Source organism: Flavobacterium sp. 25HG05S-40, from assembly GCF_052654735.1.
On sequence record NZ_CP199750.1, the window covers coordinates 807,402 to 1,268,774 of the forward strand.

Consider the following 461,373-nt stretch of genomic DNA (forward strand, 5'->3'; position numbering starts at 1 on the left):
ACGAAATTGAAGGGTTTCTGTTCCGAGTTGAAACGCATAGCAAAAGTGCACTGCACCAAAATGCTGTTTGCGTAATTGTTCCAGATGTTTTTTGATTTCTTCTTCACTGTTGACCGGAAAGGCATAACCAAAAAACTTACTGTTTTTTTCTTTGTAGAGGATTTCGGTTGATGGAGAAGCTAAGGTTTTATAAGTGTCTTTTACTTCCAAAATTATAAAGGCAAATCTTTCTTTTCAAACAAATCGACAACATCTTCTTGACCTACTTGTAAATTCCATACATAGAGTCCAAGCGATGCAGCAACATCCGTATTTTCTTTTTTATCATCCACAAATAAAGTTCTTTTTGGAGATAAATCGTGTTTTCGTAAGATAGTGTTGAAAATTTCCGGATCGGGTTTACGCATTCCCATTTCATAGGAATAATAGACTTTCTCAAAACAGCGATAGAAATCAGAATAAAAGGACATGCCTACTTTATGTTCAAAACGCTCGATATGAATCGAATCCGTATTGGTTAACAGAAACAAGCGGTACTTGCCGGCAAGCATTTGTAGAAACTCCAAGCGGTACAGCGGAAAATCGCCTATGACCGAATTCCAAGCCTTCGTGATTTCCTCTACACTGGCATTCGGGATGTATTTTGTAAAGCAATTGATAAACTCCAATTCGTTTATTTTTCCTTTCTCGAATAAGTCATTATGAGCTAACAAATCTTCGTTTGGGCCATTCAATCCAAGTTTTTGGAACTCTACAAGAGATTGTTCTTTTCTAAGATTGATAAAAACATCCCCAAAATCGAAAATAATAGCGTTAATCATGGTTGAAATAAAGTTTAAGTTGGTCGTTTTTAATGTCTTTTGTTTGGTATACTCCATTTAAAACAGGTTTTTCAATACCCTTTTCCAAATGTACGTTTCCTATAAAAACTCTAGCTTCATCCCAAAGGTTGTCCTCTATAAAACTTTGAAGAGTTTGTTTTCCACCTTCTATGAGTACAGACTGAATCCCATATTTGTATAAAATAGCGACAATTGTTTTGGTTAGCTCCATATCAAAGATAGCATTTTCATATATACAATTTTCAGTAGCTATTAAATTTTCCAGCTCGGTAATGATGATGGTTTTTGTTTTTTCATCTCTGACAAAGAACTCTTTAGCTATTTTTCCAGATCGGTCCAACACGATTCGAATGGGGTTTGCGCCACACCAATCTCTCACATCCAATTTAGGATTGTCCTCTAAAACGGTATTGGTTCCCACCAAAATAGCTTGCTCCTCGCTTCGCCATTGATGGGCTAGCTGTCTCGAAAAGACATTGGAAATCCATACAGGCGCTTTCTTTTCTTTGGTTAACGGCGCTATGAATCCGTCTAAACTTTCCGCCCATTTTAACACAATATAGGGTCGCTTTTTATTGTGAAACGTGAAGAAGCGTTTGTTCAGTTCTTGACATTCTTTTTCTAAAATGCCTACCGTAACATGCACTCCATTTTCTTCTAGTCTTTTAATGCCACTACCAGCTACTTTACTGTGTGGATCTATGGTTCCAATTACGACATTCGGGATTTTATGTTTCAGAATTAAATCACAACACGGCGGCGTTTTCCCATAATGACTGCAAGGTTCCAACGATACATATATAGTTGCTTTGGACAACAGCGAAGAATCTTTTGCCGAATTAATAGCATTTACTTCGGCATGTGCTTCACCTGCTTTTCGATGCCAGCCTTCTCCGATGATTTCATTATTATAAACAATTATACTGCCAACCATAGGATTCGGATACGTTGTTCCTAGACCATTTTTGGCTAATGCAATACAGCGGTTTATGTATTTTTCATGTATATTCACGGCACAAAAATAAGACAACTTTTAGAATGAAAGGTATCATCATAAGAGAAATTCAACCTCAAGACAATCCGCAGATTGCAGCCGTAATTCGGGAAGTTTTTATCACTGACGATTATCCCAAAACCGGAACAGCCTTTGCTGACCAGCAATTGGATTGTATGTTTGAAGCTTATGACAAACCAAGAGCCATCTATTTTGTTGTAGAAGAAAACGATAAAATTGTAGGCGGTGCGGGAGTTGCGCAGTTAGACCATTCGAAAGAAAATATAAGTGAATTGCAAAAGATGTATTTCTTGCAACAAGCACGAGGCAAAGGAATTGGCAGCCAAATGATTCAAAAATGTCTGGAAAAAGCAACGGAAATGGGATATGAAAGATGTTATCTCGAAACCTTACCCGAAATGGAAACGGCCCAACATTTATATAAAAAAGCCGGATTTGAGTATCTTTGTGAACCTTTAGGAAATACGGGACATACTACCTGTCCGGTTTGGATGATAAAACAACTTTAAATGGTATTAAACGAGTACAAACATATTTTTAGAGAAGCATTACAATCTATTTATGATGAACAGGAAGTGGACAGCTTCTTTACTCTTGTATTAGGTCATTTGCATGGTATGACTCGTGTCGATTTAGCACTCAATCCAAATACAACTATCGATTTCACTCATTTAAGAAAATGGAAAGACATCGTTTCTGATTTGAAAAAACAAAAACCAATACAATATATATTAGGTGAAACCGAATTTTATGGCTTACGTTTTTTGGTAAACAAAAGCACCTTGATTCCTAGACCCGAAACGGAAGAATTAGTGGAGTTGATACTAGTCGAAAGTCAAAAGTCAAAAGTCGAAAGACCAAGGATTTTAGATATTGGTACAGGAAGTGGTTGTATCGCAGTTTCGTTGGCGAAGCATATTCCGTATGCTGAAGTTACAGCAATTGATGTTTCCCAGAATGCCTTGGCAACTGCACAAGAGAATGCTCGACTCCATAACGCCAATGTCTCTTTTTTAATGAAAAATATTTTGGAAACAGAAGATTTAGAGCAGCAATTCGATATCATTGTCTCGAATCCACCGTATGTTCGGAATTTAGAAAAAGCCGAAATTAAACCGAATGTTTTAGAACATGAACCGCATTTGGCTCTGTTTGTAGAAGACACCGATGCATTACTTTTTTACAGAAAAATTACCGAATTGGCTAAGAAAAATCTAAATCAGAATGGAAAATTGTATTTCGAAATCAACCAATATCTCGGTAAAGAAACGGTAGCATTGGTAAAAAGTTATGGCTTTAAAGAGGTGCAATTGCAGCAAGATATTTATGGTAATGACCGAATGATTCTTGCGTCGCTTTAAAAATAAATACTGACTATTCGTAGCGTAAAGCTTCAATAGGATCAAGTTGGGCTGCTTTTATCGCAGGATACGAACCGGAAACAACAGCTACTATAAAAGTGGTAATTACAGCCGCTATAATCGCTAGCCACGGAATGACAAAACTAAAATCGATGGCTACTGCAATCAAATAGCCTGTGAGTATTCCGAAAATAATCCCTACCAATCCTCCAAGTTGACCAATGATCAAGGTTTCTACAAAAAACTGAAAAGCAATCGTACTTTTCTTAGCGCCCAATGCTTTTCGAACTCCGATTTCACGGGTTCTTTCGGTTACCGAAACCAGCATGATGTTCATAAGCGCTATGGAAGAACCAAAAATAGTAATGATACCAATAATCCAAGCCGATAGACTTAATACATCGGTCATTTCAGCGATTCTATTAATCAAATCATCACTGCGGGAAATACCAAAATTATTGTCTTCTACCGGATTCAGTTTGCGTACTTTTCGCATTGTAATAATCGCATCATCAACGGCCTCATTCAACAATTCGTTTTTTTCAATCATCGTGCTGACCGTATAATTGATATTGGGCATCGAAAACATAGATCGTGCTACTTGAATCGGAATCAGCATTCGCAAATCTTGACGATTTCCAAACGTAGAGCCTTTCTCTTTCAATACGCCAATAACTTTAAATTTGGCCCCGCGAAGGGATAAGGTTTTACCAATTGGATTGACATCTTTCAACAACCCTTTGGTCACAAAATCAGAACCAATAATACAGGAATAGGTATTGTTTTGAATGTCGAAAGTGTTGAAAATTCTACCTTGGGTAACTTCCAAACCAGAATTAGCCGTAAAATACTCATCAACACCCATCACCATAACTTCCGGATCGGTTTTTTGATTGTCGTATTTCACTTCGGCCGCAGCAGTTGCCGTAAAGGATAACGAAGTGTGCGTCAGCGGATAATTGAAACTTTCCTTAAAGGCTTTCGCTTGAGGATAAGAGATAATAGGATTGATTTTTTCGACTTCATTACCGCCGTGTTGACGGTTGGTATTTTCATATTGATTGATGTTGAACGTATTCGAACCCATCGAGGCAAAATTACTCGATAAGGTATTTTGTAAAGCCGAAACTACCGTTAAAATACCCACCAAAGCCCAAATTCCTAGAGCAATAATCAATATCGTTAAAACGGTGCGCAACAATTGCGTCCGAATCGAACTGGTTGCTATTTTTATATTTTCTCCGAATAATCCAATCATAACGGTAATTTGACACTAAAGTACAGCTTTTGTTACAAGAATATCGACATTGGTATCGAAAATAGTGCTAAAAAATATGATATTTGCAGTAAAATATCAGATATTAAACATCAGATATTAGATATTTAAAATCTAAAATTTAATATTTCAAATAAAAAATGGCATCAAAACCAAGTATTCCGAAAGGCACACGCGATTTTTCACCGGCAGAAGTTTCCAAACGCAACTATATCATTTCCATCATGCGACATCATTTTGAAATGTATGGATATCAGCCTATAGAAACGCCGTCGTTCGAAAACTCGGATACCTTGATGGGAAAATATGGTGAAGAAGGCGACCGTTTGATTTTTAAAATATTGAATTCGGGAGATTATTTAGATAAAGTTGCTACCGATGAATTGCAAACCATCAATTATAAAAAATTAACTAGCAAAATATCTGAAAAAGCCTTGCGTTACGACTTAACCGTGCCGTTTGCAAGATATGTGGTGCAACACCAAAGCGAGATTGAATTTCCGTTTAAGCGGTATCAGATTCAGCCGGTTTGGCGTGCCGATCGTCCACAAAAAGGGCGTTTTCGCGAATTTTATCAATGCGATGCTGATGTTGTAGGCTCTAAATCGTTGTGGCAGGAAGTGGAGTTGGTACAGTTGTACGATTCGGTTTTTGCCGATTTAGGGTTGGAAGATGTAACGATAAAAATCAACAACAGGAAAGTATTGTCGGGAATTGCTGAAGTAATTGGCGCGTCTGATAAACTCATCGATTTTACAGTGGCTTTGGATAAGCTGGACAAGATAGGAGAGGAAGGCGTGAAAAAAGAAATGCTTGAGAAGGGTATTTCGGAAGCCGCTTTGCAAAAAGTACAGCCGTTATTTCATTTCACGGGAACCATTTCGGAAAAACTAGAGAAGTTATCCGGGATGCTTTCTACTTCAGAAGAAGGCAAAAAAGGCATTGAAGAACTACGTTTCATTTGTGACAACGTTACTAAACTTGGTTTACAACAAGCGATTTTAGATTTGGATGTAACCTTAGCGCGCGGCCTGAATTATTATACTGGAGCTATATTTGAGGTAGCTGCTCCAAAAACTGTAGCTATGGGTTCCATCGGCGGCGGTGGACGATATGACGACTTGACCGGAATTTTCGGATTGAAAGATATGAGTGGTGTGGGAATTTCGTTTGGACTAGACCGCATTTATTTGGTTTTGGAAGAACTGCATTTATTCCCGCAAACGGTTACTACGGGTACGAAAGTATTGTTTTTAAATTTTGGTGAAAGCCAGACTTTTGAAGCCATGAAAGCGATAACAACTTTGCGAAGTCATAATATTAAGAGTGAAATGTATCCTGATGCGGCCAAGATTGACAAACAGTTTAAGCACGCAGAACGCAGGGGAATTCCGTTTGTGGTTAAGGAAATGGTAGGTGCTGACTTTATCTTAAAAGACATTCAGAGTGGCGAGCAGTTTCAGATGGATTTTGCTACGCTGATGGCAAAGCTGGGTTAAAAAAGACTCCCTGATAACGACTAACGTTCTCGCTAGCCCCGATGGGAGCGGCACCGAAGTACAGCGGACAGCGGGAAGAGATTTCCTAAACAAGAAAGGGTTGTGCTTCTTATTTTTAAAATACAATGTTTATAATAAACAAAAAATCCCCGACTAGCGGGGATTTTTTATACAATGCATTTAGTGTCAAATAAAAGCAAAATAGATTATTTTTTTACCAAGATTTTTTTAGTGATTTCACCGCCGTCAGTGGTAACTTTTACAATGTAAGTTCCTGTGCTGATGTCTGAAACCTTAAGTTGGATATCGGCTTGGTCTTGGTTTTGGATGTTCCAATCTGTTATTTTTTGTCCCAATAAGTTGAACAAAGCAACTGATTTTACCGTTACTTCTTGTAATGGATTTTTGATGTTAATCATGTTGTTAGACTGTGAGTGTGTCACTGCAATACCATGATTTGCTTCGTTTTCACCAGTTCCAAGAGCTGTACCATCAGTGAATCTTAAAGTAAATCGAGTTTCATGAGTTCCCGCAGGAAGATTTACTTCATAGCTTTGTGATTTGATACTGTTATAGGTATTGGTCACATTGTCATGGATATAGATTTCTTGATTTTCATCAAAATTCTCTAAACTGTCTAGTTCAAAAGTAACGTTACCTGATGTTGCATTTTTAACTCCAATAGGATAAATATTGTTCACATTAAAGAATCCATCACCGTTGATATTTAATTTGTCAGTACCGTTGATAAAGTACATGTCATTGGTCAATACCTCGATGCTTAATCCATCATAACCATTATCGTATCCAGAAGTAGCATATTGATTCATGAATCCTAACAACGTTTGTCTGTGATAGTTGTCTGTTGAATTGTATCCAAGACGTAACTTCATGAACTCTTCCTGAACAAATTCGTCCTGAGCATTGTTCATAGTTGGATCAGGTTCAGATGTTACCGTATTATTATTCGATTTGAATAACGTATACGAGCTAACAGCATCATCTTCTTTAACGAATAATCTTTGACCGTTGTTGAAGGTAACTGAACCACCAGTAGCAGAACCAGTAACAAAGAAACCTTGTCCTACTGGGATAAATCGTTTAGCCACTTTGCTACTAGAACCTAATCCATTGGAATCAGGATGTGCTACAGGAGCAGTTCCACCCGTTTTAGTGTAGGCACCGTAACCTCCTTGATACTGAATAGTATTATGAGAAGAGTTGGTGTTAAAGTGTTCCCAGAAATACAATGTACCTACAATACTCAAAGCATTGTCGTCAATAAACTTATCAGCATCAATAGCAGATGGATAAGGATTACCACATAAGTTTAAGTTAGTAGGGCCAACAGTTGAGGTAATAGTACCACTGTTTGGTTTTCCAACGAAAGTATAGTTTTGGTTTGCAGTCGCTGCAGCAGAACCTTTCATGGTGAATCCTTGAGCAGGTAATAATGTTCCGTTTTGTCCAACAGAACCCCAGTTAGCATATGCGTTTGATGAGTTTTGGAATTTAAATATCCAGTAACTACTCAAAGTAATTGGCGATGTAGCTGCACCATTGATACCTGTTGTCCATTGTATGTTTTGAGGTGAACTAGCATTAGTTCCGTCTTTCATTACGCCAGCTACAGTAAACCCGTGATTGTTTGTTGTAGCACTTATTGAGCTTACTGGAGATGACCAATAGTTATAGTTAAATCGGTTCGACTGACCTTGTTGGTCTCTTTCTAGAGAACCTGCACTTGTAACATCTAATTCGGAGTTCGCGGTTTGGATTAACTGTGATTTTCCAACCAAGTCGATTTTACCATCCAATTTCAAATACCAGTCGTTTTGAAGTTTAGTATCATTAGTCATATTAATCGTTACTCCTGGGTCAACAAATAAAGCTAAATCTGTACTGTTAGCAGTTTCAGTAATATTGTGTCTTACCTGAATGATAGAATAATCAAAATCTAATACATCTAAACCTCTAATGTCTCTTGAAGCGTCATTTACAGCGTCAGCAAAAGTACCCGTTCTAGCTGTTGTAAATGGCATTGGTGCTTGTTGGTAATCTATCAGTTTATGGTTGTATAATTTCATTCCGGTTCCTGAATCTATCGCAGGGGTTGTTAGATTGTCTACAATATCATCTTTGTAAGTATCCATTCTGTAGTATCTCAATACGTTAGTGAAAGGCAATGAACCAATATCTCTTGGTACAATCGCACCTCTTACTTGCGAACCAGTGTTTTGTATTTCTTGATACACCATTCTTTCTAACTGTGTTGGTGTTAAGGCTACGCTGAATACTCTAACTTCGTCAATTTTACCTTTAAAGAAATTCGTGCTAGATGTAGCATTTTTACCTAAAGTAAGTTTGCTAGTATCGGCACCAATACTTCCTGAAAGCGCTACATTCGCAACTGATTTTCCGTTTAAGAATAGCGTTAAATTACCACTTGCATAAGTTGCAGCCACATGATACCATCTTGCTGTTGTCAAAGGCGTTCCAAAAGTTAAAGAAGTACCGTTTACAACTACCTGAAGCAATTTAGCACTTGTCACCTGTATTTTGAATCTATCCTGTCCAACAACGAAACCTGTTGAACTGAATGTAGGGTTTAAGTCAATCCATGCCATTAAAGTTGCATTAGATAATCCGCCAAGAATCGCTGAATCTTCTGCGTAATCATTTCTTCCGTCAAAATCTAAGAACAGTTTTCTGTCTAAGTCTCTAGGCGAACCTCTCAAGGCGTCGTTAGTATCAAAAACATTTAAGATACCATCTCTATCCGTGTCACCAGTTCCGTCAATTTTACCATCACCATTGATGTCAAAACTTCCGTAAAGACCAGTTTGTATATCATTAATACCGTCATCATTGGAATCTAATTGTAAGTAATCTGCAATACCGTTAGAATCACTATCCTGAGCATACGCTCTGAAAGTTGTTCCGAATACCGCTGAGTTATCATGAAGATTTAATAAACCATCACCTTCTGTATCTAAACCATCACCTCTACCATCACCATTGATGTCTCCGTCACCGTTTAATACGTTAGCTTCGTCAATATCAAATAAAGTATCGTTGTCACTATCTAAATCCAAGTGGTTGAAGATAGCATCTCCATCAGCATCTGGAATTACATAAGTACTACCTGAAATCATAGTTTCGATATAATCATTTAGACCATTAGTGTTAGCATCAACCCAAGTAGCAGCGCTACTTCTGTCCATAGTGGATTTGTTTCCACTCAAAGCTTTGAATCCGGCTTCTTCAATATCTGAAATACCATCGTTGTCATCATCCACATCTAATAAATCCGCTATTCCATCACCATCACTGTCAATACAGTTTTGGTTGATAATAATCTGAATATCATCAATAAAGTTTCCTACAGAAGGACTTCCTGATGAAGTAGAACCTGCTTGGAATGTTAAAACAATATTAGTTTGACCGGCAGGAATTGTGTAGGTGCCAGAATAAGACCCCCATGCTGTATTTCCATCTACCATTGTTACGATTGGAGTGGAAGCAATGGCAGTAGCCAAGTCTGGTCCAAACTTTACAAAAGCGGTATCTGTTCCACTTGGTGAAGAAGCAGAATATCTTCCTCTATGTTTAATTGACCAATTGATTGTTCCACCTGCTCCATTCAAACAGAAAGTTTGATATAGTATCCCAGCTACGTTTGCGTTTAACTCAGCAAATTGATTTCCAGCTGCTGCAGGAACTCCAGGACCAGAGAATCCATTAAAACCAGCGCTCCAAATTTCTATAAAAGGTTCTGCACTAGTTTGCCATCCAGTAACGTTAGCAGTAGGCTGAATACTAAAAGTAGAGGCTCCAATTACAGGCGCTTCAAAGCTACCGTTTACAAATGGGTCACTTATACAAGTACCACATTCAATAGTGTCTATAATACCATCGTTGTCATCATCAAGGTCTGTATTATTTTCAATTCCGTCGCCATCATTATCTAGTAAGCCTGTTCCTTGAATAGCAAAGTTGTATGGGTTTTCATCAGCATCATTATTAGTGATGTTGATTTGTGCTACTCTAGTAAATACTGCACTTGGATTAAAAGTTACCTGAAAAGTGGTACTCGATCCAGCTCCAATTGATAATGTACCAGGATTAGCTGTTATACTAAATTCAGAAGCATTAAGTCCAGTAATTGTAGGGTTAGCAATAGTCAATGCTAGCGAACCTGTATTTCTAATGGTGAAAGTTCGTGTTACTGTAGCAAGATTAATATCTGCTGGTCCAAAATCTGTACCGTCAGATACTGAAGTTACAGTATCGCCATCTGCAATAGATAAGCTTAATCCTTCTACATCAATTTCTCTTGGTACCCCAGTTCCTTGAATACTAAAGTTGTATGGGTTTTCAGAGCTGTCGTTGTTTACAATTGAAAACGTAGCAGAACGAGTTCCTATTGCTGTTGGTAAAAACGTAATAGTAACTGTTGTACTGCTAAATGCAGGTACTGAAGCAGCGGGTGGCGTAGTAACTGTAAATTCAGAGGCATTTGGGCCACCTATAGTTATAGCTCCTAATGTTAAAGCTATATTACCATTGTTAAATATGGTAAAAGTTCTTGTACCTGCTGTGGAACTAAAATCAGTCCAATCGGCAGTTGTTGGTGTAGCATCACCGTCTGTGATAGACGCAGCATTTCCTTGAATATCTATTTCTGGAATTACACCAAAACCTTGTATTGAAAAATCATAAGGGTTTTCGCTGCTATCGTCATTTACGATGCTAATTGTAGCAGTTCTTGTATTGATGGCATTTGGGGCAAATGTTACGACAAATGTAGTACTGCTGTTTGCGGCTACTGTAGCAGCAGGAAGAGTGGTAACTGTAAAGTCAGATGCGTGTGCACCTCCAATTGTTATTGTTCCAACTGTCAAAGCTATATTTCCAAGGTTGCGAATGGTATAAGTTCTAGTTCCAGCAACACTACTAAAATCAGTCCAGTCAGAAGTTGAAGGTGTACTGTCTCCATCAACAATGGTTACCGCATTTCCTTGAATTTCTATTTCTTGCTGCACTCCAGTTCCTTGAATGTCAAAAGCATATGGGTTTTCGTTTCCGTCATTATTTACTATTGAAATATTAGCTGTTCTAACACCAACTGCTGTAGGGGCAAAAGTTACTACAAAAGTAGTGCTTGCACCAATGGCTACTGTAGCACTTGGAGGAGTGGTAACGGCGAAATCGCTTGCATTAGTTCCTGAGATTGTTATGGCACCGACAGTCAATAGTGAACTTCCAGCATTACGGATAGTGTATGTTCTAGTTGGGTTAGTCGTTCCAAAATCAGTCCAGTCAGAAGCAGATGGCGAATTATCACCATTAGCTATTGATGTAGCATTTCCTAAAATATCTATTTCTGCAAAATTTACGGTAGCAATTACTGCTGTTCTTGGTGAGGATTCACAAATTCCGTTAACAGCTGCAACATAAAATGTAGTTGTTGATGAGATTACTGGAGTTGTAAAACTCGTTCCAGTTCCTAACGCAGCACCACCAGTTGGGTTAGCATACCAGTTTAATGCACCGCCAGATGCAGTTGCACCTAATAATACAGTTCCGGCTCCTGTTCTTGATCCTGGTGTTGTACCAGTAACGGTTACAGATGGAGTTATTGTCAATGCTTTCGTTGATGTTGTATTACCACAAGGAGAGTTTCCAAAAGCGGTAAGCGTTAATGTTACACTTCCTGCTGTTATATCTGCCGCACTTGGAGTGTAAGTACAAGTTGTTAATGAGTTAGCATTTGTAAAAGTACCCGTACCACTTGATGTCCAAGTCACCGAAGTTTGATTTGTTGCACTAGACCCTGTAGTAATATTTACTGCACCAGTAGCTGAACAAGTAGTTACAGCAGTTCCGGCTACTGCGGTTGGAGTATTGTATATAGTCAACGTTTTTGTTGATACTGCTGGAGGACATCCAGCATTTGTAGCTGTCAATGTTATAGTAACACCTCCTGCAGTTTTATCAGCAGCACTTGGAGTGTAAGAGCAAGCTCCTAATGAATTTGGATTGGTAAATGTACCAGTTCCACTGGATGACCAAGTTACTAAAGTATGATTTGTTGCACTTGCCCCTGTTGAAACATTTACAGTTGCTGTAGTAGCACAAACAGTAATGGTGCCTCCTGCAACGGCAGTCATGGCTCTACTAATATTCAAAGTTTTTGTTGAAGTAACATTTCCACATGGGGTATTCCCAAAAGCTGTTAATGTTAGTGTTACGCTTCCTGCAGTAATATCAGCTACACTTGGTGTGTAGGTGCAAGTCGTTAATGAGTTTGCGTTAGCAAAAGTACCTGTACCGCTAGATGTCCATGTTACGCTGGCCTGATTAGTAGCACTAGCACCTGAAGTTATATTAAAAGCTCCAGTAGACGAACATGTAATTGCCGTAGGTCCAGCAATTGCCGTAGCGGCAGGATTAATAGTTAATGTTTTAGTTGATACAACATCTGGACAACCTCCGTTTGTAGCGGTTAAAGTTATAATAACACTACCGGCTATTTTATCTGCAGCACTTGGAGTATAGGTGCAAGTTGTTAATGAGTTTACATCAGCAAAAGTACCTGTTCCGCTTGAAGTCCAAGTTATTGAAGTATGATTTGTTGCGCTTGCACCTGAAGTGATGTTCACAGAAGCTACAGTAGAACATGTGGTTACATTACCCCCTGCTGTAGCAATTATTGGACTTCTTACGAAGAATGTTTTTGTTGAAGTTACATTTCCGCAAGGAGCAATTCCGTTAGCTCTCAGTGTTAATGTTACACTGCCAGCTAAAATATCTAGTAAACTTGGGGTGTAGGTACAGGCTGTTAATGAGTTCGCATTAGTGAAAGTTCCAGAGCCACTTGATAACCAAGTTATTGATGAGTAGTTTGTAGCAGTCGCTCCAGCAGTTATGTTTACTGCTCCTGAAAGTGTACATGTGTTAATATCTGTCCCTGCAACCGAAGTTGTAGTTGTAATTGTCAAAGTTTTAGTTGAAGTAACTGTTGGACAACCTGCATTTGTTACAGTCAATGTTAAAGTTACGCCTCCAGCTGTTACATCAGCAGCACTTGGTGTGTAAGTACAAGTTGTTAATGAGTTTGCATCAGCAAAAGTACCTGTTCCACTTGATGTCCATGTTGCTAAAGTATGATTAGTTGCACTAGCACTAGTTGTGATGTTTACAGGTGTAGTACCACAAGTAGCAACGGCAGCACCCGCATTAGCGGTCATTGATTGACTAAGAGTCAAAGTTTTATTTGATGTTGCGGTTCCACATCCAAGATTTGAAGCAGTTAAGGTCAGAGTTACACTTCCAACTGCAATATCAGCAGCGCTAGGAGTATAGAGGCAACTTGTTGTAGAATTTGGGTTGCTGAAAGTACCGCTACCACTAGATGTCCACAAAATGGATGTTGCATTAGTTGCACTTGCACCTGGCGTAACGTTAATAGTACCACTACCACAAGCTGCAACAGCTGCTCCAGCATTTGCTGTTGGAATCCCTGGACTAACAACTATTGCTACAGAATTGAAAGAAGAGATAGCACTTGAACAATTAACTGATGTTAAGTTAGTAACAGTAACTGTTGTTGTTCCTACGTTCAAAAGAGATGTTGTAAAAATTCCATTTCCAGCATCACCTGAACCGATAGTCATGGTTGCTGTATTCCCAATAGCAGTTGTAGCTCCACTTAGGTTGTATGTAACGTTATAAACACCTTCTGGTAGAGAAGAAGATCCTGATTTAAGATTTACTGTTGCCGCTGTTGTTCCGCAATAAGGGCCAGTTGAAGTTGTGGCTACTAAGTTGTAAGTTGTACAAGTATAAGTGATAACCATGTAACCACCAGCACCATTTCCGCCGCCTGAAGTTCTAGTTCCTCCACCTCCACCAGCACCGTAATTAGTACCATTTGAACCTGAAGCATTGTTTGAAGTCGTACCATTACCACCGTTACCGGCCATACCACCACCACCAGCACCACCGCTAGCAACGGTTCCTGATGATCCTGCGCTGATTGTACCTCCGGCACCACCACCACCACCAGAACCTGAGTTTGTCCCAGTACCACCAGTACCACCAGCTTTTGTTCCGGCACCACCAGCACCACCAGCACCACCAGAAGCGTGTCTAGTACCACCAGCACCACCGGTCGCATTGATTGTAGTTGCGCCGAAGGTTGCAGTTGTTGTAGTCCCATTGGAACCATTTCCACTAGAACTTCCATTACCGCCATTACCAATAGTTATGGTGTAACTTGTTCCTGGTATAACAGTAACCGAGCTATTTAAAGTATAGCCACCGCCGCCGCCGCCGCCGCCGCCATGCCTGTTAGAGCTTCCTCCACGAGCACCGCCACCGCCACCTCCATAGGCTTCAACCTGAATGGATGTTACACCTGCAGGGGCAATAAATGTCCCGTTACTCGAGTAAGTTTGTGTACTTTGACCTCTTGACAATGAGGTGACTATTAATAAGAACATTAATAGTACTGATTTTTCTGATTTAAGTAATAATTTCTTCATAACTAGGGGTATTATGATTTTATTAATTAAATGGAAGTTGAACTCCATTTTGTTTTATTTGACATTTCAAAACTATACAGGATTTTTAAATATATCGATAAAAAGCACAAAAAAATCGATGAAATACATCTTTTGCTTATTTTAAAATGTAAAAAACTTACAAATAAATGAATATGTATTTCTTTAGGTATAGTTTTTTGAATCGTGAAATGGAGATTAAGAAATGCTTATGATGAAGTATGGGAATAAAAAAAAAGGTTTGGAAAGTTCCAAACCTTTTTTTGTAGCGAGAGGGAGATTTGAACTCCCGACCTCAGGGTTATGAATCTGAGTGTCCAATACTTTTGTCGATGTAATTACAGTGTTTACGGCAGTTGATTAATCTATTCTTGTTGTGTTTTTGATTTTATATTGTCTTTTTATATTGTCGGCAACAAAATTCTGTCAACCTTTATTTCATTTGGCTTTGGCCACTAAAATCATATTGTTTTCCACACCAAAAAACCAGTTAGGATTACCATTGTAAACTTTCCTGATCATGTGGATGTGTTCAATTCTGAAGTGAGATTCCTTTCTTTTTACTTTGCCCAGGTTCTGTTTGAGCATACCGATGGCAGCACAGAAGTCACTATCAAATTCTATGGCGCGAACTGACTTGAGCATTTCCATAAACTCTAGTACTCTTTGGTCAACCTCATCCATTTTACCAATCTTCTTTTTTTCCGGTCCCGTTGATATAGTTCTTCAGGCTTTCATTAAGGCCATTGAATAAACCAACGACATTGTCAAGTGCTTCCTTCGAACCTTTGCGCAGCTCTCCCTTTTTATTGTAGTAAATCTGCAGATCAGTATTAAGGGGAAAATCAAAGCTTCCAGCGCTATTGCTTAACTTCAAATCGATAGGGTCAAACTTGTATTTCCCATCCTTGAAAGATATCTCAATAGTATAGGTACCATCTGCGCAAGCTCCACCAAAACAGTTGAAGTCTTTCTTGAATCCTTGTAACCGGATTTTCTCATTTTCGATTGTCATCTTAATGACTTCATTCGGGTTAACGTAGTTTTCCTTTATCCAGTTTACGGCCTTTGGATATATCTGAGGTGCTGTACCGTTAACATCAGCAGTTACATAGTCCGTAATCTTATTTGACCATTCGAACTTGTCTTGAGCGTAAATTGATGAGCTGAGCATCAATAGGAATAATAGTTTTTTCATCTTCGTTTTCTTTTTTGTTGAACTTCTACAATATTAAATATCTGCTGCACATCTTTTAGGTGTACATCGTAATCCTGATAATATGAGTTAAGTGAGTGCAGAGTCAATATTCCTCTCTCTACATCATGCTTAACTATTCGCTTGGCCACAATTCCCTTTTCCCGGTGCACAATGACAAAGTCCCAACTGTTGATGTGCAGTTTGTTTCTCCAGTGCTCTTGCTTAACGTTTCTACACAATAGTATTGAGCCATCAGGAATGCTTTCTTCAGAATCACACTCCATACTATCTCCTTTGGCTTGAAAGCAGAGATACTCTCCTTTGTATTCCTTATCTAATATAAAAGGAATTCTCGGAAGTGTTTCCATATACTCACGATCTCCATAGCCATTCATATAACCTGCATAGGCATATTGGTTCACAAGTGGCACCTCCATAATACTAGAGCGTAAACCATCCAAATGCGATACTTCTATGTCATAAGTGGACTGAGTTTCGTTAACTACACTTTGTGCGCTTCTGTGCGCATCTAGTTTTTGCTGTAAAAGTAGTGCAGTTGCTTCTTGCATGTTCCTATCTCCCTTTTCCCAAGACTGGACAGTACGAAGCTTGGCGTGGAGTAGTTCTCCAAACGCTTCTTGAGTCAAGTCTAGTTCTTTCCTCGCTGCTTTAATATCCTGCGGGGTCAATGTTTCTGCCATGTTGAAAAGTTTTTATGCACAAAGTGTAAAAAAGTGCGCAAAATATTTTTTTATATGCACAAAGTGTGTACTTTTGTCTATATGTACGACCAAATATACACAAAGATGATTAAAGTATCTCAATTGATTTTAGAAAAACTGCTGAATGACAAAAATTTCAGATTAAATACAGCTTTGGCTTTGAACATTTCTGAGCGTTCAGTAGAGAGATTAGCAGAAAGACAGTCAGACAATCTGACTAAGATGGCAGCGGTTAATTTTTACCGAAGCACTGGATTGACAGATGAGCAGATTTTCGAATCCGAAACACAAAGTGCGTAATGAACACCACACAACAAATAGAATTCTTCAAGAAGCAGGAAGCTTCAGCAAAGCAAATGAAAGATGTTGCGTTGCAGAATTATCAATTAGCTGCACAAATCGAAAGTGAAGCAAAAAGCGCCTTGGCTTTGTTGGGAGCTAAGTCAGGGCGCACCCGAAAGGGGATTCAGTTATCTCCTGAAGCACAACTTAGAATTCAATCAGATTTAATAAAATAAAAAAACCACCTCGAGCAAGAAGTGGTTTTACAATCAAATTTTAATTAACGCCGAGCAAGGCATAATCAAATAGAACATGACAAATATAAATCAAAATTTCGACATAACAGTATGGTACCGTTTTGTTGTTGCTGGAGAGCAAGAAAAAGACTTCGATACTCATAGCATTTCTGCACCAAATGTTCAGGAAGCTGTAAACAAAGCCTCTGATTTATACAATTCTCATAAAGCTATTCCATTCAGCTATGAGTATCAAGGCCAAAAATACAGTCCGACCAATTTCACTAAAGAAGATTTGTTTAACCTAACACAACCTGACCAATGTCTACAACTATCGAATTAAAACAAACTCCAGTTGCTCACCACAACAAAATGACCAAGACAGTAACCATAACCGCAATGAAATATTGCGTAGTGGAGAGTAAAATTCTTAACGGAGTAATCATCAAAACTAATCTCTTTTTGTCATGATGAATCTATTCAAACCTCAGCAAAGAACTATTGAAGAAAAAGCAAAATTCTTCGAGAAGATGGCACTTATTTTATTTGGTACTGTAGTAGTTCTATTAATAGTGTGCGGAGTTCTTCTCGTAGCCTTAGACATCAAGTAATGGAACTATATAAGGACATAATGATAATCGTTTGGTGGTGCTCTTTAATTGGCCTCATCATAGCAGTTCCAACGCTGATATTCGTTTGGTGGTGGATAGAGCAACTCAGAAATATAAATAATAAATAACAATCAAATTTTTTAACATGAGCTTAATTAGAAAGTCGAATGAACTTAACATTCAAAGCAGAATCAAAGGGTTGATATATGGTCAACCGGGTATGGGAAAAACAACCTTAGCGTTGTCAGCTCCCAAGCCATTATTGTTTGATTTCGATAATGGAGTACACAGAGTGAACTTTGCACATCTTGATGGTGTTGACACAGTTCAAGTTTCAAGCTATCAAGATTTCCTTGATGTTCTTGACAAAGAAGATTTATCCGGATACGAAACTCTTGTTATCGATACCGGTGGTAAATGTTTGGATTTTATGAGTGATTATATCATCAAGCAAAATCCGAAAATGGGTAAAGGAAACGGAAGCTTAACACTTCAAGGATACGGAGAAAGAAAAGGACTTTTCTCAGCATTAGTTAAGCGTATCTCTATCATGGGAAAACATATCATTTTTGTTGCCCACAGAGATACAAAAACAGAGGGTGACGAAACTCGTTATGTTCCTCAATTTGGTGGAAGCTCTTACGATAGTCTTGTGACTGAGCTTGACCTTGTAGGTTACATGGAAGCCAACGGCCGTGAAAGAACTATAACCTTTGACCCGACAAGCCGTAACGATGGAAAAAACACTTGTAATCTTCCATCAATAATGAAAATTCCAATCATCGTTGATGATAATGGAAACCCTACAGCTCCAAACAACTACTTCACTGAACACGTAATTAAAGCCTATGCCAAAAGACTTGATGCTTCAAAAGCTGCAGCAGAAAAGTATACAACATTGATTGCAGAACTAGAGCATGAGGTGGCCTTAATACATGATGCGGATTCAGCAAATGAATTCGTTGGTAGAATTGATGAGTTTGGACACCTTGGTAACTCTAAAGTTGTAGCTGGCCAATTGTTAATCAAACAGGCTAAAGCATTAAACCTTACTTTCAATAAGGAAAGCAAATTGTACGAAGCTGCAGCTCCAAAAGCTGAAGAGAAAAAAGAAGTTAAACCATCAAACTCTTTAGTATAATGGAAAGCATTAGTAACACACTAGTAATTCAAGAGAAAGACCTTGAATTAGTAATCAGCAGTCAGAAATTAGGAAGCTTAACTACCAACGCCAAAGACATCAAGGCGTTGGTTGAAAAGGCTCTTCCAAATTACGATGTGGCCAACTACAACGAAAGCAACATCGAACAGGCTAAGAAGGATAAGGCAATGCTTAACAACGCTGCAAAAGCCTTGAATTCAAAAAGAATTGAGCTTGAGAAAGAATTCAACAAACCTTTTGACGAATTCAAATCGCTAATCACTGACACTGTTAAACTGATCGGGGATTGTTCTGCCAAGATTGATAGTGTTGTAAAAGAAAGCGATGAAAAGGAAAAAGGATTCAAGCGAGATGCAATCATCGAATACTGGAACAGCAAAAATTTCAAGCTAGTTCCGATAGAAAAGGTATTCGATGATAAGTGGTTGAACAAAACCACTAAGATGAAAGACATTCATTCTGACATCGATTCTAAAATTGATAAAATCAATGATGATATCGTTACCATCGAAGCTATCGGAACCGATGTTGATCTTCTAAAATCTTTGTACCTGGACACGCTGAACTTGAATTCCACAATTCAATATGCCAACACTTTAAAGAACAACCGAGAGACTGCTCAGAGAGAAGCTAAAGAAAGAACAGCCAGTGTCGAATGTTCTCCTGAAGCAGTAGAGGAAGAAAATCCATTTAAGGAAAGTACAGAAGCTAGTACAGAAGTTCCTGCTACTACAGAAGCTCCTGATAAAAAAGCCTTGCACATCATCACAATGAAAGTGACAGGTACTTACGATCAGATGGTTGCTTTAAGCAATTTTATGAATGAAAATAGTATAACGTTCGAGAAGATAAGTAATGATTAGGTTCCAATTTTATGCTACACTTTTGGATGGTTTCGAGGGCTACATCAACAGCTCTCGAACCTACCAAGAGTACTGGGGATTTTCAGAAAATCCAAGCAAAACAGAAGAAGAGTTCGAGCAAGAACAGTTTCAGGGATTGATTGACAGAATCAATCGGGTACCATTCTCAAGCGAAGCAGCTGACAAAGGAACTGCTTTCAATGAAGTGATAGATTGTATCATTGACAATCGTACTTCTGACAAGATGATAATTAAATCATACAAGGAAAGCGGTTTTATTGCCGTGCAGTACAATGGCCATCTTTTCAACTTCCCTTTCGATTTGTGTATAGAGTTTGCTAAGTATTTCAAAGGCGCACTGACTCAACAATTCACTGAAGGTATTGTGCAAACTAAATACGGAGCAGTTCGTGTGTATGGTTACTTAGATGAATTACTTCCTTTCAAAGTAGCCGATATCAAAACCACTGGTAAGTATAGCGCTTTCAAATATAAGAATGGTTGGCAGCACATTGTTTATCCTTTCTGCCTTCAGCAAAACGGAATTGACATTAGTGAGTTTGAATACACTGTAACCGACTTTAAGAACACTTGGACTGAATTGTATGTATACAATGAAGAAAGAGACCTTCCAAAGCTTGTGCAACATTGTGAGCGTTTCATTGAGTTTTTGGAATTGAACCGTGATAAAATTACTGACTTGAAAATTTTCGGAATCGATAAAAGTGAAGTTGCGTAATGAATAAAGCGATTAAGAAAACCAAGAAAATTAAGGAGCATGTAACCTATAACAAGAAAGGCTTCTTAGCACCGGAAAGCATCACTTCAATGTCTGCTTATTTCACCAAGATTTACAAGAACGGAATGGCCATTATCAGGATATCAGACTGCAATAACACAATAAAGATTTGGAATGACATGAACGATAAAAAGCAGGTTGAAGAGATGCTTACCAAAATCGACACGCTTCAGGATGCTCTAGATAGATTCAAAAAAGAAATCATTTTAAAGAAAGGATTCTAATGAAAAACGAAATCGCTACAGCTGAGCAGATCAGCAGAGAACTTAAAATCATTCAATCGGTTATCGAGGTTGAAATGAATGAGGATATTCAGGAAGCAGTTGACAGAGGAAACTATTGCGCTGCACAAATTGCAAGAACCGGAAAGCTTTTGGCAGATGCTAAAATCCACCGCGACCGTAAGCTGAGTTCTGAGGTCATTGACAACCTTAAAAAGGTAACATCACTACCAGCGCTGACCGCTAACAAGTTTGTCGATGCAATCTGCTTCGATGAAAACTATTTGGTTAACTGGTGTGAACGAGTAAACAGAAGCTGCACTCATCAAATGGATTGGTGCAGAACATTAATCAGTAAAGCCAAAGCGGAAATGACCGCTTTCCCATCAGGAACATAACCAACAATTTAAAAATTTACAAGATGAAAATTACAGGAGATTTAATTATTACGAAAGAAAACCAAAGCGATTACAAAGACGTTACAGAAGTAACAGGTAACATCTACATCAGTGAGAATGCTACTGCGGAGTTCCCACAGCTGACTACTTCAGGTTACATCTACATCAGGGCGAATGCTACTGCGGAGTTCCCACAGCTGACTACTTCAGGTTACATCTACATCAGGGCGAATGCTACTGCGGAGTTCCCACAGCTGACTACTTCAGGTTACATCTACATCAGGGCGAATGCTACTGCGGAGTTCCCACAGCTGACTACTTCAGGTTACATCGACATCAGGGCGAATGCTACTGCGGAGTTCCCACAGCTGACTACTTCAGGTAACATCGACATCAGTGAGAATGCTACTGCGGAGTTCCCACAGCTGACTACTTCAGGTAACATCGACATCAGTGAGAATGCTACTGCGGAGTTCCCACAGCTGACTACTTCAGGTTACATCGACATCAGTGAGAATGCTACTGCGGAGTTCCCACAGCTGACTACTTCAGGTTACATCTACATCAGGGCGAATGCTACTGCGGAGTTCCCACAGCTGACTACTTCAGGTTACATCGACATCAGGGCGAATGCTACTGCGGAGTTCCCACAGCTGACTACTTCAGGTTACATCTACATCAGTGAGAATGCTACTGCGGAGTTCCCACAGCTGACTACTTCAGGTAACATCGACATCAGTGAGAATGCTACTGCGGAGTTCCCACAGCTGACTACTTCAGGTTACATCGACATCAGGGCGAATGCTACTGCGGAGTTCCCACAGCTGACTACTTCAGGTAACATCGACATCAGGGCGAATGCTACTGCGGAGTTCCCACAGCTGACTACTTCAGGTAACATCGACATCAGTGAGAATGCTACTGCGGAGTTCCCACAGCTGACTACTTCAGGTTACATCGACATCAGTGAGAATGCTACTGCGGAGTTCCCACAGCTGACTACTTCAGGTTACATCTACATCAGGGCGAATGCTACTGCGGAGTTCCCACAGCTGACTACTCAATTTGAAAAAATTGGATACACCTTTCCTGAAGGAAAGTTTACACCGGGAGTCTATTTGCTTTTGACAGAAAAAGAAATTGATTACTTGAAAAGACTAAAGCCAATTATTGCAAATGATAGACTTGTAATGTCAACGTGGCATCAAAATGATAACTGGAAGAACAAAACTACTGACCAGGTTATTAATGAATGTAACACTACACATTGTGTTGCAGGATGGATTCAAATTTTTGAAAAGGACAAATACAACAACATGACTGCTGAGCAATGTGGTAACACCTGTGCGCCAAACTTAGCACCTTTCTTTTTCAAAAGTGAGCAAGAAGTGGAAATCTTAATCAACACTTTATTCAGAAACTAATAAATTTTATATATGAACATTGTAATTAAAAAAGCGGGTATTCGTTCTTCCCTGTTCCTCAGCTATGAGTTCGAGCAAAAAGACATTGATGTGAACAACACAATCAAAACGACCTCAGATGCGCCAATTCATGACGACCTGAGAAATGCCTTCAGAGCATTAATCCCACACTTCGCATTCGTTACCGAAGAAGTTACTGACCTTAACTTAGTAGAGTCAGCTGTAGAAGCTCCTGAAAGTTACGTTGAGGACAGAGAGCATTCAGCATCTGAAGTTTTCTTTAAGTTCTATGTTTCCGACTTCTCAATCGACAACAAGAAAGGATTGAACATTGTTACACTTTCCGGAAACAAAATGCTTGAAAGTGGGGATGTAGTATCATTCACTGCTCCAGCGATTGATTTGGATGGTGGTAAGTACCAATTCAAAGCTCAGCTATCAGATTTGATGGAAAGACTAAAGGTTGAGGTCTTGGCATACATGCAAGGCAAACAAGCTCCAAAGCAACAAATGGAAATGTTCGAGAATCAAGAAGATGAAAGTAATGATGATCAAGAGAAAACAGTTGCACATAAAAACAAAAAGTCAACTAAGGCAACAGCTGAAGCTTTAGGAGACTAACCAAACCAAACAATCAAATTTTAATAGAGCAAAATGCAAATCATAGAGCATCCAACAGAATTTCACGTAAAGATAGAATTCAACCGGTTCAAAGACCGGAATGTAAATCTTATCCGAATGATAGATGGTTCTCGTTTCGATTGGACTCGTAAGTTGTGGATAGTTCCGTTTTCTAAAAAATCAGATCTCGAACTTGTTAAGGAGAAAACACGTGCTGAATGGTTATTCGCTCAGACACATACTCCTGAAGAAGTTGGAGAAATACCACCAATGCCTGAGCTAGAATATCAGCTAGACATAGTGAATAAAGAAAACGGACATATCCCACGACCTTACCAACTTCAAGGCGTAGCAAGAGGTTTGGAACTGAAGCGTTTCATTAACGGTGATGAGCAAGGACTTGGAAAAACACTTCAATCAATTGCCACACTTTATACAGCAGATAAGTTCAATAATGAAACTGTTTTCCCTTGCTTGGTTATATGTCCCGCCTCGACAAAAATCAATTGGAAACGTGAGTGGGAAATGTGGACCGGAAAAAAAGCCATGCTTCTTGAAGATAAAATCAAGGACACGTGGCATCGTTACCATGAGGTTGCTGGCATCGATGTGTTCATTGTAAACTACGAAAGCCTGAAGAAGTACTTTGTACTTAAGATGCCTGACAAAGCTCGTTACAAGTCCTCAGAAATCGAAATGAATCCAAAGGTCAAACTATTTAATTCAGTAATCATTGATGAGATACACAGATGTAAGGACCGTAACACTCAGCAAACAAAAATTGCTTTGCAGATTGCCATCGGAAAGAACTACCGAATTGGTTTAACCGGGACAATGATTGTCAACAAACCTATCGATGCGCTTCCTCAGTTGGCCATCATCGGCAAACTAAAAGATGAAAAGGTTTTTCGTGAGCGTTATTGTGAAGGTGGTACCGGAGCATCCAACCTTAAAGAATTGAACTTCATGCTTAACAAGCATTGTTTCTTCAGACGTGAAAAGAAAGACGTTGCCAAGGACTTGCCCGACAAACAGCGCCAAACAATTCTTTGTGATATCACAACGAGAGCTGAGTACAACAAGGCCAAGAATGACTTTGTGAAGTGGATGGAAGATAATGGTTGTGATAATGAAGAGATCGCTCGAAAGCTTCGTGGAGAAATCATGGTAAGGATGGGAGTACTGAAGCAGATATCTGCCAAAGGTAAAATCAATGAGGTTAAAGAATTCATCAATGAAGTAATTGAATCCGGAGAGAAGCTTATCCTGTTCCATAATCTTCATGAGATTGGGGATGAGATAAGAAGATTGTTCCCTGGTGCAGTTAGTGTCAATGGTAGGTTATCATCTGAGGAAAAACAGAAATCAATTGACAGCTTTCAGAAAGACCCGAATGTTCAGCTGATTGTTTGTAACATAAAAGCTGCGGGTGTTGGTATTACATTGACGGCTTCCAGTAGAGTAGCTTTCATCGAATACCCTTGGACGTATGCCGACTGCGCTCAGTGTGAAGATAGAGCTCACAGGATTGGACAAAAGAACAATGTCATGTGTACTTACTTTCTTGGTCAGGATACTATTGATCAGGAGATGTATGAAATGATTCAGGAGAAGCGCCACATTGGTAATGCCATCACTGGTGGAACTGATGAAATGGAAATGAGTTTTATCGATAACGTAATTAAACTCTTCAAGTAATGCTTTTCACTATTAAGGAACTAGCAGAGCACTTCGGTCAAAATGAGCAGTGGATTTATAACAGGGTATATGAATTGGGTATTCAGCCAATAAGCAAGATACCTTCACAAAATGGAATCGGAGACATGAATTTATATAATGCCGATCAGAAAGAAGCGATAGCCATTTACCTGAAGAGAAGAGTCAAGAATGTAATTGTGATTGAGAATAATTACCATATCTACCAAAGCAAAATAAATACCACAGAATTAGAACAATTATAAGCCAATGAATTACATAGAACAGATTAAGGGTTTTTGGCGTTCGCATGATGTAGAAGTATTTCCAACAACTACCATTGCCGTTTACTTCTATCTATTAGAGGTAAATAATAAGGTAAACTGGATGCCTTCGTTCAAGCGCAACAATTCTAAAATCACAGCCGATTTAGGAATCAGTTACCCAACTCTGAATAACAGCCGAAACAGATTAAAGCAAGCTGGATTAATTGATTTCAAAAGCCAAAACGGTTCTGCAAATGTTACATACACCTTGAAAGAATTTTTAAAGGTTACTAATGAGGTTAGTGTTGAGGTTGGTAACGAGGTTACTAACGAGGTTGGCTCGGGGTCGTTTATGACTAAAGATAAACTAAAACATAAAACTAAAACTAAAACAAATTCTTCTTCCGATGCTAAAGCACCGGTGGAAAAAGAACCAACAAAATACTGGAGTTCATTTGTTGATATATGGTTTAGACGTTATGAAGAAGTAACAACATCCAAGCCGACTTTCAATAAAGCCAATGCAGCCAATTTGAAATCAATTATTCTCAGACTTGAGAAAATGTACAAAACTAAAAACGAAAAAGACTGGGATGAATTAGCAGCTTTGAAAACATTCAATAAGTTCATCGATAATGCTCTCAAAGATGAATGGTTAAAAGCCAATCTTCTTATTACAAATCTCTCAGCAAAATTTGATACAATCGTAAACCAACCCAAAGATGGAAAATTTAATAACTCAGGAACCGCAAACTCTAATTCAGGGTACCAACATGCCAGCATCAATACCAACGACCTTATTCAACAACTTACCGATGACGCTGAGAATGGAAATATCCCAGGTCAGTATTCATGAAGCAACTGTTGAAACAAAAACAAAGCTGACAAACGATGTTATCCGATTGCTTCAGGTCCGTGATAAAAACGAAGGCATGGCAAAAGACTGGCTTGTGTTCTTGGCCACAACTCCAAAGTTCAGCAGCCTAAGACCCGGAGAAGTTTATCAGGCATTTAAGATGGCAATGGCTCGAGAGCTGTTGGATACTGAAGGAAAGGAAATCAATATGCTTCCCGAGCTGAGCATCAACACTACCAGCAAAGTATTGATATCATACATGGAATGGAAGAAAACAAATCCCGCCTACCAAACTGCAAAGAGTGATTTAATGAAACTCAATGCGCCAACCGGTGCAAGTGAAGAAAAGAAGTTGCAGATCAGAAATGAATTCCTGAAATCTGTTTTCGATGATATCGTTGAGAACGATTACTCAACGGATGCTTGGTTGCTGTACGAAGAGCTTGAAAGTAAATTGGCCTTATCAAAAGCGGAAAAGATTGCAAAGTACAATGAGCAGTTTAAGATTCACATGGCAGGCCTGAAGCAAGAAATTGAAAAGAGTGGTAGAAGAAAGCATTTGGTAGAAATCTACAACAATGCTCAAGAGCGAGCCAACTCAGGTAAATGGATAGCGATTGTGGCCAACAAGTGTAAGAGCATATTCGTGAGCGATTACCTGAAGCAATTCAAGAATGACTTTGAAGAATTCAAAAAGCAAATCAATGGGTAAGCGCTGGAATGATGATGACCTAGTAAACTTGAAGAATAAAGGTTTTAAAGTAGATGAGCAGATTAAAATCAACACCGATATAGTCATGTCTCATTTAAAACCTCCACCGATAAAAGTTGAGAAGATATCCATTGAAAAAAATGCAATTGGTTTTATTCTAAAGTCTTTTCATCAACACGATATCATCCCTTACTATGTCACCGAACATCAGTTTGATGAGAAAAGAAAATACAGATTTGATTGGGCAATTCCTTCTTTAAAGTTGGCCATTGAGTATGAGGGTATCTTCTCTGATAAGTCAGGACATACCACGGTTGGTGGATATACTAAAGACGTGAAGAAGTACAATTTAGCAACGGTTCAGGGTTGGAAAATATTACGATATACTGCCTTGAATTATTCCGATTTGGCTCAGGATATAGAGCTTTTTTTAAGTAACTTGTAATAAATATTATTACCAAAATGAAAAATACAGTAGACAAAATGAAAAATACAGTAGAAAAAATGAATCGCCAAGAGCTTATCGAAGAGTATAAACTTATTCTTCAGAAGAAAAGCCAACTCTCAAGAGCACAACGTGACTTGGTTGAATCAAGAATCGCAAAGCTTCACAAAGCAGGAAGTGTAACAACAGAACAATTAACAATTAATAACAATCAAATTTAATTACATGAGCACACAAATTGCCGATTTAAAAATGATACGTATCGAAGAGATTGTAGTATCAACCACCAACCCAAGAAAGACCTTTGAAGAAAAGGCATTGCAAGAACTTACGGAAAGTATCAAAGAGCATGGAATACTCCAGCCGATTCTCGTAAGACCAGTACCACCATTAAACTCAAACAATAAAGCAAAGTATGAGCTTGTTTGTGGAGAAAGAAGATACCGCGCTTCTGTAAAGGCGGGACTTGAAACTATTCCATGTAACGTACGTGACCTTACACATGATGAAGCTTTCGAGATGCAGATCGTTGAGAACCTGGAGCGAAAAGATGTTCATCCACTGGATGAAGCTGATGCCTTTAAAAGAATGCTTGATAGCGGAAAGTATTCCATGTTCGACATAGCTGCTAAGATGGCCAAGACTGAGAGCTTCATTGCTCAGCGTTTAAAACTAGTTGACCTTATCGAAGAGATACGGACAGACTTCTTGGCTGGATACTTAGGTATTGGCCATGCTGTTCTCATTGCAAGATGTACAGCAGAAAAGCAAATGGAGATATACGATGATGCCAAACCTTGGAATGGCAGTACTGATGACCCGAACTACGGAACGCTTTCGGATATCAAGGAAAAAACTGAGGATGATACTACAGAGCTCTCAACTGCAAAGTTTGATATCAACGACGATAAGCTATTGAAAGACTGTGGAGCTTGTACAAATTGCCCGAAGCGAAGCGGAGCTAATCCGGTTCTGTTTGCTGACATGCAAGATGATGTTTGCTTCGATAGTACTTGCTTTGAAAAGAAAACACAAGCGGTGTTTCACAAAGAAGTTGCTAGAATTATCAATGATGGAGAACAGGTTGTTTTTATAGCGGGTTACTCCAAGCCTGATGACTTTATCATTCAGCTTTGCAAACAGTTTGGAGTTAAGATACTCAAGCAGTATGACGAATGGAATACTCCACCTAGACTTAGCGAAACACCTGCAAAAGCATTTTGTGTCAGTGGCCAATATGAGGGTGAGTACATGGATGTTTCATTGAAGATTAAAGCTACGGTTGAAATGGAAGTAGCTGCTTCATCAGGCAATGGAAAGGAGCCAATGAATGAAGAGCAAATCCAAATCTCTGAAGAAATTACAAAGATAAAAGAGCGACAAGCTAGAGCTTTGGAACTGGATGGAGAAAAGGTTTGGCAGAAAATTAGAGAGCTACCTACTAAAGCCATCAAAGAAAGCAAAGGAGATTTATCTCAAAACGAAATAAACGCCTTATGTTATGCAATGATTGAGAAGCTTGGGTACTATGGTAACAGTGAAATCAAAAAGAATATCATTGACCTGAACTATGATACAGCTAAAACGCATGACTTCACTAAGGAGCAATACAATCAGATTTCCCGAATCTTCTTTGTAAATACACTACCAACAGCAATAGGAAGCCATGACAATGTTGTTCAGAACGTTTTTTATGTAAGGATGCTAAATGAGTATTCAAAAAAAGAAATTGATTCATTTGAAGCTGAGCAGTTGGAAATTGCTAACAAACGTATTGCTAGAGCTGAAGAAAGAATCAAAGAGCTTCAGGGTAAGTTGGAGAAGTTGAAACCTGAACCAGTCGCTGATAAAAAGAAATCTAAGAAAGCATAGCTAAGAACTAACCGACAGGACTAGTAACCGCAAAATCCTGTCGGTTTTATTTCAAAACCATGAAATCAAATGGCAACTTGTTTCCAGCATCAGGGAAAGACCGGGATAAGTTTCAGATTCCTATTTGGAAGATGAAGCGACAAAAGAAACTCTTTGAGAAAAGGGTTAGGGATATACTAGACGAACCAATTAAAAAGAATTAATAATCATTACGGAAAACCGTAAAAAATAAAAATAAAGTTATGAGAGTAAATGTCAACGGAGTATGGTATGACTCAGAAGAAGTACCAATTCAAATCGAATGACTACGACAAAAGTAACATTGCCAATATGCTTTCTGAAGCAAAGAACTATGTGGTTTATCCTGATTCAATGGATTGGGATGAAGTAAAAGAAAAGCTTAAAATCAAACTACCATGAAAACAAAACCAATACTATTCAGTACGCCAATGGTTCAGGCTATCTTAAACGGAACCAAGACACAGACACGTAGAGTTTTGAAACCACAGCCTAAAGAAACACCAAACGGACTTTACTTCGATGCACCCGGTTGTAAATTGTCAAATGGTAATTTGCGATATTCTGGAATTCATACTCCATGGAACGACAAACCGTATGGACAAGTTGGGGATGTTCTTTGGGTTCGGGAAAAGTTTAGAATCTTACGTCACTGTGACACAAAAGAAATAGCGGGATACGAATTTATTGCCGGACACGAAGAGTTTTATAAAGTCAGAGAAAATCAAATGCCTAAAGTTAAATGGAAGCCATCCATCCACATGCCAAAAGAAGCATGTCGATTGTTTCTTCAGATAAAATCAATCAGAGTAGAACGCCTGAATGACATCACTGAAACAGATGCTATCGCTGAAGGCATTGAAAGAATCAATCCTGAAGGTATGATGGCCTTTCGTTCCTATGCAGTAAAACATGATACAGAGGTATTCCCAATAGTATCCTTTCACACATTGTGGCAAAAGATAAACGGACCAACTTCATGGGTAAAGAATTCTTTCGTTTGGGTAATTGAATTTGAACAGATAGAAAAACCAAAGGACTTTCTTCTCAAATAGTCAATTGAAATTAACCACTTCGCTATGTAATAATATTTATTACTACATTTGACCAACGTTAAAATATTTTTAAACTAAAACTCATGTAACATGAAAAAATTCTTAATCTTAATCTGCCTATTCACCTTAACGGTCACACAGGCACAAACATTCCGAATTACCAATGGACTAGGTAACTTCAAATCAACCATCAACCATGCAGTTACCGACACCATCACAGATGCTGTAACTAAGTATCAGTATGGAACTATCGATGGATTTCAAGACGTAATCGTTGTACAGCCAACCTTTACTAAGATTTCAGGAACAGCTGCTGCAACAGTAAAGCTTCAAGGCTCTATCGATGGAACAAACTATGTCGATGTAGGTTCTCCCTCATCTTACACAGTAACCAACGTAGCAACACAGAGCGTAGCGTTTACCGTCACACCATCAGCCATGAAGTTCTACAGGTTGTCAATCGTACCCTCAGGAACACAGTCTGTCAAGGTAGTCACACCAGTACTGTATAGACTCAGACCCGTCAGGTAAATTAATCGAATCATCATCCAAAAAGCTACTCATCATCCGAGTAGCTTTTTTTTATTTATAACTGTAATAAATATTATTACTTTTGTGTCAACCAATGTCGTAATCAATAATTCAAATCTAACGGCCAATGAAACTACAACAAATCAAAATTGAAGAAGTCTTTCCTCATGCAAGCAATCCCCGAATAATCTCGGAAGCCAAGTTTAATCAGCTAGTCAAGTCATTACAAGACTTTCCCGAAATGGCCAATGCAAGGCCAATAATCATTAACAAGTATAACATCGTCATTGGTGGTAACATGCGACTCAAAGCAATGCAAAAAGCTGGATGGATTACTGTTCCGGTTATAAAAGTTGATTGGTCTGAAGAAAAACAAAGAGAATTCTTGATTAAGGACAACAACAATTTCGGAGAGTGGGATTGGGAAATACTTAAATCAGAATTCGGTTCTGAACAGCTTATCGAGTTCGGACTTGATCTTCCAGCTGAAAACTTCAATCCTAACTTAATGCCATCATTCAATTCCGATAGTGTTACTGCTGAGGACATGGAAAAAGCCAAAGGCAATATGAGTGTTGGAAATGGTATTGCTGAGACGCTTGATGTTATCTGTCCTGAATGTGGCCATGAATTTCATATTAAAAACTCATAACGATGGATGTGCAGCACTTCATCAATAGCAACAAATGGACTGATGTTTTTCATCAGCGACCAGGAATGTCGGTTCTCATCGACAAGAACGCAAACGACTACCAAGCTTTCAACAGGTTTGTTGATATCATAGGAGATAAGAAGTATTACGCTGATGGTTATTGCTATGCAGTCACCCGAACCATTGGACGATTGAAGCACGCTGTAATAACACGCAGGATACTATGAAGATTTACCAAAAGATAAACGTTTACGAGGCTGCCAAGAAGCGCATTGAATATCTGTTCAATGAGTTCCCGAATGTAGTTGTTGGTATGTCCGGTGGAAAAGACAGCTGTGTTGTGTTCAACCTTGCCCTTGAGGAAGCCAAGAAAAGAAACCGACTACCGTTATCCGTAATGTGGTTGGACCAAGAAGCAGAGTTTCAAGCTACCGCAGATCATGTGCGAGATATCATGTATATGCCTGAGGTCAATCCAATATGGTTGCAGATGCACTTCAAGATATTCAACGCCACAAGTCATTCAGAGGAATGGTTGGAATGTTGGGAACCGGGAAAAGAATGGATGCGTGAGAAAGACCCGATTTCAATCAAGGAGAATGTATTTGGTACCGACCGATTTCACGATATGTTTACCAAGGTTCTTGATTACTATTTCCCGAATGACAAAGCGTGTTACATCGCGGGTGTACGATGTGAGGAATCACCAACCCGATATGTGGCCTTGACAACTGCAGCAACTTACAAGCACATCACTTACGGCAAAATCCTGAACCGGAAGAAAGAACACTTTACTTTCTATCCGATCTACGACTGGATTTATGTGGACGTGTGGAAAGCGATTCACGATAACGGTTGGCCGTATAATGATATCTACAACGCTCAATATCGTCATGGCATCAAGATTCAGAGTATGCGTGTGTCGAACCTTCATCACGAAACAGCGCTCAAGTCATTGCTCTATCTTCAGGAAGTAGAACCGCAAACATGGGAAAAGCTTTCGCGTAGGTTATCGGGTATCAACACAATCAAGCATTTGAAGAATGATGCAATAGCAGCTATCACCGATTTACCTGAAGAGTTCGAGTCTTGGCGCGAATATGCTTTTTACTTACTTGAGAACCTGATTACAGATGTGGCCAAGCAGAAAGTATATGCCAAGAAGTTCGAAGCTTTGGAAAAGAAGTATGAGAACCTGGTCCACAACAAAGATGGTCTTTACAAGATGATGGTCACGACTGTCGTTGTAAATGACTTTGAATTTACAAAGCTGAGCAACTGGGAACGTAATCCGGAACTGAATGCTTGGCGCCATTATAACAAGAACGGAACATTACCACAAAAGAAAAACAAATTCATCCATGGATAAGATACTTCAATTATTTCACGAACTGATTGCTTCAGTAGAAGATACTACCGAAAAGCTAATTACTATCGAAGCTTTAAAGCTAATGCTTCACGAACTGTCTCCATTAAAAGACCAACCAGTAAACAACGTAATGTGGATACCAATCGATAAGGTACAGGCCAATGACTACAACCCGAACAGCGTAGCAGGTAAAGAAATGAGCTTACTCTATACTTCCATCAAACATGATGGCTACACACAGCCAGTGGTTACCATCTATGATGAGAAGATTGATAAGTTCATCATTGTCGATGGCTTCCACCGTTACTTCACTTGCAAGAGTAAACCTGATATCCTTGAGCGTAATCTTGGAATGCTACCAATCGTTGTGCTGAATTCCGACATCAACAATCGAATGGCCTCGACGGTCCGTCATAATCGTGCAAGAGGTGAACACTCCATCAACGGAATGAGTAACATGGTTTACGAAATGCTGAAGAACGGATGGCAAGACCACGACATCTGCAATGAGTTAGGAATGGAACCGGAAGAACTTCTGAAGCTGAAGCACATTACTGGATTCAGTAAGTTGTTTCAGGATAAGCAATTTACCAATGCTTGGAAGTCAAAGGAGATGATTCAAATTGAGAAACGAGAAGGAGTAATATAAATTTCCATTAACTTTGATGCTTCATACATCAGGGTAATGGACGAAAAAAAGCAAATAGAAATCATGGCAGCAACAATCAAACCGGTAAAGGATTTACTGAACAAAAGGATGTTGAACAAAGTGGAGCTTTTGAATACGTTAAGTGCCAACACACTCGATACACTACCCGAGTCAATCAAACTAAAACGTGAGGAAGAAGCCGCAAGAGTTCGAGCAGTCATTCAGGAACAGAAAGACCTTATCGAAATCATTAACGCTTTATTTCCTGACGAATGAGTACCGATAAAAAAGCAATAGCACGTTCAACCAAAATTGAAAAGGAGAAGCGCATATTCATTATTCAGGGTTGGATTATCGAAGGAGTTCAAGACCGCCTTATTGTAAAGAATGCAGCAGAGCGATGGGATATTGATATCCGACAAGCTCAGCGTTATGTTCGTGAAGCATACGAAAGCTGGAAGAAGATTGAAGGAATCAATATTGATATGAAGCGTGATATGAAAATCGCACAGATGAAGCAATTGGTTCGAACTCTCAAGGACGAATACAAAGGTACTCCAGCAGGTATTCAGGCAATAATGGCAGTTGAAAAGGAAATCATAAAGCTCGAAGGGCTCGAGCTACCAAAGGATATTAATTTGAGCATGGACAAGGTTACTGCCGTAAAATTCAAAGTTATACATGCAGCCACAGGAAAAGGAGATTGACGTATTAGTACACCAAGCTGAGTTCTTGGAATCGGATGAGCGACATACTGCTTTGATTGCCGGTTACGGTTCTGGAAAGACTCAGGCAGGTATCCTGAAGGTAGTCAAGAAGAAACTTGAATATCCTGGCATTGCCGTTGCTTACTATATGCCTACTTATGGATTGATTGAAGACGTGGCCTATGAACGTTTTGAGGAAATAATGAAAGAGATGGGGTGTGGCTTCCGACTGGATAAATCAAAGCATACCTACTACACGCCATACGGAAAGATAATCATGCGCTCACTTATGAATCCCGATCGGATTGTAGGTTATGAGGTTGGATATAGTTTGATTGATGAGACCGATTTACTTTCTACTGACAATATGGATATAGCTTTCAAGAAGATTATTGCTCGTAACCGTAAGAAACTGCCCAACGGAGATACCAATAAGACAGATGTTGTGGGAACGCCTGAAGGTTTTAAATGGGCTTATAAATTCTTTGTCAGCGATAACAAGCCCAACAGACGTATCATAAAGGGAAAAACGAAGGACAACCCGTTTTTACCCGATGATTACATAGAAACACTCCAAGACAGTTACACGCCTCAGCAATTAGAAGCTTATCTTAATGGAGAATTCGTAAATTTAACGACCGGAAATGTTTATCATAGGTTTGATAGAAAAGCAAATCACACCAATAGAACAGTTCAGGCAAATGACGTTCTTCATATCGGAATGGATTTCAACGTTACTAAGATGAATGCAGTTGTGCATGTCGTAGATGAGAAAGAGGTTGACTGGTTTTCTGCTGAAAAAACTATCATCAAAAAGAAAGTCCGGATTAAATCGGCAGTTGATGAGTTTGTCAACGCATATGACACAGCCGAATTGATTGGCCTAATCAAATCTAAGTATTCAGGTTACAAGATTATCATATATCCTGATGCTTCAGGTGACAATCGAGTATCTAGTGGACGTTCTGATATAGACTTATTGAAAGCTGCTAATTTCGTAGTACGTAAGTTATCCAAGAATCCTTTTGTAAAAGACCGAGTAAATTCAATGAATCTCGCTTTTTTGGATGCCAACGGTAATAAATATTATTACTGCAATACTGACCAATGTCCAGTGTACACGGAAGCACTGGAGAAACAAACGTATAAGAATGGCGAACCTGACAAGAAGAGTGGCTTTGACCACATCACTGAAGCAGGTGGCTACTTTGTTTATTATGATTCTAAACCAACAGGAACATGGGGAAAATCGTCTACGAATTAGATAAGCTGCTATTGGCACGTCCAAGGATGTTGGATTATGAACAGTTCAACATTGAGCAGCTCAACTTCATCAAAGATGTGGTCAGTAACTATCTCAAGCCAAATCCTGTTCTGAGAAAGTACAGACCATTCAGGAAGTACAAGGAGCTCCAGCCAAAGAGTAACAACTTTTGGAATTTGCCTTGGCAGGATATTCTAATGATCAGAAAAGCTTTGTCTGAAGATAATCTTTTCGAAGCGATGAACCTGGTCTATAATGTTAGTGAAAAGGAATTCATGTTGCTGGAGATACTAAACGTGTTTTCGTGCCTAAATTTTATCACAGATGAGTTGGCCAAGTTAAATGCTGCGGAAGAAGAAAGGCTTCATTCGGAACTGACTCAGGAAGAAATAGACGCGGGAGCTGAAGAGTTGCAAGAGTATGGTTATTACAATTCGCTAAAAGCCATGTGTCCCGATTTATTGGAGCAAGACAAATATCTGAAGTTGCCATACACTATAATTTTCAGGGAAATGGCTCATTCAAAATTATTAAGCGATATCAACAAAAAATACCAAGAGAATGCTGCAAGAAAAAATAAAAAACCTAGTTAGTGGCATGAATGCCGCTCCACCGGCAGACCAACTGTATCACTATGCCTATGGCAAAGATGAATGGCAAAACTTGGCTGACCATCCCAAAGATGAAAACAAGCAATTTGAACAGCGTAACAAGTATTTCAAAGTATTGTGGATTGATGACGACCCGACATTTAATCAGTACTCAGGTGTCGAGCGAATGAAGTTCGACGGAGAGATGTTGATTTTGGCTTCTTCTAAATTGAGCGATGGCAGTTATGAATACAAGTACGAAACCCACATCAAGAACCTGAAAGCATTGGCCATGTCGTTTTGTGATAAGCTTGCCGATTGTGATAACTACCAAGTGACCAGGTGGAAGATGATTGAGGTTGAGAATATTTATGACAACAACCTTGATGGTGTCAAAATTCAATTCAGTGTAAATGTCCCAGCATGACAAATGAGCAAATATATCAGAAGTATCTCGAGAGGCTTCGATTGAAGTTGATCGCCAAGTATGAAGAACTCGGTTTGCGTGCTTCAGGTAAATATGCTCAGGAGCTTCAGGCCGATGTTCAAGGAGACAAGCTTATAATGTTCGGAGCTTATCATTCTCAATTCATGGAACATGGAAGAGAACCGGGCAAGTTCCCACCGCGAAAAGTAATTGAAGAGTGGATTGATACAAAGCAAGGTTTACCTGCAATCTTCAGGGAGAAGAAAAGCCAGTTTGCTTTTTTGATTGCGCGTAAGATTGCTAAAGAAGGTATTAAGGTACCGAATCAGTTTAACAAAGGCGCTGTCGTGTCGAGTGTAGTTGATGACTTCCTTGGCAATGACATTCAGGAAATGCTTCAGGAGTTAGGACCGAATATCCTAAGCAGAATACAATCAGATGTAGTAGAAATTTTAAGAGCAGCATAATGAAAAACCGAAGAAACAAAATCAGCAGAGTACTTATCACCTACGGAATTGTATGGTGTTTATTCTCTTTCATCAAATTTTTAATTGAACTCGTACATGGCTATAGAATTTAATCAAGACATTTCGACAACTAAGTTGTTGATGGCTTACAATAACAACATTGTGCTTCTCAAGTCTACATCAGCGCTCATCGCTTTGACGTGTGAAATCACTTTGTTTGGAAAGGTAGCAATCATCTATCCAAGTCCGAGCGGTGACTTCTTCTTCAACATCAAGGATTATGTTACTGCTGCAATAAACACCAAGAACTTTGCTGATGACCTTGTCACAGATATAGACTCAGGTGATGCCAGTACTTTCACTTACGATGTTTCAGATGGATGCTACATTGCTAATGTGATCAACTTCAAAATTATCTTTAAGGATAACAGCTATGAGACAATAACTAAGTCTTTGAAGTTCTTGGCTGGTGCCGAACAATTGGAAACCTACAAGAAAAACGAGATGCTGATTGCTGATTCTGATTACTTGGTTTTATCTCCTGTTCAAAATAGATCTAACAATACTGTTGATTTGAAATTTTGGTCGGGATATCCTTTTGAGTTTTCATTCTACACCAATTTTCCGGATGATGATTTCAAGCTGAAGAATACAACCAATGCGCTTGATTATACATTCACGGCCAAAGGCGATGTAACGGCTCTGTATTTTGGTGATGGAAGAACTGATGTTTCAATTGAAGATATTCTTCCACTTGATTTAGGTCTGAATGTTTTGAGGATTGAGCATGATGCAACTTTAATGGACCCGATTATCAATTTGACCAAGATGGATTCTGATTGTGGCGTGTACATTAAGTGGCTGAACAAATACGGCCGTTGGAATTACTGGCTTTTCTCTGAGCAACATTTCAGAAATAGAGGCAGTCGATACATGGCCGAGCTTGATAATGACAATGACAACCTTGAAGATACTATTTCGCCAACGCTTCAGATTGGAAAGACAACTCAGGATACACTAAAGTGCTTCTACAAGAAACTTGACCAAGCTGACAAAACGGTTGTCGATGGCCTGAGTGAAGCCATCAAGATAATGCTGTTTGTCGGAGAACGTTATTCCCGGTCATCAGTTAATGATTGGATTGAGGTTACGATCAAATCAAATTCTTTCGTGATGAGAAAGCCAAATACTAAATTTTACGAAATGGAAGTAGATTTTGAGCTTCCAATAAGATACGGCCAACAACTATGAGTTATAAAGTTTACATAAACGGTAATGAGGTAGAGCAGAAAGACAAACTCAGCTTTCCATTCAATAAGCAAGCCAATGACATTGCTGATTTGACTACGCGTAACTCTAGCTTTTCCCCAACTATCAAGCTTCCGAAATCAGCTCGGAACAAACGCATTTTTGATTATGTAGGCAATGTAGGTAGTCAGTCATTGCTTCCTTATCGAAAAGTAGCTTGTGATGTTATTGATGCGGACAATGGTGTGCATTTGGTTTACAAAGGTTGGGCGGTTCTAAATGAAACTACAGCGGATTATTCAGTAACCATTTACGACGGTATTATTGATTTCTACAAAGCCATAGAGAATCTAACCATAACCGATATCGGAGTTACTGATCTAAATCATGTCAAAAGCATTTCTTCAGTTGTGGAGACGTGGAATGATACTAGCTTACCATACAGATACAATTTGGCAGATTACAACGGTAACAACCTAACTGTTGATTCAAATGCTAATATCGATTTTCAGGTACCGAGCGCATCAGTAAAATACATTTGGGATAGAATATTTGCTTTCTTGGGTTGGACTTACTCAGGCTCAGTATTTAGCCATGAGAAGTTCAATAACCTTTGGTTGTCATATCCAAAGCCAGTATCATTAGAAACTCCGATAGTGAATGAAGTTACAGAACAGTTTGGAACCTATGTTACAGATGTGGTTGAGTGGCCAGTTGGCACAGCTGGAGTTTTTATCGGAAGTGTTACTTACTGTCTATTTCTTCCTAACACATCAAGCGCAGCCATTGACCCAGCATATTATGTTTTTACAACTGGAGCAGTTCAAGCGGGTCTTTATCGTTATTCTTTTACAGCCGGAGTTTTCGAACTTGCAAGTGATGCAGGTGTCATCACATCATCTAGGGTTAGACTTGTGGTTGTAGATTCACTTGGCGCGACAGTATCATCAAACTATGTGGATATCTCTACAGCCAACTACAAAGACATTTACTTGAATGTTGGAGAAAGAGTATTGGTTCAATTAGTGAGAATGGATTCAGACTCTCAACTAATCGCTCAGGTTACACCGACCTTTATGAGTTTTCTTTCAGGTGGACCGGTAACTACTACCGTTGTAAAGATAGACGGATACTCTTTAGGTTTTGACCAGGCTTTCATCGATTACAAGGTGACGGACTTTGTTCGACAGATACTCGTTGACTTTGGCCTCACGCCATTCAAGGATAAATACAGCAACAATGTTAACTTCCTTACCAGTTACGAATTACTTCAGACATCAAAGATTGTGGACTGGAGTAACAAGAACCCTGTTTGGCTTGGAGAAAAATACAGTTTTGGGAAGTACGCCAAACGAAACCTTTTCAAGAAAAAGTACAATGATGATAACATGAAGCACAATGATGGATTCATCACTATTGATAACGAGAACCTTGATGAAGAAGTGACAATTTTCTCAAGTGCAATTTTTTCTCCGGAAAGATTAAAATCTAAATTCTTGAACGGAAGCAACATTTACAAGATTTGGGAAAAGCAGATCAAAGAAGATAATTCCATTGAGTACAAAGATTTGGATGGTCGTTTTTATTTTATGCGGTCCGAGAAAGTAAATTCAAGTATAACCGTTGGAAGTACTATCCTTGGTGGAGATGAAACAAATGCTTTCTACTATCGGGAATCATACTACAGACTTGACTACAACAGTATTCTCAATGATTGGTATGCTCCAATGTTAGCCATATTCAACAAAGCCAAACTATTAAACTACAGTGTTCATCTGAGCATGTTGGAGTTCTTTAATTTCGACATGGCCTCTTTGGTTTACATCAAACAGCGTGGTTCTTACTACTTGGTTAATAAGTTCAAGAACTTTGTCAAAGGTAGACCAACAAACGTGGAACTGATAGAAGTGGATTACTATACTGCTGGACAGATTGGCAACCCTGTTGACCCAATCGATTACACCATTTCAATTGGAGAGCCAACAATCGAAAGCTGTAGCATCATCATTCCGGTTACAACTGATTATCCTGAACCTGGAGAATTAGAACTTGTGGTTTATGCTGGAAGCTTTGATGTCTTTTCGGGTACCATTTATACCGAAACAGTTTTCTTACCAGTTCAGACAGCTGCTATTGTTGGTGGAAACGTAACCTTCAGCTTGGCGCAATTTCCCGCAAATCCTTTCGGGTACAAGTTCGGATTGAGAATAAACAACACAACAGCGTTTGAGTTTATTTATTCAAACCTTACGGATTCAATTGAGCTTGATGGTAGTTGCTATGAAGAGCCAGTGATTACCGAGTTAGAGATAACAGCAGTCGAAATGGTTACTGATAACGGAATGAGCAAAACGTATAACATTGAATTTGCAAGTGATGTTCCTCTTCCTGTTATGCTGATGATGCGTTACTATCAAACACCTACGGGAACATTCCCGTTAATGTTTGGTGGTTGGTCTGACTATGTTTCATACTTGGCCACTGACAACAATTTTGATGCTGAAGTTGGTACCATCTTTGGCGACCCGATTAAGTTTCAAATAAAAATAGGAGCCGTAGAAAGTGCGGAGTTTGTGGTATGATAGCAAATCAGAGAAATAAAAAACCAGTGATCTCTTTCGGATTAGGCAAAACCGAAATGACAATCTCTTTAGGGGATAGTGTAACAATTTGGCAGGATGAGATTTTCAGCAGCAATTATGATTTGTATTACAATGATATCAAGAAAGCGAATGTTTACTCTTTCCTGATTGAACCTTCAGAGGTTGGAAGCTACGAAATACAAGTTGAGATTCGTCAGAAGATAAGTTTACAAAGCATCAAAAGCAATACTTTAAAATTAATAGTAGAATAGCCATGGCAGATAAATATAAATTACTTGAGCTTGATTTGGGTACAGATGCAGTAATTGCAAAGTCTGTTGAACTTAACGAGAATTTAAAAAAGAATCGAGAGGAACTGGATAGGTTGAAAAAATCAGAAGGCGACAACACCGCTGAGATTATTAAGCTTGAAGCCAGTATCAAAAAACTAAACTCTGAGTACAATAACAATCAGAAAGTAGTTTCAGCCTTGGTAACTGCCAACGGCAAGGCTATTCCAATTTCTCAGAAAGTCAACCTTTTGCTCAATGAGGAAAACACTACTAGGCTAAAAGCCAAGCAAGCCATCACTGAGATGAATAAGCTTAAGGATGAGCTTAATGTGAACATCAAGGAAGAAGCTGAGCTATTGGATAAACTCAACAGAAAGATTGATGAGCATACTGACTTCTTGAAAAAGACCGGTTCTGAAGAAGATAAACGAATCTTCAATATCGGAAGGTACAAGGAAGGGGTAATCGATGCTATTAATGAAACAGGACTTTACAGCTCGGAACTATCAGGACTGACTAAAGTGTATGATATCGGAACTAAAGTTATTTCTCCTTTTACCGATGGTATCTCTGCTAACTGGAAAGCCATGAAAACTTCAAAAGCAGAAACCGAAGGGATGGCAGGAGCTCAAAAAGGTTTGACCATAGCCACCAACGTTGGAACCGGAGCAATGAGGATATTTGCTTTAGCAGTTGCAGCAACAGGAATCGGTCTTATCGTTATCGCTATTGCTTTACTAATTGGATACTTCAAAACCTTTGACCCACTAGTTGACAAAATCGAACAGGGATTTGCAGCGTTTGGAGCAGTTATCCGTGTTATCCAACAAACAATCGTTGGCTTTATTACCAACTTGAAATCTGTGGGAGATTTGTTTAGCAAAATCGGTGATATCATATCTGACCCGATTGGTGCACTTGAAGAAGTCACTTCCAAAATGGAAGAGGCTGCCGTAGCTGCTGCCAATTTAAAAGCTGCTCAACAAGACTTAGCAGATCAACAAGCCATCCAGTCAGTGGCCAACAAAAGACAACAGGCAGAAATTGACCGTTTGATACTCCAGTCTAAAGACAGAAGCAAATCGGAAGAAGAAAGAATCGCGCTTTTACAAAAAGCAGAGAAGCTCAACCGGGATAACTTCAAAACCAATTCAGACTTGGCCACACAAGAATACAACAACGCTATTGAGAATGCAAGAATCAAAGGTGCACTGGTTGAGGAAGAAGTAGCCAACCTTAGACGTCTTGGTGTCGAGTACGCCTACAAGCTTTTGAACGAGGGAAAGATTACTCAGGAAGAAGTTGATATGCTTACTAAAGCTGAGGAAGCTAAGATTGATATCTATGCTCGTTCTACAGCTGAGCAAGAGAAAATCATCAATAGACAGAACGCGCTTATTGAGAAAGCTGAAGCTGCTGCTGAAGAAAGAAGAAAGAAAGCACAGGAAGCTAGAAAAAAAGCTTTAGACGATGCAGCGAAGTTGGCCAAAGCCGAACTTGATTTGTTCATTTCTCAGCAAGGTATACGCGCCAAGTCACTTCAGGAAGAATTGAAAACAGCAGAGCAGATTCGCGATAGAAAGCTGAGAATCGCTCAGGCAGAGTTTAACGCTTCAGAGAAAAGCAAGGCAGATGAATTGAAGTTACTGACAGATCAGAACAATGCAAAAGATGAGTTCCTGAAGAAACAACTCGATTCTGTAATCACCAACGCCTCGAGAGAGCTGGATGCGTTCATTGATTCCAACAAATCGAAAATTGATGCACAGAAATTCTTTTCCGAACTTTCCCTTGAGGAAGAACAACGTCGTCTTGATTTAATTGCTGAGAAGCAAAGCAACTTCGAAGCTCTCAGATTTGAGCAAGGTCAGATATCCGAGTATGAATATCAGCAGGCCATCAAACAAATTCAGGATGATGTTCAAGCAGCTAAAGATGAAGCTCAAGCTACAAGGAATGAAGCCGAAACTGAAAGAAAAACGATTGACCTTGAAAACCAACGAGCCTATGAAGATTTAATCTTTCAGGAAAACTTAGAGATACAGCTTCAACGATTAGAACAACAACGTTTAGCTGAGGTTGCCAATGCTGAAAAGACTGGAGCAAGCATCGACTTGATTAATAAAAAGTTCAAAGCTGCCACTGAAAAGTTAGATCGCGACACCAATGCTGCTAAGATTGATAACACTCGAGCTGCTATCGGTGATATTGGAGCATTAACAACTGGATTCTTTGGAGAGAATAAACAGCTTAGTGCAGCACTTGCTTCTGTTGACATGTTCCTTGCTATTCAGAAAGCTTACTTATCACAACTTATTCCGGGTGATCCGACTTCTGTTGTTAGAGCACAGTTGGCAGCGTTAAAAGCTGGAGCCTTCGGAGCCTTGAACGTTGCGAAAGTTTCCGGTGTTAAGTTTGAGAAAGGTGATATACTTGAAGGTCCAAGCCATGACGAAGGTGGGATACCATTTACCATAAATGGCCAACACGGATTTGAAGCTGAAGGCGGTGAGGCAATAATCAATAAGAGATCAACATCAATGTTCAGACCTTTGTTGTCCTGGTTAAATCAATTAGGTGGTGGAAAGAAATTCGCTTCCGGTGGTATGGCCACTACAAACGGAATAGTTACTTCATTGGCTACTAATTTCCAAAATAATCAGGGATTAGATTTAGATTTATTGGCTTCTAAGATAGCTGAGGCAAACAGGTCGCTTCCTTCTCCAAGCTTATCATTGGAGCAGTTCCATATAGCGAACGATGATTATACAACTGTAGTAAACGGAGCAAGCCATTAGACTATGAGCAACGCAAAAGATATAATAAACGGATGGAGTAATTACTTCTTTGGAGGTGATGAAGCTACAATGGAACTGGCCAAGAAACGTGCTGACATTTGCGCTGAGTGTCCGATTGCTTCTTATGGATTGCACACGGCTATTCTTCCTGATATGGCAATTAAAAAAATACAAGGTCATTATTGTGATGAATCGAAAGGCGGTTGTGGATGTCCTTTGTCAACTGCTGTAAGGTCAAAAGATTATCATTGTATTGTAGGTAAATGGTAATAAATATTATTACTATATTTGAAGTATGCTATACACAAGTCTAAAACTTCTTGAGAAAGAAATCAAGCAACTCGAAAAGCTTGGTGTTGTAGACCCGTCTTGGTCAAGGAACATTCGGATAATGGAAAGGTATTCTGATTTTAAAGAGCAAGGTGTTTGTAACTTATGCGCTTACCATTTCATTGCTGAAGAAGAGAAGATCAGCTGGAGTTCAGTAAAGAAAATTGTAAAGAGATTATCGTAGTAGTTCAGTAATCTTTTGCTCAGCTATGTGTTCCTCACGAGCTTTAACCATTGGCATCGGTACGCCATTCCCTTTTTTATCCATCCATTTCAGGTACTTTTTATAATCCTTTTCGTTTTTGATTTTCAGCTTTTCAGCGTTGATGTAAGGATTAGAATTCATTCTCCGGTGGATGTATCCAAACACAGCAAATACAAACTTTACCCAAAGGTAGGAGAGTGCAAATCCGACAATTACTAGTGCTGTGTAAACGATTATCATATTACAAATATACAAAATTGGTCAAAACAGATTGACCTTTTCGGTTCCAAATACCACATACATTTGCTGTAATAATTATTATTACTCAAAATGAATCAGAAATATTTTAAATCCCTACCCAATTTCAATTCAACAAATATCAATGTTGACAGAGAAAATGGCGTACTTAAAAATACTTGTGTAGCCAATTTTGGAGACAATAAAAACGGAAGCTATTTCGACGAATTGTTTCTAAACGACTTGGTTAAAATGGGTAATGAAACCGAAGGCGGTATAAAATCAAGATTCGGACATCCCAATATGTGTGCTACATCTTTCGGAACATACATTGGCCGTTACAGAAAATTCAACATCCAAGACGGAAACGTTTTTGCCGATCTATATCTTGACTCAGTAACCAAAAGCCTAGAGGTTGAAGGCAAAGGAATGAAGATGTTTGATTACATCTTGACTATGGCAGAGAATAATCCTGACATGTTCGGAAATTCAATCCACATCTATTCTGATGAATACCAAAAGCCTATCGATGGAGAGATTAAGTACCTACACAGCCTAAAGAAATTCAAAGCAGTTGACTTGGTTGATGACCCTGCAGCAACTGATTCCCTTTTTTCCTCAAATCCTGATGACTTAGGAGTTCTAATCACAAATTTCCTTGATGATAACCCTCAAGTTTTCGAAATGATTTCCACAAAGCCTGAAATCGTGATGAACTTTTTCCAGCGTTACGACAATTATTCAACCCGTAAATCCTTAAACAAATTTGATATGAAATTTTTTGAAAAAATCTTCGGAAAATCAGATGATAACGATAGCAAATTCGACATAGACGTTACTCTTGCGAATGGCAATATTGTTACTGTTCAAACCGAAGCAGAACAGCCACAAGTTGGCGATCCTGTAGTAGATGATACTGGTGCCGCAGTATCTGATGACACACACTTACTTCCTGATGGTGGTTCAATTGTTACCGTTGGTGGCAAAATTACCGAAATCAACGAAGCACCGGCAAGTGAAGAGCCAACTTCAACAGAAGTAATGCAGGCTGTAATCACGTTGGGTAAGAAGTTTGACACTTTCATCAAGAATCAAAAAGAAATCCAAAAAGACAATGAAACAGCTTTCGGACTTGTTGCAAAACAAATCAAGGAAACTAAGGCACTTGTAACCGGCAAAAAAGCCGATGATTTCGAAACCGAAGATGAACCAGGTAAAGGTGTTAAAAAAGCCTATGACGCTGAAGCTGCAAAGAAACTCAGAGAAGATCGTAAAAAATAATTTAATCTAAAGAATGTTATGGAATTAGTAGAAAATTTCAAGGACTTGGCGGATGACAAAAGATACATTCAGGACCTACGTGAAGTAGTAATGAATGAGACTTTCTATCAGCCAACAGAGAATATGTTCACAATTGTACCAGGTATAAAAGGTGGACAGCAAGTTGCAGCTATGAAGGGATTCGAGTATGTGACTAAAAAATCAGCAGGTTGTGGTGGCGATGGTATCTCTCCAGAGTTTCCAGCTTTCTCACAATTTTGGAACCCTACTCTTCAGGAGGTAAAAATCGAATATTGCTATTCAGATTTTGAAGCATCTTTCATCCAGTGGGGAATGAACAATGGATATCAAAGAAAAGACCTTGACGGTACTGCTCTTGGAGTATTCATTCAGGACTTGGTATCTAAAGCAATGGCTTTGGATTTACAGCGTATTGTTTTGATGGCTGATAAAGATATCGCTGCTCAAAACATTCTTGCTGATGAGGCTACTAAAGTACCTTTTTACAATACCATCGACAAAGGTTTGATTCCAACATTGGCATACTTGAAAACTCTTCCGGAGTTTGAAGAAAACTTTGTTGAGCTTACCAAAAATACTGGTCCAATGTTCGAGCAAACTGACTTGTCATCAGAGTATGCTGTTGACCTTTACGAATCAATCACAGATGATGTGTATGATTTTGATGCTGATATCTTCTTGACTTCAAATAGACTTTTCAAGAACTACACTAAATGGATTAAGAGAAACAACGGATATGGTTTACAATCAAACGTTGACTTAACTCAGAAAGGTGTTAAGGATGCTAATGTTGATGGAGAAAAGTTATTGCCAGTTGTACACTACGACCGTTGGAAAAAAGCGGATTTCGTTACTGGAGCTGGTGATGATGCAACAATCCACTTACCTCACTTTGCTTTGTTGACTCGTAAAGAGTATTTACAAGTTGGTGTTGATGACGCTGCTTCACTTCAGAACATCGTTATGGAATATATCGGTGGAAAAGAAGAGACGTTTTGGATTAAAGCTAACTACTTGTTAGACTTTAAAATGGTGAACCCTTATGCGATGAAAGCCGCATTGTAATAATCAAAGGGGCGAAAGCCCCTTTTAATACTTTTTATCATGGCAGACGAATGTAATGCAAAACTCGCTGGGGAATTCGCAAAGGAATGTGGATATAAACCAAAACAAGGTGTAGCTGAAAAGTGGTATGGAAATCATGAAGATATTGATATTGTAGCCACTCAATTAGCGAATAGAAAAACTACTGTAACTCTTTTGGTGCTGAAGGAAGGTGCCAAAGTTTACAAAGCTCAAGGTAACGATAAATCTCATAAAGCTAAACACGCTTTGGCCGTTGGAGATTTTGGAAACGGATACATACATACGGATGAATATGTTCCTCTTTACATAGGTCCAAATGAAGCTGAGAGAGTTCAGGAACTTGTAGAAGGCGCTCGTGTTTTTACCATTAACAAAATGGTTGACGGTGGAATTGCTGGAGAAATCAAATACAAAATCGCTGGACTAGAAAGCGGAATGCTTATCGCTAACGATGATTTTGATAGCTCTGCTAACTCAGGAACATCTACTATCATCTGTGCAACCAAAGAAGGAGAAGAAGAAGCTACAAGGCTTAAAATTTGGAAACCTGAAAACGGTATCGCAGACATTGAGGCATGGTTAGAAGACAATGTTTATGTACCAGCACCTTAACGAAACAGAAAAGGAACAACTTAAAAAACTAAGGGATACTGACTATCAAACCATCGTGAGCGGGAAAGATAACGGTGTCCCTTTTTTGACTTATGTGTTCAAACTACACTTCAAATTATTTGGAGAAACCTGCTCAAGCTGTCCAAATAAGATATCCGGTTACATTAAAAAACTAAAATCATTTAATACAGAAAAACCCATGGAAACTAAATCAATTTTCAAGTTAAAAGAGGGTGCCACACTTCCGGTACCAGGTACATCAAAAGTGTACAGCAATGCAAATCTGACTGATGAGGTCGCTATTGAAATGCTTGCAAAAAATCAAAACAGAAAAGCTTTGTTTGCTTCTCTTCCTAAAGACGTAGACGCTCGTATTGCAAAATACAGAGAAGAAAATCAAACTGAAACCGATGGTGGTAAAGTTGTGAATTTCAAAGTAGACAACTTGGTTGATATCGGTGATAAAAAGCTGACTATCGAACAGGCCACAGCATTATTGGCCAAAGTTGGCGTTGAAACCAAAGCAACAACAGTTAAAGGAATTCAGACTGCGATCGGAAAACTAGATGCTGTGAAAATGGAAGAGCTTCAGACTTTGGCTTTAGAGGTAAAAGACGAAACTATTGTTGATTCCAATCAAGACGGTGGAGACGGTTTAAGAACCAAAGAAGATGTAGAGTTTGATTTGGCAAAAGCACAGCAGGATTTGGAAGATTTAGAAGCTTCAGAACCTAAAGACGAAGCTGCTATAAACACTAAAGCTGAAGAAATAGCAACACTTGTAGGAGAATTGAAAACGTTCGAGTAATCTCTAGCATTCTATGAATTCAAAATCGAAAGTAGTTGAAAGCTACAAAGAAGAAAGTAAAGATATTTATAATAAAAGGTTCGGGGTTATCTTCAATGGAGAGGATAACCTCAAACCTACTATTGTAGAGAATCTTATTGAGAGCTCACCGACTGCTTTCCAGTGTGCGTGGCTTTACGAACGCTTCTTGGGTGGTGCCGGTTTTGAAGTTGATTTGTCAAAAGTCAACCTTTCTAATGGTGTGCTGCCATATTCTCCAAACAAACTACTTTTTGATTCCTGTCAACCTTTGTCAAGACACCAAGGCTTCTTTATGCACGTTCAGTATAATGCGAATTATGAGAAGGACAGCTACAAGTTGATTCCTTTTACCATGTGTCGAGTTGGGAAAAAAGACAGTAAAGATTATTTCGGAAAAATAGTAGTATCTCCAAAAGGCTGGGGACGTGATTTAAAGAAAGAAGATGTCAAAGTCTACAATGTTTACAATCCAAGACCTGAAGTAATTCAAGCGCAAGTTGATGAGGCTGGTGGATGGCATAACTACGCGGGTCAAATCTTCTTCTTTAAGTTTTCCAGCGTTTCTACTTATCCAAAATCATTGATTGAACCAGCTTTTGATTTTGCTCATACTGAGAATAAGTTGGGTAAATACTATAGCAGTACAACTGAAGGCGGATTTGTTGATACACTTATTGCAAGACACCGAAAGTTTGATGATAAAAAAGACCAGGACCAGTTTGATCAGAACTTAAAAGATGTTCGTGGTTTCGATAATTCATCTTCTACTTTGATTGTTGAGGATGATTGGGATGATGAAAGAGATCAAACAGGCAACTTCAAGTTTGATTTACTTAAAAGCGATGTAAGAGCTGAGAAGTTCGCACACTTTGAGAGTTCCTCTGCCAACTTTATCCGTAAGGCTTTCAAGAACATTCCACCTCAGTTGGTGGATTATGTTGCTGGGAAACTAGGTAACACTTCAGGAGAGGATTTGATAAAGGCTCAGTCGGTTTATAATGCGATTATCTCGCGTGATCAAGAAGATTTGGAATTGGCGTTTGCCGAATTGTTCAGAAACTACAAGGACAATATCAATCCAAATGGAACCTGGACAATCAGACAGTATTCTTTACTGGATGACGGAACGGTTAACTATGGCCAAGGTGTCGATGCAAGTAAGAACTCAGGAGCTCCACAACCATTAAGTGACGATCAACTAGCAGCTAAAGAAATCAGAACAGCTCAGGCAACATTGAGAGGTTCCGTTGGTGGTGTTACCACAATTTTAGCAATACAAAAATCGGTTGCTGAGAAAACGACAACTTTTGATTCAGCGGTTGCCATGCTTGAAAACATATTCGGGTATTCCAATGATGTCGCTAAGCGAATGATTGGAGAGCCTGAGATTATTGAACCAACTAATACAGACAACAATGGCGCTTAACTTACTAATCAATAAAGCAAAAGTATCAGAACTGCTTCAGATTGCCATAGGTGTTCCTGAAGCAGAGTTTGAAAAGTACATCGAAGAAGCTCAAAAGCTTGACTTGAAAAAGCTAATGTGTGATGAGTTCTATTATGATCTGCTGAAGAATAAAGGTCAGGCGAATTTCGTTGCGCTTATCAATGGTGGGGATTATGAATATGAAAACAAAAGCTATTCTCATGATGGCCTTTCTCGGGTGTTAGCTTATTTCACTTATGCCCGGTTTCAATTGAATTCTCCAGTTGTTTCTACAAGTCATGGAATGGTTATAAAGTCAACACCACACTCGGAAGCGGTTTCATTGGAAGAAAGAAGAAGCACCTACTACAAAAAGCGAGAAGATGCTAGCGAGTTTATGACAGAGGTAGTGAAGTTCATCGAGAGAAACATAGAAGATTATCCGACCTGGAACTGTGAAACAAGTTGCTCAGGAAAGAGATCAGGTTCATTTTCAACAAGAGTATTACGATGATTATTATAAACAACATAAACACTGAGAAGTTCAGTCTGAATGGAATTCCATACTACAAGAATTTCATGGGAGTAGTTCGTGGTAATAAGCTAAAGATTGTGAACGTTTATGATTCGGAGCTTTGTTTATCTGAGCTTAAGAATTACGACCAGTATACGGTTAATGGAGTGGTTCATGTATCTGTAGCAGCGTTACAGAATGCTTTGCTTCCGGTGCTTTACACTAGAGCTACTTTAGGTGGTGGCGGTGGTGGTGGAAGTGTTGTTATAAATCCATACACAACTTTTGATTTTGTCAAAAAAGGATTTGGTAACGCAGGAATAGAACCTGGTGCAGCTGGAGATGTTTATCAAGGTTGGGTATCAGATGGAGTTTACAGTATTCACTCAGTATACGACGGCATAGGAGATATAGAAAACCCTGCCAGTTTTGAACATAAACAATTAATTGAATATTAACATGGAACAAACAATTTTAGACACAGACAATGACAATGTAAAATTAGTTTTAAGAGCTACAAACGGAAATCTTGAGACTATTAGACAAATCACCGCTAGTACTGGCGAAATATCTCAGGAAAATGGAGATACGATTGAGACAATTACAATCACAAGAACATTATTAACATCAACCGCAAACTCATAATTATGAAAAAGTTTTTTTTAGCATTATCGATATTATTTAGCGTACTCAGTTGCGCACAAACAGGAACGACATCTGCTGGTCAATTTAAAATGAATGCTCCAGTACTTGGAACGGTTCAAGATAGTTGCACAGTTTGGAACGGAACTGATAAGAAAATTAAATTTCTGCCTTTTTCAAGTATTCTTACTTTGCAAAATTTATTGAACAACAGTAGCTATGCTGAAGATTCAATTGGCGCAAACAATTTCGGTTTAAATCTAATAGACGGTACCATTGGATTAACATTTAGTAATGGTTCAGGTGGTGGAGTATTTAGTGAAAACAAAAGTACATCAGGATATTCATGGCAATATCAAAGTCCGTTAAGTAGAATTGCATTAATGACAGTTAACGGAACAGGACATCTTACTTTTGCTCAGACTGATGAAGGTAATACTGTTACTACTGAAGTTGGTTTTGAAGAACCTACGGCAACGACAAGCTGGAAAGTACCAGCCAAAAGTGCTGGTGATTATCTTTTTGCAAGTGAGCAGTATGTTGACGATGCTATATCAGGAGTTAGTGGAAGTTCAAACGATTTAAACGCAACCACTTTACTTGGAAATTTCACTGAACAGGATATTGAGTTTACTGCCGGTGCAGCTTTAAAATTCAACTCAGGAGTTTGGACTGGAGAAATGAATGGAATCGGACTTTCAGCAAATAGAAGCTGGTCGATGTTTGATGCCAGTGGATATGTTGCTCATTCCGTTTTGGGTGCTGCAGCAGGAAGTAATGGAGATATAACACCGCCTAATGCAGTAGCAGATAACACGACCAAAGGAGTTTCCTCTTTTACCTCTGCTGATTTTGATAGCTCATTGGGTAACATTTCTATTGACTACACCAACGGTCAAAGCGCCAGTGCGTCTACAAAAGGTTTTCTGACTTCAACAGATTGGTCTACTTTCAATGGTAAACAGGCTACGCTTGTAAGTGGTACCAGCATCAAAAGCATCGAAAGCAATTCTCTTTTAGGCAGTGGTAATATCGATTTGACAAAATCAGACGTAGGACTGTCAAACGTCGATAATACAAGCGATACAAATAAGCCTATTAGCACCGCTACTCAAACCGCTTTAGATAAAAAATTAGAACCAATATCTAGGACCGGTGTTGCTACTTCGCCAACTTCCTCAACTACTGAAGTTGAAATGTTAAGAGTTACACTTCCGATTGGCACTGTAACTGGAGACGATTGGTTAACGATATCTAGGCTGTACATAGTCAAAACAAATGCCAACTCTACATTGACTGTACGAATTAAACTTTCTACTACGGGAACTTTACCCAGTGGAACGACAGGACAGATTGGTGTTTTTACAACTTCATCAACAGCACAAACTACTGGAATTATGCGTAAATATTGGCAAGATGGAACAAACCTTTATGGCGCTCCTTTTACAACGTCATTTATAAATGATGCGGGTCAGGCTAATGCAGGAGCTCCGTCTTCAATAGCTTTCAACAATTCTACAACTCAATACTATTTACACGTGAGCTTTACATTAAACAGTTCTTCAGACAGTGCTTATATAGCAGCTCACGAAATAACCAACTAATACATAAAAACATGAAAATTTTCACAACATTTTTTAAAGAAAGAGGCTGGCTCCACAACACAGGAATGCTACCTATCATTTATTTGATTTTAGTTTGGGGTCACTCAAATTATGCACAGAAAACGGAATTAGTTCCATCAGCGATGATGGCTGATTTAGTCAACACCGGATTTATCGGTTCTCTGATCGTTCTTACTTTTTTCGCCGGAGTAACCGGTTGGATTCTTGAAGTCATAGAGGAAACAATGGGCGCAAAATTCAGTTATTGGGATATTTTTTGGACGGCTTTAGGCGCTCCATTTGCATTTGTTCTTTATCACTTTTTCCCACACAGTACTCCAGTGCTTGTGTTGTCAATACTGTACTTGGCTTTTACCATTTGGCAGCTTTACAAAACCTTGAAAGGAAAAAAGTAAGACACCATGAGCAAATGTAAATTCATACTAGTTCAAAACTTCTTTACACGCCAATGGCGATGGAAATTAGTGGCTGGAAATGGTAGAACACTGGATGCTTCTTCAGAAGGATTCTTTAATAAAAAAAACTGTATTGAAAATGCCAAGAAAACTGGAGAGGCATTAGTAGAACTAACACGTAATCTTTAACCCTTAATATTTTTTATCATGAAAAAAAGTTGGAAAACAACTAGCACCGGAGTTTTACTTATCATAGGTGGTGTAGTAAGATTCTATTTTGCTGTAAAAGCAGGAAACTTCACAGAGGAAGCAATTACAACTTGTGCTACTTCTATTCTTGGAGGAATTGGTCTATTGTTCGCAAAAGACCAAGATGTAACTGGAGCGCAGTAAAAATCAATTCTATTTGGCGGTAGCAATACCGCCTTAATCTAACACAATTAAAATGAATCAGTTTCTAAGCCATCTAGTTTATCCATCACCTTACCTAATTGTCGGACTGATGATAATGATATTCCTTGATTTACTTTCAGGAATACAAAAAGCAAATAAAAATCACGAAGCTACCTCATCAAGAGGACTTCGTTACTCTTTTGACAAAGCAACAACCTACTTCTCATTGATTGTAGCTGTTTTGGTAATAGTAAATATTACAGTTATAGCAGATAAGGACAATCACTTCAAAGGATGGTTGGATTACAGCATTAATGGTTTATTCATTCTATGCTGCTATGTAGAATTCAAATCAATACTTGAGAACCTTATTGAGATTAACACACGAAACGGACAAAAGAACGCCTTCTGTAAGCTAGTTCTTGTTAGGTTCCACAACACACTAATACTAAAATTTAAGTAATGACACCCGAACAATTTGTAAAAACATTTCTTCCTTTCGCTATTGCTGTTGAGAAGAAAAAAGGATTTCACAGACTGATTATAATGGCACAAGCTGCTCAAGAAAGTGGCTGGGGTTCTAAAGCTGTAGGTAATAATTTCTTTGGTATAAAAGATACCGATGGTATCAATGGAAATGAACAGCTAATTGTGACAACAGAATATTCTAAATCACCACATACTGTTTTTCCAGTAATTATAAGAAAGCTTCAGGTTAAAACAAATCGTTGGAGGTACACAATAAAAGATTGGTTTAGAAAATATAGCAGTGCTGAACTTTCATTCAATGATCACTGTGATTTTTTTGAAAGAAACCCGCGCTACAAAGAAGCATTGAAGTATAAAATGAATCCTGAAAGATTCTTTGAGGAAATTCAAAAAGCTGGTTATGCTACAGACCCGGAGTATGCAACGAACTTGAAAGCTGTTATGAAATCAGTAATCAAAAGACTGCCCAAATGAAACTGATACTACTACTATTCCCAATCATAGTCTTTGGCCAATCCCTGAAGAAAGTCCAAAACAAAATCATTATCACAATTGAGTTGGAAATAGTAGGCACAAAACCATTCTTAAAAGATACAATGTACATCTGCAAGAACAATAAGCAGATCAGGATAACAAAGGATTCCATCTATATCTACGGAAAAAATCAATATTTAAAACTAAAACGATGAAAAAACTAAATAGTATAAACTGGCCATTCGTAATAATATTACTCGGAGTTGCGGTGGCTGTATTTTTATGGCTCAAAGGCTGTAGTTCTGACCCTGAAGTAATCAAGGTAACACATCCAGCCGTTTCCGGTACCACTAAGATTTCAAAGCCTGAGAGCAAACCCTTAGTACAGGAGTTAAGTACAGAACCTAACAAAGTTAGTACAGAACCTTTTGGACAAAATATGTCCAAAGCAGAGTTAGATAGATGGAAGGCGATAGCTGATAGTCTTCTAAACGCTAACATTCAAATGCAAATTGCTTTTGCGAAGTCAAAGAATAAAGATAGCCTTTACAAAGAAGTTACTACACCAAAGCAATTTTCCAAAACTTGGGATGATGAAAACTTAACGGCCACAGTAAACGGAATGTATTATGGTGCTATACCCGCTATTCAACTTGATTACGATATCAAACCAAGAACGCAGGAAGTTAAGCTACCACAAACCGTATTCCGATTGCTTGGCGGTGTAGAAGCTGGTATGACAAAAGATTTATCCAAGTTCAGTGCCAAAGCAAACATCGGATTGCAAAACAAAAAAGGCAATATTATCACTCTTGCTGCAGATACAGAACAGCGATTCTATGTAGGATACAATTTCTCAATATTTAGCATAAAAAAATAGTTTTTGATTGTTGGTTAGTTAGTTGTGGTGGAAGAGCATCGGAGTAATCCGGTGCTTTTCTTTTATGCAAACTTGTTATCTATGTTTTTCAATCTCTCAAACTGGCGAACGTTCTCATTAACTGCATAAACTTTCTCAACCATTTTAGTATTAGTGTGGCCAGCCTGACGTGCTGCATCCTGTTTCGATAACATCTCTGTAGTTTCGTCAAGGTTCAAGTGCTTCAGGACCGAGAAGTCAGAAGTGATACCAAGTTTTTGCTTAACATGAACACGCCAACGCTTTCCGATTTGGTCCCGTCTGATTTGTTTTTCTCCTGGTCTAAGTCCGACAGAGAAAACATAGTCATCTGATTTGCCAGCAAACAGCGCTTTTCTCCATAATGCCAAGGCAATATTCTTTATTGGGCGTTTTACCCATTTCTCCTGCTTTCCTTTTTTTATCAGAGTGCTGTAATATTGATTATCTAGGTCCACATCTTTAACCTGCAATCTCAACAGTTCGATTATTCGGCCACCGGAATGAAAATACAGAATCATAAATCTCCAAAACTCGTGATAGTTCTTCTTCAGATGCTTATTGACTGCAAAGCGTTCATGCGGTGTCAAAACTTCGCGAATCTTTTTTTCCTGAACTCGCTTCTTCATGTCATTGATGATATTGCTTTCAACAGCTTCGAACTCCACAAGCTCTGAAAATATCATCTGAAGGTTGCCTCGATACTTGTTGAACTTGTGGCCTGAGAATTCTCCTTCTGTTTTCTCCAGGTTCTCAATTATAAATCGGATGTGCTTTCTTTTGATCTCCGATATCTTCATTTTGTCATACCTAAGCTGTAACGCTGATTGTTTTACATACTTGATTACACCTTTCAAATCTTCAGCTGTAGATTCTGCAACTTTCATTTGTGACTGTGCAAAGTCAATAGCATCCAAGAATAAAGAATCAGGTGTGATATCCACTGGAACCAGTTCAATTGGCACTTCAGGAATCTCGAACATGAATTTTTTTGTAATCGGATTGTAGCCTTTATCCACAAACAGCTTTGGAATTTCATTTAGCATAAATCGAATAGCTGCTTTACGTTCTTCAAGTGTGTGATACTTGTTGACTTTTCTGCGGAAAGGAAAGCCGTTCGGGTACTTTTTGGAAAAGGTAGGGTCGTAAAAATAACATTGAACGTACCAATTCTTTTTCAATGATGATTTTGCGGTTGTTGTTTCCCAGTTCTCAGGGGAAACCCATAGCTCTGTAAAAGAGCAATCGTTGTGGATTGTTTTCATCTGTAATTACATTGACGTTAGTATTGCCGTTTTTGTAACTACACGAATCGAAAGTGTTTTTTAGAATTCCTCAACCCCTGTTGGGATAAGGGCTGAGGTTCTTTTTTTAAAGTAGCGAGAGGGAGATTTGAACTCCCGACCTCAGGGTTATGAATCCTGCGCTCTAACCGACTGAGCTACCTCGCCAATATGTAGCATTCCCTGAATGCGGCTGCAAATATAAAACTAATATTAATGCTTCCAAACTTAAAACACTTATTTTTTTTATTTTTTAAAAACGTTTTTTTATTGGCTTTATATTCTATATATTTCCAAAAAATTTATTTGCATTATGGATAGTAAAATACGTTATGAGCTTGAGTTTCCTCTAAATTCCTCACCTCAATTATTGTATCAATATATTTCTACACCATCGGGTTTACAGGAATGGTTTGCTGATAATGTTAATTCAAGAGGGGAGTTTTTCACGTTTAAGTGGGATGATGCTGAGGAAAATGCTCGTCTGGCGTCTAAAAAGACAGGTGAAAAAGTTAAGTTTAAATGGGTAGATGAAAATAAGAAAGATACGGAATACTATTTCGAACTAAGAATACTAGAAGATGAAATTACTAAGGACGTATCATTAATGGTAGTTGATTTTTCAAACGAAGATGAATTAGACGAGTCTAAGTTATTATGGGAAAATCAAGTTTCTGACCTGAAACATGTAATAGGTTCTATTTAATATCAATTTTTTAAAAGTTATATTTGCTCCGTCTTATTCTAAAAATAAGGCGGTTTTTTTATGATTAACTTTAATGGTACACTTCAAGATTCTGATTTGCAATTGACGGTTGCTAATCGTTCCTTTAGGTATGGTGACGGGGTTTTTGAAACCTTGAAGGTAGTAAATGGTAAAATTTTATTTTTCGAAGACCATTATTTTCGCCTTATGGCATCAATGAGAATCATTAGAATGCAAATTCCAATGTCATTTACTTTAGAATTTCTTGAAAAGGAAATTTTGAAACTAGTAACTTCCCTTAGCATTCAAAACTCAGCCAGAGTAAGGTTTTCTGTTTTTCGGAATGAAGGTGGCTTTTACTTGCCAACAGACAATACGGTTTCCTATGTTATAGAGGCGAGTTCAATACAATCGGAGTTGTATCAGTTTGCTAAAAGTACGTTTGAAGTTGATTTATACAAAGATTTTATCATCCCAAAACAATTGTTGTCTACACTAAAAACGGCTAATAAGCTTACTAATATCACGGCTAGTATTTTTGCTAAAGAAAATTATTTAGATGGTGCCTTACTTATAAATGAGGATAAAAATGTAATTGAAGCTGCCAATGGTAATCTTTTCATGATTATTGGAAATAAACTAATTACTCCGCCAATAAGTGAAGGTTGTTTAAACGGGATAATGAGAAAACAGATTATTACATTAGCTAAGCAAATGACTACTTTAGAAGTTTTGGAAACACCAATATCTCCCTTTGATTTGCAAAAAGCCGATGAATTGTTTGTGACCAATGTCGTAGTTGGAATACAACCTATCACTAAGTACAGGAAAAAAGAATTTGGTTTTGTTTTTGCAGAAAAATTATTAGGTAGGCTAAATGCTTTACTTAAAGCTTAATTCAAAATAGGATTCTCTGGCGCATTTGACCAAATAAGGTAATCTCCACCAAGTTCTACAATTTTTTCTTTCCAAAAATGAGTTGAGGCTTTGCCTAGAATTTTGTTTTCATAAACATTCTTCGTCAATATCCATGAGTTGGATTGCATTTCACTTTCAAGTTGCTCGGCATCCCAACCCGTGTAACCCAAAAAGAAACGAATATTTTTCTTCTTAATGATTCCGGTATTAATTAAATCTTTAGTGGATTCAAAATCGCCTCCCCAAAAGATGCCGTTTGATATCTCTATGCTGTTCGGGATTAATTCAGGGATATTATGAATAAAATATAAATTATCTTGTTCTACAGGACCGCCATTGTATACTTTAAAATCGGATGTTATTTCTGGTAGTAAGTCATTGATGGTGTAGGTGAGTGGTTTATTCAGAATAAAACCTACGGAACCTTCCATTGTATGATCTGCTAATAAAATTACAGATCTGTTAAAAGACAAGTCTCCAATTATGGATGGTTCTGCCAACAAAAGGACTCCTTTCTGTAATTTTTCTGTAATCATGGCTGACTAATTTTTATAAAGTTGGGAATAAAAAATTAAAAATCCAAATGATTTGTTAAAAACAAAAAAACCATTTCGAATATTCGAAATGGTTTTTATATATCGGATGAATTAAATTCTTAGTTTACTGATCCGTCTAAATCTGCACCAGCTTTGAATTTAACTACATTCTTAGCAGCGATTTTGATAGTTTTTCCTGTTTGAGGATTTCTTCCATCTCTTGCAGCTCTTTTAGATACTGACCAAGATCCGAATCCTACTAAAGATACTCTTCCACCTTTTTTCAAAGTAGATCCTACATTTCCTAAAAATGATTCTAAAGCTAATTTTGCTGCTGCTTTAGTGATTCCTGCGTCAGCTGCAATTGCATCGATTAATTCTGATTTGTTCATAATGTTAGTTATTAATTGTTGGTTAAACATTTTGTTAATGATAACAAATTTAATAGGAATTCCATACCACACAAGCATTTTCGCCGTTTTTTCAGTTATTTGTTAATAACTTAAAGTATTTGTTGATAAACACGTGTCTTTCGTCGATTTTTAACAGCTTAAATGGCTCTGAGTCCTTACTCTGCCTGCGCTCTTTCTGAAAAATTGATGCCATTCAAGAGCTCATTAGATGACATTTTTTTCTTTCCGGGAAATTGAATGGTCACAACTTGAATGAAACCATCTTTAACAGCAATCTTAATATCTTTTTTTGTTGTAATAATACGACCTATATTATAAGTATGATTTTCTACAATTATTTTTGCATCATAAATTTTGACATTCCATTCTTCATCGTTGTCCTTGAAAACACTCCAAGCGGTAGGATAAGGTGATAAGCCACGTATTAAATTATGAATTTCTGAGGCTGACTTTGTCCAATCTATTTTGCAATTCTCTTTATTTAATTTGTAGGCAGTTTTGATTTGCAAATTCTCTTGCTGGATTGTTGTAGATACCTGTTCTGTTTCAATCAAGGCTAAAGTTTTCACAACCGCTTCACTTCCTAATTGGATAAGCTTATCGTGGAGCGCTCCTGCATTTTCATCATTACTAATATTAATTTCTTTATTAAGAATCATGGCTCCAGTATCAATCTTATCATCGATAAAGAATGTAGTTACTCCGGTTTTGGTTTCTCCATTAATGATTGCCCAGTTTATTGGAGCCGCACCGCGATAGTTAGGTAATAAGGAGGCATGAAGATTAAATGTTCCTAATTTAGGCATGTTCCAAACCACTTCGGGTAACATTCTGAAGGCAACCACGACTTGCAGATTCGCATTGAGGCTTTTTAGTTCCGCTAAAAATGTTTCGTCTTTGAGGTTAGTGGGTTGTAGTAGATTTAAATGGTGTTCCAAAGCATATTCTTTCACAGCCGAATATTTAATTTTTTGACCACGACCGGCTGGTTTATCAGCAGCAGTTATGACACCTACTACTTCATAGTTGTTTTTTAGAATAGCCTCTAAAATACCAACAGCAAATTCGGGCGTACCCATAAAAACAATGCGTAATTTTTCCATGCTTATTGTAATGAATATAAATTATTTGATTTGATACTTATGGTATTATTTTCCAACAAATTTTGAAGGGCAAAGATAACATCGTCTTCCGGAAGTTTCGTCAGTTTTTGAATGTCTCTCGAATTGAAATCCTGAATTTTTAGTAAGGCAATAATTTTGTCTGAAACATTTTCCGGATTTTGTTTCTTGCTACTTTTCGTTATACAGTAGGAACAAATACCACAATCTTCTTTGATTGCTTCACCAAAATACCGCATCAGTAATTTGTGCTTACAAGTCTTGTTTTCTTTGCTGTAGTATAATACGGCTTGTAATTGTTCTGTTTTTAGTTTGTTTTGAGATTCCAAATGTTTGGAAACGCGGTTAATCGTGCGTTCGTCTTCTCTAACTTCATTGAATGTAATAGTGGCATCATTGTTTTTTGCCATCAAGTCAATCACCTGTTTTTCCTTTAACTTTTGTAAAAGGGACAGCACTTCTTTTTCATTAGTATTCGATTTCTTGGCAATTAATGTTGGATTGAATGCCGTTTGCATATCATAAATTCCAGGATACGTTCGTAAAATGGTTAGCATGATTTCTTCGTCATTAGAATGCAAACTCATATAGCGAATAACCTCTTTAGACGGAATAATAAATTGTATACTGACTTTTTCTGAAAATTCCTGTGATAAAGTAATGATGCCCTGTCTGTCCAAAAACTGTAAGGCATTATACGTTTTTAAAGTTGGAAAATTATATTTGGAACAAAACTGATTCAGGTTAAACGCAAACCGCTCATCTATCCCTTCTCCGTAAGCAATCTGAAAATAGGAGCAAAGTTTGATAAACACCAAATTTAAAAAAGCTTTATCGGGCAAAATCCCTAAAAATTGCGATTCAGCATGAAAAACGTCTGAAGGATTATTAAGCAGTACTGCAAAAGCCTTTTCGCCATTTCTTCCTGCACGACCTGTTTCCTGATAATAATTTTCAAGATTTTGAGGCAAATGCAAATGAATTATTGTTTTGACATTGCCTTTGTCAATTCCCATTCCAAAAGCGTTCGTAGCCACCATGACCTGTACTTTTTCTTCCATCCAAAGTTTCATGTGACTTTCTTTTTCTTTAAAAGGCAATCCACCATGATAAAATGTGGCTGTAAAACCAAAGCTTTCCAAATGATGTACTGTTTCAGAACACGATTTTCTGTTGGTTACGTAAATAATGGAAGGTTCCGGATTTTTAGTCAGTATTTGTTGCAATAGATGCAATTTATCTTCAGTTTCAAAAACCATGTAGGCGATGTTATCCCGATAAAAGGATTTGGTATAGATGTTTGGGTTGTCGAGTTGTAACTGAAGTATAATGTCTTCCTTAACCCGGAGTGTAGCCGAAGCAGTCAAGGCCAGAAATGGAACTTTCGGAAAAAACTCTTTGAGTTGTACAATTTTCAAATACGCCGGACGAAAATCATGTCCCCATTGCGACACGCAATGTGCTTCATCAATAGCGATGAGGTTTATCGGTAGGTTTTTGATGCGTTCTAAAATCCAATCGTTTTGTAAGCGCTCTGGTGAAAGATAGAGGAATTTGTAATTTCCAAATTGACAATTGTCTAGTAAATCAATGATTTCATTTTGAGGAATGCCACCAGTCAGAGCAATCGCTTTTATTCCTTTATGCTGTAAATTTTGGACCTGATCCTTCATCAAAGCAATCAATGGCGAAATCACTAAGCATATCCCTTCTTGCGTCATAGCCGGAATCTGAAAACAAATCGATTTTCCACCACCGGTTGGCATGAGCGCAAAGGTGTCTTTTCCGTCTAAAACCGAGGCAATGATTTCTTCCTGCGGATGACGGAATTCGGAGTGTTTCCAATATTTTTCAAGGATTTCTAATGCCTTATTCAAATTGTGAATTGAATGATGAATAAATTCAGTTTGTTGGTATAAAGATATAAAATATGATTTGCGTATTGCTACAACAAAAGTGTATTAAGAAAGTTGGCTAAATATAAATTGAATACGTTCTTCAACCGTTCCGCATGGAACCTGAATTAGTTGATAGCCATAAGTTTCATACGTTTCAATAAGATGGTTGAAAATAAGTTTGGCCTGCTCAAAATTTTCATAACGAGCCTCATCACTTTCATAAATATCTTCCCAAGGCGGCAATACAAATATTTTTGAGTAGGTATGTTCTCGGCTAGCCTGATCAAAAAAGGCGGGATAACTATCGCCAATATAATGCATGTAAGCTAGAATGTCCGGAATGCCTCTATCCATAAAAACAATTTCGGCTACATCTTGAAGTGCCTGCTGGTGTTGTTTTTTTCTGCCTTCTAATAGTAATTCGCTAAAAAGTAACGGCTTTTCAAGAAATAATTGCTCAATGCCTTGCTTTTTGGCTTCAAGGGTTATTTGTCTGGATATCTCGGGGAAACACGCATAGCCTTGTTCGATGAGTGCATCGATTATTGTGGTTTTTCCTGTACCCGGACCACCTGTTATGACTATGAGTTCCTTTTTCAAGATTTTTTGAAATAAGGGGCAAATTTATCGAAACAAATTAGAATAGCGAAAGTGTTTTCAATAAATTATTTTAAATTATAAATGTTGCATTTTAAATTATTGAAAGCTTAGTGCCAATCATAAAAAAAGCTGCCAAATTTGATGCTGACAGCTCTATGATTTTATGGGTTTTTGCTATTTACATTGACGGATTTTCATCAAAATTAATCATCCAGTGGATGCCAAACTTATCTACAAACATGCCGAAATAAGCGCCCCAAAAAGTATCTTGCAACGCCATAATGATGTTGCCGCCTGCAGAAAGTCCGTTGAAAAGGGTAGCTGCTTCTGCTCTGCTTTCTGTATTGATTGACATAGAAACATTGGCTCCCATAGCTACATCGCCACTTTGTGAAGTACTGTCACTTCCCAATAAAATGCTGTCTTTACCTATGGGTAAACTAACGTGCATGATTCTATTGGCTTCATCCGTTGGAGGAGGTGGACAGTTTTCGTCAACAGAGGGCGGCATGTCACTAAACCTTCCCATGTATTGAAATTCTCCGCCAAAAACAGATTGATAAAACAGAAATGCTTCTTCGCAATTGCCGTTAAAAATTAAATAAGGATTAATGGATGCCATTTTGTATTGTTTTAGTTAATGAAATAGTGAATTTACTGTAACATTCGCTCTCGAATATATTTAACGGGAGAACTGCCAAAGCTAAGAAATGTTTCGTGGAAATTCCTCAGACTGTATTTACTTCCCATTTTCTTTTGGTAATCATCTCGAAGTTGTTGTATTGCGGTTGCGCCACTAAAATAGGAACAAAGCTGCACTTGAGAAACGGTGGCACGATGATACTTTTCCTCAACCTGTTGTTCCGTTTGAAAACATTCTTGGGTTAACATTTTTACAATATGTTCTTTGGGCTTGTTCAAACACTGAATATCGTAATCAATGATAACATTCGCCAATTCACGCAGTTTCCAAACTCCGAGTGCCAATTCGATTTCGGGCTCGTGATTGCCCCAGCCGTTTTCAACCATCATTCCTTCACAATACACTGCCCAACCTTCAATCATAGCACCATTTTGAAAAACGGAACGCAGCACATCGGGTGACTTTTTATTGTTATAGATTCCTTGCAAACAATGTCCGGGAACGGCTTCATGAATGGAAAGTATTTGAGAGGAATACGTATTGGTTTCGCGCAAAGCACTTTCGGCTTTGTCCGGAGGATATTGTGTCAAGTCGTCAATATTGTAGTAAGTGGTTCCTTTTTTTTGATAAGGTGGCACAAATTCGGCACTTGCCATGGCAAACCCTCTGGCATAAACTGGCATATAACGAACTTTGATGGGAGGCGAAACGGTATCAAAATCGAATAAATCTTTTTCGATGATGAACTTTTTAAGCTGAGTGACTTGGTCGTTGAGTGTTTTATAGAAATTGGCTGGTGTGGCGTGGTTGTCCTGCATTTTGCTTAATACCATTCGTATAACCGCTAAACTGTCTGTTGGTTTGGCTTGTTTCGGATAATATTTTGCCCACACTTTATCCGCAGTACCATACATTTTTTGATGCCACATTTTTTTATCGGCGACAGCCTTGTCATAAATTTGTTCAGGCGTAAAATCGGTGGCTAAATCGTATTTAAATTTTTCAGTAAAGCGTTTTTTACCGATTCTGTAATCTTTGAATTTAAAATTCTTAGTACGTTCTATTTTTTCCAACTCGTTTACATATCCATTCATTGCAGTTGTTGCTTTTACAATATTTTTTTGCAAACGTTCTTTCTCATCCGAATTCAAGTCGGAAGCCGCAATCGAATCAAAAAGTGATTTACCAAATACTTCCAAACCACCTTTATTTTGACCGATAGCCATTTCGAGATGTTCTTTGGTGGGTTGTTTCAGATTTTTTAATGCTGCTTTGTAGTAGGCATCGGCGTTTTCCAGATAACTGGTTAGGATTTTCAAGCGCTCTTTCAAAGGCGCATAAGGCTGATTGATGATATAATCGCAAGAACCGCTTATGTTGTATACGGAAGCATCCCATTCTTGTTGTTTAAAAACGGTTGTATACCAAATGTCGCTTTCCAATTGATTTTTGATGATGTTGCTACTGATTTTGTTGTTATCGCTTAACTGCTCATAATCCAAGGCTTCTAAATCGGCCAGCCATTTTTTGGAAAAAGTAACGTTGCTAGCAAAGGTTGTACTATTTGGTACAATTAATTTGTCATAATATTTACCGTAGCCAACATTAATGGAAAGCGAAGGATATTGTTTCCAATATGCATCTAAAAATGATGTTTCAAATGCAGAGAATTCGGCGTCGGTAGTACTATTATTTTCTTTTTTGTCGGGCTTGCAGCTCGCCAAGGTAAGGGTAAGCACAACAAGAAGTTTTACAAGAACATTTTTCATGAGGTGGACTAATTTGATTCAAATGGATTACGAATTTACAAAAAAAAACGCAGCCTTCAAGGTTAAAAAATCAAAGCAATCGTATTTTCTTTAGGATAGTATCAATGACATTATTTACCTCTTCTGAAATTTGTAGTCGGTAATTTAAATAGCCGTAGAGTAGACTTACTAAGATTGATTTACATCCAATATTAAGAATAGCATGAAATGGAAAATCCCAAAAGTAGAACAGCAAAAAGCATAAGGCTAAGATGCCCAATGATTGTAACGTTTTGTTGGTGAACGGGTATAAATTCATTTTTCTCACTACGAACAAAAGTTTGATGGTGTTGTAAATCATCACGGTAATGAGTGTTGCAAATGCTGAACCTTCGATGCCATAAAGCGGAATGAAAATCATATTGAGCACTATCATCAAAACTACAGTAAACACACCAAATAGTAAAACAGTGCGATAGTATTTTGTATTCACTATAATCGAATTGTTGTTGCCCAATAATACATCATAGAATTTTGATAATCCGATGAGGAAAACCACTAAAATTCCACCACTGTAATCTTTGGGAATCAACTGATACATTTCACGAATATTGACAAAAATCAGTATCATTATAAAACCACCAATTACCTGAAGGTTTATAGCGCTTTTTTTATACAAATCGTTGAGTTCATCCTGTTTGTTTTCGGTCATTAGTCTAGCGGTAATTGGTGCTATAATTTGAGTCATGGCTCGACTTGGAACAGCAATTACTGTTGCAATAAAAATCGCTACGGCATATAACGCATTCTGACTAATATCTTTGTACTGCGGAATCATCACCTTGTCAAAATCGACCAACATTACGGCAACGCCACCGGAAACAATAATGAACGAAGAATACTGTACAATTTCTTTTATGTTTTTCGGAATCACCAATCGTAGCACCGGCATTTTTACTGAGATAGCATACAATTTCATTCCTATCATTTGAGCAAAATAGGCGAGCGCTACGCAGTACACAAAAGTGTCTTTGGCCAGCCAGTTAAAATGAACGCCAATCAATAACAGCATTACAAGTATTCGCACCAAAACTTCACTGATGAAATTACCCATAACCGATTGCATGTGTACTTTGGCCCAAGCATAAAAAACCTCAAAATAGGCCATAAATAAACCAATTATCGGAATCAGCCAAAAGAAGGGTTTTAATGTTGGGTTTTCCTGAATCCAACTGCGTGAAATGTCCTCATAGAAAATGTAGAATCCCAAACCTAGCGGAATGATTAAGGCCAATGGCAAAAACAACATAAAGGTCAGAAACTCGTCGCGTTCCTTTTGGTTTTTATAGGAAGAGAAAAAACGGATTAGGGTATTTTGTGCCCCAAAAGCCATCAATGGCATCATGATATTGGCTCCTGATAAGACTGTTGCAACAATTCCGTAATGTAGTTTTCCTAAAAAAAGAGTGTACAAAAATAGCGCATTAATAGCACCAATTCCGAACCCAAGGAACGTAATGATGGTGTTTTTAATCGATTGGTTTTGAACGACTCCCATAATTTATTTTCCGCAGTTACGATTATAAAATTTGACCAAATCAATTATTTCTTCTTCTTCAAAAAACTCTTCCTCATTGATATTTGCCATCAAATCTTCGCAGTCAGAAAAGAAAGCCTGTCCAATTTTTTTGAAGTCCATGGTAACTTTAGTGCCTTTTTTGTCAATAGGTTTTTTGATGTAATATTCTATGATTTTTTCGGAAGTCGGTGTTGAAGGTCCTGTGCCTATTGGCATAAGACCTATACTAAATCCGCTTATGAAATAAGTGTATTTATAAAGTTCTACCTTACCTTCTAGGAGAATTTCCATTACATTGGTATCATTTTTTTTGCCATGTATAACAAATATATATTTTTCAGGTAGTCGATAACCTGTGAATTCAATTCCTTTAGAATCATCATTCGACCATTGTTCTTGCTTTTCATCTTCATCTAGCCTAAAGTAGATTTTGTCTTTTTTCACTTCTCCTAAACCTTCCACTTTTTTGCCAGATTTTAATAAAAGATTTGCTTGACGTTCCTGACCTTTGGCAAAAAAAAGTCCAAAAAAGATTAAAAAAAGAAAAAGATATTTTTTCATATTAAATTGGCTAACTGCTGTGTTAAGCTTTTTCTGGAATATTGCTGTAGGCCTACTGCATGTGCTTTAAGGGTATGATTTTTATAGTCCTCATAGTATTTCAAAAGTAGTTCTTTTAGTCTATCCTTTTCGTCATAAGTAAAGAAAACGCCGGTATTAGTAGAGGTAATGATTTCTTCAAAATCCGAATCTTTAGGTCCTATGGCGATGATAGGTCTTTCTGAAACCAGATATTCAAAAAGTTTTCCTGGTAAGATGCTTTTGGTAGCTTCCGAATTGATTTCGATAAGTAATAAAATCTGAGACTTTCGTTGGTGTTCAACAGCTTCCTGATGCGAAACATAACCCAAATTTTGAACGTAATCTTCTAACTTAAATGCAGCAATTGTATCTAAAACGTCCTGACTTGTAGCACCAATAAGTTTCAAACGGAAATCCTTTTTGAAAGCAGTATTTTCTGCTATTAATTCTTGTAATGACTGCCACAACATCTTAGGATTTCTTTCGGATAAAAACGAACCGATATGCGCCAAAGTGAATTTTTCGTCTAATGGTTGTTTGGCCACTTTTTCCACATCATAGCCATTGGTAATCACTTCAATGGGTTTTGATGTAATCGCTTCAAACTCGGTTTTGGTAGTTTTGCTGGTGACGATTATGGTATCGGCTGCATTCAAGACTTCTTTTTCTAAAGCTTTGTGTTTTTTTTCGGCATACGAAGATAGTTTCAACGCTTTATGATAGCCAATCGTAGTCCAAGGATCTCTAAAATCAGCAAACCATTTGATGTCTAATTCTTTTTTGAGTTGCAAACCGATTAAGTGTAAACTATGTGGCGGTCCCGACGTTACAATCGTATCAATATTGTTTTCCTGAATGTATTTTTTCAGATAGTTCACAGAAGGTTTTACCCAAAGAAAACGAGCGTCAGGAATAAAGAGATTGCCCCGAACCCAAAGCAACATCTTTTCTAAAAAGGATTGTTTTTTCTGATTGGGAATGATTCCGGAACTGATTTTTTTAGTTTTATTTTTAGAAAAAACAGCGGCGAAACCATAAGGTTCGGTGATTTTGTTTTTAAGAATAATCGCTTTATCCGAAACTTCGCTTTCCAAACCGGTATCCATAATAGGGTAGGTAGGATTTTCCGGAATGTAAACTATGGGCTGAATATTATAATCAGGCAAATATTTGACAAACTTTAACCAACGTTGTACGCCTGGTCCTCCGGCTGGTGGCCAATAATAGGTGATGATTAAGAGTTTTTTTTGTTCCAAGTTTACATTTATTTTCTTGCCTCTTGCTTCTTGCTTCTTTCTTCAAAATAAATTCCACCAGCTATAACCAAAACCATCACAATAAAACTAAATAACGCAATAGTGCTTCCAGTTTTTACCACCTGAGGCTCAAATTTGAATTCAATTGTGTGTTTGCCTTTTGGAATTTCCATTCCTCGTAATGTATAATCTACTTTGTAAATAGTGGCTTTTTTTCCGTCAATAGTAGCGTTCCATCCATCTTTATAATAAATTTCAGAGAAGACTGCGAAACCATCGTTATCATTATTGGAGGTGTATTTCAGATGATTTGGTTTGTATAAGTTGAGTTTAATTTTCGCTAAACTATCTGTGGTAAATTTCGTTTTATAAAATTGTGCGCTTGGTTTGGTCATAAATTGGCTTTCATATATTGCTGATGCCGAACCGTTAATAATCGCTACATCTTTGGTTTCAATTTTGCCTAATTCCTTGATTTCCTCATCGGCAGAATTTACCTTTTTTACTTCTTTGACAAACCACGCATTACCATTATGAAACGGATTGACAATTGGAATGTCTCCTTTTTCGGTACCAACAATTAGATACTTGATGTTAAACGCATTGATAACCGGAATGCTTTTAGAAAGCGAAAGCGTTTGTGGATCGATAATGCTTCCCAAATCGCCCATGCTTCTTTCAAACTGATATTCGTAAACTTCCTTAAAACGTCTAGGCATCACAGCACTGTAACCACCAATAGATTTGTGGAAATACGAGGAACGCGGACTGTAAATACCACCAGCTAATTCATAAACTCTGAAGTTCGTTGTGTCTTGTAATATAAGTGAATCCGCTTGGGTTGGTTGATATGGAATGTCGACTTCCTGAGCACTTCTAAATTGTTCGCCATCGTTGCTTACATAATTTTTATCGACAAAGAATAAATCGCCAACCATAACTATTCCAATCAAGATCACTGCGGTATTGGCTGCCAATTTGTTTTTGATGTACAAGTAAAGCGTACCAAAGGTTACGGCCATTAAAAATCCGGAACGCAACAAATCTGCTGAGTACAAATCTTTTCGGTCTTCTCTGAGTGCGTCAATAAATTGTGGTCCGAAAGCTTTATCAGGATGTTGTTTTAAAGCGTCAATCAATTGACTATCAATTTCGCCTACAAAGTTAAACATGCTTTTTGCTAAAAATAACAATACAATAATTCCCAAGGTAGTTGCTCCTGTTTTCCATAAGCTTTTCCATCGATTTTCTTCATCAGTAAAAAACGACTGTAATCCCATAATTGCTAGAACAGGAACACACAATTCCAATACAACCTGAATAGAGGAAACCGCTCTGAACTTATCGTACATGGGTACATAATCGATAAAAAAATCGGTTAGCAAAGAGAAGTTTTTTCCCCACGAAAGCATCAATGAAACAATCGCACCGGCAAGGAAAGCATATTTTATTTTTCGTTTATCATGATATAGTGCCAAGACAAAAAGGAAGAAAACCACGGCTCCAATATAAGCCGGTGCCGCTACCTGAGGCTGTGCTCCCCAATAAGTAACAGCGTAATTTTCGGTTAGTTGTTTGGCCTCATCTGGATTAGCGCCATAATTCAGCATAAAGTTATAAACATGCGAATCTTCGGTTAGTTTTTGTCCTGTACCGCCACCGAATAGTCTTGGTGAAAATAAATTCAGACTTTCTACAATTCCGTAACTATATTCCGTTATATAGTTTCTGTCCATAGCAATAGAAGCATCTTTTTTCGAACCATCGGTGTTGAAGGTCAGTTCACTTTTGCCACGCGTACTAAAATCGGCATATTCCTTCGTCGCCATTAAGCTCGTGGCATTGACTCCGACAGCTAAAACTACTGCCACTGCAAATGTTCCGATGATTTTAGGTAATGATTTTAAGTCCTTTTCCTGATACAATCGATATACGAAAAAGAAACCCATCACAATCAAAAGCAGCAATAGGTAATAGGTCATCTGGAAGTGATTGGCTGTAATTTCGAGTGCAACGGCAAGCATTGTTAGGATTCCGCCGTGTAAGTATCTCTTTTTGAAAACCAAAATAAATCCGGCAACCACAAACGGCATATAGCCAATGGCGTGGGCTTTGGCATTGTGTCCTACACCAATGATGACAATCAGATAGGTAGATAATCCGAAGGCAAGTGCGCCAAAAAACGCTTTGAGCGGATCAACTCTAAAGACCAGCATTAAAGCATAAAATCCTAAAAAGTAGAGGAATAAATAATCAGCAGGACGCGGTAAGAATCGAATCGCATCATCAATCATTCCGATATAATCATTGGGATAATTAGCTCCAGACTGATAGGTTGGCATACCTCCAAAGGAGGAGTTGGTCCAATACGGTTCTGTGTTGGTTTCAGCTCTGAAATCAATTTGCTCTTTGGCCATTCCGGTATATTTTGCTATATCGGATTGGTATATTTTTTTGCCTTGAATTACGGGATAAAAGTAAACTAATGAAATGATGATAAAACCAAAAATGGCTAATAGATGCGGATATAACTTTTGAAGTTGCTTCATTTAATTTGGTTAAGGGTTTGATATTAGCAGTAAAAAACGAAGCGTTTCTTACGGAATAAGAATACTAAGTTATTCTATTTCTTCAAAATCAACATAATCGCCAACGATTTTTTTCTCTTTAGGTTTTTCGGTGGCTGGATTTTGTGATTGGTATTGGTTTTGTTGGGTTCGGTTTTGATATTGCTGATGTTGTTGCTCAAATTGCTGGGAAGCTTTTTCGACAACTTTTTTGGCTAAAACAGGTAATAACAAACGCGCCAAAAATTTCATAACAAAATAGAATATGATTATGAATACAATGACGTCAAACAAACCTTTAAAAGATGCGGTTTCCATTTCAATAAAAAATTTTGTCAAAAATACTAAATTCCACTATTTAAAATTCGCTTTGACATCTTAAATAAATGATAAAATACACTACTTTTGAAACACTGAGTTTAAATGCTTAAATTTCTTGTTTTATGATGACTACAAAAACATTTTTGGTGGCTTGTTTTCTGCTGATTTCGACCACGCAATACGCGCAGTATACCGATATCATCAATTCGAATAGACCAGGCGAATCTATGTCGGCTTTTTCTGTGGGAAAGACTGTAATTCAGGCAGAAGCAGGAGTATATGGCGTCAGAGAGAAGCACGATTTAGCGCGCTATGAAGCTAATGGATTTGGAACAGAAATAGATGTCCGTTATGGTGCTTTTTTTGATCAATTTGAATTCGCTTTAAATACGCAATATCAATATGATTGGTATCAGGCACCTTTGATCAATGATACTCGTGGCGGATTTAAGCAGATTACCATTGGTGCAAAATATTTGGTTTACGATCCTTTTGTTAAAATAGACAAGCCCAATTTATACAGTTGGAAAGCCAATCATAAATTCAGTTGGAAGCAGTTTATTCCGGCAGTTGCTGTTTATGCTGGATTCAATTTAAAGCTGGGAACCAATCCGTTTACATTTCCAACAGACAGAACTATTAGTCCTAAAGTTATGGTAATTACTCAGCATCATTTTGGTACCAAATGGGTTTGGGTAAACAACATTATTGCTGATAAATACATGACGGATTATCCTAGTTTAGGAATTATTTCCACACTAACTAGAGGTTTTAATATGCGTTGGACAGGTTTTATGGAGGTACAAGGATATAAAAGTGATTTTTATGCCGATACCATTTTACGTTTAGGAGCGGCTTATTTAGTTCGTGAAAATATTCAATTAGACGGTTCTTTTAATAAGAATGTTAAAGATACACCTTCGCTTATTGGAGCTAATGTTGGCATGTCATGGCGTTTTGATAATAATTGGGAAACCAATTATAAGCGTATTAAAAACGATAAGAAAGATAAAAAGAAAGACAAAAAGTCGAAAAAAGACAAAGGCAAAAAGCGTAAAGACGAAGTAGAATTAGAAAAGACAAAATAAATGATTACCATAGTAGAAGCTGTTACCAAATCTCAGTTAAAAGAGTTTGTAGTTTTTCCGTTTGCCTTATACAAAAATCATCCTTATTGGGTTCCACCATTAATTAACGATGAGATGGACACCTTTGACAAAACCAAAAATCCTGTATTTTCTTCAGCAGAGGCTCATTTTTATTTGGCTTATAAAGACAATAGCATTGTAGGAAGAATAGCGGCTATTATCAATTGGGATGAGGTTAAAAATCAACAAAAATTAAAAGTGCGCTTTGGTTGGTGGGATGTTATTGATGATATTGAAGTCACTAAAGCATTGCTTGAAAAAGTGTATGAACTCGGAAAAAAAAATCATTTAGAATATGTCGAAGGACCAATGGGTTTTTCCAATTTGGACAAAGTAGGCGTGCTAACCGAAGGTTTTGATGAAATCGGTTCTATGATTACTTGGTATAATTTTCCCTATTACAAAGACCATCTAGAAAAGTTGGGTTATGTTAAGGAGAAAGAATATCTGGAAAACAGATTTCCTTTTAGCAATGTGAAGACAGAATTTTTTGTCAAACCTAACGAGCTTATCAAAAGACGTTATCAGTTAAGACCACTTAACTTCACAAAAACCAAGGATATTTTGCCTTATGTGGATAAGATGTTTGATCTATTTAATGCGTCATATGCCGGTTTGTCTTCATTCGTGGCTATCACTGAAGTTCAAAAAGAATATTTCAAAAAAAAATATATCAGTTTTATCAATCCCGAATACATTAAATTCGTTCTCGATAAAGACGATACTATGGTAGCATTTAGTATTGTAATGCCAAGTTTCTCTGAAGCATTGCAAAAAGCAAAGGGGAAATTATTTCCGTTTGGATTTTACCATTTGTTAAAAGCCAAAAAAGAGAGTAAAGAGGTGCTTTTTTATTTGATCGGAATTGATCCTGAACATCAAAGCAAAGGCGTTACAGCTATTATTTTTAACGAATACTACATTACTTTTAAAGAAAAGGGAATCAAAAATTGCATTCGCACTCCTGAACTTGAAGACAACCATGCCATACATAATATGTGGAAACATTTTGACCCTGTAACTTTCAAAAGAAGGAGAACTTACAAAAAAGACTTATAGCTCTTAAATCGTAACTTATAACTTCAAAGTATTGAAGCACTTCACTGACCTCTTTTTAGCTAAAGAGGTTTTTTTTATTTTCCATCTTTCTTCACCTATAAATCTAAATAACATAAGAATAGTTCCCTTATTAAAAGTTAAATAATGTATTTTGTCGATTATATTTGTATTTTAGTCGGTAATATTTATAATATTGTTTGGTACTAGGAACCTAACTGTTTATAGTAATAATAATTAAATGTAATGCGTTGATTTTGCGAGAATTATTTAGTGTAAGAAGCGTGATTATTTTTTAACGTTAAAAATCTTACTAAATAAAAAAAGATGTAGTTCGTCGAGTTTATTTACTTTTCATGGATTAAAAAGTGATTTAGATGAATTTTCTTCTGATTTATAATTCTACATATTAACAAAAAAAATAAATAAAATATAATAATTTTAATAAAATTAAATATTAATTATTAATATAAATGTTAAAATAATTCTTATGTAATAAAAACAATACATTGTTGATAACTCTTGATAACTAATTTTTAATAAAAAACCTACAAATATTAAATGTTAAAATTATCCAATCTTTTGATTTGAAAGCATTTAAAAATTAAAAATTATATATCATTGCAATACGAAAATGGAATATGAAAAGATTTAGAACCCCCAATTTTAAGATTGTTGAAATAATAAATGTAATTCTTAAAGACTACATTTTTTTGTTGATTAAGAGACCCATTACTATGAAAAAAATGCTGTCATTATTTTTCATGATAACGTCCAATTCGTTTCTCTTTGCTCAGGCTCCAAATATATCCTATTCTGGTGTTCAAAGTAATTATGCAGTCAATGTTGCAATGCCAACGTTAACGCCAACAACTAGTGCTGGTCTGCCTTCTGTTAGAACAAATGTCACTACAATAGCAGGGAACGGAACTTCTGGATTTAGTGATGGAAGCACAGCTTCTCCTAAATTCTATAGCCCCACAGGAGTAGCAGTGGCAACTTCGGGATCTATATATATTGCCGACAGTCAAAACCATTGTATTCGGAAAATTTCTGCTTCAGGTTTTGTTACCACTTTTGCAGGTACAGGTGTTCCTGGTTTTCTGAATGGGAATCCAAACGTCGCTCAATTTGACACTCCTTATTCGATTGCGGTTGATGCCGCTGAAAATGTATATGTAACTGAAACAAACTCTAATGCTATCAGAAAAATTACTTCGGCTGGAGTGGTATCAACCTTGGCTGGAAGTGTAACTCTTTCGGGTTATCTTGATGGTCAAGGAGTAAATGCCCTTTTTGCATCTCCAAAAGGTTTAGGTGTTGATGGTTCTGGAAATGTATATGTTGGAGACTCAGCAAACAATCGTATCAGAAAAATAACAAGCGCTGGCTTGGTATCTACAGTTGCTGGTGACGGAACAGCTGGTTATCTTGACGGGCAAGGAATTACTGCTAAATTCAATAATCCAGTTGGTGTAGCGGTTACAAGCTCCGGGACCTTGTACATAAGCGATACTTCTAACAATAGAATCAGAAAAATAACAAGTACTGGAACCGTTTCAACTCTTGCTGGGAATAGTAGTTCCGGAATGGTTAATGGTCAAGGGACAACAGCTCAATTCAATGCGCCACGTGCTATTACGGTTGATTCATCTGAGAATATATATGTTTTAGATTATAGCAATAATCGCATTAGAAAAGTTACGACAACGGGTTTAGTTTCTACTTTATCAGGAACTGGTGCTTTTGGTGCCGTTAATGGTTCAGGGTCAGTAGCTACATTTAAATATCCCGAAGGACTTGCAGTAGATTCGTCAGGAAATATTTTTGTAGCTGATGTAACCAATAATTGTATTAGAAAAGTCACTAGCACCGGAGATACATCTACCTACGCAGGATCAACAACACGTGGTCTTGAGAATGGACAAACAGGAACTATGGCAATGTTCAATAGTCCCGTTGCAGTTGCTGTTACTTCTACAGGTATAACGTATGTCATTGATGATTTTAATTCATGTATTCGAAAAGTTACTTCCAATGGAATAGTATCTACATTAGCTGGAAATACCGCTACAGGATATGCAGATGGACAAGGAGCAACAGCCTATTTTAATAATCCCAAAGGAATTGCTCTTGATGCCGCGGGGAATATTTATATTGCTGATACTTTTAATAATCGTATCAGAAAAATTACAAGTTCAGGAATAGTGACAACCATTGCGGGAGATGGAACTGCTGGTTATCTTGACGGACAGGGAACTGCCGCCAGATTTAATAATCCTTATGGGTTGACAGTCGATGCTTCAGGTAATATTTATGTTGCAGACACCAAAAATCACCGAATAAGAAAAATTAGTCCTAGTGGTACTGTTACTACTGTGGCAGGTTATCTATTGTCGGGTTTTGCTGATGGAGCTTCAACAGTTGCCCGATTCAAAAATCCGCAAGGAATAGCCATTGATAATACAACAGGTATTCTATATGTGGCGGATACTACTAATAACAGAATTCGTAAGATTACTACTGATGGAACTGTGAGCACTTTCGCAGGTAGTTTTGCGGGTTACAGCGATGATCAAGGTACTGCAGCTTACTTTAATAATCCCATTGGGATAGCTATCGATGCAGCAGGGAATTTTTATATAGGCGATTATTATAATTCGGTTATCAGGAAAATAACCAATGCTGGATTAGTGAGTACGCATGCCGGAAGTGGGTCAAGTGAATATGCTGACGGCATCGGAAATGTTGCGTCATTTTATTTCCCTGTTGGTGTAGCCGCTTCAGTATCGGGAGATGTTTATGTAGCGGATTCCTACACACAGCGTATTCGTAAAATTACTTCGGTAGAACCCTATACAATCATTCCGTCTTTACCAGCTGGTATAAATTTTAATACTTCGACTGGTATTTTGTCTGGAATGCCAACTGAAGAGAGAGTTTCAACGACCTACACAATTAGTGCATCTAATTATAGTGGAACGGGCACTACAAATATTACTTTTTCTATTGGGATTGCTCCTTCTCAACCATCAGCACCAACAGCTTCGGCGCAATCATTTTGTACTTCTGCTACAGTGGCAAATTTAGTAGCTACAGGAACCTCTTTAAAATGGTATACTGTTGCAACAGGCGGAACGGCATTAGTATCAACAACTACTTTGACAACGGGAACTTATTATGTTTCCCAAACGGTTAATGCAATTGAAAGTACAAGAACAGCAGTTGCGGTTTCTATAAACACAACAGCAGCACCATCAGCAGTAGCACAATCATTTTGTACTTCGGCTACAGTGGCGAATTTAGTTGGTACAGGAACTTCTCTTAAATGGTACAACGTTCCCACAGGTGGAACAGCATTGATATCAACAGCAGCTTTGACATCGGGAACTTATTATGTGTCACAGACTTTAAATTCTTGTGAAAGTACAAGAACAGCAGTTGCGGTTACTATAAACACAACTTCAGCACCATCAGCATCGGCGCAATCATTTTGTACTTCAGCTACAGTGGCTAATTTGGTTGCAATAGGAACCTCTTTGACATGGTACAACGTTGCCACAGGTGGTACAGCATTGGTATCAACAACCGCTTTGACATCGGGAACTTATTATGTTTCACAGACTTTAAATTCATGTGAAAGTACAAGAACAGCAGTTTCGGTTACCATAAACACAACTTCAGCACCAATAGCTTCTGCACAATCATTTTGTACTTCCGCTACAGTGGCTAATTTAGTAGCTTCAGGAACATCTTTGAAATGGTATAACGTTTCCACAGGTGGAACAGCATTGGTATCAACAACAGCTTTGATTTCAGCAACTTATTATGTTTCACAGACTTTAAATTCATGTGAAAGTACAAGAACAGCAGTTTCGGTTACCATAAACACAACTTCAGTACCAACAGCATCGGCGCAAATATTTAATAATAGTGCTAGTGTTGCGGATTTGATAGCTACTGGGACTTCTCTTCAATGGTATACTGTTGTTTCGGGAGGAGTAGCATTGGCATCCACTACAGTTTTGAGTTCAGGAACTTATTATGTTTCCCAAACTTTAAACTCTTGCGAGAGTTCAAGAACTGCAGTTACTGTTACAATTAATCCAGCTCCGGGCGCACCAACAGCATCGGCACAAACATTCTGTAATGCTGCTACAGTGGCTAATTTGGTAGCCACAGGAACTTCTTTAAAATGGTATAACGGTGCTACAGGCGGAACGGCATTGGCAACAACCACAGCTTTGACATCTGGAACTTATTATGTATCACAGACAGTTAACACTATTGAAAGTACAAGAACAGCAGTTTCGGTTACCATAAACACAACTTCAGCACCAATAGCTTCTGCACAATCATTTTGTACTTCCGCTACAGTGGCTAATTTAGTAGCTTCAGGAACATCTTTGAAATGGTATAACGTTTCCACAGGTGGAACAGCATTGGTATCAACAACAGCTTTGATTTCAGCAACTTATTATGTTTCACAGACTTTAAATTCATGTGAAAGTACAAGAACAGCAGTTTCGGTTACAGTAAATACAACGACTGCACCAACCGCATCTGCGCAGACATTTAATAATAGCGTCACTGTTGCTGATTTGATAGCTACTGGGACTTCTCTACAATGGTATGCTGTTGCAACAGGTGGAACAGCATTGGCATCCACTACAGTTTTGAGTTCAGGAACTTATTATGTTTCCCAAACTTTAAACTCTTGCGAGAGTTCAAGAACTGCAGTTACTGTTACAATTAATCCAGCTCCGGGCGCACCAACAGCATCGGCACAAACATTCTGTAATGCTGCTACAGTGGCTAATTTGGTTGCTATAGGAACCTCTTTAAAATGGTATAACGGTGCTACAGGCGGAACGGCATTGGCTTCAATAACTGCTTTGACAACGGGAACTTATTATGTTTCCCAAACGGTTAATGCTATTGAAAGTGCAAGAACAGCAGTTGCTGTAACTATAAACACAACTTCAGCACCAATAGCTTCTGCACAATCATTTTGTACTTCCGCTACAGTGTCTAATTTGGTTGCAACAGGAACTTCTCTTAAATGGTACAACGTTGCAACAGGCGGAATAGTATTGGTATCAACAACAGCTTTGACGTCCGGAACTTATTATGTTTCACAGACTTTAAATTCTTGTGAAAGCACAAGAACAGCGGTTTCGGTTACCATAAACACAACTTCAGCACCAACAGCATCAGCGCAAACATTTAATAATAGTGCCACTGTTGCTGATTTGATAGCTACTGGTACTTCTCTACAATGGTATGCTGTTGCGACAGGTGGAACAGCATTGGCATCCACTACAGTTTTGAGTTCAGGAACTTATTATGTTTCCCAAACTTTAAACTCTTGCGAGAGTTCAAGAACTGCAGTTACTGTTACAATTAATCCAGCTCCGGGCGCACCAACAGCATCGGCACAAACATTCTGTAATGCTGCTACAGTGGCTAATTTGGTTGCTATAGGAACCTCTTTGAAATGGTATACTGTTGCAACAGGCGGAACGGCATTAGTATCAACAACTACTTTGACCACCCGAACCTATTATGTATCACAGACAGTTAATACTATTGAAAGTACAAGAACAGCAGTTTCGGTAACTATAAACACAACTTCAGCACCATCGACATCATCTCAAACATTTAATAATAGTGCCACTGTTGCTGATTTGATAGCTACTGGTACTTCTCTACAATGGTATGCTGTTGCGACAGGTGGAACAGCATTGGCATCCACTACAGTTTTGAGTTCAGGAACTTATTATGTTTCCCAAACTTTAAACTCTTGCGAGAGTTCAAGAACTGCAGTTACTGTTACAATTAATCCAGCTCCGGGCGCACCAACAGCATCGGCACAAACATTCTGTAATGCTGCTACAGTGGCTAATTTGGTAGCCACAGGAACTTCTTTAAAATGGTATACTGTTGCAACAGGCGGAACGGCATTAGTATCAACAACTACTTTGACCACCCGAACCTATTATGTATCACAGACAGTTAATACTATTGAAAGTACAAGAACAGCAGTTTCGGTAACTATAAACACAACTTCAGCACCATCGACATCATCTCAAACATTTTGTAACGATGCTACTGTTGCTAATTTAACAGCGACCGGTACCGCTATACAATGGTATACAGTTGGAACAGGTGGTACAGCTTTAGCATCAACAACTAGTTTAAGTACCGGTGTATATTACGTTTCTCAAACATTAAACTCTTGTGAAAGTCCAAGAATAATTATTGGTGTAACTATAGTAACAACAGTTCCTCCAACTTCAACTTCACAAACTTTTGACAATACTGCTACTGTTGCAGATTTGGTTGCAACTGGAAGTAATTTGCGTTGGTATACTACTGCTTTTGGAGGGACACCTCTAGTGTCAACCACACCGTTAAGTTCAGGAACTTACTATGTTTCCCAAACTTTAAATTCTTGTGAGAGTTTAAGAACGGCAGTTGCTGTAACAATTAATCCGGCTCTGGGAGCACCAACAGCATCGGCTCAAACGTTTTGTAATGCGGCTACAGTTTCTAATTTAGAAGCAATTGGATCTTCTTTACAATGGTATTCTGTTGCTATAGGTGGAACGGCTTTGAGTTCAACTACTGCTTTGACATCGGGCACTTATTATGTTTCACAAACGATTAACACTGTTGAAAGTACAAGGACTGCAGTTTCAGTTACAATAAATACAACGATAGCCCCAATAGCTTCACCACAATCATTTTGTACTTCTGCTACGGTTGCTAATTTAGTAGCCAACGGAACTTCTTTGAATTGGTACAATGTTGGTGCAGGAGGAACGGTATTATCTTCAACAACAACTTTGACGACAGGAACTTATTATGTCACACAAACAGTTAATTCCTGTGAAAGTCCAAGAATTGGAGTGTCAGCAACAATAAATGTAACACCAGCGCCAATAGCTTCATCGCAATCATTTTGTAATGCGGCCACAATTTCTAATTTAGTTGCCACGGGAACAAGTTTAAAATGGTATAATCTTATTTCTGGTGGTACAGCTATAGTACCCTCTGCTGGCTTGGTTACGGGGAACTTTTACGTGTCTCAAACTTTAAACGCATGCGAGAGTTCAAGAACACAAGTCGCAGTAACAATAAACACTACTCCAGCGCCGACGGCTTCTTCACAAACTTTCACTAACTCAGCAACAGTTGCTAATCTACTAGCTTCAGGTTTAGATTTGAAATGGTATTCCGTTGCAACTGGAGGATTAGTATTATCATCGACTACAGCATTGACTTCGGGGAACTATTATGTTTCGCAAACTATAAACTCATGTGAGAGTTCAAGAACATTAGTTGTTGTTACAGTTAATTCAATACCAGTTGCGCCGATTGCTTCACCACAGACCTTTTGTAATACAGGAACAGTTGCTAATTTGACAGCTTCAGGGACATCATTGAAGTGGTATAATTTTGCAACAGGTGGTATTCCTTTAGCGTCAACAACTATTTTAGCATCGGGTAATTATTATGTTTCACAAACAGTGAATTCAGTAGAGAGTCCTAGAACGATAGTTGCTGTAACAGTTAACAGCACTGTTGCTCCTTCAGCATCAGCGCAGACTTTTACTACTTCTGCTACGGTGGCTAATTTAGTTGCTGTTGGAAGTGCTTTAAAATGGTATACATCGGCAACAGGTGGAACAGCTTTAGCATCTACAACAATTTTGACGACCAGAAGTTATTATGTTTCTCAAACATTAAATTCATGTGAGAGTTCCAGAACTTTAGTCTCTGTGACAGTAAACCTAGCCATTGCAAACCCAGCTCCAACCGCATTTGCACAAACATTTTGTAGTTCAGCAAGAGTAAGAAATTTAGTGGCTACGGGTACATCATTGAAATGGTATAGAGTAGCAACTGGTGGAACTTCATTGTCTTTAAACACAGCTTTGACAACAGGAAATTATTATGTGTCACAAACAATAAATTCGATTGAAAGTGGCAGAACTAGGGTAGAAGTGACTATATATGGCGCTCCAATTACAAGAGGAATAACTTCGCCGACATCTGCTGGGACTCCATCATCACCATTATGTACTTCAACGGTTAAGGTTTTAAACATCGGATCTGGATATTCAGCTACCACTATTCAATGGGAACGAGCTGTTGTTGGTTTGAATACTAGTACTGCTCCGGCGTCTTCCGCTTATGTGCCAATTGATGGCGCAAACGAGTCGAGTTTTCCAGTGACAAATGCAGTTTCAGGGAAAAACTATTTCAGAGTTAAATTTACAAATGGGAATTGTGAGAGCACAGCGTTATATAGTGATCCTACATTTGTTTACTATAAAGATTGTTCCGTAGTTTCAAAACTTACCGCTGTAAGTTATCCGAATCCATTTGTAGAAAATTTCAAACTGAGTTTAAGTGCTCCAACAGAAGATAAAATAGATGTAGCTGTGTATGATATGATGGGAAAATTAATTGATCATAATCAGATGGAGTTAACAAACATCTCCGAATTAGAGCTAGGAGATGCTTATCCTTCAGGAATCTATAATGTAGTTGTAGCGCAAGGAGATCAAATAAAAACGGTAAGAGTGGTAAAAAGGTAATCAACCATAATCATTTATTTTCAAAGTCCTTCATTTTTTAATGAAGGACTTTTTTATTATATAGTATTGTTAATAAGTAAAGTATTTGTATTAGTTCGGAACAGATTTATAATCGACTATTACATTTTTATTAGCAATTCTTTTCTTTCATTTTATTTAAAAATAAAAAATGTGCACTTTATCGATTAAATAAATTCATTCGTAGAAAAGTTAGGCTTTTTTTAACATTCCTATTTATTTCTATATACTTTTATCATCCCAAACATTATCTACCAAATTATTATTCTTAATTAATATTAGAAGTCTACATTTAAAACTTCTGATGTTTTTTACTTAAATACGCAAACAAAACCTATTTATGATGTGGTATAATTTAATACCTAATCATTATGAAAAACAGTACTTTAATGAATTTTCTAGGATGTTTTCACATCCGAGACTACAATTTACTTGTAGAAGAAAACGGTTTTAAAATGGATTTCAGTCGGGCTAATCGCTCGGAAGACTTTAAGAACTCCATTGGAAAGTCACCCGAAAAGAAAAGTAAACTTTTAAGCTATCTTATGCTAGTGTTACTTTTTTTATTTACTAACTTTTTATTTGCTCAACAGCCAGCATGTAATTTAAATGGTGTTTTGGAAGCCAAACGTCTTAGAGACGGAGGTCAAAATTTTACCATAAATTCTGAGGTGCTTAGGTCAGTTCCAGGAACGGTCTACAGATGGGAATTTAAATCGAATACTTCTGCTGCCAGATTTGTTACCCAAAACGGAAGCCCAAGTATTACAATTAATCCGGGGAATAAAAATGGGAACTTCAATCTGAAGTTAACTGTTATCAATCCGCCTACTTCAAGAGGAGCAAGTAAAACGTGTTCTTGCACCAAATCGGTTTCTATAGGTAACCTTTAATTTAATTTAAAACCAATACATGAAAAATTCAACTTTATTCAGTATAGAAACAAGATTCAAAGATCGTTTCTATTGTTGTATTGAAAGCTTGAAAGGAAATTTTAAATTCCTTTTAGTTTTGATACTATTCATGGGGTCCTTTTTACAAGGCGTTTCCGCTCAAGGTACCTTAGTGCCTTCTTGTAACCTTGTAGGTCCACTTGAAGCTTGTGCAGTTGCAGATCCTAACGATACTTCTGGTGATTTTATCATCAATATAGAGGTAGCTAGAAGTGGGGTGCCAAACCTTGCTGATCCGCAACACAATTTAAACTTTGTTTATTCATTTCCAACCAATAGTTCTGGTGCTTTCATTAGAAGTTACGGAAATGTAATTTACAATCCTGTTACGAACAGAACTACCCAAGCTTTGGTAGTTTTTCCAGGTTCAGGTACTCCTGAGTTTAATTTGCAATTAAATGCTACTAATACGAGTAGCTTTCCTGCTACAGTATGTGAGTGTAGTAAATCTGTTTCTATTTCAAAAGTTGCTGTAACGGCATCCTATACTCCAATTTTATGTTATGGTCAAACGTCGACACTAACAGCAGTTGGCTCTTTTTCTGATATAGAACAATATACTTATACTCTTTTGCCTAATGGCATTCAAAATACAACAGGTATTTTTCCTAATTTGCCAGGTAGCGAAGCAGGAATTACTTACACAATAATATGTGAGTCTGCAGAAGGTTGTATCGCTACTACTTCTCAAACAATCATTCAACCAGCTTTTACACCAGTAGTTTTAAATTGTCCAGAGACAAGAACAACTACAGTATGTCAAACACAAGATGAAGTTAATATTGCGTTCAATGCTTGGTTAAATTCATTTAGTTATACCGGAGGTACAAGTCCTTCATTGACTAGAACTCCATCTGAACCAGTAGCGCCTTCAGCATGTGGAGGTTCTACAACTGTTACTTGGACTGTTACTGATCGTTGTGGACAGCCTCAAACTTGTACAAGAACCTTTACTGTACCTACACCTCCAGCTGTTGTAGTAACATCAGCGGTAAACAATACAACTAATGCGTGTGCTTATGAAGATCAGGATGCAGCTAATGCAGCTTTCACTGCATGGTTATCAGGATTCTCAGTAAGTGGAGGATGTGCGCCAGTTGGATCATACGGACAACCACAAGCACCAGCTTATTGTGGAGGAACAGTTACAGTTACTTACACAGTATCTGATAAATGTTATGAAACTTCAATACGTACTGCTACATTTACAATTACACCAGCACCAGCTGTTGTAGTAACATCAGCAGTAAATAATACAACAAATGCATGTGCTTATGCAGATCAGGATGCGGCTAATGCAGCATTCACTGCATGGTTAGCAGGATTCTCAGTAAGTGGAGGATGTTCACCAGTAGGAAGCTTCGGAGAAGGTCAACCTTCTGCACCGGCTTATTGTGGAGGATCAACAACAGTTACTTACGCAGTATCTGATAAATGTTATGAGACTTCAATACGTACTGCTACATTTACAATTACACCAGCACCAGCTGTTGTAGTAACATCAGCAGTAAATAATACAACTAATGCATGTGCTTATGCAGATCAGGATGCAGCTAATGCAGCATTCACTGCATGGTTATCAGAATTTTCAGTAAGTGGAGGATGTGCGCCAGTTGGATCATACGGACAACCACAATCACCAGCTTATTGTGGAGGATCAACAACAGTTACTTACACAGTATCTGATAAATGTTACGAAACTTCAAGACGTACTGCTACATTCACAATTACACCAGCACCAGCTGTAGTAATTACATCAGCAGTAAATAATACAACTAATGCATGTGCTTATGCAGATCAGGATGCAGCTAATGCAGCATTCACGGCATGGTTAGCAGGATTCTCAGTAAGTGGAGGATGTGCACCAGTTGGATCATACGGACAACCACAAGCACCAGCTTATTGTGGAGGATCAACAACAGTTACTTATACAGTATCTGATAAATGTTACGAAACTTCAATACGTACTGCTACATTCACAATTACACCAGCACCAGCTGTAGTAATTACATCAGCAGAAAACAATACAACAAATGCATGTGCTTATGCAGATCAGGATGCAGCTAATGCAGCATTCACTGCATGGTTAGCAGGATTCTCAGTAAGTGGAGGATGTGCGCCAGTTGGATCATACGGACAACCACAAGCGCCAGCTTATTGTGGAGGATCAACAACAGTTACTTATACAGTATCTGATAAATGTTATGAGACTTCTAGACGTACTGCTACATTCACAATTACACCAGCACCAGCTGTTGTAGTAACATCAGCAGTAAATAATACAACTAATGCATGTGCTTATGCAGATCAGGATGCAGCTAATGCAGCATTCACTGCATGGTTAGCAGGATTCTCAGTAAGTGGAGGATGTGCGCCAGTTGGATCATACGGACAACCGCAAGCACCAGCCTATTGTGGTGGGTCAACAACAGTTACTTATACAGTATCTGATAAATGTTACGAGACTTCAATACGTACTGCTACATTCACAATTACACCAGCACCAGCTGTTGTAGTAACATCAGCAGTAAATAATACAACAAATGCATGTGCTTATGCAGATCAGGATGCAGCTAATGCAGCATTTACTGCATGGTTAGCAGGATTCTCAGTAAGTGGAGGATGTTCACCAGTAGGAAGCTTCGGAGAAGGTCAGCCTTCTGCGCCAGCTTATTGTGGAGGATCAACAACGGTTACTTATACAGTATCTGATAAATGTTATGAGACTTCTAGACGTACTGCTACATTCACAATTACACCAGCACCAGCTGTTGTAGTAACATCAGCAGAAAATAATACAACTAATGCATGTGCTTATGTAGATCAGGATGCAGCTAATGCAGCATTCACTACATGGTTAGCAGGATTCTCAGTAAGTGGAGGATGTGCGCCAGTTGGATCATACGGACAACCACAAGCACCAGCTTATTGTGGAGGATCAACAACAGTTACTTACACAGTATCTGATAAATGTTACGAAACTTCAAGACGTACTGCTACATTCACAATTACACCAGCACCAGCTGTAGTAATTACATCAGCAGAAAACAATACAACAAATGCATGTGCTTACGCAGATCAAGATGCAGCTAATGCAGCATTCACTGCATGGTTAGCAGGATTCTCTGTAAGTGGAGGATGTGCACCAGTTGGATCATACGGACAACCACAAGCACCAGCTTATTGTGGAGGAACAGTTACAGTTACTTACACAGTATCTGATAAATGTTACGAAACTTCAAGACGTACGGCTACATTTACAATTACACCAGCACCAGCTGTAGTAATTACATCAGCAGAAAACAATACAACAAATGCATGTGCTTACGCAGATCAAGATGCAGCTAATGCAGCATTCACTGCATGGTTAGCAGGATTCTCAGTAAGTGGAGGATGTGCACCAGTTGGATCATACGGACAACCACAAGCACCAGCTTATTGTGGAGGATCAACAACAGTTACTTACACAGTATCTGATAAATGTTACGAGACTTCAATACGTACTGCTACATTTACAATTACACCAGCACCAGCTGTTGTAGTTAATACACCAACAGACAATATTACTTCAGCAAGTTCTTATGCAGATCAGGCAGCGGCTAATGCAGCATTCACTGCATGGTTAGCAGGATTCTCAGTAAGTGGAGGATGTTCGCCAGTTGGGTCTTATGGTCAGCCACAGGCACCATTGTATTGTGGCGGAACAGTTACAGTTACTTACACAGTATCTGATAAATGTTACGAGACTTCAATACGTACTGCTACCTTTACAATTACACCAGCTACTCCGGCAATAATAAATACTCCGGATAACAGTACTTCAAACGCATGTTCTTATGCAGATCAAGCAGCAGCTAATGCAGCCTTTGCAGCATGGTTGGCACAGTTTTCAGTAAGTGGTGGAATTAATCCGGTTGGAAGCTTTGGAGAAGGTCAGCCTTCTGCTCCAGCTTATTGTGGAGGAACAGTTACAGTTACCTATACAGTAACGGATAGATGTTATGAGCCTATTGTAATTGATAGAACGTTTACTATTTCACCAGCACCAGCTGTTGAAGTAACATCAGCAGTAAATAATACAACTAATGCTTGTGCTTATGCAGATCAGGATGCAGCTAATGCGGCGTTCACTGCATGGTTATCAGGATTCTCAGTAAGTGGAGGATGTGCTCCAGTGGGAACTTTAGGAGTAGCTGGTTCAGCGCCTGGCGCACCACAAGCACCAGCTTATTGTGGAGGAACAGTTACAGTTACTTACACAGTATCTGATAAATGTTATGAGACTTCAATACGTACTGCTACATTTACAATTACACCAGCACCAGCTGTTGTAGTAACATCAGCAGTAAATAATACAACAAATGCATGTGCTTATGCAGATCAGGATGCGGCTAATGCAGCATTCACTGCATGGTTAGCAGGATTCTCAGTAAGTGGAGGATGTTCACCAGTAGGAAGCTTCGGAGAAGGTCAACCTTCTGCACCGGCTTATTGTGGAGGATCAACAACAGTTACTTACGCAGTATCTGATAAATGTTATGAGACTTCAATACGTACTGCTACATTTACAATTACACCAGCACCAGCTGTTGTAGTAACATCAGCAGTAAATAATACAACTAATGCATGTGCTTATGCAGATCAGGATGCAGCTAATGCAGCATTCACTGCATGGTTAGCAGGATTCTCAGTAAGTGGAGGATGTGCACCAGTTGGAAGCTTCGGAGAAGGTCAGCCTTCTGCACCAGCTTATTGTGGAGGATCAACAACAGTTACTTACACAGTATCTGATAAATGTTATGAGACTTCAATACGCACTGCTACATTTACAATTACACCAGCACCAGCAGTTGTAGTAACATCAGCAGTAAATAATACAACTAATGCATGTGCTTATGCAGATCAGGATGCAGCTAATGCAGCATTCACTGCATGGTTAGCAGGATTCTCAGTAAGTGGAGGATGTTCACCAGTAGGAAGCTTCGGAGAAGGTCAGCCTTCTGCACCAGCTTATTGTGGAGGATCAACAACAGTTACTTACACAGTATCTGATAAATGTTACGAGACTTCAATACGTACTGCTACATTTACAATTACACCAGCACCAGCTGTTGTAGTAACATCAGCAGTAAATAATACAACTAATGCATGTGCTTATGCAGATCAGGATGCAGCTAATGCAGCATTCACGGCATGGTTAGCAGGATTCTCAGTAAGTGGAGGATGTTCACCAGTAGGAAGCTTCGGAGAAGGTCAGCCTTCTGCACCAGCTTATTGTGGCGGAACAGTTACAGTTACTTACACAGTATCTGATAAATGTTATGAGACTTCAATACGTACTGCTACATTTACAATTACACCAGCACCAGCTGTTGTAGTAACATCAGCAGTAAATAATACAACTAATGCATGTGCTTATGCAGATCAGGATGCAGCTAATGCAGCATTCACGGCATGGTTAGCAGGATTCTCAGTAAGTGGAGGATGTGCACCAGTTGGAAGCTTCGGAGAAGGTCAGCCTTCTGCACCAGCTTATTGTGGAGGATCAACAACAGTTACTTACACCGTATCTGATAAATGTTATGAGACTTCAATACGTACTGCTACATTTACAATTACACCAGCACCAGCTGTTGTAGTAACATCAGCAGTAAATAATACAACTAATGCATGTGCTTATGCAGATCAGGATGCAGCTAATGCAGCATTCACGGCATGGTTAGCAGGATTCTCAGTAAGTGGAGGATGTTCACCAGTAGGAAGCTTCGGAGAAGGTCAGCCTTCTGCACCAGCTTATTGTGGCGGAACAGTTACAGTTACTTACACAGTATCTGATAAATGTTATGAGACTTCAATACGTACTGCTACATTTACAATTACACCAGCACCAGCTGTTGTAGTAACATCAGCAGTAAATAATACAACTAATGCATGTGCTTATGCAGATCAGGATGCAGCTAATGCAGCATTCACGGCATGGTTAGCAGGATTCTCAGTAAGTGGAGGATGTTCACCAGTAGGAAGCTTCGGAGAAGGTCAGCCTTCTGCACCAGCTTATTGTGGAGGATCAACAACAGTTACTTACACAGTATCTGATAAATGTTACGAGACTTCAAGACGTACTGCTACATTCACAATTACACCAGCACCAGCTGTTGTAGTAACAGCAGCATCAAACAATACAACTAATGCGTGTTCTTATGCAGATCAAGCAGCAGCTAATGCAGCATTCACTGCATGGTTAGCAGGATTCTCAGTAAGTGGAGGATGTGCACCAGTTGGAAGCTTCGGAGAAGGTCAACCTTCTGCACCGGCTTATTGTGGAGGATCAACAACAGTTACTTACACAGTATCTGATAAATGTTATGAGACTTCAATACGTACTGCTACATTTACCATTACAGCAGTATCTAACGTTGTATTCAACTGTGGAACTGATGTAACTGTACCAGCATGTAGCACACAAGCACAAGTAAATGCAGCTTATGCAGCATTCTTAGCTTCAACTACAGCTTCCGGAGGATGTGTTAATGGAACATTGACAAACAATGGTCCATCTCAAGCTCCAAATGCATGTGGAGGTTCAGTAAATGTTACTTGGACATACACTGTAACAGGATGTGGTACAACACAAACATGTACTAAAACGTTTACTGTTGCAGCTCCTGCTCCAGTAGTAATTAATTGTGGAAACGATGTTAATTTACCAGCATGTAGTACTCAAGCTGAATTAAATGCAGCATGGAATGCATTCTTAAACTCTACAACTGCTTCAGGTGGATGTAACGGAGTATTAACAAGAACTGTATGCAGTGCTCCATCATTATGTGGAGGTTATGTAGATGTTACTTGGAAATATACTGTTAGTTCTTGTGGTCAACAATCAGGATGTGGAAACACTAACTTTGTAACTTGTACCAAAAGATTCACTGTTGCTGCACCAGCACCAGTTGCTATAAGCTGTGGAAGCAATGTGACTTTACCAGCATGTAGTACTCAAGCTGAATTGAATACAGCATGGAATGCATTCTTAAACTCTACAACTGCTTCAGGTGGATGTAATGGAGTGTTAACAAGAACTTCATGTAGTGCGCCATCATTATGTGGTGGATATGTAGATGTAACTTGGACTTATACTGTTAGCGGTTGTGGTCAACAATCAGGTTGTGGAAACGGGAACACAGTATCATGTACTAGAAGATTCAGAGTTGCTGCTCCATCTCAAGTTACATTTAATTGTGGAACTAACGTAACAGTAGAAGCATGTAAAACTCAAGCTCAGGTAAATGCAGCTTACGCTTCATTCTTAGCTTCAACTACTGCTAGCGGTGGATGTGGAGGAGTATTGACAAACAATGCGCCATCTCAAGCTCCATCAGCATGTGGAGGATACGTAGATGTTACTTGGACTTATACAGTAGCTTCATGTGGACAACAGTCAGGTTGTGGTAATACAAACACATTGACATGTACTAAACGATTCACAGTGGCACCTACTGCACCAGTTGTATTTAACTGTGGAATTGATGTAACATTACCAGCTTGTAGCACTCAAACGCAATTGAACACAGCTTGGAATTCATTCTTGAATTCAACAACTGCTTCAGGCGGATGTGGAGGTACATTAACAAGAACACAATGTGTCGCTCCATCATTATGTGGAGGTTCAGTTGATGTTACTTGGACATATACAACAACAGCATGTGGTGGCGAAAGTCAAACAAGAACATGTACAAGAAGATTTACAGTTGCAACTCCACCACAAGTGGTATTCAATTGTGGAAATGATGTAACAGTTCCTGCTTGTAGTACTCCAGCTCAAATAACTTCAGCATGGAATTCATTCTTAGCTTCTACTACAGCAAGTGGTGGATGTAACGGAGTGTTAACAAGAACTTCTGCTACTGCACCGTCAGCTTGTGGAGGTTATGTAGATGTTACTTGGACATATACTGTTAGTACTTGTGGTCAACAATCAGGTTGTGGAAGCACAAACTCTGTGAGATGTACTAAACGATTCACAGTGGCAGCTCCACCAGCTGTTACACTTAATTGTGGAAATAACGTAATAGTGCCAGCTTGTAGTACGCAGGCTCAGGTAACAGCAGCATGGCATGCTTTCTTAGCGTCAACTACAGTAAGTGGTGGATGTAGCGCAGGAACATTGACAAACAATGCACCAACTGTTGCACCAGGAACTTGTGGAGGATATGTAGATGTTACATGGACTTATAGAACAAACACAAATTGCGGTCAAACTGTATCTTGTGGAGGACAATATTCATCTAATGGTACAATTACTTGTACTAAACGTTTCACAGTTGCATCAGCACCAGCAGCAACTCTTAATTGTGGTAACAATGTAATAGTTCCGGCTTGTAGTACACAGGCTCAGGTAACTGCAGCATGGAATGCTTTCTTAGCATCAACTACAGTAAGCGGAGGATGCAGCATAGGAACATTGACAAATAATGCTCCAACAGTTGCACCAGGAACATGTGGAGGATATGTAGATGTTACTTGGACTTACAGAACAAACAATAACTGTGGTCAAACAGTTTCTTGTGGAGGATCTTATTCATCTAATGGTACAATTACTTGTACTAAGAGATTCACAGTTGCATCTGCACCAGCAGCAACTCTTAATTGTGGTAACAATGTAATAGTTCCGGCTTGTAGTACACAGGCTCAGGTAACTTCAGCATGGCATGCTTTCTTAGCATCAACTACAGTAAGTGGAGGATGCAGCACAGGAACATTGACAAACAATGCGCCAACAGTTGCACCATCAACTTGTGGAGGTTATGTAGATGTTACTTGGACTTACAGAACAAACAATAACTGTGGTCAAACAGTATCATGTGGAGGATCTTATTCGTCAAATGGTACAATAACTTGTACTAAGCGATTTACTGTAGCTGCTCCATCAGCAGTGACAATAAATGTTGGAAACAATGTAACACTTCCTTCTTGTAAAACACAAGCACAAGTAAATGCAGCTTATGCGTCATTCTTAGCGTGTGTATCAGTAAGTGGTGGATGTAGCACAGGAACATTGACAAACAATGCGCCATCGGTTGCACCGTCAGCATGTGGAGGTTATGTAGATGTTACATGGACTTACAGATCTAACAACTCTTGTGGACAAACGATCACTTGTGGTGGACAAACATCTAATACTAACACTTATACTGTTACTAGAAGATTTACAGTTCAATCAGGTGGTGGTGTAGATGTTGCAGGACCAAGTAGTGTAACTTATCCTAATACTAGTTTCAATAGCCAATATGCAGTTAATAATGCATTTGCAGCTTGGTTATGTCAATTCAGAACTATTAGTTCAGGATGTGGTTCATGTGCAGTATTCAGTGGAAGTCCTAGAGTAGCTCCAAGTTGGACTAACGGAGGATCAGTAACTGTAACGTACAGCATCTCTGGAAATTGTAACTCAGACAGCGTTTGCGCAACCTTTACAATCACTAGAAATGGTGCTACATGTAAAGATGGCTCAGTTGCTGAAGTTAAAAATGCTCCTATGGCTGCTAAAGCATATCCAAATCCATTTAGTGAAAGCTTCAACTTAGATGTTACCACTTCAAGTGTTGACAAAGTAGGAGTAGCTATCTATGATATGACTGGAAAATTAATCGAACAACGTGAGGTTAATGCAGACGAAGTATCAGGATTACAAGTGGGTGATCGTTTCCCTTCTGGAGTATACAATGTAATTGTGTCTCAAGGAAATGAAGTGAAAACTCTAAGAGTTATCAAAAGATAAGTCACTTAATTAGATTATAAAAGAGAAACCCTTTCAGAAATGAAAGGGTTTCTTGTTTTTAACAAAACGGTAAACTAGTAGTAAATTAAATTTTGCCAACTAACTGAGGTGATTCGATTTGAATTAAAATTCTAAATTTAAACAAGAGTATTAGGGTCGTAATTTTTTTATGGGCATGACACTTATTTTAAATCGTGAGTTAGTAGAAACAGATTCTTGTTTTGTTAGTTGTAGGTAATCTAATTATTATTTAAAATAAGCCATCTCTCAAAAATGCTTTAACTAATAACTTTAAAACTATTTGAATAGCCAAATTAAAATGAAACATTGTATAATTAATTTAGTTAAAAATTAATGGTAAAGTATCTTGTTTGATGATTGAAATTAAAATTAAAATAAATCCCAAGTAGAAATCATTTTTATTAGTTTAAGGGTTCGATAAAAATAAGGGCTATGTAAAATGAAGTGTAGAAACTTATTTCATTTTTTAACACTAAAAAAGATTCAATTTAAACTACTATTGTTAATGTTTAGTAGTAATAATTTATTAAAATTTCAACAACTATTCGCTTTTACGGTCTCTACTTAACGAGATTAATATTCCTACTGTCAAAGCCAATGCAATAAAACCTAACGACACCCATTCCGGAAATTTATAATAATGTACAATAAGCATTTTAATACCAACAAAGGATAAAATAGCAATTAAACTGTACTCTAAGTAGCTAAACTTCTCAAGCATATTAGCCAAGAAAAAATACATAGAACGCAACCCGAGAATAGCAAAAATATTAGAACTGAAAACCAAAAATGGGTCAGAGGTAATCGCTAAAATTGCAGGTACACTATCCAAAGCAAAAAGCATATCCATAAATTCTATTACCAGCAAGGCCACGAAAAGAGGAGTGGCGTGATTAACATTATTTATTTTGGTAAAGAAATGCTCTTTCTCAGTGTGACTTGTTATCGGTATTATTTTGCCAATCATTCGATATACTAGTGAATGTTTCGGATTAAAGTCTTCTTCCTCTTTTTTGAATAACATTTTTACAGCGGTAAAAATCAAGAATGCTCCAAACAAGTAGGTCATCCAACTGAATTTATTAATCAGTATAACCCCAAAGTAAATCATCAAGCCACGGAACACAATGGCGCCCAAAATTCCCCAAAACAAAACCCTGTGCTGGTATTTTTGTGGAATTTTAAATGCAGCAAAGATTACCGCAATTATAAAGATATTGTCAATGCTTAATGATAATTCTATAAGATAACCCGTAATATACTTTATTGTCGCCACAGCTGGTTTAATTCCAGTTGGATTGGCAATGTATTCATTGCTATAAAGCCAATTGATAACGCCCGAAAAAGCAAACGATAACGTAACCCAAACGCCAGTCCAGATTCCTGCTTCTTTGGAACTGATAATGTGAGGTGTTTTATTGAATACGCCTAAATCTAGCGCCAAAAAAATAAGGATAGTTGCCAAAAATATAATCCAAACCGTCATAACAAAGTATTTTGATTATACAAATATAGCAGATTGAATAGTTAGAGGTATTTTTTTAACGAATTAATATATTTTTATCAAATAATCATTAATATTTTATTTATGCCCTATAAAAAATAGGGTGTTGATGTTTTAAAAAATAAAATAGTTATATATTTGCATTAAAATAATAGGGTATAATATTAAATTTAAATTTATGTCAACTTTACGTTTCCAAGCATTAAAAGATGCATCAGGTAGAAAACCTGTAAAATTTGAAGAAGCCGGAAGAAAATCAGACCTTTTTGGCTCCAATGTGTTTAATGACAAAGCCATGAAGCAGTTCTTGACTTCGGATGCTTATAAAGGTGTAAAAGATGCTGTGCAGCACGGAACAAAAATTGACAGAAAGCTTGCCGATTATATAGCAATGGGCATGAAAGAATGGGCGTTGTCAAAAGGCGTTACGCATTATACGCATTGGTTTCAACCTTTAACAGGTACTACCGCTGAAAAACACGATGCCTTTTTTGAAACTTCTTATGATGGTTCTGATCCAGTTGAAAAATTTGGAGGCGGACAGTTAGTGCAACAAGAGCCAGATGCTTCTTCTTTTCCTAATGGTGGTATCAGAAATACCTTCGAAGCTCGTGGGTATACGGCATGGGATCCCACTTCTCCTGCTTTCATTTTCGGAACAACGTTATGTATTCCAACGGTTTTCATTTCTTATACAGGAGAAGCTTTAGATTACAAAACACCACTTTTACGTGCCTTAAATGCTGTGGACGAAGCCGCAACGGAGGTTTGTAAATATTTTGATAAAAATGTTAAAAAAGTAACCGCTACTTTAGGTTGGGAACAAGAATACTTTTTAGTAGACGCTTCCTTAGCCAACTCGCGTCCCGATTTGATTATGACGGGTAGAACTTTACTTGGACATACATCAGCTAAAGGACAACAATTAGATGATCATTATTTTGGTTCGATTCCGTCTCGTGCACTAAATTATATGAGAGAATTAGAAGAGGAATGTATGTTACTCGGAATTCCGGTTAAAACACGTCACAATGAAGTGGCACCAAATCAATTCGAATTAGCTCCTATTTTCGAAGAAACCAATTTGGCCGTTGACCATAATTCTCTTTTGATGGATGTCATGTCTAAAGTTGGAGAACGTCACGATTTCAAAGTGCTCTTCCATGAAAAACCTTTTCAAGGTGTAAACGGTTCCGGGAAACATAATAACTGGTCATTGGCTACAGATACTGGCGTAAACTTATTATCTCCTGGTAAAACACCAATGAGCAACCTGCAATTCTTATCGTTCTTTATCAATACGATCAAAGCCGTAAATGAATATGAAGAATTGCTTCGTGCTGCTATTGCCACAGCAAGTAATGATCACAGATTGGGAGCCAATGAAGCGCCTCCAGCTATTATTTCGGTTTTCATTGGGCAACAATTGACCAAGGTTTTAGCCGAATTAGAAGGGGTAACCAAAGGTAAATTATCTCCAGAAGAAAAAACCGATTTGAAATTAAATGTAGTAGGTAAAATCCCTGAAGTAATTTTGGACAACACCGACAGAAACAGAACTTCTCCATTTGCCTTTACCGGAAATAAATTTGAGTTTCGTGCCGTGGGTTCTTCTGCAAACTGTGCCAATGCGATGACGACCTTAAATTCAATCGTAGCCAAACAATTAAAGGATTTCAAAAAAGAAGTAGATGCTTTAATTGACAAAAAGGACTTGAAAAAAGACGAAGCTATTTTTAATGTATTGAGAGAATACATCAAGCAAACTAAAAATATTCTTTTTGAAGGTGATGGTTATAGCGATGCTTGGGAAAAAGAAGCCAAAAAACGTGGCTTAAGCAATCACAAAACAACGCCTACAGCGTTAAAAGCGAAAGTTTCACAAAAAGCGTTGGATTTATTCAGAGACCTAAACGTAATGAACCACGTTGAAGTGGAAGCGCGATACGAAATTGAGCTAGAAGAGTACACCAAGAAAATCCAAATCGAAGGAAGAGTACTCGGAGATATTGCCCGAAACCACGTAATTCCAACCGCAATTCGTTACCAAAATACCTTAATCGAAAATGTGCGTGGCTTAAAAGAAATCTTCGGAAAAGATTTTGAAAAAATTGCCAAAGAACAAATCTCTTTAATCAAAGAAATCTCTTCGCACATCGAAGGAATCAACTCCAATGTAGAAGCCATGACCGAAGCGCGTAAAAAAGCCAATGCTTTGACTGACGCCCAAAAAATGGCAGAATCCTACTGCGATAAAGTAAAACCATACTTTGACGTAATCCGCGAGCACTGTGATAAATTAGAACTTCTGGTTGATGATGAAGTTTGGACATTAACCAAATACAGAGAATTATTGTTTACTCGATAATGCAATTGGGGCGTTACCCCGCCTTCGGCGCGGTCAGGCTGTCCACGCTACACGGTAGCTCGCTCCCATCCTTAACGCAAAAAAAAACCCGTCTCATTCAAAACGAGACGGGTTTTTTTTATAATTCAATCCAATTAAAGCTGTGTTACGGTATAGGTTGCTGAACCATTAAAATTGATGGTTAATTCTACTCTATAATTTTTTGGCGTTGCCGTAGTATTGCTAATAGTTATGGGTGTACCACCACTTTCAATACTTCCATCAGCTAGGTTGTCCCCGTGTAATTCTCCTTTTGGATCAAAATAATAAAAATCATACTGTAGAGAATTATTAGCTGAAATGCTAAAATTAAAGGTGAATTTATTAGTAGCTACAGAATAGGTGCTATTATAAAATGCCGAAGTATTAGAATTTCTAAGTCTTGGAGCAAGTGAAGTTAAACCTAAGCTGAATTCATTAAGCGGGTAATTTGGAAATGCATTCACTAAATCAATCAAATAAAATCCGGCAGTATCTACTAAATAACTAGCGCCATTAACTTGAAGATTATTAGATAAATCAACGCCGTAAACAGGAGAACTTGCGTTATTAGTAGCTAAAAATTTTAATTCTGTACCAGCTGTTATATATTTAAAACCAAATCTATTTAAGTTTCCACTGTTATAATTAGACATTAACAATGCTGTAGTCGGATTAAATGTGTTGAAGGTGCCATACATATAAAAATTATTCGGACTGCTAGCTGACGGGGAATTAGTAGTTGGCAAAGACAACGCTCCAGTATCACTAACAGTTAATTGATACGGTGTTCCATTCGGTGAAACCAAAGTAATTCCTTCTCCAGCGGAGGTCACTAAACTGTCCGCAGCCAATGCATAAGGTACAGATAATAATTGCGTGGTGCCTACCAAAGCATAGCTTGTTCCGCCGTTAGCATCCATTTCTACTTTAAGGAATTTAGAGTTGGTTCCCCAGTTGATTGTATTGAAAACGCCCGAAACTACTGTTCCTTGTCCAATAGTCAAATTAAATAAACCATTTGGATTGGTAGTTTTCACATGCGTTTCTGAATATAGGACAGTTCCCGATGCCGATGCATCAAGAATAGAAAGTTTAAGGCCAACATTTGAACTCACAACAGGTGCTCCTGAACCATTCAAAGCAATAGCCTGATACGAAATTCCTTGGGGAACTTGAGCAAAAGTCAGGAATGAAATGAAAAGCGCTGCTACTAGTAATAATTTTTTACTCATGGTTTTATATTTTTTTGTTTGGAATTCGTTAATCTTCGATTTCATATTAACGTTTGATGATTTTAAATGATTTGACATTTTTATTGGTAAATTGAATTAAATAAATCCCGTTCGAAAGCTCCGATAAATCCAAAGCATTGTCGCTGGTAATTTGTTTTTGGGCAACTAATTGTCCCGATACATTGAAAATAGAAATTTTTTCATCTCCCAAATTGACCTCAGTCTGGAAGTAAATTACGGATGTGCTCGGATTGGGATACACGGTTATTTTGTCACTCAATTCCAATTCAGGTACTTCAAGCTGTGTTTGTGTAAGAATACCAATAATTCCAGAGCTGGATTGTGTTTGGTTTTCAGGAACAACTACAATTTCACCTACTGAAACCGAACTGCTTGGACTGATAACGCTTCCCGAATTCACCGATTGTATCACCGACTGCGAACTTGCAGACAATCCGGTAATTAAAACAGAGAATAGTAATAATCGCTTCATTGTTACATTTTTAGAGTACAAATGTAATTTTTTTCCCTTTATATTGGCGTTATTTTTGATTGTGCACTACAATTTTGCGTAACTTTCGATATATTTTATTTTATGAAATCCTACTTATTCCTTATCGCTTTTTTCTTTACACTCTGTAATAGTTTTGCACAACAACAGTTTGCAGTCTATTTTGACAGTAATAAATTTGAATTGAATGCCAAAGAAAGTGCCCGACTTAACGCTTGGATTTCTGAAAATAAAAACAATAAAATAGTTGCCATTCATGGATATACAGACGAAGATGGTACCAATGTTTTCAATGATACCTTAGCGCAAAAAAGAGTGAATAGTGTTTTTAATTCGGTTAAAGGTCAAATTAAAATCAGAGAGGATTTTAAAACGCTAAGTTTTGGAGAAAACTTTCAACAGCTGAGTGATAAGGCTAAAAATAGAAAGGCAACAATATTCTATATTTTGGAAAAAGATATAGCTCGTGAAGATGAAATACTCGGCATCAAAAAGGAAGTGGTTATAGAAGAACCAAAGCCAGAAATTGAATATCCTGAAAAAGTGGTTTTTGAAAATCCTAACGGAACCATATCTGAGTTTAAATTGGACAGGGTTTTTATGAAACAAATAGAAAAAGCTAAAGCTGGAGAAAAACTTAAGATTGAAAACCTAAACTTCATAATTAATACGTTTGCCGTAGTAGCCGAATCCAGAGTGAAATTATTCGAATTGCTTTTGGTACTCGAGAGTAATCCGAAATTGAAAATAGAAATACAAGGTCACGTATGTTGTATGCCTTATGACAGAACAGATCTATCTACACAGCGTGCCAAAGCGGTCTTCAATTTTTTAATTGCAAGAGACGTGAATCGAGGCCGATTGTCCTACAAGGGTTTTGGAACTACAGCGCCTATTTATCCAATTCCGGAAAAAGACGAGAAAGAACGTGCTGCGAATCGTAGAGTGGAAATATTAATTGTTGAAAATTAAGAATGCAAAAGTTATATCTGGCTTGTATTTTATTGTTTTCGATTGCTAGTTTGGGTCAAAAAAAGCTGGAGGTATTTTTTGATTTCAATACTGATGTTCCCAATGCATCTTCCCAAAGTAAAGTCGATCAATGGATGGCCGAAAATAAGAATGTAGCAGTAACTAAAATCTATGGCTATTGTGATAGTGTTGACGACAGCAAATACAACAAGGAGTTAGCGCTACGCAGAGTGAACACTATGTTGGCCTATTTTAAAAAAGAAAATTTTAAGGTAGATGATAATGTCGAGCTAAAATCGTTTGGAAAAGATTTCAAATACTCCAAAAATCAGAGCGAGAATAGGAAAGTTGAGATCTATTACAACGAAATCAATGTCCCAAATCAAACTAATGCAAAGGAAACCGAAACAAATAACATCAATTCGGATAAAGATTTTGAACTTTCATCGTTAGCATCTCTTGTTGAAGAGGAAAAATCAACGTTAAAAGCCAAATTTGTAAAAGCCAAAGTGGGCGATTTGATTAGAATTCATAACATCAGTTTTTATTTCAATTCTGAAAAAGTTATGGAACAATCCGAACCACTTTTAGATGAATTGTTACAGATTATGTTGGATAATCCCACGCTGACAATTCAAATACACGGACATATTTGCTGCAATCCCAATCCAATGGATACGAAGTTGTCTTACCGAAGAGCATTAGTAATTCTGAAGTATTTAACCAACAGAGGCATTCAGGTAAATAGATTGGGTTTTAAAGGATTTGGCAGTAATAATCCAATATATAAAGTGCCCGAACGAAATGAAAAAGAACGTGCTGCCAATCGAAGAGTAGAAATTTTAATTGTTGGAAAACGATGAAACTACAAATTTCCATACTGTTAATTCTAATGTCCTTCAAATCGTTGGGACAAAAGCAGCTGGACGTTTTTTTCGATTTCAATAAAGATTTTCCAAATCAAGCTTCTATTTTGGAAATTAATGAATGGATTGCCAACAATAAAAATGCTGAAATCACTAAATTATTAGGCTATTGCGACAGCATCGATACCAAAAACTACAACAAAAAATTAGCCGAAAGACGTATCGATAACGTTCAGGTTTTATTGCAAACAAGCGGATTGAAATTCAGTGAGAGCTTAGAAAAAGTCGCTTACGGAAAAGATTTCAAACAGTCCAAAATTCAGGCAGAAAACCGCAAAGTCACTATTTTCTACTTGGAACCTCAAGCAATACCCATTGTAAGTACCTTGACTCAAAAAATCAAAGAGTCTAAAGTAGGCGAAACTATTGCTTTGCCCAATATCTATTTTATCAATAATTCGGCGCGTACGGTTCCAAAATCAGAAGCTACGCTTTATGATTTACGCTGTGCCATGGAGGAAAATCCAAAGCTCAAAATTCAAATTCAAGGGCATATTTGCTGTCAGACCAAAGGGGATTTGCTCAATCTATCTACGTCAAGAGCAAGAACGGTTTACAATTATTTACTACGGAATAAAATCGATAGAAAACGAATGTCTTTTAAAGGATTCGGAACCACTAGACCGTTGCATCCTATTCCCGAAAAAGATGAACAGGAAGAAAACGAAAACCGTCGTGTGGAAATCCTGATTGTAGAGAAGTAGTTGTTTTGAAAATTAAATCATCTTCAAATCTTCCAATTGCCACATTTTCAAATTATCTTTGTCGCACACAACTAACTACTACACATGAGCTCTGATAACAGTCAACGTTACAATCTTCGTGGAGTTTCGGCTTCCAAAGAGGATGTGCACAACGCCATCAAAAACATCGATAAGGGTTTATTTCCAAAAGCCTTTTGCAAAATTGTCCCCGATTATTTAACGAATGACGACGCATATTGCCTCATCATGCACGCAGACGGCGCCGGAACAAAATCGTCTTTAGCCTATATGTATTGGAAAGAAACCGGTGATATTTCGGTTTGGAAAGGGATAGCACAAGACGCATTAATCATGAATATTGATGACTTACTTTGTGTTGGCGCTACGGATAATATCATGCTTTCCTCAACCATTGGAAGAAACAAAAATCTGATTCCAGGCGAAGTGCTTTCTGCTATTATCAACGGAACCGAAGAACTGATAACCGAATTGAAATCCTTTGGTGTAACCATTCATTCCACAGGTGGCGAAACAGCTGATGTGGGCGATTTGGTGCGGACCATTATAGTAGATTCGACGGTCACTGCCCGAATGAAGCGCAGTAATGTTGTTGACAATGCGAATATCAAACCCGGTGATGTAATAGTTGGTTTGGCTTCATTTGGTCAGGCCAAATATGAAAAAAGCTATAACGGCGGTATGGGGAGCAACGGATTAACATCGGCGCGTCATGATGTTTTTGCGCACTATTTAGCCGAAAAATATCCGGAAAGTTTTGACAGTGCTGTTCCTAATGACTTGGTGTATTCAGGAACTATAAAGCTGACTGACGCCGTTGAAAATTCTCCGATTGATGCTGGTCAATTAGTGCTTTCTCCAACCCGAACGTATGCGCCCATTATCAAGAAGATTTTAGAACAATATACTCCAAAGGAAATTCACGGAATGGTTCATTGCTCAGGTGGAGCCCAAACCAAAGTGCTTCATTTTGTGGATAATGTTCATGTCATAAAAGACAATTTATTTCCGATTCCACCTCTTTTCAAATTAATTCAGGAACAGTCCAAAACCGATTGGAAAGAAATGTATCAAGTGTTCAATTGTGGTCACCGAATGGAAGTTTATGTCCCTATAGAAATAGCGCAAGATATCATCGCAATCTCAAAATCATTTGGCGTTGAAGCTCAAATTGTGGGTAGAGTAGAGGCTTCTGAAAACAAAAAACTCACTATTGAAAGCGAGTTTGGTACTTTTATCTATTAAGCATTACTTTTAGATTTCAGAGCATACAATCCACCAGCAAAAAGCAGGATTGCAGCGCCTACATACAAATAGCCTTGTTGTTTTCCGGATTCATTGGAAGCGTTGATTTTTAATCCGAGAAAGTTAACTTCTTTAGTGTTGTCAGCAATTTTGTTCATTCCGATATATCCCACTGAAATGCTAGCTATTATCAATAGTGCTCCGATAAGTTTAGCTGTATTCATAAGTAATTGTTTTGATTAGTTCGAACAAAAGTAGGCGACATAAAGCATCAACTAGTTACATGATTTTGCTTAAATTTTATAGAAAAAGCAATCGTCAGCCAATCTTTACGGATGTCATGCTCAAACTTCCGGCCAGTAATTTATCATTGAATAACGATAATTCATCTTCTTTTTGTTTCAAGCCTAACGTATAAATCAGCGGTAAAAAATGGTCTGGTGACGGCACGGCTAATTGGATGGCAGTCGATTTAGTCTCGTAGTCAATTAGCGACTGAAAATCACCTTTCAAAAGATAATTATTGAGAACATTGCGGGCTTCAATGGCCCAATCATAGCCATAATCGTCTTTGTCAAAATTTTGAAAATCTACTAATCGCAAATTGTGAACGATGTTACCACTACCAATAATCAAGATTCCTTTTTTACGTAATCGGCTTAATTTTTGCGCCAAATCAAAATGATATTGTGCAGGTTTTGTATAATCTATACTCAATTGAATTACCGGAATATCCGCATTGGGATACAAATGTCTTAAAACCGACCAAGCACCATGATCCAAGCCCCATTTTTCATCGAGTTCCACCAAAGTTGGTTCTAACAATAACTTGGTAGTTGCTGCCAATTCCGGTTGCCCTTTTGCTGGATAGTTTACTTCATACAAAGCTTTTGGAAAACCACCAAAATCATGTATCGTTTGCGGCAGTTCCATGGCGGTGACTTTAGTGCCTTTAGTAAACCAATGGGCGGAAATGCATATAATAGCCTTAGGTTTAGGTAGTGTTTTGGCAACATCTCTAAATCCGGTCACAAACTGATTTTCTTCAATTGCATTCATCGGACTGCCATGACCAAGAAAGAGCAAAGGCATTCTTTCGGTGTTGGGTAAATCCTCTGAAAATTGCTGTAAGTTGTTAAGATTTTGCATATCGTAAAATTAGCAAATCGGTATTCAAGTTTGTCAAAAATCTTTGCGACATTTGCAACAACTCCTAATACATAATTCTTATGGTCATCAATTTGAAAAACGGCATCGACAAACTACTTTTCGGTATGAAGCAACAGGATGTAGAAGCATTGTATGGCAAACCAGATAAGCAGTATAAGGACGAAGACGGAAATGTAATCTGCTTGTATAATCAGCAAAAATGGAGCTTAACTTTTTATGAAGATGAAGATTTTCGTTTGGGCTATATCATCTGTTCCCATCCCGAAGTCACCATTATGAATCAGAAAGTTATCGGTAAAAACATTGAAGAAGTCAAATCGGATTTGCCTTTTAAATCTTGGACGAAAGAAGATTTTGATACTACTGAAAATCATTTCAACGAAAGCAATTGGTTAATTCTGCAATCGGAATTCAACGATATAATTCGAGTAGAAATTGGAGCTATCATCAATGATAATGATGAATTTGATTGGAAGTTTTAATTTATGATTGTTAATTGAAGATTTTAGATTGTATAAATTAAAAATCTTCAATTAACAATCTGAAATCTGAAATCAAACAATTTCCGCACTCAAACCTGCTTCCAATAACTGCGTGCATTGTGGTTTTAATTCATCAAAAGAACCGGTTTTTACCGTACATTTTCCTTTGTAATGAACTAAAATGGCACATTGTTCCGCTTGTTCTGAGGTATGTTGACAAACACGGATTAAGGTATCAATAACATGATCAAAGGTATTCACATCATCATTATACAATACGATTTCATTGTTGATTCCGATTTGTTCTTCGACTAAAACGTCTTCCTGTATTTTTTCTATAGTACTCATTTTCATTTCGTTTTACCTCTGTAAATTTACGTAGGCTAATTTACATATTTAAGCGAAGTCCAATTATTTCTCTCCAATTTTTTAACAAAGGTCAAGCCCTTTTCAGTGCAAGAAGCATCTATAAACGGAATATCTTCTGTGTAAAATCCACTCAATAAAAGGATGCCGTTTTTGTTCAAACAAGCTACATATTGCTGCATGTCGTTTAACAAAATATTGCGGTTGATGTTGGCAATAATCAAATCGTATTTTTTGCCTTTAAGTAAAGCCGCATCGCCTTCATAAACCGAAATTTCGGTGCAGTTGTTACGTTCTGCATTTTCAATAGAATTCAAATAACACCAGTTGTCTATATCTATGGCATCAATCGGTTTAGCACCTTTCATTTCGGCAAGAATTGCTAATATAGCAGTGCCGCAACCCATGTCAAGAGTTTTCAAATCAGTAACATCCATTTCCAAAAGATGCTGAATCATCATGTGAGTCGTTTCATGATGACCCGTTCCAAAACTCATTTTGGGTTCGATGATGATATCAAATTCGGCGTTGGTCTTTGGGTGGAAAGGAGCACGGACATGACAAGTACCATCTACATCGATGGCTTCGAAGTTTTTCTCCCACTCCTGATTCCAATTGACTTGGTCAATCTCTTCGATTGTGTGGGAAATAGTGAAGTCAGGATTAAGTAGCAAATAAATATCATCTAATATGTCTTTAGTCCAAAGGTCTTTTTGAATAAAAGCGCTAAAGCCTGTTTCGGTTTCAATGAAACTTTCAAAGGGTTTTTCGCCAAGTTCTGCGATTAAGATTTCGGAACCTAGTTCTTTTGGTTCAACCGAAAAATGGTATGCTAAATATTGGTTTGACATTGATTCTATTTTTACGTATGACAGTGTAATCATCTGATTTCGGCTGCAAAGGTAACAATCAACGCTTGTACTATCGATTATTTTCTATAAAATTATTCGTCAGTTTTAACATAAGCTTTCAAACTCGCATTCGGAACTTCATCCGGAGCTACTGAGAAAATCATCAGTTTGCTGTAACGTTTGTTTTCGGCATCATATAAATAAGTAATTGTATTTTCTTTTGGATTGTAAACCAACTTTGCTTTCATGAACTTGGAACGGATAAGCCAAGTTCCTTCGGTTTCACTGGTTTGGGTAAACTCATAAATAGAGCCATGATGCAATCGTACTTGACCGTTATCAATCATACTAATAGCGATGTAACCATTAGTTTTTGAACCAATTTCACGTATGTCAATTACAGAGTTTTCGTATTCTGTTTCTTTCAATTCATATTTGTCGAATTCGTTATTCCAAACATAATATTTTCTCGAATCCGATTGAAATCGTTTTTGGGTTTCAATTTGTGCATTTATACTCCATGACGCGAGCAGCACAAGAATTAGGGCGAATCTTGTTTTCATTTTGATTTTGACTTTTATTGTGATGCTAAAATAAGAGAACTATTCGATTAAATGCAAAAAAAATCGTTAAAATGCATTATTTAGATTTATTATATAAAAAAAACCTTTCAAATTAATGAAAGGTTTCTTTCGTAATGTTATTTTTCTTATATCGCACTAACGATCGAAGCAAAGTCAGCCGCTTTGAGTGCAGCACCACCTATTAAACCACCATCAACATCGGGTTTTGAGAAGATTTCTTTAGCATTATCCGGCTTAACACTACCGCCGTAAAGAATGGAAACATTCTCAGCAATTGTACTTCCGAATCTTTCCTGAACCGTTTCCCTTATAAATTTATGCATTTCCTGTGCTTGATCTGGCGAAGCAGTTTCTCCCGTTCCAATAGCCCAAACCGGTTCGTAAGCTAATACTATTTGTTCCCAATTGTTGTTTTCAATATGAAACAAACCATCGCGCAGTTGGTTTTCCACAACATTAAAATGCTGATTGTTTTGGCGGTCTTTTAATTCTTCACCAAAGCAAAAAATAACAGTCATATCGTGTTTTAGGGCAGTGGTTACTTTTTCAGCCAGAATAAAATCAGTTTCATTAAAATAGGCGCGACGTTCAGAGTGTCCAATCAATACCGTAATTACGCCAATACTTTTAAGCATATCTGCCGAAATTTCTCCCGTATAAGCACCGCTTTCAAATTGGCTCATGTTTTGTGCTGCCACACCGATATTGGTAAATTCTAAATGATCTACTGCAGAAGCTAAGTTGGTGAATGTTGGTGCTACAATAATTTGAGCTTCAATATCATTTGGTAGTTTGTCGATTAACTCGTTTAATAAATCTTCTGTTTCTTCCGCGTTTTTGTGCATTTTCCAATTGCCGGCTACAATCTTTTGTCTCATTATTGTAATTTTTTTAGTTGGTCGTTAATCTTTTCAAAATCGGTTTCAATGGCTCTGTAAATTACAATATTCCCTTTTTTGTCCAGAACAATGTATCTCGGAATCCAATCTAGATCTATGGATTTACCAAATTCCCCTTTCATCCCATCAGTTGCCCAATAGTGGAATCCTTTTAGTTCATGTTTTTCGATACCTGCTTGCCATTTGTCAAACGTTTTATCCATTGAAATAAAGACATAATCAACATTAGGATTGTTAGCTTGCATCTCTTTTACTTTAGGCATTGCCTTGACGCAATCACTACACCAAGAAGCCCAAATTTCGATTACAGTAACTTTTCCGTTATGCTTTTTCAAAATGCCATCGAAAGATGCTTCAACGTTGTCTATAGTGATTAACTTCTGTGACATGCTTTCTTGAGAAAACTCTTTTTTTTGGGCGTTAGTACAACCAAAAGTTATGGTGGCAAGTATTAGGCTTAAAAATATTCTTTTCATTCAATTATTGGGGATAAAATTATTAATCAGGAACTTCAGGTTTTTTATTTCTTCTGGTTTCTTTTAGGTAGAATAGCTTGTGTTTTTTTCTTTTACGTTCTCTGCGTTCTTTTTTCTTTTTGTAATCGTAGAGATATTTTAATATCAAGATAATTCCCAAAACGGAAATAATGCTAAAAGTACTTCCCAACAAAATATAAATAGTATTTCCAAGTGGTGGATCTTCTAATGTTGATACATAATTCAATACAAAAAAGTAGCCAAATGAAAATAGCACTAGGCAAAATACAATTCCGATTAGTCCTCTTTCAGCAACTGATTTAGACATCAAATATTTAATCATAATCTAAATTTAAAACTTTAAATATAGTAAAAAGATACACAAAGCGCTGAGTTTATTTTTTTAGCTCAGCATAGGATTTGTTAATCAGTTTCTGATAATCCGTAGGGTCAAATTTATTGTCATTTATTCCCCAATAGTATTTGTATTCATTTCCGTTCCAAAGATATTTTACTCCGGGTGTATCTTTTCCAGAACCTAGTACTTTCCAGAATGGTATGACTTCAATTATCTTATAAGGATATTCTGCTCCTGCTTCTTTGAAGAAATCCGGAATCAAATCGGCTTCTTCATTCATAAATATTATCGATATCTCAGGGAAATTTTTATTGGTTTTTCTTAGTTCGGTCAATTCTTTAGCGGCAACTCTGCAGTGATCACAACCCGGAACAAAGAAGCAAAGTGTTTTACGACCGGTGTCTATTTTCGAGAAATATTGGGTGTATCCTGATTTGTGTTTCTCAGGTTCGTTAACTTCAACTTTAATTTCTTCTTTTTTAACTTCTATTTTTGATATTGTATCTTTTGCAATAATGGGAGCTACATCAACTTTAACAGTATCAACAGCTACAGAATCTATGCTGGTTGTTTCAGGTTCTGATATACTGAAATTGCTTTCTATCGGTTGCATAGGAGCGATCATGAACAGGGCTAAAATCGCCGCAAAAGTCATAGTAGTTAAAACCCAGAAGTTTCCTTTACTTTCGTTCGATTTTGGTAAAATAATAAAAAGCCAAACCAATAATCCCATGGCGACTACATTTTTAATGATAGCTTCGATCGGCGTCATCGGTAACAAACTGCCAAAACAGCCACAATTGCCCGAGTTACCACCATTAGCAATTGTCTCAACAGTAAGGTGTGTCGTAAAAACCGCTAATAATAGAAAAGTTGCCGGAATGACAACAGTTCTCAAAAAGTTTTTTTGCAGGATTAATAGCCCTAAAGCAAATTCAATTCCGATAAGTATTCGGGAAAAATAAGGTGCAAATCCCTCTGAAAATCCCATAGGATATAATTGCTTCACTTCGAAAGTAGAGATTGCAAAGTACGGCGATGGATATAATTTCGCCACAGCAGAGAGTAGGAATAAGAAGGAAATGATGTATCTAATTCCCCATGAAATAGTATTTTTTGAAATAGCCATAGTGTGTTTTTTACTGTCCAAATTTCATTAAGATTAATGCAAAGACCGAGTAGTTGATCATGTCCTGATAATTAGCATCAATACCTTCAGACACTAGTGTTTTTCCTTTATTGTCTTCAATTTGTTTTACGCGGAGTAGCTTTTGCAAAATCAGATCGGTTAAGGAACTAACACGCATTTCACGCCAAGCCTCACCGTAATCATGATTTTTATCTTCCATTAATTTTTTAGTGAGCGCCACTTTTTCATCGTACAATTTGACTGCTTTTTCGGCATCCAAATCGGGTTGCTCTACCACTCCTAAGTCCAATTGAATCAGCGCCATGATAGCATAATTGATAATGCCGATAAATTCTCCGGTTTCGTCTTCATCCACTTTACGGATTTCGTTTTGTTGTAAGCTTCTGATGCGTTGTGCTTTAATGAATATTTGATCGGTTAATGAAGGCAATCTCAAGATTCTCCAAGCGCTTCCATAGTCGGTCATTTTATTTGCATAAAGTTGGCGGCAAACTGCGATAACCTTATCGTATTCTTGAGAAGTTTTACTCATTTCAGTGTATCTTTGTATCAAATTTGTCCAAAAGTAAAGAATAAAGATTGAAGTACAAAGGACTAAATCTTATAACTATCTTAAAAAACCAATGACTATAAACTGCCTCGGAAAACTCATAGATGTATCTTCTCCCAAAGTTATGGGGATATTGAATGTTACTCCAAATTCGTTCTACGATGGCGGGAAATATTCGGATGAAATAGGAATTCTCAATCAAGTGGAGAATATGCTTGTAGAAGGGGCCACATTTATTGATATTGGAGCGTATTCTAGTAAACCTAGTGCCGAATTTATTTCGGAGCAAGAAGAAATGGAGCGACTACTTCCGATCGTAAAATTAGTGGTAAAGCATTTTCCGACAACCTTGATTTCAGTTGATACTTTTCGTGCTCAAGTAGCCCAAAACGCTGTCGAAAATGGTGCTTGTATGATCAATGATATTTCGGCTGGAAGTTTAGATGAAAAAATGATGGCAACCGTTGCAGCACTTCAGGTTCCGTATATAATGATGCACATGAAAGGAACACCGCAAACGATGCAAAGTCTGGCACACTATGAGAATGTCATCAAAGAGATGCTTTTCTATTTTTCTCAAAAAGTTGTTGAAGCTAGAAGTTTAGGAATAAATGACCTGATTATTGACCCCGGATTTGGATTTGCCAAAACATTGGAACAAAATTTTGAAGTTTTAAATAATCTTGAATTGTTTCAGACTTTGAGATTACCTGTACTTGTAGGTGTTTCCAGAAAATCGATGATTTATAAGTCGCTTGATATTCAGGCTGAGTTTGCCTTAAACGGAACGACAGTTTTGAATACGATTGCGTTGCAAAAAGGAGCCACTATTTTAAGGGTTCATGATGTAAAAGAAGCTGTTGAGTCGATAAGACTAGTTGCTAAACTTTCTGCTACTGAATAAAACATCCAGCTTTTATTGATGATGATAAGGCTCGTTTCGCAAAATCGTAAATCCGCGGTATAGTTGTTCAATAAAAAACAAGCGTACCATTTGATGGGAGAAAGTCATCAGCGAAAGCGAAATCTTTCCGTTCGCTTTTAGATAAACAGCTTCACTAAATCCATAAGGCCCGCCAATTACAAATACCAAAGTCTTGGTGCCGGAATTCATTTTCTTTTGAAGATAATCAGCGAATTTCACACTAGAAAAAGTGCTTCCATTTTCGTCCAACAAAATCAATTGGTCTGTTGCTGTGATTTTGGACAATAGTAAGTCGCCTTCCTTTTCTTTTTGTTGGCTTTCAGAAAGGTTTTTGACGTTTTTGATGTCGGGAATAATTTCTATATCAAATTTGATATAAAACGATAAGCGCTTGGTATAATCGTCAATGAGTTGTTGTAGTTCTTTGTTATCGGTTTTGCCAATGGCCAAAAGTCGGATGTTCATAGCAACATTATTTGTTCCAGATTTTCCAAGCTTTTTCGGCTTGAAGCACTAACATTTCATGTCCGTTTTTGGTTACGGCACCTTTCTTTTTTGCTTTTTTTAGAAACTGGGTTTCCTCAGGATTATAAATCAAATCAAAGGCAATATGTTTTTCTGTAAAGAAATTATAGGGAATTGGCGGAAATTCTTTGATGTTTGGAACTGTGCCAATAGGGGTACAATTGATAATAATCTGATGATTGTCGAACGTAGTAGCATTAATGAGGTCATAATCAATCATACCTTCTTTTTCTTCACGGGTCACAAAAGTGTAAAGGATTCCGAGTTGATCCAAAGCGAAAGAAACAGCTTTTGCTGCGCCACCTGTGCCTAGAATCAAAGCTTTTTTATGATGGGGTTGGAGTAGTGGCTCCAATGATTTCATAAAGCCAAAATAATCAGAATTGTATCCTTTTAGTTTTCTTTTTTTAGTAAACCTAATGACATTTACAGCACCAATATGAGCAGCTTTCTTAGAAAGTTTATTTAAAAAGGGAAGTATCGCTTCCTTATACGGAATGGTAATATTCAGTCCTTTTAAATCGGGATTGTTGGCAATAATGCTACGGAATTCTTCAATAGTTTCAATATCAAAATTCTCAAAAGAACAGTCGTCTAAATTTCCTAAAGCAAATTTATCGGTAAAGTATTTTTTGGAAAAAGAATAACTAATGTTTTTCCCGATTAGGCCAAATTGTCTTCTCGACATTTATTCCGGTTTTGTATGTTTTGAAATATAATCTTGTACCGATGGTCTGTCCCAAACGGTTGGAAACATTTCCTGAAGAATGGTCTGATGTTTTGCATTGATTCGCAAGCCATTGCTTAAATGGAAATTTCCTTTTTCTTCTTCGTTTAAAAGCATGTGAAAACCCGTCAAACGGTATTCAATTTCGCAATCATCCGGGAAATATTCTGATGCCTGAATCAACGTCAAAATAGCATTATTGTATTCGCCCATAATGAGCATAATATCAACCCAAAATAACCAAGTGTCTAGCTGATAATCACCAAATTCTATCGCTTTTCGGTAACCGAATTCCGCTTCTTCAAAATGATCCATCGCTTTGTTGATGGTCGCATAACGCTTCCAATACAAACGGTTTTGGTCGTCAATGGCCAACGCTTTGTTTACATAATACAATGCTTTTTGGTAGTTTTTTTGACGAACATAAAAATCGGTTATCGCAATCCAACCTTTATCCAATAACGGATCTTCGTGCACTGTTTTGTTGAAATATTTAAGGGCTTCTACTTTATTGCCTAATTTTTCATAACATTTCCCAATGCGAAGTAAAGCGTAAGATGTTGGATCGTCCAACTCGATAGTCATGTTATAACTTTCGATGGCTTCAGCATAATTTTTCAAGCGCTCTAAGGCCTTTCCTCTTTCCATATACGCTCCCACAAACTCTTCATCGATGTAGGTTGCTAATTGAAAACTGGTTGCAGCACTTTCATAATCTTTTAGGCCATAATACAATCTGCCCGATTGATGCCAAGCAATTTCACTATATGGATTTCGGTCAATATACGTTTTTAGATAGTCAATAGCTTCTTGATTTTGGTCTAAAAATTCAAAGCAATACACTACGTTATATAATGCAGATTGATCTTCAAAATCTTCTTCCAGACATTTGATAAAACTTTGTTTGGCCAGTTCCAGATTATCCATAAAAAGATATTCCATACCAATTAAGTTATAGACATCGGCAAAATCTTCGGTATATTTTAGAGCTTCTTTCAAGTACTCAACCGCTTTTTCGTGATTGTCTCTTTTAGAATAAATATTGGCTTTTTGGATAAAAATTTCTTCATTGGTTGGCTCAATGGCATAAAGTTCGTTAAGCAATTTTTCGGCTTGTTCCAATTTGTCGTCATACACTAGCATTTCTACTTGAACTAGCTTCAAACCAGTAGATTTTGGGTGTTGCTCCAGTCCTAACTTTAAAGCTTTTTTTGCTAAAGTAGCTTTTCCCATATCGAGATAATGCAGAATGATTTCCTCGAATTCCTCTGAATCAAAAAACAAAACTTTGTTCGTTTTCAACATCGATTCGAATTTTGATAAGGATAAGTTGTAGTCTTCTTCGTCGTGATCTAGGTGCATAACTGTAGGTGTTAAAATTATCCTTAATAAAATTAGGGAAACGCCGTGCTTTTTCGGGTCATTGCAATTATTGTTGTAAACAATTTAATTAACAATCGGATGAATGATGTTAGAGTGACAAACTAAGATCAAAAAAGTATTTTAAATTCTTAAATCAAAAATCGTTAGTCCTCATTTTCCTTCATAATCTCATCCATGGCTTCGATGATGATGGCACAGCCTTCTCTGATTTCCTCTTCAGATAGGGTTAAGGGAGGTGTAATTCTGATAGCGCAGCCTTCAAAAAGCAACCAAAATAAAATCAACCCTTTTTCTTGGCATTTGAAAATTACTTTGTTGGTAATTTCCGGGTCTTTTGTCATCGCCGCAAGCATCAGTCCACGTCCTCTTATTTCCTCTATCAAAGGATGTACCAAAAGTTCCCGAAATAAGGTTTCTTTTGCTAAAGATTGTTGAGCGTAGTCTTTTTCTAGGATTTCTTCCAAAGTAGCCAAGCATGCTGCCGCAATGACAGGATGACCGCCAAATGTGGTGATGTGTCCTAATTTGGGGTCATGGCTTAGCAAATCCATGTGCTTTTCATTGGCGATAAATCCACCAACAGGCATACCACCAGCCATTCCTTTTCCTATGATAACTACGTCAGGAATGACATTGTAGTTTTCAAAACCAAACAGTTTTCCGGTTCTTCCAAATCCGGGTTGGATTTCGTCCAAAATCAGTAACGCGCCAACTTCTTCACAGCGTTTTTTTACTTTAGCTAAAAAGTCGTTTTTAGGCTCAATAAAACCAGCACCGCCTTGAATACTTTCCAATATAATCCCCGCAGTTTTAGTGGTTATTTTCTGAATATCGTCTTCGTTGTTGAACGTAATAAAATCGACATCAGGAATCAAAGGGCGGAAAATTTGTTTGCGCTCTTCAAAACCCATCACGCTCATGGAACCCATCGTGTTGCCGTGATAGGCATTATGGCACGAAATCAATTGGCTTCTTCCGGTAACTCTGCGAACCAGTTTTAAAGCGCCTTCACAGGCTTCTGTACCCGAATTGACTAAGTATATTTTGTTAAGACTAGGAGGCAGATTGTCTACTAATAATTTACAATAAGCGACCGCCGGATGTTGCGCATATTCGCCATAAACCATTACATGAGAATATTTGTCCAATTGGTCTTTAATCGCCTGATTAACCTTTGGATGTTGGTGTCCCAAACTAGCCGCAGAAACACCTGCTACAAAATCGAGGTATTTTTTATTGTTGGTGTCGTAAATATAAGAGCCCACAGCATGTGAAACTTCCATTCCGAGTGGATAGGGAGAGGTTTGTGCTTGGTATTTTAGGAAATCGTTTTTCATTTTTTTGGCCACGAATGCGCGAATAGTTATTTTTTTAAATCTGCTAACTGCGACTAAAAACTATTTTTTCTTTGTTTTGGAAGTTACTGCAGGTTTCGGCTTGTCATAATTCAAGGTTTCCTGACTTGGTTCCATAGGAACATTTTCTTTTTCTGAATTTGTTTTGCTTGCTGCTTGAATTTTAGCATCGAGTTCGTTTTCTTCGGGCGGAAAAATGTCGTCTTTCGATTGTATTCGTTCCTCACCACGCCAAATAAAACCGCGGAGTTTCCGAGCATTTTCGGGTAGATCCTTTTCGGGATAAATATCACCGTCCGGATTGTTATATACAGTTATGGTTTCGATGGTGTTTTTATCTAAAATCAAATTGATTTTGCTTCCGACACTTTTGTTGATGCCAATCAGTTCCTGCTGATCGTTTCGCATATAATAAATGACTTCCGTATTCTTAACAATGTCTACTTCGCTAAGTTTATTGTCTTTGAATTTTCCATATAAGTTGATGCCCTTGACCTGATTAAATCCTGTACCAATCGTATCTTTTGAAATAATAAAAGCATTGTTAAGCACTTTGAGTGAATCCAGTTTTTCAGTTTTATTGTTTCCGATGAGGTGCATGATATCACCGGTCATTTGGTTGTCAAAATTCCAAAGTATCGGTTTGCCTATGAGTTTTGTCAGACCCACTTTCTGATCCGAATGGATGGAATCACATTTGCCACTCATATCCGTTTTATAAAAACGAACATTGTTAAAAGCACGCACAATGCGTTCTCCGGTTTTTCCAGTAATCAGCATTTTTTTTCCATGAACGTACATCGAATCGTTTTCAACCAAGGTAATGGCTACAGCTCTTTTGGTAATCATCATCGAATCTTTTTCGGTTTTCAAATTCCGGAAAATTTCGGCATAATGCCCTTTGATAATACCTTTGTTGATTGAGTCCGTGATTTTTACATTATTGGTTGCCGAGGCATATTCCCGGTTTCGGTCATAAAACAAACTATCGCCTTCAATGCGCCGATCTTTGTATTTGATATAGGATTTTCGAAGCAGCGTGGCCAGATTTTTTTTGGTATCGTAAAATCCTTTTTCCGTATAAATAAAATTCTCTTTGCTGGTGATAGTTGACGGTCCAAACAAATAGGAGTGACCAGAGTTGGTGTAGTAATCCAAATGATTGGATTTTATGGTGTATTTTGGATTGGTAATCGTTACTGCAGTTAAGAATTTAAACTTCTTTTCATTCGCATAATACTTTCCGGATTTACTTTTTAAAGTGTTGTCTTTATTGGTAATAGTTCCGAAGGAGTTGTAATACGCCTCTTGAGTATTTCGGTCAAAGTTGATCGTGTCTGTCACCAAGGTTGATTCGGGTGAACGCATGACTACATTTCCAGTAGCGTAGGCTTTTTTAACTTCACCATTGTATTCGGCGTATTTACTGTTTAAGAAGAGCGTGTCACCCTGAACCATTTGGACTTCTCCAAAAGCTTTGATGTAATTTTCTTTTTCAAAGAAATACGCTTTTTTGCAGGTAAAAACTACGCCTTCATGGCGAATTCTGACATTACCACGCAAGAGCAATGCATCAGGAATTTCGTCCTGATTTCTGTCTGCAAAATCGGAGTATTCAACGTTAATTTTACTGGATTTTTGTGCATTTGCATCAACCAATGTAAAGAGCAATAATCCGATATAAAAAAGTACCTTTTTCAATGAATTTTAATTTGTGCCAAAAATAGGGAATTAGGCGCAATCCTAATCTTTATTAAGAATTATTTATCATGGAATATTTGGTTTTAGATAAAAAAATAAAGCGCAAATCCGTTACGATTTGCGCTTCTTTCTGCATTAACTCTAACTTTATTCTTTAACTACTTTTTCAACTTTGCTTCCTTTTTCGGATTTAATTTTTAGGAAATAAATGCCTTTTGATTTACTCGAAATATCTAGTTTGGTTATCTTTTCTGTGACTAATACTGTTTCTAAAATTCGGCCTTGAACATCATACAATTCCATAGACTCGATGGTAAAATCACTATCAATATTGAGGATTGAAGCTGTTGGATTTGGATAAATGGTGATACTGTCATCGATTTCGAATATTGGATTGTTTAATACAGCAAAAGTAGTTTCTACATCATTAGTAATTACTGGGAAATTGTAATCAAAATAGATTCCGGCTCTCTGCAAAACAGTGGAGTTTGACACTAATTGATTATTAGTTCGTATTCTAAACAAAACATCACCGTGACCGCCAACTGGTGGATTGCCTGAAGCTGACTCTAAATTAATATTGTCAAAGATAAATTCAACTATGTTACCAATAATTCGAGTATAAACAGGGTTAGAACTGCCTAAAACTTGAAGGGAGTTAATGTCATAACTTGCAATATCAATTTCAATTTTTATGACTACATTTTGGGCAAGATAATTTCCAGTATTTTCAAACCGAACACTATAATGAAGGTAATTACCAATGAGTGTTGAAGAAACCAGTTCGCCTTGTAAACATGTAATTGCATTAGGCACATAAGAGTTTACGACTAGTTGATTGTAATTAAATTGATTATCATTTTGATTTTCATCAGTTCCTGTTGGAGTAATGGTAGGATTAAAATTCAATGTACTTCCTACGTTTACAGGTGGATTTGAAGATATTGAGTTTACTAAAAATGTAACTTCAAAACTTCTGCTTTCAAAAGGTTGCAAATTAGCATACGTCCAATTTAAAATTCCTGAATTTTGACTAAACGGAACAACAGTTGCAGTCGTAAAATTTAACAATAAATCGTTATAAGTTAGATTCAAACTACCAGATGATACTGTATTCCCTTTGTTTTTGTAAACTATTTTATAAGTTGCAGTACTGCCAGGTCTTGCAAAATCAATAGGTACAATAACTATTTCAACATCTTGAAAACTTCCGTTTTGATTGATGCAAAAGTTCTGAGTAGAAACGTTACTATTAGTATTGCTAAAAGCTACAGATGCTGTTGGTGGTGAAAAACTAAAACTTGAAGGATTATCAACTTCGGGAGCAATAGTAAAAAATCCAGTTGTTGTATAAAATGTGTAATTTCCATTTGCATCAGTAACTGTTGCTCCTTGAGTAAGTCCATCGTTGATATTAACTCTAATTAGCGGTTGTGAATTATCATTGGCGTCACAGCCGTTGTTGTTTGCGTCTAATTTAATTTGTCCTGTTATCGTGTTGAAGTTTCCGCCAGGAACAAAGGAACAATATGAATTAAAAACGACATTTCCATTATTAGAATTTTGGCTTTGACTTAAAATTTGGTTTACGGCTGCTAATTCGCCATCATCACAACACACAAAGTTCAAAAGTGGATTTTGGCTCCAATTGGTATTGCTATTAAAACTATTAGTACCATTTTTGATGTTGATGTTGCTAAGGTTATTATAAGAGCAACTTACATAAGATAAATTTGGAGTTAGAGAAAAATCTAAACTAGTCAATAAGTTATTATCACAAACAACGTTTGCAAGAGCATTTAATCCCTCAAAGTTTATAATATTTAATTGATTGTTTTGACAGAATAAAGTTTCTAAATTTGTAAGTCCCGCAAGATTTAAACTTGTTAATTGATTATAATTAACATACAATGTACTCAAATTTGGTAAATTACTTAAATTAATAGTAGTTAAAGAATTGCTGTCAGCATATAGCGTCATAAGATTATTGAGATTGGATATGTTCAAATTGGTTAATCCATTGCTTCTACAATCAATATATTCTAATAAAGGAAATTGAGTTAGGCTCGATGAAATTAAAGAAAAGTTATAAGCATAATCTAAATATTTCAAATTGGGTAAGTTTGAAATAGTAAAGGAGGTACTATAATTAACCGCGCATTCCAAACGCTCTAAAATGGGAAGATTATTAACGTTTAGTAAAAGAATTCTGTTATAAGAGCAGTTTAATTTTTTTAAATTTAATAACGCATCTACATTGATGGTCGTAACTTGATTATTGTAAAAATTTAATTCTTCTAATAATGTTAAAGGGCTAACATCTAAAGAAGTCAATAAATTTGATATGCAAATAAGATTTTTCAAATTAATTAAATTGCTTATGTTCAGGGTAGCGATTTGATTATAAGAACAATCTAATGTTTCAAGATTGGTCAAATTGTTAATGTTTAAGTCTGTCAAACTGTTTTGAGCACATCTTAAAATAGTAATATTTATAAACGCTTCAATTCCGGTTAAATCTGCTATAAGAGAGGTATTAACATTCAATTCAGTATTAAATGCAGCGGCTTCTGTAAACTGTATTTCGCCATCAAAATTAGTATCAACGCCAAACGAAATTAATCTTGCTTTAAAATTAGCATCCGGAATGTAAACATTATTTGGATTATTAATCACCAAATTAAAACTGGTTGTTGCTGCACAGCTTCCAGAGGTCAAATCAACAATTCTTACGTATATTGTTTGCGGATTGGAAACATTGGTATAAGCTGTTGGATTTGGAATTGCATTGGTATTATTTTGAGCATCTAATAAACTCAGAAAATATTCAAATTGTACACCTGAACCATTATTAATAATACCATTTTGACTCGTTAAATCGAAAACAGCATTATTATTAGTTGTATTCTGAACCAAATTAGGCGGTTGGTTAGCATTTGGCGCATCATTAACTGTAATAAATGTCGAATACAAAGTAGCACATTGCCCCAAAGACGGAGTGAATAAATAAGTGTCCGTCGCTAAAAATGGTGGAGACCAAGTTCCTGAAATACCATTATCAGATGTTGTTGGCAATATAAAACCAGCACAAGCTGAAGGTGGGATTGTAAACGTTGGTGTAACACTAGTTTGAGTACTTACTGTTGTTGAAACCTGATTTGAAACACAGCCATTTGTAGCATCAGTTACAATAACAGAGTAAGTACCTGGTAGTGAAGTTGTAAAATTAGATACATTTCCAGGATTTGTAGCGCCAACAGGAACCGTCCATGAGTAAGAAGGCGTGTTAACAGATGTTATGTTAGCAAATACGGATGCTGGATTGCCATCACAAATAGAAGTAGCATCTACTGTTGCTCCTGGAAGCGGTGTAAAAAACACATAAATTCCTACTTGATTAGATACACAACCCGTTGCAACATCAGTAACTGTAACAAAGTATGAACCTTCAACTGTTGTAGAAAATGAAGGAACATTACCAGGGTCTGAAACTCCTAGCGGCAAGGTGTACAAATAATTATATGTACCCGACCCATTAACTGTCGTTGTTACTGTTATACTATTTCCCACACAATTTGAAGTAGAACTCATTGAAACTGATGGTTTCTGACTTACAACTACATTTAAAGTCGTAAAAGAAGGAATACTAGGATTTGCAATGTCTATTGCGCGAATATAGAGTGTTTGATTAAAAGGACTAGTATTAGTGAATGGCACTAATAAATTAATAGGATTTACAGCATTTTGAGAATCTGTTAAAGTTTCATAATATGAAATTTCTGTTCCTTGAACCGTTATTAAAGTAGGCGTAATAAGGTTAAGGTCGAAAGCGGCAAAACCGTCACCATTATCATCGCAAACTTGGTAAGGTTCTGGATTATTTATAACTGGTTGGGCAATAGCGCAACCGGTTACAAAGAGTAAAAGCACAAGTAGTTTTTTCATGGTTTTGGTATTTAATGTTTCTAAATCAGTTTTTTGGTTTGTTTTATTTGTTTTCATGACAGTAAGTTATTTGAGTTTGGAGAACGTTAAACTCTTAAAAGTTCTTTATTAATTCCTGCAATTTTTCTTTTTTGCTTTGCGCGATGGGAATATTGGTATTGTCGGCCATAATCACATAGCCACCATCCGATTTGATATACGATTTGAGATAGGAAAGGTTAATCAAATGGGATTGATGTATACGTTCAAATCCATGTTCGCTCAACATTTCTTCATATTCTTTAAGTGTTCTCGAAATCAATAAAGGCTTATGATTTTTGATGAAAAACTCGGTGTAATTGACTTTGGCTTCACATCGAATAATATCAGAAACATCAAAAAGATGAATGCCATCACTGGTAGACAGCGCGATTCTCTTAAAATTATCTACCTTTTTACGGATGTTCTCTAACAGTAAATCAATGTGTTCAAACGAACTGTTTTTACCCACCACTTCTTTAATTTTCGCAATGGTATTCTGCAATTCTTCGGGATCTACAGGTTTGAGGATAAAATCCAGTGCACTGAATTTAAACGCCTTTACTGCATATTGTTCATGAGCCGTAATGAAAACAATATGGGCATTCGTTTTTCCTTTTACTCTAGCCAACTGTTCCAAAATATCAAATCCGGTTCCGTCAGACAAATGAATATCCAAAAACAAGACTTGAGGTTGTAATTTTTCGAGAAGTGCAACGCCCGTTTTAACACTTTCGGCTTCGCCAATGATATGAATCTCATCGGTATATCGCTCCAAAAGTGCTTTTAAACCTGTTCGTAAATGCTTGTCGTCGTCTATTAGTACTGCTGTAATCATAGTTTAGTCTTAATGTCAAATGTCTAAAGTCAAAAGATTTGTTTTTAAAGTAAAAAGACTTTCGACTTTCGACTTTCAAACTTTATGACTATTGTATATATTGTATCGGCAATCGTAGCGTAACCTTTGTTCCTACGATTTCGTTATTTTCTTCCAGTTCTTTGATGTCAATTTGTGCCGATTTGGATATGGTGGCTTCCATAATCTCAAGACGTTTTTTCGTAATTTCCAAGGCCATCGATTTATGGGCTTTCATCGAATGCTCACGGAGCGCTGCCGATTTTGTAATTCCGATGCCATTATCAGCAATGGTACAAATCAATTGATTGTTTTCTACATCAAAAGCAACGTGAATACTACCGTTTCCCTCTTTCGGAACTAAGCCGTGTAAAATGGCATTTTCTACAAACGGCTGAATTAGTAGCGGAGGCAAGCCCATATTGAATTCTACGTTATCGCTCGAGGTAATTCTGAAGTCAAACTTGTCGTGAAAACGCAATTGCTCTAGTTCTAAATAGTTTTGTAAGCTTTCAATCTCTTTGTCAATCGGAATCAGACTGTCTTTAGAATATTCCAAGGTCAAGCGCATCAGTTTTGAGAATTTTGATAAATATTTCAAGGCTGAATCGGTTCCGTTTTGCACGATAAAACTCGATATAGAGCCCAAACAATTAAATACAAAATGAGGATTCATCTGAAGGTGCAACGCTTTTTGTTCGTATTCAGCTACTTCTTTCTGTAGTGTCAAACGACGTTTCACTTGTTGTCTGTTGATGAACAGAAAAATCAAGCCAATAAAAAGTAAAGAACCCACAATGGCAAAAATCAACAGTAAACGTTCGCGTTTGTTCTTTTCCTGAAACAAAGCTTCCTTTTTTTGATATTCGTAATCCATTTCAACGCGGTCAAACTTCTTTGTACTTTCCATAGTGTTCAGACTATCGGGGGCAATGATGTAGTTTTTGTAATGTTGCAAAGAGAGTGCTGGCTGGTTTTGGGCTTCATAAAGCGCACTTAGCAATTGTTCCGAATGATAGATTTGATCCAATATCCCAATTGCTCTAGCATACTGTAACGATTTTGTCGCCAAAGGCATCGCTTCGGAATACTTTTTTTGCCCCAAATACAGATTTCCAAGATTATACAATGCTAACGATTCGCCAAATTTATTTTGGATGCTTTCATACAATTCCAATGCTTTATTGTAATGCACTTCTGCTTGATCTTGCTTTTGTAACCGAATGTAATAATCGCCCCAATAGTTTTCTAAAAGTGCCAAACCTCTTGTGTTTGAAATGCTTTTAAATAGTTTTTCTGCTTTGGTATAATACGAAAAGGCTTGCGGTAATTGATTGTTTTCAAAATAGATGACGCCAATATTAGTGAGTGTTACCGCTAAAGTTTTCTCGCCAATTTCTTCCTGGATTTTTAAGGCTTTTTTGAAATATTCTAACGCTTTTGCATTGTTGCCTCTCGATTTATAGACGATGCCGATATTGTTATACGACTTCGAAATACTGCCTTTATGGTTTATTTTCTGGTAGAGTTTCAGACCATTGAGATAATTATCTAACGACTCAAAATAGTTGCCTTCCTGCGAAAAAATAACCCCCAAACTCGAGTAGCATCGGGCCAAACCATAAAGGAAGGTCTTATTCTCTTCGTCTTTTTGTAATAAAGATATAAAAGTGGTTTTGGCTGCTTCAAAATGATTTTTGGCTTGCTTATAATTACCCAAAATGATGCTGGCATTACCCAAATTCATTGTGGCATTTGCTTTTCCGAAAGGATATTGTAATTGTACTGATACTTGCAAGGCTTTTGTAGCATAAAAAGAAGTGGAATCCGGATTCATCTCTTTAAATTCCGACGCTATTCTATTCAAAAGCCCCACCTTAACCGTATCGACTTTGGTTACTTTATAGACTCTTTTTAAACTATCAATGGCGGACTGTTGTGACCAAACACACTGACCTGTAAAAAGGAAAAAGCTGTAAAGAACTATTTTGGTTACTGTTTTCAAAACAAGTGATTTAAATTTCTGAAACAAAGATAGAGGCATTATCGAATGTAAATTAAGCAAATTTTTATTCAATGGTTTCTACTTATTATTACCAGCTTTTTGGTTATTAATTGATTTTCGTCCTTCTTGCAATTGCAGAAGAAGTGATATTCTTTATATTTGTAGCTATGACATATTTCAATCCAATTATAATTCTAACTGTAATATGAAAACTAGTTTACCTTTTACCTTACTACTAAGCTGTGTTATAGTTACTACAACCGTAGCCCAAAAAAAGACCACTATGAATGCCCAAAAGAAAGCCACTACGCCTAAAAAAGAAGTTGTCTATCAGGTTTTTACCCGTTTGTTCGGTAACAAAAATACAACCAACAAACCCTGGGGAACAATCGAAGAAAATGGCGTAGGGAAGTTCAACGACTTTACCGATAAGGCGTTACAGGAAATCAAAAAACTAGGAGTGACCCATATTTGGTACACTGGAGTACCCCATCATGATGTCATTCGAGATTATACGAAGTACGGAATTTCAAATGATGATCCCGATGTAGTAAAAGGTCGCGCCGGTTCGCCGTATGCCGTGAAAGATTACTATAATGTCAATCCCGATTTAGCGGTTAATCCGGCCAAACGATTAGAGGAATTTGAAGCCTTGATTGCCCGAACGCATAAAAACGGATTAAAGGTTATTATCGATATCGTACCCAATCATATTGCACGAAATTACCACAGTATCAGCAATCCGAAAGGTGTAACCGATTTTGGTGCAGAAGATGATACTACTGTGGAATATGCTCGTGAGAACAACTTTTATTATATTCCGGGAAAACCGTTTGAGGTGCCAACATCAGGAACTTATAAACCTTTGAATGGCGAGGTAACTCCGTTAAGTGATGGTAAGTTTACTGAAAATCCAGCAAAATGGACGGGCAACGGTTCTCGCGAGGCCAAACCGGATATCAACGATTGGTATGAAACGGTAAAAGTAAATTATGGCATCAAGCCAGATGGTTCCAAAGACTTTCCCGAACTACCTGAAGGTTATGCTGAAAAAGATTATAAAGCGCATCATGCCTTTTGGAACGATAAAAAGGTGCCGAGTTCCTGGAAGAAATTCCGCGACATCGCATTGTATTGGATTGCCAAAGGCGTAGATGGTTTCCGATATGATATGGCTGAAATGGTGCCGTATGAGTTTTGGAGTTATATGAATTCGGCCATCAAGATGAAAAACCCGAATGCATTTTTATTGGCTGAGGTATATAACCCTAAAGAATACCGCAATTACATCAAACTGGGCAAAATGGATTATTTGTATGATAAAGTAGAAACCTACGACCATTTGAAAGCGGTAATTCAGGGTAAAGCATTACCAGACGGACTTTCAGAAATACAAAACGGTATGGCTGATATTGAGCATCATATGTTACATTTCTTGGACAACCATGATGAGCAACGTTTGGCAAGCGATGAATTTGCAGGAACACCAGAGAAAGGGAAACCGATGATGGTGGTTTCGGCTACGATTAGCACATCTCCAACGATGATTTATTTCGGGCAAGAAGTAGGTGAGGCTGGTAACATTGATGGTGGATTCGGAAAACCTACGCGTACCTCTATTTTTGATTATGTTGGTGTTCCCAATCATCAGCGCTGGATGAATGGCGGTAAATTTGACGGTGGACAATTATCGGATAGCGAAAAAGCACTCCGCGATTTTTACAAACGTTTATTAAACTTTACCATTACAAGTGACGCCTTAATGGGCAAGTATCAGGAAATACAAAGTGCTAATCGAAACAAGGCCAAAGGCTATGACGTCGGATTATATTCCTATGTACGTTGGTCCGACAAAGAAAAATTAATTGTCGTGGCTAATTTCTCTTGGGTTACCAAAAGTGACTTCGAATTGCGAATTCCAGAAGAGGTTATTAAAGCTTGGAACATTCAAGACGGATTATACGATGTAACCGATCAATTATACGGAAGCAAAGCCCAGCTCAAAGTAACCGACGGAAAAGGAACTATTCAGTTGACTATTCAACCTAGTGAAAGTTTTATTTTTAAACTGTAATTAGTGACACCTATTCGTTTATATAACAAAAAACCCTTTCTATATGAAAGGGTTTTTGTTTTTTGGATTACTTGGTAGTTAAAATGTAGATAATAATAAACATCAGTAGCAGAAATAAAAAGGAGAATAGCACTAAGGTAAGAAAGGCATTTAGGGCGTTACCCCATTTTTTTGTGGTATAGTGTAGTTTGAAGGTTTGGTAGTAGATATACACTATTAACAATCCCGAAAGTGAACTAAAAATGGCATTATGATGTATTTGTAAACCTGTTAAGTCTACTACTTCTGATAGTAAATTAAGTACTAAAAAATAAATCAGCGTCACGCTCGCAATGATAGTGTGCTCCGCGATGTTGTAGTGTACTTTTCTGTAGACTATTCTTGAGGACAATGCGAAAAACGGGATAAAGGACAATAAAATATATTTAATATTTTTCGAAGCAAAGTTTCGGGTTTCAATATAAGTGATACTCTTCCCTGTTACATTAATTTTCTCCTGATGTAAGGATTGCAGGAGTAAGGTAAAACCAATGATGAGTAACGAAAGATAAAAGAAATTATAGTATCGCACTCTTTTCCCACTGATATAGTCATTAGTTACTTTGCCTGGCCTGAGCATGATTTCCTTTACGGTATACAATAATCCTTTGTCAAAATGTAACGCGCCATGAATGATGTCGTGCTGAATAAAGTGTTTGAAGTCTAATCTTTTAGTGTCTGATTTTTGACTACAGTTGGAGCAGTATTTTCCAATGAGTTTGGTACCGCAGTTATAACAGTTTTGATGCTTTTGATTTCTCATTTAGGCTTGTATTTTTCTGTTTTTCAATCTTACTGAGCCGGTTTTTAATGGCGTTCAATGTCTTATTGATATTCGTAAAAGTTTCTTTCGCTAAGATAAAAATAAAACCTTTTCTTGTGAAAACTATTCCCTGATAATGCTGCCATCTGGTTTGATGACATAACTTGTTTTTGTAATTACTGGTGGATCACTCCAATGGTCACTATCCATAACAATAATTAGGTCTTGTGTTAGTTGACTTTGGGTACTGCTGGCACTTTCTGCAATTTCATCATAAGCAATATTTAGAAAGCCCAAAATCTTATAATTACTATCATAGTTGATGAGAAAAGTAAACATTTCATGTTCGCCAAAATAATAGCTTATAACAAGTGTTTTGAATTTTGACGAAAGGGATAGCGAATAATCAAGGCTTACCGCTTTAATTTCATTCTTGTCATTGCTCAAATAGATCTTCTGCAAACCCAGGGTTTTCTGTTCTGCAGCCGATAGGATTCTGAATTTTTGATGATGATTAAAGTTTGTGGAATCCACCAGCGGAAGGGTTTTCTCCGGACAGTTTTGTAACAGATTTGCTGTAGAGGAAGAACTTACTGTAGCTTTGGTTTCCGGTTTAGAAGATGGTGTAGCTGTAGCTGTTTCCCTTTTGCAGGAAGCGAAAACCAGCGCCCATACCAGTACTAGATATTTTATTTTCATAACAGCATTAGTTTTGTATTGGTTCCACACCATACTCATTTAGTGTTTTTTAAATAGCATCATTTTATATAGAAGTAGTCCGGTAAATAGGAAGCAAACAAAGGCGATAATGCCATACACTTCTGCAGCTTGCTCTTTATACGTAATTAAACTGGCTTCATCAAAATAGGTTCCTTCGCTAGTGTAGGGCAAGTTCCATCTTTTTACAAATAAGGAAAAGAAGCCTAGGGTCAGGCATCCAAAAACGACAAATAATAGCACTACAATATTTTTTTTCATGGGTAATTAATTAAGTATTCTCTAGCTATTGCGCACCTATATCAAGCGACAATACTACTTTTTAACAATCCCTTTATGAGTATCAGGGACTTGGTTAAATGGAGTTTTGTAAACCATATTATTGTAAACACAAAGCTCTGTCCAATCATCCAATTTGTAATAATCCTTGATATTTTCGCCCTTTCTATTCAATATCTCCATGGTAAGTCGGCGTTCAACAAATTCATGTGAATGCGCTGTGTTATCTTCCAAATGTTTGACTTCTTCATAACTCGCTACAATTCTGCGAAACGGAGTGCCTCTTTCGAAGTAATTCCAGTCTGTTGCTTCATCTTCGAAGTAATGAATTTTACCGTAGACCAAACCAGAGAATCCTCTAAAGGCAGGAACTCTTTTCTCGTAGGGTTTTAAATCAACTTTATCAACAATCTTGTAGAAGCCACTTTTTATTTCATATAGAATATGGTCTACAAATAAAGGTCCCGTCAACGGTTCGGATTTTATAAACTCTTCGTGTTTATAGTCATTTTCGTTTTGAACTATATAATGGTAAGGGTAGAGTATTAGATGAAAAGTATCTGAGAGATCATCTTTGGCAAAGTCGGTTAAGTTGACAACCTTGGCAAAGGAATACCCTAAATCATGATTAAGTTTGATACTTAAAACTACTCCGCTTTCTAAAAGTTTTTTTTTCATGGTATGCTATATTTTCTGGCAAAGAAGCCTTACTTGCCGCGTCTTCAAACAGTGGCGACTATTTCTCGCATTGTTGTAAAGATATAGAATTTTCCTTTTGAGTAATCTAGCTTCGCTGTGTTCGCTTTTAGTTCGAGTTCGGCTAAAAACAAAACCAACTATTTTTTAAAACCACTGTTAGCTGTACGTCGCTTTTTTCCATAATTAGTTTTCATGCCTTTTATAATGTTTTTTTAAATGTAGGATTGTGGCCATTAGGAATCCAATACCGGCAATCATCGTTACAAAGGGCAATAGTGACTTACCTTCCTGAAAGTAAACGTAGGAGGTTAAAAACAAAGCTATGCTTTCAAATAAATGTATAAGTAGTTCTAATGTTGCATGTGGCTTTTTGGATAGCTTTATAAAGATAAAGTAGGATAGCACTATAACGCCTAAAAGTAAAATTGTCCATCCGATGAAACTGTGATGATGTTGGATTTTGTCAAACCCTTTTGATATTAAAATCAAGGCAACTAAAAAGTGATGAATGGATACTAACTTTTTTTTCATAGATTATCTTAAATAGTTACCGCTAATGTTTTGCCGCTGAGCGGAGTTGTTACAAGTTAGCGAAAAATGCAATACGAAATGCTAAAGTTCAGCGTATTTTTCAAGATGTACCAAGCAGCTAGTAAGCCAAAGGGTTGTTGGCGTTAGTGCGACTATTATTTTCTTGCAATTTTATCTAACTTAATTTTAATTACTAAGGTAGAATCCGGACTAACATTACTTGGGTAACCCTTTCGCTTAACTAAATAATGGGGGGCAATTAATTCACGAATCTCGCCAACTTGCATTCCACGTAATCCTTCGTCAACTGCTTCTGTTGCTTGATTTCCACCAATTAAAACTTTTACAGGAGACGTTGAATTATAATTGGAATAGAGAACAGTTCCATTTCTGTAACTAGTTGTTTCATATATAAAGACTTCATCACCGGCTTTGGCTTTTATTCCACTACCATTTTCTATAATACGATATTGTAAACCTGATTTTGTTGAAATAATTTTATTGGAGCAACTACTAAATAGTAAGACCAAAAATAGCGTGTTAATAGATTTCATAAGTTTTGATTTAAGAGGTTTTCAATGAATTGCGGGTAACTACTTGAGATGTTTTGTAAATCATACTACTACCCGCTAAAGTATAAAAAAATCAGTACTAAAAAACCCTCTCATCGCTGAAAGGGTTTTGCATTTAATTGTTATTGAAACTTTATGCAATCTTGAACAGAGTCATCCCTCATTTCTTTCCCGATTTGATTTGTTTGAGAAGCAACCAGAGTTTTAAAATGCTGGAAAGTTGGGTTTTAGAAGGGTTTCCGGAAGGCACGGAGTATAACTCCGCGCGCTATCGGGAAACGGTTTTTTTTAAATTTTTCGAATCATTGTTTTTTGTACAAAATTTTTTGTACAAAATATTTTGTACATTTTTTTTTGTACAAATTTTCTAGTTGAAGGCTTCAAGACCTTGAAAATGCTGGAAAGTTGGTTTTTGGAGGGGTTGGAGGAAAGCAAGGATTGCAAGTCCGCGCTAGCGGTGATACAACTCCGCGCCTTCGGGTTTTGTTAAAAAAATAGCACGGAAATATTTCCGTGCTATTTAAGTGAAATGATAAAATTTTATTGTTTTATTAAAATAATGTTAGCGGGGATTTGGTATTCAGATTCATCGAATGTGCCGTTTTCACAAAATGTTGGAGAGTTTTGTAGATTTTTATCCGTTCTTTCCCATTTAAGTTTTTGAACATTCTCAGCCAAATAAGTTAATTTTAATTGCCCCATTCGGCTACGGATACAGTTAGTAGTTGAAGGTTCATCGTAGAATAAATTAATTTGATTCGGATTATTTATGATTTTACCAGATATAGCACTAAAAACAGTCGCACCACCTACGGTTTGATATGGAGGGAGTACATGATAAATTTCGACTCCATTATATTTATATTGGTAATCTACAGTTATCATATCATAATAATGTATCCGATTTTTATACTGAATTCCTGTTGTTGAGATGCCATCTCTAACCCTTAATGCTTTTGTGACGATTATTTTTAAATAATGCGGACCTTCGGAATAAACCCAAGTGCCAACAAATTTATCAAAGATGTGGTTTACATCTTTGAAATAGATATTATTTTCAGAATTGTGATTAAAAAAATCTTCAGAGGGAATTATTGTTTGCGCCTGATTGTGAGCAAAAATAAAGAATAATAAAAGGGATAATATATTTTTCATTTTATTTTTTTTTAGTTAATACGAGTCCAAGTGTAAGTTCCATCTCCATTAGGGGTTCCAATATAATAGCCTTGTCCTGTATTCCAAGATTTCAGCCAAGTTAAAAAATTTTCTAACAATAAATTGTCATATTCTTCGGTGGTACAGCTCCCGTTACATTGACTTCTTGATTTATTAATTACTTCATCAGTGTAGCCTTCTAAATATATTTTCATATTCGTTGTAATCTTACCATCAATTTCAGTTTTGCCATTTTTTATAACGTCATAAAATTTATAAACTTGATCAGGGTCGTCTACGGTTGTTGCATAGGCCCCCGTTCTGCTAATTAATATTGAAATTACTTCTTCTGCATTTTCGCTACCCGAATCATCTTTAACAACATAAAATTCTGCCATACCTCTTATGTCCTCTGCTGAAAAGATTGGGTCTAAACCGTTATGGTGACTATGTATTCGAACTGTAGTGTTTGGTTGAGGCAAATTAAATTGAACACCAGTTTGACTATATGGCATTTCAATACCTGTAACGTTTTGATTACTGTCCTCTCCAAATTGAAATCCTCTTTCATGGTCTAATGTTAAACTTTGCTGAAGGATAGTAATTTTTTCTTTGTAGGGTTTAGTTGTATCATTTGTTATTTCTGTTAGTTTTGTCAAGTCACTAATAATGTCATCATAACTTGGAATAAATGGGTGTGTTACAACAAAATTTATATCTAGAACTAAGGTGGCAGGATTATTATTGGTTGGATTTGATCCATTTGTACCACCCGAATTTGGCCATGTTGGATTTGACCCTGTATCAGAACCGCCCCCAATGTTTCCGAGACCAGGGCCATCATTACCTGACCAGGCTGAAAACCATCCACTGCCAAAAAAACCAATCCCAAAAAAACCAGCCCCTGAATCGTTATTGCCGCTATCTGAATCTCCGTTGGAATCGCCTCCACTTTGACCAGGATTGTTTGTGTCAGCAATTGCAACTGAAACTATTTTGTCTTCGCCAGTACAGCTATTATGCCAATATTGTATGTTTGCGTATACCAGCCCATCTTCTCCTATTTGGCCTTCAATATGTGTTATATGCCAACAACCGCCGCCTGATACATATTTTAAGTCTAATTTTCCACTTAAGTCTACTGGCTGATTGTTTTGTATTTGCTGTTTCTCTGTATCTGACAATGTGTATTTAGCAATATAGGCTTCAATTGACTCCGTTTTTTCAACTATTACTAAATTTTCAATTTTCTCTATTTCTGTTGGCCTGTAGATTTTGAATGTGAACGATTTGTAATCACCGTATTGCCACATAATAATTTCATCTGTATCAATCAGAAAATTGTATTCTGGTAGATATAGTAATTTCGAATTTATAGAAGTTTTACTTTTTTTCTCAATTTCATTAAATTTCTGCTTGGCACTTCCTTGTTTGCTGAACTCGGAGAATGATATGTATTTCATTACTGGCTTCGCTCTTGTTCTTGTGTAGATTTCTTCTGTTTCGCAACCTTTAAAAACGAATGAAGCGCCTAAAATTAAGAATAGTAATAATATTTGTTTTAAGTGATTCATAACTTTAACTTTTTAAATTAAACATTAGTAAAAGATTTTTTTAATGAAATTAATATTTAAGATTCGAGATATTTTTTTAAACGTAAAATAATAATTTATAAAACTAAACTTTATTCTTTTTATAAATGTACACTTTAAGTGTACATTTATTTTTTTGCGCAAACTGTGAAAAGCCTGCTGGTAACTTCTTGATATGTATTATAAACTAGACTATTACCCGCTAATGTAAGAAAAAATTACATAAAAAAACCCTCTCATCAGTGAGGGTTGCTTTTAAATTTGTCATTTCGACCAACGGGAGAAATCACATACCATTAAGTTAATGAGATTTCTCCTTTCAGTCGAAATGACAAAGAAAGCGTTGAAACAAAAACCTAATTCTGACTTCTGAAATCGGAAATCTTAAATAAAAAACCCTCTCATCACTGAAAGGGTTTCTATTTTTACTTCATTATCGTCTGTTTCCTATCCGGTCCCACCGAAACAATTTTTATCGGCACTTCGACTGCTTTTTCTATGAATTCGATGTAGTCTTTGAGTTCTTTGGGTAAGCTTTCAAAAGTGGTTAATCCGGTTAAATCCTGTTTCCAGCCTTTGAATTCGGTGTAAATTGGAGCAACGTTTTCTTCTTCAATGTTATACGGTAAATGATGAATCACTTCACCTTTATAGTTATAGGCTGTAGCTACTTTCAACGTCTCAAAGCCCGAAAGCACATCGCCTTTCATCATCATCAATTGGGTAACACCATTAATTTGAATGGCGTATTTCAAAGCTACTAAATCGAGCCAACCACAACGGCGTTTTCTTCCGGTAACCGAGCCAAATTCGTTGCCAATACTAGCCATCACATCGCCAGCTTCACCAAAATCCTCCGTAGGAAATGGTCCTGAACCTACACGAGTGGTATAGGCTTTGAAAATTCCGTACACTTCTTTGATTTTGTTCGGAGCAATGCCTAAACCGGTACACGCTCCGGCCGCAGTAGTATTAGAAGAAGTCACAAACGGATACGTTCCGAAGTCGACATCTAATAACGAACCTTGAGCACCTTCGCAAAGAATCGATTTTCCTGCTTTTTGCGCTTGTGCCAAATATTCCTCGCTGTCAATAAAATCTAATTTCCTTAAGTCTTCAATCGCTTCAAAGAACTCTTTTTCCAGTTCGGGTAAATTGTATTGAATAGCTACATCATAAAATGCAATCATCGCTTCGTGTTTGTCGGCTAAAGCTCTGTATCGCTCTTTAAAATCGGCTAGTTCGATATCGCCTACACGGAGACCGTTTCTACCGGTTTTGTCCATATACGTGGGTCCGATGCCTTTTAAGGTAGAACCAATTTTGGCTTTCCCTTTCGAAGCTTCCGAAGCCGCATCCAACAAACGGTGTGTGGGCAGAATTAAATGCGCTTTTCTCGAGATAATCAATTTGGATTTAATATCCAGATTAAATTTAGCCAAACCATCGACTTCACTTTTAAAAACCACGGGATCAATCACCACACCATTTCCGATGATGTTGATGTTGTTTTCGTGAAAAATTCCGGAAGGAATCGTTCTCAAAACGTGTTTGATACCGTCAAACTCTAAAGTGTGTCCTGCATTAGGTCCGCCCTGAAAACGGGCAATAATATCGTATTTAGAGGTGAGCACGTCAACGATTTTTCCTTTTCCTTCGTCTCCCCATTGTAATCCGAGTAGTAAATCTACAGTCATTGTGTGTTGTTGTGTGTTATGTAGTTAGTTTTGTAATTTGTTGATTGGGTTATTTGAAATATCGAATACACGAATAACCGAATCTACTCTTTCTTAGTGGCATAAAAATACAACGAGTGGTTGTGGATTTCAATTCCAAAAATATCTTCGATGGTTTGTTTTATGGTTTGAATTCTAGGGTCGCAGAACTCAATGACTTCGCCAGAATCGGTCATGATGATATGATCGTGCTGTTTGTCAAAATACGATTTTTCATAGTGTGCCTGATTTTGTCCAAACTGATGTTTACGCACCAAGCCACAATCCAATAAAAGTTCAATAGTGTTGTATAAGGTAGCCCGCGACACGCGATAGTTTTTATTTTTCATTTTGATGTATAGATTTTCAATATCAAAATGCTCTTCGCTTTCGTAAATTTCCTGAAGAATCGCATAGCGTTCGGGTGTTTTACGATGTCCTTTGTTTTCAAGATATAAGGTAAATACATTCTTTACCGTTTCTTGATTTTTTATGTTGTCGGTGCTAATTAGTGTCATAGGACAAAGGTAATTTTTTTGTTTAAAGTTCAAATGATTAGAAGCCAAAAGTTGTTAAACAAATGTGTCAATAACCATGGTTTTTAATATAAAAATTGAATTTCCGCTGTTTTCTTTTTAGTCTTGATTGTAAGGTTTTTAGAGATAATAATCGTTTTACTCGGAACTTCATCAGTCAATTCTAGGACAATTTTGTTCACTCTAAAATGTTCCTTTGTCGCTACATGATAATGAATGGTTGTTCCGTTGAGACGCAGTGTTTCGCGATTCACTGTTCCGCCTAAATTTTCTACCGACTTGATAAGATATTCCAATTCTTTTGGCGCTAAAGTGACTTCAATAGCGGAAATCGAATTGAATTTTCGTGGATATTTATTTCCTCCTGAAAGTATTGCATTGTATTGGTCATAGGTCATTTCAGTAGTCATTTCAATCTCTGAAAATCCCATATAACTGAGATATTCTTTTTGATATTCCAATAAAGAGACTTCAAAATGTGGTGAAGGCAACGTAACGGTTACGCTTTTATACCAGGGAATTTTCAGGCTGTCTGTTTGAAAGAAAGTGGTTTCTGTTTTGGTTTTGTCGTTTTCAAAAAGAGCGAGTTGATTTATTTTTCGGGTTTTAAATTCGATACCCACATCTCCAAAAGTATCACCAGTCATTGTGGTATTCATCGGAGAAAAAAACTCAATTGTTGCCGCCTTTCCAATCAGATATTTCCCAGTATAATCTTCTTTGTCTGTTGAGGTTGAAGAGCTTCTACATAAAAATAGCGTATCTTTCACAAACGAATTATCGAATAATTTCGAATAGGAGTCAGCATCAATAGTGACAAAAACAGTGTTTAAATCTAGGGGCAATTTGGTATTCTTGTTTTGCCCAAAAAATACTATTGGGACATACAGCAACAGAAGGGTATAGAAGATTCTCATTAGTTAGTATAAACTCGGGTTACTTTATCCACGCCATCAATCTTCTTGATATTTTCAATCAATTTTTTCAGAATGGCATTATTTTGTACGATTACCGCAACTTGACCGTTAAAAATTCCGGCTTCTCCGCTTAGCGAAATACTCTGGATGTTCACGTGCATATTGTTCGAAATTACTTTGGTCAGTTCATTAGTCAAGCCCAAACTATCCATGCCTGTGATTTTCAAAATCGCTTTGAATTCCTGTTGTGAGGAATCGATCCATTTAGCCTGCATGATTCGGTAAGCGTAATTAGACTGTAAGGTGATGGCGTTAGGACAGTCTTTTTTATGAACTTTTATGCCTTCATTTATGGTAATAAAACCAAAAACTTCGTCACCCGGAATGGGGTTGCAGCAGGAAGAAAGTTTGTAATCGAGTTTGTCCTGTTCAGAACCAAAAACCAGCATATCATAATTGCTGTTGAGCACAGGTTTATGAATATCTTCCGAATTCGATGGAGAACGCCTCATTTTACTTTTGAAGAAATTCATCAACGTATTACTCTTTTGTGCCGCAAAATCTTTTAGCTGTTGGTTTTCAATCGAGCCAATGCCGACGCGGTAAAACAAATCTAAGCTGGTTTTTAATCCAAAGAAATTAACCAATTCATTAATCACACTTTCGCTAAGTGTAATTTTTAAATGTTTCATTTTTCGGGTTAAAAGTTCCCTTCCGTCTTCAGCAATTTTCTTGGTATTTTCGTTAAGGACGTTTCTGATTTTATTCTTGGCTCGCGATGTCGTTACATAATCCAGCCAGTTGATGGTTGGTTTCTGATGGATGGAGGTAATGATTTCTATTTGATCACCACTTTTTAGTTCGTGATTGAGTGGTACTAATTTTCCGTTAACTCTAGTTCCACGGGTTTTGATACCAATTTCAGAATGGATGCTGAAGGCAAAATCTAGTGATGTAGCGCCTTTGGGTAATGATTTTATTTCTCCTTTGGGCGTAAAGACGAAGATTTCTTTAGCATAGAGGTTCATCTTGAAATCTTCCACAAAGTCGACCGCATTGGTTTCAGAACTTTCTAAAGCTTCTTTGAGTAGGTTCAGCCAAGTGTCCAAACCGGTTTCTTCTGTGGCGCCGTTTTTGTATTTGTAATGGGCAGCGTATCCTTTTTCGGCAATTTCATCCATGCGTTCGCTGCGTACCTGAATTTCTACCCAACGTCCTTTTGGTCCCATGACAGTGATATGCAGCGCTTCGTATCCGGTCGATTTTGGAGAGGAAATCCAGTCGCGTAATCGGCTTGGACTTGGGCGATAATGATCGGTTACTATCGAATAGATTTTCCAGGCTAGGAATTTCTCATCATGAAGATTGGATTTATAAATGATACGCAAGGCAAACTTGTCATACACTTCATCAAAGGTGACATTCTGCGCCGCCATTTTTCTTCGGATCGAATAAATCGATTTTGGTCGGCCTTTCATGACATATTCCACACCTTCATCGTCTAAGGATTTTTTCAAGACGTCGGATATTGTCTTGATGTATTCGTCCTGTTCCTCCTTAGTTTCTTTTATTTTGCTGACGATATCCGTAAAAACTTCCGGTTCGGTATATTTTAAGCCTAAATCCTCAAGCTTGGTTTTGATATTGTACAGTCCCAATCGATGGGCCAGTGGTGCATAAATGTATAAGGTTTCTGAGGCAATTTTTACTTGTTTGTAATCGGGCATCGAATCCATCGTCTGCATGTTGTGCAAACGATCCGCTATTTTGATTAAGATTACGCGAACATCATCATTCAATGTCAAGAGCATTTTGCGGAAATTTTCCGCCTGCATCGAGATGTTCATGTCTTTTTTAACCTGTGCAATTTTGGTCAAACCTTCTACCAGATGCGCAATTTTGGGATTGAACATTTTTTCGATGTCTTCAAAAGTGACCTCGGTATCTTCTACCACATCGTGCATCAAGGCGGCAGCAATACTTGTGGCACCCAAACCAATTTCGGAAGCTACAATTTTGGCAACACCAATAGGATGAAATATATAAGCCTCACCTGATTTTCGTCGTTGGTCTTTGTGGGCATCAACGGCAACATCAAATGCTTTACGGATGAGTTTTTTATCAGCATCAGTAAGTGTTTGATAACTTATTCGAAGTAATTCTTTGTACTCTCGGGCAATAGCTTTTTTTTCTTCTTCTAAATCTATTTCAATCATAGCATGTTTCAATCAATTAGCTAAAAATAAGCATAACAATTGAACTGTGCAAATGGATTATACTATCGATTTGCAATTTTATAGTCAAGGCTATAATTTCCGGGACCGGTAAGTAAAATGCCGATATAAATGATGAAATACACAAAAGCAGTATTCATTTCAATACCGTTATCCCCAGAATATATTACATCAAATTTGGCCACACAAGCAACGATATACCCCATACAGATAATTAGCGGAATCAATGCCACTCGGGTAAATAATCCCAATATCAACAATAAACTGCAGAAGAACTCTGCGAAAACGGTCAATGCCAAAGGTGTTTTTCCAGTCATACCGAGGAAACTGACTTCTTTTGCCCAAAAATCGGAAGCCGCCATCGTTTCAAAGTTGATTAGTTTTTGATAGCCGTAAAAGGCCATGAGAACGCCAATAACGACTCTAATCAATAAAATTCCAGCGGATACATTTATAGGTTGGAACGAGGTCAATAGACTTTTTTTCATCTTAGTTGGTTTTAGTGGTTGGTTATAAAGATAGTATTTATTTGAATTTCCGTTGTCTTTTGGCTTCAAAGATAAGAATGGCTGCTGCAACAGAAACGTTCATGCTGTCGATTTCGCCTTGCATAGGGATGATGATATTTTGGGTGGCTTTCTCACGCCAAAGTTCTGTTAAACCTGTAGCTTCTGTTCCGACCACCAAAGCGGTTGGAGTAGTATAATCTTGCGTATGATAGGAAGTCGAATTCTGTAACGTTGCGCTGTAGAAATTGATGTTGTTTTGGATTAAATACGCTATAACTTCTTCTGTGGTTCCGATAGCAATCTGATTAGTGAACAAACAGCCAACGCTCGAACGGACAATATTCGGATTGTATAAATCGGTTTTTGGATTGGCAATGATTACGGCGTCAACATGAGCGGCGTCACAAGTACGCAAAACGGCACCAATATTTCCTGGCTTTTCAAGCGCTTCCATCACTACAATGAGCGGGTTTTCAGGAAGCTGTAATGCTGATAAAGAGAGAGATTTGGTTTTAGCAACGGCTAGAATGCCTTCGGTGGTATCTCTATAGGCCAGTTTTTGATAGACTTCTTTGGAGATTTCTATTAAATCAATTTGAAGATTTGAGAATTGGGCGATTTGAATATTATTGTTGATTTCAGGAACAAATAAAACAGTAACGATTTCATAATTTCCTTTGATGGCTAATTCGATTTCGCGCAGGCCTTCTATTAAAAAAGTGCCGGATTGTTTTCGGGCTTTGGCTTTTTCTTGTACTTGAATCAGTGATTTTATAAACGGATTTTGCGAAGAGGTAATTTGTTTCATTGATGTGAAATAAATTTTTTAGAGGTACAATTGAGCGTTCAAAGTTACAGCGTTTTCTAATGATTTAGGTATAAATATCCTTTGAGCGGTTCCGGATAGTCAACATCGTTTAAAAAAAGCAGGTAAAAATAAGTCCCGTCTGTTGCGTTTTTTGAGCCAAATCCCTCTTTTACATAACCGTCCCAATTTTCTTTACTCTGGTCTCCGGTCCAAATTAATCGTCCCCAACGGTTGTAGATTTCCAGTTTAAAATTTAGAAAAATATCGCGTAAGCCATCAATGGTAAAGGTGTTGTTATAGAAATCTCCGTTAGCAGAAACATAGTTATAGACCGTCGGCGGGCAGTTTCGGGTTGTCAATAAAAAGGAAGTAATGGCAAAGCAATTGTCGTTAGAAACTCGGATGAATATTTCTTTGGGAGTCGTATTTGCAACAAAATTGGTTGTGTTCAAAATCGGATTCACATCGTTTACGGCATCGTCATTGGTTTCAAAAAAGCGAACAGTGTCATCCGGATTCGTTTTGACGCTATCGGCATAGGATGAAAAGTCAAAGGTGCCTTGCGTGAATCTTTCGTTACAAGATACAAGATTTTCAAGTGGATTAAATGTTGGTGAAAGCCAAAGTGAAATGAGTGTTTGTGCCGTGTTGTTGTTTTCGTTTAACTCCGCTACAATGCCAGTGCCATTTCCGGTATCATCAACCACAATGGTAATCGTAAAATCAAGCGGAATCGTATCCGGAATCACCATCGACAAATAAAAATTCACACTGTCACCAACGGCAATGGGAAGCGTAGTTTCATCATAAGCAATTAAAACCCCATCGATATAAAAGGATATTGGAGTTCCAGGAGGCAATGGATTGGTAGCATTCAAGTTGGATACCGTATAATTTAGTGCCACGACTCTCGAATCACAGGTCTGCTCAATCGAGTTTACTGTAACTGTGGCATCAGGTAACTGACTGTTAAGTTTGGTAACTATGGTGTTGATTAAGACAAAATCCTGCGCCGTAGTCATCTCTACAGTAGCTGACGTATTGCCAACTGCAATATAGTTTTGAATGTTGTAAATATCCAAATCCATATTGTAGAGTTGATTGGTGCCTAAAATATTATCGGTTCCGTTAAAGGCATTGTTTACCGGATTCCAAATATCACTAAGCGGATTACCATTAATCAATAATGTTTCTGCTTCTTGAATGTTAGCATCGCCTTCCCAAGCCACAAATCCCAGCTTGGCACCTGAATTATCCAAAACGTTTAAATTGCCTAAATTGATGATGAGCTGATCAACTTCGAATGGCGGATTCGGACTCGATAAGGTCTCCAGTCCATCGTAAACGTTAATTTGGTTTAAAGGGAAAGCCGGATTGCTGTAAACCACCACAATGGCCCAACCTGCAAAATTAGTTCCGTTGTTGCAGTACATTGTCGGGCCAAAAAAAGGCGTTACATCCAAATCAGAAAGGGTAATTGTGCCGTTACCCACATTTTGAACTATGGTCGTAACATCGGCAAAAGCACTAAAAAAAGGATTGTTATTTATATTTTGAATAGCCGAAAAGCTGCGTTGCGCCGTAATGTCTATTCCGTTCAACTTGACATTTAAATCACCCGTTCCGGAACCAGCCCAATACAAATAGGCGCTTTCAATCGTGTTTCCCGAAAGCAAATTTAGCGAGGCAGTAGAACTGGTCAGTAACAAACAGGGATCGTTTCCAAAATTAGGTTGAACATTCAAGGTGTTGCCAATAAATGTAAAATCATATCGCCCATTGAATTGATTGTACAAGGATACGTTTTGTCCATTGGTTTTAAAAATGAAACAAAAAAGGACAATAAAAAAGGAAATGTATCGTTTCACACTCAAGACAAACTGATTAAAGAGCTAAAATTAAACAAATATTTCTGAAAATCGGATTTTTTAATAAGTCAGGCATTTTTAAAAATAAATGTTTAATTTTCCCCAGTTTAAAAGCTATTTGTGAAAAACTATACTGTCAAACCCTATACCGCTGAAGATTACGTGCTTTGGAATGCTTTTGTCAGCACCGCCAATAATGCCACTTTTCTTTTTCACCGCGATTTTATGGAATACCACAAAGACCGGTTTTTAGACTATTCTTTATTAATTTTTGAAGAGGATACATTAAAGTGTATTATTCCTGCCAATCGAGTAGAGGATACTCTTTTTTCGCACCAAGGACTGACGTATGGCGGATTTGTTTTTGATGCCAAAATTAAGTTGGGAGAAGTTATCGCAATAGCCAAAGCCGTTTTAGCATTTTTGAATCAGAAAGGCATCAAAAGGTTGCAATTGAAGTTGATTCCGTCAATCTACAATTCGTTTTTTGCCGAAGCTATTGAGTATGTCCTGTTTTTGACACAAGCCCAATTGATTCGAAGAGACTGTCTTTCGGTAATCGATTTGACCAAACCGTATACCATCACAAGAACCCGAAAAGAAAGTATTCGTCGTGGAGAAAAACAGCAGCTAGTCATCAAAGAAGAATTGGAGTTTGACTTATTTTGGAACGACATTTTAATTCCGAATCTTGACCATAAACATCAGGCAAAACCGGTTCACACTGCTGAAGAGATTACAAAGCTACAGCAAAAATTCCCTAAGAATATTCGTCATTTCAATGTCTATCATCAAGAAAAGATTGTGGCTGGATCAACCATTTTTATAACCGATACTGTAGCACATCCGCAATACATTTCAGGTAATCCGCAAAAGAATGCCTTGGGAAGTTTAGATTATTTGTATCACTATTTAATTGCAGATGTTTTTAAAGACCAGAACTTCTTCGATTTTGGTCCGTCTCATGAAGATAACGGCAAAAAAATCAATGAAGGCATTTTGTTTTGGAAGGAAAGTTTCGGTGCAAAAACTACGGTTCAGGATAGTTACCAACTAAGTACTGCCAATTACTCTTTATTAGAAAACGTTTTGATATAATTACAGATTGATGACAGATGCTAAATCATCTTATCGGCAGATTATAAAATCAACTTCCATTTTTGGGAGTGTTCAGGTTTTTACAATTATCATCTCGTTGATAAAATCAAAAGTAATAGCAATAGTTATTGGTCCGGCCGGAATAGGATTAATTGGACTATTCAATACCACCATCAACTTAGTAGGAAGTTTTACCAATGCAGGTCTTGAAACCAGTGGTGTAAAAGCCATTTCGACGGTGAGTCATGACAGCACATTATTGGCTAGAGAAGTTTCAATAGTGAACAGATTAGTCTGGATTTCGGGCTTTTTGGGTTTGATTACACTTATGATTTTTTCTCCTTTATTGAGCCAGTTTACTTTCGGAAATACCGACCATACCTTATCTTTTGTATTGCTGTCGGCTACCTTGTTGTTTAAGCAATTAACCAGTGGAAGTATAGTGGTTTTGCAAGGACTGAGTAAGTTAAAGTATCTGGCAAAAGCCAACATATACGGAAACTTGTTTGGTTTGTTGATTGCTGTTCCATTGTACTACTTTTTTGGGATAGACGGCATTATTCCTTCTATAGTGCTGTCGTCTTTACTAGCTATGACTATAGCCTTTTTATATAAACAGAAAGTTAAGATTGCAACTGTTAAGCTGACCAACAAAGAAGTTTTTACAGAAGGGAAACAGCTGATTTTACTTGGATTCTCGTTAAGTATTATTGGTTTATTGACTACTTTATCTTCGTATTTGTTGCAAGTATTTATAAGCAATTACAGTACTGTTACTGAAGTTGGTTTTTATACCGCGGGATTTACTATTTTAAATGCTTATGTTGGAGTTATTTTTACGGCAATGGCAACTGATTATTATCCTAGATTGGCTAAAGTTTGTACTGATACTATTTTAGTGAGAAAGTTGGTTAAGGAACAATCAGAAATAGGAGTGCTGTTGTTGACACCTATTATTGTACTTTTTTTAGCGTTTGCACCTAATGTTATTCGTATACTTTATTCAGAGGAGTTTTTGCCAATTGTTCCTTTGGTTTGTTGGGGAATATTAGGAATGATAATCAAAGCAGTTTCATGGTCTATGGGGTATATTTTGATTGCTAAAGGAGACTCCAAAATTTTTGTAAAAACATCAATAGGCTTCAACTCGGTATTTTTAATTATTAATGTTTTAGGATACTGTTATTTTGGATTAGAAGGTTTGGGTATCACATTTTTAATGAACTACATAATCCACTTTTTAGTCTTGAAAATAATTGTCTCCAAAAGATATGATTTTGCTTTTGACAACGAATTTTATAAGTTGTTTGGCTACTGTAGCGGTATTTGTATAATTACTTTTTTATGTTTATCCATCGATTTTGTTCTGCTTAAATATATACTGTTATCAATTTTAATCTTAATTTCGCTATGTTTCTCATGGATACAATTGAATAGAAGATTGCATTTTAAAGATTTTATTTCGAGGAATAATAAATAAGTATGGGACAGTTCAGGAGCGTATATCAAAAATTGAAATTTTATTTTTCCATCAATTGGATAAAAACGCTCTATTTCAATTTTAAGAAATTTCCGTTTGCAACAGCAAAAAAACTTCCTGTTTACTTTTATGGTAGTGTAAAATTTAAAAATATTTCAGGAGATATTTACATAAAAGCACCATTGAAATCAGGCATGATTGGATTTGGTCAATCCTATGAACTTATAAGCCGTTCCAAAGGAACTGCCGAGTTTTCTCTTGAAGGGACAATGGTTTTTAACGGACACGTTCAGTTTGGTAAGGATTATTTTGTTCATGTCGCCCCACAAGCCACTTTGACAATGGGTAATATGGCCTCTTTAGGGCACAGTGGTAAAATCATTTGCTATGATACCATTACTTTTGGTGATTTTGCGCGAATCGGATTCGAATCACAAGTAGTTGATACCACTGCGCATCAAATGTTCGATAGCAATACTCAGGAAAAGTTTCCCATGACAGCACCCATCACTATTGGAAACTATAATTATATCAGCAATCGAGTAACGATTTTATCAAATACCATAACTCCCGATTTTTGCACCATAGCTTCCAACAGCTTATGTACCAAAGATTATGCAGCGCTAGGTAAAAACATTCTTTTAGGTGGAGTTCCGGCACAGCTTTTAAAATCCAATATATCAAGAGATTGGGAAGGAGAAATGAGTCAAATGAATAAATGGCTTAAGGTATAGTTAGCTTCCCCAAATGCTAAGGTATCTTTTAGCAATCAACAAATAATCATGCTCCCTTGTTACAAATGCGCTAGCTCGTTTTCCGATGGCTTTGATTTCCGAAGGATTTTCTATCAAAAAGGAGAGTTCTTTTACCAGATACTCCACATCAGGTAAGGCATGAACAGCGACTCGCTCTGTCAAGTTATACTGTTTTTCAAAAGCAGTACTGGCATTGGTAAAAACAACTTTCCCTTTAGCCATCGCTTCCAAAGCATTGTAACCTTGATCATGGCCATGCATCTGATCTAGCAAAATATGCGATTGATTGTAAAGGTTGATGTACTCTTGATACGGAATGTTTTGAGTGGTAATTATTTCAACGCTATCTCCAAATTGCTCTTTGATAGCTGTTAACGCTTTTTCAAAATAAACAATCCCTTTTTGATGATAACTCCATTGATTGATTCCTAAAAAAATCACTATTTTGGAATCAATGTTCAACTCTTTATAGACTAATTTACTGGGGTTGATCGGATTTGGAATAAGTCCCAGAAATTTAGGGTGATGTTGTAGCGGAATCTGATAATCTACATCAGTAGCAATAACACCGGTGCAGTTTTCATAGATATAATCGTGAATTTTTTGGTGTTGTGCACTGCGATATTCCAAAATATAACGATACTCTTTTGCTAAAGCAGGATTCTCAAAATACGGTTGTAAAATCGAACGCTCGTGTCTGTTTTCAAACCAAAACTTTACATTCCAATAGTCGACACCTGTTGACAATACGAAAAGTTTCCGATTATTTTTGACAAGCTTCTTTAAAAATGATAGTTCTATAACTTTGAAGGTTTGAATCGGACTTTCATTAATCAACTGCACCACATCAAATCCTTTTAATTTACTCGAGTGAAAATAAAATCGAATCGCAATTTCTATCTTGGCAACATCCAATTTAAATACGCTGAAAATAAGTTGTCTTGGAATATTTAAGAGTTTGCCCTGACACCATTTGGCTTCAATGGAATAATCAACCGGATAGTTCTTGAAACCATCACCACTGCCCAAAAGAACCACTTCGTGACCTAAGGCAATCAAAGCTTCTTGTAAAGTGTTGTGCAGCCGACTGTATTCACCAACTAGGAGTATTCGCATGAATGATTTTATTTGATCACAATTCAGTTTCGCACAAAAAAATGGTATTTACCGTTAAATTTTATTTTTTTGAATGGTAAAAATAAAAAAATTAACGAGGTTTGTTATGAAAAGGAACAAGCAATAATGACAAACCAAGACAAAAAATTCAAAATAGCGCTCATAGGTGATTGTCTGGCCAATGGTGGTGCCGAAAAAGTACACGCTTTGTTGTCAGTTTATTTTCAAAAAGCAGGTCTCGAAGTACACAATTGTATCTTGGTCGATTGGATTACTTATGAATATTCCGGTTCGATTTTAAATCTCGGAACCATTGCTGGCGATGCCAATCCGTTAAAAAGAAGAGTAGCACGGTTTTTTGCTCTTAAAAAGTTTAGTAAAGAGGCTAATTTTGATGCTGTAATTGATTTTAGAATCAGAACCAATGTTGTACAAGAACTATTGATTTCAAAATGCTGTGATCAAAAAAACACCTATTACACCGTACATAGCGGCATCTTAGATTTATATTTTCCAAAATCAGTTGAACTGTCTAAGCTTATTTATAAAAACAAAAACGTTGTTGCGGTTTCCAAAGCCATCCAAGCGGCGATAGTTTCCAAAGGTTTGGCGCCTAAGGCTTTTCAAATCTACAATCCTATCGATGCCAAATCTATAGCGGATTTAAAGGATGCTTTTTCAGTTTCGGAAGACAACTACATCCTTGCAGTGGGCCGAATGAACGAAGATGTGAAACAGTTCGATAAGCTTATTGTGGCCTATTCCAAATCGATTTTGCCTACTAAAAAAATCAAACTACTTTTGTTAGGCGATGGTCAGAAACAAACAGAATACAGTGCTTTGGCGGAGAAGTTAGGCCTAAAAGAATCTGTCGTTTTTAAAGGGTTTCAGGACAATCCGTTTCCCTATTACCAAAAAGCCCTATTCACTGTTTTATGCAGTAAAAATGAAGGGTTTCCCAACGTGATTTTAGAATCGTTTGCGGTAGGAACACCTGTGATTTCCTTTGATTGTTTTAGTGGTCCGAATGAAATTATTGTGGACAGGCAAAACGGACTTCTAGTAGCCAATCAGGATTTTGACCAACTTACCGAAGCGATGAATATATTTGCAGATGAGGAGGAATTACGAAACCTATGTTCTCTTAATACAACACCAAGCATCACACCATTTGCGATAGAAACAATCGGAAAACAATGGTTGGAATTGCTAAAAATAAAGTAAGTTAGCACCATGAATATTGAACTAGTAGCCATACCCAAAATTCACGATACTCGAGGCAACATTGCTGTTATTGAAAAAGACTTGCTTTCTTTTCCTATACAACGAGTATACTATCTTTTTGATGTGCCCAGCACAGCGCGACGAGGCGGACATGCACACAAAGAGCAGTTAGAACTACTAATTCCGCTTTCTGGAAGTTTTGATGTGGTCTTGCATGATGGTGAAACTACCCAAAAAGTGACGTTAAACAAACCCGACAAAGGATTGCTTATTAAGTCAAACACTTGGCGCGAATTAGAAAATTTTTCTTCAGGTTCTATTTGTTTGGTGATTTCTTCTGGAGAATTTATAGAAGAAGACTATATCAGAGACTTTGAGGAATTCAAAGCCTACGTACAATCTAGTCGTAAGTAGAAAACCGAATCCCTTTTTTTAGAAAAAACGATTTCACTTTCTTAATCAAATTCAGTATTGGCAATGGCGCTGCCAGTAATAGTTGCTGTTTGAAATTTAAGTTCCTTACAGCAATGCCATTTTTCATTTTTTCAAATGCAGCCATATTTTTTTCGGCTTTGTAATGTTTGGCCATGATATACCTGTGAAAATCTAAAAATCTTTTCACTGATTTTGAAGTTTCCGAATGGTCAAAGGCATCAAAATCGGTAATAATCTTGTTACCAATGGCACTCTGGGTAATCTGATTCTCCGAAACCATAGTGTAACGGACCAAAGGCTTTTTGCTGTACACCAATGGAAAAACAGTATTGGCTCGTATATTAAAATCGACATCTTCTCCAAATCGGATGCTTTCGTTATAAAAACCAACGGTATCAAAAACAGATTTTGCAACACAAAAACTCGACGGACAATAAAGCGGTTGCGCCAAACTGATGTCAAAAAAAGTAGTAATTAGTGATTTTTCCGCTAAGTTTTTGGCATTGTTTTGAGGCAATAAAGTAATGTCATTGGGATAAAGTTCTTCGTAATTGGTAGCAAACAGTTTGCCTTCAGGATAGCTTTTTGTCAGTAAAAACAGTTCTTCTAGATAGCTTGGTTTCCAAAAATCATCCGCGTCTAAAAAAGCAATATAATCGCCCTTGGCATTTTTAATTCCGGTATTTCGGGAAGCCGAAAGCCCTTTGTTGGATGGGTGCTGTATGACGCTGACTTTTTCAGATTTTATAGTGGAAATCACCTCCAAACTGGTATCGGTTGAAGCATCTTCAACAACAATAACTTCGTAATCTTGAAAGGTTTGATCGAGTACACTCTTCAACGAGTCCAAAACATATTGCTCCTTGTTGTACAATGGAATTACTATGGAAAAAAAAGGCCTCATTTGGAGTTGATTTTACAGAAGTAACTCAATTTATAAATATCAAGCAAAAATAAATTAGGATGATTGGATACCAAATTGGCTTCTATCTTTTTACTGAATTTTTGATAAATAAAACTAAAAATACCAGCGCCACCTAGGTTAGAAACAGATTTATAGGTTCGCAATATTCGATTGTCAGCGGTGGTTATCAGGCCTAGTTTCGAAATCAACTGGAGGTTTTCCAGCGATTCGTGAATCTTATTTAAAAAGATTGCCGACGTTTCCATATTAAGATGATACGTGGGATTATCAATATGAGTAATAGGAATTGATTTTTCTTTCAAATGTTTTACCCAAACGACATCTTCATACCCATAATTGGTTATGTTTTCATCAAACCTATTGGATAAAAAAAGTGCTTTTCGGAATAAAATATTGGAAGTTAGCGTTGAAAAATAGGGATTAGCCGTCCTTTGTTCTAAAGATAAGGCTTCCCGATCCTGGCCATACACCCAACGCAATAAATTTTCCTGTTTTGGCTTGTCCTTTTGATAAACAATGCCACCAAAAACTACCAAAGTTTCCTTCTTTATCTCGTTGATATAATTAGTTATAAATGTATCGCTTGTGGGTAACGTGTCGCAATCCAAAAGGAGCAGGTAATCATAAACAGCTTTTGAAGCCATGGCATTAATGTTTCTGCCGCGACCAAGATTTTCCGAATTTGTATAAAAAACAGAATGAGGTAATGTATTTATTTTGTTGTTTTCAATGTTTAATGCTGAGTTGGAAGCATCATCCTGAACGATAATTTGAAATAGAATTCCGGCTTGTGTACACTGCTCGTGAATGGCCTCAACCAAAGGCAAAGCGTTGTAGTGGAAAGTTGGAATTAAAACAGATAACATTATACCGTTTTTTGGACCACTTCAAAAATAGTATTGTCTTCGCATTTCAACGTTTTGGCAGGGAATTTCATAATTACAGCATAATCGTGCGTAGCCATGATTACTGTTTTTCCGTTGTCGTTGATTTTTTTCAGTACGCCTAAAATTTCAGCGCTGGTTTGCGGGTCAAGATTTCCTGTAGGTTCGTCAGCCAAAATTAATTCAGGGTCGTTTAATAACGCACGCGCAATAGCAACCCTTTGTTGCTCACCACCCGAAAGCTGATGCGGCATTTTATTAGTCAAACCAATCATACCCACACGTTGCAATACATCATCAATCTTAACCTGCATCTCGGTTTTATCTGTCCAGCCTGTTGCTTTCAATACAAACAACATATTTTCATTCACATTACGATCCGGTAATAATTGAAAATCCTGAAAAACAATTCCGATTTTTCGTCTCAAAAACGGAATATCATTTTCTTTCAAACTAGCTAAGTCATAACCCACAATGGTTCCGGAACCAACGGTGAGCTGCAAATCGCCATAAAGAGTTTTCATAAAACTACTTTTTCCGGTTCCGGTTTTACCAATGATGTAAAGGAATTCGCCTTCCTTAACCTCAAGATTAATCTGGGATAAAATCACTCGGTTTTCCTGATAAATGGTGACGTCTTTTAAAGATAAAACGGTTTGTGACATGGTAATTTGTTTATTGGGTAAAAGTAATAAGTTACCGCTTGTATTCAAAATTATTTTCGAAAAAGAAAATGGACTAATAGATAATAGATAATAGACTATTGTTTCAAGCAAAAAGTGCCTATTATCTTTTCTGTCAAGTCCTTTCTTTTTTTCTTGACTTGTATTTCCTCTAATAAACTTCTTGAAGTCAACCGTCTATTTTCTATAGGTCTATTATCTATTTTCTTAAATCAAATTGTTTACAAGAATGTTTATAATAAAACCAGTGCTTTTTACGTTATAGGTCTATAGAGTAATATTTTTGGATAAATTAAAATAAAAATCATGCGCAACGCTTTAATGTTATTTTTTATGTTTTTGATGGCTGGAATTCCACAAGTTTCAGGGCAGCAATCCGCCATTTATACTAATAATTTGTCCGAGTTTGACAATGCGGTAAAGTTGTTCAAAGACAAACAATACCAATCGGCTCAAATTCTTTTTGAAAAAGTGAAGCAAGATAATAGATCCATAGATGTGCAAGCTGATTGCGCTTACTACATTGGTATCTGTGCGATTCACTTAAATCAGAACAATGCAGATGAATTAATTGAAGATTTCATTAAAGAGTATCCCACGAGTTCCAAACAAAATCAAGCGTACATCGAAGTAGCGCAATATTATTTTGAGCAAGGAAAGTTTCCACAGGCATTGGAATATTTCGAAAAAGTAGATGAAAATTCGTTGTCTTACGACGAAACGGATAAGTTTACCTTCCAAAAAGGCTATGCACATTTCACAGCAGGCAATAAAAAAGAAGCACAGTCGTATCTCACGAAAGCTGAAAATTCGAAAGTGTATGGCACACAAGCCAAATACTATCTTGGTTTTATGCAGTACGAAGGGAACAATTATCAGGAAGCCAACAAGTATTTTCAACAAGTGGAAACTGAAGATAAGTATGCTGAAAAACTTTCCTATTTCAAGGCCGATATGGCTTTTAAATCTGGTGATTTCCAAAAAGCAATAGATGCCGGATTACTGGCCATGCCCAAATCGAATGCTATGGAAAAATCGGAGTTGAATAAAATCATTGGGGAAAGTTATTTCAACATGCAGCAATACGACAAAGCTTTACCGTATCTGAAAGAATACAAAGGGAAAAAAGGAAAATGGAGCAACACCGATTTCTACCAGTTGGGATATACGTATTACAAACAAAAAGACTACGAAAATGCCATTCTTCAATTCAACAAAATCATCGAGGGTAAAGATGCTGTAGCGCAAAACGGTTACTATCATTTAGGAGAATGTTATTTCAAAACTGATAAAAAACAACAGGCTTTAAATGCGTTCAAAAGTGCTTCGGAAATGGATTTCGACAAAAAAATTCAGGAAGATGCCAATCTGAATTATGCCAAATTGAGCTACGAAATTGGAAACTCCTACCAAAGTGTTCCTGATGTTTTGTCGGCTTTCTTAGAAAAATATCCAAATACACCAGCTAAAAGTGAAATCGAAAACCTATTAATCAATTCGTATATAACGTCTAAAAACTACAAAGCGGCTCTGACACTATTGGAGAAAAACAATTCCCCAGAAAATAAAGTGGCGTACCAAAAAGTACTGTTCTACAGAGGCATCGAATTATTTACCGATGGCGTTTATCAGGAAGCATTGAGTATGTTCAGAAAATCGGTGGCCAATCCAAGAAACGAGAAAATTACAGCGCGAGCCACATTTTGGAAAGGGGAAACCGAATATGTTTTGGATAGTTTCAGCGAAGCAACGACAAGCTTTAAGCAATTTGAAAGTTCGGCTGAAGCCAAAAACACGCCCGAATTCAAAAACATCAATTACAATATTGCCTATGCCTATTTCAAACAAAAAGAATACGATCAGGCCGGAAATTATTTCCAAAAATATGTAGACGGAGCCAAAGACGACAAAACCCGTCTCAACGATGCTTATTTAAGATTAGGGGATAGCCGATTTGTAACCGCCAAATACTGGCCAGCGATGGATGCTTACAACAAAGCCATCGACATGAAAGGTATTGACGCTGATTATGCTGCTTTTCAAAAAGCCTTGAGCTATGGTTTCGTGGGCAAAAATGATAAGAAAATAGACGATTTTAATGCATTTCTACAAAAATTTAGAACCTCTCAGTATCGTGATGACGCTTTATTCGAGCTAGGAAATACTTATGTAACCGAAAATAAAGGAGATTCAGCCATCAGAACCTATGACCAGTTATTGAGCGAATTCAAAAATGGTTCTTTTGCGTCAAAAGCTATTTTACGTCAGGGATTGGTATACTATAATAGTCAGAGAAACGAACAGGCTATCACTAAGTTTAAAGAAGTAGCTGCCAAATATCCTAGAACTCCTGAAGCTTCAGAAGCGGTGTCTACTGCCAGATTGGTGTATATGGATATGGGGAAAGTGAACGAATACGCTTCTTGGGTTCGAACTTTGGATTTTGTAGAAGTGACTGACGCTGATTTGGATAATGATACTTACGAAGCGGCCGAAAAACAATACCTGCAAAACAATACCAAACAGGCCATTTCGAGTCTTAGTGGCTATGTAGCTCAGTTTCCAAACGGAATTCATTCGCTGAAGGCTAATTTCTACTTAGCACAGTCATTATATGCAGATGGTAAAGAAGCTACGGCTGTGCCTAATTATGAATTTGTTGTAAGCAAATCAAGAAACGAATTTACCGAACAAGCCTTAGCACGTTTGGCTGAAATTCATTTAAAGAAAGACGATTATACCAAAGCGTTGCCAGTATTGCAACGTTTAGAAACGGAAGCCGATTTTCCTCAAAATGTAACCTTTGCTCAGGCTAATTTAATGCGTGCCTATTACGATCAAAAAGACTATCAAAACGCAGTGGTCTATGCCGATAAAGTTTTGGCAAATCCAAAAACAGACAACAAAATTAAAAGTGATGCTCAAATCATCGTAGCGCGTGCCGCCATTAAAGTCAATGACGAAGCCAAAGCCAGAACCGCTTATGCAAAACTATTGACTATTGCCAAAGGAGAATTAGCAGCCGAAGCGTTGTATTATGATGCGTATTTTAAAAATAAAGACGGTAAGTATGAAGACTCCAATAAAACGGTTCAAAAATTAGCCAAAGACTATTCTGGTTATAAATATTTTGGTGCCAAAGGATTAATCGTAATGGCTAAAAACTATTACCAATTGAAAGATAATTTTAGTGCTACATCGATTTTGGACAGTGTCATTAAAAATTTCAAAGAATTTGAGGATGTCCTTGCAGAAGCTCAGGCAGAACTTAAAGTCATCAAAGGAGAAGCAGCCAAAACCAATTCATCATTAACCGAATAAAAAAAGAACATGGAACAAAGAGAAAAGAATAAAGAAACTTCTATTTTCTATTCTCTATATTCTTTAATCCAGATCAATATGAAAAACACAAAATATATTTTATTACTAACTATTCTATGTGCGACTCAAATAGGATGGGCACAAAAAAAGGACGATAACATCGGAACTGAAGTGGTCAATGTGGTAAAACCCTATACTCCCTCTATTTCTGATGCTTTTAAAGTAAAAGAAACGCCTACACTAGATGATGAAGATACTTCCAAAAAGGAAAACATCCAGTACAATATTTTCTCTTTTCCGGTAGCATCTACTTTTGCTCCTGCCAAAGGGAAAGCAGCCAATGTTGACAAGAGCGCCGAAGAAAAAATATTCAGTAACTATCTGACGCTGGGTGCCGGAAATTATGGAACCATCAATGCAGAATTGTTTATTACCGAAAATGTCAGCAATACCGATTATTTTGGCGGAATGTTACGACACAATTCCACGCAAGGTGGTATCAAAGAAATTGTTTTGGATGACAAAATGTTCAATACCTCTCTCGACTTAACTTATGGAAGCAGAACCAAAGGAATGACTTGGAATGCGGATGCAGGTTACCAGCACCAAGTATATAATTGGTACGGAAATTATCCTATTTTCAGCGATGCTACCATTAGTACCATCGACGAACAACAAACGTATCACACGTTATATCTGGGCGGAAGATTAGGTTTGGATAACATTCTAAAGGAAAGTTCTGTGAAGTTCAGCCGTTTTTGGGATAAATTCGGTTCTGCAGAAAATCGTTTTGTAGCGAAACCATCCTTAGAATTCGATATTGTGGAACAAAAAATCAAAGCCGATTTTGTCTTGGATTACATCAGCGGTTCTTTTGACCAAACTTATAATGGAGGCTCTTCTTATAAATACGGTTTTACCAATTTCGGTTTTCAGCCTAGCATTAAAATCAATAAAGCCGATTTATCGATTAACGCCGGAGTTGGGTTCTTTTACAGCGCTGCTCAGGAAGGTGGAGAAAGCAAATTCTTTATTTATCCACAAATAACGGGTTCGTATAAAGTGGTGGGCGATTTGATGATTTTTTACGCAGGTATCGAAGGAACGTTGCAACAGAATTCGTATCACGATTTTGTACAACAAAATTTCTTTGTGTCACCAACATTAGGTATCGCACCAACCGACCAAAAGTATGATGTCTATGCCGGACTAAAAGGAAAGTTAGCCAGTAGCGTAAGTTATAATATTCGCGGTGCCTATAAAAACGAGGAAGGTAAAGCCTTATTTAAAAGCAATGGCTACGATGGTTTTAATACCAACACAGAAGGCTATACTTTCGGAAATTCCTTCAACGTAGCCTACGATAAAGTGCGAACACTGAGTTTCTTTGGCGAATTAAAAGCCGATTTTTCTAAAAATGTATCTTTTGGTATCAACGGAACGTTTAGTAGTTTTTCAACTGATGTGGAAAGCGAAGCTTGGAATTTACCGGCAATACAATTAGCCACAACTTTGGATGTAAACATCACTGATAAATGGTACGCAGGAACAAGTTTGTTCTTTGTTGGAGAAAGAAAAGACCAGTTCTTTACCGATACTATTCCGGTTGCAACCGTAACCTTAAAAAGCTATTTCGATTTGAATGCACACGTTGGATATAAATTCAGTGACCGTTTGACATTCTTCCTAAAAGGAAACAACTTGGCCAATCAGGATTACCAACGATGGATCAACTATCAGGTGCAGGGATTACAAGTGCTTGGTGGTGCAAGCTATAAATTTGATTTCTAATTTAGACACTCAGACTAACTTAGACATTTTAGACTTCTTAGATTCACATTTTGTCTAACAATCTAAGAAGTCTAATCATCTCAAAATCTATCATGAAGCAACAGATACTCCAGCGTTACAAAGAGATGCTTCAGGACCGCATAGATGTTTTTCAGGACATGATTGCGGGTCTTACTGTCGATGCGCAGAATGATGCGAAAGGTTCCGCTGGAGATAAGCACGAAACCGCACTCTCCATGATGCATTTGGAGCAGGAAAAACTGAATCATAAATTAAGGGAAATTTTAGATCAAAAAGCAGTCTTAGACAAAATCGACGCTACACAAACGCATAAGAGAGTAGCTCTAGGCAGCTTAGTGCAAGCCAATGGAATGTTGCTTTTTATTAGCTCGGCATTGCCTAAAATCTCTCTGGAAACTAAAAGCATCTTTGCGCTTTCCCCACAGTCACCTCTTGGAAGTAAATTAATGGGAAACGAATCCGGATTTTCATTTGATATGAACGGAAAGCCATATACTATTGAGAACATTTGGTAACAGTTTCTAACCCGAATCCTCTATTTTTTAAATTCTTTCTTAGATAATATAATCAAAAATTTATTTTTTGTTTCAAATTATAACTAAATAGTTAAATACGTTTTTCATTTATAACTATTATGCCATCTTTGCCCTATCAATATAAATTAAAAGAATATGTGTGGAATAGTATGTGCCTTCGATTTAAAACAAAAGTCAGAAGTATTACGACCAAAAGTATTAGAAATGTCTAAAATAATTCGCCATCGCGGTCCGGATTGGAGTGGCATTTTTAGCAATGATAAAGCTATTTTGTCTCATGAAAGATTAGCTATTGTGGATCCGGCTTCGGGAAAACAACCGTTATTCAGCGAAGATAAAAGTCTGGTTTTAGCTGCCAATGGCGAAATATACAATCATCGCGAATTGCGCCAACAGTTTGATGGAAAATACAAGTTTCAAACCGAAAGTGACTGCGAAGTTATTTTAGCACTTTATAAAGAAAAAGGGGTTCACTTTCTAGATGAAATGAACGGAATCTTCGGTTTTGCCATTTATGATGTCGAAAAGGACGCCTATTTCATTGCTCGTGATCATATGGGAATTATTCCATTATACATTGGATGGGACGAGAATGGAACGTTTTATGTAGCCTCCGAATTAAAAGCTCTGGAAGGCTATTGCACCAAAATTCAGCTATTTCCTCCCGGACATTATATGTCAAGTAAAGACGGCGAATTTGTACAATGGTATCAAAGAGAATGGGCCGATTATGATGCTGTAAAAGACAACGAAACCAGTATTGCTGAAATTAAAAAAGCATTAGAAGCAGCGGTTCACCGTCAATTGATGAGTGACGTTCCTTATGGTGTTTTATTGTCCGGTGGTTTAGATTCTTCCATTACTTCTGCCATAGCCAAAAAGTATGCTCAAAAGCGAATTGAATCCGGTGATACGGTCGATGCTTGGTATCCACAATTGCACTCCTTTGCTGTTGGTTTAGAAGGTTCTCCCGATTTGGCTGCAGCGCAAAAAGTAGCCAATCATTTGGGAACGATTCATCACGAAATTAAATTCACCATACAGGAAGGATTAGACGCTGTCCGCGATGTCATTTATAACATAGAAACCTACGATGTGACTACGATTAGGGCTTCAACGCCTATGTATCTCATGGCAAGAGTCATCAAATCAATGGGAATCAAAATGGTGTTGTCAGGGGAAGGTTCGGACGAGTTATTTGGAGGGTATTTATACTTTCATAAAGCACCAAACGCGCGTGAATTCCATGAAGAGACAGTTCGTAAATTAAGCAAGTTACACATGTATGATTGTCTTCGGGCCAATAAAAGTTTAGCCGCATGGGGAATAGAAGGAAGGGTTCCGTTTTTAGATAAAGAATTCATGGACGTTGCGATGCGCATCAATCCACAAGACAAAATGATTAATGGTGAGCGCATGGAAAAATGGGTGCTTCGTAAAGCCTTCGAAGATATGTTGCCCGAAAGCGTTGCTTGGAGACAAAAAGAACAGTTTAGTGATGGTGTTGGTTATAGTTGGATAGATACGTTAAAAGAAATGGTCGCTGAGGCCGTTTCTGACGAACAATTAGCCAATGCCAAATACAAATTCCCAATCCAGACTCCAACGTCAAAAGAAGAGTACTATTATCGCTCTATTTTTCATGAGCATTTCCCAAGCGACGCAGCAGCTTTAAGTGTTCCGCAAGAAGCTAGTGTGGCCTGTAGTACAAAAATTGCGTTGGAATGGGATGAAGCTTTCAAAAACCTGAATGACCCTTCAGGCAGAGCCGTAGCAAACGTGCACGATGATGCTTATGTAAAAGCAGAAATCAAAGTATAAAAAAGTCAAGGTTCGCCTTAAAAATTAAACTAGGGAGTAGTGTCCCGAGTTTGGATTGAAGTTTAGTTTGTTTGTTTAAAACGCCTGTCATTTTTGATAGGCGTTTTTTGTTGAAATCATGCTAAAAATGTTAATAACTTAAGCCTATTCGAAACGATTTTCAATAGGAAATCCTATGCGTTTTTATATATTTGCTCGTTACATAAAAAATAGATTTTTTACGATAAAATAATATGAGCGACGAGATTAAAAAGAACAGTTATTCAGCCGATAGTATTCAGGCATTAGAAGGAATGGAGCACGTTAGAATGCGTCCTTCCATGTATATTGGAGATACTGGAGTTAGAGGATTACACCATTTGGTTTATGAGGTAGTCGATAACTCTATTGATGAGGCGCTAGCTGGACATTGCGATACTATTGGTGTTATTATAAACGAAGACAACTCCATTACTGTTGAAGATAACGGGCGTGGAATTCCGGTTGACATGCACAAAAAAGAAGGGGTGTCAGCTCTAGAGGTTGTAATGACTAAAATTGGTGCAGGAGGAAAGTTCGATAAAGATTCGTATAAAGTTTCGGGTGGACTTCACGGAGTGGGAGTTTCCTGTGTAAATGCTTTATCAGATCATTTAAGAGCGACGGTTTACAGAGAGGGAAAAGTATACGAGCAAGAATACGAAAAAGGAAAAGCAATGTATCCGGTAAAGCAAATTGGCGAAACGGATAAACGCGGAACCATGGTTACCTTTCATCCTGATAAAACCATTTTCACTCAAACCATTGAATATTCTTATGATACTTTGGCTGGACGTATGCGTGAGTTGTCGTTCCTTAATAAAGGAATTACCATTACACTTACTGACAGAAGAGATGTCAATGATAAAGGCGAATTCGCTTCTGAAGTGTTTCATTCCAAAGAAGGATTAAAAGAATTCGTTCGCTTTTTAGACAAAGGAAGAGAAGCTATTATTTCTCATGTCATCAGCATGGAGCACGAAAAAGGCGAAGTTCCTGTTGAGGTTGCCTTGGTGTATAATACCAGTTACTCTGAAAATATTTTCTCTTACGTAAATAATATTAATACGCATGAAGGAGGAACGCACCTGCAAGGTTTCCGTATGGGATTAACCCGTACGTTAAAAAAATACGCAGACGCTTCCGGATTATTAGATAAATTGAAATTTGAGATTTCTGGTGATGACTTCCGTGAAGGATTGACAGCAATTATTTCGGTTAAAGTTTCGGAGCCACAATTTGAAGGGCAAACCAAAACAAAATTGGGTAACAGAGAAGTAGTTTCTCCGGTTTCACAGGCAGTGGCTGAAATGTTGGAAAATTATCTGGAAGAAAATCCAAATGATGCCAAAATCATAGTTCAGAAAGTGATTCTTGCGGCTCAGGCACGTCACGCTGCTAAAAAAGCCCGTGAAATGGTACAGCGCAAAACCGTTCTTGGCGGTGGAGGTTTGCCTGGGAAACTATCAGATTGTTCCGAACAAGATCCTGCAAAATGTGAAGTATACCTTGTCGAGGGAGATTCGGCTGGTGGAACAGCGAAACAAGGTCGTGACCGTAACTTTCAGGCGATTTTGCCCTTACGTGGTAAGATTTTGAACGTAGAAAAAGCAATGCATCACAAGGTATTTGAAAACGAAGAGATTCGAAATATATTTACTGCGTTGGGTGTGACGATAGGTACAGAAGAAGATTCTAAAGCACTTAACTTAGAAAAACTGCGTTATCACAAAGTAATCATCATGTGTGATGCCGATGTCGATGGTAGTCACATTTCTACCTTAATATTAACCTTCTTCTTCCGATTCATGAAAGAACTTATCGAAGGCGGTCACGTTTATATTGCAGCGCCACCTTTATATTTAGTGAAAAAAGGAAACAAAAAAGAATACGCTTGGAACGATGATCAACGTGATATTGCCAACGAAAAGATGGGAGGAAGCGCCGCAATCCAGCGTTATAAAGGTCTTGGAGAAATGAACGCCGAACAATTATGGGAAACTACCATGGATCCAAACTTCAGAACATTGCGACAAGTAACAATTGATAGTTTGGCTGAAGCTGACCGTGTGTTCTCTATGTTAATGGGCGATGAGGTTCCACCACGTAGAGAGTTCATCGAGAAGAATGCGGTGTATGCTAAGATTGATGCGTAACTAGCCCTGATTATTTGAGATTAAGGATTTGATATTATGAGGAGAATGTCCAGTGGACATGCGGTAAATGGGTTCAGGTCTAATTTCAGATAAAGTGGTTTAGAAAAAGAATAGCCCTAGCCCCGATTGAAGCGAGCTACCATGTAGCGCGTAAAGCGGGATTAGCTTCAAAAAATTAAAACAAACAACAAATATTATACAAATGAAAGTTACAATTGTAGGAGCAGGAAACGTTGGTGCAACATGCGCAGATGCTATTGCTTACAGAAGAATTGCCAGCGAAATTGTACTGGTAGATATTAGAGAAGGTTTTGCAGAAGGAAAAGCATTAGATATCATGCAAACGCAGACTACTTTAGGCTTTAATACAAAAGTAGTAGGAAGCACTAACGATTACAGTAAAACGGCTAATAGCGATGTCGTAGTGATTACCTCTGGAATCCCAAGAAAACCGGGAATGACCCGTGAAGAATTAATCGGTATTAATGCCGGAATTGTGAAATCGGTAGCGGAAAGTTTATTGCAACATTCTCCAAATGCTGTTTTTGTAATTGTATCAAATCCAATGGATACGATGACTTATTTGACATTCAAATCTTTAGGGTTACCAAAAAACAGAATCATTGGAATGGGTGGAACGCTTGACAGTTCTCGTTTTAAAACCTATTTATCACTAGCTTTAGACAAACCAGCAAACGATATTCAAGGAATGGTTATTGGAGGACATGGAGATACAACCATGATTCCATTAACAAGATTGGCTTCGTATAACGGAGTTCCAGTTTCTGAGTTTTTATCAGCAACGGAATTGGAAAAAGTAGCAGCAGATACTATGGTTGGTGGTGCTACATTAACCGCTTTATTAGGAACTTCAGCATGGTATGCACCAGGAGCTTCTGTAGCGTTTTTAGTAGACAGCATATTGAATGACCAAAAGAAAATGATTCCATGTTCGGTATATTTAGAAGGAGAGTATGGTCAAAGCGACATCTGTATTGGTGTACCTTGTATCATCGGAAAAAATGGCGTTGAGAAAATTGTTGACATTACGTTAAATGACGACGAAAAAGCAAAGTTTGCTAAAAGTGCCGATGCTGTAAGAGCCATGAATGGTGATTTGAAATCCATTTTAGGATAGTATTTATAGGTCTATAGAAAAGGACTGCGTTATTCGCAGTCTTTTTTTTGATATTAATCGATAAAATATTGGTTTGTCAAACATAGAATTATATATTTGCACGTTTAAAAAAAAGCCGAAACGCTTGTAAATACAAAGGATTGTAATCTAAGCCCTTGTATTTCAGGTATTTTTTGCTTTTAAGCACCAATAATATTAAACCAAAGAATTAATTAATTTTTAGTAATAATGCAGAATAAAGGACTAGTTAAATTTTTCGCAATACTATTTGCATTGGTAAGTATCTACCAACTTTCATTCACATTTGTGGCCAATAAAGTAAAAGACGATGCCAAAACTTTTGCAGGAGGAAATCCTGAAAAAGAAATTAAATATCTGGATTCCATTGGAAAAGAGAAAGTCTTTCTTGATTTTTTCACCTACAATGAAGTGAAAGACAAACAAATCAATAAGGGTCTTGACCTTGAAGGTGGAATTAACGTAATTCTGCAAATCTCTGTTAAAGACGTATTGAAGCAATTGTCAAACAATTCCAAAAATCCTGCTTTTAACAAAGCCTTAGAGGATGCAACTTTGAACCAAGAAGGAAATCAATCGTATCTTGATGCCTTTTTCGTAGCTTTTGAAGCTAATAAAGGAACTAATAAATTAGCTTCTCCTGATATTTTCGCGAACAGAAACCTTCAAGGTGAAATCGACTTTAATATGTCGGATGCCCAAGTGAAGAAAGTCTTGATTAAAAAAGTAGACGAATCAGTTGAATCTGCTTTCGGAGTATTGAGAAGCCGTATCGATAAATTTGGTGTAACACAACCAAACATTGCTAAACTAGGCCAAACAGGAAGGATCCTTATTGAATTGCCTGGAGCAAAAGATGTAGACCGTATCAAAAAATTAGTGTCTAGTAAAGCGGAATTAGAATTCTGGGAAACCTATAAGTCGGAAGAATTAATGGGATTCATGGCTTCTGCAAACGAAGCGTTGAAAGCAACAGTAAAAGCTGACGAGAAAGTAGAAGTTGCAAAACCTACAGATTCGATTTCTAAATTATTGACTGATAAAGACAAAGATTCTACAGCAACTAAAAAAGGAAACAACCCATTATTTGATAAGTTCGTTTCTCAAGGTGGTGGACCAGTTTTAGTGGTTGCTTCTCCAAAAGATACTGCTGCCATTAATGGTTATTTAAAAAGACCAGAAATCCGCAATTTATTACCAGCAGATAAGCGTTATGCTAAATTTGTTTGGGGTAAAGTGGATGTGAAAGTAGATGAGAAAACTAAAAAAGAAACAGAAACTGTTGATTTATATGCTTTAAAAGGAAACAGAGATAACATCGCTCCGATGAGTGGTGGTGTGATTGTAGATGCAAGAGATACTTTTGACCAAATGGGTAAACCAGCCGTTTCTATGCAAATGAACGGACAAGGAGCAAGAGTTTGGGAAGAATTAACAGGAAGAGCTTTCAGTCAAAAAAGTTTTATCGCTATTGCTTTAGATGATGTAGTGTATTCTGCTCCTGGAGTAACTTCGGGACCAATTTCGGGCGGAAGATCTGAAATTACAGGTAGCTTTGAAGTGGCAGAAACTAAAGATTTAGCTAACGTATTAAGAGCTGGTAAATTACCGGCGCAAGCCGAAATTATTCAGTCTGAAGTTGTTGGACCATCTCTTGGAGAAATTGCCATTCATGCAGGTTTAATCTCTTCAATCGTTGGATTCCTTTTAGTATGTTTATGGATGGTTTTCTATTACGGAAGAGCGGGTTGGTATGCAAACGCTGCTTTATTATTGAACTTATTATTCTTATTTGGCGTAATGGCAAGTTTTGGTTTTGTATTAACCTTACCAGGTATTGCCGGTATCGTTTTAACTCTTGGAACTGCGGTAGATGCGAATATCATCATCTATGAAAGAGCTAAAGAGGAATTGCGTGAAGGAAAATCATTGGCAGAAGCCGTTCAAGCTTCTTACGGATGGAAAGGTGCGATGCGTTCTATCATTGATGCGAACGTAACTCACGTATTAACCGGAACCATATTATTCGTATTCGGAACTGGATTAATCCAAGGTTTCGCATTAACCTTATTGATTGGTATTTTTACTTCATTGTTTACTTCTATCTTTATTGCTAGAATCTTTATTGACAAAGATATTGCTAACAACAGAAGTTTAACTTTCTGCACACCAATAACTAAAAACTGGTTTACTGGTTTCCATTTCGATTTTATCGGAATCAAAAAATGGTCGTACCTATTCTCTTCTGTAGTGGTTATTGTAAGTTGTGTATCTTTCTATTTCAACGGATTAGACGAAGGTGTTGATTTTGTTGGAGGAAGAACGTTCCAAGTTAAATTTGAAAAGCCTGTAGAATCTTCAGTTGTTTCTGAAGAGTTATCAGTGGCTTTCGGTACTACTGTCGAAGCAAAAGTTTTTGGTAGTGATGATCAATTGAAATTGACTACCAAATACAAAATCAAAGAAGATGGTGTTGAAGTAGATAAAGAAGTAAACGAGAAGCTATATAGTGCTTTGAAAAAGTACTACGGTGCTGATGTGACTTATGAAAAATTCATCAATTCTTATGACGGTAAAAAAGTCGGCGTATTACAGTCTTCTAAAGTAGGGGCTGCTATTTCTGCCGATATTAAAACAAACTCTTTCTGGGCTGTTATTGGAGCTATGTTAGTAGTTGGTTTATATCTTGTAATTTCGTTCCGTAAATGGCAATACTCTCTTGGAGCTATCGCTGCGGTTTTACACGACGTTATTTTTGTATTAGGAATTTACTCTTTACTATACAAATACATGCCGTTCCATATGGAAATGGATCAGCACTTTATTGCCGCCATCCTAACGGTAATTGGTTACTCTATGAATGATACCGTAATTGTATTTGACAGAATCAGAGAGTTTTTAGCGGGAGACCGAAAAGGACACTTTAAAGATGTCGTAAATGCCTCTATTAATACTACATTATCAAGAACATTGAACACGTCATTAACGATGATTTTAGTATTGTTAATCATGTTCATTTTTGGTGGTGAATCTATTCGTGGATTTATCTTTGCTATGTTGATTGGTATTATCATCGGTACATATTCTTCATTGTTTATTGCAACTCCGGTATTAGTTGATACTATGAGCAAAGAAGCGATTGATGATATCGAAAAAAGACACGGTAACTAATCATTTAGTTTTTCATATAAAAAAAGGGTTGTCAAATGACAACCCTTTTTTTATTTAGAAAATTCCCTGAAGCGCTTTGTTTTGTATGCCTATTTTACTGTAATCAAAGTCCATTTTGTGTTGCAGTAGTGAAGCATAAACACTCCTAAAATCAATGTCATATTTCAAATCACCGTTGTCCAAATCAGTCAGATTGGGATTGTTGCCTATGATTTTGCCTTTGGTGTTGCCGCCAATAATAAACATGGGCGCCGCAGTACCATGATCGGTTCCGTTTCCATTGTCTTTGACACGTCTTCCAAATTCTGAGAAAACCACTATTGTGACATTCTGTAATAGTTGTGCTTTTTTCAGTTCATTATAAAAACTATAAATCGCATCGTTGAGTTCGGTCAAATTGCGTTGGTGAATGTTGATTTGATTGTCATGGGTGTCATAACCGTTTTGAGAAGTGTAATACACTTTAGAGTTCAAATTTCCTTTAATCAATCGGGCAATCCATTCAAGATTTTTGCCTAAAGCTGTTTTGGGATACGTGATTTCTGAAGTCGATTTGGCTAAGGCTTTCTGAATATCATCTGAACCTTCGGAAACTGAATTGGCAATCTTCCGCACAAAATCCAATTGGGGATTATCCGAAAGTTTTACTGTTTCTTCCGAATTCATTCTCATTTTAAAACGACTGGGATCTTTTACGGTAATCGAATTTGGTTCATTTCCTTTTAAAGATAACGTATCGATGCTGTCGAAATTAACTCCGGCTGTTGGTTCGTGTTCTTTGCATTGCAAATCTAAAAAACGTCCAAGCCAACCATTGTTCAGATATTTATTCGAATCTGAGGCCGTTTGCCAAATTTCCTGACTTCTAAAATGCGACCGATTGGGTTCGGGATAGCCTACATTTTGAATCACAGTTAAATCACCGTTTTGTTGCATCGTTGCAAAATCTTTCAAAGCCGGATGAAATCCCATGCCTTTATTTTTACTGATGACGCTATTCTTATTTATCGCAATATTGCTACGCAAATCATAATACAACGCATCTTCAAAAGGGATAAACGTATTCAATCCGTCATTCCCGCCATTCAACTGAATGAATACCAAACATTGTTCGCCAAGAAGCAAGTTGGATTGGGAACCAAAAGCATGAAGGAAATCGGGCAACAACAAAGTGCCGCCTGTAAAGGTTCCGGTAAGGGTTAGAAAATTTCTTCTGTTCATAGCTAAATAATTTGAAATTCGGGTGTTTTGATCATGTTGTTAAACAAGCGCAAAACGGCATTGTCTGCACCTTCAGCTTTCGGATTAAAATCATATTTTAAAAGGGCTTCCCAATCCTTTTGCAGATCATCATTGCTTTGAAATAATAACCTGTCTTGTAATTCCGCTATAATTGATTTATTAGTGCCCGATTTTGTCCAATTTAAAGACACATTTAGCAGTTGATTACTAGTTGTTTCCATCATGTCATTATCGGTCATTTGTGCTCTTCGGCTGATGTTTCTTCCGTTACACAATAAATCGGCTGCATTATTCCGTTGAAGATACATCTGTGAGCTTAACCATTCTTTACCGCCATTCCATCCTTTAACATTAGGCTGATTGAATAAATCCATGCCTTGTTGCTTCAGATAAAACGCTACTAAACGAGGGTTTAATTGCTCAACATTTAATTCATGCATCACTTGTAAAATATACACTAAAGGATCTTTAATCTTACTGCCAGCGGTTTCTTTTGAAAATTCTTCGGTAAAAATTTTGGTGAGCAAAGGCTTGAGTTCAAAATCAACTTTTCTGAAATAATCCCCATAATACGTTACCAAGGCTTCCGATGGCGTATCATAAATAAACCACTGCAATAGTTTTCGAGTAATTAGATAAGGCACAGCTTTTTGCTCAAATATGATGTCAATCATGGCATCGGCTTTGAAATTTCCGGTCTTTCCAAAGTAGGTAATCGAATCATTGTTTTCGAGCAAGCGTCGATATTCGGCTTGGTTTTCACCGATAGTGAGTCCGGCCAAACCTTTGGCTCCGTTTTTTATATCGTCTTCAGTATAATGGCCAATGCCCAAAGTGAAAAGTTCTAGTAACTCCCGACTCAAATTTTCATTGATTTTATCCCTTCGGTTGTCCACATTGTCCAAATAACGCACCATCGCATTGGATTGCACTATCTTTTTGGTAAGTGTTTTGAAATTGCCAAAAGCATGTTCGCGTAAAATCTGATTGTGTTGATATATCCAATGATTTACTTTCACTTTCTGATATGTGCATACAAAATGATTGTGCCAAAAGCAGGTCATTTTTTCGCGTAAAGGAAAATCATCAGCCATCATTTTTTGAATCCACCACGCTTTCATTTCCTGAGAAACCTGAAATTCTACTTTCAGCATTTCTTTCACTGCATCAGGATCAGATTTTTTGATTTCCTGACGCCTTGTTCGTAATTCTTTAATAGAAGTCGGACTCTTATCAAGCAATGATGGAGCCTTTTTATCATACGAAGCATTAAAAGATTTTTCTAGAAAATTAGACAATCCCATTTGTGCAATGGTTTTGGCTTGTTTTCCCGAAAATCCCAATCGAAGTGACCAAAGTGTGTTGTTGTTCATATTACTATCTTTATCTTCTTCTTGCTTTACCTCTGGTTTGTTTTACTTTAACCGATTTTACAGTGCCTCTTTTATTTTTATGGATTACGGTTGTCCCTCTCCGGTTGTGTACTACTAATGTTGAGGAATGTCTTCTAGGAGCATACACGGTTCGAACCGCCACAACTCTGCGTGCCGGAACAACCCGATAATGAGGACGATAACGTACACCATAATTATAAAAAACAGGATGCGCCACAGGACGCCAAGGTTTCCACCATCTTGGATAGTTTCTCCAACGATAAGGAGAAACCCAAACTACATATCTTGGAGCATACAAATACCGCACACTCGGCCAAAGCCAAACATTGACTACGCTACTGTTTTCTACAACGGCTACATTTGATGCTGTTTTGAGATTTTGAACCGCTCCTTTTTCTTCACCATTGGGTTCTACTATAGTATTTTGAGCAAATAAATCTTCATCGCCTTCAATATGAAGTACTGCTTTGTCAGTGCCTGTTTTTTCTAGAGCAATAATGGCGATGTCTTGTTTTTCAGTGGCATCAAGATACGTACTCATCACAATAATGTGTGTATCATTTTCATGGATATCTTCTACATTGATGTAATCTATTTCGCCATCACCATTCAAATCAAGATTATTAACCTGATTGTTTTCCTGATTAAGGCTTTTCTCAAATTCTTCTAATGAATTAGCATTTTTGAAGAGTTCTAAAGCGCCTTCCAAACTAAAATCATCACCAGTATTTTCAGGACGATTGTCCTGCTGACCAAATGCCGTAGTTATTCCCAGAACAACCAAAAGCAAGAATGCGATATTTTTTCTCATAATTAAAATTTTAAAGTTTGACCTTCGGTAAAAGGTATGGTTTAATGGCTCTTGATAATTTATGGATTTCACAAAGAAGCCCGATTATTTTCGCCTAAAATTAAAAATAATGTATCTTTGATTTCAAATTGTTACATAATGATTACGACAACAACCGAAACGCAATTAGAACATTATTTCCAGCAATTTCGCAAAAATATTATTGGAATCGACCAAGAGTTTGAAACACCTTTTGGAAAAAAGAAAATAATTTACACCGATTGGACCGCCAGCGGAAGATTGTACCGTCCGATTGAGGAAAAAATAATGAACGATTTTGGCCCGTTTGTTGCCAATACCCATACCGAAACAACCATCTCCGGAACCGCTATGACGATGGCATATCACGAAGCCAAGCACATCATAAAGCGTCATGTCAATGCCAATGATGATGATGTCTTGATCAACACAGGAACCGGAATGACGGGTGTAGTTAATAAATTTCAACGCATATTGGGACTAAAAATACCTGAAAATCTAAAAGATTTTATTAGCATTCCCAAAGAACTAAAACCGATAGTATTCATTTCGCACATGGAACATCATTCTAATCAAACTTCTTGGTTAGAAACCATTGCCGATGTAGTGGTTATTCCGGCTAATGAGGAAGGTTTATTCTGTTTAGAAGAATTCAAGGAAATGCTTCTTAAATACAAAGACAGGAGTTTTAAAATTGCATCTATTACTTCGTGTTCCAATGTTACCGGAATCAGAACGCCGTATCATGAAGTAGCGAAAATAATGCATCAGCATAACGGAGTTTGTTTTGTGGATTTTGCCTGTTCCGGACCTTATGTCGACATAAATATGCATCCGGATGAAGAATCTTATTTGGATGCGATTTTCTTTTCACCGCATAAATTTTTAGGCGGACCGGGAACTTCAGGTGTTTTGGTTTTTAATAAAAACCTATACAATAATAATGTGCCTGATTGTCCTGGTGGCGGAACGGTTTCATGGACAAATCCTTGGGGTGAACACAAATACATTGACAATATCGAAGATAGAGAAGACGGTGGTACTCCGGGTTTTCTTCAGGTAATCAAAACAGCATTGGCCATTCAGTTAAAGGAACAAATGGGCGTTACAAATATCTTAGAAAGAGAGCATGAAATTGTTGACTATGTTTTTTCGGAACTGAATGCCATCGATAATCTTAAAATTTTAGCCAATCAGCATCAAGAACGCTTAGGTGTGATTTCTTTTTATATAGAAGGGTTGCATTTCAATTTAGGAGTAAAATTGTTGAACGATAAATTCGGAATCCAAACTCGTGGAGGTTGCAGTTGCGCCGGAACTTATGGACACTACCTATTACACGTTGATCAGGAAACTTCCCATGATTTGGTCTGCCAGATTACTTCAGGAGATTTAATCAAAAAACCGGGTTGGATCCGGATGTCTATACATCCAACAACTACTTCAGAAGAAATAAAAATGGTGTGTGATAGTATCAAAGCATTAGCACAAAATCATCAGGAATGGTCTAAAGATTACCAATACGATTCGGCTACCAATGAATTCGCGCATAAAAATTCTTTGCATCAGGAAAAAGCAATGGTAAAGAGCTGGTTTACATTCTAATTCTGAGCCGTCTTCTTATGTTTCCAGCGTTTGTGTGTCCACAAATAAAATTCGGGTGCTTCATGAATTTGTTGTTCTACTCTTCTTAAAAAATCATCAGAGATTTCGTAATTGGGAACCTCTTTCGGATTGTCCGCCATTAGTTCAAAAGTAGCTTCATAATATCCACGTTTCACTTTTTTGTTTTTCAGAAAAATAACATTCATGTCAAAACGTTTGGCTAGCATTTCAGCTCCCGTGTGAACCGGTGTTTCAATGCCCATAAACGGTGCCCAGTGATATGCTTTGCTCGCCTGTGGCGATTGATCGCTAGCCAATCCATATACCGCTAAATGGTTATCTCTAGTATTTCGATCAATGGTTGGAATTGTTTCTCTTGTCGTAATTAATGGTGCTTTAAAGCGACCTCTAATCTTTTTAATCAGTCGGTCAAAATATTTATTGTTGATTTTTTTATACACACCATATCCTGTAAAGGTAATGTGATAGTTCATAGAAACGGCCCATTCATAAGAAGCATAATGGGCGCAAAGCAATGCAATACTTTTCCCTTTTTTTTCCAAATCAAGATATAAGTCCAAATTCATAAACTTAAATCGCTTTTCCATTTCTTTTTGTGAGATCGACATCGTTTTAATCATCTCTAAAAACATATCACACAAATGGTGGTAGAATTTCTTTTCAATTTGCAAACGCTCTTTTTCAGATAAATGAGGCAATGCCATGGCAATATTTTGGCGAACTACTTTTTTGCGATAACCGAAAATATTATACACCAAAAAACAGACAAAGTCTGAAAAAATATAAAGCAATCGGAACGGAAGTATGGAAATGAACCAAATGATGGGATATACTAAAAGGAAAAGTAGTAATTGCATTCGTTGTTATTTTATGCAAATATAAAGTTTAAAGTTATTTTAACGCATGCAATTTAACAAATGCTAAATAAGTATTATTATTTTTACGCTCAAGACCATCAGGTCTAATTTTACGAAGAAAAAAATCAAATTATGGATAACATTTTTGTGTTGGCAATAATCGCAGCCAATGTTTTGGTCAGTATTAAAGGTTTTAATGACGAGTTCTTTTTTAGGAAATATCAATTCCATGTCGGAGCCATAAGAGCGGGAGAACAAATCCGAATGATTACATCAGCTTTTTTACATGCCGATTTTATTCACTTAGCCTTTAATATGATTGCATTATTTTCTTTTGCTCCGGTGATTACAGGAACATTGGGTAATATGACTTTTCTGTTGATTTATTTTGGTAGCCTAATTTTCGGAAGTTTGTTAACGATGCTCTTCCATGGTAATGATTACAGTTACAGAGCCGTTGGTGCTTCGGGAGCTGTCACTGGAATAATCTATTCCGCAATTTTGATATATCCGGACATGACTATTGGGATTTTCGGAATTATTCCGCTACCGGCTTATATTTTTGGAATAGGGTATTTGTTGTATTCGATATACGGAATGAAAGCTAAAAACGACAATATTGGTCATACAGCGCATTTTGGTGGCGCTATTGGCGGTTATGCTATTACTTTAATTAAAGAGCCAATACTATTACAAGAAAACACCTTGATGGTAATTCTTCTGGCGGTTCCTATCGTCATTCTTTTTGTTTTGGCTAAGCAAGGCAAATTATAATTGGCATAACTTTTGAAAAACAGCTATTACAAACTTTAAATAAAAAACTATGAAAACGACAGTATTAATTTTAACGACATTATTTGCAATGAGCATGCAAGCACAAGACCAAAAACCACAAGTACCACAAATATCCGTTACCGGTGAAGGAAAAGTAAAAGTAACACCAGATCAGGCCATAATCAATGTTGGGTTCCAGAACTCAGGCAAAGATGCTAAAGAAGTAAAAGCCTTGAATGATGAAGTGGTAGACAAAGTAATCAAGTTTTTAAAGAAAACCGGAATTTCAGCTTCAGATTATAAAACCAATAATGTGAGTCTCTACAAAAATTATGATTATGAAAAAAAGAAATATAATTTTCAGGCAAATCAATCCTTAACGATTACGTTGAAAGATTTATCCAAATATGATGAGTTAATGATGGGATTGAATGATACTGGAGTAAATTCAATTAGCGGAGTGGAATTCAAATCTTCAAAAATGGAGGATTATGAAAGAGAAGCCAGAAAAAAAGCGATTCTTAATGCGAAGCAAAAAGCTGGTGACTATGTTTCTGTTTTGGGACAAAAAGTAGGCAAGGCATTATTGATTACGGACAATTCACAACCTGCTTATTATCCTCAACCAATGTACAAAGGAAATATGGTAGCGATGGCTGCAGATGGCGCCGCTGAGAGAGAAACATTAGCTGTTGGCGAGTTAGAGATTACTACCAACGTCAGCGTAACTTTCGCTTTAGAATAATAAATTTGATAGTATAAAAAAGCCTCGTATTCACGAGGCTTTTTTTATTTAGATTCTGTTGCTTTAGGTAAAGCTGATCCTACGGGTGTTCCACAAACGTGTCCTGGTTGTCCGTGTGGTGGATTCATTCCAGCCGGCGTCGCAGCCGGAGTATTAGTAGTTAAAATTGCCGGTGTCGATTGGTTTGGAGTTGCTACCGATGTCGTTACGGGAATGCTATTGGTAATCGTAGCGCCACCACCGGCAGGTTTTGGCTTTGCTTTAACCGGAGAATTCAAAGGCGCTCCCACTGCAATATCACAACGGTGTCCTGGCTGTCCGTGAGCTGGATTCATTCCGGGTCTCGTTGCAACTTGAGTTGGGACACTTTGCGGTGTGATAACCGTTTGATTTTGAGGAACCGTTACGGCCTGTTGTTGATTATAGGCTTGTTCTGGAATTGGCTGAACATTAGGTACTATAATTTGTTTTGGTGCCTCGCTTGTAGCTACTTCTGCTTCCGCTTCTTCTTCCTTTTTACAAGAGGAAAATATAAATAGAACCGAAAGGAGGAGTGTACTGAATGATAGATTTAATTTCATAAAAATATAAGTTTGAAATCCAAAGATACTTTTTTTTTGAATAGGGTCTTTACGGATAGGATGTTAAAGTTTATTAATGTATTTATTCGTAGGGAGAGCAGGATTGCTTCGCCATCCTGAGCAAGGGTTTCTTGCTAAAATCAAAAAGCCCAAAACATTTATAAAAGTAAACTTTTAACATGTTCTGAGCTTTATACTTTGTGGGGAGAGCAGGATTGCTTCGCCATCCTGAGCAAGGGTTTCTTGCTAAAATCAAAAAGCCCAAAACATTTATAAAAGTAAACTTTTAACATGTTCTGAGCTTTATACTTTGTGGGGAGAGCAGGATTCGAACCTGCGAAGTTCTCACAGCAGATTTACAGTCTGCCCTCGTTGGCCGCTTGAGTATCTCCCCGTTGCACTAACGCGGTTGCAAATATAAAAACACTTTTTAGCTTAGCAAATAAAAAGTAGACTAATTCGCAAACCTTTTTTTAATTGTTTGGTTATAAGTAAAATAAAAAAATCTCCCGAGGGAGATTTTTTGTTATATAATCCAAAAGCGCTTTATTTTATGTTTAAAAGCTCTTTAATCTTATCTTTTAAATCATCGCCATACAAGTCGATGGCAACAACTTTACCAGTTGCATCCAACACAAAGGTTGTTGGAATTTGATTAACTCCATACTGCAAAGCAATAGGGTCTTTCATCTCTTTTAGGTTAGAAACTTGTGTCCAAGTGAGTTGATCTTTGGCTATGGCTTCCTTCCATTTTGAAGCATCTTTGTCTAAAGAAATACTAATGATGTTTAATCCTTTGGAGTGCAGTTCATTGTAAAGTGCAACAACAGTTGGATTTTCTTCTCGACATGGTTCGCACCAAGAGGCCCAAAAATCAATCAATGTCACTTTTCCTAAACTTTCTTTCAAAGAAACAACCTTTCCTTCCGGTGTTGCTGCTTTGAAATCAGGAGCTAATTGACCAACAGCTATTACTTTACGGCTGGCTTTTTTTTTGATGCATCAAGGTATTCCTTGATAGATTTTCCTGGTTTAGTTTTTTTCAATGACTCTTCAAATGAATTGTAAAGTCCTTCAATATCCTTTGCGTATTTTGGATTGTTCAACATCATTTGTGTAATCAATACACTAATAAATGATTTCGGATGTGTTTTTGGATACGTAAAAGTATAGTCTGTCATTGGCTTTTGTAGGGCATCATATTCTTTACGGATTCTGTTCATAGTAACCGTATCGTTTTTTTGTTGTGCCTCATTCATAAGTGCCATATTTTTCATTTGAAAATCCATTACTGGTTTTTGAATTTTCTTCTGAATTTTGCTAGACTCTTCATTGAATTTGTTGAACTCTTCATTATTGTAGGTTCCGGATAATTTTGATTTTTGTAGGCTATCTTTATCAACAGCAATTTCAATTTCTCCACCTTCAAGAATAAAAGGTACTTTTCCATTTACTTTGTCCACTTGAATAAAATGAATTTCAGGTTCCGTAGTTTTTCCTTTGATTTCAAATTTTCCATCAACAATTTTTACAGTGTCAATTGCCTGAGCACCTGTCATTGGGTTTTGTTTTTCAAGATAAACCAAACCGGTCTTCATTCCCTTTACTGTTCCTGTAATTTCGTATTCACCTTCAGCAAGTTTATTACAAGAATAAAGGACTACTGCTCCGGCTACTAAAAGAATTATTTTTTTCATGTTCTTGTTTTAATTTTTAACGACTGCAAATGTATTTAATTTGCTTATTGCTTGGGTGCTAATTTTGTTTTTTTTACAATTTATTTTTTGCTCGAAGGACATACAAACTGAGTACAGTTGACACTGGTTTGTTTAATCCCATTAAACCCTTTTTCTACATTGATGATATTGTGTATACCTCTCGATTTCAATATCGAAGCCATAATAACCGAACGATAACCTCCGGCACAATGTAAAAAGAAATCGTTGCCTTTAGGTACGCTTTGAAAATTTTCATTGATGGTATCTAGTGGAATATTTACAGCATCGGTAACATGTTCCGCTTCAAATTCTCCAGGTTTTCGGGCATCAATCACAATACTGTCAGCAGTAAGCTGCTTGGCAAACATTTCCGGAGTTATGGATGCAATAGTATCCGTTTCAAATCCCTCACTTTTCCATGCTTCTATTCCACCATTCAAATAACCCAAAACATGGTCAAAGCCAACGCGGGACAATCTTGTGATGGTTTCTTCTTCTCTTCCTTCTGGAATAACCAAAAGTAATTTTTGTTTTACATCTCTTAATAAAGAGCCAACCCAAGGAGCAAAACCTCCTTGAATGCCAATAAAAATAGAATTTGGGATGTGCGATTTTACAAAATCATTTTCATGACGGACATCCAAGACTATCACATCTCCTTGATTGGCAATGGCTTCAAACTCTCTTGCTGAAAGTCCAACCTTACTTTTTTCAATAATGTTGTCCAGACTATCATAACCTTGTATATTCATCATGACGTTTTGCGGAAAATAGGCGGGAGGAGCTCCCAAACCGTCTAGTAATTCTTTGGTGAATTCTTCCTTTGTCATATCGGGTCTTAAAGCATAATTGGTTCGTTTTTGATTCCCCAAAGTATCCGTCGTTTCCTTGCTCATGTTTTTTCCACACGCGCTTCCCGCACCATGACTTGGATATACTATTAAATCATCGGCAAGTGGCATAATTTTATTGCGCAACGAGTCAAAAAGGTACGAGGCCAGTTTTTCCTGAGTCAAATCGTCTACCAAGGCCTGAGCCAAATCGGGACGACCGACATCGCCAATGAATAGCGTGTCTCCTGTTATGATGCCGTGCTGTTTTCCGTTTTCATCCATAAGAAGATAACAAGTACTTTCCAAAGTATGACCTGGAGTGTGCAATGCTTTTATAGTATAGTTTCCAACGGTAAACTCCTGATTGTCTTCTGCAATAATAGCCTCAAATTCAGGTTTGGCTGTTGGACCGTACACAATTTTGCCACCGCTTTTTTGTGCTAAATCTAAATGTCCGGAAACAAAATCAGCATGGAAATGCGTCTCGAAAATATATTTTATTTGTGCGCCGTCTTTTTGCGCTTTGTCTAAATAAGGTTGTACTTCTCGTAAGGGATCAAAAATGGCAGCTTCACCATTACTTTCAAGATAATAAGCAGCTTGAGCGATGCATCCGGTATATAGTTGTTCGATTTTCATTCTAATAGATTTTACGCAAAATTAAAGAATAGAGATAACAATTAACGGGGAATTTAGAATACTTTATGAAAATAGCTCTCGGTACAAAATTACACAAGACATGATTAAAACAAAAACACCAAAGACTTGCTTTAAATACTTTTCATTGATAAACTTCTGAATATAAAGACCAATAAAAATTCCGACTACCGAAACAGCTGTAAAGCTCAGCAGAAAAGGCCAATCAATTACCATATTCTGTAAATCACCGGTAAACCCAATAAGCGAATTGATGGTGATAATTAACAGTGAAGTTCCAATGGCTTTCTTCATCGGCAATTGCGCCAGTTTTAGTAAGGCTGGAATGATTAAAAAACCACCACCGGCACCAATCAGTCCAATTAAAATCCCAACAAAAAACAATTGAACCATAACCAAGAACTGCGATTTCTTTTTGACATCAACTACCACAATTTCTTTTTGTTTTTTCAGCATAGAGAAAGCCGCCATAAACATCACTACGGCAAAAAGCAGCATCAGAAACGTTTCTTTGGATAATTGCAAGGAACCAAAATAAAAAACGGTATCCGGAATTCGAGGCACTATGAATTTTCGGGTGATATATACACCAATCACAGACGGAATAGCAAACAATAAGGCGGTTTTGGGAACGACCAGCTTGTTTTTAAAATTTTGAATTGTTCCAAATCCCGAAGTGGTACCCACTATAAAAAGGGAATAGGCAGTAGCTGTTATCGGATTGTAATGAAGCACATAAACCAATACGGGTACGGTAAGTATCGAACCGCCACCACCTGTGATTCCTAAGATTATTCCAATAAACAAGGCTCCAATGTATCCTAAAAACTCTGTCATCTTTAAAAGATTTGCTGCTGTAAAAATAGTTTAAATGCTTGAAAAATGAGCATATTAATTGGAGAGTAATCTACAGATTTTAAGTTTTTTCCGTAGTAAACCTTAGCAGATATGATATTATAGTTAATTCCGAGTGCGAATTGTCGATTTACAAGTACTTATAAATATCTTTGTAGTCCACAATTTTATGAAAATGCTAAAAAAAATACTATTCCTGATAGGACTGATTTCGTTTTCAGTCAATGCCCAAGTTGTTATTAATGAATTAGATTCGGATACGCCAAGCACCGATGATAGAGAGTTTATCGAATTAAAGTCGACGGCTCCTAATTTTGCACTTGATGGTTATGTTCTAGTATTTTTTAACGGTACAGGAAGTCAGGCTAATTTGAGCTATTACACTATCGATTTAGATGGATTAACTACTGATGTTAACGGAATTGTGCTTATCGGAGATTTATTGGTTTCTCCGGTTCCGACAAAAATATTACCAGATAATATCTTTCAAAACGGCCCTGACGGTGTGGGCTTGTATTTGGGTAGCGCTTCTGATTTTCCAAATGCTACTTTGGCAACAACGACCAATTTAATTGATGCTTTAGTCTATGACACTGGTGATGCTGATGCCACCTCTTTAATGGCTACTTTAGGCGTTACGACTCAAATTGATGAAAACGCTAATAGTGCGCAAGCGACGCAATCTATTCAGAGAAAGAATGATGGTACCTACGAAACCAAGACACCTACTCCAGGCGCGAATAACGATGGAAGTGGTATTGTTTTCAACGGCATAACGATTTCTGTTCCCGTCAATGAGGTTACGGAAGGAAGTGTAGTTACCATCACGTTTACTACACAAACTCCAGTGACTTCCAATTTGAATTTTACGTTTACACTCAATAGCGGTTCGATAAATAATCCTGATTTTACCGGAACTACTACTGCTTTTATTCCGACTGGTGGTACCACTTTTTCTACTAATATTACGTTTGTTGATGATACCTTAGATGAAGGCGATGAAGTAGCTATCGTAAAATTTGGTACGCTTCCGGCTACGTACAATCGACTTAACGACCAGCTTCAGTTTCGGGTAATTGACAATGATTTTACCGTGGCAGGATGGGGAACACCTTTAAATCCTACTTATGGAATAGTTGCTCCAACAACTCCAGCGGGATACTATGATTCTTTGGAAGGAAAATCAGGTGCTGTGCTAAAACAAGCCATTCAAGATATTATTGCGAATCCCAGCGTAGTTCGTGCTCACAATTATGGCGATATCGAAACCATTTTAAAAACGTGCGATCAAAATCCGCTAAACAGCAATCAGGTTTGGCTTATGTATGTCGAGCAGCCTCGTTCTAAATTGGATTTGCAAGAAACCGGAGTAAACACCGGAAAATGGAATAGAGAGCACATCTATCCTCAATCCAGAGGTGGTTTTACCGATGGGACATCGTCACAGGCAGACGGAATCAATACTTGGTTGCCCACAAATGCCGATGATTTAATGACCGGTCACGGTGATGCGCATCATATCAGAGCAGAGGACGGACCCGAAAACAGTATCCGAAATAACAGAGATTACGGTGAATATATGGGACCAACAGGTACTCAAGGCAGTTGGCGTGGTGATGTAGCTCGAGCTTTATTTTATATGGCTTGCCGTTACAACGGATTAAGTGTTGTTAATGGAAATCCGGCCAATTCTACCCTGGGCCAACTAGGGGATTTAGCCTTGTTGTTGCAATGGAATCAAACCGACCCAAGAGATGATTTTGAAATGAATCGCAACAATTATATTTATACTTGGCAAGTCAACCGAAATCCATTTATTGACTATCCGCTTTTGGCGGAATATGTATTTGGAGCAAATGTGGGTCAGACTTGGTTTGCGTCATTATCTACTACTGATTTTGATACTACAAAAGTGGTGCTTTATCCAAACCCTGCAAAAAACTATTTTACCGTTGCGGGCATAACAAATGAAGGTAAAATCGAAATTTTTTCGGCACTCGGACAAAAAGTATACGAACAAACTTTTAACGGAGAAGCAACGATAAGTACTGGTTTAGCTACCGGAATTTACTTGGCTAAAATAACTTCGGAGACTAAAGTGATTACTAAGAAATTGGTGATTGAATAAGTAGTTTTGTTATCTGATTTCAGGATTTATTTAAAAGTAATCGCAAAGGTAGTTCCAACACCTAGCGTACTTTCAACCTGGATGTTTCCTCCCATAGCGTCTACCTGATTCTTCACCAGAAACAGTCCAATACCTTTTGAATCGGGGTTGTTGTTGAACGTCTTATACATACCAAATAGCTTCTCTCCATTTTTATGTAAGTCAATGCCAATACCGTTATCCTTTACTTTTAGGGTTTTGGTTTCCTCATCAAACGATAGGGTGATTTCGGGTCTACGATCTTTATGACGGTATCGAATTGCATTGGATATAAGATTGAACAGAATACTTTCAAGATAAGCAGCATTGTACTGCACAGCGATTGTCGGGCCAACCAAGTTGGTAATGACCGAATTGCTATCAGTAATTTGTTGGTTTAAAATAACGGTGGCTTTTCCAATAAACTCGCTAAGGTTAAGGGATTCGGTGTTTAGATTGATGTTGGTTCGGATGCTGACTACCTCGTTAAGATTGGCCATCGTTTCATTGAGCGAATTCGACACTTTTTGTAATAAATCAATCATCTCATCGCGCTCTTCATCGGTCGTGGCACTCGATAAAAAATCGGTAATCGTTGCTATGTTACTCGTATGTGACCTTAGGTTGTGCGACACGATATATGAAAAATTCAACAATCGCTTATTTTGATCGGAAACTAATTCAAAGGATTGCTGCAACTCTTCTTCCGCTCTTTTTTTATCGGTAATGTCGACTACAATAGCAATGTGATTTAGCGGAAATTCATCGGTTTTTCCGATGCCGGCTACAGTAAGGTTTACCCATACGGTTTTGCCCGACTTATGAAGGTATCTTTTCTCTAATTCAAACGAACTGATGAGACCTTTGTTAAGAAGCTCCATATTACTGATGTCTTCTCCCAAATCGTCAGGATGCGTTATTTCCTGAAAGCTGAGCTGGGTCATCTCACTTTCGGTATACCCTACAATCTGACAATATTCGGAATTAACCGAGATGAAAATTCCTGTAGCCGAATCAATTCGGGCAATGCCTATAGGTGCTTGGTCAAATATGGCTTTAAATTCTTTTTCGTTATCTTCTATTTTTTGTGCCTGGTCGTGAACAACTAACTGCAATTGTGCCGGTTTTTTCATCATAGAGGCTACCCAAAGTCCACAAAATAAGGCAAATAAAAAGCCCAAACTGCTCGAAGTGAACATCTGATAGAGTATGGCGTTTTTCTCTTGAGTAATCAGATAAAGCTTCCAATCGCCATCCGGTATCGTTGCGGTTTCATAATATTTTTTGGAAAAATCCTCTTTGTTGGCCAAAAAGAACTCCTCTTTTTGGGAAACGGGATGCGCTTTCGAAAACTGAAAATAGTATTTAGAATCATCAATCGACTCCATTCCTGAAATTCTAATTAAGGTTTCCAAACGGATGATTACGGCAGAAAATCCCCAAAACTTTCCTTGTTTAAAGATGGGCAGTCGACCAACAACACCCACGCCACCTTGTTTTAACTTCATGGGTCCGGCAAAATAGATGAGCTTGGTCTGAATGGATTTGAGCGCTTCTTGTCGAACATCAGGACTATTTAAGATGTCATAATTAAGCACTACTTCATTGCCATCAATGGGATACACGTATTTGATAATGCCATTCGGAACCAATTGTACCGCGTCTATGTCTGGATTAGAATCTACTAGTTTTTTCGATACTTTTTCAAAATTCTCAGGAACGCCATCGTCATTAACAGTCATCGCGAGCGTTAGCGTTGTCGTGTAGCTGTTTTTAAGGATTTGGTCAAAATTTTGTCGTACCACATTGATAATATTCGACATTTCTCGGCGTTGACTTTCCTGCAGTGCATTATACCGAAGTTTTACTAAAAAGCTCACTATAACCAAGAAAAACAAAAACACCAACAACCCAGAAGTATTGGGACGGGTTAAAAACCATTTTGATAGCGGACTCCAATATCGTTTTAAACTCATGGAAACGGATTTTAGAGGTGGGGTAGTAGCGCAAAGATAAGCAAAGTACTTACATTATAGCCTAGAAATGCCTGACAAAAGTGAAAAACATTTTTGGAGTGAAAACGGAGCGTTTCTGGAGTAGGCGTATACTTTTACTATAGTATCTCCACTATTCGCAAGTATTCAAATTAATTCTCAAACGCCTCTTTTTTCATCAGCGTTAATTTGTCCTTCAAAGCTACTCCCAAACCTTGATCGAGCATGTTACCTATTTCTTTTTCAGAAGCTTCTATTTTTTGTTGTGCCGCTTCTTGGTCATTTTTCAACAGTTGGATAGCGGCTTCGGTGGCAAAAATTTGGGCTTTCGGAATCAAAGCTGCGGGTTCAAATTGGTTCCAATAATACTCCGATTGTTCCAAGTCTTTTTTAGCATAAGCATAAAAGTAAGCCGCGTCCAGCCAAACGATGTTCCGAATGCCTTTCGGAATGGCTTCTATTTCTTGAATATAATCTAGTAGATGTTGTTCTGCTTTTTCTACATTCCCTTTATCCCATTCGGCCTGATGTGAAAAGCCATGCAGATAAACGCCAAACGGAGCCTTTAATTGTGATGCTAAAACTCTGGCTTCGGTAAGTTCATCGCTGTCAATGTCTCTCGGTCGAATGCCAGCAGAAGCGCCGGTAATTAATTTTAAAAGCAGTAATTCAAATCGAGAGGTAGCACCGCCTTGCAGTAATCGAAGCACTCGGCCACCATCCGAAGAAAATCCATTAGCTCGCAAAGGCAAAGCCGTAACAATAAAAATGATTAGCGAAAGAAAGGCTGTGATATACAAAGCATTTCGAAAGATTTCTAAAGCTGTAGATGAAGGTTCAATAAAACTATACCCTCCAAACGCAAGCAGTGTCAGTAGTAGACTCGCAATCGGACCACCAGCGGCGTAGACCGAAAAACGTTTGCCGAGATTATCGGTTCCTTGGGGCATACAAATAACCATGCCGCCAGCCGTATTGATATTTTTATTCCATTTAAATCGCCATTGGTTTTGTTCTTTTTGCCAAAGGAAAGGCCCTATGACATAGGTCTTGAAATCAAAATTCATCCGTACTCCAGCCCAAGCATGTCCCGCTTCATGAATGGCGATGACTATAAAAAAGAGGGGAATAAAAAGCGAAACCAACACCAACAAAGACAACTTAGACATCCCTGAGGAAGCTCCAACGCCCATTTTACCGGCATAAAATCCGATAAGACCACAGACCAAAAATAAGGCTGCTGAACGAATGACTTTTACTACTCCTGTCTTTTTAATTTTCATACTATTATAAAAATATAATTATTGATCTCCAATGCCAACTCCTAATCCAAATAACAAGCCGACTAGTGTCAAATGTACAAAAAGCCATATTTTTTGCCAAAGCGGTCGTTCTTCCCAGGTATTTAGAATTTAAAAACGTTCACTCCAATAGCATAGCCGTATTGTTTTCCAGCTTCATCTTTATAGATTCGGATTTTATTGCAGGCTTTGCCTAAATCTATTTTCTGCCAGGTTTGTCCGCCGTCTTTGGTTTCAAAACCGCTGCTCATCGTGCCTACAAAGCCATGATTTTCATCGATAAATCCGATTCCGAATTCTCTTGCCGTGGCGTCTTCGGTTAGGTTGATTTCGGTCCATGTCGTTCCGCCATCCGTAGTTTTGGCTACGCGTTGTTGTTTCACATTGTGATCCGGATTGTACGATTGGATAGTGACATAACCGACTTTGGGTGATGGAAAGGAAACTTTCCAGGTGGTTTCATAAGGACGTGCCGATTGGTACACTTTCTGCCAAGTGGTGCCGCCGTCCTTCGTTTTTAAAATAAGCGCGTTGGATTGGGTGATGTCTTCGCTGGTTGCCGCACAGGCAATGCCTTCGTTCTTGTTGAACATTTTGATATCAAACAACATTTTACAGTCGTTGTTCATGCTTTTGGAGGTCCAGGTTGCACCGCCATCATGGGATGTCATCATATTGGCCGGACTACCGACGCGTCCTACGGCAAATAAATGGACTTTATAATCTATCTTACCATGATTGATAAACTGTTCTTTGACGATATCTATGGCGCAAAGCCCTTTTACATAAGGCCCTTTATAGGTGACAGGTTTCCAGGTTTTGCCTGCGTCTTTAGTGCCGTAGAGCGGAATCGTATCAGTAACATTCGGGAAATAATCGGTGCCGACGGTACCTGCAAATCCAATATTTTTATCTACAAAGGCAAGGGTTCTGAAGAAGCTTCCTTTTTGCTCCAACTGTTTTTCCCAAGTAGTGCCTCCATCATTGGTGCGGAATATTTTTCCATAACCATTGACATACCAGCCCGTATTTTCGTCTACAAAGGTGATGTCGTCCTGCTTGCCGGGATAGGCTTCGGTAGTCAGTTTTTTCCAAGTCACTTCCTGACCAAAGGCAGCATGGATGGTTGCGAGTACTAAAATGGCGGTTTTAAGGATGATTTTTACCATGATCTATTGTTTTACGTTTTGCTACTCAAAAATACAACCTACTGCCGTTTTAAAATTGTCAAAAATTGCTAATTTATAGCGGCGAATTGTTTCGGAGTCAAACCATAAGCCGATTTGAACGCTTTGCAAAACGAGGCACTGTCCGCAAACGAAGTCAGAAAAGCGGTATCTTGAATCGAGGTTTTTTCCAATAACAAAACTTTAGCATAGGCCAATCTTTTTTGAATAAGATATTGATAAGGCGTCGTGTTAAAAAGGGTTTTGAAGAGTCGGATAAAATGGTATTCTGATAGTTTGGCTTCACTAGCTATTTGGTCGAGGCTGATTTTGGACAGAAAATGACTATCCATATAATTTTTCGCATCGCAGCCGTAGTTAAATAAGCGTCCTGTGGTTTCTTGCTTGACGGTTTTCAATCGATTGTATTGCGTAAAGACATCGCTTTGATCTTTTACGATACATTCCGCTACGGCATAAAATAATTCGGAATGGATGGTGGAGCAACCACTATTTAAATTTTCAAATTCGGCTGCCAATTGCTGTAACGCATAGCCCAACGAGGTGTTTTCAACATTATATTTCTGACTAACCCATTCCTGTTCGAACAAAAAGGCCGAAAACGCAGTCGTATCCTTAAAATGGTACGCGATAATTTCGGTAAGGTATTCTTGAGCAATATCGATACATATTCCTTTTGCTGGGGACAACGAATCAATGAAGACATTGGAAATCGTGTTCTTATTGCCAATAATATATTCGCCTTGTTGCACCGCAATTTTGCGTTGGTTTACCGTATAATTTTCGTTTCCGAAGGCCACATATTTCGCTGAGAAGTTTTGGAATGAAACTTCCTGATCCGCTTGAAATACGCTGGAGAGTCGCAATTCATTTCCTTTAGGGTCTTTGAAAATCGTTTTATTCATAGCTCTAGGAATTAAGGAGTTCCGATAAGTAGGCTGGTAGATAAATTTGTTACAGGGCTATTGGCATTATTTTTTCAAATGCTGTGGCCAAACTACCTGTGGCCAATTTTTTTGGCCACACTATACTTGGCCACAAAAAATTTGGTGTGAAAGTTTTTACACGGTGCTATCGGGTACTTTCCGGCTAAGAAAAACAAAACCATCTATTGCGTGAAACGGCTGTTATAGGCAGTTTATGATGAAATAAATTGAATAAACTCCACACCAAAATCCAGAATTTTTACTTGTGGCGCACCAGTGTCTGTTGCGTAACCTCCACCACTTATAAAATCTCTAAAATCTTTATTAACTCTCAACAAAGAATAGCTTTCTAAATCCACAACACACTTTCTGAAATGGTATTTGTCTATACCAATGTTTTCATTCTGAAATAATTGGTAAAGATCTTCATAACAATTTATCTTAATTTCTTCATCTTGTTCACCAGATTTGTCTCTTTCTTTTCCCAATAAATCATCATTCTTTGCAATGAACAGCAAAATCTTTAAATGTGTTGGAGTTATTTGTTCAACAACTTTTAGAAATGAAAACTTTTTATCAAAATCAAGAGAGTTTTTCGTGAAATAATTTCCAATACTATTACGCAACGCCTCTAACTTTTCTAATTGATGGGATTTTATTGCAATGTCGGAAGCTTCCATAAGAAAAGAAATAAATTCTTCGTTTTCTGCCAATTCATCTATATTCAAAATTGCTTTGGTTTCTTCTAGCTCTTTGAGTTTGCTTACAACTAATTCCGACCATTTTTGTCTTCTTTTTACAATTGGTGAAGTTACAATCATACCAAAAACTTCTGATGCAATACTTCCAGCATATGGAATCATTCCAATTGTTCCTTTCAAAAGGTTATATAATTTGTCTGTCGGTGTTTCTTCGGGTAGCTGTAGTTCTTCCATAAATTGCCTATAACTTTCCGCCGCTTCTAGTCAGTTGCGAACTTCGGAACTTTTTATTTTCTTTTAAAGATAAAAATTCTTGCGGAATGTAAACTTGAACTTATCACAAAATTCGGAATTGCTAGAAACGGCTTTTATGCACTTGCCATTGTACTAATTTAATTTTGCCGCAATTATATTATATAGATCTAAAAATTCATCTGTATTTCCATCAAACCAAGTTAATTTTAATTCAGCAAATGTTAGATTACCATAATGCTTTTCTGCAACCTTACCGCCACCGAGATGAGCTCGAATAACACTATCAGGAAAATCTTTGCAAAGATTTTTTGCGTGGTCAAAATCTGTATATGTAATGGTTGAGCCGGGAACTAATCTGTGCAATGCAGAAGGATGAATATAATTTTCTAAAAGCCTCTTTTTTGTAATCAAAAAATCAGTTCCTAAAGTAAGCCCATAGTTAACCAAACTGGTTTCGTTTGGAGATACCTGAGCTGCGTTGTCTTTGTCACTATCAAGAAAAATAAAGAAAGGCTTTTCTAGTTTTGTAAAGAGGTCAAGATTTACCCAGTGTTTTACGCCTCCGCACCCACCAATAGGAATAATGTTTACACTTAATTCTTCGAAGGTCTGATTAATTTCGCCTGCTTGCTTATATAATTTTGCCTTATGATGCATAGCATTAACATCATCAATTCCTTCAACTAGAAATAGAAGCCTTGAAGTTGAAAACAAAGGCGTAAATGTATTGTCAGGTTTTATTCCTAAATCAATCGCTAATTGTTTGTAATCAAGTCCAGCCTGATTTACCGTGTAAACGTTATTTGGTTTAGATATATGGACAATATTTTGAATATTTGTTTTGCCTACAATTGTAGGTGAATGAGTTGATGTTATAACTTGATAGCCATTCTGTGTTAACATATTTAGTTTGTCGTACAAATTGTCTTGAGCCGAAGGATGTAAAAAAGTTTCGGGTTCTTCAAAGCCAAAGATTATCTGTTGTTCAGAATTTGCTCTATTAGTTTCGGCTAGATATTCAAAATATGACATCATTGTAATTCTCCGAAAACCATCACCTCTTGAACTTAAAGGAATATTGTTACCAGAGGAAGTACTAACAAATGAAGTGGAAATTAATTTACTCCAATCAAACTCTATTCTTGGTTCCACTTTCTCTGAGGACTTTACTACATCATTTATTTTGTCAGTAACCTTTTGTAAAACTGTTCCGAGTTGATTTCTAATTTGAGTTTCTAAATCGTCAGTGTTGATTCCAGCTTGGATGAGATTAAAAGCCATATCCTTAAAGTACTTTTGTATAGTAGTATCAGTATCAGAAAGAGAGGAATCGGCTTTGAAATATTGAAATGATGGTAGTAATTTTTTGATGGAATCGGCTATAGATTTTAGTTTTGTTGTTCCTGATGAAGGTACATCTTCAAATTCATAAGTAAAGGCTATGTTGTTTTGTTGATTGTATTCTCTTAATTTTTCTCTTTTTTCAACATTGTTGAAATTATCACCATTGCCTTTTGCCGTTACAATTCCGTTTGCTCCACATAATGCCATAAGTTGAGCTTCTGTTTTTAAAATAAAATCATTGTTCCCAGCATAAACTTTTCTAATAAACGAAGTTTTTGCGGTTGAAATAGATGTATCGGTAACTGTCCAAGTTTTCTTCCATACTAAGAGATTTTGATCGTTAACCAATTCTTCAGCTTCAATCGAAGTTTCAATTTCTTCTCCCAAAGTGTATTGAGAATTTAGACAGTCAAAATGCATTTCAACAGAAATTACATTATCCTGCGCTTCAACATTATAATCTGTCCTTGATAAAGCTGTACCATTTAAACCAGCATCCAACGCTTTTAATATTGTTGATTTTCCTGCATCATTTTGTCCTACAATGCAACTAAATAAATCAAAGTCTACTGTAATTGTTCCGTTTATTCCTCGAAAGTTCTTAATAATGGTTTTTTTCAATATCATAGTAGTCGTTTTTAGTTCGAGTCTTCAATATGGTGATACATAACTCATAAACACGCCCACTTACAAGCATATTTATTTATCCAATAAAATTTTGTGGTATTTGATATCAGTAAAACGAATGTAAGAATAAATTTAACATCTGTTCCCTTTATGTATAATTTTTTTTCCAAAAACGTGGCCAAACTACCCGTGGCCAATTTTTTTGGCCACACTATACTTGGCCACAAAAAAATTTGGTATAAAACTTGCGATGGCAATTTTATGAGTGCGGAAAAATATATAAGCAACCTATTAGGCATCTCTCAGAGGATCCTGGCTTTACTGCTCAACGTGAAGCGGAGCCGATTATCCATGTACGAATTGGGTGAACGCCGTTTACCCGCCGTGGCTATGGAAAAAATGGCAGAATTCGTAGCAGTAGTCCGAAGCAACGAGTATACCACCATAGCACAGTCACTTACTCCCGAAGAAATGACGGAGTACCAAGTCAAACTGCAAAAATTGCTAAAGGAAAACGACTTCCAACAACAGGTGCTATCGCGTAAAATAGCTGCTTTAGAAAAAAAGTGTCTCAACCGCGCCAAGATGCTACAATTACTCCCTTATTTAGAAGCCAAAGGAAATATAGCAACAGAACAGGAAATCCTTGGGATGAAGTTATTGCGAGGGGCTTCTAACTCCAGTAAAAAATATGTTTTCGAGATGTTGGAGCATCAAAACCAACTGAAATTCCTCCAAGCGCAAGCGCAAGTGTTGCGTAAGGAATTAGGGGAGAAGTATTAGGGATTAATGGTTACTTCCCAATACAGAAATTCGCAAAAATATTACCCAGAAGCTCGTCATTAGTTACTTCTCCGGTAATTTCACCAAAGTAGTACAAAGCTTGTTTGATATCAATTGCCATCAGGTCTGAAGGCAAACCCGACTGTAATCCGAACGACACTTTCTGAATTTCTTCCAGCGCTTTGAGTAGGGAATCGTAATGACGCGTGTTGGTAACAATGGTTTCATTATTGCGCAGCGCTCCGGTGTTGACAAACGATAAGAGTTGGTTTTTTAAATCCTCAATGCCGTTTTTTTCTTTAGCAGAAAGCAATAAAATATTGGGGATTTGAGATTTCAGATTTGAGATTTGAGCTTCCGATATAGTATCTGCTTTGTTTCCGATAACCACAAGTGCTTTTAACGGAAATTGGTTTTTAATTTTTTCGAGCTCGACTTGTACTTCCTGCAGATTTTTGTTGTCTAATGTTAATTGCGAACTGTCAATCAGGTATATAATAACCTGAGCCTGCTCAATTTTTTCAAAAGTCTTTTTGATGCCAATGCTTTCCACCACATCTTTGGTTTCCCGAATTCCGGCCGTATCGATAAATCGGAAGCCAATACCTTCTATGACCAATTCGTCTTCAATCGTATCTCGGGTAGTGCCGGCAATATCCGAAACAATCGCGCGTTCTTCATTCAGTAAAGCATTCAATAACGTTGATTTTCCCACATTAGGTTCCCCTACAATCGCAACCGGAATACCGTTTTTGATGACATTCCCCACCGCAAAAGAATCGATTAAGCGTTTTAAGACAAAGGTGATTCGGGTAAGTAATTCATTAAATTGAGTTCGGTCAGCAAATTCAACATCTTCTTCAGCAAAATCCAATTCTAGTTCTATAAGCGAAGCAAAATTCAAAAGTTCTTCCCGTAGCTTGGCAATCTCATTCGAAAATCCACCACGCATTTGCTGCATCGCAATCTGATGACTGGCTTCGTTGTCCGACGAAATCAAATCGGCCACGGCTTCGGCCTGCGACAAGTCGAGCTTGCCATTCAAAAAAGCACGAAGCGTAAATTCGCCCGCTTGCGCCATTCGGCAACCTCTTCGCAACAGTAACTGAATGATTTGTTGTTGAATATACGTAGAACCATGACAGGAAATCTCCACCACATCTTCACCAGTATAGGAATTCGGATTTTTGAATATCGAAAGCAGTACTTGGTCTAATACCTTGGTATCATCTACAATATGACCAAGATGTATCGTATGCGTTTTTTGCTTGGAGAGGATTTTTCCTGAAACCGATTGGAATACTTGCCCGGAAATGGTCAGTGCTTCTTTCCCCGAAAGGCGAATAACAGCGATGGCTCCAGCACCAGAAGGAGAAGCTAAGGCAACAATAGTTTCTTGGGAAATCATTTCTATCTTTTTAACAACGTTGTATTCAAAATTGGGTTTCGGAAGGCAAAGGTACTAAAACAAAACATGCGATGTTTATATCATTTTTATCAACTTTTACAAATACAAACGAATTCGTTAATAGCCTCCTAATTAACATTTTATTTTAAACGTTGGAGCGTAATTTTAGCATTAAAATTAATAAATATTACTATTATGAAAAGGATTCTGCTGCCATTGGATTTTACCGAAACTTCTGAAAATGCGTTGGTATATGCGCTTGAAATGGCTAAAGTGTACCACGCCAAAATAGTGTTGTTGCATACGTATGAGTTGCCGATAGTGGATAGTCAGTTACTACCGATTAATTTTATAGAGGTTTATGAAAGTTTGGAAGCGACGAATTCCGATAATTTTGCGCAAGCCTTAGAAAAAATGAAGGACATTGCCAAAGCGAATAATGCCGAAGTGATTCCGCTAGACCATATCATGATGACCGGAGAATTACTAGATTGTATTAAAGAGGTCGTCCATCTCCAGGATATTGATTTTGTAGTTATGGGAACGACAGGCTCTTCAGATTGGTTGGATTCCTTTATCGGAACCAATGCTGACGATGTTCTTGCGGAGGTTAGCGTTCCCGTTTTAATGATTGCGCACGACACCAAATTTCACAAAATAGAAACCATCGGCTTTTGTACGCGTTACCGACAAGATGAGATTCAGGCATTGAAGGATGTTCTGCGAATTGCCCGCAAGCTCGAGGCTAAAGTAAAATGTTTGTATGTTAATACGCCCGATTATGCCTTTATTGCGGAGGAGATTGCATATTGGGAATCTTCTTTTGAGGGCGAAGAAGCGTTGGAATTTTTTATTAAGTCCAGCGAAGATGTTGCCGCAGCGATAGAACAGTTTACCGAAAGTCATGCTATCGATTTACTGGCAATGGTAACGCACAAACAAAACTTTTTTACACGTTTGTTTACGACATCGACCACTCAAAAAATGGCGCAGCATTCTAAAACGCCTATTTTGGCATTACGCGAATAAAAAAAGTCCCTCGTTTTAGCGAGGGACTTTTCGTATTCCTACTACTTTAATCCTTATTTTTTTACAATATCAGCTGGGTTTACCGCTACCTGAACTCCAGGAAGTTTGATTGGAGCTCCCAATTGCGCTAAGAAACTACCTTGAACTTCTCCTGTTTTATAGGTAGTGAATCCGATTCTGTACAATCCCATTACTAAAGATTTTGTTGGGTTTGAGGTATCGCTCGTGATTCTCATCAAAGAGTTGTATTTGCTTCCAGAAGGTTGAGCCGGCATTTCGCCTGAGTCATCATTGCTTTCAATTTTAGTCCATGAAGCAGATTTTGCTTTAGCCGCTACATCTTCAATTTTGAAAATTCCGTCCGCTCTTTCAAAAGTGATCCACGTATCAAAGAAGCTTTTCGTATCTGCTGCATTAGCAGTATAATCAGCCGATTGGTAATCTTTCTCGTTTGGTTTAACGCTATCAGGAACCGGAGAAATCATTCTGATTCCAATTTCCGGAGCCGCTACCGGAATCCATACGTATAAGTAATACATTTTCTTTCCGCCTTTTACTTCATCTGGCTTAGCACCTGGCTTGATAAAACCGAAGTAGCTGGTTAAATCCGTATAAGGAGCTCTGATTTCTTTTCCCATTACTGATTTCTTAGCTAAATCAGCACCAAATTTGTCTAATTTCTGCGCTGTAGCAGACATTCCGAGTGCAAGGCATACAATACCTGCAAGTAGATTTTTTTTCATGTTTTAATTCGTTTTTTATTGTTAGGTTTTCAAATATATTAAAAATTAAAGTCTGCCATTTAACATTAAAGTTATTTTTTTAACATTCTTTAGGATTAAGTCCATTAGGCTTTAATTAAAAAAATAAATAAACAGGCGATCATTACGAAAGAACTAATGCTCACATAAAAATAGCTTTTCCTTTTTTGTTGAATCAACAAGAACGCCGAAAAGGTAAATAGCATAAAGCAAATCAGCGTTATCAAGTTGGGTTTCCCTTTATACAATGGTTTAAAAAAAAACGGCAGTGCGTCGATAGTCTCTTGTTGGAATCCATACTTGTACAAATGAAGGAATTCATCAAAGGAGCAGATGAAGGCCCAATGGGTTACAATTAAAACTGCAAGTGTAAAACTAGCCATGCCAAAGGTAAGAGGATACTGTTGCTTCATGCTGATTTCTTAAACAGCAACAAAGGAATACAATATTTATAAAAATGAGGGATGAAATGAATAAGCGTCAGGATTTGAAGGATATTCGTTGGCGTCTGATTATTAAGTGTTTTTTTAAAAAGTAAAAAACCGCAATTTCTTTCGAAATTACGGTTTCTCGGTATAAAGGTTAGTTTATATTTAGTTGTTAAGCATGACCGGCATTACCAGCATCGTAACGGTTTCGCCTTCATCTAGTCCGTCAATTGGAGTAAGGATTCCGGCACGGTTGGGCATCGACATTTCCAACATGATTTCATCCGAAGTCAAATTGGTCAGCATTTCTGATAAGAAACGCGAGTTGAAGCCAATCTGCATATCATCGCCTTGATAATCACAAGTTAGACGCTCTTCGGCTTTGTTCGAGTAATCAATATCTTCAGCAGAAATATTCAATTCGGCTCCCGCTATTTTCAAACGAATCTGATGCGTAGTTTTATTAGAGAAAATCGCAACACGACGCACCGAGTTCAATAGTAACACACGGTTAATCATCAATTTGTTCGGATTTTCTTTTGGGATAACCGCTTCATAGTTCGGATATTTTCCGTCTATCAATCGGCAAGTTAAAATGTAACTGTCAAAAGAGAAGGTCGCATTCGAATCATTATATTCAATAGTCACCTCTGAATCAGAAGTTCCTAAAATACTTTTTAAAATGTTTAAAGGTTTTTTGGGCATAATAAAATCAGCCACTTGCGAAGCTTTTACATCTGCACGAGCATATTTTACCAACTTATGAGCATCAGTAGCTACAAAGATTAAACCTTCTGGAGAAAATTGGAAAAACACACCACTCATAACAGGACGTAAATCGTCGTTACCGGCAGCAAAAATAGTTTTGCTAATAGCAGTTGCCAATACTTCTGAAGGCACTACCGTTGAGGATGGATTGTCTAAGTTAACCGACTTTGGAAATTCTTCTCCCGGAGCGTAGGCAATAGCATATTTTCCGGAGTTCGAGCTGATTTCAATAGTACTGTTTTCTTCTACAGTGAAGGTTAACGGTTGTTCCGGAAAGGTTTTCAAGATGTCCAACAACAACTTTGCCGGAACAGCAACACTTCCTTTACTAGTGGAATCAATTTCTAAAGTAGCCGACATAGTCGTTTCTAAATCGGAAGCCGAAACCGTTAAATTTTTGTGGTCTAACTCAAAAAGGAAGTTGTCTAAAATAGGTAACGTATTACTGCTATTGATAACACTACCCAATACTTGTAGTTGTTTTAATAAGTAAGAACTCGATACTATAAATTTCATTCGAATTTTTTATTTGTTTTTAATGGGAAAATGAAATATCCTCGACATTTCATTATTATTTATTTTTACAAATATATCGTAAACAAAGGGATTTCAAAAAGTTTTTTATTAACACTTATTTACTGTATTTGCGCTTGCGTAAGAACGTGAATACAATACCAAATACCAATAGGATAGCTATAGGAACTGCGACCGTTATAACTTGGGATTGGGTATAATTGGCATAGACTTTTTCCTTATCCAAAATAGGCAAATCTACTTCTTTGCTTCTAATGTTAATAAGTCCGTTATCGTCTAATAAATAATTGACGCAATTCATCATAAACTCTTTGTTGGCGTACAAATTATTCGTCCATTTGTCATAACCTAGTTCCAACGGCTGGAAGTTTTTGTCCAATTGATTTTTGATGACATCACCATCGGATATCACAATCATTTTACTTGCTTTTCCGGTGTTTTTAAAAGTACCATCCTGAAACGGTAAAACTCGGTTTTCGTACACCGAATGGAATTGTCCCTCTAATAAAACAGCCACAGGATAATTGCCTCTTCCGGCAAAATCTTTTTGCTCGGGACGTTCCGAAACTATTTTTAAGCTGACTTCAGCGGGTGTTCCTACTAGTCTTGAATATTGTGAAGATTGTAATAAAACGGTTTTTTGGATATCATTTTTCAAAGGTTCAATCGGACTGGCGAATTGAAACTTAATACCATCCAAATTGCTTACAATTGGGTTTTTAGAAGTTGGATAAATCATCGGCGCATAAAACCACGGATATTGCGTGTATTGCGTCGAGCTTCCTTGGTCACCTGTTGCTAAAGCGATGGGCGTATTTTGTAAATCGAAAATCAAATCGGGCTTGATGCGGATGCCGTATTTGAAGAACATATCGTTCAGGTTCAAATCTCTAGGAAAAGCTAAATTGGTTCCCCCTTCATTGTACAAACTATCCATCTCCATATTCACCTGATCGACAAGCCAGATGGCTTTCCCGCCATGGATTAAGAATTGGTCTAAGACTTGTTTTTCTTCATCTGAAAACGCTTCCGTAGGTTTGGCAATTATGGCTAAATCGTATTTTTTTAAGTATTTTAAACTCTCTGCCGGACTTTTAGCCACAGAATCTAAAGTAAACGGCCCAATGTAATAATTGTCTTTAACTGATTTTACAAAATCAGCAATCAAAATATCATGAAGTTCTCCGTTGCCTTGTATTACAGCTACTTTTTTCTGTTTGGTTTTGGCTACCACATTGATGGCATTGACAAAAGCATATTCCAGATGTTGTACCGAACTTACGACTTTTTCCGCCGTAGAAGCACCCATCATATTTTTTAACAACGGTACTTTTACCGAGCGATTGCCGCACGTAGTTACAGCCCAAGGGAAGACAACTTCCTGAGTTTGCTGCCCTTTGTCGTTTACCGTAACATTTACCGGTGTCAGACCACGCTCTAAAAACGATTGTATGGTTTTTTCTTTGTCGTCTTCATTTTCTAAGGGATTGACAAATTGGAAGATGATATTCGAGTTCTCTGCCTTGAATTCTTCTAATAATTGCTGTGTTTCGGTTTGTAGTTTTTTAAATTCGCCTGGGAAATTACCTTCCAGAAAGACATCAATATATAAAGGTTCTTTGACTTCGGCTACAATCTTTAACGAAGTTTCCGAAAGGGTATATCTGTTATCAGCCGTAAGGTCAAAACGTTTGAACACAAAGTGACCTGCTACGTTCACAATCACAAGGATTCCGATAGTAATCAGGATTTTTTTGAAGTTGTTTTTCATAGCGCTCATTACGATTTTAAGGATTTAAGTTTAAAAACGGTGAACGACAAGAACAAAAAGGCAACACTTATAAAGTAAAGTATATCTCTGGTATCCAAAACACCACGGGACATGCTTTTAAAGTGATAGTCCATTCCGATTCGGGAAACGGCATCCTGAAAACCGGTGGCATAACTGGAAACACCTTCAAATCCAAAATAAAAAACAAAACATAAAAACACCGAAAGTAAAAAAGCGACAATCTGATTTTCAGATAGGGTAGAAGTAAATATGCCGATAGCGGTATACGCAGCAACCAAAAAAAGCAACCCAAAATAAGAGCCCATTGTTCTGCCCATATCGATATTGCCTTCCTGCAATCCTAAGCTGGAAATGACATAGACATAAACCAAAGTGGGAAGTAGTGCAATCACAATCAGTAAAAACGAACCTAAAAACTTCCCGTTGACAATTTGCCAAATCGACAAGGGTTTAGTTAATAACAATTCAATGGTACCTTGTTTTTTCTCATCCGAAAAACTACGCATGGTTACGGCCGGAATCAGGAAAATAAAAATCCACGGTGCCAATGTGAAAAACGGACTCAAATCAGCAAACCCGCTTTGTAATATATTGTATTCGCCATCAAAAACCCAAAGGAACAAGCCGTTGAGCAATAAGAACAACCCAATCACAAGGTATCCGATCGGAGAACCAAAGAAGGATTTTATTTCGCGAAACGCAATTGATTTCATTAATTCTTTTTTATAATTAGTATGTCTTGATGTTCATTCAGGTCGCTTGGAGCTATTCCGGACCAGCTTCCTCTAAAAAAATGAGTCACTTCAAAACCATTTTCAGCCAGCAAATTTAAAACATAACTCTTTTGATAGGCAACATTTGCCTCTTTAACTGATTTATCCATCAAAGAATAGTCTCCCATCGGATAAGGAAAGCTTTTGTCTCCGCGCTCTTTCATCATGCCTTCGCTTTCATCATCTAAAAGAAAAAACGTCGCTAAACACTTTTTTCCGGGTTGTAAAACCCTCTGAATTTCTCTAACGTAATTTTCCAAATCGGCAGGCATCATGTGCGTGAACACCGAGGTCAAAAACACAAAATCAAAACGTTCATTCTCATAAGGGAATCTCAATTCTGAAGCAACGTTATCGGTACTTAAATTGTATAAATCATTCTTTAGCGGAATCAGTTTGAAGGTGAAATTCGGAAAGCGTTTGGAAATGTTGTTTTGGCACCAATCTACGCCTTTTTTTACAATGTCAAAGCCTTCATAACGCCCTTTTTCCGAAAGAAAGGTAGTAAAGGGTACCGCCATTCTCCCAATTCCGGAGCCAATGTCCAGCACAGCACTTTCCGGTGTTAGGGCACCATATTTCTTGAAATAAGTAAAAAATTGCGCTCCAATTTCAATATAATTTCCCGAACCGGTAAAAATCATCCCTTTGGGAGGCATCATCGCATTCCTTTTTCGAAATACATCTTCGGGTAAATAAAGTATCCGTCTGATGGTGTAGCGAACAGAGACAGGCAGCACATAAAAAGTCTTTCGAAGGATGGGATGCATTGTTTATGGTAAAGAGATTAATTTATCTACACTCCAAGCTTCTGGTTTACCGTTGAATAGTTTTTTGGTAAAGTTCCAAACGTCATCAAACAATGCTGATTTTCGGTAATTTTCCAAATCGGCTTCGGTTTCCCAAAAGCTATAAGTAAAAAAGATTTCTGGATTGTTTTTATCCTGATATAATTCTAGATAACGGTTTCCGGGCGCATTTCGTATTTTTTCTTTAATTAAATCGAAATTTTCCAGAAAGGCCGGAATATTTTCCTCGTGAAAACTCATTTTAACTATTCTAACAAACATAATCTTTTCTCTAAATTTCTTTTTCTTGCCTCTTGCTTCTTGCTTCTTGTCTCTTGCTTCTTGTCTCTAATTCTTAAACTCTATAGTCACCAAATCCCGGTAATTTAATCCCAGTAGACTGGTAGCAGAGCCTACACTATCAGGATTACTTCGGAAAAGCGCAATTTCTAAAAAACCGGCCTCGTTGAATATCGCCAGCTTTTCACCTTCATAATATTTTAGAGGATATTTATCAGAAACCGCCACATCAGAGTATTTCGATAAAATGGTTTTGATGGTTTGATTCTTAAACTGAATGGTGTAGGAACGCGCTTTACCGGTTTCTAAAAACATCTTTTTAGAAATATTGGTCACGGCATTTCCAAAATGATCACTATAAATAACATAGCCTTTAATCTGATTGTCCTGAACCGTTGCTTGTAATTCGGTTATCTCTTTTATGGCTTTTAGTTCTTTCCCGATAACGTTCGGCAAACCACCTTTCGCCAGATGACAGGCTACTTTTACGAACACATCCAAATCGGTAGCATCATTAGGCAAACGGTCGTGTATATTGATGGTAACTAATTTCTGCGGAACAATCTTTTGTATCAAGATACTCAGAATGCCGTTATCGGCACACACAAAATACTGGTCGTTCCATTGCATAGCGATATGTTGGTTCTCGGCGCTTAGTTCGATGTCAACACCTATAAGATGCACGGTTCCTTTGGGAAAACTGCTGTAAGCCGCTCCGATAATATAGGCAGCTTCGGCTACATTAAAAGCATCAATGTTATGAGAAATATCGATGATAAGCGCTTCCGGGAACTCGGATAATAATTTACCTTTCAAAGCACCCACAAAGTGGTCTTTTACTCCATAATCAGTCGTTAAGGTAATTATTGACATAAATTGTTTATAACTTGGTAGAAATAGGTTTCAAAAATAGTAAAAGCTATTCTTTTAATTGATTAAATTTGGATACAAAGCTAACAATATATAGCGAATTATTTTAATTTAATACTACTGCTTTTGAACGAACGTATCATTGAATTACACGACATCGCACCCAAAGAATTTTGGGGCGCTCAAGACACTCACCTTGAAACTATTAAAAGGTATTATCCTAAACTCAAAATTGTCGCTCGAGGTACAACTCTCAAGGCATTTGGCGAAAAAGAAGAGCTCGATGAGTTCGAAAATCGCTTCAACCGACTGATGTTGCATTTTACTCGCTATAACAATATTGATGATAACGTAATTGACCGAGTCATACACAGCAATTCCCACGAAGAGCAACGCATGCCCGACAGTGATAAAATATTGGTTCACGGAATAGGAGGAAAGCTGATTAAAGCCATGACGCCCAACCAACAAAAGCTGGTGGAATATGTTGCCAAAAACGATATGGTTTTTGCTGTTGGTCCGGCTGGAACTGGTAAAACATACACAGGTGTCGCCTTGGCCGTTAAAGCATTGAAAGAAAAACAAGTAAAGCGAATTATCTTGACGCGTCCCGCTGTAGAAGCCGGAGAAAATCTTGGTTTCTTGCCTGGAGATATGAAGGAAAAACTAGATCCGTACATGCAACCATTATACGATGCGTTACGCGATATGTTACCGCCACAAACTTTGGAAGATTATTTGCTGAAAGGGATTATACAAATTGCACCTTTAGCCTTTATGCGGGGACGAACGCTGGATAATGCTTTTGTAATTTTAGATGAGGCTCAGAATACAACGCATTCGCAAATGAAAATGTTCCTGACGCGTATGGGAAAAAATGCCAAGTTCATTATTACCGGTGATCCGGGGCAGGTTGACTTGCCACGCCGAACCATATCGGGTCTGAAAGAGGCGATTCTCGTCTTGAAAGATGTTGAAGGTATCGGAATCATTTATCTAGACGACAAAGACATCGTGCGTCACCGATTAGTGAAAAAAGTGATTGATGCCTATAAAAGCATTGAGAACAACGATTACTAAAAATATATTAGTTAAACATGTTAAACCTGTCAGGTCTCAAGACCTGACAGGTTTTTCAATTATATTTGCAAACCAACTAAAAAAACAACATCAAGTGAGACTTAAATTCCTTTCCCTAATTCTTATTTTTTCTACAGTATCACTAAACGCACAATCTTTACAATTGGAAGAAATCATGAAAGGCGATGCCTTTATTGGTCCACAACCCGAAAATCCACGTTGGTCTTTAGACGGTCAGAAAATGTATTTCGATTGGAATCCTAAAAGCGAACCGGGTTCCAGTACTTATTATTGGAAAAAAGGAATGAAAAATCCTGAGAAGGTAGAGGCTATGGAAGCAAGACTTTCCAATAAGATTTATATTTCAAATGCTGATAAATCGGTCTATTATTATATAGATTCAGGTGCTTTGTATGCTTATGATGCCCTAACAGCCAAAAGAACCAAACTTTTCCAACAAAGTTCCCCAATAAGTAATCTGCAGGTAGGTTTAGAAAAAGGAACCGTATTTTTTGAACAAAATAATAACCTCTTTAAATTGAATACTAATGAAGGAAGTGTCGTGCAGCTTACCCATTTTAAAAAAGGAAAAGCCCCTGAAAATACCGAAGAAGCTGACACGTTTTTAGACCGACAGCAAAAAGAATTGTTTCAGTTCATCAGAGATAAGGAGGCCAAAAAGAAATGGTTTGAAACCCAATCCAAGTCCATCAAAACGGATTTTCCAAAAGCAGTCTATTCAGACAAAGCCAATTTTATCAATCTTTCCGCACATCCAAAAGGTAATTATGTGGCCTTTTCATTATACGAAGCACCTGAAGTAAAAGCGGATGTTATGGCAACTTTTATAACGGCTGACGGTTATAATAAATCGGGTGAAATTCGACCAAAGGTTTCAGTAAAGAATGTATTCAAATTCAAACTCGGAATCTACAACACGCAGAAAGATACCGCTTATTATGTCGATTTTACAAAACTAAGCCACATCAAAGACCAACCCAAATATTTCGAATTATATCCAGAGCAGAGCAAAAAAGAACCCACAGAAAGAAGTGTTTTTGTGTATCCGATTATCTACACTCAAGACGGAAAATATGCAGTGGCCGATATCAGAAGTCAGGATAATAAAGACCGCTGGATTATTCAACTGAACCTCGAAAACGGATCGTTCTCCGAAATAGAACACCAACACGACGATGCTTGGATTGGCGGACCAGGAATCCCGACATACGCTTTCGAAGCCAAAGTACTCGGATTTTTAGCAGACAATCAAACGGTGTATTTTCAGTCAGAAGCTACGGGGTACTCGCATTTGTATACGTATAATTTGGAAACCAAAGTGCGCAAGCAACTTACCTCAGGAAATTGGGAAGTGCGAGATCTCACTATTTCAAAAGATAAAAAAGCGTTTTATCTCACCACAAACACCAATCATCCGGGTAATTTTGAATACTATAAAATAGCAGCATCCGGCGGAAAAATGGAACCCATTTTAGTCAAAGAGGGTGCGCATGAAGTGAAAATTGCCCCAGATGAAAAAACACTTTTAGTGCGCTACTCCTATAAAAATAAACCATGGGAATTGTATTGGGCTGACAACAAAAGCAACGCAGCACTAAATCAAATAACCTATTCGCAATCAGAAGCCTTTAAAAAATACCTTTGGCGTGCGCCTGAAGTAATTACTTTCAAAGCCCGCGATAATGCCAATGTCAATGCTCGTATTTATACTCCAGAAAACAATAAGAAAAATGGAGCGGCAGTCATCTTTGTTCATGGTGCAGGCTATTTGCAAAATGCCCATAACTATTGGAGTGATTATTTGAGAGAATATATGTTTCACAATCTTTTAACGGATTTGGGCTACACGGTTTTAGATATTGACTACCGCGCCAGTAAAGGTTACGGAAGCGCACATCGCACCGGAATATACCGATTCATGGGAGGCAAAGATTTATCGGATCAGCTTGATGGAAAAAAAGTTTTGGTAGATAAATATGGAGTCGATCCCAATAGGGTAGGTATCTATGGAGGTTCTTACGGCGGATTTATTACGCTGATGGCATTAATGACTACACCTAATGAATTTAAGGTGGGTTGCGCCATACGTTCGGTTACGGATTGGGCGAGCTACAACCATGATTATACAGCCAATATTCTAAACTATCCTGAAACGGATCCGGCAGCGTTCCAAAAATCATCTCCAATTTATTATGCCGATCAATTACAAGGACATTTGTTGATGTTGCACGGAATGGTAGACGATAATGTTGAGTACAAAGATGTCATTCGTCTGTCCCAACGTTTTATTGAATTGGGAAAGAAAAACTGGAGCTTGGCATCCTATCCCGTAGAGGCACACGGATTCAAAGAAACTTATTCATGGGTTGATGAATACGGCAGAATTTTAGACTATTTCAATACCTATTTGTTAGACAAATAATATTTTAATAAGTACATTTGCACCCACAATCTACCTGTCTGCAGACAGGCAACACAACACACAATGAATACTATAACTACAACTAATTTCGAGTTTCCCGGACAAAAATCGGTTTATCGTGGTAAAGTCCGCGAAGTTTACAACATCAACGACGAAATATTGGTAATGATTGCTACTGATAGGCTGTCGGCCTTTGATGTAGTGTTGCCTAAAGGAATTCCGTATAAAGGTCAAATTCTAAATCAGATTGCAACCAAATTTATGCATTTGACTAAAGATATTGTCCCGAATTGGCTTCTGGCAACTCCCGATCCCAACGTAGCTATAGGACATCTTTGCGAACCTTTTAAAGTAGAGATGGTAATTCGAGGTTATCTCTCCGGTCATGCGGCACGCGAATATGCTCTTGGCAAAAGAACAATATGCGGTGTAACTATGGCAGAAGGTTTAAAAGAGAATGACAAATTTCCAATGCCAATTATTACTCCAACCACTAAAGCCGATAATGGTTCACACGACGAAGACATATCACGCGAGGCTATATTGGCCAACAAAATTGTTTCTGAAGAGGATTACTTGGTTTTAGAAGAATATACTAGAGCATTATACCAACGCGGTACCGAAATTGCTGCCGAAAGAGGTCTGATTTTAGTGGATACCAAATACGAGTTCGGAAAAACTAAAGACGGAACGATTGTTTTAATTGATGAAATTCACACGCCGGACTCTTCCCGTTATTTTTATGCTGATGGATATCAGCATAAACAAAATGCAGGAGAAGAGCAAAAGCAGTTATCCAAAGAATTTGTACGTCGTTGGCTTATAGAAAATAATTTTCAAGGAAAAGAAGGACAGCAAATTCCAAACATGACTGATGAATACATCGAAACGGTTTCGGAACGCTACATCGAATTGTATGAGAACATTCTTGGAGAAAAATTCATTAAGGCTGATATAGCTAACATTAACGAGCGCATAAAAAAAAATGTAGAGCATTATCTTAACCAATAAGATAACAATCATATAAAGATTCCTAAACCATGCTTTCGCATGGTTTTTTTGTTCTTTGTGGTGTTGTAAAGTCTTCTAATAAGGGTGCTTGTTAAAAATATGTTATAATAAAAATTCATTGTAACGAATCAGTCTCTAAGTAGTCTTACCAATAATCATTAACAATTTTAAATCATCATCATTAAATCATTCATCATGAAAAAAACAATCATTATTCTAGGTTTGGCTCTTGTAGCTTTTTCAAATGTAGCGGTAGCTACTAACACTTCAACTTTTACAACTTCAACAGCAATTGTAAAGTATGGTAACTCTCCCTTATGTAATGCTATTCTCAAAGGAGACTTGGCAACAGTAAAAAAATTCGTTGAGTATGGCGCAGACGTCAATGAAATGTCTAATGGTTTAACACCCCTTATGTTTGCAGCACGCTATAACAAAATAGAGATACTTAAATATCTTATGGAAAAAGGAGCTGATAAACAAATCAAAGATGAAAGAGGAAACACTGCAATCAAGTATGCAGAAAACTCGAAATCAGTGGAAGCTATAGAAATTTTGAAACAAGCTTAAAACTAAGAAGAAAAGCACCGTTTATAATCATAAACGGTGCTTTTTTATTTCCAGACACCAGCAAATTCAATCAAAAAGTTAAAAATATGTTAAATTTAAGTACTATGTAAAACAAGATACCTGTTTTTAGCCATATATTTGCATAGGATATTAATCGCAAACATAAAATCATCAACATTAAAAAATCAATCATCATGAAATCAACAATTCAAGAACACCAAAAAAACAATCTAGTAAAGAGTAGTAAAAATGCAATCCTCTTTTTAGGAGTACTAGCTTTAAGTTTTACCAATGGTAAAGCAGCTAATGAATGTAAATCTCAGGATTTAGAACAACCGGAATTCGCTACAATACGAGTAGCGGTTAATCAAGAAAATCAATTGATTTTTGTAAATCAAAGCAATACACTAGAAAACACAGAAAATGACACTGCTGTTTTTGACCCAGCTTCAGTTGTCAAAACAACTTATGTAAAGTCTATTGAAGACGTAATTGCTGAAAATAAATTAATTACGGAAAGCCAAACTGAGGAAGAGCAACCGATTCTTATTGATTTTACATTGGAAGACAAAATACAAGAGGATAATCAGATTATTGAAAGTGAAGTCACAAACGAAGTTTTTCCTTTAGATTTCGAAAAAATAAACCATTCAGTGAAAAGAACTGCAGAAAAAAGCAGTGCAATACTATCTCAAGATTTAAAATTATAAGTTTAGGTTGATTGCTTTCGCAGCCATGCGAAAGTTAAAAAAGCCTCCAGATTCATCGGGAGGCTTTTTGTTATTTGTATTCAATTGAAAACATAAAGTTTCTTTTGGTAATGTGTTGCAGTCTATTTGAAATAAGAAAAACTATCGTTGTTCTCTATTTTAAGCAGACTTTCATAAATCAACTTAATAACATTTTCTACATCTTCCCGATGAACCATTTCCACTGTAGTGTGCATATAACGTAAAGGTAACGAAATTAATGCTGAGGCCACACCTCCGTTACTGTAAGCAAAAGCATCCGTATCGGTTCCTGTTGCTCTGGAAGTGGCGTGTCTTTGAAACGGAATTTTATGAGCTTCGGCAGTATCCACAATCAAATCTCTTAAAGTATTATGAACCGCAGGCGCATAAGCAATGACCGGACCTTTTCCCATTTGCAAGTCGCCCTCAATTTTCTTCTCGATCATCGGAGTAGTTGTATCATGACAAACATCCGTTATAATCGCTACATTAGGTTTAATGGTGTTGGTAATCATTTCAGCACCTCGAAGGCCAATTTCTTCCTGAACCGAATTGGTAACATACAATCCAAATGGCAATTTCTTTTTGTTTTCTTTTAAAAGCCGGGCCACTTCTGCAATCATAAAACCTCCCATTCTATTATCAATAGCACGACATACAAACTTGTTGCCATTCAGAATCATAAATTCATCAGGATAGGTAATAACACAACCCACATGAACGCCCAATTGCTCTACTTCATCTTTAGTTGAACAACCACAATCTATAAAGATGTTGTGAAGTGTAGCCGATTCTTCCTTACCACGGTTTCGGGTATGAATGGCCGGCCAGCCAAAAACTCCTTTAACAATTCCTTTTTTAGTATGAATATTTACTCTCTTTGAGGGTGCAATCTGATGATCTGAACCACCATTGCGTATGACATAAATAAGTCCGTTATCGGTAATATAATTGACATACCACGAAATCTCATCAGAGTGTCCTTCTATAACTACTTTATAAGGAGCATCCGGGTTAATAACTCCTACAGCACTACCATAAGTATCCGTAATAAAAGTGTCAACATAAGGTTTCAGATAATCCATCCATATTTTTTGGCCGTTAGATTCATAACCGGTCGGAGAGGCATTGTTTAAATAGGTTTCTAAAAAGGAAAGCGATGATTTGGTAAGTATCGATTTTGTTGCCATAAATATTTTTTTTGCTAAAATAGAAATTTGGCATTAGAGTTGTTATGGATATTCTATATTTTTACACTAACAATACCTAACCATGAAACTGAAGAGCCAATCAAGCCTAAACGGCACTGTTACACTCCTGCGTCAAAAGCTGTTTTACTTTTCCTTAGCAATGCTGTTCTCTTTGACTTCCTATGCTCAAATTACGAATGACTCCATTGTAAGAAAGGAAATAATTACGGAAGAAGGAGATACTATTGTTCCTCTTGAAGAGGTGGTCGTTTACAGACAAAAGTTTAGCGCAGCCGAAAGAAAAGAATACCAATTACTGCAAAACAGGGTTTATAAAGTCTATCCCCTGGCAAGAGTCGCGGCAGAAAGACTAACGGTTCTCAATAAGAATATGGATAAAATGAAAACCAATCGCGAAAAAAAGAAATATTTCAAGATTGTTGAGGATTATATGGAGAATGAATTCACAGGTCAGTTAAAAAAACTCTCCAGAAAACAAGGACAAATACTCATCAAACTCATCCACCGACAAACGGGTTTCACTACATTCGAACTGATCAAAGATTACAAAAGCGGTTGGAAGGCATTCTGGTCCAACAATACAGCCAAACTCTTTGACATTAATCTCAAAACAAAATATGCTCCCTACGACGTCAACGAAGATTTCCTGATCGAAACCATACTCGATAGGGCTTTTGTCAGAGGCAGATTAGTAAATCAAAAGCCGGCGAACCCAGTCGATATAGACGAATTGTACGATTTCTGGGAAAAAAAAGCCAAAACACTTAAAAAATAAATTCCCCTCCAAAGTATTTATAAGGAGCAGCACTTTTGTTGTTTTAACACGCCTGATCCCGCTGTCCACTATATCTTTTTCTTTAAAAAAAGAAAAAGGATGCCGTTTCCATCGGGGCTATCCACCACTTTTTGTTTTATTAAGCTGATTTCATTAGTTGTTTGTCTTTCCCGCGGATGCGGGAATCCATATACAATCAAAAGTAAAAACGCCCTAACTGCTACGACTTTCTATAGAATAAGCATGTAAAACGTTCGAAGTGTGTAGTTGCTTTGTGATGTTGGTTTTGTAAAGGACAAGTTATCAAGGTCTTAAAAAAAAGACAAAAAAAGGTAAAATTTTATTTGGATTGGGAGGGATTTAGTTTTTATATTTGCACCCCGCAAGAGGGAATAAGTTCATTGATTAAGCTGAGAAAAGGGGATTTAAAAATAAATCAAAAATATTTTATAAATTTCTTGTAGGTTTAAAAAAGATGCTTACTTTTGCACCCGCTTTGAGAGACAAGCGGTATTAAAAAAAGAAGAACACGTTCATAGACATATTGAATTGACAGCCGTTTCGAAAGAGATTTCGAAACAACAAAAAGAGAGTAAGAGAATCGGAAGATTTGAAAAAGACTAGCCTTTGTCTACAATACGATGCAGATAGCGATATCAGCATAACAATATACGATGAAGAGTTTGATCCTGGCTCAGGATGAACGCTAGCGGCAGGCTTAACACATGCAAGTCGAGGGGTATAGTAGCAATACTAGAGACCGGCGCACGGGTGCGTAACGCGTATGCAACCTACCTTTTACAGGGGAATAGCCCAGAGAAATTTGGATTAATGCCCCATGGTATAATTGAATCGCATGGTTTAATTATTAAAGTTCCAACGGTAAAAGATGGGCATGCGTCCTATTAGCTAGATGGTAAGGTAACGGCTTACCATGGCTACGATAGGTAGGGGTCCTGAGAGGGAGATCCCCCACACTGGTACTGAGACACGGACCAGACTCCTACGGGAGGCAGCAGTGAGGAATATTGGACAATGGGCGCAAGCCTGATCCAGCCATGCCGCGTGCAGGAAGACGCATCTATGGTGTGTAAACTGCTTTTGTACGGGAAGAAACACTCCCTCGTGAGGGAGCTTGACGGTACCGTAAGAATAAGGATCGGCTAACTCCGTGCCAGCAGCCGCGGTAATACGGAGGATCCAAGCGTTATCCGGAATCATTGGGTTTAAAGGGTCCGTAGGCGGTTTGATAAGTCAGTGGTGAAAGCCCATCGCTCAACGATGGAACGGCCATTGATACTGTCAGACTTGAATTACTAGGAAGTAACTAGAATATGTAGTGTAGCGGTGAAATGCTTAGATATTACATGGAATACCAATTGCGAAGGCAGGTTACTACTAGTGGATTGACGCTGATGGACGAAAGCGTGGGGAGCGAACAGGATTAGATACCCTGGTAGTCCACGCCGTAAACGATGGATACTAGCTGTTCGGAGCAATCTGAGTGGCTAAGCGAAAGTGATAAGTATCCCACCTGGGGAGTACGTTCGCAAGAATGAAACTCAAAGGAATTGACGGGGGCCCGCACAAGCGGTGGAGCATGTGGTTTAATTCGATGATACGCGAGGAACCTTACCAAGGCTTAAATGTAGATTGACCGATTTGGAAACAGATCTTTCGCAAGACAATTTACAAGGTGCTGCATGGTTGTCGTCAGCTCGTGCCGTGAGGTGTCAGGTTAAGTCCTATAACGAGCGCAACCCCTGTTGTTAGTTGCCAGCGAGTCAAGTCGGGAACTCTAACAAGACTGCCAGTGTAAACTGTGAGGAAGGTGGGGATGACGTCAAATCATCACGGCCCTTACGCCTTGGGCTACACACGTGCTACAATGGACGGTACAGAGAGCAGCCACTGGGTGACCAGGAGCGAATCTACAAAACCGTTCTCAGTTCGGATCGGAGTCTGCAACTCGACTCCGTGAAGCTGGAATCGCTAGTAATCGGATATCAGCCATGATCCGGTGAATACGTTCCCGGGCCTTGTACACACCGCCCGTCAAGCCATGGAAGCTGGGGGTACCTGAAGTCGGTGACCGTAAGGAGCTGCCTAGGGTAAAACTGGTAACTGGGGCTAAGTCGTAACAAGGTAGCCGTACCGGAAGGTGCGGCTGGAACACCTCCTTTCTAGAGACGATAAAGAGGACTAGACCTTAAATTAGAAAATTCAATTACTCTCGCTGTTAGTTCAAATATTATAATAAGCAAAAAAACAGAGTCTCGTAGCTCAGCTGGTTAGAGTACTACACTGATAATGTAGGGGTCCCCAGTTCGAGTCTGGGCGGGACTACTTTGTTTGTTTATTTAAGGAAATTTTAGAAGATGAGTACGAATTACGCATAATTCAAAATTCAACATTCATAATTTAAAATTAAGAAATGGGGGATTAGCTCAGCTGGCTAGAGCGCCTGCCTTGCACGCAGGAGGTCATCGGTTCGACTCCGATATTCTCCACGATTTTAGTCATAAAGTCTAAAGTCTTAAAGTCTAAAGTAAGTTGCTTTACGACATTTGACTTTTGACATTCGACTAAATAAAGTTCATTGACATATTGAGATAAGAAAATAATAACAAAGTAGAAAGAACACGTTTAGTTGTAAACAACTAGACAAAAGTACAATAAGCAAAATAAGGGCGTATGGGGGATGCCTAGGCTCTCAGAGGCGATGAAAGGCGTGATAAGCTGCGAAAAGCTACGGGGATTGGCACACACGAATTGATCCGTAGATACCTGAATGGGGCAACCCGGCATGTTGAAGACATGTCACTCCGATAGGAGAGCAAACCCGCTGAACTGAAACATCTAAGTAGGCGGAGGAGAAGAAAACAAAAGTGATTCCGTAAGTAGTGGCGAGCGAACGCGGATTAGCCCAAACCAATGTTGTTACGGCAATATTGGGGTTGTAGGACCACGACATTTCTTGCGGATTGAATTAGAATTACCTGGAAAGGTAAGCCATAGAGGGTGATAGCCCCGTATAAGTAAGAGAAGATAAGGATAGTGGTATCCTGAGTAGGGCGGGGCACGTGAAACCCTGTCTGAATTTGGCGGGACCATCCGCTAAGGCTAAATACTCCTGAGAGACCGATAGTGAACCAGTACCGTGAGGGAAAGGTGAAAAGAACCGTGAATAACGGAGTGAAATAGATCCTGAAACCATACGCTTACAAGCGGTCGGAGCCCTTAAGTGGGGTGACGGCGTGCCTTTTGCATAATGAGCCTACGAGTTAACGTTGCTGGCAAGGTTAAGGTATTAAGTACCGGATCCGTAGCGAAAGCGAGTCTGAATAGGGCGCTTTAGTCAGTAGTGTTAGACGCGAAACCGTGTGATCTACCCATGGGCAGGATGAAGCTGTGGTAACACATAGTGGAGGTCCGAACCGGTTGACGTTGAAAAGTCTTCGGATGACCTGTGGGTAGGGGTGAAAGGCCAATCAAACTCGGAAATAGCTCGTACTCCCCGAAATGCATTTAGGTGCAGCGCTGGTTATAAGTTATATAGAGGTAGAGCTACTGATTGGATGCGGGGGCTTCACCGCCTACCAATTCCTGACAAACTCCGAATGCTATATAATGTTTACCAGCAGTGAGGGCATGGGTGCTAAGGTCCATGTCCGAGAGGGAAAGAACCCAGACCATCAGCTAAGGTCCCAAAATCTATACTAAGTTGAAAAAACGAGGTTTGTCTGCCCAGACAGCTAGGATGTTGGCTTGGAAGCAGCCATTCATTTAAAGAGTGCGTAACAGCTCACTAGTCGAGCGGACGAGCATGGATAATAATCGGGCATAAGTATAGTACCGAAGCTATGGATTTATACGTAAGTATAAGTGGTAGGGGAGCATTCTAACAGGGTTGAAGGTGTATCGTAAGGTATGCTGGACTGGTTAGAAAAGAAAATGTAGGCATAAGTAACGATAATGCGGGCGAGAAACCCGCACACCGAAAGACTAAGGTTTCCTCAGCTATGCTAATCAGCTGAGGGTTAGTCGGGTCCTAAGGCGAATCCGAAAGGAACAGTCGATGGCCAACGGGTTAATATTCCCGTACTACTGTTAATTGTGATGGGGTGACGGAGTGATGAAAGCGCCGCGAACTGACGGAATAGTTCGTTAAAGTACCTACCTATAAGAACCGCAGGCAAATCCACGGTTTTTGGGGAAATACGATAGTACACGGAGTCTTCGGACAAAGTGATAGTGCGCCTAAGGGCTTCCAAGAAAAACCTCTAAACTTAGATTAACAGTACCCGTACCGTAAACCGACACAGGTAGTCGAGGAGAGAATCCTAAGGTGCTCGAGAGATTCATGGCTAAGGAATTAGGCAAAATAGACCTGTAACTTCGGGAGAAAGGTCGCCAGCAGCAATGCTGGCCGCAGTGAAAAGGTCCAGGCGACTGTTTATCAAAAACACAGGGCTCTGCAAAATCGTAAGATGAAGTATAGGGCCTGACACCTGCCCGGTGCTGGAAGGTTAAGAGGAGATGTTATCTTCGGAGAAGCATTGAATTGAAGCCCCAGTAAACGGCGGCCGTAACTATAACGGTCCTAAGGTAGCGAAATTCCTTGTCGGGTAAGTTCCGACCTGCACGAATGGTGTAACGATCTGGACACTGTCTCAGCCATGAGCTCGGTGAAATTGTAGTATCGGTGAAGATGCCGATTACCCGCAGTGGGACGAAAAGACCCTGTGCACCTTTACTATAGCTTAGTATTGGTCTTGGATAAGTGATGTGTAGGATAGGTGGGAGACTATGAAGTGGCGTCGCTAGGCGTTGTGGAGTCATTGTTGAAATACCACCCTTTGCTTATCTGAGGTCTAACCCCGCGAATGTGGGGGACATTGCTTGGTGGGTAGTTTGACTGGGGTGGTCGCCTCCAAAAGAGTAACGGAGGCTTCTAAAGGTTCCCTCAGCACGCTTGGTAACCGTGCGTAGAGTGCAATGGCATAAGGGAGCTTGACTGAGAGACATACAGGTCGATCAGGTACGAAAGTAGAGCATAGTGATCCGGTGGTTCCGCATGGAAGGGCCATCGCTCAAAGGATAAAAGGTACGCCGGGGATAACAGGCTGATCTCCCCCAAGAGCTCATATCGACGGGGGGGTTTGGCACCTCGATGTCGGCTCGTCACATCCTGGGGCTGGAGAAGGTCCCAAGGGTTGGGCTGTTCGCCCATTAAAGTGGCACGCGAGCTGGGTTCAGAACGTCGTGAGACAGTTCGGTCTCTATCTACTGTGGGCGCAAGAAATTTGAGTGGATCTGATTCTAGTACGAGAGGACCGAATTGGACTAACCTCTGGTGTATCTGTTGTTCCGCCAGGAGCACCGCAGAGTAGCTACGTTGGGAAGGGATAAGCGCTGAAAGCATATAAGCGCGAAACCCACCACAAGATGAGATTTCTTTTAAGGGTCGTGGAAGATGACCACGTTGATAGGCTATAGATGTAAAGGCAGTAATGTCATAGTCGAGTAGTACTAATAACCCGTAAGCTTATGTACACCCGCTTCCGTCCCGCAAGGGACGGAGCACTCTTTGTTACTACTTGTAAATTATTATTTCTTTATCTCAGTATGTTAAGATATTTGCAGCGAAGCTGCAGTCTTAAAGGCGAAAGTCCAAAGTCCGAAAGGTAACTTTAGACTTTATGACATTCGACTTTAGACTTACAACTTAAGGTGGTTATTGCGTCGGGGCTCACCTCTTCCCATTCCGAACAGAGAAGTTAAGCCCGACTGCGCAGATGGTACTGCAGTTATGTGGGAGAGTATGTCGCCGCCTTTTTTTTGAAACCCTATTCATTTATTTGGATAGGGTTTTTTGTTATGTATTATTGGCGAACTAAAGTTCGCGTACCTGAAGCCCACTGGGCTTCCTCCTCTTAATATCAAATTCTTAATATCAAATTGCAGTTATGTGGGAGTCCCGATAGCTATCGGGAGTCGCCGCCTTTTTTTTTGGAAAGCCTGTTTCGAAAGAAACAGGCTTTCTTGTTTTTAAGCGGTGCGGCGCAGTCACTGCGTTCGTGTCGCCGCCTTTTTTTGAAAACCCTATCCTAACGGATAGGGTTTTTTGTTTATGGTTATTAGCGAACTAAAGTTCGCGTACCTGACTGCCACCGGCAGTCCTCCTCTTAATATCAAATTCTTAATATCAAATTGCAGTTATGTGGGAGTCCCGATAGCTATCGGGAGTCGCCGCCTTTTTTTTTGGAAAGCCTGTTTCGAAAGAAACAGGCTTTCTTGTTTTTAAGCGGTGCGGCGCAGTCACTGCGTTCGTGTCGCCGCCTTTTTTTAGAAAGTCCTTCACGAAAGTGAAGGACTTTTTTGTTTTATATTGTTATTGGCGAACTAAAGTTCGCGTACCTGACTGCCACCGGCAGTCCTCCTCTTAATATCAAATTCTTAATATCAAATTGCAGTTATGTGGGAGTCCCGATAGCTATCGGGAGTCGCCGCCTTTTTTTATGGAAAGCCTGTTTCGAAAGAAACAGGCTTTCTTGTTTTTAAGCGGTGCGGCGCAGTCACTGTGTTCGTGTCGCCGCCTTTTTTTAGAAAGTCTTTCACGAAAGTGAAGGACTTTTTTGTTTTATATTGTTATTGGCGAACTAAAGTTCGCGTACCTCACTGCCACTGGCAGTGCTCCTTTTAATTTCAAAGGTGCGACGTGTCGCTACGCTCGATCCGCCGCCCTACCTGTCGGCAGGTAGGCTTTTTTTTGACCCGAACGAAGTGAACTGGCGAAGCAAAACCCTATTCATTTATTTGGATGGGTTTTTTGTTTTATATTGTTAGGTTAAAATTCAATAGTGTCAATAAGAGATTAACTAATCACAAATAGTAGCCGATTTCAGAGTGATGGGAATGGATTTCAGAATGATGGTATTTGATTTCAGAGCGATGGTATATGATTTCAGACTGATGGTATATGATTTCAGACTGATCGTATATGATTTCAGACTGATGGTAATCGATTTCAGAACGATGGTAATGGATTTCAGACCGATGGTAATTGATTTCAGACTGATGGTAGTTAATTTCAGACTGATGGTAGTTAATTTTAGAGTGATGGTACTTGATTTCAGACTGATGGTAATTGATTTCAGATTGAAAGGAAATGATTTCAGACTAATTGCTATTTTGAATTTGCGGAAATATAAAAGGGTTCCGATTGGAACCCTTGTTTTTTGTTGTATACTGATGTTATTTCTTGGGACGGGTGAATTTAATTCCGCTTACTTGTGCGTATTGTGGACTTCTGGCGCCGAATGCTGCTTTTATGTATTTTTTAGTGGTATATGCTAGCTCTACTAAACCAGTTTCTGGAGTATATAGTGTTTGATAGAGCGTTATCTGTGCATTACTGTATGGCGTATAGGCATCTTTTACTACTTGATTTATGGCATATAGCTGTTGTTGGTATGTATTTAAGCTCGCTGTAGTAAGCTCTGTTTCGGTGGGATTGTATTGCGTTTCTTCTTCTAATAGTTTGATAAATTCCTGAAGAAAATCTGCTTGACGATCGTAACTTTGTTGCGATACTGAGATGGTATCTGGATTGTCTTTACCATCAATTATTGTTTTAGGTGCACCCGGTGCTCTGCTTCCTTGGAGTTTGCGGTGAATTGTTTTTGCATTTGCAATTGTCTCTTGTTTTGCTCCTGACGCTTCTAAGGCGCTTAACATTCTTGTAGAAAGTGGTCTTAGTGGTTCGAAGAGGGCTTTTCGGATTCCTCTTTGTTTGTTTAGTGGTATTTCTGTGTCCTTGAGTATCTCAAGGTCGGCCTCGGCGGTTGTTTTTTTGGTGTTTAATGCCGTTAACAGGATTGCTGTGTTTGATGGTGCGTAGGTGGCACCGTACCCTGTTGCGAATGAAATTAACGTTCCAAAGTTTGTTACGTTTTTTAAGTTTCCTACTTCTGAAAATGTACTCATAACGTTTAGTATTAGATTGTTGTGAAAAATTTCACAAAAAACCGAGAGCCAATTATTATGCCAGTATTCGTAGGAAGAATATTAAATATTTCTTAAAATTTTATAGAAGAAGCCGGGAAGTTAAGAGGAATGGGGGATCACAGGAAGATAGAAAGCCTACCAATGGAGTTGTTTTTGACCACACGAAAGGATTGACTTCGTCGAATCTTCAGTTTCATGCGGCAGCGGGGCAATACGGCTGTTAGCTGCTGATTCTTATTCTTTCTTGCCAAAAATGTAACCTAAAGCTAAAGTTATTAATGGTGTTATAATTCCCCAAAACTCAAGAATTCCAATTGCTTTTGGGTTTTGAGATTCTGCGAAAAGAATACATCCAGTATACGTTATTCCAGTCATTAATAAAATAAAAATGAATAGTCCAGCTATATTCATTTTAACAGAGTTACCTGAGCCAAAAAAATAGCCCAAACGTCCTAATTCTCTGTTCATTTTACTTTCTTCAAAAGTGTTATCAATAATCTTATGAGATGTCTCTGGATTTTCAGGTAAATCCTTAAAGTTTAATCCTTTCATAACTGCTCTTTTTTACCTTTAAACCAAGTGTAGTGTATAACCGGACTGTCTTCTTTACTGTTAATATCAACACGAAGATTAAAAAATAGTTCATGTCCGTCAAATGAACCAATTTTCACGGGTTCAACATATCCAAAATTTGCTAGTAGCCCATCGTGTTTTATTGTTATTTTTAGAGTGTCAGAATTATATTCCGTAAAAGTAAAAACTCTTTCTGATTGGCGTATTACTTTTGAATAGACAAATTCTAGTCTAATATTAATTTTAACTCCATCGCTTTCTGTTATTGAAAGTGTAACTGGCTTTTCCAAGCTATAATGAAGAAAGGTCCCATTGTCTATGAGTTCTAGTTCTCCTTCATAAAGAATTTTTGTTGTCATATTCATTGTTTTGTCATAATTAAAAATTGTTGTGGCATTTGCAGTTAAAGTTCCGCGGCTTCGCGTAGTGTCGACAATTTACCGCTTTGTTATAAAGATATGTAAATTTCTAGTTGAGTAATTTCCGTATAAAAAAGAAAAACAAGCCATTGTTTTAAACGGCTGTTGTCAGCAGTTATTGTTATAGAGTGTTAAGTTCCGTTTCGACTGCTGTTAATATTGGATAAAGTGAATTCAAATAAGTTCTCATTGATGATGGTGCTTGATAAGTAATTGTGACTCCAACCATAGAAGTGTGAGCAGCTCTTCTTCTTAATGCCCATAATGAACTAAGCTGGTCTCTTAATATTTGAAATTGTCCGGCAGATTTCAGTTTATTTTCGAGAAATTCAGTTTGCTTATAGCCAATTAATTTAATAATCATTGGTCTAAAATGGTCCATATAGTCACATCCATATGTTTTACCAATTACAAAATCCCGAATTTCATCTTTATTCCTTGTTTCAGTTAGTTTAAAGTCAGAATAGGATTTAATAATCTCATCTTGAGTGTGCTCTAACCAACCACAAAGTTCAAGTAATGCTAATTTTGAATAATAGTCTTTGTGAATTGGGTCAGCTGGATTGTCATATAACTTTTGAAGTTCTTTTAATAAGTCTTCGATTGGTTGTTTAGGTTGCATAATTTTCTATTGAGCAAAACATTTTTTTGACGCATCTAATCTATCAACTACCTTGTCCTTAGCAGACAGTCCTTCTTTTAAGCTCTGAACACTGAATTCTGGTAGCCCCTTGAATTTTTCATAAAGTTGTTTAACTTTTTCAGGAGTTTCTGCTTGGAGTTTTCCTAAATTTTGTGAAATACCATATAATAATCCTTCTAAGAAAGTTTTTCCTAAAGATGTAGCCGATGCTTTATCAAATATTTTTTCATAAATTAAAGTAGCTGTCTGACTATAGAGTTCATTCTTTATTTTCTGAGTAGTATCATCCATATCACGATTTTCAAACATATAATCATTTAAAAATTTAGATAATTTCCCGTTGTAACTTGTTAATCTATCATTAAAAGCAAAAAAACGTAAGATAATTTCTTCGTTTGCAAATCTAGTTTTCAATCCAAACAATTTTTTAGTTTCAGTTGCCTTGGCAAGACTTTTTAATAATGTATTAAATGAACCATTATAAATGCAGTTTCTGATTTCTTGGTTATTTAATTTTACACCGCCTGAATTTAGTCTGTGAAAAATGGTAAATAAATATTCACTATGTAAAGGCTTAGAAAAATCACAACGAATTACGGTAACAGGTATCATTACATTTTGAACTCGCTCGTAAATATCCTTCGATTTGGTTTTAATTGTGTGGACAGTTTTGCCGGATAACTTTTCATCTATATCTTCGAGTTCTGAAAGTTTCCATTCGTCGTCTGATAGAAAAGTAATTATACTGTTCATTCTTTGAAGGCCATCTATTACAATTCGTTTGTCAGTTTTATAGTCGAGGCTTATGCACATACTTGGAATAGGTAATTGTTTAGTTAAACTATCTATAAATCTTGTTTGGTCGGGTTTAGACCATACAATATCTCTTTGAAAATCTGGTTGAATTTCAATTTGTCCCGATTGATAAAGTCTAAGTAAGTCAGCACAAGAGCGTTGTTCGTTAAATGCAACAATATCACTTGGTGGTAATTCGTTGGAATTATCTTCGAACAACTGCTTTTCTTCTAAGTTTTTTAAATTTTTATCTGTCATTTTATTATGTGTTGTTTATTATTACCGCCAACTTACTGTTAAGTGTGATAAAAGTATATTAATTATGCTAATATAGGAATAACATCTATCCGATAATGGATTATTAGTAAGGTATTTCTCCCTCGTTTGAATGATAAAGAGTGGAATGCCTGTAAGAAGAGATTTCTCCTTTGTTCGCAATGACTGAATGAGGGATAGGAGCAACTACCCTGCCTACCGGTAGATAGTTGCTTTTTTTAGGTTTAGTTGATCATTAGTTTTTTGGTTACACTTTTATTCTCATTTACAAAATTCACAAAATAAAAACCTTTTGTTAAATTAGTTATCTGAATTTCATTATTTACAAAATTTGGATTTTTTATGGTTTGCCTTACTTGTCCATTCAGATTATAAATTTTTATTTCTTTCCATTCAACAGTTGAAGAAATAGTTACATTTTCATTTGTTGTTGGATTAGGATAGATTGAAATAGCATTTTCGTAGTCCAATGTTTCTGTTCCTAAATACACTGCCGGCCATCTATTTTGTGCGACTTGTCCGCCCCAAATTCTTGTTGCTAAATAGGGGTTGTCTATAAAAGGATTTCTATTTCCTTGTCCGTACGTATTTGATGCGTTACCAAGATACGTATTTCGTAAATCTTCATATTGTGAAACGGGGTCTTCTGCATTCCATTGTAAAAAAAGCTGTATCATATTTGTGTCTGTTGCCACAACGCTTCCTGTTCCGACATTACTTGGTTTACATTGTGTTGGATACCGTAAATACATATACATCATCATTCTTGCCACATCGCCTTTCCATTCATCACCAGGATACCAATTTGCACCGATAACACTTGAGTTCCCTGAACCTGTTGCAAATTTTCTATTTCCTCTTAACGCATTTCTGTCAACATCAGAAGTGCGAATATGATGGGCGTCTGTACCTGCGCCAGGTGTTGTAGTTACTAATGCTGGTGTTCCTAAACTTAATGCGTAAATATGTTCTCTATTCCAAACACATTCGGTTATGAGCGGATTTGGTGCGACTGCTGCTGGTTGGTCAGCCGATCTGTGTCTTTTTCTATGTTCGTTCCAATTTGCAAAAGTTCCATAATTGGTTTCATTTGTATAGGTACAGATGTTAGTACTGAATCCATAAATTAAAAATACATTTATTGGATCACTTGGGTCACGATCAGCAATTTGTAAAGCATTTTCTGCTTCAAAATATTCTAACAGATTTGTATGTGTCGAAGTTATTTTTGTGGCTAAAGCATCTTTTAGTGTATTTCCTGTTTGTGTCCAATCAAAACCATTATAGTATGGATTTGCTGGTGCGCCATTTTGAGCCAATGTTACAAGTTTAACACTCAATACTAAAATTGTAAAGATTTTTTTCATTTAAATTAGTTTTCTGTTTTAAGTTTTTTTCTGCTGTTCGCGGCAATTACTGCTGACTTACTGATAAGTGTGATAAGCATATATTAATTGTGCTAATATAGGAATAACATTTATTTGATAAGGGATTATGAGTTAGGGATTCCTCCTTTGTCGGAATGACAAAAAGTAAAATGCTTGTAAGATGAGATTCCTTCTTTGTTTGCAAGGACTGCGTGAGGGATGGGAGAGGTTACCCTGTAACCCGGACAGCCCGACCTCGTCTCGGCATTTTTGACGAGACGAGGGCACGCCCCAAAAAAGAAAAACCGAACTGTGTAGTCCGGTTTTTGGTATTGTTTTTAAAGCGTATTACTTTTTGATGATATTTTTTAGCACTGCTTTTTCGGGATAATTGATGACTTCTAAAGTGATGTCTTTCCCTTGTTTGGTTTTACCGTAGATAATGTATCTTTTTCCGCCTTCTTCTTTGATGTTACTTTTATCAAAATCGACATCGCCATTGGTTAATGTGTTTTTGATATCGATGGTGTCCACCCAGTCTTCTGAGAGGCGACGTGAGGCTTCGAGGTCGTATTGGAAAGGTTTGTTTCTCAAATCGTTTAAAACTCTTGCATTTGGGAAATAATTGCAACGTGTGTCTTTTCCGCTAAGTACCATGGCCACAACAAATGACCCCATAACTAAACCGACTAAATAGTAGGCTAAACGTTGGTAAAACTTCATAGTAGATTAATTTTTGCAAAAGTAATCAATGTTCGATATTCTATGAGTTATAATGAAGATTTATTTTAAAAAACAATTAGGTTAATGTCGTTGTCTGGGAGATTGAACCAGTCGCCAATCGCTTTGTTGGTTAAAATGCCGTGATAGAGGTAGACACCGTTTTTTAATCCTTTGTTGCAACGAATGGCACTTTCTAAACCACCATCTTCCGCAATTTGAAGTAGGTAGGGCGTGATGATATTGCTGATGGAAAGCGAAGCTGTTTTGGAATATCTTGAAGGTATGTTGGGTACGCAATAATGGATAATATTGTTTTTGATGAAAGTCGGATTTTCATGTGTAGTTACTTCCGAAGTTTCGAAGCAACCGCCGGTGTCGATGCTGACATCTACAATCACGGCTCCTTTTTTCATGTGTTCTACCATCGTTTCGGTTACTACAACGGGACAGCGGTCTTTGCCACGCATGGCTCCAATAGCAACATCACAACGACGAAGTGCTTTCAGTAATGATTTTGGCTGAATGGTTGATGTGAAAATACGTTGGTTTAAATTATTCTGAAGTCGGCGCAGTTTGGTAATCGAGTTGTCAAAAACTTTGACACTTGCCCCAAGACCTAATGCGGTTTTAGCAGCAAATTCGCCCACCGTTCCGGCACCCAAGATAACCACATCCGTAGGAGGGACACCCGTAATGTTTCCGAGTAATAACCCTTTTCCGAATTGATTGTTAATCATTAGTTCGGCTGCAATTAAGACCGAGGCCGTTCCGGCAATTTCGCTTAAAGACTTTACGGCAGGATAGGAGCCATCTTCATCTTTGATATATTCAAAGGCAAGAGCGGTTATTTTTTTCTTTGATAACGCTTCGAAATATTCTTTTTTTCTTGTTTTAAGTTGAATGGCCGAAATTACGATGGCGTTTTGATTTACCAATTCGATTTCTTCCATAGTTAGAGGCTCGACCTTTAAAATCATCGGGCAACTCAATACCTTTTTCACGTCTTTGGTAATTGTTGCACCAGCATCACTAAATTCTTTATCGGTGTAGCTTGAACTCAATCCGGCTCCCGATTCAATCATCACTTTGTGTCCGTGTGAGCTAAGTGAATTTACAGCGTCTGGCGTTAGGCAAATACGTCTTTCTTGATACGAGGTTTCTTTTGGAATTCCGATAAAGAGTTCACTTTTATGACGGTATACTTCTAATTTTTCTTCCTGAGGTAAAAGTTGCTGCTTTGTGAAAGGTGTGATAGCCATAAGGACAATAGAATTTTGCTCCAAATTACAAAAAAATATTCAATTAGGTCAATCGGAGACTTCTTTTACCATCAATGGATTGGGACAAATGAATAGTAGAATAGTCCTCCGGAAGTAAGTTCGGAATTTTTTCTGCCCATTCGATAAAGCACCAGTTTCCGGAATATAAATAATCATCAATGCCCATATCCAAGGCTTCGATTTCTGATTTCAAACGATACATATCAAAATGGTATACCAGCAGATTGTCCTCTGCTTCATATTCATTTACAAGTGAAAAAGTGGGGCTACTGGTGGCTTCTTTTACGCCCAATTCTTTGGCTAAGGCTTTAATTAAAGTAGTTTTTCCAACTCCCATAACACCATGAAAAAGGATGATTTTATGGGGTTTTTCCATGAGTACTTTTTTGGCAACCTGTGCAAGTTCTTCTAGTGAAAAAATAATTTCCATCTTCAACTAATTTTACTTCGGATTAAAGACTAAAAATGGGACAATCATTTCTTCCAATGAAATGCCACCATGCTGATACGTGTTTCTGTAATAACTCACGTAATGATTATAGTTATTGACATAGGCCAAAAATAAATCATTTTTGGCAAAGATATAGGAACTGCTCATGTTGATGCTTGGTAGTCCAATTTTTTTAGGATCTTTCACGGCATAAACGTCTCGGTCTTCATAAGTCAGACTTCGTCCGGTTTTATAACGCAGATTCAAACTTGTGTTTTTATCCCCAATAACTTTAGATGGATTTTTAACATTAATAGTTCCGTGATCGGTGGTGATTATTAATTTAAAACCTAATTTTTGCGCTTGTTGGATTATTTCTAAAAGCGGTGAGTTTTTAAACCAACTCAAGGTTAAAGAGCGATAGGCTTTATCATCAGAAGCTAATTCTTTTACCACATCCATTTCTGTTTTGGCGTGCGAAAGCATGTCTACAAAGTTGTATACCACTGTAACCAAATCATTGTCTTTAAGTCCTTTGAAATTCTCCGCTAGTTTTTTTCCATTAGCTAAGTTGGTAATCTTGAAATACTCTTGTTTGATATTTAATCCTAATCTTTTTAAATGCGCTGTCAAGAACTCGGCTTCGTATAGGTTTTTTCCGCCGTCTTCGACATCATTTTTCCAATATTGCGGAAACTGTTTTTCCATGTCAGCGGGCAATAAACCCGAAAATATAGCATTTCGCGCATATTGTGTTGCTGTTGGTAAAATAGCGTAATACGGAATTTCTTTTTCCAATTTGTAATGGTTAGTGACCACACTTTCCATTGCTTTCCATTGATCATAGCGAAGGTTGTCGATGACTACGAATAAAACGGGTTTATCTTTTTTTACCAGTTCCGGAACGACTAATTCTCTGAACAAGGTGTGGGATTGGATGGGTTTGTCGGCTTTTGGTTCACTCGAGCCTTGGCGAACTGGCGCAGCAAACCAGTCTTCGTAGTTGCGTTCAATAAATTTACTGAACTGAGCATTGGCTTCTACTTTTTGGCTTTCGAGTATTTCAACCATGCTTTGATCGTTGATGTTTTCTAGTTCCAATTCCCAAAAAATCAATTTTTTATAGAGTTCCACCCAGTCTGGGTAACTATTCACCATAGCCATTTCCATAGCAATCTTTCTGAACTCTTTCTGATAATCTAAAGTTGTTTTTTCGGATACTAATCGGGAATGATCCAGATTCTTTTTCAAGCTTAACAGAATCTGATTTGGGTTTACCGGCTTGATAAGATAATCAGCAATCTTCGATCCTATGGCTTCTTCCATGATATATTCTTCTTCACTTTTGGTGATCATGATCATAGGTGTCGCCGATTTTTTTTCCTTCATTTCTGAAAGTGTTTCCAATCCGCTCATCCCCGGCATATTCTCATCCAGAAAGACAATGTCAAAATTTCCATCTTCAAAGGCATCTACAGCATCACGTCCATTGTTAAAAGTGGTGACTTTATAATTCTTCTTTTCTAAAAATAAGATATGTGGTTTTAATAAATCAATTTCATCATCAACCCAAAGTATTTTAATAGGATCCATAGCTACGTTTTATTGTTTATCGCAAATTACTACATATTAAAACGCATTACTATTAAAATTATTATAAAATAAGAAAGATTTTTAACGGTTTTCTGTTACCTGATATTTATCATTTTTCTAAGACTTTGAGTTTGTTAGTTTTGATAAAATTATACTCATGAAAATTGAACAGATTTATACCGGATGCCTAGCACACGCTGCCTATTATTTAGAAGGTGATGGTGAGGCTGCTATTTTTGATCCGTTGCGTGAAGTGCAACCCTACATTGATAAAGCCAAAAGAGATAATGCTACCATAAAGTATGTTTTTGAAACTCATTTTCACGCAGATTTTGTTTCAGGACATTTAGATTTAGCTCAAAAAGAAAATGCTACTATAGTATATGGTCCAACTGCCAAACCAAGTTTTGAGGCAGTAATTGCTTTGGATAATCAAGTGTTTCAAGTTGGAAAATGCAAAGTAAAAGCTGTTCACACGCCAGGCCATACGCTTGAAAGCACTTGTTATTTACTGATTGATGAGCGTGGAAAGGAACACGGAATCATAACAGGCGATACGCTGTTTATCGGAGATGTAGGAAGACCCGATTTAGCGCAACATGTTGTCGCCGATTTAACTCAAGATAAATTAGCCAGAATGTTGTTTCATTCTCTTAGAGAAAAGATTATGACACTACCCGATGAATTGATAGTGTATCCTAATCATGGTGCCGGAAGTGCCTGCGGTAAGATGATGAGCAAGGAAACAACTGATACTTTGGGGAATCAAAAGAAAACAAATTATGCTCTGAATCCGGAATTTACCGAAGACCAATTTGTTTTGGCAATACTTACTGGTTTGACAGCACCGCCAGCCTATTTTCCGAAAAATGTTCTGATGAATATCAAAGGGTATGAAAGTTTGGATACCGTAATGTATCGGGGTCAAAAGCCTTTTGACGCGAAAACTTTCGAAATGGTTGCTAATGAAACGCAAGCGTTGATTTTAGATACACGAAAGGCCTCCGAATTTGCACTTGGTTTTATTCCTAACAGTATCAATATAGGATTAGAAAGTAATTTTGCTATGTGGGTTGGTGAGTTGATTCCCGATTTGAAGCAACAGATTCTATTAGTTGCAGAAGATCACGAAAAAGTAGAAGAAGCTATAATCAGATTGTCAAGAGTGGGTTACGATTATTGTATTGGTTATTTAGAAGGCGGCTTCGACACATGGAAAAACGCTCACAAGGAAATCAATACAATTGATCGAATAACCGCTGATGAATTAGTAGTTCTAGAAGAAGTTCACAACGCACCCATTTTTGATGTTAGAAAGAAAAGCGAGTTTGAGTCAGAGCATATCATTGGGGCTATCAACATACCGCTGAATGAAATCAATACTCATTTAGCGTTATTTCCAAAAGATGCCTTCTTTGTGATTCATTGTTTGGGTGGTTACAGAAGTATGATTGCAGCTTCTATCTTAAAGCAAAGAGGATATGAAAATTTTGCAGATGTAATTGGAGGATTTAACGAAATTAAATTGACAAACATTCCGATTTCTAATTATGTTTGTCCGACCACTTTGTTATAAAAAGTCCAAAAGAATGTTAAAGTGTATACGGTATTTATAAAAATAGTTACATTTGATACACTTATTCGAAATAAAAAATTAATTAAAATATATACAATATGAAAAAAGTAATTTCAATGATGGCCATTGCGGCATTCTTGTTTTCAGTGAATGTAAATGCAAGTGAAACGCCAAAGCAAAAAAAGAAAGATAAAGCTAAAACAGAAAAAGCTTGTTCTACTGAGGAAAAGAAATCGTGTGCCTCTGGCGAGAAAAAATCATGCTGCGCTTCTAAGAAAACAGAAGAAAAAAAATAATAATCTTAATAAGCTTATTACCAAAAGTGCTCGATATATCAAGCACTTTTTTTTGTTTTAGTATAGTAGAATAGAACAAATGCCTACATTTGATAACTTTTTTAACTTATTTCGACCTATAGAATTTAAACTAAACTAAACTTATGCAAATAAAAACCAAACTTACTATCAGTTTGCTCTCTGCTTTTTTGGCTATCAGTTGTAGCAAAAAAGAAATGCAATACGAAGACCCGTTAATTACGAATCGAGATACTACTATCGTACCCGGTGATGACTTTTTCCGTTACGCCAATGGCGGATGGTTTAAAAAACACCCCATTCCGAGTAGCGAAAGTAGTAATGGAATTTTCAGAACTATCGGCGATACCATTAATGCGCAAATAAAAGATATCTGTGAAAAATCGGCTGCCAATGAAGATGCTGTCAAAGGAAGTAACGAACAAAAAATAGGTGATTTTTATGCTTCGGGAATGGATACGCTTACTATCGAAAAAGTAGGCCTAAAACCTTTAGCAGCAACAATGTCTAAAATCGATGCCATTAAAGATGTTCCGACCTTGATGAATACTATTGGCTATCTTCATACTCTTGGAGCCAATCCTGCATTTACTTTTGGTGTGGGTCAGGATGATAAAAATAGTTCCAAAAATGCCTTATTCTTTGTTCAGGGTGGATTAGGATTAGGACAGCAGGAATATTATTTCAATACAGATGCCGAAACCGTAAAAATTAGAACAGAGTATGTAAAACACATTCAGGCTATAATGGAATTGACCGGTGAAGAGCCAACGAAAGCTAAAAATGCTGCGGCAACTATCATGAAACTAGAAACGGATTTGGCTAAAAACTGCAGAAAATTAGAGGCTTTACGCGATCCGATTAAGAATTATAATAAAATGACTTTGGCTCAATTTAAAGCTACTTCACCTTCTATTGCTTGGGAAAGTGTTTTACCACAGTTGGGTATTGCAAAAGCAGATACCGTAATTGTTGGTCAGCCCGAATTCTATAAAGGATTAGAGAAAGTGGTTACTAGCTATGCTATTGAAGATTGGAAAACCTATTTGAAATGGGATTTGGTTAACTCTTATGCTTCCTATTTGAATAAAGCTATTGAAAAGCAAAATTTTTATTTCTATTCTACAGTGATGAACGGTGTAAAAGAGCAAAAGCCAAGATGGAAACGAATTGTAGAACAAACAGATGGTTCTTTGGGCGAATTAATTGGTCAGGTTTATGTAGCAGATTATTTGCCAAAAGGTTCCAAAGAAAAGCTTTTAGAGATTGGAAATAACATTAGAGATGTCTATGCTGAACGCATCAAGAAATTGGATTGGATGAGTGATGAGACCAAGAAAAAAGCGCTTTTTAAATTAAGCAAGATTGTTATGAAAGTAGGTTATCCGGATAAATGGAAAGACTTGAGTAGCGTGACTGTTAATAGAAATACTTATTGTGCCAATGTTATGGCAGTAAATAAATGGTCCTACGAAGATATGGTTAAAAGATATGGGAAACCAGTTGACAGAACCGAATGGGGAATGTTTCCACAAACCTACAACGCCTATTACAATCCAAGTAATAACGAAATTTGTGTACCGGCCTGTAATATTTTAGTGCCAGGTTTTGAAGGAAGAATGCCTGATGACGCCATCTTATATGGAATCATTGGTGGTTCTACTTTTGGGCACGAAATCACGCATGGTTTTGATGATCAAGGAAGTCAATATGATGATAAAGGAAACCTAAACGATTGGTGGACCGCTGAAGACAAGGCAAAGTTTAATCAAAAAACTAAAGCTATAGTAGCACAATTCAACAAATTTGAACCGCTTAAAGGTAAATTTGTGAATGGAGAAGCTACTCAAGGTGAGAATATAGCCGATTTAGGTGGCGTAGTAATGGGATTTGAAGCCTTCAAGAAAACGAATCAGTACAAGAATAAAGAGAAAATAAGTGGTTTAAGTCCGGAACAAAGATACTTTTTGGCTTATGGATATGCTTGGATGGTACAGGCAAAAGACGAATATTTAGCAAGACAAATTATGTCAGATTTGCATTCGCCAGCAAAATTCAGAATCATTGGGCCGTTGATGAATATTCCCGAATTTTATAAAGCATTTAATGTAAAACCTGGAAACAAGATGTACTTGCCAGAGAAAGACAGAATAGTTATTTGGTAATACTCAGATAAAAAAATCCCTATCATTTGATAGGGATTTTTTTTATTTCTTAGCAGTCGCTTCTTCATATCGTTCGGAAACCTTTTTCCAATTGATGATTTTAAAGAAGTTTTCGATATATCTTTTTCGCTTGTATTGGTAATCCAAATAATAAGCATGCTCCCAAACATCCAGATTTAAAAGAGGTGTTCCGGAAACGGTTTGTTTTGGCATTAGTGGATTGTCCTGATTTGGTGTACTGGTAACTTGAAGTTTCCCAGTTTTGTCTAGTACTAACCAAGCCCAACCTGAACCAAATTGTTTTTCCGCAGCATCTGTAAACTGCGTCTTGAAATTTTCAAAACTGCCAAAATCTTTAGTAATCACTGCGGCTAACGTATCTTTAGGCTGACCTTCGGATTTTGATTTCATACCTTCCCAAAAGAAACCATGATTGTAATAACCACCGGCGTTGTTTTTTAAGTCGGCATTGCTGCCGTCTGCCTTCTTTAAAATGTCTTCAATGGTTAAATCGGTTAGCGTAGCATCAGCTTCCACTAATTTATTCAAATTGTTGGTGTAGGTCAAATAATGTTTGGAGTAATGGACTTCCATCGTAAGAATATCAATGCTTGGAGAAAGTTCGTTGTATTGATAGGGTAGTTTTGCTAAGGAGAATTGACCTTCCTCAGCAGTAACATCATCTGGTTGGCCAATCGTTATCTTTTCTTCTGCTGAAGGTAACGGAACTTCAACTACTTCGGTTAATTTTTTTCTTTTACAAGCTGGTAAAAGGAACATAAACGAAAAGCATAAAACAACAGCAAGAATCTTTGTACTCCCAATAGTAGCATTTGTTTTTGGTCGGTAATCGTTAATCTGAGATTTCATAGCCTACTTTTTAGCATTTGCAATTTCGTGGATAGCTTCAATATATAACTCTTTGGCTTGGTCTACAGAAAGGTGACTGATTTGCATCCATGCATTGGTTTTAAAGGCACTTCTTAAATCAAATTCAGGTGAAAAATTATAAGCAATGGTGCCAATGGTAGCTTGTTTATAATAAGCATATAGACGCAACTGCACATCTTGAGGAAGAGAGGATTGTGACATTTGAGAAGCAATTTCTACAGCTTCCTGAAATCGAATGGCTAACTCTTTTTCTTCCATTTACATTTAAGCTTTTGATGTAATAATGGTTTGGTTTCCGATAGCATTTTGCTGCAATTTTACGTCGATTTTAGTTCCGAGAGGGAAATACATATCTACCCTTGAACCAAATTTAATAAATCCAGCATCGTCTCCCTGACGAACTTCTGTGCCTTCAACGGCATAGTTTACGATTCGTTTGGCAAGCGCACCTGCTATTTGACGGTAAAGGATTTCTCCAAATTCTTTACTTTCAATCACTACTGAAGTTCTTTCGTTTTCTGTACTAGCTTTTGGATGCCATGCCACCAGATATTTACCAGGATGGTATTTACTATATTTTATTTTGCCACTTACGGCATATCTTGTAACATGAACATTTATGGGCGACATAAATATCGAAACCTGTAATCGGTTGTCTTTAAAATATTCTCCTTCAAATACTTCTTCAATAACGACCACTTTTCCATCGACAGGCGCTAATACCACTTTGTCATTTGGCGTAATTTTTCTGTTTGGGTTTCTGAAAAATTGCAAAACCAACAATAGTAAAATTAGGGTAATAACCTGAATTGCTTTTTCTATCCAAGGCATTGATGGAGATGCCAATTTATGCGATACCAAAAAGACTATCACAGTTGCTGATGTTGCTATTAAAATAATTTTTCCGCCTTCTTTATGAAACATAATATAAGATTTGATAAAACAAATAAACAAATGGTGCTACAAATATAATACTATCTAGTCGATCTAGAATACCGCCATGACCTGGCATTATAGTACCGCTGTCTTTTACGCCTGCAATTCTTTTAAACTTAGATTCGATTAAATCTCCTAAAGTACTAAATATACTGATGATTACGGCACTTATGGTCCAGATTAGTATCGATAGATCCTGATGGTTTGGTTTGGCCTGAATGTAAAATTTGGAAATAAGAATTCCTGCAATTATAGAAAAAACAACACCTCCGATGAATCCTTCGATAGTTTTTTTAGGAGATATTTTCTCAATTAACTTATGCTTTCCAATGGATTTGCCCACTATGTATGCAAAAGTGTCATTGGTCCAAATCAGAATAAATATACTGATGATAATTTTAGGGTTAAAACCTTTTATTCCAAATGGAATTTTTGTTAAGAGGATAAAGGGAAAAATCACATATCCAATTACATAGACATATTTGGAAAGATTGTCAACACGCTCTTTAGTTCCAAAGAGAAGGAAGACACATTTTACAGAAACAAAAAGCGTTGCTAGTAAAAGTAATATGTCGTTAGTATGGGTCGTTTTAAATTGTGTTGCTAAATAGAATGTAAAGGCGCCAAAAAGGAGTGGGAATATCTTATTGAGATGGACTAATTGGCAGAATTCATAAACAGCAATCAACATGAATATTCCAAAGAGAATATAAAAGCTGGTAACCGAGTATGAAGTAGCAATTATAAGCAGCGCAACATAAACGACACCTGATAATAATCTCTTTAGCGATTCGTTCATTTTATAAATCTTCTAGAAGCAGCAGATATAAGTTCTTTGCAGTACTTCCGTATTGAAGAAAGTCTTCGTCTTTGGCCTTCTCAAAATACTTAATGGTCGTAATGTTGGTAGGATAATCTTTGTCGTATTTCTTTTTGATTACGCGAAGACCATCACTTTTTGCTTCTAAAATTTGACTGGTGGTAGCCAGAATAATGATGTTGTTAGGCAAATCATTGGGTTTGTTTTGCTTTATTTGATTTGATGAAAACAATACAGAACCTTCATCGGCAATCAGATTTTCACAACTGGCAAATAGAAACATCGGATTTGTTGGTTTGTCGTAAGTCAGTTTGTTTTCATCTAACATACTGAAAAGCTTTGGCTCATAGCATAAGGCTTCGCATTCAAACCAATCATTTTCTTCTAAAATATTCAGGAATTGATCTTTTACTTCGTTTAAGTTTTCACAGTACAAAAACTTTCCGCCGTTTTTCTTAAAATTATAAGTGAACTTTTCATCTACAGGAAGTAGTGAAAAGCTGGAAGGAATATTGTTAAATTCGCTTTGACTTTCTTCGTCATTGGCATCATTACCGCTGCCAAATATTTTTCTGAAAAGACTCATGCTTTTTGTGGTATAATCTAGTTTCTTTATTGAAATCCTTCAAAGATAAAAAAATCTTAATTCAAAAGGTACTTTTGAATTAAGATTTTAAAAAATTGTTAAAAAACCGTTTACTTATGCTATTTCGGTTTCTTCAGTCGTTTTGTCGAATGGTCTTTTTCCGAAAATATGCTCTAAATCATCTTTGAAAATGACTTCTTTTTCAATTAAAATATTGGCTAATTGTTCTAATTTATCTTTGTGGTCTTGCAGTATTTTGATAGCTCTTTGGTATTCATTTTCAATCAAGCTTGAAATTTCTTGATCAATAACCAAAGCGGTTTCTTCTGAATAAGGTTTAGAAAAATTATACTCGCTTTGTCCGGTAGAATCATAATAAGTGATGTTACCCAATTTCTCGTTCAAGCCATAAATGGTAACCATAGCACGAGCTTGTTTAGTAACTTTTTCAAGATCGCTTAAAGCTCCTGTTGAAATTTTATTAAAAATAACTTTTTCGGCAGCTCTACCTCCCATGGTGGCACACATTTCGTCAAGCATTTGTTCCGGACGGACGATAAGTCTTTCTTCTGGTAAATACCATGCGGCACCTAGACTTTGTCCTCTAGGAACGATGGTTACTTTTACCAACGGAGCTGCATGCTCTAACATCCAACTAACTGTAGCGTGACCAGCTTCGTGAACAGCAATAGCGCGTTTCTCATCTGGAGTAACAATTTTATTTTTCTTTTCTAAACCACCAACAATTCGGTCAACAGCGTCTAAAAAGTCTTGTTTGTCAACAGCAGTTTTGTTATTTCGAGCTGCAATTAATGCTGCCTCGTTACATACGTTGGCAATATCAGCTCCAGAGAATCCCGGAGTTTGTTTGGCTAAGAAATCGGTGTCGAGTCCTTCTACTTTTTTTAGTGGAGCTAAATGCACTTCAAAGATTTCTTTTCGCTCTCTGATATCCGGTAGATCTACATATATCTGTCGGTCAAAACGTCCGGCACGTAGTAAAGCTTTATCCAAAACATCAGCTCTGTTTGTTGCTGCAATTACTATTACGTGTGTGTTCGTTCCAAAACCGTCCATTTCGGTTAGTAATTGGTTCAAGGTATTTTCACGCTCGTCATTTCCGCCAGAAATGTTATTTTTCCCTCTAGCTCTACCTACAGCATCAATTTCATCGATAAAGATAATTGAAGGTGCTTTGTCTTTGGCTTGTTTAAATAAATCACGAACTCGTGAAGCTCCAACACCTACAAACATTTCTACAAAGTCAGAACCCGACAAAGAAAAGAAAGGTACTTTGGCTTCACCAGCTACAGCTTTCGCCAATAAGGTTTTTCCTGTTCCCGGAGGACCTACTAAAAGTGCTCCTTTCGGAATTTTTCCACCTAAAACGGTATATTTTTCAGGAGTTTTAAGAAACTCAACAATTTCCTGTATTTCTTCTTTGGCACCTTCTAATCCGGCAACATCTTTAAAAGTGGTTTTTACTTCAGTTTTTTCATCAAAAAGTTTGGCTCTTGATTTTCCGATGTTGAAGATTTGACCTCCGCTACCGCCAGCACCACCAGACATTCTTCTCATGATTAAAACCCAAAGCCCTAAAATGATAACAAATGGCAATAAGGTGATTAGGATGTCAGACCAATTGCTTTTCGCTTTAAAATCGAAATCTTTTAGTTTGCCTTCTAGTTTTGCTTTTTCGATACTGTTCTGAAAAACTTCATCATTACCAATATCAAAGGAATAGTGCGGACCTTTATTAGCGTTGCCTAACATGTCTTTTGCTACCTTAATATTCGCTTTCTCTTTTAGCGCTTCTTTGGTTAAATAGGCTTCACCTTCAGTTTTGTTGTAGGCAATCACTTTTTCAAATTGTCCCTTATTTAGACTTTCAGTAAATTTTGAGTACGAGATTTTGGTGGTATCCTGAAAACTGGAACCTCCAAAATAATTAATTGCAATAAATCCGACAATTACGATTACATAAATTAACCACGGACTTATTTTGAAATTATTAGAATTTTTTTCGTTTGCCATTTTTTATTCTGTGAACAATTTTTAATATTTATTTTGGATGGTAGTTATTTTGGCATCGCCCCAAAGTCCTTCGATGTTGTAGAACTCACGGATTTGTTTTTGGAAAACATGTACTACAATATTCACATAGTCCATTAATACCCATTCAGCATTGTCCGTGCCTTCAACATGCCAAGGTTTGTCTTTTAATTCTTTAGAAACTAATTTTTGGATAGAGTTAACAATCGCGTTAACTTGAGTGTTAGAATTCCCGTTACAAATGATAAAATAGTCGCAAACTGCGGTGTCTATATCTCTCAAATCCAGGATGTCAATGTCATTCCCTTTTACTTCTTCAATTCCTTTAATGATGTTCGCCAAAAGAACATCTGTATTAACCGCTTTCTTCGTCATTTATTATTTATGTATGTTTTGCAAAGGTATTACTTTTTGTCTTTATTTTTGCTTAACAAAACTTTAAAATTCATTACTATTTTCAATTCTATCATGCCTATAATCAAACTCGATGCCATAGATTCTACGAACGATTACCTGAAGCACTTATCAAGGGAATCTGAGGTAAAAAATTATACCATTGTCATGGCTAACGAGCAAACCAAAGGCAAGGGGCAAATGGGAGCAAAATGGGTCTCCGAAAAAGGTAAAAACTTAACTATGAGTATTTTGGTTAAAGATTTGTGCTTTAAAAATGAGAAGGTATTCGATTTAAATATAACGGTTGCCCAATCGGTTATACATGTTTTAAAAAAGATTGACATTCCAAAGCTCGCTGTAAAATGGCCCAACGACATAATGTCAGATTCCAAAAAAGTGGCAGGAATTTTAATTGAGAACTCTTTAAAACCTGATGGAACTTTGGTTTCGGTTATTGGGATCGGATTAAATGTAAACCAAACCAATTTTGAACATCTTCCGCAGGCGACCTCTTTGCAGTGCATAACGGGAGAAGCTTACAGTTGCGAGGAAATTGCCATACTAATGAGAAAATCTTTAATAGAAAAACTATCACTTTTAAGTCAAAATTCAGAATTACTATGGAAGGAATACCATGACAATCTCTATAAAATCAATTTCCCTTCAGCTTTTGAAAATCCTAATGGGAATCGTTTTATGGGTATTATTCAGAAGGTGACTAAAGAGGGAAAACTTCAAGTTTTGCTCGATGATGATAGTTTAATTCATTGCAATCTTAAAGAAATTAAGATGTTGTATTAATTATAAAATCTGGATATCTCTTTGTCTTCTTACCTTCTTAAAAAATGCAAATCAATAAAAGTACTAAATTGGTATACATTTCTTTTTGGTTTGATTCTAATTAATTACTTTTGTGACGCATTTGCTGAAAGATGTTCAGCATCTCATCTAAACTAACTCTTTATTATGAACATACACGAATATCAAGGAAAAGAAATTTTAGCAAGTTATGGCGTTCGCGTTCAACGTGGTATTGTGGCTAGTAGTCCGGTTGAAGCTGTGGCTGCTGCAAAACAATTAACTGCAGAAACAGGAACGGGCTGGCATGTAATCAAAGCTCAAATTCACGCAGGTGGAAGAGGAAAAGGAGGAGGAGTGAAGTTGGCCAAGAATTTACAACAAGTGGAAGAAATATCAGAACAAATTATTGGGATGATGTTGATAACACCACAAACACCGCCGGAAGGGAAAAGAGTAAATAAAGTTTTAATTGCTGAGGATGTTTATTATCCTGGTGAAAGTGAAACTTCTGAGTTTTATATGTCAGTACTTTTAAATAGAGCCAGAGGAAGAAATATGATTATGTATTCGACTGAAGGAGGAATGGATATTGAAGAAGTGGCTGAACATACACCACATCTAATTTTTACAGAAGAAATTGATCCGGCAGTTGGATTACAAGGTTTTCAAGCTCGTAGAATTGCTTTTAATCTTGGGCTTTCAGGGAATGCATTCAAAGAAATGGTGAAGTTTGTAGATTCGTTATACAACGCTTATATCGGTTCTGATGCTTCGATGTTTGAAATCAATCCGGTTTTAAAAACTTCTGACAACAAAATTATGGCTGTTGATGCTAAAGTGAATATTGATGACAATGCTTTATTCCGTCAGCCAAAATATGCTGATATGCGTGACATACGTGAAGAAAATCCAATAGAAGTTGAAGCAAAAGAAGTAGGTTTAAATTATGTAGATCTTGACGGAACTGTTGGTTGTATGGTAAATGGTGCCGGATTAGCTATGGCAACGATGGATTTGATTAAATATGCAGGTTTTGAGCCAGCAAATTTCCTAGATGTTGGTGGAACTGCCGATGCAAAACGTGTGGAAACAGCGTTTAGAATTATCCTTAAAGATCCCAACGTAAAAGCTATTTTGATCAATATTTTTGGTGGAATTGTACGTTGTGATCGAGTAGCACAAGGTGTAGTTGATGCCTATAAAAATATGGGTGATGCTATTAAAGTGCCGATCATTGTGCGTCTTCAAGGAACCAATGCTGAAATTGCAAAAGAGCTAATTGATAATTCTGGTATGCCAATTTTATCAGCAACACAATTTCAAGAAGCTGCGGACCAAGTAAAAGCTGCTTTGTCATAAATATGTATTAAATTCTCATTAGAAATACAATCCCGAGTGAAAGCTCGGGATTTTTTATTATTTTTCGACTTTATTTTTCCATTAGCGCCACTACATGAATACTACCCATTTTTCCGCCAAAAGAATCAATTTGCTTATTGTAATAATTTCATCATTGCTGATGTTAGTGGTTCTTAATTTGCCTATAAAAGCAAAACCATTTGGAGACGAGTTCTCTTTCCATGCGCAGTCTAAAAATCTGGCTGCCTACCTAAAAGGGGATTTAGAGTACAGTAAGGTATACATAACCAAGGCACCCGGACCTGTTATTTTTTATACTCCAGCGTATTTACTCGCGCCAACCAACCCAACAGACCAGCAGCTTTGGACCTATGCTGTAATAACAACTTTTTTGATTTCAACTCTTAGTTTGTTGCTTCTTTTTAGGATTGGTGCTACTTTGTTTTCAAAAGAAGTTGGTTTTTTTGCAGTGGGACTTTCCTTTGTTTTTCCTATACATGCCTATTATTCGTTAGGGGTACTGGCTGAAATTCCGGCTTTTTTCTCTTTAGCCTTAGCACTTTACGGTTGGTCTATTATTACTGTTAGTCCTGATAAAAAAAGAGGATGGGTATTATTAACAATAGGAATGTGGTTTCTGATTTTAAACAGACCTAATACCATGTTGCTTCTCGGATTAGGGTTCATGGTTCTAGGATATGCTTTCCTAAAAAGAAAAGATTTTTTCAACGCCTACGGAAAAAAATTAGCGTTAACTTTTTGCGTTGTAGGGTTATCGAGTTTCGCGGTTCTTCAATTAGCCAAAAAGATAACAGGAACAAATTCGGTGGAAAATCAGGAAAATTTATTCTACTTTGTGGCACATCAGGGAAGATTTCAATTTAGAGACGAACCCACCGATTTTCGGTTTTGGGATAATGACGTGAGAGCTGACAGCAAAGATTATCAGAATTGGGGAAAAAGCGGCGGTGAATTAGGTACCATAATGGAACAGTCGAATCGCTCTTATACCGATGTTTACAGAGAATTTTTGATTCAAGATGCTTTAGAACATCCTTTTTTATTCGCTCGTCAGTTTTTTGTGAAATGTTTTTACGGACATGTGTATTTTATCAATAGTGTGCGCCCAAAAGACTTTCATCTTGGTCCAATTCAAGGCGTAGTTGCTTATTGGTTTGTAATTTTAATGATTAATGCAGTAAACTTATTACTGATTTTTGGCGCATTATTGTTTATATTCAGGCAAAAGAATTTGATTCATTATTGGCTGTTTTGGGGAGTGATAGTATCGTTACTTATTTTTCACGGACTAACCTATATGGAGCCTCGTTATATGTTCCCGTCAAGAGTTGCCTTTTATCTTATGAGCGCAGCTGGTTTATATCAATTGCAATGGATTAAGAATAAAGTCAACTTTATTGCTAAATTTGTTTTTCCAACCAAACATCCTATCCACTGATGGAAACCAACCAAAAACCAATAATCGGTATTGTTTCTCCTTGTTATAATGAAGCTCTAGTGCTACCTGAAACCGCAATAAAACTTAATGAAATCATCGCGAATTTGGTAGGTAATGACCGAATTTCTGAGAAAAGTTTTGTAGTGTTCGTTGATGATGGTAGCAAGGATCTTACTTGGCAGATTATTGAAGAACGTGCTAGTCATTTGCCTTACATTAAAGGATTAAAATTAGCTGCCAATGTTGGACATCAAAAAGCATTATTAGCCGGATTACTAACCTTTAATGAAGAAGCCGATGCTTTGATTTCTATTGATGCCGATTTGCAGGATGATATTAGTGTTATCGAACAAATGATTTCGAAATTCCAATCGGGGACTGATGTTATTTATGGTGTTCGAAAAGAACGAACAACAGATACTTCTTTCAAAAGAAATACCGCTTTGCTTTTTTACAGATTAATGAAAATGATGAAAGTCAACATCATTCACAACCATGCCGATTACAGACTATGTAGTAAAAGAGTCATAAAAGCACTTTCTGATTTTGGTGAAGTGAATTTGTTTTTACGTGGAATTATTCCAAGTATAGGTTTCAGTAAAGACATTGTCTATTATGATCGATTAGAGCGCTTTGCCGGAGAATCAAAATACCCCTTCCGTAAAATGGCTGCTTTCGCTTGGAATGGTATCACGTCATTTAGTAATTATCCCTTAAAATTGGTCAGCATTATCGGATTTGTTATCTTCTTTTTGTGTTTAATAATGACGGGCTATGCCTTGTTTGCTATCTATTCCGGAGATGTAGTTCCGGGTTGGCTTTCAACCGTGTTACCAATGTATTTCTTAGGAGGTGTACAATTGTTCTGCTTTGGTATTATTGGTGAGTATATTGGAAAGATTTATTCTGAAGTAAAGCAACGACCACGCTATTTTATTGATAAACGAGTAGATTAAAATTATGGAGAAAGATTTCGAAAAGAAATATCATGATGTGGAATCAGATCATTGGTGGTTTAAATCACGCAGAAAGTATTTGCTCGATTTATTGAAAAGTGCTCCCAAAGACAGCAAAATATTGGATATAGGCTGTTCGTCAGGAATATTTTTAAATGATCTTGAAAAGTTGGGTTTTAAAAAGGATAATCTTTTCGGAATCGACATCAGCGCAAAAGCTATTGAAAATTGCAAAGCCAACGGAATTCCGCACAGTTATGTCATGGATGCTCAAAATATCACCCTTACCGAAAGTTTTGACATCATTATTGCTTCGGACTGTTTGGAACACCTTAAAGAGGATCAAAGAGCCCTAAAAAACTGGAAGAACTTGCTCAAAGTTGGTGGAAAAATGTATGTTTTTGTACCGGCATTCATGTCGTTATGGAGTTACCACGATGTGGTGAATATGCATCACAGGCGCTATACTAATGCCGAACTAAAGGCCAAAATCGTTACAGAGCATCTAGAAATTCAAAAGGCAGGCTATTGGAATTTCTTTTTGTTTCTGCCGGTGTATTCTTTCCGAAAACTCAGTGCTATTATTCAAAAAAACAAAAAAGGAGAAAGTGATATTACTATCGGAAATCCGTTGGTCAATAAAGCATTGTTGCAATTAATTATTTTTGAAAACAAACTCCTAAAAGTCATGAATTTTCCTTTTGGAGTCAGTACGTTTTGCATTGCTAAAAGAACCGAATAGCTTCAAATTCTAAGTCAAAACGATGGAATACTCATTTGGTTATTAAGAACCTCAATGATAATGCTATTTTTGTTTTAGCATGAGTCAAAATGTTTCTTATGAAAATAGTTAAAATTCTCTTACTCTTTATAGCACTGATATCATCGGTGACTTCTTGGTGTCAAAATCAAACGGCTGATAGCTTGGTTTCTGTTTTGCAAAAAACCAAGAACGATATTGATAAAGCCAAGCTACTGAATCGTATTGCCGACGAATATAAATCGACGGATCCTAAGTTAATGCTTCATTACGCCAATCAAGCGTTACAGCTTTCCATTAGAATCAAATTTAAAGCCGCCGAGGGAAATGCCTATCAAAATTTAGGAAATGCCAATATTATAAGTGGTAATTATCCCAAAGCTTTACAACATTTTACTAACGCGCAAACTATCTTTGAAAAAGAGCTCGACAATGCTTCTGAAAACGCAACGGAGCTTAAGAACAGTCTGGCTCGTGCTTACGGAAGTATTGGAATCGTTTTTTCGGAACAAAGCAGCTATGCCAAAGCCTTGCAATACGAACTGAAAGCATTGAAGATTTACGAAGAAACCAAAAATCTGGAAAAATGTGCTCGTTTGTATAACAATATCGGTATTGTTTATAAAGCCCAGGGAGATGACTTTAAAGCACTGAATTACTTCATTAAATGCCTGAAATTACAGGAGAAAATCGGAGATGAAACGGTAGGCATCACAACGACTAATATTGGAAATAGTTATCTGCATCAGAAAAACTTTCCCAAAGCAATTTCCTATTACAACAAAGCGCAACAATTGTTTGCTAAATATCCGAATCCACGAGGTTTGGGCGAATTGTACAACAATTTAGGGTTGTATTATACCCAAACGAATAATCCATCTGAAGCGCTGAAAACCTTTGATAAAGCCATTACAGCGTTTACTGCTATTGAAGATAAATTTGGGATTTCGGATACCTATTTTTACATCGGAACTATTTATTACAATCAAAATAAACTTGGCGAAGCTTTATCGGCAACCAACCAATCCTTAGCCTTAGCCAAAGAATTACAGATCATCGAGCAGATTCAAATATGTGAAAAACGACTGAGCGAAATCTATGAAAAACAAAACAATACCACCGAAGCTTTAAACCATTTCAAATTGTACAGCACCGCCAAAGATAGTGTGGCCAATGCCGAAAATATCCGTAGCAGTGTGCGTGCCGAAATGAATTTTGAGTTTGAAAAGAAAGAAGCGCTCCAGAAGAAGGAACAAGAAAAACGCGAATTTGTGTACAGCGAAGCTTCCAAACGACACCAACAGCAAATCTTTTTTATCATCTTATTTATTTTATTGGCCTTCGGAATCATATTTTTGATTTACAACCGACTGCAATTAAAGAAAACCCTAACCTTACAAAAGGAACTGGCAGAATACGAACAGAAAGCGTTGCACTTGCAGATGAATCCCCACTTTGTATTTAATTGTCTGGGTTCAATATCGAGTTTTATCGTGCAAAACGGAACGGATTCGGCCATAAAATACCTGTCGAAATTCTCTAAATTAATGCGACTGACCTTAGAATACTCAAAAGAATCATTGATTCCGATTGATAAAGAAATGGAAAGTCTGCAAAACTATTTGGAGTTGGAACAATTGCGCTTTAACCAGAAGTTTGATTTTACCATTACCAAAAGCAAAGACATAGAAGACGACATGGCATTACCTCCGTTATTATTACAACCTTTTGTAGAAAATGCCATCATACACGGATTGATTCCGAAAAACGAAAAGGGAAATATTGCTATTGATTTTACTATTGAAAAAGAAAATTTAATTTGTTCCATTCAGGATAACGGCATCGGCTTTGATACCTCGAAATCGATAAAAGAAAATCTGGTTTCGGTTCACAAATCGATGGCATTGGATATTACCAAAAAACGTCTGGAAATGATGGAAGCCTCTACATCGCGCAAAGCTAATGTTGCCATTGAGGAACTGAAAAACAATAAAGGTGAAATTCTGGGAACTATGGTGATTTTGAATTTGCCTATACAGTATATTAAATAGGTTTATCCGGATTATGAGGGTTATAAAGGTTATAATGATTGTAACTCTTAAACCTCATAAACTTCTTTAAACCTCATAAACTTTAAACATGATAACAACCATACTCATCGACGACGACGACAACTTAAGAGCCGGAATGAAAACGCTTTTGACACGTTACGCTCCGGAAATAACTATCATTGGCGAAGCCGATAGTGTAAAAACTGGTACGGAACTATTACTGTCGCATCAGCCGCAAGTGGTTTTTTTGGACATTCATTTGGGTGACGGTTCGGGGTTTGATTTGTTGGAAGAAGTCAATAAAAGAGGAAAGCTAAATTCACAGATTGTATTCATTACAGCCCACGAGCAATACGCTATTAAAGCGTTTCGATTCAGTGCGTTGGATTTTTTACTGAAGCCTGTAGATCCTGAGGAATTGGAGAAAGTAATCGCAAAAATCAAAACGGTTTTAGTGAAGAACGACAGTGTGGCACATATCGATTTGTTGTTGGAAAACATTCGGAAAAAGGTCGATAATTTTAAAAGAATAGCCTTGTCTACCTCAGATGGCATTCATCTTTTTGAGATTAGCGATATCATCCGTTGTGAAAGTGAAGACAATTACACCAAGTTTTACATCAAAAACAACAAGCCGATTCTGATTTCAAAAACCTTGAAAGAATATGAAGAACTGCTTACGGAACATGGTTTTGAACGCATCCATCAGTCGCATTTGATAAATCTTTCCTATTTGAAATCGTATATCAAAAAAGATGGTGGTTATGTGGTGATGTCGGACAATAGTAATCTTCCGATATCTCAACGAAAACGAGACCGATTGCAGGAAATTTTAAAGACCTTATAACGAATTCTAAGTCAAACCAATCGAATACTCAAATGCTGTTAACAGACACCAATATCGAACCTATCTTTACTGAAGAACAAAATCAGTCAAAACCAATACTAATGATTATGAAAAAACTATATCTACTACTGTTGCTTTTTTCCGGATTAACCGGATTTGCAGTTGCGCCACCAATCATTAATGATCCAACACCATTAGTGGTTTGCGATTCTCTTAATGACGGATTTGAAGTGTTTGATTTAACGGTTAAAATTCCAGAAGTATTAGGTTCACTAAATCCAAATTTGTATGCCCTTACTTTCCATGAAACCATGACAGATGCGGAAATTAATGCCTTTACAATTTCAAATCCAACAGCTTACCAAAATATAAATCCTTTATCTCAATTTATTTACATTCGAGTTCAAGAAATAGCGACAGGCGATTACAGTCTGACAAGTTTAGAGTTGGTTTTAAACGCAACACCAATAACCAATCAGCCACCTAATTTAACAATAGAACAAATTCCGTTTGTAGGTACAGCTGTTTTTGATATAACGGTGAACGAGTCTTTATTTCTTAATGGGCAGACAGGGGTGTCTGTTACGTATCATACCTCTCTTGCTGATGCGGCTTCTAATGTTAATCCGATACCTACACCCACTTTTTATACCGGAGTGAATGGCGAAACTATTTGGGTAGTTGCTCGCAATATTTCCGGATGCTTTACCATTCGCAGTTTCCGATTGTTTATCACCAATCCCGATATTGTGTATATTCCAGATCCCATCTTCAAGAACTATTTAGTCAATCACAATCCAACTATAGACTCTAATGGAAATAATGAAATAGAGTATTCAGAAGCAGCACTTTACGGGAGTATATTTTTACTAAGTGAAAGAAATATTAGTGATTTAACAGGTGTGGAGGCATTTATCAATTTGAGAGAGTTGCATTGCAACAATAATTTCCTGACCTCTTTAAATGTTTCCGGATTAAGTAATCTTACAACATTGTATTGCGCATACAACCAATTGAGTACTTTAAATGTTACCGGAACGACTAGTTTATTTACATTAGAGTGCAATAATAACCAACTAACAACGCTGGATGTCTCCAATTTGAGCAATCTCTATCTGTTTTTTTGTGATAATAATTTGTTGACAACGTTAAATATTTCCGGTACAACAAACTTACATGACTTCGCCTGTGGTTTCAATCAACTGACCTCTATAGATGTTTCAAGTTCATCGAATTTGCTTTCTTTCGGATTCGAGAACAATCCCATAAGTGCTGTGGATGTATCTAACCTTCAAAATTTGACGAATCTCTATTGTGTCAATACTTTGATAACAACATTGGATGTATCTAATTGTACGTCATTAAATGTTTTAGTTTTCTACGACAATGCCAATTTGACTAGTGTGTATATGAAGAACGGAAGAAATGAGGGCATCAATTTAACCAACTGTCCCAATCTTAGCTTTATTTGTGCCGATGAAACACAAATAAATGATGTACTGCAATTGTTAGCTCAGTTCCTGATTACGGATGTAGTAGTAAACTCTTACTGTTCCTTCTCACCCGGAGGTAATTACAACACTATAGTGGGTTCAATCAAATATGATGGTGATGGTAACGGTTGTGATGTTAATGATGGTGGTTTACCGAATGTTCGCGTGAATATTTCAGACGGAACCCAACAGGGCGCCACATTTAGTAATGTCAATGGAGGATATATATTTAATACTTTAACAGGGACTTATAATTTAGAAATAGGTACTGAAAATCCAAGTTGGTTTACGATTTCGCCTGCCACAGCGACAGTTAATTTCCCTGATACCAATAACAACCAATCAGTTCAGAATTTCTGTATTACGCCTAATGGTGTCCATCCTGATTTAGAAATTATAATAGCACCATTATTAAGTGCAAGACCTGGTTTTCTGGCCAGTTATAGTCTAGTAATCAAAAACAAAGGCAATCAAACCATCACACAAGCCAATGATGGTATTAGCTTCACTTACGATCCTAACCGAATGAGTCTTGTTGAAACAAGTGAACCGGTTTCTTTACTAACTGCTCCACCGGGAACACTGAATTGGGATGTTCTTAACTTAATGCCTTTTCAAAGTAAAAGCATCACTGTAGTGATGAATGTTAATCCGCCAACGCATCCTACTTTCCCAGTTAATATTGGAGATGTTTTCAACTTTACAGCTACAGCAAATCCCATTGCTGGTGACGAATCACCATCAGACAATGCCTTCCAGTTAAACCAAACCGTTGTTGGTGCTTATGATCCTAATAATATTATTTGCATTGAAGGCAATATGGTTTCACCTTCTGAAATCGGAAACTACTTGCATTATGTAATTAATTTTGAAAATACTGGTAATGCGGCAGCCGAAAACATTGTGGTTAGAGAAATTATTGATGTCAATCAGTTTGATGTTACTACGTTACAACTTCTTGACAGCTCTGCTGGTGTAACAGCAAGACTTACTGGTAATGTGGCCGAATTCATTTTTTCGGGAATCAATTTAGAAGCAGGTGGACACGGTAATATTCTTTTGAAAATGAAAACGAATAATACTTTAGTTGAGGGTGATAGTGTAAGCAAAAAAGTCAATATCTATTTTGATTATAACTTTCCAGTAGAAACGTTACCAGAAAACACCTTATTTCAGGCGTTAAGCAATCCAGATATTGCTATTGATGATTCTATTTCAGTATATCCCAATCCATCAAAAGGTATGGTGAATATCAATTGTGCCAGCACTATCAAATCGGTACAGATGTATGATATCCAAGGGCGATTATTGCAGACGAGTCTTGTCAACAAAAATCAAACGGATTTTGATCTTTCAAATCAATCCAACGGGGTTTATTTCCTAAAAGTAATTTCAGAAAACGGAATAGGAGTGAAGAAAATAGTTAAAGAATAAGGTAAATAGTAGTAATTAAAGAGTTCCTTTCCCACTCTGTTTAGAGTGGGATTTGGAGAGAAAAAATGTTCAAATCAAAGTAGTGTGTCATGAGAAAATTATTGTATCTTTTTGTATTAGTTGCCGGTGTAGCGAATGCACAAATTGTAAATATTCCGGATGCGAATTTCAAGGCAAAACTGATTGCCCTTGGAGTTGATACGAATGCCGATGGAAATATTCAAGAAAGTGAAGCTTTGGTTCCGACAACTTTGAATCTGAATCAATCAAACATTAACGATATTACGGGAATTGAATCGTTTACAAATCTTCAAAGTTTAGATTGTAATTTCAACCAATTTACCTCATTAAATGTTAGTAACTCCCCCAATCTTGTATATGTCAATTGTTTTAATAATCAACTTAGCAGTTTAAATGTGAGTGGATTGACCAGTCTTGAGTCTATTAATTGCGGCAATAATAATCTTACATCATTAAATGTAAGTGGATTGATAAATCTTGAGGCGCTAAATTGCTATAATAATCAGCTTACTTCTCTCAATGTTAACGGTTTGATAGCTTTACAAGTTATAGATTGCAGCACCAACCAAATTACATCTTTAAATGTAAACGGATTAACAAACCTCATAGGGTTATATTGTTATAACAACCTGATTCCCTCTCTAACTGTTACCGGACTGCCCAATCTAATTAACTTTGACTGTAGTAATAATGTATTGACTTCATTAAATGTGAGCAACCTAAATCAGTTGCAGGTTTTATATTGTTTTGGCAATCAGCTTCCTATTATTAATTTCAGTGGCATACCAGCGCTAAAATGGCTAGATTGTCACAATAACCAAATTCCTTCCCTTGATGTAAGTAGCTATTCAGATTTAATCGAATTAAAATGCCACAATAACAATATCAATACTTTAAATGTAAGCGGATTGACCAGTCTTCAGCTTTTATATTGTTACAATAATCAACTGAATACCTTGGATGTAGTTAGCTTGACTAGCCTTGAAGAGTTGAATTGTGGCAGTAACCAGATTACTACAATTGATTTGAGTTTGTTGACAAACCTTGTTTATTTTCAGTGCGATTACAATCAGTTTACAACACTAGATCTTTCAAATAACCCAATTACAGAATTCTATTGTAATGATAACACATTGCTTGAAACGGTGTTTATGAAAAATGGAGCAGCATGGAATCCAGGTGTATCTATTGAATGTTTTATCGGTTGCTCAAGCCTTGAATTTGTATGTGTTGATGAAAATGAAGTCGTAGTAGCTATGGATGCTGTAGATAATGCCAATTTAATAAATACGGTGGTAAGTAGTTATTGCTCGTTTGTTCCTGGCGGAGATTATAATAGCATTACTGGAACCGTTTCTTTTGATGCTAATAACAATGGTTGTGATGCTAATGATTTATTTCAACCCAATATCAGAGTAGATATTAATGACGGAACTGACTTTGGAGCGAGTTTTACTTCTGTTAATGGTAATTATGAATTCTACACGCAAACCGGAAGCTTCGCAATTACTCCATCTATTGAAAATCCAACGTGGTTTAACTTTACGCCATCATCTGTTTCCATTCCATTCACCAATAACAGTAATAACAGCGTTACTCAAAATTTTTGTCTTAGTGCAAACGGTATTCATCCCGATGTGGAAGTCGTAATCGCCCCCAATAACACCGCTCGACCAGGTTTTGATGCTGTTTATCAATTAGTTTACAAGAATAAAGGAAATCAAACACTAACAGGAAATATAGAGTTTACTTATGACGAGACATTACTTGATTTTGTTTCTTCCAATATAGCACCAACATCTCAAACAATAGGAATTCTGGCTTATGATTATACCAATCTGTTGCCTTTCGAAAGTAGAAGTTTTGAAATTATTTTACATGTAAATGCTCCAACGGATACACCGCCGGTAAATATTGGCGACCAACTCAGTTTTACAGCAACAGTAAATCCAATTTTGGGTGATGAAATTCCATCGGATAACACCTTCCGGTTTAATCAAACCGTTTTTGGAGCTTATGATCCCAATGAAATCGTTTGCATTGAAGGCAATATGGTTTCACCCTCTGAAATCGGAAACTACTTGCATTATGTAATCAATTTCGAAAACACAGGAAATGCCCAAGCCGAGAACATTGTCGTTAGGGAAGTTATTGATGTCTCTCAGTTTGATGTCAATTCATTGCAATTAATGAACAGTTCAGCTCCAGTAACTGCGAGACTTACGGGTAATGTGGCCGAATTTATTTTTTCGAGTATCCATTTAGAGGCAGGTGGTCATGGTAATATTCTTTTAAAAATGAAAACTAAGAACACTTTAGTGGAAGGTGATAGTGTAAGCAAAAAAGTCAATATCTATTTTGATTATAACTTTCCAGTAGAGACGTTACCGGAAAACACGTTGTTCCAAGCGTTAAGCAATCCCGATGTTGCTATTGACGCTTCCATTTCAGTATTTCCCAATCCCTCAAAAGATAGGGTAAATGTCAATTGTGCTAGTACTATCAAATCGATTCAATTGTATGATATCCAAGGGCGATTGTTGCAGACGAGTCTTGTCAACAAAAATCAAACGGATTTTGATATGTCAAATCAATCCAATGGAGTTTATTTCCTAAAAGTAATTTCAGAAAACGGAATAGGAGTGAAGAAAATAGTTAGAGAATAAAAGTTAGTTAAAATTTGATTCCGAAAACTCACGATGTTTGTCGTGAGTTTTTTTATTAGAAGAAAGTGGTGTATAATAAACTTGCAAGTTTTATCAAAATATTAACGAAAACGTTGTCTTAATTCTTTTTTATTTCGTCACCAATTCGCTAATTTTGTCGAATTAATGATTTTATTAAGATTTATTCCCATTTTATATCATGTCTAAAACAGCCATATTAGAATTCGATGGAAAAAAGTATGAACTTCCGGTAATAGTAGGAAGTGAAAACGAAGCCGCCATCGATATTGAAAAATTACGTGCCTTAACAGGTGCTATTACCCTTGATCCCGGGTACAAAAACTCAGGTTCTTGTAAAAGTGATATTACTTTCCTTGACGGAGAAGAAGGAATTCTTCGTTACCGTGGCTATTCTATCGAAGATTTAGCGGATAAAGCCGACTTTCTTGAGGTAGCCTATTTGGTTATTTTTGGAGAATTGCCTACCAAAGCCGAGCTTGCGCAATTTGAAACCGATATCAGAAAATATACTTTGGTAAACGAAGAAATGAAAAACATCATTGACGGTTTCCCAAAAACGGCTCATCCAATGGGTGTTTTGTCGGCGCTTACTAGTGCATTAACCGCTTTTAACCCTAAAGTAGTCAATGTAGAAAATGATAAGGAAATGTATGAGGCCGTTTGCAAAACTATGGGTAAATTTTTGGTTATTGCTACTTGGACGTATAGAAAAATGATGGGTTATCCTTTAAACTATTATGATAATACCAAAGGTTATGTTGAGAATTTCATGCATTTAATGTTTGAATTACCAACAGGACCATACAAAGCTAGTCCAGTAGTTGTTGATGCTTTAGATAAGTTATTCATTCTTCATGCGGATCATGAGCAAAACTGTTCTACTTCTACAGTACGAATTGTAGGTTCTTCTCATGCGGGATTATTTGCTTCTATTTCTGCCGGTGTTTCTGCACTTTGGGGACCTTTACATGGCGGAGCCAATCAGGCCGTTTTAGAAATGCTTGAAGCAATTCAAAAAGACGGTGGTGATGCAGCAAAATATATGGCAAAAGCAAAAGATAAAGACGATCCTTTCCGTTTAATGGGTTTTGGTCACCGTGTATACAAAAACTTTGACCCAAGAGCCAGAATCATCAAAAAAGCAGCTGATGAGGTTTTAGCTACTTTAGGAGTTGATGATCCTATTTTAAATATTGCCAAACAATTAGAAGAAGCGGCGTTGGTTGACGAGTACTTCGTATCAAGAAAATTATATCCAAATGTGGATTTCTATTCCGGTATTATTTATCGTGCTCTCGGAATTCCAACAGATATGTTTACGGTAATGTTTGCTATCGGACGTTTACCAGGTTGGATTGCGCAGTGGAAAGAAATGCGTATCAACAAAGAACCTATCGGAAGACCAAGACAAATTTATACAGGCCATCCTTTACGCGACTTCGTTGCAATGGATAAAAGATAAGGTTTATACCAATTCTCTAAAAAACTCTCTGCATTTACAGAGAGTTTTTTTTTGCCAAAACCTCAAATAGTGCTGTAAGGTATTTTTAAGTATGTAAGATAAATTCTTATTGTAAATCATAAAATGTGTAATTCAACGATTTTATAGGTATTTTGTAGATATTTTTAAAAAAAGAATATACATTTGATATTGTCAAAACAGCAGAACATATCATCAAAAAATTATCGGAGATTCTAATTAATTCTTTAATTTTTAAATGTTCTGTTATGAAAATGAAAACTACCTATTGTATTACAATCGTAACTCTTATCGGATTTGTTTTTGCATCCCATGCACAAACGGATAACATCTTCTTCGGAAATAATGTTGGAGCTACTAACTCTGGAAATTTTAATTTGGGGTTTGGTAAAGATGTACTTACTCAGAACTCAGGAAACAGTAATCTTGCTTTTGGAATTGGCGTACTGCAAAATGCTTCTGGTGGATTTAACTGTGCTTTTGGAAATGGAGCCTTGGCAAGTAATACCACTGGAACCCTAAATTCGGCATTTGGTACAAGAGCTTTGCTAAGCAATGTTTCAGGAATTCGAAATATTGCTATCGGGCACAGAAGTTTGGAAGCCAACATCGAAGGAAACAATAATACTGGGATTGGTTATGGCTCTATGTTATTAACCATTGGAGATAGTAACGTTTCCGTAGGTTCTTACAGTCCGAGAAGTCTACTGTCTGGAGATAATAATATTTTCCTAGGGACGGAAACCGGTATCAACTTACAAAACGGTAACAATAATGTTATTATTGGAACAAGAGTTGCTGTCGAAAAAGTGCCAACAACGCCTTTTTTAGCAGGAAATGATTTAAATAAATCCATCATTCTTGCCGATGGTAATGGATTACAAAGAATTTTTATAGCCAGAAATGGTAATACTGGAATTGGCTTAGGGAATAATGTTATCCCAAACAACAGATTAGATGTAAAAGGTGGAGTCGTAATAGGTAGAAATTTTACTCCGGATGGCACTAGTTTTGGAGAAGTAGCACCAGCAAGCGGTTTATTAGTAGAAGGCAAAGTCGGAATCGGAACAGGTTCTCCAAATAATAAAGTAGAAATTACTCATGGTACAGACGGACACTCCGGACTTAGATTTACCAATCTTACTAGTAGCTTTAATAACGTAACTGTGCAACCAGGTAATAAATTTTTAAGTGTTAATGCTTCTGGCGATGTTGTTTTACAAAAGGTATCTAACGCTGTGGAAAGTAATGTACTTACTTCGAATGCCAATATCATGACTAGTAATGTCAATTCCATAACCTCTTCTGCAACTATCGTAAATTCAATTTCCAATACGATAAATACCAGCAATCAATTAATAACTACGGTTAATGGTTTACAAAGTGCACCAGTAAATCTTCCAGCACCAATCGCTGAAGTGGACGGTAGTATTACAAACGAATTGCAAACTCTTTCTCAAAACGGAAATACCATTACACTTTCCAACAATGGTGGATCATTCACCTTACCAACTTTTAACGATACAGATGCTCAAGCATTAGCATTGGCCGGAAATGTTTTATCTATCTCTAACGGAAATAGCGTGACGCTTCCTTCATATCCGCCACAAACGATTTCACAAATAGGTAACACCGTAACCTTATCTAATAATGGTGGGTCATTCACTTTACCAACTTTTACAGATACTGATACAGATGCTCAAGCATTAGCATTGGCTGGAAATGTTTTATCTATCTCTAACGGAAATAGCGTGACACTTCCTTCGTATCCACCACAAACGATTACACAAACAGGTAATACCGTGACCTTATCTAATAATGGTGGATCATTCACCTTGCCAACATTTACCGATACAGACGCTCAAGCATTAGCATTAGCTGGAAATGTTTTATCAATTTCTAACGGAAATAGTGTGACGCTTCCGTCGTATCCACCACAAACGATTACACAAACAGGTAATACCGTAACCTTATCCAACAATGGTGGATCTTTTACACTGCCAACGTTTACGGATACTGATACAGATGCTCAAGCGCTTGCCTTAAACGGAAATGTTTTATCCATTTCAAACGGGAACAGCGTGACGCTTCCTGCTTATCCACCGCAAACGATTACGCAATCTGGTAATGTCGTAACCTTATCCAACAATGGAGGTTCTTTTACATTGCCTTCAACTACTGTTGTAGCTGGGACAAATGTAACAGTAACCGGAAATGGTTCAACAGCAACTCCTTACCGAGTAAGTTCTACCGATAGAAGTATTTTTGCTGATAACGGAACTTTAAATCAGGCTACTACGATAAACAACAATAGAATTGTTTATATGAACAACCGAAACATTTGGTTCAATGGCTCTAGTAGCGAATCTAACGGTAAAATTTATATTGGCTCTACAGCTACCTATCCTACTACCACCGGAAATTACAAACTGTATGTTGAAGGTGGAATCTTGACTGAAAAAGTGAAAGTAGCGTTGAGAAGCACCGCTAATTGGGCCGATTATGTTTTTGAAAAAGACTATAATTTGATGCCTTTAGAAAATGTAGAAGCTTACATTGCTGAGCACAAACATTTACCAGGTATTGATTCTGCGGAAGCATTAGCAAAAGATGGACTTGACTTAGCGGAGATGCAAGCAAAACACATGGCAAAAATCGAAGAGTTAACACTGTACATCATCGAACAAAATAAAGCCATAGAGAAAAATACTAAGGATATAAAAGAATTACAACAGCAAATACAACTACTAACCGCAAATCAGGATTAATATGAAAACCTTAGTAAAAACACTTCTGGTTTGTGCTATTTGTTTTCATTCAAATATCCTCTCGGCACAAATCAATGAGTATTTGAATTCTGAAAACAACAGGATTTCCAATGCTGCCGAAGTTGAGCTCGATATTCAAAAGTTTATTGATGTTAATTTTAGTCAATACGAATTGTCTCAGGCTGTAACTGATGAAGTAATCGAACACCTCAGAAGCGAAGAAGAATTTACCGATGCTCAGTTGCAGCAAGCTATTCTGAAAGCTAAAATAGTGGAGTTGCGAAAACTGTTTTTTATTCGGAATCCGGATAAAAAAGAAAACTATTTTGCCCGACCAATTCCGGTAACCATTCAACAAGATTGCGTCAATGGTGATTTTGAAAACGGTACCGCGGGGTATACCTTTTGGTCTGATCCGCATCCGCAACCGGCTTCGGGAGTAGATTTTTTCCAGTCCTGTGCTACGCCAACATCAATTTCGGCGACAAACATGGTTACACCAGTAGTAAATGACATGAATGCTACCGTCACCTTAATTGACAATACTAGCCCGGGATATCAGCAGTTTGATCCCGTTTTAGCGGGCTTAGGTTATAATATTCCGACATTGTATAGTGCTGGTGGTAATAAGTGCATCAAGCTGAACAATCAGCAAGGTTTAGGATCATCTGACCAAACCACTATTTCCCGATATTTTCCAAACATCAACGAGCCTACAATCGACTTTAATTTTTCGTTGGTCATGGATAATAAGCCTGAGCACGGTCAGCCTATTCAGCCCTTTTTTAGAGTGAGAGTTTTGGATCAGTTTAATAATGTGGTAGATGAAATTTGCATTATTGCCAATCCGGATAACTGCTTGTTTAATGTGATTTATGTTAGCCAAAGAAGAAGAGTATTGTATACCGATTGGATTTGTGCTCGATTGAATGTAGGCGAAATTCTAAACCAACCGGGAACTATCGAATTCACAGTAAGTGACTGTCAACCTTCTGCGCATTTCGGAACGGTTTATATTGATAATATCTGCGGAAGCGTTTGCGCCAGTCCACAGTTAGGTGCCTTAAACACAGAACCAACCAACATCAATTGTCCTGATGTAGCAAGCACTACGCCAATTCAAGTTTGCGGAACGTATCAACCGCCAGCCAATGCTACGTTAAATTCCATTGTATTAAATATTACGCAAGATGGAAACGTGATTGGAACTATTAATGCGCCAACGCAACTCACAGCGACAACATTTTGTTTCGACGTTTTGCCGAGTTTATTCGGAGCCGATCCGACTGGTAATTTTGAGTTCCTGATTGATGCGAATTTTAATGTGAATTGTCCAGCCGGAACCTTTATCTATACGATTTCAGATAATTCGGCTAATGTGGGTCCCGATGTAACTTTTGTAGATTGCTGCCAAACGATACTGACCTTAGTGTCTCCAGCAGATGATGTCAATAACACGGCAATTGATGCTGTTAAGAAAAAAGAACGATCCGATTGGATAAAAGCTGCCAACATTGTTTCGGTTGGTGATAATGTGCTGTCAAATGGAGTCGTCTATCATGCCGAAAATTACGTCGAACTCAATCCGGGGTTTGAAGCCGAATTTGGAGCGCAATTTGCCGCCTATCCCGAAGGGTGTTCTGCGAGCTATATTTATAAAGGGCCAGCACCATCAGTAGCGGTTCAGCAGCCTGTTGTTGATGAAAGAGTTAATTTGGTAAAAGTGGCAAGAGATTTTGTTATTGTTCCCAATCCCTCTAGCAGTGTTATCGATATTATCATGAACAATGCAAAAATGAATAAGGTAAGTATCACAACCATTGACGGAAAAGTAGTTGACGAGCGCACAATAGATTTAGCCGACCAAACCCAATTTGATGTAAGCCGATATGCCAATGGTATTTATATCATCAACGTTACTTCAGAAGATGGGAAAATGCTAACGAAAAAGTTGATCAAAAATTAGAAGGAGTTTTGAAATAGTTTATAGTTTTAAGAAAGAAAGCTTCTCCCAACCGAGAAGCTTTTTTATATTTGTGCCATGAGTGTAAAGAAAAAAATCAAAAAAGCTATAAGCTTCATAGTTCCAAAAGGGATGGCCAAGGAACGAATGAAATTGTTCTTTTATAGCTTGTTTAATCGAAAAGGAATTTCATTTGCTATTGAAAACATCGGAGACAAGATCATTTATAAAACTGCCTTTAAAGATACTGTTTTGTTAACTAATGAAGCACTTTATCCTATAGCAGATGATTTTGAGTATTACCAGCATTTTTACAAAACTAAGAAAGATGATGTTGTTGTAGATGCCGGAGCGAACATGGGACATATTTCTATTTTCTTTTCTAAACAAGTCGGTAATAATGGTAAAGTATTTTGTTTTGAACCCGATAAATTCAATGTAGAACGTCTCAATGCCAACAGAGCACTTAATCACGATTTACCGGATAATATTATTATCGAAGATTTATTGTTATGGAATGAAAATGTCTTGGTTGATTTTGAAGAAGCCGGAACAGTAGGTTCCTCTGCAGTTTGGTTTTCAGAAAATGCTAAATTGTCAAAAAGCAAGCCGTAACACTCGATAGTTGGGCTGAAAAATTACAATTACCCAGATTAGATTTTATTAAAATGGATATTGAAGGTGCTGAAATTGAGGCTTTAGACGGTTGTGTTACCGTTATTCAAAAATACAAACCCAATTTTGCAATCGCCTCCTATCATATTGTAAATGGACAACCTACCTATATTAAAGTAGAGGAGTTTTTCAAAAAGATAAACTATCCATTCAAAACGGTTACATTCCGAGGAAAGGAGATTATTACTTTCGCAGGTTCCAACATCAAATAAAAACTTAAATTCATATAAAAAGGCTTCTCTTAATCGGGAAGCTTTTTTATTTGACACGCTATTTTCTTGAAGAATTCATAAAATAAAGAGAAAATAAAATAACAAAAAAAGTATTACAGTTTACATAATGCGGAATAATTATTTTCACAATTTAAGTTGATAATTATTTAAGGTTATAAATAAAATTCCTATTAAAATTAACAGTAGTTTTATTGGTATAAACCTTAAAATCAAAATATTATGAAGACAAAAAAAATCTTATTTATGGTAAGTTTATTAATTCTGGGAGGGATTAGTAAAGGGAATGCACAGAATAATATTGTTACAACGGCTGCTACTATTCCGGCAACTCTGGGGAATCAAAATGTAATATATGGGGTACAAAGTGGAACAAACACACAACCTAATCCAATACCCGTTTTTCCGGGGACTGGCACTAATAATTCTTTTTTTGGATTTCAGTCAGGATTTGCAAATACTTTCGGTCAGTCCAATACTTTCTCAGGTAGCCAATCGGGTTTGGGTAATTTAGAAGGTGTCGAAAATGTTTCTATAGGAGCTCGTTCTGGATTAACGCTACAAAATGGAGTAAGAAATACTTTTATTGGAACAGATTCTGGGTCTGCTTTTAATAACCAACAGTCTTGGCAGAGCAATACCTTTATAGGGGCTCGTAGCGGGCTAGGTTTTATAGGTGGCGACTTTAACACCTTTATAGGCGCAGAAACAGCAAGAGGGCAACTTAATCCCACTTCCGGAGACAACAATACTTTTATTGGGTTTCAGGCAGGTACAAATTCTGCTGGAAGCGGGAATACTTATATAGGTGGGCAGTCAGGAAATTTGTTAAGGACAGCCAATGATAATGTTTGTATAGGTGCCAACTCTGGAAGGGGTGATTTTGGGGCTACTTTATCAAATGCAAGACAAAATGTTTTTATTGGTACTGCTTCAGCAATTCATATAAACGGAGGAAGAAATAATGTTTTCATGGGCTTTCAATCAGGTGTTAACACCCAAGGAAATAATATTGGTGCTGGTTTGGGAAGTGGAAACGTATTTTTGGGTGCTCAATCAGGATTTCTAAATATTGATGGAAGGCAAAATGTCTATGTAGGTAATTTATCAGGAGAAAACACAACAGGAAGTGGCAACGTTTTCTTAGGAAGCCAGTCGGGAGCCGGCTATACTGCTGTTGACAATCATTTAGCAATAGATAACTCAGCAACTACAACACCATTGATTGAAGGGGATTTTGGGGTAGCAAATGGAAGGGAAACAATAACTTTTAATGTTGATGATACGGCCAATTCAACTGTAATTATCAATGCTAACGGTACGCACCCTGCAAACACATTAGGTCTTTCAGCATTACAATTTGCGGATCTTAACAATGCTAATACCGCTATAACTAATACCACTGACAAAGTGCTTTCTGTCGACACTAGTGGAAATGTTATTCTAGTTAATGATAAGCAAGGAGTTTTGAGCGTTGGTATTACTAATGATTGTTCAGTTAATAATTTTGTTCCAAAATCAACAAGTAGCGGTGATTTAGTATGCTCACAAATTTATGATAATTGGAATGGAGGTCCTGAAATAATTCGAACTGGAGTAGCTATTGGATGGGCTTCTCCCACTCCTAACCAAAATTTTTTATACAATACAACTACGGGACCTTATCCCGCTTCACAAATTGAACTACCTCTACCAGCAGGAAGATTAAAATTACTTGTAAATGGCAATGAAAAAGTTAATGGTATATATTTTACCTCTGATGCAAACTACAAAACAGAGATAGGAGCACTAGATAAACCCTTGGAAAAAATTTTAAAATTAAAAGGCGTTCATTACTATTGGGATGTTAATAATAATCCGGATATGAATTTTGATAGTCAAGTGCATACAGGTTTTATTGCACAAGAAGTTGAAAATGTGCTCCCTCATTTAGTAATTACCCAAGAATATGAAACTGAACAAGGAAAACAAGATAGAAAATCGGTTAATTACATAGAACTAATACCATATTTAGTTGAAGCTATTAAAACTCAAAACGATAAAATAAATGCATTGCAAACTCAGGTTAATTGTTTAAATGAAAGAATTGGTTGTTATGTTTCAGAAAAAAATAGTACTCTTATCAAATTCGGAAATACTAAGATTATAAGTGTTGCTCCCAACCCATCAAGTGACATCGTTACCGTTTCTTTAAATATTGAAAAAGAAGTTGAAAGTGCTAGTCTTGAGATTTACGATATCAATGGAAAGTTGTTAAGTAGTCTAAATATAAAAGAAAGGGAAAACAATATCTCCAAAACCTTTCAAAAAGATAATTTCGGAACAGGTGTTTATATAATTAGTTTAGTTATTAATAATGATAGTATCGATTCTAAAAAAATCATTTTTGAATAATTAAAACCTTCAATACCTATAAACAAAGCTTCTCCTAACCGAGAGGCTTTTTTTGTGGTAAATCCTTTCTCTAATACTACTAAGATAAGCAACCTAAAACTCTTATCAGTTTAAATATATGTCGTAGATATGTCGTATATATGTCGTGTATATATCGTATATAAATCCTATATTATGTTAATAATACCCATTGCTGGAGCAATCAATACATAAGGTATAGTTGAATAAATAGGTATATTTAGTTTAGTGATTACTCATAATAACGAATCAGCTAAGTATAAGTATTTTTATTTAATACTTATAAACAAAGCTTCTCCTAACCGAGAAGCTTTTTTATATTTGCTTCAAACCAAAACTCATTGTATGCTACCGTTACATGTAAAAAACGAAACGTCACGATTAAGAGCTGTTGTATTGGGTTCCGCCCTAAATAACGGACCAACCCCAACTGCTGAAGAAGCCTACGACCCAAAATCATTAGAGCATATTCTTGCAGGGACGTATCCTATTGAAGAAGATATGGTTACCGAAATGGAAGCGTTTAATCAGGTGTTTCAAAAATATGATGTGAAGGTATTCCGTCCGGAAATGATTGAAAACTACAATCAGATTTTTACACGCGACATTGGTTTTGTAATTGATGATATTTTTATAAAAGCCAATATTCTTCCGGATAGAGAACGCGAACTAGATGCCATTCAGTATGTGATTGACCAAATTAATCCGGCAAAAGTAGTACGTCCACCCGAAGAAGTGCATATAGAAGGTGGCGATGTGATGCTTTGGAACGACTACATCTTTATCGGAACGTACAAAGGTTCAGACTACAAAGACTATATCACCGCCCGAACCAACATGCAGGGCGTGCAATACATCAAGGAATTATTTCCTCATAAAATTGTGAAGGAATTCGACTTAGTAAAATCAAAACTCGAAGCGCGTGATAATGCTTTGCATCTTGATTGTTGTTTTCAACCTGTTGGAAAAAATAAAGGAATCATCTACAAAAGCGGCTTCCGTGAAGAAGCCGATTATGTATTTCTAGTCCAACTTTTTGGGAGAGAAAACTTATTCCACATTACCCGAGATGAAATGTACCACATGAATTCCAATGTCTTTTCTATCGATGACAATGTTGTGGTATCAGAGAAAAACTTTACCCGTCTTAATCAGTGGCTTCGCGATAACGGATTTACTGTAGAAGAAATTCCGTACGCCGAAATAGCTAAACAAGAAGGATTGCTTCGATGTTCTACATTGCCACTTATCAGAGACTAATTCGGATATTCAACATACATTTCATTCCCCAACGGCTGTATCGATTTGGAATCAATGAAATCTCTTTTGATGCGATCCGGAGTATGTGGCATGCTTCTTCCGCCTCCAATAATTTGGTTAATGGCATCATTTAAATAAGGTTCATTTACATCACCTAAAATACCCAAATTCTCAATATCTTCGGGGAAAGGCGTTGTAGGCGCAATACCCGTTGTATAATCGCCATTTCCATTCTTGTCTACAATCTTTAAAACAATAGGTTGCATGGCATATTTGTGATTCGGATTTACATTTGATTTTGAATAAGTAGGCGAATCATAAAGTGTTATCGATCCCACATTTTTCCCCGTGGTTTTGTCGCCAATCTGGATTACTTCTATATAAGGCTTCAAACAATTAATTACTAACTCACTTGCAGAAGCTGTTGCGTTTGTAGTCAACACATATACTTTAGTAAGTTGTAATCCATTTAAGCCACTCACAAATCGGTTTTCTAAAGATGATGGGTTATTCGATAAAAAATACGCTTGCGCTTTGGCATTCCATTGTTGTTTGGCAAATAATTGTCCCGAGAATTGTCCCGTAATCATGCTCGCCAATTTGACTGCAGTTGCAATAGAACCACCCGAATTATAGCGTAAATCCAATACCAAATCGGTTACATTTTGAGAGGCAAAATTACCAAAAACAGTATTCAGTTGGCTATCATAACTGCTGTAAAATCCGTTATACATCAGATAACCAATAGTGTGTGTTCCTTGTGTAATCACTGTATTCAGTAATATGGGGTTTTCTGCCAGGTTGGTTTTTGTCAATGTTACCGTCCGTCCGTTGGGCGTAATGGTAACTACTCCGGCGGTTTCGCTATAATCGGCAAGGCTTAAAGTATAAGTTGTTCGTGCAAAAAGGGTACGAAAATTTTCACCCGTTATTTGCTCCCCATCAACAGCATAAAAAACATCGCCACGCTGAATGTCTTTTGTCGCCGCATCGGAATTCGGAATGATATAGCGTACCCAACCAAAAGCGGAAGTTTCACTAGTATCGGTATATTTTAAGGCATAATCCATACCGTTGTTCATAGTATTTCCCGAAAGTACGCCTTCTAAAACCGAATAATCACTGTAAATAACGCTGAATCGGTCCGTTGGTGCAGGAACACGAAGGGCATTAAACAAGCTTGTCGGATTATCAAAAGTTTCCAAATACGTATTCAATTCCGACTGTGTTGCAAAACGGTCATCGGCCAAGTTGGGTACATCGGCCTGCCATAGATAGTATAAGTTCATTCCTTTCCAAACAAAATCATTAATTTCTAAAGTGCTTGGTACAGCATTGTCATCCATATCTTCGCAGCCAAATGGAATAACAAACACTACAAGTAGTAACATGGAGGCAATCAGTTTCTTCATAGCAGTTTTTCTTTTTATAAACGTAAATTTACTAAGTTTAGATTGAAAATTGTATTTTGTTTGTAACAAATAAAAATGTGAGTCGTCATGACTACATAACCAACCAACAATAGTAGTTCCCATGAACCAAAATGAGTTTATGCAATTGGTAAACCCCTTTAAGGATAAACTCTTCAGAGTTGCAAAGCGTTTGCTTGTGAGTACTGAAGAAGCCGAAGATGCGACTCAGGAAGTTTTGGTAAAACTTTGGAGCAGAAACGAGAGTTTGGATAGTTATAATAGTGTGGAGGCGGTCGCGATGACCATGACCAAGAATTATTGTTTGGATCAATTGAAGTCAAAACGCGCCAGTAATATGAAAATTGTTCACAACAACTTCACAGATAGAGAAGCTAGTCTTCAGCAAAAAGTGGAAGATAGTGATACATGGAGTTGGGTAGAACGCATTATGAATGACTTACCCGAACAGCAGAAACTGATTGTACAAATGAGAGACATTGAGGAAATGGAATTTGAGGAAATGAGTACGATTTTAGAAATGAACGAGCAGGCAATACGCACTGCATTGTCAAGAGCACGAAAAACGATACGAGAAAAAATGATAAAAACACATCATTATGGCATTGGATAATATAGAAAAATTACTAGAAAAATACTTCGAGGCAGAAACCAGTATTGCAGAAGAAAAAGAATTGAAAGATTATTTTGCTTCCTCAGATGTTGCGCAGCATTTGGAACAATACAAACCATTATTTGGCTATGCTTTACAAGCAAAACAAGAGCAGTTTACCGCAACGATTCCGTTAACAACTAAGAAACGCAAAGGCATAGTTTGGTTATCTGTTGCCGCTTCTGTAGCAGTTTTATTTGGCGTGGGTTTATTGACATACGATTCTATGAGTACACCTGAATCTCAAAATTTAGGGACTATTGATGATCCTGAAGTAGCTTTTAAAGAAACGCAGAAAGCGTTGGCTATGATTTCGGAAAGCGTAAATAAAGGTATCGGAAGTATGAGCTATTTAAATGAATACGAACAATCAAAAAACAAAATTTTTAAAAAATAACAATCAGAAATCATGAAAAAAATATTTTTAACATTAGTATTAGTTTTAAGTACCAACACCTTTTTTGGACAAAGTGTTTTTGACAAATTTGACGGTGATGAAAACATTGCGACCGTTATTGTAAATAAAAAAATGTTCGCCATGTTAGGCAAAATGGATGCGAAAGACAAAGAGACGCAACAGTATGTGAATTTGATCAAAAAATTGGACAACCTTCGAGTATTTGTAACACAAAGCGATAAGAAAGCGGACGAAATGAGAGCCGTATCAGATAAATATATCAAATCTGCTGCTCTTGAAGAGTTAATGCGAATGACCGAAAAAGGTAAAAGTGTAAAAATCTATGTAAAATCAGGAGCTACAGATTCTCAAATTAAGGAATTGCTGATGTTTGTAGATGGAGCCGGACCTAAGTCGGAGTCAGTTTTGATGTCGTTGACTGGTGATTTTGATTTGAACGAACTTTCGGTGTTGACCGATAAAATGAATTTGCCTGGTGGTGATGATTTGAAAAAAGCATCTAAAAGTACTAAAGGTTCCAAAGGAGCAAAATAAGAAGCCATGAAAATCGCATTGTACTTCGCCATAATCATTTCTTTAGTGCTGTCAAGTTGCACAGGAGAACCAACGCTTCAAAAATATTTTGTAGAGAACTCCGAAAAGAAAGATTTTATTGCTCTTGACGTTTCTTCAAATATCATCAATATTGATAAAAGTAAACTGACTGCCGATCAGAAAATAGCTTTAGGTTCTTTTGACAAGATGAATATTCTGGCTTTTAAGTTAGACGAAAAAAACAAGGCTTCTTATGATAGGGAAAGCCAAAAGGTAACGGAAATTCTCAAAGGGAAAGACTATCAGGAGTTGATGAAAGTAGGTTCCGGTAAAGATGCTGCCTCTATAAGTTATATAGGCGATGATGATCATATCAATGAGTTTATCTTATTTGCCAAAAAGAAGGATAACGGATTTGCCGTAGTACGCATTTTAGGAAACGATATGAATCCGAATAACATCATGAACATGCTTTCGCTATTAAAGACTGCGAATGTTGACATGGATCAATTAAAGCCTTTACAAGCTTTGATGAAATAAAATAGGTTAGTTATTAAATTTAAAAAGTCCTCTTGTTTAATTACAAGAGGACTTTTTTTTGAAGAGAAGCAGTGTTGATATTGCTGTTATTTTTTAAAGTATTTGAACGGAACAACCAGCATTCCGAAACATTCACCATGTTCTTTACCAATGTGTTTGTGGTGCATTTTGTGAGCTCTTCTTACCGCTCTTGCATAACGATTGTCTGCATTACGAAACATTTTAAAACGTTGATGAATAAAGATATCATGCACCGTAAAATACGCCAATCCATAAGCAAAGATACCAAGTCCGATGGCTAAACCAATGGGGAGAATGTTATTCTGCCATAGCAAGAAGAAACCAACACTTACTACAGCATAAAACAAAAAGAAAGCATCGTTGCGTTCAAACCAAGAATCGTGATCTTTTTTATGATGGTCGGCGTGCAGATTCCATAAAAATCCATGCATGATGTATTTGTGGCTGAACCACGCCATGAATTCCATGATGCAAAAAGTAGCAATAAAAACAAAAATATTAAGTAGCATAATTTTATAATAAATTCAAACGATAATTAACATAGCACTTGGCCAGAAGACCAAATTTTTCATAATTGGGAACACGGATTCGAGCATTCTTTATTTCTACCGATGGCGTGTTTTTGAGCTTGGTTAAAAGCTTTTTATAATACACATAAGCAGTATAAACTCCAAACTTAGCTTCCATTGGAAGTTTGAGTATACCATGAAAACCTGCTTCAAAATCGGCTTCGATTTCTTTGATGATTAGATGTTTTGAATGTTCATCTAGACGCGATAAGTCGGTATTTGGAAAGTAAGTGCGACTCAAGTCTTCGTAGTCTGCTTTTAAGTCTCTTAAAAAATTAACTTTCTGAAATGCAGAACCCAAACGCATAGCGCTCGCTTGCAGTTCATTAAACTTATGTTCATCTCCCTTGACAAAAACCTTCAAGCACATAAGACCAACTACATCAGCCGAACCATAAATATATTCGTTGTACTCATCAAATGATTTGTATTCTTTTTTGTGTAAGTCCAATTTCATACTGTTCATAAACGAATCAATCATCTTTAGCGGAATATTGTATTTATGAACGGTATGCTGAAACGAATTCAACACTGGGTTTAAACTTATTCTGTTTTCTAAGGCCTTTTCCAAATCATGTTCAAACATTCCGAAAAGTTTTTCCTTGTCGTAATCATGGAAGGTATCTACAATTTCATCGGCAAAACGAACAAATCCATAGATATTGTAAATGTCCTGTCGAATGCAGGGTGCCAACATTTTTACGGCAACGGAAAATGAGGTGCTATAGGACTTTGTAACGTTTTTGCTGCAGTCGAATGATATTTTGTCAAAAAGTGATTTCATATCTTGTAAAGTTAAAGATTATTTTGGATAAGTTCTGCAACTAATTTTCCTGATATTAATGCTGGTGGTACACCAGGGCCTGGTACTGTTAATTGTCCGGTAAAAAATAAATTTTCAACCTTCTTACTTTTTAGTTTAGGTCGTAAAAATGCTGTTTGAAATAGGGTATTGGCCAAGCCGTATGCATTTCCTTTATACGAATTGTATTCTTTGATAAAATCATTTACACAAAAAGATTCGCTAAAAAGAACTTTATCTTTCACCGATTGTCCTGTCAGTTTTTCAAATCGAGTAATTATCTTTTCAAAATAGATTTCGCGCAGTTCCGGAGTGTCTTCTAATCCGGGTGCTAGCGGAATTAAAAATATACCGGCTTCTTTACCATTTGGAGCGGCATTATCATCCGTTTTGGATGGGAAGCTAGCATAAAACAAAGGTTCCTCTGGCCATTTTGGGTTGTCATAAATCGCTTCGGCATGTTTATCAAAATCGACATCAAAAAACAACGTGTGATGTTCTACATTTTCTATTTTAGTATCAAATCCAACGTAGAAAAGAAGTGATGATGGAGCAAAAGTTTTTCTCTCCCAATATTTTTCAGAATAACCACGATACTCTTTATCTAATAAACTTTCACTGTGATGATAGTCTGCTCCGCTGACAATGATATCTCCTTTTATTGTTTCGCCATTTACTACTATACCATTAGCAATGCCATTGTCCACAATGATTTTTTCAATCACTGCGTTAGTGTGAATTGTTACACCCAACTCTTTGGCCAACTTTTCCATAGCTAAAATCACGCTGTACATTCCGTTTTTAGGATGCCAAGTTCCCAAACCAAAATCTGCAAAATTCATAAAACTGTAGAATGATGGTGTGTCCGAGGGTTTGGCCCCAAGGAAAAGTACGGGAAATTCGAGAATTTGGATTAACTTATGATTCTTAAATTTTCTACGGATGTCACTTGAAATATTTCCGAAGAACTGCGTTACCTTTTTGGCCGTTTCCAAAGTTACCAATTCCATAGGTGAAACACCGGGACGATACACCAAGTCTTTGATAGCAATATCATAATTACTTTGTGCTTCTTTGATAAAACTCTCGAGTTTTTTACCGCTTCCGGGTTCTACAGCTTCAAAGGTGTTGACAATTTCCGGAAGATTGTCGGCTATCGTTATAAAGTCATTTTTTCTAAAATACACTTGATACGCAGGCGATAATTTAATCAGGTCGTAGTAGTCTGATGGTTGTTTGCCAAAATCAGCAAAGAAGCGTTCAAATACATCGGGCATCCAATACCAAGTAGGCCCAATGTCAAAGGTAAATCCATCTCGTTTTAATTGGCGCGCTCTTCCGCCAATGGTAGCATTTTTTTCGTAAATAGTTACTTCATAGCCTTGTTTTGCCAAATAGCAAGAAGCTGCTAGTGAAGAAAACCCCGATCCTATTATTTTGATTTGTTTTTTCATATTGTTTAACAAAGATATAAAAAAGTTAAACAATAAATTTTCTTTTTACGAAAATTATAATCTTTGAACTAAATTATCTATCGAAGTAAAAATTTTCATTTTGTCATCCACTAATGACTTATCAATACTTTCAATCATTCTGCCAATAAACCACATTTCCGAATCATCAGTAAGAACTTCTCTCTTGATTTGTCTTACATAATCATTAATGGCAGTTTTATTCGGTTCCACAGTGGTGTAGCAAACATAAACAATATTATCGAAATATTTTTTTACATCTTTAAGACTATTTATAGGTACTGTTTCTCCCAAATATATAGTCTTATAACCATTTAACTGAATTTCATAATTCAAATACATCAATCCAAGCTCATGGATTTCGTTGTCCGGAAGATATAAAACAAAAACTTTATCCGTATTTGTTGGTTCCTGAAGCTGAAGTTTTTCAGTATTAATTAATAGTTTTTGTTTGATTAAATAACTGATGAAATGCTCGTGTGCGATAGAGATAGTGTTGGTTTGCCATAAATAGCCTATCTCTTCTATTAACGGAATAAAGATAGTGTAAAACACTTCTTTAAATGATTTTTCACTCAGAAGTTTATCATAAGTGTTCACGAATAATGTTTGATCAAAGTTCATCATAGCCATTTTAAAAGAACTAATGGCATGATTTTTAACACTTTTATCAGATATAATTTCATTAACCAACTCTGGGATTCTCTCTTCGGATAGCTTTGAAATTTTCGAAATTTTATAACCGTGATTGTGTAACAGCGTGATGTTTAAAATTTTCTGAAGATTCGCTAAATCATACAAACGAATATTAGTTTCGGTTCGCATAGGCTCCAAAACATTGTATCTTTTTTCCCAAATGCGAATAGTGTGAGCTTTGATACCCGTTAGGTTTTCCAGATCTTTTATACTAAAAACGCTTTTAACATTGTTCATGTTTTCCTTATATTTGTTAAACAAAATTAACAAAATAACTTTACAAAGCGCATTTTATTCCAAAACTTTACAAAAAAATACGCCAATCTTTTGTGCAAGCGGTTCGCCACTTCATATGTAATGAATCCGAAAGAAATCCGCAGCCAATCTTTTTTTCGATGAACTACGCTTTTATTTAACACTACAGCGACCTCGCTTTAACACTAGGGTATCAAAATAGCGATTATCTTTACAATCCCAAACCTTCATTACTATGCCTATGTCCATTGCCGCTATTTTCGAATATTGCGAAAGCATCGATAATCCATTACTAGTAGAGTATTTTTATAAAGGAGAAAAGATAGAAGACCCGGCGCTGTTTTTTGATCTGACTCCAGGTCTTTTGGAACGGAACTTTCCTTCTGTGGAAGATACCCGGGATATGATTAACAAATACGTACTCTACGGTGCCACCCACAAACTGGTAATTTCGGAATACGGGTTCGATCTAGTCTTCCGATAAAAGATTGTTTTGCCAACGTTCGGGGTTTCTTTTGATTGGATTGGATTTCTTGTCTTTCAAAATCATGAAACTATTGTTGCTAAAAATCCATTCGTACGGATTTTATATTTTTTCAACGGAATTTTATATTCATCAATGGATTGAAATCCGTTGCTACAACAAAACCATCCCTACGGGATTTTTCATTTTCATTACATATTTACAATCGGTTTTACAATTTCTCATTCAAAAATACCGGCAACTATTCGATGTTGTAGATTTTCATGATGTTGGCTAAGATTTCTTTGAAGCGCAGGCGTATTTCTGTCATTCCCGCGCAGGCGGGAACTATTATCTAAATCTACTGACTTTGCGGAGTGGGTGTAAATAAAAAAAGATGCATAAAGCATCTAATTTTTGATTATTTCGTTATTAACGCAAGTTATGCACTTTTGAATATTTGAAATTTTTTTTATAATCTAGTTCTTCTTCCTTTTATATCCTATAGGTTCTCTGTCTCCGAAGTTAAAAATAAACCCACCGTGTGATTTTCTGACTACTCCATGTTCAGCTTGGTACTCTCTAGCATTTTCAAGTTCTTTTTGAAAATTTTTAAACCCGTTGTCGACAACTGCGCTATCTTTAGCTTTATTGTCCTTGCCATTACTTTGTTCTGATTTCATATGTAATATGTTTAATAATGTGATAAATATACGTACCTTTTTTTATGTTTGGTTACATCATTATGATATTTTATTGATATTTTTCTACTAATTTTTCGATATATTTTTTTTGGTATTTTGCTAAATGAGGTGCAATCTGACACAGAAAGGGATAAATCAAAGCGGTAAAAGTAGAATGGTATTTGTCGTCTCCTAACACGTCTCCTTTTGCAGAATTGATATTTAGAACACCAATGATTCTAATCTTGTCATTTGCATTTTCCGGGCAGGAATAAGATATCGGAAAAGAGACAAAACTGATGACTTTTGGCTTTAATTTCTTCCAATACGCATTTGCATTGTTCACTTCTATTTGTCCCAGATGCCTATAACTATTAGGGTCATTTACGTTAGACATTACATATTTAATATCTCCTTTACTTTCTAATGCTGCTACAGCCGGAGCTCCCGGTAGATTTTTATTTTCAATATCATTTCTGTTTTTACCCGTCATTACTGGTAAGCTAATTGAAATAACACCTTCTGCACTATCTCCAAACTCTGTTATTAGGTGCAGCACACCCGAAATCGAATTCAAATCAGTATCTTTAAAATGAATCCATTCTTCATCTTGCTCTCGCATTTTTTTTATTAAATATTCATTACCAGTATAGGGAATATAAATCATAATACTGGCACTATAATCAGAATTGATGGAACCCTCTGGCTCTTTACCATTGATATAGTCTTTGGTTAATTGAGCGATGATTTTGAGGATGGTATTGAATTTTTTAGTGCAAGCTAATGGATTATTAGCGGTATCAATTTCGCTTATCTGCGTCATAATATTTTTATAATACACATAATAAAGTGAAAAAATATTGGGGTTGGGTGATTTAAATATAGCGGATTCCAAAGAACTCGTATTCTTTTTGCTTACAGCACTTTCGTTGGTAACAAATGTAAAATAGAGGATGACCCAGCAAATCAGAAGGCTCCAATAAATGAGCGTTGGATAGTGAATACAATAATCCGCAATAAGCACTGCTCTTTTATGTTGATAAAACGTCTGGGTGTGATTTATTATCGAATCCTTGTTAAAAGCAATCCAGATAGCAGCAATAGCAGGATACAAAGAGACAATGAGTTTTACATATTGATTGTACCTCATTAAAAAGGAGTTGAATTTTAAGAGCGGGGCGACCAGAAATTTAAGCATGTACTATTCTATGAGTTTGACAATAATGTAATAAAACCAAAAGTTTCATCTACTTTAAACTCGGTCATGGTGGTATTTACCGATAACTAAACTTACAAAATGAGCTTTATAATGCATTACTATTTCGATGAAATGCCGATATAATCGTTAAATTCATTATTTGAGCACTACCACAATTAAATGAGATGAACGTCTTACTGGCTCAGATCCTCTCAGTTGCTAAACTCGTTGTATGCTTTGAATACCTCGGCTACGTATAAATTCTACTGGCTGTTGGCTATTTTAGAATTGGTAGAAGAGTGGCAAACCAACCTTTCCCGCGCAGGCGTATTTCTGTCATTCCCGCGCAGGCGGGAACTATTACCTAAATCTGAACCTAAGCTATCTGGATTGCGGAGTGAGGTCCGCAAAAAAAAGTGTCACAAAAAAAATCGTTTTGAAAAAATTGTGACAGTTTTTGTCACAAAATTTTTTTGAGCGTAAAAAATGTGACAACATTTCAATTGGTATTCTAGCAACAAAACCAATGTTTTTTACGGTACTATTTTATTTGGTTTACGAATCAAGCGAAAGGATTGCTACGTGAGTCGCTTCGCTCTAGTCGCGCGGGAGCGGGGGCTCTAGTCGAGAGGGAGCTGGGGTCATCTGTAGTTATTTTTCAGCTATGATGATGCTATGTATTTCTTCTGATTGATCATTTTTTACATACCTTTTTTGCATCAAAATCTGATTTTTAAAATTAGAAAGACTTAATTGATGGGTTACTTCTGCTATAGTATGATAGTAAAAGTAAGTGCTATCGCCACTACTTCCTTTCTGATAGCCTGATTCGTATTTTTCACCTGCTACAAAACTTACATAGATGATCCCATTTTCTTTTAATAAATTTTCACAATCACGTATCAATTTTTCGACATCCCATTGGGATAAATACGGGATACAAAATCCACAAACAATGGCGTCAAATTTACTTTGTATCTGTTCAATGGCTCTACTGTCAAGTACTTCAAAAGTGGCGTTTGGACAATTTTTTTGAGCCAATGCAATCATGTTTGGCGCAATATCAGTTCCCAGAATTTCAAAATCGGGTCTTTTAGCCAATAGATATTTTGTTATGTTTCCGGGGCCACAACCAATTTCCAAAATGGATGGATTTTTCGGCAACACTAGTTCGCAAAATGTATCATAAGTGTCATTATACAAAGCTAAATCCATAAATGTATCTTCGTATAATTGAGCTACTTTATTCCAAGTTTCAAATGTTTCTCTATAGTTATCCATTGCAGTAATTCAAATGATGAGTCTCTAGACGACGGTATACCTAGTCATTACTAACTTACAATTTACAATTTAAAATAATCTTTTGCTCACGCTTATCGTTAACCGGCTATTCCAAGATAATTTTTTGAGTAGTCGTTTGATGATCAATTTCCACCTGCATTAGGTATACGCCTTTGGTACAACCAGACAAATCGATAGTCTTGCCGTTATGTCGGGCTATGGTTCTGCCGCTGAGGTCGCTGACGATTACCTGTACGTTTTCAGCCTCCGTTTTAATCATAAACAGTCCTTGCGATGGGTTAGGGTATACCGTAACTTTAGCGGTAGTATTAAATGGAGTCATGCCTAATGGGGAGGCATTACTCAAATACACTTTCCAGTAAGGCGTGGAAGGTAGGCCAAATACAGGGTTGATGCTAAAATTCGAAACAGTGACCGCTTGTGAGAGCACCGCTAAATCCAGTTTGTCGTCACCGTTGATGTCGATGATACTCCAGGTTTGATCCCCTACAAGGTTACTGACCGAACCTTGGGCTACCGCGTTGTACCCATAGGAACCGGTACTACTTAGCTCACCGCCCTGAGGCAGGGTCCAGTTAATGGGGGTTGTGTTATGACCACTGCCATTGTTGAGGTATACTTTCCAATAAGGGGTAGTTGGCAGTCCAAATACCATATCTCGGGCAAAATTCCCTTGGATGACTACATTGGCCGTAATCACGATATCGGGTTTACCGTCACCGTTCATATCGGTGGTACTCCAAATTTGATCCCCGGCCAGGTTGGAAGTCGAAGCTCTGGCAAGGGCGTTGTACCCATAGGAACCGGTACTGCTTAGCTCACCGCCCTGCGGCAATGTCCAGTTTACCGCTGTGGTACTAAAACCGCTACCATTGTTAAGGTATACTTTCCAATAAGGGGTAGAGGGCAGTCCAAAGACCATATCTCGGGCAAAATTCCCTTGGATGACTACATTGGCCGTAACCACGATATCGGGTCTACTATCTCCGTTCATATCGGTGGTACTCCAAATTTGATCCCCGGCCAGGTTGGAGGTAGAAGCTCTGGCAATAGCATTGTAACCATAGGAACCCGTATCGCTCAACTCGCCGCCCTGAGGTAGGGTCCAGTTTACCGCTGTGGTACTAAAACCGCTGCCATTGTTCAAGTATACTTTCCAATAAGGGGTAGTGGGCAGGCCAAATACCATATCTCGGGCATAATTCCCTTGTTGTACAACGTTAGCCGTAACCACGATATCGGGTCTACTGTCACCGTTCATATCGGTGGTAGTCCAAGTCTGATCCCCTGTTAGGTTGGAAGTCGAACCTCTGGCAATAGCGTTGTAACCATAGGAACCCGTATCGCTCAGCTCGCCGCCCTGCGGCAGGGTCCAGTTTACCGCTGTGGTACTAAAACCGCTGCCATTGTTAAGGTATACTTTCCAATACGGATTAGAGGGAAGGCCAAATACCATATCTCGGGCAAAATTCCCTTGTTGTACCACATTAGCCGTAACCACGATATCGGGTCTACTATCACCGTTCATATCGGTGGTAGTCCAAGTCTGATCCCCTGTTAGGTTGGAAGTCGAACCTCTGGCAATAGCGTTGTACCCATAGGAACCCGTATCGCTCAGCTCGCCGCCCTGAGGCAGGGTCCAGTTGATAGGGTTTGCGTTGTAACCGTTGCCATTGTTAAGGTATACTTTCCAATAAGGGGTACTTGGGAGGCCAAAGACCATATCCAGAGCATAATTCCCTTGTTGTACCACGTTAGCCGTAACCACGATATCGGGTCTACTGTCACCGTTCATATCCATGGTAGTCCATATTTGATCCCCGGTTAGGTTGGAGGTGGAACCATCACCCAATGCGTTGAAACCATAAGTGGTAGTAGAGCTTATCTGACCGCCCTGTGGCAGCGACCAATTAACGGCTGTGGTGTGAAAACCTGTTTGTGCCTGTAAGCAACCCAAGGTTAGTATAGCTATATATACAAAAGTAGATTTCAAGTTCATAGTAAGATATTTTAAAGTAATGGTACTGTAATTTTGAATCAAATATAGCAATTCCGCCTAGAAAACGTTCCCCGGTAGTAATGTAAAAATCAGTAAATGTATATTCGTTTACTTATGCTGTAAATTCGTTGGTAGGGAGTTGAAAGGCGTTTGGGGATTCCCTCAGATTCTAAAGACTTGCCATTTTTAGACCATGAAAAGAAGCTAAAAAAAGTGTCACAAAAAAAATCGTTTTGAAAAAATTGTGACAGTTTTTGTCACAAAATTTTTTTGTGCGTAAAAAATGTGACAACATTTCAATTGGTATTGTAGCAACAAAACCAATGTTTTTTATGGCACTATTTTATTTAGGTGAAGGTAAAGGAATTGCGTGGGAACGCGGTAGCTTATTTAGTGCGTGTGCGTAAAGTTAATTCTTGATTTTGAAGTTTGTACTATTTCCTTTGATGACCTTACCGGGAAACTTTTCAGCATACGTTGTAATTAACTGCATAATATAAGCCGTACTTCGATAGGGCGTTATATGATCCTTTATTTCTGATGGTGTATTGATACCAACATCTGACGAAATATATCCCATACCGTAGAAATGCCCGTTTTCAACCCAAACGCAACTGCGCTCGTCCTCGTTACGTCCTTTATCTAAAATGGCAAAAGTGGGTCGGTCGTTTACTAAATAGGACAAGGCTGCTTCAATTTGTTGGTTGTGATACGATTGCTCGGGAAGGCTTGTCAGTTCTGTTTGGGGTGCTAGTTGTCCTTCGGTTGTTTGACCATAATTACAAAAGCGGTTATCAATAGCAAACTGCTCCGATAGGTTACGCAAACAGCTAATGCCATCATATAGCGAGTGAAAGGTTTCAACGCTCGATTGTCCTTTCGTGAGTTTCCCAATGGCCAGATAGCGGTATCCGTTTCGGGCTTCGTACTGATAGAGTCCGAACTTAGGTTCTAATTTCTTGAGCGCTCTGTTGTATAAGGGCCATAATTTTTGGATTTCAGTACATTCCAGAAGTAAGGCCATAAATTCGGTAGCGCATATTTCAAAGGAAATACCGTGGATGTCCTTCAGAAAATTTTGTCGCTGAGGTGTAATACTATGTCCGCTAAAATGCGAGGCCACTCTTTTTTTTAGGTTTATCGCTTTACCCACATAGACTACTTTCTTTTCTTGATTATGGAAATAATACACGCCCGGTTTTTCAGGGAGTTGCTCAAAATCTTGTGGCGGTAGGTTGGGAGGTAATCGTTGATCCTGCGCGGTCTTTTTAATCATTTTTGAAAGGATACCTTCTTCATCCCATTCGTTTAATTTAGAAAACAGCAGGGCAGTAGCCGTAGCATCACCACCCGCTCGGTGGGCATTTTCTAGCGGAATATCCAAAGAACGACAAAGCTTCCCCAAACTGTATGAGGCTAATCCGGGTTTAATTTTGCGGGCGGCTCTAACTGTGCAAAGTTTTCGGGCTGTCCATTTAAATCCGCTTTTTTCAAGCTCGTGCCGTACAAACGAATAATCGAAATTGACATTATGCGCGACAAAAATTCTATCAGTAAGCATTGCCAATACTTTTTCCGAAATGAAATCAAAAGTAGGTGCATGGCGTACCATAGCATTATCAATACCCGTCAAAGCAAAAATAGCTGGCGGTATGTCTTTTTCCGGATTCACCAGACTTTCCCAACGGTCAAGGATGTTGGTGCCGTCATGAATAATAATGGCTATTTCTGTAATGCGGCTATACGTGGCGTTACCTCCAGTGGTTTCAATATCGACTATGGCGTATTCTTGTTTTTTCATACTTGTGGGGTCATGCGTTGTCTTGGTAATCCTATTTCATGTTCTTGTGGATAAGGTGCGCGATGCGTCATGCTGACATCTTCGCGTATTTGGTGCTGTGTTTGAAAACGCTTTTCATCTGTTGCCGAATAACGAGGATCGGGGATAAAAGGCATTTTCTCCATTTTGGATATGGTGATGGTCGGAAAATGATAATCCACTTCCACCTGTCCTAACAACAGATAACATCCCCCACCTTTAAACGGATACTTTTGCAGACAATCCGCAAAATGCGCGGTATCGAAAAACTCGCCTTCCGCATCTATCCAAGTGCCAAAATACATATCGCCTCTTTTGGTAGGGACGTGTTTTCTCGAAATCAAATACGCCAACATTCGGACATTTTTTTTATGGTGTTTCGTCAAATCCTTTGCCATAACATCACCCCGATAGGCTGTCTGGAGCAAATTGAAAGGCGTAACCGAAACCGGAAAATCTAACAATTCAATTTCATCAAAAGCATCTTCAAAAGGGGAGCGTTCCAATACCGGTAATTTATAGTCTTTTACTGGTTCCTGCAACAGTAATAATCCGCGATGCTCCGGTTTAAAATTAATTAGAATCAGTCGGGCAATAATGAGTAGTTCGTTTTTTCTTTTACCCGTAAAACGAAAAGCTCCAATAAAAATCAAAATTTGTATGCTTTCAATGCCAATCGGAATACGATTGATAAAATCTTCCAAAGACATAAAGATACCCTTTTGTTCGCGCTCGGCAACAATAAGGGTCGCTATTTTGGATTCCAGACTTTTTAGATGCTGAAAACCTAAGTAAATATTTTTACCATACACTTTGGTTTGATAATCGCTTTTGTTTACACAGGGATTGTGGATTTTGGCGCCCGACATTTTGGCTTCGTGAACATAGACTTCCGTTCGATAAAAACCTCCAAAATTATTGATGACGGCTGTCATGAATTCAATAGGGTAGTAGGTTTTCAAATACAAACTTTGATAACTTTCTACGGCATACGAAGCCGAATGCGCTTTGCAAAACGAATAGCCTGCAAACGATTCAATTTGACGGTAAATCTCCTGACTCAACTGCTCGGGATGTCCTTGCTTTTTACAGCAGTCAAAGAAGTTGTCTTTTACTTTTTGTAGCGCTGCTTTAGAACGACCTTTACCACTCATAGCCCGACGCAAAATATCACCATCGGCTGCCGGAAGTCCGCCATAATGCAACGCTATCTTAATAACATCTTCCTGATAGACCATAATACCGTAGGTTTCTCCCAATTGTTCTTGAAACACCTCATGAAAATACTCAAATCGGTCGGGATAATTGTGTCGAAAAATATACTCTTTCATCATGCCCGATTGTGCTACTCCAGGTCGAATAATAGAAGATGCCGCTACTAATACTTTATAGTTATCACATTTCAATCTTCTCAACAAGCCTCGCATGGCCGGACTCTCAATATAAAAGCAGCCGATGGTTTTTCCTTGACTTAACAATTCGTTGCAGACCTTCTCATTCTTGGAAAGAGTAGTATCTCTGATTTCGACTTCGATACCTTGATTTTCCTTAATCAGTTTTACGGTATCGTCAATATGGCCAATGCCACGCTGACTTAAAATATCAAACTTATCAAACCCAATATCTTCCGCTACGTGCATATCAAACTGTACTATCGGAAATCCTTTCGGAGGCATTTCTAAAGCGGTGAAATTGGTAATGGGTTCTTCTGAAATGATAATACCACAAGAATGCATGCTTCTTTGATTGGGATATTTTTCGAGCATCATACCGTAATCCTGCACCATTTTGACCACTTCATTTTTGTGGTGCTTTACCATTGGATTTTTAGCCAATTCATCAAGTTCTTCTTTGGGCAAACCAAATACTTTACCGACTTCCCGAAAAATAGAGCGGTACTTAAACTCGACATTCGTTCCACAAAAAGCTACATGATCGCTGCCGTATTTATTGAAAATGTATTCTAGGATGGTATCCCGTTCGCGCCAAGACCAGTCTATATCAAAATCGGGTGGCGATTTTCGGTTGACGTTTAGAAAACGCTCGAAATACAAGTCGAGTTCCAAAGGGCAAATGTTGGTAATATCAAGGCAATACGCAATAATACTGTTGGCACCGCTTCCACGACCAATATGCAAAAAGCCCTTGCTAATACTGTACTGCACAATATCCCAAGTAATCAGAAAGTAGCCGCTGAACTCCAAATCGTTAATGACTTTCAATTCTTTTTCTACTCGGGCTTTGGCTTCGGCATTGTTTTCCCCGTAACGTTGAATCATGCCTTCATAGGCCAGTTTTGTTAGTAATATACTATCGTCGTGTTTGTTTCCGGTAAAGTGTTTTTTGTTTTTAGGCGTATAGAAATCATATTCAAAATGGCATCCGGCTATAATGGTTTTGGTGTTTTGAATAATTTGTGGATAGTCACTAAACTTTTCCAGTAGCTTTTCTATCGGAATCATGATTTCGGTTGTTTTGCAATAATCCGTTTCCCCCAATTTGGAACCAATAATGTTGAGGTCGATGGCCCTTAGTATTTTATGTAAGTTGTACTCTTTTTTAGTACGATAGGTAACCGATTGCAATACCACCATTTTAGCCATTCTTCTTTTCCAAACGTAATTGTACAACTTGGGCAACTGCTCGGCGCTGATGCCTATAAATTCATATTCTTGTAGCTCCTCAGGAACATTATCCAAGGGGTAAATCACATAAACATTTTCAAAATGGGGTGCGTGTTCAGGAAGAGGCGTGTTATCAAAATTATGTTGGGTCACTAACCGATTCATTTCTGCCAATCCGTTTCTGTTTTGGGCTAAGCCAATGAAAAGCTGTTTGCCGTTATTGCGGAAATCGATGCCCACCAATGGTTTTATGTTTACTTCTCGACAGGCTTTTATAAAATCGTAAATTCCGGTAATGGTGTTAATGTCCGTTAATGCCATAGCCGTAACACCATAACCAACAGCCTGCGATACCAAATCCTGTAAAGGAATGGTGCCGTAGCGCAACGAATGATAGGAATGGCAATTGAGATACATTTTAATTATGAGTTATGAATTGTGAATTGTGAATTGTGAATTGTGAATTGTGAATTGTGAATTGTGAATTGTGATTTATGATTTGTGATTTGTGATTTATAAATTATGATCTTCGATATCGTTTTTAGAATTTATATATTGGGCTTTGGGGTTAGAGATGATATTTCCAGCTTTTGAGGTGATGTTTCTCCCACCACAACGAGTAACGGCATCATATCCAAAACGGTTTTTGATTTTGTCCATAGCCTGATATAAGGCTATCATTTCTTCGGTATCTTCAAACATACTAATCTGATAATTGCCACGCACCAAACCGGTAAACGAAACCCCCACTAATCGTATCCGCATGCGCCGATTATAAAGTTTATTGAATAACTCTAGTGCTATTTTGGACAACACATGATCGCAAGAAGTATAGGCTATTTTCCTTTGCAGATTTTCCGTATCAAAATTCGCATAGCGTATTTTTAGCACCAATGTTGAAACGAGCCATTGCTCTTTTCGAGCTTGATAGGCCAATTTTTCTACCATACCCAATATCAGGGATTCTATTTTTTTAATATCGATAGTGTCCTGTAAATACGTGTGTTCTGTTGAAAGTGATTTTCTTTCGGTGTAGGGTTCTACTGGAGTATTGTCTATGCCGTTGGCTTTCTTCCAAAGCTCTAAACCGTTTTTGCCAATCATACTTTGCAGTACTTCGGCCGGAGTTTCAGATAACTTTTCGATGTTACGGATTCCGAGTCTGGAGAGCAGATTAAACGTGACTTCACCCACCATCGGGATTTTACGGATTGATAATGGATTTAGAAACGGCTGCACCTTGTTTTGTGGAATCTCCAGATTGCCTTTAGGCTTGCCTTCACCTGTCGCAATCTTGGAAACGGTCTTGTTAACCGACAAAGCAAAACTAATAGGCAGTCCGGTTTCTTTAGTGATGGTTTGTATCAATTCATTGGTCCATTTGTAACAACCATAAAACTTATCCATGCCGGTAATGTCGAGGTAGAATTCGTCAATACTGGCTTTTTCCACCAGCGGCGCATTCTCTTCAATAATCTGAGTGACTTCATGGGATTTTTTAGAGAACAATTCCATATCGCCTTTGACAATTTTAGCCTGCGGACAGAGTTGCATCGCCATTCGGATGGGCATCGCCGAACGCACCCCAAAATACCGCGCCTCATAGGAACACGATGCTACAACACCTCGTTCTCCACCGCCTACAATCAGTGGAATTCCGTTTAATAACGGGTTTTCCAGCCTGACGCAGGAGACAAAAAAGGTATCTAAATCCATATGGACGATAGCGCGTGACATAGTGTTTTGAATTGTGGGATGATAATTTATTTCACAAAAGTAGAACCATATTACCAAAAATAATTATATTTGTTGTGAATTAAATTCACATTAACACATGTCTATATTTTCTGATAACCTGAGATACTTACGCGTCAAAAGTGGTATGACGCAGCAAAAGATAGCGGACGAATTGCGAATTCCGCGGGAGCGTTACGCCAAATACGAAGGAACCACCGATCCACCTCTGGATTGCTTGCAAAAGATTTCACGATACTTTCACGTTAGTATCGATTTGTTGTTGTCTTTTGATATCCGACGGGTGCCTTATGAGAATCTAATACAATTGGAGGAAAACCGAATCTTACTTCCTATCACTGTGGATAGCGATGGCGAAAACCGCATTGAGATTGTTGGTGCTAAAGCACAGGCCGGTTACTTGAGAGGTTATGGCGATCCCGAATTTATTGAAAGTCTGCAACGCATTTCACTACCGTTTCTAACTCACGGAAAATACCGCGCCTTTCCAGTGACGGGAGATTCTATGCCACCGCATAAAGAAGGCTCGTTTGTAGTTGGGGAATATGTGGAACGAATTACCGATATTGTTGATGGCAGAACCTATATTTTGATTACCAAGAACAACGGCATGTCGTATAAGCGCTTGTATAAAAAAGATAAAAGCAGCCTGATGGCGCATTCAGATAATACCCTTTATGACCCTTATGAAGTACAGTATTCTGATGTTTTAGAAATATGGAGATACGCCTGTAGTATCGCCACACAAGAATTTGAAAAAGACGATTTAGGAGTGCTTAGTATCGCTGATGTTTTACAAGGTATCCGTCAGGATTTTTCCGCCCTTAGAACCGAGTTCCAGCAAAGGAAGCTTAATTAATAAGGTACCCTCTACATATTCGGAGGCAAGTACTTTCTACAAGCTAAACCCGCCCTATTTTTAGTCTCGTGATGGAATAGCTTATTTTAGCGCGGCTGGCGAAGGAGAGTGAACCCGGGTAGTCTCTCTTTGTCATTCCCGCGCAGGCAGGAATCCATCCAACAATAGTTTTTCATTCGTTTACTTCAGGCTTGATCCCTGTCTGCCGGTAGGCAGGTTTTGGTTCGTTTTGTATCAAGACAAAATGAACAGAATGTCCCGTTTAATAAGAGTGCCTTCGAGTGCTTCATTCTTGAAAAGAAACCACCTCGTCTCAGCAAGCTGAGCCACCCCTCATTAAAAAGGAATCTGTTTGTAGTTTTTAGTACTGAATATGTAATGGAAGCTATTACGAACTAAAGTTCGTGTACCTCAAGCCCACTGGGTTTCCTCCTCTTACTATCAAATCCTCCTCATTGAGGAGAGGTGGCGCCGATGCCATCGGTGACGTGGTGGTCTCTGCCCTCTACAGGCTCCCATCTTCGTAATTAAATCGGGATAAACTTCGCTGTGTTCTACCAAGGAATCCTGATTGGATTTTTCCCTTTAGCGAAGGGTAAATTCACTTTTTTGTCAATAAAAAAGTACAAAATTGGTAGTTAGTCGGTTATTTAGGTTATTCAGCGAGGATAATAATTGCTTGGTAAACAATATGTTAACTTAGAGTACTGGCAATACCACCAAGGCCGATATTTTCCTCAAAAGGGATTTTATCGGCCTTTTTTGTTTTGTCTGAAATCATAATTAGTAACGCTAAGCATAAAAAATCATGACAAAAACAGCAGTCAACAAGAATTTTAAAAAGGCTAAGAGTACCGCTCTTTTTTATAGTTCCAATTTTTTCGTCTGTATATAATTGCAAAGTCGTTGCGCCAGATGACCCATTACTTATTCCCCTTAAGAAAGTCATTAGCAACTGTTCCTACTTAAGTTTTTAAATGTAGTATCTCAATTAATAAAAAGCGATAATTCAATATCGCATTTCGTAATAATTATAATCCTGACAAAGGGAAATTCTTGCATTTCTAAAATGTTTTGATATGCTTATAAACTTTGATATTATCATCTTGGGAGATGGTCCTGCCGGTTGCGCTGCTGCTTTGACCTTTGAAAGCAATGGCTATGCTGTTGCGATTGTAGGCAGTTCAAAAACGGATGACTTTCCTACAATCGAATCTATTGATGCAAGTGTTGCAGAGGACTTGCTTGGTTTACATTTTAATCACGAGTACTTGAACGAGCATCACACGCCTTTGTATGAGACAATCTCACTTTGGGATAGTGACGAACCTATCTTTAAGGATTCCATATACAATGCCCATGGGAACGGTTGGACTATAGATAAACTAAAATTCAATAAGCAGCTGCGTTCAAAATGTGCTGATAGAGGCATACCAATTTTTAAATGTGATGAACTAGAAATCAAAAGGCATCCGCAAAAAGGATGGCTTTTAACTTGTGATTTAATGTCCCTCCACGGCTTATTTCTTGTGGATTGTAGTGGGCGCAGAAGGATATTGTTAAAAAAACTTTCCATACCAGTACAGAAATATGACTCCCTTATTGCCATTAATAAAATTTTCGACGCAGCTATAAGCGACCCTAGTTTAGCGCTACTCATTGAAGCCGATAATCAGGGATGGTGGTATTCCTCATCGTTTTTGAACAAAAAAAGGATTGTCTCGTTTTTTACAAATGCGAAATCGGACGCTTTAAAAGACAACCTGATTGCTCCTCATTTCAACCATAAGCTTCTAAGTACCCAACTAATCAGTCAACATCTCAAATGCTATAGCGATAGCGATGAGAAACCGCATGTTCGTTATGCAAATAGCGAAATTTCCAGTGAATTATTTGGTAACGACTGGATATGTGCTGGCGATGCAGCGGCGGCATTTGACCCGCTTTCTTCTCAAGGTGTAGGCACAGCAATACGAATGGGAATAGTAGCCGCTAAGGCAGCGAGTAAGTTCCTTGAAAATGCAGACAGTACCGCAATGGTGCAGTTCAGAGACAACTATCGAGAGTTGTTTCATAATTACCTAGTACAGCGTAACAAATTTTACAGCAAGGTGCATCACTGGCCTGACAGCGTATTTTGGAATACGAATGCGCAAGAAATTAATGAGATAATCAACAAAAACAAAACTATATGAAACCAAAAAAACAACGTAGTTCCTCAAATGAACAATCAGCAATTGTTAGTGTTAAAATTTTTCCGGGAATTGGAATTGCCCGCTTAGGAAACAGTCCAGATGAATTTTTTATCGGACCTGAAGCTCCTTGGGAAGAGCCGAATCTTTCCGGTAAATTTAAGGACGCCATGGGAAGAGTTAAGCGTCAAGCTGCTCGATTTAGAATATACGGTTATGATAGCTCGGGTAGCGTAGTTAGTGAACTAACGGAAACGAACTGTCAGATCAAATGGTCTGTTCAACTTGCCAATAAAAAGGCATCATACTATAAATTTAATGGTCGTTTTCACCAAAAATTCACTTCAGATAATTTAAGAAATTACAATGGAAATGACGAACGACTGCCGGATGAGCGAAAAGAGTGGATTATAGATCCCGGCGAAAGAAGTATCTCGGGATCGAAGCAGTCTAATGTTGTATTTGATGGAGGTATGATCAAAGAGGTTCCGGTTACACTTGGCGAACTCCGAACCGATGATAAGGGGCGCTTGCTGGTTTTGGGTGGTTTTGGAAGTTCTTCTTCATTAATTCCCAATAACCCTTTAACGGTTTATGCCAACAACGACAACTGGTATGACGATACCTCAGATGGCCCGGTATCGGCATCCGTTAGTATGCCCGATGGTACCCTCTTAGAAGCAGAAAGCGCCTGGGTCATTGTAGCTCCGCCGAAGTTTGCACCGAATACGTATAATCTTGTTACATTGTATGACAGAATAAAGGAACGTTCGTGTAAACCTGAAAACTCCAACACCCAATTCTATCGCGATATTTATCCTATTTTGTATCGAGCATCGGGTTACGCATGGGTAAATGAAATGTCTTATCGTGCCCACGGCGCCGGAAAAGGTGGGAACTTTTTATCTGAAAAAATGCTGTCCCTTTTATCGGACAGTTCCCCTAAGGCCAAAGCGATGCGTTTAAATGTATTTAAGAGAATTCGAAAACCAATCGATTGGGAGCTTGTAGGAGACAATGTAGTAATCAAGGACGAAGATTTTGCTAATTCGCAAGCCAATTATATGTATATGCCGCAACTAAGTGGTGATGATGGCGACGCTATTACCTTTCCAATTCCCGTAGACGAGACCCCAGATAATAATGATGGGCTTACGGCTTTAACATGGCTTACCGTAATTCCTACTCAGTATATGCACCTCAAGAATTGGGCTAACGGCGATTTTGAGATTGGAGAGCCCGAAGTCTATGTCCCTCTTGATGAGTTTCCAATTGAGCAACAGCCTCAAATGTTAGATCGAGGTGTTTTGGAATATTGTGTTGGTGGTCCTTTTTTTCCGGGTATCGAAATGACATTCATCTCAGATGAAACTTCAACCTTCCAAGCACCGTTTCGACTGAACTCGCAATTTAAAGCTGGAGATGTTACGAAATATATGGCCTTGCCGTGGCAGGCTGATTTCTTTGAATGCAATACCCACTGGTGGCCGGCCCAAAGACCTGATGATGTGGTGACGGCGGAAAGTTATACTGAAACTCAAAAAGTTTTAAAGAACTACGCAACGACAGACCCAACAGTGGACCCTGAAACCGTTTATGCTTTAGCAATGGCTGATCGAGAGATGTGGGCCAGAGGAATTTCTGATGACCCCAACGATTTTAAAACAGGTGATAACAATATGGTTAAATATTGGCATGAGATGGGGTTTGTAACGAAACAAACGACTCCCGGAATACTATATAATGGTGCTTTGGTAAAGGAAGAGGTTTACGTTGAACAAGAGCGAAATCAATATGCAGGTATGCTGACCGACCGAGAACTTTTCTACATGATTCAAAACATCGATAATTATCAGGGGATTATGCCCAAAGTGAAAGAATATGTGGAAAGGGTTTTAGAAGAAGCTTATTTATACGGAATGGCCGATGATTGCCCAGAGCAGATGAAATTTTTTAGATATACTGCAGACAACTTTGAAGCAAGAATGATGGACGCCTATAACTCGTTTGTTGCCGATGCGCGAAGTTATGACGCTGCAACGGATGCTATTTTTAAAACGCGTAAAGACTGCATTACTCGAATTATACAGTTCGCACCCTTTAATTTAATTGATGGTGCCTGGTTACGACATATCGACAAAGCCGGACCAACAGATGAAGTTCAAAGTTTACTTTCTTCAATTTTTCAAGATGAAAGAGGGAATGGTGATCCGTCTATGAACCATTGCAATATCTATTTAGATCTGTGCCATTCTGTAGGGTATTATCCACATCCTGTGGATAGCGAAGCATTCGCACAAGACCCTACTTATCTTGATTCAGCTTTTACTGTTGCGGTTTTTGAATTGGCCATTTCCCAGTATACTGAATCTTATATGCCCGAAATCTTGGGAATGTCTCTTTATCTTGAATGGAGTGTCTTAGAACTAAAGCCAACGGTACAATTGCTTGATTATTTCGGTATTGATTCTCATTTTTATGTGATGCACATAGGTATTGATAATGCGGTCAATGGTCACGGCAGGAGAGCCATTGATGCCATAAACCTTTATCTCAGCAATATTATGCAGCAAGGTGGGGAAGAAGCAGTACAAGCTCAATTTGAAAGAATATGGAAAGGGTACATTGCCTTTAGCCTGACAGGTACTTTTGGATCCGACTTACAGGATTTAATTACAAGTGCACCCTCATTCAACGATCAATTAATTACAATGATTGAGCAGAAGGCACTATTTGGCAGCTTGAATCACGATGAGCACATGGTAGGAAACAATAAAATCAACGATTGGTTTAGCGACCCTCAAGGCTTTCTCGATGCACTTGTAGCTGCGGGTTACATTGTTCCGGGCAATATTGAAGGCAGTAAACTTTTCTCCTTATTTGAATTTCAGACCGGGCCGATGTTCCGAGTATTTACGGATGATGAAATACAATTATGGAAAGATTGGACTATGTCATTGGTGAAGAAACCGAGTATAAAACCATTAGATTCTTTTGACTCCATGAAATTGCTCATCACAACGCTTAAAAATCAACAAAATGGTACAGGGCAACACCAAGCGATTGAAATTAGAGAGGCTGGCAGTACTAAAGCACATCCTATATCTTGGTTCTTTACCCAAGACCCATTGGTATTTATGGCCGCGCTAAGTGATCCCAATAATAACCTTATAGTTCCCTTTGATCCAGACAGTAGTATTTTTGTAACGCAGTTGATTGCGCCAGCCAACAGAATGGGCCAAGCTTTTAGCTATGCTATCGCTGGTACAGGGGATCAAACAGGCAGAGATATTGTTATACAATGGATTAATGATGGCTGTCCGCTAGCTCCTCCGACGCAACCCAAAGTTGCTCCTAATGTAACGTTTACTACAGAAAAACTTTGGCTTACTTCACCCGCTGAGAAATTTATGACGCATCCCACAAGGAAAATAAGAGGCATGGGCAGTATTCATTGATGACATAGTAACCCCTTTATTACTAGGTAATGCTAGCGGAGGTACACCCGATACATCCGAAGAAGGAATCTGTAAAGTAAAGAACAATAAAAGGCGTACCCATGTTGTCCCAAGAGAAAAGCCCCGCAGGTAAAACCTTGCGGGGCTTTGTATTTTTCATCTTTGCGAACCGAGTTTCAGCAAAGGAAGCTTAATTAAATAGATACCGTCACTTCGTGTATACACGCCGTCACTTCGAGTGTCCGCCCCGGCGGATGACCCGAGTCCACCTTGGTGGGCGAACAGAGCGGAGCTAATCGAGAAGCTTTCCTAGCATAAGGGTTCTCGATAAAATCTCGTCATGAATGACGAGACCACTCGAACTGACGTACTCTGTGTTTGATTACTTTTTTTACCGTCACTTCAAGGCCAATGCCGTCACTTCGAGTGTCCGCCTTGGCGGATGACCCGAGTCCACCTTGGTGGGCGAACAGAGCGGAGCTAATCGAGAAGCTTTCCTAGCATAAGGGTTCTCGATAAAATCTCGTCATGAATGACGAGACCACTCGAACTGACGTACGCTTCATTTGATAACTTATACTACCGTCACTTCAATTATACACGCCGTCACTTCGAGTTTTTGCGTAGCAAAAGACCCGAGCCCGCTGTCGCGGGCGAACTGAGCGAAGCTAATCGAGAAGCTTTCATTGCACGAGGGTTCTCGATTTCCTTCGGCAGTCGCTTCGCTCGTGTCACTTTTGCTCCACTACGTTCCACAAAAGCACTCGAACTGACGTACTGTTTATCGTTATATATTCCTTACCGTCACTTCGAGTGTCCGCCTTGGCGCATTTATCAAGAAGCTAAACCCGCCCTATTTTTTAGGGTCGTCTTGGAATAGTTTTTTTTAGCGCGGCTGGCGAAGGAGAGTGAACCCGGGTGGGATGGAGCGCCGGATCAGGGTTGCGGCGGGAACTAAAAAAAGCTAATGGAACAGACCCTAAAAATGAGGCTTGATCTTTTGGTTCGTTTTGTATCAAGACAAAATGAACAAACGCCCCAAGTAAAGTAAATATCCTCGACACAACTTTTCCCTTCAGTAAAGAAAATTAAAACCCAATCAATCCCGCATTATACCTCGGATACGCAAATTCCGTAGGATGATTTTTAGCATCCAGCCAAGCCTTTTCCTCACTACGGTTAATGATGATCGGCATGCGTTGCTCCCCTTCCGCTTCTTTGCGGTTGTGAATGTATTGCATTTGTTCATTGGCTGCTGTCGTCACAATGCTATAGGTGTTCCAAGCCACTCCATTTCTGTCTTGCCAAGTATTATAAATTCCAGCCAAATAAAAAATCTCGTCCACGGTCGACTGGATTTCATACTTCCGTTTCGACTTGCCGGCAGGGTCATTCCAATGCCAGTCATAATAAGCAGAGACAATTATCAAACAGCGGTTGTTGATGGCAGGCGCAAAGGATACTTTTTCTTCTAAGGTTTCCACCCTCGCATTTAAGGTACTTTTTCGGAAGTCTTTGTCTCTGTCTACGGGAAGTAGTCCCCAAGTAAAAGAAGTCGTAATCATCTCCGGTTTACTATCCAATACGATGGGAAGATTGGGATAGCTGAAGCCATTAATAAAATCGGACTGCAATACATTCCCCGGGTCATCGATGTTCCGATTGTAAAAGTCGCTTAGTTCTCCGGCTGTTTTGCCTTGTTGAGTGTAGTAGCACATTGCATCACATTTAAAGTAAAGATATTTAAAAAATTGGAAATAGGAATACTCATACTAGCGGGATTGCGGAGCTGATGATATTGAAAGAAATTACAAAAAAAGTGTCACAAAAAATATCGTTTTGAAAATTTTGTGACAGTTTTTGTCACAAATTTTTTTTGAGCATAAAAAATGTGACAGTATTTTACTAAGTATAGTAGCAGAAGAGCCAATGTTTTTTTATGGTGCTGTTTTGTTTGGGTAAGGGGAAAGGGATTCTGTGGGAGGGGGGAAATTATTTATTCACACGATTGGGTTGTGGCATTTCTTGTGAATAATCAAATGGTACTACTTTTTTTCGCATCATACCTTTGTCTTTAAAATGACGTGATATTTCATAAGTCTTTTCAGTGTAGTCATTAGTACCATCTTCTCTATGATGGTAAAATATTTTTATGGATTTACAATTTTCATGTTCAAATATTTGATTGAGCATCGTTCTGTCGGATAGCCCACAAGAATGCCCATATATTTGAACCTGATAATCATTCGACTCAATAAAACGAATTAATCGGTAATAGTTTTTATTTTTTAAATATTCAAACGATTTAATGTGTCTAAACAATTCATTATTCTTTTCATCTTCAAACTCCAAGTAGTTTTTATCTAATTCATCTCCAAAACCAAATACAGGTTCTCCATGAACACCATCTAAACTCCCATGAATATAATCTAAATCTGAAGCTATTTTTTTTCTACAGATATCGTAATAATTTTCAAAAGTGCTGGTATAATTAAAGTTTAAGAAAAAAAGACTTTTAGGCAATTGACTTTCTTCAAGTTCAGTAGTTACTACTTCATGCGGATTAATAGATTCTGTAAAACAACCAACTAAATTATTTTTAATAAAACCGTTACTAAAAGTTGATTGTTGTTTTTTGAGATACTCAATCAACTTTTCTTTTAATGAATCTAGCTGTTTATTTACTTTTTTAATTTCTTCTAATTGATTATCCTTTCCAAAAGCATGTTTAGTGGCCAATAAGGTATTGAAATATTCAATTTCTAAATCAACCCAGTTCAATTTATCAATTTTCTCAAAAGATTTTTTTAACAATATAGACTTGAATTGTAAATGAAGTATTGTTTTCCCTGTCAATATTTGCTTGATAGTGTCAATTGAATTTTCAGGAGTTATTGGGTCTAAATGGTTATGGTAGAAGGCATGTCCACTTTTTACGTGTATTTCAATTAGTTCATCATGATAGCCATTGGATAAATATATACAACGCATAGCATTACTAAAATAATGAGCTATAAAATCCTTATAACTCGTCTTTATGCCATGTGCTAAATCAAAACCGTTGCCTATAATAATTAATCTATTCATTCTTTTAGTCTTTAAAAAAATAAAAAATTATTCAATATCAAACCATTTCAAAATTTTTACACCTATCTTTTCATCTACTACTTCATCATCAAATATTGATATTTTTCCTAAACAACATTTGTGATTTGAAATTTTGTTAGGTATACTTTCAAAGGAAATAAAATGATCATCATTTATTTCTAAAGTTTTATTTGAAGGATAGAGCAACATTGCTTTTTTACTATCCCAATAATCATTATAAACATACATCTGTCTCAAATCGTGTGTTGAAGGTTCAGAATAATCAATATTCTTCCACTTGGTATCGATGATAAATTTATCACCCCCTTTTTCAATCACTATATCCGGACGAATAGAAATGTTTTTCCAAAAGGTTTTTGATTCTTGTCCGTAAATGGAGATACCATCAGGTGCTGCCTCATTTAGTTTTACCAGTATATATTCCTCCCAAAGGGAATTCATATCAAACAATAAAGCCAACATACGTTCATTACCACTCGATACATTCGGGGCATAGTTCAATATTATTAGCCTAGCTATTGCCAATGCGGTCTCATAGGGTGCAGTTTTCCTATTTTTTGGAAGTTTAGTAAAAGTAGCTTCGTTAACATTAATTGTCTTTACTTCAGGAAAATCTAATTGTACTGTTTTGCATTTGCTGTATAAATAATTGCCTTTAGTACATTTTTCTACGATTGTTAAGGCTTTATCCAAAACTTGATGCACTAAGTGGTCTTTGTCATACACCTGATGTGTTGTGTAAAAACGTTCTTTATGTACTAAGTTCTTACTGATATGCCCCGCAAATTCCAGTTTGCCTTTTAGGGCTTTAACGTTGCTTGTTTCTTTGTAATATTGTTTGATTAGTCCTTGATGGATTAATGTCTGTACCTCATTTAAAAACCATTCAAAGTAAATGTCTAATAAGTGAATCTGTTGTTTTCTAACATTGGCTTCACCTACCTGTTGCACTTTCAGTTTGCGAGTTACTCGCAACATTTCAATTAAAGCTCTCTGCCATTTTTGTTTTACAATTTCATTCTCCGTTTCATATTTGTCAATCTTAGGTAATATCTCAATGTTTAGACCATCCACTTGAATCACACCTACAAATTGCTTGAATAGAATACCATTATGCTTTAAATCAAAGTACTGATATTGATGTAAGGCATTGAGTTTAGACAACGCCACAAAATGACGTTGCTCAAACTTACCTTCTATGGGAAGAAAAGTATGTTCAAAAACTTGTATGGTATTGTCTTTTAGCATGCCTAGGCTAATAAGGTTTGTATCGCCGCTTCAAAATCAACCTCTTTAAATGGAATTAACTCATAGGCCTTTGCTATGTCTACTTCATTCTTAGTTTCAAAATCAGCAAAAATGTTTTTATCACTAGATTTTGTTATGGTTTTGTCTTGTACAAATCCTTTACCTAAAACCAAACCTATTTTCCCATAATCATTATAAAAGTATTCCTGTAGTAACGGAATAATTTCATTTTCAAATGAGTTTTTAAAGTTATCTTTTATAAAATAAGCGTGTCCTAATGTATGATTTCGGTCTAATAGTAACTCAATTCGGTTATTTATTTTTTCCATGATTTCTTTTCTTTTGAAATCGGAAAAATCTTTTTTCTCTAGTATTGTACTGTCTGGCATTAATTCTTTAAAAGTAAATCTTCTTCTTAGTGCAGTATCCAAAGCTTCAACACTGCGATCAGCAGTATTCATAGTGCCTATGATATATAAGTTTGGTGGTACACCAAATTTTTCATTACTATAAGGTAAAATAACTTCTAATGCTTCATCTTTTCCTATTCTTTTATCTTCTTCAATTAGGGTTATCAGTTCGCCAAAGATTTGAGAAACATTACCTCTATTAATTTCGTCTATGATAAGAACGTAGGGCAGTGCAGGCGCTAGGTTTTCCTTTGCTTCTGGTTTTTTATGGTCTTTTATTTTTTTGTTGATATAATTCAATACCGACCAATAGGCTGTTGAGTTTGAACCTCCAATCACGCCCCTGAATTCTTTATCAATGTTTTTAATGACGTTCAAATCTGGAAACGCGGCCTGTAACTTTTTGGCTCTTGAGTAGGATACCGTATATTCCTTTGCCTGTTCAGAGTAAATAGGCTTTAACTTTAAATTCCCACCACCCGAAATATCTACTATATTCAATCCCAGTTTGGGAGTTTGAATAGATAAAAACAAAGGATTTTTTGCTTCTATTTGTTTATTAGCTTCATTAACTAAATCATCCCAACCATCATCAAACGTATATACTTCTTGAGTTTTTGTTGTTGCTTTATTAGTTTTTTTAGCATTTTCTACCAATTGCTTAAACATCCCATTTTCAACATCGTAAATCACTTGTTTTTCCCCTTCTTCATTTTCATCTACTTTAGGTTTTATCCCTTCAATAAAATCCTCATAACTCATGCTTTGATGGAATGTTGTAAATACAATTCTACCATCTTTAATGTATTGGTCAAAACGTATTTTTATATCCTTTCTATCTTCATTTTTTAATTCTTCTTCAGATTTGTTTTCAATGATTGATAATGACTTGTTAATAGTGGTATAAGTCTTTCCAGTTCCTGGAGGGCCATAAAGAATTTGGTTTAATGTATGTAAATTTTTAATCACTTCGCCGTCGGCAACTTCCTCAATGGCGTTGTCCATTAATTCAAATGCATTAACTTGATTTTCAAAACGCTCTATACGCTCTACAAACTTCTGATTGATAGCTTCAAACTCGTTAACTGTTAAACGGTTAGCCTTAAACTCCGGATAGGCATGTTTCACTTTGGCTATCGCTAAATCTACAACTGAAAAAATTAAATCAAGCTCATTTTCAATATCCTCAAACATTTCCTCTAAAGTGTCATAACTGTTCTTGGGTGTTTTTGTTCGTAGCGTAAACATTTTATTGGCAGCTGTAGGTTCACGCTTAAAACCAATTGCCGTTTTCAATGCGGGTTGTAATAGTTCAACCAATTTCAAAGCAGCTTTATTTTGGTCATTATGTGGTGTTTTGGTTTGTGTAAACTCAAAGAAATAATGATAGCCTGTTTTAGTATACTCAAACAATAAAGTCAAGCAATCACCCGATGAACCCGGAAATGCAACTGGTAAATACCAAAAAGTAGTAGAGAAGTAATTCGACTTTTCAGTACCAATAAAATAATCGGTCTCAGCTCCTTTGGAACCTTTTTGTCGTAATGAAAAAGTAAAAGAATTATCTTTTTGATGCTTGGCCATTAACCAATCGTATACTTTCTTTTCGTAGTCTTTGTAGTTTAGTAACATATTTTCATCTTAATTAATTATCATCTCTAAATGAAATTTCTTTATTTATAGCAACTATTTTTTTTATCAAATAGTTTCCAAATTCATTTGTAATCTTTAGTTTATCCGCTCCTTGTTGTAAACTACCATAGGAGTTTTTCCCGCTTGGCGTCGCATTTAACTTAAATTTTTTAACAAAAAACTCCCTCTCATCCGAGATATGGATGTTATAATCACTCCATTCATTACCATAAAAACGGGTTAAATTTTCACCTTGAATATAATACTTCCATCTATCGGTCGGATTAGTTGTTGTTTGAAACTTAGAAGAAACACGGTAGATTGATAATATTTTTTTATATCCTACTGCGTAGGCTATCAATATATCTCCAATTTTTACACCCCTTGGCTTCACAGCGAAAAATAAATCCTTTTCAGTGTCCGAAAATTTATCAGTAATACTTATTAAATCTTCGGTTGATCCAATTGGTTTTAACCAATAATTAGCGGTTTCAAGCACATTTAAAGGATTGGTTTTAAGGTTTAGTGCTTTTACTAAATCAATAGAGTCCGAAACTATTACCTTAGGTGGGGGAATGGTATTAAATTTAGCTTCTATTTTTTTTAATATAGGCTCAGTAATAGGTTCTAAAACTATATTCGAAATCAAATCATTAGCAATTTCTTCAATTCTAATAGTATCATTTATTTCAATTCCCCATTCATTGTTCATTTTTAATCCGTTGCGTGTAAAATTTGCTGAAGTGATAATTCCCTTTATATATTGATGACCTTTTTTAAATATATAAATCTTCCCGTGCAATGAATTATCTATAAATATTTCAATCGCTATAGACTCTTTTTTTCCAAATTCAAAAAGATTCTTAAAGAAATTAATCTTGCATTGCTGGTCTTTATAATCTTTTTTTAAGGTAGTGATTAAAGTTATTTTATTTAGATGTTTAGTTTTATTAAACTCAATGAATTTAAATGATTTAGATAAAAATGGACTTATAATTATAGCCTCGTCAGAATCCTTAAAACTTTTTAAGAGAAAAGATTCATGGTTATCGAATGTTCTATTATTGATTATGTTCATGTTTTTATTTTAATATCATACCTAATTCTTCTAATATATCTTTTTTCATCTTACTCAAAGGTCTTTTGGAAAATTTTTCCTCATTGTAATGAGTTCCAAAAGCTAATCTATAAATTTCTTCCATTGATACATTTCCATCAACTGTTTTCAAAAGACTTTTAAGTTTAAGTAAATAATCTATTGAATATAACCTCCTTAATCTAACTAAGTCATTAATTTCATCTCTGTGTGTTTCATAAATCTCTTCAATTTTAAATGCTATTATTGTATTATGTTCTTTAGATGGAAATGGTCTTTTAATGTGAAACATGTATTTATTAACATCCTCAATCCAATAGCTGAACTTTAAATCTATATTTTCAGGAATATAAGGGTGTAAGAAATCAGTAGTATTCATTTTAGTTGATGACTTAACACTACTATTACAGATATGACAGCTTGGTATTAAATTGTAAAATGATAAAGCTAATATAGGATATATACTTTTTGGGTACCAATGATCAAATTCTGGCCTAGTTATCTTGTGAGGATTAATAACTGTCTTTGTGTATATTCTATTACAATAAACACAAGTATTTATATTCAAATTATAAGCTAAATCATAAGTTGAATATGCAGATGTTTTTCTTTCAAATCCTCCTTCATATTTAAAGACAGCATTTATTTCAGCCAATATTGTCTCATATTTTGCCACTAAAGCAATTTGAATAGCTGATTTATTTCTTTTACTTTTTGCAACAAGATAGTCTTCCCACTCGGCTAAACTTATTCCTGTAATATTATTAAGCCAATCTATGTGGTGGTATTCTAATTTTTCAGGTAAATCAGATAAGATATTTTTAACCCTTAAATCATTTAAAAAACTTTTTAACTCACCTGCTGGGAGAGCGTTAACTTTAGCTATAACAATTGGCAATAATTTATCTAAATGCTCCTGTTTTGCATCAACAATTTTTGGTTCATGTGGGTCAAGAAAAATCATGTTTTTTTTCTTTTTAAAATATCTCTTAAGTATTCAGTTTGTTTTGAAATAATATTTTGAATAAACTGATCATCAATTTCAACATCACTTAACATATCTGCTAATTTGTTTCTCAAAACTGGTTCTTCTATAATATTGATTATTTTTTTTACAGTATTAAATTCATCTCTGTTAAAATCTCCTTTTTTATTTCTATTGGTATTAATCCAATTTATAACAAATTCAATTTTCGAATTAGCAAAATCACCTATTAGTAAATCTTCTAAAAAGAATGATTGTCCTAACAAGTCATTTACATTAGCAGCAAAAGTTGTTTTGGGTCTTAGTTCACTATCTTGATTTAGAACCCTATTGGGGCTGCTTGTATGTAGATATATAACATTTGTGCTTGGTATATCACTCAACGATATTGCATCATGTGAAGTAAAAACAATTTGAACTTTTACACCCAAATTTGAAAAAAAATCACTGGAGAACTCAATTATAGAGTTTACAAATGACCTTTTCCATTTAGGATGATAACCTAGATCCGCTTCATCAAGAAATAAAATATAATATTCTTTCTTTTGGATAACTTGGTAGTTAATGATAAACCGTGAAAAGTAATCGTATACTCTACTGTATAAATTAAGAAGAGCGGTTTCACCCGAACTTAACCTCCTGTCTGCAAACTCAACACTTACAAAATGCTGTAAATCGCTTATAGAATTAACTTCATATGTTTGATCACTTTCTTTTTGTAAATAATATTTATTAAGTGCAATTAATAAACTTTCATTTAAATCCAACAATTCATTTAGCTTTTCTTCATTAAAAAAAAGTGACATTGAAGACCAATTTAAATGATTGCCTTTTTTTGAAAAATTTAGATTATCAATATAATTATACAAAAAATCTAAGATTTCAATTATTTCTTTATCTGGAAGAGGGTTTTTATCCCATTTGGAATAATAATAATTACTTAACCAATATTTTAATTTTGTTGTGGCATCTGGATTTGTTTTTAAAAATTCAGATAGTTTTTCTTTATAGATAAAATGCCCTTCTTGTAGAAAAGTATTTTGTCTTTCCATCAACGTCACTAAAAGGCAAAAAACATCCATCAATAAAATATTTTTGAATTGTTTTTTATTCAATTCATATCTTTCTTTATCTGATGCTACATATCTATCAAACGAAGCATACTCTTCACGAATCTGAAAAAAAAGATTATTCAAAAAGTTTTGAAAATCAGTGGGTGTATTTTCAAAATTAACTCCATCTTTTGTATCGGCATCTATTTTGTGTCTTGTAAACACGACTCGATACATATCGTCGTTGAAGAGGCCATATTTATTTTTTATTTTTTCTGAAAACTTTGATTTCTGAAAACTAATAAATCTTTTGTAGTCTGCTCTTTTTAAACGATCAGAAATAACTACTTTATTGCTAGCATCAAAAGTTGAATCTAGGTTTATTAAGTCTTCCCTTAAATACCTATCTGCACTAATATCTATACCGAACGCATCTGACTTGTGGTCTAAATATGGTGAATAATAAATAGTGCCAACTTCCTTGTCTATTGATTTAAAACCTGACTCCCAGACACCTTCAAGTATAATTTTTGGTAGGCTAGTATTATAATGATCAATATAAGTTAATTTATCCTCTTCCCAAAAAGCAATTCCTTTTTGATAAGTTTCATTTAAAACTCTTAACGCATCATAAATTGTAGAGGTCTTTCCACTACCATTATTACCAACAATTGCTGACACATTAGTTATAGTGCCTGTTTCATCAAAAAAATTATCAATGAAATTGTCATTTTTAGTTCTTGTAATTTTAGTGTTACCATCTCCGAACTTTACATCATAATAGTAATTACCGCCGAAGTTTAAAGTATATCCTCCAAATTCATAATCATGGTTTTCAATAAAGAGTGCCGCCAATCTCATAACTAAATCTTTTTATATTCAACGTTTTCCTCCGTAACCATCCCTAACTTCTCCTCAATTTCCCCAACACTAACCTGACCAAGCAACAACCTATCCCGAAGGGTTACGAGTTTTTGGATTTTTCTTATGCTTCTAAAAAGCACAACACATTACCATAACCAACATAATTGGCTAAAGCAGTTCTCTCAACTTCAATAAAACTTTGTGGTATTTGTTTATTCGAGCTTCTGCTAAAGTAGGAAATTAATTTAAAAAGTCATTATTTAAAGAACTTTATTTGTTTTTTTAATAAAGCGTTTTAATAAATAAATGAATTCTGTATTGTTAGAAGGTTGTTTGATGTTTTAAATAATTTCGGGAAAGATACGCAAAGAAGCGCAGCGCTAGAACGGAACTAATACTGTCGATTCCAAAGACTGGGTATTTTGAGATATTGAAAAGATGAAGCAAAATAAAAAAGTTGTCACAAAAAAAATCGTTTTGAAAAAATTGTGACAGTTTTTGTCACAAAATTTTTTTGTGCGTAAAAAATGTGACAACATTTCGCTGAGTTTAGTAACAATAAAACGAGTGCGTCTAAACATGCTTTTAGGATGCTATTGAGTTTTAAGTACCACGCGAAAGGATTCGCGCCTTTACTTTGCATTAGATAAAAAGTAGTATCTTTTTCAAAGGAAAGCAGAGGTGAACTTTGATTCGCGCTAAGCTTGAGACTTAACTACCGCATTAGTCCTCTGCCTTCTCCTTGAACCCGTTGAATTGCTTCAAATAGAATGATAGACGTAGAGGTCTAATAAAGGCTCTAAAGAAGTTCAACATTTTTTAATCTTCTAAATTCAAAGCTATGAAAAATTATTTATTTCATTTAGGTGTTGACATTTCAAAATCAAAGTTAGATGTAAATCTTTTAAATTCTCAAACCTTACAATCAGAGCATTTTGTGATTGATAATAATCCAAAATCAATCAAGGATTTTATAAAGAAACTCATTAAGCAAAAAATTGAAATAAATAACACTTTATTTTGTTGTGAAAACACAGGTATTTACACCAATCATTTAAGCTATACTTTGTTAGGTTTACAGTTGGATTTGTGGATTGTTCCGGCAATTGAAATCAAACGATCAAAAGGAATATCAAGAGGAAAAAACGATAAAACAGATGCTAAGGATATTTCATTTTACAGCCTTAGAAATGTTGACAAATTAAAACTATACACATTAGCTGAAATTGACATTCAAAAATTAAAGATGCTTTATGCAGAGCGAGAAAAAGCTCTTAAATCATTATTGTTGATGGAAACAACTAAAGAAAATAGTGAATTTATGAGCAAAGAAATTTACAACGAAGTCTGTATAATAAATAATTCTTTGGTAAATAATATTAAGAAGGCTATCAGTAAAATAGAGAAAAGAATTAAAGAAATTATTAAATCTAATCAGCAATTAGATAAACAATCCAAACTGATTAAGTCTATTCCAGGTGTTGGAGAGCAAACAAGTCTTTATTTTATTATAGCAACAAAAGGATTTACTGCATTTAAAAATTGGAGACAATTTGCATGTTATTCAGGAGTTGCTCCTTTTGAATATAGCTCTGGTTCTAGTATCAAAGGTAGGACAAAAGTAAATCATATGGCAGATAAAAAAATGAAGTCGCTATTGCAGATGTGTGCTATGACATCATTAAAATATGATCCTCAGTTAAAAGAATATTACATTAAGAAAAAAGCTGAAGGTAAAAACTCAATGCTTGTTTTAAACAATATTAGATGCAAACTTATTAGCAGAGTTTTTGCTGTTATTAACAGAGAAACGCCCTATATTAATACTTATAAATTTGCATCCTAAAAATTAACATTTATAATTTGTTTTTTATCATAGAATGCGGTAGCGGGGAGAGTGATTTTGATAGCAGTGATAAGATTAATGCTTTAAAGTTGCTTTGGCAATGTTAATCTAGGACACTTAAACAATATATGTATCAGATTTGATCTTTGAGGGAATGACTGTTACATTATGAAATTGTTTTTCGTTTAGTAAATCTTTGATTTGACCAATGTTCTTAACTTTAAATGGACAATTGGGGCCTAGAATAATTTGCTTAATTCTAAAAGGTAAATTACTATTGGGCTTATATTGTTCATTTTCATCTGTCACCAAAATATCAAATTCTACATATGGATTTAAAATTCCAAACGGACTTGCAATCATCCATTTTCTTTCATAATTATCGTCGTTTACAAATAGCAACCGTACTTCCTTCTCGACTTTATAATCGTCAGATTTAAAGAATAATTTAAATGCATCAAACCACTTAAATTTAAACGTAATACCCTTGTCAATAAAATACTCAAAAACACTTTTAAATAGCTGGATTACCTCATTATATTGATTATGGACATATATAATTTCTTTAATGTAAAAACTAGATGCAATCTCAGACTCTGTAAGTTCTAGTTCAATGCAAACACCCTTACTATTATCTCCATACAAACGCCACATAGTCAAATCATCTGAGCTTAAAGAGCAACTACTTACAAATTTTTTATTTAAATCTTTTACTGTATTTTCATCCTCAAAATCAGAATAAGGTGTCATAATTTTATCAATGAATATTCCATCACTTGGGTCATTCATTCCTCTTATTCCATTTATCCTGTATTTTCTGTTATCAATAATTTTATATAAAGTTTCTAATGTTGTATATCTATAGATGGATTTTTTTTTGCCATTTTTATTTCTCTCAATATCGGGAAGTAAATAGTCAAATATTTTCGCCTCAACCTGATTCGCCTTTTTGTTTTGAGATTTAAAACTGATTACACTTTTATCTATATCAAAATCTATATTGTCTAATATTGTTTCAACACTAAAGTCAAAAGATTTATCCACACTTCTTTTATAAACTGAAGTCGTCGGATTAAACTCAGCTAGAAATGAAAAAAGGGCGTGAGCGTATTTTGATTTTAGCTCATCTGTTTCTGAAGAATCTAATTTTTTTGCAAATAAGTCCAATAGCAATTCAAAATTATAATCTTTTGAGATTGTATATTCTTTTTGCCTATCATAAGCAAGTAGATGTAACCCATTTGTAATTAATATATATCGGCAATTTATTGGAAATTGTTTAGCTTGTGACAATGCATCATCAAACAAAGAGTCATTTTTTTTTATTTCTACAACTGCAATAGGCAAATTTTGCCTTTTTATTATGATATCATAGGTGTAAAAATTTTTAGTGACTTCATTTTTATCCTGAACTTCTGTATCAAACGTAAATTTACTTTTACTCGAATTTAGAGAGCTATTAAGCCTTAATACGACATCTTCCAACAACGAACTATTCTTGTCTTTCATATCGACAGAAAAACTTTCTGTATTTATTTTGTTTTTCTCTGCAAAGAAGACATAATTTTTAAACGAAAAATTTTCTAACGACTCGTTGTCTGGTTTAAAAGATATAATAAATCGCTGTAGCGTAGCAATAGTTGTTGAATTTAGGAACTCTTTTTTACCAACACCTCTTGCAATGGCAATCAATGCACGTTTACTATAAACTGGTAAAGTCTTTTTATTTGAAAAAATAAATGCAATTTTCCATTTAACGATAGCATTAAATTGTATACTTTCTATTTCTTCCAAGTCAGGTTTTCCCGCACTAAGTACAATTGCTTCAACTTTTTTCTTTAATGTGTTGAAAGCTTCTTCTAAATTGTTTCCAAATTTAGCGTTGTAATAATATCCATTTTCAAGTATATAACGGTTTTTTAATATAACATTAGATCTGGTTTTCCATATTTCAAATTTGTGTAAAGCAATTCCACCAATAGCTCCCAACTCCCTTGTACCATATTCTAACCAATAACATAAAGAATCATGATTACTTAAATCCGCGTACTCTTCTAATGTCATGTTTTGAATACGTTCTAAACTCCATGAGTTATGAAATGCAGCTAATTTTATATCTACTTGGCTTGGTTGTAGTTCCATAATTAAGGATTAGGTGTTTTAATCTCAATGAAATCAAATATTGGTCGAAAAACTTGAAAATATTGTACATCAATATTTGGCACAATGTCCCGAGCAAATGTTACTTTATCACCTTGAAATTTTCTAAAGCCATCTGTTCTTTGAGTATCAATAGCAAAATGATTTTCCAATCCTGGGACTTCTGAAAATAATAATTCTATTGTTAGTAATGAGTTTTTGCCATAATTTCCTCCAGTATGTGGATTTAAGACCTGCTTTGAAATATTTTCGATATCAGGAACAGGCAATAACATCGCATAAGATTCAAAAGTTTTATATTTTTTGGTCAAGCAGTTTAATGGATTAATTTCTATGTCAGCACCTAATTGATTCCAATCACCATAAGCTTCATCAAAATCAAATAAAGAGAAAAAAATTCTATTAGGATTACTGTTATATAATGATTCATCTTTTACAAGATTTCTTAAGAACCCACAAGAAAAGGCATTTTGTATTTCAAAATTGGGCTTAGTTCCAGGATAGAGTTTATCCCAAGCTGATTCAATAATCATTTCATCTGTGATACCTTCTGTAAAAAGCACTGCACCGCTTGTATTATTTAAAAAATGATTAATGTTTAATTTAGCCTCATTCTCTGTTAGTGAAATCAAACCTGCTGAAAGCGAATGAATTACTTCAGCCTTTATCATTTTTTGACAGATTACTTTATTATCGTCACTAATCTCAAAAATGTTGAGATATGCTTCTTTATATGAAGTTAAAGTTGATGGACTATGTGTAGTTAACAATACATGATTATTAACAGATTGTACATCTGTTATTTCAAAGATTTGTTTTAAAAAATCAAACTGCCATTCAGGATGTAAAAAAGAATCTGGCTCGTCTAAAAACGTAATGCAATTTCTATCTTTAAAAAGTTCCATTATAGAGTAAATGTATACCGATTGAAATTGACCATCACTAAATTTATCGACTCCAATTTTAGAACCATCTAAAAGTTCTAACTCTATAGAAATATCATCTAGCATTTCGATAGTTTTTAAGTTATCAAAATCTCTAAAAACATCTTGTGCAGTAGCTCCTATAAATTTATTTTGAAAATCTGCAATATCAAGATACATTATAAATTCATCTTGATAATCCTCTTTATTAATATAGCCTTCATTACGAGCTCTTCCTTTTTCTTTTTGTTCACCAATTTTAACAGTACCTAATTTATCTAAGAATCCTTGAGTAATTCCTTGGGCTTTCCAAAATCTAGTTTCTGATTGTACTAAGTCTATATCATAGCCTTTTTTTCTGGCATAATATGGTCGCTTTAAAGTAATTTTTACTTGATTGTCTATAGTTTTTATACCCAGTTTCCTTACAATAAATTGTTTTGCTTTACACTCATTTGGCTGCAATAAAAGGATGCTTAGTAATAAGGCTTTATATTCCTTTCCTATACCAATAAATTTTCTTGTATCTCCTTCGTTAGCTTCTTTTAAACTTTTTTTAAAATTACTTTCGTACGTTTCTACTAACTCTGTAATTTTATCATTATGCCCCGAATAATAAATAAGTATATTATCAGGCAGAGATTCTTTTCCTATTTTCTTTACTTCTTTTTTATCTTCATCTATCCATTTACTTTCAGCCCATTTCCATCCAATGAAAACAACTTCATCCTTTAATTCATATTTTAATTTAAAATCAAAATCTACCTCATATTCGTCTTCAAATAATTGCTTAAATATTTCTAGTAAAGCTTCAAATAAATTAGATTTTCCGGTACCATTCTTACCAATAAAAACATCAATAAAACTATCATTATCAAAATCTAGAGAAAAGTCTTTTAAGTTTTTATACTCGCTTATATGTATGTGTTTTAGTCTCATTTTAGTTTGTTGCATTTGTTTCAAAAACCTCCCTCAAAACACTTTGCATCAATTGCTCACTATGAACTTTACTTTGTTCTACTTCTTGCTCCAACGCATCACATAAGCTCATTAAAGCATTTACTTTTTCAACTATTGCTTTTTGCTCTTCACTTGGAGGCAAAATAGTTGGAACTAATTTAGCTCTTGAAATTGTAAGAGTATGGACTGTTGTTCCCATACTATCTTTATGAATTTCATTTTTCCAATATTGGCAACTGAAAAACAGGTTTAAATAGTCAGAATATAAATTGAATATATTTTTAAAAATCAAAACACTTGCATCTTTAAAATAAAACCTGTCTTCTTTATTAACAATGTAAGGAATCCCTATTGTCCCTACTCCGGTTATCATTACGTCATTTAACTCAGGGACAGATCCATTCTCTTTAAATTTATTAAATAATTCCTCAGTAATAAATAGGTCGTTATCCACATATCCAAATTTTGAAAGTTTAACAATCTCTCTAGCCCTGTAGAAAGGTACTCCTTTGGATTGCCAATCTTTTTGGTGAACTCTAGAACTTGAACCAATAATTCCTAAATCATTGAGACGACACCAAACCCAACCTTCAGGAAGCTCATATGGAATCTCCTCTTTTGAAATAGTAGGTAGTGGACTTTCCTTTTTAATTTTTTTTTCTTTAATGAGTTGGGCTTTCTCTTTTTGAATGCGTTTTAGGAATTCGGTTGCATGTTCAACTGAAGTGTTTTTTGTTCTCCAATAAGCTGTAAGTTTTCCTTGAACGGCCAATTGTAAAACGGTTTCTCGTAATTTTTTAATGGTGCTTTTTTCTGTAACGAAATCTTTAAAATGTTGTTGTAATGACTGCCATTCTTTTTGAGTATTTTGAGTAATTAATTGCTGTAAGGCAGAACTCACATACTCTTCTTTTAATCTAATTCGCTCAACCGTAAATTGTTCTAATTGTTCTACTTCTTTAAATAGTATTTCAACAACTCTAACTATTTCATTTTGTTCTTCAAGTGGAGGAATAGAAACAGGAATTTGCAACCATTTATTTTTATTAATCATTGGAGTTGCAGAACCTGTAGACCTGTTCCAAACTTCATTTTGAAAATAAGGAGATTGACAGACTATTTTCACGTATTCAACAAGCGAAAAAATAGGTGTTAAAATATTTATTTGTTGATTACAACTTACGTCTTTTCTATTAATATTACATTTGCCCATACTTCCTCCAATACACACCATCATTAAAGAATTCGATTCTATTAATCTTCCTTTTTTCAAACCTGCTTCTGAAAGTCCTTCTTCAGGATACAACATGGAACTATTAGAAATATCTGCTGGACCTAAAAAAGGAATAAATGTTCCATAATTTTCAGGGTTTTTAGTTGGTGGTGTTGTTCCTGTTTGAGCAGAACCTAATGCACCCAAACTATCCCATTTCCATTTTATTGGTATTTGAAAAGGAACTTCATTATCTATTTCTGGTAGAGACTGTTCTTTTTTTAAAATTTTATCTTTTACAAGTTGTTCTTTTTCTATTTGCGTTCTTTTCAATAATTCTGAAGCAGTCTCAATATCAGGATTTACTTCTCTCCAATTAGCCGTTAACTTTCCTTGTATAGCCAATTGCATAATTAAGCCTTTGAGTTCTTGTGCATTTTTTGGGTGAAGCGTTAAGCTTGCAAAATGTTCTAGTAATTGCATCTTATTGTAAGGCTTCTATTAATACTTTTATAATTTCGTTTTGTATGGCAGAAATTTTCTTTTCAGTAGCTTCAAATTTTTCTAGCAATACTTCTGGGCTAGCCAAAGTATCTTCGGCTTGGTGTGGGTTTTTAATATCTAAATTATACCCTCTTTTTTTTATTTCATCAATAGATACTTTCCAAGCATTTTTATTTTCTTCTCTATTGTTCCACCATGCTTTTTCTAAATCAAACTCTTTAATATTGATGGGTTTTGTTTTGTTATAACTTACTACACCATCTGGGTAAGGATGTTCAAAATACCAAACTTCTTTTGTAGACGTTCCTTTTTCAAAAAACAATAAGTTGGTTTTGATACCTGTATAAGGATTAAAAACTCCATTAGGTAAGCGCACTATTGTATGTAAATTACAACGCTCTAATAACTCTTCTTTTAGTCGTGTTTTCATTCCTTCTCCAAATAAGGTTCCATCAGGCAATACTACTGCACATCGACCGTTATTTTTAAGTAACTTTATGATTAAAGCCATAAACAAATCGGCTGTTTCTTTGGTTCTAAACTTTTGAGGAAAGTTGGTTTCTGTTCCATCTTCTTCCACACCACCAAAAGGAGGATTGGTAAGAATAATGTCTAGTTTATCATTAGCACCCCAATCAGCATAAGGTTTACTCAATAAATTGTCTCTTCGTACAGCTGGCAAATCAAATCCATGCAGCATTAGATTGGTTGTACACAGTAAATGCGGTAAAGGTTTTTTTTCAATTCCACGAATGGAATTTTGGAGAATATCTCTCTCTTTAGGATTATTTACTTGGTCGCGCAAGTGGTCAATAGTACAGGTTAAAAAACCACCTGTTCCACAAGCTGGGTCTAAAACGCTTTCACCAAGTTGTGGGTTAATCATATCCACCATAAATTGAGTAACAGCTCTAGGAGTATAATATTCTCCAGAAGAACCGGCTGATTGCAATTCTTTTAAAATAGTTTCATAAATGTCATTAAACAAATGACGTTCTTTAGTATTATTAAAATCAATTTCATTTATGACGTTAATTACTTGACGGAAAAGGGTTCCATTTTTCATGTAGTTATACGTATCATCAAAAACAGAACGTATAATATGTGCTTGTGGGCTTATTGTGATGTCTAATTCTTTAAGGGCTGGAAATAATTCGTTATTAATAAATTCCATTAATAAATCACCTGTTAATCCTTCATCATTGGCCGCCCAGTTTTGCCATTTGAGATTTTCGGGGATTGGTGAAATGTAGTTGTCTATGGTTATTTCCCATTCTTCTTCTTTATCTGAAAATATTTTCATGAAAAGCATCCACACCATTTGCGAAATACGCTGTGCATCTCCATCTACTCCTGTATCTTTACGCATGATATCGCGTATGCTTTTTATGTTGGTGGTAATGTTACTCATATGGTATAAAATATTTGTTTTTTGATGTTAGTATAGAATAATTTACTCCTGCAGAATTTTGGAAAACAATTGCATCGTCCACTATAAAGTTAAAAGAATCAGACCTTGTTTTTTTGTAATTGATGTCTATATTCTTAATGAAATATAAACTTTCCGCATCTCGATTTGAGATTTTTAAATTTATTTGTTTTTTCTCTATGTAACTGTCTGTCTTATATTTAGAAATAGCATTAAAATCCTGGATAGCTATTAAATCGCAAAGATCAGCACTTAACCCTATAAAAACAGCTTTTTTCGAATTTAAAACATATAATTTTCCCATAATTTGTTCATCTATATGGCTTTTTGATTCATAAAAAGTTTCACGTATTTTTAAAACTTCATCCTTTGCATTAACTAACATTAGTGAATTCAAGCTATCAATGTTATCTAATTTTTCAATAGCTTTAACTCTATTTTTAAGAGCGATTGTAAGATATGCTCTCGAACTAATAATACTAAGCCAATCTAGATAATACGTGAGTCTTTTAAGAATTTTAATTTTAAATTTAAACTCCATAGACATGTCAGACTTCATTGGAGGGTCAATTAAATATACTTTAGCATGGTTAACATCATCAATTGCAGTGATTCCACCTATTAAAAGGTCTGCGCCTTTTGAATATTTATTTTTGAAGTCTTCATCTTCTTTCTTTTCTTTAATTTTTCTTTTATGATTTGACAAATTAGCCTTTAAAGTATTATCTTCAACTATACTTCCTTTTGCTTCAACTACTACCATTTTAGTAAAGCCATCAATGACTGCACTATCAAAATCAAAATCTTTATGTCCTTGAATATCTATTCTTTGCCAATCAGCCTGAGTAAGACCATAAATAGCTCCCACAACACTTAAAAGCCCTCCACATCCTATTGATTCTGAAACATGTGATTGTTCATTATTATGAGGAATACTAGAATAAAATCTTCCTGTTTCACAGTCAAAATGAGTATAGAAATTTACATTCCCATATAAATCTCCTATATTTTGTTGTATTGCATTAAAAGAATTTAGCTTTTCCAACTCTGTATTCCTATGCTGCATTTGGCTATAAGTTTTAAAGTCGGCAAATGGAACTTGTATATATCCAGTTTTAACAACTTTATTAATTTTTTCAAATTCAGAAGGATAATTCTTTTTAAGAAGTTCTTTTTCTTCCTCATTGTAAAATGCCACATCTAATCTTAAATCCATTAAGCTATATTATATATTTCGTTTTCTAATTCTTTGACGGCTAATTCAAAATCTTTATTTTTTCCGAACGCCCGTACTAATTCCACAGGAGACCCCATTTCATTTAGTGGTTTTACTTTAAGGATAGAGCCTTGCTCTATAGAAAATATACCTTCTTGTTCGTATTTATCCAACAAACTATTCAATACTTTTTGAGCCGTTTCACTATACTTCCCAAAGTAATTGCGTTTGCGTACTTTGTTAGCTCTTTCACTTCTAGTTAAAGCAGGTTGGTCAAAAGCGATATGGCATATTAAATCAAAGTCGTCTAATTCTTGCCCAATTTCTTCACGTAATGCTTCTAATAAAATACCATGCTCGGCCAATTCCCTGATTAACTCTTCTTTCTTTTCAGCGTTATTCCATTTTTGAATGAAATCATCTAGTGATGTAAATTCTTTTTCTAAATTCTTTTTGGAATAATCTTTCAACGATTCTGTGATTAATTTTCCGTCTTTTCCATAATATTGAACACGTTCGTTTACGACAGAAACGGGTACATCATTGACGTAGTATTTTTTTATTTCATCTTGCTCACCTCCAATAGTAATGTCAGGTTTAGTTGGTTTTGGCTCGCTGCCATTACCTTCATTATTTGGACTATCTTGATTATCTGGAGGCACAACAGGCTCATCAGGTTTTGGTTCATAAATTTGAACTGGGTCACCATCAAAATCTGGTCGCGCAAAGATATTAGTAGCTTTTCTAAAATCCATAATCGTAAAGTATACTTTTCCTTCGGCTTCACGGATTCGTGTTCCTCTACCAATAATCTGTTTAAATTCTGTAACCGATTGTATATTGGATTCTAAGACAATAAGTTTTACCATTTTGGTATCAATTCCAGTAGTAAGCATTTTTGATGTTGTAGCAATCACTGGGAAACGTTCTTCAACATCGGTGAAGTTGTCTAATTCTTGTTTACCCACTTCATCGTCGCCTGTAATTTTAACACAGTAATTCCAATGCTTGGCAACTAAATCGGCGTTTTCGTTTATTAACGCTTGGCGCATTCTATTTGCATGGTCAATATCGGTACAAAAAACTATTGTTTTTGCATATCTGTCTGTGGCTTTAAGATATTCAGTGATTTTTTTGGCAACTACTTCGGTTCGTTCGTCTATAGCCAAAGTTCTGTCATAGTCTTTTAGATTGTAAATACGGTCTTTAATTTCGTTTCCATATTTATCTAACATGCCTGCTGTTGGTCGCCAACCATCATCTACACTCGTTGTTATTCTAACCACTTTGTAAGGTGCTAAAAATCCATCGTCAATGCCTTGTTTTAATGAATAAGTATAGACAGGTTTTCCAAAATAATCCATATTAGAGACGTCTTTGGTTTCTTTTGGAGTTGCTGTTAGACCGATTTGTGTTGCTGAATTAAAATAGGTTAAAACATCTCTCCAAGCTGAAGCTTCGGCAGCACTCCCTCTGTGACACTCATCAATAACTACTAAATCAAAAAAATCTTTACTAAACTCTTTATAGGCATTTTTTTCTTCCTCAGTACCAGTTAAACCTTGGTATAATGCAAAATAAATTTGATAGGACTTATCAATCTTTCTGTTTTTTATAATATGCATGATATCATTTCCAAAAGGAGAGAAATCACCATTTTTTGTTTGAGTTAGTAAAGCATTTCTATCCGCAAGGAATAATATTCGCTTTTTTACACCTGTTTTCCACAAACGCCAGATAATATTGAACGCTGTATAAGTTTTTCCAGTGCCAGTTGCCATTACCAAAATAATTTTATTTTGACCTTTTGCAATGGCTTCAAGTGTTCTATTTACTGCATTTTGTTGGTAATATCTAGGATACATGCCGCTATCATCAATGTGATAGTCTTTTTCAACAATTTCTTTTGCTATTGGATCTTCAAGATTATTAAGTTTTAAATATTTATTCCATAAAGTTTCAGGAGAAGGAAAATCCTCCATTGAAATTTCTTTTTCCAAGGCACCTGAAGTATTTGTTTTGTCGTGAAAAACAAATGAATCTCCATTAGAAGTAAAAACAAAAGGAATTTGCAATATCTCAGAATATTCTAATGCTTGTTGCATACCTGAGCCAACAGGCTTATTATTGTCCTTGGCTTCAATTATTGCAATAGGAATATTTGATTTATAATATAGAATATAATCAGCGCGCTTGCTCTTACCTCTTGTATATAATTTTCCTTGAACAATAATTCTCCCATCTGTAAAAAACACTTCTTCACGAACTTGTCGTTTCATATCCCATCCTGCTTTTTCAATTGCAGGATTGATGTATTTAGAACAGATGTCTCTTTCTGAAAGGCTTTTTTTATCAATCATTGTCGAAAAGATAATTTATCTCTCCAAACATACCAAAAATCCCCCAAACCACCACCGTAAAAACACGGTAATTTCCTGTGAAAAACACGGTATTTTATTTATTGTCCAACCGCGTTTTCCCAATAAAAAAGTAAAACTAAAATCGTGTTTCCTAAGAAAAGCTTGAGGGCAAAATTTTTACATCCACAAAAAAACTTGTCACAAAATTTTCAAATAAAAAAAATTTGTGACAAAAAGTGGCACAATTTTTTCGTTTACAAAAAAAAATGTGACAGATTTTAAAGTGAAACTATAATTCCATTTTTATGAAAAAAGAGAAAACATTGCGAAGTCTTTTAGGGATTACGCAGGAAGATTTAGCCTTACTTTTAAAGGTTGATAGAACCATTTTGGCTAAGTATGAAGCGGGTACGCGCGATTTGCCTTTGGAAGCAAAGTTGCAACTTAACGAAATGGTGCAATACATGTGTGCTCCTGAGACTATGCATAAACTTTTTGATAGACCGGAACAAAAAGCACAAAAACAACGGGCACTTGAGCGCATGCTTACCGAAAATGAATTCCAACAAATGGCCTTCACGCGCAAGGTAGAAAGGGTAGAGGTGAAGTGCACCGGGCAATTGCGAGTGTTGCAACTAATAGATTTTCTCTTCACTAAAGACAGTGCCAAAGAGCATCGCTTGGCGGCTATATTGCGTTCTATAGCCCACAAAGCCCATCAAAGATTAAAATCGCAAGGCATGGAAAAACTATTCAAACTAAAGTTACAACTTGAAATGCTACAGTTGGAAAAGTTGTTGCTTCAGGCTGAAATTCTAAAAATGGACGCCAAGCCCAATGAGAATAAGGAATAATAAATGAATTATTATTGGTTTTATGGTAATAAAATTGTTAAAAATATAATAAATATATCTTAAAATTGAATTTTTGGCACACATTTCGTCAATGACTGAATAGTTTAATTTTAAATTTTTTTATTATGAATTACTCAGTTAGTAGTTTAACACAAACAGTAGACTGTGATGTGTTAGTAACATGGGCAGGTAGAGAGAAAGCCGATTTGGTTTTCAAGAAATCTGCCGAAGAACGTTTAATTGTGAAATACGCAGAAACCTCCTTAGAGATTGATGCTATTTTACAAGGGGTGTTGGCCGAGCTCACCGCAGTTAATAATACAATTGCGCTGTTACCCGACGGTTCGGTTAAGGATGATCAGATTAAAAGACAAACAAAGTTGGAGTACAAAAAATTCCTGCTAGAAACGCGAAGAGAAACGTATGGCGTGATTGCCTTGTTGCAAAAACAATCCGACGTAGCTCGAGTCGATGATGAAATTGCGCAGTTGGATGTTTTTATAGCAGCCGTCGAAGCGCAAAGAGCTACCCTAGCTGGTGCTTAAGTATTCAAATGGTAAAAGGGCTGCCCGTTGGGGCAGCTTTTTTGTTTTTAATACCAAAATCAGCGTAGTTATATCGTATAAACTCTTTAAAAATAGTCGTCATGAATACCTCAAAAAGCATAAGGAGCACCTTAAAGTTCAACCAAGAAGAGATGGCCCAGTTACTCAATGTTCCCCGTTACCAGCTCTCACAATTTGAACTTGGCAAAGCAACATTACCAGGTTACGCAATGGATTTATTGGTGTTGTTTAAAAAGTATATAGACAGTATGGAGGCCTATAACATCAAAGCTATTTCAAATCCGTCGGCGTTATCCTCGAGGAATCAACTAGAGCGATGGATAAAGTCCAATGAAAATGGTCAAAATGTGCTCATCCCAAAGATGGAAAGAGCCTCGCGCAGAATTCGAATCCAGTCTTATCGATTTGAGTATGATGAATTCCTTGCCAGTGTTTATAAAAATAATAAAAACTCGAAGTACATACCCGACCTACAAAAAATAATTACTGCGAAAACCTTCATATCGATTTACAAAAAAGAAGCACTGTGTTATCAAGCAGCGCTAAAAATCCTCCAATACGAACGAAAGTATTTAGAAAAAGAATTGCAGTTAGTTATTGCCAATACAAAAAAAATGGCATAAAAATTGGTGTTGGTTTATCAGACATAATTAAAATTTAATGATTGTAATGCGAAGAGGTCATCCGGGAGGGTGACCTCTTTTTTGGAGTTTGGTAGAATGTATCGAGAAGCAATACGAAACTAGACCTGACAGGTTTTAAAAACCTGTTAGGTCTACACCAATTAAACTGACGCTCTGCTCTCTTTTGAACCATCACTAATAGCTTCCATCTTCCATCTTCTATTCTCTTGTCTCTTGCTTCTTGTCTCTTGCTTCTTGTCTCTTGCTTCTTGCTTCTTGTCTCCAACAGCGCTCCGCGCTGAGAATCCTTTAAACAAAAAAAGTAGTAACGAGGAACGACTATATGGGATTACCTTCGGTGATCCCAACAGCGCTCCGCGCTGAGAATCCTTTAAACAAAAAAAAACACTCAAGCGAGCTTGGTGTTTTTTAACCAATAGTCAATTACCATTATCAAATCAAGGGATTACCTTCGGTGATCCCAACAGCGCTCCGCGCTGAGAATCCTTTAAACAAAAAAAAACACTCAAGCGAGCTTGGTGTTTTTTAACCAATAGTCAATTACCATTATCAAATCAAGGGATTACCTTCGGTGATCCCAACAGCGCTCCGCGCTGAGAATCCTTTAAACAAAAAAAAACACTCAAGCGAGCTTGGTGTTTTTTTTAATTTAAAGAATTCATTCGTGACCACGGTGGGATTTGAACCCACACGCCCTTACGAGCACCACCCCCTCAAGATGGCAAGTCTACCGTTTCTCCACGTGGCCTAAAACAAAAAAAGTCATTCACCGTGGCGAACAACTTTTGTGACCCGACTGGGGCTCGAACCCAGGACCCCATCATTAAAAGTGATGTGCTCTACCGACTGAGCTATCGAGTCTTTAGCATCAAAATAAAGAGAAAATTGTGACCCGACTGGGGCTCGAACCCAGGACCCCATCATTAAAAGTGATGTGCTCTACCGACTGAGCTATCGAGTCTTTTTCTTTTCTTGAATGCGGGTGCAAATATAAGGCCTTATTATTAATATTTCAAAGCAATTTTATTATAAATTTACCTTTTTTCGGGAATAGGTGTTAAGAGCTTAATATATAAGGTTTTATTGGTATGCAAAAAATTATTTTAGTGGGTTACATGGCTGTCGGTAAGACTACAATTGCGCATTTACTTGCTGAAAAAACGCGTATAAAGTTCGTAGATTTGGATAAATTGATTGAAAATAAAGTGGGTGTAAGTGTCCATGAAATTTTTCAGCAACAGGGCGAAATATACTTTAGGAAAGTAGAGCACGAACTTTTCAAAGAATTAGTAGCCAGTCCGGAACAACTGATCATCAGCACGGGAGGAGGGACACCTTGTTATGCCAATAATCATCTACTGTTACAGGGCGAAGGGATTACTTCTATTTATTTAAAAGCATCGATTGGGGTTCTTTTGGAGCGACTCCAATCGGGTAAAAACCAGCGCCCGCTTGTGGCTGCTACTTCAGATGAAGCTTTGGAAGAGTTTATCGCAAAGCACTTATTTGAACGCAGTTATTTTTATACGAAGTCGTCACATACCGTCAACGTTGATCACAAAACACCGGAAGCGATCACAGAGGAAATCATCGCTTTACTACACTAAATACGCATGGTCATTGTCGGTTTCAAAGACCACGTGCACATGTTCTTTGGAAGAAGTCGATAGCGATATCCCTTTAAAATCAGCCTTTACAGGGAATTTTTTATGATTACGATCTACCAAAACCGCAGTTTTGAATTTTTTCAGAGGAACATTTAAAAAATGTTTGACACCATAAATAAGGGTGGTTCCCGAATTTAAAACATCGTCCACCAATACAATCCCTTTATCCTGATATAGTTCCGAAGCAATCGATGTGGTGATTTCATTAAAAGGATTCGATTTGTCTATCCTTACCTCACACAAAGTTACCTGCTGCCCTGAAATAGCCTGCAATACAACCCCTATCTTTTGTGCCAAGAGAAAGCCATTAGAAGCAATTCCGGCCAAAACAATGGCTTCTTCATCGGCAAACGTTTCATAAATCTGGTACGCAATTCGTTTTATTTTATGCTCAATTTCCTGATGATTTAGTATCGTATTTTGGCTCATGGTCTTGTTTTTTTCAAAGATAAAAAAGAGTTTACTCATTTGTGAAACTATTTCTTAGGATTTGTTTTTAAAGCACTATTTTTTTAGGTTTTTGTAAGATTATCATATAGGAATTGTTGTCGTCTTTTTTTGTGACATACCGATAAATTTAACATTTTGACGATTTTAGCATAAAAATCAATTTGTTACCATTATTTTTTTTAACATTTGATATAAATTTACGTTATTTGTGATTGTTAAATTATAGTTTAATCGATTTATAAACAATAATTTAGGGTTCTGTCAAACCTACAATATAGCAATATTTAAACCTATGAATACCAAAATAGTCTCAATCAAAAAGACTAAACGGGCCACGCCTTTTTTAGTTTTTTTACTTACTGCAGTATGTACTTTTTTTCACCAGTCGGGTTGGGCTCAAGTCAGCACCTACACGTTTAGTGAATCTACTGTTGCCTACACGCCCCTTACAACGCCTTCAACAGCTTATGCAGCACCATGGGATAATCATACTCCTGGAGCAGCCTTTTTGGCGCCATTGGGTTTTAGTTTTGTATACGATGGTGTGGCGCAAAACCAATGTTTTATAAGTCCAAACGGATTTATTTCCTTCGGCATTCAACCAGCCTCTGCCGATTATTTACCCTTAAGTACTGCCGTCACTTATACTAATGGGGGTACCATCAGTGCTTTGGGAATTGATATGATTTCGGCCTCAGCCGCTGCTACAGACAATATTGTTTATAAAACCACCGGAACAGCTCCTAACAGAGTGTTTACGGTGCAATGGACCAATGCCAGACGAAAGGTTACCACAGGAAACTTTAATTTCCAAATTCGATTATACGAGACTACGAATGAGATAGAAATCGCTTATGGGTCGTGTACGCCTGCAGATGCTACTGTTTATAATGCCCAAGTGGGTATTCGTGGCGCTACGAACGACTATTTGCAAGGGAACATCAATAACCGTTTGCAAAACGGAGCCAATACTAATGTTTCTTGGTCGGGTAGGACGATAACCGGAACAGCTAATTCAAGTACCGTGCGAACTAGTGTAACCGAATATCCCAATAATGGTCTGGTATATACCTATACGCCAGCTTCACCTTGTAGCATTCCGATAGCGAGTGCATCAGGCTTTAGTGTTGGAGCTACCACGGTTACGACAACAAGTTTTATCGGAAATAGTTTTACGGCAGCTTCACCGGCACCCACTAATTATTTGGTCGTAAGAAGTACTGTTAACACAACTCCTACGAATGTCAATGTTCCCAACAGAGTATATTGGGCGGTAGATGATGTAATTTCCGGTATTTACACGGTGATAAGCAACTCTAATGCAACATCGTTTACGCAAACAGGCTTAACGCCTAATACCACCTATTATTATTGGGCTATTCCGTATAATGCGGACTGTCAAGGAGGTCCTTTCTACAGAATGAGCAGTATTGCGTTCACATCCAAAGAAACTTGTGCCGATGCCCCTTCAGGAATTACTACGTCCAGCATCGATGGAAATTCATTTTTAGCCTCATGGAACTCCGTTCCCGGAGCTACAGATTATCAGATAGATGTTTCTAACAGTAGTACATTTGCCACATTTCTTCCTGCCTATTCTAATTTTTTGACCGGAGGTCCCACGAGTTTGTTAATCACCGGACTGACGCCTTTAACCAATTATTATTGGAGGGTAAGAGCCGTTGGCCCTAGTTGTGGACTGAATAGTTTGAGTGGCACGGCAACAACACTTTGTGGTGCGTTTCCCATTCCGTATTATCAAAATTTTGATACAACACCTGTGGCTACCGTGCCTAATTGTTTCACCATCGCCAATGCTAATGCGGATGCTGTAACGTGGCAAGTTCAAAATACTTTAGCCTCCTCTGTACCGAATGCGTATCATTTAAATACCAATACCGTAACGGCTTCTGATGACTGGTTCTTTTTAGCAGGATTAAGTTTGACAGGTGGTGTTACCTATCGATTAAAATTCAAATACAATACGACGGCTACAGGTTCGCTTACGGAAAGTCTTAGAGTGCGATTGGGCACTAGTCCAACAGTCGGGAGTATGACCATAACGTTAACCAATTTATCCAATTTTGTAAATACAGTATATCAGACCGCTATTGTCGATTTTACTCCCGTTACAACCGATACGTACTATTTAGGTTTTCAAGGGTTTAGTTTTGCCAGTCAGAGCAAAATTTTAATTGATGACATTAGTGTAATCGTTTCGCCAACCTGCTTTGAACCTACCAATCTTACTATTACTACGGTAGGGGTTACTACGGCCACATTAACGTGGACTGCTAGTGTACCACCGCCAGCGAATGGATATCAATACTTTGTAAGTACATCAAATGCACAACCAAGTGTAGCTGTTACGCCAACAGGGTCTGTAGGCGCTGGAGTGACCACGGCTAATATAAGCTCACTAACAGCTGCAACGCTTTATTACGTTTGGGTAAGGGGTAATTGTAGTGCTGTTGATAAAAGTGAATGGAGTATTTTGGAAGCTTTTAGTACCGATTGCGCTACACCTACCTTATTGCCTGTGGTGAATGGTACTTTGTGTGGAGGCGGTTCTACGACGCTTCAAGCCACGGCACCATCTGGTTCCACCATCGAATGGTTCTCGGATGCAGCGGGTACTAATTTAGTGGGTACAGGTGCTAACTTCGTAACCCCTACCTTATTTGCCACGACTACTTTTTATGCGAGATCAAAAGCTTCAGGTGGTTTAGTAAATGTAGGGCCTTTTTCTCCTGTATTGCAAGGAGGTTCTCTGGGAGTTCAGACCAATGCCACTTATATCAGTTTCACGGTCAATAGCAATACAACGTTCCAATCGTTAGATATTTATCCGATGGTTGCAGGACAAAGTGGTGTTATGACCCTAAGAAATGCTACCAATGCTACCTTGGGATTATACAACTATATCACGAGCACCGCCGGGGGAAGTACACCTCAAACTATTGCGCTGAATTATAATTTAACTCCGGGTAATTATTATGTTTATTTTGAGGTAATGCCTACTTCCGGATTAGTGGTTAATAGCAATAATGCCACGTATCCGTACAACTCGTCGATAGCGAATATCACCGGAAATGATTATGACAATAGCTTTTATTTGTATGCCTACAACTGGAAGTTTTCTAATATTTGCCGATCTTTATTGACTCCGGTGACAGCCAATATTTCGGCAGCCCCACCGATGTCTTTTAGTGCTACAGCAACAACAATATGTGCCGGTGAAACGTCTCCTTTAGTTACCGTTTCAGGATATGCCGCCTATAATAGCTTTGTTTGGTCGCCAAGTACGGGAATCAGTGGTTCCTTAGCTGCGGGATTCACTTTTAGTCCAACCACCACAACAACCTATTCGTTGACAGCATCGCAAACTTCGGGAGCTTTATGTGCCCGACTGCTAACGTATACGGTAACTGTTAATGCCGAACCTCCCGCCATTAGTGTGGTTCCGGCTACAGCTTCGGTTTGTCAAGGGACTGTTCAAGCGCTAAATGCCAGTTTAGCAACCGCTACAGCGATAACCATATTTAGCGAGAATTTTAATGGGGTAACCAATAACTGGACTACCATCAACAATTCTATTGGAGGTTTGTCAGCAGAGGCAGCATGGACCTTGCGCAACAGCCCGTATTCGCCACCTGGTGTCGTTTGGCCCACGGCGTTTAGCAGTAATGATGCGTCCAAGTTTTACTTTACAGACTCTTATGCCCAGGGCGGTCCAACCTCTAACAAAACACAAACCTATTTAGTCTCGCCAAGTATCAATTTAGCGGGTTATACTAGTGCAACGTTAAGCTTTTGGCAGTATTTGAGGTATATTGGAGGCAATAGGGCTCGTGTGGAATCCTCTATAGATGGCGGTACGACTTGGGTCACGCAACTGACTCAAATTGCCTCGCAAGGTGCTGCGAATTCTTTTGTGAATACGACGGTGAATTTAAGTTCGCTGTTAGGTAATCCAAATGTTTTATTGCGTTTTTATTATGATGCTACCTACGATTATGGTTGGGCAGTGGATAATGTATCCATAACGGGAGTTTTGGCTTTAGAAGTAAGTTGGACACCAGCAACCGAATTGTTTTTTGATGCGGCGGCGAATGTTCCTTACATAGCAGGAACACCAACAGCTACAGTTTATGCAAAACCAAATGCTGGAAGAACCTATACGGGAACAGCTTTGGGTTCTAATGGTTGTTCTACCAGCGATACTTCGGTAATTACTGTGGTACCCCTTGTGGTTCCGGGAACATTATCTAGTAGTCAGACGATATGCAGCGGTTTTGCTCCTAATAGTTTAGTGTTATCGGGTCATGTGGGAACCATTGTTAGATGGGAATATGCTACAAACGCCACCTTTACAGCCGGATTGACAACCATTGCTAACACTACAACTACTTTAACTACAGCTGCAATCGGTTCGTTTATCGGAGACCGATATTATAGGGTAGTGGTACAAAGTGGTTCCTGCGCCATAGCGTATTCGAATTCGGTATTGCTGAGTTTTTATTCAACTACTTGGAATGGTACTGCTTGGAGTAATGGTCCACCTACTTCCACCGTTCGTGCTATTTTTGCGGGTAACTACAATTCTACCGGTGATTTACAAGCTTGTTCTGTTCAGGTACTTTCGGGGACTGTTACTTTTAATACCAATCATACATTAACCGTCCAGAATGATGTCCGAGTAACGGGTGGTTCTTTAATTTTTGATAATAATTCGAGTTTGCATCAGATTAATTATTTAGACAATAATGGGGTACCTTTTACGAATACGGGTAATATTACTTATAGAAGGGCTACGACACCAGCATTTAAGTTTGATTACACCTATTGGTCTTCTCCGGTAAGTCCTCAAAATTTATTGAGTATTTCGCCTCAATCTCCTCAGGGTTTATTCTTTTTTTACGATCCGACCATCTCAAATTGGCAGTACGCCAATCCGGCGGTCACAAATATGATCCCCGGAAAAGGATATATCTGTAGAGCACCTCTTTGGTTTCCAGTGGGTGCTCCAGACACCCCTTTACCTCATATGGCTAATTTTATTGGAGTTCCCAATAATGGTATTATTACGCTTCCGGTTACCGGTGGTGCCAGTCAGTTTAATTTATTAGGAAATCCTTATCCGAGTGCCCTTTCTGCCGATGCCTTTTTGATGGATCCGGCTAATGCTGCTACCATAAGTGGCACGATCCTGTTATGGACACACAATACGCCGTTGAACGCTTCCTATCAGTATTCGGGTAGTGATTATGCTCTTTATAATTATTTAGGGGGTACCGGTACCTCAGCAGCTACTAATTCTGGTTTGAATGCTTCAGTACCCAATGGTAAAATTGCTTCTGGACAAGGCTTCTTTGTAAAAGGATTATTGAACGGAACGGCTACTTTTAGAAACAGTATGCGAATAGGAGGGAACAATGATCAATTCTTTAGAGTGACTTCGCCAATGGCGACTCAGGATGTTGGTCCTGAAAAGCACCGATATTGGCTGAATATCAATAATACTCAGGGAGCCTTTAAGCAAGTGCTGCTAGGCTATATTGAAGAGGCTACCTTGGGAATGGATCGCCTTTTTGATGGGGAAATGGTCGATATGGGTAATGCTATTACAATGTATACCATGGCCGAAACCAATAAACTTACCATACAAGGAAGACCCTTGCCTTTTGATGTAGCGGATACTGTTCCTTTAGGATACAAATCGACTATCAGCAGTGAGTACAGTATTTCTTTATTTGATTTTGACGGATTGTTTGAGCGTCAGTCTATTTATTTAGAAGATAAAGAACTGAATATAATTCATGATTTAAAAGCAGGTCCATATACATTCACGACCGCCATTGGTACGTTTGACAATCGCTTTGTTTTACGTTACACTAATGCCGCTTTGGGTCTGAATCCAATATTCAATCAAAATACGGTAGTTATTTATAAAAACCTTGAAAATAGTTTTACGGTAAAAACCGGCTCATTTACTATGGAAAGCATCAAGGTTTTTGATGTTAGAGGTCGACTTTTATTAAACTTGAAAGACATTAATGCAACGCAAACCACATTTACTGTAGGAACGGCCAATGAAGTATTATTAGTTGAAATCTCGACGGTTGATGGTTCTAAAGCAATCAAGAAAGTGATTCGATAATTCGTTGTTCTTTCTAGCGGTTTAGTACACTATTTTATCATTGTAAATCTCATTATGGCTTCAATGCTGATGCTTTGTTTCTGTTGTTCTTAATGTAGGTGTAAAGTATTCTTTATTATTTTGTTCTTTTCAAAAGGTGCATCTTACTGTATTCAGTAGCATTAACAGTGTTTTTATGCAAACCCTCCGTGAGTTAACAGAGGCAGATTCTATTGTTTTAAGCAGTATTTGCTAAGTTCCTATTTTGTGTGCATTTACCATTACTATGAAATGATTGACAGGTATAAATAGCACGAGTTTTACAGAGGGAAAGAAAACGAATTGGAATACAAAATCGTTCACTTGCCCACTTACAACACTATAAATTCAGAAAATATTTTTATTCCGGGTTTACCACCGGCTGTACTTAGAAAAGGTTCCCAAAAAGAAAAAGAAGTACTCCGGGATTGGGAGGAAATAGGGCAACACTTGAACAAGTTAAGAGACTTAAAATAAATGTTTTCCACCCGGAAATTCTTAATGCTCTTTGCAAAATTCGGAATCTAACTGAGCTTATTATTGAAAACTCTGATTTTGAAGATCTTTCGCCTCTAAAAGCATTGACTAAGTTAACAAGATTAGAACTTAATTGGAATTCAGAATTAACGAATATCGATGCTATTGCTACTCTTAAACTAAAACAATTGAAATTCGAGCGATGCTTTACTATAAACAATTATGAAACCATTGGAAATCTGAAGACCTTACAAGGACTTTCGTTAAATGGCAATTGGACGGCACCCAAAAATCTTAAGATTAATTCTCTTATTCCTTTTGAAACGTTAGAAAATTTAGAGCATTTAGATTTAAATTATGCTATCGTAGTGGATAAATCGTTTGAAAGTATTTTAAGAATGACTTCACTAAAACGTTTTGATTATTTGGCAACCATAAAAAAAAGCGACAAGACTAAACATTAAAAATAACCATCCAAGGTTAGTAGCAGGATTTTTTAGGGATTATGATTATGATACAAACGATTTTTATGAAGGAAAGCTATGGTAGGCTAATTGCCGAGAGCAAATTGTTCTAGTTGCTTTACAATCTTAGTTGGTTTTTTTTAAAGGTAGCGGAAAAGGAATCCGTTAGATTTTACAGATTTAAAAGTTTCGCTTTAGGGCAAAAAAAAAGCCAGTCGTTAGACTGGCTTTTTTTATAAGGAACTAGATTAGTTCATTTGTTTTTTAGTAACATAGAAACCGGTATCTAATTTTATTTTCAATACATACACCCCTTGAGGATAATTGAAATCGGTTTCAAAGGTTTGTTTGGCTTCGGTAGAAGTGCATGATTTGATTAATTTTCCAGTAACATCAAAGATGTCAACCGTTTCGATATTTTTAATCGATTGGATGTTCAATACATTATTATTGATATAACTAAGCGTATTCAATGCATCACCGTCAGAAGTTCCTAAAGCACTGTTAGTATAATGCAATTTGAATCGGGTAGTTACTGTTCCACTATTGGTAGAGAACGTATAGTAATTACTTCTCAAGTCATGCATGATACCAAGTTCTGTATCTTCTAAATAAATCCCTTGACTGCTGCTTGTAAATAATCCATCAACATTAGCGATGGCAATTTTATAGATTCCGTTTTGGTTAGCTGTGTAACCTAATGGAACAATATCATTCACATTAAAAGGATTTGGACGACCTTGGATAAGCATTTTCTCTTCATCAATTAACGAATAGATGCTTAATGCTCCGCTATTATCATTAGTGGAGGAATCAAACATTCTGTCTTTAGCTAAAGTAGCACCATCTACATAACATATCATAGTTGTTGCATTAGCATTGGTCTCATTTAAAATGCTCAACCACACTCTGTGTCTTTCTAGTGCATTATAATTGTTTACAGCGTTTCCTGGGCCTCTAAAAAACTCAGTATTGTCATGGTCAAATCGACGCATCGTATTGTTAAATTGAAGCGTCGGACTAGTCTCGTTAGCCAACACAAAGAATCCTTGTCCAGAAGCTATTTTTCCGCCAAATCCAGGTGGATTAGGTCCAGAGATATTGAACGTTATATAACTATCTGCATAGCCATAAACATAGGAATTGTAGAATGTTGAACTAGAACCTCCAATTGGCGTATTGTGTGTCCACAAACGAACGCTCAAGTCAGCTAAATTAGTATTGTTATCCGTTAAGAATTTCACCGCATCTATAGAAGAAGGGTAAGGGTTTCCAACTAAATTATAGTTGTCATCTAAGGCGTCAATCATCACAGAGTTAGCACCAGGGAACGACACTAAAATACTACCTCTTGATATTGGCGTATTTATAACCCCGTTGTTAGGTACACCAGAAACGGTTGCCGTGTAAGGCGTATTTACAAACGGATGCAAATCGGGAGCTCTAATGATATACCCTTTACCTACCGTCATTGGATTGTCATTTCCAGCAACCCAGAAACCTTGTCCCAAATTAGGATTAGCAAGACTAGGATTCCATTTGTAAATATAAAACGGATTGGTAGCTGGTGAAATCAGCGCTGCATTCAAGGCCGCAAAAGGAGAAGACCAATATACATAATCCGCTCTAACGATATTCGTAGTTCTATTGAATGTTATTCTTCCTGTATTGTTGTTAGCCATTACATCGGTAACCTGAACTAAACTAGCATCATCATCTAGGATGATATTTCCGATTGGTATGGTAGTCGCGACATTCACTCCGTTGGTTACGGTTAATGAATTGGTAGCATTTACACGTAAAACGGCAGAATTGTTTACTGTAACGCGATCGGCAAAAGCGTAAAAGTTAGTACCGCTAATTACAGGCGGCGTTCCAGCGTTAGCAATTACCACACAGTCGGTGCTAGATGGTACTCCACTTGGAGTCCAGTTTGAAGCTGTGTTCCAGTTTGCCGTCCCACCATTCCATACTTTAGAATACAATACCGCACTTCCAGTTCTGTTCGATGCAGAAGTAGTAGCGCACGTAGCATTACTCAAAGCAGAAACCGTATACGTAGTTGCTACTCCCGGTGAAGCGCTAAAGGTATAAGGAGTTGTAGAAGTATTTGTTATAGTTACTGGCGTTACTCCGTCAGTATAGGTAAACGTCCATGGGGATGTTCCTGTAAGTGCTATGCTTACCGTTGTGGTAGCACAAGCACTTCCTGTTCCTGATATCACAGATGATGGTGATGGGTTAATGGTAAAGGTAGCTGCTCCTCTGATATTCGGGAATGTAGAACAAGCGGCATAATACGTTATCGGACCAATTGGTGTGGTATTGTTTGCAACCCCTGAGCCTAAAACGCCAACTGGGTTAAACGAAGACCCACTTGCAATAGGAGTTCCTCCAGAAGGTACCGTATACCACTGAATCGTTCCTGAGGCTGGTGTTACAAGCGAACCCGGTCCTGTAATGGTATAGGAAAACGGCCCATTACCACCAAGTCCCCATGAAGTGGTGTACAATGTATATTGCACGCCAACTGTTAATGTAGTTGTCACACGCGGTTCAAAGGCTCCGGCTGAATCATCATCTCCTCCATAATAAACACCACCGGCTAAACAATCTCCTGGTATAAAAGGGCCTGAGGTAATGTACGCCATGGCATCAAAACCAGTATTGTTGTCCATTGTAAATACATAGGTTCCTGTAGCGTTTACCTCAAAAGTATAAGACGTATAATTTCTTGTAGCAAATGTATCAAAGTTACAAGCGTCTCCACTGGTAATTACCGTAACTGGTCGAAATGCTGTTGGATCACTCAAGGATAAGGTCCCACTAATGGTAGTCCCAATATTGGTAAAACCACTACAAACCCCAGTAGCCGTCATACTACCCGTTTGTCCGGAGCACATATTAACGTTAGTTGTAGTCGGAGGTGGAATAATAGTTGTAAAGCTATTGAATCCCCAATTGCTATAATCGGTACCACCACAAAAACCTCTTACGAAGACATAGTAAATAGTGAACGGTGATAAACCAGTAATATTAGCAGACGTTGTAGTATTAGGTACTGAAGTCCATCCTGAAGTAGGTGTAGCAGCACTTGTGGAAACTACATACTGATACCCTCCTGAAGGAATTTGTGTATTCCAGTTCCAGTTGATGGTAGCACTAGAAGCAGTGATACTTGTAGTACCTCCCACAGTCGGTCTAAAGCAAGTTGGTGAAGTAGCACATATTCCAAAAGATCCATACACAGGAGCGCCGGTATTTTCGGACCAAACCCTAATGTATACGATTGCACTAGGCGTACCAGTTAGAGCAAGAACCGGAAATGGATTAAGTCCGTTATCCGCAGCACACGCTATCTGCGTGAGTCCGGCACAAGTACCGGTATAAGCTGACATGGCTGGATTGGTTAATCCACCGCCAACACTTGATAATTCTACACGTAATGTACCGTCAATTCCGAAAGCAGCTCTAAACCACATGTCTCTATTGGTAGCACCATAATTACCACAAGTAGGAGCAGGAGGTACAGGAGACATGGATAAGTTACTATTAGTAGCTGTGGTATTGTTAAATATTTGAGGCGTACACGTGATACCTCCAATTGCCAAAATACGCGCTGTACTACAATCGTCAGGATATGGAGCCGTTGAAGTTAATGAGATGTCATCAACAGCAGCAGGGGGTTGTGTTCCTGCGGAAATGTTGTTAGACCATTCGAATATTAATTTAGCGTTGGTTCCAGCAAAAGAGGCTGGAATAACAATGCTAGCAGTAGTCCAAGTGGCCTGATTGCTGTATTCAGCTAAACCTATTTGTGTTTTTCCAACTCCAGCAGTAATGGCAGTACCATAAACAGGATCAGCTACTATCGCAGGGTCAAACAGCCAAACTCTCATTCTATCTAAACCTACTTCACCAACACCTTGCCATCTAAAACTTAAGTTGATGGTTGTTTCTCCAGTTGTAAACGTTACGGGTCTTATTAAATGAGTAGCTCTTACTGCTGTCAAGGTGTAGGTGTACACTCCGTTACTAGCATTTTGACCAACAAATCCACATCGGTTACCTGTAAAACCAGCGGCGTTCGTACCAACAGACCATTGCGTTCTATTGATTCCCGTTGTTGTTCCTGTCCAGCCGTTAGCAGCAAGTGTTGTTCCCAACTCAAACCCTCCAGCACCTGCAGGATCAATAACCGTTGTTTGTGCACTTAAGGAAGTTACCATCGAGCAAAGTAGCACGGCAAAGGCAAGTGTGCTTTTCTTTAGCACTTGTGCCTCGTTAGTTGCATTAATTTTCGATTTAAAAAATGACAAAAAATAATTTTTTCTCATGGGACTTTATTTTTAATAATTTGATAACGTTATAACAATACTTATATAGTATTCGCCACGAAAATAATTAATTTATGTTAATATTAAAAATTATGTCGATAAGTTTACACATATATCCGATTATCTCAAAACATCGGGTAGTGTGGTAAAAGTCAGTTTTTTAGCAGAACCTTTCGCAACAGTACTGTTTTACTTGGTTTTATCTCAAAAATAGTCAAAATGTATTGTTAATGTTGTGGCGATCAAAATGGTAATTTTTTTCTTAATTTATTGCGGAGTTATCAACAGTTGTAAGATTTTATATTTTTTACTACAAAAAAAACACACATTTTGAGGTGATAGGTATTTTGTCGGATTTTAAGTGTTTTTCATCGATAATATCATTTTAAGCAGAATTATTTTAGAGTATCATTAACAAATTGTTAAAATAATAATTACTTTAGGCATCTAAATTTAAATTTTAACTATGAATCAAAATTACTATTGGTTGAGTTCGGGTAGGGATACCTGGCTCAAAGATGGTTGTGCAAAAGACGTAGGCTCACCGCCAACGCGCACATCTAAGAGTTTGTATTCGCTATCTACGGGATGGCTGTTTGCATTATTGTTATTGGTTGGCTTAACGACCAATGCCCAAGTGAGTTCTTATGGTTGGACTCAAACTACAGGCGCGTATTCCAACTTAACTTTTTCTCCCTCATCGGCAGGTCCGGTAGGTGATGATGCTGGGAACACGCTTACTATTCCGTTTAGCTTTAGCTATAATGGTGCTTCTTTTACAAGCATCCGAGTGTGTACAAATGGTTGGATTTCATTCAATGCAGCTTCTACAAGCAACTCGCTTACAGTAACTGATTTGTTCACCACAGGGGGTCCAAATTACATGGTTGCTGCTTGGCTTGGTGATGGAAACGCTAATGCTGCCAATGGTGGTAGTATAACGGCAGGAGCTCATCCTAGCGTTACAGGTGTTTACGTGGTTCAGTACAGAGATGTTTCTGGAGCGGGGGGTGGTGCTGCTAGTGCCACGGCAAAATTAAACTTTCAAATTTGGCTTCATGGTCCTGCAAGTGCTACACCTGGTGTAGTGGAGTTGCGTTATGGTACTTCTGCAGGAACTATATCTACAGCACGTTCTCTAGGTATTGAGAATGCTGTGGGTGGAACTGGTAACTATTTGAATGCTCTTAACGGGTTATCAAACAGTACTACTACTGCCGCAGCTTTCCCAGCTAGCGGTACGCTTTACAGATTTACACCACCGGTACCATGTACAGGCACGCCAACGGCAGGAACAGTTGCTCCAGCAGTAGCTAATTTATGTCCAGGGTCAACACAAGTATTTAGTGTTACTGGTGATACTACAGGAGTTTCAGGTTTAACTTATTTATGGGAAACTTCACCTGATGGTGTAGGATCATGGGCCCCTGTGTCTCCAGCAGCTACAGGAGCAACCTATACTACTCCGGCTTATGTTTCAGGAACGCAATATTACAGAAGAGTAACGACTTGTTCTACAAGTGGATTGTCTGATCCGTCTGCAGCAGTTTCGGTTTCAGGACCAGTTGCTCCAACGACTCAAATTACCAATTTAGCTTCAACAACTGCTACTACTACAAGCATTACGATGTCTTGGACCGTTGGTAATGGTAATCAACGTTCAGTTTTTGTGAACAGTGTTGACTCGTTCACCAACCCAACAGATTTAACGGCTCCAGGAACTGCTGCTACATTATATGCAGGTTCAGGACAGCAATTAGTTTTTAATGGTACAGGGACAACGGTTACTGTAACAGGATTAACAATAGGTACTACCTATTATTTCAGAGCTTACGAAAGTAGACTTTGTACTTCTCCAAACTATTACTACAACACTACCGGAGCTTCAGTAGCTGCAGGTACTGCTGATAGATTGAAATATACAATTGCGCGTTCAAGTGCTACGTATACTCCGGTATCAGGTTCAGCCATCACGTTATCTGCTGCTACAGGGGTACAAGATGATACGAACTATGGTGCAGTAACATTCTTCCCATTCACGTATGCGGGTGCAACTGTTTCTCAGTTTCGTGCGGTAACGAATGGATTTATGACGTTAAATGCGGGTAACACTGCTACCGCTTTTAACAACGGAATTACTAATTCAGCTACTAACAACTTTGTATTAGCACCGTTTTGGGAGGATTTATATGTTAATAACAATACGCCTAACTCTCAGTTTGTAAAATATGAGATTACAGGTAGTACGCCAAACCGTGTTTTAACAGTACAGTGGGAAAACATTGAATTGTTCAACTACCCTGGTCCAAGTTTGAATTTCCAAGTGAAATTATACGAAGGAACAAACGTTGTTGAATACGTTTATGGTGTGATGCAAGGCTTTGACGGAACAAATCCAAACAATGCTGCTGTAACTAATGGTTTAGCGTTTAGCTACACTATGGGTATGAGTTCTTCTGCTTGGGCTAGTCCTGCTCTTGCTGGTGAGGTTATTGGTTTACAACAAGCCAATTCGTTAAGCTTTACAAGTTTAGGTGGTATTACAACTAACGAGGGATTGAACAAATTATCAGTTCTTCCTGAGTGTAATACAAAATATACGTTTACACCTGCAGGTACTGTTCGTCCTAATGACGCTTACCCTGGAGTTCCAGCGGCGCCAGCTAATGATGAACCAGCGAATGCGGTTGTTTTAACAACATTACCATCTACTCCGGCTAATTTCTGTGGATCGTTCTACAGTTCTGCTTTTGCTACACCATCAGCTACTTTGGATCCTACCATTGCTGCTCCAATAGCATCAACAATAGCTGATGATGACGTTTGGTTTAAATTTACTGCAATTTCTGCAAATACTACTATCACATTGCGTGGTGCAGGAGGTTATGATGCGGCTATGCAATTATTCAATGCAGCTGATTTGACTACTGCGGTAGCTTCTAAAAATGCTAATGCATTAGCTGGTACTTCTTTAACAGAAACTATTACTGGGGTTGATTTTGCTACAGTTGTTAATTCTGAATACTTAGTACGAGTATATCACGCAGGTGGTGGTACTCAAGCTACTGCTACAGCTACTGTTACAGGTGGTGCTATCACAGGATTTACAATAACTACGCCAGGTACAGGTTATATTACGTGTAACGGTGGTGCAGGTCTTACTGCTACTCCGTTTGTTTATATCACTGACGCTACTGGTGCTGGTGCTGTTGCCAAACTTACTATTACTGGTGGTGCGGTTACTGCTATTGCACTTCAAGGTGCTCAAGGTGGTACAGGATATTCTGCTACACCAACAGTTACAGTTGCACCTTCTAGTTTTGGTGTTACTGGAGACTTCTCTATCATCGTAAATGCTACACCAGATGCGCCAGCAAATGACAATATCTGTACTGCTGTTAGCTTACCAGTTAACGCTACATGTGTTACTACTGCAGGATTCACTACAGGAGGAACAGCTTCTCCACAGGCTTCTTGTGCTGGTAATGCAGATGATGATGTTTGGTATAGCTTTGTAGCTACTGTTTCTAATCCAACTGTTACTGTTAACGGTACTTTAGCTGGATTTGACGGACGTGTACAAATTTTATCTTCTTCAGATAATACATGTACAGGTACTTTAACTTCTCTTTTCTGTCAAAGTAACGTAGGTGGTGGTTCTCCTGAAGTAGTAAGTACTACTGGTTTAACTATCGGAAATACGTACTTCGTAAGAGTTTATCATAATGCAATTGGAGCTGGTACAGGTAACTTCACGATTTGTGTTACTGCTGCTACTCCTGCTTGTTTAACAAGCCCAACATCTCCAGCAGATGCTTCTGCTGCATGTGAAGGTATTGCTACTACATTAAGTTGGCCAGCTGCTGAAGGAGCTACAGGATATGACGTTGTTTTAGACGGAACTCCAGTGTCTTCAAATCAAGCAGGGTTAACTTTCAATGCTGGAATCTTAGCTTCAGGTGCTCACACTTGGACTGTTTCTCCTAGAAATTTTGTTGGAGCTGCTACAGGATGTCCTACTTGGTCATTTACAACAGTGGCGCCGCCGACTGCTGGTGCAATTAGTGGACCTCTTGCAGCGATTACGGGTACTAATTATAGTTATGATTCAACAGGTGGTAGTGGTTTTGCATCATTACAGTGGAAATCTTCACTAACTCTTGGTGGACCTTATACAACTATTCCTGGTGCTACAACAACACCAGTAAGTCTTACTCCAAATACAGCGGGTACTATTTATTTAGTAGCGGCTTATATTAACGGAAGCTGTGAAGTGCTTTCAAATGAGTTGGCGATTGTAGTTACAAATCCTCCGGGATCTGTTTGTTCTGATGCTATTGCCCTTACATTTGGTGATTCATATACTACAGGAAATCTTGCTACGGGAGGATCTAATGTTGATGTTACTACTTGTGGATTCAATACACCTGGTAATGAAAGATACTATACTTTCACTTCAACGGTTGCAGGTACTTATACTCTAGATATCACCAATAGTAATGGTGGATTTGGATTTAATGACTATTTCTTTAAAGTTGCAGCCGGTACTGCTGATTGTGATTTAGCAACAGGTTGGTCTTGTATTGATGACAATAGTGGTGTAGGTACTGATACCTTTACTTTGGCAGCAGGGACTACTTACTATTTATTAGTAGATGCTGAGTCTGCAGCTAGTACAGCGAATCATACTTTCAGAATTCTTGCGCCTTCTGCACCAAATTGTGTAGTAGCTCCAACAGCTCCTGTTGATGGTGCTAGTACAGTGGGTAATTGTGCCGTTACGTTATCTTGGCCAACAGTGCCTTTTGCTACAGGATATGATGTATATCTTGATGCAGGTGCTAGTGCTACAACTTTAGTTTCTTCTAATCAAACAGGATTAACATACAACGCAGGTACTTTGCTACCTAATCAAGCGTATGCTTGGAGCATTGTTCCAAGAAATGCTGTGGGACCAGCTACTGGTTGCGCAACATTCACGTTTACAACTATAGGTGGAGCGCCAGCATGTATTGCTTCTCCAACATCACCAGCTAACGGAAGTTCGTCTTGTGGTGTAGGAAACACTACATTTACTTGGCCAGCTTCTCCAAATGCTTCTAGTTATTCACTTGTTATTGATGGAGGAACTCCAATCGTACAAACAGGTTTAACTTTTACAACTGCTGCACCTTTAAGTATTGGTGCTCATACTTGGAGTGTAACTCCATCTAACTGTAACGGTGCTGCTACTGGTTGTGCGACTTGGTCGTTCACAACGGAAGCTGCTCCTGCTGGAGATACGTTTGCCAATCCTGTACTTTTAGGTGCTATTACAGCAACTACTTCAGCAAGCGGTGAAACATCTTCAGCTTGTTGGAATGATGATTATAATGCAGCTTCTACTCCAGGAAGTACTAACGGAATAGCTTCTACAAAAGACGTGTTCTATAAATTTAGTATTACGGAGCCAGGAAGTACTTTATCTATCGGTACTTGTACTACAAGTTTTGATACGTTTATCCATTTATTGAATAGCACAGGAACTGAAATCGGTTTTGATGATGACGCTTGCGTTACGCCAAACTCATTAGGTTCATCGCTTCCTAATTTACAATTAGCTGTTGGGGATTACTACGTTGTTATTCAAGGTGGTGCTACTGGAGCAAGTGGAACATATACACTTACATTTGATTATGTAAGCGGATTGAACTTCCCTCCAAGTTCTGCAACTGCAGCACCAACCACTATTTGTGTGGGTGATGCTACTACGTTGACTAGAATTGGTGGATCACTAGTTTCTGGTGCTACATGGCAGTGGTTCTCTGGTGCTTGTGGTGACGAAAATGGTGGTGTTTCTGTAGGTACAGGAACTTCAATCAATGTTTCACCATCAGTAACTACTACCTATTACGTTCGTGCTCAAGGAGGTATTAATACCACAACTTGTGCTTCTGTAACGGTAACGGTTAACCCATTAACTACATTCTATTTTGACGGTGACGCAGACGGATTTGGTGATGATACAGATACTACTGTATCGTGTACTAACCCTGGTGGTTATTCTCTTGTAGGTGGTGATTGTAATGACGGTGATGATACGTTCTACCCGGGAGCCCCAGAGGTTTGTTGGAATGGAATTTTAGAAAACTGTACAGGTGTGTTATCTCAAGGTTGTGCGGCTGTACCAGTTAACATGACTCCTTCTTATAACAACAGTACTTTAGTATCGTTGGCAACAGCGATTCCAGCTGTACCGTATTCTTTTGGAGGTTTCACGAACATCAAGTATCGTTTCTCTATTACCAATACTACAACAGGTGTAACAGCTCCGGATATTATTCAAACTTCTCGTTTTGTAACGATTCCAGGTGCTATTCATACACATGGTGCTAGTTATACTATTACTGCTTCTGCAGTGATTAACGAAGAGATTGTTCCTTTTGCAGGAAATACAATTACCGTAAACTCTCCATCGGTTCCAGTGATTACGTTAAGCTCTTCAAGCTGTGGTGCTACTTTAGCTACTTTAGCTTCTAGTCTTACGGCTAATCCAGGATTGAACGCTACAGGATACACCTTCCGTATCCGTTTGAACGATTCAAACCCGACACCAACGTATGGTTTCTCACCATCAGCGACTCGTTTTGTGGGAGCAAATACCTTTACAGGTTTCCCATTAAATTATGGAGCAAGCTACAGAGTAGCAGTTCAGTACACGTTTACTGATCCTGTAAGTGGTTTACCAGTTGATTCAGGTTATGGTGCAGAGTGTGTTGTAAATACACCTTCTATTCCGGTAACTAGTATGGCTTCACCAACTTGTGGTGGTACAGTATCCGCTTTGAATGCTAATATGGCAGCCAGAGCAGCTTCTTACGCTACAGGATATAGATTCCGTATCCGTTTGTTCTCAGACAATGGCCCAACGCCAACGTATTATCAGACAGCGGTATTACCAAGTCGTTTCTCATCCTTAACAGCGTTCCAAGGTATCACGATTGCTTACAGTACAGAATATTCTATTTCGGTACAGTACAGTGTCTTGAACGGAGCTACAACAGAATGGTCTGCTTTTGGACCTGATTGTAAAGTGACCACACCATTCTTCCCAACAACAAGTTTGGTTCCATCACAATGTGGATTGTTAACACCAACGTCGTTGACGCAACAATTGAACATTACACCTTACCCAGGTTTCCCTAACTACAAAGTGTTGTTAGAAGAAATTGATGGTGAGACAGTAGTTACTTCAGAAGAAAGAGAGATTGTATATTCTAACTTTAAATTGAGTGATTTTGCTATCGCACAATTGGGTAAAAACTACAACATCTCTGTTGCTATCAAATTAAACGGTGTGTTTGGAGACTATTCAACTGCCTGTGATGTCTTTACCGCTGCGGAAAGCAAAGCGTTAATTCAGACTCCATTTGCAGCTACGGCATATCCAAATCCATTTGCGAACAACTTTATGCTTGATGTGAAAACAAGTAGCCAATCATCAGTAAGCGTAAAAGTTTACGATATGGTAGGTAGACTAATTGAACAAAGAGACGTTAGAGTATCGGATATGGAATCAACAACAATAGGAAATCAATATCCAAGCGGTGTTTACAACGTAGTTGTAGCACAAGAGGATAATGTTCAAACTGTTCGAGTCGTAAAAAGATAAATCTATCTTTAAATACTAATAAGAAAGACCTTCGAGAAATCGAGGGTCTTTTTTTATTAGATACTAGATTCGAATAGAAATTTCTTTGAAGAAGTTTGTGCGAGAAACATGCTGCAAGATTTATAAAGTTGAAAAATTTGTAACACAAATGAAACTGTAAGCTTCTTAAAAAAAGAACTATTTTTTTTTAAATCTCCACAATAGAAAATATTTGTACAGCATAAGTTTTAGTATTTTTACAAACCAATTTTATATCCAAAACAGTGCTATGCCATGGTATGCCCTCTATACAGAATCTAGACAAGAAAAGAAAGTTGCGGCTCGCTTAGCGAAACTTGGAATTGAAGTCTACTGTCCGCTAATCATCCAAGAGCGCCAATGGTCTGATAGGAAAAAGAAAGTGGAAGTACCCTTACTGCCTTCTTATGTATTTGTTCATTTAGAAGCGCACAAAAGAGAACTTGTTTTTCAGGTGTCGGGCGTCGTACGTTATCTTTATTGGCTTGGTCAGCCCGCTGTTATCAAAGATTCTGAAATTGAAATCCTCCAAAAATGGCTTCTAGATAAAGTAGTTGCATTTGAGGTTGTAGGCATTCAACCTGGCTCGCTCTACGAAATTCCATCAGGTCCTTTTATAGGCCAAAAGGGTATTGTAGATAAGGTTGATAAAACGCAGATTACTTTAATTTTAGAACAATTGGGGGTAAAAATAATGCTGCACAAATAGCAACATGAACTTCATCTTAGCGTAGTCTTTATCCTAAATTTAACCCTATGTTAATCATATTTTTAATATAATTTTAACACTTATTGAAATTAATGAGTACATTTGTTACTCGGAAAAATTTCAGTGATGCTTGAGAATTTAATAACTTCAAAAACACGACTGCGGCTTCTTGTTAAGTTTTTTATAAACGTAGCAAACGAAGGATATCTCCGTGGTTTGGCATCCGAAATGCAGGAATCTACCAATGCCATCCGAAAGGAACTGAACAATCTTACCGAAGCGGGGTATTTGACCCGTAATGAAGACCATCAGAAAATCACCTATAAGGCGAATCAGAAAAATCCTTTTTTTATTTTATTACAGCAAATTGTACGCAAGTATGTTGGTCTCGATACCATAATCGAAATGGTATTGGAACGAATGGGGCCTGTGCATCGCGTATTTATTATTGGGGATTATGTGCAAGGAATTGACAGCGGCCGTATTGAAGTGGTTTTGGAAGGCAATGATTTGAACGAAGAATATATAAAACAGTTATCACAAAGGATAGAGCTCGAGATACAAAAGGAAGTCGTTTTTTATCTCACTGAGCAACATGATAATAGCGGTCTATTGGTTTTTGAACAAGAACTGATAAACAACACATTACCTACAGTTTAGCAAAATGCTAACTGTAGTACTACCGTTTTTGTTGGTCTCTATATGGGACTGACCAAGCGAAGCCGTGAAAAAAACTAACGTTGACAAGTACCTACAAAATGGATAAACCACAGCTTATTGAACTCCCTAAAATACAAGACCTTCGTGGGAATCTAACGTTCATACAACATCCGGATCATCTTCCTTTTAAACTCAAACGGGTTTTTTGGATTTATGACGTTCCCGGAGGTGAAACTCGCGGTGGTCATGCCTATAAAGAGCAACAGGAAGTCATTATCTCACTCAGCGGAAGTTTTGATGTTGTGATTACGTATCCAGATGGAACGCTAGAAAAGTTCACTTTAAACAGAAGTTATTTTGGTCTATATATTCCGCCACAGCATTGGAGACATATGGAGAACTTTTCAACGAATTCCGTTTCCATGCACTTGTGCAGCGATGCTTTTAACGAAGAGGATTATATGCGGAATTTAGACACGTACTTAATTCAAAAGTAATATGGGAAAAACGACTAAAATAGCCGACTGTAAGTTAATCGACTTCCCAAAAAACCATCAACTTAATGGTAATTTGACGTCGATCACCAATGGCATCGAAGTTCCTTTTGATATCAATAGAATTTATTATTTATACGACGTGCCTGGTGGTAACAGCCGCGGCGGTCATGCACACAAAGATTTACATCAAATCATGGTCGCCCTAAGCGGAAGCTTTACCGTTACTTTGGACGATGGCCAGGACAAAAAAAGTTTTCATCTGTACCAACCCTATCAAGGGTTATTGTTGCCGCCCGGATTATGGCGCGATTTAGATACGTTCTCCAGCGGTTCCATTTGCATGGTCTTGGCTTCTGAACTGTATGATGAAGAAGATTATTTTAGAAATTATGAAGAATTTATAGCGTGGAAATCCTCGAAGTAACCCCAGAAGTCTTTGATGCGACTTTCCCTAATCCGATTCATATCTTTAATTCTGGAGCGTTTAGTGCTCTTAACGAATCAAGGTTTGAAAAGGTGTATTATTTGATTTTTAAAGATAGTAAAACCCGATTGGGAATCATTTTTGGGGTAAGAGACAACGTGCTATTGAGTCCGTTTTCGGCCACTTTTGGCGGATTCGAATTCGTAAGTGAAGATGTCAAATTGTACCAGATTGATGCAGCGCTACAAGCTCTTTTGGAATGGGCTTCGGCAAAACAATATAGTGGAATAAAGATAATTCCGCCTCCGACGTTCTTCAAAGAAGATTTTTTGAACAAAGTAGCTAATTGTATGTATCGCGCCGGATTTGAAACCAAGAACATGGAGCTCAATTACCATTTTCAAACCGCCAACCTTTCTGATACCTACGAACAGAATATTTGGTACAACGCTCGAAAAAACCTAAAAAAAGCCAATGCTTTCGGATTAACTTTTGAAAGGTTAGAGGCTGATAAAGGAATACTTGCCTACGAGATTATCGCACAAAATAGAAGTGAAAGAGGTTTTCCACTGCGATTAAGCTGGGAGCAATTAGTAACTACCAACACGGTTATTCACATGGATTTCTTTTTGGTAAAAAAAGCTACTGAGCGTATCGGCGCTGCTATTGTGTACCACATGGCACCATCGATTGTGCGGGTAATCTATTGGGGCGATTTACCGCAGTTTTCCGAATGTAAAACGATGAATTTTTTGTCTTATCAGCTCTTTAAACATTACAAAGAACAAGGCATCAAAATGATGGATATCGGTCATTCTACAGTCGATTCGGTGCCGAACCAAGGTTTATGCGAATTCAAAGAAAGCATCGGGTGTTCTATAAGTTTATTAAACGAATTATATAAAAAATTAGATTAGTGTTTTTTATCAATCCGGATCCTTTTTTATTGCCATCGTATCGAATCAGCCCTTTCAGAACCGACTATATCGCTTTGAATAGTAATTTACCTGAGGATGATTTTGCAGTGGGTTATTTTGATAAAAAGTTTGGCATGGGAAAATGGCAGTATACCTATAACGGTAGAGAAGCCATCGAACTAGCTCTTGAAAAATATCAATTAAATAAAGAGGATTTGGTAACGATTCTAACCACCTCCGAAAACTTCTATATCAGTTCCTGCGTTACTAAATCAATAGAACGGTTTTGCCGTTGGAACCGCGAAATAACCTCGGAAACCAAAGTGATTTTAGTCAATCATGAATTTGGCTATCCTTATCCTAACATGGAAAAGTTGGTCGCAACCGGATTGCCCATTATAGAAGATTGCTGTACTACATTCTTTAGTCAGGATGACGCTCAAAGCGTAGGACGGTATGGTGATTTTTCGGTGTACAGTTTCCCGAAATTTTTTCCAATTCAAATAGGAGGAGTACTTGTACAAGTGAACTCTGAAGTAACTCCTTCCAAAAGTATAGTAGACAAAAAACAAGTACAATACATTCAGAAAGTTGTATCGCATCATTTGAAAAATGAAAACGCTTTACTTCAACAACGAACAGAAAACCATCTTTACGCCACAAGCCTATTTTCTGAGCTTGGATTTACCTTGCGATTTCAGCAACATCCTAGCGTTTATCCATCGGCTTTGCTATTGAATTCTAATGAAATTGTTTCTAATCTCAACGAATTGAAAGTTTTTTTAGCTGAAAATGGTATTCAAAGCAGTGTTTTTTATGGCGAAGAGGCATTTTTTATTCCCTGTCATCAAAACATGACGACCGTTGATATCGAATTTATACATGCCTGTATCGCACAGTTCCTTAAAACGAATTCCAAAACATCATGATTACAGCAAACATTACTTTAGGAAAGGAAGTCAGCATCGAAAAAGATGCCTCTATCAATAACGTTACCATCGGCGACGGAACCAAAATAGCCAGTTGCGTGCGCGTTTTTGGTTCGCCGGAACATATTTTAGAAGTCGGCGAAGGCTGTTATTTTGGCCTAAACACCATAGTGGAAGGCTATAATGCCAGAGTAACTATCGGTAACCAGGTGAGTTTTGCTCAAAATGTCAATTTGATGTCGGGCTCTGGACCTAATGCCTCCAAAGTTATGCAACAACTTTTCCCAATAGAGAAAGGTCCAGTTAGTATTGACGACCATTCGTGGATTGGCGCCAGCGCTATTATTATGCCCAATGTTAGTATCGGAAAGTATTGCATTGTGGCCGCGAACAGCTTTGTAAACCAATCTTTTCCGGATTACTCCATTATAGGAGGAACGCCTGCAAAACTGCTACGAACTTTAACACAAACCGAAATAGATAACTTACACAGTAATGATTAAATTTTTAGATCTCCAAAACATCAATGCCAAATATGCAGCCGAATTAAAGCAGGTTGCAGCTGAAGTAATCGACTCAGGTTGGTTTTTAATGGGAGAACGCTTAAGTAGTTTCGAAAATAAATTAGCGCAATACACCGGAGCCAAACATGCTATTGGAGTGGCCAACGGATTGGATGCGTTGCGTTTAATCTTAAAAGCCTACATCGATTTGGGCATCATGAAAGAAGGCGATGAAGTCATTGTTCCTGCCAATACCTACATTGCTTCCGTTTTAGCCATCACAGATAACCGATTAGTTCCTGTTTTGGTAGAACCGAAAAACGCCAGCTTCAACTTGGATATCGATTTGATTGAAAGTCACATCACCCCAAAAACCAAAGCTATTATGGTGGTGCATTTGTACGGTCAGGTAATTTGGAGTGAACAATTAACGGCCTTAGCCCAAAAACACAATCTCAAAATTATTGAAGATAACGCTCAGGCGATTGGCGCTGAATGGAATGGAATAAAAACCGGAAACTTAGGTGATGCCGCTGGATTTAGCTTTTATCCTGGAAAAAATTTGGGCGCTTTAGGCGATGCCGGAGCTGTTACGACTAATGACGACGTCTTAGCAAAACACATTCGAGCCCTAGGAAATTACGGAAGCAACAAAAAGTATGTCAACGAATTCCAAGGTTTGAACAGCCGATTAGATGAACTTCAGGCCGGATTTCTCGAAGTAAAATTAAAGTATATCGATGCTGAAAACCAGTACCGAAGACACCTTGCTGCAAAATATTTAAACGGAATCCAAAATCCCAAAATCGCACTTCCGGTTCCGGAAAACACTGGTTTAGCAACCGAAAATAATAAAGAACATGTCTGGCATTTGTTCGTAATCCGTTGTTCGGAGCGCGATCAGCTTCAGGAATATTTGACCGCTAATGGTGTACAAACTTTGATTCATTACCCGATTCCGCCCAACAAGCAATTGGCCTACAAAGAAATGAATGGTTTGGATTATGCCATTACCAATGCAATTCACAACGAAGTGTTGAGTTTGCCCATTAGTCCCGTTACTACTGAAGAAGAAGTGGAGCGCATTATCTCCATTCTAAACGCGTATTCTAACTAGTGGCTGAAACCAAATCGTCTTATGGTTCGATAATGAAAGCCACTTCCATTTTTGGAGGCGTTCAGGTTTTCAATATTCTCATTACGCTCATTCGCGGAAAAGCCGTTGCAATTCTCATTGGAACGGCCGGAATGGGTTTGAATGGCTTATTGTTATCGGGACTTAATTTGATAAAAACCATCACTTCGTTAGGTATCAGTGAAAGTGCCGTCAAAGACATTTCGAAAGCCTACAATTCAAATGACGAAAAGCATATCCGAACTACGTTTCAGGTGTTCCGACGCCTCATTTGGTTTACAGCCATTTTAGGCATTATCATGACGATTGTTTTTTCGCCGTTATTGAGCCAATTTGCTTTTAAGTCTACGGATAAAACGGCTGCCTTTATCTGGCTCTCGATAACGTTTGTTTTCGGAGCGTTGTCGGGTGGTATTTACACGCTTTTACGAGGGACACGACAGATAAAGTATCTCGCTCAAGCCAATATCATCGGGGCAACTGTAGGTTTAGTAGTAGCTTTGCCCATTTTTTATTTTTACGGCATTGACGGCGTTGTTCCGGCTATTATTGGTACGGCTTTAGCCAATTACTTGGTTTCGCTCTATTTTAAAACCAAAATCAAGTTTGAACCGATTGCCATCTCTTGGAAAGAAACATTCCAACTCGGAAAACCGATAGTACAATTGGGCGTCAGCCTAACATTCATCAATATTCTGGCAGCTGCGGTAGCTTTTACGCTAAATGCCTTTATCTCTAAAACGGGAACCTTAAGCGATTTGGGATTGTATAATGCCGGAAACGCTATAGTAGAAGGCTATGTAGGCATGGTATTTACCGCCATGGCAACTGATTATTTCCCGCGTTTGGCGGGTGTCATCAATGACGAACTGCAATGGAAAAAATTGGTCAACGAACAAGCCGAATTGGTACTCATCATCTTAGGAATCGTGCTGGTTTTATTACTGATTACGACCCCGATATTAATCAGAGTGCTCTTGAGCAAAGAATTTTTGGGTTCTCAAAAGTTTATCATGTGGGCTGTTTTGGCGATACCGTTAAAAGGCTTGGTTTGGGTAGTAGGCTTTATCATCTTGGCGAAAGGCAAAAACAAGCTTTTCTTAACCGTTGAAATCATCGCCAACCTTATTGTGCTTTGTTTCAATCTACTGTTTTATCATCTTTATGGGTTAACCGGATTGGGAATTTCGTTGAGTATTAGTTACAGTATTTCTTCTGTTTTTATGCTCATCATATTAAAACGAAAATTTGATTTTCAGTTTACAAGCTCAGTCTATAAACTATTATTTATTTCGCTTTTATCCTTATCGCTTTGCCTTGCTGCGATGATGACTATTGTTGCGCCCTATTTATATTTTTTACAATTCTTAATAGCATTGACAACAATATCCTATTATGTTTTTGAATTGAATAAGCGCATCAATTTTAAAGAAGCTATTGCTAAAGTAAAAGGGAAACTGAAAAAATAAGCAAGAAATTTAGCATTGACAACATCTGAATAACTAAAAACTACAATGAAAATATACGCTATAATTCCGGCGCGTTCCGGTTCTGTCGGAGTAAAAAATAAGAATATCAGGCCTATTGATGGCAAACCGTTGATGTCGTATTCCATTGCCTTTGCGAAAGCGTTGGGCGTGGATCGTGTTTTCTGTTCCACAGATTCAGAGGAGTATGCCGAAATTGCCAAACAATATGGTGCCGAAGTACCGTTTTTACGTTCGGATTTCGCCGCTTCTTCTACAGCCATGGAACAGGATATTTTAGTCGATTTGTACCAAAAATTTGAAGAACACCATATTCCACAACCCGATATTTTGGTGTGGTTACGACCCACCTTTGTCTTCAGAAGTATTGCCGATGTGCAAAAGTGTATTGACCAATTGAAAAACGATGCGTCATTAACAGCTTCCAGAACCGTTTGCGAAAGCGAAGGCAGATTGTATAAAGTGGAAAGCGACATTTTAGTGCCTTCCTTTGACGACCATGGAAAATCGATGATGCGCCGTCAGGATTTTGGCGATCGCTATAAAGTATTCAGCACCGATGTGTTCCGAGCCAACCAAAAAAACACCAGCGATGATTTCCTTGGAAGAAAAGTTGGAGCTGTTGTAACCAACAAACTATGCGGTTTGGATATTGATGACGAATTTGATTTTCAGATTGTAGAAAATGTATTAAAACATAACAAAAACCTTATCGATGAGTACATTGACGCCGCTTATTTTAGAGATTAAATCGAATTTAGAAGCCGTACTTAAGCTTCGGAATACCAAACAAAAGAAAGACGACGACAGCTATGTCTCCGAAGGTGATTTGTTGCTGGATAAAGTTTGTATGGACTATATCCTAAAAACCTATGCTTCTGTTCAAATTATTACTGAAGAAACGTATGCCACAGGCGAAGTCGACTTAAATGCTTTTGAATACACCGCTGTTGTAGATCCTATTGACGGAACAGAAAATTTTGTTTCCGGATTGATGGAATGGGGCGTAGGCGTTTGCATTTACAAAGGTTCCCAGTTTGAAGAGGCGCTGATAGCGTTACCCGAATTGAATCACTATATGCTAAGCAATACACCAGTTACGGAAAAATTTGATTCCCGAATCTACGGTATTTCCTCTTCGCTTACCAAAGAAGATTTGCTGAACTTGGAACCCGGATTTGAATACCGAATCATTGGTTGCTGCATGTACAATATGTTCAACGTAATTACCGGAAGGTATAAAATGTTCCAAAACCCAAAAGGTGCGCGTTGTTGGGATATCTTACCGGGATTAAATATGGCGCACCAGCTAGGACTAGACGTTACCGTAAATAATAAAAAATACAATGGAGAATTTTTACAACCCGCTGAAAAGTATCGTTTCAAAATTTCCAACTGATTTCAATAGGATTGTTATTGTTGGTAAGGGGGAAAGCATAAAGCAAATCGATAAAGAGGCGCTTTCGGGAGCGCTTATTATCAATGTCAACGATTCGGAATTGCTGATTAATGGGCATTTTACCATTTTTTATGCTGAGCGTGTTTTGGAATCACTAAAGAAAAATGGCTTTAAGAATGAGGTTTATATATCGAGTCAAAAATTGGAAGCCGTATTACCAAGCAGCGCCCAATTTATTAGTGCCGATTACAATCCGCTAAACAATGAAGGTGTAGAACATATTGCCGCACTTTTTGAAAAAAACAGCTTTGAGCTAACGGATTTCTTATTGCTTTCGGCCATAAAATTAGCATGGCTCATCAATCAGGCTTGGGCTAAAGAAATGCCAATATATCTGATTGGTTTCGATTTCGATTTGGAAAAAGGAACACAACCAACAGATGCTTCGCAACACGATGCCTTATACCGTGAAATTTTATTCAAAACGCAGAAATCACAATATGTTTTCATCCAGCACTACTTACAAGATAAGTTAGCCATTCAGTTACGACATGTGGGTAATGCTAGTTTCAGCAGTCTGTCGGTATCTGAATTCAATCAGGTTTCCACTCAGGAAACGGTTGCAGCAACACATGCCAAATTTGACAATATTGCCGAATATCAAAAGCTATTGGACAAAGTGGCTTCTGATAATTATACCCTTGTGGTGGCCGAATTGACCAACAACCATATTGGCGATGCTGATCGTTTGCGCAAAATGATCAAACTAGCTAAAAATGCCGGAGCTGATATGGTAAAAATTCAAAAGCGCGATGTGGATACGTTTTACACGCAAGATGAATTGAATACCGAATATGCTTCGCCTTTTGGAACCAAATTAAAGGATTACCGAGACGGCGTAGAACTTGATGACGAACTGATGCAAGTTCTGATTTCGGAATGTGAGCAAAACGAAATTGTTTGGTTTTCTTCGGTTTTGGATTATCCGTCCTTGCTATTTTTAGAAAAATACAATCCGCCGTTAATCAAATTGCCATCGACTATTTCCAACCATAGAAACTTCCTGAAAAAAGCAGGTGATGAGTTTAAAGGCGATTTAGTAATATCAACAGGTTTCACCGATAAAGAATATGAAAATTTTGTGCTGGAAAATTTCTGTACCAATAGAAATTTATTCTTATTACAATGCACCTCAAGTTATCCTGCACCGCCCGAAGCTTGTCAAATAGCCGTAGTCAGACACTATGAACATTTAGGATTACCTAATTTATTTCCGGGTTACAGCAGTCACGATATCGGAAGCTTAGGCTGTATGATGGCTGTTGCTGCCGGAGCCAAAATGGTCGAAAAGCACGTAAAACTGGGCGATTTAGATTGGATTCATTTTGATGGTGTTGCTTTAGACTTAGCGACCAATCAATTCGAAACGTTTGTAAAAGACATTCGGAAAGCGAGTATCATGTGTGGTACCAGAGATAAGAAAATCCACAAACAGGAACATCATAAATACACACCAAACGAAAACCATTTTTAGTAGATGCTAGTATCGGTTCCGGTTACTTCTTATAATGCAGCAGACTATATTATAGAGACTTTAGAAAGTGTCTACAATCAGACGTACAGCGACATTGAGTTGCTTATTTCTGATGATTTTTCTACCGATGGTACTATCGAAAAAGTAGAAGCTTGGATACAATTGGAGCGTGTAAAAACAAGGTTCACAAGAGTGGAATTGATTAAAGTCCCACACAATACCGGCGTTTCTGCCAACTGTAATCGTTGTATTGCCAACAGTAAATCCGATTGGATAAAGCTTATTGCCGGAGATGATATTTTGTTGCCGAATTGTATCGCAGACAATATGCAGTTTGTAAAAGAGCATCCCAACGCACATATCGTCTTCAGTCAGGTAAAATTATACGAAGGTACTTTTGAGGAAAAAAATTACATCAAATCGATTCCGACAAACTATCCCGAAAACTTGATGAAAGCTACTTTTTCGGCACAAGATCAATACAAAATTTTGTTGGTAGCCGATAGGATTCAGTATACGCCATCCTATTTTTTTAATAAAAAAGCCATTGCTAAAGTGGGAGGTTACGACGAAACCAACCGTATGGTTGAAGATTATCCGATGTGGCTAAAACTCACAGGTTCGGGCGAAAAGTTGTATTACTTTCACCAAGAAACAGTAGGCTATCGCATGCATTCTAAAGCCAATAACAATACTGGTCAAGATGTTTTGATCAAGCCATCGGTCATTCATGGTTTTCCAGTCCGAAAAAAATATGCGCATCCGCATTTGCCGAAACTTATGGTTTGGGACGAAAACTGGATTTACAGAACGGCACTGCTATTTAAAAAAATGGGAATCACTAAAAAGACAACATTCAATGTGAAACTCTACGCTTTACTGAGTGTCTATCTCAATCCGTTTCACTATCTCAATGCGATTTCCAACAAAATAAAATAAACTATTCCACACTGTTATACATTCAAAAATGATAAACGTTACCAAAACCTTTTTTCCACCTATCGAAGAATACCAGCAGCAGTTAGCGCGCATCTGGAAAAATCAATGGCTTACCAATAGAGGCGAATTGCTTATAGAATTAGAGGAACAGGTTAAAAAATATTTGTCCGTATCCAATGTCATCATTATGACTAACGGTACCATTCCGATTCAGATTGCGCTCAAAATTTTAGGAAAGGAAGGCGAAATCATCACGACACCTTTTAGTTATGTGGCAACCACATCCTCCATTATCTGGGAAAATTGCCAACCGGTTTTTGTTGACATTCATCCCGAATATTTAACGATTGATGAAACCAAAATTGAAGCGGCGATTACTTCAAAAACTACGGCTATTCTAGCCACGCACGTTTTTGGAAATCCATGTCATGTCGAAGCTATTGAAGCCATTGCCCAAAAGCACCATTTAAAAGTAATTTACGATGCCGCACATTGTTTTGGAGTAACCTATAAAGGCCAATCGATTTTCGATTTTGGCGATGTGAGTACCTGTAGTTTTCATGCAACCAAACTGTTTCATACTGGCGAGGGCGGTGCACTGTTTTGCAAGGACGCCGATTTGTTTCACCAAATGTATTACAGCCATAACTTCGGACACAATGGTCCATTAGATTTTCATGGTATGGGAATTAACGGGAAGATTTCTGAATTGCAAGCCGCTATGGGACTTGCAGTTTTACCTTATATGGGTGATATTTTAAAAAGCAGAAAATCGGTAGTTGATTTTTATTCGGAGAATTTAGAGTTTGAAACACTCACCACTATAAAAATACGAGAGAATACGGTATGGAATTATAGCTATTATCCAATAGTATTTGCATCAGAAACAGCGTTACTGAAAGTACAGAACGCCTTAAACCAAGCTAAAATTTTTCCTAGAAGATATTTTTATCCATCTTTGAATACTATAGATTTTGTCAAAGGTGCTTCTATGCCTGTTTCTGAAAGTATTGCCTCTAGAGTATTGTGCCTGCCTTTATATGCTGGGCTCACTGAAGAAGAGTTACTACAAATTACAACTATAATCAATCAAAGCCTATGCTAATTATTGGAGCAAAAGGATTTGCCAAAGAAGTTTTAGAGATTTTGCATCAACAAAATCAAATAGAAAATCTGGTGTTTTATGATGATGTAAATACAGATGCTCCAGAGAAATTGTTTGGTAAGTTTCCTATTTTAAAATCTATAGAAGAAGCAGCCCATTATTTTGCCACTATCGATAAGCGTTTTACCATTGGTATTGGAAATCCGGTTTTAAGAAAACAACTGAAAGAAAAATTTTGTTCGCTTGGCGGAGTTTATACTTCTACTGTCAGTACTGATGCCAGTGTAGGTTCTTACGAGGTTACAATTGGCGATGGAACTAACATATTACCCGGAGCCATCTTATCTAACGATACCCAAATTGGGGAAGGTTGTATTTTATATTATAATGTCATTATTACGCACGATTGTCGTGTTGATGATTTTGTAGAAATTTCTCCTTCTGCCATTGTGTTGGGTAGATGTGTCATCGGCTCTTATACACAAATAGGCGCTAATGCTACCATTTTACCAGACGTGATTATAGGTAAAAATGTTATTATTGGAGCAGGTTCTGTAGTGACCAAAAATGTTCCTGACAACAGTTTAGTAGTAGGCGTTCCCGCAATACTAAAAAAGCAGTTGCCACCACTTAAACTTTAAATCTTCTATTTTCCTTTGAAGTATACCAAAAAAATAAGCATCATTATTCCGGCCTACAAAGTAGACGATTATATTGAAAAATGTATCCGAAGCTTGCAACATCAGGACATGCCCAAAGAGGACTATGAAATCATCGTGACCAATGATGGTTCTCCTGATCGCTGTCGAGAAATTGTAGAAGCATTACAATCAGAATTTTCAAATTTGATATTGATTAATCAGGAAAATCAAGGGGTTTCTATGGCTCGAAATAATGCTATTGCGCGAGCGCAAGGCGAGTATGTTTTACCCATCGATCCCGATGATTATGTAGTTCCCAATGTTTTACAGTCGGTGTATCAGAATGCGGCCACACGAAATTTGGACGTCCTTTATTTGGCTTATGAAATCTTTGACCGACAAGGAAATTCAGTTTGGGAAACCGATTATGCTTCTAAGGATAACATCGTTTTTGATGGTGTTGAAGGTTATTTTGCACCGCGAAGTGTTGAGATGAAAGATCCTGATAGAAGTTGGGCTGTATTGTATAGATTAGAGATGTTACAGCAGCATGGCATCGATTATCCTAAAAATGTTCCGTTTCTGGAAGATGGTTTGTTTCTAGGAAAAGTATTTACCGTTGCCAAACGTGTGGGATTTTCATCAACCAAATTTTATCAGAGAACCATCAGAATGGGATCGGCGACCAATTCGAAATTACTGTTTTCCAAAAAAGCTATTGACGGATTTTTATTGGCAGTAACTAATTTGATGCAATTCGCAAAAGCCATTCCGAAAGAAAGCAAAGAAAGAGGTTTGATCAATCATGTCATGGCCAAGTTTGTGTTTTTGCCGTTGAGTTCGTGTTTGAAAACCAACAATTTTAAAGACTTTTTCGAAATAGTAAAGGCACTGAAAAACTTAGGACTTAAAAAACTGGATTTGCATGGTTGTAGCGGTGTTTATTTACGATATGGTAAGGCCTATAATACCTCGGTTGCTCATTTTATGGTCGTGTATTACAGCCGTCTTTTCAAAATGAAATACCGCAAATAGATGACCGAAAGAATCGAACACTTTTACCATTCATTGTCTCACGAATTGCAGTCGAAACTGGGCGTTTGCTTCTATAAAGAGGTTGATGTTGTTGCATTACAAGTAAAGTTTTATCTGAATACCATAATCAACAGTAAAACGTTTTTAAAACGCATCGCAAAAGTAACTACCGAAAAAGAACAGGAACTTTTGACAGAGCGCTATTTTGAAGGCTTTTTTAAACCCAAAGGAAACAAAGGCATCACCATTGTAAAAGATGTTATCCGGTATGTATATCATGCTATATCGCATCAATCGCAAAAATCCAATGCCGATTTTTTGATATTTATTACTAATAAAAAATTCTTTTCTTATAGCAAACCCATACAAGAAGCATTGGAGCAACAAGGAAAGAAAGTGGAATTTATCGTTTGGGATAAAAACGACTCTCATTTTAATAACCAACAAAAAGTACATCTACCTAAGACCGATTTTCCGGCTTTTTGGAAAAAAGGGTATTTTGAGTATCACGACTTCACGACTTTGATTGACAGAGCAAACGGATTTTTACCATTGCTGCAACATAAAAAACTACTGCTTATCGAAGGCGATTTAGAAGCACAGCATGTTTTGGGTTTCCTGGGAAAAACTAATGGTTTTAAAACCTATTGTCTGCAATGGGGATTTTTCGGAAAAACGGCGACAAAACCCGGTTGGAGAGGAATGCCTTATGATAAGTTCATGGTTTGGGGCGATTTTTTTGCGGATAATTTCAAGAGATACAACCCTAAACTTTCAATTGTAGCTTGTGGTCATCCTACTTTACAAGAAAACAGCATTCTCGAAAAAGGAAACGTTATTCTGTTTGCCGTGCAAAAAGAGTTTGGCGAACATATCACTACGCAAGATGTACTCGATTTTATTCATTTTGCAGCTCAAACTGCGACACAAATGTCCGATTTTAAAATCATTGTGAGAAGTCATCCCGATTTTGAAATTCCAGAAACCATCAAGCAAGACTATCAGTCGGTTCCGAATATTATTTGGCACGATTATAAAAATTTCAGTCTGAACCAAAGTTTTGAAGAAGCTAAATATTGTGTTAGCATTTCATCCACAGTAAGTTTAGAATCGGTCGCTTTTGGTTGTTATCCGATGTATTTAAAAATTAACGAATTACCACTACAGATTCATCAGCTTTGGGCTGCCAATGCTGAGCATAAACATGTTTTTGAAGAGACTGAGTTTGTATCGGGAATACTTCATTTGGAAACACTAAATTTGAAAAATTATTTAAACGAGTTCAAACATATCCTTTATAAAAATCTGGGAACGACTGCTGTCAAAGCGATTGTTCAAGAGTTATCTACTTAATTATACGCCCAAGAAATGCTTTTTAACTCCGTAAATTTTGCCATCTTTCTTCCGATAGTTTTTATACTCTATTGGTTTGTTGTCAATAAAAATTTGAAACTACAGAACTTACTGCTGTTAGTTTCGAGTTATTTCTTTTATGCTTGTTGGGATTGGCGTTTTATGTTTTTGCTGATTTTTTCTACAGTTTTGGACTATTTTACCGGACTAAAAATGGCCGAATCCGAAACTAAAAATGGGAAAAAGTTTTGGTTTTGGCTCAGTATTACCATCAATCTTGGATTTTTAGGCGTATTCAAATACTATAATTTTTTCGCCGAATCGTTTGCCGAATTGATTGCGAATTTCGGATTGCAAGTCAGTCCATGGACCTTGCAAGTTATTCTTCCTGTCGGAATTTCGTTTTACACCTTCCACGGATTGTCGTATGTCATCGATATTTATAAAAATAGAATTCCGGCCGAAAAGAACTTTGTGGAATACTCTGTTTTTGTGAGCTTCTTTCCGCTCTTAGTTGCTGGTCCAATAGAAAGAGCCACGCATTTATTGCCTCAGATAAAAGTTAAACGAACTTTCAATTATGATCGAGCCATCGATGGTTTGCGTCAGATTTTATGGGGATTATTCAAAAAAATTGTCATTGCCGACCAATGTGCTATTTATGCGAATCAGATTTTTAATGATGCCGGTCATCAATCTGGTAGCAATTTATTTTTAGGTGCTTTATTCTTTACGTTCCAAATCTATGGCGACTTTTCGGGTTACTCCGATATTGCGCTGGGAACTGCGCGTTTGTTCGGAATTGAGTTGTTGCGAAACTTTGCTTTTCCTTATTTTTCAAGAGATATAGCCGAATTTTGGCGTCGTTGGCACATTTCGCTTTCTACCTGGTTTCGGGATTATTTATACATTCCGTTAGGCGGAAGCAAAGGCGGTACTTGGATGAAGGTCAGAAATACGTTTATCATCTTTCTGGTCAGTGGCTTTTGGCATGGCGCCAATTGGACGTTCATAGCTTGGGGATTTTTGAATGCACTTTTCATCATGCCATCGATTATATTTAATACAAATAGAAACAATATCGAGATTGTGGCCAAAGGAAGTTATTTGCCAAGTCTAAAAGACTTTTTATCGATACTGATTACGTTTCTACTGACTGTTTTTGCTTGGATATTTTTTAGAGCCGCCAGTATTGGTAGTGCTTTTGCTTATATCAGAGAAATGTTTTCTACCTCACTGTTTACCAAGCCGACGATACTGCCTTATATCGTGTTTTTCTTTATCGTTTTCTTTATGACCATAGAATGGTTGGGTAGAGAACAGGAATATGCACTGAAGAAATTCGGGTTTCATTGGCCAAAATTTATACGACAAGGATTTTATATGATGTTGATAATTGCCATCTTCTTGTTTTCTACTAAAGAGCAACAATTTATTTATTTCCAGTTCTAATATGAAAAAGTTCCTTAAAAACCTCCTGATTTTTGGATTGATGTTTTTTGTGTTAGACAAGATTTTTATCTTTTTTATTGCTGTTTCTCCGGATAAGGAAGTAGACAAACGTTTAGAGCTATTGATAAACGGAAAAATCAATAAAGAGCTAGTAGTTTTAGGTTCATCAAGAGGTGCTCGAAATATCATTGCTTCCGAAATTGAAAAGAAAACCGGCCATTCAGCTTACAATTTGGCATATCCGGGTTCGGATATAGAGTTTCACGAGTTCATTGTCAGATCATTATTGAAGTTTAATAACGCACCCAAAGTAATCCTGCTTTCTGTAGATTATCCGATGGCATTGCTACCCGATTCTATTCTGAATTTCAGATTAGACCGAATGTATCCTTTGGTGAAATACAATTACATTAATGACGAACTAATTGCTCGTGGTGAGAAGAATATAATCGCCTCCAATCTTTTTGCGTTAAGTCGAATGAACAAAACCAATTTTGACATCCGACAAAAAAAGTTCACAGCTTTGGACACGCTTTATGCAGATGGTTCGATGCCCATCAGTTTTCAAAAACCAAATGAAGATTGGACGGCTTCAAAAGTAACAGCTTACAATCAGAAGAAAGAATTGCAAGTGAAAGTAGCTAGCTTTCAAAAAATAATAGCACTTTGTCAACGAAAAAACATCAAACTCATTATCATTCAGCCTCCTTTATTCGATGAGATGGACCGTGCTTTTAAGAAAAGATTGCAACAATTGTCCCATTTTAAGGTTCCTTTTTTGGAGTATAATACCCAAAATCCAGTCTACAAAAACAAAGCGTATTTCTACGATAAAACGCATTTGAACCGAAAAGGCGCCCTGGTTTTTACCGATGAAATTGCTAACTATATAATCGCAAACAAAATTCTCCAGTAATGAGTTCTAAAAAAATACTGATAGTAACCAACGGATTTTACCCAGAAATATCGCCTCGTTCTTTCAGAGCCACCGAATTGACCAAAGAATTGGTACGTCAAGGTCATGACGTTACGGTTTGTACCCATTTTCGTGAAGGTTTGGAAGTTTTTGCTGAACAGCATAATTTTAAACTCATTGATTTAGGACATTTAACATGGCCAAGACCGGTTGTCAAAGGAAGTGGAATCGAATTATTATTCAGAAGAGTCGTTGCCCGATTTTCAGCTTTGTTGTTTGAATATCCCGCCATTCAGTTGATTCCGTTGATTAAAAAAGCACTAAAAAACGCCAAAGGGTATGATGCGCTGATTTCGATTGCGGTGCCGTATCCGATTCATTGGGGTGTTGCCAAAATCTGGTCCAAGAAAAATCCAATTGCCAAAACCTGGATAGCCGATTGTGGCGATCCTTATATGGGACAGGAAAACGATACCTTCAAACCACCATTTTACTTCGGATATATCGAGAAAAATTTTTGTCGAAAAGCCGATTTTATTACGGTGCCCACACAGAACTCTATTCCGGGCTATTATCCCGAGTTTCATGATAAAATCAAAGTCATTCCGCAAGGTTTTCGATTTGAGGATGTTACCTTGTATAGCGGAACTTTAGATCAGGATAAAATTATATTTGGGTATGCCGGAATGTTTATTCCAGGAAGACGTGACCCATCAGAATTCCTCAATTATTTGAACAGTTTGGATGAAAGTTTCCGATTTGAGTTTCACGTTTACACTACAACACCACAATTTGTCACTCCATTTGTTGAGGCCAGTAAAGGAAGAATCATAATAAAAGCTATCGTTCCTCGGGAGACATTACTGTTCGAATTGTCTAAGATGCATTTTGTCGTAAATTTTGAAAATGTAGGTCACAAACAAACGCCAAGCAAACTAATCGATTATTTAATTATTGACAAACCTGTATTGAGTGTTACCTTTGGAAATTTGCAACCCGAAGTAATTCAGGATTTTTTTAAAGGCAACTATACTCAAAAAATGATATTACCAGAAAAAGATATGTACCGAATTGAAAATGTCACTTCACAGTTTATAGCTTTACTTTCCTAATGAAAAACGCTTTTTTTTATTTTATACTTTTCCCATTTTTTGGTTTAATCAATGCGATTAGACACTACAGAAGTTCGTGGGCAAAGCCAACCATGATAGCTTTTGTAGCTTTCTTTGGTTTGTCAATGGTAAAAAGCGATACGGCTGATAGTACCCGATATGTTCAGAATCTGGAAATGATGTACAACAGCAACAAAGATTTTGAAACTATTCAAAATGGCCTTTACAATGGCGAAGGTGGTCAAGTAGATATTTACGTGACTGTGGTAACCTTTATTTTTTCGTTATTTACGGATAATGGAAATTTACTTTTCATGTTTTTCGGATTGATTTTTGGGTATTTTTATGCGAATAATATTTGGCTTGTCTTAACACAATCAAAAGGCAAACTGAGTTGGGAACAGCATTTGTTATTGGCCGCTTTTAGTATGATTGTTGGTTTTTGGACCATCAATGGCGTACGAATGTGGACAGCAGCACATGTATTCTTTTATGGTGGATTCTTGTATTTATATCAGGATAAGAAAAAGGGAATTTTTATTGCCTTATGTAGTATTTTGATTCACTTTTCATTTATAATTCCGTCGTTTTTCCTTGTAGCTTACAGTCTGTTTCGTTTGAATTTTAGGGTGCTTTACCTTTTTTATATTGCGAGTTTCTTTATCGCGGAGTTGAATATTGATTTTATCAGAACCAGCCTTGAATCCAATTTACCCGAATTCTTATTGCCGAAAGTCAAGACCTATTTTAACGACGATTACCTCGATGGTTATGAAGAAGTTGCTGTTTCTGTGAATTGGTATGTATTGTATTATAAAAAAATTCTAACGTATTTTACAGCCATTTTTATCACGATACTGTTCTTTAAAACAAATCTATCCGCAAGTGTAAAGAAACTTTTAGGATTCTCAATGTTGTTTTTATCGGTAGCCAATATTATCAGTTTATTGCCTTCTGGAGCTCGATTTTTAAATGTGGCGTTTCTTTTCTCATTAGCGACTTGCTTCATTGTAGTTTCCAATACTAAAGTTGTTTTTGTTGCTAAAAGTATCCGATTGCTATCGCCTTTATTGATTTTGTTCTGTATCATTTCCCTGCGTTTATCGTTGGATTATTTCAATGTAACAACACTAACGAATCCACTAATTGTGCTTTTAACAGATGTAAATCTGCCACTAATTGATTTAATAAAATAGCGTAACCGAATTAATGTCATCTAAAATTTCATATCTAAAATCGTTTGCTGCTGCTGCTGATATCAATAGAAAAGGTGCCGCAGTAAAAGAAAAACTCATTCTCATCGAGTCGGATGATTGGGGCGCCATTCGAACACCTTCTAGAGAAACACTGACGTATTTTGAGCAGAAAGGTTTTGATATTGCGAACAGTATCTATAAAAATGATGCTTTAGCTTCTCAGGATGATTTGGAAAAATTATTCGAAGTTCTGCAGTCGTACAAAGGAAGTGATGGAAGACCAGCGGTCATTACGGCCAATAGTATCATGGCTAATCCTGATTTTGAAAAGATAAAAGCACACGATTTTCAGGACTATTTTTGGGAACCTTTTTCAACAACATTAAAGCGATATCCCAAACATCAAAATAATCTTCAACTTTGGAAGCAAGGAAGTGAAAACAAAGTATTTCATCCGCAGTTTCATGGTCGCGAACATCTAAATATCAAGCGTTGGATGAAAGCGTTACAAGCTAAGGACGAAGCGATACTTACTTCTTTTGAACATCAAACAACGTATTCCGGAAAAGATGATTACAGTTTTATGGAAGCCTTCGACTGGGATGTTCCAACGGACATCAAAGAACACGAAACCATTATTGCTGAAGGTTTGGAAATCTTTAAACAGCATTTCGGATTTCAGCCTAAAAGCTTTATCGCTCCTTGTTATAATTGGGATACCAAGTTAGAACCTTTTTTAGCAGAAAACGGAATCGAATGGATTCAGAGCTTGCGTTCGCAATTACAACCGAAAGGAACTTTCAATGAATATCAGGCTATCCGACACAGTTTCGGTCACCAACAAAACGGATTGCGCTACAACATCCGAAATTGTTTTTTTGAACCTAGCATGCTACCTCAAAAAGATTGGGTGAATAGTTGTTTAGCCCAAATTCAGGCCGCCTTTTTATTTTCAAAACCAGCGGTGATCTGTTCGCACCGAATCAATTTTGTAGGTTTCATCAATCCGAAAAACGGCGAAAGAGGTTTAACCGATTTGAATCAGTTACTGAAAGCAATTGTCAAAAAATGGCCCGAAGCGAAGTTTATCACCACCGACGAATTATCTAAATATATATGATTACAATAGGTTTTACAGGCGATTTTTGTCCGTGGCTTCGTATTGAAAACGAATTTAATGCCAACAACTGGAAGCCATTGTTGGAGGAAGTCAAACCTTTTTTTGACAGCAATGATTTGAATGTACTCGACCTCGAATGTCCACTGACTACGTCTAACAAAGGCATTAGCAAAACGGGTCCACATATCAAAGCACATCCAGCAACGGCGGCTATTTTAAATCACTTAAATTGTGAAGTAGTAGCCACAGCCAATAATCACTTTAAAGATTATGGATGGAAAGGAATGCAGGAAACCTATGAAGCCCTTACAAAACATAATATTTCCTGGTTAGGAAGCGGCGCCAATTTTGAAGAAGCATCCAAAACGTTTTACTGGAAAAATACCGAAAACACTATAGCGTTTATCAACATCACCGAAAATGAATGGACCACAACACATGATGCGACTCCGGGTTGTCATCCTATTGATTTGGCCAATGTTTTCAATCAGATACAAATAGCGAAAAAACAAGCTGATTTTATTGTAATCATAGCTCATGGTGGTCACGAACATTACGAATTGCCAAGTCCCAGAATGAAAAAATGGTATCGGTTTTTCGTAGATGCCGGAGCCAATGCCGTAGTAGCGCATCACACACATATAATTTCGGGCTATGAAATCTATAAAGAAGCACCAATATTTTACAGTTTAGGTAATTTTTGCTTCGATTGGGAAGGCTTACGTAATAAGCCATGGAATAAAGGAATGATACTGCGTTTGGCATTTGAAAAAAACAAGCCTGTGACTTTCGAAATGGAATTTGTGGCTCAAAATAGCGACGAAGTGGGGCTTACACTATTGAAATCTGAAGAAAAGAAAGCAATGCTTACACATCTAGATACAATCAATGCCATTATTGCTGATGATACTAAGTTGGAAGCTGCCTTTTTAAAATATGCCCAAACCTGGAAAGCCGTCATGAATACTTGGATTCAGCCTTATAAAGGAAAAATTATGTCAAGCTTATACAAACGGGGATTATTACCATCAATTATTACCAAAAAGAAAAAACTGCTGTATACGAATTTGATTCAGTGTGAAGCCCATCGCGATATACTTTTACAATCCATAAACCCTAAAAAATAAATGTGCGGATTTACAGGATATTTTAATCTTAACCATCAAAAAGAAACGGGTAATCAGATTATCCGTCAAATGCTTGCCATTCAAAAACACCGCGGACCTGATGATTCGGGCATAGTGGCGATTGATACCGCAAGCCAATCTTTTGAAAACTGTTCTATTTCCGAAGATGTGAACTTTACCAATCCAAGCGATTTGATTTTTGGATTCAACCGCTTGAGTATTTTAGACCTTTCTCCGATGGGACATCAACCGATGATTAGTCCAAACGAAAAAGTAATTCTGATGATGAACGGCGAAATTTACAACGCCTTCGATTTTAAACCCGAATTAGAACAAAAAGGATATACGTTCAAAAGTACTTCTGACACCGAAGTGGTGCTACATCTGTACACCGAATATGGCATGGAAAAGATGATTTCGATGCTGAATGGAATGTTTGCACTAGCAATTTATGACTTTGCGTCAGATACCTTATTTTTGGCAAGAGACCGTTTCGGAATCAAACCTTTGTACCTTTTACAAGAAGAAGGAAGATTGGCTTTTGCTTCGGAAATGAAGAGCTTTAAACCATTACCAGGATTTAAATTTGCACCTGATTTTAGTAAACTCGATGAGTTTCTATTGTTCCGAAATGTTATCAATGATACGCTGTTTAAGAATATAACCAACTGCATTCCGGGAACGTATCTAAGTGTCAAAAACGGAGTCATAACTTCGAATACTTATTACGACATTGATCAGGAAGGAAAGCAGGTCATTCCGAATAAAGAAGCTCAAAATCAATTAGAAAACGCCTTGCAAAAAAGCGTGGATTCGCAGATGATCAGCGATGTAAAATTGGGTTGTCAGCTTTCAGGTGGCGTCGATTCTTCTTTGGTGAGTTACTTTGCAGCCGAATCTTTGAAAGAAGGCAATCTCGAAACGGTTTCCATCATCTTTAAAGATCCGCGTTTTTCGGAAGAAAAATATATTGATAAAGTAGCCCAACAGTTAGACTTAAAAGCGCATAAATTCGAAATGGATGCGCATTATTATTTTGAGGTTTTAGAAAAGGCGATTTGGCATTTCGAACATCCGTTAAATCACCCAAACACCATCGGAATTTATTTATTGAGTCAAGAAGCCAAAAAGCATGTGACAGTTTTATTGAGCGGAGAAGGCGCAGACGAATGTTTAGCAGGCTACAGCCGATTTATCAGAGCCTTACAGTTTCCGTTTTTTAAAAGAGAATTTTTGGGAGGTTTGAAGCGCAATTCAAAATTCGCCTTCGAATATTTGAGCTATTTTCTCCATCCCAACAAACGTATGGTGATGGAAACCGCTTTTGGAAGTTTGGCTACAGCTCATGCTTTGAAATCGGATTTTACATTGGAAAAAGCCATTAATGACCGAACTAAAGTGTTGACGCAACTCAAAGGAAATACGAATCTGAAACAACGAAAATACGAATTACTGACCTATTTACCCGATTTGCTGATGCGCCAAGATAAAATGTCGATGGCACATTGTATAGAAAACCGAGTACCGTTTTTGGATAACGATATGGTCAGTACGTGTCTGAATATTTCCGGCGATTTACTTATTGCCAAACACAACGGCAAAGACGAAAATAAAGTGCTTTTGAAGGATATTTGTGCTTCTAAATTTGGAGAAGATTTTGCTTATCGTGACAAAATGGGATTCGGAATTCCATTACGCGAGTTTTTCTCTTCTTCCGCATTCCAAGAAAAATGGAACACTAAAATTGCTCCCGGAATTCAAAAGCGTGGTCTTTTTGAGTTGAAAGCATTAAATTCATGGATCAACAATATCGCCAATGCTTCGCCAGATCAACTGGATGCGATTTGGTTAATGCTCGGATTTGAACTTTGGGCGCAAAATTTTTTAGATTAAATGATAGCCATCCACAATAATAAAAGCACCGATTTATTCCATTTCAGATGGATTGAATATTGCGATACGAATAACATTCCTTACAAGCTGGTCAATTGTTATGACAACGATATCATTCATCAGTTGAAAGATTGTTCTGCCTTGATGTGGCATTATCATCAGGCTAGTCCAACCGATATTGTCATGGCAAAATCACTGTTGTTTTCATTAGAACAAAGTGGTACGAAAGTGTTTCCCGATTTCAATACGGCCTGGCATTTTGACGATAAAGTAGCACAGAAATATTTACTCGAAGCTTTGGAAACCGATTTGGTTACGACTTGGGTTTTCTATGATAAAACTACCGCCAATCAATGGATTGATAAAGTTTCCTTCCCAAAAGTTTTTAAACTGAAAGGCGGTGCAGGTTCTCAGAATGTGCAATTAGCCAATACAAAACAAGAAGCCAAAGCCTTGGCAAATCAAGCTTTTGGTAGTGGTTTTGCAGCTTATGACGGCTGGGGAAGTATCAAGGAACGCTTCAGAAAATGGCGCTTGGGTAAAACTAATTTTTTCGATGTGCTTAAAGGTTTTGTCCGACTGGTGAATCCGCCAAGATATGCCAAAGTAATGGGCAATGAAATGGATTATCTTTATTTTCAGGAGTTTATTGCCAATAATGATTCGGATATCCGAATTGTTGTCGTTGATGGTAAGGCATTCGGAATCAAAAGGATGAATCGCGAAAATGATTTCAGAGCATCTGGAAGTGGATTCATTTTGTATGATAAAGCATCCATAGACGAGCGTTTTGTAAAAGCTGCTTTTGAAGTAAACCGAAAATTAAACGCGCAATGTATCGCCTACGATTTTGTCTTAGATAATGATAAACCGCTATTGATTGAAATCAGCTATGGCTTTGCCAATGGAGGTTATGACGCCTGCGTTGGTTATTGGGATGAAGAGATGAATTGGTATGAAGGAACTTTCAATCCGTATGGTTGGATGGTTGAAATGATGCAAAAATAAAAATGACAAACGCTCCTATTTTAGTAATGGTTTACGACCGATTGGATAGTTTAAAAAAATGTATTCAATCGTTGCAATGTTGTCCCGAATCAGCCGAATCTTTGCTTTATATTTCCTCTGATGCGGCCTATAAAACTGAAGATGTTTCCAAGATTGAAGCCGTTCGAAGCTACATTTCAACAATTACTGGATTTAAGCAAGTAGTTCCGATTACGCCTAAAGAAAATAGAGGATTAAAAGGGGCTTATGATGCCGCCATCGATTTGATTTTTAAAGAGCACGAGACCATTATCTTTTTAGAAGATGATATCATAGTGGCGCCTGATTTTCTAAAATTTGGTAACAAAGGTTTAGAATTTTATAAAGACGATGCCAAAATCATTTCGATCTCCGGCTTTTCCCATTCGGTTTTCTTTGAAGTTGAGCAACAGTTGCAATCGGAAGTATATTTTACCAATCGATGGTGTCCTTGGGGATTTGCATCATGGAAAAACCGAATGCAGCATGTTCCGGAATTATCAGTAACACAATTGGCGAGCGACATGAACGATAAATCATTTGTCAAGAAGTTAGACAAAATCGGAATTGATTTGTTTACGGCCTTTCAGAGAAAATTGCATAAAAAAGAACCTTTAGTATTAGATTACAGTTATGTACATCATATGGTCAAAAACGACTTGTATTCGGTGACACCATATACTACAAAGACGTTCAACATTGGCAATGACGGACAAGGAACACGAACTCAAAAAAACGAAAAGTATACTCGTTTCAATTTAGCAACTTTAGCTAAAGTGGTTCCGTTTCAGTTCACAGCATTTGCCACCAATAAAATCAACAACACTTATAATTTTTTATGCAACAATACTCAAACCAGTAAACTAAAACGCCTTTTAAATGCTGTAGGCTTATTGCAATTGGGGTATTCTCTGCATGAAATGAAGAAAAAATGGCGCAAAAGAAAATAGTCATCGTATTACCCAAGTTGACTCCGGGCGGAACCGAAAGAACTGCTGTGGTTTTAGCTAATTATATGGTCGAAAATAATGTTGATGTTACCGTTTTGGTAATGTTCAAAAGAGATAAGTTCTACGAATTGCATCCCAAAGTAAAACTAATCGAACCGGATAATTTTCGCGATAAATATGGCAAGATTTTATCATTCCCAATCCTGTTATGGTACTTACGGAAAAACATCAAAAACGAAAAACCAGATACTGTTTTTTGCTTAGGCTATATGCTTTTGGGTATCATAACTTCTGTTGGGTTGAAGACAAAAGTTATCATCTCAGGAAGAAGTAGTCCGGACAGAGTTCGATTTCCTGGGAATGCAATTTTCAATGGGTTTTACAATTTTTGTTATTCGCTTTTAAAATTTAGAATTAACGGAATCATAGCACAAACCAATTATGCCAAAGAAGTCTATCAAAAAAAATACCGTTGTCCAATTGTAGTAATTCCAAATTTTCTGCGTGAAATCAAAGAATACCAACACGAACGTAAGAATCAAATTATCACTTTAGGGAGATGTTCCTACGAAAAAGCCCAGCATTTTTTATTAGAAGCTTTCTCAAAAGTGAATGCTCCCAACTGGACATTAGCCATTATTGGTGACGGACCGTTACTAACCGATTTAAAAAATCAGGCAAATGAGTTAAATATCGCAGAAAAAGTCGAATTTTGCGGCTTTCAAAAGGAAGTCGATTTTTATTTGTCACAAGCTAAAATATTTGGATTTACTTCGATAATTGAAGGCTATCCGAACGCTCTGATTGAAGGCATGGCTAATGGTTTAGCGCCGGTTAGTTTCAATTGTGTTGCCGGACCAGTTGATATTATTAAGGAAGGTGAAAATGGGTTTTTAGTTCCGGTGGGAAATGTCGCACTTTTTGTAGAAAAATTGCAACAGCTGATTGATAATCAGGCATTATTAAGCGAAATAGGAGGCAAGGCTTCCAAGATTAAAGAAACAAACGATTTAAAAGTTATCGCCGAGAAATACAAGATTTTTTTACTCACCTCGGCATAAGAACATACGCTATATGAAAATTTTAATTACCGGTGGAGCCGGATTTATTGGTTCTGCAATTGTGCCAAAACTACAAAGTGAAAACCATGAAGTTTTTGTTTTTGATAATTTAAGTTTCGGAAACAGAGAATTTATCACTGTCGCCGATGATCATTTTTTCTTAGGTGACATCAGAGATGTAGCGGCTGTTTCTAAAACGGTGGAAACGATTGCACCCGATGTCATCATCCATTTGGCTGCGGTTCATTTTATTCCGTATTGCAACGAGCATCCGTTCGAATCTTCGGACATCAACATCCGCGGCACCATGAATGTATTAGAAGCTGCGAAAAAAGTGCAAAATCTGACGAAAATAATATTTGCTTCTACTGCGGCAGTTTATCCTATTTCGGATAAGGCTGTTGCCGAAACGGATGAAGTCAGACCTTTAGACATCTATGGTTTGAGTAAATTAGCCGGCGAACAATTGATGCAGAAGTTTCATCTTGAAACCCAAATCGATACCATTTGCTGTCGATTTTTTAACGCCTTCGGGCCAAATGAAACCAATCCGCATTTGATTCCGGAAATTGAAAAACAAATCAGAGAAGGCGATAGAACGATTGCTTTAGGAAACTTAACGCCTAAAAGAGATTTTATTCATACACATGACATGGCTAACGCGATGTTTGCTTTAATAAAACTAGAAAATGTGGGTTACGACACCTTCAATTTAGGACGTGGAATTGAATATGCTGTCACGGAAGTCGTGGAAGAGTTCGAAAAGATTCTAAATGAAAAAATTGTTATCGAAGTAGATCCGGCTCGAGTTCGAAAAGTGGAGCGCATGCATTTGTTGGCCGACGTTTCAAAACTGAAACAAAGAACAGGCTGGGAACCCAAATGGAGCCTGAATGAAGGTATCAAAGATTTAGTCGAAAACTGGTAAGATGATGGACAACAGATTAAAATTAGGCCTACTTTTCAATTTCAATCCAAAATGGACTGGTGGAATTATTTATTTATTAAATGCCATCCGTATTTTGAATTTCCTTGACGATAAAGACAAACCAAAGGTTGTAGTGCTTTATAATCCGTCTTTAAAAAAATATGTAGACGAAATCGATTATCCGTATCTGGAATTGGTACCGCATAAATTCTCTTCCATTTACAAAGGGTATGTTGATTCTATTCTGAAAAATAAAAACACTTTTGTACATGATTTGGTGGTCAATCATAAGCTTGACGCTATTTTTCCAATGCACGATTATCCCGTTAAAAGTAAGTTAGATGCCAAATTAGTTTCGTGGTACGCGGATTTGCAACACATGTATTATCCGCAGTTTTTTACCAAAAGAAAGGTAATAGAGCGAAACGCTCGAATCAAGCTAATCCTAAAAAACTCCAAAGATTTAGTCGTTTCCAGTCAGGCTGTGAAAGATGATTTTCTGAAGTTTTTTAAGGTTCCCAACAAATTGAACATTCATATTTATCATTTCGTTTCTATTATCGAAGGAATGCCCGATATGACTTATGATGAAATTCGAAAGAAATATGATTTGCCAGAACATTTTTATATGATTAGCAATCAGTTTCACAAACACAAAAACCATAAAGTTGTTTTTGAGGCTGTGGCCGAATTGAAGAAAAAGGGTATCGAGGTTAGCATCGGAATCACAGGTCGTTTTCCGGACGAACCGGATTCACCTTATATGCAGGAATTACACGATATTATCAATAAAAATGATTTGAAAAAATCAATTAAGTTTTTAGGGTTGATTCCACGTGGTGACCAGTTGTTATTGATGAAATACTGCAAAGCCATTTTACAACCGAGTTTGTTTGAAGGCTGGAGCACCGTTATCGAAGATGCTAAATCACTCCAAGTTCCCGTTATTGCAGCCAATTTGAATGTGAATATTGAACAGTTAGAAGAAACTGGAACCTATTTTGAACCACACAACGTTGGTCAATTGGTTTCGATTTTAGAAAACTACCCTAACAGAGATTATACCAAACCCTTATACGATTCTTATGATAGTCGCATGAAAGCAGCTGCCTACGAATTATTATCTGTTTTTAAATAAAATACCAATGAACAAGTCTTCAAAAATATACATCGCCGGACACAAAGGCATGGTAGGAAGTGCCATTTGGACTGCTTTACAAGCTAAAGGCTACGAAAATCTTGTAGGCAAAACCAGCAAGGAACTCGATTTGAGAAATCAAGCAGCCGTTCAGGAATTTTTCGCCACCGAAAAACCGGATGTTGTCATTGATGCCGCGGCAAGAGTAGGGGGCATTTTGGCCAACAATAACTATCCGTTTACGTTTCTGATGGAAAACATGCAGATCCAAAACAACCTTATTGATACATCTTTAAACCAAGATGTGGACAAGTTTATCTTCTTAGGAAGCTCTTGCATTTATCCAAAATTAGCACCGCAACCTTTGAAAGAAGAGTGTTTGTTAACGTCATCATTGGAACCGACAAACGAATGGTATGCGATTGCTAAAATTTCCGGAGTCAAAGCTTGTGAATCGATCCGTAAACAATTTGGGAAAGATTTTGTGAGTCTGATGCCAACTAATTTATACGGACCAAACGATAATTTCGATTTGCAGACGTCTCACGTTTTGCCAGCAATGATGCGAAAATTCCACGAAGCCAAACAAAACAACAACGAAGCCGTAACACTTTGGGGTTCGGGCTCACCTATGCGCGAGTTTTTACACGTACATGATTTAGCCGATGCTGTTGTTTTTGCGCTTGAAAATCCGTTTGCGGAGAATTTAAACAACATTGGAACTGGAGTAGATTTGACCATAAAATCGTTGGCTGAAATGATTCAGAAAACAGTCGGTCATACTGGAGAAATCATCTGGGACAGCACAAAACCTGACGGAACGCCAAGAAAATTAATGGATGTTTCTAAAATGGCCAACCAAGGATGGAAAGCCAAAATTTCGTTGGAAGACGGAATCCAATCGACCTACAACTGGTTTTTGGAACACGAACATTCGTTCAAACAAGTCAAAATGTAATTATTATTTATAAAAAATCAAACTGATGAAAACCGCATTAATTACAGGAATTACAGGACAAGATGGCGCTTATTTAGCGGAATTACTTCTTGAAAAAGGCTATATGGTTCACGGTATCAAAAGACGTTCGTCATTGTTTAATACAGACAGAATTGATCATTTGTATCAAGATCCACATGCCAAAGGAATTCGTTTGAAATTGCATTATGGCGATATGACTGATTCGATGAACATCACCCGAATCATTCAGGAAGTACAACCGGATGAAATCTATAATTTAGCGGCCATGTCTCACGTAAAAGTGAGTTTCGATACGCCCGAATATACCGCAAACGCTGACGGAATAGGTACACTTCGACTTTTAGAAGCGGTTCGTCTGTTAGGATTGCAACATAAAACTAAGATTTATCAGGCGTCAACCTCGGAGTTGTATGGTTTGGTGCAACAAGTACCACAATCGGAAACAACACCGTTTTATCCGCGCTCGCCTTATGCCGTGGCCAAAATTTACGCCTATTGGATTACGGTAAATTACCGCGAAGCCTACAATATGTTTGCTTGTAACGGAATTCTGTTCAATCACGAATCGCCTTTGCGTGGAGAAACGTTTGTAACCCGAAAAATTACGCGTGCGGTAGCCAAAATTGCTTTGGGATTACAAAGTGATTTATATATGGGTAACCTTGATGCACAACGTGATTGGGGTCACGCCAAAGATTATGTAGAAGCCATGTGGAGAATTCTGCAACAAGATACTGCGGAAGATTATGTTATCGCAACCGGAATCACAACACGTGTCCGCGATTTTATAAAAATGGCTTTCGCCGAAGTTGGATTTACTATGCGATTTGAAGGTGAAGGCGTTGATGAAGTTGGAATTTTGGAAGCTATTGATGCTGAACGATATCAAGCTGCTTTAGGAAAAGAGTTTTCTACTAAAGAATTTCAAATTCCGGCTATTGGAAGCACTTTGGTAAAAGTAGATCCAAGTTATTTCCGTCCAACCGAAGTCGATTTATTGATTGGTGATCCTACTAAATCGAAAACGAAATTAGGCTGGGAACCAAAATACGATCTTAAAATGCTAGTGGAAGAAATGGTTTCTTCGGATGTGAAATTATTCCAAAGAGACATTCATTTGGCCGAAGGCGGTCACAAAATCTTGCGTCAAGCTGAATAAAAGTAATTTCATTTAATGGAAAAAATAAAAGATAGAAAGATAGTCGTTGTCAATCAGGCGTCTAATTATCTGACTGTTGGTTTTTGTAACGCTTTCGCGGATAAGTTTGCGAATGTTGCTTTGGTAACCGGAAGTGTTCACATTCAGGGTGAAGAACTTTCTACTGATATTGAAGTGACTTACATCAATAAATGGGTGGAGAGACCTGCTAGTAAAAAATTCCTTTCTTATATAAAAGCGTGTTTTAAAATGTATTGGCTAATATTAACCAAATACAGAAAACACGAAGTATTTTTCGTTTCGATTCCGCCTATGGGTTATTTGTTGAATCTACTGGTTTCTAACCGATTCAGCATGGTGGTTTGGGATGTTTATCCTGATGCTTTCAAGATTACCGGAATGAAGGAAACGCATTTCTTGTATAGAGTTTGGGCTTCCTTAAACCGAAAATCCTTCAAAAAAGCCTTCCGATTGTTTACCATAGGTGATAAAATGGCAGAACTTTTAGAAGTCTATGTCTCAAAATCCAAAATTATCATTCAACCGATTTGGTCTATTTTTCAGGCTAATGAAAGAGTTGCTAAAGAGGATAATCCTTTTGTTAAAGAACATCAGTTACAAGATAAATTCATCATTCAATATTCGGGAAACATCGGCTTGACTCATAAGGTTGAGGTTGTTGTTGAATTGGCTGAATTACTAAAAGAAAATTCGAATATCATTTTCCAAATAATAGGTCGTGGACCTCGAGTTCCGGCTTTGCAAAGAATGGTCGCCGAAAAGAATTTACCAAATTGTACCTTTCTGCCGTTTCAATCGGATGAAATGTTTCCGTTTTCATTATCTGCTGCCGATTTGGGCATCGTAATTTTAGACGAATTAACTTCCAAAGGAAGTGTTCCGAGTAAGTCGTATAACTTAATGAGCTACGGAATTCCATCGGTGTATATCGCTGGAGAAGATTCGGAACTAAATACTTACGCACAGAAATACAATGCTGCCGAATGTTTTGCCGAAAAGGATTTGCATTTGGCCAAAGATTTTATTCTTCATTTGAGTACCAATAAGCAAAAATGGAATGAAATGTCAGCCAACGCAATCGCGACAGCGAAACTTTTCAGACGCGATAATGCGGATAAATTTGTCGATTATTATTTGAATCCACTTCATGATTAAAGCTATACTGTCCAATATCATTTCGAATCTAAAGAATAGCATCGGTTGGAAAACTAAGCGTAAAATCGTAGTGTTTTCTGTAGATGACTATGGCAACGTCCGACTCAATTCGGCGCAAGCCAGAAAAAATATGGATGCTGCCGAAATGAAAATCTATTCGCGTTTTGATGCCTTGGATACCTTAGAAACGACACAAGATTTAGAACAGCTTTTCGATGTTTTATCATCAGTTAAAGATAAAAATGGGCGTCATGCCGTTTTTACACCGTTTGCTTTGCCTTGCAATATCGATTTTGAAAAAATGGAAGCCGAGGATTTTCAAAAGTTCTATTTTGAGACACTTCCCAATACGTATAAAAAATTGGCCCTTCAACAACCTGAAGCCTACACCGGAACTTGGGGTTTATGGCAAGAAGGCATTGCTAAAGGTTTTCTAAAACCGCAGTTTCACGGAAGAGAGCATTTGAATCTGACCGTTTTTAATGATAAATTGAATAGGAGAGATTTACAATTGCTAACCGCTTTAAAAAATAAATCCTTTACCAGCATTTCAGATGAAGAGTATCCTACAATGTCATGTACGGCCGAATTGGATTTTTGGAACGTGAAGGAAAACGAAGCTCTAAAACCAATTTTAAAAGAAGGTTTACAGCTTTTTGAAGAGGTTTATGGATACAAGAGTAACTATTTCACGCCACCTGTTTTTAATATTCACCATTCCTTATTCCAAACGTTAAAAGACAACGGAATACAGTATATCGACTTAGCTTTGCTTCGTGAGGAACACCAAGGCTTGAACGTTTACAAAAAGTCATTTAACTATATCGGGAAGCAAACCAAAGAAGATCTTACGATTATGGTTCGGAATGTGGTTTTTGAACCTACAGAAGATCGTGGAATTGATTGGGTTGCCTTTACCATGAAGCAAATAGAAACCGCTTTTCGTTGGAACAAACCAGCTATTATCAGTTCGCACCGAGTGAATTTTTGTGGACACATTGACCCCAAAAACCGTGAAAAAGGATTGGACAACTTGAAACGATTGTTACAGGAAATAGTAAAAAAATGGCCTGATGTCGAATTTATGGCTGCAGATGAAATGGCTTTGACTTTAAAAGAAAAGAAGAATGTTTAAAAGACTTTTATACTTAGGATATTATCTTAAAAAAATGGATTGGAAGAAGTTTCAGCTTTTTCTGAATCATGCTTCCAAATTGACAGGGCGCCATAAAATTAGTTTGGTATTTGATGCTATCGACTGTGTTTTCAAATACAATATTTCTATTTTAGAATATTTTCAGTTTCGTTTTTTTGAACAATCCAATTCACAACGCCAAACTTGGGCCGGAACGGGATATATGTTTGAATATCAATTGAAAATGAATCCGAAAAACACTAGAGATATTCTGGATGATAAGACTAAATTTTATCGTTCCTATAAAGACTATTTTGTGCACACCGTTGGGGATGTTGCCGACTTAAAGCAAAAACCGGAATTGCTTCAAAAACTATTAAAAACGCCTGCTGGAAAATTAGTTTTCAAAGTCGCCGATGGAAATTGCGGGATTGATGTTCTGATAAAAAATGCCAACGAGTTTGATGAAAAAAGCATCATTACTTTTATGGAAAACAGTCAATTTGATTTGGTCGAGGAATTCATACAACAACATCCGGTTTTGAATAATTTATCACCTTCAGCCGTAAATACCGTTAGGATTTTTACTCAATTAGATGATACTAATGAGGTTGTTTTATTGGGTTGCCGACAACGTATCTCCGTAAATTCATCCGTAGATAATATGGCAGCCGGAAATATGGCAGCTCCGATAGATGAACATACGGGAATTATCAACGGTAGTGGCGTTTACAGCGATATCACAAAACCAGAAGAAAAAGTGCATCCGATTACCGGTGTTTCAATTGTAGGTCTGCAAGTTCCTTTTTGGAAGGAAACGGTTGCGATGGTCAAAAAAGCAGCTAAAGAGCATCCTGAAAACCGGTCGATTGGTTGGGATATTGTCATTACTGAAAATGGTCCGGGCTTTATCGAAGGAAATCACGATTGGTGTAAATTATTATGGCAATTACCGGCTCAAAGAGGATTAAAATACAAGTTAGAACCTTATTTGCACTAAAATGTACCGATTATTTTTTAAAAGGTTTTTAGATATATTGGTTTCCGTACTTGTGTTGGTGCTAACTGCACCAATCTTAGTTGTGGTTATAGGTATTCTATCTTTTCAGAATAAAGGAGCTGTTTTTTTCTTTCAGGAACGACCGGGATTTAAACAGAAAGCATTTCAGATTATCAAACTGAAAACGATGACCGATGCTAAAGATAGCGATGGAAAATTATTGCCTGACAATCAAAGAATCACCAAAGCCGGAAAAATTATCAGAAGATTATCGATAGACGAATTACCACAGTTACTAAACGTTCTGAAAGGCGATATGAGCTTAATTGGACCAAGACCTCTTTTGTTTAAATACATGCCGCTTTATTCTGAAGAACAATTGCGTCGTCATGAGGTGCGTCCCGGAATTACGGGTTGGGCTCAAGTCAATGGCAGAAATTCGATTAGTTGGACACAGAAATTTGATTTTGATATTTATTATGTGGATCATTTATCGTTTGTTTTAGATGTAAAAATTTTGTGGTTGACTTTTATAAAAGTAGTCCGTACCGAAGGAGTAAACCAGTCAATCGATCGACCGATGCAGCCTTTTAACGGAAAAAATTAAAATGATATGAAGCAAAAACTACTCATAATTGGTGCCGGAAGCGTAGGCAAATTTATTGCTTACAACCTCAATCAGTTTATCCAATCGTTTGAAGTGATTGGTTTTTTGGATGATGATGCTTCAAAACACAACACCATTATTGCTGGTTTTCCGGTTTTGGGTGCTGTAGATAAAGTGCAGGAATTTTCAGGAAAAGGAATTGCTATCGTTTGGGGAATTGCTTTTCCATCAATCAAAAAGAATTTATTTGACCAGTATCAAAATTTGTCTTTCGACTTTCCCAATTTTATTGCCAAAGATGCTTGGGTTTCAGAGGCAGTTACTTTTGGAAAAGGATGTATTATCTATCCCGGAACAGCTATTAATTATGAAACTGTTATTGACGATTTTGTGGTTATCAATATGAACTGCAGTTTGGGACATAACTGTTCGATTCAGTCATTTTCATCATTAGCACCAGGAGTAAATTTGGGTGGTAACACTAAAATTGGTAGCTGTGTTGAAATGGGAATAGGCTCGTCAACGGTTCAAGGAATTACTATTGATGACAATGCGATTATCGGCGGACAAGCGATGGTAGTTTCCAATATTTCCAATGCTGATGTTGTGGTAGGAATTCCGGCAAAAAGTATTAAATGAAAGTTATCTTGAAAAGAGTTTTCGATATCATTGTTTCCCTATTTTCTTTGATGCTATTGTTACCTTTGATGCTATTTTCGTGGTTGATTCTGATGCTTGACACTCAATCGAATGGACTCTTTTTTCAAAAAAGAGTAGGACAATACGGGAAATTTTTTACGATTTACAAGTTGAAAACGGTGCATCCAACTACAGGGAACGTTTCTAAAATTGGTGCTTTTTTCAGAAAATATAAAATAGACGAATTGCCACAGTTTCTGAATGTTTTGAAAGGAGAAATGAGCATTGTTGGGCCAAGACCGGATATTGAAGGTTACTACGACCTATTGGTTGGAGAAAACAGAAAAATATTGGAACTAAAGCCTGGAATAACTAGCGAAGCTTCGATAAAATATTATAATGAAGAAACTATTCTTGAGCAGCAGCGTGATGCTTTACACTATAATGACTCAGTAATTTTTCCCGATAAAGTAAAGCTAAATCTGGAGTATTATTACAATCACAACATCTTATTAGACATTAAAATCATACTAAAAACCATTTTTAAAGGTTAAATACAACACCATGAATAACGCAAAAATTTGGCTTTCTTCACCACACATGGGAGGAAACGAGCAACACTACATTAAAGAAGCTTTTGATACCAATTGGGTAGCGCCTTTGGGTCCGAATGTTACCGGATTTGAACAGGATTTAGAGCACTTTTTAAAAGAAGAGGTTCAGATAGCTGCCTTGAGTTCGGGAACTGCTGCGATTCATTTAGGCTTGGTTTTACTCGGAGTTCAGGCTGGAGATGAAGTTATTTGTCAAAGCTTTACTTTTTCGGCATCCTGCAATCCAATACTATATCTTGGTGCTACACCAGTTTTTATTGACAGTGAATCGGAAACGTGGAATATGTGCCCTGTTGCTTTGGAAGAAGCTATTGTGGACCGAATTTCAAAAGGCAAAAAACCCAAAGCCATTATTCCCGTTCATTTATATGGCATGCCTTTTAAAGCAGATGAAATCAATGCTGTCGCACAAAAATACCAAATCCCAATACTAGAAGATAGTGCAGAAGCCTTAGGAAGCACTTATAAAGGTAGAAAATGTGGGACATTTGGAACTATTGCTGCTTTATCTTTTAATGGAAACAAAATTATTACGACTTCCGGTGGCGGAGCTTTAGTAGGGCATTCAAAAGAAACTAAAGATAAAGCTGTTTTTCTGGCTACACAAGCACGAGATGCGGCACCACATTACCAACATTCAGAAATTGGCTATAACTATAGGTTAAGTAATATTTGTGCTGGAATAGGAAGAGGGCAAATGGAAATTTTGGAAAAACATATTAATTTAAGACGTCAAATGCACGATTTTTATGTTGATTTTTTTAAAGATATTAAAGAAGTAACCGTATTTGCCGAGCCAAATTCTGATTATTTTTCAAACCATTGGTTGAGCTGTATTGTTATTGATACCAAGGCTTTAGGTAAGTCTAGTGCCGATTTACGAATAGCATTAGAACAAGAGAATATTGAATGCAGACCTTTATGGAAGCCAATGCACATGCAACCTATATTTGAACACTATCCTTATTACGGCGCTAAAGTCTCCCAGCAACTTTTTGAGAATGGATTGTGCTTACCCTCAGGTTCGAACCTTACAGACAACGATAAAATCAGAATTTCTAGTGCTCTTAAAAGTTTTTTTAACATATTTTAACATAAATTTGTAGCAACTGGTTTTTTTAATATGCGTGAATTTATATATAAGTCGTTGAGAAGAGTCATATCCACCAAACGATTTCAAAACATTGGGTATTTACCAAGATGGATAATTTTTGCCATCGATGTATTCATTGTTTTAATTGCATGTGTGATTACTCAAATTATGGTATTTAGTTTGAATGTAAAACTATATCCAACGCTAAATCCTTATCTGCAATATGGTTTTGTCATTCTTGTCAATGCCTTTTCATTTGTCTTTTTCAGAACCTATAGTGGTATTATCAGGCACTCCACTTTTATTGATGGGGTAAAGCTTTTAGTAGCTACAACGGCTTCTTATTTGGCTTTAATGGTCTTTAACTATTCGTTTCAGATTATACTGCACGATAGATTATTCCTTTCCACAGGATTATTTATAACGTACGTAATTTCGTTTTTATTATTATTCTTGTTCCGAATTTTAGTAAAAAATGTATTCGAAACCTATCTGCAGGTAGCCGATACCAACCAATTAATCAAAGCAATAATTTATGGTGCTGATGCTAATGCGATTTCAGTAGCGAATGCTCTAAAAACTGAAAAACCGGCTCGATTTAATGTGGTGGCTTTTGTCAATAAATTTCAACAAGACAAAACAAATAAAAGTATACTGAACTTGCCTATTATTAATCAGCGCAAAGGAATTCACGTGATTTTGAAATCGATGAATGCAGAAGCGTTGATTATTGCTGAAAAAAGTCTAACGAAAGAAGAAACTAGAAAATTAGTCGAAGAGTGTTTAGATTACAATTTTAAAGTTTTCACGGTTCCATTAATCACCGATTGGGAAGACCAAAACCAAATCTCCAACCAATTACAGAATTTTGCCATTGAAGATTTGCTGGAAAGAAAACCTATTGTTTTAGACAATAACAAAATTTCTGCGCAAATAAAAGGAAAAAGAGTCATGATTACGGGTGGTGCTGGTTCTATTGGAAGTGAGATTGTCAGACAAGTTACGAATTTTAGTCCTTATAAGATTATTATTCTCGATCAGGCAGAATCTCCTTTACATAGTTTACAGCTGGAAGTCTCTGAATTGGTAAATGATGTTAAAATAAAAACCGTTTTAGCTGATATTAGAGATTATGATGCACTCGAATTAGTATTTGAAAAATTCAAACCTGATTTTGTGTATCATGCTGCGGCCTACAAACACGTTCCTTTGATGGAGGAAAATCCGTCTCAAGCCATCTTTACCAACGTAATCGGAACTAAAAACCTAGCTGATTTATCAAGAAAATATTTGGTCGAAAAGTTTGTGATGATTTCGACGGACAAAGCCGTGAATCCAAGCAGCGTGATGGGAGCAAGCAAGCGAATTGCTGAAAAATACGTTCAATCACTAAATTATCATTTGGTCAATGCCAACAAAAAGAATGCTACTAAGTTCATCACAACCCGATTTGGAAATGTTTTAGGTTCTAATGGTTCTATCGTTCCGTTATTTACAAAGCAAATTCAAGATGGTGGACCTATTACCATAACACATCCTGAAATCATTCGCTATTTTATGACCATTCCGGAAGCGTGTCAACTCGTTTTAGAAGCTGGAGCGATGGGGAATGGTGGCGAGATTTATATTTTTGATATGGGTGAGCCGGTAAAAATTATCGACTTAGCTAAAAAGATGATTCGTTTGGCCGGATTCATTCCGGATAAAGACATCAATATTAAAATTATTGGTTTGCGTCCCGGAGAAAAACTTTTTGAAGAGTTGTTAAGTGATGAATCCAAAACATTACCAACGCACAACAATCAAATTTTAATCGCTCAAGACAGCATCGCCGAATATGGAGAAATCAAAGAATCCATAGCTGAACTGATAAGCATCACCAGAAAAAATCCAAGTTTGGATGTAGTAGCGCAGATGAAAAAAATTGTTCCTGAATTCAAGAGCATGAATTCGGAATATCAAACATTAGATGTTGATTAGAAGCTACTCAAGTACACTAATTTAAATCCGAATAAACTTAAATAATTTAAAATCAAATTGTAGATTTGCCCCATAGTAAATACTACTAATTACTTTCAGAGTTCAATATTAAATCAAAGAGATTATATAATGCTAAAAAAAATACTACTTTCCTTTGCTGCCATGATTTTATTGGCTGCTTGTGCTAACAAAAAGGACCTAATTTATTATCAGGATATTCAAAATAGTTCACAAAGTTCTATCAATTACGTGGCGAATGAAATTCAGGTTAACGATATATTATACATTAAAGTTGACGCTTTAATTCAGGATTCTGCCAAACCTTTTAATTTAGACATCAATAGTTCAGCATCCATCAATATGGATAATTATAAAGTTCAGGGTTATTTAGTTTCTCAAGATGGAACAATTGTATTTCCAATTCTTGGCTCTTTGAAAGTGGCAGGAAAAACGACCAATCAATTGCAAAAAATGCTGGTTGATTTATTGAACGACAACGGATATATCAAAGACGCTAATGTAAATGTTAGAGTAATCAACAGTAAAGTGACGGTTTTGGGAGAGGTTAGAAATCCAGGAACATACAGTTTTGAGGAACAAAATATATCGCTCAATCAAGCCATCGGATATGCTGGCGATTTGACTATTTTCGGAAAAAGAAAAGAGATTTTATTAATTAGAGAAAACAACGGAACCCGGAACTATATCAAAATTGATTTGACGTCTTCAGACTGGTTTTCGAGCCCTTATTACTACGTAAAACAAAATGACGTTATTATTGTAAATCCTAATGGCGCCAAAGTAATGTCTTCAGGTTATTTGAGTAACATTGGAAGCATCATAGGTATTTTATCCTTTGCAGCGACACTTGTTTTATTATTAAAAAGATAATATTTGATGGAAAATATAAAATTTGATCTCGAAGAGAAACACAATAATTTCGACTTTTTAGAACAATTCTTTCTGTATTTACGCTATTGGCATTATTTCTTAATTTCCGTAGTCGTATGTTTTTTTGTGGTAAAATATTACCTAAACCACACCGTTTCTGTATACGAATCAAAGGCAAAAGTAAAAATCATTGATGATTCCAAGAGCAGTTTTGTAATGCCCAATAGTCCGGTTGCTTTATTCGGAAAGAACAAGGTCAATTTGGATAATGAAATCGAAGTCTTAAAATCTTACCGTCTTTTAGAGCAAGTTTGTAAAAGCTTGAACTTAAATAATCAATACTATAATGTTGGTTATTTAAATAATGTTGAAATCTGGAAAAACAGGCCTTTCACCATAGAATGGTTAGACAATTCGGCAAAAATGGATGATAAGTCCATATCCTTCGAAATCGAAATTGCCAATGGAGGTTATAAAGTGGTGAGTTCGTCTTCGGGCTCTTCTTCAAAAGTGCATCCATTTAATTCTATACAATATATTAGTGGTATTCCGTACAAACTATTACTTCAGGTTGGAACGGATTTAAAAGAACTTAACGGTAGAAAGTTTTTGGTGGTACATGCTGCTGTTAGGTCAGTGGCACTAGGTCTTTCTAATAGTTTGAATATTTCGAACAGCAATAAAAATTCGGACATTCTTATACTTTCATTAGCAGGAGCCAACAGAGATAAATCAGAAGTTATTCTGAATGAAATCATCAAACAGTTTGATATTGATGGTTTGAGTGACCGACGATTAGTATCGCAAAGAACGATTGATTTCGTTAATCAGCGATTCAAATCTATTGAAGCACAACTGGATTCTGTAGAAACGACCAAAGCCAATTACAAGCGTAATCAAGGGTTGACTTTCATTAACGAAGATGCACTTACAGCTACTCAAGGTAAAGTAAATGCGACTAACGATGTATTCCAAGTGGAAACTCAAATTGCTTTGTCAAAAGTTTTAGAACAAACAGTAAAATCAGATAAAAGTCTTGGTTTATTGCCAGCGAATATAGGTTTGACTAATAACGGAATTAATCAGTCTATTTCCGAGTACAATACTGTTGTTTTAGAACGTGAACGGCAATCGGTTAGCGGTCTGCCAAATAATCCGTTGATTAAATCCATGAATAATAAGTTGTCTAATCTAAAAATTAACATTTTAGGCTCTATAAACTCGTATCAAAAGGAGTTAGAAGTTTCGCTTTCTAAGAATGATTATATTAAAAATACATCAGGAAGTAAGTTCAGTTCTATCCCGAATAATGAAAAAGTTTTAAGAGGTATTGAAAGACAGCAAAACATCAAAGAAACACTGTATTTGTTATTGTTACAAAAGAGAGAAGAAGCAGCGATAAACGTAGCCATAACTTCTTCTTCTATCAAAGTGATAGATTACGCCATGACAGGTTCAAGCCCGGTGGCACCAAAAAAAGGAACGTATTATATGGCAGCCATCTTAATTGGTTTGTTGATTCCGTTCTTGTTTTTATATGTTGGTTTCTTATTGGATGACAAATTGCATACTAAAGAAGATATTCTGAAACTGACCAAAAATAAAATTATCCTTTCTGAAGTGCCGCATATCAATGGCGAAAACAGATTAACAGGTATAAATGACCGATCGATATTGGGTGAGTCATTCAGGATTTTAAGAACCAATCTGACCTATATTTTCCCATTACAAACCGAACAATTGGGGCAAACCATCATGATTACTTCAACCATCAAAGGAGAAGGAAAAACATTTACAGCGTTGAACTTATCGATTTCTTTTTCGATAATGAACAAAAAGGTTTTACTTATCGGTGCAGACATGAGAAACCCTCAATTGCATAACTATTTGAATACGGGAAAAAACCAACTAGGTTTACAGGATTTCCTTCACGATGTTTCTGTAGATTGGCATAGTACCATCAATAAAAATTATTTAGATAATTCTAATTTGGATATCATTTTATCGGGTACAATTCCACCAAATCCAGCCGAATTATTATCTAACGGCCGTTTAGAAAAGCTAATCGCTGAAGCTCGAAAGGAATACGATTTCATTATTATTGATACACCACCAACATTATTGGTAACGGATACTCTTGTGATTTCTCATTTAGTCGATACTACTTTATATGTTGTTAGAGCAGATTATACGCCTAAGAAAATTTTAGAATTCTCTGTAAACTTGAGCGATAAAGGGAAGTTGAGAAATATGGCTTATGTAATTAACAATGTAGGTTCTAACTATAAAGGTTACGGAACTTACGGATATAGCTACAAGTATGGTTATGCTTACGGATATGGTTATGGTTACGAAGCCGATGCAGAAGCTGAAAAAACACTTTTTGGAAAAATTAAATCCTTCTTTAAAAAGTAATGTATTAGAAATTGAAGAAAGAATTGTTTTGGAAAATTGGTGTCATGTATTCATGATTTTTCAAAACAATTTTTTTGTGCATGTATTCTAAATGTCTTGTATGATGCACATCCGAACCTACAAAATCGATTAATCCGTTTTTCAGTAGTAAATCGGCAGTTTTGGCTACTCTTTCACCGTAATATCCTGTAGTTGAAAGCATGTTCATCTGAAACAGACATCCGGCTTTCTTTAGTTTTTTATAATGACTCAAACTGAGTTCGTGATAAAAATTATAGCGTTCAGGATGCGCCAAAATAGGACGATATTGGGCAACTTGTAATTCGAACAAGACATCATACAACTGAATAGGCGGATTTAAATAGGACATTTCAACCAATACATAGTTATCTTTCAAAGTCAAAAGAGGTTCCTTTTTAAAAAGCTCCCAAAACTCTGCGTCAATCATATATTCGGATGCTGCTTTAAGGCGATTAGCAATGTTTGGAATTTTAAGTTCAGCAACAGTCAAAGCTAATTTTTCGTTGATGCCGCTACTAGTATTGTTCCAAACTTCACCCATAGTGTGTGGTGTTGTTATAAATTTTTTAAAACCAATTTCCTCCAAGCCACTAATGAGCTTTGTAGTATCTTCAATAGTTGCAGCACCATCATCAATTCCGGGCAACAAATGGGAATGAATGTCGATGTAATTATCCGGAATGAAATCTCTTAAAAAAGGCTTGTTTTTTTTGAAAAAATGGAACACAACAATTGATTTAGTTCACAAAATTAGTCAAATAAAAACATTTTAATCAAATGTTAACAGTTTACCAAAGAAATCAATTCAATTCTTTTCGCGCACCTTATGTAATTTATATATTTGCGCCTACTAAATTAAAATCAAAAATCAACAAGTAGAATGAATAAAAGCAGTCAGTCTCAAAATTGGGATCTAGTCATTAAAGGACATACTTCGCTTTTTGATGTGAAATTTAAAGATCTTTGGCATTACAGAGATTTATTGTTTTTGTTTGTCAAACGTGATTTTGTTAGTTTTTACAAGCAAACCGTTTTAGGACCACTTTGGTTTTTTATTCAGCCTATTTTTACCACTATAGTTTTTAGTTTTGTTTTTGGTAATTTAGCCGGAATCAGTACCGATGGCGTTCCACAATATTTATTTTATCTCACCGGAATCACAGCATGGCAATATTTTTCAGATTGTCTGACCAAGACAAGTACCGTATTTCGAGATAATGCCAATATTTTTGGTAAAGTATATTTTCCAAGACTAATTATGCCGTTAAGTATTGTGGTTAGTAATTTGGTACGCTTCGGAGTACAGTTATTACTATTGCTTTGTATGATGGTCTATTTTTATTTCTTTCCCATGCCTGAAACTAGTTTCAAAGTAACAACAGGAATGCTTTTATTTCCATTTTTGGTTGTTCTGATGGCTCTTCTTGGTTTAGGATTGGGTTTGATAATTACGGCAATGACTACGAAATATAGAGATTTAACCTTTTTAGTGACCTTCGGTGTACAGTTGTTAATGTATGGTACTACCGTAATTTATCCGCTGAGTTACGCACGCGAAAAAGGATATGGTTCATTAGTTGAATTAAATCCGATGACCGGAATCATTGAAGCTTTTCGTTATGCCTTTTTAGGAAAAGGAGAGTTTACAGTATGGAGCTTAGGATATTCGATACTAATGACGATGGTGATACTGTTTGCTGGAATCCTAATTTTTAATAAAACTGAAAAAACCTTTGTGGACACTATCTAATGAGTAAGCCTATTATACATGTTGAAAATTTGTCCAAAGCCTATCAAATTGGGCAAATAGGAACCGGAACGATATCACGTGATATGGAGCGTTTTTGGATTACCAAAGTGCTCGGTAAAGAAGATCCATTCCTTAAAATTGGTGAGACTAATGACAGAAGTACCAAAGGAGGAAGCGATATCGTATGGTCGTTACGCGATATTAATTTCGAAATTAATCAGGGTGATGCCGTTGGAATCATCGGGAAAAATGGTGCCGGAAAAAGTACCTTGTTAAAGTTGCTCTCTCGAGTTACCGCACCAACTACTGGTGAAATAAAGGTCAAAGGTAGAATTGCTAGCTTACTTGAAGTGGGTACCGGTTTTCATCCGGAATTGTCCGGAAGAGAAAATATCTATCTCAATGGTGCAATCCTAGGAATGCGAAAAAAAGAAATTACCAGAAAGCTGGATGAAATAATCAATTTTTCTGGTGTGGAACGTTACGTTGATACTCCGGTAAAACGCTATTCTTCAGGAATGTATGTGCGTTTAGCTTTTGCAGTAGCAGCCCATCTCGAAAGTGAAATTCTGATTGTAGATGAAGTATTGGCTGTCGGTGACGCCGAGTTCCAGAAAAAATGCCTTGGAAAAATGGGCGAAATCAGTAAAGGAGAAGGAAGAACGGTTTTGTTTGTTAGTCACAACATGGCAGCCGTTAAAAGTCTTTGTACCAAAGGAATTGTCTTAGAAAACGGAATGATAGCTAAAAATGACACTGTTGAAAAGGCAGTAGGATATTATCTCATTGGAAATTCAGAATCTCTGAATCACAGAAAGTTTACCACCGAATTTGATACAGCCGATTATACCTTACATGCCATTGGTGTAAAAGTTGTAAATGATTTAAATAATCAAGTATTGGATGAACATCAGGAAATTGAAATGAATATTGATTTTACCTTAAAACATCTTCAGAAAGCCTTACATGTAACCATGGTTTTGAATAACGAATATGGTGAACCTATTTTTACTTTTTCCCACGTCAATGTGGGATTGCAATTAAAACAAGGGCGCAACCAAATAAAATGCAAGCTTCCCAAAGGGTTTTTAAATATTGGGTCTTATTATATTTCCTTTTTTGTCATTGAGGATGCGAAGTCGGTTTTGTTCTTAGAAAAAGATATTTTATCCTTTAACATACAGGAAGGGGAAAGGCCAATTGGTTCTTGGATGGGCAAAGAGCCCGGTTTTATAAAGCCAATTTTTGATTGGAAAATAGAGTAAACAGTAATAAGTATTATGAAAAAAAGTGTAAAAAAAATAATCAACAAACTCGGATTTCGTTTAGTTAATATAAACTCAAAAGATTTAGTTCAAAATAGCTACGTAACACCGTTGGCCAATTTTTTCCAAATACTTAAGGAATTTGGTTTTGAACCTAAACATATTGTTGACGTTGGAGCCAATCATGGTAAATGGACGAGAAGTGCTCTAAAGTTCTTTCCAAATGCTTCCATCACGATGGTGGAACCCCAATATTGGTTAAAAGAATCTATTCAAGATGTGTTGGACGCTAATCCTAATGTAAAACTCCATTCATACGGCGCTGGCGAAGCAGAAGGTTCTTTCACTTTTACTGTGGCAGATGAAGATGTTAGTTCGTCTTTCAATTATTCAGCAGCAGAAGCCAAAGAACGCGGATACAAACAGCTCGAATTGCCTATTATCACGCTGAATAAATTATTAGCTGAAAGTAATCTTCCAACACCGGATTTAATCAAAATTGATGCTGAAGGCATTGATATTCAAGTGCTAAAAGGCGCTTCAAATTACCTAGGTAAAACAGAAATCATAATGGTCGAAGCCAGTGTTTTGAATAAATCGTATAACAACAGTCTTTTGGAAACGATCAATTTCATGGATAAAAATGGCTATACATTATTTGACATTACCGAAATCAACAGACCTTTCCGTACTAAAGTGTTATGGCTCGTAGAACTTGTTTTTGTTTTAAAAGGAGGTACAATCGACTCGCAAGTAATTGAAGAAAAGTATTAAAACGTCACTATGTATAAAAACGCCTTAATTATTTCTGACAATCTGCCCTTGTGTAAACAGTTCCATGCTATTATCAAAAGTAAAGGCATTAACGCTACACAATTTACTTTTTCAACAAGTCCGTTTACAGATAAGAACTCTTTTATAATTTCTGAGGAGTATCCTGTATGCGTTTACAATATGAAAGATCAAAATGCGATAGATGAAATAATGGCTACTTACGATTTGATTTTCTCTATTCATTGCAAACAAATATTTCCTCCAGATTTAGTATCTAAAGTAAAATGTGTCAATGTTCATCCGGGTTACAACCCAATTAACCGCGGTTGGTATCCACAAGTTTTTGCCATTATTAATGATTATCAAATTGGGGCAACCATCCACGAAATAGATAAAGAGCTGGATAACGGTCATATCATCGCCAGAGCTTTTGTTGAAAAGGAAATTTATGATACTTCCGAAACCTTATACAATAAAGTAATCGCCAAAGAAATTGAACTTCTGGAGGAGCATTTGGAATCAATTCTAGCAAACTCCTACCAAGCTTTTGAACCGGAATCTGAAAGTAATTTGTATCTAAAAAAAGATTTCAATCAGCTACTTCATCTCGACTTAAATGAAGTGACTACCGTCGGAAAAGTGATTGATAAACTAAGAGCTTTAACACACGGAAGCTACAGCAATGCTTATTTTATAGATGAAAAGTCAGGAAAAAAAGTATATGTGGGAATCCAGTTAAAACCGGAACAATATGAAAGAGATTAAAATCTCAGCCTGCATCATTACTTACAACCAACAAGATTATATTCGGGAATGCCTCGAAGGTGCCATCAATCAGGTAGTGCTTTGTGATTATGAAATAGTAATTGGCGATGATTGCTCTACTGACCAAACCAATGCAATCTGTCTCGAATACGTACAAAAATTTCCCGAAAAAATCAAACTTTTATCCAGAGAAAAAAATTTGGGAATGGCAAAAAATTGGGTAAATACCATCAGCGAATGCCAAGGAAAATATATTGCTATCTGTGAAGGAGATGATTACTGGACAGACCCTAACAAACTGCAAAAACAAATCGATTTTTTAGAAGCACATCCCGAATGTAGTTTTAGCTTTCACAAAGCCGTTCGTTTTGATGCTAGAAATGCGGCTCACAATAAAATATATCCCAAAGATATAAGCAAGACCGTCCTAAATCCAAAAGATTTTTATGCCGTTCCAACTATACCAACGGCCAGTGTAGTATATAGAAATCCGGTACAAATTCCGAATTTAATACACAGTCATCTCGATACCCTTTTGTATGCAAGCTTACTCTCAAAAGGTGACGCCGGATTTATAAACGAACAAATGTCCTTTTATCGTTTGCATGATGAAGGCATTTCCAATGAGTACAGTCAAAATTGGTACATGGAACGACGAATCAAAGAACTTAAAATAGAAAAAAATCTTCCAGAATTTGCTTCGAATGTGCGTTCAGAAATTCAGAAAGTATACATCGATCATGTCCTTTTATATTTGAATAAAAACCGAGGAAAATTGACTTTAAGTCAAAAAAAACACTACCTAAAAATACTTGTAGTGTCTAAACATTTCTACGCTAAATCATTGAAAGAGTATCTGATACTATTCAAAACAATCCTTAAGTAACTCATTTTGAAAAAGAAAATACTTTTTTTCGGACCAATAGGCGACTTTGGAGGAAGAGATATTGAAGTAAATATTATTGCCAAAGCCATAAAAGACGAGTATGATGTCGAGGTTTTGTCTAGTATCTACATCACCAAGAATTCCTATGCGCTTCAAGGTTTGGATATCGAATTTAGTTCTTTTGAAAAATCGCTTTACGATTCCAATTGGTTTTTAAGAACAGTTGCTACTCTTTTTTATCTCAAGAACAAAAAGAACAAATGGCCTTATGCGTATATAAAAAATGATGTTTCCAACTTTTTCTTTGATTTTGAAAAAGCGCGTCTAAAAGTACTCGAAACTAAAATTAAGAATGCTGATGCTGTACTTGCGTGTGTTCAACCTGGATCTTCTTATCTCAAAGAAACCATTGAAATTTGTCACACTACTGAAAAACCTATTTTAGTCCGCACTACCGGAACAATTAATCCAATAGATAGTGATCATTTTCAGTTTTTGAAAAAAGTGTCCTGTTATATTCACCATTCCGAAAGTAATGCGTATAATTTAAATAAACAGTTACCGTTGCCTTACGTTATCATCGATCAATGCGCACAGTCCGAACAAAAACTGCTGCGTTTGCCCATTACTGAAAACCAAAAAATATATGGTTATTTAGGAAGATTGAGTGCTGAAAAAGGTATTTTGGAACTCATTAGCTTTTTCAAAAATTTGGAAGGTAAAAAATTATTGATTGCTGGAAATGGTCCATTGAAAGCTGACGTTCTTTTAGCAATACAACAATGCGATACTATTGAGTATTTGGGACAAAATAAGCCGCAGGAATTGGATGTTTTCTTCCAAAAAATAAACGTCTTGATTATTCCTTCTCTCGAAGAATCTGGGCCTTTAGTAGGTTTAGAAGCTATGGCATCGGGAAAAATAATCCTTTCAACTGATGTGGGCGCCATGAAAGAACGATTACAGGACACCGCAAACGACTTTTGGTTTGCTATCAATGATGAACCATCTTTTAGGGATAGTTTAGAGAAAATAGAACAACTTTCTGATTACGATTTCCAAGAAATTGCAAGTAGAAACAGGGAAAAATATCTCCAGGAATACCAGCTAACATCTATAAAAAGGAAGTATCTTGAATGCCTAAATAAATACATGGGTAATGAGAATTGGTAGCAATCCACAAATAGAAAAACCACTTCAATCTTCGGATTATTTCCATCAGGTAATTATGCCTGTTTATATTCCTAATAATGAAGGATACTTTAAGGATAGTTTCAATGTCCTCAAAATTTCTATTGATTCGTTACTGAAGACGGTACATCCAAAAACATTCGTTTCAATTGTTAACAATGGTTCTTCTTTGGAAATTATTGCTTACTTGGATGATCTGTATCAAAACAATAAAATCCACGAATTAATTCATACCAACAATATCGGAAAAGTGAACGCTATCAATAAGGCTTTTGTTGGGCAGTCGTTTCCGATAGTAACCATTACAGATGCTGACGTGTTGTTTCTAAATAACTGGCAAAAAGCAGTTTATGATATTTGCAATGCATTTCCCAAAGCTGGCGCCGTGTGTACTACGCCGAATTCGAGAGCACTAAAGCAACTGACGGAAAATATTTTTTTCGACTGTTTTTTTTCTAAATCGTTACGGTTTACCAATGTCAAAGACAGTCAAGCTATGCTTGATTTTGTAGATAGCATCGGGAATCCATGGGAATTGCGACCTATTCACAAGCAAAAATGTCTAACGGTAAATCACAAAGAGACAAGCGCGATGGTTGGAGCAGGTCATTATGTTTGTACCTATAATCGCCATGCTTTACCAGAAGAAGGTTTTGGTAAAACCACTGATTTAATGGGCAAAAAACTAATGTACAATGTCGACGTTGCCGTGATTAGGAAAGGCTATTGGCGATTATCTACCGCAGACAATTTTACCTATCACATGGGAAATAGTTCCGAAAAATGGATGTATGAAAAGCTGCAGAATACTATTCAAGAAAAGAATGAAATCGGATTACCCAGACTCAAAAAACTTAAATCCGCTCCGCTATATAATGGTTTTAAGATTATTGTTTTTGGTGCATTGTTGTTTTCAAGACATCTGTTTTGGAAAAATTTCCTTCGTTTCAAAGGCCTTAAAAAAGAGGAAGCAAAATATTATTAGACGCTGTTTTTTCAATACATTCGCAAACTTAAACTAGCTATTGATGAGAGTTGGATTAAATCCACATAAAGACGAGCCTTTAGAAAAAACGAAATACCTACATCAGGTCATTATTCCGGTTTACATTCCTAATTTCGAAGGATATTTCAAAGATTCCTTTGTGGTTTTGAAACATTGTTTGAACTCGTTACTGCAATCGGTCCACAGTCAAACTATGATTACCATTGTCAATAACGGAAGTTGTAACGAAGTAGTTGAATATCTTGATTCATTATTTGAAGCAAAAAAAATTCAGGAAATAATCCATACTGAAAATCTCGGAAAACTCAATTCCATCTTAAAAGGTTTGGTAGGTAATTCTATTGAACTAATCACTATTTCCGATGCAGATGTCTTATTCTTAAAAGATTGGCAAAAGGAAACAGTAGCTGTTTATAATCACTTTCCCAAAGCGGGAGTTGTCGGTATTGTGCCTCAAATCAGAATGTTTGAATATTTTTCGAGTAATCTTATTTTTGAAAATTTCTTTTCAAAAGACCTAAAATTTGCTAAACTCAAGAATCCTGAAGCATTCAAAAAATTCTATTATAGCATTGGTTGGCAGGAAGATTATAATAGGGAGTACACCCGTTGGTCCTTAGGGATTGAAACCAACAATTTTCGAGCTCTTGTTGGATCAGGTCATTTCGTTGCCACCTACAGAAGGGAACTTTTTGATGAGATGAAAACGTATCTCGGATTCAAATTAGGTGCTGAAACAGAGCGGTATTTAGACCACAAGCCTTTAGAAAAAGGGTTATGGCGACTAACCACCAACGATAATTTTGCCTATCACATGGGTAATGTAGCGGAAGATTGGATGGAAGCAGAAGTGCACAATAACCGAGCTTCCGCAATTATAACCACACCATTGCAACATGTTCCATCAAGCAAAAAAGTTAGCTCCTTTTCCTTTTTTTTAAAGAATAAGGTTTTCGTAAAAATTTTTGATAAAAAGCCATTCAGAAATTATTTCTATAAGATGAAAGGACTTCCCAAAGAGGTTGCTAAGCACTATTAACATGACCATTATCCCCAAAATCACGATACTTATTGCTACTAAAAATAGATGTAATGATTTGCAGTTTACTTTGCAAAAAATACAGTATTTGTGGAATGAAGAAGTGACTTGTGTTGTTTTTGATGATGGCTCTACTGATGGAACTTATGAAATGGTGCAATCCGATTTCCCAGAAATTAAGCTCTTTAGAAATGATATCTCAAAAGGATACCTGTATTGTCGAAATAAAATGCTCAATGAAACTAAAGCTGATTTTGCTATTTCCTTAGATGATGATGCTCATTTCTTAACCGAAAATCCCGTCGGAATTTTAGCAAGTTATTTTCAAGACAATCCCTCTTGTGGACTGATAGCCACTAGAATATTCTGGGGAACAACATCTCCCGAAAATACTATCAATCTTGAGACAAATATGAAAGTCAAAAGCTTCATCGGGTGCGGACATGTATGGCGTATGAAAGCTTGGCGCGATATACCGAATTATCCCGAGTGGTTTGAGTTTTATGGAGAAGAAAATGTGGCCTCTTTGCACTTATTCAAAAAAAAGTGGGAAGTGCATTATGTGCCTGAACTGCTGGTGCAACACAGAGTAAACATGATAGACAGAGCGAAATCGGCTAAAAATAGTGCGTTTCGATACCGAAGAGCCATTCGTGCGGATTGGTATACCTATTTTATGTTTTTTCCGATGAAAACGATTCCAAGAAAGATGGCTTATTCCCTATGGATGCAGTGTAAGAATAAAATTTTTAAAGGTAATTTGAAAGTAGTTTTCCCGTTGCTCTTAGCTATTTTCGATTTGCTGCAATCTATTCCAAAATTAAAGGCCAACAGAAACGCCTTTACTATGAAAGAATATAATAATTACAACCAACTAAATGAAGCCAAAATATATTGGAAGCCCAAAAATTAATTGTCTTATATTTGAAATTATAAAAAAGAGTGTATGATTAAATTTTTAATAATTGAACAGGATTTAAGGATTTCCGGCACGAGTCAGGGAGTTATTTCCCGCTCTTTTTTGGCCAAATTAAGAATGTCTTATCCCGATGCAATTATTGATGTAGTGTATCTAAAGCGTCAAGAATCAGAGGATCAATTGCACTTGCTTCCGGTAAATTCGATACAATCTCATGTACTTAACATTAAAATTCCCTTTTTTACAAAATTTGTCAATAGGTTCTATTGGCGAATTTTTCATAAATCGCTTGTAGTAGATTACATTCACAAAGCCTACGCTTCGCATATTGCAAAAGTAGATTATGAACCTTACGATCATATTTTTATAAGAAGTGCCGGTCTGGCTCATGAAGTTATATTAGGAACCAAAGATTTGCCTATCCTTAAAAAAGCGATTGTTAACTTTCACGATCCGTATCCGGAGTTTTGGTATGTGGGTTCTAAAAAAGAAATGACCACGTTAGCGATGTTTAAAATGAGGGAAATGTATCAAGTAGTTTCTCAGGCAAAAACCTGCTCCAGTTCGGCCTACATGATGTCACAGGACTTAGAGTATTTATTCGGAACCCGAAAAAAGTTCTATACGTTGCCTCATCAATATTGTGAAAAGGTTTTTGATTTGTCGGATACTCGTTTCGTTCAAAAAAAGAATAAAAAAGTAACCATTGCCTATCACGGTGCCATTCAATTCGGAAGAAATGTCAACATTCTTTTAGAAGCCTATCGAGAATTAGTAGAGAGTAATGAAAATTATAGGGAAAACACTGAGTTTGTCCTTCGCATGAAAGGTATCGATCTTAAAAAATTAGCCGAAGAATATGCTCAAACGCCGAATATTATGATTTTGGATACACTGAATTTTTCGAACTCGTGTTATGAGCAACAGCATTTGGCCGATATCAATATTATTTTAGAAAACGGACCTATCTATTGCAATATCTTGGTTGGAAAAGCACCCTTTTTAGCCTCATTGAAAAAACCCGTATTTTGTCTTTCTCCCGAAAGGAGCGAATTGCGTTACATTGTCAAAGACGAAAGATTTATTGCGAACAGTAATGATAAGGAAGAAATCAAACAAAAATTAGAGCAATTAATCCAACTGCGATTGTCATCAGAAGAGCCTGTTTATCCTTTTGGAGATTTCTTCAGCGATGACAATTTTACCAAAGCTTTAAATGCCATTTTAGCGGATACACCGAACACTTAAACCAATTATAGATTGTTGATGAACCAGAAACCCTATTTAATAGCCGAAATTGCTCAAGCGCACGACGGAAGTCTGGGAATACTGCATTCCTACATTGATGCCGTGTCGCAAACTGGCGTTCAGGCCATCAAATTCCAAATGCATATCGCCGAAGCGGAGAGCAGCATACACGAACCTTTTCGCATAAAATTTTCCAAAGAAGACGCGACACGTTATGATTATTGGAAGCGAATGGAGTTCACTCTCGAACAGTGGAAAGAAATTAAAAAACATTGTGACGAAGTTGGACTAGATTTTATCTGTTCGCCATTTAGCAATCTGGCCGTGGATTGGCTCGAAGAAATTGGAGTACATACGTATAAAATTGGTTCAGGCGAAGTGAATAATTTGCTACTTCTTGAAAAAGTCATCCAAACCGGAAAACCAATCATCATCTCTTCCGGAATGAGTAGTTTTAATGAATTAAATGAAACGGTGGCCTTTCTGAAAAGTAAAAACACCCATTTTTCGATTTTGCAATGCACCACAGCCTACCCAACAAAACCGGAACAATTTGGATTGAATGTCATCCAAGAACTAAAAGAACGTTATGGCGTTCCTGTTGGTTTTTCAGATCATTCTGCTAAAGTGGCCACCGGAATTGCAGCTGTCGCTCTCGGTGCCGAAATCCTAGAGTTTCATGTGGTTTTTCATAGAGCATTATTTGGCCCGGATGCGATAGCGTCCTTAACTATCGAAGAAACGAAGCAATTGGTTGAAGCGGTAAACGATATTCATTTGGCACAAAGCAATCCTATAAACAAAAACGATACAGATACCTTCAAAGAACTAAAATCCATCTTTGAAAAATCATTAGCCCTTAACAAAGATTTACCCAAAGGTCACACGATTACTTTCGCCGATTTAGAAAGTAAAAAGCCAAGTGGATTCGGAATTTCTGCCAAACAGTTTTCGACAGTAATTGGTAAAAAACTGACTCAAAACAAAGCAAAGTGGGATTTTTTGAATGAAGACGACATAGCATGAATACTACCCGAAAAATAGCTGTTGTCATTACAGCCAGACCTTCTTACAGTCGCGTTAAAACAGTTTTAACCGCTATAAAAAAACATCCTGAACTGGAATTGCAGCTTATTGTTGCCGCTTCAGCATTACTTGACCGGTACGGAAGTGCCGTAAATTATATAGAAAAAGATGGTTTCGAAATTGCCGCCAAAGTTTTTAATGTATTAGAAGGCGAAAATCTTACGGCTGCAGCCAAAACCACCGGAATCGGAATATTAGAATTATCAACAGTTTTTGATAACCTTCGTCCCGACATTGTGGTAACCGTTGCAGATAGATTTGAAACCATGGCTACTGCCATTTCGGCTTCGTACATGAATATTCCGTTAGCGCATATTCAAGGGGGAGAAGTGACGGGAAATATTGATGAAAAAGTGCGTCATGCCATCACTAAACTGTCGGATTATCACTTTGTGGCTTCCGAAAATGCCAAACAAAGAGTCATTCAATTGGGCGAAAATCCCAACATGGTTTTTAATACAGGTTGTCCATCCATTGATATCGCACAGGAAGTGGCGAAACATTCGCAGCTGATTTTTAATCCGTATGAAAAGTACGGTGGCGTTGGTTCGGAACCCGATTTGAGTAACGGATATCTTGTGGTCATGCAACATCCGGTAACCAATGAATATCAGGATTCCAGAAAACACATTGAAGCTACTTTACGAGCTATACAACACATCAACAAACCAACGCTTTGGTTTTGGCCCAATGTTGATGCCGGTGCCGATGGAACTTCGTCTGGAATTCGATCTTTCCGTGAAAAATATGCGATGGATAATGTTCATTTTTTTAAAAATATGGAAGGTGACGATTTCCTCAACTTATTAAATAATTCTTTAGGCTTGATTGGAAACTCGAGCGTCGGAATAAGAGAATGTGCGTATTTAGGCGTTCCGGTTGTTAATATTGGATCGCGTCAAAACCGTCGTGATCGCGGGACCAATGTGATTGATGTTTCCTATGATGAAAAGGATATCATCGCATCTATTAAAACCATTTTAGAAAAAAATAATCGTACAAGTTCACCTGTTTATGGTGGCGGTAACGCGGGTCAAAATATCGCTCAACTACTTAAGGAATTGCCATTACAATTTCACAAAACCATAACTTACTAATGAGAATTCTTGGATTAATTCCGGCAAGAGGAGGCTCTAAAGGAGTTCCCAAAAAGAATATAAAATTGCTTGGCAGAATGCCATTACTAGAATATACCATAAATTCGGCTAAAGAATCTCATTTTTTGACCGAAATAGTAGTTTCGACAGATGATGAAGAAATTGCTATTGCTGCAGAAGTTTCGGGTTGTAAACCGCCTTTTATAAGACCAGTTGCGTTGGCTCAAGATACTTCAACCTCTTTGGAAGTCGTCCAACATGCGTTGTCTTTTTACGAAGAACAGCAGATTTTCTTTGATGCGGTTTGTTTATTACAGCCCACAAGTCCTTTCCGAGAGAAAGGATTTATCGATAAGGCTATTGAAAAGTTTGTAAGTTCAAATGCCGACTGCTTAGTAAGTGTTTTAGAAATTCCTCACGAATACAATCCACATTGGTCGTTTGAAGCAACAGCAAACGGTTTGTTAAAAATTGCTACAGGCGAATCACAGATAATTTCCAGACGACAAGAGTTGCCCAAAGCCTTTCACAGAGACGGTTCGGTGTATATTACTAAAACGGAAGCCATAAAAAACGGTTCTCTCTACGGAAATAGTATCGCTTATATCGAAAGCAATCCGCAGTTTCATGTAAATATAGATACCATGAAAGATTGGGAAAAAGCCGAAAAATTACTGACCCAAATTCATTTTTAATATGTGCGGAATTGCAGGTATTATCGGCTCAAAAGCAAACAAAGCCACCATTTTACAGATGTTGGACAGTCAAAAGCATCGTGGTCCGGATTTTACCGACTTTTATATTGAAGAAAATCGTCTAGCTTTAGGGCACAATCGATTGAGCATAATCGATTTATCCAATAACGCTAATCAGCCGTTTACTAGTGATTGTGGTAATTTTGTTATGGTTTTTAATGGCGAAATCTACAATTACATCGAATTAAAAAAGGAACTTCAGTCACGATACCTATTCAAAACCCAATCAGACACCGAAGTATTACTGAATGCCTATAAAGAATGGGGAAAAAGTTGTCTGGATAAACTAAATGGCATGTTTGCTTTTGCTATTTGGAACAAGAAAGAACAGTCACTTTTTGTCGCTCGAGATCGATTTGGCGTCAAACCATTGTATTATCATTTCGAAGATTCTAATTTTCGTTTTGCATCTGAAATTAAAACTATTTTCACTTCTGGAGTTGAAAAAGTTCCTAATGATACGGTTTGGAGTAGCTTTTTTTCGGAAGGTAGTTATGGTTTACCCAATGAGACTTTTTGGAAGAATATCCAGCAATTGCCCGGAGGACATTGTTTAACCTTTAAAGACAATGCGTTTCAAATAGAAAAATGGTATTCATTTGAAAACAGAACCCAAAATTTGTTCCATCATTTTGAAAAAAACGAAGAAGAGTACATCACCAATTTACTCCTAAAAGCCATCAATTTGCGTTTCAGAGCGGATGTTCCTGTTGGTTTTAATCTCAGTGGTGGATTAGATTCGAGTACGTTATTGGCGCTCATTGACCAACAAAACATCGACAAATCAGCTGTAGAAGCGTTTACATTTGTAACCAATGACGAACGTTATGACGAGCTTATTTGGGTAAAATCGATGTTGGAAAATCGAAATTTTAATTTGAATGTTTGCGAACTTACTGCCCATGAGATTCCGGATCTTTCTCTAAAAATGGCACAGCATCAAATGGAACCTTATGGCGGAATTCCAACAATTGCTTATTCAAAAATATTTCAAGCTGCAAGTCAAAAAGGAGTAAAGGTATTGCTCGACGGACAAGGTTCTGATGAAGCTTGGGCAGGTTACGATTATTATCTCAATAATTCACAAAGTATCGTTCAAGGCGTTACGAAATCACCTTTTCGAACTCAGGTTTTGGATGCCGAGTTTGCGCATATAAGTCAAAAGACAGTTTATGAAAAACCTTTCGAAGATCCGTTACTCAACTTACAGTATCGGGATTTATTTTATACAAAAATTCCGCGTGCACTTCGTTTTAACGATAGGGTTTCCATGCTTTACGGAACCGAATTGCGGGAACCTTTTTTAGATTTCGAACTAGTGGAATATGTCTTTAGTCGACCAACCAATTTTAAAATACAAAACGGAGTCCAAAAATGGATGCTTCGAAAAATTGCAGAAAAATTTTTACAGAAGGATTTGGTTTTAGCACCTAAACGTCCCTTACAAACGCCACAAAGAGAATGGCTTTCTGAAGATTTGAAGGAATGGGTTAGGGAAGAAGTGGCCACACTTTATCAGCATAATTGGTTCAATAAAAAGGAATTAGAAACCGAGTTGAATGGTTTTTTCAACGGAGACAATCAGAGTAGTTTTCACATTTGGCAGTGGATTAATGCCGCACAATTATTAAAGTAAGATGCAAAAAATCACTAATTTATATCGATTAAATTTTTCCAATCAACTACTTGTTCTAAGGTATTTTTTGAAGCGCATTCTTAGAATGACAACAACTGAAAAAGAACGTCAAATCAATGAATATTATTTTCATCTGATTAGCTTTAATGGTTCTTTTGTCTCAGAAAGCAGCAAAGATTTTGTTGCAAAGTACTTGGATTTTGGTGTTACCCTTAAACTCAGAAAGCGACCTTCAAGCGATTTGAATGTGTTTGCACAAATCTATCAATACCACGAATACCAACCGTTGGTGGAGACTTTTCAAAAGCACTTTCCAAATGACAAAAAGCTGAATATTATTGATGCCGGAAGCAATATCGGCTTGACTTCGGTTTTTTTGTCGAAGCATTTTCCGGATTCTAATTTTATAACTATTGAGCCAGAAACTTCCAATTATGAATCGGTAGGCTTCAATTTGGATGTAAACGGAATCAAAAATGCGGTAAAAGTAAAAGGCGGACTTTGGAGCAAAAACACCAATCTGAAACTAGTGAATGATTTTAGAGATAAAAAAGATTGGTCTATCCGAGTGGAAGAAACATCTGAAATCGGAGATTTAAAGGCTTTTTCAGTAAATTATTTAAGGTCTGAAAATCATTTTGACACCATTGATATCCTCAAAATTGATATTGAAGGTTCAGAAAAAGAGGTTTTTACCGGAGCAACAGCCGATGTTTCTTTTTTAGCCAAAACCAAATGTATTGCCATCGAAATTCACGACGAATTTGATTGCAGAGCAGCCATATATTCTCTTTTGCAACACTATAATTTCGATTTCTTTGAAACGGGAGAATTAACTATCGGTATCAATCAGAATCTTTTATAGAGTGCAATCCAAAAACAGACTTAGAGAGCTTGATTTCCTGAGAGGAATTGCCATTATTTTGGTAATCTTTAGGCATCAAGTGCTTTTTGATTTTTTGCAAACCATGGGTTGGATTGGCGTCGATTTGTTTTTTGTGTTGAGTGGGTTTCTGGTTTCGGGCTTACTGTTCAGAGAGTATCAGAAATTTGGCTCGATTAATCCGAAACTCTTTCTCATCAGAAGGGCATTCAAAATTTATCCGATTTTCTATCTGACAATTATTATTTATTTGATTCCAAGGATTTTACTGCACAAACTGGATGTAACAAAATTATTTTATGACTTGATTTTTATTCAAAATTATGCTTTGGGTTGGGGTTATCTTTATACGGCAAGTTGGTCGTTGGCAGTGGAAGAGCATTTTTATTTTGGGTTGGCCTTATTATTATGGTTCATTTTTAATAAGAAAGTAATCCAAATAGAAAGCAATCCAAACCGATTTACCAATTTTGAAATACTGATAGCCGCTATTTTACTGACCGTTTTAGGACTTCGATTTGTTTCCAACATCTATTTCCCAGAAGAGGAAGTTCGGCATATTACGATGACTCATTTGCGCATAGATTCCTTGTTCTTTGGTGTTTTAATTGGTTTTTGGTATTACTTTAAACAAGAAACATTAATGGCTTTTTACACGAAGCATCAATCAAAACTTTTAGTTGTAGCCTTTTCTTTTCTGGGATTTACACCTTTTATAGAGCCATTGCATTCTTTTTTTGTGAAGACTATTGGCTTTACCCTGCTGTATCTGTCTTTCGGAATCTTTTTAATTCACTTTCTGTCGAACAGAAATATCAATAATCAAATTAACAGTTTGTTTTCGGCAACGGTTGTAAACTTTATCAGTAAAATTGGTTTTTGCTCGTATTCGATTTATGTTATTCATTCATTCATCATTACTTGCGTCGATATACTGCAAATCAAAAATCGGTTTGTTGCTTTCGCTATCGTCTTTTCGGCGTCTGTTTTTGGTGGATTTTTAATGACTTATGTTATTGAGAAGTTTTTCCTCAATTATCGCGATAAATTTTTTCCTAGCCGAACAGTTTAATTCGCTATAGTTTTCATATTACTAATAAAATAAGGATATTTGGACATTAATCCGAAAAAAAGTATATGCTCACAGTTTGCAATTTTCATTATATAAGAAGCAATTTTGATACTGCCTTTCCAAGTATTTTTGGAGTGACACCGTATCAGTTTGAAAACCAATTGAATGAATTGAACAAGTTAGGCGAATTTATCTGTCAGCAACAACTCATTCAGGAAATTGATGCCTTACTACAATCGGAAACAAATTATATTTTAGTCACTTTTGACGATGGTTTAAAAGAACAATTTGAAGTTGCCAAACCCATATTGGAACGATTAAATATTCCCGCTATATATTATATAAACTCTCTCAATTTTATTGAGAAAGAAGTTTCTCTAGTGCACAAAATTCATTTATTACGTTCTATAATAGCTCCAAAAGCCTTTTTGAAATTTATCGAAAACTTTTTTGAAGGCGAGTCCATGCAACTGACCCAAGATGAAATTGCAAAAGCGGAAAAGCACTATAATTATGATGATTCTGAAAGTGCTTGTTTGAAGTATTTCTTAAATTTTAAGCTAGGAACTTCCAAACTGGCGGAGGTTATTACTGCTTTATTCGAAGAAAATTTTGATTCGAAGCAAGTTGTTGAAAGTTTATACATGACAGAGAATCAGCTTTATGAGCTTTCAAGTTCCAATATGTTAGGAAATCACACCCATAGTCATCACGCACTAGGATTATTATCTTACGATGAAATTGTTGCAGAAATAGCAAAAACCAAAACATTTATTGATAATTTTGGACACAGTCATCCATACTCCATAAGTTATCCCTACGGAAGTGCTGAAGCATGTCAAGCTCCAGTTTCTGAAATCGCGCATAGTTTTGGACATACTGTTGGTTTTACGATGGAAAGAGGAAGTAATGATGCCACCTGCAATACCTTACTTTTAAAGCGATTTGATTGTAATGATTTGCCTGGTGGAAAAAATTATATGCAACAATGATAACAAGAGAAGCATCTATAGACGATTGGGACAAACTTTTTGCTTTTTTTAAAAGAGTCTATCGCGAAAATCACCCACTGCAAGACAAAGGCTTTTGGTCTTGGCAATATGGTGACGCACAATTCGGACGCTCTTTCATTTGTTTGAATGAAAACGATGAAATTGTTGGTCATGTTGGTGCTAATTTTGGCGGAAATATTGCTTGGATTATTAATGTGTATCTTGATGAAGAGTGCCGAGGTAAAGGTGTTTTAGGCAAGTTATATGGTTTGGCCCGAAATTATTATCCCTTGGCAGCTACAGCGGCTAACAAAGCCGGATTAGGATTATATCAGAATATGCGATGGATTCGCTATCACGACTTAGTGCGATTCGTAAAAATCAATCCAAGTATTACTAATCCAACTTTGGAAAATGTCTGTCTTCCGAAACCAATCGATGTAACGCATTTAACTTATAAGGGAGATCATTATTTTGAGCAGCCTTCGTTAGAAGGAATTCGTCTTCATGATGGTTCAACAGCCATAAGCCAGCCCAAGGTTGCCGGACTCCGTGCGGTTGCTATTGAAGATGTTGATCAATTGGAGGTACAAAGTTGGGCATTAGGGTATAATTGGATAGATTACATCACGTCGTGGAATGATTTAAAAACGAGAGAACTTGAAGATAAAGGTTGGGTTTTAGACTATCAAAGCGTTGTGCCATGGCGTCTTAATCCTATTGAGAAAGGATATTTTTGTGATATAACTTTTCTCTCAGAGAACCCTTTAGATAATAATTTTATTGTACACCGTTCCTATTCAGATCACGGAAGGATTGGAAGTTTATAACTAATGAAGGAAAAAAAAATATTTTTGTTTTTACTTGACGGTGTCGGTCTAAGGAATTTTGCCTATTCTAAATTTAATGAAGTGGGAACCAAAAGGAATTTTAATATTGTCTTTTGGAACAAAACCGTATTCCCTATTGACAGTCTTGGCTTCCAGGAAATGAAGTTAGACAATATCAAATTACATCCTTTTACAGATGTTTTAAAAATTGTAAAAACACGGGTAAGTCTCAACCTCTTTATAAAAAGAACTCAGGATACGATTTACGAGTCGTATAAATTTAAATTTTCATACAAATCACTCAAAGCTTCCGTTAAAAGTACCATTTCGAAAATTTTAATTTGGCTATTTTCTAGTGAAAAAGGATTGGTATTTTTAGATAAGGCCATACATTATTTTGAGCGGAAAACAGCTTATTACAAATATTGCAAAGAGATGCTGCAAATCGAAAAGCCCCAAATGATTTTTTGTACCTCACAAAGACATGTACAATCTGTGGCACCCTTATTAGCAGCAAAAGATTTACACATTCCAACGGCTTCCTTTATTTTTTCTTGGGATAATTTACCCAAAGCAACTATGATTGTTGATACCGATTATTTCTTTGTTTGGAGCGAACACATGAAGGCAGAAATTTTATTTTATTATCCTACCATCAAAGAGAATCAAGTAATTGTTACTGGAACACCTCAATTTGAAATTCATTTTGATAAAGAAAGCCTGTTGTCAAGAGAAGCTTTTTTTAAAGAACATGGATTGGATGTAAACAAAAAGTATATTTGTTTTTCAGGTGATGATAAAACCACAAGTCCGGATGATCCTAAATATCTGGAAGATTTGGCCATGGCGGTCGAAAGAATGAATCAAAAGGAGTACAATTTGGGTATCGTTTTCAGAAGATGTCCCGTCGATTTTTCAAAGCGATATGATGAGGTACTTCATAAATACCCTCACCTAATTGTTGCCATTGATCCTCTGTGGAAACCTTTCTCTTCGCATTGGGATACTATTTTGCCAACAAAGGAAGATGGAATTTTGTTCAGTAATATCGCGGAACATACAGAAATGGTTGTCAATCTTGGTTCTACAACTGTTTTCGATTTTGTTTCACACAATAAACCTTGCGGTTACTTTAGATACAATCAAAAGATTCAAGCAGATACTAAATGGGATATTTTCAAATGCTATAAATTTGTTCACTTTCGCTCGATGGAATCAAAAGATTCCATAATTTGGCTCGAAAGTCCAGAAGATATTGATCAAAAAATTGCTGATGTATTAGATAATAAACATCAAAAGAATTTGGATGCAGCAAATCAATGGTTTGGAAAAATTAACCAGTTTCCGCCACAATTAGCCTCAGAGAGAATTTGGAATGCTATTAATGAAATATGTAACTATCCATGTTAAAGGAGTATATTTTATCCGATTACAAACGTTGTGGTATTCATAAAATATCTCTGAGAATTCTAGTATCTACGTTTTATATTCAGCCGCATCCCGGATTAAAGTTTATGACCATTTTTAGATTGACGCAGCATTACAGAAGAAAAAACAGATTTTTATTCTATTTTTTCTTTTTGTGGCTCCGACGATTAAAATTCAAATATGGTTTTGACATTTCCTATCGTACTCAAATTGGAAAAGGCTTGTATATTGGGCATTTTGGAGGTATTGTAATTCATGGTGATGCCATCATTGGCAATAACTGTAATCTATCGCAAGGCATGACCATTGGAATAAGTAATTACGGCGAAAAGAAAGGCGTTCCTACAATCGGAAACTTTGTTTTTATTGGTCCCAATGCCGGAATTTTTGGCAATATTACTATCGGAAGTAACGTTACCATTGGAGCAAACGCAGTAATAACCGAAAATATTGCTGATGGTCAAACAGTTTTGCCTTCCAAATCGACTCTCATTGATAAGGACATGTCGCCTTATTACATTCAAAATACCTGCAATTAGTATGAAGATTGCTTTTTTAACACCAGAATTTCCACATGCTAAAACGGGTTCGTCAGGCGGTATCGGGACAAGTATTTTGAACCTCTCCCGAGGGTTGACGGCACTAGGACACGAGGTTTCTGTTTTGGTATACGGCCAAAAGGAGGATGAATTTTTCACAGAAGAGGGTATTTCATTTTACCGAATCAAAAATGTCAAACTAAAAGGCTTTTCCCGAATACTAACACAAAAAAAAATTCAAAGAAGAATCAATACGTTAGTACATGAAAATAAAGTAGCAATTCTGGAAGCTGCAGATTGGACAGGAATAACTTCTTCGATAAAACCCCATTGCAAAGTTGTTATAAGACTCAATGGTTCAGATACTTATTTTTGCCATTTGGACAATCGTCCGGTTAAGTTTTGGAATAAATTTTATGAAAAAAAAGCTTTACAAAACGCCGACGCGCTGCTTTCTGTAAGTAAGTACACAGCCGATGTAACTAAAGAATTATTTGCATTGGGACGCGATTTTACTATCATACCCAATAGTATCGATAGTAATCAATTTCATTTAAATTCAAACGAGATTCAAGAAAACACTATTCTCTATTTTGGCACGCTCATTCGGAAAAAAGGGCTTCTGGAATTACCCCTAATTTTTAATAAAATATACAAAAGAAACAAAAACGCGAAGCTCATGCTAATCGGACGTGATGCTTCTGATATTAGCACGGGAAATGCCTCCACTTGGCACATGATGCAAAGTCTCTTTGAAGCTGATACTATACAAAACGTTACGTATTTGGGGAGTGTTCCCTATGATACTATAAAAGACCATATTCAGGCTGCTGCTGTATGTGTTTTCCCAACATTTGCCGAAGCTTTGCCTGTTAGTTGGATTGAAGCTATGGCATTACAAAAAGCAATCGTTGCTTCCGATATTGGTTGGGCAACGGAGGTTATTGAAGACGGAGTGGATGGTTTTTTGGTGCATCCAAAACAGCATGATTTGTTTGCCGACAGGGTATTAGAATTGATTGATAATCCCGATCTCCGAATGCAATTTGGTGTTGCAGCTCGAAAAACAGTGTCCGAAAAATTTAGTATAGAAGTAGTAGCCCGTCAAAGTGCCAACTTTTATCAAAAAATGCTTTAAATGATTGTCTTTTATCACAATAATTATAAAATAACAGAGGTCGTTTCCGATGATTTGGGTAATTTTCCACTAGAAAAAAACCGAAATATTGTAGCAGTATTACTCGATTTTGCTGCCAAATTTGAACATGAAATTCTAGTTTGGTGCACTGAAAGTAATAGAAATTGTTTGAATGTTAGTGCGATTCCAACCTTACTGCATCATCAAAAACTTTTGATTTCGTTCAATTTGTCATCTAAAAATTATTTCGATCACCATTTAGGATATATTGAAGATTCTCCTTTTATCAAGATTAATAAAAATGTAAAATACGCTAGCTGGCAAATGAGTAGTCGTGTGGGAGCCATTCATGCTACAGCACTCAGTGCTTGTAAAAATGATTTAAAAGCGGAATACAATTTTGATTTTTTTCTGAATTCTTTTGCCAAAAGAGCCATGGTTAATGGACTCTTATGCTATTCGGAGCCTTCCTTACTTGTAGACAAAAAAAGCGATGATAAAGCACCTTGTGCCACACTTTCAGAGCTTTTTAAATTCACCAAGCAACATTACAAAACTCGTTGGGTTTTTCTTTTGTTCTTTAACATGATGCTCTTTGAAAAGAAGTTTCCTTTAGTACCTTTTCTACAATCATTCTTTTATAAAAAAAGAACATTTAATCCAAAACAGCTCAACCAACTTTTACTGGAATCCAGTAAAAATCAAATCAATGAAGGCACTATAGATGTTTTAATTCCGACTATCGGTCGTAAAGAATATTTACAAAACGTACTGATAAATCTTGCTTCACAAACCTATTTGCCCAAAAATGTCATCATAATTGAACAAAATCCTAATTCAAACAGTAGCTCAGAATTAGAATTTATTCAAAACCAACAATGGCCTTTTGTCATAAAGCATCATTTTACGCATCAATCGGGTGCTTGTAATGCCAGAAATATTGGTCTTGCTTTAATAGAAAGTGAATTTACTTTTTTTGCTGATGACGATATAATTTTCGAAAATAATTTGTTAGAAAGCGCTATTGCCACATTCAAATCTACAGGAAATGAGGTGTTTTTGGTCGCTTGTCATTTGCAATCACAAACTATTATTGAACAACCACCAAAGCAGTTTACCGTTTTCGGAGCTGGACATGCTTTTGTAAAATCGACTTGTTTAGCCGACATGAAGTTTGACATGGGTTATGAATTTGGTTTCGGAGAAGATAATGATTTTGGGATGCAATTGCGAAATAAGGGCTATGACATCTTGTATATTTCTACATCGAGAATTTTGCACTTAAAAGCTCCCATTGGTGGTTTTAGAACAAAACCCGTGTTGCGTTGGCAAAATGATAAAATCCAGCCCAAACCTTCACCAACAGTGATGTTGTTTCGATTAAAGTATGATACCAAAGAGCAGTTACGGAATTATAAAACTACATTGCTATTCAAAAATCTAAATATCAAATTTTTGCGGAATCCTTTTAAGTACATCAATGTTTTCAAGCAAAAATGGAATAGAAGTGTCTATTGGGCTTCTCAATTAAAGCAATCCGAATTATGAATTTCACACTAATAGTTTGTACTTATATGCGTCCTATTCCGTTACTGGAATTATTACATTCAGTGCAGCGGCAAACACTTTATCCTAATGAAATTTTGATTATTGATGGCTCAACAAATGAGGAAACGAAAACGGCTTTATCGCAAAATCCGTTTCAAGGATTGCTGTATTTTAAGGTAACGGATGAAGAGCGAGGGCTAACCAAGCAACGTAATTTTGGTGTCGCTAGAGTTTCAAAAGATTGTGAAGTAATCTGCTTTTTAGATGATGATACAATTCTGGATCCGCAGTATTTTGAAGAAATTATTAGAACCTATACCATTTTTCCGAAAGCACTCGCTGTAGGCGGTTATATCAATAATGAAAGTAAATGGACAGAAGTTTCAAAAGATTATAAACCCACAATTCATGAATACGCTTACGATGGATGGAAGCAACAAGATGGAAGCCGATTCGTAATGCGCAAGCGATTGGGTTTAGACAGCGATTGTAAACCTGGATTTTTACCGGAGTTTTCCAATGGTAGAAGCATCAGTTTTTTACCGCCATCGGGCAAAATTTATGAAGTTGAACAACTGATGGGTGGCGTATCTTCTTTTAAAAAATCGGTTTTTGATACTTTTAGTTTTTCAACCTATTTTGAAGGTTATGGATTATATGAAGATGCCGATTTTACGTTGCGTCTTTCAAAATCAGCAAAACTCTATGTGAATACCAAAGCACAATTGGGACACTATCACGATGAATCGGGAAGACCTAACAAATATCAATATGGGAAAATGGTAGTCCGAAACGGCTGGTATGTCTGGCGTGTAAAATACCCAAAACCCTCTTTGAAAGCTAAATTTAAATGGAATGCGATAGTATTATTGTTGGCATTTATCAGATTTAGCAATATATTTACCACCCAGAAAAAAAAGGAAGCTTTTACCGAATTTGCCGGAAGAATAGTAGGTTGGCTATCTTTATTTATTAATAAACCTCGTTGAACATACATGAAAACTCAGGAAGAAATTATCGAAATCAACAAAAAACAAAAAGATTTTTATAATTACAAAAGTGATAAAAAGAACTTACCAACCAAAATCTGGTATTATTTTAGGGAAAAAACCCTAAAGAAAATCAGAAAAGATATTGGTATTCTTAGCGAGTCTTATGAAATTCATAAAACATGGTTTGGCGATTTATCCAATAAAAAAGTTTTGGATTTAGGCTGCTTTGCCGGAAATCATTGGAGTTTGTACATGGCACAACACAGCAAAGAGTTTATTGGTTTAGATTTAAGCGATGTCGCCATTGCCACACTCGCCGAAAGAATTAAACCTTATCCCAATGCAAAAGCGATTTCAGCTGATTTCTTGTCTGAAACCGATTTCCCTGATAAAGATTTTGATATCATCTACGCTTACGGAGTTTTGCACCATTTTCAAAATCCGGATGTGCTAATTGCTAAACTCAATGAAAAATTAGCTCCAGGTGGCGTAATCATTAGTTATGATCCTTTGGAAACTAGTTTACCTATCAAATTGATGCGCGTTATGTATCGACCTTTTCAGTCTGACAAAGATTGGGAATGGCCTTTTACTAAAAAAACGTATTACAAGTTTGCAAAAACCTTCAACATTGTGGAACGTCATGGCCTTCTTGGCCAAGCAAAATGGTATTTTGTAATGAATTTTGTCCCATTTCTATCAGAGGAGAAAAAGCAAAGTATCGGAAAGAAGTGGCATAAAAAAGATTGGGATGTATCCGCAAAATCAGATAGTCATTTGTTTAAATGTATGCATTTGACCATGCTAATGCAAAAACGATAAAATCGATGAAGTTTGCCATAATTACGCATGTTATTCATGGTAAAGAATCAGGCAATTATTTTGGATATGAACCCTATGTTCGTGAAATGAACTTATGGTTAAAAAATGTATCTGAAGTTTTGATTGTTGCTCCATTGCATACTACTCCTAAAACTCCCATTCAGGATTTTTACCAGCACGAAAATATACACTTTACGCAGGTCGCTAATTTCGACATTTCAAGTATAAAGAATGCTTTGCATTCGGCAGTTGTGCTTCCTAAAATAGTTTGGAAAATTTATCAGAATATGAAAAGTGCTGACCATATTCATTTGCGTTGTCCCGGAAATATTGGGCTTTTGGGTTGTTTCGTTCAAATTTTTTTTCCTTCAAAACCGAAAACTGCAAAATATGCCGGCAATTGGGATCCAAAAGCAAAGCAGCCATTGACCTATCGTTTGCAAAAATGGATTTTGAGTAATACTACACTGACCAAAAACATGCAAGTCTTAGTGTATGGCGAATGGGAAAATAGTAGTAAAAACATCAAATCTTTTTTTACCGCTAGTTATTTTGAAAAAGACAAAATAGCGATACAACCAAGAGCTCTAAAAGACAAAATATGTTTTTTGTTTGTGGGAACTCTTTCGAACGGCAAACAACCACTCTATGCTATTCAATTGATAGAACAACTTTTTAAGAAAGGATATACCGTTGATTTGACGCTTTATGGAGAAGGAAATGAGAGAGCAATTCTTAAAAAATATATTGCTACACATCAACTTGAAGCAGTTGTTTTTCTGAAAGGAAATCAAAATCAAGAAAGTATTAAAAAGGCCTACATCGAAAATCATTTTGTAGTTTTACCCTCTTTGAGTGAAGGTTGGCCAAAAGTGGTTGCCGAAGGTATGTTTTGGGGTTGTTTGCCCATCGCTTCCAAGGTATCTTGCGTTCCGAATATGCTTTCAGAAGGCGATAGAGGATTGCTTTTAGATTTAGAAATAAATGCTGATGTAAAAAAAATAGAAGCGCTTCTGGAAAACCCAGTCGAATATCAAAGAAAGGCAAATAATGCCATGTATTGGTCAAGACAGTACACGATGGATACTTTTGAAAACGAAATTAAGTTGCTTTTACAACCATGAGAATTGTTCAAATAATAGATTCACTTGAAATTGGTGGCGCCGAGAAAATGGCTATTAACTATGCTAATGCCCTTTCGCAGAGCGTTGAATTCTCTGGTTTAGTAGCCACAAGAGCGGAAGGAAATCTGAAGAGTCAACTGCACCATTCGGTTTCGTACTTATTTTTGAAAAAGAAATCGACTCTTGATCTTGCTGCGGTATTGCGATTAAAAAAATACTGTAAAGAACATAAAGTTGACTATCTGCAACCGCACAGTAGTTCTTATTTTTTAGCGATGCTTGTCAAGTTGATTTACCCAAAAATAGAGATTATTTGGCACGATCATAATGGTTTAAGCGAATTCATCAGCTCGGAAAAATCATTGATGTTGAAGATGGCGTCTCACTTTTTCAAGGGAATCATCGTTGTCAATTACAAATTAAAAGCCTGGGCAGAAAAGGAACTCAATTGTAAGAGCGTAATTTATTTACCCAATTTTACAACAATAGACGGTTCAGAAACTGAAGTAACGCAACTTAAAGGTACTATCGGAACACGAATTTTGTGTTTGGCGAACTTACGTGACCAAAAAAACCATTTCTTTTTATTAGAAATCGCCGAAAAACTCAAGGATTTGCAACCTGAGTGGACATTTCATTTGGTTGGTAAAGATTTTGAAGATGACTACTCGGAAAAAATAAGAGCGTTAATTGTAACTAAGAATCTGCAAAATCATGTATTTATCTATGGTTCGAAAAATGATGTGAAAAACATTATCAATCAAGCAGATATTGCAATATTAACTTCCAAATCGGAAGGGTTACCCGTTTCTTTGATTGAGTACGGATTGTCCAAAAAACCGATTGTTGCTACCAAAGTAGGTGAAATCCCTTTAATTATTCAGGACGATGTTAACGGATTTATTGTCGAATCTAATGATGTGGATTCGTTTACCAAATGTCTTGAGGAGTTTATAGAAGACGACGGTTTGCGTCATCAAATGGGACAAGAGTTGTACAATACCATTATCCAAAATCATTCCAAAGAAGGTGTTATCGCTAACTATTTAAATTGGGTTTCAACGCTAAAAATATGAAAGACAGCAAATACATAGCATTGATTGTAGCCCACATGGTATTGGGGGTTTTGTTGTTTTTTGTCAGACCTCTTTCTAAGTTTTATGCCATTGCAATGCTTGCTGTTGGGGTATATTTTGTGCTTAAAAACCGTAACAGAAACAATGAAGTGTTGTATGCTTCTGCTTATATAGTAGGAAGTGAGGTTTTCTTAAGGATGACAGGAGGAAATTTGCTTTATGAGTCTTCCAAATATGCCGTGATGATTTTTATGGCTTTAGGAATGTACTTTAGCGGCTTCTCCAAGAATGCTATTCCATTTTGGATTTATCTATTACTATTATTACCAGGTGTAATTGTCGCTACAGAAACCCTAAATTTACAAACAGATATCCGAAAAGCCATTGCCTTTAATATTTCTGGTCCGGCTTGTCTTGGAGTTTCCGCTATTTATTGTTACAATCGAAAAATACTGCTTTCACAGGTTAATAATATTCTTCTGGCATTAGCTTTACCCGTTTTTGCAACCACAGTTTATTTGATATTGTATACGCCAGACTTAAAGGAAGTATTGGTCGGTACGGGTTCCAATAATGCTACATCAGGAGGATTCGGACCGAATCAGGTTGCCACATTACTAGGTGTGGGAATGTTTGTTTTTTTTTCAAGATTGCTTTTAGAGTCCAAATCAAAATTAATTTTCATCGTAAACCTTATTGTTTTATTTAATATTACTTACAGAGGTTTAGTTACTTTTTCACGCGGTGGCATGGTAACGGGTTTTATAATGATTCTGTTATTACTAGCCTACATCTATTTCAATTCAAAATCTCAAGGAAAGTACAATCTGTTTCGACTATTGCTTTTTATGAGTGTTGCTTTTTTTATCACTTGGATTTATACTTCCAATCAAACGGGTGGATTAATTGACAAACGATACGCTAATCAAGATGCTGCGGGAAGAGTTAAGGAAAGTCAGTTAACTGGAAGAGAAGAAATCTGGGATAGTGAGATTGATGACTTTTTGGATAATCCCGTATTCGGAATTGGAGTTGCTAAGGCATTAGAAGTACGAGAAGAAAAATCAGGTGGATTGATTATTGCCTCGCATAGTGAAATATCACGAACCCTTGCGGAACATGGTGCGATGGGTATCATTGCATTAATGATTGTTTTTTTTACCCCTATCTTTTTATTTTTGGATAACAAACAGCACATCTATATTTTCTGTTTTTTGTTTTTTTGGATACTAACAATTAATCATGCTGCTATGCGAATTGCTGCACCAGCTTTTGTATATTCGTTATCCTTATTAAAAATTTTAATCGATGAAACACCTGCTATACATAGGAAATAAGTTATCCAATCATGGATATACTTCTACTTCTATAGAGACATTAGGGACGTTTCTAGAGAGTGAAGGTTTCAATGTATACTATGCATCTTCCAAAAAAAATAAGGCAATCCGAATGTTTGAAATGATTATCAAAACGTTCAAATATGCCAAAAAAGTAGACTATGTCTTAATAGATACCTACAGCACTAAAAACTTTTGGTACGCATTTCTGATTTCACAATTATGTAGAGTTTTAAAAGTAAAATATATTCCAAAACTTCACGGTGGTAATTTGCCGGAAAGAATTGTCAAAAGCAAATTTTTCTCCGATTTGATATTTAATAATGCCTACATCAATGTGGCTCCTTCCTATTATTTGTATGAAACTTTTAAGAAAAATGGGTACAACAATTTGAAGTATATTCCCAATACAATTGAACTTGAATTATACGAAAACTCAGTAAAAGAATTTAAGACTCCAAAATTACTCTGGGTTAGATCTTTCGCCAAAATATACAATCCCGTTATGGCTGTAAAAGTACTTCTTAAGATTAAAAAAGAATATCCAGAAGCCCAACTTTGTATGGTTGGACCTAAGAAAGACGAAAGCTATTCAAAAACGGTAGGATTTGCTCAAAAAAATAATGTTGAGGTAATTTTCACAGGTAAATTAACGAAGCCTGAATGGATCAACCTGTCTAAAGACTACAATATATTTATAAATACCACTCATTTTGATAATACCCCAATCAGTGTGATTGAAGCCATGGCATTGGGTTTACCGGTGATATCGACCAATGTTGGAGGGATTCCCTATTTATTGCAGCACAATACGAATGCGCTTTTAATCAGTGATAATGATGCCGCTGATATGGCAAAGCAAATTAAGCGTATCCTCTCTGAGCCTGACTTAGCAAAAGCTCTCTCATGTAATGGCAAAGAGACTGTAAAAGCTTTTGATTGGGAATTGGTGAAAAAGCAGTGGATAGAATTGCTGGTTTAATTGGTATTATTTAGTAACTTGCCCCTGTCAAAATTTAACATAAAATGAATAAGCGCAAGGATATCCACTTTGAAGTATCTGAAAGAAAGATTCTTTTAAGAATTTTTGACGTGGTCTTTGTTTTACTGTCATTATATCTTGTTGGAATTGCTTTCAATTTCAATTATTTCAACATCTCTGAAACCAATTTTTATTGGACAATTGTTCTCGGAATCTACATCAACTTCATAGGTTCGGTATTTGAAATGTATAACTTGCAGGTTGCCAGTAATCAATACCAGGTCATCAAAAGCATTATTCTGACCTCTTCTATAACAGTGTTGTTGTATCTGTTAACACCAATTTATACGCCGGTGCTTCCTTCAAATCGACTGCAAATCCTTATTTTTTATATTGCTATTTTTTTAGCGCTTTTTATTTGGAGAATGATGTATGTGAGCTTTTTTGCTTCCAATCGTTTTTCCAAGAAAGTCATTCTAATTTGCGATAAAGAACAACTAAAAGAATTGGTGGACGGACTCGAAAATGCTGACCCTCATTATCGTGTGCTGGGCTTTGTCAATTCTGACAGTGCCAATAGTAAAACAACGGATAATCTAAAAATAAAGAATATTGCCATTGATAACATTAAGCAATTTGTAAAGAAAAATTCGATTTCCGAAATTGTAGTCGCCTCCCAAAAAACAGACGGTATAACTGTTAATCTTTACAATCAGCTTATTGATTTATTGGAGAACGGATATATCATAAGAGAATATACGCAGGTTTATGAAACTTTAGCACAACGTATTCCGATGCAGTATGTTTCCCGTGATTTCTACCGCTATTTCCCTTTCAGCAGAAGCAATCAAAATCATTTTTATCTGATTATGGTGCGGATTTTTGAAATACTATTTTCAGTGATTGGATTGTCTATTGGAATGCTATTACTGCCATTAATCCTGATTGGAAATCTTGTAGGTAACCGCGGAAAACTCTTTTATAGTCAGGAAAGAGTAGGTAAGAATGGTCAGGTTTTTAACATCGTCAAATTTAGAACCATGGTAAAGAATGCCGAAAGAGAAGGTGCCGTTTTTGCTACTACCAATGACAGCCGAATAACGCCTTTTGGTAAATTCTTAAGAAAATCCAGAATGGACGAATTACCGCAGTTTATCAATATTCTTAAAGGCGATATGGCCGTTATAGGGCCTAGACCGGAGCGTCCTGTTTTTGTAAAAGAAATTGCCGATGTAATGCCATTTTATGAAACCCGTCATGTTATAAAGCCGGGATTAACAGGTTGGGCTCAGGTAAATTACTCCTATGGTGAAACCATCGATGATAGCTTAATCAAACTTCAATATGATTTATACTATATCAAGCACAGAAGCCTTTTTTTAGACGTGAATATTATCTTCAAAACCTTGGGAACGGTTTTACTTTACAAAGGGCAATAGTTTCCAAGTACTAGCACCATTCAATTTCAAAAGAATATAACATTGCGTTATGATAAAAGGCAACATTATCATCAAATGGGGTTTGTTTATCATGATTAGAATGTAAATTAATAGCAATCCTAATAATGCGATATTGAGTTTATTCCGAAACGTTATTTTTACAAACGGAATTAACAGAAAAATCGGATTAAAAAGTAAAGCATTGTAATTCCACAACAGTTCTTCATGCTGTGAATACAATCCGATAAGACATAGCAAAAGTCCTAATAAACCACAGATAAAGAGGTAACTTTTAAATAAAATTCTATTATTGGTAACTATTAAAATCAAAAGGATTACCCAAACCAAATAGATGCTATTCAAAAACGAAAATTTGGGCTGAAGCACGGCTCCTTTCACAACAGTTTCTTTTTTGATAACCAGTGGTTTCCCTTCAAATTTTGCTTTATCTAAGCTGTTTAGTAATTCTATAGGTAAAAATAATTTCGCAGCATCTTTATCTGTTTTGGCTCCGAAAACGATGTTGATTCCCAGTTTATACCAAAAATAATTATCGAAATAAGGATATAAAAGCGTTCGGTAACTTATGGAAGTGTCGTCTACCTTTTGAAGATATACTTTCCCATAAATACCATTGACTTTGTCCAAAATCATCGTAGTACAGTTTCTGTCGATGAATTTATACGTATAATATTTTTGATCAGGTTCTAGGGTTCGATTAAGTGCTTCAAAGAGTTCTTGCTTCTTGGCTAAAGGCAGATTGAGGGTTTGCTCGATAACTTCTCTTCGGTCCAATTTGTATTCAAAAACAAAATCATCATAGGAAGTGGCATTGACGAAATACTGTAAATCGCCTTTTACAAATTTAAAATAGAAATTCTCCGTCCTAAAATCGAAATACCCATAATTATAAACGACATCCAAGGCATTGTCGGTATCTTTTATCCGAAGCGCGGTGTGTCCGAAAGTCGAATATAATTCGGCACCTCTATCACACGTAAAAACACTTACTTGTGCATTTTTTGAAAGTTTTTGCGCCCATGAGGTTGCGCTACATACCAATAGCCATAAGAAGAGTATTTTTTTAAGCATAATTTTTTATCTGAAGATACTTAAATCTACTTTAACCGAAAAAATATTAGAATATAAGGCTGCGCTTTGATCACCTAAATCAGTTAACGCATAATCCACCTGAATCCCTTTGTATTTAAAGCCTAAGCCAATATTCGGTTGAAAATTTACCTTGCTTGAACCGTCAATTTGCTCCACATTTTGGAAGTTACCAACACCGGCGCGAAGAAAAACTAAATTGGCATACCCAAATTCCAATCCTAATGCCGGATCAATACTCACGGCATCAGAAGCAAAAATATCATTGGTTCTGGCAAATTGCATGTTTAGATTAACTGCAGCTAATAGAGTATAATCGTAGTGAAAATCAAATTTTTTCGCGATTCCAAGTTGGGCTTTGGGCAAGGTTATTTCGGTACTTTCTGGCGGTTCCTGATTTTGACCCGCAACGGCATCGCGTATTTCTTCATACTTATCTTCATCAATAGCCCAAACATTGTAGGTTGTCGTGATATCACGCAGCATTATTCCGTAGTGCCAATCGTTTTTTTCATACTGCAATCCAAAATCAAAACCAAATCCCCAGGAATTGGCAAATTCTCCAATCACTCTTCTAATAACTTTAGCGTTGACACCATATTGCAGACCTTCAAATAATGTTGGCCTACGCGCGTACGAAAAGGTTAATCCATAATCTGCTGTTGAGAACAGACTGATTCTGTTGTAGTCGATATTGCCTTCGCCATCTATAAGTTGGGTAGTATTGAGGATATCATCTACCCCAAAACGGATTAGAGAAACGCCCCAAGCACTACGATCATCGATTTTTTTGGCATAACCGGCGTAATCATATTGGGCAATATTGGCAAAATAACTCGCGTGCATCAAAGCGGCTTCGCTGTCTTCAATTTTTAAAATTCCGGCCGGATTCCAATAGCCCGAATTCACATCGCCAGTAAAAGCCGTTACCGCATTAGACATTCCTAGGGCAGCAGCATCTACGCCAATATTCATAAACTCATTCGAATATTTTCTAACCGATTGAGCATGAGTAAGTATTCCGGCAAAAAGCAGTAGAATAGCAATTGTTTTTTTCAAGGCAATTTTTCTTTTTACAAATATCAAATAAATCTCTAATATAAAACGTAGAAAGCTTTAACTTATTGTATTAAATTTGCTCAAACCTATAAAAAAACTTTATCCGAATGAACATCAAAAGGCTTATTCCCAATTTATTTACGATGTTAAACTTGTTTTGTGGTTGCGTGGCGTTGGTTTTTGTTTCCAATGAAGAATTTGCAGTTGCTTTTGGGTTTGTTTGTTTGGGGATTTTCTTTGATTTTTTTGATGGATTCTTTGCCCGAAAATTTAACGTGTCCGGACCTTTGGGAGTGCAATTAGATTCTTTGGCAGACATGATTACCAGTGGTGTTGTTCCGGGTTATGTCATGTATCAGTTACTGATGAATAGAAGAAATTTGTACTTCGCCGATTTGGAATGGTATTATGTAGCACTTCCTTTTTTAGGTTTTATAATAACGCTTGGAGCCTGTTATCGTTTGGCTAAATTCAACATTGATACAAGACAATCAGATTCTTTTATAGGATTGCCAACCCCTGCCAATGCCTTGTTTATTTGCAGTTTACCACTTGTGGCTGATTATTTTCATCAAGACCTTGACATGGGATTTTCATATAATACTTGGTTCTTAATTGTGTTAACTTTAGTGAGTGCCTATGTAATGAACGCAGAAATTCCTTTGTTTTCCTTAAAAATTAAGAACTTCAGTTTTGCGAAATATAAATTGCAGATTTTCTTTTTGGCCGTTTCGGTTTTGATGCTTATTTTTCTGCAAATATTGGCAGTTCCTTTGATAATTATACTCTATGTTTTGTTATCAATACTAGACAATCAACTAAAAATTACTAAAAAATAATTTCTTTGTTAGTAGAAGTCATATTTTTACATAAAAACTAAAACGACACCAATGAAAAAAATCCTGTATTTGTTTGCCTTTTCAGCACTGTTTTTAGGCAGTTGCTCTAGTGATTCTTCCGACAGTCCTGCTGCGGTAACCTTAGTTAAAACGATGATTATTGATAATGCTGATCCAGCCGACGATGACTTCAATTTGCTTTTTTCGTATTCGGGTAATAAATTAGTTAATGTCAAGGATTCAGGGGTTGTAATTGAACAATATATCTACACCGGAGATAAATTGACCAGAATAAATCATCCAGAGGATGACACTTATATTGTTATTGAATATACTGGAGATCAAGTTACTCAATATACGGAATACGATCCTGATTTTAATTCAGCAGCCAAAACGTTAGTTACTTATTCGGGCAATACCTTTACCAGAACAGTGTATTATGGTGATTTGACAAGTCAAACTACGTTAAGCTATACTGAGGTTTGTACCGTTCAAAACGGAAATATAATGCAATTGACCCGCACGTCTTCTTTTGGATTTTCAAGTACAGAAAACTATACTTATGATGTAAAAAATAATCCATTCAAAAACATAAGTAATTATGCTGTTTTTCAAGTATTAGATTTTGATATAGAAGGAAATGTAAATAACATAACGGATTTTATTACCTCTACGCGTCATGACATAACTTCATTTACTTATAACTCGGATGATTATCCAATAACTGAAATCACACGTGATATGTCAAATGTTTTATTTGAATCAATCAGCTACACTTATTACTAAATTTTCAAAAAACTAAAAAAGCTTCCAGTTTGGAAGCTTTTTTAGTTTTTTGAAGTTATCATATAGACTACAAATCCGAAAAAGGAAATGCACACTACTATAATTATATAAGATTTTCGATGAGCAAAATTTAAGGTTGATCCGTAGTTAGGATTAGGTTTGTCTATCAAAAGTCTTTCATCTTCTCTATTGTAATAAAAGAGACCGCCCAATTTCCAGTACTTTGGATTTGTATGCCAATCTTCCAGTAGTTCTTCGTCTGGATTTTTCACTTTTTTAGTGATTTAAATCTACTTTTGGAATATTGAAATCAATTTTGGTTTTACGCAGTTCAAAATTTTGACCTAAGTAGACTCTTCTAACCATCTCATCTTCAACTAATTCTTCAGGTTTTCCGGCTTTAAGGATTCCTCCTTCAAACATTAAGTAGGTTTTATCCGTAATGGCTAAGGTTTCTTGGACGTTGTGGTCGGTAATTAGAATTCCGATGTTTTTATTTTTTAATTGAGCTACAATACGTTGAATATCTTCAACCGCAACGGGATCTACTCCGGCAAAGGGTTCATCTAAAAGGATAAACTTAGGATCTGTAGCCAAAGCACGAGCAATTTCAGTTCTACGGCGTTCACCACCGGAAAGTAAATCACCACGATTGGTTCGGATATGTTCAAGCCCAAATTCCGCTATTAGGCTTTCCATTTTGGCAATCTGTTCTTCTTTAGTATGTTTTGTCAATTGCAAAACACTCAGAATATTATCTTCTATACTCAATTTTCGAAAAACGGACGCTTCCTGAGCCAAATAACCAATACCGTTTTGAGCGCGTTTATACATAGGAAATTCTGTAATATCCATATTGTCTAAATAAATATTTCCGGAATTGGGCTTCACCAAACCTACAATCATATAAAAAGAAGTTGTTTTTCCGGCACCATTCGGTCCCAGAAGACCAACGATTTCTCCCTGATTTACTTCTACAGAAATCCCTTTTACAACACTTCTGCCTTTATAGGTTTTGACTAAATTTTCGGCTCTTAATTTCATGATTTAAATTTGAAAATTTGAAAATTTGAAAATGAGATAATTACTCAAAATCAATTCATAAATTATTTTATCAAACAAATAAAATTAAAAATAACCAACAGAACAGATGAATTAACAAATAATTGCATCTTCAAATTTTCAAATTGATTAATTTTCAAATTATTTATGGTCTTCCAGAGCTTCCCAAAATTCATAAGCTCTTCGCAAATGCGGAATAACTATGGTTCCACCCACTAAAGTAGCAATGCCCATGGCTTCCATCATTTCTTCTTTGGTAATGCCTTCTTTGTAACTAGTTTCCAAATGGTATTTGATGCAATCGTCGCAACGCAATACGGTCGAGGCTACCAGTCCAAGTAATTCTTTGGTTTTCACATCAAGAGCACCTTCGGCATACGCATTGGTGTCGAGATTGAAAATTCGTTTCACAATTTTATTATTGTCTGCCAATAATTTTTCGTTCATCTTCGAACGGTACTCATTAAATTCTGCTACTTGATTGCTCATTTTTCTTTCTGTTTTTTTCTACTAATGCCGAAATCCAAATACTTGCTTCATATATTAACAACATGGGTATGGCAACCGTAATCTGGCTTACAACATCAGGTGGGGTTACTATAGCGGCCACAATTAAAACAATTACGATGGCATATTTTCTGTATTTTCTCAAGAAATCAGGCCCTACTAAGCCCAGTTTTGTTAGGAAATAAATGATAATAGGGAGTTCAAAAAATAATCCGGCAGCAATAACCGAGGTTTTGATCATACCAATGTAAGAATCTAAATTAAATTCGTTTTTCACGACACTACTCACGGAAAAAGTAGCTACAAAATTGATGGAAAGTGGTACAATAATCAAGTAACCAAACAGCACTCCTAAAAAGAAAAGGATTGAGGAAACAAAGATGAAAATTATGGCATTTTTCTTTTCTTTTTCATACAAAGCCGGACTAATAAAGCGCCATAGTTCATATAAAATATAAGGAAAAGCCAGAATAAAACCTGCCGTTATACAGGTCCAAACAAAAACGTTTATCTGACCTTCCATAGAAGTGTTTTGTATGGTAAAAGGTAGTTCTTTAACACAAATGTCGCCAGTTATTCCAAGTATTTGGGCTACTTCGCAAAAAAAGCGGTAGGTAATGAAATTGGCATCGGTAGGTCCAAAAATGATGTCGTCAAAAATAAAGTCGCTAAAGAAATAAGTTACTAACGCCATAATGATAATGGCAGCGGAGCTTCGCACTAACAACCATCTCAAATCCTCAAGATGATCCAGAAAAGACATTTCGTTTTTATTTTTTTTTGCCATTATACGATGCCTTCTTTTAAAATATCGTGTAAATGCAAAACACCTTTATAATCGCCACCGTCAACAACAACTAACTGTGTAATCGAAAAATCTTCCAGAATATTTAAAGCGTCACTTACCAGCTCGGTAGACTTTATCGTTTTTGGGTTTATGGTCATAATGTCTTTTGCCGTTAATCCGGAAATGTTATCGGTTGTATTCAACATGCGTCGGATATCACCATCAGTAATGATTCCGATGACTTTGTCATTATCGACAACAGCAGTAACTCCTAAACGCTTTTCGGAAATTTCCATAATGGCTTTTTTGATAGTAGAATCAGGACCAACTATAGGTCGGTGCGTCGTATCCAACATATCGCCAACACGGAGTAATAATTTTTTACCCAACGCACCTCCTGGATGGTATTTGGCAAAGTCTTCAGCAGTAAATTGATTCATTTCCATCAGGCATACCGCCAATGCATCACCCATGACCATTTGAGCTGTTGTACTGTTGGTAGGCGCCAAATTATTAGGACAGGCTTCAGTTTCTACATACGTATTCAATACATAATCAGCTTCTTTTCCCAAAAAAGAGGTAGTATTTCCAGTTATGGCTATTAGCTTGTTACCAAATCGTTTTAACAAAGGAACTAAAACCTTAATCTCAGGACTGTTTCCGCTTTTGGAGATGCAAATCACCACATCACCAGGTTGCACCATACCCAAATCTCCATGAATGGCTTCTGAAGCATGTAAAAACAACGAGGGCGTTCCTGTAGAATTTAAAGTAGCTACAATTTTTTGAGCAATGATGGCACTTTTTCCAATTCCCGTAACAACGAGGCGACCTTTCGAATTATTGATGATTTCTACTGATTTTACAAAGTCGTCATCTAATAACGGAACTAGATTTGCAATCGATTCACTTTCAGATAAAATTGTTCTTTGTGCAGCAGCTAAAATGGACTCTTTATTTATCAAAATTGTAGTAATATAAAATTTGTATGTATAAAAGAAAGTACTATCTTTATGTTTGCAAATTTATGTAAAAATACGATTAACACAGAATGAATTTAGACGAAATTGACATTCATAAAGAATTAAAAAAATATTTTGGGTTCAACCAATTTAAAGGTTTACAAGAGCAAGTCATAAAAAGTATTATTGGTCAAAATAATACTTTTGTTATTATGCCTACAGGTGGTGGAAAATCGTTGTGTTACCAATTACCGGCTTTGATTCAGGAAGGAACAGCGATTGTAGTTTCGCCTTTAATTGCTTTAATGAAAAATCAAGTGGATGCTATTCGGAGTTTGTCTTCTGAAAATGGTATCGCTCACGTATTAAATTCCTCTTTAACCAAAACCGAAATCAATCAGGTTAAAAAAGACATTACCTCTGGAATTACGAAACTTTTGTATGTTGCGCCTGAATCCTTAACCAAGGAAGAATATGTTGAGTTTCTACAGAACGTTAAAATTTCATTTGTAGCCATTGATGAAGCCCACTGTATTTCAGAATGGGGACATGATTTCCGACCTGAATACCGCAATCTAAAAGCAATTATAAAGTTAATTGGTGATGTTCCTGTTATTGGTTTGACAGCAACAGCAACGCCAAAAGTGCAGGAAGATATTTTAAAAAACCTCGACATGTCTGATGCCAAAACATTTAAAGCATCATTTAATCGTCCGAATCTTTTTTACGAAGTACGTACCAAAACTAAAAATATTGAAGCGGATATTATTCGTTTTATCAAACAGAACAAGGGTAAATCTGGAATTATTTACTGTTTAAGCCGTAAAAAGGTAGAAGAAATAGCCGAAGTCTTGCAGGTAAACGGAATTTCAGCGGTTCCGTATCACGCTGGATTGGATGCTAAAACTAGAGCCAAACATCAGGATATGTTTCTAATGGAAGATGTCGATGTTGTGGTTGCTACTATAGCCTTCGGAATGGGAATAGACAAGCCCGATGTTCGTTTTGTGATTCATCATGATATTCCAAAATCCTTGGAAAGTTATTATCAAGAAACCGGTCGTGGCGGTCGCGATGGAGGAGAAGGTCATTGCTTGGCTTATTATTCTTACAAAGATGTCGAAAAGTTAGAAAAATTCATGTCGGGTAAGCCTGTTGCTGAGCAGGAAATAGGTTTTGCCTTATTGCAAGAAGTAGTCGCTTATGCCGAAACTTCTATTTCAAGACGTAAATTTTTATTGCATTATTTCGGGGAAGAATTTGATTCTGAAACGGGCGAAGGCGCCGACATGGATGACAACGTTCGTAATCCAAAATCCAAAGTAGAAGCCAAAAATCAGGTCAAACTGCTTTTAGAAGTGGTTCGCGACACCAAATATTTATACAAATCAAAAGAAATTTGCTTTACACTTATTGGTCGCGTTAACGCTATGATAAAAGCCCATAGAACCGATTCACAGCCGTTCTTTGGAGCTGGTAAAGAGTTTGAAGAGCGGTATTGGATGGCGCTAATTCGACAGGTATTGGTAGATGGTCTTTTGAATAAAGATATTGAAACTTATGGTATTCTGAAAGTCTCCGAAAAAGGGCATGAATTTATCGAAAATCCATTATCATTCTTGATGTCGGAAGATCACGAGTACAATGAAGCTGAAGATGATGCAATAGTGACGGCAGCCAAATCTTCAGGAACTGCCGATGAAGCGTTGATGAGTATGTTGCGCGATTTGCGAAAAAAAGTAGCCAAGAAGCTCGGAGTACCGCCTTTTGTCGTTTTTCAGGATCCTTCTTTGGAAGATATGGCACTCAAATATCCTATAACGATTGACGAATTAAGTAATGTGCACGGAGTAGGAGAAGGAAAAGCCAAAAAGTATGGAAACGACTTCGTCCAGCTTATTGCAAGATATGTTGAGGACAATGATATTATTCGTCCAGACGATTTAGTAGTGAAGTCGACTGGAGCCAATTCGGCCAACAAGCTATACATAATTCAAAATATTGACAGAAAGTTATCTCTTGATGATATCGCCAAAGCCAAAGGTCTTACCATGGATAGCTTACTGAAGGAAATGGAGCAGATCGTGTATGCCGGAACGAAGTTGAATATCAATTATTGGGTCAATGAAATTTTAGATGAAGACCAACAGGAAGAAATCCACGAATACTTCATGGACTCAGAAACCGATAAAATAGAAGAAGCTTTAAAAGAATTTGACGGCGATTATGATATAGAAGAACTTCGATTAATGCGCATCAAGTTTATTAGTGATGTAGCTAATTAAATGAAAGGTTTTTTATCACTTTTTAGTTGTTTGTTATTTTCAGTAAAGATATTGGCTACAGCTCAAGTGCCTGATTATTTGATAACTGAAAGAGATACTATAAAATTATACTCAAATCCATTAGAAGCTTATTTTAGAACTAACCCATTACCAGATAATTTAATTACAACAATTTCATCAGCAAACTGGCGTGGATATATTGCTTACTTCAAATTTAAAGATGGCAAATTAGTAGTTGAAAATATTTATAAGGAATGTTTTCAGGAAAGAAAAGAGGAGTCAGATGCTTATTCTTTAGTGTCTATCTACAAGGATGTTTTTGGTACTATTCAAAATTTCCCTTGTGATTTTTATAATGGATTATTGATTTGTCCCTATGGTAAACAATTGCATTATGTACATATGGGATATGGTTCTGTATATGAATATTACAGATTGTTTGAAATTAAGTCTGGAATACAAATAAAATCAAAGGATTTATTAGGAGATGAATTTTATAAATTCAAACAAGATTACTTTATTTATTTTAAAACTACTGATGAATATAAGCAAAAAGCAGAAGAGTATAGACAAATGACCAATGATATTGAATTAAATTTTGTTGATTCTTTTTCTGAAAAAAAGAAAAAAAAAGAAAATAAATATTTAAAGCAAAAAGAAGCAGAGTTTAAAGCAGAAAAAGAATTAGACTCATTTATGTTCTTATTTTTAGATGATTACATTAAAACAATAGATATTCCAAATAAACAATAATTATGAAAAAAGTATTTTTAGGTTTTTTATTAATATTTTCAGTTTTTGTGTTTTCAAGTTTTTTATTTACTAATAAAGGACATGACAAGCAGTTAGTAGGCATATGGAAAGGTTTTGAAAAAGATAGAGAAACTGATGGTGTCGAAAAGCATTGGATATTACAACGATATGAAAATGGCAAATATGTTATTATGTTTACCACAAAACAGGGTTGTGACATTGAGACTTTATTTGAAAAAGGGGAATGGTGGACAAAAGACGGTAAGTTTTATGAAAAAAATGAAGTTAATAACATTGCAGATGTCTACAATTATGAAGTAAAAGAAAAAATTGTAGTTGACTATAAAAGTATTGAGCTTAATGGTGAATCGAATTCGACCTACTTTTTTACGGACTATAAAATCGATTTAGATTAATGATATAATTCCCCACGATGCGGTTTTAAAGCGTCCCGAATCGGAATCATGAATTCATCCGTCACAACCATAAAAGCTATAGCATGCATTTCATTCTTGATTTCAAAACCGGTGATGTGCAATGGTAATTTTTCGTGAATAATATATTCTTTTAAATGAAGTTCATGATGCTCCGCTGTTTTGGATGCTGCATCTCCTCGGAAATCCCAAATTAATTTTATTTGTCGTGACATATCGTTAAATTTATAGGAATCAATAGTTTAATTAATAAAATTGAATATTTTTGTTGTTGTCAAAATAAAACAAATCTTATGAAACAAAAGTACATTCTTTTTATGTTGTTTGCCGTATTGTCTGTTAAAGGTATTTCACAAAATAATTATGCCGTTGCTCCGATACCATTTCAGCCGTTCTCAGGAACATTGTCGCCTTTATCAACACAAGATGACTTATATTCTGCAGTCATTAATTTGCCTTTTGATTTTGATTTTTATGGAATTAGCTACAATCAGTTATTGATTAGTACCAACGGATATATTGATTTCAGAACAAACTTGGCGGGTCAATATTCACCATGGCCCTTTAGCGGTCAAATACCATCAGCTGGATTTGCTGTAAAAAACTCAATTTTAGGATGCTATGAAGATTTAAATAATTCCAATCAAACAGGTTCATTAACCTATGGAATCTATGGAACACAACCTAATCGAAAATTTGTTGTATATTTTAATAATCAGCCACATTTTCAAGGAACTCCTACTCAAACAACTTCTTTTCAGATGATTTTGAGTGAGGGGAACAATAGTGTTGATGTACAAATGATTAATAGAATACCAACAACAAATTGGCAGGCAGGAAGAGGAGTAATAGGATTGATTAATCTTTCTGGTACAGAAGGAATTGCTCCTCCAGGCAGAAATACAGGAAGCTGGACTGCTTCGCAGGAAGCATGGCGTTTTTACCGCCCAAATTATTATCCAAACTATTCCTTTGTACGTTGTGGTGATATGACAACTGGAATACAGTTTTTTAATTTAGCTGTAGCGGCGGGAGATTTAAATTCATCTTCATCTGGGGTAACTTTCCATGAAACAATGGTTGATGCCCAAACTAATGTAAATGCTATAGCAAATACTGCATCTTACTCTAATGTAACAAATCCACAAACCATTTATGCCAATATTAATGGACTTGTAAAGCCAGTTGTTTTGAGCGTTGTCGATTGTAATATCGATTTTGATACTGATAATGCGGCTTCTGAAATTGAAGATGTAAACGGTGATTCTAATTTGGCCAATGACGATACCGATTTTGACGGCATCCCCAATTATCTGGATAATGATGATGATGGGGATCTTGTTTTAACCAATTTGGAATATGTTTTTGCTAATAAAAACAATGTTACTCAAGGGGCCATTATTCTGAGAGATACTGATAGCGATGGCATTCCAAATTATTTGGATAATGATGATGACGGCGATAATGTACTAACCTTTTTAGAGGATTATAACCGAGATGGCAATCCAAGTAACGACGATACCAATACTAATGGTTCTCCAGATTATCTTGATTTCGGCGTTGCTCTTGGGGTAACACCGATAACACTTACTAATGACGCCATTAAATTGTATCCAAATCCGACATCAAATGTGTTGAATATCTCGAATAATTCAGAAAATGTCAATGCTGCTATCGAAATTTATTCTATTAATGGTACTCAAGTAAAATCATTGAAAGCAACAGAAACCTTAACAACCATTTCAGTGGCTGATTTGCAAACCGGAGTTTATTTTGTGAAAGTAACCCTAGACAATCAGGTGGGGAATTATAAGTTTATTAAAAATTAATACCGATAAGTAAGTAGTAGAAAAGGTTTGGCGAAAGCTGAACCTTTTTTATTTGTACTAAGTTTCATTTGATTATTTTTGCCTCAAATAGTGTACCTATGCCACAAGAATTACAACTTCAGGTTTCTCCCGAAATTGCTGCCAACGAGCAGTTATTGACCGAATATGCGGCTCAAATCGTTCGGGTTTCTCCTAAATTGGTTCATAAAGTTGTCATTTTAAAACGATCTATTGATGCTCGTCAAAAAGCGATAAAGATCAATCTTAAAGTTTCGGTCTATTTAATAGATGAAAAATATACAGAACAGCCCATAACACTTCCCGATTACAAGAATGTTTCTAATGCACAAGAAGTGATCATTGTTGGTGCCGGTCCAGCCGGATTGTTCGCCGCTTTACAACTTATAGAACTAGGTTTTAAACCGGTAGTAATCGAACGCGGAAAAGATGTAAGAGGTCGTCGTCGTGACTTGAAAGCCATCAATGTCGACCATATTGTAAACGAAGATTCCAACTATTGTTTTGGAGAAGGAGGTGCCGGAACGTATTCGGACGGTAAATTATACACTCGTTCCAAAAAGCGCGGTGATGTCGACAGAATTCTTCAGCTCTTAGTCGGTTTTGGGGCCACTACCGATATTTTGGTAGAAGCACATCCGCATATCGGAACCAATAAACTTCCACAAATCATTCAGGATATTCGCGAGAAAATAATTGAATGTGGCGGTAAGGTTTTGTTTGAAACACGGGTTACCGATTTTATTATTAAAGCCAACGAAATTCAGGGTGTTGTAACTCAAAATGGCGATACAATTGAAGCCAACAAATTGATTTTAGCAACCGGCCATTCGGCTCGGGATATTTTTGAATTGTTAGATAGAAAGAAGATTTTAATCGAAGCCAAACCTTTTGCGCTAGGCGTTCGTGCCGAACATCCGCAGGAATTAATCGATAGAATTCAGTACAGTTGTGATTTTCGAGGTGATTACTTGCCTCCCGCACCGTATTCGATAGTAAAACAAGTCAATGGTCGCGGCATGTACTCTTTTTGCATGTGTCCGGGTGGCGTCATTGCGCCCTGTGCTACTAGTCCAGGAGAAGTAGTAACCAACGGCTGGTCACCCTCAAAACGGGATCAGGCAACAGCCAATTCGGGTATTGTGGTCGAATTAAAACTCGAGGATTTCAAACCTTTTGCTAAATTCGGTCCTTTGGCCGGAATGGAATTCCAGAAAAGTATCGAACAAAAAGCATGGCACTTGGCTGGGCAAACTCAAAAAGTTCCGGCGCAACGTATGATTGATTTTATCCAAAACAAAGTATCGGCTGATATTCCTAAAACATCTTATGTTCCGGGTACTAAATCGGTAGAAATGGGACAAGTTTTCCCTGGGTTTTTATCGCAAATTCTTCGGGAAGGTTTTACCGAATTTGGCAAAGCAATGCGAGGTTATATGACTAATGAAGCTATTCTTCATGCACCGGAAAGCAGAACGTCATCGCCGGTAAGAATTCCGAGAGATACTTTTTCGTTAGAACATCCACAGATAAAAGGCTTGTATCCATGTGGAGAAGGAGCAGGATTTGCTGGCGGAATCATATCAGCAGCGATTGACGGCGAAAAATGTGCCCTGAAGATTGCTGAATCGCTACAATAAAAAAAACCGCCTGTTTTCACAAGCGGTTCTTCAGAATTAATAGTTATTTCTTTTTCAGTCTGTCTTTAAAAATCTTTTCGAACTTTTCAATTTTAGGTTGAATCACCATTTCGCAATAGGGTTGATTTTTATTGTTTTGGTAATAATTTTGATGGTAGTCTTTTGCTTTATAAAATGCTTTGAATGGCTCTAAAGTCGTTACAATTTTACTGTTATAAACTTTGGCATTATTCAAATCGGTAATGATACTTTCCGCCGCTTTTTTCTGTTCTTCATTTTTATAAAATATTGCGGAACGGTATTGGGTTCCCACATCAGCACCTTGACGATTTAAAGTTGTTGGGTCGTGAACGGTGAAAAATACTTTGAAAATTTCATCTAAGCTGGTTTTGGTTTTATCATACGTAATTTCAACTACTTCCGCAGCGCCTGTTGTTCCGGAACAAACTTCTTCATAGCTAGGATTTTCTACTTTTCCTCCTGCAAAACCAGAAACGACTTTTTCCACTCCAATTAAATTTTCATAAACGGCTTCAACACACCAATAACAACCACCACCAAGAACAATAGTTTCCAAATTTCCGTTACTTTCAGTGGCTTCCGGAACAAAGTCAAGCGAAATGGCATTCATGCAATACCTTTTTCCGGTAGGCTCCGGACCATCATCAAACAAATGTCCTAAATGACTGTTGCATCGGCCGCAAAGTGCTTCAATTCGGTGCATTCCATAAGAATTATCATCTTTAAAGACAACACTATTTTTGTTGTCTTGTTCAAAGAAACTTGGCCATCCGCAACTGCTGACAAATTTTTGATTGGATTTGAAAAGCTTTAAACCACAAGCCGCACAATAATAGGTTCCTTTGGTTTCTGAATTCCACATCGTTCCTGTAAAGGCTCTTTCGGTATCGGCTTCACGTGCAACGGCATACAAGTCTGGTGATAAGACTTTCTTCCATTCGGCATCGGAAACATTTAGTTTGGTGGTGTCGGTATTAGAATAATACGGGTTTTCGGGTTTTGAAATTACATTTTCCATAGCATCGGATTTTTGTGTTTTGTTTTGTTTGTTGTTGGATTGTCCACAGGCATTCAAAATGAAGAGTGGCATCAGAAGTAAAAAGTTAAAAGTGACTTTTCGCATAGCATTTGTTTTTAAACTTGTACAAATTTACGGTTCATATACGAGCTACAATGTCATATAGATTGCAAATTGTGGTCATTTAAGGAAAGTTTAACGCTTGTTCAAACGCTATAATTATGTACCCTGAGTTTTTTTCGTATTTTTGATGGATTAATAAAAATTATGATAGAAGAGCAAGTAATCTTGGTTAACGAAAAGGATGAACCTATTGGTTTAATGAATAAACTGGAAGCCCACGAGAAAGCCATTTTACACCGTGCTTTTTCAGTATTTGTGCTGAATAAAAACAACGAAATCATGTTGCAGCAACGGGCACATCACAAATACCATTCTCCTTTGTTATGGACCAATACCTGTTGTAGTCATCAGCGTAAAGACGAAACCAATATTGAAGCCGGTACCCGCAGATTATTTGAGGAAATGGGTTTTAAAACAGAACTCAAGGAATTGTTTCACTTCATCTATAAAGCTCCCTTTGATAATGGTTTAACCGAACATGAGTTGGATCACGTTATGATTGGTTACTACAATGAAGAGCCTCAAATCAATCCGGAAGAAGTTGAAAGTTGGAAGTGGATGAAAATTGAAGATGTCAAAACGGATATGCAACAAAATCCAGATATCTACACGGTTTGGTTCAAAATCATTTTTGACGAATTTTATCATTATCTAGAAGACCATAAACTTTAACTCATACCACACAACTCAGAACTATGCGAGTAACCGTATCTAGAAAAGCGCATTTCAATGCAGCACATCGTTTGTACCGAAAAGACTGGACAGACGAAAAGAATAATGCTGTTTTTGGAAAATGCAATAATGCTAATTTTCACGGTCATAATTACGATTTAACGGTTTCCATTACTGGAGATGTTGATCCGGAAACTGGTTACGTCATAGATACTAAAATCCTTTCGGATTTAATTAAACTTCATATAGAAGATGCCTTTGATCACAAAAATCTGAACCTTGATGTTCCGGAATTTGCTGATTTGAATCCAACTGCCGAAAATATAGCGGTAGTTATCTGGCAAAAGTTGCGCAAAGTCATCGATACCAATAAAGATTTAGAAGTGATTTTATATGAAACAGCAAGAAATTTTGTAACCTATAACGGAAATTGATGGCGCTTAAAATTGGAGATAAAATCCCGAGTTTCTCTGCTATGGATAGTCAGGGAAATGTATTTGAAAGTGATTCTGTTCTTGGAAAAAAAAGTGTTGTTTTTTATTTTTATCCGAAAGATAATACACGTGTTTGCACCGAACAAGCCTGTTCTTTTCGAGATCAGTATGAGGAATTCAGAGATTTAGGCGCTGAGGTTATTGGTATCAGTAGTGATTCTACAAAATCACATCAAAAATTTGCCCGTCAATACCATCTCCCTTTTACCTTACTTTCAGATGCCGATAAAAAATTGCGAAAACTATTTGGCGTTCCTAATGATTTATTAGGGTTGATTCCGGGTAGAGTTACTTATGTAGCCGATAAAGAAGGCATTGTTCAATTGGTTTTCAACAGCATGTCAGGCAAAATACACATCCAAAAAGCACTACAGATACTTCGAAAGAAAAAGTAAAATATTAACTTTTGAATTTTTATCATCAACATCTAATCAAAAAAAGCTAGATATTTGTCCTATAAATTGAAGTTATGAAATTATATCCGTTACAATTTGAACCCATTTTAAAAGAAAGAATTTGGGGAGGTTCTAAATTAAAAACCTATCTCAATAAACCTATTACTTCCGATATTACCGGCGAAAGTTGGGAAATATCTACGGTTGAAAATGATGTTAGTATTATTGCAAACGGAGCCTACAAAGGCAAATCTTTACTTGATGTAATTAATGAACTACCTGAAGCTGTTCTCGGATCTAAAGTTTATGAGCAGTTTGGTAAACAATTCCCATTATTATTCAAATATCTTGATGCTCGTGAAGATTTATCCATTCAGTTGCATCCAAATGATGCGCTGGCTAAAAAGCGCCACAATTCCTTCGGGAAAACCGAAATGTGGTACGTTATGCAAGCTGATGCAGATGCCCGATTGATAGTCGGTTTCAAAGAGAAGTCCTCTCCGGAAGCGTATTTGAAACATATTCACAACAAAACCATAGTTGATATTTTAGATGCCAAAAAAGTAAAACAAGGCGATGTGTTCTTTTTAGAAACGGGAACCATTCATGCTATTGGCGCCGGAATCGTAATTGCTGAAATTCAGCAAACCTCTGATATTACCTATCGTATTTATGATTTTGATCGTGTTGACGCTAACGGAAATCATCGCGAACTTCACGTCGACTTGTCGCTGGAGGCCATAAATTACGAAACCATCGAAGCGGAAAAACACTATTCAAGAACTGAAAATGTTGCTAATACAGTAGTAGACTGTCGTTATTTTACCACTAATTTTATACCGCTTAACGGAACTACTACTATCTCTAAACTCGGAACTTCATTTACGGTTTATATGTGTGTTGACGGGGATTTTAAGCTGACAATTGATCATCAAGTTTATAGCTATAGAAAAGGAGACACGATCTTACTTCCTGCTATTCTGACCCATTTTGAGCTTTCCGGTAAGGCTTCAATTTTAGAAATTTATATTTCGTAGTTGGTGTTCTAAAGATTTAGTGTAATTTTGCACCTGACCCGAGGCTAGTAGCCGAACGGAATGAAATTAATTTTAAAATTAAAGAAAATGCCAAGTGTTAAAAATTTAAAGAAAGACATTAACTACGTATTAGGTGATATTATCGAAGCAGTTTACATTTACGAAATGACTACTGCCGGGAAACCATCTGACAAAACAAACGCTCTTATTGACGAAGCTATTGCTTCTTTTGACGGTTTGATTGCAAAAGTTAATGCTAAAAATGTTGAAAATAAGAAAGCGCATTTCAAACAAATCAATGCAGAATTAGAACAAACTGCAAATCAATTGGTTGAAAAAATCAACGCACTTTAATTAAATAATTTTAGAAAAAAGTTCGAAAATATTTTGGAGAATTAATTTTCGCTTCTATATTTGCAGAACAATTACGCCGCCAGCGTAGCTCAGTTGGCTAGAGCAGCTGATTTGTAATCAGCAGGTCGTGGGTTCGAGTCCCTCCGCCGGCTCCAAAAAAGGAAAACGAAAGTTTTCCTTTTTTTTATGCAATAATGTTGACAAACCCAATGACTTTTGAATATCCTAAACTCGATTTGAATATCTTTGTCGGCTTTTTAAAAATTAAATGATGTTTGGAAATAAAGTCTTGAAAGGTGTTTTTCTTGTTGGTTTGGGAGCTACCAGTTACGGAATGCTAGCTACTTTTGTAAAATTAGCGTATTCTGATGTAAGTTCACAAGGTCTTCATTATACTCCAGCTGAGGTTATCACGGCGCAATTTGTCATTGGTATCGTTGTAATCGGAATGATTGCGATGTTTCAAAAAAACAGAAAAGGGAAGGAGTATGTCAAAGCGTCGTCGACAGATATAAAAAAGTTGCTCATAGTGGGAACCTCTACAGGATTGACGAGTATTTTTTACTACCTGGCCGTTAAATATATTCCGGTATCCATTGGCATTGTCTTGTTGATGCAGACCGTTTGGATGGGCGTTTTGTTAGAAATGTTTTTGGAAAAGAAGATGCCTTCCAAAATAAAAATATTTTCTGTTTTTATGGTACTGTTCGGAACGGCATTGGCCACAAATCTTTTTTATAATGCTATTGATTTGGATTGGAGAGGTATTGTATTAGGCCTTTTAGCAGCTGCCTCTTTTACAACTACCATGTTTGCTGCCAATAAGGTTGCTATCAACATATCTTCTGCGCAACGGAGCTTATACATGCTATTAGGTGGTGCAGCAGTAGTATTGGTATTTGCCTTTATAACTCAAAAAACGCCGTTCAATTATGATATTTTTTATAAATGGGGCATTATCATTGCCCTTTTTGGCACCATAATTCCACCGATGTTATTAAACGCTGGATTCCCATTGACGGGTATTGGTCTCGGAAGTATCGTTTCGGCACTAGAACTTCCTGTGTCTGTGACCATGGCCTTTGTGCTTCTTAATGAAACCGTTGTCTTTTCGCAATGGATTGGTATTTTGTTGATAATACTAGCGATAGTTATTATGAATATTAACTTTCCGAAAAAGCTAAAGACTTAGTTTTCTGTTAATAAGTTTGTTTTAACTCATTTTTCTCACAACAATTTACTTGTAATTTTAGTATACTAACCCATCATGAATCATCATGATACAAAACTAGAATTATGAAAAAATTATTTGCAGAATTTTTTGGAACGTATTGGCTTGTTTTTGGCGGATGCGGAAGTGCTTTATTTGCAGCCGGAATTCCCAACCTTGGAATTGGATTCGCTGGTGTTTCGTTGGCTTTTGGATTAACTGTTTTGACTATGGCGTATGCTGTGGGCCATATTTCAGGAGGACATTTTAATCCGGCGGTGTCATTCGGACTTTGGGCCGGAGGACGATTTGATGCTAAGGATTTAGTATCCTACATTGTGGCGCAATGTGTTGGAGCTATAGCAGCAGCGGGAACACTTTTCATTATTTGGTCGGGTAAAACCGGCAATGTAATTGATAATTCTAAAGCAGGGGCTTTTGCTTCTAATGGATTTGATACGTTTTCTCCAGATGGTTATTCGATGATGGCTTGTTTTGCTGCCGAGTTTATTTTAACGCTGTTCTTTTTACTAGTCATTTTAGGAGCCACTGATAAATTTGCTAACGGGAAATTTGCCGGAATCGCCATTGGTTTAGCGTTGACCTTGATACACTTAATCAGTATTCCGATTACTAATACCTCTGTAAATCCAGCGCGTTCTTTATCACAAGCTTTATTTGCTGGTGGAACACCATTAAGTCAGGTTTGGCTCTTTTGGGTAGCACCAATTGCGGGTGCTGTTGTGGGTGGATTGATTTATAAAAATTTGTTACAGAACCATGCTCCTGAATAAATCAAAATAATACTTGTATGTGAAAGCGATGGAAATTTCCATCGCTTTTTTTATGAGTGTTAAAGACGATAAACGTTCTCTTTAGCCCTGATGGGAGCTGACTACCGTGTAGTGCGGACAGCGGGAGCAGGCGTCTTTAAAAAGAGATTGTGGTGCTCCTGATTTTTTTATATTTTTGAGCAATGAACTCCTTATTTCCCAAAGAAAAAATAACCTTTACACTGCCTGATGCGGAAATTGAATATTATCCCAATTTTTTTGAGGTAGATCGAAGTGATGCTTTTTTTGAAAAACTGCAGCATGACATTCCGTGGCAACAAGATGATATCACAGTATTTGGTAAAACCTATGCGCAGCCGAGATTGACGGCCTTGTTTGGCAACGAGGGAAAGCCTTATAGTTATTCTAATATTGTGATGCAGCCCAATGCTTGGAATCCGTTATTGATGTTTATTAAAAATGAAATCGAGGACATTGTTGCTCAAAATTTCACCACGGTTTTACTGAATTTTTACAGAGACGGAAAAGACAGCAACGGTTGGCATGCCGATAACGAGCGGGAATTGGGACGAAATCCAGTGATTGCTTCGGTGAGTTTTGGTGCGGAGCGAAGTTTCCATTTGCAGCATAATATCATCAAAGAGCAAAAGTTAAAAATCACATTAGAGCACGGAAGTTTGTTATTGATGAAAGGGACTACACAGCATTTTTGGAAACACCAGATTCCGAAAACGGCAAAGCCTGTTGGGCCCAGAATAAATCTGACGTTCCGGATTATCAAATGAGTAGATTTGCTATATTTGAACTAAATACTTAGCTATGAACGACATTATCAGTTATTTTTCGTCTATTCCGTCTTCGCACAGAGCCTTGATTTTGGCGGGAGGCATTACGCTTTTTTGGATGATCGAGAGCGCAGTGCCTTTTGTTAGATTTGACTATAAAAAATGGCAGCATGCAGGGATCAATATCTTCTTTACGATAACAACTATCGTTGTTAATTTTTGTTTGGCGGTAATTTTAGTAACGGCAGTCGATTGGACGGAGAAAAATGATTTTGGATTGTTGCATTGGCTTCCGGATATGAATGTTTGGTTGTTTGCACTATTGGGACTTTTGCTTTTGGATTTGATTGGAGCTTACTTGGTGCATTTGGTGGAGCATAAGGTCAAATTTCTTTGGCGTTTTCATCTGATTCATCATACGGATACTTGGATTGATACCACTTCGGCTAACCGACATCATCCGGGTGAAAGTGTCATCCGCTTTGTTTTTACGACTTTAGGCGTTTTAATTGTGGGAAGTCCGATGTGGATGGTTTTTCTGTATCAGACCTTATCGGTTGTGGCCACGCAGTTTAATCATGCCAATATTGTTTTACCCAAAAAATTGGATAACGTTTTGAGTTACTTTATTGTTTCTCCGGATATGCACAAAGTACATCATCATTACGTTTTACCTTACACTGACAGTAATTACGGGAATATTTTTTCGGTTTGGGACCGATTATTTGGGACGTATCAAACCTTAGACCGAGACAAAATAGTTTATGGTGTGGATACGCACATGAAGCCAGAAGAACACAATAATCTTTCTAATTTATTGGCCATACCGTTTCAAAAACACCGTTCGCCTAAATCGCACGAATAAAAAAATTATAGTGAGGTGGTCAACTAATTACTTTTTTTACTAATATTGAAATACGAATAAATTAAACAGTATCTATTTTAAAAATGCTTTTACAGAAATGAAAAAAAGTAAGTTGGCGGAACTTGACAACGAACAGCTAGAGCGTGTTGTGAGTATGGCGCAAGAGGAGCGAAAACCTTTTGAGGTAATTAAAGAAGAATTTGGGCTGACTGAGAATGAAGTAACCGAATTGATGCGAAAAAAGTTGTCCAAAGACAAATTTGAGTTGTGGAAAAAGAAAGCCGCAGGCAGTAAGCCCAAGCCCAAGCCAATCATTGACGACTTTGATGATTTAGATAGTAAATATTATATCAAGAATAAATTTGACTAATACGCTGACTCTTGCTTTGCAAGAGTTTTTTTATTTCTCTTTACATACGTGGGCATGGTTTTAGTTAATCAAATCTAAAAAAGTAACTAGGTTTGTAACTAATGGTTACTTTTGAGGACTTATTTTTAAAAATAAAATTGTAGTAATGAAAAACCTAATTCTAAGTGCCTTTGTAGCGCTGTCATGTATCGGTCATACAGCAACTGCTCAAAAAAAGACTTCTACTCAAGAAGTAAAAGTGACCATCGATTTGACTAAAGTTGAAAATGACAAAGTGATGGTTACCGTAACGCCACCAACATTTTCAAGCAATTCAGCTGTATTTCATTTTCCGAAAACTGTTCCCGGAACTTATTCTGCGGATAATTACGGAAAAATGATAGACAATCTAAAAGCGTTTGATAAAAATGGAAAAGAATTAGTTACCTCGAAAACAGATGATAATTCATGGAGTTTGTCAAGTGCAAAATCTATTGCAAAGATTACCTATTGGGTTAACGATACTTATGATTCTGAATTGGGACGTGGTTTTGGAAAGGATGATATTTTTTCTCCAGCTGGTGTGAACATTCTTGACGGTCAAAATTTTATGATTAATAACCATGGTTTTGTTGGTTTTTTTGAAGATAAAATTGCGTTGACTGAAATTCCATATAGTTTGACAATACTCCATCCTGCGAATCTTTTCGGAGCTACATCGCTAATTGATATTGATAAAAGTGATTCAGTGGATACTTTTAAAGCGACGCGTTATTTTGATTTGACCGATAATCCCATCATGTATGCCAAACCTGATTATGAAACTTTTATGGTGGAAGGCATGGAGATTTTATTCAGTGTATATTCCCCAACTGGTGTGCATACCGCGAAATCACTTTTACCCGATTTAGAGAAAACCATGCGCGCCCAGAAAGCATTTATGGGTTCTATAAACGACAATAAGCGCTACACTATTTTACTGTATCTAACCGATATGAATAGAAATGATGCCAAAGGTTTTGGAGCCTTAGAACATCATACGTCTACAACGGTTTGTTTCCCGGAAGCTATGCCAACCGAAGCTTTAGGTGAGCAATTAAAAGATGTCGTTTCACATGAATTCTTTCACACTGTGACGCCGTTGAGTATTCATTCTAAAGAAATTCAGTATTTTGATTATACCAATCCGAAAATGTCAGAGCATTTATGGATGTATGAAGGCGTAACGGAATATTTTGCCAATTTGTTTCAGGTAAATCAAGGACTTATCGATGCTGAGGAGTTTTATCAGAGAATGATAGGCAAAATTACCAATGCTGCTGCTATGAACGATACTATGTCGTTTACAGAAATGAGTAGAAATGTTTTGTCAGCGCCCTACAAAGAACAGTATTTAAATGTTTATGAAAAAGGAGCTTTAATCGGAATGTGCATCGATATTATTATTCGCGAGAAAAGCAATGGTGAAAGAGGAATATTAGATTTGATGAAAAAGCTTTCCAAAGAGTACGGTATAGAGAAACCATTTAATGACAATGAGCTTTTTGCTAAAGTGACCGAACTTACTTATCCGGAAGTCGGTGAATTTTTAAATACTTATGTAACAGGAACCACGCCAATTCCGTATGATACTTATTTTGCTAAAGTGGGTGTAACAAAAGCCAAAATTCAAGTACCCGGAAATCCTTTTTTGAAAGATATGGCAACGCCTTATATCACAGTAAATCCGACTACCAAAGAAATCATTGTACTTCCGAGTACCGATTTAAATGATTTTATGAAAAATCTAGGATTAAAAGGCGGTGATATTATTGTGGCTATTAATGATAAACCCTATAATCTTGACAATATTTACGATATGATTATGGAAAGTCAGCTTTGGAAGGCAGATGACACAATAAGTGTGAAAATTAAGAGAGATGAGAAGGAACAAACCTTGAAAGGAAAAGTAAAGTTAAGCTTCAATGAAATGGATGGCTATCAGTTGACCGAAAGTTCTAAAGAGAAGCTTAATACAGCTTGGCTGAAAGGGTAAACCATAACATAAAAGATCTTGAAATCCTCAGTTTGTGCAACAGATTGAGGATTTTTTTTAGTAGTATTGCAAAAAATTTAAAACATGTATAAATCTGTAGTAGCTTTTCTTTCTATTCTTTTGTTAGTTTCCTGTGCCGAGAAAAAGTCGACCAAAAAATTTGTTTTAACTGGAAACATAAAGGGATTAAAGGAGGGAACATTATATATTCAAAGGATAAAGGATACGCTTTTGGTTCCCATTGATACGATTAAAATTAATGGAGATTCCCATTTTGCAAGTGAGTTTGATTTGCAATCTTCTGAAATGCTGTATTTGTTTTTAGATCGCGGTGTGACCAATTCGGTTGACAACAATATTACTTTTTTTGCTGAGAAAGGAAAGATGAATATTGAGACTTCTCTTGATTTTTTTACGTCTGATGCCAAAATTACAGGTTCTAAAAATCAGGAGTTGTATGATGAGTATAGAAAGGTAGTTTCGCGATATGTAGATCAGGATATCGAATTATTACAGAAAAAAATTAAAGCTTATCAGGCTAATAAGACAGACGAAGTAGCTAAGATTGACGAAGAGCAAAGAGGCATTTTAAAAAGAAAATATCTCTACACTACCAATTTTGCTGTCAATAACGGTAATTATGAAGTGGCTCCTTATGTGGCTTTAGCTGAGATTTACGACATCAATCTAAAGTATTTAGATACCATTCAAAAAACCATGTCTCCAAAGGTTGCTCAATCGTTGTATGGCAAAAAGCTGAATGAATTTATTGCAGCAAGGAAAAAAGACGGGAAATAGCCTATTTTTGTTTGTTCAAGATAACAAATGAAAGATCTCCTTCTCATAACACCGCCCTTCACGCAGCTTAATACGCCTTATCCGGCAACGGCATATCTTAAAGGTTTTCTAAATACCAAAGATATTACTGCATTCCAAATGGATTTGGGTATCGAAGTGATTTTGGAACTATTTTCTAAAAAAGGTCTTAAATCTGTTTTTGAAAATGTAGCTATTACATCATTAAACGAAAACCTACAGCGAATACAAGCTTTAAAAGACGATTACATCTTTACGATTGATGCTGTAATCGAATTTCTTCAGGGTAAGAATCCTAGTTTAGCACGTCAAATTTGTTCTGGGAATTTTTTGCCCGAAGCGTCGCGGTTTGATCATTTGACAAACGATGAGAGCTCTTTAGAATGGGCCTTTGGCGCTATGGGAATGCAAGATAAAGCCAAACATTTAGCCACACTTTATCTCGAAGATTTATCCGATTTTATTACGGAATGTGTTGATGAAAATTTTGGTTTCAGTCGTTATGCCGAACGCTTGGGAAGAAGTGCGAATTCGTTTGACGAACTATACTGTTTTTTGCAAAATGATTTGACGTACGTTGATAAAATCTCCTTGCAGATTTTGGCCGATAGATTGCAAACCATACAACCCAAATTAGTCTTGATTTCGGTTCCGTTTCCCGGAAATTTATACAGTGCTTTTCGTTGTGCCCAATACATCAAAAATAATTTTCCAGATGTTAAAATAGCGATGGGTGGCGGTTTTCCTAATACGGAATTACGGGAGTTAAAAGACCAACGCGTTTTTGAATTCTTCGATTTTATTACGCTTGATGATGGTGAATTACCCGTCGAACTGCTTTATAACGCTGTTTGTAATTCCGGAAATATTGAAAATACCTCAAACGAATTTAAGCGAACCTTTCTGCACGAAAATCAGGAAGTTGTTTTCAAAAACAACACTATAAAATCGGATTATAAGCAAAGTCAAGTAGGCACTCCGGATTATTCCGATTTACTTTTGGATAAATATATTTCAGTTATTGAAATAGCGAATCCCATGCATAGTTTGTGGAGTGATGGTCGCTGGAACAAGCTTACCATGGCGCACGGATGCTATTGGGGAAAATGTACCTTCTGCGATATTTCTCTAGATTATATTAAGCTCTACGAACCCATTGCTGCCAAAACTTTGGTAGATAGGATGGAGGAACTAATAGCGCAAACGGGCGAAACCGGTTTTCATTTTGTAGATGAAGCAGCGCCACCTGCCTTGATGCGCGAAGTAGCCTTGGAAATTTTACGTCGAAAACTTGTGGTTACTTGGTGGACTAATATCAGGTTTGAGAAAAATTTCACGGCTGATTTGTGTACCTTATTTAAGGCTTCAGGTTGTATTGCAGTTTCTGGCGGATTGGAAGTGGCCTCGGATAGATTGTTGCATTTGATTCAGAAAGGTGTTACTGTAGCTCAAGTAGCCCAAGTAACCCGAAATTTTACCGAAGCCGGAATCATGGTTCACGCTTACCTCATGTATGGTTATCCGACGCAAACAGTTCAGGAAACGGTGGATAGTTTAGAAATGGTACGTCAAATGTTTGAACTGGGAATTCTGCAATCGGGTTTTTGGCATCAGTTTGCTATGACAGCGCACAGTCCGGTCGGAATGTTTCCCGAAGAGTTTGGCGTTATTCCCGAGATCAACCCGATTACTTTTGCCAATAATGATATTCAGTTCGAAGACAAAACCGGAATAAATCATGATAAATTCAGCTTCGGATTAAAGAAATCGTTGTTCAATTACATGCACGGAATTTGTTTTGAATATGAGCTTCAAGAGTGGTTCGATTTCAAAATCCCGCCAACAAAAATCCCTTCGGATTTTATAGTTTCCTGTCTTGAAGATGAAGCTAATTTTACGATGAAACCTACTGCTAAAATCGTTTGGTTAGGAGCTAATCCGTTAACCGAAACCTATACAAAATCCAAAAAAGGAAATTCTTGGGAGATGATGAAGTTGACTTTTCACAACAGAACAGCAACCGTCGAAATCTCATTAGATAAGGAAAAAGCCCTTTGGCTTCTGGCGGCTTTGGAAAAACTCTCCATTTTCAGCGAGAAACCGGTCACTTTTACTATGCTTAAAGTAGATTTTGAAAATCAATTGGAAGATTTTGAATTGTTTTGGTATTCTAAATCAATACTGACCCTTAGACAATTCGGATTGTTAAATTTTTAAATTCTCAATAAACATCCTATCGATATTCATTTTTTTTAGCCTACTTTTAGTCGCTAAAAAATTGCTTAGACTGTTCTAATGAAAGTAAAAAAGACTTTTCCAAAAATACTTTGGCTGATATTTTCATCGAGTATTTTTTTTATACTGCTTTATTTTGCCCTGCTTTATTATACCAAGAAAGCCGAAAAACAAGTTTATAACTCCACTCTTGAACAGTTTGATAATGAAATCCATAAACTGCTTCAGGTCAATTCTAAGCCCATACTTGTAGCTATTAACAATGATACCAATTGGGATGAATTTGTAAATTTCACAAAAACAAAAGATACGCTTTGGTACAATCAAACCATAAATAATGAGCTTGATATCTATGAAGCGGATTATTTAGGCGCTTATGATGCCAATAAGAATTTTATCATTAGAACACCAACTAACAGCATAAAAACTGTTGATTTCATTCCGAAAAAAGAGATGGAATTGTTGGATACCATGGGCATCAATAAATTCTACATGAAAATTCCAGAAGGATTAGTTGAAGTGACTGGAGCAACGATACACGCTTCTGATGATCCTCTTAAAAATAAGACACCTGTTGCTGGTTATTTTTTTGTTGTACGTTTGATGGATGCAACCTTTATCAAAAATCTGGAAGAGTTAACCAGTTCAAAAATACTTTTGATTGATAACGATGTTACTCCGCCTCATAAAAAACATAAGATTATTTCCTTGTATACTTTAAAAGATAATAACAATCAGTTTATAGGAAAATTGGTTTTTGAAAGAAATTTTCAAGTCTATTTTGAGAATGCCATCAATCTGTTATATCTGATTATCGCAGCGTTCATTATCAATCTTATTGTAAATCTGATATACACCAGAAAATTAGTTTACTATCCTTTGGATTTGGTGAGAAGGGCTTTAGAGTCTGGCAACAGAAAAGCAATCAAAGAGCTCAAGAAAACGAGCGGAGAGTTTAGTTACATTGGAAATTTATTTGAAGAAAACAGCAATCAAAAACTCGAATTGATTAAAGCCAAAATCAAAGCTGAAGAAGGTGACCGATTGAAATCATCATTTTTGGCTAATTTATCGCACGAAATTAGAACTCCGATGAATGCCATCAATGGTTTCACCGAATTAATTCTGAATACCAAAATTAGCGAAACTGAAAAGATGGAATACCTCAATGTCATCGAGAAAAGCGGTAAAAACTTGGTAGGAATCATTGATGATTTAATTGAAATGTCTAAAATCGATTCCAATCAACTGACACCAAATCTTACAGCTATTAACCTGGACGGCCTTGTAAACGAACTATACGAAACGGTAAAGGTCACGATTCAGAACAAAGACATCGATTTTAAATTGATCAAAAGCAAATCACAAGCTAAGTTCAATATTGTAACCGATGATATCAAGTTGAAACAAGTCATTATCAATTTACTCACCAACGCAATCAAATTTACCGAACAAGGTTCCGTATCCTTTGGTTTTGAAATTGATGAAGACCAACAACTAATTCATTTCACCGTAAAAGATACTGGACTCGGAATTGACGAAGAAAACCACAAAAATATCTTTGACCGATTCAAGCGTGTGGATAGTGATATCTCGATTAAAGTTGGAGGTTTAGGATTGGGATTAGCCATTTCTAAGGCTTATATCGATTTGCTTGGAGGCAGTATTACATTGGAATCAACAGTGGGAGAAGGGTCGACGTTTTATTTCTCCATTCCGTTACAATATTCCGTTGCGGAACATATCACCGTAAAGTCTATTAATAATGTTGATGTCATCAAATCAGCGTCAGAAACTATATTGATTGCCGAGGACGATAACATCAATTTCTTATTGTTCCAAAAGATGATGCAGCATAAAAACTTCAAGATTATTCGCGCTATTAACGGACAAGAAGCAGTTGACATTTGTCTTAATACTCCCAACATCGATTTGGTACTGATGGATATCAAAATGCCAATTATGACGGGTTTTGAAGCCTTGGAACAAATTCGACCGATTCGACCCAATTTGCCAATCATCGCACAAACCGCCTATTCGTCATCCGATGATAAAATCAAGATTGAGGAAGCGGGATTTAATGGTTACATCACTAAACCGCTCAACAGAGATACTTTATTTGAATTGATTAACAAGTATTTGTACAAAGAAAATCAAAATGAAATTTAGACTATTACTTTTCACTGCTTGCCTATCTCTATCTGTCTTTTCTCAAGAAGCAGCAATGAAAAAGGATACTGTAAGTGTTGAAAAAGTAAAAAGGCTCGATTTGAATCTGGATATCGTCAGCCGTTATCTTTGGCGAGGTCAATGTTGGGGCGGAGATTATGTGGCGGTGCAACCTACGATAGAATATGCTGTTACTTCTAAATTTTCTATAGGTTTTTGGGCAACTACTAATTTTCAGACAGAGTATTTTTATTCGGATGGCGTAAGTCTTTACAAAGGCTATCAAGAAATTGATTTTTATGCCACATACCAAATTAATGATTTTTTACAATTCCAAGTTTGGGACTATTACTGGCCTTCTGTAAGTAAAGTGGATGGTGTTAATAACAGCTTTTTTAATTATAGGAATGACGGCGTAAAAACAGTAGATGCCCTCTTGTATTTTGATTTTTCCGAAGGCTACAAATATCCTTTTAATGCTACTATTAGCACGTTAGTTGCCGGAAATGACTTTCGTTACGACAGCAATGGAGAACATCCGAAGCAAAACTATACTACTTATTTTGAATTGGGCTACACCTTTACTTTGTTTGAGAAATCATTAGCAAAGGGATTGCGTGATATTTTTTTAGAACCAGTTGTTGGAGCAGTTTTAAACAACCAAGCAGCTTACTATAATTATGCAGATTACGACAAAGTATCCTTGTGTAATATTGGACTAACAGCAACCAAAGAGATCCATTTGGTCAAGGATTTAATCATGCCTCTTTCTTTAAATTATACGCACAATGGTGCTACAACTAACACGGAACTTTTTGGTAAAAACTTTGTAGTAGCTAGTCTGAGCTTTAGTTATTAAACAGGTTCACCATAAAGATCAAACTCTGTGGCATCTATAATTTTGATGTTGACAAACTCACCCGTTTTCACATAGAATTTCGAAGCATCAATCAACACTTCATTATCTACATCCGGACTATCAAATTCAGTTCTTCCTATGAAATACTGCCCTTCTTTTCTATCGATAATGCATTTAAAGGTTTGTCCAATTTTCTCCTGATTTAAATCCCATGAAATCTGTGACTGTAAATCCATTATTTCTGTAGCACGAGCTTGTTTGACATCATCCGGAACATCGTCTACTAATGAATAGGCATGTGTGTTTTCTTCATGTGAGTAGGCAAAACAGCCCAATCGTTCAAACTTCATTTCCTGAACCCAATCTCTCATGATTTCAAAATCTTCCTGAGTTTCTCCGGGATAACCTACAATCAACGTAGTTCTGATGGTCATTCCAGGTACGGCTTCGCGGAAATCTTTTAGTAGTTTGGTGGTTTTCTCTTTAGTGGTGCCACGTCGCATCGATTTTAAGATGTTGTCAGAAATATGTTGAAGTGGAATATCGATATAATTACAAATTTTGGGTTCGCGTTTCATCAACTCCAAAACATCCATAGGGAAGCCAGTAGGGAAGGCGTAATGCAATCGAATCCATTCTATGCCCTCCACTTTTACAAGATTTTCAAGCAACTCGGCAAGATTTCTTTTTTTGTATAAATCCAATCCGTAATAGGTCAGATCTTGTGCAATCAGAATCAATTCTTTTACACCATTTTTAGCCAAACCTTCCGCTTCCTTAACCAGTTTTTCAATAGACTGAGAAACGTGTTTACCACGCATTATAGGAATAGCACAAAAACTACAAGGTCGGTCACAACCTTCAGCAATTTTCAGGTAGGCATAATTTTTTGGCGTTGTAGTCAAACGTTCTCCTAATAATTCATGCTTATAATCGGCTCCAAGGGCTTTGAGAAGTAAGGGTAATTCTGTAGTCCCAAAATATTGATCCACATTAGGGATTTCCTTTTCTAAGTCAGGGCGATACCTTTCAGATAAACAACCGGTAACAAAAACCTTATCGACAATACCTCTTTCCTTTTTATCAGCATACTCTAAAATAGTATTAACAGATTCGGCTTTGGCATTATCAATAAAACCACAAGTGTTTATTACGACAATGTTACCTTCTTGTTCGTGTACAACATCTTTTCCGCTGGCTTTTAATTGTCCCATTAAAACTTCACTATCGTAAGTGTTTTTGGAGCAACCCAGTGTAATGACGTTGATTTTGTTTTTCTTTAATGACTTAGTTCTCATAGAATTATCCCGGTTATTCTTTGGGAGTGCAAAATTACTCTTTTTATTTCGAATTATGCAGTTAGGTTTTCCATAAAATAAAAAACCACCTTAAAATATTAAGATGGTTTCTTGAAAAGGATGTCAAAACTTAAAAGTTCATCGAATAACTCAAGCTGACATTGTTGTTGTATCGACTCACTCTTGCAGGATCTGTTAATCCTGAAGACAGAAAAGTATAATTAAAGTTTCTGTGGTCATAAGAGTAGGATAAATCGATTCGGCTGTCGCCAAAAGTATACCCTAATCCTCCAGAATATCCTGTTAAGTCACCAAAAGTCTGGTCCACTTTATACGGACTCTGATCAAAACGATATCCGGCTCTGAAGCTGTATTCTTTGTATTTGTATTCTCCTCCAAGACGCACCTCAATAGCATTATCTAGAAAATTACTCATATAAGAGTTTAAAGCGGTGTAATCATCTTGAGGTCTGAATTTTGTTACACTATAATCTTTCATCGAAACATCGGCACTCAATAAACCTCTTTTGCCAAAAATGTAGGCAGCACTTCCAGTCCATTTACTAGGAGTTTGAATCGTATACGGTTGGTAAATCATGGTAATTCCCGGATTATAATAAATTGGGTTTTGATTTCCGCAATCAGGACAATCGGTAATAACGGCTTGTCTTTGCTCGTCTTCCAATCGGTACCACGTCGGCGATTGATAAGCAAGTCCAAGACGTAAACTTTCTGTAGCTTTTACTATAGCGCCAAGATTGAAGGCAAATCCATTTCCAAAAGTGTGGGTTTCGGTATCAAATTGTACCGATTGCAAACCAGTTGTAGGGTCTGCATTATAGGACTCAAATACAGAAGTTGTTTTGATAATATCAGTATAATGGTAATCCAAATTGATTCCTAAAAACAAACGGTCTTTGTATGATGTTGCAAAGTTTACCGATAATTTTCCGTCATAACCTGTTGTAAAAGTGTAGTTGTCCTGATAAAAATTTCCACTGGTAGGAACATTAGAAGTATAACTTGTGTTATTAAGATTATTGCTCACAGGATTGAAGATGTAAGCATTATAACCTAAAAGGGCTTGCTGGTCTATAAAATTAAGGTCACCAAAATAGGCAGATTCTAATGTTTGTAATGTTATTCCGCCTTCTTGTGGTAATCCGTTAGCAAATCTTAAAAAGTAGTTGTCAATAGAATTATAAGGATTGACTCCAGAGGAATAAATACTGTTATCAAAATTATTATTATTGTCGTAATTTATGGCGAGAGTGAACTTTTTCCAATCGTCTTTAGTATTGGTGTTTTTAAAAACGAAAACAACTCCGGCCTGATTTAAATCGAATGAACTGTCATTGTCTCGACTTGTGGTGCCAAAATAACGAGAAGTGTTTTTACTATTAAAACTAGATCCTGTTGCCGTAAAAAAGTTGTTTACAAAGAAAATAGAGCCTGCCGGATTTTGATTGATAGCTGATAAATCGCCACCCACAGCCCCAAATGCGCCACCCATTGCTCTGAATCTTGCTGAACCTGATAAGTTTTCAACAGCATAGCGTAATGCTTCTTCAGGAGTAGTTTCCTGCGCTTTTACTGCTGAAAAGGTTAATCCAGCAACGATAAGAAATAAATATTTTTTCATAGTGCAATTTTTTATTTAAATTTCAAAAAAATATCTATGAGATTGGTTACAATTGCATAGATATTAGATTTGTATTAGTTTCTACCTTCTTCCTCCACCGCCACCAGAGGATCTACCTCCGCCACCGCCACTTCCGCCACCATAGCTTCCTCCACCAGAAGAGCGTGTTCCGCTAGAACTTGGGGTATAAGAACGTGTAGGTGTTGACTGAACGTTTCTTGTAGGTTGTTGCGTTTGATTGTATGATGCGTTGTTAGAATTTGTTCTCGTTGGAGTATAATTGGCATTTCTTGTACCAGATGATGTTCTGGTATTACTATTGAAATTAGTATTTCTGGAAGGATTTCTTGTACTATAAGAATTACTTCTTCTTCCGCCATTTGCATTGTTGTATCCTGAGCGCCCGTATCTGTTTCCGTTACCAGTGTAGGCATAAGAGCCTCTTCTTCCTCCATTGTAATAGTAGTTATTATAAAAGTTGTTGTGCCAGTTACCATAATAACCGCCATAGCCCCAATTATTCCAACCCCAGTTATTCCAACCCAAACCTATTCCCCAACCAGGTCCGTACCAACTATTCCATCCCCAACCCCAATTAGGTCCGTAAAAATTATTCCAGCCCCAATAGTTTCCATACCAATAGTTGTTCCAGTAACCAAAACCCCAGTTGTTGTCGTAAACATTTACAGTAATGCTTTGAGGATTATCACCCCAACTTGTATTGTTTGGATTGTAGTTTTGTGATTGTTGAATAGAATCATTTGTAGTAGATGTGTAGTTCTCAACATCAGTAAAAGCTTGAGATTCCTGATTTAAATTGCTAAAATACTCTTGGTATTTGTTGCTTTGAGAATTATCATTATTGGCAACTTCTTTTTTATTTGATTGCGAGTTTCCATAAACGCCATCATTATCATAATAAGAACTATTTTGGTAAGAACCACAGGAGGTCAAAACCATGGTAAGAACTCCAAATACACCGTAAATGGAGGCTCTTTTACTGGAAAAAAAATAAGTTTTCATATCTATAGCATTTTTATTGTTGAACTATACAAAAATAGTTAGTTTTGCTGAACTATTTAGTTAAAATTAGTTAAACAAATTTTATGCCAAAGTATTCAGTATGAGTAAGAATTTAACAAAGAGAGCAGAAGATTATTCGAAATGGTATAACGAACTGGTTGTCAAAGCAGATTTAGCTGAGAATTCAGGTGTTAGAGGCTGTATGGTTATCAAACCGTATGGCTATGCTATTTGGGAAAAAATGCAAGCAGAATTAGACAGAATGTTCAAAGAAACAGGTCATAGCAATGCCTATTTTCCTCTTTTTGTACCTAAAAGCATGTTTGAAGCCGAAGAGAAAAACGCCGAAGGATTTGCTAAAGAATGTGCTATTGTTACTCACTATAGACTAAAAAATGATCCTGATAAACCAGGAAAGTTGATGGTTGATCCCAATGCTAAACTAGAGGAAGAACTGATTGTTCGTCCCACCAGTGAAGCGATAATCTGGTCCACATACAAAAACTGGGTTCAATCCTACAGAGATTTACCTTTGCTAATCAATCAATGGGCTAATGTAGTTCGGTGGGAAATGAGAACGCGTTTGTTTTTACGAACTGCTGAATTTTTGTGGCAAGAAGGACATACAGCCCATGCAACTAAAGCCGAAGCAATCGAAGAATCAGAAAAAATGATGCACGTCTATGCAGATTTTGCTGAAAACTTTATGGCTATTCCGGTCATAAAAGGATTAAAGACAGAGACGGAGCGTTTTGCCGGAGCAGAAGAAACTTATTGTATTGAAGCCTTGATGCAGGACGGAAAAGCTTTGCAAGCTGGAACCTCACATTTTCTTGGTCAAAATTTTGCAAAGGCATTTGATGTTAAGTTTGCCAATCAGGAAGGTAAACAAGAGTATGTTTGGGGAACTTCATGGGGCGTTTCTACACGTTTGATGGGAGCATTAGTTATGACACATTCTGACGATAACGGATTGGTTTTGCCTCCAAACTTGGCTCCGATTCAGGTAGTGATTGTACCAATCTTTAAAACAGAAGAAGAATTTGAAGCTATTGCAACAGTTGCCAATGATTTGGTTAACCAAATCAAAAAATTGAAAATTTCTGTAAAATTTGATAACAGAACCACGCAGAAACCTGGATTTAAATTCGCCGAATGGGAATTGAAAGGGGTACCCGTTCGAATTGCAATCGGTCCAAAAGATTTAGAAAACGGAACTTTTGAAGTCGCAAGAAGAGATACGTTGTCTAAAGAAGTAAAATCTAAGGATGGTATTGTAGCGTACATATCGAATTTATTGGAGCAAATTCAAAATGATTTATTTCAACGTGCTCTTGAATATAGAAACACGCACATTACCGAAGTGAATTCCTTTGATGAGTTCAAAGAGGTTTTAGAAAGCAAAACGGGTTTCATTGCTGCGCATTGGGATGGTACGCCTGAAACCGAAGAAAAAATCAAAGATTTAACCAAAGCTACCATTCGTTGTATTCCTTTAGATAGGGTTGAAGAGGAAGGGAACTGTATTTTTTCTGGAGGCAAATCTACTGGTAGAGTGCTGTTTGCAAAAGCCTATTAATAAAAAATCAGAAAAAAATAGTTGCGCTCTTGCGGGAATGAAAATTAATTGTATTTTTGCAACCGCAATTTTAAGCAAAGATGGCCCGTTCGTCTATCGGTTAGGACGCCAGGTTTTCATCCTGGTAAGAGGGGTTCGATTCCCCTACGGGCTACAAATTATCTAAGTGCTTAAACGGCCCGTTCGTCTATCGGTTAGGACGCCAGGTTTTCATCCTGGTAAGAGGGGTTCGATTCCCCTACGGGCTACAAATTAGTTGTAAATTAGTTTTATAAAGCAAAAGTTCAGTGTCTCGAATTGTTGTTTTATTAGTTAAAACCAAAGTGATTTTTTAATTGTGGGAGGTTTTTCTTTTTTAACTAAATAGTTTATTATTAATTACAATTAAATTACAACAAAATGGCAAATCATAAGTCAGCTTTAAAAAGAATCAGAAGCAACGAAAAGAAAAGAGTATTAAATAGATACCAGCACAAAACAACTCGTAATGCGATCAAAGCATTGAGATTGGCTACAGACAAGTCAGATGCGTCTGCAAAATTATCTGCTGTTATCTCTATGATTGATAAATTAGCTAAGAAAAATATCATTCATGATAACAAAGCAGCTAACTTGAAATCTAAGTTAACGAAACACGTTACAAAACTTTAATCTGTTTTCAACAGATACTAAAAAGTCCCGATTTATCGGGACTTTTTTATTTTATGTAAATTGTGATTTTAAATCTTCGAGCATGTCTTTTGTTACAGGTTTCGACAAAAATCCAATTACAGGATAAGTTTTGGATTTATTGATGTCATAAGGGTCGATTGATGACGAGAGGACGATAAATCTGGTCGACTCAAATATCTTTGGATAATCTTTGTTCTTATAGCTTTCCAAGAACTCCCAACCATCCATTACAGGCATATTTAAGTCAAGTAAAACCAATTTAGGATACACTATAGAATCATTCGATTTTTGTTCCTCAAAAAGCGCATCAAAATAGAGAATAGCTTCTTCACCGTTACTAACTGTAATTATTTCTTTGGCAAAGGCAACCTTCTCAACTACTTTTCTACAAAGCATGAGTGTAATAGGATCGTCATCTACACAAAGTATTTTATCTAACATATCTTAATTGTACTTAAAAGTAATTGTAAACGTTGTTCCTTTACCAACAGTGCTAGCAACAGCAATGGTTCCGTTCATGCTTTCAACTTGAGATTTAACTAAATACAATCCCAATCCTTTGCTGTCTGGATAATTGTGAAAACGTTGATAAAGTCCAAATATTTTGTCTTTGTTCTTGTCCAAATCTATGCCAATGCCGTTGTCTTTAAAAGTGATGATTAAATTATCATCCTCTACTTTTGTGGCAATAGTAACTTTCAATTGTCTTATGGGTGCTCGATACTTGATGGCATTGGTCAGTAAATTTAAAAAAATACTTTCTAAATAAGACTTGTTTATCTCTAAAATCGAAACATCTTCCAAATCTATCTTTAAAATTGGTTTGTGAACACTTATAAGGAAACTCAACTGATTGAAGACATTTTCGAAGACTTCTTTAATCAATACTTTTTCTTTTTGAATGGATGGATTGTCCTTGATGATAATCACTTTAACCAAGTCATTGATGGTTTCGTTCAATAGATGTGTTGATTTTTGGAAGCCCGTGATGATCTCCTTCAATTCAGGATCTTCTATAGTTATGTCGTCTATAAGATTCAATAATCCTGTTAAATTAGATAATGGCGCTCTTAAGTTGTGTGAAGTAATATAAGAGAATTGCTTTAAATCCTTATTATTTTGGGTTAGTTCCCGAATTAACTGTTCTCTTTCTTTCTCTTTTTCTTTTTCTTCGGTAACATCTCTCTGAATCGAAATCCAGTGTGAATGTTCACCATCCTTGTTCGTTACAGGAATCATCGAAAAATTAATCCAGAACTCTTTACCATTCTTTTTATAGGTGATGGTTTCAATAAAACATTCTTTGTATTCCTGAACGGCAGTTTTAAGTTTGTCGTATTCAAAAATATCTGATTTTTTTCCGAACAGTAAGGCAGGAGATTTACCAATAATATCTTTGGAAGAATATCCCGTCATGTCGGTAAAGGCCGAATTCACGAAGATAATATTCGGAATTTCACTTTCTGAAGTGTCAATATCCGTAATCATTACAGCATCTTTAGATTGCGTAATCACGGTTTCCAATAGTCGAAGTCGTTGTTCTTCTTCTTTTTGTTTGGTAACATCTTGAATCGCTCCAATCATTCGAATCGATTTTCCATCAGCATCTTTAACCAAAAAACCCCGGTCAAAAACATATTTGTAACTTCCGTCAGCACATTGAAAACGATATTCATCCTGCCACTTTTCAGTTTTTTGCTCCAAAAAAGAATAGAGTTTGACCGACATTTTTAAACTGTCTTCCGGATGAATTCGATCAAACCACCATTTGGATGTTTTGCCAATATCTTCCTTTTTATATCCAAAAACACCCTGAATTCCTTTGTTCCAAATAAAACTATCATCGTCCATTTTCCAATCCCAAATAGTATCACTAGTCGCTTTAGCAACAATATCATAGCGTTCGTTCGATTCTTTAATTTCGATATTGGTCAGTTGTAGTTTTTCAAAAACCGATTTGTTGCGGATTTCATTTTGGTATAAAATGAATTTCAGCAGTAAACCCGAAAAAAGAATATAAATAATGTCTTTAGTATAGCTATACTCAAAAGAATTTAGAGCAGCTCCTTCCAAAAAATAATCGGCAAATAATTTGTGACCGAGCACCGCCACAATCATTAATACCAGTACATATAATAATGTGATTTTATTGGAATTGTTTTTCATTGTTCCAAATTTACACAAACGAAATTAATTCGCATTATTTCAATATAAAAATTATTGCAAAAATTACCAATCGCTCTTAAATGTTACTAAATTTTAAACATTCAAATAATCGGTTTTTTATCTAAAAATAAAGTGTACCTTTGCACCCACAAAAAAACACAGATGGAATCTATCAGAAACATTGCTATCATAGCGCACGTTGACCACGGAAAAACAACATTGGTTGACAAAATCATGTATCACTGCCAATTATTTCGTGAAAATGAAAATACAGGTGATTTAATTCTGGACAACAACGATTTAGAGCGTGAACGTGGTATTACGATTACTTCTAAGAACGTTTCAGTAGTATATAAAGGAACAAAAATTAATATCATTGATACTCCAGGTCACGCCGATTTTGGTGGTGAAGTAGAGCGCGTATTGAATATGGCTGATGGAGTTTGTCTTTTAGTAGATGCTTTTGAAGGACCAATGCCACAAACTCGTTTTGTGTTGCAAAAAGCAATCGATTTGGGATTGAAACCATGTGTGGTTATTAATAAAGTGGATAAAGAAAACTGTACTCCTGAAGAAGTTCATGAGAAAGTTTTTGATCTAATGTTTGAACTAGGAGCAGAAGAATGGCAGTTGGATTTTCCAACAGTATATGGTTCAGCCAAAAATAACTGGATGTCTGACGATTTCAGAAATCAGACCGAAAATATTGAGCCTTTATTAGATATGGTGGTGGCTCATGTTCCAGCACCAAAAGTATCTGAAGGAACTCCTCAAATGTTGATTACATCATTAGACTTCTCGTCATTTACTGGTCGAATCGCGATTGGAAGATTAGAGCGAGGTGAACTAAAAGAAGGAATGCCTATTTCTTTGGTAAAAAGAGATGGTAAAATCTTAAAATCAAGAATCAAAGAATTACACACTTTTGAAGGTCTAGGACGTAAAAAAGTAGAAAGTGTAATTGCAGGTGATATTTGTGCCATCATTGGTGTTGAAGGTTTTGAAATTGGTGATACTATTGCCGATTTTGAAAATCCTGAAGCTTTACAAACCATCGCTATTGATGAGCCAACAATGAGTATGTTATTCACGATTAACGATTCTCCTTTCTTTGGTAAAGAAGGAAAGTTTGTTACGTCTAGACACATCAGAGACAGATTGACTAAAGAATTGGAGAAAAACTTAGCGATGAAAATGGCTGAAACAGATTCAGCTGATAAATTCATGGTTTTTGGTCGTGGAGTACTGCACTTATCGGTTCTTATAGAAACGATGAGAAGAGAAGGTTATGAAGTACAAATCGGTCAGCCACAAGTTATCATCAAGGAAATTGATGGTAAAAAATGTGAGCCAATTGAAGAATTGACTATCGACTTACCAGAGCATTTATCTGGAAGAGCCGTAGAATTTGTAACCATTCGTAAAGGAGAAATGCTTTCGATGGAAGCAAAAGGAGAACGTATGATTATCAAATTCAATATTCCATCACGTGGAATCATCGGATTAAGAAATCAATTGCTTACGGCAACTGCAGGTGAAGCCATCATGTCACACCGTTATATTGGTTACGAACCATTCAAAGGAGAAATTCCAGGAAGAAACAACGGTTCTTTAATTTCTATGGAAAACGGAAAAGCGATTCCGTATTCTATCGATAAATTACAGGATCGTGGTAAATTCTTTGTGAATCCTAACGACGAAATCTACGAAGGTCAAGTTATCGGAGAAAATTCCCGTAGTGATGATATGAGTATCAATGTTACTAAAGCGAAAAAACAGTCGAATGTTCGTTCGTCTGGAAATGATGAGAAAGCCAGAATTATTCCTCCAATTATTTTCTCATTAGAAGAAGCTTTAGAATACATTCAAAAAGACGAATATGTAGAGGTTACGCCAAAATCTATTCGTTTGAGAAAAATCTATTTAACAGAAAACGATCGAAAACGTAATAAAATATAAGTTTTGTTTTCAATATATATCTAAAAGCCATCAACGAAAGTTGGTGGCTTTTTTCTTTAGAAGCTGTTTCCGGCTGTCCATTATATCTTTTTTTCTGAAACAAGTTCAGAAAAAAAGGATGCCATTCCCATCCGGGCTAGTGTCAGTTCAAACCTATAAATCTTTTGTTTGGCAAAGTTTTCTTTTTCTTAGTTTTTAAAAAAAAATTAATTCCATTACCTACAAATACCTAACGAAAACCAGCAGATATACATCAAACAAAATTTTTAATTTCATTTCCCTTATTTTTGATTCTAATCAAACTATAATATAATTGGTTATCAAAAAAAAATGTTGTTTTTTTGAACAGTAAAAATCTTTTATTAAATACAAATGAAACAAAAACTAGCACTTATTGCGGCACTCTTAACGGCATTTTCATTTGATGTTGTTGCCCAGCAAGCCACTGTGTCTTCAGGAAATAATGCCAATGGTTCGGGAGGATCGTCAAGTTATACGGTCGGCCAGGTTGTTTTCACTGCTAATTCTGGTTCAAACGGAAGCGTTTATCAAGGGGTGCAGCAACCCTATGAAATTTCAACCTTAGGAACAGATGAGTTTCCGGAAATCAATCTCAATTTTTCAGCATATCCAAACCCAACGGATGAAATGCTTACCTTATCTGTAGAAAATTATGATACCACAGAATTGCAATTTCAACTTTTTGATGTAGCCGGAAAATTGGTCAATAGTAACAAACTATCCGGAAGTCAAACCCAAATTAATATGAGAGGCAATGCAAAAGGAATGTATCTCCTAAGCATTACAAAAAATTCAAAAACCATCAAAACTTTTAAAATTATTAGAAACTAATCATTATGAAAAAAATTATCTCTTTTATAGTACTATTGGCATCATTATCAGTTTTCGCACAAGTTCCTCAGAAAATGAGTTATCAGGCTGTTGTCCGTAATTCAACCAATGCATTGGTTGTCAATACCACAGTTGGCATGAGAATCAGCATCCTTCAGGATGTAGCAACCGGACCAGCCATCTATGTAGAAACGCATTCAGTAACCACCAATAGTAACGGTTTGGTTTCTCTTGAAATCGGTGGAGGAAATGTGGTTACCGGCGATTTTTTCGGAATTGATTGGGCTAATAATCAATATTTTGTTAAAACAGAAACTGACCCAACCGGTGGAAGCAATTACACTATAGTAGGAACCAGCCAATTCTTAAGTGTTCCTTATGCCTTATTTGCTTTAAGTTCTGCAACACCTTTACAGGAAGTATTGAATGCAGGAAATGCTGCCGTTAAAACCGTAAACGATTTTGACTCTAATACGATGAACTTAACTACTACTACGGCTAATACTTCCAACGTAGCCTACAGAGGTCTCACTAGCACAATAACAGGAACCAATGGATTACCAAGAGCAATACAAGGTTTTGCTAATGGTGCTAATGTTCAAACCAATACAGGAATTGCAGGTTTTGCTACCAATTCTTCATTTTTAAATAACGGTGTCTATGGGCAATCTAATTCTGCTGCAGGTGATAATTATGCTGTTTGGGGAACTAGTGCCAATGCTGTGAATGGTAAAGAAAACAGAGGAGTTATGGGATATGCACGAAATGCAACTGCCACAGGATGGAACTATGGGGTTTCTTCTTGGGTGGGTGGTTCAGAAGTTGCTAATATTGCTTTAGGTGGATATGCCGATGCTAATCCATCAAGTGCCGGAGATAATTATGGGGTGAGTGCCCGGGCTAGTGCAGTAACAACAACGGGAACAAATTATGGGATTTATAGTGAAGCAGATAATGGTGCAGTTAACTATGCTGGTTTCTTTAACGGTGATGTTACGCTAACAGGAACATTGGTACAACCATCAGACAGAAAACTAAAAAAAGATATTCATGCTATTGCTTCTGCTCTTGATAAAATCAATGCGCTACAACCAGTTAGTTATTTGTATGATGAGGAAAAAAACAAAGGATTGCATTTGCCTAAAAATTTGCAATATGGTTTTATTGCTCAGGATTTAGAAAGAGTTTTCCCAAATCTTGTTTCTAAACAAGTCCTTAATCTAAATACAATAGGTAAGGGTGGTAAAGAAATGGTTGAATTTGATGCTGAAGGTAATGCCATTCAAACCATGGTTTCAAAGGAATCAAACAGTCAGAGCACTACAGAAAATAAAGAAGAATTTAAAGGAATCAATTACACAGGATTGATATCGATACTTACACAAGGTATTAAAGAACAGCAAGAGCAAATTGAAGTGTTGAAAGCTAAAAATGAAGCTCTTGAAAAAAGAATGCAACTAATAGAAGCACAATTATTGAAAAAATAAGTAGTATAGTTTTTACTTTAAAGGCCAAATTCAAACCAATGAATTTGGCCTTTTTTATAGTTTTAAAAGGAACTCAAAAGGAATGTGTAAACGTTCCGCCCAAGCCTTTTCAGAGTGGTCTTTTCCAGGAAAGAATTGCGTTAACCAATTTTTAGACGTAAATCCTTTGGCTGTCATGATAACATCTACTTTTTGTTGCAACGGCGGATACAAGGCGTCCAATGTCTGATCGCCATAGTCAAAATATATTTTGTGGTTCTTAGGGTTCGGAAGATTCGCTTTCAAGTACTCATAAAAAGCATTCGGAATCGGATTGTTTTCAGTTGCAAATGTTCCCGGCCAATGAGTTGAAATACAGGCTGCACCACCAAACACCTCCGGATATTCACAAATAGCATACATCGAAATCAAACCTCCCATACTTGAACCCATGATAAAAGTATTTGCCTTGTCTGTTTTGGTTGAAAAGGTTTTGTCTATAAAAGGTTTTAATTCGGTTACAATAAACTTCAAGTAATTATCCGAATTTATTTTGTCGCCAAACAACGCTTGTGATTTATTGCGCTCCAAAGTATAAAGGGAATCCTGCGTTTTTTTCGGTAACGATTCAAAAGGCTTTTGCGGAAACAAATCGCTATGCCGGATAAGATGCAGACTCGCAATACCAACCACAATAAAATCTTGTGTTTTCTTTTCCGCTTGTAATCTTCCGGCAACTTCATCAACTTGCCATTCTTGCTTGTTCCATGTCGTAGTAGCATCAAAGAGCATCTGCCCATCATGCATATAAACTACCGCATATTTTTTAGAAGTATCGTAATCATTGGGTAACCAAACATCAACATTTCGAGTGGCTACGTAGGTCGATTTAAAATCCGGAAACCGTTGAACTTTTCCGGAACTGACCTGTATTTCTTCAGCGGAAGCAAGTATGCCGTAGCATAAAAAAAGTGTTATAAAAAACTTGTTTGTCATAATATTATCGCTTTAAAGTGAAATGACCTCTGGTACTTCTGCCGTTTTCTAACTGAATGAAATACCAATAATCATCAGCAGGTAATGGTTTTCCATTAAAGGTTCCGTCCCAACCCGGACTAACAGCACTAATTTGTTTTATCAATTGCCCAAATCTATTAAAAATATGAATTACTGCGGTACTGTTACGCAACAAGGGATTTCCTTGCTTTATATTCCAATAATCATTAAAACCATCGCCATTGGGGGTAAAATATTTAGGGACTTGTACCAAGTAAAATTCCTGAAACACTTCACCACAGCCATTAGTATCTCTGACAAAGGCAGTGTAAACCAAACCGTTTAAATTGGTAAAAATCGGACTTGTCTGATATCTTATTCCATCTAAGGAATATTCATATTTTCCAATGCCTGATACCACAATTTCAACCGAACTATTGTCGCTTAAATCATTGATTATAATGTTTGTTATCGTTGCAGCCTCTGAACCTACAACCGTAAAGGTTTTTACTTTAGTACAACCAGGGGCGTTCGTAATCGTGACATTATATATATTGGGACTAGAAACCTGAATAGATTGGGTAATATCGCCGGCTGGAGTATCCCAAAGATAGGAGTTGTAACCCGCATCAGCTGTTAAGGTTACCGAAGTATTGTTACAAATTCCGATAGTTTCATTGGCAATGATTTCTGGAAAAATAGCTATGTTTATTGTAACTGGAAAAACAGCGTAACAATTACTATTACTAATTCGGGCGTAAAGTACCTGTTGAAAAGCTGTTGTATTCTGAAACAAATTGGGCAAGGGTGTTGTGTTTGTCGGGCTATCGTAAAAAAATACCTGATAGCTTGAAGGTAAGTTTTGGAATAGTGTGGGAACAATGGTATTCAAATCAATACTAGTCAATCCGTCTTGAGCCGCATCAGCATCACAAAAAGTATAAGTGTTATTATCAAGGATAAGCTCGGGAGCAAAATCCAACTCAATTTCAGCTACTGTGGTACAAGTAGAAGAGTAGGTCGTGCTAAGCGAATACGTTCCATTTTGTGTACTCGTATAGGGAGGCATAAAATTTAAAGTAGCAGCATTTTGTCCCGGTAACGGACTACCCTCAAAATTCCATTGGTAACTCAATGCTCCAAGAGCTGTTCCGTTTAGCGTTATATTTTCAGTTGGACAAACGGGGTTCTGATTGGCGAAAGTTCGGTCTGCTCCCAAGTCGACCCCAAATTCAAAACTGCTTCCTTTTAAAAAAATAGCCGAATCATAGCGATAATTTCCTTCATCAGCGATGACTAATTTGATATGGTATTGTTGTCCCGGAATCACAACCGATTTAGCGGTCAAAATTTTAGTCTGACCGTTAAAATTCGTGGGATGATTATTCGTATTAAAGGCATCAAAATACTGTTCGTTTTGAGCAGGACATCCTCTTGGAATTTCAGGATGAACCGAAGTTACTTTCACGGGTGTAGAAGTATTCGGAATTAGTGCTAGATTTTGATACGAAGGACTCCCAACTCTCTTTAATAAAAAAGCAAAACCATCAGAATAGGTACAAGTGGCAACTCCGTGATATTCTTCAGAAGAAAAAATGTAGTCAAAACTAATCTGATTTCCAAGTGGAGTAAAATCGAATTCCAGAACGGTAGCATTTAAAGAGTTGTTTATACCTAATGCCGAATTTAGATCGGAATCACCTGTCCAACCCATGCCGCTGCCATCATCTGATACAAAATCATTTGGGCCAATAGCATTATTAATTTTTCCTGTACTCAATATAATTCCTTCTGAAAAAGGAAAAGAAGATCCATTAGCATTAAAGTAACCCCAACTACTTTCGCCGGTCACAAAATTGCCGCCCGAAACCGACACATTAGTCACAGAGGCACAACCCGAATTAATCAAAACATCTTCGATGAGTTGAAGCGGTGTTCGGATGTCATCGGTAGCAATGTATTGAGCCGAAGCAGTACTGCACAATAGTACTAGTAAAAGATAAATTTTTTTAAGAAACATTGTGGGTTTAATCAGTAATCGAATTACTATTTTATCTTTTTAATGTGAAATGGCCTTTGGCACTTCTACCATCTTCAAATTGAATGTTATACCAATAATCGTCTGCTGGCATAGGATGTCCATTGTAAGTTCCGTCCCAACCTAAACCTCCAGTTCCTATTTGTTTCAGCAGTTTACCGAAGCGGTCAAATATCAGAATTCTGGAAAGATAATTAAATTGAGCGTTAGCGCCTCTTACGTTCCAATAATCATTAAACCCATCTCCATTTGGCGTAAAATACTGTGGAATACCTAATACAGGAACGGTTATAGGTCCAACGATACCACAACCATTGGTATCTCGAATATAAATGTCATGAATTCCCATAGCAACATTATTAAAAAAACTACTTGTCTGATACGGTCCAGCAATAGCATCAATGGCATATTCATAATTTCCGGAACCAGTAACGGCAACCGAAATAGTATTGATTTCAGCCAAATCCACCACGTCAATTGATTGTATACTGGCTATTTGTGAACCTGTTACAGTGATATTTCTAGTCATAGTGCAACCAAATGCATTCGTCACATCGACACTATAAAGTGCTGGAGTATTCACCGTAATAGATGGGGTAGTTATTCCTGGCATCAGATTGTTATTTGTATACCATTGAAATTGATAATTAGACGTAGAAGAATTGTCAAGGATGCCGGCATCAATAAGGGCAGTAGTTTCCGGTAAACAAATGATAATGTCTTCTTCTAAATCAATTTTTGGTGTCGGATAGACCACAAATGGGATAATAGTCTGTGCGGTACAAATTGGATTAATTGGATTTTCAACAATCACAGTCACGTTCTGTGTTTTAGTTCTAAACGGATTTGGTAATGGACTAGGTAATGGATTGTTGTTCTGATCAAAATAGTACACATTCATTCCGGTTTGACTTCCTAGGATGATAGACTGAAATGTTGTGGTGTTAAAATTAAAAAAGCCATCTTGATCTACTGGGTTTGGCTCGTCATCACAGGTTGTAATTTGATTCGTTGGAATCGCAAAGGCTTGGGGTAAATCATCTACAATGAACTCAAGCGTTTCCTCTACATAACAAGGAACTCCACCCGTTTGTGTAGTGTTATTACTGACTCTAATGGTTACAATTTCGGTTCCGTTAACCTGAAATGGATTAGGTAGTGGAGAAGGAAGTGGCGTTCCATTGGCTCTAAAATACCGAACATTTACACCAGTTTGTCCATTCAAGACTGTACTTTGGATGTTGGAAGTATCAAATCCATAAATACCATTTTGATCATCATCACAATTGCGAATTAGGTTTAGAGCGTTTATTGGATTAGCAGTCGGTAACGCTTCTACAACAACATTGAAAGTTTTGAATCCGAAGCAGGAATTATCAACTGTGCTGTCTACACGAACCCATATCGTTTGACTATTTGGAAAACCAATATTACTATAATTATTTATGGGAGTAATGGCTAAAGAATTCCCAGAGGCATCTGTTTCTGCTAGAAAATCTGCTTGAGTTTTGTAAAATTTAACAGAGACATTACTAGGTAAGAAGGCTAACAAATTATTTTGAATGGCAGTAAAATCAAAACCTCCAACGATACCATCACGGTCATCATCGCATTTATATAGATTTTGAATAACATAGTTAGGTGGAATTTGAGTAACAGAGACAATCAAATCAATTCGGACCACTCTAAAACAACCATTACTATTTTCTACCCTAGCATAAACAGTTCTATTTCCCGTACTGTAAGCGATAGGGTTGGCAATAATAAAGGTGTTATCTGAATTATTAGCCGCAGTAAGTGTTGTAAAATAAGTAAATGTTTCCGCTAGATAATTTGCCGAAATGACATCGTTTTTTTGGGTAAGATTAAATAGGGAAATACCATCAATATCATCATCACATTGTTTAAGTGTGATTGGAGTAGTAACAACAGGCAACGGATACGTTGTTAAAATTGCAGCCGTTGAAAGTAATCCGCAACTATTTCCAATTTTAGTCAGAGCGCAGCGATATTGGTAACCAACCATGGATGGAGTTACATTGGAAACAATCAAAGCTGTTGTGCTAACTCCCGAATATGTAGCGTTGTTAGCAAGTACGTTCCAATTAATGCCGCCATCTGTTGATACTTGCCATTGATAGGCAGATACCGTATTTGTACTTATGCTAAAAGTGACACTTTGCAACTCACAAGCGGTACTGTTTTGTGGCTGTGTATTGATAATTATTGGAGCCGAAAGGGTGTAATTAGCATTCGGATTTGAATAGGCGGTTCCACTTGTAACAAGTCCATTCGAATCCACAGTAGGAGGAACTGTAGTGCCCAATAAACCATCTTGATTACTATCTAAATAGCCAGCTTCGATTACGTCATTACACAAATCATCATCACTATCTAATTCTACGTAATTATAAAGTCCATCACCATCGGTATCAGCCAGAATGTATATGGGTCTGATAATGCCGCTGTCTGGTGCTGTTTCTAACACATTTGCTAAACCGTTAGTGCCAAAAGTGCTGCCATCAATAATGCCATTACTATCAGCATCCGTTAGGCTAAAACCAGATTCGTCTAAATCGTGAATGCCATCATTATCCGAATCTAAATCCAAATAATTTGGATAACCATCATTATCAGAGTCAATTGGAATAATTCCGGAAGCAAAAACATCATCTATTCCGTCTCCGTTAACATCAACGTTGGTTAGCGCTGAAGCATTGCTCCCTACAACTTCTATAGCATCCGATATTCCGTCATTATCGCTATCCTTATCATTTTGGTCACTAATACCATCTCCATCAGAATCTTTAGGAATACAAGAAGCAATTAGTCGGAGTGCCACTCTACTTGTAGCAGTATCGGAGAGATTGATGTTTGTTATTATAATTGAATCTATTAAATTTCCTCTGATGGCGAAAGTCCCAGTTCCGGCTGCTAATGGAATAGTATTATTTAAACGAATGCGAACTTCAAAAGAAGAAAATTCGGTAATACCACTTTCAAAGATACCGTCGTAATTAGTATCAATTAGGAGTTCATTATTCGGGTTAATAACAGTCAGGGTTTTATTGACCGGACAAGACAATCGTATTTCAGTTGATGATGTAAATAAATCTGCTGGATTAGCAACTGAGGCATATTCTACAGCAACACTCATAGGAGAAGAAAAGTTTGAAACGGTGTAGCTAACAGAATTATTCAATCCTAATGCGGCTTCGGTTACGAAATTGCCGTCATTTGCACCAGTTATTGGAGTTGTTGATGGAATTCCGGTTCCAGAGGTACTAACTGCTCCAGTATAGGTATTGGAATAGGAACCAACACTTATGCTGCCCGCAGCTGTATTGGATAGATTGAAGAATTGATTTCCAAGAGATTCTGTACAATTGGTAATGCCGTCATTGTCATTATCAAGATCAGCATTATCATTGATGCCGTCGTTATCAGAATCGTCTGCACAGGAACTTACCGGAATAACATCTGAATCTTTCGGACTTGTACAACCGGCAATAGTCGCTGAAACAAAATAATAACCGGGACCATATCCACCCGGAGAACTCACTGCCAAAGGCTGATAAGTATTATTATTGGCACCCGGAATTAAAGTGTTATTAAAATACCATTGGAAAACATCGAAGGGACTCAGTGAATTTACTTTTAAAATGGAATTGGGAATACATCCCAGTTGCGTTGGGTTGACTTCATCGAACGATATTTCAGGTTTAAAAGTAAAGCCCGAATAAAAGCCACCAAAAGTAGCCGCGGACTCTGATCCATAAGCAGCTAAATATAATTCGCTTGTAGAATAAACGGAAACATTTCCGGTAACACCATTTAAAACATAGGTTTCATAGCTAAGATTGCCAATAACAGGAATGGGGCCATTTACAGTTACTCCAATTCCTGCTAAACCTGCCAAAGTGTAATTATTTCCATCAATTATAAAATTCAATGTAGAACCTGTTCGGGTAACCATAGTAATCCTTCCGGTAATGAATTGTCGGTTTCCGATAAAATCTATGAAAGGGATGTTATCAATTACTCGAGGTGTTTGACAGCTCAAGGGCGGTACAAAAAACATTTCCTGATTTCTTTGATCAAATACTCCTGGTACTGTAGTGTCTCCAATGGCTTGATAGGCGAATACTTTCTTGTCGGAACTTAGGTATAAATTTCCGTTGGCATTGTAATTTGATCCGGTTAGTTCTAGATAATCTCCTGCATTGATTAAAAAAGTTGGCGCCGAACCATTCAATGTAATGGTTGTGTTGTCTTCGTCAGCAACAAGAATTATTTTTTCTACTTCGTCAACGCCAGTACTTTTTATAAAAATATATTCATTGCTCGACAAACGTTCTGCCGGAACAATTTGGTCAAAGCCCAAATCTAAATTGGCAATAGCATTCGAACCGCCAAAAGAACCACAATTCAGAGCAATAGGTTTATCGGATTCGACCAAAGTACCAATCAAGCCGTCACGATTAGCATCATTAGGACCTTGAACTGCCATAACATAACTCTCGCCACGGTTTAAAGTGATGCTGAAGGGTGTATCTCCAGTGCCACTATTTATAGGAGTCACTCCGGGTTTCATATCACTAAAGTTTACTGTAGTGTTGTTTTCCGTAGCCAAAACAGAAACAAAAGTATAGTGAATATCTACATAATTTTGTACCAAAGTATTGGTCAAAGCACCCACTCTAAAACGCAATCCTAAAGCGGCTAATCCTTTTGAAACTAATTCACCGGCTTGATTACCAAGGGCTGCAGTAACTCTAACGGACGCATAAATTAGATCATCAGCTTCAATAACATAACCTTTATTGTTTAATACAAAATTGGCTGAACTCTGGTCTACATGCATTTGGGTATCGTTACCGAATCCAATATTGTAAACAAAAGGATTATCTCTAGTTACTGTTCCGAGTATAGTATTTCCACCCAATTCAATAATACTAAAATTGACTGGAGTAGTGTTAGGTGTAGAAATGTAGATATACTGTTCTTCAGAAGTTACGCTTGCGGAACCGGAAAGAGGCGGAATGTAATGAGTTTTACTAAATTGTGAAAAACAATTCAAAGTAAAAAGGATGACAAAAAATAAAAATAACAACTTCTTTTTCATCCGCTAAAATTAGCAAATAATTAAGAAAACATAAAAAGAACTTAGTCTATTTATGTTTTCTTTAAGAATTGATTGATGATTGAATTATAAATCCCTTTTTTGGATGATTTTATAAGACGAATAAACGAAAATAGCCGTCCAAACGAGAACGATTAGAATTGATGAAAAATGAATAGCATAATCATAACTCATATCAAAACCGGCTTGGTTTCCTGTTGTTTTAATTACAGATAATCTTCTTGAGGGTTCTGGAAGTAAATTTGAAATGGATTGTAGCGGGAAATAACCTAATGCTGTATATGATTTTTCCCAAGTATCGAAAATAAGCCATTTCATGAGTAAATAACAAATACCTTCAAAAAGTTTCCAAATTAAGAGGAATCCTAGGGCAAAGGCGGATTTTTTAATTAAAACTCCGACGAATAAGCAAATAGTAAAAAATCCTAATAGCTCAATAAAAAAGGCTACTAAATATTCCAATTGAGAGAATACAATACCAAATTCTGTATAGGATGAGAATGAATATCCTAAAATGAGTGTCATCAGAAAAACAAAAAGCGTAGAAATTAAGGCAAATAAAAAGACCGTGAGAAATTTAGAGAGGATAAACTCTTTTTTACTCATTCCATCAATAAGGTTTTGCTTAAGGGTTCCATAACTATATTCATTCGCCATCATGGAAACTATGATAACGGCAAGAAACAGTTTAAACCAGCTTGCAAAAAAAGAATTGAAATGCCATATGTATGGAAAATTAAATATCCCAAACTTGGCAACATCAAAGTGTATGGGACCAAAGTCAAATTTTATATAAGAAATTAAAACAAGTGAGGAAAGCAAAACAAAGTAGCTGATAGTCAAAATTCTACTGGCTCTATTTTTCCAGATTTTTTGCAATTCTATGGCGAGTAATCGTTTCATTTTGGCTTCTATTTATTGGTTAATGCTAAAAATTGTTCTTCAAGGCTGATTTTTTTAAACACTAAATGATTGAGATAAATTCCTTTTTCTGCTAAATATCTATTCAAAAGTGAAGCATCAAATTGGTTTTTAAAATGAGCTATGACCTTTCCTTCTGTTTCCGAAACTTTGGTAACTTCTGGGTGATTTTGGAGGAGTTCGATTAATGTAGCATTGCTTTCAGATTGTAATTCAAAAAAGCCATTTTGATTGGTCATACCATCTACCGTTCCACAATACAGCATCTCTCCAAATCGAAGCACTAAAACATGACTACATACTTTTTCTACTTCATCTAATAAATGAGAGGCTAAAAGGATTGTAGTCCCTTGCGAAGCAATCATGCGAATGATATCTCTAATCTGATGAATTCCTTGCGGATCTAAACCATTGGTTGGTTCATCAAGTATAAGTATTTCTGGATCATTCAAAAGGGCAGAGGCGATGGCTAATCGCTGCTTCATTCCCAAAGAAAAAGTTTTGAACTTACTATCTTTTCTGTCGATGAGCCCAACAATTTCAAGCTTTTCGGTAACTTTAGAATAATCGATGTTTTTGATCTTACAAACTAACTCCAGATTTTCCTTTGCGGTCATGTATGGGTAAAAGTTGGGACGTTCGATAATGGCTCCAACTTTTTTCAGCGCCTCATGTGTTTCAGATGTACCTCCAAACCAACTGTATTCACCAGAAGTTTTGTTGACAACATTCAGTACAATTCCCAATGTAGTCGATTTTCCGGAACCATTTGGCCCCAAGATTCCGTAAACATTACCTTTTTGTATTTCGAGAGAAACGTTATTTACAGCATGAATTTTGCCATAACGTTTGTGTAGATTTTTGATTGAGAGGATTGATGATTCCAAGGGTTCGTTTTTTAATTTTGAAATAGGACGAACGAAACCTTTTTTTGTTACTGCTCTTTTTTAAAGTAAAATTTAGAGAGAAATTGTTTTTTTAAATTGAGATAAAACAACGTTTCATTGATTTCTTTCAGCTGGCTTGTCAACGTAATTTTATGACCTCGAGTATCGTTAGTTACCTGTATCTTGCAAACTTTACATTGGTATTCACTAAAATGCGTGTTTACTTTCTTGGTTTCAATATAGTGATGACCCAATAGTGAACAGCGATAATTTTTTTTCACCATTCCTTCAGTTAAGTAGTTTGTTTTCATGATGATACGATTAAATTTACTTACATAAACTTAGCAGCATATCGTTGAAAAGCCAAAAATAATCGTTGAAATACACTATTTGAATGATTTATAGTGTTTTATACTTACAAAAATTGTCTCGACTATCGGTAAGGAACAATAGTCGGTTCTCCAATTTGGAAATCAGGCAACACCAAATCATCATTTTTAAAGGTATTGGTTTTGATAAGGTTAGTTCCTTGATACGGAATAGACGGATAAAAAGAAAAGGAAACCTGAAAACTATTAAATACTAGGTAATCATTATTAATCAAGACGCCCAAACTAAAGATAGAATAGATTTTATCGTCAAACATTTTATGACGTTCATCACCTAATACCCCCAAATTCATATTGAAAAAAGGACTAAAGTGAAATCCGTGCCAATTTCCCGGTACGTAGGTTTGTGTTTGAAACGTGGTAAATAGTTTTCTAGTACCATTGATTAAAGGATTGTCAAAACCTGAAATGCCATTTTTCTCATTAATGGTAACACGATCTTTGATGGTATTCACGCGATGATTTCCGAGGACTAAGGTTGGTATCACAAATTGCCTCACGCGCCAACTCCCTATGGACATTAAATTGGTAAAGTAATTGGCCTCAATGCGCAAAGTTGATTCGTATGATTTTCCGCCATCAAAGAAACTACCGACTTCTACATTAATTCCGGCATATCCCACAGGAAAGTAGGTTCCATAAGCCACTCGACCACCAAAATAGCCCCTCATCCGATTGTTTTTATCCTGAATGCCGCCAGTTATCGAGTACACTTGACCATAAGGTACATCTTCTATAATCCCAAAATTGAATAAGTATTTATCTTCCTGAAACTTTCGGGTATTCAAACCAATTGTAGCTAAATATAATTTTTCTGAGGAAAAAAAGCGCTCTGGATCGTATACAAAATCCGGTGTAGCTTTGTAAGAAACATTTTTATAGCCTAATGTTGTTACCAAATTCGTGCTTCTAAAATCTTCGCTTCTTCCTTCAAATATTTTAAAGGAATGTCCAGCCCAATATTGTTGGGTTTCCAGTTTAAAATCTTGATTAGCAAAAACTCCTGCATTATCAGGTAGGGAATCTACCCGATAGCGATTCTCAAAATAAGCTCCATAGGCCAATCGGGTCAAAGGAGAGAAAAATTGTCTTTCAATTCGAGCACTTCTGGATATATTATCATTCAAATCTTTGTCATAAATAAAGGTTCCCTTGATGTAAGTGTCTCTAATGTTATTGATGGTATAACTGCCTTTGTAAGCATTTTTTTTGTCATCAAATCGTCTTGAATATTCATTGTCGATTTCGTGTCCCAAGCCCGCAAAGTTTCTTTCAGTCAATTCTAAATTCATTCTAGAACCCGAAATAGCTCCAGTCGGAATCAAACTCCACGAGTCTAAAACCCTTACCGAAACATCTACCGAATCCACAGAACCCGGAATTTCAATTGGTTTAATAATTACACTACGAACATAGCGTTGTCTTCTTATCAAACGCTCCGATTCTTTTGCTGCTATAGAGTCTAAAGGTGTATTTTTTTTGAAAAGCAGTAAATTCCGAATGGTCCAGTTTTTGGTTTTCAAGTGTAAAGCGTTTCCAAACTTTTCAAATCCTTTTTCGGGAACGTCTTTATAATTGTCTACAGCATAACCAAAAGGATCTAAAGTTTCAATTTGGATATTCCTGATGATTTTGCCTTCATTTCTATCAAAAGATTTTTTTACGAGAAAGACTTTTCGAGCATTTTTCTGCGACTTGGTCTGACTTCGCTGTGCTTTGAATAAGAGACGGTAAATGAATTTTTTGAACTTGGTTTTTTTAGAATAATCCTCAATTTTTTTATACACCTTAATCGAATCATTACCGCTGTTTCTTACCTGCGCCTCACTAATAGGGCAGACAAACAAAAATAGCAGTAAGAAATAAAGATGTTTTAATTTCATAGCATCATTCGGAAACAAGCAAATATAGTAGCTTTTGGCAATCCTAATTTACATAATTTTCAGTTTTATTTATGTCAAAAACAAAATCCCCAACTGTTTTATACAATTGAGGATGTGTTTTGGTAAAATTTGATTGTATTATAGAAGCACTAACTTTTTTGTTCTTTATTGAAATACACTAAGTAGTAGTACATTTGCTTTTCTTCGTCCCAACCTTTTTCAACAAACTTTTCGGCGCTTTCCGGATTGATAAAATCCAATTTGATTTGGATGTTGGTATCGAGATTAATGACATTTTTTATCGATTTTCTAGCGTCAGAAACGGCGGCGTTTGCAATAGGAAATGAAGTTACATCTTCAATGCTGTATTTTTCACCTTTGTCTACTTTATAGTTTTTGAATTCCGGAATTAAATCGGGATTGTCTAATACTTCATTGAGGAAATTGCTTTCTTCAAACTGATCGTTTTTGGCAAAATAATTCACCGAACGATTCATGAACATGACTTCTTCTTTTTTGTCTTCGGCAGGAAACACAACATCTTTAGCAAAGCCTTGGCAGAACTTCAGATATTTTTTGGTGATGTAATTTTCATCCTGAAACGCATCTACAGAAAGAAAATGTTCCAACCAATAACGCGTGTCATATCGGTTGCTATCTACAGAAAGAATCTTGTAACCTTCCTCTTTTTTGTAATTAAAAATAAGACATCCTTTATCCAGTTTATTCAGATTGATTCCCTGCTGCAAAATCATTTGAAGCGTGGTGCCTTTTTCTTCAAACTGCATAAAATCAGACATAATTTCGCTTTTGAAAACTCCTATAGCATCGACTACATTGTTATCAATGTTGAGGTTTGTCAGATACGCAACATATACTTCACCGTTCTTAATGTGTGAGTGATTGGACTGCTCAAAAAGATGGGTAGTAATTTTTTTTGAAACGTCGTGAATGCTACTTGGGTTGGTAAAAACTTCAGTAGCCAAGTTAAACATGTCGTTGTATTCCAAATCTACCTCGTGAGCAAACTGGAAATAGTTTTCTTCTTTTTCTCTAAAAGATTTGAAAAAATATTCTTTTAAAAGCGGGACAATTTCGTCATTAAGCGCGTAAGCATCCTCCGAAAGAAATACGGATTCATTTTTGTTTTTGTTTCCAACACGATGAATTGACAGGCTTTCGATATGGGTGTTAAATAAATTTATCATTTTTGGTGTTTATCGTATTGTAAAAGTTTTTTTCTTTACTCTTGCTTCTTGTTTCTTGCTTCTTTTCCTGCTAATTCCAATTCTCTTCAAATCCGTAATCCTCAAAGCTGTCGTCGCCAAATCCATCCAAATCATCATCATCTAAATCGTCTTCAAATTCGGAGTAGAAATCGTCGTTTTCAGCTTCAAATTCTTTATCCGGAGCGGTTTCCGGTAATTCACCGTGAGAGAATAATAAGCTAGGATATATTTCTCCAGCTTGCGCTTCCTCAATAGCCGCAAGTTCCACTAAAAACGTCCACATGTTGATAAAATCATACACATAGATAATCTTAGTGTTTTCTTGATCTAGCAATTGATTTAAAGGATAATCACTCATGGTTTTTTGTTCGCCCGGAGTATCACCAGTATCAAACATCGGAATTTCGTCTTCCTGATTCCAAGTGTCATCACAAGTATAAAAAGACGCCACTTCCAAGCCGTCAAAACCAAAAGCGTTCACCAAAGCATTGTGTAAGTCCTCTAAAGTTGCCTCTTCCTGAATGGCAACATCCCTGAAAATATCTTCTTCAGCATCTAGTATTGCCCTGAATTTATAAATCATAATCGTAATTTTAATAAGCGGACAAAGGTAAATTATAAATCGGGAATTTCGAATTACGAAGAGCGAATTGTTGAAAAGATTTTAAATAGAGAATCCAGTAAAGTACTTGATTTTATAAGAGTCTATTTCTCGGTAAGACAAAGTTCCACAATAGCATGAAAAATCTCGTATAGCTTGTTTAATGCAACCTTTATCTCATCATCTTCAATATTCTGCGACACCATAAAATCAACCAGTTTGGTTTGTTTTTTCAAGGTTAATAAAGATTCCAGTATTTTCGGATTTCGATATTCGGCTGGCATGGCTTCAATGGATAATTCTTCTGCTTTGGCTACTAGAGTTCCCGAATTTAGTTTGATTTCTTCAAGATTTCCCTTTTCTGACGCATGGAAGGATTTTGATAAAATTTCATAATAAACTTTAATTTGAGGCCATTTGTCAGCAAAGAGTTGTACTGATGTCGAATTCAATGTAAAAGAATTCACAGACGCAAAAAGCGATTTAAAAAATTTCATTTTGTAGGTAAGTTTAGGTGCCGCAATGCTACAATTTTTTATTTTCTTTCTCTGTTAAAAATTTTGTTTTTTTAAAAGGTTTTTTAAAATAATTGTCAACATTTTGAGTGTGAATACGCTAAAAAAACCATCGACGAAATGCATCAGATTTGTCAGAAATGGAACTCTATCGAGTTTTGTGGTAGTTTATCGATTAAGTTAGACAGAAGTTTGGCAAACAAGTAATTTAGCCTTAGATAATTAGAGAAAATACAAGAATAACACTCATTATAAAAGGAGGAATTTCTTTAAAGATAAATATCCTGTCAGATAATTAATAATTCAAACTGAAAAATACCTGTTCCTCACCGAACAGGTTTTTTTATGCAGTTCATCCCCAAAAAATAACAATTCAGTAAACTAAAATTGTATAGTTTTATTGTGTGAGGCAAATTTGCTTCATCAAAACTTAAACACATGAAGACTTTTTACACTTTTGCATTTATCCTAACGGCTTTGCTCAGCAATGCACAACAAACGGTTTCAGGAACTGTTGTAGATGAAAAAAATAAACCTATTGCCGGTGCCAACGTTTTTATAGACGGAACCTATGATGGCGCTTCCTCAGACGAAAAAGGAACTTTTAGCTTCCAAACAACCGTTACAGGGAATCAAACATTAGTAATCAGTTTTCTAACCTTTGAAACCTTAAAAGCGCCTATTGACGCTACTAATTGTAAAGACAAAATCTTTAAATTAAAAGAAAGCGTGAACACTTTAGATGCTGTAGTTATTACAGCAGGAAGTTTTAGCGCTGGAGATAAAAGCAGGGTTTCTGTTTTAAAACCTTTAGATATAGTAACTACGGCTGGTTCTGCAGGAGATATTGTAGCTGCGTTGCAAACCTTACCCGGAACGCAAAACGTTGGCGAAGATGGAAGACTTTTTGTTCGCGGTGGAGAAGCTGATGAAACCCAAACTTTTGTTGACGGAATCAGAGTCGCTCAGCCTTATGGAGCCTCAACCAATAATTTACCAACACGAGGACGTTTTTCTCCTTTCTTATTTAGTGGAATGTCATTTTCAACCGGAGGATATTCGGCAGAATATGGCGAAGCATTATCCAGTGTGTTGTTATTGAATACGCAGGATGAAGCTGATCAAAACAAAACCGATATTTCGCTGATGACTGTAGGTTTAGGATTAAGTAATACCCAAAAATGGAAAAAGAGTTCGTTAAGTGTGAATACTGCTTATATTGATTTAGCTCCGTATCAGGTTACAGTTCCTCAAGATGTAGATTGGAACAAGCCTTTTCAGTCATTATCTGGTGAAACAGTGTATCGCTATAATTTTGCCAACGGAATTTTTAAGGCCTATGCCGCTTTTGAAGCTTCGCGATTTGATTTAAATCAGCAAGATATCAATCAGCCCGAGAAAATCAGAGTCAATTTAAACAATAACAATTTTTATTTAAACAGCTCGTATAAAGGAAACTTTGGAGGTAATTGGCAGTTGTTTACAGGTTTGAGTTATGGTTACAGCCAGACTAAAGTTGCTTTTGATGCCAATGATGTTAAAAATGCCGAACATGCCTCGCATCTGAAACTAAAATTCACAAAAAAACTAACGGACAGAATCAAACTGAATTTTGGTTCGGATTATTTCATCACCAAATTTGATGAGGATTTCAACACTAGCTTCAGCAGTGGATACAATGCAGCTATTGCAGCAGTATATACCGAAGCAGATATTTTCTTTTCCAAAAAGTTTGCCGCTAAATTGGGAATACGAGCATCGACAAATGATTATATCAAAGAAAACAGTATTTCACCAAGAGCCTCATTGGCCTATAAAATTTCTAAAAATAGCCAGTTAGCCTTCGCCTACGGAAATTTCGAACAAACACCACGTCAAGAGTACCTTAAATATTCGGATGATTTTAAAACCGAAAAGGCTGCACATTACATATTGAATTACCAATACATTAAGAACAATAGAACCTTGCGCACGGAAGTCTATTTTAAAGGTTATTCTGATTTGGTAAAGTTTAATACAGAAGCACCACAGTTTAATTCGGTTTATTCGAATAACGGACAGGGTTTTGCCAAAGGTGTGGATATTTTTTGGAGAGATGGAAACAGTATCAAAAATCTAGAATATTGGATTTCGTATTCCTATATCGATACGAAAAGAGATTACCGAAACTTTAGTGCCGAAGTGACTCCGAGTTTTGTAGCATCACACAGCGCGTCATTGGTTACAAAATATTGGATTTCCGACCTAAAATCGCAGTTAGGGATTACCCAGCAATTCAGCTCCGGACGACCTTATAACGATCCTAATCAATCGGTTTTTATGAACGGTAAAACCAAATCGTTTAGTAATTTAAGTATAAGTTGGGCTTATTTGCTAACCCAACAAAAGATACTTTATTTCTCAGTTTCTAATGTTTTAGGAGTACAAAATGTTTTCGGTTACAACTATGCCAATTCACCCAATGCCAACGGCGTATTCGAAAGAACTGCCGTGAGACCTACAGCTGACCGATTCTTCTTTGTAGGCTTCTTTTGGACCATCAGCGACAACAAAAAAGACAATCAGTTGAACAATTTGTAAGTCATAAAGTCATAGAGTCGAAAGTTATAAAGTCATAAAGTCGAAAGTCGAAAGTCAAAAGTTTGATGCTCTCTAGACCTTAGACTTTCGACAATTACAGTTCATCTATCAAAAATGACAATTCGGTAAGTATAAATTTTATACGAACTACAATCACAATAATTTTACATCAGAAATAAAAAATAAAAGTTTCAATAATCAATCTAAAAAATAAAAATCATGAAAACAATTATCACATCTATTGCATTTTTTATCTGTACTATTTTATCGGCTCAATCACAATACGAACAAGGAATGGGTAAAGCCATGCAACTTTGGGGAGAAGGAAAAAATACTGAAGCTGTAGCAACTTTTGAACGTATCGCATCGGTAGAAAAAAACAACTGGTTACCTAATTATTACATTTCTTTTATCAATACTCTTGAAGCCTTTGGAACCAAAGACAAAGAAAAAGCCAGTGCGCTGATTAGTAAAGCGCAAGACGCTCTTGATAATGCTACGGCGATTAGTCCGAATAACACCGAAATTATGGTGGCTCAAGCGCTGTTGTATACCGCAATTTTAATGCAAGATCCGATGACTAACGGCCAAAAATATTCCGCTTTAGCTATGGAACAATACAACAAAGCTTTGGTTATCGACCCAAAAAACCCTAGAGTTTTATTTTCTAAAGCAGAGTTTGAAATTGGTGGCGCTAAATATTGGGGAACCGATACCAAACCAATGTGTGAAGCTATCGCCAAATCAATAGAACTTTTTGCTAACTTTAAGCCTGAAACACCATTCCATCCAAATTGGGGTGCTGATCGCGCCAAAGAAGCTTTAGAAAGCTGTAAAAAATAATTGGTTACAACCAAAGATACAAAAGCCACTAACGATGAAATTTACCAAAAAAGAATTATTGAGATCATTTGGAATTGGGGTTGTTATTTTTCTGATAATCATTTTGATCAATAGTATTTACGGTGATACCATAGAATTTAACAGCAAACTGGGTAAGATGTTTGTGTATACTATGCTCTATTCCGTGATTCTTGGGTATGCCAATCAAATGGTTTTTGTGTATTTGGATACGAAGTTCACAGAAGAACGATTTTCACTCAAACGAATAATTGTAGGCTTTGTATCGTCATTCTTTGTAACGCTCTTTACCATCTTTTTATTACGGATTTTTATCGATGTTCTTATAGAAGGCGAATCATTCGAAAAGTATTGGGCCAATGAAAAGCCAGCTAATTATGTTTTTGCCTTCGTAATGACGTTTATCGTTTTGCTTTGTTTTTATGCCTT

384 protein-coding genes, 10 tRNA genes, 3 rRNA genes and 1 pseudogene (2 of these 398 running past the window's edge) are annotated in these 461,373 nt (G+C 37.0%); 237 read left to right on the forward strand and 161 right to left on the reverse strand.

Annotated elements, in window-relative coordinates:
- The 3 genes in view from ACULEU_RS03440 to ribD are tightly spaced (at most 2 nt apart) and all read right to left on the reverse strand, a layout consistent with a single transcriptional unit that may run on beyond the window.
- Positions 1-210: the beginning of an IMPACT family protein gene (locus ACULEU_RS03440; RefSeq protein ID WP_445454055.1), read on the reverse strand. 399 nt of this gene lie to the left of the window's left edge; 210 of the gene's 609 nt are visible here — the first part of the coding sequence; it begins with the start codon at positions 208-210; the stop codon falls past the left edge of the window.
- Between the two features lie 2 nt (positions 211-212).
- Positions 213-821, reverse strand: coding sequence for an HAD family hydrolase (locus ACULEU_RS03445; RefSeq protein ID WP_445454056.1), 609 nt, complete (start codon positions 819-821; stop codon positions 213-215).
- Positions 814-1,854, reverse strand: coding sequence for a bifunctional diaminohydroxyphosphoribosylaminopyrimidine deaminase/5-amino-6-(5-phosphoribosylamino)uracil reductase RibD (gene ribD, locus ACULEU_RS03450; RefSeq protein ID WP_445454057.1), 1,041 nt, complete (start codon positions 1,852-1,854; stop codon positions 814-816). The genes ACULEU_RS03445 and ribD overlap by 8 nt, the downstream gene beginning before the upstream one ends.
- Positions 1,855-1,880: 26 nt before the next feature.
- On the opposite strand from ribD, the gene ACULEU_RS03455 reads away from it, so the two are divergent.
- Complete coding sequence (locus ACULEU_RS03455; RefSeq protein WP_445454058.1) at positions 1,881-2,366, forward strand: GNAT family N-acetyltransferase; 486 nt, start codon at positions 1,881-1,883, stop codon at positions 2,364-2,366.
- On the forward strand, positions 2,367-3,218 hold the full coding sequence (prmC, locus tag ACULEU_RS03460) for a peptide chain release factor N(5)-glutamine methyltransferase (RefSeq protein WP_445454059.1): 852 nt from the start codon (positions 2,367-2,369) through the stop codon (positions 3,216-3,218).
- A gap of 13 nt (positions 3,219-3,231) precedes the next feature.
- On the opposite strand, the gene ACULEU_RS03465 is transcribed toward prmC, so the two are convergent.
- Complete coding sequence (locus ACULEU_RS03465) at positions 3,232-4,476, reverse strand: ABC transporter permease (RefSeq protein WP_445454060.1); 1,245 nt, start codon at positions 4,474-4,476, stop codon at positions 3,232-3,234.
- 158 nt (positions 4,477-4,634) lie between these two features.
- Here ACULEU_RS03465 and hisS point away from each other — a divergent pair, with 158 nt between their 5' ends.
- The gene (hisS, locus tag ACULEU_RS03470) at positions 4,635-5,993 is read left to right on the forward strand and encodes a histidine--tRNA ligase (RefSeq protein ID WP_445454061.1); all 1,359 of its coding nucleotides are present in this window, start codon (positions 4,635-4,637) and stop codon (positions 5,991-5,993) included.
- Positions 5,994-6,199: 206 nt separating this feature from the next.
- Here hisS and ACULEU_RS03475 read toward each other — a convergent pair whose 3' ends face one another.
- From ACULEU_RS03475 to ACULEU_RS03490, 4 genes are all read right to left on the reverse strand, one after another.
- Complete coding sequence (locus ACULEU_RS03475; RefSeq protein WP_445454062.1) at positions 6,200-14,542, reverse strand: choice-of-anchor D domain-containing protein; 8,343 nt, start codon at positions 14,540-14,542, stop codon at positions 6,200-6,202.
- Positions 14,543-14,998: 456 nt separating this feature from the next.
- Positions 14,999-15,244 carry a hypothetical protein gene (locus ACULEU_RS03480; RefSeq protein ID WP_445454063.1) on the reverse strand — a complete coding sequence of 82 codons (246 nt, stop codon included), beginning with the start codon at positions 15,242-15,244 and terminating at the stop codon, positions 14,999-15,001.
- 1 nt (position 15,245) lies between these two features.
- Positions 15,246-15,758 carry a hypothetical protein gene (locus ACULEU_RS03485; RefSeq protein ID WP_445454064.1) on the reverse strand — a complete coding sequence of 171 codons (513 nt, stop codon included), beginning with the start codon at positions 15,756-15,758 and terminating at the stop codon, positions 15,246-15,248.
- On the reverse strand, positions 15,755-16,459 hold the full coding sequence (locus ACULEU_RS03490; RefSeq protein WP_445454065.1) for a S24 family peptidase: 705 nt from the start codon (positions 16,457-16,459) through the stop codon (positions 15,755-15,757). The genes ACULEU_RS03485 and ACULEU_RS03490 overlap by 4 nt, the downstream gene beginning before the upstream one ends.
- A 105-nt stretch (positions 16,460-16,564) precedes the next feature.
- Here ACULEU_RS03490 and ACULEU_RS03495 point away from each other — a divergent pair, with 105 nt between their 5' ends.
- From ACULEU_RS03495 to ACULEU_RS03610, 24 genes are all read left to right on the forward strand, one after another.
- A complete protein-coding gene (locus tag ACULEU_RS03495) occupies positions 16,565-16,780 on the forward strand; it encodes a hypothetical protein (RefSeq protein WP_445454066.1) in 216 nt (71 codons plus the stop codon).
- The gene (locus ACULEU_RS03500) at positions 16,780-16,998 is read left to right on the forward strand and encodes a hypothetical protein (RefSeq protein WP_445454067.1); all 219 of its coding nucleotides are present in this window, start codon (positions 16,780-16,782) and stop codon (positions 16,996-16,998) included. Before ACULEU_RS03495 ends, ACULEU_RS03500 begins: the two co-directional genes overlap by 1 nt.
- Before the next feature lie 76 nt (positions 16,999-17,074).
- A complete protein-coding gene (locus ACULEU_RS03505) occupies positions 17,075-17,341 on the forward strand; it encodes a hypothetical protein (protein ID WP_445454068.1) in 267 nt (88 codons plus the stop codon).
- A complete protein-coding gene (locus ACULEU_RS03510) occupies positions 17,320-17,469 on the forward strand; it encodes a hypothetical protein (RefSeq protein ID WP_445454069.1) in 150 nt (49 codons plus the stop codon). The genes ACULEU_RS03505 and ACULEU_RS03510 overlap by 22 nt, the downstream gene beginning before the upstream one ends.
- Positions 17,466-17,609 (forward strand): hypothetical protein, encoded by a 144-nt coding sequence (locus ACULEU_RS03515; RefSeq protein ID WP_445454070.1) that lies wholly within the window; start codon positions 17,466-17,468, stop codon positions 17,607-17,609. Before ACULEU_RS03510 ends, ACULEU_RS03515 begins: the two co-directional genes overlap by 4 nt.
- A gap of 145 nt (positions 17,610-17,754) precedes the next feature.
- Positions 17,755-18,750 carry an ATP-binding protein gene (locus tag ACULEU_RS03520; protein WP_445454071.1) on the forward strand — a complete coding sequence of 332 codons (996 nt, stop codon included), beginning with the start codon at positions 17,755-17,757 and terminating at the stop codon, positions 18,748-18,750.
- On the forward strand, positions 18,750-19,634 hold the full coding sequence (locus ACULEU_RS03525) for a DUF1351 domain-containing protein (RefSeq protein WP_445454072.1): 885 nt from the start codon (positions 18,750-18,752) through the stop codon (positions 19,632-19,634). The genes ACULEU_RS03520 and ACULEU_RS03525 overlap by 1 nt, the downstream gene beginning before the upstream one ends.
- Positions 19,627-20,373, forward strand: a complete 747-nt coding sequence (locus tag ACULEU_RS03530) for a hypothetical protein (protein WP_445454073.1) — start codon at positions 19,627-19,629, stop codon at positions 20,371-20,373. Before ACULEU_RS03525 ends, ACULEU_RS03530 begins: the two co-directional genes overlap by 8 nt.
- A complete protein-coding gene (locus ACULEU_RS03535; RefSeq protein WP_445454074.1) occupies positions 20,373-20,657 on the forward strand; it encodes a hypothetical protein in 285 nt (94 codons plus the stop codon). Before ACULEU_RS03530 ends, ACULEU_RS03535 begins: the two co-directional genes overlap by 1 nt.
- Entirely contained in the window at positions 20,657-21,052 is a 396-nt protein-coding gene (locus ACULEU_RS03540; protein WP_445454075.1) for a hypothetical protein, read from the forward strand. Before ACULEU_RS03535 ends, ACULEU_RS03540 begins: the two co-directional genes overlap by 1 nt.
- A gap of 23 nt (positions 21,053-21,075) precedes the next feature.
- Entirely contained in the window at positions 21,076-22,476 is a 1,401-nt protein-coding gene (locus ACULEU_RS03545) for a DUF4097 family beta strand repeat-containing protein (RefSeq protein WP_445454076.1), read from the forward strand.
- 12 nt (positions 22,477-22,488) lie between these two features.
- Positions 22,489-23,097 (forward strand): hypothetical protein, encoded by a 609-nt coding sequence (locus tag ACULEU_RS03550; protein ID WP_445454077.1) that lies wholly within the window; start codon positions 22,489-22,491, stop codon positions 23,095-23,097.
- 33 nt (positions 23,098-23,130) lie between these two features.
- Positions 23,131-24,795: a DEAD/DEAH box helicase gene (locus ACULEU_RS03555; RefSeq protein WP_445454078.1), complete on the forward strand. Its 1,665-nt coding sequence runs from the start codon at positions 23,131-23,133 to the stop codon at positions 24,793-24,795.
- Positions 24,795-25,058 (forward strand): hypothetical protein, encoded by a 264-nt coding sequence (locus tag ACULEU_RS03560; RefSeq protein ID WP_445454079.1) that lies wholly within the window; start codon positions 24,795-24,797, stop codon positions 25,056-25,058. The genes ACULEU_RS03555 and ACULEU_RS03560 overlap by 1 nt, the downstream gene beginning before the upstream one ends.
- A gap of 4 nt (positions 25,059-25,062) precedes the next feature.
- A complete protein-coding gene (locus ACULEU_RS03565) occupies positions 25,063-25,914 on the forward strand; it encodes a hypothetical protein (protein WP_445454080.1) in 852 nt (283 codons plus the stop codon).
- Entirely contained in the window at positions 25,874-26,626 is a 753-nt protein-coding gene (locus tag ACULEU_RS03570) for a hypothetical protein (RefSeq protein ID WP_445454081.1), read from the forward strand. Before ACULEU_RS03565 ends, ACULEU_RS03570 begins: the two co-directional genes overlap by 41 nt.
- Complete coding sequence (locus ACULEU_RS03575) at positions 26,619-27,071, forward strand: hypothetical protein (protein ID WP_445454082.1); 453 nt, start codon at positions 26,619-26,621, stop codon at positions 27,069-27,071. Before ACULEU_RS03570 ends, ACULEU_RS03575 begins: the two co-directional genes overlap by 8 nt.
- Positions 27,072-27,088: 17 nt before the next feature.
- The gene (locus ACULEU_RS03580) at positions 27,089-27,292 is read left to right on the forward strand and encodes a hypothetical protein (protein WP_445454083.1); all 204 of its coding nucleotides are present in this window, start codon (positions 27,089-27,091) and stop codon (positions 27,290-27,292) included.
- 4 nt (positions 27,293-27,296) lie between these two features.
- The gene (locus tag ACULEU_RS03585; protein WP_445454084.1) at positions 27,297-28,943 is read left to right on the forward strand and encodes a ParB/RepB/Spo0J family partition protein; all 1,647 of its coding nucleotides are present in this window, start codon (positions 27,297-27,299) and stop codon (positions 28,941-28,943) included.
- Positions 28,944-29,002: 59 nt separating this feature from the next.
- Positions 29,003-29,146, forward strand: a complete 144-nt coding sequence (locus ACULEU_RS03590) for a hypothetical protein (RefSeq protein ID WP_445454085.1) — start codon at positions 29,003-29,005, stop codon at positions 29,144-29,146.
- Between the two features lie 49 nt (positions 29,147-29,195).
- Positions 29,196-29,363 carry a hypothetical protein gene (locus ACULEU_RS03595; protein ID WP_445454086.1) on the forward strand — a complete coding sequence of 56 codons (168 nt, stop codon included), beginning with the start codon at positions 29,196-29,198 and terminating at the stop codon, positions 29,361-29,363.
- Positions 29,360-30,016 (forward strand): hypothetical protein, encoded by a 657-nt coding sequence (locus tag ACULEU_RS03600; RefSeq protein ID WP_445454087.1) that lies wholly within the window; start codon positions 29,360-29,362, stop codon positions 30,014-30,016. Before ACULEU_RS03595 ends, ACULEU_RS03600 begins: the two co-directional genes overlap by 4 nt.
- A 90-nt stretch (positions 30,017-30,106) precedes the next feature.
- Positions 30,107-30,547 (forward strand): hypothetical protein, encoded by a 441-nt coding sequence (locus ACULEU_RS03605; RefSeq protein ID WP_445454088.1) that lies wholly within the window; start codon positions 30,107-30,109, stop codon positions 30,545-30,547.
- 127 nt (positions 30,548-30,674) lie between these two features.
- Complete coding sequence (locus tag ACULEU_RS03610) at positions 30,675-31,199, forward strand: ParB N-terminal domain-containing protein (RefSeq protein WP_445454089.1); 525 nt, start codon at positions 30,675-30,677, stop codon at positions 31,197-31,199.
- Here the strand turns inward: ACULEU_RS03610 and ACULEU_RS03615 are convergent.
- A complete protein-coding gene (locus ACULEU_RS03615) occupies positions 31,181-31,399 on the reverse strand; it encodes a hypothetical protein (RefSeq protein ID WP_445454090.1) in 219 nt (72 codons plus the stop codon). The two genes, ACULEU_RS03610 and ACULEU_RS03615, sit on opposite strands and share 19 nt — an antisense overlap.
- Positions 31,400-31,422: 23 nt before the next feature.
- Between ACULEU_RS03615 and ACULEU_RS03620 the strand changes: the two genes are divergently transcribed.
- The 13 genes from ACULEU_RS03620 (at position 31,423) to ACULEU_RS03680 (ending at position 43,863) form a co-directional block, all read left to right on the forward strand.
- The gene (locus tag ACULEU_RS03620; protein WP_445454091.1) at positions 31,423-32,568 is read left to right on the forward strand and encodes a phosphoadenosine phosphosulfate reductase domain-containing protein; all 1,146 of its coding nucleotides are present in this window, start codon (positions 31,423-31,425) and stop codon (positions 32,566-32,568) included.
- Positions 32,561-33,217 (forward strand): IbrB-like domain-containing protein, encoded by a 657-nt coding sequence (locus tag ACULEU_RS03625; protein WP_445454092.1) that lies wholly within the window; start codon positions 32,561-32,563, stop codon positions 33,215-33,217. Before ACULEU_RS03620 ends, ACULEU_RS03625 begins: the two co-directional genes overlap by 8 nt.
- Before the next feature lie 36 nt (positions 33,218-33,253).
- On the forward strand, positions 33,254-33,493 hold the full coding sequence (locus ACULEU_RS03630) for a hypothetical protein (protein WP_445454093.1): 240 nt from the start codon (positions 33,254-33,256) through the stop codon (positions 33,491-33,493).
- Positions 33,490-33,924 (forward strand): hypothetical protein, encoded by a 435-nt coding sequence (locus tag ACULEU_RS03635; protein WP_445454094.1) that lies wholly within the window; start codon positions 33,490-33,492, stop codon positions 33,922-33,924. The genes ACULEU_RS03630 and ACULEU_RS03635 overlap by 4 nt, the downstream gene beginning before the upstream one ends.
- Positions 33,899-35,188, forward strand: a complete 1,290-nt coding sequence (locus tag ACULEU_RS03640; protein ID WP_445454095.1) for a phage terminase large subunit — start codon at positions 33,899-33,901, stop codon at positions 35,186-35,188. Before ACULEU_RS03635 ends, ACULEU_RS03640 begins: the two co-directional genes overlap by 26 nt.
- Positions 35,164-35,781 (forward strand): hypothetical protein, encoded by a 618-nt coding sequence (locus ACULEU_RS03645; RefSeq protein ID WP_445454096.1) that lies wholly within the window; start codon positions 35,164-35,166, stop codon positions 35,779-35,781. The genes ACULEU_RS03640 and ACULEU_RS03645 overlap by 25 nt, the downstream gene beginning before the upstream one ends.
- Positions 35,782-35,785: 4 nt before the next feature.
- Positions 35,786-36,205 carry a hypothetical protein gene (locus ACULEU_RS03650; protein ID WP_445454097.1) on the forward strand — a complete coding sequence of 140 codons (420 nt, stop codon included), beginning with the start codon at positions 35,786-35,788 and terminating at the stop codon, positions 36,203-36,205.
- A complete protein-coding gene (locus ACULEU_RS03655; protein WP_445454098.1) occupies positions 36,202-36,672 on the forward strand; it encodes a hypothetical protein in 471 nt (156 codons plus the stop codon). The genes ACULEU_RS03650 and ACULEU_RS03655 overlap by 4 nt, the downstream gene beginning before the upstream one ends.
- A 96-nt stretch (positions 36,673-36,768) precedes the next feature.
- Positions 36,769-37,923, forward strand: coding sequence for a hypothetical protein (locus tag ACULEU_RS03660; protein ID WP_445454099.1), 1,155 nt, complete (start codon positions 36,769-36,771; stop codon positions 37,921-37,923).
- On the forward strand, positions 37,920-40,502 hold the full coding sequence (locus ACULEU_RS03665; RefSeq protein ID WP_445454100.1) for a hypothetical protein: 2,583 nt from the start codon (positions 37,920-37,922) through the stop codon (positions 40,500-40,502). The genes ACULEU_RS03660 and ACULEU_RS03665 overlap by 4 nt, the downstream gene beginning before the upstream one ends.
- Positions 40,499-40,774: a hypothetical protein gene (locus tag ACULEU_RS03670; RefSeq protein ID WP_445454101.1), complete on the forward strand. Its 276-nt coding sequence runs from the start codon at positions 40,499-40,501 to the stop codon at positions 40,772-40,774. The genes ACULEU_RS03665 and ACULEU_RS03670 overlap by 4 nt, the downstream gene beginning before the upstream one ends.
- A 2-nt stretch (positions 40,775-40,776) precedes the next feature.
- Positions 40,777-43,593: a hypothetical protein gene (locus ACULEU_RS03675; protein WP_445454102.1), complete on the forward strand. Its 2,817-nt coding sequence runs from the start codon at positions 40,777-40,779 to the stop codon at positions 43,591-43,593.
- Positions 43,594-43,596: 3 nt separating this feature from the next.
- Positions 43,597-43,863 (forward strand): hypothetical protein, encoded by a 267-nt coding sequence (locus ACULEU_RS03680; RefSeq protein ID WP_445454103.1) that lies wholly within the window; start codon positions 43,597-43,599, stop codon positions 43,861-43,863.
- A 235-nt stretch (positions 43,864-44,098) separates the two neighbouring features.
- On the opposite strand, the gene ACULEU_RS03685 is transcribed toward ACULEU_RS03680, so the two are convergent.
- Positions 44,099-44,368 (reverse strand): hypothetical protein, encoded by a 270-nt coding sequence (locus ACULEU_RS03685; RefSeq protein ID WP_445454104.1) that lies wholly within the window; start codon positions 44,366-44,368, stop codon positions 44,099-44,101.
- Positions 44,369-44,458: 90 nt separating this feature from the next.
- Here ACULEU_RS03685 and ACULEU_RS03690 point away from each other — a divergent pair, with 90 nt between their 5' ends.
- The 15 genes from ACULEU_RS03690 to ACULEU_RS03760 all read left to right on the forward strand — a co-directional run bounded on the left by ACULEU_RS03690 (position 44,459) and on the right by ACULEU_RS03760 (position 55,032).
- Complete coding sequence (locus ACULEU_RS03690; RefSeq protein ID WP_445454105.1) at positions 44,459-45,646, forward strand: hypothetical protein; 1,188 nt, start codon at positions 44,459-44,461, stop codon at positions 45,644-45,646.
- Positions 45,647-45,664: 18 nt separating this feature from the next.
- Positions 45,665-46,732 (forward strand): hypothetical protein, encoded by a 1,068-nt coding sequence (locus ACULEU_RS03695; protein WP_445454106.1) that lies wholly within the window; start codon positions 45,665-45,667, stop codon positions 46,730-46,732.
- Between the two features lie 39 nt (positions 46,733-46,771).
- On the forward strand, positions 46,772-47,365 hold the full coding sequence (locus ACULEU_RS03700) for a hypothetical protein (RefSeq protein ID WP_445454107.1): 594 nt from the start codon (positions 46,772-46,774) through the stop codon (positions 47,363-47,365).
- Positions 47,349-48,173: a hypothetical protein gene (locus ACULEU_RS03705; protein WP_445454108.1), complete on the forward strand. Its 825-nt coding sequence runs from the start codon at positions 47,349-47,351 to the stop codon at positions 48,171-48,173. Before ACULEU_RS03700 ends, ACULEU_RS03705 begins: the two co-directional genes overlap by 17 nt.
- A gap of 13 nt (positions 48,174-48,186) precedes the next feature.
- Entirely contained in the window at positions 48,187-49,620 is a 1,434-nt protein-coding gene (locus ACULEU_RS03710) for a hypothetical protein (RefSeq protein ID WP_445454109.1), read from the forward strand.
- Positions 49,610-50,134, forward strand: coding sequence for a DUF6712 family protein (locus ACULEU_RS03715; RefSeq protein ID WP_445454110.1), 525 nt, complete (start codon positions 49,610-49,612; stop codon positions 50,132-50,134). Before ACULEU_RS03710 ends, ACULEU_RS03715 begins: the two co-directional genes overlap by 11 nt.
- On the forward strand, positions 50,131-50,592 hold the full coding sequence (locus ACULEU_RS03720) for a hypothetical protein (RefSeq protein ID WP_445454111.1): 462 nt from the start codon (positions 50,131-50,133) through the stop codon (positions 50,590-50,592). The genes ACULEU_RS03715 and ACULEU_RS03720 overlap by 4 nt, the downstream gene beginning before the upstream one ends.
- Before the next feature lies 1 nt (position 50,593).
- Complete coding sequence (locus ACULEU_RS03725; protein WP_445454112.1) at positions 50,594-50,779, forward strand: hypothetical protein; 186 nt, start codon at positions 50,594-50,596, stop codon at positions 50,777-50,779.
- A 2-nt stretch (positions 50,780-50,781) separates the two neighbouring features.
- The gene (locus ACULEU_RS03730) at positions 50,782-52,380 is read left to right on the forward strand and encodes a hypothetical protein (RefSeq protein WP_445454113.1); all 1,599 of its coding nucleotides are present in this window, start codon (positions 50,782-50,784) and stop codon (positions 52,378-52,380) included.
- A gap of 11 nt (positions 52,381-52,391) precedes the next feature.
- The gene (locus ACULEU_RS03735; RefSeq protein WP_445454114.1) at positions 52,392-52,796 is read left to right on the forward strand and encodes a hypothetical protein; all 405 of its coding nucleotides are present in this window, start codon (positions 52,392-52,394) and stop codon (positions 52,794-52,796) included.
- Between the two features lie 6 nt (positions 52,797-52,802).
- Entirely contained in the window at positions 52,803-52,985 is a 183-nt protein-coding gene (locus ACULEU_RS03740) for a hypothetical protein (RefSeq protein ID WP_445454115.1), read from the forward strand.
- A gap of 18 nt (positions 52,986-53,003) precedes the next feature.
- On the forward strand, positions 53,004-53,189 hold the full coding sequence (locus tag ACULEU_RS03745) for a hypothetical protein (protein WP_445454116.1): 186 nt from the start codon (positions 53,004-53,006) through the stop codon (positions 53,187-53,189).
- Positions 53,190-53,241: 52 nt separating this feature from the next.
- On the forward strand, positions 53,242-53,652 hold the full coding sequence (locus ACULEU_RS03750; RefSeq protein WP_445454117.1) for a phage holin family protein: 411 nt from the start codon (positions 53,242-53,244) through the stop codon (positions 53,650-53,652).
- Complete coding sequence (locus tag ACULEU_RS03755; protein ID WP_445454118.1) at positions 53,652-54,152, forward strand: glycoside hydrolase family 73 protein; 501 nt, start codon at positions 53,652-53,654, stop codon at positions 54,150-54,152. The genes ACULEU_RS03750 and ACULEU_RS03755 overlap by 1 nt, the downstream gene beginning before the upstream one ends.
- A gap of 211 nt (positions 54,153-54,363) precedes the next feature.
- On the forward strand, positions 54,364-55,032 hold the full coding sequence (locus ACULEU_RS03760) for a hypothetical protein (RefSeq protein ID WP_445454119.1): 669 nt from the start codon (positions 54,364-54,366) through the stop codon (positions 55,030-55,032).
- 62 nt (positions 55,033-55,094) lie between these two features.
- Here the strand turns inward: ACULEU_RS03760 and ACULEU_RS03765 are convergent, their stop codons facing one another.
- Both ACULEU_RS03765 and ACULEU_RS03770 read right to left on the reverse strand, forming a co-directional pair.
- Positions 55,095-56,315, reverse strand: coding sequence for a tyrosine-type recombinase/integrase (locus ACULEU_RS03765; RefSeq protein WP_445454120.1), 1,221 nt, complete (start codon positions 56,313-56,315; stop codon positions 55,095-55,097).
- Between the two features lie 112 nt (positions 56,316-56,427).
- Positions 56,428-56,501 (reverse strand) — tRNA-Met (locus tag ACULEU_RS03770).
- A 145-nt stretch (positions 56,502-56,646) separates the two neighbouring features.
- On the opposite strand from ACULEU_RS03770, the gene ACULEU_RS03775 reads away from it, so the two are divergent.
- Together ACULEU_RS03775 and ACULEU_RS03780 are read left to right on the forward strand one after the other, a co-directional pair.
- On the forward strand, positions 56,647-57,039 hold the full coding sequence (locus ACULEU_RS03775) for an START-like domain-containing protein (protein ID WP_445454121.1): 393 nt from the start codon (positions 56,647-56,649) through the stop codon (positions 57,037-57,039).
- A gap of 60 nt (positions 57,040-57,099) precedes the next feature.
- A complete protein-coding gene (locus tag ACULEU_RS03780; protein WP_445454122.1) occupies positions 57,100-57,936 on the forward strand; it encodes an aminotransferase class IV in 837 nt (278 codons plus the stop codon).
- Here the strand turns inward: ACULEU_RS03780 and ACULEU_RS03785 are convergent.
- From ACULEU_RS03785 to ACULEU_RS03840, 12 genes are all read right to left on the reverse strand, one after another.
- On the reverse strand, positions 57,933-58,493 hold the full coding sequence (locus ACULEU_RS03785) for a YqgE/AlgH family protein (protein ID WP_445454123.1): 561 nt from the start codon (positions 58,491-58,493) through the stop codon (positions 57,933-57,935). The two genes, ACULEU_RS03780 and ACULEU_RS03785, sit on opposite strands and share 4 nt — an antisense overlap.
- Positions 58,494-58,612: 119 nt before the next feature.
- A complete protein-coding gene (locus ACULEU_RS03790) occupies positions 58,613-58,915 on the reverse strand; it encodes an HU family DNA-binding protein (protein ID WP_445454124.1) in 303 nt (100 codons plus the stop codon).
- 146 nt (positions 58,916-59,061) lie between these two features.
- Positions 59,062-60,009, reverse strand: a complete 948-nt coding sequence (fmt, locus tag ACULEU_RS03795; RefSeq protein WP_445454125.1) for a methionyl-tRNA formyltransferase — start codon at positions 60,007-60,009, stop codon at positions 59,062-59,064.
- Between the two features lie 2 nt (positions 60,010-60,011).
- On the reverse strand, positions 60,012-61,904 hold the full coding sequence (locus tag ACULEU_RS03800; RefSeq protein ID WP_445454126.1) for a RecQ family ATP-dependent DNA helicase: 1,893 nt from the start codon (positions 61,902-61,904) through the stop codon (positions 60,012-60,014).
- An 84-nt stretch (positions 61,905-61,988) separates the two neighbouring features.
- Positions 61,989-62,525, reverse strand: a complete 537-nt coding sequence (locus ACULEU_RS03805) for an AAA family ATPase (RefSeq protein ID WP_445454127.1) — start codon at positions 62,523-62,525, stop codon at positions 61,989-61,991.
- Between the two features lie 178 nt (positions 62,526-62,703).
- The gene (locus tag ACULEU_RS03810; protein WP_445454128.1) at positions 62,704-63,147 is read right to left on the reverse strand and encodes a VOC family protein; all 444 of its coding nucleotides are present in this window, start codon (positions 63,145-63,147) and stop codon (positions 62,704-62,706) included.
- A gap of 32 nt (positions 63,148-63,179) precedes the next feature.
- Positions 63,180-64,937 carry a DUF885 domain-containing protein gene (locus tag ACULEU_RS03815; protein WP_445454129.1) on the reverse strand — a complete coding sequence of 586 codons (1,758 nt, stop codon included), beginning with the start codon at positions 64,935-64,937 and terminating at the stop codon, positions 63,180-63,182.
- 70 nt (positions 64,938-65,007) lie between these two features.
- Entirely contained in the window at positions 65,008-66,474 is a 1,467-nt protein-coding gene (locus tag ACULEU_RS03820; protein WP_445454130.1) for a lipopolysaccharide biosynthesis protein, read from the reverse strand.
- 3 nt (positions 66,475-66,477) lie between these two features.
- Positions 66,478-67,056, reverse strand: a complete 579-nt coding sequence (locus tag ACULEU_RS03825; RefSeq protein ID WP_445454131.1) for a hypothetical protein — start codon at positions 67,054-67,056, stop codon at positions 66,478-66,480.
- Positions 67,053-68,333: a glycosyltransferase family 4 protein gene (locus ACULEU_RS03830; protein WP_445454132.1), complete on the reverse strand. Its 1,281-nt coding sequence runs from the start codon at positions 68,331-68,333 to the stop codon at positions 67,053-67,055. Before ACULEU_RS03830 ends, ACULEU_RS03825 begins: the two co-directional genes overlap by 4 nt.
- Positions 68,334-68,341: 8 nt before the next feature.
- Positions 68,342-70,882 (reverse strand): YfhO family protein, encoded by a 2,541-nt coding sequence (locus ACULEU_RS03835; RefSeq protein WP_445454133.1) that lies wholly within the window; start codon positions 70,880-70,882, stop codon positions 68,342-68,344.
- 69 nt (positions 70,883-70,951) lie between these two features.
- Positions 70,952-71,218, reverse strand: a complete 267-nt coding sequence (locus ACULEU_RS03840; RefSeq protein WP_445454134.1) for a DUF4834 family protein — start codon at positions 71,216-71,218, stop codon at positions 70,952-70,954.
- A gap of 125 nt (positions 71,219-71,343) precedes the next feature.
- Between ACULEU_RS03840 and ACULEU_RS03845 the strand changes: the two genes are divergently transcribed.
- The 5 genes from ACULEU_RS03845 (at position 71,344) to ACULEU_RS03865 (ending at position 92,780) form a co-directional block, all read left to right on the forward strand.
- The gene (locus ACULEU_RS03845) at positions 71,344-72,309 is read left to right on the forward strand and encodes a transporter (RefSeq protein ID WP_445454135.1); all 966 of its coding nucleotides are present in this window, start codon (positions 71,344-71,346) and stop codon (positions 72,307-72,309) included.
- Positions 72,310-73,428, forward strand: a complete 1,119-nt coding sequence (locus tag ACULEU_RS03850) for a GTP cyclohydrolase (protein WP_445454136.1) — start codon at positions 72,310-72,312, stop codon at positions 73,426-73,428.
- A gap of 734 nt (positions 73,429-74,162) precedes the next feature.
- On the forward strand, positions 74,163-82,031 hold the full coding sequence (locus ACULEU_RS03855) for an Ig-like domain-containing protein (RefSeq protein ID WP_445454137.1): 7,869 nt from the start codon (positions 74,163-74,165) through the stop codon (positions 82,029-82,031).
- A 389-nt stretch (positions 82,032-82,420) separates the two neighbouring features.
- Positions 82,421-82,942, forward strand: coding sequence for a hypothetical protein (locus ACULEU_RS03860; RefSeq protein WP_445454138.1), 522 nt, complete (start codon positions 82,421-82,423; stop codon positions 82,940-82,942).
- A gap of 19 nt (positions 82,943-82,961) precedes the next feature.
- A complete protein-coding gene (locus tag ACULEU_RS03865; RefSeq protein ID WP_445454139.1) occupies positions 82,962-92,780 on the forward strand; it encodes a T9SS type A sorting domain-containing protein in 9,819 nt (3,272 codons plus the stop codon).
- A 562-nt stretch (positions 92,781-93,342) separates the two neighbouring features.
- On the opposite strand, the gene ACULEU_RS03870 is transcribed toward ACULEU_RS03865, so the two are convergent.
- Positions 93,343-94,287 carry a TerC family protein gene (locus ACULEU_RS03870; RefSeq protein WP_445454140.1) on the reverse strand — a complete coding sequence of 315 codons (945 nt, stop codon included), beginning with the start codon at positions 94,285-94,287 and terminating at the stop codon, positions 93,343-93,345.
- A 196-nt stretch (positions 94,288-94,483) separates the two neighbouring features.
- Here ACULEU_RS03870 and ACULEU_RS03875 point away from each other — a divergent pair, with 196 nt between their 5' ends.
- Complete coding sequence (locus ACULEU_RS03875) at positions 94,484-96,673, forward strand: glutamine synthetase III family protein (protein ID WP_445454141.1); 2,190 nt, start codon at positions 94,484-94,486, stop codon at positions 96,671-96,673.
- Positions 96,674-96,807: 134 nt separating this feature from the next.
- Here the strand turns inward: ACULEU_RS03875 and ACULEU_RS03880 are convergent, their stop codons facing one another.
- Together ACULEU_RS03880 and ACULEU_RS03885 are read right to left on the reverse strand one after the other, a co-directional pair.
- Positions 96,808-97,926: a hypothetical protein gene (locus ACULEU_RS03880; protein WP_445454142.1), complete on the reverse strand. Its 1,119-nt coding sequence runs from the start codon at positions 97,924-97,926 to the stop codon at positions 96,808-96,810.
- Between the two features lie 46 nt (positions 97,927-97,972).
- Complete coding sequence (locus ACULEU_RS03885; RefSeq protein ID WP_445454143.1) at positions 97,973-98,419, reverse strand: T9SS type A sorting domain-containing protein; 447 nt, start codon at positions 98,417-98,419, stop codon at positions 97,973-97,975.
- Between the two features lie 102 nt (positions 98,420-98,521).
- Between ACULEU_RS03885 and ACULEU_RS03890 the strand changes: the two genes are divergently transcribed.
- From ACULEU_RS03890 to ACULEU_RS03905, 4 genes are all read left to right on the forward strand, one after another.
- Positions 98,522-99,409: an OmpA family protein gene (locus tag ACULEU_RS03890; RefSeq protein WP_445454144.1), complete on the forward strand. Its 888-nt coding sequence runs from the start codon at positions 98,522-98,524 to the stop codon at positions 99,407-99,409.
- A 2-nt stretch (positions 99,410-99,411) separates the two neighbouring features.
- Entirely contained in the window at positions 99,412-100,272 is an 861-nt protein-coding gene (locus ACULEU_RS03895; protein WP_445454145.1) for an OmpA family protein, read from the forward strand.
- Entirely contained in the window at positions 100,269-101,039 is a 771-nt protein-coding gene (locus ACULEU_RS03900; protein ID WP_445454146.1) for an OmpA family protein, read from the forward strand. Before ACULEU_RS03895 ends, ACULEU_RS03900 begins: the two co-directional genes overlap by 4 nt.
- A gap of 84 nt (positions 101,040-101,123) precedes the next feature.
- Positions 101,124-102,302 carry an AIR synthase related protein gene (locus ACULEU_RS03905; protein WP_445454147.1) on the forward strand — a complete coding sequence of 393 codons (1,179 nt, stop codon included), beginning with the start codon at positions 101,124-101,126 and terminating at the stop codon, positions 102,300-102,302.
- Here the strand turns inward: ACULEU_RS03905 and ACULEU_RS03910 are convergent.
- A complete protein-coding gene (locus ACULEU_RS03910; protein ID WP_445454148.1) occupies positions 102,299-102,526 on the reverse strand; it encodes a hypothetical protein in 228 nt (75 codons plus the stop codon). The two genes, ACULEU_RS03905 and ACULEU_RS03910, sit on opposite strands and share 4 nt — an antisense overlap.
- A 94-nt stretch (positions 102,527-102,620) precedes the next feature.
- The gene (gene ygiD / locus ACULEU_RS03915; protein WP_445454149.1) at positions 102,621-103,451 is read right to left on the reverse strand and encodes a 4,5-DOPA-extradiol-dioxygenase; all 831 of its coding nucleotides are present in this window, start codon (positions 103,449-103,451) and stop codon (positions 102,621-102,623) included.
- 80 nt (positions 103,452-103,531) lie between these two features.
- On the opposite strand from ygiD, the gene ACULEU_RS03920 reads away from it, so the two are divergent.
- A complete protein-coding gene (locus tag ACULEU_RS03920; protein WP_445454150.1) occupies positions 103,532-103,954 on the forward strand; it encodes a hypothetical protein in 423 nt (140 codons plus the stop codon).
- A gap of 72 nt (positions 103,955-104,026) precedes the next feature.
- On the opposite strand, the gene ACULEU_RS03925 is transcribed toward ACULEU_RS03920, so the two are convergent.
- From ACULEU_RS03925 to ACULEU_RS03960, 8 genes are all read right to left on the reverse strand, one after another.
- Positions 104,027-104,302: an ATP-dependent Clp protease adaptor ClpS gene (locus ACULEU_RS03925; RefSeq protein ID WP_445454151.1), complete on the reverse strand. Its 276-nt coding sequence runs from the start codon at positions 104,300-104,302 to the stop codon at positions 104,027-104,029.
- A gap of 35 nt (positions 104,303-104,337) precedes the next feature.
- A complete protein-coding gene (gene prmA, locus ACULEU_RS03930; RefSeq protein ID WP_445454152.1) occupies positions 104,338-105,171 on the reverse strand; it encodes a 50S ribosomal protein L11 methyltransferase in 834 nt (277 codons plus the stop codon).
- Positions 105,172-105,263: 92 nt separating this feature from the next.
- A complete protein-coding gene (locus ACULEU_RS03935; protein ID WP_445454153.1) occupies positions 105,264-105,734 on the reverse strand; it encodes a hypothetical protein in 471 nt (156 codons plus the stop codon).
- Between the two features lie 146 nt (positions 105,735-105,880).
- Positions 105,881-106,633, reverse strand: a complete 753-nt coding sequence (gene tpiA, locus ACULEU_RS03940) for a triose-phosphate isomerase (protein ID WP_445454154.1) — start codon at positions 106,631-106,633, stop codon at positions 105,881-105,883.
- Positions 106,633-107,130: a TlpA family protein disulfide reductase gene (locus tag ACULEU_RS03945; protein WP_445454155.1), complete on the reverse strand. Its 498-nt coding sequence runs from the start codon at positions 107,128-107,130 to the stop codon at positions 106,633-106,635. Before ACULEU_RS03945 ends, tpiA begins: the two co-directional genes overlap by 1 nt.
- 22 nt (positions 107,131-107,152) lie before the next feature.
- A complete protein-coding gene (locus ACULEU_RS03950) occupies positions 107,153-107,473 on the reverse strand; it encodes a hypothetical protein (RefSeq protein ID WP_445454156.1) in 321 nt (106 codons plus the stop codon).
- A gap of 52 nt (positions 107,474-107,525) precedes the next feature.
- Positions 107,526-108,617 carry a MauE/DoxX family redox-associated membrane protein gene (locus tag ACULEU_RS03955; protein WP_445454157.1) on the reverse strand — a complete coding sequence of 364 codons (1,092 nt, stop codon included), beginning with the start codon at positions 108,615-108,617 and terminating at the stop codon, positions 107,526-107,528.
- 10 nt (positions 108,618-108,627) lie between these two features.
- Complete coding sequence (locus tag ACULEU_RS03960) at positions 108,628-109,170, reverse strand: DUF1599 domain-containing protein (RefSeq protein WP_445454158.1); 543 nt, start codon at positions 109,168-109,170, stop codon at positions 108,628-108,630.
- A gap of 91 nt (positions 109,171-109,261) precedes the next feature.
- Here ACULEU_RS03960 and folP point away from each other — a divergent pair, with 91 nt between their 5' ends.
- Positions 109,262-110,092, forward strand: a complete 831-nt coding sequence (folP, locus tag ACULEU_RS03965; RefSeq protein ID WP_445454159.1) for a dihydropteroate synthase — start codon at positions 109,262-109,264, stop codon at positions 110,090-110,092.
- Between the two features lie 12 nt (positions 110,093-110,104).
- On the opposite strand, the gene rlmH is transcribed toward folP, so the two are convergent.
- The 8 genes from rlmH to ACULEU_RS04005 form a co-directional block, all read right to left on the reverse strand.
- Complete coding sequence (gene rlmH, locus ACULEU_RS03970) at positions 110,105-110,578, reverse strand: 23S rRNA (pseudouridine(1915)-N(3))-methyltransferase RlmH (protein WP_445454160.1); 474 nt, start codon at positions 110,576-110,578, stop codon at positions 110,105-110,107.
- A gap of 7 nt (positions 110,579-110,585) precedes the next feature.
- Positions 110,586-111,326, reverse strand: coding sequence for a shikimate dehydrogenase family protein (locus ACULEU_RS03975; RefSeq protein ID WP_445454161.1), 741 nt, complete (start codon positions 111,324-111,326; stop codon positions 110,586-110,588).
- Positions 111,327-112,727 carry a tetratricopeptide repeat protein gene (locus ACULEU_RS03980; RefSeq protein WP_445454162.1) on the reverse strand — a complete coding sequence of 467 codons (1,401 nt, stop codon included), beginning with the start codon at positions 112,725-112,727 and terminating at the stop codon, positions 111,327-111,329.
- A gap of 164 nt (positions 112,728-112,891) precedes the next feature.
- Complete coding sequence (locus ACULEU_RS03985) at positions 112,892-114,085, reverse strand: aspartate aminotransferase family protein (RefSeq protein ID WP_445454163.1); 1,194 nt, start codon at positions 114,083-114,085, stop codon at positions 112,892-112,894.
- 60 nt (positions 114,086-114,145) lie between these two features.
- Positions 114,146-115,804 (reverse strand): OstA-like protein, encoded by a 1,659-nt coding sequence (locus ACULEU_RS03990; protein ID WP_445454164.1) that lies wholly within the window; start codon positions 115,802-115,804, stop codon positions 114,146-114,148.
- Between the two features lie 147 nt (positions 115,805-115,951).
- Entirely contained in the window at positions 115,952-119,749 is a 3,798-nt protein-coding gene (locus ACULEU_RS03995; RefSeq protein WP_445454165.1) for a DUF7619 domain-containing protein, read from the reverse strand.
- A gap of 94 nt (positions 119,750-119,843) precedes the next feature.
- On the reverse strand, positions 119,844-120,605 hold the full coding sequence (locus ACULEU_RS04000) for a LytR/AlgR family response regulator transcription factor (protein ID WP_445454166.1): 762 nt from the start codon (positions 120,603-120,605) through the stop codon (positions 119,844-119,846).
- Between the two features lie 88 nt (positions 120,606-120,693).
- A complete protein-coding gene (locus tag ACULEU_RS04005; protein WP_445454167.1) occupies positions 120,694-122,628 on the reverse strand; it encodes a tetratricopeptide repeat protein in 1,935 nt (644 codons plus the stop codon).
- A gap of 205 nt (positions 122,629-122,833) precedes the next feature.
- Here ACULEU_RS04005 and ACULEU_RS04010 point away from each other — a divergent pair, with 205 nt between their 5' ends.
- A complete protein-coding gene (locus ACULEU_RS04010) occupies positions 122,834-124,702 on the forward strand; it encodes an alpha-amylase family protein (protein WP_445454168.1) in 1,869 nt (622 codons plus the stop codon).
- 67 nt (positions 124,703-124,769) lie between these two features.
- Here ACULEU_RS04010 and ACULEU_RS04015 read toward each other — a convergent pair whose 3' ends face one another.
- From ACULEU_RS04015 to ACULEU_RS04085, 15 genes are all read right to left on the reverse strand, one after another.
- Positions 124,770-125,504 (reverse strand): DUF3667 domain-containing protein, encoded by a 735-nt coding sequence (locus ACULEU_RS04015; RefSeq protein ID WP_445454169.1) that lies wholly within the window; start codon positions 125,502-125,504, stop codon positions 124,770-124,772.
- Between the two features lie 123 nt (positions 125,505-125,627).
- Positions 125,628-126,203, reverse strand: a complete 576-nt coding sequence (locus tag ACULEU_RS04020; RefSeq protein ID WP_445454170.1) for a hypothetical protein — start codon at positions 126,201-126,203, stop codon at positions 125,628-125,630.
- Positions 126,204-126,242: 39 nt separating this feature from the next.
- Entirely contained in the window at positions 126,243-126,482 is a 240-nt protein-coding gene (locus ACULEU_RS04025) for a hypothetical protein (protein WP_445454171.1), read from the reverse strand.
- 54 nt (positions 126,483-126,536) lie between these two features.
- Positions 126,537-127,178, reverse strand: coding sequence for an Imm26 family immunity protein (locus ACULEU_RS04030; RefSeq protein ID WP_445454172.1), 642 nt, complete (start codon positions 127,176-127,178; stop codon positions 126,537-126,539).
- A gap of 204 nt (positions 127,179-127,382) precedes the next feature.
- Positions 127,383-127,730, reverse strand: coding sequence for a hypothetical protein (locus ACULEU_RS04035; RefSeq protein WP_445454173.1), 348 nt, complete (start codon positions 127,728-127,730; stop codon positions 127,383-127,385).
- Positions 127,731-127,885: 155 nt separating this feature from the next.
- On the reverse strand, positions 127,886-128,284 hold the full coding sequence (locus ACULEU_RS04040; RefSeq protein WP_445454174.1) for an FKBP-type peptidyl-prolyl cis-trans isomerase: 399 nt from the start codon (positions 128,282-128,284) through the stop codon (positions 127,886-127,888).
- A gap of 558 nt (positions 128,285-128,842) precedes the next feature.
- Positions 128,843-129,457, reverse strand: a complete 615-nt coding sequence (locus ACULEU_RS04045; protein WP_445454175.1) for a DUF6705 family protein — start codon at positions 129,455-129,457, stop codon at positions 128,843-128,845.
- Positions 129,458-129,468: 11 nt separating this feature from the next.
- Positions 129,469-131,031, reverse strand: coding sequence for a hypothetical protein (locus ACULEU_RS04050; RefSeq protein WP_445454176.1), 1,563 nt, complete (start codon positions 131,029-131,031; stop codon positions 129,469-129,471).
- A gap of 443 nt (positions 131,032-131,474) precedes the next feature.
- The gene (locus ACULEU_RS04055; protein WP_445454177.1) at positions 131,475-132,746 is read right to left on the reverse strand and encodes an adenylosuccinate synthase; all 1,272 of its coding nucleotides are present in this window, start codon (positions 132,744-132,746) and stop codon (positions 131,475-131,477) included.
- A gap of 83 nt (positions 132,747-132,829) precedes the next feature.
- A complete protein-coding gene (locus ACULEU_RS04060) occupies positions 132,830-133,282 on the reverse strand; it encodes a Fur family transcriptional regulator (protein WP_445454178.1) in 453 nt (150 codons plus the stop codon).
- 83 nt (positions 133,283-133,365) lie between these two features.
- Complete coding sequence (locus ACULEU_RS04065; protein ID WP_445454179.1) at positions 133,366-134,217, reverse strand: DUF5829 family protein; 852 nt, start codon at positions 134,215-134,217, stop codon at positions 133,366-133,368.
- Complete coding sequence (locus ACULEU_RS04070) at positions 134,217-136,433, reverse strand: RelA/SpoT family protein (protein ID WP_445454180.1); 2,217 nt, start codon at positions 136,431-136,433, stop codon at positions 134,217-134,219. Before ACULEU_RS04070 ends, ACULEU_RS04065 begins: the two co-directional genes overlap by 1 nt.
- 62 nt (positions 136,434-136,495) lie before the next feature.
- Positions 136,496-136,939: a DoxX family protein gene (locus ACULEU_RS04075; protein ID WP_445454181.1), complete on the reverse strand. Its 444-nt coding sequence runs from the start codon at positions 136,937-136,939 to the stop codon at positions 136,496-136,498.
- 37 nt (positions 136,940-136,976) lie between these two features.
- Positions 136,977-137,768 carry a TrmH family RNA methyltransferase gene (locus tag ACULEU_RS04080; protein WP_445454182.1) on the reverse strand — a complete coding sequence of 264 codons (792 nt, stop codon included), beginning with the start codon at positions 137,766-137,768 and terminating at the stop codon, positions 136,977-136,979.
- Between the two features lie 56 nt (positions 137,769-137,824).
- Entirely contained in the window at positions 137,825-139,564 is a 1,740-nt protein-coding gene (locus ACULEU_RS04085; RefSeq protein WP_445454183.1) for a T9SS type B sorting domain-containing protein, read from the reverse strand.
- A gap of 192 nt (positions 139,565-139,756) precedes the next feature.
- Here ACULEU_RS04085 and ACULEU_RS04090 point away from each other — a divergent pair, with 192 nt between their 5' ends.
- From ACULEU_RS04090 to ACULEU_RS04100, 3 genes are read left to right on the forward strand one after another with little or no spacing between them, the layout of a single operon-like run.
- On the forward strand, positions 139,757-140,734 hold the full coding sequence (locus ACULEU_RS04090) for a GNAT family N-acetyltransferase (protein WP_445454184.1): 978 nt from the start codon (positions 139,757-139,759) through the stop codon (positions 140,732-140,734).
- A 10-nt stretch (positions 140,735-140,744) separates the two neighbouring features.
- On the forward strand, positions 140,745-142,214 hold the full coding sequence (locus ACULEU_RS04095; protein ID WP_445454185.1) for an O-antigen translocase: 1,470 nt from the start codon (positions 140,745-140,747) through the stop codon (positions 142,212-142,214).
- A gap of 32 nt (positions 142,215-142,246) precedes the next feature.
- On the forward strand, positions 142,247-142,948 hold the full coding sequence (locus tag ACULEU_RS04100; RefSeq protein ID WP_445454186.1) for an acyltransferase: 702 nt from the start codon (positions 142,247-142,249) through the stop codon (positions 142,946-142,948).
- On the opposite strand, the gene ACULEU_RS04105 is transcribed toward ACULEU_RS04100, so the two are convergent.
- Positions 142,949-144,085, reverse strand: coding sequence for a glycosyltransferase family protein (locus ACULEU_RS04105; protein WP_445454187.1), 1,137 nt, complete (start codon positions 144,083-144,085; stop codon positions 142,949-142,951).
- A 126-nt stretch (positions 144,086-144,211) separates the two neighbouring features.
- Here ACULEU_RS04105 and ACULEU_RS04110 point away from each other — a divergent pair, with 126 nt between their 5' ends.
- Together ACULEU_RS04110 and ACULEU_RS04115 are read left to right on the forward strand one after the other, a co-directional pair.
- Positions 144,212-145,309, forward strand: a complete 1,098-nt coding sequence (locus tag ACULEU_RS04110; protein ID WP_445454188.1) for a glycosyltransferase — start codon at positions 144,212-144,214, stop codon at positions 145,307-145,309.
- 9 nt (positions 145,310-145,318) lie between these two features.
- On the forward strand, positions 145,319-145,723 hold the full coding sequence (locus ACULEU_RS04115; protein ID WP_445454189.1) for a sugar 3,4-ketoisomerase: 405 nt from the start codon (positions 145,319-145,321) through the stop codon (positions 145,721-145,723).
- Here the strand turns inward: ACULEU_RS04115 and ACULEU_RS04120 are convergent.
- The 3 genes from ACULEU_RS04120 to ACULEU_RS04130 are packed head-to-tail and all read right to left on the reverse strand — an operon-like array spanning position 145,710 to position 148,218.
- Positions 145,710-146,648 (reverse strand): glycosyltransferase family 2 protein, encoded by a 939-nt coding sequence (locus ACULEU_RS04120; protein ID WP_445454190.1) that lies wholly within the window; start codon positions 146,646-146,648, stop codon positions 145,710-145,712. The genes ACULEU_RS04115 and ACULEU_RS04120 overlap by 14 nt on opposite strands.
- Positions 146,645-147,535: a glycosyltransferase family 2 protein gene (locus tag ACULEU_RS04125; RefSeq protein ID WP_445454191.1), complete on the reverse strand. Its 891-nt coding sequence runs from the start codon at positions 147,533-147,535 to the stop codon at positions 146,645-146,647. Before ACULEU_RS04125 ends, ACULEU_RS04120 begins: the two co-directional genes overlap by 4 nt.
- The gene (locus ACULEU_RS04130; RefSeq protein WP_445454192.1) at positions 147,535-148,218 is read right to left on the reverse strand and encodes a cell division ATP-binding protein FtsE; all 684 of its coding nucleotides are present in this window, start codon (positions 148,216-148,218) and stop codon (positions 147,535-147,537) included. Before ACULEU_RS04130 ends, ACULEU_RS04125 begins: the two co-directional genes overlap by 1 nt.
- 324 nt (positions 148,219-148,542) lie before the next feature.
- Between ACULEU_RS04130 and ACULEU_RS04135 the strand changes: the two genes are divergently transcribed.
- The 7 genes from ACULEU_RS04135 to secDF all read left to right on the forward strand — a co-directional run bounded on the left by ACULEU_RS04135 (position 148,543) and on the right by secDF (position 162,227).
- Complete coding sequence (locus ACULEU_RS04135) at positions 148,543-151,557, forward strand: tetratricopeptide repeat protein (protein ID WP_445454193.1); 3,015 nt, start codon at positions 148,543-148,545, stop codon at positions 151,555-151,557.
- Between the two features lie 78 nt (positions 151,558-151,635).
- On the forward strand, positions 151,636-153,348 hold the full coding sequence (locus ACULEU_RS04140; protein ID WP_445454194.1) for a TonB-dependent receptor: 1,713 nt from the start codon (positions 151,636-151,638) through the stop codon (positions 153,346-153,348).
- A gap of 92 nt (positions 153,349-153,440) precedes the next feature.
- Positions 153,441-153,884 carry a hypothetical protein gene (locus tag ACULEU_RS04145; protein WP_445454195.1) on the forward strand — a complete coding sequence of 148 codons (444 nt, stop codon included), beginning with the start codon at positions 153,441-153,443 and terminating at the stop codon, positions 153,882-153,884.
- Positions 153,885-154,040: 156 nt separating this feature from the next.
- A complete protein-coding gene (asnB, locus tag ACULEU_RS04150) occupies positions 154,041-155,726 on the forward strand; it encodes an asparagine synthase B (protein WP_445454196.1) in 1,686 nt (561 codons plus the stop codon).
- A gap of 233 nt (positions 155,727-155,959) precedes the next feature.
- Entirely contained in the window at positions 155,960-157,900 is a 1,941-nt protein-coding gene (gyrB, locus tag ACULEU_RS04155) for a DNA topoisomerase (ATP-hydrolyzing) subunit B (RefSeq protein WP_445454197.1), read from the forward strand.
- A gap of 202 nt (positions 157,901-158,102) precedes the next feature.
- Positions 158,103-159,038 (forward strand): malate dehydrogenase, encoded by a 936-nt coding sequence (mdh, locus tag ACULEU_RS04160; protein WP_445454198.1) that lies wholly within the window; start codon positions 158,103-158,105, stop codon positions 159,036-159,038.
- 228 nt (positions 159,039-159,266) lie between these two features.
- On the forward strand, positions 159,267-162,227 hold the full coding sequence (gene secDF, locus ACULEU_RS04165; RefSeq protein WP_445454199.1) for a protein translocase subunit SecDF: 2,961 nt from the start codon (positions 159,267-159,269) through the stop codon (positions 162,225-162,227).
- Positions 162,228-162,281: 54 nt separating this feature from the next.
- Here secDF and ACULEU_RS04170 read toward each other — a convergent pair whose 3' ends face one another.
- From ACULEU_RS04170 to ACULEU_RS04180, 3 genes are read right to left on the reverse strand one after another with little or no spacing between them, the layout of a single operon-like run.
- On the reverse strand, positions 162,282-163,448 hold the full coding sequence (locus ACULEU_RS04170) for a DUF1501 domain-containing protein (RefSeq protein WP_445454200.1): 1,167 nt from the start codon (positions 163,446-163,448) through the stop codon (positions 162,282-162,284).
- 2 nt (positions 163,449-163,450) lie between these two features.
- Positions 163,451-164,842, reverse strand: coding sequence for a DUF1800 domain-containing protein (locus ACULEU_RS04175; protein ID WP_445454201.1), 1,392 nt, complete (start codon positions 164,840-164,842; stop codon positions 163,451-163,453).
- A gap of 10 nt (positions 164,843-164,852) precedes the next feature.
- Positions 164,853-165,674, reverse strand: coding sequence for a hypothetical protein (locus ACULEU_RS04180; protein ID WP_445454202.1), 822 nt, complete (start codon positions 165,672-165,674; stop codon positions 164,853-164,855).
- A gap of 138 nt (positions 165,675-165,812) precedes the next feature.
- Between ACULEU_RS04180 and ACULEU_RS04185 the strand changes: the two genes are divergently transcribed.
- The gene (locus ACULEU_RS04185) at positions 165,813-167,297 is read left to right on the forward strand and encodes an aminotransferase class V-fold PLP-dependent enzyme (protein WP_445454203.1); all 1,485 of its coding nucleotides are present in this window, start codon (positions 165,813-165,815) and stop codon (positions 167,295-167,297) included.
- Here the strand turns inward: ACULEU_RS04185 and ACULEU_RS04190 are convergent.
- Positions 167,294-168,175, reverse strand: a complete 882-nt coding sequence (locus ACULEU_RS04190; RefSeq protein WP_445454204.1) for a lysophospholipid acyltransferase family protein — start codon at positions 168,173-168,175, stop codon at positions 167,294-167,296. The genes ACULEU_RS04185 and ACULEU_RS04190 overlap by 4 nt on opposite strands.
- Before the next feature lie 132 nt (positions 168,176-168,307).
- Between ACULEU_RS04190 and ACULEU_RS04195 the strand changes: the two genes are divergently transcribed.
- The gene (locus ACULEU_RS04195; protein ID WP_445454205.1) at positions 168,308-168,949 is read left to right on the forward strand and encodes a rhomboid family intramembrane serine protease; all 642 of its coding nucleotides are present in this window, start codon (positions 168,308-168,310) and stop codon (positions 168,947-168,949) included.
- A gap of 49 nt (positions 168,950-168,998) precedes the next feature.
- Positions 168,999-169,694, forward strand: coding sequence for an SIMPL domain-containing protein (locus tag ACULEU_RS04200; RefSeq protein WP_445454206.1), 696 nt, complete (start codon positions 168,999-169,001; stop codon positions 169,692-169,694).
- Positions 169,695-169,738: 44 nt separating this feature from the next.
- On the opposite strand, the gene ACULEU_RS04205 is transcribed toward ACULEU_RS04200, so the two are convergent.
- The 6 genes from ACULEU_RS04205 to ACULEU_RS04230 all read right to left on the reverse strand — a co-directional run bounded on the left by ACULEU_RS04205 (position 169,739) and on the right by ACULEU_RS04230 (position 174,320).
- A complete protein-coding gene (locus ACULEU_RS04205; protein WP_445454207.1) occupies positions 169,739-170,275 on the reverse strand; it encodes a hypothetical protein in 537 nt (178 codons plus the stop codon).
- A gap of 313 nt (positions 170,276-170,588) precedes the next feature.
- A tRNA-Tyr gene (locus ACULEU_RS04210) sits at positions 170,589-170,669 on the reverse strand.
- Between the two features lie 152 nt (positions 170,670-170,821).
- A complete protein-coding gene (locus ACULEU_RS04215; RefSeq protein WP_445454883.1) occupies positions 170,822-171,274 on the reverse strand; it encodes a TlpA family protein disulfide reductase in 453 nt (150 codons plus the stop codon).
- Positions 171,247-171,972 (reverse strand): DUF4369 domain-containing protein, encoded by a 726-nt coding sequence (locus ACULEU_RS04220; RefSeq protein ID WP_445454208.1) that lies wholly within the window; start codon positions 171,970-171,972, stop codon positions 171,247-171,249. The genes ACULEU_RS04215 and ACULEU_RS04220 overlap by 28 nt, the downstream gene beginning before the upstream one ends.
- Positions 171,973-172,052: 80 nt before the next feature.
- Entirely contained in the window at positions 172,053-173,465 is a 1,413-nt protein-coding gene (locus ACULEU_RS04225) for an MBL fold metallo-hydrolase (protein WP_445454209.1), read from the reverse strand.
- A gap of 63 nt (positions 173,466-173,528) precedes the next feature.
- The gene (locus ACULEU_RS04230; RefSeq protein WP_445454210.1) at positions 173,529-174,320 is read right to left on the reverse strand and encodes a sulfite exporter TauE/SafE family protein; all 792 of its coding nucleotides are present in this window, start codon (positions 174,318-174,320) and stop codon (positions 173,529-173,531) included.
- Positions 174,321-174,513: 193 nt separating this feature from the next.
- On the opposite strand from ACULEU_RS04230, the gene ACULEU_RS04235 reads away from it, so the two are divergent.
- Positions 174,514-176,466, forward strand: coding sequence for an endonuclease (locus tag ACULEU_RS04235; RefSeq protein ID WP_445454211.1), 1,953 nt, complete (start codon positions 174,514-174,516; stop codon positions 176,464-176,466).
- Positions 176,467-176,492: 26 nt separating this feature from the next.
- On the opposite strand, the gene ACULEU_RS04240 is transcribed toward ACULEU_RS04235, so the two are convergent.
- The 6 genes from ACULEU_RS04240 to ACULEU_RS04265 form a co-directional block, all read right to left on the reverse strand.
- Complete coding sequence (locus ACULEU_RS04240; protein WP_445454212.1) at positions 176,493-178,460, reverse strand: sensor histidine kinase; 1,968 nt, start codon at positions 178,458-178,460, stop codon at positions 176,493-176,495.
- A gap of 170 nt (positions 178,461-178,630) precedes the next feature.
- Positions 178,631-179,761, reverse strand: a complete 1,131-nt coding sequence (locus tag ACULEU_RS04245; RefSeq protein WP_445454213.1) for a M50 family metallopeptidase — start codon at positions 179,759-179,761, stop codon at positions 178,631-178,633.
- Positions 179,762-179,883: 122 nt separating this feature from the next.
- Positions 179,884-180,948 carry a WD40/YVTN/BNR-like repeat-containing protein gene (locus ACULEU_RS04250; RefSeq protein WP_445454214.1) on the reverse strand — a complete coding sequence of 355 codons (1,065 nt, stop codon included), beginning with the start codon at positions 180,946-180,948 and terminating at the stop codon, positions 179,884-179,886.
- 68 nt (positions 180,949-181,016) lie between these two features.
- On the reverse strand, positions 181,017-181,871 hold the full coding sequence (locus tag ACULEU_RS04255) for a helix-turn-helix transcriptional regulator (RefSeq protein WP_445454215.1): 855 nt from the start codon (positions 181,869-181,871) through the stop codon (positions 181,017-181,019).
- Positions 181,872-182,104: 233 nt separating this feature from the next.
- Positions 182,105-182,827 (reverse strand): hypothetical protein, encoded by a 723-nt coding sequence (locus tag ACULEU_RS04260; protein WP_445454216.1) that lies wholly within the window; start codon positions 182,825-182,827, stop codon positions 182,105-182,107.
- A gap of 153 nt (positions 182,828-182,980) precedes the next feature.
- Positions 182,981-184,819 (reverse strand): ATP-dependent nuclease, encoded by a 1,839-nt coding sequence (locus ACULEU_RS04265; RefSeq protein WP_445454217.1) that lies wholly within the window; start codon positions 184,817-184,819, stop codon positions 182,981-182,983.
- A 261-nt stretch (positions 184,820-185,080) separates the two neighbouring features.
- On the opposite strand from ACULEU_RS04265, the pseudogene ACULEU_RS04270 reads away from it, so the two are divergent.
- Positions 185,081-185,173, forward strand: a pseudogene (locus tag ACULEU_RS04270) (hypothetical protein); the annotation flags it as partial.
- A 45-nt stretch (positions 185,174-185,218) separates the two neighbouring features.
- Positions 185,219-185,602: a hypothetical protein gene (locus tag ACULEU_RS04275; RefSeq protein ID WP_445454886.1), complete on the forward strand. Its 384-nt coding sequence runs from the start codon at positions 185,219-185,221 to the stop codon at positions 185,600-185,602.
- 10 nt (positions 185,603-185,612) lie between these two features.
- Here ACULEU_RS04275 and mnmE read toward each other — a convergent pair whose 3' ends face one another.
- Complete coding sequence (gene mnmE / locus ACULEU_RS04280) at positions 185,613-187,010, reverse strand: tRNA uridine-5-carboxymethylaminomethyl(34) synthesis GTPase MnmE (RefSeq protein ID WP_445454218.1); 1,398 nt, start codon at positions 187,008-187,010, stop codon at positions 185,613-185,615.
- Between the two features lie 195 nt (positions 187,011-187,205).
- Between mnmE and ACULEU_RS04285 the strand changes: the two genes are divergently transcribed.
- Positions 187,206-188,039 carry a universal stress protein gene (locus ACULEU_RS04285; RefSeq protein WP_445454219.1) on the forward strand — a complete coding sequence of 278 codons (834 nt, stop codon included), beginning with the start codon at positions 187,206-187,208 and terminating at the stop codon, positions 188,037-188,039.
- Between the two features lie 53 nt (positions 188,040-188,092).
- Here the strand turns inward: ACULEU_RS04285 and ACULEU_RS04290 are convergent, their stop codons facing one another.
- The 7 genes from ACULEU_RS04290 to ACULEU_RS04320 all read right to left on the reverse strand — a co-directional run bounded on the left by ACULEU_RS04290 (position 188,093) and on the right by ACULEU_RS04320 (position 195,056).
- Positions 188,093-188,782: a LipL32 family surface lipoprotein gene (locus ACULEU_RS04290; RefSeq protein WP_445454220.1), complete on the reverse strand. Its 690-nt coding sequence runs from the start codon at positions 188,780-188,782 to the stop codon at positions 188,093-188,095.
- Between the two features lie 611 nt (positions 188,783-189,393).
- Positions 189,394-190,512 (reverse strand): DNA polymerase III subunit beta, encoded by a 1,119-nt coding sequence (dnaN, locus tag ACULEU_RS04295; protein ID WP_445454221.1) that lies wholly within the window; start codon positions 190,510-190,512, stop codon positions 189,394-189,396.
- Between the two features lie 115 nt (positions 190,513-190,627).
- Positions 190,628-192,301, reverse strand: a complete 1,674-nt coding sequence (gene gldG, locus ACULEU_RS04300) for a gliding motility-associated ABC transporter substrate-binding protein GldG (protein WP_445454222.1) — start codon at positions 192,299-192,301, stop codon at positions 190,628-190,630.
- Between the two features lie 8 nt (positions 192,302-192,309).
- The gene (gene gldF / locus ACULEU_RS04305; protein ID WP_445454223.1) at positions 192,310-193,035 is read right to left on the reverse strand and encodes a gliding motility-associated ABC transporter permease subunit GldF; all 726 of its coding nucleotides are present in this window, start codon (positions 193,033-193,035) and stop codon (positions 192,310-192,312) included.
- The gene (locus ACULEU_RS04310; RefSeq protein WP_445454224.1) at positions 193,035-193,865 is read right to left on the reverse strand and encodes a class I SAM-dependent methyltransferase; all 831 of its coding nucleotides are present in this window, start codon (positions 193,863-193,865) and stop codon (positions 193,035-193,037) included. Before ACULEU_RS04310 ends, gldF begins: the two co-directional genes overlap by 1 nt.
- Before the next feature lie 3 nt (positions 193,866-193,868).
- Positions 193,869-194,165, reverse strand: a complete 297-nt coding sequence (locus ACULEU_RS04315) for a putative quinol monooxygenase (RefSeq protein WP_445454225.1) — start codon at positions 194,163-194,165, stop codon at positions 193,869-193,871.
- A gap of 66 nt (positions 194,166-194,231) precedes the next feature.
- Positions 194,232-195,056: an SAM hydrolase/SAM-dependent halogenase family protein gene (locus tag ACULEU_RS04320; RefSeq protein ID WP_445454226.1), complete on the reverse strand. Its 825-nt coding sequence runs from the start codon at positions 195,054-195,056 to the stop codon at positions 194,232-194,234.
- A 123-nt stretch (positions 195,057-195,179) separates the two neighbouring features.
- Between ACULEU_RS04320 and ACULEU_RS04325 the strand changes: the two genes are divergently transcribed.
- The 5 genes from ACULEU_RS04325 (at position 195,180) to ACULEU_RS04345 (ending at position 200,867) form a co-directional block, all read left to right on the forward strand.
- Positions 195,180-196,133, forward strand: coding sequence for a PhoH family protein (locus tag ACULEU_RS04325; protein ID WP_445454227.1), 954 nt, complete (start codon positions 195,180-195,182; stop codon positions 196,131-196,133).
- Between the two features lie 94 nt (positions 196,134-196,227).
- The gene (locus ACULEU_RS04330; protein ID WP_445454228.1) at positions 196,228-198,576 is read left to right on the forward strand and encodes a prolyl oligopeptidase family serine peptidase; all 2,349 of its coding nucleotides are present in this window, start codon (positions 196,228-196,230) and stop codon (positions 198,574-198,576) included.
- A gap of 63 nt (positions 198,577-198,639) precedes the next feature.
- Positions 198,640-199,587 (forward strand): phosphoribosylaminoimidazolesuccinocarboxamide synthase, encoded by a 948-nt coding sequence (locus ACULEU_RS04335; RefSeq protein ID WP_445454229.1) that lies wholly within the window; start codon positions 198,640-198,642, stop codon positions 199,585-199,587.
- Between the two features lie 195 nt (positions 199,588-199,782).
- Positions 199,783-200,157, forward strand: coding sequence for an ankyrin repeat domain-containing protein (locus ACULEU_RS04340; RefSeq protein WP_445454230.1), 375 nt, complete (start codon positions 199,783-199,785; stop codon positions 200,155-200,157).
- Between the two features lie 194 nt (positions 200,158-200,351).
- Positions 200,352-200,867, forward strand: a complete 516-nt coding sequence (locus ACULEU_RS04345; RefSeq protein WP_445454231.1) for a hypothetical protein — start codon at positions 200,352-200,354, stop codon at positions 200,865-200,867.
- A gap of 122 nt (positions 200,868-200,989) precedes the next feature.
- Here ACULEU_RS04345 and ACULEU_RS04350 read toward each other — a convergent pair whose 3' ends face one another.
- Positions 200,990-202,078 (reverse strand): M42 family metallopeptidase, encoded by a 1,089-nt coding sequence (locus ACULEU_RS04350; protein WP_445454232.1) that lies wholly within the window; start codon positions 202,076-202,078, stop codon positions 200,990-200,992.
- A gap of 82 nt (positions 202,079-202,160) precedes the next feature.
- Between ACULEU_RS04350 and ACULEU_RS04355 the strand changes: the two genes are divergently transcribed.
- From ACULEU_RS04355 to rrf, 6 genes are all read left to right on the forward strand, one after another.
- The gene (locus ACULEU_RS04355) at positions 202,161-202,874 is read left to right on the forward strand and encodes a DUF4294 domain-containing protein (RefSeq protein ID WP_445454233.1); all 714 of its coding nucleotides are present in this window, start codon (positions 202,161-202,163) and stop codon (positions 202,872-202,874) included.
- Between the two features lie 671 nt (positions 202,875-203,545).
- A 16S ribosomal RNA gene (locus tag ACULEU_RS04360) occupies positions 203,546-205,057 on the forward strand.
- 89 nt (positions 205,058-205,146) lie between these two features.
- Positions 205,147-205,220 (forward strand) — tRNA-Ile (locus ACULEU_RS04365).
- 90 nt (positions 205,221-205,310) lie between these two features.
- A tRNA-Ala gene (locus ACULEU_RS04370) sits at positions 205,311-205,384 on the forward strand.
- A 163-nt stretch (positions 205,385-205,547) separates the two neighbouring features.
- Positions 205,548-208,430 (forward strand): 23S ribosomal RNA (locus ACULEU_RS04375).
- 173 nt (positions 208,431-208,603) lie between these two features.
- Positions 208,604-208,713 (forward strand): 5S ribosomal RNA (gene rrf, locus ACULEU_RS04380).
- The 16S, 23S and 5S rRNA genes sit together here with 2 tRNA genes alongside, the layout of an rRNA operon.
- Positions 208,714-210,131: 1,418 nt before the next feature.
- On the opposite strand, the gene ACULEU_RS04385 is transcribed toward rrf, so the two are convergent.
- The 10 genes from ACULEU_RS04385 to porX all read right to left on the reverse strand — a co-directional run bounded on the left by ACULEU_RS04385 (position 210,132) and on the right by porX (position 218,983).
- Positions 210,132-210,863 (reverse strand): hypothetical protein, encoded by a 732-nt coding sequence (locus ACULEU_RS04385; RefSeq protein ID WP_445454234.1) that lies wholly within the window; start codon positions 210,861-210,863, stop codon positions 210,132-210,134.
- Between the two features lie 255 nt (positions 210,864-211,118).
- A complete protein-coding gene (locus ACULEU_RS04390; protein ID WP_445454235.1) occupies positions 211,119-211,436 on the reverse strand; it encodes a hypothetical protein in 318 nt (105 codons plus the stop codon).
- Complete coding sequence (locus ACULEU_RS04395) at positions 211,433-211,816, reverse strand: DUF6864 domain-containing function (RefSeq protein ID WP_445454236.1); 384 nt, start codon at positions 211,814-211,816, stop codon at positions 211,433-211,435. Before ACULEU_RS04395 ends, ACULEU_RS04390 begins: the two co-directional genes overlap by 4 nt.
- A 181-nt stretch (positions 211,817-211,997) precedes the next feature.
- Positions 211,998-212,498: a hypothetical protein gene (locus tag ACULEU_RS04400; protein ID WP_445454237.1), complete on the reverse strand. Its 501-nt coding sequence runs from the start codon at positions 212,496-212,498 to the stop codon at positions 211,998-212,000.
- 6 nt (positions 212,499-212,504) lie between these two features.
- Positions 212,505-213,572: a DUF262 domain-containing protein gene (locus ACULEU_RS04405; protein WP_445454238.1), complete on the reverse strand. Its 1,068-nt coding sequence runs from the start codon at positions 213,570-213,572 to the stop codon at positions 212,505-212,507.
- Positions 213,573-213,814: 242 nt separating this feature from the next.
- Positions 213,815-214,957, reverse strand: a complete 1,143-nt coding sequence (locus ACULEU_RS04410) for an endonuclease (protein WP_445454239.1) — start codon at positions 214,955-214,957, stop codon at positions 213,815-213,817.
- 348 nt (positions 214,958-215,305) lie between these two features.
- A complete protein-coding gene (locus ACULEU_RS04415; RefSeq protein WP_445454240.1) occupies positions 215,306-215,680 on the reverse strand; it encodes a DUF4258 domain-containing protein in 375 nt (124 codons plus the stop codon).
- Between the two features lie 65 nt (positions 215,681-215,745).
- Positions 215,746-216,939: an alanine dehydrogenase gene (locus tag ACULEU_RS04420; protein WP_445454241.1), complete on the reverse strand. Its 1,194-nt coding sequence runs from the start codon at positions 216,937-216,939 to the stop codon at positions 215,746-215,748.
- A 43-nt stretch (positions 216,940-216,982) separates the two neighbouring features.
- On the reverse strand, positions 216,983-217,390 hold the full coding sequence (tsaE, locus tag ACULEU_RS04425; protein ID WP_445454242.1) for a tRNA (adenosine(37)-N6)-threonylcarbamoyltransferase complex ATPase subunit type 1 TsaE: 408 nt from the start codon (positions 217,388-217,390) through the stop codon (positions 216,983-216,985).
- A 12-nt stretch (positions 217,391-217,402) separates the two neighbouring features.
- Positions 217,403-218,983 carry a T9SS response regulator signal transducer PorX gene (gene porX, locus ACULEU_RS04430; protein ID WP_445454243.1) on the reverse strand — a complete coding sequence of 527 codons (1,581 nt, stop codon included), beginning with the start codon at positions 218,981-218,983 and terminating at the stop codon, positions 217,403-217,405.
- A 157-nt stretch (positions 218,984-219,140) separates the two neighbouring features.
- On the opposite strand from porX, the gene ACULEU_RS04435 reads away from it, so the two are divergent.
- The 3 genes from ACULEU_RS04435 (at position 219,141) to ACULEU_RS04445 (ending at position 223,038) form a co-directional block, all read left to right on the forward strand.
- Positions 219,141-220,559, forward strand: coding sequence for an MBL fold metallo-hydrolase (locus ACULEU_RS04435; RefSeq protein ID WP_445454244.1), 1,419 nt, complete (start codon positions 219,141-219,143; stop codon positions 220,557-220,559).
- Positions 220,560-220,657: 98 nt separating this feature from the next.
- A complete protein-coding gene (locus ACULEU_RS04440) occupies positions 220,658-220,855 on the forward strand; it encodes a hypothetical protein (RefSeq protein ID WP_445454245.1) in 198 nt (65 codons plus the stop codon).
- A gap of 143 nt (positions 220,856-220,998) precedes the next feature.
- Positions 220,999-223,038, forward strand: a complete 2,040-nt coding sequence (locus ACULEU_RS04445) for a M13 family metallopeptidase (RefSeq protein ID WP_445454246.1) — start codon at positions 220,999-221,001, stop codon at positions 223,036-223,038.
- Positions 223,039-223,080: 42 nt separating this feature from the next.
- Here ACULEU_RS04445 and ACULEU_RS04450 read toward each other — a convergent pair whose 3' ends face one another.
- From ACULEU_RS04450 to rsfS, 7 genes are all read right to left on the reverse strand, one after another.
- The gene (locus ACULEU_RS04450; protein WP_445454247.1) at positions 223,081-223,908 is read right to left on the reverse strand and encodes a superoxide dismutase; all 828 of its coding nucleotides are present in this window, start codon (positions 223,906-223,908) and stop codon (positions 223,081-223,083) included.
- Between the two features lie 3 nt (positions 223,909-223,911).
- Positions 223,912-224,187 carry an acyl-CoA-binding protein gene (locus ACULEU_RS04455; RefSeq protein WP_445454248.1) on the reverse strand — a complete coding sequence of 92 codons (276 nt, stop codon included), beginning with the start codon at positions 224,185-224,187 and terminating at the stop codon, positions 223,912-223,914.
- 6 nt (positions 224,188-224,193) lie between these two features.
- A complete protein-coding gene (locus ACULEU_RS04460; RefSeq protein ID WP_445454249.1) occupies positions 224,194-224,853 on the reverse strand; it encodes a phosphatidylserine decarboxylase family protein in 660 nt (219 codons plus the stop codon).
- Positions 224,843-225,664 (reverse strand): phosphatidate cytidylyltransferase, encoded by an 822-nt coding sequence (locus tag ACULEU_RS04465; RefSeq protein WP_445454250.1) that lies wholly within the window; start codon positions 225,662-225,664, stop codon positions 224,843-224,845. Before ACULEU_RS04465 ends, ACULEU_RS04460 begins: the two co-directional genes overlap by 11 nt.
- A 1-nt stretch (position 225,665) precedes the next feature.
- A complete protein-coding gene (locus ACULEU_RS04470; protein WP_445454251.1) occupies positions 225,666-226,271 on the reverse strand; it encodes a lactate utilization protein B/C in 606 nt (201 codons plus the stop codon).
- Between the two features lie 114 nt (positions 226,272-226,385).
- Positions 226,386-228,305: an ATP-dependent zinc metalloprotease FtsH gene (gene ftsH, locus ACULEU_RS04475; protein WP_445454252.1), complete on the reverse strand. Its 1,920-nt coding sequence runs from the start codon at positions 228,303-228,305 to the stop codon at positions 226,386-226,388.
- A gap of 21 nt (positions 228,306-228,326) precedes the next feature.
- The gene (rsfS, locus tag ACULEU_RS04480; protein WP_445454253.1) at positions 228,327-228,698 is read right to left on the reverse strand and encodes a ribosome silencing factor; all 372 of its coding nucleotides are present in this window, start codon (positions 228,696-228,698) and stop codon (positions 228,327-228,329) included.
- A 93-nt stretch (positions 228,699-228,791) separates the two neighbouring features.
- Between rsfS and ACULEU_RS04485 the strand changes: the two genes are divergently transcribed.
- The 16 genes from ACULEU_RS04485 to ACULEU_RS04560 all read left to right on the forward strand — a co-directional run bounded on the left by ACULEU_RS04485 (position 228,792) and on the right by ACULEU_RS04560 (position 253,375).
- A complete protein-coding gene (locus ACULEU_RS04485) occupies positions 228,792-229,520 on the forward strand; it encodes a biotin--[acetyl-CoA-carboxylase] ligase (protein WP_445454254.1) in 729 nt (242 codons plus the stop codon).
- 165 nt (positions 229,521-229,685) lie between these two features.
- Entirely contained in the window at positions 229,686-230,879 is a 1,194-nt protein-coding gene (gene sucC / locus ACULEU_RS04490) for an ADP-forming succinate--CoA ligase subunit beta (RefSeq protein ID WP_445454255.1), read from the forward strand.
- A gap of 130 nt (positions 230,880-231,009) precedes the next feature.
- Positions 231,010-232,338, forward strand: coding sequence for a hypothetical protein (locus tag ACULEU_RS04495; RefSeq protein WP_445454256.1), 1,329 nt, complete (start codon positions 231,010-231,012; stop codon positions 232,336-232,338).
- Positions 232,338-233,294: a glycosyltransferase family 2 protein gene (locus tag ACULEU_RS04500; protein WP_445454257.1), complete on the forward strand. Its 957-nt coding sequence runs from the start codon at positions 232,338-232,340 to the stop codon at positions 233,292-233,294. Before ACULEU_RS04495 ends, ACULEU_RS04500 begins: the two co-directional genes overlap by 1 nt.
- 4 nt (positions 233,295-233,298) lie before the next feature.
- Complete coding sequence (locus ACULEU_RS04505; RefSeq protein ID WP_445454258.1) at positions 233,299-234,036, forward strand: class I SAM-dependent methyltransferase; 738 nt, start codon at positions 233,299-233,301, stop codon at positions 234,034-234,036.
- 98 nt (positions 234,037-234,134) lie between these two features.
- Positions 234,135-236,105: a tetratricopeptide repeat-containing sensor histidine kinase gene (locus tag ACULEU_RS04510; protein ID WP_445454259.1), complete on the forward strand. Its 1,971-nt coding sequence runs from the start codon at positions 234,135-234,137 to the stop codon at positions 236,103-236,105.
- Positions 236,106-236,193: 88 nt separating this feature from the next.
- A complete protein-coding gene (locus tag ACULEU_RS04515; protein ID WP_445454260.1) occupies positions 236,194-236,952 on the forward strand; it encodes a LytR/AlgR family response regulator transcription factor in 759 nt (252 codons plus the stop codon).
- Positions 236,953-236,984: 32 nt separating this feature from the next.
- A complete protein-coding gene (locus tag ACULEU_RS04520; RefSeq protein ID WP_445454261.1) occupies positions 236,985-239,879 on the forward strand; it encodes a T9SS type A sorting domain-containing protein in 2,895 nt (964 codons plus the stop codon).
- A gap of 89 nt (positions 239,880-239,968) precedes the next feature.
- Positions 239,969-242,566 carry a T9SS type A sorting domain-containing protein gene (locus ACULEU_RS04525; protein WP_445454262.1) on the forward strand — a complete coding sequence of 866 codons (2,598 nt, stop codon included), beginning with the start codon at positions 239,969-239,971 and terminating at the stop codon, positions 242,564-242,566.
- A 199-nt stretch (positions 242,567-242,765) separates the two neighbouring features.
- On the forward strand, positions 242,766-244,049 hold the full coding sequence (locus ACULEU_RS04530) for a citrate synthase (protein ID WP_445454263.1): 1,284 nt from the start codon (positions 242,766-242,768) through the stop codon (positions 244,047-244,049).
- A 266-nt stretch (positions 244,050-244,315) separates the two neighbouring features.
- Entirely contained in the window at positions 244,316-246,835 is a 2,520-nt protein-coding gene (locus ACULEU_RS04535) for a hypothetical protein (protein WP_445454264.1), read from the forward strand.
- 1 nt (position 246,836) lies between these two features.
- A complete protein-coding gene (locus ACULEU_RS04540) occupies positions 246,837-248,801 on the forward strand; it encodes a T9SS type A sorting domain-containing protein (RefSeq protein WP_445454265.1) in 1,965 nt (654 codons plus the stop codon).
- A 75-nt stretch (positions 248,802-248,876) separates the two neighbouring features.
- Positions 248,877-249,413 carry an FkbM family methyltransferase gene (locus ACULEU_RS04545; RefSeq protein ID WP_445454266.1) on the forward strand — a complete coding sequence of 179 codons (537 nt, stop codon included), beginning with the start codon at positions 248,877-248,879 and terminating at the stop codon, positions 249,411-249,413.
- Positions 249,392-249,685, forward strand: coding sequence for an FkbM family methyltransferase (locus tag ACULEU_RS04550; protein ID WP_445454826.1), 294 nt, complete (start codon positions 249,392-249,394; stop codon positions 249,683-249,685). Before ACULEU_RS04545 ends, ACULEU_RS04550 begins: the two co-directional genes overlap by 22 nt.
- A 240-nt stretch (positions 249,686-249,925) precedes the next feature.
- Positions 249,926-252,097 (forward strand): tail fiber domain-containing protein, encoded by a 2,172-nt coding sequence (locus ACULEU_RS04555; RefSeq protein ID WP_445454267.1) that lies wholly within the window; start codon positions 249,926-249,928, stop codon positions 252,095-252,097.
- A gap of 363 nt (positions 252,098-252,460) precedes the next feature.
- Entirely contained in the window at positions 252,461-253,375 is a 915-nt protein-coding gene (locus tag ACULEU_RS04560; RefSeq protein ID WP_445454268.1) for a dimethylarginine dimethylaminohydrolase family protein, read from the forward strand.
- Here ACULEU_RS04560 and ACULEU_RS04565 read toward each other — a convergent pair.
- Positions 253,372-254,787: a S41 family peptidase gene (locus tag ACULEU_RS04565; RefSeq protein ID WP_445454269.1), complete on the reverse strand. Its 1,416-nt coding sequence runs from the start codon at positions 254,785-254,787 to the stop codon at positions 253,372-253,374. The genes ACULEU_RS04560 and ACULEU_RS04565 overlap by 4 nt on opposite strands.
- Positions 254,788-254,908: 121 nt before the next feature.
- On the opposite strand from ACULEU_RS04565, the gene ACULEU_RS04570 reads away from it, so the two are divergent.
- From ACULEU_RS04570 to ACULEU_RS04585, 4 genes are read left to right on the forward strand one after another with little or no spacing between them, the layout of a single operon-like run.
- Positions 254,909-255,418 carry an RNA polymerase sigma factor gene (locus tag ACULEU_RS04570; protein WP_445454270.1) on the forward strand — a complete coding sequence of 170 codons (510 nt, stop codon included), beginning with the start codon at positions 254,909-254,911 and terminating at the stop codon, positions 255,416-255,418.
- Complete coding sequence (locus ACULEU_RS04575; protein ID WP_445454271.1) at positions 255,405-255,854, forward strand: hypothetical protein; 450 nt, start codon at positions 255,405-255,407, stop codon at positions 255,852-255,854. The genes ACULEU_RS04570 and ACULEU_RS04575 overlap by 14 nt, the downstream gene beginning before the upstream one ends.
- Before the next feature lie 12 nt (positions 255,855-255,866).
- Positions 255,867-256,409 carry a DUF4252 domain-containing protein gene (locus tag ACULEU_RS04580; protein WP_445454272.1) on the forward strand — a complete coding sequence of 181 codons (543 nt, stop codon included), beginning with the start codon at positions 255,867-255,869 and terminating at the stop codon, positions 256,407-256,409.
- Between the two features lie 6 nt (positions 256,410-256,415).
- Positions 256,416-256,949 (forward strand): DUF4252 domain-containing protein, encoded by a 534-nt coding sequence (locus ACULEU_RS04585; RefSeq protein WP_445454273.1) that lies wholly within the window; start codon positions 256,416-256,418, stop codon positions 256,947-256,949.
- A gap of 86 nt (positions 256,950-257,035) precedes the next feature.
- Here the strand turns inward: ACULEU_RS04585 and ACULEU_RS04590 are convergent, their stop codons facing one another.
- The 11 genes from ACULEU_RS04590 to dinB all read right to left on the reverse strand — a co-directional run bounded on the left by ACULEU_RS04590 (position 257,036) and on the right by dinB (position 272,589).
- Positions 257,036-257,479, reverse strand: a complete 444-nt coding sequence (locus ACULEU_RS04590; protein ID WP_445454274.1) for a sterol desaturase family protein — start codon at positions 257,477-257,479, stop codon at positions 257,036-257,038.
- 4 nt (positions 257,480-257,483) lie between these two features.
- On the reverse strand, positions 257,484-258,323 hold the full coding sequence (locus ACULEU_RS04595) for a phytoene/squalene synthase family protein (RefSeq protein WP_445454275.1): 840 nt from the start codon (positions 258,321-258,323) through the stop codon (positions 257,484-257,486).
- Between the two features lie 11 nt (positions 258,324-258,334).
- Positions 258,335-259,795, reverse strand: a complete 1,461-nt coding sequence (locus ACULEU_RS04600) for a phytoene desaturase family protein (RefSeq protein ID WP_445454276.1) — start codon at positions 259,793-259,795, stop codon at positions 258,335-258,337.
- Positions 259,796-259,849: 54 nt separating this feature from the next.
- Positions 259,850-260,746, reverse strand: coding sequence for a MerR family transcriptional regulator (locus tag ACULEU_RS04605; protein WP_445454277.1), 897 nt, complete (start codon positions 260,744-260,746; stop codon positions 259,850-259,852).
- Between the two features lie 960 nt (positions 260,747-261,706).
- Positions 261,707-261,910, reverse strand: a complete 204-nt coding sequence (locus ACULEU_RS04610) for a hypothetical protein (protein ID WP_445454278.1) — start codon at positions 261,908-261,910, stop codon at positions 261,707-261,709.
- Positions 261,911-261,980: 70 nt separating this feature from the next.
- Positions 261,981-263,060, reverse strand: coding sequence for a hypothetical protein (locus ACULEU_RS04615; RefSeq protein ID WP_445454279.1), 1,080 nt, complete (start codon positions 263,058-263,060; stop codon positions 261,981-261,983).
- A gap of 699 nt (positions 263,061-263,759) precedes the next feature.
- Positions 263,760-264,389, reverse strand: coding sequence for a class I SAM-dependent methyltransferase (locus ACULEU_RS04620; protein WP_445454280.1), 630 nt, complete (start codon positions 264,387-264,389; stop codon positions 263,760-263,762).
- A gap of 106 nt (positions 264,390-264,495) precedes the next feature.
- Positions 264,496-266,409, reverse strand: a complete 1,914-nt coding sequence (locus ACULEU_RS04625) for a T9SS type A sorting domain-containing protein (RefSeq protein ID WP_445454281.1) — start codon at positions 266,407-266,409, stop codon at positions 264,496-264,498.
- 409 nt (positions 266,410-266,818) lie between these two features.
- Positions 266,819-268,210, reverse strand: a complete 1,392-nt coding sequence (locus tag ACULEU_RS04630) for an exonuclease domain-containing protein (RefSeq protein WP_445454282.1) — start codon at positions 268,208-268,210, stop codon at positions 266,819-266,821.
- Positions 268,207-271,269 (reverse strand): DNA polymerase III subunit alpha, encoded by a 3,063-nt coding sequence (locus ACULEU_RS04635; protein ID WP_445454283.1) that lies wholly within the window; start codon positions 271,267-271,269, stop codon positions 268,207-268,209. Before ACULEU_RS04635 ends, ACULEU_RS04630 begins: the two co-directional genes overlap by 4 nt.
- A 96-nt stretch (positions 271,270-271,365) precedes the next feature.
- Complete coding sequence (gene dinB / locus ACULEU_RS04640; protein WP_445454284.1) at positions 271,366-272,589, reverse strand: DNA polymerase IV; 1,224 nt, start codon at positions 272,587-272,589, stop codon at positions 271,366-271,368.
- 97 nt (positions 272,590-272,686) lie between these two features.
- Between dinB and ACULEU_RS04645 the strand changes: the two genes are divergently transcribed.
- The 3 genes from ACULEU_RS04645 (at position 272,687) to ACULEU_RS04655 (ending at position 279,116) form a co-directional block, all read left to right on the forward strand.
- On the forward strand, positions 272,687-273,466 hold the full coding sequence (locus ACULEU_RS04645) for an XRE family transcriptional regulator (protein ID WP_445454285.1): 780 nt from the start codon (positions 272,687-272,689) through the stop codon (positions 273,464-273,466).
- A 1,079-nt stretch (positions 273,467-274,545) separates the two neighbouring features.
- Positions 274,546-275,661: an NAD(P)/FAD-dependent oxidoreductase gene (locus ACULEU_RS04650; protein ID WP_445454286.1), complete on the forward strand. Its 1,116-nt coding sequence runs from the start codon at positions 274,546-274,548 to the stop codon at positions 275,659-275,661.
- Positions 275,658-279,116, forward strand: a complete 3,459-nt coding sequence (locus tag ACULEU_RS04655) for a LodA/GoxA family CTQ-dependent oxidase (protein ID WP_445454287.1) — start codon at positions 275,658-275,660, stop codon at positions 279,114-279,116. The genes ACULEU_RS04650 and ACULEU_RS04655 overlap by 4 nt, the downstream gene beginning before the upstream one ends.
- A 1,088-nt stretch (positions 279,117-280,204) precedes the next feature.
- On the opposite strand, the gene ACULEU_RS04660 is transcribed toward ACULEU_RS04655, so the two are convergent.
- The 7 genes from ACULEU_RS04660 to ACULEU_RS04690 all read right to left on the reverse strand — a co-directional run bounded on the left by ACULEU_RS04660 (position 280,205) and on the right by ACULEU_RS04690 (position 289,508).
- A complete protein-coding gene (locus tag ACULEU_RS04660; RefSeq protein WP_445454288.1) occupies positions 280,205-280,834 on the reverse strand; it encodes an SOS response-associated peptidase in 630 nt (209 codons plus the stop codon).
- A 274-nt stretch (positions 280,835-281,108) separates the two neighbouring features.
- Complete coding sequence (locus ACULEU_RS04665) at positions 281,109-282,203, reverse strand: AbiH family protein (RefSeq protein WP_445454289.1); 1,095 nt, start codon at positions 282,201-282,203, stop codon at positions 281,109-281,111.
- A 27-nt stretch (positions 282,204-282,230) separates the two neighbouring features.
- Positions 282,231-283,472, reverse strand: coding sequence for an McrC family protein (locus ACULEU_RS04670; RefSeq protein WP_445454290.1), 1,242 nt, complete (start codon positions 283,470-283,472; stop codon positions 282,231-282,233).
- Between the two features lie 2 nt (positions 283,473-283,474).
- Positions 283,475-285,514, reverse strand: coding sequence for an McrB family protein (locus ACULEU_RS04675; protein WP_445454291.1), 2,040 nt, complete (start codon positions 285,512-285,514; stop codon positions 283,475-283,477).
- Positions 285,515-285,527: 13 nt separating this feature from the next.
- Positions 285,528-286,592 (reverse strand): phospholipase D family protein, encoded by a 1,065-nt coding sequence (locus ACULEU_RS04680; RefSeq protein WP_445454292.1) that lies wholly within the window; start codon positions 286,590-286,592, stop codon positions 285,528-285,530.
- Between the two features lie 4 nt (positions 286,593-286,596).
- A complete protein-coding gene (locus ACULEU_RS04685; protein WP_445454293.1) occupies positions 286,597-287,574 on the reverse strand; it encodes a hypothetical protein in 978 nt (325 codons plus the stop codon).
- Positions 287,571-289,508, reverse strand: a complete 1,938-nt coding sequence (locus ACULEU_RS04690) for a hypothetical protein (RefSeq protein ID WP_445454294.1) — start codon at positions 289,506-289,508, stop codon at positions 287,571-287,573. The genes ACULEU_RS04685 and ACULEU_RS04690 overlap by 4 nt, the downstream gene beginning before the upstream one ends.
- Before the next feature lie 844 nt (positions 289,509-290,352).
- Here ACULEU_RS04690 and ACULEU_RS04695 point away from each other — a divergent pair.
- Positions 290,353-291,357, forward strand: a complete 1,005-nt coding sequence (locus ACULEU_RS04695) for an IS110 family transposase (RefSeq protein ID WP_445452737.1) — start codon at positions 290,353-290,355, stop codon at positions 291,355-291,357.
- 117 nt (positions 291,358-291,474) lie between these two features.
- On the opposite strand, the gene ACULEU_RS04700 is transcribed toward ACULEU_RS04695, so the two are convergent.
- Genes ACULEU_RS04700 through hsdR form a run of 6 tightly spaced genes read right to left on the reverse strand, consistent with a single transcriptional unit; the run spans position 291,475 to position 302,119 of the window.
- Entirely contained in the window at positions 291,475-293,499 is a 2,025-nt protein-coding gene (locus tag ACULEU_RS04700; RefSeq protein WP_445454295.1) for a DUF2971 domain-containing protein, read from the reverse strand.
- A gap of 2 nt (positions 293,500-293,501) precedes the next feature.
- Positions 293,502-295,394, reverse strand: a complete 1,893-nt coding sequence (locus ACULEU_RS04705; protein ID WP_445454296.1) for an ATP-dependent nuclease — start codon at positions 295,392-295,394, stop codon at positions 293,502-293,504.
- Entirely contained in the window at positions 295,381-297,096 is a 1,716-nt protein-coding gene (locus ACULEU_RS04710; protein ID WP_445454297.1) for a restriction endonuclease subunit S, read from the reverse strand. The genes ACULEU_RS04705 and ACULEU_RS04710 overlap by 14 nt, the downstream gene beginning before the upstream one ends.
- 1 nt (position 297,097) lies before the next feature.
- Positions 297,098-298,528 carry an N-6 DNA methylase gene (locus ACULEU_RS04715; protein ID WP_445454298.1) on the reverse strand — a complete coding sequence of 477 codons (1,431 nt, stop codon included), beginning with the start codon at positions 298,526-298,528 and terminating at the stop codon, positions 297,098-297,100.
- Positions 298,521-299,762 carry a hypothetical protein gene (locus ACULEU_RS04720; RefSeq protein WP_445454299.1) on the reverse strand — a complete coding sequence of 414 codons (1,242 nt, stop codon included), beginning with the start codon at positions 299,760-299,762 and terminating at the stop codon, positions 298,521-298,523. Before ACULEU_RS04720 ends, ACULEU_RS04715 begins: the two co-directional genes overlap by 8 nt.
- Positions 299,762-302,119, reverse strand: coding sequence for an EcoAI/FtnUII family type I restriction enzme subunit R (gene hsdR, locus ACULEU_RS04725; RefSeq protein WP_445454827.1), 2,358 nt, complete (start codon positions 302,117-302,119; stop codon positions 299,762-299,764). Before hsdR ends, ACULEU_RS04720 begins: the two co-directional genes overlap by 1 nt.
- Before the next feature lie 308 nt (positions 302,120-302,427).
- On the opposite strand from hsdR, the gene ACULEU_RS04730 reads away from it, so the two are divergent.
- The 3 genes from ACULEU_RS04730 to ACULEU_RS04740 all read left to right on the forward strand — a co-directional run bounded on the left by ACULEU_RS04730 (position 302,428) and on the right by ACULEU_RS04740 (position 304,165).
- Positions 302,428-302,976, forward strand: a complete 549-nt coding sequence (locus ACULEU_RS04730; RefSeq protein ID WP_445454300.1) for a helix-turn-helix domain-containing protein — start codon at positions 302,428-302,430, stop codon at positions 302,974-302,976.
- Between the two features lie 125 nt (positions 302,977-303,101).
- On the forward strand, positions 303,102-303,521 hold the full coding sequence (locus tag ACULEU_RS04735; protein WP_445454301.1) for a hypothetical protein: 420 nt from the start codon (positions 303,102-303,104) through the stop codon (positions 303,519-303,521).
- 101 nt (positions 303,522-303,622) lie between these two features.
- A complete protein-coding gene (locus tag ACULEU_RS04740) occupies positions 303,623-304,165 on the forward strand; it encodes a helix-turn-helix domain-containing protein (protein ID WP_445454302.1) in 543 nt (180 codons plus the stop codon).
- Between the two features lie 686 nt (positions 304,166-304,851).
- On the opposite strand, the gene ACULEU_RS04745 is transcribed toward ACULEU_RS04740, so the two are convergent.
- The 3 genes from ACULEU_RS04745 to ACULEU_RS04755 form a co-directional block, all read right to left on the reverse strand.
- Positions 304,852-304,934, reverse strand: a tRNA-Leu gene (locus ACULEU_RS04745).
- A 40-nt stretch (positions 304,935-304,974) separates the two neighbouring features.
- Positions 304,975-305,047, reverse strand: a tRNA-Lys gene (locus ACULEU_RS04750).
- 27 nt (positions 305,048-305,074) lie between these two features.
- Positions 305,075-305,147 (reverse strand) — tRNA-Lys (locus tag ACULEU_RS04755).
- A 127-nt stretch (positions 305,148-305,274) separates the two neighbouring features.
- Here ACULEU_RS04755 and ACULEU_RS04760 point away from each other — a divergent pair.
- Positions 305,275-305,793 (forward strand): shikimate kinase, encoded by a 519-nt coding sequence (locus tag ACULEU_RS04760; protein ID WP_445454303.1) that lies wholly within the window; start codon positions 305,275-305,277, stop codon positions 305,791-305,793.
- On the opposite strand, the gene ACULEU_RS04765 is transcribed toward ACULEU_RS04760, so the two are convergent.
- On the reverse strand, positions 305,785-306,282 hold the full coding sequence (locus ACULEU_RS04765; RefSeq protein WP_445454304.1) for a phosphoribosyltransferase family protein: 498 nt from the start codon (positions 306,280-306,282) through the stop codon (positions 305,785-305,787). The two genes, ACULEU_RS04760 and ACULEU_RS04765, sit on opposite strands and share 9 nt — an antisense overlap.
- 313 nt (positions 306,283-306,595) lie before the next feature.
- On the opposite strand from ACULEU_RS04765, the gene ACULEU_RS04770 reads away from it, so the two are divergent.
- Entirely contained in the window at positions 306,596-312,463 is a 5,868-nt protein-coding gene (locus ACULEU_RS04770) for a fibronectin type III domain-containing protein (RefSeq protein WP_445454305.1), read from the forward strand.
- Between the two features lie 599 nt (positions 312,464-313,062).
- Entirely contained in the window at positions 313,063-313,422 is a 360-nt protein-coding gene (locus ACULEU_RS04775; RefSeq protein WP_445454306.1) for a hypothetical protein, read from the forward strand.
- Positions 313,423-313,670: 248 nt separating this feature from the next.
- Here the strand turns inward: ACULEU_RS04775 and ACULEU_RS04780 are convergent, their stop codons facing one another.
- Positions 313,671-317,759 (reverse strand): T9SS type A sorting domain-containing protein, encoded by a 4,089-nt coding sequence (locus ACULEU_RS04780; protein ID WP_445454307.1) that lies wholly within the window; start codon positions 317,757-317,759, stop codon positions 313,671-313,673.
- Positions 317,760-318,225: 466 nt separating this feature from the next.
- On the opposite strand from ACULEU_RS04780, the gene ACULEU_RS04785 reads away from it, so the two are divergent.
- From ACULEU_RS04785 to ACULEU_RS04990, 42 genes are all read left to right on the forward strand, one after another.
- Complete coding sequence (locus ACULEU_RS04785; protein ID WP_445454308.1) at positions 318,226-325,410, forward strand: T9SS type A sorting domain-containing protein; 7,185 nt, start codon at positions 318,226-318,228, stop codon at positions 325,408-325,410.
- Positions 325,411-325,678: 268 nt separating this feature from the next.
- Entirely contained in the window at positions 325,679-326,137 is a 459-nt protein-coding gene (locus ACULEU_RS04790) for a UpxY family transcription antiterminator (protein WP_445454309.1), read from the forward strand.
- Positions 326,138-326,263: 126 nt separating this feature from the next.
- The gene (locus ACULEU_RS04795) at positions 326,264-326,797 is read left to right on the forward strand and encodes an ArsR family transcriptional regulator (RefSeq protein WP_445454310.1); all 534 of its coding nucleotides are present in this window, start codon (positions 326,264-326,266) and stop codon (positions 326,795-326,797) included.
- 80 nt (positions 326,798-326,877) lie between these two features.
- Positions 326,878-327,294 (forward strand): sugar 3,4-ketoisomerase, encoded by a 417-nt coding sequence (locus ACULEU_RS04800; RefSeq protein ID WP_445454311.1) that lies wholly within the window; start codon positions 326,878-326,880, stop codon positions 327,292-327,294.
- Position 327,295: 1 nt separating this feature from the next.
- Positions 327,296-327,718 carry a sugar 3,4-ketoisomerase gene (locus ACULEU_RS04805; protein ID WP_445454312.1) on the forward strand — a complete coding sequence of 141 codons (423 nt, stop codon included), beginning with the start codon at positions 327,296-327,298 and terminating at the stop codon, positions 327,716-327,718.
- Positions 327,700-328,635, forward strand: a complete 936-nt coding sequence (locus ACULEU_RS04810) for a hypothetical protein (RefSeq protein WP_445454313.1) — start codon at positions 327,700-327,702, stop codon at positions 328,633-328,635. The genes ACULEU_RS04805 and ACULEU_RS04810 overlap by 19 nt, the downstream gene beginning before the upstream one ends.
- Complete coding sequence (locus tag ACULEU_RS04815; RefSeq protein ID WP_445454314.1) at positions 328,635-329,564, forward strand: DegT/DnrJ/EryC1/StrS family aminotransferase; 930 nt, start codon at positions 328,635-328,637, stop codon at positions 329,562-329,564. The genes ACULEU_RS04810 and ACULEU_RS04815 overlap by 1 nt, the downstream gene beginning before the upstream one ends.
- Positions 329,561-330,067 carry an acyltransferase gene (locus tag ACULEU_RS04820; protein ID WP_445454315.1) on the forward strand — a complete coding sequence of 169 codons (507 nt, stop codon included), beginning with the start codon at positions 329,561-329,563 and terminating at the stop codon, positions 330,065-330,067. The genes ACULEU_RS04815 and ACULEU_RS04820 overlap by 4 nt, the downstream gene beginning before the upstream one ends.
- Entirely contained in the window at positions 330,060-331,184 is a 1,125-nt protein-coding gene (locus ACULEU_RS04825) for a DegT/DnrJ/EryC1/StrS family aminotransferase (RefSeq protein WP_445454316.1), read from the forward strand. Before ACULEU_RS04820 ends, ACULEU_RS04825 begins: the two co-directional genes overlap by 8 nt.
- The gene (locus ACULEU_RS04830; protein WP_445454317.1) at positions 331,184-332,671 is read left to right on the forward strand and encodes an oligosaccharide flippase family protein; all 1,488 of its coding nucleotides are present in this window, start codon (positions 331,184-331,186) and stop codon (positions 332,669-332,671) included. Before ACULEU_RS04825 ends, ACULEU_RS04830 begins: the two co-directional genes overlap by 1 nt.
- Before the next feature lie 45 nt (positions 332,672-332,716).
- Positions 332,717-333,439 (forward strand): acylneuraminate cytidylyltransferase family protein, encoded by a 723-nt coding sequence (locus tag ACULEU_RS04835; RefSeq protein WP_445454318.1) that lies wholly within the window; start codon positions 332,717-332,719, stop codon positions 333,437-333,439.
- Complete coding sequence (locus ACULEU_RS04840; RefSeq protein WP_445454319.1) at positions 333,405-334,088, forward strand: inositol monophosphatase family protein; 684 nt, start codon at positions 333,405-333,407, stop codon at positions 334,086-334,088. Before ACULEU_RS04835 ends, ACULEU_RS04840 begins: the two co-directional genes overlap by 35 nt.
- Complete coding sequence (locus ACULEU_RS04845; protein WP_445454320.1) at positions 334,036-335,622, forward strand: N-acetylneuraminate synthase family protein; 1,587 nt, start codon at positions 334,036-334,038, stop codon at positions 335,620-335,622. Before ACULEU_RS04840 ends, ACULEU_RS04845 begins: the two co-directional genes overlap by 53 nt.
- Positions 335,623-335,625: 3 nt before the next feature.
- Complete coding sequence (locus ACULEU_RS04850; protein ID WP_445454321.1) at positions 335,626-336,561, forward strand: glycosyltransferase family 2 protein; 936 nt, start codon at positions 335,626-335,628, stop codon at positions 336,559-336,561.
- 28 nt (positions 336,562-336,589) lie between these two features.
- Positions 336,590-337,666, forward strand: coding sequence for a DegT/DnrJ/EryC1/StrS family aminotransferase (locus tag ACULEU_RS04855; RefSeq protein ID WP_445454322.1), 1,077 nt, complete (start codon positions 336,590-336,592; stop codon positions 337,664-337,666).
- Complete coding sequence (locus ACULEU_RS04860) at positions 337,660-338,307, forward strand: acetyltransferase (RefSeq protein WP_445454323.1); 648 nt, start codon at positions 337,660-337,662, stop codon at positions 338,305-338,307. Before ACULEU_RS04855 ends, ACULEU_RS04860 begins: the two co-directional genes overlap by 7 nt.
- A gap of 15 nt (positions 338,308-338,322) precedes the next feature.
- A complete protein-coding gene (locus tag ACULEU_RS04865; RefSeq protein WP_445454324.1) occupies positions 338,323-339,342 on the forward strand; it encodes a glycosyltransferase family 2 protein in 1,020 nt (339 codons plus the stop codon).
- Complete coding sequence (locus ACULEU_RS04870; RefSeq protein ID WP_445454325.1) at positions 339,343-340,695, forward strand: hypothetical protein; 1,353 nt, start codon at positions 339,343-339,345, stop codon at positions 340,693-340,695.
- A 15-nt stretch (positions 340,696-340,710) separates the two neighbouring features.
- The gene (locus ACULEU_RS04875) at positions 340,711-342,147 is read left to right on the forward strand and encodes an MBOAT family O-acyltransferase (protein ID WP_445454326.1); all 1,437 of its coding nucleotides are present in this window, start codon (positions 340,711-340,713) and stop codon (positions 342,145-342,147) included.
- A gap of 1 nt (position 342,148) precedes the next feature.
- Positions 342,149-343,063 carry a hypothetical protein gene (locus ACULEU_RS04880; protein WP_445454327.1) on the forward strand — a complete coding sequence of 305 codons (915 nt, stop codon included), beginning with the start codon at positions 342,149-342,151 and terminating at the stop codon, positions 343,061-343,063.
- Positions 343,063-344,175: a hypothetical protein gene (locus ACULEU_RS04885; protein ID WP_445454328.1), complete on the forward strand. Its 1,113-nt coding sequence runs from the start codon at positions 343,063-343,065 to the stop codon at positions 344,173-344,175. The genes ACULEU_RS04880 and ACULEU_RS04885 overlap by 1 nt, the downstream gene beginning before the upstream one ends.
- Complete coding sequence (locus tag ACULEU_RS04890; RefSeq protein ID WP_445454329.1) at positions 344,175-345,371, forward strand: hypothetical protein; 1,197 nt, start codon at positions 344,175-344,177, stop codon at positions 345,369-345,371. Before ACULEU_RS04885 ends, ACULEU_RS04890 begins: the two co-directional genes overlap by 1 nt.
- Before the next feature lie 13 nt (positions 345,372-345,384).
- Positions 345,385-346,491: a polysaccharide (de)acetylase gene (locus ACULEU_RS04895; RefSeq protein ID WP_445454330.1), complete on the forward strand. Its 1,107-nt coding sequence runs from the start codon at positions 345,385-345,387 to the stop codon at positions 346,489-346,491.
- Positions 346,488-347,618: a CapA family protein gene (locus ACULEU_RS04900; protein WP_445454331.1), complete on the forward strand. Its 1,131-nt coding sequence runs from the start codon at positions 346,488-346,490 to the stop codon at positions 347,616-347,618. The genes ACULEU_RS04895 and ACULEU_RS04900 overlap by 4 nt, the downstream gene beginning before the upstream one ends.
- A complete protein-coding gene (gene asnB / locus ACULEU_RS04905) occupies positions 347,619-349,511 on the forward strand; it encodes an asparagine synthase (glutamine-hydrolyzing) (RefSeq protein WP_445454332.1) in 1,893 nt (630 codons plus the stop codon). It begins immediately after the preceding gene.
- Positions 349,512-350,519 (forward strand): ATP-grasp domain-containing protein, encoded by a 1,008-nt coding sequence (locus ACULEU_RS04910; protein ID WP_445454333.1) that lies wholly within the window; start codon positions 349,512-349,514, stop codon positions 350,517-350,519.
- Positions 350,520-350,521: 2 nt separating this feature from the next.
- A complete protein-coding gene (locus ACULEU_RS04915) occupies positions 350,522-351,487 on the forward strand; it encodes a hypothetical protein (RefSeq protein ID WP_445454334.1) in 966 nt (321 codons plus the stop codon).
- Positions 351,469-352,548 (forward strand): glycosyltransferase, encoded by a 1,080-nt coding sequence (locus ACULEU_RS04920; protein ID WP_445454335.1) that lies wholly within the window; start codon positions 351,469-351,471, stop codon positions 352,546-352,548. The genes ACULEU_RS04915 and ACULEU_RS04920 overlap by 19 nt, the downstream gene beginning before the upstream one ends.
- A gap of 13 nt (positions 352,549-352,561) precedes the next feature.
- On the forward strand, positions 352,562-353,476 hold the full coding sequence (locus ACULEU_RS04925) for an NAD-dependent epimerase/dehydratase family protein (RefSeq protein WP_445454336.1): 915 nt from the start codon (positions 352,562-352,564) through the stop codon (positions 353,474-353,476).
- A 1-nt stretch (position 353,477) separates the two neighbouring features.
- Positions 353,478-354,614: a glycosyltransferase family 4 protein gene (locus tag ACULEU_RS04930; protein ID WP_445454337.1), complete on the forward strand. Its 1,137-nt coding sequence runs from the start codon at positions 353,478-353,480 to the stop codon at positions 354,612-354,614.
- A 7-nt stretch (positions 354,615-354,621) separates the two neighbouring features.
- A complete protein-coding gene (locus ACULEU_RS04935; protein WP_445454338.1) occupies positions 354,622-355,572 on the forward strand; it encodes a GDP-L-fucose synthase family protein in 951 nt (316 codons plus the stop codon).
- A gap of 22 nt (positions 355,573-355,594) precedes the next feature.
- A complete protein-coding gene (gene gmd, locus ACULEU_RS04940) occupies positions 355,595-356,752 on the forward strand; it encodes a GDP-mannose 4,6-dehydratase (RefSeq protein WP_445454828.1) in 1,158 nt (385 codons plus the stop codon).
- Between the two features lie 15 nt (positions 356,753-356,767).
- On the forward strand, positions 356,768-357,928 hold the full coding sequence (locus tag ACULEU_RS04945; protein WP_445454339.1) for a glycosyltransferase family 4 protein: 1,161 nt from the start codon (positions 356,768-356,770) through the stop codon (positions 357,926-357,928).
- The gene (locus tag ACULEU_RS04950; protein ID WP_445454340.1) at positions 357,921-359,063 is read left to right on the forward strand and encodes a hypothetical protein; all 1,143 of its coding nucleotides are present in this window, start codon (positions 357,921-357,923) and stop codon (positions 359,061-359,063) included. The genes ACULEU_RS04945 and ACULEU_RS04950 overlap by 8 nt, the downstream gene beginning before the upstream one ends.
- Positions 359,056-360,063, forward strand: coding sequence for a sugar-transfer associated ATP-grasp domain-containing protein (locus ACULEU_RS04955; RefSeq protein ID WP_445454341.1), 1,008 nt, complete (start codon positions 359,056-359,058; stop codon positions 360,061-360,063). The genes ACULEU_RS04950 and ACULEU_RS04955 overlap by 8 nt, the downstream gene beginning before the upstream one ends.
- 1 nt (position 360,064) lies before the next feature.
- Complete coding sequence (locus ACULEU_RS04960) at positions 360,065-360,670, forward strand: sugar transferase (protein WP_445454342.1); 606 nt, start codon at positions 360,065-360,067, stop codon at positions 360,668-360,670.
- Between the two features lie 6 nt (positions 360,671-360,676).
- Complete coding sequence (locus tag ACULEU_RS04965; protein ID WP_445454343.1) at positions 360,677-361,309, forward strand: NeuD/PglB/VioB family sugar acetyltransferase; 633 nt, start codon at positions 360,677-360,679, stop codon at positions 361,307-361,309.
- On the forward strand, positions 361,306-361,863 hold the full coding sequence (locus tag ACULEU_RS04970) for a sugar transferase (RefSeq protein WP_445454344.1): 558 nt from the start codon (positions 361,306-361,308) through the stop codon (positions 361,861-361,863). Before ACULEU_RS04965 ends, ACULEU_RS04970 begins: the two co-directional genes overlap by 4 nt.
- A 10-nt stretch (positions 361,864-361,873) precedes the next feature.
- Positions 361,874-363,016 (forward strand): DegT/DnrJ/EryC1/StrS family aminotransferase, encoded by a 1,143-nt coding sequence (locus ACULEU_RS04975; RefSeq protein WP_445454345.1) that lies wholly within the window; start codon positions 361,874-361,876, stop codon positions 363,014-363,016.
- Positions 363,017-363,046: 30 nt separating this feature from the next.
- Positions 363,047-364,996 carry a polysaccharide biosynthesis protein gene (locus ACULEU_RS04980; RefSeq protein ID WP_445454346.1) on the forward strand — a complete coding sequence of 650 codons (1,950 nt, stop codon included), beginning with the start codon at positions 363,047-363,049 and terminating at the stop codon, positions 364,994-364,996.
- A gap of 129 nt (positions 364,997-365,125) precedes the next feature.
- Entirely contained in the window at positions 365,126-365,887 is a 762-nt protein-coding gene (locus ACULEU_RS04985; protein ID WP_445454347.1) for a polysaccharide biosynthesis/export family protein, read from the forward strand.
- A gap of 6 nt (positions 365,888-365,893) precedes the next feature.
- The gene (locus ACULEU_RS04990) at positions 365,894-368,302 is read left to right on the forward strand and encodes a GumC family protein (protein ID WP_445454348.1); all 2,409 of its coding nucleotides are present in this window, start codon (positions 365,894-365,896) and stop codon (positions 368,300-368,302) included.
- 4 nt (positions 368,303-368,306) lie between these two features.
- On the opposite strand, the gene ACULEU_RS04995 is transcribed toward ACULEU_RS04990, so the two are convergent.
- Positions 368,307-369,050 carry a tyrosine-protein phosphatase gene (locus ACULEU_RS04995; RefSeq protein WP_445454349.1) on the reverse strand — a complete coding sequence of 248 codons (744 nt, stop codon included), beginning with the start codon at positions 369,048-369,050 and terminating at the stop codon, positions 368,307-368,309.
- 153 nt (positions 369,051-369,203) lie between these two features.
- On the opposite strand from ACULEU_RS04995, the gene ACULEU_RS05000 reads away from it, so the two are divergent.
- The 29 genes from ACULEU_RS05000 (at position 369,204) to ACULEU_RS05140 (ending at position 399,942) form a co-directional block, all read left to right on the forward strand.
- Complete coding sequence (locus ACULEU_RS05000; protein WP_445454350.1) at positions 369,204-370,073, forward strand: ABC transporter permease; 870 nt, start codon at positions 369,204-369,206, stop codon at positions 370,071-370,073.
- Entirely contained in the window at positions 370,073-371,338 is a 1,266-nt protein-coding gene (locus tag ACULEU_RS05005; RefSeq protein ID WP_445454351.1) for an ABC transporter ATP-binding protein, read from the forward strand. Before ACULEU_RS05000 ends, ACULEU_RS05005 begins: the two co-directional genes overlap by 1 nt.
- Before the next feature lie 15 nt (positions 371,339-371,353).
- Positions 371,354-372,112, forward strand: coding sequence for an FkbM family methyltransferase (locus tag ACULEU_RS05010; RefSeq protein WP_445454352.1), 759 nt, complete (start codon positions 371,354-371,356; stop codon positions 372,110-372,112).
- Between the two features lie 9 nt (positions 372,113-372,121).
- Positions 372,122-372,877, forward strand: coding sequence for a dTDP-4-amino-4,6-dideoxyglucose formyltransferase (locus ACULEU_RS05015; protein ID WP_445454353.1), 756 nt, complete (start codon positions 372,122-372,124; stop codon positions 372,875-372,877).
- Positions 372,864-373,763 (forward strand): glycosyltransferase family 2 protein, encoded by a 900-nt coding sequence (locus ACULEU_RS05020; protein WP_445454354.1) that lies wholly within the window; start codon positions 372,864-372,866, stop codon positions 373,761-373,763. Before ACULEU_RS05015 ends, ACULEU_RS05020 begins: the two co-directional genes overlap by 14 nt.
- A 6-nt stretch (positions 373,764-373,769) precedes the next feature.
- Positions 373,770-374,936 carry a glycosyltransferase family 4 protein gene (locus tag ACULEU_RS05025; protein ID WP_445454355.1) on the forward strand — a complete coding sequence of 389 codons (1,167 nt, stop codon included), beginning with the start codon at positions 373,770-373,772 and terminating at the stop codon, positions 374,934-374,936.
- On the forward strand, positions 374,923-375,939 hold the full coding sequence (locus ACULEU_RS05030) for a glycosyltransferase (protein WP_445454356.1): 1,017 nt from the start codon (positions 374,923-374,925) through the stop codon (positions 375,937-375,939). Before ACULEU_RS05025 ends, ACULEU_RS05030 begins: the two co-directional genes overlap by 14 nt.
- A 43-nt stretch (positions 375,940-375,982) precedes the next feature.
- A complete protein-coding gene (locus tag ACULEU_RS05035) occupies positions 375,983-376,999 on the forward strand; it encodes a glycosyltransferase family A protein (RefSeq protein ID WP_445454357.1) in 1,017 nt (338 codons plus the stop codon).
- Between the two features lies 1 nt (position 377,000).
- Complete coding sequence (locus ACULEU_RS05040) at positions 377,001-377,912, forward strand: glycosyltransferase family 2 protein (RefSeq protein WP_445454358.1); 912 nt, start codon at positions 377,001-377,003, stop codon at positions 377,910-377,912.
- A 33-nt stretch (positions 377,913-377,945) separates the two neighbouring features.
- Entirely contained in the window at positions 377,946-379,166 is a 1,221-nt protein-coding gene (locus tag ACULEU_RS05045) for a hypothetical protein (protein ID WP_445454359.1), read from the forward strand.
- A gap of 18 nt (positions 379,167-379,184) precedes the next feature.
- On the forward strand, positions 379,185-380,192 hold the full coding sequence (locus tag ACULEU_RS05050) for an N-acetylneuraminate synthase family protein (RefSeq protein WP_445454360.1): 1,008 nt from the start codon (positions 379,185-379,187) through the stop codon (positions 380,190-380,192).
- Positions 380,189-381,349: a UDP-N-acetylglucosamine 2-epimerase gene (gene neuC / locus ACULEU_RS05055; RefSeq protein WP_445454361.1), complete on the forward strand. Its 1,161-nt coding sequence runs from the start codon at positions 380,189-380,191 to the stop codon at positions 381,347-381,349. Before ACULEU_RS05050 ends, neuC begins: the two co-directional genes overlap by 4 nt.
- Complete coding sequence (locus tag ACULEU_RS05060; protein WP_445454362.1) at positions 381,349-382,044, forward strand: acylneuraminate cytidylyltransferase family protein; 696 nt, start codon at positions 381,349-381,351, stop codon at positions 382,042-382,044. Before neuC ends, ACULEU_RS05060 begins: the two co-directional genes overlap by 1 nt.
- A 1-nt stretch (position 382,045) precedes the next feature.
- Positions 382,046-383,740, forward strand: coding sequence for an asparagine synthase (glutamine-hydrolyzing) (gene asnB, locus ACULEU_RS05065; RefSeq protein ID WP_445454363.1), 1,695 nt, complete (start codon positions 382,046-382,048; stop codon positions 383,738-383,740).
- Between the two features lie 85 nt (positions 383,741-383,825).
- Positions 383,826-384,605 (forward strand): FkbM family methyltransferase, encoded by a 780-nt coding sequence (locus ACULEU_RS05070; protein WP_445454364.1) that lies wholly within the window; start codon positions 383,826-383,828, stop codon positions 384,603-384,605.
- A 1-nt stretch (position 384,606) separates the two neighbouring features.
- Positions 384,607-385,695, forward strand: coding sequence for an acyltransferase family protein (locus ACULEU_RS05075; RefSeq protein ID WP_445454365.1), 1,089 nt, complete (start codon positions 384,607-384,609; stop codon positions 385,693-385,695).
- Positions 385,696-385,760: 65 nt separating this feature from the next.
- Complete coding sequence (locus ACULEU_RS05080; protein WP_445454366.1) at positions 385,761-386,687, forward strand: polysaccharide deacetylase family protein; 927 nt, start codon at positions 385,761-385,763, stop codon at positions 386,685-386,687.
- Entirely contained in the window at positions 386,684-387,517 is an 834-nt protein-coding gene (locus ACULEU_RS05085; RefSeq protein ID WP_445454367.1) for a GNAT family N-acetyltransferase, read from the forward strand. The genes ACULEU_RS05080 and ACULEU_RS05085 overlap by 4 nt, the downstream gene beginning before the upstream one ends.
- A gap of 3 nt (positions 387,518-387,520) precedes the next feature.
- Positions 387,521-388,927 (forward strand): UDP-glycosyltransferase, encoded by a 1,407-nt coding sequence (locus ACULEU_RS05090; RefSeq protein ID WP_445454368.1) that lies wholly within the window; start codon positions 387,521-387,523, stop codon positions 388,925-388,927.
- Complete coding sequence (locus tag ACULEU_RS05095) at positions 388,921-389,484, forward strand: serine acetyltransferase (protein ID WP_445454369.1); 564 nt, start codon at positions 388,921-388,923, stop codon at positions 389,482-389,484. The genes ACULEU_RS05090 and ACULEU_RS05095 overlap by 7 nt, the downstream gene beginning before the upstream one ends.
- A 1-nt stretch (position 389,485) precedes the next feature.
- Positions 389,486-390,622 carry a glycosyltransferase family 4 protein gene (locus tag ACULEU_RS05100; protein WP_445454370.1) on the forward strand — a complete coding sequence of 379 codons (1,137 nt, stop codon included), beginning with the start codon at positions 389,486-389,488 and terminating at the stop codon, positions 390,620-390,622.
- Positions 390,623-392,170: a glycosyltransferase family 2 protein gene (locus ACULEU_RS05105; RefSeq protein ID WP_445454371.1), complete on the forward strand. Its 1,548-nt coding sequence runs from the start codon at positions 390,623-390,625 to the stop codon at positions 392,168-392,170.
- Complete coding sequence (locus ACULEU_RS05110) at positions 392,167-393,159, forward strand: glycosyltransferase family 2 protein (protein ID WP_445454372.1); 993 nt, start codon at positions 392,167-392,169, stop codon at positions 393,157-393,159. The genes ACULEU_RS05105 and ACULEU_RS05110 overlap by 4 nt, the downstream gene beginning before the upstream one ends.
- 6 nt (positions 393,160-393,165) lie before the next feature.
- A complete protein-coding gene (locus ACULEU_RS05115) occupies positions 393,166-393,984 on the forward strand; it encodes a class I SAM-dependent methyltransferase (RefSeq protein WP_445454373.1) in 819 nt (272 codons plus the stop codon).
- A gap of 5 nt (positions 393,985-393,989) precedes the next feature.
- A complete protein-coding gene (locus tag ACULEU_RS05120; protein WP_445454374.1) occupies positions 393,990-395,108 on the forward strand; it encodes a glycosyltransferase family 4 protein in 1,119 nt (372 codons plus the stop codon).
- Positions 395,105-396,184: a glycosyltransferase gene (locus tag ACULEU_RS05125; RefSeq protein WP_445454375.1), complete on the forward strand. Its 1,080-nt coding sequence runs from the start codon at positions 395,105-395,107 to the stop codon at positions 396,182-396,184. The genes ACULEU_RS05120 and ACULEU_RS05125 overlap by 4 nt, the downstream gene beginning before the upstream one ends.
- On the forward strand, positions 396,181-397,521 hold the full coding sequence (locus ACULEU_RS05130; protein WP_445454376.1) for an O-antigen ligase family protein: 1,341 nt from the start codon (positions 396,181-396,183) through the stop codon (positions 397,519-397,521). The genes ACULEU_RS05125 and ACULEU_RS05130 overlap by 4 nt, the downstream gene beginning before the upstream one ends.
- Positions 397,493-398,503, forward strand: a complete 1,011-nt coding sequence (locus ACULEU_RS05135) for a glycosyltransferase family 4 protein (RefSeq protein WP_445454377.1) — start codon at positions 397,493-397,495, stop codon at positions 398,501-398,503. Before ACULEU_RS05130 ends, ACULEU_RS05135 begins: the two co-directional genes overlap by 29 nt.
- A 44-nt stretch (positions 398,504-398,547) precedes the next feature.
- A complete protein-coding gene (locus ACULEU_RS05140; protein ID WP_445454378.1) occupies positions 398,548-399,942 on the forward strand; it encodes a sugar transferase in 1,395 nt (464 codons plus the stop codon).
- On the opposite strand, the gene ACULEU_RS05145 is transcribed toward ACULEU_RS05140, so the two are convergent.
- Positions 399,922-401,034: a lipoprotein N-acyltransferase Lnb domain-containing protein gene (locus tag ACULEU_RS05145; RefSeq protein WP_445454379.1), complete on the reverse strand. Its 1,113-nt coding sequence runs from the start codon at positions 401,032-401,034 to the stop codon at positions 399,922-399,924. The genes ACULEU_RS05140 and ACULEU_RS05145 overlap by 21 nt on opposite strands.
- Positions 401,035-401,040: 6 nt before the next feature.
- A complete protein-coding gene (locus ACULEU_RS05150) occupies positions 401,041-402,111 on the reverse strand; it encodes a putative type IX sorting system protein PorV2 (protein ID WP_445454380.1) in 1,071 nt (356 codons plus the stop codon).
- A gap of 107 nt (positions 402,112-402,218) precedes the next feature.
- Here ACULEU_RS05150 and ACULEU_RS05155 point away from each other — a divergent pair, with 107 nt between their 5' ends.
- Positions 402,219-402,950, forward strand: coding sequence for a CDP-alcohol phosphatidyltransferase family protein (locus tag ACULEU_RS05155; protein WP_445454381.1), 732 nt, complete (start codon positions 402,219-402,221; stop codon positions 402,948-402,950).
- A 51-nt stretch (positions 402,951-403,001) separates the two neighbouring features.
- A complete protein-coding gene (locus ACULEU_RS05160; RefSeq protein WP_445454382.1) occupies positions 403,002-403,736 on the forward strand; it encodes a hypothetical protein in 735 nt (244 codons plus the stop codon).
- Positions 403,737-403,777: 41 nt separating this feature from the next.
- Here ACULEU_RS05160 and ACULEU_RS05165 read toward each other — a convergent pair whose 3' ends face one another.
- From ACULEU_RS05165 to ACULEU_RS05185, 5 genes are all read right to left on the reverse strand, one after another.
- Positions 403,778-404,008 carry a DUF5808 domain-containing protein gene (locus ACULEU_RS05165; RefSeq protein WP_445454383.1) on the reverse strand — a complete coding sequence of 77 codons (231 nt, stop codon included), beginning with the start codon at positions 404,006-404,008 and terminating at the stop codon, positions 403,778-403,780.
- A 4-nt stretch (positions 404,009-404,012) separates the two neighbouring features.
- A complete protein-coding gene (lptB, locus tag ACULEU_RS05170; RefSeq protein WP_445454384.1) occupies positions 404,013-404,780 on the reverse strand; it encodes an LPS export ABC transporter ATP-binding protein in 768 nt (255 codons plus the stop codon).
- Positions 404,781-404,939: 159 nt separating this feature from the next.
- Positions 404,940-405,287 carry a carboxymuconolactone decarboxylase family protein gene (locus ACULEU_RS05175; protein ID WP_445454385.1) on the reverse strand — a complete coding sequence of 116 codons (348 nt, stop codon included), beginning with the start codon at positions 405,285-405,287 and terminating at the stop codon, positions 404,940-404,942.
- Positions 405,262-406,092 (reverse strand): twin-arginine translocase subunit TatC, encoded by an 831-nt coding sequence (gene tatC, locus ACULEU_RS05180; RefSeq protein WP_445454386.1) that lies wholly within the window; start codon positions 406,090-406,092, stop codon positions 405,262-405,264. The genes ACULEU_RS05175 and tatC overlap by 26 nt, the downstream gene beginning before the upstream one ends.
- Positions 406,092-407,057 (reverse strand): KpsF/GutQ family sugar-phosphate isomerase, encoded by a 966-nt coding sequence (locus ACULEU_RS05185; protein WP_445454387.1) that lies wholly within the window; start codon positions 407,055-407,057, stop codon positions 406,092-406,094. The genes tatC and ACULEU_RS05185 overlap by 1 nt, the downstream gene beginning before the upstream one ends.
- Positions 407,058-407,143: 86 nt before the next feature.
- On the opposite strand from ACULEU_RS05185, the gene recQ reads away from it, so the two are divergent.
- Genes recQ through ACULEU_RS05200 form a run of 3 tightly spaced genes read left to right on the forward strand, consistent with a single transcriptional unit; the run spans position 407,144 to position 410,508 of the window.
- Entirely contained in the window at positions 407,144-409,339 is a 2,196-nt protein-coding gene (recQ, locus tag ACULEU_RS05190; protein WP_445454388.1) for a DNA helicase RecQ, read from the forward strand.
- The gene (locus ACULEU_RS05195) at positions 409,340-410,092 is read left to right on the forward strand and encodes a hypothetical protein (protein WP_445454389.1); all 753 of its coding nucleotides are present in this window, start codon (positions 409,340-409,342) and stop codon (positions 410,090-410,092) included.
- Between the two features lie 2 nt (positions 410,093-410,094).
- Positions 410,095-410,508 carry a hypothetical protein gene (locus ACULEU_RS05200; RefSeq protein WP_445454390.1) on the forward strand — a complete coding sequence of 138 codons (414 nt, stop codon included), beginning with the start codon at positions 410,095-410,097 and terminating at the stop codon, positions 410,506-410,508.
- Here the strand turns inward: ACULEU_RS05200 and ACULEU_RS05205 are convergent.
- A complete protein-coding gene (locus tag ACULEU_RS05205) occupies positions 410,505-410,741 on the reverse strand; it encodes a hypothetical protein (RefSeq protein WP_445454391.1) in 237 nt (78 codons plus the stop codon). The two genes, ACULEU_RS05200 and ACULEU_RS05205, sit on opposite strands and share 4 nt — an antisense overlap.
- A 78-nt stretch (positions 410,742-410,819) precedes the next feature.
- On the opposite strand from ACULEU_RS05205, the gene ACULEU_RS05210 reads away from it, so the two are divergent.
- Together ACULEU_RS05210 and ACULEU_RS05215 are read left to right on the forward strand one after the other, a co-directional pair.
- Positions 410,820-412,355 (forward strand): T9SS type A sorting domain-containing protein, encoded by a 1,536-nt coding sequence (locus ACULEU_RS05210; protein ID WP_445454392.1) that lies wholly within the window; start codon positions 410,820-410,822, stop codon positions 412,353-412,355.
- 98 nt (positions 412,356-412,453) lie between these two features.
- Positions 412,454-414,013: an NAD(P)/FAD-dependent oxidoreductase gene (locus ACULEU_RS05215; RefSeq protein ID WP_445454393.1), complete on the forward strand. Its 1,560-nt coding sequence runs from the start codon at positions 412,454-412,456 to the stop codon at positions 414,011-414,013.
- Between the two features lie 43 nt (positions 414,014-414,056).
- Here the strand turns inward: ACULEU_RS05215 and ACULEU_RS05220 are convergent, their stop codons facing one another.
- Positions 414,057-415,124 (reverse strand): bifunctional methionine sulfoxide reductase B/A protein, encoded by a 1,068-nt coding sequence (locus tag ACULEU_RS05220; RefSeq protein ID WP_445454829.1) that lies wholly within the window; start codon positions 415,122-415,124, stop codon positions 414,057-414,059.
- A 195-nt stretch (positions 415,125-415,319) separates the two neighbouring features.
- Between ACULEU_RS05220 and idi the strand changes: the two genes are divergently transcribed.
- From idi to ACULEU_RS05300, 16 genes are all read left to right on the forward strand, one after another.
- Positions 415,320-415,847 (forward strand): isopentenyl-diphosphate Delta-isomerase, encoded by a 528-nt coding sequence (gene idi / locus ACULEU_RS05225; RefSeq protein WP_445454394.1) that lies wholly within the window; start codon positions 415,320-415,322, stop codon positions 415,845-415,847.
- A 23-nt stretch (positions 415,848-415,870) separates the two neighbouring features.
- Complete coding sequence (locus ACULEU_RS05230) at positions 415,871-416,281, forward strand: 6-pyruvoyl trahydropterin synthase family protein (RefSeq protein WP_445454395.1); 411 nt, start codon at positions 415,871-415,873, stop codon at positions 416,279-416,281.
- Entirely contained in the window at positions 416,281-416,736 is a 456-nt protein-coding gene (locus ACULEU_RS05235; RefSeq protein WP_445454396.1) for a peroxiredoxin, read from the forward strand. The genes ACULEU_RS05230 and ACULEU_RS05235 overlap by 1 nt, the downstream gene beginning before the upstream one ends.
- Before the next feature lie 74 nt (positions 416,737-416,810).
- Positions 416,811-417,773: a type I phosphomannose isomerase catalytic subunit gene (locus ACULEU_RS05240; RefSeq protein ID WP_445454397.1), complete on the forward strand. Its 963-nt coding sequence runs from the start codon at positions 416,811-416,813 to the stop codon at positions 417,771-417,773.
- An 87-nt stretch (positions 417,774-417,860) separates the two neighbouring features.
- Complete coding sequence (locus ACULEU_RS05245) at positions 417,861-418,127, forward strand: hypothetical protein (protein ID WP_445454398.1); 267 nt, start codon at positions 417,861-417,863, stop codon at positions 418,125-418,127.
- A gap of 78 nt (positions 418,128-418,205) precedes the next feature.
- Positions 418,206-418,282, forward strand: a tRNA-Thr gene (locus ACULEU_RS05250).
- 116 nt (positions 418,283-418,398) lie between these two features.
- On the forward strand, positions 418,399-419,319 hold the full coding sequence (locus tag ACULEU_RS05255; RefSeq protein ID WP_445454830.1) for a DMT family transporter: 921 nt from the start codon (positions 418,399-418,401) through the stop codon (positions 419,317-419,319).
- Between the two features lie 104 nt (positions 419,320-419,423).
- Positions 419,424-420,131, forward strand: a complete 708-nt coding sequence (gene aqpZ, locus ACULEU_RS05260) for an aquaporin Z (protein WP_445454399.1) — start codon at positions 419,424-419,426, stop codon at positions 420,129-420,131.
- A 182-nt stretch (positions 420,132-420,313) separates the two neighbouring features.
- The gene (locus ACULEU_RS05265) at positions 420,314-420,916 is read left to right on the forward strand and encodes an alpha-ketoglutarate-dependent dioxygenase AlkB family protein (protein ID WP_445454400.1); all 603 of its coding nucleotides are present in this window, start codon (positions 420,314-420,316) and stop codon (positions 420,914-420,916) included.
- A 34-nt stretch (positions 420,917-420,950) separates the two neighbouring features.
- Positions 420,951-421,781 (forward strand): sterol desaturase family protein, encoded by an 831-nt coding sequence (locus ACULEU_RS05270; RefSeq protein ID WP_445454401.1) that lies wholly within the window; start codon positions 420,951-420,953, stop codon positions 421,779-421,781.
- Between the two features lie 97 nt (positions 421,782-421,878).
- Positions 421,879-422,151, forward strand: a complete 273-nt coding sequence (locus ACULEU_RS05275) for a TIGR03643 family protein (RefSeq protein WP_445454402.1) — start codon at positions 421,879-421,881, stop codon at positions 422,149-422,151.
- A gap of 145 nt (positions 422,152-422,296) precedes the next feature.
- On the forward strand, positions 422,297-424,165 hold the full coding sequence (locus ACULEU_RS05280) for a M61 family metallopeptidase (RefSeq protein WP_445454403.1): 1,869 nt from the start codon (positions 422,297-422,299) through the stop codon (positions 424,163-424,165).
- 84 nt (positions 424,166-424,249) lie between these two features.
- Positions 424,250-424,963, forward strand: coding sequence for a DUF4369 domain-containing protein (locus ACULEU_RS05285; protein ID WP_445454404.1), 714 nt, complete (start codon positions 424,250-424,252; stop codon positions 424,961-424,963).
- Between the two features lie 27 nt (positions 424,964-424,990).
- A complete protein-coding gene (locus tag ACULEU_RS05290) occupies positions 424,991-427,198 on the forward strand; it encodes a B12-binding domain-containing radical SAM protein (protein WP_445454405.1) in 2,208 nt (735 codons plus the stop codon).
- A 78-nt stretch (positions 427,199-427,276) separates the two neighbouring features.
- Complete coding sequence (locus ACULEU_RS05295; protein WP_445454406.1) at positions 427,277-429,385, forward strand: ATP-binding protein; 2,109 nt, start codon at positions 427,277-427,279, stop codon at positions 429,383-429,385.
- Positions 429,375-430,244 carry a TorF family putative porin gene (locus ACULEU_RS05300; protein WP_445454407.1) on the forward strand — a complete coding sequence of 290 codons (870 nt, stop codon included), beginning with the start codon at positions 429,375-429,377 and terminating at the stop codon, positions 430,242-430,244. Before ACULEU_RS05295 ends, ACULEU_RS05300 begins: the two co-directional genes overlap by 11 nt.
- Here ACULEU_RS05300 and rimO read toward each other — a convergent pair.
- From rimO to ACULEU_RS05315, 3 genes are all read right to left on the reverse strand, one after another.
- On the reverse strand, positions 430,241-431,542 hold the full coding sequence (gene rimO, locus ACULEU_RS05305) for a 30S ribosomal protein S12 methylthiotransferase RimO (protein ID WP_445454408.1): 1,302 nt from the start codon (positions 431,540-431,542) through the stop codon (positions 430,241-430,243). The two genes, ACULEU_RS05300 and rimO, sit on opposite strands and share 4 nt — an antisense overlap.
- Positions 431,543-431,672: 130 nt before the next feature.
- A complete protein-coding gene (locus tag ACULEU_RS05310; protein WP_445454409.1) occupies positions 431,673-433,184 on the reverse strand; it encodes an OmpP1/FadL family transporter in 1,512 nt (503 codons plus the stop codon).
- Between the two features lie 81 nt (positions 433,185-433,265).
- Complete coding sequence (locus tag ACULEU_RS05315; protein WP_445454410.1) at positions 433,266-434,207, reverse strand: hypothetical protein; 942 nt, start codon at positions 434,205-434,207, stop codon at positions 433,266-433,268.
- A 100-nt stretch (positions 434,208-434,307) separates the two neighbouring features.
- Here ACULEU_RS05315 and proS point away from each other — a divergent pair, with 100 nt between their 5' ends.
- The 4 genes from proS (at position 434,308) to rpsT (ending at position 436,437) form a co-directional block, all read left to right on the forward strand.
- Positions 434,308-435,786, forward strand: coding sequence for a proline--tRNA ligase (gene proS / locus ACULEU_RS05320; protein WP_445454411.1), 1,479 nt, complete (start codon positions 434,308-434,310; stop codon positions 435,784-435,786).
- Positions 435,787-435,868: 82 nt separating this feature from the next.
- Positions 435,869-435,940, forward strand: a tRNA-Glu gene (locus ACULEU_RS05325).
- A gap of 22 nt (positions 435,941-435,962) precedes the next feature.
- A tRNA-Glu gene (locus ACULEU_RS05330) sits at positions 435,963-436,034 on the forward strand.
- Positions 436,035-436,185: 151 nt separating this feature from the next.
- Entirely contained in the window at positions 436,186-436,437 is a 252-nt protein-coding gene (rpsT, locus tag ACULEU_RS05335) for a 30S ribosomal protein S20 (RefSeq protein ID WP_236464581.1), read from the forward strand.
- Positions 436,438-436,488: 51 nt separating this feature from the next.
- Here the strand turns inward: rpsT and ACULEU_RS05340 are convergent, their stop codons facing one another.
- Both ACULEU_RS05340 and ACULEU_RS05345 read right to left on the reverse strand, forming a co-directional pair.
- The gene (locus tag ACULEU_RS05340) at positions 436,489-436,899 is read right to left on the reverse strand and encodes a response regulator (RefSeq protein ID WP_445454412.1); all 411 of its coding nucleotides are present in this window, start codon (positions 436,897-436,899) and stop codon (positions 436,489-436,491) included.
- 3 nt (positions 436,900-436,902) lie between these two features.
- Positions 436,903-438,624 carry a PAS domain-containing sensor histidine kinase gene (locus tag ACULEU_RS05345; protein WP_445454413.1) on the reverse strand — a complete coding sequence of 574 codons (1,722 nt, stop codon included), beginning with the start codon at positions 438,622-438,624 and terminating at the stop codon, positions 436,903-436,905.
- Between the two features lie 162 nt (positions 438,625-438,786).
- Here ACULEU_RS05345 and typA point away from each other — a divergent pair, with 162 nt between their 5' ends.
- The 3 genes from typA to ACULEU_RS05360 all read left to right on the forward strand — a co-directional run bounded on the left by typA (position 438,787) and on the right by ACULEU_RS05360 (position 442,922).
- The gene (gene typA, locus ACULEU_RS05350) at positions 438,787-440,583 is read left to right on the forward strand and encodes a translational GTPase TypA (protein WP_445454414.1); all 1,797 of its coding nucleotides are present in this window, start codon (positions 438,787-438,789) and stop codon (positions 440,581-440,583) included.
- A gap of 372 nt (positions 440,584-440,955) precedes the next feature.
- Positions 440,956-441,435 carry a T9SS type A sorting domain-containing protein gene (locus ACULEU_RS05355; protein WP_445454415.1) on the forward strand — a complete coding sequence of 160 codons (480 nt, stop codon included), beginning with the start codon at positions 440,956-440,958 and terminating at the stop codon, positions 441,433-441,435.
- Positions 441,436-441,440: 5 nt separating this feature from the next.
- Positions 441,441-442,922 (forward strand): tail fiber domain-containing protein, encoded by a 1,482-nt coding sequence (locus tag ACULEU_RS05360; RefSeq protein WP_445454416.1) that lies wholly within the window; start codon positions 441,441-441,443, stop codon positions 442,920-442,922.
- Between the two features lie 54 nt (positions 442,923-442,976).
- Here the strand turns inward: ACULEU_RS05360 and ACULEU_RS05365 are convergent, their stop codons facing one another.
- The 10 genes from ACULEU_RS05365 to ACULEU_RS05410 form a co-directional block, all read right to left on the reverse strand.
- Entirely contained in the window at positions 442,977-443,897 is a 921-nt protein-coding gene (locus tag ACULEU_RS05365; protein WP_445454417.1) for an alpha/beta hydrolase, read from the reverse strand.
- 4 nt (positions 443,898-443,901) lie between these two features.
- Positions 443,902-445,917, reverse strand: a complete 2,016-nt coding sequence (locus ACULEU_RS05370; protein WP_445454418.1) for a choice-of-anchor L domain-containing protein — start codon at positions 445,915-445,917, stop codon at positions 443,902-443,904.
- A gap of 31 nt (positions 445,918-445,948) precedes the next feature.
- The gene (locus ACULEU_RS05375; protein ID WP_445454419.1) at positions 445,949-451,060 is read right to left on the reverse strand and encodes a T9SS type B sorting domain-containing protein; all 5,112 of its coding nucleotides are present in this window, start codon (positions 451,058-451,060) and stop codon (positions 445,949-445,951) included.
- An 84-nt stretch (positions 451,061-451,144) separates the two neighbouring features.
- Complete coding sequence (locus ACULEU_RS05380) at positions 451,145-451,981, reverse strand: ABC transporter permease (RefSeq protein WP_445454420.1); 837 nt, start codon at positions 451,979-451,981, stop codon at positions 451,145-451,147.
- A gap of 8 nt (positions 451,982-451,989) precedes the next feature.
- A complete protein-coding gene (locus ACULEU_RS05385; protein WP_445454421.1) occupies positions 451,990-452,886 on the reverse strand; it encodes an ABC transporter ATP-binding protein in 897 nt (298 codons plus the stop codon).
- A gap of 47 nt (positions 452,887-452,933) precedes the next feature.
- Positions 452,934-453,197 carry a hypothetical protein gene (locus tag ACULEU_RS05390; RefSeq protein ID WP_445454422.1) on the reverse strand — a complete coding sequence of 88 codons (264 nt, stop codon included), beginning with the start codon at positions 453,195-453,197 and terminating at the stop codon, positions 452,934-452,936.
- 122 nt (positions 453,198-453,319) lie between these two features.
- Positions 453,320-455,158 carry a hypothetical protein gene (locus ACULEU_RS05395; RefSeq protein ID WP_445454423.1) on the reverse strand — a complete coding sequence of 613 codons (1,839 nt, stop codon included), beginning with the start codon at positions 455,156-455,158 and terminating at the stop codon, positions 453,320-453,322.
- 149 nt (positions 455,159-455,307) lie between these two features.
- Positions 455,308-456,366, reverse strand: coding sequence for a nucleoid-associated protein (locus ACULEU_RS05400; protein ID WP_445454424.1), 1,059 nt, complete (start codon positions 456,364-456,366; stop codon positions 455,308-455,310).
- Positions 456,367-456,436: 70 nt separating this feature from the next.
- Positions 456,437-456,970: an IS1096 element passenger TnpR family protein gene (locus ACULEU_RS05405; protein ID WP_445454425.1), complete on the reverse strand. Its 534-nt coding sequence runs from the start codon at positions 456,968-456,970 to the stop codon at positions 456,437-456,439.
- Between the two features lie 122 nt (positions 456,971-457,092).
- Entirely contained in the window at positions 457,093-457,485 is a 393-nt protein-coding gene (locus tag ACULEU_RS05410; RefSeq protein ID WP_445454426.1) for a hypothetical protein, read from the reverse strand.
- 456 nt (positions 457,486-457,941) lie between these two features.
- On the opposite strand from ACULEU_RS05410, the gene ACULEU_RS05415 reads away from it, so the two are divergent.
- The 3 genes from ACULEU_RS05415 to ACULEU_RS05425 form a co-directional block, all read left to right on the forward strand.
- Positions 457,942-460,083 carry a TonB-dependent receptor gene (locus ACULEU_RS05415; RefSeq protein ID WP_445454427.1) on the forward strand — a complete coding sequence of 714 codons (2,142 nt, stop codon included), beginning with the start codon at positions 457,942-457,944 and terminating at the stop codon, positions 460,081-460,083.
- 219 nt (positions 460,084-460,302) lie between these two features.
- A complete protein-coding gene (locus tag ACULEU_RS05420; protein ID WP_445454428.1) occupies positions 460,303-460,926 on the forward strand; it encodes a tetratricopeptide repeat protein in 624 nt (207 codons plus the stop codon).
- A 34-nt stretch (positions 460,927-460,960) separates the two neighbouring features.
- On the forward strand, positions 460,961-461,373 hold the 5' portion of the coding sequence (locus tag ACULEU_RS05425; protein ID WP_445454429.1) for a 2TM domain-containing protein. It continues 919 nt past the right edge of the window; the window shows 413 of its 1,332 coding nt (coding positions 1-413); it begins with the start codon at positions 460,961-460,963; its stop codon lies off the right edge, out of view.

Excerpts from the sequence above, each read along its gene's own strand:
- ACULEU_RS03445 (WP_445454056.1), bottom strand. The coding sequence starts at position 821 with ATGATTAACGCTATTATTTTCGATTTTGGGGATGTTTTTATCAATCTT.
- ACULEU_RS03455 (WP_445454058.1), top strand. The coding sequence starts at position 1,881 with ATGAAAGGTATCATCATAAGAGAAATTCAACCTCAAGACAATCCGCAG.
- prmC (WP_445454059.1), top strand. The coding sequence starts at position 2,367 with ATGGTATTAAACGAGTACAAACATATTTTTAGAGAAGCATTACAATCT.
- ACULEU_RS03465 (WP_445454060.1), bottom strand. The coding sequence starts at position 4,476 with ATGATTGGATTATTCGGAGAAAATATAAAAATAGCAACCAGTTCGATT.
- hisS (WP_445454061.1), top strand. The coding sequence starts at position 4,635 with ATGGCATCAAAACCAAGTATTCCGAAAGGCACACGCGATTTTTCACCG.
- ACULEU_RS03475 (WP_445454062.1), bottom strand. The coding sequence starts at position 14,542 with ATGAAGAAATTATTACTTAAATCAGAAAAATCAGTACTATTAATGTTC.
- ACULEU_RS03480 (WP_445454063.1), bottom strand. The coding sequence starts at position 15,244 with ATGGATGAGGTTGACCAAAGAGTACTAGAGTTTATGGAAATGCTCAAG.
- ACULEU_RS03485 (WP_445454064.1), bottom strand. The coding sequence starts at position 15,758 with ATGAAAAAACTATTATTCCTATTGATGCTCAGCTCATCAATTTACGCT.
- ACULEU_RS03490 (WP_445454065.1), bottom strand. The coding sequence starts at position 16,459 with ATGGCAGAAACATTGACCCCGCAGGATATTAAAGCAGCGAGGAAAGAA.
- ACULEU_RS03495 (WP_445454066.1), top strand. The coding sequence starts at position 16,565 with ATGATTAAAGTATCTCAATTGATTTTAGAAAAACTGCTGAATGACAAA.
- ACULEU_RS03500 (WP_445454067.1), top strand. The coding sequence starts at position 16,780 with ATGAACACCACACAACAAATAGAATTCTTCAAGAAGCAGGAAGCTTCA.
- ACULEU_RS03505 (WP_445454068.1), top strand. The coding sequence starts at position 17,075 with ATGACAAATATAAATCAAAATTTCGACATAACAGTATGGTACCGTTTT.
- ACULEU_RS03510 (WP_445454069.1), top strand. The coding sequence starts at position 17,320 with ATGTCTACAACTATCGAATTAAAACAAACTCCAGTTGCTCACCACAAC.
- ACULEU_RS03515 (WP_445454070.1), top strand. The coding sequence starts at position 17,466 with ATGATGAATCTATTCAAACCTCAGCAAAGAACTATTGAAGAAAAAGCA.
- ACULEU_RS03520 (WP_445454071.1), top strand. The coding sequence starts at position 17,755 with ATGAGCTTAATTAGAAAGTCGAATGAACTTAACATTCAAAGCAGAATC.
- ACULEU_RS03525 (WP_445454072.1), top strand. The coding sequence starts at position 18,750 with ATGGAAAGCATTAGTAACACACTAGTAATTCAAGAGAAAGACCTTGAA.
- ACULEU_RS03530 (WP_445454073.1), top strand. The coding sequence starts at position 19,627 with ATGATTAGGTTCCAATTTTATGCTACACTTTTGGATGGTTTCGAGGGC.
- ACULEU_RS03535 (WP_445454074.1), top strand. The coding sequence starts at position 20,373 with ATGAATAAAGCGATTAAGAAAACCAAGAAAATTAAGGAGCATGTAACC.
- ACULEU_RS03540 (WP_445454075.1), top strand. The coding sequence starts at position 20,657 with ATGAAAAACGAAATCGCTACAGCTGAGCAGATCAGCAGAGAACTTAAA.
- ACULEU_RS03545 (WP_445454076.1), top strand. The coding sequence starts at position 21,076 with ATGAAAATTACAGGAGATTTAATTATTACGAAAGAAAACCAAAGCGAT.
- ACULEU_RS03550 (WP_445454077.1), top strand. The coding sequence starts at position 22,489 with ATGAACATTGTAATTAAAAAAGCGGGTATTCGTTCTTCCCTGTTCCTC.
- ACULEU_RS03555 (WP_445454078.1), top strand. The coding sequence starts at position 23,131 with ATGCAAATCATAGAGCATCCAACAGAATTTCACGTAAAGATAGAATTC.
- ACULEU_RS03560 (WP_445454079.1), top strand. The coding sequence starts at position 24,795 with ATGCTTTTCACTATTAAGGAACTAGCAGAGCACTTCGGTCAAAATGAG.
- ACULEU_RS03565 (WP_445454080.1), top strand. The coding sequence starts at position 25,063 with ATGAATTACATAGAACAGATTAAGGGTTTTTGGCGTTCGCATGATGTA.
- ACULEU_RS03570 (WP_445454081.1), top strand. The coding sequence starts at position 25,874 with ATGACGCTGAGAATGGAAATATCCCAGGTCAGTATTCATGAAGCAACT.
- ACULEU_RS03575 (WP_445454082.1), top strand. The coding sequence starts at position 26,619 with ATGGGTAAGCGCTGGAATGATGATGACCTAGTAAACTTGAAGAATAAA.
- ACULEU_RS03580 (WP_445454083.1), top strand. The coding sequence starts at position 27,089 with ATGAAAAATACAGTAGACAAAATGAAAAATACAGTAGAAAAAATGAAT.
- ACULEU_RS03585 (WP_445454084.1), top strand. The coding sequence starts at position 27,297 with ATGAGCACACAAATTGCCGATTTAAAAATGATACGTATCGAAGAGATT.
- ACULEU_RS03590 (WP_445454085.1), top strand. The coding sequence starts at position 29,003 with ATGAAATCAAATGGCAACTTGTTTCCAGCATCAGGGAAAGACCGGGAT.
- ACULEU_RS03595 (WP_445454086.1), top strand. The coding sequence starts at position 29,196 with ATGTCAACGGAGTATGGTATGACTCAGAAGAAGTACCAATTCAAATCG.
- ACULEU_RS03600 (WP_445454087.1), top strand. The coding sequence starts at position 29,360 with ATGAAAACAAAACCAATACTATTCAGTACGCCAATGGTTCAGGCTATC.
- ACULEU_RS03605 (WP_445454088.1), top strand. The coding sequence starts at position 30,107 with ATGAAAAAATTCTTAATCTTAATCTGCCTATTCACCTTAACGGTCACA.
- ACULEU_RS03610 (WP_445454089.1), top strand. The coding sequence starts at position 30,675 with ATGAAACTACAACAAATCAAAATTGAAGAAGTCTTTCCTCATGCAAGC.
- ACULEU_RS03620 (WP_445454091.1), top strand. The coding sequence starts at position 31,423 with ATGAAGATTTACCAAAAGATAAACGTTTACGAGGCTGCCAAGAAGCGC.
- ACULEU_RS03625 (WP_445454092.1), top strand. The coding sequence starts at position 32,561 with ATGGATAAGATACTTCAATTATTTCACGAACTGATTGCTTCAGTAGAA.
- ACULEU_RS03630 (WP_445454093.1), top strand. The coding sequence starts at position 33,254 with ATGGACGAAAAAAAGCAAATAGAAATCATGGCAGCAACAATCAAACCG.
- ACULEU_RS03635 (WP_445454094.1), top strand. The coding sequence starts at position 33,490 with ATGAGTACCGATAAAAAAGCAATAGCACGTTCAACCAAAATTGAAAAG.
- ACULEU_RS03640 (WP_445454095.1), top strand. The coding sequence starts at position 33,899 with ATGCAGCCACAGGAAAAGGAGATTGACGTATTAGTACACCAAGCTGAG.
- ACULEU_RS03645 (WP_445454096.1), top strand. The coding sequence starts at position 35,164 with ATGGGGAAAATCGTCTACGAATTAGATAAGCTGCTATTGGCACGTCCA.
- ACULEU_RS03650 (WP_445454097.1), top strand. The coding sequence starts at position 35,786 with ATGAATGCCGCTCCACCGGCAGACCAACTGTATCACTATGCCTATGGC.
- ACULEU_RS03655 (WP_445454098.1), top strand. The coding sequence starts at position 36,202 with ATGACAAATGAGCAAATATATCAGAAGTATCTCGAGAGGCTTCGATTG.
- ACULEU_RS03660 (WP_445454099.1), top strand. The coding sequence starts at position 36,769 with ATGGCTATAGAATTTAATCAAGACATTTCGACAACTAAGTTGTTGATG.
- ACULEU_RS03665 (WP_445454100.1), top strand. The coding sequence starts at position 37,920 with ATGAGTTATAAAGTTTACATAAACGGTAATGAGGTAGAGCAGAAAGAC.
- ACULEU_RS03670 (WP_445454101.1), top strand. The coding sequence starts at position 40,499 with ATGATAGCAAATCAGAGAAATAAAAAACCAGTGATCTCTTTCGGATTA.
- ACULEU_RS03675 (WP_445454102.1), top strand. The coding sequence starts at position 40,777 with ATGGCAGATAAATATAAATTACTTGAGCTTGATTTGGGTACAGATGCA.
- ACULEU_RS03680 (WP_445454103.1), top strand. The coding sequence starts at position 43,597 with ATGAGCAACGCAAAAGATATAATAAACGGATGGAGTAATTACTTCTTT.
- ACULEU_RS03685 (WP_445454104.1), bottom strand. The coding sequence starts at position 44,368 with ATGATAATCGTTTACACAGCACTAGTAATTGTCGGATTTGCACTCTCC.
- ACULEU_RS03690 (WP_445454105.1), top strand. The coding sequence starts at position 44,459 with ATGAATCAGAAATATTTTAAATCCCTACCCAATTTCAATTCAACAAAT.
- ACULEU_RS03695 (WP_445454106.1), top strand. The coding sequence starts at position 45,665 with ATGGAATTAGTAGAAAATTTCAAGGACTTGGCGGATGACAAAAGATAC.
- ACULEU_RS03700 (WP_445454107.1), top strand. The coding sequence starts at position 46,772 with ATGGCAGACGAATGTAATGCAAAACTCGCTGGGGAATTCGCAAAGGAA.
- ACULEU_RS03705 (WP_445454108.1), top strand. The coding sequence starts at position 47,349 with ATGTACCAGCACCTTAACGAAACAGAAAAGGAACAACTTAAAAAACTA.
- ACULEU_RS03710 (WP_445454109.1), top strand. The coding sequence starts at position 48,187 with ATGAATTCAAAATCGAAAGTAGTTGAAAGCTACAAAGAAGAAAGTAAA.
- ACULEU_RS03715 (WP_445454110.1), top strand. The coding sequence starts at position 49,610 with ATGGCGCTTAACTTACTAATCAATAAAGCAAAAGTATCAGAACTGCTT.
- ACULEU_RS03720 (WP_445454111.1), top strand. The coding sequence starts at position 50,131 with ATGATTATTATAAACAACATAAACACTGAGAAGTTCAGTCTGAATGGA.
- ACULEU_RS03725 (WP_445454112.1), top strand. The coding sequence starts at position 50,594 with ATGGAACAAACAATTTTAGACACAGACAATGACAATGTAAAATTAGTT.
- ACULEU_RS03730 (WP_445454113.1), top strand. The coding sequence starts at position 50,782 with ATGAAAAAGTTTTTTTTAGCATTATCGATATTATTTAGCGTACTCAGT.
- ACULEU_RS03735 (WP_445454114.1), top strand. The coding sequence starts at position 52,392 with ATGAAAATTTTCACAACATTTTTTAAAGAAAGAGGCTGGCTCCACAAC.
- ACULEU_RS03740 (WP_445454115.1), top strand. The coding sequence starts at position 52,803 with ATGAGCAAATGTAAATTCATACTAGTTCAAAACTTCTTTACACGCCAA.
- ACULEU_RS03745 (WP_445454116.1), top strand. The coding sequence starts at position 53,004 with ATGAAAAAAAGTTGGAAAACAACTAGCACCGGAGTTTTACTTATCATA.
- ACULEU_RS03750 (WP_445454117.1), top strand. The coding sequence starts at position 53,242 with ATGAATCAGTTTCTAAGCCATCTAGTTTATCCATCACCTTACCTAATT.
- ACULEU_RS03755 (WP_445454118.1), top strand. The coding sequence starts at position 53,652 with ATGACACCCGAACAATTTGTAAAAACATTTCTTCCTTTCGCTATTGCT.
- ACULEU_RS03760 (WP_445454119.1), top strand. The coding sequence starts at position 54,364 with ATGAAAAAACTAAATAGTATAAACTGGCCATTCGTAATAATATTACTC.
- ACULEU_RS03765 (WP_445454120.1), bottom strand. The coding sequence starts at position 56,315 with ATGAAAACAATCCACAACGATTGCTCTTTTACAGAGCTATGGGTTTCC.
- ACULEU_RS03775 (WP_445454121.1), top strand. The coding sequence starts at position 56,647 with ATGGATAGTAAAATACGTTATGAGCTTGAGTTTCCTCTAAATTCCTCA.
- ACULEU_RS03780 (WP_445454122.1), top strand. The coding sequence starts at position 57,100 with ATGATTAACTTTAATGGTACACTTCAAGATTCTGATTTGCAATTGACG.
- ACULEU_RS03785 (WP_445454123.1), bottom strand. The coding sequence starts at position 58,493 with ATGATTACAGAAAAATTACAGAAAGGAGTCCTTTTGTTGGCAGAACCA.
- ACULEU_RS03790 (WP_445454124.1), bottom strand. The coding sequence starts at position 58,915 with ATGTTTAACCAACAATTAATAACTAACATTATGAACAAATCAGAATTA.
- fmt (WP_445454125.1), bottom strand. The coding sequence starts at position 60,009 with ATGGAAAAATTACGCATTGTTTTTATGGGTACGCCCGAATTTGCTGTT.
- ACULEU_RS03810 (WP_445454128.1), bottom strand. The coding sequence starts at position 63,147 with ATGGCATCCATTAATCCTTATTTAATTTTTAACGGCAATTGCGAAGAA.
- ACULEU_RS03815 (WP_445454129.1), bottom strand. The coding sequence starts at position 64,937 with ATGAAAAATGTTCTTGTAAAACTTCTTGTTGTGCTTACCCTTACCTTG.
- ACULEU_RS03820 (WP_445454130.1), bottom strand. The coding sequence starts at position 66,474 with ATGGGAGTCGTTCAAAACCAATCGATTAAAAACACCATCATTACGTTC.
- ACULEU_RS03825 (WP_445454131.1), bottom strand. The coding sequence starts at position 67,056 with ATGAAAAAATATCTTTTTCTTTTTTTAATCTTTTTTGGACTTTTTTTT.
- ACULEU_RS03835 (WP_445454133.1), bottom strand. The coding sequence starts at position 70,882 with ATGAAGCAACTTCAAAAGTTATATCCGCATCTATTAGCCATTTTTGGT.
- ACULEU_RS03840 (WP_445454134.1), bottom strand. The coding sequence starts at position 71,218 with ATGGAAACCGCATCTTTTAAAGGTTTGTTTGACGTCATTGTATTCATA.
- ACULEU_RS03845 (WP_445454135.1), top strand. The coding sequence starts at position 71,344 with ATGATGACTACAAAAACATTTTTGGTGGCTTGTTTTCTGCTGATTTCG.
- ACULEU_RS03850 (WP_445454136.1), top strand. The coding sequence starts at position 72,310 with ATGATTACCATAGTAGAAGCTGTTACCAAATCTCAGTTAAAAGAGTTT.
- ACULEU_RS03855 (WP_445454137.1), top strand. The coding sequence starts at position 74,163 with ATGAAAAAAATGCTGTCATTATTTTTCATGATAACGTCCAATTCGTTT.
- ACULEU_RS03860 (WP_445454138.1), top strand. The coding sequence starts at position 82,421 with ATGAAAAACAGTACTTTAATGAATTTTCTAGGATGTTTTCACATCCGA.
- ACULEU_RS03865 (WP_445454139.1), top strand. The coding sequence starts at position 82,962 with ATGAAAAATTCAACTTTATTCAGTATAGAAACAAGATTCAAAGATCGT.
- ACULEU_RS03870 (WP_445454140.1), bottom strand. The coding sequence starts at position 94,287 with ATGACGGTTTGGATTATATTTTTGGCAACTATCCTTATTTTTTTGGCG.
- ACULEU_RS03875 (WP_445454141.1), top strand. The coding sequence starts at position 94,484 with ATGTCAACTTTACGTTTCCAAGCATTAAAAGATGCATCAGGTAGAAAA.
- ACULEU_RS03880 (WP_445454142.1), bottom strand. The coding sequence starts at position 97,926 with ATGAGTAAAAAATTATTACTAGTAGCAGCGCTTTTCATTTCATTCCTG.
- ACULEU_RS03885 (WP_445454143.1), bottom strand. The coding sequence starts at position 98,419 with ATGAAGCGATTATTACTATTCTCTGTTTTAATTACCGGATTGTCTGCA.
- ACULEU_RS03890 (WP_445454144.1), top strand. The coding sequence starts at position 98,522 with ATGAAATCCTACTTATTCCTTATCGCTTTTTTCTTTACACTCTGTAAT.
- ACULEU_RS03895 (WP_445454145.1), top strand. The coding sequence starts at position 99,412 with ATGCAAAAGTTATATCTGGCTTGTATTTTATTGTTTTCGATTGCTAGT.
- ACULEU_RS03900 (WP_445454146.1), top strand. The coding sequence starts at position 100,269 with ATGAAACTACAAATTTCCATACTGTTAATTCTAATGTCCTTCAAATCG.
- ACULEU_RS03905 (WP_445454147.1), top strand. The coding sequence starts at position 101,124 with ATGAGCTCTGATAACAGTCAACGTTACAATCTTCGTGGAGTTTCGGCT.
- ACULEU_RS03910 (WP_445454148.1), bottom strand. The coding sequence starts at position 102,526 with ATGAATACAGCTAAACTTATCGGAGCACTATTGATAATAGCTAGCATT.
- ygiD (WP_445454149.1), bottom strand. The coding sequence starts at position 103,451 with ATGCAAAATCTTAACAACTTACAGCAATTTTCAGAGGATTTACCCAAC.
- ACULEU_RS03920 (WP_445454150.1), top strand. The coding sequence starts at position 103,532 with ATGGTCATCAATTTGAAAAACGGCATCGACAAACTACTTTTCGGTATG.
- ACULEU_RS03925 (WP_445454151.1), bottom strand. The coding sequence starts at position 104,302 with ATGAGTACTATAGAAAAAATACAGGAAGACGTTTTAGTCGAAGAACAA.
- prmA (WP_445454152.1), bottom strand. The coding sequence starts at position 105,171 with ATGTCAAACCAATATTTAGCATACCATTTTTCGGTTGAACCAAAAGAA.
- ACULEU_RS03935 (WP_445454153.1), bottom strand. The coding sequence starts at position 105,734 with ATGAAAACAAGATTCGCCCTAATTCTTGTGCTGCTCGCGTCATGGAGT.
- tpiA (WP_445454154.1), bottom strand. The coding sequence starts at position 106,633 with ATGAGACAAAAGATTGTAGCCGGCAATTGGAAAATGCACAAAAACGCG.
- ACULEU_RS03945 (WP_445454155.1), bottom strand. The coding sequence starts at position 107,130 with ATGAAAAGAATATTTTTAAGCCTAATACTTGCCACCATAACTTTTGGT.
- ACULEU_RS03950 (WP_445454156.1), bottom strand. The coding sequence starts at position 107,473 with ATGATTAAATATTTGATGTCTAAATCAGTTGCTGAAAGAGGACTAATC.
- ACULEU_RS03955 (WP_445454157.1), bottom strand. The coding sequence starts at position 108,617 with ATGGCTATTTCAAAAAATACTATTTCATGGGGAATTAGATACATCATT.
- ACULEU_RS03960 (WP_445454158.1), bottom strand. The coding sequence starts at position 109,170 with ATGAGTAAAACTTCTCAAGAATACGATAAGGTTATCGCAGTTTGCCGC.
- folP (WP_445454159.1), top strand. The coding sequence starts at position 109,262 with ATGACTATAAACTGCCTCGGAAAACTCATAGATGTATCTTCTCCCAAA.
- rlmH (WP_445454160.1), bottom strand. The coding sequence starts at position 110,578 with ATGAACATCCGACTTTTGGCCATTGGCAAAACCGATAACAAAGAACTA.
- ACULEU_RS03975 (WP_445454161.1), bottom strand. The coding sequence starts at position 111,326 with ATGTCGAGAAGACAATTTGGCCTAATCGGGAAAAACATTAGTTATTCT.
- ACULEU_RS03980 (WP_445454162.1), bottom strand. The coding sequence starts at position 112,727 with ATGCACCTAGATCACGACGAAGAAGACTACAACTTATCCTTATCAAAA.
- ACULEU_RS03985 (WP_445454163.1), bottom strand. The coding sequence starts at position 114,085 with ATGAAAAACGATTTCCTAAAATACCAAGCACAAACCTCTCCCTATCCA.
- ACULEU_RS03995 (WP_445454165.1), bottom strand. The coding sequence starts at position 119,749 with ATGAAAAAACTACTTGTGCTTTTACTCTTTGTAACCGGTTGCGCTATT.
- ACULEU_RS04000 (WP_445454166.1), bottom strand. The coding sequence starts at position 120,605 with ATGATTACAGCAGTACTAATAGACGACGACAAGCATTTACGAACAGGT.
- ACULEU_RS04010 (WP_445454168.1), top strand. The coding sequence starts at position 122,834 with ATGAAAACTAGTTTACCTTTTACCTTACTACTAAGCTGTGTTATAGTT.
- ACULEU_RS04015 (WP_445454169.1), bottom strand. The coding sequence starts at position 125,504 with ATGAGAAATCAAAAGCATCAAAACTGTTATAACTGCGGTACCAAACTC.
- ACULEU_RS04020 (WP_445454170.1), bottom strand. The coding sequence starts at position 126,203 with ATGAAAATAAAATATCTAGTACTGGTATGGGCGCTGGTTTTCGCTTCC.
- ACULEU_RS04025 (WP_445454171.1), bottom strand. The coding sequence starts at position 126,482 with ATGAAAAAAAATATTGTAGTGCTATTATTTGTCGTTTTTGGATGCCTG.
- ACULEU_RS04030 (WP_445454172.1), bottom strand. The coding sequence starts at position 127,178 with ATGAAAAAAAAACTTTTAGAAAGCGGAGTAGTTTTAAGTATCAAACTT.
- ACULEU_RS04035 (WP_445454173.1), bottom strand. The coding sequence starts at position 127,730 with ATGAAAAAAAAGTTAGTATCCATTCATCACTTTTTAGTTGCCTTGATT.
- ACULEU_RS04040 (WP_445454174.1), bottom strand. The coding sequence starts at position 128,284 with ATGAAATCTATTAACACGCTATTTTTGGTCTTACTATTTAGTAGTTGC.
- ACULEU_RS04045 (WP_445454175.1), bottom strand. The coding sequence starts at position 129,457 with ATGAAAAATATATTATCCCTTTTATTATTCTTTATTTTTGCTCACAAT.
- ACULEU_RS04050 (WP_445454176.1), bottom strand. The coding sequence starts at position 131,031 with ATGAATCACTTAAAACAAATATTATTACTATTCTTAATTTTAGGCGCT.
- ACULEU_RS04055 (WP_445454177.1), bottom strand. The coding sequence starts at position 132,746 with ATGACTGTAGATTTACTACTCGGATTACAATGGGGAGACGAAGGAAAA.
- ACULEU_RS04060 (WP_445454178.1), bottom strand. The coding sequence starts at position 133,282 with ATGACACTAATTAGCACCGACAACATAAAAAATCAAGAAACGGTAAAG.
- ACULEU_RS04065 (WP_445454179.1), bottom strand. The coding sequence starts at position 134,217 with ATGAGAATCTTCTATACCCTTCTGTTGCTGTATGTCCCAATAGTATTT.
- ACULEU_RS04070 (WP_445454180.1), bottom strand. The coding sequence starts at position 136,433 with ATGATTGAAATAGATTTAGAAGAAGAAAAAAAAGCTATTGCCCGAGAG.
- ACULEU_RS04075 (WP_445454181.1), bottom strand. The coding sequence starts at position 136,939 with ATGAAAAAAAGTCTATTGACCTCGTTCCAACCTATAAATGTATCCGCT.
- ACULEU_RS04080 (WP_445454182.1), bottom strand. The coding sequence starts at position 137,768 with ATGAAACAAATTACCTCTTCGCAAAATCCGTTTATAAAATCACTGATT.
- ACULEU_RS04095 (WP_445454185.1), top strand. The coding sequence starts at position 140,745 with ATGACAGATGCTAAATCATCTTATCGGCAGATTATAAAATCAACTTCC.
- ACULEU_RS04105 (WP_445454187.1), bottom strand. The coding sequence starts at position 144,085 with ATGCGAATACTCCTAGTTGGTGAATACAGTCGGCTGCACAACACTTTA.
- ACULEU_RS04110 (WP_445454188.1), top strand. The coding sequence starts at position 144,212 with ATGACAAACCAAGACAAAAAATTCAAAATAGCGCTCATAGGTGATTGT.
- ACULEU_RS04115 (WP_445454189.1), top strand. The coding sequence starts at position 145,319 with ATGAATATTGAACTAGTAGCCATACCCAAAATTCACGATACTCGAGGC.
- ACULEU_RS04120 (WP_445454190.1), bottom strand. The coding sequence starts at position 146,648 with ATGAGGCCTTTTTTTTCCATAGTAATTCCATTGTACAACAAGGAGCAA.
- ACULEU_RS04125 (WP_445454191.1), bottom strand. The coding sequence starts at position 147,535 with ATGTTATCTGTTTTAATTCCAACTTTCCACTACAACGCTTTGCCTTTG.
- ACULEU_RS04130 (WP_445454192.1), bottom strand. The coding sequence starts at position 148,218 with ATGTCACAAACCGTTTTATCTTTAAAAGACGTCACCATTTATCAGGAA.
- ACULEU_RS04135 (WP_445454193.1), top strand. The coding sequence starts at position 148,543 with ATGCGCAACGCTTTAATGTTATTTTTTATGTTTTTGATGGCTGGAATT.
- ACULEU_RS04140 (WP_445454194.1), top strand. The coding sequence starts at position 151,636 with ATGAAAAACACAAAATATATTTTATTACTAACTATTCTATGTGCGACT.
- ACULEU_RS04145 (WP_445454195.1), top strand. The coding sequence starts at position 153,441 with ATGAAGCAACAGATACTCCAGCGTTACAAAGAGATGCTTCAGGACCGC.
- asnB (WP_445454196.1), top strand. The coding sequence starts at position 154,041 with ATGTGTGGAATAGTATGTGCCTTCGATTTAAAACAAAAGTCAGAAGTA.
- gyrB (WP_445454197.1), top strand. The coding sequence starts at position 155,960 with ATGAGCGACGAGATTAAAAAGAACAGTTATTCAGCCGATAGTATTCAG.
- mdh (WP_445454198.1), top strand. The coding sequence starts at position 158,103 with ATGAAAGTTACAATTGTAGGAGCAGGAAACGTTGGTGCAACATGCGCA.
- secDF (WP_445454199.1), top strand. The coding sequence starts at position 159,267 with ATGCAGAATAAAGGACTAGTTAAATTTTTCGCAATACTATTTGCATTG.
- ACULEU_RS04170 (WP_445454200.1), bottom strand. The coding sequence starts at position 163,448 with ATGAACAGAAGAAATTTTCTAACCCTTACCGGAACCTTTACAGGCGGC.
- ACULEU_RS04175 (WP_445454201.1), bottom strand. The coding sequence starts at position 164,842 with ATGAACAACAACACACTTTGGTCACTTCGATTGGGATTTTCGGGAAAA.
- ACULEU_RS04180 (WP_445454202.1), bottom strand. The coding sequence starts at position 165,674 with ATGAGAAAAAATATCGCATTCTTGCTTTTGGTTGTTCTGGGAATAACT.
- ACULEU_RS04185 (WP_445454203.1), top strand. The coding sequence starts at position 165,813 with ATGATTACGACAACAACCGAAACGCAATTAGAACATTATTTCCAGCAA.
- ACULEU_RS04190 (WP_445454204.1), bottom strand. The coding sequence starts at position 168,175 with ATGCAATTACTACTTTTCCTTTTAGTATATCCCATCATTTGGTTCATT.
- ACULEU_RS04195 (WP_445454205.1), top strand. The coding sequence starts at position 168,308 with ATGGATAACATTTTTGTGTTGGCAATAATCGCAGCCAATGTTTTGGTC.
- ACULEU_RS04200 (WP_445454206.1), top strand. The coding sequence starts at position 168,999 with ATGAAAACGACAGTATTAATTTTAACGACATTATTTGCAATGAGCATG.
- ACULEU_RS04205 (WP_445454207.1), bottom strand. The coding sequence starts at position 170,275 with ATGAAATTAAATCTATCATTCAGTACACTCCTCCTTTCGGTTCTATTT.
- ACULEU_RS04220 (WP_445454208.1), bottom strand. The coding sequence starts at position 171,972 with ATGAAAAAAATAATTCTTTTAGTAGCCGGAGCAGTAGTCCTTTATTCT.
- ACULEU_RS04225 (WP_445454209.1), bottom strand. The coding sequence starts at position 173,465 with ATGAAAATCGAACAACTATATACCGGATGCATCGCTCAAGCTGCTTAT.
- ACULEU_RS04230 (WP_445454210.1), bottom strand. The coding sequence starts at position 174,320 with ATGACAGAGTTTTTAGGATACATTGGAGCCTTGTTTATTGGAATAATC.
- ACULEU_RS04235 (WP_445454211.1), top strand. The coding sequence starts at position 174,514 with ATGCTAAAAAAAATACTATTCCTGATAGGACTGATTTCGTTTTCAGTC.
- ACULEU_RS04240 (WP_445454212.1), bottom strand. The coding sequence starts at position 178,460 with ATGAGTTTAAAACGATATTGGAGTCCGCTATCAAAATGGTTTTTAACC.
- ACULEU_RS04245 (WP_445454213.1), bottom strand. The coding sequence starts at position 179,761 with ATGAAAATTAAAAAGACAGGAGTAGTAAAAGTCATTCGTTCAGCAGCC.
- ACULEU_RS04250 (WP_445454214.1), bottom strand. The coding sequence starts at position 180,948 with ATGGTAAAAATCATCCTTAAAACCGCCATTTTAGTACTCGCAACCATC.
- ACULEU_RS04255 (WP_445454215.1), bottom strand. The coding sequence starts at position 181,871 with ATGAATAAAACGATTTTCAAAGACCCTAAAGGAAATGAATTGCGACTC.
- ACULEU_RS04260 (WP_445454216.1), bottom strand. The coding sequence starts at position 182,827 with ATGGAAGAACTACAGCTACCCGAAGAAACACCGACAGACAAATTATAT.
- ACULEU_RS04265 (WP_445454217.1), bottom strand. The coding sequence starts at position 184,819 with ATGATATTGAAAAAAACCATTATTAAGAACTTTCGAGGAATAAACGGA.
- ACULEU_RS04275 (WP_445454886.1), top strand. The coding sequence starts at position 185,219 with ATGGCAGAATTCGTAGCAGTAGTCCGAAGCAACGAGTATACCACCATA.
- mnmE (WP_445454218.1), bottom strand. The coding sequence starts at position 187,010 with ATGATTTCCCAAGAAACTATTGTTGCCTTAGCTTCTCCTTCTGGTGCT.
- ACULEU_RS04285 (WP_445454219.1), top strand. The coding sequence starts at position 187,206 with ATGAAAAGGATTCTGCTGCCATTGGATTTTACCGAAACTTCTGAAAAT.
- ACULEU_RS04290 (WP_445454220.1), bottom strand. The coding sequence starts at position 188,782 with ATGAAAAAAAATCTACTTGCAGGTATTGTATGCCTTGCACTCGGAATG.
- dnaN (WP_445454221.1), bottom strand. The coding sequence starts at position 190,512 with ATGAAATTTATAGTATCGAGTTCTTACTTATTAAAACAACTACAAGTA.
- gldG (WP_445454222.1), bottom strand. The coding sequence starts at position 192,301 with ATGAAAAACAACTTCAAAAAAATCCTGATTACTATCGGAATCCTTGTG.
- gldF (WP_445454223.1), bottom strand. The coding sequence starts at position 193,035 with ATGAAATCAATTGCGTTTCGCGAAATAAAATCCTTCTTTGGTTCTCCG.
- ACULEU_RS04310 (WP_445454224.1), bottom strand. The coding sequence starts at position 193,865 with ATGCATCCCATCCTTCGAAAGACTTTTTATGTGCTGCCTGTCTCTGTT.
- ACULEU_RS04315 (WP_445454225.1), bottom strand. The coding sequence starts at position 194,165 with ATGTTTGTTAGAATAGTTAAAATGAGTTTTCACGAGGAAAATATTCCG.
- ACULEU_RS04320 (WP_445454226.1), bottom strand. The coding sequence starts at position 195,056 with ATGTCAATAATTACCTTAACGACTGATTATGGAGTAAAAGACCACTTT.
- ACULEU_RS04335 (WP_445454229.1), top strand. The coding sequence starts at position 198,640 with ATGAATACTATAACTACAACTAATTTCGAGTTTCCCGGACAAAAATCG.
- ACULEU_RS04340 (WP_445454230.1), top strand. The coding sequence starts at position 199,783 with ATGAAAAAAACAATCATTATTCTAGGTTTGGCTCTTGTAGCTTTTTCA.
- ACULEU_RS04345 (WP_445454231.1), top strand. The coding sequence starts at position 200,352 with ATGAAATCAACAATTCAAGAACACCAAAAAAACAATCTAGTAAAGAGT.
- ACULEU_RS04350 (WP_445454232.1), bottom strand. The coding sequence starts at position 202,078 with ATGGCAACAAAATCGATACTTACCAAATCATCGCTTTCCTTTTTAGAA.
- ACULEU_RS04355 (WP_445454233.1), top strand. The coding sequence starts at position 202,161 with ATGAAACTGAAGAGCCAATCAAGCCTAAACGGCACTGTTACACTCCTG.
- ACULEU_RS04385 (WP_445454234.1), bottom strand. The coding sequence starts at position 210,863 with ATGAGTACATTTTCAGAAGTAGGAAACTTAAAAAACGTAACAAACTTT.
- ACULEU_RS04390 (WP_445454235.1), bottom strand. The coding sequence starts at position 211,436 with ATGAAAGGATTAAACTTTAAGGATTTACCTGAAAATCCAGAGACATCT.
- ACULEU_RS04395 (WP_445454236.1), bottom strand. The coding sequence starts at position 211,816 with ATGACAACAAAAATTCTTTATGAAGGAGAACTAGAACTCATAGACAAT.
- ACULEU_RS04400 (WP_445454237.1), bottom strand. The coding sequence starts at position 212,498 with ATGCAACCTAAACAACCAATCGAAGACTTATTAAAAGAACTTCAAAAG.
- ACULEU_RS04405 (WP_445454238.1), bottom strand. The coding sequence starts at position 213,572 with ATGACAGATAAAAATTTAAAAAACTTAGAAGAAAAGCAGTTGTTCGAA.
- ACULEU_RS04410 (WP_445454239.1), bottom strand. The coding sequence starts at position 214,957 with ATGAAAAAAATCTTTACAATTTTAGTATTGAGTGTTAAACTTGTAACA.
- ACULEU_RS04415 (WP_445454240.1), bottom strand. The coding sequence starts at position 215,680 with ATGAAGTTTTACCAACGTTTAGCCTACTATTTAGTCGGTTTAGTTATG.
- ACULEU_RS04420 (WP_445454241.1), bottom strand. The coding sequence starts at position 216,939 with ATGGCTATCACACCTTTCACAAAGCAGCAACTTTTACCTCAGGAAGAA.
- tsaE (WP_445454242.1), bottom strand. The coding sequence starts at position 217,390 with ATGGAAATTATTTTTTCACTAGAAGAACTTGCACAGGTTGCCAAAAAA.
- porX (WP_445454243.1), bottom strand. The coding sequence starts at position 218,983 with ATGGATCCTATTAAAATACTTTGGGTTGATGATGAAATTGATTTATTA.
- ACULEU_RS04435 (WP_445454244.1), top strand. The coding sequence starts at position 219,141 with ATGAAAATTGAACAGATTTATACCGGATGCCTAGCACACGCTGCCTAT.
- ACULEU_RS04440 (WP_445454245.1), top strand. The coding sequence starts at position 220,658 with ATGAAAAAAGTAATTTCAATGATGGCCATTGCGGCATTCTTGTTTTCA.
- ACULEU_RS04445 (WP_445454246.1), top strand. The coding sequence starts at position 220,999 with ATGCAAATAAAAACCAAACTTACTATCAGTTTGCTCTCTGCTTTTTTG.
- ACULEU_RS04450 (WP_445454247.1), bottom strand. The coding sequence starts at position 223,908 with ATGAAATCTCAGATTAACGATTACCGACCAAAAACAAATGCTACTATT.
- ACULEU_RS04455 (WP_445454248.1), bottom strand. The coding sequence starts at position 224,187 with ATGGAAGAAAAAGAGTTAGCCATTCGATTTCAGGAAGCTGTAGAAATT.
- ACULEU_RS04460 (WP_445454249.1), bottom strand. The coding sequence starts at position 224,853 with ATGTTTCATAAAGAAGGCGGAAAAATTATTTTAATAGCAACATCAGCA.
- ACULEU_RS04465 (WP_445454250.1), bottom strand. The coding sequence starts at position 225,664 with ATGAACGAATCGCTAAAGAGATTATTATCAGGTGTCGTTTATGTTGCG.
- ACULEU_RS04470 (WP_445454251.1), bottom strand. The coding sequence starts at position 226,271 with ATGAGTCTTTTCAGAAAAATATTTGGCAGCGGTAATGATGCCAATGAC.
- ftsH (WP_445454252.1), bottom strand. The coding sequence starts at position 228,305 with ATGGCAAACGAAAAAAATTCTAATAATTTCAAAATAAGTCCGTGGTTA.
- rsfS (WP_445454253.1), bottom strand. The coding sequence starts at position 228,698 with ATGACGAAGAAAGCGGTTAATACAGATGTTCTTTTGGCGAACATCATT.
- ACULEU_RS04485 (WP_445454254.1), top strand. The coding sequence starts at position 228,792 with ATGCCTATAATCAAACTCGATGCCATAGATTCTACGAACGATTACCTG.
- sucC (WP_445454255.1), top strand. The coding sequence starts at position 229,686 with ATGAACATACACGAATATCAAGGAAAAGAAATTTTAGCAAGTTATGGC.
- ACULEU_RS04500 (WP_445454257.1), top strand. The coding sequence starts at position 232,338 with ATGGAAACCAACCAAAAACCAATAATCGGTATTGTTTCTCCTTGTTAT.
- ACULEU_RS04505 (WP_445454258.1), top strand. The coding sequence starts at position 233,299 with ATGGAGAAAGATTTCGAAAAGAAATATCATGATGTGGAATCAGATCAT.
- ACULEU_RS04510 (WP_445454259.1), top strand. The coding sequence starts at position 234,135 with ATGAAAATAGTTAAAATTCTCTTACTCTTTATAGCACTGATATCATCG.
- ACULEU_RS04515 (WP_445454260.1), top strand. The coding sequence starts at position 236,194 with ATGATAACAACCATACTCATCGACGACGACGACAACTTAAGAGCCGGA.
- ACULEU_RS04520 (WP_445454261.1), top strand. The coding sequence starts at position 236,985 with ATGCTGTTAACAGACACCAATATCGAACCTATCTTTACTGAAGAACAA.
- ACULEU_RS04525 (WP_445454262.1), top strand. The coding sequence starts at position 239,969 with ATGAGAAAATTATTGTATCTTTTTGTATTAGTTGCCGGTGTAGCGAAT.
- ACULEU_RS04530 (WP_445454263.1), top strand. The coding sequence starts at position 242,766 with ATGTCTAAAACAGCCATATTAGAATTCGATGGAAAAAAGTATGAACTT.
- ACULEU_RS04535 (WP_445454264.1), top strand. The coding sequence starts at position 244,316 with ATGAAAATGAAAACTACCTATTGTATTACAATCGTAACTCTTATCGGA.
- ACULEU_RS04540 (WP_445454265.1), top strand. The coding sequence starts at position 246,837 with ATGAAAACCTTAGTAAAAACACTTCTGGTTTGTGCTATTTGTTTTCAT.
- ACULEU_RS04545 (WP_445454266.1), top strand. The coding sequence starts at position 248,877 with ATGAGTGTAAAGAAAAAAATCAAAAAAGCTATAAGCTTCATAGTTCCA.
- ACULEU_RS04555 (WP_445454267.1), top strand. The coding sequence starts at position 249,926 with ATGAAGACAAAAAAAATCTTATTTATGGTAAGTTTATTAATTCTGGGA.
- ACULEU_RS04560 (WP_445454268.1), top strand. The coding sequence starts at position 252,461 with ATGCTACCGTTACATGTAAAAAACGAAACGTCACGATTAAGAGCTGTT.
- ACULEU_RS04565 (WP_445454269.1), bottom strand. The coding sequence starts at position 254,787 with ATGAAGAAACTGATTGCCTCCATGTTACTACTTGTAGTGTTTGTTATT.
- ACULEU_RS04570 (WP_445454270.1), top strand. The coding sequence starts at position 254,909 with ATGAACCAAAATGAGTTTATGCAATTGGTAAACCCCTTTAAGGATAAA.
- ACULEU_RS04575 (WP_445454271.1), top strand. The coding sequence starts at position 255,405 with ATGGCATTGGATAATATAGAAAAATTACTAGAAAAATACTTCGAGGCA.
- ACULEU_RS04580 (WP_445454272.1), top strand. The coding sequence starts at position 255,867 with ATGAAAAAAATATTTTTAACATTAGTATTAGTTTTAAGTACCAACACC.
- ACULEU_RS04585 (WP_445454273.1), top strand. The coding sequence starts at position 256,416 with ATGAAAATCGCATTGTACTTCGCCATAATCATTTCTTTAGTGCTGTCA.
- ACULEU_RS04590 (WP_445454274.1), bottom strand. The coding sequence starts at position 257,479 with ATGCTACTTAATATTTTTGTTTTTATTGCTACTTTTTGCATCATGGAA.
- ACULEU_RS04595 (WP_445454275.1), bottom strand. The coding sequence starts at position 258,323 with ATGAAATCACTTTTTGACAAAATATCATTCGACTGCAGCAAAAACGTT.
- ACULEU_RS04600 (WP_445454276.1), bottom strand. The coding sequence starts at position 259,795 with ATGAAAAAACAAATCAAAATAATAGGATCGGGGTTTTCTTCACTAGCA.
- ACULEU_RS04605 (WP_445454277.1), bottom strand. The coding sequence starts at position 260,746 with ATGAACAATGTTAAAAGCGTTTTTAGTATAAAAGATCTGGAAAACCTA.
- ACULEU_RS04610 (WP_445454278.1), bottom strand. The coding sequence starts at position 261,910 with ATGAAATCAGAACAAAGTAATGGCAAGGACAATAAAGCTAAAGATAGC.
- ACULEU_RS04615 (WP_445454279.1), bottom strand. The coding sequence starts at position 263,060 with ATGAGGTACAATCAATATGTAAAACTCATTGTCTCTTTGTATCCTGCT.
- ACULEU_RS04620 (WP_445454280.1), bottom strand. The coding sequence starts at position 264,389 with ATGGATAACTATAGAGAAACATTTGAAACTTGGAATAAAGTAGCTCAA.
- ACULEU_RS04625 (WP_445454281.1), bottom strand. The coding sequence starts at position 266,409 with ATGAACTTGAAATCTACTTTTGTATATATAGCTATACTAACCTTGGGT.
- ACULEU_RS04630 (WP_445454282.1), bottom strand. The coding sequence starts at position 268,210 with ATGAAAAAACAAGAATACGCCATAGTCGATATTGAAACCACTGGAGGT.
- ACULEU_RS04635 (WP_445454283.1), bottom strand. The coding sequence starts at position 271,269 with ATGTATCTCAATTGCCATTCCTATCATTCGTTGCGCTACGGCACCATT.
- dinB (WP_445454284.1), bottom strand. The coding sequence starts at position 272,589 with ATGTCACGCGCTATCGTCCATATGGATTTAGATACCTTTTTTGTCTCC.
- ACULEU_RS04645 (WP_445454285.1), top strand. The coding sequence starts at position 272,687 with ATGTCTATATTTTCTGATAACCTGAGATACTTACGCGTCAAAAGTGGT.
- ACULEU_RS04650 (WP_445454286.1), top strand. The coding sequence starts at position 274,546 with ATGCTTATAAACTTTGATATTATCATCTTGGGAGATGGTCCTGCCGGT.
- ACULEU_RS04655 (WP_445454287.1), top strand. The coding sequence starts at position 275,658 with ATGAAACCAAAAAAACAACGTAGTTCCTCAAATGAACAATCAGCAATT.
- ACULEU_RS04660 (WP_445454288.1), bottom strand. The coding sequence starts at position 280,834 with ATGTGCTACTACACTCAACAAGGCAAAACAGCCGGAGAACTAAGCGAC.
- ACULEU_RS04665 (WP_445454289.1), bottom strand. The coding sequence starts at position 282,203 with ATGAATAGATTAATTATTATAGGCAACGGTTTTGATTTAGCACATGGC.
- ACULEU_RS04670 (WP_445454290.1), bottom strand. The coding sequence starts at position 283,472 with ATGCTAAAAGACAATACCATACAAGTTTTTGAACATACTTTTCTTCCC.
- ACULEU_RS04675 (WP_445454291.1), bottom strand. The coding sequence starts at position 285,514 with ATGTTACTAAACTACAAAGACTACGAAAAGAAAGTATACGATTGGTTA.
- ACULEU_RS04680 (WP_445454292.1), bottom strand. The coding sequence starts at position 286,592 with ATGAACATAATCAATAATAGAACATTCGATAACCATGAATCTTTTCTC.
- ACULEU_RS04685 (WP_445454293.1), bottom strand. The coding sequence starts at position 287,574 with ATGATTTTTCTTGACCCACATGAACCAAAAATTGTTGATGCAAAACAG.
- ACULEU_RS04690 (WP_445454294.1), bottom strand. The coding sequence starts at position 289,508 with ATGAGATTGGCGGCACTCTTTATTGAAAACCATGATTATGAATTTGGA.
- ACULEU_RS04695 (WP_445452737.1), top strand. The coding sequence starts at position 290,353 with ATGAAAAATTATTTATTTCATTTAGGTGTTGACATTTCAAAATCAAAG.
- ACULEU_RS04700 (WP_445454295.1), bottom strand. The coding sequence starts at position 293,499 with ATGGAACTACAACCAAGCCAAGTAGATATAAAATTAGCTGCATTTCAT.
- ACULEU_RS04705 (WP_445454296.1), bottom strand. The coding sequence starts at position 295,394 with ATGCAACAAACTAAAATGAGACTAAAACACATACATATAAGCGAGTAT.
- ACULEU_RS04710 (WP_445454297.1), bottom strand. The coding sequence starts at position 297,096 with ATGCAATTACTAGAACATTTTGCAAGCTTAACGCTTCACCCAAAAAAT.
- ACULEU_RS04715 (WP_445454298.1), bottom strand. The coding sequence starts at position 298,528 with ATGAGTAACATTACCACCAACATAAAAAGCATACGCGATATCATGCGT.
- ACULEU_RS04720 (WP_445454299.1), bottom strand. The coding sequence starts at position 299,762 with ATGGATTTAAGATTAGATGTGGCATTTTACAATGAGGAAGAAAAAGAA.
- ACULEU_RS04730 (WP_445454300.1), top strand. The coding sequence starts at position 302,428 with ATGAAAAAAGAGAAAACATTGCGAAGTCTTTTAGGGATTACGCAGGAA.
- ACULEU_RS04735 (WP_445454301.1), top strand. The coding sequence starts at position 303,102 with ATGAATTACTCAGTTAGTAGTTTAACACAAACAGTAGACTGTGATGTG.
- ACULEU_RS04740 (WP_445454302.1), top strand. The coding sequence starts at position 303,623 with ATGAATACCTCAAAAAGCATAAGGAGCACCTTAAAGTTCAACCAAGAA.
- ACULEU_RS04760 (WP_445454303.1), top strand. The coding sequence starts at position 305,275 with ATGCAAAAAATTATTTTAGTGGGTTACATGGCTGTCGGTAAGACTACA.
- ACULEU_RS04765 (WP_445454304.1), bottom strand. The coding sequence starts at position 306,282 with ATGAGCCAAAATACGATACTAAATCATCAGGAAATTGAGCATAAAATA.
- ACULEU_RS04770 (WP_445454305.1), top strand. The coding sequence starts at position 306,596 with ATGAATACCAAAATAGTCTCAATCAAAAAGACTAAACGGGCCACGCCT.
- ACULEU_RS04780 (WP_445454307.1), bottom strand. The coding sequence starts at position 317,759 with ATGAGAAAAAATTATTTTTTGTCATTTTTTAAATCGAAAATTAATGCA.
- ACULEU_RS04785 (WP_445454308.1), top strand. The coding sequence starts at position 318,226 with ATGAATCAAAATTACTATTGGTTGAGTTCGGGTAGGGATACCTGGCTC.
- ACULEU_RS04790 (WP_445454309.1), top strand. The coding sequence starts at position 325,679 with ATGCCATGGTATGCCCTCTATACAGAATCTAGACAAGAAAAGAAAGTT.
- ACULEU_RS04795 (WP_445454310.1), top strand. The coding sequence starts at position 326,264 with ATGCTTGAGAATTTAATAACTTCAAAAACACGACTGCGGCTTCTTGTT.
- ACULEU_RS04805 (WP_445454312.1), top strand. The coding sequence starts at position 327,296 with ATGGGAAAAACGACTAAAATAGCCGACTGTAAGTTAATCGACTTCCCA.
- ACULEU_RS04820 (WP_445454315.1), top strand. The coding sequence starts at position 329,561 with ATGATTACAGCAAACATTACTTTAGGAAAGGAAGTCAGCATCGAAAAA.
- ACULEU_RS04825 (WP_445454316.1), top strand. The coding sequence starts at position 330,060 with ATGATTAAATTTTTAGATCTCCAAAACATCAATGCCAAATATGCAGCC.
- ACULEU_RS04835 (WP_445454318.1), top strand. The coding sequence starts at position 332,717 with ATGAAAATATACGCTATAATTCCGGCGCGTTCCGGTTCTGTCGGAGTA.
- ACULEU_RS04840 (WP_445454319.1), top strand. The coding sequence starts at position 333,405 with ATGAGTACATTGACGCCGCTTATTTTAGAGATTAAATCGAATTTAGAA.
- ACULEU_RS04845 (WP_445454320.1), top strand. The coding sequence starts at position 334,036 with ATGGAGAATTTTTACAACCCGCTGAAAAGTATCGTTTCAAAATTTCCA.
- ACULEU_RS04850 (WP_445454321.1), top strand. The coding sequence starts at position 335,626 with ATGCTAGTATCGGTTCCGGTTACTTCTTATAATGCAGCAGACTATATT.
- ACULEU_RS04855 (WP_445454322.1), top strand. The coding sequence starts at position 336,590 with ATGATAAACGTTACCAAAACCTTTTTTCCACCTATCGAAGAATACCAG.
- ACULEU_RS04860 (WP_445454323.1), top strand. The coding sequence starts at position 337,660 with ATGCTAATTATTGGAGCAAAAGGATTTGCCAAAGAAGTTTTAGAGATT.
- ACULEU_RS04870 (WP_445454325.1), top strand. The coding sequence starts at position 339,343 with ATGACCGAAAGAATCGAACACTTTTACCATTCATTGTCTCACGAATTG.
- ACULEU_RS04875 (WP_445454326.1), top strand. The coding sequence starts at position 340,711 with ATGCTTTTTAACTCCGTAAATTTTGCCATCTTTCTTCCGATAGTTTTT.
- ACULEU_RS04880 (WP_445454327.1), top strand. The coding sequence starts at position 342,149 with ATGAAAAAGTTCCTTAAAAACCTCCTGATTTTTGGATTGATGTTTTTT.
- ACULEU_RS04885 (WP_445454328.1), top strand. The coding sequence starts at position 343,063 with ATGAGTTCTAAAAAAATACTGATAGTAACCAACGGATTTTACCCAGAA.
- ACULEU_RS04890 (WP_445454329.1), top strand. The coding sequence starts at position 344,175 with ATGAAAAACGCTTTTTTTTATTTTATACTTTTCCCATTTTTTGGTTTA.
- ACULEU_RS04895 (WP_445454330.1), top strand. The coding sequence starts at position 345,385 with ATGTCATCTAAAATTTCATATCTAAAATCGTTTGCTGCTGCTGCTGAT.
- ACULEU_RS04900 (WP_445454331.1), top strand. The coding sequence starts at position 346,488 with ATGATTACAATAGGTTTTACAGGCGATTTTTGTCCGTGGCTTCGTATT.
- asnB (WP_445454332.1), top strand. The coding sequence starts at position 347,619 with ATGTGCGGATTTACAGGATATTTTAATCTTAACCATCAAAAAGAAACG.
- ACULEU_RS04910 (WP_445454333.1), top strand. The coding sequence starts at position 349,512 with ATGATAGCCATCCACAATAATAAAAGCACCGATTTATTCCATTTCAGA.
- ACULEU_RS04915 (WP_445454334.1), top strand. The coding sequence starts at position 350,522 with ATGACAAACGCTCCTATTTTAGTAATGGTTTACGACCGATTGGATAGT.
- ACULEU_RS04920 (WP_445454335.1), top strand. The coding sequence starts at position 351,469 with ATGGCGCAAAAGAAAATAGTCATCGTATTACCCAAGTTGACTCCGGGC.
- ACULEU_RS04925 (WP_445454336.1), top strand. The coding sequence starts at position 352,562 with ATGAAAATTTTAATTACCGGTGGAGCCGGATTTATTGGTTCTGCAATT.
- ACULEU_RS04930 (WP_445454337.1), top strand. The coding sequence starts at position 353,478 with ATGATGGACAACAGATTAAAATTAGGCCTACTTTTCAATTTCAATCCA.
- ACULEU_RS04935 (WP_445454338.1), top strand. The coding sequence starts at position 354,622 with ATGAACAAGTCTTCAAAAATATACATCGCCGGACACAAAGGCATGGTA.
- ACULEU_RS04945 (WP_445454339.1), top strand. The coding sequence starts at position 356,768 with ATGGAAAAAATAAAAGATAGAAAGATAGTCGTTGTCAATCAGGCGTCT.
- ACULEU_RS04950 (WP_445454340.1), top strand. The coding sequence starts at position 357,921 with ATGATTAAAGCTATACTGTCCAATATCATTTCGAATCTAAAGAATAGC.
- ACULEU_RS04955 (WP_445454341.1), top strand. The coding sequence starts at position 359,056 with ATGTTTAAAAGACTTTTATACTTAGGATATTATCTTAAAAAAATGGAT.
- ACULEU_RS04960 (WP_445454342.1), top strand. The coding sequence starts at position 360,065 with ATGTACCGATTATTTTTTAAAAGGTTTTTAGATATATTGGTTTCCGTA.
- ACULEU_RS04965 (WP_445454343.1), top strand. The coding sequence starts at position 360,677 with ATGAAGCAAAAACTACTCATAATTGGTGCCGGAAGCGTAGGCAAATTT.
- ACULEU_RS04970 (WP_445454344.1), top strand. The coding sequence starts at position 361,306 with ATGAAAGTTATCTTGAAAAGAGTTTTCGATATCATTGTTTCCCTATTT.
- ACULEU_RS04975 (WP_445454345.1), top strand. The coding sequence starts at position 361,874 with ATGAATAACGCAAAAATTTGGCTTTCTTCACCACACATGGGAGGAAAC.
- ACULEU_RS04980 (WP_445454346.1), top strand. The coding sequence starts at position 363,047 with ATGCGTGAATTTATATATAAGTCGTTGAGAAGAGTCATATCCACCAAA.
- ACULEU_RS04985 (WP_445454347.1), top strand. The coding sequence starts at position 365,126 with ATGCTAAAAAAAATACTACTTTCCTTTGCTGCCATGATTTTATTGGCT.
- ACULEU_RS04990 (WP_445454348.1), top strand. The coding sequence starts at position 365,894 with ATGGAAAATATAAAATTTGATCTCGAAGAGAAACACAATAATTTCGAC.
- ACULEU_RS05000 (WP_445454350.1), top strand. The coding sequence starts at position 369,204 with ATGAATAAAAGCAGTCAGTCTCAAAATTGGGATCTAGTCATTAAAGGA.
- ACULEU_RS05005 (WP_445454351.1), top strand. The coding sequence starts at position 370,073 with ATGAGTAAGCCTATTATACATGTTGAAAATTTGTCCAAAGCCTATCAA.
- ACULEU_RS05010 (WP_445454352.1), top strand. The coding sequence starts at position 371,354 with ATGAAAAAAAGTGTAAAAAAAATAATCAACAAACTCGGATTTCGTTTA.
- ACULEU_RS05015 (WP_445454353.1), top strand. The coding sequence starts at position 372,122 with ATGTATAAAAACGCCTTAATTATTTCTGACAATCTGCCCTTGTGTAAA.
- ACULEU_RS05020 (WP_445454354.1), top strand. The coding sequence starts at position 372,864 with ATGAAAGAGATTAAAATCTCAGCCTGCATCATTACTTACAACCAACAA.
- ACULEU_RS05030 (WP_445454356.1), top strand. The coding sequence starts at position 374,923 with ATGAGAATTGGTAGCAATCCACAAATAGAAAAACCACTTCAATCTTCG.
- ACULEU_RS05035 (WP_445454357.1), top strand. The coding sequence starts at position 375,983 with ATGAGAGTTGGATTAAATCCACATAAAGACGAGCCTTTAGAAAAAACG.
- ACULEU_RS05040 (WP_445454358.1), top strand. The coding sequence starts at position 377,001 with ATGACCATTATCCCCAAAATCACGATACTTATTGCTACTAAAAATAGA.
- ACULEU_RS05045 (WP_445454359.1), top strand. The coding sequence starts at position 377,946 with ATGATTAAATTTTTAATAATTGAACAGGATTTAAGGATTTCCGGCACG.
- ACULEU_RS05050 (WP_445454360.1), top strand. The coding sequence starts at position 379,185 with ATGAACCAGAAACCCTATTTAATAGCCGAAATTGCTCAAGCGCACGAC.
- neuC (WP_445454361.1), top strand. The coding sequence starts at position 380,189 with ATGAATACTACCCGAAAAATAGCTGTTGTCATTACAGCCAGACCTTCT.
- ACULEU_RS05060 (WP_445454362.1), top strand. The coding sequence starts at position 381,349 with ATGAGAATTCTTGGATTAATTCCGGCAAGAGGAGGCTCTAAAGGAGTT.
- asnB (WP_445454363.1), top strand. The coding sequence starts at position 382,046 with ATGTGCGGAATTGCAGGTATTATCGGCTCAAAAGCAAACAAAGCCACC.
- ACULEU_RS05070 (WP_445454364.1), top strand. The coding sequence starts at position 383,826 with ATGACAACAACTGAAAAAGAACGTCAAATCAATGAATATTATTTTCAT.
- ACULEU_RS05080 (WP_445454366.1), top strand. The coding sequence starts at position 385,761 with ATGCTCACAGTTTGCAATTTTCATTATATAAGAAGCAATTTTGATACT.
- ACULEU_RS05085 (WP_445454367.1), top strand. The coding sequence starts at position 386,684 with ATGATAACAAGAGAAGCATCTATAGACGATTGGGACAAACTTTTTGCT.
- ACULEU_RS05090 (WP_445454368.1), top strand. The coding sequence starts at position 387,521 with ATGAAGGAAAAAAAAATATTTTTGTTTTTACTTGACGGTGTCGGTCTA.
- ACULEU_RS05095 (WP_445454369.1), top strand. The coding sequence starts at position 388,921 with ATGTTAAAGGAGTATATTTTATCCGATTACAAACGTTGTGGTATTCAT.
- ACULEU_RS05100 (WP_445454370.1), top strand. The coding sequence starts at position 389,486 with ATGAAGATTGCTTTTTTAACACCAGAATTTCCACATGCTAAAACGGGT.
- ACULEU_RS05105 (WP_445454371.1), top strand. The coding sequence starts at position 390,623 with ATGATTGTCTTTTATCACAATAATTATAAAATAACAGAGGTCGTTTCC.
- ACULEU_RS05110 (WP_445454372.1), top strand. The coding sequence starts at position 392,167 with ATGAATTTCACACTAATAGTTTGTACTTATATGCGTCCTATTCCGTTA.
- ACULEU_RS05115 (WP_445454373.1), top strand. The coding sequence starts at position 393,166 with ATGAAAACTCAGGAAGAAATTATCGAAATCAACAAAAAACAAAAAGAT.
- ACULEU_RS05120 (WP_445454374.1), top strand. The coding sequence starts at position 393,990 with ATGAAGTTTGCCATAATTACGCATGTTATTCATGGTAAAGAATCAGGC.
- ACULEU_RS05125 (WP_445454375.1), top strand. The coding sequence starts at position 395,105 with ATGAGAATTGTTCAAATAATAGATTCACTTGAAATTGGTGGCGCCGAG.
- ACULEU_RS05130 (WP_445454376.1), top strand. The coding sequence starts at position 396,181 with ATGAAAGACAGCAAATACATAGCATTGATTGTAGCCCACATGGTATTG.
- ACULEU_RS05135 (WP_445454377.1), top strand. The coding sequence starts at position 397,493 with ATGAAACACCTGCTATACATAGGAAATAAGTTATCCAATCATGGATAT.
- ACULEU_RS05140 (WP_445454378.1), top strand. The coding sequence starts at position 398,548 with ATGAATAAGCGCAAGGATATCCACTTTGAAGTATCTGAAAGAAAGATT.
- ACULEU_RS05145 (WP_445454379.1), bottom strand. The coding sequence starts at position 401,034 with ATGCTTAAAAAAATACTCTTCTTATGGCTATTGGTATGTAGCGCAACC.
- ACULEU_RS05155 (WP_445454381.1), top strand. The coding sequence starts at position 402,219 with ATGAACATCAAAAGGCTTATTCCCAATTTATTTACGATGTTAAACTTG.
- ACULEU_RS05160 (WP_445454382.1), top strand. The coding sequence starts at position 403,002 with ATGAAAAAAATCCTGTATTTGTTTGCCTTTTCAGCACTGTTTTTAGGC.
- lptB (WP_445454384.1), bottom strand. The coding sequence starts at position 404,780 with ATGAAATTAAGAGCCGAAAATTTAGTCAAAACCTATAAAGGCAGAAGT.
- ACULEU_RS05175 (WP_445454385.1), bottom strand. The coding sequence starts at position 405,287 with ATGAGCAATCAAGTAGCAGAATTTAATGAGTACCGTTCGAAGATGAAC.
- tatC (WP_445454386.1), bottom strand. The coding sequence starts at position 406,092 with ATGGCAAAAAAAAATAAAAACGAAATGTCTTTTCTGGATCATCTTGAG.
- recQ (WP_445454388.1), top strand. The coding sequence starts at position 407,144 with ATGAATTTAGACGAAATTGACATTCATAAAGAATTAAAAAAATATTTT.
- ACULEU_RS05195 (WP_445454389.1), top strand. The coding sequence starts at position 409,340 with ATGAAAGGTTTTTTATCACTTTTTAGTTGTTTGTTATTTTCAGTAAAG.
- ACULEU_RS05200 (WP_445454390.1), top strand. The coding sequence starts at position 410,095 with ATGAAAAAAGTATTTTTAGGTTTTTTATTAATATTTTCAGTTTTTGTG.
- ACULEU_RS05205 (WP_445454391.1), bottom strand. The coding sequence starts at position 410,741 with ATGTCACGACAAATAAAATTAATTTGGGATTTCCGAGGAGATGCAGCA.
- ACULEU_RS05210 (WP_445454392.1), top strand. The coding sequence starts at position 410,820 with ATGAAACAAAAGTACATTCTTTTTATGTTGTTTGCCGTATTGTCTGTT.
- ACULEU_RS05215 (WP_445454393.1), top strand. The coding sequence starts at position 412,454 with ATGCCACAAGAATTACAACTTCAGGTTTCTCCCGAAATTGCTGCCAAC.
- ACULEU_RS05220 (WP_445454829.1), bottom strand. The coding sequence starts at position 415,124 with ATGCCACTCTTCATTTTGAATGCCTGTGGACAATCCAACAACAAACAA.
- idi (WP_445454394.1), top strand. The coding sequence starts at position 415,320 with ATGATAGAAGAGCAAGTAATCTTGGTTAACGAAAAGGATGAACCTATT.
- ACULEU_RS05230 (WP_445454395.1), top strand. The coding sequence starts at position 415,871 with ATGCGAGTAACCGTATCTAGAAAAGCGCATTTCAATGCAGCACATCGT.
- ACULEU_RS05235 (WP_445454396.1), top strand. The coding sequence starts at position 416,281 with ATGGCGCTTAAAATTGGAGATAAAATCCCGAGTTTCTCTGCTATGGAT.
- ACULEU_RS05240 (WP_445454397.1), top strand. The coding sequence starts at position 416,811 with ATGAAATTATATCCGTTACAATTTGAACCCATTTTAAAAGAAAGAATT.
- ACULEU_RS05245 (WP_445454398.1), top strand. The coding sequence starts at position 417,861 with ATGCCAAGTGTTAAAAATTTAAAGAAAGACATTAACTACGTATTAGGT.
- ACULEU_RS05255 (WP_445454830.1), top strand. The coding sequence starts at position 418,399 with ATGTTTGGAAATAAAGTCTTGAAAGGTGTTTTTCTTGTTGGTTTGGGA.
- aqpZ (WP_445454399.1), top strand. The coding sequence starts at position 419,424 with ATGAAAAAATTATTTGCAGAATTTTTTGGAACGTATTGGCTTGTTTTT.
- ACULEU_RS05265 (WP_445454400.1), top strand. The coding sequence starts at position 420,314 with ATGAACTCCTTATTTCCCAAAGAAAAAATAACCTTTACACTGCCTGAT.
- ACULEU_RS05270 (WP_445454401.1), top strand. The coding sequence starts at position 420,951 with ATGAACGACATTATCAGTTATTTTTCGTCTATTCCGTCTTCGCACAGA.
- ACULEU_RS05275 (WP_445454402.1), top strand. The coding sequence starts at position 421,879 with ATGAAAAAAAGTAAGTTGGCGGAACTTGACAACGAACAGCTAGAGCGT.
- ACULEU_RS05280 (WP_445454403.1), top strand. The coding sequence starts at position 422,297 with ATGAAAAACCTAATTCTAAGTGCCTTTGTAGCGCTGTCATGTATCGGT.
- ACULEU_RS05285 (WP_445454404.1), top strand. The coding sequence starts at position 424,250 with ATGTATAAATCTGTAGTAGCTTTTCTTTCTATTCTTTTGTTAGTTTCC.
- ACULEU_RS05290 (WP_445454405.1), top strand. The coding sequence starts at position 424,991 with ATGAAAGATCTCCTTCTCATAACACCGCCCTTCACGCAGCTTAATACG.
- ACULEU_RS05295 (WP_445454406.1), top strand. The coding sequence starts at position 427,277 with ATGAAAGTAAAAAAGACTTTTCCAAAAATACTTTGGCTGATATTTTCA.
- ACULEU_RS05300 (WP_445454407.1), top strand. The coding sequence starts at position 429,375 with ATGAAATTTAGACTATTACTTTTCACTGCTTGCCTATCTCTATCTGTC.
- rimO (WP_445454408.1), bottom strand. The coding sequence starts at position 431,542 with ATGAGAACTAAGTCATTAAAGAAAAACAAAATCAACGTCATTACACTG.
- ACULEU_RS05310 (WP_445454409.1), bottom strand. The coding sequence starts at position 433,184 with ATGAAAAAATATTTATTTCTTATCGTTGCTGGATTAACCTTTTCAGCA.
- ACULEU_RS05315 (WP_445454410.1), bottom strand. The coding sequence starts at position 434,207 with ATGAAAACTTATTTTTTTTCCAGTAAAAGAGCCTCCATTTACGGTGTA.
- proS (WP_445454411.1), top strand. The coding sequence starts at position 434,308 with ATGAGTAAGAATTTAACAAAGAGAGCAGAAGATTATTCGAAATGGTAT.
- rpsT (WP_236464581.1), top strand. The coding sequence starts at position 436,186 with ATGGCAAATCATAAGTCAGCTTTAAAAAGAATCAGAAGCAACGAAAAG.
- ACULEU_RS05340 (WP_445454412.1), bottom strand. The coding sequence starts at position 436,899 with ATGTTAGATAAAATACTTTGTGTAGATGACGATCCTATTACACTCATG.
- ACULEU_RS05345 (WP_445454413.1), bottom strand. The coding sequence starts at position 438,624 with ATGAAAAACAATTCCAATAAAATCACATTATTATATGTACTGGTATTA.
- typA (WP_445454414.1), top strand. The coding sequence starts at position 438,787 with ATGGAATCTATCAGAAACATTGCTATCATAGCGCACGTTGACCACGGA.
- ACULEU_RS05355 (WP_445454415.1), top strand. The coding sequence starts at position 440,956 with ATGAAACAAAAACTAGCACTTATTGCGGCACTCTTAACGGCATTTTCA.
- ACULEU_RS05360 (WP_445454416.1), top strand. The coding sequence starts at position 441,441 with ATGAAAAAAATTATCTCTTTTATAGTACTATTGGCATCATTATCAGTT.
- ACULEU_RS05365 (WP_445454417.1), bottom strand. The coding sequence starts at position 443,897 with ATGACAAACAAGTTTTTTATAACACTTTTTTTATGCTACGGCATACTT.
- ACULEU_RS05370 (WP_445454418.1), bottom strand. The coding sequence starts at position 445,917 with ATGTTTCTTAAAAAAATTTATCTTTTACTAGTACTATTGTGCAGTACT.
- ACULEU_RS05375 (WP_445454419.1), bottom strand. The coding sequence starts at position 451,060 with ATGAAAAAGAAGTTGTTATTTTTATTTTTTGTCATCCTTTTTACTTTG.
- ACULEU_RS05380 (WP_445454420.1), bottom strand. The coding sequence starts at position 451,981 with ATGAAACGATTACTCGCCATAGAATTGCAAAAAATCTGGAAAAATAGA.
- ACULEU_RS05390 (WP_445454422.1), bottom strand. The coding sequence starts at position 453,197 with ATGAAAACAAACTACTTAACTGAAGGAATGGTGAAAAAAAATTATCGC.
- ACULEU_RS05395 (WP_445454423.1), bottom strand. The coding sequence starts at position 455,158 with ATGAAATTAAAACATCTTTATTTCTTACTGCTATTTTTGTTTGTCTGC.
- ACULEU_RS05400 (WP_445454424.1), bottom strand. The coding sequence starts at position 456,366 with ATGATAAATTTATTTAACACCCATATCGAAAGCCTGTCAATTCATCGT.
- ACULEU_RS05405 (WP_445454425.1), bottom strand. The coding sequence starts at position 456,970 with ATGATTTATAAATTCAGGGCAATACTAGATGCTGAAGAAGATATTTTC.
- ACULEU_RS05410 (WP_445454426.1), bottom strand. The coding sequence starts at position 457,485 with ATGAAATTTTTTAAATCGCTTTTTGCGTCTGTGAATTCTTTTACATTG.
- ACULEU_RS05415 (WP_445454427.1), top strand. The coding sequence starts at position 457,942 with ATGAAGACTTTTTACACTTTTGCATTTATCCTAACGGCTTTGCTCAGC.
- ACULEU_RS05420 (WP_445454428.1), top strand. The coding sequence starts at position 460,303 with ATGAAAACAATTATCACATCTATTGCATTTTTTATCTGTACTATTTTA.